This is a genomic window from Leptospira brenneri (genome assembly GCF_002812125.1).
In the GTDB taxonomy this organism is placed as follows: Bacteria; Spirochaetota; Leptospiria; order Leptospirales; family Leptospiraceae; genus Leptospira_A; species Leptospira_A brenneri.
Genome location: NZ_NPDQ01000004.1, coordinates 1 through 461373, shown reverse-complemented (window position 1 = coordinate 461373; position 461373 = coordinate 1). Strand labels below are relative to the sequence as shown.

The 461373-nt window shown below is 38.4% G+C and carries 432 protein-coding genes, 5 tRNA genes and 1 pseudogene (1 of these 438 only partly in view); 269 read left to right on the top strand and 169 right to left on the bottom strand.

The genetic code is table 11. The annotated features are described in order from the left end of the window. Both CH361_RS11345 and CH361_RS11340 read left to right on the top strand, forming a co-directional pair. Positions 1-87 carry the end of an NAD(P)H-dependent oxidoreductase gene (locus CH361_RS11345; protein WP_100790916.1) on the top strand. It extends 456 nt beyond the left edge of the window, so only the last 87 of its 543 coding nucleotides appear in the window; its start codon lies off the left edge, out of view; the stop codon is at positions 85-87. Continuing rightward, positions 80-1933, top strand: a complete 1854-nt coding sequence (locus CH361_RS11340; protein ID WP_100790915.1) for a monovalent cation:proton antiporter-2 (CPA2) family protein — start codon at positions 80-82, stop codon at positions 1931-1933. Before CH361_RS11345 ends, CH361_RS11340 begins: the two co-directional genes overlap by 8 nt. Before the next feature lie 218 nt (positions 1934-2151). On the opposite strand, the gene CH361_RS11335 is transcribed toward CH361_RS11340, so the two are convergent. Beyond that, positions 2152-2664, bottom strand: a complete 513-nt coding sequence (locus CH361_RS11335; protein WP_100790914.1) for a peptidylprolyl isomerase — start codon at positions 2662-2664, stop codon at positions 2152-2154. A gap of 107 nt (positions 2665-2771) precedes the next feature. Between CH361_RS11335 and CH361_RS11330 the strand changes: the two genes are divergently transcribed. From CH361_RS11330 to CH361_RS11320, 3 genes are read left to right on the top strand one after another with little or no spacing between them, the layout of a single operon-like run. Further along, positions 2772-3326, top strand: coding sequence for a rhodanese-like domain-containing protein (locus CH361_RS11330; RefSeq protein ID WP_100790913.1), 555 nt, complete (start codon positions 2772-2774; stop codon positions 3324-3326). Positions 3327-3371: 45 nt separating this feature from the next. After that, positions 3372-4640 (top strand): ATP-binding protein, encoded by a 1269-nt coding sequence (locus CH361_RS11325; protein ID WP_100790912.1) that lies wholly within the window; start codon positions 3372-3374, stop codon positions 4638-4640. Continuing rightward, a complete protein-coding gene (locus tag CH361_RS11320) occupies positions 4637-5014 on the top strand; it encodes a response regulator (protein WP_100790911.1) in 378 nt (125 codons plus the stop codon). Before CH361_RS11325 ends, CH361_RS11320 begins: the two co-directional genes overlap by 4 nt. A gap of 4 nt (positions 5015-5018) precedes the next feature. On the opposite strand, the gene CH361_RS11315 is transcribed toward CH361_RS11320, so the two are convergent. Beyond that, positions 5019-6245 (bottom strand): lipoprotein LipL46, encoded by a 1227-nt coding sequence (locus CH361_RS11315; RefSeq protein ID WP_100790910.1) that lies wholly within the window; start codon positions 6243-6245, stop codon positions 5019-5021. A 51-nt stretch (positions 6246-6296) separates the two neighbouring features. On the opposite strand from CH361_RS11315, the gene CH361_RS11310 reads away from it, so the two are divergent. From CH361_RS11310 to ychF, 6 genes are read left to right on the top strand one after another with little or no spacing between them, the layout of a single operon-like run. Beyond that, positions 6297-7541 (top strand): exo-beta-N-acetylmuramidase NamZ family protein, encoded by a 1245-nt coding sequence (locus CH361_RS11310; RefSeq protein WP_100790909.1) that lies wholly within the window; start codon positions 6297-6299, stop codon positions 7539-7541. Positions 7542-7548: 7 nt separating this feature from the next. Next, complete coding sequence (locus tag CH361_RS11305; RefSeq protein ID WP_100790908.1) at positions 7549-8142, top strand: LIC_11883 family protein; 594 nt, start codon at positions 7549-7551, stop codon at positions 8140-8142. A gap of 5 nt (positions 8143-8147) precedes the next feature. Continuing rightward, positions 8148-9020, top strand: a complete 873-nt coding sequence (locus tag CH361_RS11300; RefSeq protein WP_100790907.1) for a DUF2797 domain-containing protein — start codon at positions 8148-8150, stop codon at positions 9018-9020. After that, positions 9004-9708, top strand: coding sequence for an RluA family pseudouridine synthase (locus CH361_RS11295; protein ID WP_100790906.1), 705 nt, complete (start codon positions 9004-9006; stop codon positions 9706-9708). The genes CH361_RS11300 and CH361_RS11295 overlap by 17 nt, the downstream gene beginning before the upstream one ends. Continuing rightward, entirely contained in the window at positions 9705-10196 is a 492-nt protein-coding gene (locus CH361_RS11290) for a hypothetical protein (protein WP_100790905.1), read from the top strand. Before CH361_RS11295 ends, CH361_RS11290 begins: the two co-directional genes overlap by 4 nt. A gap of 48 nt (positions 10197-10244) precedes the next feature. Next, complete coding sequence (gene ychF, locus CH361_RS11285; protein ID WP_100790904.1) at positions 10245-11342, top strand: redox-regulated ATPase YchF; 1098 nt, start codon at positions 10245-10247, stop codon at positions 11340-11342. A 135-nt stretch (positions 11343-11477) separates the two neighbouring features. On the opposite strand, the gene CH361_RS11280 is transcribed toward ychF, so the two are convergent. The 6 genes from CH361_RS11280 to CH361_RS11255 all read right to left on the bottom strand — a co-directional run bounded on the left by CH361_RS11280 (position 11478) and on the right by CH361_RS11255 (position 17337). Beyond that, positions 11478-12011, bottom strand: a complete 534-nt coding sequence (locus CH361_RS11280) for a hypothetical protein (RefSeq protein ID WP_100790903.1) — start codon at positions 12009-12011, stop codon at positions 11478-11480. An 18-nt stretch (positions 12012-12029) separates the two neighbouring features. After that, entirely contained in the window at positions 12030-12599 is a 570-nt protein-coding gene (locus CH361_RS11275; protein WP_100790968.1) for an RNA polymerase sigma factor, read from the bottom strand. Beyond that, positions 12596-13465: a hypothetical protein gene (locus CH361_RS11270; RefSeq protein ID WP_100790902.1), complete on the bottom strand. Its 870-nt coding sequence runs from the start codon at positions 13463-13465 to the stop codon at positions 12596-12598. The genes CH361_RS11275 and CH361_RS11270 overlap by 4 nt, the downstream gene beginning before the upstream one ends. Before the next feature lie 155 nt (positions 13466-13620). Beyond that, the gene (locus CH361_RS11265) at positions 13621-14961 is read right to left on the bottom strand and encodes a CHAT domain-containing protein (protein ID WP_100790901.1); all 1341 of its coding nucleotides are present in this window, start codon (positions 14959-14961) and stop codon (positions 13621-13623) included. Between the two features lie 11 nt (positions 14962-14972). Then, complete coding sequence (locus CH361_RS11260; RefSeq protein WP_100790900.1) at positions 14973-16103, bottom strand: cysteine desulfurase family protein; 1131 nt, start codon at positions 16101-16103, stop codon at positions 14973-14975. Then, on the bottom strand, positions 16081-17337 hold the full coding sequence (locus CH361_RS11255; protein WP_100790899.1) for a hypothetical protein: 1257 nt from the start codon (positions 17335-17337) through the stop codon (positions 16081-16083). Before CH361_RS11255 ends, CH361_RS11260 begins: the two co-directional genes overlap by 23 nt. A gap of 38 nt (positions 17338-17375) precedes the next feature. On the opposite strand from CH361_RS11255, the gene CH361_RS11250 reads away from it, so the two are divergent. Genes CH361_RS11250 through CH361_RS11240 form a run of 3 tightly spaced genes read left to right on the top strand, consistent with a single transcriptional unit; the run spans position 17376 to position 21310 of the window. Beyond that, complete coding sequence (locus CH361_RS11250) at positions 17376-19376, top strand: tetratricopeptide repeat protein (RefSeq protein ID WP_100790898.1); 2001 nt, start codon at positions 17376-17378, stop codon at positions 19374-19376. After that, positions 19373-20161 carry a hypothetical protein gene (locus tag CH361_RS11245; protein ID WP_100790897.1) on the top strand — a complete coding sequence of 263 codons (789 nt, stop codon included), beginning with the start codon at positions 19373-19375 and terminating at the stop codon, positions 20159-20161. The genes CH361_RS11250 and CH361_RS11245 overlap by 4 nt, the downstream gene beginning before the upstream one ends. Then, positions 20162-21310, top strand: coding sequence for a CapA family protein (locus tag CH361_RS11240; RefSeq protein ID WP_100790896.1), 1149 nt, complete (start codon positions 20162-20164; stop codon positions 21308-21310). On the opposite strand, the gene CH361_RS11235 is transcribed toward CH361_RS11240, so the two are convergent. Further along, positions 21265-22047, bottom strand: a complete 783-nt coding sequence (locus CH361_RS11235) for a hypothetical protein (RefSeq protein ID WP_100790895.1) — start codon at positions 22045-22047, stop codon at positions 21265-21267. The genes CH361_RS11240 and CH361_RS11235 overlap by 46 nt on opposite strands. 92 nt (positions 22048-22139) lie before the next feature. Between CH361_RS11235 and rpsF the strand changes: the two genes are divergently transcribed. The 14 genes from rpsF (at position 22140) to CH361_RS11165 (ending at position 35787) form a co-directional block, all read left to right on the top strand. Next, positions 22140-22415: a 30S ribosomal protein S6 gene (rpsF, locus tag CH361_RS11230; RefSeq protein WP_100790894.1), complete on the top strand. Its 276-nt coding sequence runs from the start codon at positions 22140-22142 to the stop codon at positions 22413-22415. Then, entirely contained in the window at positions 22408-22845 is a 438-nt protein-coding gene (locus CH361_RS11225; protein WP_100790893.1) for a single-stranded DNA-binding protein, read from the top strand. The genes rpsF and CH361_RS11225 overlap by 8 nt, the downstream gene beginning before the upstream one ends. A 72-nt stretch (positions 22846-22917) precedes the next feature. Continuing rightward, positions 22918-23202 (top strand): 30S ribosomal protein S18, encoded by a 285-nt coding sequence (gene rpsR, locus CH361_RS11220; RefSeq protein ID WP_174705011.1) that lies wholly within the window; start codon positions 22918-22920, stop codon positions 23200-23202. 9 nt (positions 23203-23211) lie between these two features. After that, complete coding sequence (gene rplI / locus CH361_RS11215) at positions 23212-23658, top strand: 50S ribosomal protein L9 (protein WP_100790891.1); 447 nt, start codon at positions 23212-23214, stop codon at positions 23656-23658. Between the two features lie 21 nt (positions 23659-23679). Continuing rightward, positions 23680-25023 carry a replicative DNA helicase gene (gene dnaB / locus CH361_RS11210; protein ID WP_100790890.1) on the top strand — a complete coding sequence of 448 codons (1344 nt, stop codon included), beginning with the start codon at positions 23680-23682 and terminating at the stop codon, positions 25021-25023. A gap of 12 nt (positions 25024-25035) precedes the next feature. Then, positions 25036-26841, top strand: a complete 1806-nt coding sequence (gene aspS / locus CH361_RS11205; RefSeq protein WP_100790889.1) for an aspartate--tRNA ligase — start codon at positions 25036-25038, stop codon at positions 26839-26841. Position 26842: 1 nt separating this feature from the next. Continuing rightward, a complete protein-coding gene (locus tag CH361_RS11200; protein WP_100790888.1) occupies positions 26843-27850 on the top strand; it encodes a PhoH family protein in 1008 nt (335 codons plus the stop codon). Beyond that, positions 27847-30213 (top strand): HD family phosphohydrolase, encoded by a 2367-nt coding sequence (locus CH361_RS11195; protein WP_100790887.1) that lies wholly within the window; start codon positions 27847-27849, stop codon positions 30211-30213. Before CH361_RS11200 ends, CH361_RS11195 begins: the two co-directional genes overlap by 4 nt. Next, a complete protein-coding gene (gene ybeY, locus CH361_RS11190; RefSeq protein ID WP_100790886.1) occupies positions 30210-30677 on the top strand; it encodes an rRNA maturation RNase YbeY in 468 nt (155 codons plus the stop codon). Before CH361_RS11195 ends, ybeY begins: the two co-directional genes overlap by 4 nt. Further along, positions 30678-31427: a DNA repair protein RecO gene (gene recO / locus CH361_RS11185; protein ID WP_100790885.1), complete on the top strand. Its 750-nt coding sequence runs from the start codon at positions 30678-30680 to the stop codon at positions 31425-31427. Then, complete coding sequence (locus CH361_RS11180) at positions 31424-31678, top strand: hypothetical protein (protein ID WP_100790884.1); 255 nt, start codon at positions 31424-31426, stop codon at positions 31676-31678. The genes recO and CH361_RS11180 overlap by 4 nt, the downstream gene beginning before the upstream one ends. Positions 31679-31680: 2 nt before the next feature. Further along, the gene (gene argS, locus CH361_RS11175) at positions 31681-33459 is read left to right on the top strand and encodes an arginine--tRNA ligase (protein WP_100790883.1); all 1779 of its coding nucleotides are present in this window, start codon (positions 31681-31683) and stop codon (positions 33457-33459) included. A gap of 2 nt (positions 33460-33461) precedes the next feature. After that, positions 33462-34718 (top strand): nicotinamide-nucleotide amidohydrolase family protein, encoded by a 1257-nt coding sequence (locus tag CH361_RS11170; protein ID WP_100790882.1) that lies wholly within the window; start codon positions 33462-33464, stop codon positions 34716-34718. Between the two features lies 1 nt (position 34719). Continuing rightward, the gene (locus CH361_RS11165; RefSeq protein WP_100790881.1) at positions 34720-35787 is read left to right on the top strand and encodes a hypothetical protein; all 1068 of its coding nucleotides are present in this window, start codon (positions 34720-34722) and stop codon (positions 35785-35787) included. Between the two features lie 87 nt (positions 35788-35874). Here the strand turns inward: CH361_RS11165 and CH361_RS11160 are convergent, their stop codons facing one another. Genes CH361_RS11160 through gap form a run of 7 tightly spaced genes read right to left on the bottom strand, consistent with a single transcriptional unit; the run spans position 35875 to position 41953 of the window. Continuing rightward, a complete protein-coding gene (locus CH361_RS11160; protein WP_100790880.1) occupies positions 35875-36891 on the bottom strand; it encodes a response regulator transcription factor in 1017 nt (338 codons plus the stop codon). Further along, positions 36888-38030 (bottom strand): LIC_12097 family sensor histidine kinase, encoded by a 1143-nt coding sequence (locus CH361_RS11155; protein WP_100790879.1) that lies wholly within the window; start codon positions 38028-38030, stop codon positions 36888-36890. The genes CH361_RS11160 and CH361_RS11155 overlap by 4 nt, the downstream gene beginning before the upstream one ends. A gap of 2 nt (positions 38031-38032) precedes the next feature. Beyond that, positions 38033-38701 (bottom strand): LIC_12096 family protein, encoded by a 669-nt coding sequence (locus tag CH361_RS11150; protein ID WP_100790878.1) that lies wholly within the window; start codon positions 38699-38701, stop codon positions 38033-38035. Continuing rightward, a complete protein-coding gene (gene secG, locus CH361_RS11145) occupies positions 38661-38993 on the bottom strand; it encodes a preprotein translocase subunit SecG (RefSeq protein ID WP_100790877.1) in 333 nt (110 codons plus the stop codon). Before secG ends, CH361_RS11150 begins: the two co-directional genes overlap by 41 nt. Positions 38994-39002: 9 nt before the next feature. Beyond that, positions 39003-39752, bottom strand: coding sequence for a triose-phosphate isomerase (gene tpiA, locus CH361_RS11140; protein WP_100790876.1), 750 nt, complete (start codon positions 39750-39752; stop codon positions 39003-39005). A gap of 1 nt (position 39753) precedes the next feature. Continuing rightward, complete coding sequence (locus CH361_RS11135; protein ID WP_100790875.1) at positions 39754-40944, bottom strand: phosphoglycerate kinase; 1191 nt, start codon at positions 40942-40944, stop codon at positions 39754-39756. Between the two features lies 1 nt (position 40945). Beyond that, positions 40946-41953: a type I glyceraldehyde-3-phosphate dehydrogenase gene (gap, locus tag CH361_RS11130; protein ID WP_002973650.1), complete on the bottom strand. Its 1008-nt coding sequence runs from the start codon at positions 41951-41953 to the stop codon at positions 40946-40948. A 187-nt stretch (positions 41954-42140) separates the two neighbouring features. Between gap and CH361_RS11125 the strand changes: the two genes are divergently transcribed. Next, positions 42141-43799, top strand: coding sequence for a GAF domain-containing sensor histidine kinase (locus tag CH361_RS11125; protein ID WP_100790874.1), 1659 nt, complete (start codon positions 42141-42143; stop codon positions 43797-43799). Between the two features lie 13 nt (positions 43800-43812). On the opposite strand, the gene lepB is transcribed toward CH361_RS11125, so the two are convergent. Next, positions 43813-44343 (bottom strand): signal peptidase I, encoded by a 531-nt coding sequence (gene lepB / locus CH361_RS11120; protein ID WP_100790873.1) that lies wholly within the window; start codon positions 44341-44343, stop codon positions 43813-43815. Further along, positions 44336-46831 (bottom strand): methyl-accepting chemotaxis protein, encoded by a 2496-nt coding sequence (locus CH361_RS11115; RefSeq protein WP_100790967.1) that lies wholly within the window; start codon positions 46829-46831, stop codon positions 44336-44338. Before CH361_RS11115 ends, lepB begins: the two co-directional genes overlap by 8 nt. Positions 46832-46905: 74 nt before the next feature. On the opposite strand from CH361_RS11115, the gene uvrC reads away from it, so the two are divergent. The 4 genes from uvrC to CH361_RS11095 are packed head-to-tail and all read left to right on the top strand — an operon-like array spanning position 46906 to position 54661. Beyond that, a complete protein-coding gene (uvrC, locus tag CH361_RS11110; RefSeq protein WP_100790872.1) occupies positions 46906-48747 on the top strand; it encodes an excinuclease ABC subunit UvrC in 1842 nt (613 codons plus the stop codon). Between the two features lie 36 nt (positions 48748-48783). Then, on the top strand, positions 48784-51609 hold the full coding sequence (locus tag CH361_RS11105) for an LIC11755 family lipoprotein (protein WP_100790871.1): 2826 nt from the start codon (positions 48784-48786) through the stop codon (positions 51607-51609). Positions 51610-51638: 29 nt separating this feature from the next. Then, positions 51639-53036 carry an LA_2168 family protein gene (locus CH361_RS11100; RefSeq protein ID WP_425268681.1) on the top strand — a complete coding sequence of 466 codons (1398 nt, stop codon included), beginning with the start codon at positions 51639-51641 and terminating at the stop codon, positions 53034-53036. Beyond that, positions 53033-54661, top strand: a complete 1629-nt coding sequence (locus CH361_RS11095; RefSeq protein WP_100790869.1) for a phospholipase D-like domain-containing protein — start codon at positions 53033-53035, stop codon at positions 54659-54661. Before CH361_RS11100 ends, CH361_RS11095 begins: the two co-directional genes overlap by 4 nt. On the opposite strand, the gene CH361_RS11090 is transcribed toward CH361_RS11095, so the two are convergent. The 5 genes from CH361_RS11090 to CH361_RS11070 form a co-directional block, all read right to left on the bottom strand. Continuing rightward, positions 54662-54847, bottom strand: coding sequence for a hypothetical protein (locus CH361_RS11090; protein WP_100790868.1), 186 nt, complete (start codon positions 54845-54847; stop codon positions 54662-54664). It lies immediately after the preceding gene. Positions 54848-54890: 43 nt separating this feature from the next. Further along, positions 54891-56132: an MFS transporter gene (locus tag CH361_RS11085; protein WP_100790867.1), complete on the bottom strand. Its 1242-nt coding sequence runs from the start codon at positions 56130-56132 to the stop codon at positions 54891-54893. Between the two features lie 60 nt (positions 56133-56192). Next, entirely contained in the window at positions 56193-57179 is a 987-nt protein-coding gene (locus CH361_RS11080) for an LBF_2017 N-terminal domain-containing protein (protein ID WP_100790866.1), read from the bottom strand. Positions 57180-57186: 7 nt separating this feature from the next. Next, complete coding sequence (locus CH361_RS11075) at positions 57187-57975, bottom strand: FecR family protein (protein WP_100790865.1); 789 nt, start codon at positions 57973-57975, stop codon at positions 57187-57189. A gap of 155 nt (positions 57976-58130) precedes the next feature. Further along, a complete protein-coding gene (locus CH361_RS11070) occupies positions 58131-58676 on the bottom strand; it encodes an NUDIX hydrolase (protein ID WP_100790864.1) in 546 nt (181 codons plus the stop codon). A gap of 123 nt (positions 58677-58799) precedes the next feature. On the opposite strand from CH361_RS11070, the gene CH361_RS11065 reads away from it, so the two are divergent. The 5 genes from CH361_RS11065 (at position 58800) to CH361_RS11045 (ending at position 64715) form a co-directional block, all read left to right on the top strand. Further along, a complete protein-coding gene (locus tag CH361_RS11065; protein ID WP_100790863.1) occupies positions 58800-59396 on the top strand; it encodes a glutathione S-transferase family protein in 597 nt (198 codons plus the stop codon). A gap of 68 nt (positions 59397-59464) precedes the next feature. Then, positions 59465-61480: an ATP-dependent helicase gene (locus CH361_RS11060; RefSeq protein WP_208861429.1), complete on the top strand. Its 2016-nt coding sequence runs from the start codon at positions 59465-59467 to the stop codon at positions 61478-61480. After that, positions 61480-62172, top strand: coding sequence for an LIC12587 family lipoprotein (locus tag CH361_RS11055; RefSeq protein ID WP_100790861.1), 693 nt, complete (start codon positions 61480-61482; stop codon positions 62170-62172). Before CH361_RS11060 ends, CH361_RS11055 begins: the two co-directional genes overlap by 1 nt. Positions 62173-62178: 6 nt before the next feature. Beyond that, positions 62179-64362 (top strand): LIC_12586 family protein, encoded by a 2184-nt coding sequence (locus tag CH361_RS11050; protein ID WP_100790860.1) that lies wholly within the window; start codon positions 62179-62181, stop codon positions 64360-64362. Next, positions 64347-64715: a hypothetical protein gene (locus CH361_RS11045; RefSeq protein WP_100790859.1), complete on the top strand. Its 369-nt coding sequence runs from the start codon at positions 64347-64349 to the stop codon at positions 64713-64715. Before CH361_RS11050 ends, CH361_RS11045 begins: the two co-directional genes overlap by 16 nt. Here CH361_RS11045 and lpxB read toward each other — a convergent pair. The 12 genes and pseudogenes from lpxB to CH361_RS10985 form a co-directional block, all read right to left on the bottom strand. Next, positions 64689-65900 (bottom strand): lipid-A-disaccharide synthase, encoded by a 1212-nt coding sequence (lpxB, locus tag CH361_RS11040; protein WP_100790858.1) that lies wholly within the window; start codon positions 65898-65900, stop codon positions 64689-64691. The genes CH361_RS11045 and lpxB overlap by 27 nt on opposite strands. Next, positions 65875-66735, bottom strand: a complete 861-nt coding sequence (locus CH361_RS11035; protein ID WP_100790857.1) for an LpxI family protein — start codon at positions 66733-66735, stop codon at positions 65875-65877. The genes lpxB and CH361_RS11035 overlap by 26 nt, the downstream gene beginning before the upstream one ends. 10 nt (positions 66736-66745) lie before the next feature. Next, on the bottom strand, positions 66746-66976 hold the full coding sequence (locus CH361_RS11030; protein WP_100790856.1) for an FmdB family zinc ribbon protein: 231 nt from the start codon (positions 66974-66976) through the stop codon (positions 66746-66748). A gap of 10 nt (positions 66977-66986) precedes the next feature. Continuing rightward, a complete protein-coding gene (locus CH361_RS11025; RefSeq protein WP_100790855.1) occupies positions 66987-68441 on the bottom strand; it encodes an SH3 domain-containing protein in 1455 nt (484 codons plus the stop codon). Between the two features lie 21 nt (positions 68442-68462). Continuing rightward, on the bottom strand, positions 68463-70004 hold the full coding sequence (locus CH361_RS11020; protein WP_100790854.1) for a TolC family protein: 1542 nt from the start codon (positions 70002-70004) through the stop codon (positions 68463-68465). 58 nt (positions 70005-70062) lie between these two features. Continuing rightward, a complete protein-coding gene (sucD, locus tag CH361_RS11015; protein ID WP_100790853.1) occupies positions 70063-70953 on the bottom strand; it encodes a succinate--CoA ligase subunit alpha in 891 nt (296 codons plus the stop codon). Between the two features lie 9 nt (positions 70954-70962). Further along, complete coding sequence (gene sucC / locus CH361_RS11010; RefSeq protein ID WP_100790852.1) at positions 70963-72132, bottom strand: ADP-forming succinate--CoA ligase subunit beta; 1170 nt, start codon at positions 72130-72132, stop codon at positions 70963-70965. A 161-nt stretch (positions 72133-72293) separates the two neighbouring features. Next, positions 72294-73052, bottom strand: a pseudogene (locus tag CH361_RS11005) (sensor histidine kinase); the annotation flags it as partial. A gap of 458 nt (positions 73053-73510) precedes the next feature. After that, on the bottom strand, positions 73511-74776 hold the full coding sequence (locus CH361_RS11000) for a Vgb family protein (protein WP_100790966.1): 1266 nt from the start codon (positions 74774-74776) through the stop codon (positions 73511-73513). Positions 74777-74942: 166 nt separating this feature from the next. Beyond that, entirely contained in the window at positions 74943-75638 is a 696-nt protein-coding gene (locus tag CH361_RS10995; protein WP_100790850.1) for a hypothetical protein, read from the bottom strand. A 50-nt stretch (positions 75639-75688) separates the two neighbouring features. Then, complete coding sequence (locus tag CH361_RS10990) at positions 75689-77044, bottom strand: Lcl C-terminal domain-containing protein (protein WP_100790965.1); 1356 nt, start codon at positions 77042-77044, stop codon at positions 75689-75691. Between the two features lie 96 nt (positions 77045-77140). Further along, positions 77141-79441, bottom strand: a complete 2301-nt coding sequence (locus tag CH361_RS10985; protein ID WP_100790849.1) for a PP2C family protein-serine/threonine phosphatase — start codon at positions 79439-79441, stop codon at positions 77141-77143. A gap of 137 nt (positions 79442-79578) precedes the next feature. Between CH361_RS10985 and CH361_RS10980 the strand changes: the two genes are divergently transcribed. Together CH361_RS10980 and CH361_RS10975 are read left to right on the top strand one after the other, a co-directional pair. Continuing rightward, on the top strand, positions 79579-80337 hold the full coding sequence (locus CH361_RS10980; RefSeq protein WP_100790848.1) for an SDR family NAD(P)-dependent oxidoreductase: 759 nt from the start codon (positions 79579-79581) through the stop codon (positions 80335-80337). Positions 80338-80454: 117 nt separating this feature from the next. Next, positions 80455-83034, top strand: coding sequence for a PAS domain S-box protein (locus tag CH361_RS10975; protein WP_425268680.1), 2580 nt, complete (start codon positions 80455-80457; stop codon positions 83032-83034). Here the strand turns inward: CH361_RS10975 and CH361_RS10970 are convergent. Continuing rightward, complete coding sequence (locus CH361_RS10970; protein WP_100790846.1) at positions 83031-83447, bottom strand: response regulator; 417 nt, start codon at positions 83445-83447, stop codon at positions 83031-83033. The genes CH361_RS10975 and CH361_RS10970 overlap by 4 nt on opposite strands. Positions 83448-83525: 78 nt before the next feature. On the opposite strand from CH361_RS10970, the gene CH361_RS10965 reads away from it, so the two are divergent. Both CH361_RS10965 and CH361_RS10960 read left to right on the top strand, forming a co-directional pair. Next, entirely contained in the window at positions 83526-85541 is a 2016-nt protein-coding gene (locus tag CH361_RS10965) for an NADPH-dependent 2,4-dienoyl-CoA reductase (RefSeq protein WP_100790845.1), read from the top strand. An 8-nt stretch (positions 85542-85549) separates the two neighbouring features. Beyond that, positions 85550-86365, top strand: coding sequence for a TrmH family RNA methyltransferase (locus CH361_RS10960; RefSeq protein ID WP_100790844.1), 816 nt, complete (start codon positions 85550-85552; stop codon positions 86363-86365). 36 nt (positions 86366-86401) lie between these two features. Here the strand turns inward: CH361_RS10960 and CH361_RS10955 are convergent, their stop codons facing one another. After that, positions 86402-86596 carry a hypothetical protein gene (locus tag CH361_RS10955; RefSeq protein ID WP_100790843.1) on the bottom strand — a complete coding sequence of 65 codons (195 nt, stop codon included), beginning with the start codon at positions 86594-86596 and terminating at the stop codon, positions 86402-86404. Further along, positions 86583-87707 carry a lysophospholipid acyltransferase family protein gene (locus CH361_RS10950; RefSeq protein WP_100790842.1) on the bottom strand — a complete coding sequence of 375 codons (1125 nt, stop codon included), beginning with the start codon at positions 87705-87707 and terminating at the stop codon, positions 86583-86585. The genes CH361_RS10955 and CH361_RS10950 overlap by 14 nt, the downstream gene beginning before the upstream one ends. A 603-nt stretch (positions 87708-88310) precedes the next feature. On the opposite strand from CH361_RS10950, the gene CH361_RS10940 reads away from it, so the two are divergent. The 50 genes from CH361_RS10940 (at position 88311) to CH361_RS10690 (ending at position 143040) form a co-directional block, all read left to right on the top strand. Next, positions 88311-88649 (top strand): MarR family EPS-associated transcriptional regulator, encoded by a 339-nt coding sequence (locus tag CH361_RS10940; protein WP_100790840.1) that lies wholly within the window; start codon positions 88311-88313, stop codon positions 88647-88649. A 56-nt stretch (positions 88650-88705) separates the two neighbouring features. After that, entirely contained in the window at positions 88706-89656 is a 951-nt protein-coding gene (gene fcl / locus CH361_RS10935; RefSeq protein ID WP_100790839.1) for a GDP-L-fucose synthase, read from the top strand. 63 nt (positions 89657-89719) lie between these two features. Continuing rightward, positions 89720-90727, top strand: coding sequence for a phosphoglycerate dehydrogenase (locus CH361_RS10930; protein WP_100790838.1), 1008 nt, complete (start codon positions 89720-89722; stop codon positions 90725-90727). A 39-nt stretch (positions 90728-90766) separates the two neighbouring features. Beyond that, a complete protein-coding gene (locus tag CH361_RS10925) occupies positions 90767-92500 on the top strand; it encodes an ABC transporter ATP-binding protein (protein ID WP_100790964.1) in 1734 nt (577 codons plus the stop codon). Between the two features lie 155 nt (positions 92501-92655). Then, positions 92656-93657, top strand: a complete 1002-nt coding sequence (locus CH361_RS10920; protein ID WP_100790837.1) for an NAD-dependent 4,6-dehydratase LegB — start codon at positions 92656-92658, stop codon at positions 93655-93657. Beyond that, the gene (locus CH361_RS10915; protein WP_208861425.1) at positions 93657-94808 is read left to right on the top strand and encodes a LegC family aminotransferase; all 1152 of its coding nucleotides are present in this window, start codon (positions 93657-93659) and stop codon (positions 94806-94808) included. The genes CH361_RS10920 and CH361_RS10915 overlap by 1 nt, the downstream gene beginning before the upstream one ends. Beyond that, entirely contained in the window at positions 94796-95374 is a 579-nt protein-coding gene (locus tag CH361_RS10910) for a NeuD/PglB/VioB family sugar acetyltransferase (RefSeq protein ID WP_100790836.1), read from the top strand. Before CH361_RS10915 ends, CH361_RS10910 begins: the two co-directional genes overlap by 13 nt. Next, entirely contained in the window at positions 95371-96378 is a 1008-nt protein-coding gene (neuB, locus tag CH361_RS10905) for an N-acetylneuraminate synthase (RefSeq protein ID WP_100790835.1), read from the top strand. The genes CH361_RS10910 and neuB overlap by 4 nt, the downstream gene beginning before the upstream one ends. 45 nt (positions 96379-96423) lie before the next feature. Then, positions 96424-97587 carry a UDP-N-acetylglucosamine 2-epimerase gene (neuC, locus tag CH361_RS10900; RefSeq protein ID WP_100790834.1) on the top strand — a complete coding sequence of 388 codons (1164 nt, stop codon included), beginning with the start codon at positions 96424-96426 and terminating at the stop codon, positions 97585-97587. A gap of 18 nt (positions 97588-97605) precedes the next feature. Further along, the gene (locus CH361_RS10895; protein ID WP_100790833.1) at positions 97606-98634 is read left to right on the top strand and encodes a nucleotidyltransferase family protein; all 1029 of its coding nucleotides are present in this window, start codon (positions 97606-97608) and stop codon (positions 98632-98634) included. 25 nt (positions 98635-98659) lie between these two features. Next, the gene (locus CH361_RS10890) at positions 98660-99964 is read left to right on the top strand and encodes an N-acetyl sugar amidotransferase (RefSeq protein ID WP_100790832.1); all 1305 of its coding nucleotides are present in this window, start codon (positions 98660-98662) and stop codon (positions 99962-99964) included. 23 nt (positions 99965-99987) lie between these two features. Beyond that, the gene (hisF, locus tag CH361_RS10885) at positions 99988-100758 is read left to right on the top strand and encodes an imidazole glycerol phosphate synthase subunit HisF (protein ID WP_100790831.1); all 771 of its coding nucleotides are present in this window, start codon (positions 99988-99990) and stop codon (positions 100756-100758) included. After that, entirely contained in the window at positions 100745-101386 is a 642-nt protein-coding gene (hisH, locus tag CH361_RS10880; protein ID WP_100790830.1) for an imidazole glycerol phosphate synthase subunit HisH, read from the top strand. Before hisF (CH361_RS10885) ends, hisH (CH361_RS10880) begins: the two co-directional genes overlap by 14 nt. Positions 101387-101562: 176 nt before the next feature. Then, positions 101563-102570 (top strand): Gfo/Idh/MocA family protein, encoded by a 1008-nt coding sequence (locus CH361_RS10875; RefSeq protein ID WP_100790829.1) that lies wholly within the window; start codon positions 101563-101565, stop codon positions 102568-102570. Further along, positions 102567-103322 carry an FkbM family methyltransferase gene (locus CH361_RS10870; RefSeq protein ID WP_100790828.1) on the top strand — a complete coding sequence of 252 codons (756 nt, stop codon included), beginning with the start codon at positions 102567-102569 and terminating at the stop codon, positions 103320-103322. Before CH361_RS10875 ends, CH361_RS10870 begins: the two co-directional genes overlap by 4 nt. Next, positions 103319-104023, top strand: a complete 705-nt coding sequence (locus CH361_RS10865) for an acylneuraminate cytidylyltransferase family protein (RefSeq protein ID WP_100790827.1) — start codon at positions 103319-103321, stop codon at positions 104021-104023. The genes CH361_RS10870 and CH361_RS10865 overlap by 4 nt, the downstream gene beginning before the upstream one ends. A gap of 23 nt (positions 104024-104046) precedes the next feature. Beyond that, the gene (locus CH361_RS10860) at positions 104047-104823 is read left to right on the top strand and encodes an SDR family oxidoreductase (RefSeq protein ID WP_100790962.1); all 777 of its coding nucleotides are present in this window, start codon (positions 104047-104049) and stop codon (positions 104821-104823) included. A gap of 26 nt (positions 104824-104849) precedes the next feature. Further along, positions 104850-105617, top strand: a complete 768-nt coding sequence (locus CH361_RS10855) for an FkbM family methyltransferase (protein WP_100790826.1) — start codon at positions 104850-104852, stop codon at positions 105615-105617. 5 nt (positions 105618-105622) lie between these two features. Then, positions 105623-106639 (top strand): hypothetical protein, encoded by a 1017-nt coding sequence (locus tag CH361_RS10850; protein ID WP_100790825.1) that lies wholly within the window; start codon positions 105623-105625, stop codon positions 106637-106639. Between the two features lie 30 nt (positions 106640-106669). Further along, positions 106670-107344: a 6-phosphogluconolactonase gene (pgl, locus tag CH361_RS10845; protein WP_100790824.1), complete on the top strand. Its 675-nt coding sequence runs from the start codon at positions 106670-106672 to the stop codon at positions 107342-107344. A 204-nt stretch (positions 107345-107548) separates the two neighbouring features. Then, positions 107549-108433, top strand: coding sequence for an NAD-dependent epimerase/dehydratase family protein (locus CH361_RS10840; protein WP_100790823.1), 885 nt, complete (start codon positions 107549-107551; stop codon positions 108431-108433). Then, positions 108408-109055 (top strand): HAD family hydrolase, encoded by a 648-nt coding sequence (locus CH361_RS10835; RefSeq protein WP_165782255.1) that lies wholly within the window; start codon positions 108408-108410, stop codon positions 109053-109055. Before CH361_RS10840 ends, CH361_RS10835 begins: the two co-directional genes overlap by 26 nt. Further along, positions 109052-109825 carry an HpcH/HpaI aldolase family protein gene (locus CH361_RS10830; RefSeq protein WP_100790821.1) on the top strand — a complete coding sequence of 258 codons (774 nt, stop codon included), beginning with the start codon at positions 109052-109054 and terminating at the stop codon, positions 109823-109825. The genes CH361_RS10835 and CH361_RS10830 overlap by 4 nt, the downstream gene beginning before the upstream one ends. A 5-nt stretch (positions 109826-109830) precedes the next feature. After that, complete coding sequence (kdsB, locus tag CH361_RS10825; protein ID WP_100790820.1) at positions 109831-110580, top strand: 3-deoxy-manno-octulosonate cytidylyltransferase; 750 nt, start codon at positions 109831-109833, stop codon at positions 110578-110580. Continuing rightward, positions 110573-112312, top strand: coding sequence for a hypothetical protein (locus CH361_RS10820; RefSeq protein ID WP_100790819.1), 1740 nt, complete (start codon positions 110573-110575; stop codon positions 112310-112312). Before kdsB ends, CH361_RS10820 begins: the two co-directional genes overlap by 8 nt. A gap of 10 nt (positions 112313-112322) precedes the next feature. Beyond that, entirely contained in the window at positions 112323-113327 is a 1005-nt protein-coding gene (locus CH361_RS10815) for a class I SAM-dependent methyltransferase (protein WP_100790818.1), read from the top strand. A 5-nt stretch (positions 113328-113332) separates the two neighbouring features. Then, on the top strand, positions 113333-114016 hold the full coding sequence (locus CH361_RS10810; protein WP_208861424.1) for an acylneuraminate cytidylyltransferase family protein: 684 nt from the start codon (positions 113333-113335) through the stop codon (positions 114014-114016). Beyond that, entirely contained in the window at positions 114009-114944 is a 936-nt protein-coding gene (locus CH361_RS10805) for a class I SAM-dependent methyltransferase (protein ID WP_165782254.1), read from the top strand. Before CH361_RS10810 ends, CH361_RS10805 begins: the two co-directional genes overlap by 8 nt. Before the next feature lie 12 nt (positions 114945-114956). After that, on the top strand, positions 114957-116465 hold the full coding sequence (locus CH361_RS10800; protein WP_100790816.1) for a hypothetical protein: 1509 nt from the start codon (positions 114957-114959) through the stop codon (positions 116463-116465). Between the two features lie 8 nt (positions 116466-116473). Next, positions 116474-117376: a glycosyltransferase family 2 protein gene (locus CH361_RS10795; RefSeq protein WP_100790815.1), complete on the top strand. Its 903-nt coding sequence runs from the start codon at positions 116474-116476 to the stop codon at positions 117374-117376. A gap of 19 nt (positions 117377-117395) precedes the next feature. Next, positions 117396-119537, top strand: a complete 2142-nt coding sequence (locus CH361_RS10790) for a peptidoglycan bridge formation glycyltransferase FemA/FemB family protein (RefSeq protein ID WP_100790814.1) — start codon at positions 117396-117398, stop codon at positions 119535-119537. Positions 119538-119784: 247 nt separating this feature from the next. Then, positions 119785-120666 carry a polysaccharide deacetylase family protein gene (locus CH361_RS10785; protein ID WP_100790813.1) on the top strand — a complete coding sequence of 294 codons (882 nt, stop codon included), beginning with the start codon at positions 119785-119787 and terminating at the stop codon, positions 120664-120666. A 191-nt stretch (positions 120667-120857) separates the two neighbouring features. After that, on the top strand, positions 120858-121973 hold the full coding sequence (locus tag CH361_RS10780; RefSeq protein ID WP_100790812.1) for a glycosyltransferase: 1116 nt from the start codon (positions 120858-120860) through the stop codon (positions 121971-121973). A 26-nt stretch (positions 121974-121999) separates the two neighbouring features. Continuing rightward, a complete protein-coding gene (locus tag CH361_RS10775) occupies positions 122000-123148 on the top strand; it encodes an N-acetyl sugar amidotransferase (protein WP_100790811.1) in 1149 nt (382 codons plus the stop codon). An 18-nt stretch (positions 123149-123166) separates the two neighbouring features. After that, the gene (gene hisH, locus CH361_RS10770) at positions 123167-123793 is read left to right on the top strand and encodes an imidazole glycerol phosphate synthase subunit HisH (protein WP_100790810.1); all 627 of its coding nucleotides are present in this window, start codon (positions 123167-123169) and stop codon (positions 123791-123793) included. 73 nt (positions 123794-123866) lie between these two features. After that, positions 123867-124631: an AglZ/HisF2 family acetamidino modification protein gene (locus CH361_RS10765; protein ID WP_100790809.1), complete on the top strand. Its 765-nt coding sequence runs from the start codon at positions 123867-123869 to the stop codon at positions 124629-124631. After that, positions 124624-125658, top strand: coding sequence for a polysaccharide biosynthesis protein (locus CH361_RS10760; protein ID WP_100790960.1), 1035 nt, complete (start codon positions 124624-124626; stop codon positions 125656-125658). The genes CH361_RS10765 and CH361_RS10760 overlap by 8 nt, the downstream gene beginning before the upstream one ends. A 7-nt stretch (positions 125659-125665) precedes the next feature. Beyond that, entirely contained in the window at positions 125666-127513 is a 1848-nt protein-coding gene (locus CH361_RS10755; RefSeq protein WP_100790808.1) for a DUF1420 family protein, read from the top strand. Positions 127514-127519: 6 nt separating this feature from the next. Then, positions 127520-128635 (top strand): polysaccharide biosynthesis C-terminal domain-containing protein, encoded by a 1116-nt coding sequence (locus tag CH361_RS10750; RefSeq protein WP_100790807.1) that lies wholly within the window; start codon positions 127520-127522, stop codon positions 128633-128635. Next, positions 128632-129762 carry a non-hydrolyzing UDP-N-acetylglucosamine 2-epimerase gene (wecB, locus tag CH361_RS10745; protein ID WP_100790806.1) on the top strand — a complete coding sequence of 377 codons (1131 nt, stop codon included), beginning with the start codon at positions 128632-128634 and terminating at the stop codon, positions 129760-129762. The genes CH361_RS10750 and wecB overlap by 4 nt, the downstream gene beginning before the upstream one ends. Before the next feature lie 18 nt (positions 129763-129780). Then, positions 129781-130995: a glycosyltransferase family 4 protein gene (locus CH361_RS10740; protein WP_165782253.1), complete on the top strand. Its 1215-nt coding sequence runs from the start codon at positions 129781-129783 to the stop codon at positions 130993-130995. A 1-nt stretch (position 130996) separates the two neighbouring features. After that, the gene (locus CH361_RS10735; RefSeq protein ID WP_100790805.1) at positions 130997-132268 is read left to right on the top strand and encodes an exopolysaccharide biosynthesis polyprenyl glycosylphosphotransferase; all 1272 of its coding nucleotides are present in this window, start codon (positions 130997-130999) and stop codon (positions 132266-132268) included. An 18-nt stretch (positions 132269-132286) separates the two neighbouring features. Then, entirely contained in the window at positions 132287-133576 is a 1290-nt protein-coding gene (locus CH361_RS10730) for an O-antigen polymerase (protein WP_100790804.1), read from the top strand. A 2-nt stretch (positions 133577-133578) separates the two neighbouring features. Further along, positions 133579-134877: a flippase gene (locus tag CH361_RS10725; RefSeq protein ID WP_125232062.1), complete on the top strand. Its 1299-nt coding sequence runs from the start codon at positions 133579-133581 to the stop codon at positions 134875-134877. A gap of 8 nt (positions 134878-134885) precedes the next feature. After that, positions 134886-135995: a glycosyltransferase family 9 protein gene (locus CH361_RS10720; protein ID WP_100790802.1), complete on the top strand. Its 1110-nt coding sequence runs from the start codon at positions 134886-134888 to the stop codon at positions 135993-135995. Then, positions 135992-136915: a hypothetical protein gene (locus CH361_RS10715; protein ID WP_100790801.1), complete on the top strand. Its 924-nt coding sequence runs from the start codon at positions 135992-135994 to the stop codon at positions 136913-136915. The genes CH361_RS10720 and CH361_RS10715 overlap by 4 nt, the downstream gene beginning before the upstream one ends. Then, positions 136902-137846 (top strand): hypothetical protein, encoded by a 945-nt coding sequence (locus CH361_RS10710; protein WP_100790800.1) that lies wholly within the window; start codon positions 136902-136904, stop codon positions 137844-137846. Before CH361_RS10715 ends, CH361_RS10710 begins: the two co-directional genes overlap by 14 nt. 1092 nt (positions 137847-138938) lie before the next feature. Beyond that, entirely contained in the window at positions 138939-139697 is a 759-nt protein-coding gene (locus CH361_RS10700) for a glycosyltransferase family 2 protein (protein ID WP_165782251.1), read from the top strand. Between the two features lie 229 nt (positions 139698-139926). After that, positions 139927-141531 carry a hypothetical protein gene (locus CH361_RS10695; protein ID WP_208861423.1) on the top strand — a complete coding sequence of 535 codons (1605 nt, stop codon included), beginning with the start codon at positions 139927-139929 and terminating at the stop codon, positions 141529-141531. Between the two features lie 24 nt (positions 141532-141555). Beyond that, positions 141556-143040: an NAD(P)/FAD-dependent oxidoreductase gene (locus CH361_RS10690; protein WP_100790796.1), complete on the top strand. Its 1485-nt coding sequence runs from the start codon at positions 141556-141558 to the stop codon at positions 143038-143040. Positions 143041-143044: 4 nt separating this feature from the next. Here the strand turns inward: CH361_RS10690 and CH361_RS10685 are convergent, their stop codons facing one another. After that, on the bottom strand, positions 143045-143974 hold the full coding sequence (locus CH361_RS10685; RefSeq protein WP_100790795.1) for a rhamnan synthesis F family protein: 930 nt from the start codon (positions 143972-143974) through the stop codon (positions 143045-143047). A 127-nt stretch (positions 143975-144101) separates the two neighbouring features. Here CH361_RS10685 and glf point away from each other — a divergent pair, with 127 nt between their 5' ends. Then, entirely contained in the window at positions 144102-145244 is a 1143-nt protein-coding gene (gene glf, locus CH361_RS10680) for a UDP-galactopyranose mutase (protein ID WP_100790794.1), read from the top strand. Here the strand turns inward: glf and CH361_RS10675 are convergent. Continuing rightward, positions 145237-145974, bottom strand: coding sequence for a glycosyltransferase family 2 protein (locus tag CH361_RS10675; RefSeq protein ID WP_279627937.1), 738 nt, complete (start codon positions 145972-145974; stop codon positions 145237-145239). The genes glf and CH361_RS10675 overlap by 8 nt on opposite strands. Before the next feature lie 159 nt (positions 145975-146133). Here CH361_RS10675 and rfbC point away from each other — a divergent pair, with 159 nt between their 5' ends. From rfbC to CH361_RS10625, 10 genes are all read left to right on the top strand, one after another. Continuing rightward, positions 146134-146685 (top strand): dTDP-4-dehydrorhamnose 3,5-epimerase, encoded by a 552-nt coding sequence (gene rfbC, locus CH361_RS10670; protein WP_100790792.1) that lies wholly within the window; start codon positions 146134-146136, stop codon positions 146683-146685. Positions 146686-146771: 86 nt separating this feature from the next. Then, complete coding sequence (rfbB, locus tag CH361_RS10665) at positions 146772-147830, top strand: dTDP-glucose 4,6-dehydratase (protein WP_100790791.1); 1059 nt, start codon at positions 146772-146774, stop codon at positions 147828-147830. Then, positions 147830-148708 carry a glucose-1-phosphate thymidylyltransferase RfbA gene (gene rfbA / locus CH361_RS10660; protein ID WP_100790790.1) on the top strand — a complete coding sequence of 293 codons (879 nt, stop codon included), beginning with the start codon at positions 147830-147832 and terminating at the stop codon, positions 148706-148708. Before rfbB ends, rfbA begins: the two co-directional genes overlap by 1 nt. 17 nt (positions 148709-148725) lie before the next feature. After that, the gene (gene rfbD / locus CH361_RS10655; RefSeq protein ID WP_100790789.1) at positions 148726-149592 is read left to right on the top strand and encodes a dTDP-4-dehydrorhamnose reductase; all 867 of its coding nucleotides are present in this window, start codon (positions 148726-148728) and stop codon (positions 149590-149592) included. Positions 149593-149690: 98 nt separating this feature from the next. Next, entirely contained in the window at positions 149691-150452 is a 762-nt protein-coding gene (locus tag CH361_RS10650; RefSeq protein ID WP_100790788.1) for a glycosyltransferase family 2 protein, read from the top strand. Positions 150453-150524: 72 nt separating this feature from the next. Beyond that, positions 150525-151319: a glycosyltransferase family 2 protein gene (locus tag CH361_RS10645; RefSeq protein ID WP_100790787.1), complete on the top strand. Its 795-nt coding sequence runs from the start codon at positions 150525-150527 to the stop codon at positions 151317-151319. A 1-nt stretch (position 151320) separates the two neighbouring features. Beyond that, a complete protein-coding gene (locus CH361_RS10640; protein ID WP_100790786.1) occupies positions 151321-153264 on the top strand; it encodes an O-antigen ligase family protein in 1944 nt (647 codons plus the stop codon). Then, a complete protein-coding gene (locus tag CH361_RS10635) occupies positions 153261-154403 on the top strand; it encodes a glycosyltransferase family 2 protein (protein ID WP_100790785.1) in 1143 nt (380 codons plus the stop codon). The genes CH361_RS10640 and CH361_RS10635 overlap by 4 nt, the downstream gene beginning before the upstream one ends. Before the next feature lie 2 nt (positions 154404-154405). Then, positions 154406-155935 (top strand): LA_3751/LA_3752 family putative glycosyltransferase, encoded by a 1530-nt coding sequence (locus CH361_RS10630; RefSeq protein ID WP_100790784.1) that lies wholly within the window; start codon positions 154406-154408, stop codon positions 155933-155935. Further along, complete coding sequence (locus tag CH361_RS10625) at positions 155932-157545, top strand: LA_3751/LA_3752 family putative glycosyltransferase (RefSeq protein WP_100790783.1); 1614 nt, start codon at positions 155932-155934, stop codon at positions 157543-157545. The genes CH361_RS10630 and CH361_RS10625 overlap by 4 nt, the downstream gene beginning before the upstream one ends. 10 nt (positions 157546-157555) lie before the next feature. On the opposite strand, the gene CH361_RS10620 is transcribed toward CH361_RS10625, so the two are convergent. Together CH361_RS10620 and CH361_RS10615 are read right to left on the bottom strand one after the other, a co-directional pair. Then, positions 157556-159007, bottom strand: coding sequence for a hypothetical protein (locus CH361_RS10620; RefSeq protein WP_100790782.1), 1452 nt, complete (start codon positions 159005-159007; stop codon positions 157556-157558). 90 nt (positions 159008-159097) lie between these two features. Then, entirely contained in the window at positions 159098-160660 is a 1563-nt protein-coding gene (locus tag CH361_RS10615) for a hypothetical protein (protein WP_100790781.1), read from the bottom strand. A gap of 147 nt (positions 160661-160807) precedes the next feature. Between CH361_RS10615 and CH361_RS10610 the strand changes: the two genes are divergently transcribed. Further along, on the top strand, positions 160808-162343 hold the full coding sequence (locus tag CH361_RS10610) for a hypothetical protein (RefSeq protein WP_100790780.1): 1536 nt from the start codon (positions 160808-160810) through the stop codon (positions 162341-162343). A gap of 128 nt (positions 162344-162471) precedes the next feature. After that, positions 162472-163479, top strand: a complete 1008-nt coding sequence (locus CH361_RS10605) for a glycosyltransferase family 2 protein (protein ID WP_100790779.1) — start codon at positions 162472-162474, stop codon at positions 163477-163479. 65 nt (positions 163480-163544) lie between these two features. On the opposite strand, the gene CH361_RS10600 is transcribed toward CH361_RS10605, so the two are convergent. Then, entirely contained in the window at positions 163545-165086 is a 1542-nt protein-coding gene (locus CH361_RS10600) for a phosphatase domain-containing protein (protein ID WP_100790778.1), read from the bottom strand. 53 nt (positions 165087-165139) lie between these two features. Here CH361_RS10600 and CH361_RS10595 point away from each other — a divergent pair, with 53 nt between their 5' ends. Together CH361_RS10595 and rfaD are read left to right on the top strand one after the other, a co-directional pair. Next, positions 165140-166915: a UbiD family decarboxylase gene (locus tag CH361_RS10595; protein WP_100790777.1), complete on the top strand. Its 1776-nt coding sequence runs from the start codon at positions 165140-165142 to the stop codon at positions 166913-166915. Between the two features lie 82 nt (positions 166916-166997). Continuing rightward, positions 166998-167969 (top strand): ADP-glyceromanno-heptose 6-epimerase, encoded by a 972-nt coding sequence (rfaD, locus tag CH361_RS10590; protein WP_100790776.1) that lies wholly within the window; start codon positions 166998-167000, stop codon positions 167967-167969. 5 nt (positions 167970-167974) lie between these two features. Here the strand turns inward: rfaD and CH361_RS10585 are convergent, their stop codons facing one another. The 3 genes from CH361_RS10585 to CH361_RS10575 form a co-directional block, all read right to left on the bottom strand. Continuing rightward, a complete protein-coding gene (locus CH361_RS10585; RefSeq protein WP_100790775.1) occupies positions 167975-168274 on the bottom strand; it encodes an ArsR/SmtB family transcription factor in 300 nt (99 codons plus the stop codon). A 151-nt stretch (positions 168275-168425) separates the two neighbouring features. Continuing rightward, the gene (locus CH361_RS10580; RefSeq protein ID WP_100790774.1) at positions 168426-169193 is read right to left on the bottom strand and encodes an SDR family NAD(P)-dependent oxidoreductase; all 768 of its coding nucleotides are present in this window, start codon (positions 169191-169193) and stop codon (positions 168426-168428) included. A 69-nt stretch (positions 169194-169262) separates the two neighbouring features. Beyond that, positions 169263-169955 carry a histidine kinase gene (locus CH361_RS10575; RefSeq protein ID WP_100790773.1) on the bottom strand — a complete coding sequence of 231 codons (693 nt, stop codon included), beginning with the start codon at positions 169953-169955 and terminating at the stop codon, positions 169263-169265. Between the two features lie 214 nt (positions 169956-170169). Between CH361_RS10575 and CH361_RS10570 the strand changes: the two genes are divergently transcribed. The 45 genes from CH361_RS10570 (at position 170170) to CH361_RS10350 (ending at position 202030) form a co-directional block, all read left to right on the top strand. Continuing rightward, a tRNA-Thr gene (locus tag CH361_RS10570) sits at positions 170170-170241 on the top strand. Between the two features lie 5 nt (positions 170242-170246). Further along, positions 170247-170320, top strand: a tRNA-Trp gene (locus CH361_RS10565). Positions 170321-170361: 41 nt separating this feature from the next. After that, a complete protein-coding gene (gene secE / locus CH361_RS10560) occupies positions 170362-170550 on the top strand; it encodes a preprotein translocase subunit SecE (protein WP_100790772.1) in 189 nt (62 codons plus the stop codon). Between the two features lie 8 nt (positions 170551-170558). Continuing rightward, on the top strand, positions 170559-171113 hold the full coding sequence (gene nusG / locus CH361_RS10555; protein WP_002973653.1) for a transcription termination/antitermination protein NusG: 555 nt from the start codon (positions 170559-170561) through the stop codon (positions 171111-171113). Between the two features lie 33 nt (positions 171114-171146). Then, entirely contained in the window at positions 171147-171572 is a 426-nt protein-coding gene (gene rplK, locus CH361_RS10550; protein WP_100790771.1) for a 50S ribosomal protein L11, read from the top strand. A 27-nt stretch (positions 171573-171599) separates the two neighbouring features. Beyond that, positions 171600-172292, top strand: a complete 693-nt coding sequence (rplA, locus tag CH361_RS10545; RefSeq protein WP_004783789.1) for a 50S ribosomal protein L1 — start codon at positions 171600-171602, stop codon at positions 172290-172292. 12 nt (positions 172293-172304) lie between these two features. Continuing rightward, the gene (gene rplJ / locus CH361_RS10540) at positions 172305-172838 is read left to right on the top strand and encodes a 50S ribosomal protein L10 (protein WP_100743131.1); all 534 of its coding nucleotides are present in this window, start codon (positions 172305-172307) and stop codon (positions 172836-172838) included. Positions 172839-172874: 36 nt separating this feature from the next. Further along, on the top strand, positions 172875-173258 hold the full coding sequence (rplL, locus tag CH361_RS10535; protein WP_004783509.1) for a 50S ribosomal protein L7/L12: 384 nt from the start codon (positions 172875-172877) through the stop codon (positions 173256-173258). A 125-nt stretch (positions 173259-173383) separates the two neighbouring features. Then, entirely contained in the window at positions 173384-177070 is a 3687-nt protein-coding gene (gene rpoB / locus CH361_RS10530) for a DNA-directed RNA polymerase subunit beta (protein ID WP_100790770.1), read from the top strand. 14 nt (positions 177071-177084) lie between these two features. Continuing rightward, complete coding sequence (gene rpoC / locus CH361_RS10525; RefSeq protein ID WP_100790769.1) at positions 177085-181386, top strand: DNA-directed RNA polymerase subunit beta'; 4302 nt, start codon at positions 177085-177087, stop codon at positions 181384-181386. A 150-nt stretch (positions 181387-181536) separates the two neighbouring features. Continuing rightward, the gene (rpsL, locus tag CH361_RS10520) at positions 181537-181911 is read left to right on the top strand and encodes a 30S ribosomal protein S12 (RefSeq protein ID WP_004783543.1); all 375 of its coding nucleotides are present in this window, start codon (positions 181537-181539) and stop codon (positions 181909-181911) included. Positions 181912-181925: 14 nt separating this feature from the next. Then, a complete protein-coding gene (gene rpsG / locus CH361_RS10515) occupies positions 181926-182399 on the top strand; it encodes a 30S ribosomal protein S7 (protein ID WP_100790768.1) in 474 nt (157 codons plus the stop codon). A 73-nt stretch (positions 182400-182472) separates the two neighbouring features. Further along, positions 182473-184395 (top strand): elongation factor G-like protein, encoded by a 1923-nt coding sequence (locus CH361_RS10510; RefSeq protein WP_100790767.1) that lies wholly within the window; start codon positions 182473-182475, stop codon positions 184393-184395. Between the two features lie 49 nt (positions 184396-184444). Then, positions 184445-185650 (top strand): elongation factor Tu, encoded by a 1206-nt coding sequence (gene tuf / locus CH361_RS10505; protein ID WP_002974170.1) that lies wholly within the window; start codon positions 184445-184447, stop codon positions 185648-185650. 5 nt (positions 185651-185655) lie between these two features. Further along, positions 185656-185964, top strand: a complete 309-nt coding sequence (rpsJ, locus tag CH361_RS10500; RefSeq protein ID WP_002974412.1) for a 30S ribosomal protein S10 — start codon at positions 185656-185658, stop codon at positions 185962-185964. 11 nt (positions 185965-185975) lie between these two features. Next, the gene (gene rplC / locus CH361_RS10495; protein WP_100790766.1) at positions 185976-186599 is read left to right on the top strand and encodes a 50S ribosomal protein L3; all 624 of its coding nucleotides are present in this window, start codon (positions 185976-185978) and stop codon (positions 186597-186599) included. Between the two features lie 15 nt (positions 186600-186614). After that, entirely contained in the window at positions 186615-187250 is a 636-nt protein-coding gene (gene rplD / locus CH361_RS10490) for a 50S ribosomal protein L4 (RefSeq protein WP_100790765.1), read from the top strand. Positions 187251-187254: 4 nt separating this feature from the next. Continuing rightward, entirely contained in the window at positions 187255-187560 is a 306-nt protein-coding gene (locus tag CH361_RS10485; RefSeq protein ID WP_100790764.1) for a 50S ribosomal protein L23, read from the top strand. Between the two features lie 2 nt (positions 187561-187562). Beyond that, entirely contained in the window at positions 187563-188399 is an 837-nt protein-coding gene (gene rplB, locus CH361_RS10480; protein ID WP_100790763.1) for a 50S ribosomal protein L2, read from the top strand. A 13-nt stretch (positions 188400-188412) separates the two neighbouring features. After that, the gene (gene rpsS, locus CH361_RS10475; protein WP_002974021.1) at positions 188413-188691 is read left to right on the top strand and encodes a 30S ribosomal protein S19; all 279 of its coding nucleotides are present in this window, start codon (positions 188413-188415) and stop codon (positions 188689-188691) included. Positions 188692-188699: 8 nt separating this feature from the next. Further along, positions 188700-189050, top strand: a complete 351-nt coding sequence (gene rplV, locus CH361_RS10470) for a 50S ribosomal protein L22 (protein WP_100721562.1) — start codon at positions 188700-188702, stop codon at positions 189048-189050. 3 nt (positions 189051-189053) lie between these two features. Next, positions 189054-189731 (top strand): 30S ribosomal protein S3, encoded by a 678-nt coding sequence (gene rpsC / locus CH361_RS10465; RefSeq protein WP_100790762.1) that lies wholly within the window; start codon positions 189054-189056, stop codon positions 189729-189731. A gap of 22 nt (positions 189732-189753) precedes the next feature. Further along, positions 189754-190167: a 50S ribosomal protein L16 gene (rplP, locus tag CH361_RS10460; RefSeq protein WP_002974545.1), complete on the top strand. Its 414-nt coding sequence runs from the start codon at positions 189754-189756 to the stop codon at positions 190165-190167. Next, positions 190164-190436 (top strand): 50S ribosomal protein L29, encoded by a 273-nt coding sequence (gene rpmC, locus CH361_RS10455; protein ID WP_100790761.1) that lies wholly within the window; start codon positions 190164-190166, stop codon positions 190434-190436. The genes rplP and rpmC overlap by 4 nt, the downstream gene beginning before the upstream one ends. 3 nt (positions 190437-190439) lie before the next feature. Further along, entirely contained in the window at positions 190440-190709 is a 270-nt protein-coding gene (gene rpsQ / locus CH361_RS10450) for a 30S ribosomal protein S17 (RefSeq protein ID WP_012388932.1), read from the top strand. Then, positions 190706-191098, top strand: coding sequence for a 50S ribosomal protein L14 (gene rplN / locus CH361_RS10445; protein ID WP_002974152.1), 393 nt, complete (start codon positions 190706-190708; stop codon positions 191096-191098). The genes rpsQ and rplN overlap by 4 nt, the downstream gene beginning before the upstream one ends. Before the next feature lies 1 nt (position 191099). Continuing rightward, positions 191100-191483, top strand: coding sequence for a 50S ribosomal protein L24 (gene rplX, locus CH361_RS10440; RefSeq protein WP_004783817.1), 384 nt, complete (start codon positions 191100-191102; stop codon positions 191481-191483). Positions 191484-191486: 3 nt separating this feature from the next. Continuing rightward, on the top strand, positions 191487-192038 hold the full coding sequence (rplE, locus tag CH361_RS10435) for a 50S ribosomal protein L5 (protein ID WP_100790760.1): 552 nt from the start codon (positions 191487-191489) through the stop codon (positions 192036-192038). 10 nt (positions 192039-192048) lie between these two features. Beyond that, positions 192049-192234 carry a type Z 30S ribosomal protein S14 gene (locus tag CH361_RS10430; protein ID WP_012476296.1) on the top strand — a complete coding sequence of 62 codons (186 nt, stop codon included), beginning with the start codon at positions 192049-192051 and terminating at the stop codon, positions 192232-192234. A gap of 16 nt (positions 192235-192250) precedes the next feature. Continuing rightward, complete coding sequence (rpsH, locus tag CH361_RS10425) at positions 192251-192649, top strand: 30S ribosomal protein S8 (RefSeq protein ID WP_002973604.1); 399 nt, start codon at positions 192251-192253, stop codon at positions 192647-192649. 14 nt (positions 192650-192663) lie between these two features. Beyond that, positions 192664-193203: a 50S ribosomal protein L6 gene (gene rplF / locus CH361_RS10420; RefSeq protein WP_100790759.1), complete on the top strand. Its 540-nt coding sequence runs from the start codon at positions 192664-192666 to the stop codon at positions 193201-193203. A gap of 6 nt (positions 193204-193209) precedes the next feature. After that, on the top strand, positions 193210-193578 hold the full coding sequence (gene rplR, locus CH361_RS10415) for a 50S ribosomal protein L18 (RefSeq protein ID WP_100790758.1): 369 nt from the start codon (positions 193210-193212) through the stop codon (positions 193576-193578). A 3-nt stretch (positions 193579-193581) separates the two neighbouring features. Then, entirely contained in the window at positions 193582-194085 is a 504-nt protein-coding gene (gene rpsE / locus CH361_RS10410; protein WP_002973816.1) for a 30S ribosomal protein S5, read from the top strand. Between the two features lie 14 nt (positions 194086-194099). After that, the gene (gene rpmD, locus CH361_RS10405; RefSeq protein ID WP_100743117.1) at positions 194100-194279 is read left to right on the top strand and encodes a 50S ribosomal protein L30; all 180 of its coding nucleotides are present in this window, start codon (positions 194100-194102) and stop codon (positions 194277-194279) included. 4 nt (positions 194280-194283) lie between these two features. After that, positions 194284-194817 carry a 50S ribosomal protein L15 gene (gene rplO / locus CH361_RS10400; RefSeq protein ID WP_100790757.1) on the top strand — a complete coding sequence of 178 codons (534 nt, stop codon included), beginning with the start codon at positions 194284-194286 and terminating at the stop codon, positions 194815-194817. Positions 194818-194826: 9 nt separating this feature from the next. Continuing rightward, a complete protein-coding gene (secY, locus tag CH361_RS10395; RefSeq protein ID WP_002974039.1) occupies positions 194827-196206 on the top strand; it encodes a preprotein translocase subunit SecY in 1380 nt (459 codons plus the stop codon). Between the two features lie 4 nt (positions 196207-196210). Further along, on the top strand, positions 196211-196774 hold the full coding sequence (locus CH361_RS10390; protein WP_002973886.1) for an adenylate kinase: 564 nt from the start codon (positions 196211-196213) through the stop codon (positions 196772-196774). Between the two features lie 10 nt (positions 196775-196784). Then, entirely contained in the window at positions 196785-197003 is a 219-nt protein-coding gene (gene infA / locus CH361_RS10385; RefSeq protein WP_012476295.1) for a translation initiation factor IF-1, read from the top strand. 8 nt (positions 197004-197011) lie between these two features. Further along, positions 197012-197125 carry a 50S ribosomal protein L36 gene (gene rpmJ, locus CH361_RS10380; RefSeq protein WP_002974084.1) on the top strand — a complete coding sequence of 38 codons (114 nt, stop codon included), beginning with the start codon at positions 197012-197014 and terminating at the stop codon, positions 197123-197125. 6 nt (positions 197126-197131) lie between these two features. Then, the gene (gene rpsM / locus CH361_RS10375) at positions 197132-197509 is read left to right on the top strand and encodes a 30S ribosomal protein S13 (protein ID WP_100790756.1); all 378 of its coding nucleotides are present in this window, start codon (positions 197132-197134) and stop codon (positions 197507-197509) included. 11 nt (positions 197510-197520) lie between these two features. Then, positions 197521-197934: a 30S ribosomal protein S11 gene (rpsK, locus tag CH361_RS10370; RefSeq protein WP_100743113.1), complete on the top strand. Its 414-nt coding sequence runs from the start codon at positions 197521-197523 to the stop codon at positions 197932-197934. 9 nt (positions 197935-197943) lie between these two features. Next, entirely contained in the window at positions 197944-198576 is a 633-nt protein-coding gene (rpsD, locus tag CH361_RS10365) for a 30S ribosomal protein S4 (RefSeq protein ID WP_100790755.1), read from the top strand. A gap of 25 nt (positions 198577-198601) precedes the next feature. After that, positions 198602-199579, top strand: a complete 978-nt coding sequence (locus CH361_RS10360; RefSeq protein ID WP_002974165.1) for a DNA-directed RNA polymerase subunit alpha — start codon at positions 198602-198604, stop codon at positions 199577-199579. A gap of 1 nt (position 199580) precedes the next feature. After that, positions 199581-200096, top strand: a complete 516-nt coding sequence (gene rplQ, locus CH361_RS10355; protein ID WP_100790754.1) for a 50S ribosomal protein L17 — start codon at positions 199581-199583, stop codon at positions 200094-200096. Positions 200097-200209: 113 nt separating this feature from the next. Next, positions 200210-202030, top strand: coding sequence for a PAS domain-containing sensor histidine kinase (locus tag CH361_RS10350; RefSeq protein ID WP_100790753.1), 1821 nt, complete (start codon positions 200210-200212; stop codon positions 202028-202030). On the opposite strand, the gene CH361_RS10345 is transcribed toward CH361_RS10350, so the two are convergent. Continuing rightward, entirely contained in the window at positions 202020-204038 is a 2019-nt protein-coding gene (locus CH361_RS10345; RefSeq protein WP_100790752.1) for a 1-acyl-sn-glycerol-3-phosphate acyltransferase, read from the bottom strand. The two genes, CH361_RS10350 and CH361_RS10345, sit on opposite strands and share 11 nt — an antisense overlap. A gap of 122 nt (positions 204039-204160) precedes the next feature. On the opposite strand from CH361_RS10345, the gene CH361_RS10340 reads away from it, so the two are divergent. The 4 genes from CH361_RS10340 (at position 204161) to CH361_RS10325 (ending at position 206734) form a co-directional block, all read left to right on the top strand. Next, complete coding sequence (locus tag CH361_RS10340) at positions 204161-205186, top strand: ATP phosphoribosyltransferase regulatory subunit (protein ID WP_100790751.1); 1026 nt, start codon at positions 204161-204163, stop codon at positions 205184-205186. A gap of 7 nt (positions 205187-205193) precedes the next feature. Beyond that, positions 205194-206468, top strand: a complete 1275-nt coding sequence (locus CH361_RS10335) for an adenylosuccinate synthase (protein ID WP_100790750.1) — start codon at positions 205194-205196, stop codon at positions 206466-206468. A 77-nt stretch (positions 206469-206545) separates the two neighbouring features. Then, positions 206546-206618: transfer RNA gene (locus CH361_RS10330), tRNA-Lys, on the top strand. A gap of 41 nt (positions 206619-206659) precedes the next feature. Further along, positions 206660-206734, top strand: a tRNA-Glu gene (locus CH361_RS10325). Here CH361_RS10325 and CH361_RS10320 read toward each other — a convergent pair. Both CH361_RS10320 and CH361_RS10315 read right to left on the bottom strand, forming a co-directional pair. Next, positions 206694-207590 carry a TIGR02757 family protein gene (locus CH361_RS10320; protein WP_100790958.1) on the bottom strand — a complete coding sequence of 299 codons (897 nt, stop codon included), beginning with the start codon at positions 207588-207590 and terminating at the stop codon, positions 206694-206696. The genes CH361_RS10325 and CH361_RS10320 overlap by 41 nt on opposite strands. Beyond that, positions 207580-208479, bottom strand: a complete 900-nt coding sequence (locus CH361_RS10315; protein ID WP_100790749.1) for a hydroxymethylglutaryl-CoA lyase — start codon at positions 208477-208479, stop codon at positions 207580-207582. The genes CH361_RS10320 and CH361_RS10315 overlap by 11 nt, the downstream gene beginning before the upstream one ends. Positions 208480-208550: 71 nt before the next feature. Here CH361_RS10315 and CH361_RS10310 point away from each other — a divergent pair, with 71 nt between their 5' ends. Beyond that, positions 208551-209339 carry an ABC transporter ATP-binding protein gene (locus CH361_RS10310; RefSeq protein ID WP_100790748.1) on the top strand — a complete coding sequence of 263 codons (789 nt, stop codon included), beginning with the start codon at positions 208551-208553 and terminating at the stop codon, positions 209337-209339. Here the strand turns inward: CH361_RS10310 and CH361_RS10305 are convergent. Continuing rightward, on the bottom strand, positions 209294-210310 hold the full coding sequence (locus tag CH361_RS10305; protein WP_100790747.1) for a tetratricopeptide repeat protein: 1017 nt from the start codon (positions 210308-210310) through the stop codon (positions 209294-209296). The two genes, CH361_RS10310 and CH361_RS10305, sit on opposite strands and share 46 nt — an antisense overlap. Positions 210311-210318: 8 nt before the next feature. Here CH361_RS10305 and CH361_RS10300 point away from each other — a divergent pair, with 8 nt between their 5' ends. The 18 genes from CH361_RS10300 (at position 210319) to gshAB (ending at position 226519) form a co-directional block, all read left to right on the top strand. After that, entirely contained in the window at positions 210319-210939 is a 621-nt protein-coding gene (locus tag CH361_RS10300; protein WP_100790746.1) for an ABC transporter ATP-binding protein, read from the top strand. Next, positions 210920-211576 carry a heme exporter protein CcmB gene (locus CH361_RS10295; RefSeq protein WP_100790745.1) on the top strand — a complete coding sequence of 219 codons (657 nt, stop codon included), beginning with the start codon at positions 210920-210922 and terminating at the stop codon, positions 211574-211576. The genes CH361_RS10300 and CH361_RS10295 overlap by 20 nt, the downstream gene beginning before the upstream one ends. A gap of 51 nt (positions 211577-211627) precedes the next feature. Next, complete coding sequence (gene ccsA, locus CH361_RS10290; RefSeq protein WP_100790744.1) at positions 211628-212326, top strand: cytochrome c biogenesis protein CcsA; 699 nt, start codon at positions 211628-211630, stop codon at positions 212324-212326. 3 nt (positions 212327-212329) lie between these two features. After that, positions 212330-213457: a PP2C family protein-serine/threonine phosphatase gene (locus CH361_RS10285; RefSeq protein ID WP_100790743.1), complete on the top strand. Its 1128-nt coding sequence runs from the start codon at positions 212330-212332 to the stop codon at positions 213455-213457. Next, complete coding sequence (locus CH361_RS10280; RefSeq protein ID WP_100790742.1) at positions 213454-214311, top strand: phosphoribosylaminoimidazolesuccinocarboxamide synthase; 858 nt, start codon at positions 213454-213456, stop codon at positions 214309-214311. Before CH361_RS10285 ends, CH361_RS10280 begins: the two co-directional genes overlap by 4 nt. Further along, complete coding sequence (gene purS / locus CH361_RS10275) at positions 214293-214541, top strand: phosphoribosylformylglycinamidine synthase subunit PurS (RefSeq protein WP_100790741.1); 249 nt, start codon at positions 214293-214295, stop codon at positions 214539-214541. Before CH361_RS10280 ends, purS begins: the two co-directional genes overlap by 19 nt. Further along, the gene (gene purQ / locus CH361_RS10270; RefSeq protein ID WP_100790740.1) at positions 214538-215185 is read left to right on the top strand and encodes a phosphoribosylformylglycinamidine synthase subunit PurQ; all 648 of its coding nucleotides are present in this window, start codon (positions 214538-214540) and stop codon (positions 215183-215185) included. The genes purS and purQ overlap by 4 nt, the downstream gene beginning before the upstream one ends. Positions 215186-215239: 54 nt before the next feature. Beyond that, positions 215240-216523, top strand: coding sequence for a sugar phosphate nucleotidyltransferase (locus CH361_RS10265; protein WP_100790739.1), 1284 nt, complete (start codon positions 215240-215242; stop codon positions 216521-216523). 116 nt (positions 216524-216639) lie between these two features. After that, entirely contained in the window at positions 216640-217878 is a 1239-nt protein-coding gene (locus CH361_RS10260) for an EAL domain-containing protein (RefSeq protein WP_100790738.1), read from the top strand. Between the two features lie 94 nt (positions 217879-217972). After that, positions 217973-218725 (top strand): Fe-S cluster assembly ATPase SufC, encoded by a 753-nt coding sequence (gene sufC, locus CH361_RS10255; RefSeq protein WP_100790737.1) that lies wholly within the window; start codon positions 217973-217975, stop codon positions 218723-218725. Beyond that, complete coding sequence (locus tag CH361_RS10250; RefSeq protein WP_100790736.1) at positions 218722-219879, top strand: SufD family Fe-S cluster assembly protein; 1158 nt, start codon at positions 218722-218724, stop codon at positions 219877-219879. Before sufC ends, CH361_RS10250 begins: the two co-directional genes overlap by 4 nt. Continuing rightward, on the top strand, positions 219879-220193 hold the full coding sequence (locus CH361_RS10245) for a Rieske (2Fe-2S) protein (RefSeq protein WP_100790735.1): 315 nt from the start codon (positions 219879-219881) through the stop codon (positions 220191-220193). The genes CH361_RS10250 and CH361_RS10245 overlap by 1 nt, the downstream gene beginning before the upstream one ends. Further along, positions 220190-221434, top strand: coding sequence for a cysteine desulfurase (locus CH361_RS10240; protein ID WP_100790734.1), 1245 nt, complete (start codon positions 220190-220192; stop codon positions 221432-221434). Before CH361_RS10245 ends, CH361_RS10240 begins: the two co-directional genes overlap by 4 nt. Further along, positions 221418-221837, top strand: coding sequence for an iron-sulfur cluster assembly scaffold protein (locus CH361_RS10235; RefSeq protein ID WP_100790733.1), 420 nt, complete (start codon positions 221418-221420; stop codon positions 221835-221837). Before CH361_RS10240 ends, CH361_RS10235 begins: the two co-directional genes overlap by 17 nt. After that, positions 221834-222157, top strand: a complete 324-nt coding sequence (locus CH361_RS10230) for a metal-sulfur cluster assembly factor (protein ID WP_100790732.1) — start codon at positions 221834-221836, stop codon at positions 222155-222157. Before CH361_RS10235 ends, CH361_RS10230 begins: the two co-directional genes overlap by 4 nt. Beyond that, positions 222154-223914, top strand: coding sequence for a gamma-glutamyltransferase (gene ggt / locus CH361_RS10225; protein WP_100790731.1), 1761 nt, complete (start codon positions 222154-222156; stop codon positions 223912-223914). The genes CH361_RS10230 and ggt overlap by 4 nt, the downstream gene beginning before the upstream one ends. A gap of 3 nt (positions 223915-223917) precedes the next feature. After that, positions 223918-225510 (top strand): glutamate--cysteine ligase, encoded by a 1593-nt coding sequence (gshA, locus tag CH361_RS10220; RefSeq protein WP_100790730.1) that lies wholly within the window; start codon positions 223918-223920, stop codon positions 225508-225510. A gap of 1 nt (position 225511) precedes the next feature. Beyond that, positions 225512-226519: a bifunctional glutamate--cysteine ligase GshA/glutathione synthetase GshB gene (gshAB, locus tag CH361_RS10215; RefSeq protein WP_100790729.1), complete on the top strand. Its 1008-nt coding sequence runs from the start codon at positions 225512-225514 to the stop codon at positions 226517-226519. Between the two features lie 131 nt (positions 226520-226650). Here gshAB and CH361_RS10210 read toward each other — a convergent pair whose 3' ends face one another. The 12 genes from CH361_RS10210 to CH361_RS10155 form a co-directional block, all read right to left on the bottom strand. After that, positions 226651-226893 carry a glutathione S-transferase N-terminal domain-containing protein gene (locus tag CH361_RS10210; RefSeq protein ID WP_100790728.1) on the bottom strand — a complete coding sequence of 81 codons (243 nt, stop codon included), beginning with the start codon at positions 226891-226893 and terminating at the stop codon, positions 226651-226653. A 5-nt stretch (positions 226894-226898) separates the two neighbouring features. Then, the gene (grxD, locus tag CH361_RS10205; protein ID WP_100790727.1) at positions 226899-227207 is read right to left on the bottom strand and encodes a Grx4 family monothiol glutaredoxin; all 309 of its coding nucleotides are present in this window, start codon (positions 227205-227207) and stop codon (positions 226899-226901) included. Between the two features lie 2 nt (positions 227208-227209). Beyond that, positions 227210-227434, bottom strand: a complete 225-nt coding sequence (locus CH361_RS10200; RefSeq protein ID WP_100743087.1) for a BolA/IbaG family iron-sulfur metabolism protein — start codon at positions 227432-227434, stop codon at positions 227210-227212. A 1-nt stretch (position 227435) separates the two neighbouring features. Beyond that, on the bottom strand, positions 227436-228107 hold the full coding sequence (locus CH361_RS10195; protein ID WP_100790957.1) for a glutathione S-transferase family protein: 672 nt from the start codon (positions 228105-228107) through the stop codon (positions 227436-227438). A 15-nt stretch (positions 228108-228122) separates the two neighbouring features. Continuing rightward, on the bottom strand, positions 228123-228368 hold the full coding sequence (locus tag CH361_RS10190) for a BolA family protein (protein WP_244279793.1): 246 nt from the start codon (positions 228366-228368) through the stop codon (positions 228123-228125). A 19-nt stretch (positions 228369-228387) separates the two neighbouring features. Further along, positions 228388-229158 carry an ABC transporter permease gene (locus CH361_RS10185; protein WP_100790725.1) on the bottom strand — a complete coding sequence of 257 codons (771 nt, stop codon included), beginning with the start codon at positions 229156-229158 and terminating at the stop codon, positions 228388-228390. A gap of 2 nt (positions 229159-229160) precedes the next feature. After that, the gene (locus CH361_RS10180; RefSeq protein WP_100790724.1) at positions 229161-230078 is read right to left on the bottom strand and encodes an ABC transporter ATP-binding protein; all 918 of its coding nucleotides are present in this window, start codon (positions 230076-230078) and stop codon (positions 229161-229163) included. Beyond that, positions 230079-231110 (bottom strand): oxygen-dependent tRNA uridine(34) hydroxylase TrhO, encoded by a 1032-nt coding sequence (trhO, locus tag CH361_RS10175; RefSeq protein WP_100790723.1) that lies wholly within the window; start codon positions 231108-231110, stop codon positions 230079-230081. Positions 231111-231113: 3 nt separating this feature from the next. Beyond that, positions 231114-232490, bottom strand: a complete 1377-nt coding sequence (locus CH361_RS10170; RefSeq protein WP_100790722.1) for a dihydrolipoyl dehydrogenase — start codon at positions 232488-232490, stop codon at positions 231114-231116. A 93-nt stretch (positions 232491-232583) separates the two neighbouring features. Further along, positions 232584-233375, bottom strand: coding sequence for an SDR family NAD(P)-dependent oxidoreductase (locus tag CH361_RS10165; RefSeq protein ID WP_100790721.1), 792 nt, complete (start codon positions 233373-233375; stop codon positions 232584-232586). Further along, positions 233372-234382, bottom strand: coding sequence for a zinc-binding alcohol dehydrogenase family protein (locus CH361_RS10160; RefSeq protein WP_100790720.1), 1011 nt, complete (start codon positions 234380-234382; stop codon positions 233372-233374). The genes CH361_RS10165 and CH361_RS10160 overlap by 4 nt, the downstream gene beginning before the upstream one ends. Beyond that, positions 234379-234804, bottom strand: a complete 426-nt coding sequence (locus CH361_RS10155; RefSeq protein ID WP_100790719.1) for a MauE/DoxX family redox-associated membrane protein — start codon at positions 234802-234804, stop codon at positions 234379-234381. Before CH361_RS10155 ends, CH361_RS10160 begins: the two co-directional genes overlap by 4 nt. A 106-nt stretch (positions 234805-234910) precedes the next feature. On the opposite strand from CH361_RS10155, the gene CH361_RS10150 reads away from it, so the two are divergent. Continuing rightward, a complete protein-coding gene (locus tag CH361_RS10150; protein ID WP_244279791.1) occupies positions 234911-235804 on the top strand; it encodes a LysR family transcriptional regulator in 894 nt (297 codons plus the stop codon). Here CH361_RS10150 and CH361_RS10145 read toward each other — a convergent pair. Genes CH361_RS10145 through serA form a run of 3 tightly spaced genes read right to left on the bottom strand, consistent with a single transcriptional unit; the run spans position 235794 to position 238622 of the window. Next, the gene (locus tag CH361_RS10145; protein ID WP_100790717.1) at positions 235794-236588 is read right to left on the bottom strand and encodes an endonuclease; all 795 of its coding nucleotides are present in this window, start codon (positions 236586-236588) and stop codon (positions 235794-235796) included. The two genes, CH361_RS10150 and CH361_RS10145, sit on opposite strands and share 11 nt — an antisense overlap. A gap of 7 nt (positions 236589-236595) precedes the next feature. Then, positions 236596-237372: a hydroxyacylglutathione hydrolase gene (locus CH361_RS10140; RefSeq protein WP_100790716.1), complete on the bottom strand. Its 777-nt coding sequence runs from the start codon at positions 237370-237372 to the stop codon at positions 236596-236598. A gap of 26 nt (positions 237373-237398) precedes the next feature. Then, complete coding sequence (serA, locus tag CH361_RS10135; protein WP_100790715.1) at positions 237399-238622, bottom strand: phosphoglycerate dehydrogenase; 1224 nt, start codon at positions 238620-238622, stop codon at positions 237399-237401. A gap of 57 nt (positions 238623-238679) precedes the next feature. Between serA and CH361_RS10130 the strand changes: the two genes are divergently transcribed. Beyond that, positions 238680-239225 (top strand): hypothetical protein, encoded by a 546-nt coding sequence (locus tag CH361_RS10130; RefSeq protein WP_100790714.1) that lies wholly within the window; start codon positions 238680-238682, stop codon positions 239223-239225. Positions 239226-239375: 150 nt separating this feature from the next. Here CH361_RS10130 and lysS read toward each other — a convergent pair whose 3' ends face one another. Further along, positions 239376-240860, bottom strand: a complete 1485-nt coding sequence (lysS, locus tag CH361_RS10125) for a lysine--tRNA ligase (protein WP_208861428.1) — start codon at positions 240858-240860, stop codon at positions 239376-239378. A 9-nt stretch (positions 240861-240869) separates the two neighbouring features. Further along, positions 240870-241508: a hypothetical protein gene (locus tag CH361_RS10120; protein ID WP_100790712.1), complete on the bottom strand. Its 639-nt coding sequence runs from the start codon at positions 241506-241508 to the stop codon at positions 240870-240872. A 103-nt stretch (positions 241509-241611) separates the two neighbouring features. On the opposite strand from CH361_RS10120, the gene CH361_RS10115 reads away from it, so the two are divergent. Beyond that, a tRNA-Leu gene (locus CH361_RS10115) sits at positions 241612-241693 on the top strand. A gap of 2175 nt (positions 241694-243868) precedes the next feature. Here the strand turns inward: CH361_RS10115 and CH361_RS10105 are convergent. Both CH361_RS10105 and CH361_RS10100 read right to left on the bottom strand, forming a co-directional pair. Next, complete coding sequence (locus CH361_RS10105) at positions 243869-244357, bottom strand: hypothetical protein (RefSeq protein ID WP_100790711.1); 489 nt, start codon at positions 244355-244357, stop codon at positions 243869-243871. Positions 244358-245009: 652 nt separating this feature from the next. Beyond that, the gene (locus tag CH361_RS10100) at positions 245010-245894 is read right to left on the bottom strand and encodes an alpha/beta hydrolase (RefSeq protein WP_100790710.1); all 885 of its coding nucleotides are present in this window, start codon (positions 245892-245894) and stop codon (positions 245010-245012) included. Between the two features lie 70 nt (positions 245895-245964). Between CH361_RS10100 and CH361_RS10095 the strand changes: the two genes are divergently transcribed. Beyond that, complete coding sequence (locus CH361_RS10095) at positions 245965-246405, top strand: DUF1499 domain-containing protein (protein WP_100790956.1); 441 nt, start codon at positions 245965-245967, stop codon at positions 246403-246405. Here the strand turns inward: CH361_RS10095 and CH361_RS10090 are convergent. Together CH361_RS10090 and CH361_RS10085 are read right to left on the bottom strand one after the other, a co-directional pair. Beyond that, complete coding sequence (locus tag CH361_RS10090; protein WP_100790709.1) at positions 246397-247491, bottom strand: NAD(P)-binding protein; 1095 nt, start codon at positions 247489-247491, stop codon at positions 246397-246399. The two genes, CH361_RS10095 and CH361_RS10090, sit on opposite strands and share 9 nt — an antisense overlap. 28 nt (positions 247492-247519) lie before the next feature. Then, the gene (locus tag CH361_RS10085; RefSeq protein WP_244279789.1) at positions 247520-247759 is read right to left on the bottom strand and encodes a hypothetical protein; all 240 of its coding nucleotides are present in this window, start codon (positions 247757-247759) and stop codon (positions 247520-247522) included. A gap of 62 nt (positions 247760-247821) precedes the next feature. Between CH361_RS10085 and CH361_RS10080 the strand changes: the two genes are divergently transcribed. After that, positions 247822-248394, top strand: a complete 573-nt coding sequence (locus CH361_RS10080) for a methyltransferase (RefSeq protein ID WP_341864917.1) — start codon at positions 247822-247824, stop codon at positions 248392-248394. Positions 248395-248442: 48 nt separating this feature from the next. Here the strand turns inward: CH361_RS10080 and CH361_RS10075 are convergent, their stop codons facing one another. After that, positions 248443-249879: an APC family permease gene (locus tag CH361_RS10075; RefSeq protein ID WP_100790707.1), complete on the bottom strand. Its 1437-nt coding sequence runs from the start codon at positions 249877-249879 to the stop codon at positions 248443-248445. Positions 249880-250013: 134 nt separating this feature from the next. Between CH361_RS10075 and CH361_RS10070 the strand changes: the two genes are divergently transcribed. Beyond that, positions 250014-250268, top strand: coding sequence for a hypothetical protein (locus CH361_RS10070; protein ID WP_100790706.1), 255 nt, complete (start codon positions 250014-250016; stop codon positions 250266-250268). Between the two features lie 70 nt (positions 250269-250338). Here the strand turns inward: CH361_RS10070 and CH361_RS10065 are convergent, their stop codons facing one another. Further along, complete coding sequence (locus tag CH361_RS10065; RefSeq protein ID WP_100790954.1) at positions 250339-252009, bottom strand: EAL domain-containing response regulator; 1671 nt, start codon at positions 252007-252009, stop codon at positions 250339-250341. A 144-nt stretch (positions 252010-252153) separates the two neighbouring features. On the opposite strand from CH361_RS10065, the gene CH361_RS10060 reads away from it, so the two are divergent. Continuing rightward, positions 252154-252423 (top strand): RNA recognition motif domain-containing protein, encoded by a 270-nt coding sequence (locus CH361_RS10060; RefSeq protein WP_100790705.1) that lies wholly within the window; start codon positions 252154-252156, stop codon positions 252421-252423. Between the two features lie 41 nt (positions 252424-252464). Then, entirely contained in the window at positions 252465-255041 is a 2577-nt protein-coding gene (gene pepN / locus CH361_RS10055; RefSeq protein WP_100790704.1) for an aminopeptidase N, read from the top strand. Here the strand turns inward: pepN and CH361_RS10050 are convergent. Genes CH361_RS10050 through CH361_RS10040 form a run of 3 tightly spaced genes read right to left on the bottom strand, consistent with a single transcriptional unit; the run spans position 255038 to position 258799 of the window. Further along, on the bottom strand, positions 255038-256912 hold the full coding sequence (locus tag CH361_RS10050) for an AMP-dependent synthetase/ligase (RefSeq protein ID WP_100790703.1): 1875 nt from the start codon (positions 256910-256912) through the stop codon (positions 255038-255040). The genes pepN and CH361_RS10050 overlap by 4 nt on opposite strands. A 31-nt stretch (positions 256913-256943) precedes the next feature. Further along, on the bottom strand, positions 256944-258398 hold the full coding sequence (locus CH361_RS10045; protein ID WP_100790953.1) for a tetratricopeptide repeat-containing protein: 1455 nt from the start codon (positions 258396-258398) through the stop codon (positions 256944-256946). Positions 258399-258418: 20 nt separating this feature from the next. Continuing rightward, positions 258419-258799: a YopX family protein gene (locus CH361_RS10040; protein ID WP_100790702.1), complete on the bottom strand. Its 381-nt coding sequence runs from the start codon at positions 258797-258799 to the stop codon at positions 258419-258421. 94 nt (positions 258800-258893) lie between these two features. Between CH361_RS10040 and CH361_RS10035 the strand changes: the two genes are divergently transcribed. Next, positions 258894-259667: a ParA family protein gene (locus CH361_RS10035; RefSeq protein ID WP_100790701.1), complete on the top strand. Its 774-nt coding sequence runs from the start codon at positions 258894-258896 to the stop codon at positions 259665-259667. 24 nt (positions 259668-259691) lie between these two features. On the opposite strand, the gene CH361_RS10030 is transcribed toward CH361_RS10035, so the two are convergent. Next, complete coding sequence (locus tag CH361_RS10030) at positions 259692-261071, bottom strand: ion transporter (protein WP_100790700.1); 1380 nt, start codon at positions 261069-261071, stop codon at positions 259692-259694. 79 nt (positions 261072-261150) lie between these two features. Between CH361_RS10030 and CH361_RS10025 the strand changes: the two genes are divergently transcribed. Then, positions 261151-261471: a YbaB/EbfC family nucleoid-associated protein gene (locus tag CH361_RS10025; RefSeq protein WP_100790699.1), complete on the top strand. Its 321-nt coding sequence runs from the start codon at positions 261151-261153 to the stop codon at positions 261469-261471. 105 nt (positions 261472-261576) lie between these two features. Here CH361_RS10025 and CH361_RS10020 read toward each other — a convergent pair whose 3' ends face one another. Together CH361_RS10020 and CH361_RS10015 are read right to left on the bottom strand one after the other, a co-directional pair. Continuing rightward, on the bottom strand, positions 261577-262308 hold the full coding sequence (locus CH361_RS10020) for an OmpA family protein (protein ID WP_100790698.1): 732 nt from the start codon (positions 262306-262308) through the stop codon (positions 261577-261579). A 102-nt stretch (positions 262309-262410) separates the two neighbouring features. Continuing rightward, on the bottom strand, positions 262411-263259 hold the full coding sequence (locus tag CH361_RS10015; protein ID WP_100790952.1) for a flagellin N-terminal helical domain-containing protein: 849 nt from the start codon (positions 263257-263259) through the stop codon (positions 262411-262413). A gap of 204 nt (positions 263260-263463) precedes the next feature. On the opposite strand from CH361_RS10015, the gene CH361_RS10010 reads away from it, so the two are divergent. Together CH361_RS10010 and CH361_RS10005 are read left to right on the top strand one after the other, a co-directional pair. Next, positions 263464-264030: a cob(I)yrinic acid a,c-diamide adenosyltransferase gene (locus CH361_RS10010; protein ID WP_100790697.1), complete on the top strand. Its 567-nt coding sequence runs from the start codon at positions 263464-263466 to the stop codon at positions 264028-264030. Next, positions 264009-265349, top strand: a complete 1341-nt coding sequence (locus CH361_RS10005; protein WP_100790696.1) for a peptide MFS transporter — start codon at positions 264009-264011, stop codon at positions 265347-265349. The genes CH361_RS10010 and CH361_RS10005 overlap by 22 nt, the downstream gene beginning before the upstream one ends. Positions 265350-265420: 71 nt before the next feature. Here CH361_RS10005 and ptsP read toward each other — a convergent pair whose 3' ends face one another. The 6 genes from ptsP to CH361_RS09975 form a co-directional block, all read right to left on the bottom strand. Next, positions 265421-267148, bottom strand: a complete 1728-nt coding sequence (gene ptsP / locus CH361_RS10000; RefSeq protein WP_100790695.1) for a phosphoenolpyruvate--protein phosphotransferase — start codon at positions 267146-267148, stop codon at positions 265421-265423. Positions 267149-267210: 62 nt separating this feature from the next. Next, entirely contained in the window at positions 267211-268119 is a 909-nt protein-coding gene (gene lpxC, locus CH361_RS09995; RefSeq protein WP_100790694.1) for a UDP-3-O-acyl-N-acetylglucosamine deacetylase, read from the bottom strand. Positions 268120-268296: 177 nt separating this feature from the next. After that, positions 268297-269070 (bottom strand): mammalian cell entry protein Mce, encoded by a 774-nt coding sequence (mce, locus tag CH361_RS09990; RefSeq protein ID WP_100790693.1) that lies wholly within the window; start codon positions 269068-269070, stop codon positions 268297-268299. Positions 269071-269102: 32 nt separating this feature from the next. After that, positions 269103-269891, bottom strand: coding sequence for an ABC transporter ATP-binding protein (locus CH361_RS09985; RefSeq protein WP_100790692.1), 789 nt, complete (start codon positions 269889-269891; stop codon positions 269103-269105). Positions 269892-269899: 8 nt separating this feature from the next. Beyond that, positions 269900-270676 (bottom strand): MlaE family ABC transporter permease, encoded by a 777-nt coding sequence (locus tag CH361_RS09980; RefSeq protein ID WP_100790691.1) that lies wholly within the window; start codon positions 270674-270676, stop codon positions 269900-269902. Next, on the bottom strand, positions 270673-272082 hold the full coding sequence (locus CH361_RS09975) for a hypothetical protein (protein ID WP_100790690.1): 1410 nt from the start codon (positions 272080-272082) through the stop codon (positions 270673-270675). Before CH361_RS09975 ends, CH361_RS09980 begins: the two co-directional genes overlap by 4 nt. A gap of 47 nt (positions 272083-272129) precedes the next feature. On the opposite strand from CH361_RS09975, the gene CH361_RS09970 reads away from it, so the two are divergent. Beyond that, positions 272130-273179: an ATP-grasp domain-containing protein gene (locus tag CH361_RS09970; RefSeq protein ID WP_100790689.1), complete on the top strand. Its 1050-nt coding sequence runs from the start codon at positions 272130-272132 to the stop codon at positions 273177-273179. Here CH361_RS09970 and CH361_RS09965 read toward each other — a convergent pair. From CH361_RS09965 to CH361_RS09945, 5 genes are read right to left on the bottom strand one after another with little or no spacing between them, the layout of a single operon-like run. Further along, a complete protein-coding gene (locus tag CH361_RS09965; protein ID WP_100790688.1) occupies positions 273148-274548 on the bottom strand; it encodes a high affinity choline transporter 1 in 1401 nt (466 codons plus the stop codon). The two genes, CH361_RS09970 and CH361_RS09965, sit on opposite strands and share 32 nt — an antisense overlap. A 3-nt stretch (positions 274549-274551) precedes the next feature. Next, positions 274552-274827, bottom strand: a complete 276-nt coding sequence (locus CH361_RS09960) for an exodeoxyribonuclease VII small subunit (protein WP_100790687.1) — start codon at positions 274825-274827, stop codon at positions 274552-274554. Positions 274828-274836: 9 nt separating this feature from the next. After that, complete coding sequence (xseA, locus tag CH361_RS09955; RefSeq protein ID WP_100790686.1) at positions 274837-276114, bottom strand: exodeoxyribonuclease VII large subunit; 1278 nt, start codon at positions 276112-276114, stop codon at positions 274837-274839. Then, positions 276115-277224 carry an AI-2E family transporter gene (locus CH361_RS09950; RefSeq protein WP_100790951.1) on the bottom strand — a complete coding sequence of 370 codons (1110 nt, stop codon included), beginning with the start codon at positions 277222-277224 and terminating at the stop codon, positions 276115-276117. Positions 277225-277226: 2 nt separating this feature from the next. Continuing rightward, positions 277227-277658: a hypothetical protein gene (locus tag CH361_RS09945; protein ID WP_100790685.1), complete on the bottom strand. Its 432-nt coding sequence runs from the start codon at positions 277656-277658 to the stop codon at positions 277227-277229. A 93-nt stretch (positions 277659-277751) separates the two neighbouring features. Between CH361_RS09945 and CH361_RS09940 the strand changes: the two genes are divergently transcribed. Genes CH361_RS09940 through clpA form a run of 5 tightly spaced genes read left to right on the top strand, consistent with a single transcriptional unit; the run spans position 277752 to position 285354 of the window. Continuing rightward, a complete protein-coding gene (locus CH361_RS09940) occupies positions 277752-278390 on the top strand; it encodes a DedA family protein (protein WP_425268679.1) in 639 nt (212 codons plus the stop codon). A 27-nt stretch (positions 278391-278417) separates the two neighbouring features. Then, positions 278418-281567, top strand: a complete 3150-nt coding sequence (locus CH361_RS09935) for a PP2C family protein-serine/threonine phosphatase (RefSeq protein ID WP_100790683.1) — start codon at positions 278418-278420, stop codon at positions 281565-281567. 15 nt (positions 281568-281582) lie between these two features. Next, complete coding sequence (locus tag CH361_RS09930) at positions 281583-282749, top strand: GNAT family N-acetyltransferase (protein WP_100790682.1); 1167 nt, start codon at positions 281583-281585, stop codon at positions 282747-282749. Further along, the gene (gene clpS / locus CH361_RS09925) at positions 282749-283090 is read left to right on the top strand and encodes an ATP-dependent Clp protease adapter ClpS (protein WP_004788539.1); all 342 of its coding nucleotides are present in this window, start codon (positions 282749-282751) and stop codon (positions 283088-283090) included. The genes CH361_RS09930 and clpS overlap by 1 nt, the downstream gene beginning before the upstream one ends. Further along, on the top strand, positions 283087-285354 hold the full coding sequence (gene clpA, locus CH361_RS09920; RefSeq protein ID WP_100790681.1) for an ATP-dependent Clp protease ATP-binding subunit ClpA: 2268 nt from the start codon (positions 283087-283089) through the stop codon (positions 285352-285354). Before clpS ends, clpA begins: the two co-directional genes overlap by 4 nt. 61 nt (positions 285355-285415) lie before the next feature. Here the strand turns inward: clpA and CH361_RS09915 are convergent, their stop codons facing one another. Beyond that, on the bottom strand, positions 285416-285967 hold the full coding sequence (locus CH361_RS09915) for a hypothetical protein (RefSeq protein WP_100790680.1): 552 nt from the start codon (positions 285965-285967) through the stop codon (positions 285416-285418). After that, complete coding sequence (locus CH361_RS09910) at positions 285964-286422, bottom strand: RidA family protein (protein ID WP_100790679.1); 459 nt, start codon at positions 286420-286422, stop codon at positions 285964-285966. Before CH361_RS09910 ends, CH361_RS09915 begins: the two co-directional genes overlap by 4 nt. Positions 286423-286577: 155 nt before the next feature. On the opposite strand from CH361_RS09910, the gene CH361_RS09905 reads away from it, so the two are divergent. Further along, on the top strand, positions 286578-287021 hold the full coding sequence (locus tag CH361_RS09905) for an Hsp20/alpha crystallin family protein (protein WP_100790678.1): 444 nt from the start codon (positions 286578-286580) through the stop codon (positions 287019-287021). Between the two features lie 10 nt (positions 287022-287031). Continuing rightward, entirely contained in the window at positions 287032-287433 is a 402-nt protein-coding gene (locus CH361_RS09900) for an Hsp20/alpha crystallin family protein (protein ID WP_100790677.1), read from the top strand. Positions 287434-287518: 85 nt separating this feature from the next. Here CH361_RS09900 and hisC read toward each other — a convergent pair whose 3' ends face one another. Genes hisC through CH361_RS09885 form a run of 3 tightly spaced genes read right to left on the bottom strand, consistent with a single transcriptional unit; the run spans position 287519 to position 291505 of the window. Continuing rightward, positions 287519-288613, bottom strand: a complete 1095-nt coding sequence (gene hisC, locus CH361_RS09895; protein WP_100790676.1) for a histidinol-phosphate transaminase — start codon at positions 288611-288613, stop codon at positions 287519-287521. A 4-nt stretch (positions 288614-288617) separates the two neighbouring features. Then, the gene (locus CH361_RS09890) at positions 288618-290135 is read right to left on the bottom strand and encodes a 2-isopropylmalate synthase (protein WP_100790675.1); all 1518 of its coding nucleotides are present in this window, start codon (positions 290133-290135) and stop codon (positions 288618-288620) included. Positions 290136-290152: 17 nt separating this feature from the next. After that, the gene (locus tag CH361_RS09885; RefSeq protein ID WP_100790674.1) at positions 290153-291505 is read right to left on the bottom strand and encodes a hypothetical protein; all 1353 of its coding nucleotides are present in this window, start codon (positions 291503-291505) and stop codon (positions 290153-290155) included. Between CH361_RS09885 and CH361_RS09880 the strand changes: the two genes are divergently transcribed. Further along, entirely contained in the window at positions 291505-291855 is a 351-nt protein-coding gene (locus tag CH361_RS09880; RefSeq protein ID WP_341864915.1) for a VOC family protein, read from the top strand. The two genes, CH361_RS09885 and CH361_RS09880, sit on opposite strands and share 1 nt — an antisense overlap. Here the strand turns inward: CH361_RS09880 and CH361_RS09875 are convergent. Together CH361_RS09875 and CH361_RS09870 are read right to left on the bottom strand one after the other, a co-directional pair. Beyond that, complete coding sequence (locus CH361_RS09875) at positions 291822-292592, bottom strand: glycerophosphodiester phosphodiesterase (RefSeq protein ID WP_100790672.1); 771 nt, start codon at positions 292590-292592, stop codon at positions 291822-291824. The two genes, CH361_RS09880 and CH361_RS09875, sit on opposite strands and share 34 nt — an antisense overlap. A gap of 7 nt (positions 292593-292599) precedes the next feature. Then, a complete protein-coding gene (locus tag CH361_RS09870) occupies positions 292600-293310 on the bottom strand; it encodes a queuosine precursor transporter (RefSeq protein ID WP_100790671.1) in 711 nt (236 codons plus the stop codon). Between the two features lie 144 nt (positions 293311-293454). Here CH361_RS09870 and CH361_RS09865 point away from each other — a divergent pair, with 144 nt between their 5' ends. Both CH361_RS09865 and CH361_RS09860 read left to right on the top strand, forming a co-directional pair. Further along, the gene (locus CH361_RS09865; protein WP_100790670.1) at positions 293455-295020 is read left to right on the top strand and encodes a glycosyl hydrolase family 18 protein; all 1566 of its coding nucleotides are present in this window, start codon (positions 293455-293457) and stop codon (positions 295018-295020) included. Beyond that, positions 295021-296028: an L-threonylcarbamoyladenylate synthase gene (locus tag CH361_RS09860; protein ID WP_100790669.1), complete on the top strand. Its 1008-nt coding sequence runs from the start codon at positions 295021-295023 to the stop codon at positions 296026-296028. A gap of 3 nt (positions 296029-296031) precedes the next feature. Here CH361_RS09860 and CH361_RS09855 read toward each other — a convergent pair whose 3' ends face one another. Continuing rightward, entirely contained in the window at positions 296032-297678 is a 1647-nt protein-coding gene (locus CH361_RS09855) for a S49 family peptidase (protein ID WP_100790950.1), read from the bottom strand. A gap of 40 nt (positions 297679-297718) precedes the next feature. Between CH361_RS09855 and uvrA the strand changes: the two genes are divergently transcribed. Next, positions 297719-300610 carry an excinuclease ABC subunit UvrA gene (gene uvrA, locus CH361_RS09850; protein ID WP_100790668.1) on the top strand — a complete coding sequence of 964 codons (2892 nt, stop codon included), beginning with the start codon at positions 297719-297721 and terminating at the stop codon, positions 300608-300610. A 6-nt stretch (positions 300611-300616) separates the two neighbouring features. Further along, complete coding sequence (locus tag CH361_RS09845) at positions 300617-301669, top strand: acyl-CoA dehydrogenase middle domain-containing protein (protein WP_100790667.1); 1053 nt, start codon at positions 300617-300619, stop codon at positions 301667-301669. On the opposite strand, the gene CH361_RS09840 is transcribed toward CH361_RS09845, so the two are convergent. Genes CH361_RS09840 through CH361_RS09830 form a run of 3 tightly spaced genes read right to left on the bottom strand, consistent with a single transcriptional unit; the run spans position 301666 to position 304343 of the window. After that, positions 301666-302622, bottom strand: a complete 957-nt coding sequence (locus tag CH361_RS09840; protein ID WP_100790666.1) for a cation diffusion facilitator family transporter — start codon at positions 302620-302622, stop codon at positions 301666-301668. The genes CH361_RS09845 and CH361_RS09840 overlap by 4 nt on opposite strands. Beyond that, positions 302615-303661 (bottom strand): OmpA family protein, encoded by a 1047-nt coding sequence (locus CH361_RS09835; protein WP_100790665.1) that lies wholly within the window; start codon positions 303659-303661, stop codon positions 302615-302617. The genes CH361_RS09840 and CH361_RS09835 overlap by 8 nt, the downstream gene beginning before the upstream one ends. Further along, the gene (locus CH361_RS09830; protein ID WP_100790664.1) at positions 303651-304343 is read right to left on the bottom strand and encodes a hypothetical protein; all 693 of its coding nucleotides are present in this window, start codon (positions 304341-304343) and stop codon (positions 303651-303653) included. Before CH361_RS09830 ends, CH361_RS09835 begins: the two co-directional genes overlap by 11 nt. A 65-nt stretch (positions 304344-304408) precedes the next feature. On the opposite strand from CH361_RS09830, the gene mgtE reads away from it, so the two are divergent. Together mgtE and CH361_RS09820 are read left to right on the top strand one after the other, a co-directional pair. Continuing rightward, positions 304409-305809, top strand: coding sequence for a magnesium transporter (mgtE, locus tag CH361_RS09825; protein ID WP_100790663.1), 1401 nt, complete (start codon positions 304409-304411; stop codon positions 305807-305809). 62 nt (positions 305810-305871) lie between these two features. Continuing rightward, entirely contained in the window at positions 305872-306507 is a 636-nt protein-coding gene (locus CH361_RS09820) for a hypothetical protein (protein WP_100790949.1), read from the top strand. 51 nt (positions 306508-306558) lie between these two features. Here CH361_RS09820 and CH361_RS09815 read toward each other — a convergent pair whose 3' ends face one another. Then, complete coding sequence (locus CH361_RS09815; RefSeq protein WP_100790662.1) at positions 306559-307530, bottom strand: LEA/WHy family protein; 972 nt, start codon at positions 307528-307530, stop codon at positions 306559-306561. Between the two features lie 30 nt (positions 307531-307560). Then, complete coding sequence (locus CH361_RS09810) at positions 307561-308331, bottom strand: exodeoxyribonuclease III (protein WP_100790661.1); 771 nt, start codon at positions 308329-308331, stop codon at positions 307561-307563. Between the two features lie 50 nt (positions 308332-308381). Between CH361_RS09810 and CH361_RS09805 the strand changes: the two genes are divergently transcribed. From CH361_RS09805 to CH361_RS09770, 8 genes are all read left to right on the top strand, one after another. Next, the gene (locus tag CH361_RS09805; protein WP_100790660.1) at positions 308382-311126 is read left to right on the top strand and encodes an adenylate/guanylate cyclase domain-containing protein; all 2745 of its coding nucleotides are present in this window, start codon (positions 308382-308384) and stop codon (positions 311124-311126) included. A gap of 5 nt (positions 311127-311131) precedes the next feature. Beyond that, entirely contained in the window at positions 311132-313258 is a 2127-nt protein-coding gene (locus CH361_RS09800; protein WP_208861421.1) for a FecR domain-containing protein, read from the top strand. After that, positions 313248-314429 carry an LIC11435 family protein gene (locus CH361_RS09795; RefSeq protein WP_100790659.1) on the top strand — a complete coding sequence of 394 codons (1182 nt, stop codon included), beginning with the start codon at positions 313248-313250 and terminating at the stop codon, positions 314427-314429. The genes CH361_RS09800 and CH361_RS09795 overlap by 11 nt, the downstream gene beginning before the upstream one ends. Before the next feature lie 43 nt (positions 314430-314472). Further along, complete coding sequence (gene hisD / locus CH361_RS09790; RefSeq protein WP_100790658.1) at positions 314473-315762, top strand: histidinol dehydrogenase; 1290 nt, start codon at positions 314473-314475, stop codon at positions 315760-315762. After that, positions 315762-316616 (top strand): pantoate--beta-alanine ligase, encoded by an 855-nt coding sequence (panC, locus tag CH361_RS09785; RefSeq protein WP_100790657.1) that lies wholly within the window; start codon positions 315762-315764, stop codon positions 316614-316616. Before hisD ends, panC begins: the two co-directional genes overlap by 1 nt. A gap of 6 nt (positions 316617-316622) precedes the next feature. Further along, complete coding sequence (mfd, locus tag CH361_RS09780; protein ID WP_100790656.1) at positions 316623-320045, top strand: transcription-repair coupling factor; 3423 nt, start codon at positions 316623-316625, stop codon at positions 320043-320045. Positions 320046-320145: 100 nt separating this feature from the next. Further along, a complete protein-coding gene (locus CH361_RS09775; protein ID WP_100790655.1) occupies positions 320146-320817 on the top strand; it encodes a lipoprotein LipL31 in 672 nt (223 codons plus the stop codon). A 6-nt stretch (positions 320818-320823) separates the two neighbouring features. Beyond that, on the top strand, positions 320824-321663 hold the full coding sequence (locus CH361_RS09770) for an undecaprenyl-diphosphate phosphatase (RefSeq protein WP_100790654.1): 840 nt from the start codon (positions 320824-320826) through the stop codon (positions 321661-321663). Here the strand turns inward: CH361_RS09770 and CH361_RS09765 are convergent. After that, positions 321643-324162 carry a SpoIIE family protein phosphatase gene (locus CH361_RS09765; protein ID WP_100790653.1) on the bottom strand — a complete coding sequence of 840 codons (2520 nt, stop codon included), beginning with the start codon at positions 324160-324162 and terminating at the stop codon, positions 321643-321645. The genes CH361_RS09770 and CH361_RS09765 overlap by 21 nt on opposite strands. Positions 324163-324216: 54 nt before the next feature. On the opposite strand from CH361_RS09765, the gene CH361_RS09760 reads away from it, so the two are divergent. From CH361_RS09760 to CH361_RS09750, 3 genes are read left to right on the top strand one after another with little or no spacing between them, the layout of a single operon-like run. Beyond that, positions 324217-325398 carry a class I SAM-dependent rRNA methyltransferase gene (locus tag CH361_RS09760; protein ID WP_100790652.1) on the top strand — a complete coding sequence of 394 codons (1182 nt, stop codon included), beginning with the start codon at positions 324217-324219 and terminating at the stop codon, positions 325396-325398. A gap of 25 nt (positions 325399-325423) precedes the next feature. Next, positions 325424-326848 (top strand): MBOAT family O-acyltransferase, encoded by a 1425-nt coding sequence (locus tag CH361_RS09755; RefSeq protein ID WP_100790651.1) that lies wholly within the window; start codon positions 325424-325426, stop codon positions 326846-326848. A gap of 1 nt (position 326849) precedes the next feature. Further along, entirely contained in the window at positions 326850-327986 is a 1137-nt protein-coding gene (locus CH361_RS09750; protein ID WP_100790650.1) for a DUF1574 domain-containing protein, read from the top strand. Here CH361_RS09750 and CH361_RS09745 read toward each other — a convergent pair. Continuing rightward, positions 327983-328582, bottom strand: a complete 600-nt coding sequence (locus CH361_RS09745) for a J domain-containing protein (protein ID WP_100790649.1) — start codon at positions 328580-328582, stop codon at positions 327983-327985. The genes CH361_RS09750 and CH361_RS09745 overlap by 4 nt on opposite strands. Before the next feature lie 63 nt (positions 328583-328645). On the opposite strand from CH361_RS09745, the gene miaB reads away from it, so the two are divergent. From miaB to CH361_RS09730, 3 genes are all read left to right on the top strand, one after another. Continuing rightward, positions 328646-330022 (top strand): tRNA (N6-isopentenyl adenosine(37)-C2)-methylthiotransferase MiaB, encoded by a 1377-nt coding sequence (gene miaB / locus CH361_RS09740; protein ID WP_100790648.1) that lies wholly within the window; start codon positions 328646-328648, stop codon positions 330020-330022. Next, on the top strand, positions 330015-331607 hold the full coding sequence (locus CH361_RS09735; RefSeq protein WP_100790647.1) for an LptF/LptG family permease: 1593 nt from the start codon (positions 330015-330017) through the stop codon (positions 331605-331607). Before miaB ends, CH361_RS09735 begins: the two co-directional genes overlap by 8 nt. A gap of 70 nt (positions 331608-331677) precedes the next feature. Beyond that, positions 331678-332508 (top strand): hypothetical protein, encoded by an 831-nt coding sequence (locus CH361_RS09730; RefSeq protein ID WP_100790646.1) that lies wholly within the window; start codon positions 331678-331680, stop codon positions 332506-332508. Here CH361_RS09730 and CH361_RS09725 read toward each other — a convergent pair. Continuing rightward, on the bottom strand, positions 332505-333311 hold the full coding sequence (locus CH361_RS09725) for an FcpA-related putative periplasmic flagellar protein (protein WP_100790645.1): 807 nt from the start codon (positions 333309-333311) through the stop codon (positions 332505-332507). The two genes, CH361_RS09730 and CH361_RS09725, sit on opposite strands and share 4 nt — an antisense overlap. A 51-nt stretch (positions 333312-333362) precedes the next feature. Between CH361_RS09725 and CH361_RS09720 the strand changes: the two genes are divergently transcribed. After that, positions 333363-333818, top strand: coding sequence for a methylglyoxal synthase (locus tag CH361_RS09720; RefSeq protein WP_244279783.1), 456 nt, complete (start codon positions 333363-333365; stop codon positions 333816-333818). A gap of 18 nt (positions 333819-333836) precedes the next feature. Then, the gene (locus CH361_RS09715; protein WP_100790643.1) at positions 333837-334394 is read left to right on the top strand and encodes a hypothetical protein; all 558 of its coding nucleotides are present in this window, start codon (positions 333837-333839) and stop codon (positions 334392-334394) included. Here CH361_RS09715 and CH361_RS09710 read toward each other — a convergent pair. Next, positions 334351-336387, bottom strand: a complete 2037-nt coding sequence (locus tag CH361_RS09710; RefSeq protein ID WP_100790947.1) for a tetratricopeptide repeat protein — start codon at positions 336385-336387, stop codon at positions 334351-334353. The two genes, CH361_RS09715 and CH361_RS09710, sit on opposite strands and share 44 nt — an antisense overlap. Next, on the bottom strand, positions 336368-338401 hold the full coding sequence (locus CH361_RS09705) for a 6-bladed beta-propeller (protein WP_100790946.1): 2034 nt from the start codon (positions 338399-338401) through the stop codon (positions 336368-336370). The genes CH361_RS09710 and CH361_RS09705 overlap by 20 nt, the downstream gene beginning before the upstream one ends. Before the next feature lie 128 nt (positions 338402-338529). Between CH361_RS09705 and CH361_RS09700 the strand changes: the two genes are divergently transcribed. Then, positions 338530-340119: a peptide chain release factor 3 gene (locus CH361_RS09700; RefSeq protein ID WP_100790642.1), complete on the top strand. Its 1590-nt coding sequence runs from the start codon at positions 338530-338532 to the stop codon at positions 340117-340119. Here the strand turns inward: CH361_RS09700 and CH361_RS09695 are convergent, their stop codons facing one another. The 4 genes from CH361_RS09695 to CH361_RS09680 are packed head-to-tail and all read right to left on the bottom strand — an operon-like array spanning position 340120 to position 345977. Further along, positions 340120-342033 carry a PP2C family protein-serine/threonine phosphatase gene (locus CH361_RS09695; protein WP_100790641.1) on the bottom strand — a complete coding sequence of 638 codons (1914 nt, stop codon included), beginning with the start codon at positions 342031-342033 and terminating at the stop codon, positions 340120-340122. A gap of 3 nt (positions 342034-342036) precedes the next feature. Next, the gene (locus CH361_RS09690; RefSeq protein WP_100790640.1) at positions 342037-342966 is read right to left on the bottom strand and encodes an LBF_2017 N-terminal domain-containing protein; all 930 of its coding nucleotides are present in this window, start codon (positions 342964-342966) and stop codon (positions 342037-342039) included. Next, positions 342963-343853, bottom strand: a complete 891-nt coding sequence (locus CH361_RS09685) for a FecR family protein (RefSeq protein ID WP_100790639.1) — start codon at positions 343851-343853, stop codon at positions 342963-342965. Before CH361_RS09685 ends, CH361_RS09690 begins: the two co-directional genes overlap by 4 nt. 21 nt (positions 343854-343874) lie before the next feature. Then, a complete protein-coding gene (locus CH361_RS09680; protein WP_100790638.1) occupies positions 343875-345977 on the bottom strand; it encodes a (Fe-S)-binding protein in 2103 nt (700 codons plus the stop codon). Between the two features lie 127 nt (positions 345978-346104). Between CH361_RS09680 and mqnC the strand changes: the two genes are divergently transcribed. Next, positions 346105-347220, top strand: coding sequence for a cyclic dehypoxanthinyl futalosine synthase (gene mqnC, locus CH361_RS09675; RefSeq protein WP_100790637.1), 1116 nt, complete (start codon positions 346105-346107; stop codon positions 347218-347220). 169 nt (positions 347221-347389) lie between these two features. Here the strand turns inward: mqnC and CH361_RS09670 are convergent, their stop codons facing one another. The 3 genes from CH361_RS09670 to CH361_RS09660 all read right to left on the bottom strand — a co-directional run bounded on the left by CH361_RS09670 (position 347390) and on the right by CH361_RS09660 (position 350137). After that, on the bottom strand, positions 347390-348538 hold the full coding sequence (locus tag CH361_RS09670; RefSeq protein ID WP_244279781.1) for a GGDEF domain-containing protein: 1149 nt from the start codon (positions 348536-348538) through the stop codon (positions 347390-347392). Positions 348539-348639: 101 nt separating this feature from the next. Next, complete coding sequence (locus CH361_RS09665) at positions 348640-349458, bottom strand: GerMN domain-containing protein (protein ID WP_100790635.1); 819 nt, start codon at positions 349456-349458, stop codon at positions 348640-348642. A gap of 34 nt (positions 349459-349492) precedes the next feature. After that, complete coding sequence (locus tag CH361_RS09660; RefSeq protein WP_244279779.1) at positions 349493-350137, bottom strand: HAD family hydrolase; 645 nt, start codon at positions 350135-350137, stop codon at positions 349493-349495. 82 nt (positions 350138-350219) lie between these two features. On the opposite strand from CH361_RS09660, the gene CH361_RS09655 reads away from it, so the two are divergent. From CH361_RS09655 to CH361_RS09645, 3 genes are read left to right on the top strand one after another with little or no spacing between them, the layout of a single operon-like run. Beyond that, positions 350220-351425, top strand: coding sequence for a KamA family radical SAM protein (locus CH361_RS09655; protein WP_100790633.1), 1206 nt, complete (start codon positions 350220-350222; stop codon positions 351423-351425). Next, a complete protein-coding gene (locus CH361_RS09650; protein WP_100790632.1) occupies positions 351422-352417 on the top strand; it encodes a D-alanine--D-alanine ligase family protein in 996 nt (331 codons plus the stop codon). Before CH361_RS09655 ends, CH361_RS09650 begins: the two co-directional genes overlap by 4 nt. Next, positions 352414-353091, top strand: a complete 678-nt coding sequence (locus CH361_RS09645) for an iron-containing redox enzyme family protein (RefSeq protein ID WP_100790631.1) — start codon at positions 352414-352416, stop codon at positions 353089-353091. Before CH361_RS09650 ends, CH361_RS09645 begins: the two co-directional genes overlap by 4 nt. On the opposite strand, the gene CH361_RS09640 is transcribed toward CH361_RS09645, so the two are convergent. Genes CH361_RS09640 through bfr form a run of 4 tightly spaced genes read right to left on the bottom strand, consistent with a single transcriptional unit; the run spans position 353078 to position 356190 of the window. Further along, positions 353078-353431, bottom strand: coding sequence for a thiol-disulfide oxidoreductase DCC family protein (locus CH361_RS09640; protein WP_100790630.1), 354 nt, complete (start codon positions 353429-353431; stop codon positions 353078-353080). The two genes, CH361_RS09645 and CH361_RS09640, sit on opposite strands and share 14 nt — an antisense overlap. Before the next feature lie 10 nt (positions 353432-353441). Further along, on the bottom strand, positions 353442-354587 hold the full coding sequence (locus CH361_RS09635; protein WP_100790629.1) for a hypothetical protein: 1146 nt from the start codon (positions 354585-354587) through the stop codon (positions 353442-353444). Then, on the bottom strand, positions 354584-355687 hold the full coding sequence (locus CH361_RS09630; protein ID WP_425268678.1) for a THUMP domain-containing class I SAM-dependent RNA methyltransferase: 1104 nt from the start codon (positions 355685-355687) through the stop codon (positions 354584-354586). Before CH361_RS09630 ends, CH361_RS09635 begins: the two co-directional genes overlap by 4 nt. A 26-nt stretch (positions 355688-355713) precedes the next feature. Then, positions 355714-356190, bottom strand: coding sequence for a bacterioferritin (bfr, locus tag CH361_RS09625; protein ID WP_100717537.1), 477 nt, complete (start codon positions 356188-356190; stop codon positions 355714-355716). Between the two features lie 78 nt (positions 356191-356268). Here bfr and CH361_RS09620 point away from each other — a divergent pair, with 78 nt between their 5' ends. Genes CH361_RS09620 through CH361_RS09605 form a run of 4 tightly spaced genes read left to right on the top strand, consistent with a single transcriptional unit; the run spans position 356269 to position 360232 of the window. Then, complete coding sequence (locus CH361_RS09620) at positions 356269-357369, top strand: thiolase family protein (protein WP_100790627.1); 1101 nt, start codon at positions 356269-356271, stop codon at positions 357367-357369. Further along, entirely contained in the window at positions 357369-358439 is a 1071-nt protein-coding gene (waaF, locus tag CH361_RS09615; protein WP_100790626.1) for a lipopolysaccharide heptosyltransferase II, read from the top strand. The genes CH361_RS09620 and waaF overlap by 1 nt, the downstream gene beginning before the upstream one ends. Beyond that, positions 358426-359745 carry an aminopeptidase P N-terminal domain-containing protein gene (locus CH361_RS09610; RefSeq protein WP_100790625.1) on the top strand — a complete coding sequence of 440 codons (1320 nt, stop codon included), beginning with the start codon at positions 358426-358428 and terminating at the stop codon, positions 359743-359745. The genes waaF and CH361_RS09610 overlap by 14 nt, the downstream gene beginning before the upstream one ends. Positions 359746-359776: 31 nt before the next feature. Further along, on the top strand, positions 359777-360232 hold the full coding sequence (locus CH361_RS09605; protein ID WP_100790624.1) for a MarR family winged helix-turn-helix transcriptional regulator: 456 nt from the start codon (positions 359777-359779) through the stop codon (positions 360230-360232). Between the two features lie 14 nt (positions 360233-360246). On the opposite strand, the gene CH361_RS09600 is transcribed toward CH361_RS09605, so the two are convergent. The 3 genes from CH361_RS09600 to CH361_RS09590 all read right to left on the bottom strand — a co-directional run bounded on the left by CH361_RS09600 (position 360247) and on the right by CH361_RS09590 (position 363812). Further along, positions 360247-361005, bottom strand: a complete 759-nt coding sequence (locus tag CH361_RS09600) for an enoyl-CoA hydratase/isomerase family protein (RefSeq protein WP_100790623.1) — start codon at positions 361003-361005, stop codon at positions 360247-360249. 75 nt (positions 361006-361080) lie between these two features. Then, a complete protein-coding gene (locus CH361_RS09595) occupies positions 361081-362256 on the bottom strand; it encodes a M20 metallopeptidase family protein (RefSeq protein WP_100790622.1) in 1176 nt (391 codons plus the stop codon). After that, on the bottom strand, positions 362253-363812 hold the full coding sequence (locus CH361_RS09590; RefSeq protein WP_100790945.1) for a TolC family protein: 1560 nt from the start codon (positions 363810-363812) through the stop codon (positions 362253-362255). Before CH361_RS09590 ends, CH361_RS09595 begins: the two co-directional genes overlap by 4 nt. Positions 363813-364053: 241 nt before the next feature. Between CH361_RS09590 and CH361_RS09585 the strand changes: the two genes are divergently transcribed. Next, positions 364054-366123, top strand: coding sequence for a thioredoxin domain-containing protein (locus tag CH361_RS09585; RefSeq protein WP_100790621.1), 2070 nt, complete (start codon positions 364054-364056; stop codon positions 366121-366123). On the opposite strand, the gene rsfS is transcribed toward CH361_RS09585, so the two are convergent. From rsfS to rplU, 10 genes are all read right to left on the bottom strand, one after another. After that, positions 366110-366475 carry a ribosome silencing factor gene (gene rsfS / locus CH361_RS09580; protein WP_100790620.1) on the bottom strand — a complete coding sequence of 122 codons (366 nt, stop codon included), beginning with the start codon at positions 366473-366475 and terminating at the stop codon, positions 366110-366112. The genes CH361_RS09585 and rsfS overlap by 14 nt on opposite strands. Before the next feature lies 1 nt (position 366476). Beyond that, on the bottom strand, positions 366477-367634 hold the full coding sequence (locus CH361_RS09575) for a LytR C-terminal domain-containing protein (protein ID WP_100790619.1): 1158 nt from the start codon (positions 367632-367634) through the stop codon (positions 366477-366479). After that, positions 367635-368246 (bottom strand): bis(5'-nucleosyl)-tetraphosphatase (symmetrical) YqeK, encoded by a 612-nt coding sequence (gene yqeK / locus CH361_RS09570; RefSeq protein WP_100790618.1) that lies wholly within the window; start codon positions 368244-368246, stop codon positions 367635-367637. Continuing rightward, positions 368243-368854, bottom strand: coding sequence for a nicotinate (nicotinamide) nucleotide adenylyltransferase (gene nadD, locus CH361_RS09565; protein WP_100790617.1), 612 nt, complete (start codon positions 368852-368854; stop codon positions 368243-368245). Before nadD ends, yqeK begins: the two co-directional genes overlap by 4 nt. A 2-nt stretch (positions 368855-368856) precedes the next feature. Next, positions 368857-370122 (bottom strand): glutamate-5-semialdehyde dehydrogenase, encoded by a 1266-nt coding sequence (locus CH361_RS09560; RefSeq protein WP_100790616.1) that lies wholly within the window; start codon positions 370120-370122, stop codon positions 368857-368859. Positions 370123-370125: 3 nt separating this feature from the next. After that, positions 370126-370992, bottom strand: coding sequence for a glutamate 5-kinase (gene proB / locus CH361_RS09555; protein ID WP_100790615.1), 867 nt, complete (start codon positions 370990-370992; stop codon positions 370126-370128). Further along, positions 370979-372004, bottom strand: coding sequence for a GTPase ObgE (obgE, locus tag CH361_RS09550; RefSeq protein ID WP_100790614.1), 1026 nt, complete (start codon positions 372002-372004; stop codon positions 370979-370981). Before obgE ends, proB begins: the two co-directional genes overlap by 14 nt. A gap of 77 nt (positions 372005-372081) precedes the next feature. Continuing rightward, positions 372082-372339 carry a 50S ribosomal protein L27 gene (gene rpmA / locus CH361_RS09545; RefSeq protein ID WP_100742967.1) on the bottom strand — a complete coding sequence of 86 codons (258 nt, stop codon included), beginning with the start codon at positions 372337-372339 and terminating at the stop codon, positions 372082-372084. Between the two features lie 3 nt (positions 372340-372342). Further along, complete coding sequence (locus CH361_RS09540; protein WP_100790613.1) at positions 372343-372672, bottom strand: ribosomal-processing cysteine protease Prp; 330 nt, start codon at positions 372670-372672, stop codon at positions 372343-372345. Then, positions 372673-372981 (bottom strand): 50S ribosomal protein L21, encoded by a 309-nt coding sequence (gene rplU, locus CH361_RS09535; RefSeq protein ID WP_100790612.1) that lies wholly within the window; start codon positions 372979-372981, stop codon positions 372673-372675. A gap of 118 nt (positions 372982-373099) precedes the next feature. Here rplU and typA point away from each other — a divergent pair, with 118 nt between their 5' ends. After that, complete coding sequence (typA, locus tag CH361_RS09530; protein ID WP_100790611.1) at positions 373100-374908, top strand: translational GTPase TypA; 1809 nt, start codon at positions 373100-373102, stop codon at positions 374906-374908. Positions 374909-375001: 93 nt separating this feature from the next. Here the strand turns inward: typA and CH361_RS09525 are convergent, their stop codons facing one another. Further along, the gene (locus CH361_RS09525; RefSeq protein ID WP_100790610.1) at positions 375002-376450 is read right to left on the bottom strand and encodes an AsmA family protein; all 1449 of its coding nucleotides are present in this window, start codon (positions 376448-376450) and stop codon (positions 375002-375004) included. Between the two features lie 82 nt (positions 376451-376532). Continuing rightward, on the bottom strand, positions 376533-376961 hold the full coding sequence (locus CH361_RS09520) for a hypothetical protein (protein WP_100790609.1): 429 nt from the start codon (positions 376959-376961) through the stop codon (positions 376533-376535). A gap of 47 nt (positions 376962-377008) precedes the next feature. On the opposite strand from CH361_RS09520, the gene CH361_RS09515 reads away from it, so the two are divergent. From CH361_RS09515 to CH361_RS09500, 4 genes are all read left to right on the top strand, one after another. Further along, positions 377009-378016 (top strand): hypothetical protein, encoded by a 1008-nt coding sequence (locus CH361_RS09515; RefSeq protein WP_100790608.1) that lies wholly within the window; start codon positions 377009-377011, stop codon positions 378014-378016. Positions 378017-378187: 171 nt separating this feature from the next. Continuing rightward, complete coding sequence (locus tag CH361_RS09510) at positions 378188-380008, top strand: GAF domain-containing SpoIIE family protein phosphatase (RefSeq protein ID WP_100790607.1); 1821 nt, start codon at positions 378188-378190, stop codon at positions 380006-380008. A 14-nt stretch (positions 380009-380022) separates the two neighbouring features. Next, a complete protein-coding gene (locus tag CH361_RS09505) occupies positions 380023-381447 on the top strand; it encodes an ammonium transporter (RefSeq protein ID WP_100790606.1) in 1425 nt (474 codons plus the stop codon). 38 nt (positions 381448-381485) lie between these two features. Then, entirely contained in the window at positions 381486-382130 is a 645-nt protein-coding gene (locus CH361_RS09500) for an LIC11874 family lipoprotein (protein WP_100790605.1), read from the top strand. On the opposite strand, the gene CH361_RS09495 is transcribed toward CH361_RS09500, so the two are convergent. Then, positions 382127-382873 carry a menaquinone biosynthetic enzyme MqnA/MqnD family protein gene (locus CH361_RS09495; RefSeq protein WP_100790604.1) on the bottom strand — a complete coding sequence of 249 codons (747 nt, stop codon included), beginning with the start codon at positions 382871-382873 and terminating at the stop codon, positions 382127-382129. The genes CH361_RS09500 and CH361_RS09495 overlap by 4 nt on opposite strands. Before the next feature lie 71 nt (positions 382874-382944). Here CH361_RS09495 and CH361_RS09490 point away from each other — a divergent pair, with 71 nt between their 5' ends. Next, positions 382945-383802, top strand: a complete 858-nt coding sequence (locus tag CH361_RS09490) for a CheR family methyltransferase (RefSeq protein ID WP_100790603.1) — start codon at positions 382945-382947, stop codon at positions 383800-383802. Between the two features lie 6 nt (positions 383803-383808). On the opposite strand, the gene CH361_RS09485 is transcribed toward CH361_RS09490, so the two are convergent. Next, a complete protein-coding gene (locus tag CH361_RS09485; protein WP_100790602.1) occupies positions 383809-384321 on the bottom strand; it encodes an HIT family protein in 513 nt (170 codons plus the stop codon). Between the two features lie 72 nt (positions 384322-384393). On the opposite strand from CH361_RS09485, the gene rsmH reads away from it, so the two are divergent. The 7 genes from rsmH to murC are packed head-to-tail and all read left to right on the top strand — an operon-like array spanning position 384394 to position 392010. Further along, positions 384394-385338 (top strand): 16S rRNA (cytosine(1402)-N(4))-methyltransferase RsmH, encoded by a 945-nt coding sequence (gene rsmH, locus CH361_RS09480; RefSeq protein ID WP_100790601.1) that lies wholly within the window; start codon positions 384394-384396, stop codon positions 385336-385338. Then, positions 385326-385679 (top strand): hypothetical protein, encoded by a 354-nt coding sequence (locus tag CH361_RS09475; RefSeq protein WP_100790600.1) that lies wholly within the window; start codon positions 385326-385328, stop codon positions 385677-385679. The genes rsmH and CH361_RS09475 overlap by 13 nt, the downstream gene beginning before the upstream one ends. After that, a complete protein-coding gene (locus tag CH361_RS09470) occupies positions 385679-387205 on the top strand; it encodes a UDP-N-acetylmuramoyl-L-alanyl-D-glutamate--2,6-diaminopimelate ligase (RefSeq protein ID WP_100790599.1) in 1527 nt (508 codons plus the stop codon). Before CH361_RS09475 ends, CH361_RS09470 begins: the two co-directional genes overlap by 1 nt. Before the next feature lie 10 nt (positions 387206-387215). Further along, a complete protein-coding gene (gene mraY / locus CH361_RS09465) occupies positions 387216-388328 on the top strand; it encodes a phospho-N-acetylmuramoyl-pentapeptide-transferase (protein WP_100790598.1) in 1113 nt (370 codons plus the stop codon). Positions 388329-388348: 20 nt separating this feature from the next. Beyond that, the gene (locus tag CH361_RS09460) at positions 388349-389497 is read left to right on the top strand and encodes an FtsW/RodA/SpoVE family cell cycle protein (RefSeq protein ID WP_100790597.1); all 1149 of its coding nucleotides are present in this window, start codon (positions 388349-388351) and stop codon (positions 389495-389497) included. Beyond that, on the top strand, positions 389494-390579 hold the full coding sequence (locus CH361_RS09455; protein ID WP_100790596.1) for a UDP-N-acetylglucosamine--N-acetylmuramyl-(pentapeptide) pyrophosphoryl-undecaprenol N-acetylglucosamine transferase: 1086 nt from the start codon (positions 389494-389496) through the stop codon (positions 390577-390579). The genes CH361_RS09460 and CH361_RS09455 overlap by 4 nt, the downstream gene beginning before the upstream one ends. Positions 390580-390591: 12 nt before the next feature. Beyond that, the gene (gene murC, locus CH361_RS09450; RefSeq protein ID WP_100790595.1) at positions 390592-392010 is read left to right on the top strand and encodes a UDP-N-acetylmuramate--L-alanine ligase; all 1419 of its coding nucleotides are present in this window, start codon (positions 390592-390594) and stop codon (positions 392008-392010) included. Positions 392011-392015: 5 nt separating this feature from the next. Here the strand turns inward: murC and CH361_RS09445 are convergent, their stop codons facing one another. The 3 genes from CH361_RS09445 to CH361_RS09435 are packed head-to-tail and all read right to left on the bottom strand — an operon-like array spanning position 392016 to position 395036. After that, a complete protein-coding gene (locus CH361_RS09445) occupies positions 392016-393116 on the bottom strand; it encodes a 5-(carboxyamino)imidazole ribonucleotide synthase (RefSeq protein WP_100790594.1) in 1101 nt (366 codons plus the stop codon). 12 nt (positions 393117-393128) lie between these two features. Further along, a complete protein-coding gene (gene purE, locus CH361_RS09440; RefSeq protein WP_100790593.1) occupies positions 393129-393626 on the bottom strand; it encodes a 5-(carboxyamino)imidazole ribonucleotide mutase in 498 nt (165 codons plus the stop codon). Positions 393627-393656: 30 nt separating this feature from the next. Then, on the bottom strand, positions 393657-395036 hold the full coding sequence (locus CH361_RS09435) for a UDP-N-acetylmuramoyl-tripeptide--D-alanyl-D-alanine ligase (RefSeq protein ID WP_100790592.1): 1380 nt from the start codon (positions 395034-395036) through the stop codon (positions 393657-393659). 51 nt (positions 395037-395087) lie between these two features. On the opposite strand from CH361_RS09435, the gene CH361_RS09430 reads away from it, so the two are divergent. From CH361_RS09430 to CH361_RS09420, 3 genes are read left to right on the top strand one after another with little or no spacing between them, the layout of a single operon-like run. Beyond that, a complete protein-coding gene (locus CH361_RS09430) occupies positions 395088-396128 on the top strand; it encodes a Gfo/Idh/MocA family oxidoreductase (protein ID WP_100790591.1) in 1041 nt (346 codons plus the stop codon). Continuing rightward, positions 396125-397759, top strand: coding sequence for an ABC1 kinase family protein (locus CH361_RS09425; protein WP_100790590.1), 1635 nt, complete (start codon positions 396125-396127; stop codon positions 397757-397759). The genes CH361_RS09430 and CH361_RS09425 overlap by 4 nt, the downstream gene beginning before the upstream one ends. Positions 397760-397777: 18 nt before the next feature. Continuing rightward, positions 397778-398338 carry a lipoprotein signal peptidase gene (locus tag CH361_RS09420; protein ID WP_100790589.1) on the top strand — a complete coding sequence of 187 codons (561 nt, stop codon included), beginning with the start codon at positions 397778-397780 and terminating at the stop codon, positions 398336-398338. Positions 398339-398407: 69 nt separating this feature from the next. Here the strand turns inward: CH361_RS09420 and CH361_RS09415 are convergent, their stop codons facing one another. Beyond that, entirely contained in the window at positions 398408-399118 is a 711-nt protein-coding gene (locus CH361_RS09415; RefSeq protein WP_100790588.1) for a carbon-nitrogen hydrolase family protein, read from the bottom strand. Continuing rightward, entirely contained in the window at positions 399118-401028 is a 1911-nt protein-coding gene (locus tag CH361_RS09410; RefSeq protein ID WP_100790587.1) for a hypothetical protein, read from the bottom strand. The genes CH361_RS09415 and CH361_RS09410 overlap by 1 nt, the downstream gene beginning before the upstream one ends. A gap of 112 nt (positions 401029-401140) precedes the next feature. Here CH361_RS09410 and CH361_RS09405 point away from each other — a divergent pair, with 112 nt between their 5' ends. The 3 genes from CH361_RS09405 (at position 401141) to CH361_RS09395 (ending at position 404540) form a co-directional block, all read left to right on the top strand. Then, positions 401141-401929 (top strand): AAA family ATPase, encoded by a 789-nt coding sequence (locus CH361_RS09405; RefSeq protein WP_100790586.1) that lies wholly within the window; start codon positions 401141-401143, stop codon positions 401927-401929. A gap of 112 nt (positions 401930-402041) precedes the next feature. Then, positions 402042-403133, top strand: coding sequence for a hypothetical protein (locus CH361_RS09400; protein ID WP_244279765.1), 1092 nt, complete (start codon positions 402042-402044; stop codon positions 403131-403133). A gap of 60 nt (positions 403134-403193) precedes the next feature. Then, positions 403194-404540 carry a PrsW family intramembrane metalloprotease gene (locus tag CH361_RS09395; protein ID WP_100790584.1) on the top strand — a complete coding sequence of 449 codons (1347 nt, stop codon included), beginning with the start codon at positions 403194-403196 and terminating at the stop codon, positions 404538-404540. 5 nt (positions 404541-404545) lie between these two features. Here the strand turns inward: CH361_RS09395 and CH361_RS09390 are convergent, their stop codons facing one another. Further along, the gene (locus CH361_RS09390; RefSeq protein ID WP_244279763.1) at positions 404546-405643 is read right to left on the bottom strand and encodes an LB_137 family protein; all 1098 of its coding nucleotides are present in this window, start codon (positions 405641-405643) and stop codon (positions 404546-404548) included. A 28-nt stretch (positions 405644-405671) separates the two neighbouring features. On the opposite strand from CH361_RS09390, the gene CH361_RS09385 reads away from it, so the two are divergent. Both CH361_RS09385 and CH361_RS09380 read left to right on the top strand, forming a co-directional pair. Continuing rightward, positions 405672-407189 carry a PP2C family protein-serine/threonine phosphatase gene (locus CH361_RS09385; RefSeq protein ID WP_100790582.1) on the top strand — a complete coding sequence of 506 codons (1518 nt, stop codon included), beginning with the start codon at positions 405672-405674 and terminating at the stop codon, positions 407187-407189. Beyond that, positions 407186-408745, top strand: a complete 1560-nt coding sequence (locus CH361_RS09380) for a tetratricopeptide repeat protein (RefSeq protein WP_100790581.1) — start codon at positions 407186-407188, stop codon at positions 408743-408745. The genes CH361_RS09385 and CH361_RS09380 overlap by 4 nt, the downstream gene beginning before the upstream one ends. Positions 408746-408758: 13 nt before the next feature. On the opposite strand, the gene CH361_RS09375 is transcribed toward CH361_RS09380, so the two are convergent. Then, the gene (locus CH361_RS09375; protein WP_002974097.1) at positions 408759-409082 is read right to left on the bottom strand and encodes an STAS domain-containing protein; all 324 of its coding nucleotides are present in this window, start codon (positions 409080-409082) and stop codon (positions 408759-408761) included. A 400-nt stretch (positions 409083-409482) separates the two neighbouring features. Here CH361_RS09375 and CH361_RS09365 point away from each other — a divergent pair, with 400 nt between their 5' ends. Together CH361_RS09365 and CH361_RS09360 are read left to right on the top strand one after the other, a co-directional pair. Next, positions 409483-411594 (top strand): EAL domain-containing protein, encoded by a 2112-nt coding sequence (locus CH361_RS09365; RefSeq protein WP_100790579.1) that lies wholly within the window; start codon positions 409483-409485, stop codon positions 411592-411594. Further along, positions 411591-412367, top strand: coding sequence for a M48 family metallopeptidase (locus CH361_RS09360; protein WP_100790578.1), 777 nt, complete (start codon positions 411591-411593; stop codon positions 412365-412367). Before CH361_RS09365 ends, CH361_RS09360 begins: the two co-directional genes overlap by 4 nt. Positions 412368-412375: 8 nt before the next feature. Here CH361_RS09360 and CH361_RS09355 read toward each other — a convergent pair whose 3' ends face one another. Then, positions 412376-412909 (bottom strand): MORN repeat-containing protein, encoded by a 534-nt coding sequence (locus tag CH361_RS09355; RefSeq protein WP_100790577.1) that lies wholly within the window; start codon positions 412907-412909, stop codon positions 412376-412378. A gap of 46 nt (positions 412910-412955) precedes the next feature. Beyond that, entirely contained in the window at positions 412956-414953 is a 1998-nt protein-coding gene (locus CH361_RS09350; RefSeq protein ID WP_100790576.1) for an ATP-dependent helicase, read from the bottom strand. A gap of 79 nt (positions 414954-415032) precedes the next feature. Between CH361_RS09350 and CH361_RS09345 the strand changes: the two genes are divergently transcribed. After that, entirely contained in the window at positions 415033-416124 is a 1092-nt protein-coding gene (locus tag CH361_RS09345) for a response regulator (RefSeq protein WP_100790575.1), read from the top strand. A 7-nt stretch (positions 416125-416131) separates the two neighbouring features. On the opposite strand, the gene CH361_RS09340 is transcribed toward CH361_RS09345, so the two are convergent. Continuing rightward, positions 416132-416482 (bottom strand): hypothetical protein, encoded by a 351-nt coding sequence (locus CH361_RS09340; RefSeq protein WP_100790574.1) that lies wholly within the window; start codon positions 416480-416482, stop codon positions 416132-416134. Between the two features lie 224 nt (positions 416483-416706). On the opposite strand from CH361_RS09340, the gene CH361_RS09335 reads away from it, so the two are divergent. The 6 genes from CH361_RS09335 to CH361_RS09310 are packed head-to-tail and all read left to right on the top strand — an operon-like array spanning position 416707 to position 425274. After that, a complete protein-coding gene (locus tag CH361_RS09335) occupies positions 416707-419613 on the top strand; it encodes an LPS-assembly protein LptD (RefSeq protein ID WP_100790944.1) in 2907 nt (968 codons plus the stop codon). 12 nt (positions 419614-419625) lie between these two features. Beyond that, a complete protein-coding gene (locus CH361_RS09330) occupies positions 419626-421026 on the top strand; it encodes an undecaprenyl-phosphate glucose phosphotransferase (protein ID WP_100790573.1) in 1401 nt (466 codons plus the stop codon). Between the two features lie 9 nt (positions 421027-421035). Continuing rightward, positions 421036-421320 (top strand): Asp-tRNA(Asn)/Glu-tRNA(Gln) amidotransferase subunit GatC, encoded by a 285-nt coding sequence (gene gatC, locus CH361_RS09325; RefSeq protein WP_100790572.1) that lies wholly within the window; start codon positions 421036-421038, stop codon positions 421318-421320. Next, on the top strand, positions 421317-422783 hold the full coding sequence (gene gatA / locus CH361_RS09320) for an Asp-tRNA(Asn)/Glu-tRNA(Gln) amidotransferase subunit GatA (RefSeq protein ID WP_100790571.1): 1467 nt from the start codon (positions 421317-421319) through the stop codon (positions 422781-422783). Before gatC ends, gatA begins: the two co-directional genes overlap by 4 nt. Before the next feature lie 2 nt (positions 422784-422785). Further along, positions 422786-423553 carry an imidazole glycerol phosphate synthase subunit HisF gene (gene hisF, locus CH361_RS09315; RefSeq protein WP_100790570.1) on the top strand — a complete coding sequence of 256 codons (768 nt, stop codon included), beginning with the start codon at positions 422786-422788 and terminating at the stop codon, positions 423551-423553. Then, positions 423550-425274, top strand: coding sequence for a sodium:solute symporter family protein (locus CH361_RS09310; protein WP_100790569.1), 1725 nt, complete (start codon positions 423550-423552; stop codon positions 425272-425274). Before hisF (CH361_RS09315) ends, CH361_RS09310 begins: the two co-directional genes overlap by 4 nt. Before the next feature lie 16 nt (positions 425275-425290). Here CH361_RS09310 and CH361_RS09305 read toward each other — a convergent pair whose 3' ends face one another. The 5 genes from CH361_RS09305 to folD are packed head-to-tail and all read right to left on the bottom strand — an operon-like array spanning position 425291 to position 430420. Further along, positions 425291-426397 (bottom strand): esterase/lipase family protein, encoded by a 1107-nt coding sequence (locus tag CH361_RS09305; protein ID WP_100790568.1) that lies wholly within the window; start codon positions 426395-426397, stop codon positions 425291-425293. Then, positions 426384-427157 (bottom strand): 23S rRNA (guanosine(2251)-2'-O)-methyltransferase RlmB, encoded by a 774-nt coding sequence (gene rlmB, locus CH361_RS09300; RefSeq protein ID WP_100790567.1) that lies wholly within the window; start codon positions 427155-427157, stop codon positions 426384-426386. The genes CH361_RS09305 and rlmB overlap by 14 nt, the downstream gene beginning before the upstream one ends. Continuing rightward, positions 427139-428596, bottom strand: coding sequence for a cysteine--tRNA ligase (cysS, locus tag CH361_RS09295; RefSeq protein ID WP_100790566.1), 1458 nt, complete (start codon positions 428594-428596; stop codon positions 427139-427141). The genes rlmB and cysS overlap by 19 nt, the downstream gene beginning before the upstream one ends. After that, a complete protein-coding gene (locus CH361_RS09290; RefSeq protein ID WP_100790565.1) occupies positions 428593-429561 on the bottom strand; it encodes an acetylxylan esterase in 969 nt (322 codons plus the stop codon). The genes cysS and CH361_RS09290 overlap by 4 nt, the downstream gene beginning before the upstream one ends. Then, positions 429545-430420, bottom strand: a complete 876-nt coding sequence (gene folD / locus CH361_RS09285; RefSeq protein WP_100790564.1) for a bifunctional methylenetetrahydrofolate dehydrogenase/methenyltetrahydrofolate cyclohydrolase FolD — start codon at positions 430418-430420, stop codon at positions 429545-429547. The genes CH361_RS09290 and folD overlap by 17 nt, the downstream gene beginning before the upstream one ends. A 55-nt stretch (positions 430421-430475) precedes the next feature. Between folD and asnS the strand changes: the two genes are divergently transcribed. Together asnS and CH361_RS09275 are read left to right on the top strand one after the other, a co-directional pair. Next, on the top strand, positions 430476-431780 hold the full coding sequence (gene asnS, locus CH361_RS09280; RefSeq protein ID WP_100790563.1) for an asparagine--tRNA ligase: 1305 nt from the start codon (positions 430476-430478) through the stop codon (positions 431778-431780). Between the two features lie 59 nt (positions 431781-431839). Next, positions 431840-432643 carry a hypothetical protein gene (locus CH361_RS09275; RefSeq protein WP_100790562.1) on the top strand — a complete coding sequence of 268 codons (804 nt, stop codon included), beginning with the start codon at positions 431840-431842 and terminating at the stop codon, positions 432641-432643. Here the strand turns inward: CH361_RS09275 and CH361_RS09270 are convergent. The 6 genes from CH361_RS09270 to CH361_RS09245 form a co-directional block, all read right to left on the bottom strand. Beyond that, positions 432606-433463, bottom strand: a complete 858-nt coding sequence (locus CH361_RS09270) for a hypothetical protein (RefSeq protein ID WP_100790561.1) — start codon at positions 433461-433463, stop codon at positions 432606-432608. The genes CH361_RS09275 and CH361_RS09270 overlap by 38 nt on opposite strands. Before the next feature lie 2 nt (positions 433464-433465). Continuing rightward, entirely contained in the window at positions 433466-435454 is a 1989-nt protein-coding gene (locus tag CH361_RS09265) for an ATP-dependent DNA helicase (protein WP_100790560.1), read from the bottom strand. 121 nt (positions 435455-435575) lie between these two features. Then, positions 435576-437162, bottom strand: a complete 1587-nt coding sequence (locus tag CH361_RS09260; RefSeq protein ID WP_100790559.1) for a sodium:neurotransmitter symporter family protein — start codon at positions 437160-437162, stop codon at positions 435576-435578. A 103-nt stretch (positions 437163-437265) separates the two neighbouring features. Then, the gene (locus CH361_RS09255) at positions 437266-437661 is read right to left on the bottom strand and encodes a helix-turn-helix domain-containing protein (protein WP_100790558.1); all 396 of its coding nucleotides are present in this window, start codon (positions 437659-437661) and stop codon (positions 437266-437268) included. Between the two features lie 102 nt (positions 437662-437763). Further along, positions 437764-439281 (bottom strand): LIC12015 family putative lipoprotein, encoded by a 1518-nt coding sequence (locus CH361_RS09250; protein WP_100790557.1) that lies wholly within the window; start codon positions 439279-439281, stop codon positions 437764-437766. 30 nt (positions 439282-439311) lie between these two features. Further along, positions 439312-439611, bottom strand: coding sequence for a hypothetical protein (locus CH361_RS09245; RefSeq protein ID WP_100790556.1), 300 nt, complete (start codon positions 439609-439611; stop codon positions 439312-439314). 73 nt (positions 439612-439684) lie between these two features. Between CH361_RS09245 and CH361_RS09240 the strand changes: the two genes are divergently transcribed. Both CH361_RS09240 and CH361_RS09235 read left to right on the top strand, forming a co-directional pair. Beyond that, a complete protein-coding gene (locus tag CH361_RS09240; protein WP_100790555.1) occupies positions 439685-440041 on the top strand; it encodes an STAS domain-containing protein in 357 nt (118 codons plus the stop codon). A gap of 3 nt (positions 440042-440044) precedes the next feature. After that, positions 440045-440794, top strand: coding sequence for a diacylglycerol/polyprenol kinase family protein (locus CH361_RS09235; RefSeq protein ID WP_100790554.1), 750 nt, complete (start codon positions 440045-440047; stop codon positions 440792-440794). 82 nt (positions 440795-440876) lie between these two features. Here CH361_RS09235 and CH361_RS09230 read toward each other — a convergent pair whose 3' ends face one another. The 8 genes from CH361_RS09230 to eno are packed head-to-tail and all read right to left on the bottom strand — an operon-like array spanning position 440877 to position 448251. After that, entirely contained in the window at positions 440877-441524 is a 648-nt protein-coding gene (locus tag CH361_RS09230; RefSeq protein WP_244279756.1) for a hypothetical protein, read from the bottom strand. A gap of 15 nt (positions 441525-441539) precedes the next feature. Next, positions 441540-442073, bottom strand: a complete 534-nt coding sequence (locus CH361_RS09225; RefSeq protein ID WP_100790553.1) for a DUF4416 family protein — start codon at positions 442071-442073, stop codon at positions 441540-441542. 3 nt (positions 442074-442076) lie between these two features. Further along, positions 442077-443456 carry a TldD/PmbA family protein gene (locus CH361_RS09220; RefSeq protein WP_100790942.1) on the bottom strand — a complete coding sequence of 460 codons (1380 nt, stop codon included), beginning with the start codon at positions 443454-443456 and terminating at the stop codon, positions 442077-442079. Then, complete coding sequence (locus CH361_RS09215; RefSeq protein ID WP_100790552.1) at positions 443456-444841, bottom strand: TldD/PmbA family protein; 1386 nt, start codon at positions 444839-444841, stop codon at positions 443456-443458. Before CH361_RS09215 ends, CH361_RS09220 begins: the two co-directional genes overlap by 1 nt. A 32-nt stretch (positions 444842-444873) precedes the next feature. Next, positions 444874-445884, bottom strand: a complete 1011-nt coding sequence (locus tag CH361_RS09210) for a YheT family hydrolase (RefSeq protein WP_165782250.1) — start codon at positions 445882-445884, stop codon at positions 444874-444876. After that, positions 445871-446479, bottom strand: coding sequence for a ClpP family protease (locus tag CH361_RS09205; RefSeq protein WP_100742907.1), 609 nt, complete (start codon positions 446477-446479; stop codon positions 445871-445873). The genes CH361_RS09210 and CH361_RS09205 overlap by 14 nt, the downstream gene beginning before the upstream one ends. Position 446480: 1 nt before the next feature. After that, complete coding sequence (locus tag CH361_RS09200) at positions 446481-446948, bottom strand: FtsB family cell division protein (protein WP_100790551.1); 468 nt, start codon at positions 446946-446948, stop codon at positions 446481-446483. A 1-nt stretch (position 446949) separates the two neighbouring features. Continuing rightward, positions 446950-448251: a phosphopyruvate hydratase gene (eno, locus tag CH361_RS09195; protein ID WP_100790550.1), complete on the bottom strand. Its 1302-nt coding sequence runs from the start codon at positions 448249-448251 to the stop codon at positions 446950-446952. 122 nt (positions 448252-448373) lie between these two features. On the opposite strand from eno, the gene lepA reads away from it, so the two are divergent. The 4 genes from lepA (at position 448374) to CH361_RS09175 (ending at position 453384) form a co-directional block, all read left to right on the top strand. Further along, positions 448374-450179, top strand: a complete 1806-nt coding sequence (gene lepA / locus CH361_RS09190; protein WP_100790549.1) for a translation elongation factor 4 — start codon at positions 448374-448376, stop codon at positions 450177-450179. 125 nt (positions 450180-450304) lie between these two features. Next, positions 450305-451582 (top strand): hypothetical protein, encoded by a 1278-nt coding sequence (locus CH361_RS09185; protein WP_100790548.1) that lies wholly within the window; start codon positions 450305-450307, stop codon positions 451580-451582. 5 nt (positions 451583-451587) lie between these two features. Continuing rightward, complete coding sequence (locus CH361_RS09180) at positions 451588-452532, top strand: glycosyltransferase family 2 protein (protein WP_208861420.1); 945 nt, start codon at positions 451588-451590, stop codon at positions 452530-452532. A gap of 21 nt (positions 452533-452553) precedes the next feature. Continuing rightward, entirely contained in the window at positions 452554-453384 is an 831-nt protein-coding gene (locus CH361_RS09175; protein WP_100790546.1) for a hypothetical protein, read from the top strand. A gap of 100 nt (positions 453385-453484) precedes the next feature. Here the strand turns inward: CH361_RS09175 and CH361_RS09170 are convergent, their stop codons facing one another. Genes CH361_RS09170 through CH361_RS09160 form a run of 3 tightly spaced genes read right to left on the bottom strand, consistent with a single transcriptional unit; the run spans position 453485 to position 456858 of the window. After that, the gene (locus tag CH361_RS09170; RefSeq protein WP_165782249.1) at positions 453485-454216 is read right to left on the bottom strand and encodes a succinate dehydrogenase/fumarate reductase iron-sulfur subunit; all 732 of its coding nucleotides are present in this window, start codon (positions 454214-454216) and stop codon (positions 453485-453487) included. Between the two features lie 8 nt (positions 454217-454224). Then, entirely contained in the window at positions 454225-456150 is a 1926-nt protein-coding gene (locus tag CH361_RS09165; RefSeq protein WP_100790544.1) for a fumarate reductase/succinate dehydrogenase flavoprotein subunit, read from the bottom strand. A gap of 18 nt (positions 456151-456168) precedes the next feature. Next, positions 456169-456858 carry a succinate dehydrogenase cytochrome b subunit gene (locus tag CH361_RS09160; protein ID WP_100790543.1) on the bottom strand — a complete coding sequence of 230 codons (690 nt, stop codon included), beginning with the start codon at positions 456856-456858 and terminating at the stop codon, positions 456169-456171. A 334-nt stretch (positions 456859-457192) separates the two neighbouring features. Between CH361_RS09160 and CH361_RS09155 the strand changes: the two genes are divergently transcribed. Then, the gene (locus CH361_RS09155; protein ID WP_244279753.1) at positions 457193-457564 is read left to right on the top strand and encodes a hypothetical protein; all 372 of its coding nucleotides are present in this window, start codon (positions 457193-457195) and stop codon (positions 457562-457564) included. Positions 457565-457676: 112 nt separating this feature from the next. Further along, entirely contained in the window at positions 457677-459839 is a 2163-nt protein-coding gene (locus CH361_RS09150; RefSeq protein WP_100790542.1) for a bifunctional SulP family inorganic anion transporter/carbonic anhydrase, read from the top strand. 142 nt (positions 459840-459981) lie between these two features. Here CH361_RS09150 and CH361_RS09145 read toward each other — a convergent pair whose 3' ends face one another. Beyond that, entirely contained in the window at positions 459982-460365 is a 384-nt protein-coding gene (locus CH361_RS09145; RefSeq protein ID WP_100790541.1) for a DoxX family membrane protein, read from the bottom strand. Between the two features lie 218 nt (positions 460366-460583). Between CH361_RS09145 and CH361_RS09140 the strand changes: the two genes are divergently transcribed. After that, positions 460584-461177 carry a hypothetical protein gene (locus CH361_RS09140; protein WP_100790540.1) on the top strand — a complete coding sequence of 198 codons (594 nt, stop codon included), beginning with the start codon at positions 460584-460586 and terminating at the stop codon, positions 461175-461177. Positions 461178-461373 lie beyond the last annotated feature (196 nt).

Genomic DNA, 461373 nt, shown 5'->3' with positions numbered 1-461373 from the left:
TTTGAATTGAACGAATTGGATCTCCAAAAAGAATCCAATCGTTATCTCCTGTTTATCAATAGTTTGTTAGGTGGTATTTATGGATGAATCTAGTTTTTTTATCCAAGCTTTGATTTATCTTTCCAGTGCTATCATCATGGTTCCAATTGCGAATCGACTGGGACTGGGTTCTGTTCTTGGTTATTTGATCGCAGGAATTGTGATTGGACCTTTTGTATTTGGGTTTGTTGGCACGGAAGGCAAAGATATGTTGCACTTTGCCGAATTCGGTGTGGTGATGATGCTTTTTGCCATTGGTCTTGAATTGGAATTGGACTTACTTTTGCGGCTCAAGTTTTGGTTGCTTGGACTTGGTGGCCTACAACTCGTTCTAACCGCAGCTGTCACTGCCAGCTTTTGTATTGGATTTGGTTTTGGTTGGAAACCAGCGCTAGCCCTTGGTCTTATTCTTTCTTTGTCTTCGACGGCCATTGTATTACAAACGTTAAAAGAAAAGGGACTCATGAAGTCCATTTCGGGCCAAGCATCCTTTTCTGTACTTTTATTTCAAGATATGGCTGTGATTCCGATTCTTGCCATCTTTCCTATGTTAAGTGATGCTGAAGTTTTACCTTCGGCAAACCATCATTCGTTAATAGAAGATTTCCCGGGATATTTGAAAACCTTGGTAGTTTTGTCTGTTGTCGTTGGTATCATTCTTGTGGGGAAATACCTACTTGGTCCTTTCTTTCGTCTTTTGGCTAAGTCGGGAAACCGTGAAATTTTTACCGGCGCTAGTTTGTTACTTGTGATTGCTATTTCCGTTCTGATGGGAGCGGTAGGTGTTTCGGCAGCCCTCGGAACTTTTCTCGGTGGAGTGGTGTTAGCAAGTAGTGAATTTCGACACGAATTAGAAAGTAATATTGAACCATTCAAAGGCCTACTGCTGGGTTTGTTTTTTTTAAGTGTGGGTGCTTCAATGGACATCCCGATTGTCATGCAAAGTCCAACGAAAGTACTTGGAATTGTCTTTGGGATTATTTTTCTCAAGGCAGTAGTTCTTTTTGTATTAGGAATGATTTTCCGACTTCCTTTGGATCAAAATTTATATTTTTCCTTAGCCTTGTCTCAAGTCGGTGAGTTTTCTTTTGTTCTTTTTGGTTATTCAGCGGGACTTGGAATTTTAGAAGAAAGTTCTATTGATCTTTTGGTGGCTTCCGTCGCTCTCAGTATGGCACTTACACCAATCTTACTATTGTTATATGAGAAAACTATTTTTGGATTTTTAGAATCAAAAATTCCTAAAAAACAAACAGAACAAGACATTCATAAACAAGAAAACCCTGTCATCATTTGTGGTTTTGGTCGGTTTGGAAATATGCTCGGTCGTTTCTTACGTTCGAACGGAATTGCCATTACCATTTTAGATTTTGATGCAGACCGAGTGGAGATGCTTGGCCGTTTTGGATTTAAAGTTTATTTTGGTGATGCTACTCGACTGGAACTACTGGAAGCTGCTGGTCTCGAACATGCAAAGATTGTTGTAGCGGCTTTAGACAATCCAGAAAAACAAGCGGAACTAATTCGAAATGTTAGCCTTCATTATCCGAATATCAAAATTGTGGCAAGAGCAGGGGACAGAGAAGAGGCCTATGATTTGAAAGAACTGGGAGTTCAGTATATCTATCGTGAAACAAGAGAAACTGCCGTTCTTATGGGAAGAGATGTACTCAGGCTTCTTGGCACAAGATCCCATACGGCGGAAAAAGCAAAAAACCTCTTTCTAAAACATGATGATGAAACCTTTCATGAATTATTTGATCTGAGAAAAGACCGAGTTCAATATATGAGTCTTGCTAAACAAAGAAATGCGGAGTTGGAGCGTTTGATGTTAGTTGATTTGGGGCAAGAGGAAGAATTGGAAAGAGATTCTTGGAGTGAGATGGAAAGATAAAATTTAGATATGATTTAGGAAAAAAATGAAAGCAGAAACTCTATTCCCGAATGGTCTTCTTTCTTTTTTCGAGAATAGAGTTTTTTTGACGGTTTGATTTTAGTTGGCTTCATAGAAAAAATCATTCTAGAAGCTTTTTTGATCTGGGTGATTTGTTGTTTTCCTTTTGCTTTCATAGTGATTAGACTTCCGCAAACAAAAGGAAAAGATGCAAGTCATTATTTTTTAGAATCTAGGATTTGGTTCCACTCATCCAAAAATGGTTTTGCTACAGCAAGAACCCCGGAAGTATCTCCCTCGATCGTAATCGATTCCATCACATCACCTTGTGCAATGCTATTTACCACTGCTTGGTCTTTTTCATCTACAACCGCACCAAAAACAGAATGTTTTCCATCTAACCAAGGAGTCGGAACATGGGTAATAAAAAATTGACTTCCGTTGGTTCCTGGACCTGCATTCGCCATAGAAAGAATCCCTGGTTTGTTATGTTTTAAACTAGAATCAAACTCATCGCGAAATTTATATCCTGGTCCACCAGTCCCTGTTCCAAGGGGACAACCACCCTGGATCATAAAATCGGCAATGACTCGGTGGAATTTTAGACCATTGTAGAAATTTCTTTCAGCAAGATTTACGAAGTTAGCGACCGTATTTGGCGTTTTGTCAGGAAACAAATCGATGCGGATTTCACCTTTGTTTGTTTTGAGAATTGCTCTAAGTGTGCTCATTCATGTATCACAATTCCCTGAATTCCCTTGGCAAGTCGAAAAAAGGTTTGAGTTTCCTCTCCCCAAAGTAGTATACTCTTTAGACACCTAAGGAAGGAGATTCTTTTATGAAACAGTTCCTATTCATTTTACTGGTACTCGTCACCGTCCCACTCGTTTCAGAATCTCTTAAGCAGAAAAAAAAGATCAAATCCAAACCAGTTCCCATTGAAAATAAACTCATTGATTATGGGGAGTTTCGAAGGATCGTAAATCGCTCCGAAGGAGAAAGGGAAACTCATCGCCTAACAGAGAATCAGTTTTTAAAGTTGATGTCGGAAGACGGAGTCATTCTTCTCGATGCTCGTAGTGAAAATAGATTTAAACTTTTACACATCAAGGGTGCAAAAAATCTTCCCTTTACTGAATTCACAAAAGAATCTTTAGCAGATCTAATTCCAGAAAAAAAATCAAAAATCTTAATTTACTGTAATAACAACTTTGAAGGGAACCAGGAAGCCTTTGCTGCCAAAAGTCCTGCTGCCTCTTTGAACCTTTCTACATACAACTCACTCAAAGCCTATGGGTATGAATCGATCTTTGAACTCGGACCACTCCTCGATGTAAAAACAACAATCCTTCCTTTGGAAAGTCAGAAACCAGAAAAGGTAGAGACACCATAAATGGAAAAAATATTTTTTTTAGGAGATCTTTAAAATAATTTTCTCATGATCCAAGGCCAACTTCTATCGGATATCATCGAAGCTGTTTCCAATACCTATGGAAATGAATTTCTCAATCGCCTGACACTTAAGTTGGCCTCTATCATCCGAGCGGACTATACTTTCATCGCTATCTTTGATAAAGAAAAATATGAATCAAAAACCATCTCCCTTGTTGCGAAGGGGCAGATTGCAGAGAATATGGCCTATTCGTTGAAAGACACACCTTGTGCTAATGTTTTTGATAATAGTATTTGTTATTATCCGGTAGAAGTACAGAAATACTTTCCTGATGATCAACTTTTGGTGGAGATGAAAATTGAAGGATACATTGGATCTCCACTTCTGAATTCCAGAAAAGAAGTGATGGGTCTTATTGTTGGACTTTATGAATCAGAGATTGAAAACAAAGATCAGATTTTAACTTTATTTCAAATTTTTTCTGGTAGAATCGCTGCTGAGTTGGAGCGATCTGAATACGAATCACGTTTGGAAAAATACAATCATGAATTGGAATCAATTGTAGATTCTAGAACTCGTGAACTGAAACAAACTTTAGTGGAACTGCGAGAAAGGCAAAACCAACTCATTGAATCGGAGAAGATGGCAAGTCTTGGTTTGTTGTCAGCAGGCATTGCTCATGAGATCAATAACCCTTTGAATTTTATTTTAGGTGGTTATTTTGGTGTTCGTGATATTTTAGAAGGTTCGAACCTTGCCTCTGAAAAAACTCAATTGTATTTGGAGGCCATCAAAGAAGGGGTAGAGAGAACTTCCAAAATTGTAAAGGGGCTTAACCAATTCACTCGGAGCGGTGATTCATTTGAGGAAAAATTTGATCTACATGATATCGTAGAAAATTGTTTGGTGGTTCTTGGTCATTCGTTACGCGATCGGATTTTAGTTGTGAAAGATTACTTTTCGGGAAGTATGATGGTCAAAGGAAATTCTGGTAAAATTCACCAAGTATTTCTCAATATAATGACGAATGCGATCCAAGCTATGGAAGGGGATTCTGGGATTTTGGGTTTAAAGAGTTTCCGGGATCCTGAGTATGCTTTGGTTGAGATCTCTGATTCTGGTGGCGGAATTCCAGAAGAATTACAAAACAAAATTCGAAATCCATTTTTTACCACCAAAGATCCGGGAAAAGGGGTAGGACTTGGTTTGCCCATCGCCTACAAAATTATAGAAGACCATAAAGGGATCATCGAAATGGAATCAGTTCCGGGTAAGGGAACTATTTTTCGGATCAAAATTCCGGTGTTAGTATGAATCAAAATTCCATAAAACGTAAGTTATTGTATGTAGATGATGAAATTCTGAATTTATATTTGTTTCGAGATTATTTTAAAAATGATTTTGATGTGATTGTTGCCCAGTCGGGTGAAGAGGCCATTGAAGAATTACAGGAAAACGAAGATATACAATTCGTGATTAGCGATATGCGAATGCCGGAGATGACGGGTTTGGAATTCATTACAAAGGCAAAGGCGATTCGACCAAATATAGTTTATTGTATTTTGACGGGTTACGATTTAACACCAGAAATTCAGACGGCAATCATTGAAAAACGAGTGGCTCGTTATTTCTCCAAACCATTTGATCCTACAGAGATTGGTTCCTTTCTCTCTGCAGGAAAAAAATAGAAGTTTATTTGTTTTTAAATTCTGCTTCCACAACTCCGCGTTTAGAGCTATTGATACTTAAAGTTTTACTACTTAAAAAACGGAAACTGGAATCTTTTTTATACATCAACTCTTCAGCAAACATAGATTCTTTTCCTGGGTAAGTGAGTTCCCATTCAGATCCATTCATTTCTGTTTTACGATCGTTGATTTGTTTGACAGAAGTGTATTCCATTAAATCGTTTTTAAAATTAATCGCATCTTCCAAACCAAGTCCTTTGAACTTTAAAATCACAGTATTTTGTTCTGTGAGTTTAAACCATTCGTCTTTGATTTGTTTTCCGACTTTCCCAGAAACAAGGTTAGCCCAGTCTTTGACGGCTTGTTCTCTTGAAACTTCTTGGGTGATGTCAGCCCCACGTCCTTCCAAACTCCCTGAACCAAAAATCTTTCCATCCCCCCAAAGTTGGATGATACGATAAGGTCCAGTGGCCGCTGAACTTAAAAAGTCAGTTTTTTTTCCGCCAGGAAGAACCACTGGTTTTTGATCGGTGGTGGTTACCTTCGCCACAATCAGAACTTCTGCACCAGAATCTTGTGCGAGAGTGAGTAGTGGGCTTCCTTCTTCTACAGAAGTAAGGTCAAGTTTGGCAAGGCTTGGATTTTTTTTAAGAAGTGCTGTGAGTTGGGAACTATCTACAACCTTGTTTCCTTTGGTTCGGAGTTTTTCGATGAGTTCTGCTTCCGCAATATTGGTTGCTGATCCAATGGGATAGGACTTTCCATTCACCACTGTTTGGACAAGAACAGCAATCCTTGGATTTCCCACATCATCCAGAAGGGCATCTACGGCAGTGGAAAGTTTGGTTGCTTCCACTTCACAGCGCACGTTCAAACGGATCATGTCTTGGGTGTCTAGTTTCCATTGTTCTTCACTGATGATGTCGTATTTTTTTACGAAACTGTCTGTTTTCCCGTAGAGTTTGGAGCCAAGGGACTGGCCATCAGAAACTCCTGATTTCTCTGTAATTTGTTCCCCGACAAGTTTGCGAATGGCATTGAGTTTTGCATCTTTCAAAGCCTTATTCCTTGCAAGAGCCAAGTCTCCTTGGTAAATAGGTGCCTCTCCCATGGCTGTCACCACATTGTCTGGCAGCGTAGGTTGTTTCTGAGCGGAATTGGAGCCGGCACATGCCAAAATGGTTAGGATGAGAACTCCGGTTAAGGGAGCCAATCGAAGTCGGTTGAACATGAAGGACATTTCTCCTTGAAGATTTGCTATATTATAGAAACATATACTTACATGACCAATTACTTTTTTAGGTTTTCTCTCTGCTTTCTTGTACTCGCTTGCCATGGGAACACAGTTCCTCAATTTCGTGTCCACCCGCTTGATTCTAAGATGAGGGTTTCTTCGGACATTTTTTATGAAAAAGTCCTACCAGAGATGGCTGGTAAAAAATTAATGCTTGCGACCAACCCTTCGGGAATTGGAACCAATCCAAAAAAAATCATCACATCTTTAGAGAAACATAAAATCACTCTCGAACATTTGATTGGATTGGAACATGGTTTTCTTGGTTTGGAAGAAGAGTTTAGCCAAACGCCTGTTACCATGGACTCCACATTCAATCGTCCTTTGTATCATATCTATCGAATTAAGGATTCTGAATTACGAGAACTCGTGAAAGAAGTGGATTATGTTGTTTTCGATGTCCAGGATGTGGGAATGCGTTGTTACACTTATTTGAGTGTTCTCAAACGACTGATGGATGCGATGAAAAATACCAAAACAAAACTGATTGTTCTCGATCATATCCATGTTGCCATGCACTTATCCCCAATGGGTGAAAAAATGAATCCAAGGAATTTAAACTTTGCTGGTGAATTTCCTTCTCTTCTCATCACAGGAATGACAATTGGTGAGGCGACTCAGTTTTATAATAAAGAATATTTAAAAGACAGTGTAAATGTTCAGATAGTTCCTGTGGAAGGATACAGGCGCGGGATGTATTTTGAAGATACAGGAATTCCTTGGACCACACCATCCCCTAACTTACCAATGGTGGACTCTGCAAGAAATTATCTTTCTCTCGTTCTTTTGGAAGGGGTAAATGTTTCTGTGGGTCGGGGAACCCAAGCACCTTTTGTTTATTTTGGAGCTCCTTGGATGACAAACCCGGAAGAACTTGCGACAAAACTTACAAATCTCGGAAACAAATCTTATTACTTTTCTCCTGTGTTTTTCAAACCAACCTTTGGTCCTCATAAAGGTAAAATCTGTTCCGGATTACGGATGAATTTGGTTCGGCCTGATTACGATCCGATCCAACTAGCATATGATCTCATTCGACTTATGAAAGAAACGTATCCGAATGATTTTAAATGGAGTAAGGGATCATCCAACCATTGGGTGGACCAACTTTGGGGGAATGACCATTTTCGAACTTCCATCAACGAAGGAAAAAGTTTTATAGACTTTCATAATACGTATCTATCGGAAGAAGAAAACGAAGCTAAAAAAATCGCACCTTACTTGTTATATTGAGGATATGATGAAACGAATTCTAGTTACATTACTTACTTTTCTTTTGACTCTAACGATCTTTGCTTCTGAAAAGGAATTCAAAAACATTCCTAAAAATAAGGCAGCTAAGGTTTTGAAATCAGTAGCTTATGCTACCATTCGCTCGACACTTCTTGTTTCTTACGGAGAGGGGGAAGATAAGGAATCTGTTTATACACCTTGTTCCGAAAATTTTCCAAGTATGCCCGGTGATTTTCCCTGCAATTATTTGGACTATGAAGGAACAACTTTAGAAGTGGCTCCGAGTTCTACGGTGACCGAAGGGGAGGCAACAGAAGGTTCCGATCTTGAAGATCTAAACCCTGGCGGAAAAGTGGTTATCAAACAGATCAAACAAAAATCACCTAATCTAAATGGAAAGGTGGTTTTACTTGGGGAAGGAGAAGACCAATTAAAACTTTTTTATAATCCCAAAGGGCAAATTTCTCATTACCTATACCGCAAAACTCTTGTTATTTTCAAATGGAGTCTTTCTAATTCGGAACCCAGTCTTACTGGATTACTCTTTGTGAATGTGAGTAGGGACTTCTTTCCTGAAGAAGTAAAAGAATATTCTTTTTAGAATTTATGCCTACGATCCAAGGTTATGTCAGAAAAATGTCTCACAAGGGTGTATCCCCTGTTTCCTATTTTTGGGAATCAGCAACCTATAGTGAAACAGACAAAAAGGATCTTACTGCCAGAGAATCCACTTCGGAAATTTCGGTGGAGACTTGGATCGGAAAAAAAATTACACTTTCCACAAATGATGAAATTCGTTGCCTACATTGTGGAAAAAAAACAAAGAAGTCTTTCAACCAAGGCCATTGTTTCACTTGTTTCACCAAACTAGCGGAAAATGATCTTTGTATTTTACGACCGGAAACTTGCCATCACCATAAAGGTACTTGTAGAGAACCAGATTGGGGAAAAGAAAATTGTTTTAAAAAACATACTCTTTACTTTGCTAATTCGAGTGGATTAAAAGTAGGAATCACAAAGGAAAATCCTGTATCGAACCGTTGGGTGGACCAGGGGGCTCGTTTTGGAGTTCCCATTTTGGAAGTGGAGTCTCGCAGAGACGCTGGAATTTTAGAACATTATTTGAGTCAGTTCCTTCCAGACAAAACATCTTGGCAAAAGATGGTGGCGGGTGATCCACCAAGCATGGATTTGGTGAAAGAGGGGATTAAGTTTTTGAATCATTTAGAAAAAAACGAATTTCTCTCTCCTCCTGATAGTAAGTCCAAACTGGTTTGGAAGAGATTGGATTTAAACAAGGTCACCGAAATTCAGTATCCAATTGAATCTTTTCCAGGGAAAATCAAATCCCTCAAACTCACTAAGGAAAGTCCGATCGTTGACACTCTTGTTGGAATTAAGGGTCAGTATTTACTGTTTCAGTCAGGTGTGATCAATATTCGTAGTCTTAGTGGGCTTTGGATTGAAGTATCCGCGTAAACAAATTCGCCTCAAAGGTGGATATACCACAAATATTCTTTATGAATGTGATGAATTTCTTTTAGCTGAAAAACCTGTTGGTTTACCTGTACATGAAACAAAAGATCCCAATCGAATGGATTTTACAAGGTTACTCGGAAACCATCTGGGTTTACCGGAGCTCAGAACCGCCAACCGTTTGGATTTAGGAACAAGTGGAATTGTATTACTGGGAAAGTCTTCTCTGCATAATAAAGAAATCGATTCCTTATTAGATGGAGCAGAAAAAGAATATATTTTTTTATGCCATGGAATTCCAAATTGGAAAGAAAAACGATTCGAATGTTTTTTAAAGGATGGAAACAAAGAAGTCAAAGTTGTTAGAAGTGGGGGAAAAAAAGCCATCACTGAATTTAAAATGATCTCCGAATTTCAGAATCTAAACTTGTCTTTTGGGGTGGCAAAAATCCTTACTGGAAGAAGGCACCAAATCCGCGTTATGCTTCGTGAGTTGGGTTTTCCCATTCTAGGAGATCCTGTATATTGGATCACAGAGCCTAAGAAGAAAGAACCTAGAATGTTTCTACACTCCTTTCGATTCTGCTTTACCGACTTGCAAGGTGAAAAACAGTGGGTAGAGACGGAAATTCCCGAAGAATTCAATCTCAGAGTTGGGAAATCTATTCCGTTTGCAAATAAAACAGAATGAAACACGAAGTTTTCCATTTATTCATCAAAGAACAAAAATTATACAAATTCCTTTCTCGTTTTGCCAAACTGATTTCGGTTAGTTTTTTAATCACTTATTTGTATTTATTGTTTAGTTCTAGTTATACGGCAAGTCCACTCATTGTCGTTCTCAATTATTTGGCCATCCTCACTAGTTTCTCTGGAATCATTACTTTTAAATATTTTGAAATTCCATCTCTACTTCTTTCTGTATTTACGGAAAGGGAGTCGGCTCGTTTTTTCCAACTGGGAGAAGAGGAACGCCAATTTGTTTGGAGAAAGGCAGGAAGGGAAGATGTTTTGCCTTCCGAACCGTCGCCGGAACAGATCATTTCTACTCTCTATTTACACGATCGTTATCCCTGGAAACGGATTGGGAAAATATATTTAGCGGCTTACCTGGTTGTCGTTTTTACCTCTCTTATCTATCTCACTTCGGTGTATCTAGAGACGGGATTTCAAAACTAAGAAAGCAATTTTCCTTGTCTTACGGTCGTTTCGAAAAAACCTATCCCTATGGCTTTGAATTGTGGAATCGTAGGTCTCCCGAACGTCGGTAAGTCGACTATTTTTAATGCACTCACTAAGGCAGGAGCACAGGCTGCCAACTATCCATTTTGTACGATAGAACCCAATACTGGTGTGGTGGAAGTTCCGGACGAAAGACTGAATCGTTTGGCTGAGGTTTATAAACCAAAACGAACGGTTCCTACGATGATCGAGTTTGTCGACATTGCGGGCCTTGTCAAAGGGGCAAGCCAAGGGGAAGGTTTAGGAAATCAGTTTTTATCTCATATCCGCGAAGTGGATGCAATTTGCCATGTTGTGCGAGCCTTCCAAGATGAAAACATCACCCATGTTCATGGAAAAGTAGATCCTATCGAAGACATCACTGTCATCAATTACGAACTCATCCTTGCTGATTTGGATAGTTTAGAAAAACAACAACAACGGGTTGCTAAAACTGCAAAAACAGGAAATAAGGAAGCGACTGAAATTTTAAGTGTGATGGATAAAATTCTTGATGCCTTAAAAAAAGGAAATCGAGCTTCCACTGTTGAACTTGGTGAAGAAGAAACAAAAATTGCCAAAAAATTCAATCTCATTACGATCAAACCAGTATTATACGTTGCTAATATTTTGGATTCTGATGTAAAAAATAGTGATAACCCGCTGGTCAAAACCATCATCGACTTTGCTTCGAAAGAAGGAGCGCCTGTAGTTGTGTTATGTGGTAGGTTCGAAGAAGAAATCTCTGGACTAGAAAAAGAGGACCAACTTGCCTTTTTGGAAGAAATCGGGGAAAAGGAATCCGGACTTTCTAGAATGATTCGAGCTTCTTACAAACTACTTGGTCTCCTCACTTTTTTTACTGCTGGAGTCGAAGAGGTTCGCGCTTGGACCACCAAACAAGGAAGCACGGGACCAGTTGCGGCCAGTGTCATCCATTCCGATTTTGAAAAGGGTTACATCAGAGCTGAGGTTATGCGTTATGAAGACGTTGACCGAACCGGGGACGGGGCCAAAGTCAAAGATGAAGGAAAACTACGTGTGGAAGGGAAGGAATACATTGTCCAAGATGGGGATGTGATTTACTTCCGAGTGAACGCATAAAAAAAATCCCGACTTTCGGCGGGACTTCTGAGTGTGAACTAGTTTGGAAAAGAAAGTATGCTCCTAAAAGTAGGAACGTTTCTTATTCAATAGATGTCTCGGGACTTCCGCTTTATTGCATCCTTTCACAAAAAATTACGATTGTAACATAAAATGATACCGGCCGATTTCTTTGCCGGATTCGAAAATGGCTAACTCCGGACTGGAATCCAAAGTGATGGGTGAGTCGAACATGGACTGGTGGCTTAGTTTTTGCAAAGTTTCTACTGGGGCCCCATCCAAAAAGAGTTTGGCGGAAAGACGGTCCGAGTCAGAGGTCTCCACTGAAAGAAAAACTTGGTTTTTCTCAGCATTGGGTAGAAAAACAAAATCTAGATCCCGACCGGCAACCTGACGGTGGACACGGAATGCCCCTTCTGAACTTCCTGCACCCCGGAAAACAAGTCCAGGAGAGACCAGGCTTGCCCCTTCTAAGTCGGTAGTGAGGAGTTTTAGTTGGTCTTTGACAAACTGTAGGTAGATTTGGACTGTGTTTGAACCCGAAGGGAGAACGGTTTTTAAGATCCGATCCACTGTGGGCGAGTCCGCATCTTCTCCTTGAGACATGAGGTACAGGGCTTCTTTGAGTTTGAGTCGGTTCATAAATTCATTCGGATCTTTTGGTTCCATAGTATTTATTTCCCTCCGCTAAGGCTTTATTTCCTTTGTAAGGATTTTTTTTATCTTTTCTTTGGCTCGGTTAGCCCGAGCTAGTACCGTACCTAGGGGAACATCGAGGATTTCTGCAATCTCTTTGAATTTATATCCTTTAAGACGTAAGATGAGAATTTCTTTATGGGTATCATCCAGGCTTTCGATTAGGTCGTAGAACTCTCTTTTTTCTTCCCAAGCAAAGTAAACATCTTCTTGGGTTTGCCTATCATCTAAAATATCAATACTCAAATCCAAGGAAATTCCCTCTCGATATTCATACCGACGAATGGATCTTGTCTGAGACATACTTATATTTTTAGAAATTTCACTTAAATAAACAATAAATGCAGGTAAACTATCTCCTTTGAATTTTCTTAATAGATGGTAGTCGTTTTCGGTAAGTTTGAGATACACTTGTTGGGAGGTATCCGTAATTTCCTCTTTCGGAACGTAGTGAGCGCATGTTCCTATGATGAGCCTATGAAATTTATGGATGAGTTCTTGCCAGGCGTCCCCTTTGCCAAGAAGGCAATTGTCGATTAACTTTCGAATCTCACTACTCATAGGTCTTTTAGCGATTGGATAGAATTGGTACATGATGTCAGTACATTTTCTAATCTTTTATAAAAATGATGGGAACGAAATAGGGTCTGTTTTATAAACCGAACACGCGTTTGGTTTGATTTGGAAAAAGTCATTTGGTCTTTTATACTGAATCGACCATAATCACTAAAAAATCCAAAAAAACCTAAAATTCTAATTTTCTGATTTGTTTCAGGGATTTCTTCTAAACAAGTTTGGAATTCGTTTAAATTGTTAATTTTTTCGGGATCAAAATCGGGATCAACTTTCCATTCTTCCAGCAAACTAAGAAAATATTTTTTTGCTTCTAAGTTTTCTTCATTCAGGTTTGCGGAAGACCAAGGATTTTGTTTAGAATAATAAAATAATTGATAGATACTTTTGTTGTGCCCCTTCATATCTTGCAGGAGTCGGAGAACTAGTGTTTTCCTTCTAGCTTCAGGCATATCGGAATATAAAACTCGATTGATTGCTAGTGTATATTCTCTTTCTTTTCCTAAAAATAAAACTTCATGGGATTTGTATAAATTAGAAAAAATATAAATGGTTTTTTCCCATTCTTTTCTTAACTGAGTTATCAATGGGATGAGTTCTTCGTTTGTAATTTCTGATTCTAAAATTTCTAGTTTTGGTAATACGATGAGATCAAAGATTTTTTTCTTAGTTTGTTTTTCTAATAAAATGAGTTCGTCTTTGTTTGCTTCGGCACATTGTTTGACGGTAAGGATTGCATCGTAAAATGAAATGTATTTTAGAATTTGAGTTAGATCTTTGATTTCTGGGTGATTACAATTTTTTAAGTAAAATAAAAAATCCTGTTCTTCTTCTGGCGTTTCGATTCGGATCATGTCCCGAGTTTGGATTCCATAAGCTTGGCTAACTAAATTTTGATGGCTGTCGTAAGAGTTCCAGACTTCCTCAAAGGATTTTGTTTTCGGAAACCACTGGGCAACGAGAGGAAACGAAAAACAAACTAGTAAAACTATGAATTTTTTGAGTGGTTTCAGAACCCACTCCTTGTTTTGAATTCATAATACATTTTTTCTTCTGATTTGTTTTCAGAAAGAATAGATTCGAGTAATTCCCTTTTTTGCGAATCATCAAGGAATTCGTGTTTTGTTTTTAGAAACTGAACTGCCATTTTGCGAAATTCCGAATTTTTGAGCCGAGAAATTTGAACCAGAAGCGGGTCTTGCGGTAAGACCGTTTCATCATTCCGTTTTTTGACAACGGATTCTGCTTTGGGAACGTTCAAATTGTCTACCTCGATAGGTTCTTTTTCGTTACGTGAAAAAACAATGAAAAAAAATAAGGCAAACAAAACCGCTGTTATTCCTAGGATTCGTTTCGATGGAGGTTCTTTTTTTTCTGTAGAAAAGTGAACTAAACTAATTGCTGTTATAATGTCCTTGGAAGAGCCATTGTATAATGATTTTCTAATTTTTCCTAAAGTTTTGTGGGAATTTTTTGTTTTTAAAAAATGACTCCAGAATTTGATTCCGATAGATTTTGCCATATTTGTTTCTACAGGAAACAAAAAACCGATCACTTCTTTGGCACCTGCTTTTAGAAAACTCGTTGTGAGCCCTGAATGTTCAATCGAATCAAATGAAGAATGGCAACTGTTAAAGAAAACGAGCTGAAGGTTTGAAAAAGAATGGCCCGAAATCTCCTTGGAATATAAAAAGTCGTTTGCTCCAAGTGGGATCCCTTTTTTTTCCGTATGCCCTGCATAGTGTAAATATTTAACAGAACTTATTTCTTCAATTAACCTGACTCTCGTTAGTAGACCATCTTTTAGAATTCGAAGGTTCATTTTTTTTTCCAAAATCGGAAATAAGGTCGAACATTCTTCTCCTACAGTCGCAATTAAGCTGGATTTTACCGGATTACAGACAAGTAAAATGGAATTAGAATTTTTTGTGTTTTCTTTGGGAATGGTATCAATCCGAATCCCTCTTCGAAACTCTTTGTCTTGGAATAAAAAACCTTTATGGGTTCTTAAGATTTCCCAAGGGATGGGTGAGAACTCGGGATCAATGAGAAGTTGGATGGAATCTTGAAATCCTGGATTTCTCCAAAAGGGGAGAGTCCTTCCAAAGACAATTTGTTCCAAACTATCAGATTTTTTCCCTAGTTTTTCTAGAAACTCTTCTTTGTTCGGATTTTGAGAGAGGACTCGCTCAACAAATAAAGCCCAATCCTTTTGGAATTCACTGAGTAATTTTCCAGAGAATTTAGTGGTTCGTTCAACAGTTCCAAATTGAACTTGTTTTTCTTCCCAAATGCATTCCCCTTCATTCTGTTCTTCTCTCGAGTATTTAGCAATGATTCTAAGTTTCATTTGAGATTGTTTTATTGGAATTTTTCAATCAATTCTTGCGCCACTGAAAGTAAGGCGGTCACATCCTCTTCGGTTGTAAAATAACCTGTTGAGATCCGGATGGAACGTAAAGCTTCTTCTTTGGTATAACCCATATGAAGTAAGGACTTGGATGCTTCTCTGGCTCTTGACTTACAAGAACTACCAGTAGAAACGAGTAGTCCTCTTTCTTCCATTCCTAATAAAAAAAAGTCAACGGCTTGGATGGGTAAAATCAGAAAAGTAGTGTTGGGAAGTCTTTCGGAATTTTTGGCTATGATCTGGCACCCAAGTTCTTCCATTTTCTTTTCAATCAAAGAACGATAAGTGAGGAGGCGTTTGTTTTTTTCACCTAACTGACTCAGTTGGAATTCTGCTACTTGTCGAAACGATTCGATGGCAAAAGTATTTTCTGTTCCGGCCCTATGATCGTTCTCTTGGTTTCCTCCACCAAAGATACGAAAGTTATTATGAACCTTTGGTAAATAGGTGAGAGCGGCCCCCATTCCGGCTCCAATTTTATGTCCAGAAAAAGTAAAACCGTCAAATAATTCAAAAGAAAGGTCTACTTTCCCGAATCCTTGCATCAGATCACTGTAGAATAATTGTCCAAACTCTTTTGTGAGTTTTTGAATTTCTTCTGCAGGTTGGATGACTCCTGTTTCATTTCCCGCATAAAGACAAATCACAGGTCTTGGGTTTGATTTTAATTTTTCTTTTAAGTCTGTGAGACTAATGATCCCTGTTTTGTCTGTTTCGATCAGATCAGGAAAAAATCCGAATGATTCTAGAGCCGCATATAGACTGGAATGTTCAAAAGGGGAAACGATGACAGAATCCAAATTAGGATAAAGGACTTTTAAACTTTGGATGAGTAGATAGTTTGCTTCTGTTCCTGTGGCAGAAAATACAAATTGTTTCTCCTGTCCTTTGGTGAGATTGGCAAAGTATTTTCTAGTTTGTTCTATTTTCCCTTGGTTTTTTAAAGAATACCTAGTGATCCCTGAAGGGTTGTAGAATCCAGAAAGATAGGACGCCAAACACGTTTCCAGAATTTCTGAAAACGGAGGATGGGTAGCATTATAATCAAAGTATTTTATATCATTCGGTAAAGGGGATTTCATCAGCTTCTTCGTAGCGACCCAGTTTGCGAAGGACGGATCTTGTTAATTTATGATACGACTTTAGGATGTCGTCTTTTTTGCCACCTACGCTGCGTTCGTCTACGTTTCGTAATTTTGGTTTTAGTGCATCAAGAATGGCCAAACTTTTGGAGTTTTCTTTAAGTTTATGATAGGATTCTGCTTCTCTTAATTTTGATTCAAATTCATGAACGAGAAGTGCTGGTACATTGATGTCTTCAATTTCTGAAGCTAGTTGGATATTTGCAGCTTCTTTGAATTCGACGGTAGCTCGTTTGTAGTAGACTTCTTCTTCACTACCCAATTGGAAAAATAACTCGGCACGGCGGAATTTGAATTTTAAATATTCCCTTTCATCGGCTCCAACAAAGTAAAGGATCCTTTCATAAATATCATCCATCTCTCTGGGAGAAAAATTTTTCATTCCCGTGAGTAGGATTTGGCGTAAAAGAGATTCTAAATAATCATTGGCAGATACTTCTGAAAAATCACTTCGTTTGATGGAAGATAAAACAACACTTCGTTTTTGGACCGCACTGAGCCCACTCGGAACCTTTTCCAGCTCTGTCAGTTTTTTGAATACATAGTTTTCTGTTTCCAACATATGAGTTTTGTAACCCAGAAGGATTTCACTAGGCCTACAACTTGCCCAAGCAACCGATTCAATTTTTTTAGGCGCAATGAGTTCTGGACCGGAAAAACGTAACGCGCGTTTGTAGTAGTCAAGAGCCGTGAGAACTGCATCAATATGAGAATTCCAATAAGCTTTGGGATTGGGCCCTAAGGTCAACTCTCCTTGGGGTGCCATTTTTAGAAAGAGGGGAGAACCCCAATCCTTAGCCTTTTCCCTCCAGGTGAGTTCCAAAAAATGATCTTCGACATGTTCTTTGCTTCGGAAATACAAACAGGCCTTTTCCATAAGAGCCAAGTCTAATGGGAGGATCGTACCTTTAGTGTTTTCCTCCGAACTAAAGAACTGGCTGATGGTTTGGAGGATATCGGTTCCTCCCTCTTTACGGCCTTCGAGTACGGCGTCCCCTTTGGCGATGAGTTGGTGCGCAATCCGAGGATTGGGATAACCAAAAAACGAATTGTAGGCGAGGGTGAATTTGGCAAGGATGGTGTCCTTGTTTCTCAGAATCCATGGGAAAGTGATTGCCCACACGATGAGAACAGCCAGGATGTATTTTAAATTTTCTCGGAAGATTTGGTTCAAGGATTGTCCCTGTTCCCGATCTTTGCCGGAATCTACTGATGTTTCAAGCAATTAAAACTCTAAACCCTCCTTTCCTCTTTGTTTTCTTTTGTTTTCTTTCACTTTCTCTGTTTGCCACTGAGCCAGGGACAAGAACCAAAGAATGTTCCTTGTTAGAACCTGGTATCCCGGCGGAGTTTTTCCTTTCGAGGGCACTAAGGGAACAAGTGGATGGATTTCAGGCAGCCCAAAGAAGGAAACAGGAAGATTCTAAACTTTCCTTTGAAAGATCTGTTTCCTTTTTAGATTCATACCATCTTTGTTTGTCGGAAGTAGGAAAGGAACCAAGTATCCTTAGTTCCGAAACACAAGCTCTTAACTTTCTAGAGCTGGGGAATTTAGAAAAGGCTTGGGAGTGGTCAGAAAAGGCCAAAACCAAATCTCCAGATGCATCCAAAGATCTGATTCTTTTACAAACAAGGATTCGGATTCGCCAAGGAGAACTTGCCAAAGCTTCAGAAGTTTTGGAAAACTCTCTTCATAGATTTCCAAACGATCCCGATTTTTTATACTTACTTGGAAATTTGAATTTTGAAAGAAAGTTATGGAACCAGTCGATTCTGTATTATACAGCGCTTTCCTTTGTCATCGAAAGGCGAGACACTCATTCCAAATATAAATTTCTTACCGCGAAAGCCCTCGGGGAACTCAATTATAAATTAGATCACCCAAAAATTTCTATCAAACGATATTTAGAATATACTGGTACTTATAAAAATGATATGGAAGTCCTCTTCCGTTTGGCACAAATTTATTTTGTGTTAGGTGACTTTAAGAATTGCCGAATGTATTTGGAACAAATACGGGAAAAAAATCCTAGAGACATTGATGCCTCGCATATGCTTGCTGAAATTTATTTTATGGATTCTCGTGAAACGGCTTCGATATATTTTGCTACTCTCAAAAAAGAGAAAAAAATTCCGAAAGAAGGGATCGTCTTTTTACTGAACCAATTGGTTTCAGGAGCCAGAGCCGGTTTGGAACCGAAATTAAGGTCTTATATTAAAGAAAATCCGGCAAGACTTTCTCCTCGTGTGGCCCTTCTGGAACTTGCCGAAACAGAAAATTTGCCTGATTATGAACTATTAAATGCTGGCACGGCCCAGTATGCCTATGAGTATAGGCAATACCTCACTGCAGAAAAAATCTTACGAAAGGGACTCTCTAAAGTTGAACCAAAAGAAACTGCAGATGAGGAGAAATCTTTATTTTATGAAAAGATATCCACCTGCCAAGAAATGTTGGGGCAGTGGAACCATGCAGTTTTGTCCACCAAAGAAGCCATTGGACTAACAAAAGAAACAGATAAAAAGTTTCGATTGCGGTTTCGTTTGGCTTATCTTTATCTACAAGGAAACTTTAAAAAAGAATCTTTGTCTGTTTCGATTCTATCGGAAACGATCAACGAAAATCCAAACCCCACTCATTTATATCTTCGGGGTCTTGCTTATTTTCAACTGACTAAGTATAAAGAAAGTGTCAGTGACTTTTCTGATGCGATTAAAATAGATCCTAAAAATTTTAATTATTATTTTTACCGCGCCACCGCCTATGATAAGTTAAAACAGTTTGCTGAAACAGAAAAAGACTTAAAAACAACGATATCTTTAAATCCAAATGCTTCTAATGCTATGAATTATTTGGGATACTTATATGCGGAAAAAGATATCAACCCAGAGGATGCAAACCAACTTCTCAACCAAGCAGTTTCTATTGAACCAGACAATCCTGCTTACCAAGATAGTTTAGGATGGGTATTGTATCGTAAAAAAGATTTTAACCGCGCTCTTCTTCATTTAAACTTTGCGGCTTCCCTTGCTTTGGAGAGAGGGTTTGAAGACCCTGTTATCTATGAACATTTAGGTGATGTTTATTTGGCTAAAAAAGATCCTGTGAACGCACTCCAGTTTTTTAAACTTTCCGAATCCAAATTAAAATCAGAGTCTAATAAAGACCTCGTGGCAAAAATCAAAAAGTTGCAAAAGGAAATTTCTGAATGAACAAAAGTTGTATCTTTTTATGTATTTTATTTTATTTCGTTTCTTGTCAGTCTGCAGAAGTGGAAGATCCCAATTTTATTGGGCGGGATAAAGGTAAATATCATGCGGCCAAAGAAGGAGAATCCAAATCTCTCTTGAAGGAGATTCTAAGCAAACAAACTGATTTCCAAAGTTTTAAATCTGAGTTTTCTATGCAGATCCAAACCTTCGTTCCCAAAAAAGATAATGTATCTTTGGATGGAAAAGTTTTTTTCTCAAAAGATACAAAACAAATTAAAATCCAACTGATGGATAGTTTTTTTGGAATGATTTTCACGGAACTCATCGCAGATCCAACCCAGATTCAAATCAAACCAACCAGTACAAAAGAAATCCAAACCTTACCCATGGGGGATATTCTGATCCAGGACCCAAATACAAAGAAAAAATTTGCCATTCCTTTTCCTGTGATTTATGAATACCTTACCGGTGCTTATGTGACTGAAATTCAAAATCCTAAAGCTAAGTTTAATTTGGCTGATTCTCGAGTTCTTCTCACAAAACCTGATGGTGAATATGAATACTTTTTTAAAGAAGGGAATTTGGATCGTTTGGAACTTGCTAGCGCCAAACGAGGGTTAAAGGCAATAGCGCTTGTTAAAACAAAACCAGAACAAATCCATCCACCAAAAGAAATTACGACTAAGGTGATCAGTCTCGACACGGAAAAGGAAAATGTCATCATTCAAATTAAATTAAAAAAATCCCAAATGACGGAACCGCCGGCAAATACCTTCCGTTTTTAGATGCCTAAGTCCCGTTTCTTATTCTCTCTGATTATCGTTTTTCCGTTATTTCTTTTTTCTGCGGATTTACCAGAATCAGAGGAATCAAAACTAGAATTACCTATCTCGGATTTGTACCGGTTTCGTACGGAAGCCGGGGAAACCATTCAATATCCAAAATCCACTAAACTATGGTTTGGTGGAGATGTGATGTTTAATTGGGGTGTAAGGGATTCAATGCGAACGGAAGATCCTTACTTTCCCTTTCGTAGTTTTTTTAGTTTTCTGAAAAACTTTGACTTCCGATTTTTAAATTTAGAAACGCCAATCCTTCATAAAACTCCTTCTGCGGACCAAAGAAAGTCCTATGTGTTTTTTGGGGAAAGGAAAGATCTTATGGTCCTTCGTATGTTTGGGGTTGATGGTGTTTTTTTAGGAAACAATCATACTATGGACTTCGGAGAAAATGGACTTTCTGATACTTTGGAGTTATTGGATGAATTTGGAATCCAACATGCAGGGGCAGGGAAAAATACGGACGAAGCTTTAGTTCCTATTACCGTTACCAAACAGAATACCGAGTATCGAATTTTTTCTTTTTCTGATACAGGAGAAACAAGACTTTTTTCGGGATTTAAGTCTCCTGGAGCCGCGTATTTCCGAGTTGCTACTGCGGAACGACTGATCAAAAAAACAAAACCAAATCAGGTGAATCTTTTATCGGTTCATTGGGGAGTCGAGTACAATCCGTTGCCGATGGATACGGAGAGAAATGCCGCCAAATACTTGATTGGTGCTGGATACAAGGTAATCATCGGGCATCATACACATGTCCCACAAGGGATTGAGGTATTTCCTAAGGGTGTTGTGATTTATTCTCTCGGAAATTTTTTGTTTGGTTCTAAAAATCAATATTTAAAACACAATATCTCGGTGGTTTTGCATTTTGATGGCGATAAACTTTTGTTTGTGGAAGTAATTCCCGTTTTTGGAAAACATCAAACGACTTCGGGAGACCATTATTTTTTTCCTTTGGATCCAAAAGAGTCTGAGAATTTTCTAAAAGAATATTCTGTTCTTTGTAAACAACTCGGAACAGAACTTGTGATTTCTGGGGGAAGGGGTTATGTCTTTTTGGATAAGGAACTAAAGGCCAAACTAAAACCGTAGTGAAACCAACTGCAGGTAAGTCCCACAGCAAAAAAAGGAAAACTGAGTTCGAGTAAATTGGTTTTATAAATGGAAAACAATTGCAGGAAAAAACCTGTAAAAAAGAGAATTGAGGCCGTTTTTAAAATCCAACCTTTTTCGTATAACCAGAAATATACGGATACAATCGCAACATAACCAAACAAACAAAACCATTTGAGTTGAGATGTTGGTTTTAAGTATTCCAGGGAAGGGATCATTTCTTCTGCTGTTTTTGCATCCAGAATATTTAGGATTAAAATATTTTCTATTAGATCGGCAAAACCTGCGATCACGAGGAGTAATACCATTCCCATAAAGATCTTTAGAAAGATGGGCCTCACCTTTCTTCCCGCATAATGGCCAGTATACGTAAGAAATGCCAAATAACAAAAGATAAATCCAAAATCAAAATAATGCACCCTTCTGTATTCGGAAGACAAATGAAAAAAGTCGATGGTGTCAGGGATTCCAATTAGATCTTGGACTTGTTTAGGGGTTTCTGCCATCTCGAGACCGAGTAGGGTGGACTCAAAACCGGAGTGGTTGTCGAGTGCGGGTTCTTTGGGTGTGATATGGTTTAAAAAACCAGCATAGAGTCCTAAAAATAGGCCAAGTCCCAGGCCCCAAACTTCTGGAAAATTTGATTTTTCACCCATAAAAATGTTAGAAATTACATAGAAATGGAAGGGTTTGGGAACTCCAAGAAGAAATTCCATTGACCCCGACCCCCATTGGCAAAACCCTAGTGGAAACTAACAAATTCTTCTACCTACAAGTGTTTCTATGTAGGTATACCCATAGGAGAAATATGAGAAACTACGAAATCACGAATATTCTTCGTGAAGGTAATGTAGAAGAGACGAAGTCTGCAGTAAAAGATTTACTCTCTAAATACAACTTCACGATCCAAGGCGAAGAGGATTGGGGTTCTAAAAGACTCTGGCATCCGGTTGGACAAGACGAACAAGGTCACTTCACACTCATCAAGTGTTCTGGAACACCTTCTGAAGTATCAAAGATTGAACATGAGTTTAAACTCAATGCGAATATCTTAAAAACCCTCGTAATCAGGGCCAATGGCTAACGATCTTAACAAAGTACTTTTAATCGGTCGAATGACCCGTGATCCGGAATTTAAATCGGTGAACGGAAGTTCTGTTGTCAATTTTTCAATTGCGAATAACAGAGTTTATGTGACTAACGGTGAAAAGAAAGAGGAAACTCATTATTTTGACTGTGTGGCATGGGGCCGACTCGCTGACATATTAAAACAATATGCTGGCAAAGGAAAACAAGTAGCGATTGAAGGTAGACTTCAACAACAGTCCTGGGAAACTCCTGAAGGCAAAAAAGCCTCTAAAATCCGTGTCTATGTCGAGACCGCACAATTACTGGGCGGCCAAGGGCAAGGTGGTGGTTCGGGAGACCGTTCTGACAATTCCAATTCTTATGATTCCGGCGTAAGTAGTGGTTATGATGATTATCCAGCCGGTGATGACGACATTCCTTTTTGATAGGTTATGACAATGAGTGAAACAGCAAATATTGATGATACAAGAGTAGATTCCCGCGAGAGTATGGACGGGATGGATGACGACGAAAAAGGCGGTTTCCGTGGTAAAGACGGAGAAGGCAAGTTCGGTCGTAAAAACGCAAAATACAAAAAGAAAGTTTGTAAGTTCTGTGCTGACAAAGCCTTACTTGCAGGTCTTGATTATAAACGAGTCGATATCTTAGAAAGATTTGTTACCAACCGTGGTAAAATCATCCCAAGAAGAATCACTGGAACTTGTGGTAAACACCAAAGAGCACTTGCTCGTGAAATCAGAAAATCCAGATCTATCGGTTTACTACCGTTTAAAGTTCTGTAGGAGTAACGGATGAAAGTAGTATTACAAAAAGACGTATTAAATCTTGGTGATGCTGGCGACGTAAAAGAAGTTGCTGATGGATATGCAAGAAACTTCCTGATTCCAAGAAGATTTGCAGTCCGTGCGAATGATGGAAACACAAAAGCTGCTCTCCACCAAAAGAGACTTGCGGAACTGAAACGCGACAAACGTGTGAAGGTGATGAAAGAACTTTCTTCTTCTATCGAAGGTAAAACTTACGAAGTAAAAGTGAAAGTGGGCGAAAACGATAAACTTTTTGGTTCTGTGACAGCGAATGACATTGCACTCGCAATTAAAAACACTGGAGTAGAACTCGATAAACGTAAACTAGATTTAGGTGAGCCAATCAAGTCAGTAGGCGAATTCAAAATTAAAGTTCGTTTGGCTGAAGGTGTTGTGCCTCAAATTGTAGTTAAAGTCGTCGGCCAAGCATAGTCTTAAACTAAAGCTTTTTCGATGAATTCTAACCCCCTTCAGGAGATAGAGTCTGAGAAGAACTTAATCGGTTACCTACTCATGAGAGGGGTAGCCGGGCAGGAAGACTTAGGTCTAAGCCCGGACGACTTCTATATGGACAGCCACCGGCGTGTCTTTGAAGCCGTTACCGATCTCATCAATGAAGGGATCAATATCGACCTAGTTACGGTCACAAACCAAATGCGGGAAAAACGTCTTTTTAAAGATGAATCCCGCGACTTGGAATACATCACTTCTCTTTACAAAGATACGGTTCCTTTTCAACCCCTAGAGTATTATGTTAGGCGGGTAAAACGTGTTTCCGATCGCCGTAAGTATGTTGAAGCCTTAAACCAAGCCATTGATAAAGTTAAAATTGAACCTGGCGAAAACGATTCTGTATTCAGTCTCGTAGAACAGTCGCTAATGGATATTTCTCGCCAAGAGAGATCCAAAGGTTTAAGAAAAGTAAAAGACGATGCCAATGCCCTAATTGATTACATCAAAAATGTAGTAGCAGCAAGTCAAAATGGAACGGGTGGGATTAACGGTTTAAAAACCCATTTTACCGGTCTGGATATGGCAACCACTGGTCTTAAGTCACACGAACTTATGATCCTTGCGGCAAGGCCAGGAAACGGGAAAACAACTTTTGCTTTGAATATTGCGGCAAACGCGGCGCTAAAAGAGCGTAAAACGGTCGTTATTTTTTCTCTAGAGATGAGCCGGATCGAACTCCTTCTCAAACTCATTAGTGCGGATGCAAGGATTGATTCCTATGCGTTGAAAGCAGGAACTCTTACTTCCGCACAAATGACCCAACTCAAAGACAGCATTGGAAACATTACATCGGCTAGTTTGTACATTGATGATTCAGGATATTTAACCATCCAAGAATTTTCGGCAAGACTACGCCAACTTCGAACCACGGAAGAAGTAGGGCTTGTGATTGTAGATTATTTACAGCTCATGAGTGATCCGAAAGCCGCCATGGGGGGAAGGCAACAAGAGGTTGCCAATATTTCCAGAGGACTCAAACAAATGGCACGGGAAGTGGGTTGTCCTATCATCGCTTTATCGCAGATGAACCGTTCCATTGAAAACCGCTCCAAAGACCAAAGGCCACAACTTTCCGACTTACGGGAGTCAGGTGCCATTGAGCAGGATGCGGATATTGTATGTTTTATATATCGAGAGGAAATGGTGAAACCTCCCGAAGAGCTTGACCCAAACAAAAGGGGAATGGCTGAGATCATCATCGCCAAAAACAGAGCGGGTGCTACGGCCGATTTTCCATTGATGTTCAATCCGAAAATCAGCCGTTTCGACAACGTTCCATTATAAAGAGGTTTTCAATTGAATCAGTGGGTCAGTTCCGAATATAAAAATAGAATTCGTGCAACGAGTGTATCGGATGCATCTGTCGGCAAAACTTTATTCCTTTCTGGATGGGCTTTCCGTTACCGCGACCAAGGGGGAGTGATTTTTATCGATCTCCGTGATCGTTCTGGAATTTTACAAATTGTTGCTCGTAAAGAAATTTTGGGAGATGATTTTTCTAAAGTAGAAAAAATTCGTTCTGAATATGTGATTGCTGTGAAAGGAAAACTTTCTCTTCGTGATGCAGAATCTGTAAATCCAAAGATGGAAACCGGCAAATACGAGTTAATTGCAGAATCAGTTGAAATTCTAAATACCTCCAAAACTCCACCGTTTACCTTAGATGAGTTCGATCCATCTGGGGAAGAAATTCGTTTGAAATATCGTTATTTGGATATGAGAAGGGACGAACTTCGGGATCGTTTGGTTTTACGTCACAAACTAACATTTGCTCTTCGTGAATATCTAGATAGTAAATCCTTTTTGGAAATTGAAACACCTATTTTAAATAAATCCACTCCCGAAGGGGCACGCGATTTTCTTGTCCCTTCTCGTTTGAATGCAGGTGAGTTTTATGCTCTCCCACAATCTCCTCAACTTTTCAAACAGATCCTGATGATTGGTGGAATGGAAAGGTATTTTCAAATCGTAAAATGTTTCCGAGACGAAGACTTACGTGCGGACCGCCAACCTGAATTCACTCAACTCGATATGGAGTTTTCTTTTGTTACAGAAGATGACATTCGTGCTGAAATTGAATCCATGTGGACCTTTGCTTTAAAGAAAGTTTTTGGTCTCGAAGTGAATGCACCGTTTATGAAGATGCCTTACCATGTAGCCATGGAGGAATACGGATCTGACAAACCAGACATTCGTTTTGGAATGAAACTTGTGAATGTATCTGAGATTGTAAAAGATGCTGATTTTCAAGTGTTTAGTGCTGCTGTGTCTGGTGGTGGTGTGGTAAAAGCCATTTGTGTTCCTGGTGGATCGGTGATTTCTAGAAAAGAGATCGAAGACCTAACGGGTTGGTTGTCACGTGACTTCCGTGCCAAAGGCCTTGCCTATATGAAACATGGGGCAGGAGGCTTAGAGTCTACCATCACCAAGAGGTTCACTCCCGAGGCTTTGGATGCGATTGCAAAAGCCGTTGGATCGAAAGAAGGGGATATGGTTTTCTTTGGAGCGGATTCTTCTAAGATTGTGAACGCTTCTCTTGGTGCTCTCCGATTGAAATTATCTGAAAAATACGATCCACCTAAGCTTCCTTATAGTTTTCATTGGGTAGTGGATTTTCCTATGTTTGAACTGGATGAAGCGACCAAAACTTGGACCTTCCTCCACCATCCTTTCACTTCTCCAAAAGAAGAAGACTTTGATAAACTAAGGGATTGGAAAGCTGGGAAATCAGTTGACCTTTCTTCGATAGGTGCTAAAGCTTATGATCTAGTTCTCAATGGAACAGAAATTGGTGGGGGATCAATTCGGATTCACAATCCTGAAATCCAAAGCTTGGTTTTGGAAGCGATTGGGATTGGTGAAGAAGATGCAAAATCCAAATTTGGATTTTTACTGGATGCCCTTTCTTTTGGTGCGCCACCTCATGGGGGGATTGCTTTTGGTGTGGATCGGATTATGATGTTACTTACTGGAGGAACTTCCATTCGTGATGTCATTGCTTTCCCCAAAACACAAAAAGGAACTTGTATGATGAGTGAAGCACCGGGGCCTGTGGACGCAAAACAACTAGAAGAATTAAAACTCAGGGTAGTCACTATTTAATATGGATGAAAGTTTTACATTTCAGGAAGAATCCCTCTACCAAACAGTATGTGGGATTGGAGACAGCAAACTCCCGTTATGGGAAAGTCGACTCAATGTAAAACTGATTCCGCGTGGTAAGTCTCTCATCATCCAGGGAAGTGAAGACCAAGTCCAAGTTGCCTTAGATACCTTTCACAAGGTGGAAGAAAATTTCAAACGAAGGCCTGACAAAGCAGATTATTCTTTTTTTGATATTGATTACTTAGTGAATAAAGTCAAAGATTCCAGTGGTGGTTGGCCCACACCTGGTTCTTCTGATTTCCAAAAGGAAGGAGAGACCTGGACTCCGAGAGACAAAATCTTTGTCACCTTCAAAGGAAAACCCATCTTTCCCCGCACTAAAAATCAGGAAAACTTTGTCGATAGTCTTCATAAAAACTATATCACCATTGCCATGGGACCTGCAGGAACTGGTAAAACTTTTTTATCCATAGCTTCTGCTTGTCGGATGATGCAAACGGGGGAAGTGGACAGGCTCATCCTAACTCGGCCTGCTGTGGAAGCGGGAGAGAACTTAGGATTTCTTCCGGGTGATTTGACCCAGAAAGTAAATCCTTATCTTCGTCCCATCTATGATGCGTTACATGAATGTATCGGGTTCGAAAAAACAAGTGAATATTTGCAAGTTGGAAAAATTGAAATTGCTCCCATAGCTTTTATGAGAGGAAGAACCTTGTCGCATTCCTTTATTATTTTGGATGAAGCACAGAACTGCACTTTGCCTCAATTAAAAATGTTTCTCACTCGGTTTGGAAAAAATTCTAAAATGGCAATCTCAGGGGATGCCACCCAAATCGATTTGGCACATGGCCGGTCGGGACTGGAAAAAACAGTGTATACTCTCCGAAATCTAAATGGAATTGAAACGATTTTCTTTGGGAGAGAAGATATTACACGCCACCCGATCGTCGAATCCATAGTAAGAAGATTTGAAGAAAACGAGAGTTTGTTCTCTAAAAAACCATGAAAGCTATTTTAGATTCTTCCATGACTCAAGTGACTGACTTCCTAACAAAAGTTAGGCCAGTTTCTGTTGTTCGTAACATCCAACTTGTATTGGTGTCTTTAACTTTATTGTTTGTTACTTATGTTCTTTCGATTCCTTTTTTTGGCCAAACAAGAGTGGATACAGATCCCGATGGACTTTTTTCAGAAGGGAAAATTGCTCCTGAAACCATCCAATCGGCAAAGGAATTTTCTTACGAAGATACTGAAAAAACAAATCAGGAAAAACAGAAAGCTGCTGCCAATGTTCCTTTTGCTTTCGATAAAGATTTTGGAATACTTGTTGCGGGGATTGATACAAATCTTTCGGAAGATGTTGAACTATTACGTACTATTTTAGCAGAAGGAAAGGGAAGTCCTGCCATTGTCAAAGATCGAATTCCTAGATGGCGAAATCGTACCAATGAAGAAATCCAAGCTATCTTGGATTATCCTAGAAAAGATAAGTTAAAGAACTTCATCCAACAATATACCAATCTCATTTTTTCAAAGTATTGTATTGTTAAAGAAGACCTTCCGTTTGCAAAAGATTTGGACAAAGCCGGGGCCAAGATTCGTAATATCGGAACCCAAGACCAAACATATTTTATCGATGGTAATTTAGTCATTCCTCGGTCACAGATTTATAAAGAAGGACCAGTAGCATCCGTACTATCAAAGTTAGCTTCTGAAAAATTGCCGAACGTTTCTGATTCTCTACTCAAAGCCGTCTCGAGGATTGGACTTTATTATGTTTATTCCTATCCTGCTTGTAGTTATAATGCGGAAGAAACTGAAAATTCCAGGTTGCGAGCCTCAAACTCCATTCCCATCCAAAAAAGTCGGATCCAAGCCAATGAGGTTGTTGTTCGTTCGGGAGATGTGATCACTCCCGAGGTAAAATTCAAGCTGGATATGATGAATCGGTATGCGACCAGAGCCAATTTAGCATCCATCATTTCTATTTTTCTCACTCAATGTGTTCTCATTATGATTGTTGGGTTCTATCTGATTCGTTATAGGCCAAAGCGGCTGAATGACCTATCGAGTAATTTAATTATCTTTTTTACACTTTGGATTGTCATTGCTTCTATTTATCTACTTTCTAAGATCTTTTATGCCACTGACAGTGATTTGTCGGGCGTATATTATTTTGGAATGTTTGTCCCGGTGGGAATGCTTTGTTTACTCCTTGGATTTGTCTATGATGAACAACTTTCTATCGCCATTGGTTTCTTTTTAGCTTTTGCGGTTTTTTTTGCCTCTCGTTACAACCCAACATCCTTTATGTTAGCTTTTACTGTTGCAGTGGTGAGTTCTATTTATGGAAGGCGGCTACTCAAACGAATTGATTTTTTAAAAGCGGGGTTTTTACTTACCTTTGTGCAAATTTTGATAACCACCGCGGGTTATCTATTTGATGGAAGAGAGTTTTATGTTTCCACAGGATCTGGTTTTTTTAGGGACTTAACCAATTCGAATTTATTTCACATCACCGTGATGTGTTTTGTGAATGGGTTTGCCAGTGCGACAGCGGTTCAGTTTTTACTTCCCCTGTATGAATATGTTTTTAATATTCCTACTCGTTTTAAACTCATTGAACTTGCCGACACCGGCCATCCTTTGTTACAGCAACTACTAACCAAAGCTCCTTCTACTTACACTCATACCTTTATGGTGGCTGCTTTGTCGGAAAGAGCAGCGCAAAATCTAAACTTGGATAGGCTTCTTGTTCGTGTAGGAGTTTATTTCCATGATATTGGAAAAATACCGAATGCCGGTTTTTTTGTGGAAAACCAACATTTGATTCCCAAACCAGAACATATCGACAAAAACAATCCAGCACTTGCTGCGAAAACTGTCATTGATCATGTGTTAGATGGGATAGAAATGGCAAAAAAAGCAAGGCTTCCTCGGGAGATTATTAGTTTCATTCCCGAACATCATGGAACATCTACCATGGCGTTTTTTTATCATAAGGCCTTACAGGAAATTTCCCCTTCGGCTAGAAAAAACATCAATAAAAAAGATTTTCAATATCCTGGTCCAAAACCTCAAAGTAAAGAAACTGCGATCGTCATGATTGCCGATTCATTGGAAGCTGCTTCTCGTTCACTAGATGAAGTCTCTCCTGAAAGTTTGGACGAACTCATTCGAAAAATCGTAAATTCAAAATTAGCTGAAAACCAATTGGATGAAAGTGGTCTGACCATCGGAGATTTAGAAATCATCAAATCTAGTTTTCAAGAAGTACTACTTTCTAGTTTGCACCAAAGGCCAAAATACCCAAAACCAGAAGATACAAAAGCCTTAGAAGTAGCTGGTTCAAAAAAAAATAAAAAATGAATTCATCCCTAAATGTGGTGACCCACCTAAATGACCAGTGGGGTGGGGATATTGAAATTCAATCTGATTTGGTTTTGAAAAATTCTGAACTCATTCTTAAATTCTTAAGTCCTAATTTTTTACAAGTATTAGAATTATCGATTCTTCTTGTGGATGACCAATTGATGAAAGAAATCAATTTTGAAAGGAGGGGGCTAGATAAAACAACAGATGTTCTATCTTTTCCACTTTATTCTGAATCTCCACCGATCCCCTTTCAGATCTTAGGTGAAGTAGTCATTTCGATGGATACTTGTCGTAAACAAGCCAGTGAAATTGGTCATTCGATCATTGATGAGTTTTATCGTCTTCTTGTACATGGAATTTTGCATTTGTTTGGTTATGATCATGAAACAAATGAAGAAGATGCCATCCAGATGCGTAAAAAAGAGGATGAATGTTTGGAATTGGTGTTTGAACGTTAAATGGCGATTCGAAAAGAAAAAGGAATCGTTATCCTCAGTCGTGATATTGGAGATAGTGATAGACTCATTAGCCTTGCAGGTGAATCACAAAGTAGAATGAATTTCCTTAGTAAAGGAATTCGTAAGTCCAAACGCCGGGCCATCATCACTACAGAGATTGGTTCTCTTGTGGAAGTAGATTATTACGATCAGCCAGAGAAGGATTGGAAGTCCATCAAAGAAGTCCATCTTGTCAATCGTTATGATGAATTAAAATCTGATTATTTAGGTACACTTTTTGTTTTGTATTTAACGGAACTTACTTCTCTTCTTTATCCAGAAGGGGAATCGCATCCTTTTCTTTTTCAACTTCTTTCAGGAAGTTTGGATACTTCTAATGAAAAAGGGTTTCAAAAGCAGATTTTGCCTTTTTTCAAACTACGGGCTCTTTCCCATATGGGGCATTTTCCGACAGAATTCTATTGCCATACTTGTGGAGAGGAGGTGCTTTCCAAAAGTGCGGCTTACTTTTCGGTGGCAGATCGTGAATTTTTATGTTCTGACTGTCACCCATTACCCAAAGATCATTTGCCTGTTTTGAAACTGTTTCATACTATGTTATCAAAGAAATTCTCGAATGTACTCGGGGTTTTCACTCGTGAGTCGGAATACCGGGATGGTGATTTGATTTTGAACCAATTCCTTCGATCTTTATTCGGAAAAGAGTTAAAATCATACTTCGAGTTTTATAAGACAATAGGGTATCTATGAATTCCATTACAAAGACCATATTACTTTGTATGACTCTTTCTGTTTTTTTTGCTTTGTTCCAACTCCTGCTTAAGGGAGAGAATTTTAGAAAAAATGGGAAACCAAGTTTTGGAAAGGAAATGTCCGGTTCTTTCCAAACCACACTTCGGGAAGAAAAAGAGAGCATTCCCCATTTTGTTTCCCGATTCAAGGCGAAAAGTTTTGAACTATGGCACAACTCGGACAAATTAAAACTGGATATTAAATATTAGAAATGAATGTAAATCAATTATTGAAACAACTCGTATTACTTGAGTTAGAGAAAGCCGTCGATATTTATTTAGAAAAAAACAATCTAAGTTCTGTTAAAGAAAGTTTAAAAATTCGTATTGAGTATTCAAGGGACGAAAAGTTTGGGGATTATTCTTCTCCTTTTGCCTTAGAAAACAAAAACAGTTTAAATAAAAACCCTAAAGAAATTGCAGAAGGTGTTCTTGCTGAAATTCAAAATGATTCTTTTTTTGAATTTGTTAGTTTTTCACCTCCAGGTTTTATCAATTTCAGAATTCAAACAGAGTTTCTAAATCGGTATGTTACTTCTGTGATGTTTCCTAAAGTGACATTTGCACAAACTCCGAAAAAAGAAAAAATACTTCTAGAATTTGTTTCGGCTAACCCCACAGGTCCAATGAATATCGTATCTGCGAGGTCTGCAGCCTATGGGGATGCCCTCGCCAATTTACTGACAAGTCTTGGACATACCGTAAAACGAGAGTTTTATGTAAATGATTATGGAAACCAAGTGTATTTACTTGGAGTTGCGGTTCTTTTGCGATTATTTGAATCTAAAGGAGAAACGATTCAATTTCAGGAAGAAGAATCAGATGAATCCGTGGTTGATTTGATCAAAAAAAGAATTCTTCCTAAGGAAAGTTACCGAGGGGAGTATATCAAAGACATTGCCATCGAATGTTTAGAAGATAAGGAAAGGACTCAATTTGTCTTTGATTCTGTGTCTGCAGAAAAATGGGATGAGGTCATAAACTTTCTTTCTCGGTATGCAGTGGAATACAACTTGGGTCGTCAAAAAGAAGATTTGGCTCTCTTTGGTGTCAATTTTGATTTATTTTTTAGCGAACGAAGCCTTCATGAAGCTGGTGATGTAGAAAAGGTTCCTTCTATCTTAAAAAAAGAAGATGTGACTACGATTGATGGAAAACTTCATTTTCTTTCCACTCTCTACGGTGATGATAAAGACCGTGTGATTCGAAGAGAAGACGGCCGACCAACCTACCTTATGGCTGACATCGCTTATCATTACAATAAGTTCACACGAGGGTTTGATTCGCTCATTGATATTTGGGGACCTGATCACTATGGTTACATTGCTCGTCTCAAAGGAGCAGTGAAGTCTTTTGGAAAACCAGAAGAGAGTTTTCGTGTTCTGATTGCCCAACAAGTAAACTTAATTGAAAACAAAGAAAAGGTTAAGATGAGTAAACGTTTGGGGATATTTCAGACCATGCGTGATCTTTTGTCTTATTTGGGAAAACAAGGGAAAGATGTAGGTCGTTATTTTTTCTTAATGAGAAGTTCCGATGCCCCTCTTGATTTTGATTTGGATTTAGCAAAGGATGAATCAGATAAAAACCCTGTTTTTTATATTCAATACGCACATGCAAGGATCTGTTCTATCTTTCGTGAATTACAAGTTCCAATGAACCTAAGTCTATTGCAGGCGGGAGTTTCAGTGGAATTTTTGAAACAAGAAGAGCGAAGTCGACTCCTCTTTTGGGTGGCTCGTCTCCAGGAGGAAGTTTATGATACGGCTTCCAACTTTGAACCACATAGGTTAACGAACTATCTTCAATCATTGAGTAAATCTTTTACTAAGTTTTATTCGCAAAAAGACAATCGCATCAAAGATAAATCAGGTAAGGAAAAGGAAACTCTTCTTGCTTTGGTTCTTTACACCAAGTATGCTCTTGAAAGTGGATTGGCACTTCTTGGAATTTCTGCCCCAGAAAAGATGTCCAAAGAAGAGACTACGTAAAAGTGGAAGCTCCGTTTATTGTTATCATTGCTTCTGGTTCTGAAATCACTGCTGGTCGGAGTTTGGATACAAATTCTGGTTGGATGGCGAATGAGTTATTTGAACTCGGTTGGAAAGTAAAAAAGTTCATCACACTCCCTGATGACCCGGATCTCATTCTCTTAGAACTCCAAACTCTGAAAAGGTTAGCAGAAACAAGGCCGGTGCTTGTTCTTATGACGGGTGGGCTTGGTCCCACAGAAGATGATTACACATTGGAAACGGTATTGAAACTGAGTGGGAAAAAATCTTATTCTGTAGAAAAAGCTAAGATCCGTTTGACGAGAATTTATGAATCACGTGGTAAACAATATAGTGATATCCTACCTACAGTGATTCGTCAAACCCATGTTCCAGAAGATACAAAAACTTTGGATAATAGTGTTGGGATTGCTGTTGGGTTTGTTGAACCGATTGGGGTGGATTCCTATTTAGTTTGTATGCCAGGTGTTCCTTCCGAAATGAAGGAAATGTTTACACGGAGACTGGTTCCTGAACTCAAACGAATTTATCCAAGAGAGAACTTGGTCCAAAAAACAAAATGGTTATGGAATATCGGAGAGTCTCTTTACCAAAAAGATTTTGTGGAAACCCACCGAGACAGGTTGTTTCAAGATGTAGAGTGGGGTGTTACTGCCAACCGAGGGTATATTAAATGTATCTTCCAATCGACCGACTCTAAAAAATTAGAAGCCATTATCAGTGAACTGGAAACTCAATATTCAAAAATTATTTCTGATGATGTTTTTTCCTTTGTGCATGAAGAATTACTTTCTAAAAATTTAACGATTGCCGTTGGGGAAAGTTGTACTGGTGGGCTTCTCGGAAAAAAACTAACAGATTCACCTGGTTCTAGTTCCTATTTCATAGGCGGATTTTTAACCTATTCGAATGAAATGAAAGAAGCGTTGTTATCTGTTCCAGGAGAAATGATAGAAAGTTTCGGTGCTGTGAGCAAAGAAGTTGCTTCGGCTATGGTGGAAGGGATCTATCAAAAAACAAATGCTAGGTATTGTATCTCCATCACAGGAATTGCAGGGCCTGGTGGGGGAAGCGATGAAAAACCAGTGGGAACCGTTTGGATTGGTTTAAAAACTCCAGATGGTTCCATTGAAACGCATTCTTATATTTTCCCAGGAAACAGGGAAAGTATTCGTGAAAATGCAAGTAATACGGCTCTATTTTTATTATACCAATCTTTAAAACAAAGGAAGATTTGAGATGTTACAAACGATTCTTTATTCCATTGGATTTTTTATTTTATTTTATTTTAGTTGGGATGTAGATTTAAATTTAGTTCCGAGTATCAGAGAAACATGGGTCTGGAATAGTGAGGGTAGGTTTGGAACCACTTCTCCTAAACTCGGTGAAGATCCTTTAAGAACAATTAACGGTTATAAAACAGGTGGAAAATACTATTCCTTTCGAACCGGTAAATTCTTAGAAACAGATCCTAAGTATCTGGTCGATTTTCCTTTGTTATCCAACGGTTATCTACTCTATGAAAAAATTGGTGATGAAGTTAACTTTTTTTCTGATGCGGGAGAGCTCTTTTGGAAAAAACCGATTAATTCTTATCCAAGGAGTGGATATTATGCTTCTCCTGTTTTGTATTTGTCTGGTGATAATAATACAGTGTTTCTGATGGATGAAAGTGGTAATCAAGTCGGTAAACTAGAGTTAAATGGAAGATTTCTTACTGATTATCAATTTGATTCCAAAAATAAGGGAGTGATTGTCCTTTTTTCCGGCGGTGAGTTGTATCGTTTGGATGAAAAAGGAAATGTTCTTTTTGAAAAGGATCTTTCAAAAGATAAAAAAGACTCATTTTTTAAATCTGTTTCTCTTTCTCCAGATGGAAAGGTATCGTCCATTCACTATTCTTTACTTGATAAAGACTTTGTTCTTGTGTTGGATGAGAAGGGGGAATCTCTAGAAGAGTTTTCTCTTCCTAAATTTTATCCACATAAACTATATTTTGTGACTGGCAATGATGGTTCTATCCTATTTAATTTCCCCGATTCATTATCCTTTTTTCAAGATGGAAAATTAGTTTGGGAAAAAACAAAACAAAAGTCAGGTGGTGTATACCAATCGGTATTTGTTACAGATTCTATCTATGTAGTTTTATCTGAATCGGAAATTTTATTTTATAACACTAAGGGTAATTTGATCCGGCAGAAAAGAATTCCGCCTTCAGAGTTACCTGTAAGATTTTTTCCTGGGAAAGGGAATTCTGTGTTTTATATGCAGTCAAAATCCGATTTAATGCAGTTCCAAATTTTTTAAATCGGAGATTCTTTAGACTGTGTAACTGAGTTAACTTTGGTTTCCTTTAAATTATTTAGGAAATCAAAGTTTTTATTGATTTAAAATTTAGGGATTTGTTTTGGATTTTGGATCCACTTCATAAATGGAAAGAGATTTAAAACCAGTCCTTCCTTCTCTGTTGATCATTGCTATGGTCTCTGTACAAACTCCAGGCTCAATATTGAAGATGAGTTGGTCAGAAATTTCTCGGCAAATATAAAGACCTCGTCCATGACTGTCTTCTAAACCTTTTGGAAATCCAGTGGAATCATCTATGCTAATATGTCGATCGAGTCTATGTAAAATTTCTTCTTTTCTAAGCGATCCGAATTGGTCTCTTACAACAATAAAAATCGTACTCTCCGTTGCGCCGTATCCGATCAAAAAATAATCATCAGGCATGAGTTGGATATTGTCCAACGGAACCACCATATCGTGACTTGGAATTTCAAATTGGTATTTGTATTCGCCCTCGTGGGTGCGCGGAGCTCTAATCATTGCATTGGAGGTGAGTTCCTCTAATACCTGTTGGATTGCTTTTGGGGCTCCCAGTTGGATTAGGTTTTTTGAAATTTTACCACAAAGGATCGAGCGGTCTTGGTCGGATTTGATTTGTTTATAAAGGATTCCATTACTCGGAGCTTCTTCGAATTCGCTGTTTATGTTTTGACTATAAACTTTGAAGTCACCAGTGAAATACTTTTCAATCCCAAAGATATCGTTGGACAATAGTTTTTCTACCATTACTTCGATTAGGTGGATGTCTAAAAAACTATATTTGGGAATGATGTTCCAAATATGAAGGTCTTTTGCATATTTGATGTATTCATTAATATTGTATGCTGTCATAAGTGCATACAATATATTTGGAAATTCTTTTTGGATGAGTTTTACTAAATCGATTCCTGATTTTCCTGGAAGACGAATGTCTGTGATGGTTAGGTCTATTTTTTCGTTGGTTAAATACCAAACAGCTTCTTCGAAATGTTCTGCCCCAAAAACATTGAACTTAGTGCTAAGTAGATCCATAATCGCTTCGCGAATGGAATGAATGTCTTCAACAATTAGGATCGATTTTTTCATGGATTTTGCTCCGTGATATCATTGGTAAGGGGAAAGGAAATGGTAAAACGAGTTTTCTGTTCAACAGACTTCACGGATATATTACCATCATGTTCTTTGACAATGGAATGGCAGATAGAAAGTCCAAGCCCGGTTCCTGTTCCTGATTTATTACTCGTAAAAAATGGATCAAAAATCTTTTGGATGATAGGATCTGGAATTCCTCCGGCGTTGTCCTCTACAATGATATGGAGCCAGTTTTTTGTTTTTCTAAGTTCTATTGAAATTTCGCCAGGTCTATAATCGAATGCTTGAAGTGAGTTTCGAAATAAATTCATAAATAACCGCTCCATCTTTCCTGGATGGAAGGGGAATTGGTAATCATGATCACAAGAGATCCGCCAAACAATGTTTTTACTTAAGTGAGGATAAAGACGAATCACTGTATCTTTTGCGCGGTTGATGGTTTCTACGATGTCTCCTAGTGTGACTTTGACTTTATCGGTTTTGGCAAAAGAAATGATATCCGAAACAATAATGGCTGCACGAGAGATATCATTTTTGATCATATCCAAACGTTTTTCAATTTGTTCAGGTGGTTGGTTTTGCCAATTTGCCTTTAGGTTTTGTAGTGTTAAGCTAATTCCTGTAAGTGGGTTATTTAATTCGTGTGCAATCCCTGAAATTAGAATTCCAAGAGAGGCAAGGTTACGCATCCGAAAGGATTCTTCTTCTTTTTCTCTTTGTTTCGTCACATCAGAAATTTTTTCCACCATCCAAAATAGATCTTCTTGTTTGGGGTAAGGGTAAAACTCCAAAAATAATGTTTGTTTTTTATCTTCTGATCTAAAAAAAATCTCTCTAGTGATGGGAGTCGAGTAGGTTTGATTTTTTTCTTTTGATTTTACGTTGATTTTGGGACAATAGGGACAAATGTCTGTTCGTTGGTATAAAACCTCGTAACATTTGCGGTCAAGGAGTTCGTCGTATTTATTATTTTTAGCAAAGAGAATGGTTGCTAAGTTTGCTCTTTGGATATTAAAATCTGAATCAATGAGAACCAGTGGATCTTGGACCACATCATAAATGGCTTCCAGTTCACGTGCCTTTTCTGCCACTTTTTCTACAGATGAAGAGTCCTTATTCTGTGAGTCAGGCAAAATCAGTATCCCAAGGATTGGTTTAATTGTTTGAACATAGATTTTTGACTTTTGTTGCCACCAGTTTTTTGTAAGGCAGTGATTGATGCCAACTGGCTATGAAAGTCCAATAGAAATTTGATATAAAAATCTTTTTTAAAATCGTTTCTTTCCTGTTTAATTTCATCATTACGAAGAGATGAAAGTGGAAAACTATCTGATCCATCGATTCCAGAAAAACTAATCACCATATCGTTTAAGGATTCATCTAAGGGTGAGGTATCAGAGATTTTGGTTTTTGTTTTTTGTTCGATTTCGGTATCTTCAGTGACCACTAAAACTTCCACTTTAGAAAGAACTGACCCGTTGAATTCTAAAAGAATGGATTTTTCTTCTGAATGTTTGATTCGGTTTTTGTTCTGCGGGTCTGGATCCACTTTGTACTTTCGAATCCGAATCCCAGTTCTATTGGGATAGGTTCCAATGAAGCTGATCGTTGTGTTGGCAGGAAGAGATGTTAGGGTTTCGTAAGACAAAAGATCCCTAGCTTTAGCGATATCTCGGTAAAGACTAAGGATTTCCTTATCTAATCTATTTTCTTTTTCGGAAGTGCCGGTCTCAGCGGAGAGACCAACACTCAAGAAGAATAAATTAAGGAGTAGTAGGAGCCGGTACTTCGGGAGTAGTTCCATCAGTTTCTACCGGAGCTTCTAAACTTGGTTCTAGATCGGGAACTAAAACTTCATCTTTTTTGGCAAAAACAAAGGAAAGTGCAAGTGATAGAACGATAAAAAGAATCGCTGCAACGCGAGTGGTTTTTGTCATTACATCAGCTGTGGAGGCACCGAATACCGATTGGCTCGCGGTTGATCCACCTAACATTCCTGCGCTTCCACCTTTTCCGGTTTGGATCATGACAAGAAGGATGAGAAAGAGTGAGAGTAGAATAAATAGTGTGAGGATGGTTCCTGCAAAAAATCCCATATTGTTTCCTTATTTTAAAAGTCCTAAAAATGAATCCAATTTTTGACTGGCTCCTCCTACGAGGCCACCGTCTATATTTGGTTTGGCGAGTAATTCTTTAATGTTATCTGGTTTTACAGAACCACCATAAAGAATTTGAATTTTTTCAGCAATGGCACTTGTACCCACAAATAAATTACCAATTTCTTTACGGATAAAGGCATGTGCTTCTTCTGCTTCGACGGGAGTGGCAACCTTTCCCGTCCCAATCGCCCAAACAGGTTCGTAAGCAATTACCAGTTTTGCGAATAGATCACTTGTAATGTCTTTTAACCCTTTTTTGATTTGGTCTTCTAAGACAGTAAAGGTATTTCCTTTTTCGCGTTCTGCCCAGGTTTCTCCTACGCAGTATACAACACGAAGACCAGATTTTAAAAAATGCAAAATCTTTGCATTGTCAAACTCAGAGGTTTCCCCGAGGAACTGACGTCTTTCGGAGTGACCCACAAGAACTGTCTGAATTCCAAGTTCTGCGAGTTGGACAGGAGAGATCTCTCCAGTCATGGCAGTGAGGCCCGACTGGTAAGCGTTTTGCGCTCCTACTATGAGGTTTGATCCCTTAGCAATTGTAGAGATGGATTCCAAATGTAAGGCACTTGGGAAAACCATCACTTCATAAGAAGAGGTAGTACTTGCAGAAACGAGACCTTTGGCGATGGAGATCCCTTCTGCCAAAGTTAAATTCATTTTCCAGTTTCCCGCAATGATTTTCTTTCTCATCTTATTTTCCTTCCTTAGGGAGTAAACATTCCACACCTGGTAGTGTTCGTCCTTCTAAAAATTCTAAAGAAGCACCTCCACCAGTAGAAATATGAGTGATTTTGTCTGCCACACCGGCTTTGTTCACAGCCGCAATGGAATCGCCACCGCCAACAACGGTTTTGGCTTTGGATTTACTGATGGCCTTTGCAATCTCAATGGTTCCTTTGGAGAACTTATCCATTTCGAACACTCCCATCGGTCCATTCCAAAGAATGGTTTTGGCTTCTTTGATGGCTTTTATATAATTGTCGATGGTTTTAGGACCAATGTCCATTCCCATCCATCCATCCAAAATCCCCATTTTATCGACCGACTTTGTTTTGGCATTGGGATCAAAATTATCAGCAATGATATGGTCGATGGGAATTTGGAGGTCAACTCCTTGGATTCCCGCTCTGTCAATCAGTTGGAAGGCTTGGGATTCAAAGTCTGGCTCTACGAGGGATTTTCCCACGGGAACCGCTCTGGATTTGAGAAAGGTATAAGCCATTCCTCCTCCAATGAGAAGGTGGTCTACCTTCTCGAGAAGGTTTTTTAAAATAGCAAATTTAGAACTGACTTTGGAACCACCAACAATCGCTACGAAAGGGCGCTCTGGTCTTGCGAGTAGGCCACTGAGAACCTCGATTTCCTTTCGCATGAGGAGTCCCGCAAACGCAGGAAGTAAGTGAGCCACACCTTCTGTAGAGGCATGGGCTCTGTGGGCCGTTCCAAAGGCATCGTTGACATAGACATCAGCAAGCTTAGCCAGTTCCTTACAGAAACCGGCTTCGTTTTCCTCTTCTTCCTTATGGAAACGAAGGTTTTCTAAAAGGAGAATTTCGCCATCGCCGAGTTCATTGGACTTCTTTACAACATCTGTGCCAATCACAGAGTCAGAAAAACTGACTTTGGTTTTGACAAGTGTGGAAAGAACATCAAACACCGGTTTCATGGAGTATTTTGCCTCAGGGCCACCTTTCGGGCGTCCTAAGTGACTTCCCAGAATGATCTTTGCCCCTTTGGAAATCAGTAACTCCAAAGTCGGGAGGGTTTTTTCAATTCGAGTTTTGTCCGTGGCTTTGCCGTTTTCGACAGGGACATTGAAGTCCACACGAACAAAAACTCGTTTTCCTTTTAGATTTTGTTCTTCTAGAAGAGGTAATTTCATCTTAGCCTTTTTTTGCCATGTAACGTACGAGATCTAAAACTCGGTTGGAGTATCCCATCTCATTGTCATACCAAGATACTAGTTTGAAAAAAGTGGAGCTAAGTTCAATACAAGCATCTGCATCAAAAATAGAAGAACGAATGTCTCCGAGGAAGTCGTTAGAAACAACCATATCCTCAGTGTAACCAAGGATTCCTTTCATGGAACCTTCACTTGCTTCTTTCATTTTCTTTTTGATTTCAGCAAGGCTAGTTGGTTTTTCTGTACGAACGGTTAAGTCCACAACTGATACGTCTGGAGTCGGAACTCGGAAACTCATACCTGTGAGTTTTCCGTTCACTTCTGGGATACAAAGTCCTACTGCTTTTGCAGCACCAGTGGATGCTGGGATGATGTTTTGAGCGGCACCACGACCACCACGGAAGTCTTTTTTAGAAGGTCCGTCTACGGTTGGTTGGGTTGCTGTCATCGCGTGGATGGTAGTCATCAGACCTTCTACGATTCCAAAGTTGTCAAGAACCACTTTTGTGATCGGAGCGAGGCAGTTAGTTGTACAAGATGCATTGGATACTACATTGTCTTTTGCAGAATCGTATTTTTCATGGTTCACACCCATTACAAAAGTAGGGATATCTTTGTCTTTTGCTGGAGCTGAGATCACAACTTTTTTAGCCCCTGCTTTGATGTGTTTTTCAGCACCCACTCGGTCAGTAAAAAGACCAGTCGATTCAATGACGAAGTCCACTCCGAGTTCTTTCCATGGGAGTTTTTCAGGATCTCTTTCCGAGAAGGTTTTTACTTTTTTACCATCGATAATGATTTCATTGTCTGTGTGGGAAACTTCACCGTCAAAGCGACCGTGAGTGGAGTCATATTTGAAAAGATAAGAAAGATTGTCCGGTGTCACAAGGTCATTGATTGCGACAAATTCCAGATTGGGATCTTTGATTCCGGATCGAAGTACTAGACGTCCAATGCGACCAAAACCATTGATTGCGATTTTTACCATGAGTTTCTCCTAAAAGGCTCGTATCGAAAGATGAAACGATTTTTTAATTACAGAATTTCGGGTTCGGGGTCTCTGTCACTCATTTTAAGGGCTAAGTACGCAGAGAAGGCTTAAGAAATTGTGAAATTCACGTCTTCTTTGGCTAGAATTCCTCTAGGAATCCGTCCAATAGGATTCTAGATTACCCATGAAAGGCTTAGAAAAAGAGCTCAACCGGGCACGAGCGGAACAAAGGATTTTGGCCCAGGTCTCCTCCCATCCAGCCATCCGTTCTGGAGAAATCCTTATATTCGCTAGGTTCATTACAAAATCAGTTTCCGAGCTTTTGGGAATCGAACGTGTTGGTGTTTGGCTTTTTAACGAAACCAAAGATGAGCTACTGAATGTGGATACTTTTTTCTTAAGTAAAGGCGAACATGGCTCAGGGGGCATTTTAAAAGAACAGGAATTTCGTGAAGAGTTTCAATACCTTGTGACAGAAAAATATGTAGATGCAAGTGATCCCTATACAGACCCAAGAACCAAAGGGTTTATTGAGTCGTATTTAAAACCAAATAACATTACAGCGATGTTAGACGGGGTGATTCGGATGGGAGAAGAGTTAATCGGCACTTTATGTTTTGAACATGTAGGGAAACCTCATAGTTGGGAAGAGAATGAAATCATTTTTTGTAGCCAATTGGGAGATCAAATTGCACTCACAGTTAGTAATTTACGGAAAAATGAAATCAATAAAGAATTACAAGCTAGGGAAAAGGAACTTCGTGAATTAAATGAAAGTTTGGAAAGGTTGGTTGAAGAACGGACAAAGAACCTGAAAATAACAAATGCAGAATTAGAAGTTACCATTACCAGTTTACAAAAAACACAAGCCCAGTTGATTTTATCCGAAAAAATGGCAAGTCTTGGTCAATTAGTTGCTGGGATCGCTCATGAAATCAATAACCCAATCGCTGCCATCCATGCTTCTGCTCAGAATTTAAAACAATCTCTATTTGATTCCGAATTGTCTTTATTCCAAAAAGAATTGAAGGATTTACTTCCTTCTTTAGAGAAACAGAAGTTATTTCTGAATTGTTTGGATGTATTAAAAACCCGTGTCGAAATGGTTTCTGGAAAGGAAAGGATGAGGCGGAGAAAAGAAATTGAATCCTGGCTGAAATCTAAAAGTATTCCTGAATCCTTTTCCTATCAGTTGATCGATTCAGGATTTGAATTACCCATTCTCGAAGAGTTCGAAATCCTGTTTCAAGATTCTGATGTTTTTGCCATAGTATCTTTGTTAGCTGAAGAGATCACTGTGTACCAGTCTTTAAGTATTATGCAATTGGCTGTCGAACGAGCAAGTAAAATGACCTTTGCCTTAAAAAACTTTGCTCGGTTTGAAGTTTCTTCAAGTCCCGTGAGAACAAATCTAGAGGAAAATATTGAAACAGTCATCACTCTCTATCAAAATCAGTTTAAGAAAAAAGTAACTTTAGTGAGAGAATACGCATCCATTCCTCTAATAGAAGGATATCCGGAAGAATTGTTACATCTGTGGACAAATTTGATTTATAATGGACTCCAAGCGATGACCTTCTTCGGAGAAATGAAAATTCGAACAGAAGTTTTCCAAGGAATGGTGCGAGTGACTGTGGAAGATTCTGGATCAGGGATCCCTTTTGATGTACAAAGCCGAATCTTCGAGCCTTTTTTTACGACCAAACCTTCGGGGGAAGGGAGTGGGCTTGGGCTCGATATTTGTAGAAAGATCGTGGAAAGGCACAATGGCCGGATCCACTTTGAAACAAGGCCTGGAAAAACTAAGTTTTTTGTGGACTTACCTTTTTTTCTAAAAACCTAACTCTTGTTTATTTTTACCATAGAGTTGCAATGATTTGGTTTTCTGGAACGACACCTAAAGTTCTCGAATCCACTCCGAGTTCGCGGTTGTCTGCGAGTAAGAAAAAAGATTTTTCAGAAACAGTGAGTTTCGGCAGATCATCTGATTCTGTTTTTCCTTGTGGGATGAGAGGAATCTCTCCCGGAGAAGATTCTGGAAAACTGGTTGGGTCAAGTAATGATCCATTTCGAAAGACCATACGTTTTTGAACATAAATGGTATCCCCTGGTTTTCCAACGATCCTTGCGATTAAAAAGGACTCTGGATCCAGAGGAGAACGAACGAGCACTACATCACCAATCCCTAATTGTTTGACCCGAAACAAACGATTGAAGTAAGCGGTGGATCCTTTTTTTAGAGTGGGTTCCATAAACTGATTCGGAATATGAACAGGAGTGATTACGTAATACTTAAACAGAACTGCAAATACGAGTCCTAGAAAGAGCGGGATCAGAAAAGCATACAATCTTGTTTTGAATGGAACTTTGTTTTTAGATTTAGACATGGAAATAATTGATCTCTCTTCGTAAACTTTCAGAAAGTTGGTTCATGTTTTGAGAACTAGATTTGGTTCCTTCACTCGACATGGCAGTGGTTTGCGCATGGGTATTGATTTCTGCCATTGATCTCGAAATTTCTAACATCGCCATCTTTTGTTCGTCGGTTGCTTCCTTGATCATTTCGGAAAGTTCGCGAATTTGAGTGACACCTTCGTTGACTTCTTCATTGGTTTCAATTTGTTTTTGGACGACTGTACGAATTTCTTTTGTCATTTGGTTGATCGAGTTCACACCAGAAATCGTTTCGCTTAAAATGACGATGGACTGGTCAATTTTTTCCTGACCTTGTTTGATTTCCCCTTCATTTTGTTTGATGAGTTCTTCAATGTCATCAATCGATTTTGCGGTTTTTTCGGCGAGTTTTGAGATTTCATCGGCAACTACGGCAAAACCTCTTCCTGCGACACCGGCTCTTGCTGCTTCTATGGCGGCATTCAGTGCTAGTAAATTGATTTGTTCTGATATGTTATGGATGATTTCGACAACATTTGTCATCTCCGAAGAGGACTGATAAATATTATCCATCGAGAGTTTCATCTCACTTAAAGATTTTTCACCTAACTTTGCATCGTTTGTGATTTCTTCGACTCTTGTGTCAGCAACTTGGAACTTTTTATCGATCTCAGAAACTGCCTCATTCAGTTCTGTCATCTTTTTCATAAGAGAAACTAATGTAAAGGATTGGGTTTCTGTCCTTTGGGCTACACTTTCTATTCCTGCGGTGATTTCTTCCACTGAAGCTGAAATTTCTTCACTACTTGCTGCTTGGTTCTGCGCGGCATCGGAAAGAGATAACATAGATTCATAAATATCGGAACTGGTATTTGTGAGTTCGTTCGAGACCGTTTGAGTTTTATTGACAATCTGTCTAAGTTTCGTTTGAAAATCAAACATGGCATTCGCCATACTTCCAATTTCGTCTCGACTCGAGTCATAAAAATCAGATTGTAAATTGCCTTTGACCATCTCTGCAATTCTTGTTCGAATTCGTTCTAATGGTTTTAGTTTGGATTCTATCACTAGAACCGTAATGATTCCAATGAATAAAACCACAACAATGGAGATCCCGAGAGTGGTGAACAAACTGACTAATGTTTTTTCATACAACTCTGTGTTTTCGAAAATAGAAAAAATAACATAATTGAACTCAGGGTTTTTTACAAAGAAAATTCTTTTTAAAGTTCCATCTTCCGTAGAGTCAACAAAACCGAGCGCATTTTCATTTTGGAAAGGAAGATCAAAAACTAACTTCGCTTTGGCGTTGTTTCCGATTTCTTTTTTGTTTGAGTAGTAGACGATCGTTCCATCTCCATCAAAAAATCCAACCTTACCAGAAAGTCCAATTTTGATATTCCCCAAAATGAAACTGGAAAGTTTACCAATGTTTAAAAATCCACCTACATAACCGAGAAACTGATCATTTTGGTAAACGGGAAGTGTATAAGGAGAGATAATATCACCTGAGACACGAGAACGAATGCTCGTATGTCTAAGTGGACCTTGTTTGGCTAGATCTACATCTTCGATAAAAAATACAGAACCAGTTTTTGTCCGATTATATTCATTGGTTGAGACAAAAATCCCGTCTTCTGGTTTGTAATAGAATAATGCTTCGACGGCATGGTTTGTACTTTTTAACTGGATTTCGTTTAAGACAGCTCGAATGGCTTGAACGTCTTTTTTTATGATTTGGTCTTTTAATTTATTTTCTGCAAAAATGGAAAGGGTGAGCCTGTCCCGAAAGTCAACAAGAGTCACTCGCATTAAGGTCTCTGAGTCCATCACGGATTGTTCCATGCTGGTATTGACCAAATTCAATTCTTGCCTGAAATTCATCCGATAGTTGATGATAAATAAAATAAGAATCGCTGCAAAAAAGGAAAGAACCGTTTGGAATCCTAAGTTTCGGGAAAGTTTTCTTGTATTGATATGCCTTGTATGATCATTTCGAATGTTGAGGAGGATTCCTTTGATATTAAATTTATTTTCTACATAATCAATGAAGATGGATTGAAAGATGACGGTAATGGCAAGAGTGAGAAATAAACCGATAGCCATTTCACTCATAAGGACAAAGTTTGTTGATCTCAAGTAAAAGAGAAGGGCTCCTAAAACAAACAAAAATCCAATCGCATACCGGATGATCATATCGATGATGGCGACACGTCCCAAATGATCCAACCAAAAGTAAGCTAATTTGTGATCGCGTTTTGTTGCTTCTGGTCTTCCGATTCGCGAAACGGGAGCAAACCGAATCCAATAAAAACTAATACAAAATCCTAGGATGAAAAAAACGGCAATAGCGGTCGAAATTAGAATCGTTTGAAATTCTTCTCCTGACCATTCTGTAAAAAAATAAATATAAGCAAGGAGAGTGGGGACACCGATTCCGTAATTAAAACCTTCTAGACCAAAAATTATAAATTTGATCATTTTACGCATATCCATACCCTAGGGATACAGACCGTCTAAGAATTGTAAACGTAAAATTCCATTAAGAACCTATAATGAAAGACTCACTTGTTCTCAAAACCATTCAGGAAAAGATTAAAAACTTAGGAAGTTCACCTGGATGTTATCTTTGGAAAAATGAATTAGGTGAAGTGATCTATGTAGGCAAAGCACTAAAATTACAGTCAAGAGTTCGGTCTTATTTAAACCCAAACCAAAAAGATCGTAAAACTAGAGCCCTTAATGTTGAATTGTATGACCTAGATTGGATTGCTACCAGTACCGAAAAAGAAGCCTTACTTTTAGAAGCCACTTTAATTAAAAAATACAATCCAAAGTTCAATGTCAGACTGAAAGACGATAAAAGATATCCCTTTCTTTGTGTATCCACAAGTGAAGATTATCCTATGGTCTTTTTGACGCGGAAAATCAAAGATAACGGAGACCGCTACTTTGGACCCTTTACCGATGTAAAAGCGGCACGTGACACTTTGGAATTGATACATAGAATCTTTCCAATTCGGAAAACAAAACTCAAACTCCCTCTTGCCAAACCACAGAGACCTTGTCTCAATTTCCATATGGGACGTTGTCTTGGTCCTTGCCAGGGGAATGTCACCAAAGAAACCTACTCAGAGTTAGTTGATGAAATCTTAAGTTTTTTAGAAGGTAAAAAAGAACGTTTGGTTGCAGGTCTAAAAACAGCTATGGTGAAGGCATCCGAAAGGATGGAATATGAAAGAGCAGGGTATCTAAAAGTAAGAATCGAAAAAATCAATGTTGTTCGAGAAAAGCAAACTGTTGTTAGTATGGATGGGGGAGATGAAGACATCCTCGGGATTAGCAAAAGAGAGGATGATGGCCAGGTTGTGATTTTAGAAGTGCGTGGCGGAAGGCTTGAAGGTAAAAAGTCTTTCCCTCTAACAGGCTTATCTTTTTCTGATGATGAGGAAGTTTTTACATCGTTTCTTCGTGATTATTATTTAAATGTCACTCTTTTACCAAGTATTGTTTTTTTACCACCTTCGGCCAAGGGCAACTATGATGTATTTGTTGAAGCCATTACGGAAAAATTTGGAACTTCTATCAAACTTAAGTTTCCGGAAATGGGTCCCAAAAAATCTCTCCTGCGACTTGCGGAAAAAAATGCCGACCTTAGTTTGACCGAACGAATCCTTGCGACTAAACTTCGTGACCAATCGGTGGCGATGAAAGAACTCCAAGACAAATTAAATTTACCTGTTTTGCCTAGAACGATAGAATGTTATGATATTTCACATTTTCAAGGTTCTTCTCCCGTTGCCAGCGGTGTGATGTTTGTGGATGGAAAACCGTATAAGGCAGGTTATAGGCATTATAAAATGCGAGGGTATGAGGGGATCAATGATCCAGGGATGATTCATGAGGTCATTGCTCGTAGGCTCAGTCATTTGGTAAATGAAGAAGAACCATTACCTGATCTGATTGTGATTGATGGGGGACTCACTCAGTTGTCAAGAGCGGCTGAAGCAGCCAATGCGCTTGAGCTAGGTCATATTCCCATGGTCGGTCTTGCAAAAAAAAGGGAAGAAATTTATTTCCCAGGTGAAAAACACCCTTATAGTTTTGATATCCATTCACCCATGATGCGACTCCTTCGGAATTTGCGGGATGAGGCGCACCGGTTCGGTGTGACCTTCCAAAGAGTCCAAAGAAAGAAAAAAGCCTTAAAAACGATTTTGGATGATATTGAAGATATTGGTGCGAGTCGAAGGAAAAGTATTTTATCCTATTTTCAATCCAAAAAGAAAGTTACCGATGCAAGCATTGATGAATTAAAAAATGTTCCTGGCATTGGGCCTGTCCTTGCGGAAAAAATCTACAATGGAATCCAAAATTTAAGAAAAATAGAACCATAGGTTTTTCTCTTCCACCTGTATCCATTGAGGTGGGAGATGCGAAAACAAATTTTAGTCTTTATATTATTTCTCCTAGGATGCCAAAATAAAGAAAATTCCCCCTTCCTTTCGTTTGGTGGAGTTTATGATGAAGTCCCTCGCCTTGAATTCCAATATGGAGAGGTGGAAGATGCGGGAGATATCATTGAAAACACAAACTATACAAGTTTTGAATCTGGTTTACTTTGTATCCATTCTCTTCCTCTCTCATTGTATGATCGTGAGTTAGGTGGAAAATTTCGCATCTGTTGGAAAACAAACGAACACATATCTGAAAAATGGAACCAGGGGTTTTCCTTACTAGAAGAGGAACCGAAAGAGTATCCTTCTTGGGAGATCAAGGGAAATGGATGGAAGGCCGTAGCCTTAGAATACGGAAAATGGAAAAAAGACAGCGAAGCACTGAACAAGGTTTTGCAATGGGAGAGACAAATTTGGTCGAGTGGACTTGTCACTTACCAAACCTTTGGGCTCCCTCATCCTACTTTTATCCAGAGAACTTCTGAAGTATGTGAGATTCTATTTCCTTCCCACCGGCTTATGGGTTCAGAAAACAAACAACTCGTTCTTTCTTTCGAACTTGGTTGCCCTGATTTAGGAGAAATTGCAGAAAGAATCGAATCACAAAATGAAAATTGGTTCTCTCATTGCGATCCCACAGAACCCGTTGTTTCGGAACTCTTTCGTCATTCCGAATCCTCGTACCAAAGGTGGATCGAATGGGAAAATCCAAAAGACTCTGTCCTTTGCCCGAAGGATCCTACGATTGACCTAGAAATCGGAGGGGAATGGAAGTCCTTTCAGTCGGATTTATTTGCCAAACGATCCAAGATCATTCTACCACATGGGATTTTACTTTTTTCTGATGACCAGAGATATCAAGGAATTCCCATTCCCAAAGAATTCCTTTCGGGACTGGGAACGGATGCACAAGTCCGCTTCGGAAATTCAGAATTTAGAGATTCCCATTTTTCCTTTCGGCAAGGGAATGAGTTTTTTTCAAGTCAGGTTCGTTCTCTGTCTTGTCGCAATCAGTATAATCTTTGGAAGGCAAAGGATCTCTTTTGTGGAAACCCTGGTCTACCCAATCTTTTGCAAACCAAAGAAAGAGATGGAGATATACCGAGTTGCCAAACGGACCAAATCCATATTACAGAATTTTATCCTGGCAATCATTTTGATTCCGAAATGCCTATCCCAGGTTTTTTTGAGTTCCAAAATTTAGGAAGAACTTGTGACGGATCTTCGTTAAACTGGGTTTTTGATCATTCCATTTATCCTTTGTCAGCTGATGAATGGATTTTGCCTTCTGGATCTATTTTTGTTCTTACAAGAAAACTCTGGTCGGGTCTGGAAATTTTAGAAAAAGAAAAACCCTTTTCTCTTCCTAAGTTTGTCTTTCAAATTCCAAATTTCTTTTGGGAAGACAGAAAAGATAAAACGAAAACTGAATTTTTGTCCAGTCCAGATCAATTTCATTTACTTCGATTCCAAGAGAAAAATAGGCATTCGATACAAATAACTTCGGGAAACCAATCTCCTCATCCGTTCTTTGGCAGTTCTCCTTTTCTTTCTGCCTATGGTTTCCACTTAAGTCCAGGAACTGTAAACGAAAGTTTGGTGGTCAATGCTTCGACAGAACTTCTTGAATATAATCCTAACCAGTTTCCATTTTTGGACTTTGGATTTTGGGATCCAGAAGAAGGGGTGGTTCGTTTTGAAAGAGAAAATGGAAAGACATATTCATTTTGGAAACCAAAGGGCAGCCAAATCATTACACTGGCAGGTCAATCCTCTCTTTGTAACGGAGACAGAATCTACCGATTGCCAGAAGATTTTTTTTCCGAACCCTTCCTTTCTCTTCGTTATAAAAATCATTTATCAGAAAACTTAACACTAAACTTTAATCCCAGTTTGGTTCGGGAAAAAAGTCTCGGGGGAACTCGGTCACTCCATCCAGAACCGGCTCCCATTCTTTTTTCACGTTCCTTGGTTCCATCATCATCTTGTCCTTCCGATTTTCGATCTCCCGGAGTATCAAAATTACGAAGTTTAGAAGTCGAGAGGTTAGCACTTCCTTATCATTATACTACGAATTTTCCATTGGAGAACCAAACGGGAATTTATTTGGGAAATGGATCTAACAAAATACAGATCAATTTACAAAGATTAGGTGATGCTTCCTATACAGTCGATTCGGGTAGTCCACTCCCGTTTTTTCCAGAAGAACAGATTTATTCTTATTTTAACCATCCTCAGCTCATCCAACCGAAAAGTTTTTTAGAACAAAAAGGTCCTGTTCAAATCGAAGCCATTTATCCAAACCCACATGAGTCTCAAAACGAATGGATTTATCTCTGCAACCGTGGGACGAATTCTGAAGATTTGAGTGTTTACTTAGTAGAAGACGAAGTGAGCACAGATGAACTAGTCTCCTACCAAACCCGGTTCTTGGGTAAGTATCCTTTAGGGGCGGGTGGTCAAAGATTTGAATCCAATTCTACGATCTTAAACCCCAATGGATGCGCCTGGATTGTGGACCCCGATGGAAAGGATTGGTTTTTGCCCATCTTCCAAAGAGAATCGGATTTACTCCTCACAGTAAAATCAACAGCCACCATTGGAAATGGAATTGCATCCGGTGAATCCATCCAACTGAGAAAAAAGCAAAACCAAGGTTCCCTCCTCATTTCTTCCTTTGGACATAAAGAGAGTCACTCTCCCATTCGCATTCCAGTCACAACAGGAGAATTCCTTTGGCTGAAACAAGGTGTCACAGGGATGAAGGCGGCCGATTACGAAATCTTTCGCGAGGGACTTTGATTCCTTCAAAGGTTGTATTTGTTTTTGCCGTGGCTTTTTCGTTTTGTACATCCCCGAAATTTGCTGTGGGTGTCGAAGTTGGGGTTCTTGGATATGAATTGTTTTTTAAAGAATTAAACCAGAAGGAATCGGAACCAGTCCTTTGGGATTTAGAAATAAACCGGATGGGGCAAAACTTCCAAAATCATTCTTATTTGAATCGAGTTTCCGATAAATCCATGTTTGTTGGTCTGAAAGATAAAAATAAAAAAGATAAAATTGTCTGGGACTTAGAAATCAAATTAACTACGGGAAAAGAAACCGGACTTAGGCCATTTTATTTAGGAAAAAACCATTATCTTGGTTATGAAACATCCAAGTTTCTTTTGGGTCTGGGACGTCGGGAACATTTGTTTCGACCAAAATCGTTTCAAACAAGTTATGATGGAGGAGAGGGATTGTTTATTGAATTTTTCCCAAAACCCAATCTCGGTTTGCAGTTTTTTCTTTGGGACCAGTATTCTGGATCTCTTTTGTTTGAAAAAGATCGGTTTCATTCCTTACTTCCAAATCCCTCTATTTCACAAGAGAATACGGAGACTCCTTTGGGAAGAGAACCAAACGAAGGCAGACGAAGTCACCATCGTAGGCATTCCTTCGGACTCATTTATGGAGAATTTTTTGTTCTTCGGTTGGGACTACAGTATCTTGAGTTAGGAAACTTGGGAAGGCATACCAAGGACAGTCCTCGAGAAACGAAAGGTTCTGGTGCTGATGGAGATTCTTTACTCAATGGAAATTTGGGATTTGGCCTGGACTTAGAGATTTTTGACCTCCAATTCGATTTTCTTTGGGCAAAAGGAAATGATAGAACCAATTCCAAAGTGGCTGCAAAACCAGGTTCCATTCCGATTTCAGGGGAAGCAGTCCAGATGGGAATGGAATTACGGTTAGGTGATTTTTTGGTCCGCAGCTCACACTTCTTATCAGACAGGGAGGAGAGGAACGAAAAAAATCAAATCATTAAGGATGGTTATGTATCTCTAGGAACACACCCAGCTCAGACTCCCTACCTCTCACAAATATTTCGTATCTTTCCCTCTGCAGCAGTCACCGAATCTGGTTATGAAAAAAACTTTGGGTTAAAGGAGGGAAGGAGTTTTGGTTATTTGAGTGAACTTGTTTTACAATTCACCTATGATCAGTTTGTCGCTAAGATGGTTGGATCTTACTTCTTACCTTATCAATTTGCCGGGCCTGCGGATGGGCGAATCAGTTTTCAGAAAAGAGATTTTGAAGTATTTTTTATTGGAGAAGGATTATTTGAACTTTCCTTGAAAGAAGATTCTTCCTTTGAACTAGGGATTGGATTTTCTCAATTGTTTTTACCTGAATCGATAGGTATCAAATCCAACTTTGGATATTGTTTTGGGAGAATACAAATATGAATCGAACTTATCTTTCCTTTTTAATTTTATCATTACCTTTTCTTGGCTTTTGTCAAAATTCAAAATCGACCAAGGATCTTTCGTTTTTATTATTTCCAAACTCACCTCTAACAGATTTATACTTTTCTTATCCTGGTCGAGATATTGCAGAGGATAAAAAAAGCTTCGTCAAAGATGTTTTACTTTCTGAGATTCGAAAGGCTAAAGTTTCAATTCGTGCCTATCTCTATTCCATAGACGATTATGAAATTCTCACCGAACTTTATTTGAAAAAAAGAATGGGGGTTCGGATAGATTTATTTGGTGATCAAGAAGAAGATTATTCTGAATTAGAATCATTAGGATTGGAAATTCAAAGATGGTCGGGTTCAGGAATCCACCATACAAAAATTTGGATTTTTGATGGGATTCGCCTATTCACAGGAACGGGAAATTTTACCACACATGGGCTTCTGACAGACCATAACGCCTATTGGGCACAGAACATATCCTCGAATGAACTAGAGGGGATCATCGCAACACTGGAGGGAAAAAATCCTCGGGGTTTTTTCCAGGTTGGTTTGTTACAGTACTTTGTATCTCCAGAAGCTGGTCTAGAAATCCAACAACAATTACTTGATGCAGTGGATCATGCAAAACATTCGATTAAGTTTTTAATTTATTCTCATTATGACCCAGTCCTTAGTATAAAACTTCTGGAAGCAAGTCAGAGAGGAGTTCTGGTCGAGGGAATTTATAACTCTCCTGTGATCATGTCTGTCAATCCAGAGGCGGTATTTCTTAGTGAGAATTTAGTGTATCCTTCACAAATTTTTGAAGATGGAAATGTGGATTTTGTTTATAAGAATGATCGTTATCTAGGTGGTTTGTTACACCATAAAACAATGATCATTGATGATCAGACTGTTTATGTTGGTTCTTATAATTATTCCGTATCGGCTAGAGATAAAAACAAAGAGATTTTTGTTCGTATGGATCATCCTTCTGTAACGAGAGAATTTCTTATGGAATGGAAACGAATTTTGTGGAAGGCGATTCCTGTTACAAACCAATCAGGAAATCTATCCACTCCAAACTCCAATCCAGGATCAGAAATAAAAATGTTTTCAATCCAGAGATTTCATAATTCCTTATTCCAAACCAATATACTCTTCAATAATGAAGCCATTTTTGATGCAAACTCAAATGCTCTGTCTAGTGCCTATAAACAAAGTTTAGGATTTACGGGACTGATCCGAGCCAAAACTGGCGAGCGGTTTTATTTATCTCCAATCCTAACGGATCCTATTTGGGAAGAATCAGACGGTTCTCCTTTGCGACTGTTTCTACAAAATTATTTTTTGGGAACCAAACTTAGTCTTTCCAATGGAGACCGAGTTCTTTCTTTTTCTTTATGGGACGGAACTCATCCCAGACAGAACTTTGTATTGGATGGGAATGCGACGATCTTAGGCCAGACTGATTTTTGGAGAGGAAAAAATTTATGGTTCTGGGTTGGGACAGAAAACGGAAAGTTTTCGTTTTGTCATACCAAAGAGAAAAACAAACCACCAGAATGGATGGTTTTTTTATTAAATCGGTTTGAAGTATCGAGGAAGGTAACGCCCGTTTGTTCTAGTGACTAATCAATCTAATTTGTCTTCAATGATGGGAATCAGTAGTTTTGCGATTTCATCTTGGAGTTTCATGTAGTTGTTGATTCCTAAATGAGTGATTTGTTTGTTCACATCGTTTAACATCGTTTGTATGAGAAGGACAAGCGTGTGTTTTTTGTCTTCGGGAAGTTTGGAATCGTGGATCAAATCTGACATGGCATGTCCAATATTCTCTAGAAAAGAGATTTTCCAAGCATTTTTAGACCCAGTTTTTCAGTTCCAATTCTTTCAACTTAGGAGATAAACGGAAGGTAAAACATACAACGAGGATCGTCATGATGCCTCCAAATACAACGGAGCCCACTGGACCTAGAAATTTAGCGGAAACCCCAGATTCAAAAGCCCCGATTTCATTCGAAGAACCAATAAAAACTTTGTTAATGGCACTGACACGCCCACGCATTTCTTCAGGTGTCATTGTCTGCATGATGGTAGAACGAACGACCACGGAAACACTATCGAAGACTCCTGATAAAAACAAGGCCATAAGCGAAACGATAAAGGAATGAGAAAGCCCGAAGACAAGCATACAAACTCCAAATCCAAATACACAACCTAACAAGACTCGACCGGATTTTTCCAAAGGTGGTTTGTATGTGAGGTAATATGCCATTAAGAGAGCACCGAGAGAGGGAGCAGCCCGAAGGTAGCCAAGACCTTCTGAACCAACAAACAGAATGTCTTTCGCGTAAACAGGAAGAAGGGCCACAGCCCCTCCAAAAAGAACTGCAAACATATCAAGTGCCATTGCACCGAGCATGATTTCATTTTTTAAAACGAAACGAAGTCCCACGAGAAGGCTATCTTTCAAAGCTTCTTTTTCTTTCCTTTCCGGAAGGCTACGTTTTCCGATCCAAAAGAAAAGTAAAAAGGGAAGTCCGATACAAAAGGAATCAAGAGCATAAGCTGCTTGCATTCCCAAACTTCCATAAACAATCCCACCGAGAGCAGGGCCAATCACTGCACCAGCCTGGAATGAAGTTCCCATCCAAGCTGCAGAGTGTGGGTAATGTTCTCTGGGAACAAGTTGTGTGACAAAACTAAAAATGGCAGGAGAGATAAACCCTCGTGCAATCCCAGAAATTAAGATCACTAAAAAAATGGGATAGGCTTTGTATGTTTCGAGTAAAAAGGAAAGGGGCCCGGTAAATGCAAAGAGAGTCAGGGAACAAACAAGTAAAAAGAATAAACAAACGATAATGATATTACGACGATCTCTTAGATCGGCAAGATGACCGGCATAAAGAGCAACGATGATAGAAGGGATCGCTTCAAATAGGCCAACAAGACCTAAATCAAGAACACTGCCTGTGAGTTCATAAACTTGCCAACCAACAATGGTAGCCTGGATGTTGATCGCAAGAACCATAAAGAATCTTGCGACAATAAAGAACCGAAAGTCACGATGTTTGAAAATGGCTAAAGAAAGATTTTTCTTCATCTCTTTAGCCAGTGTTTATAAGCCTTAAATTCGGGGCAATCGACAATCTAAGTTTATCACTTAATTGGATTCACTACCCAGTTGAAAATTTAATGTTTTGACTGCTTCTTCATTTCCTACTTGGTCTATCGCATAATAAAAAAGTTGGAAAGACCCTTTACAAACTGATTTCAGTTCCAGAACAGAAATTTCGGAAGTATAAGGTTTGAACTCTGATTGGTTTCCCGACTGACAAGTGTAAGCAACAAGAATATCTTTAGGTCCGCTCAAACGATCTTTGGGAGTGAGTTTGATTTTTGTTTCTGGAGAAAGAAATTTGACTCCTCCCTTGCCATTGGCACTTTGTCCCACCCAATCAAGTATTGTTTCCGGTGGAGTAGAATCCTTAATAAAGTCCAAAACTTGAACTGGTTCTTTGTTTCCGGCATGGTCAACAGAGAAATACAAAAACTTGTAACTTCCTTCCTCTTGGATCGGAACCGATGTCATTGCTTTACTAGAACTCCAATGCCCGCCATTGATACGGTAACGAACTTCAGCAACACCAGAGGCATCATCACTTGGATTTAGTGTTAACACATCTTTTGTTAAATAACGAATGGATTCATCTTTTGTTTTAACAATGACAAAACTATCTCCTGAAATCACAGAAGTTGCTTTTTTCGGTTCCTGTTTGGGAACAAAAACTTTTTTAGTGGCTGCAAATTCGCGAGGAACAGAAAGAGGGGAGCCTGGATCTACATTGGTTGAATAGACTTGAGTCCAAAATCCTTTGGCACCATATTCACCTAACCTTCGCACACGAAAGTATTCAAAATCATCCTTTGGTGTGACTGTGATTCGGTTTCCCTTAAACTGAATGGATTCAGGAGGTTTCGGAGCAATGGTATCTCCGTTTTCATTTGGTTTTTCTTGCCAAAGTTCTAATTCAAAATTGGCATCCGCTTCTGCATCGATGGCAATTCGAAGTTCTCTTTTGGGTTTAGAAACGAGAGAGCTAAATGTTAAAAAAACAATTCCAAGGATCAGTAAAAATTTTCGATTCATATTCCTGCTATTCTTCTTTTAGGCGAGGTGCTTCTGGGATTTTATAAGGTTGTACTGGAGACTTTCCTTTTTCTACGAAAGTTGCCATTCCTTGCGTTAATTCTACCGATTTACCTTGGGCTGCAACATCAACCACACCTTCAAAACAAGAAATAGTTGAACTCAGCTTTTCATCTAACTCCACGCGGAATTCTGTTCCCCGAACTCCCGCCGTAGAAGATGGACTGACAATATTGAATTTATGTTCCGTAGTGGGTGGATTGGATTTAGTAACTTTTGCATCAAGACTTCCTTTAAAAAGAGCAACTGTAACAGCCCCACCTTTTTTCTCTGCACCCTTTACTTCAAAATGGCTATTGGTTAAGATTCTCACCATACCCACGTTATTGATATGAACATCGGTTTTCCCTTTGCCGGTGGTTTTGATTTGGTCATTGGGATGGAGTTCTTGTCCTAATTTCAGTGGAACCCAAGGACCCTTACCACCAGTCCCGTTCCATTCCACTGATCCAATGACAAACTCTGTCACACCAACCACGGGTTTTCTTAAGAAAACTGGGACAACAAGAGAAAGGCCCGGTTTGATGAGATCGGGATTTGGGATTTTATTATGTTTTAAAAGTTCTGGCCATCGTCTCGGATCAGAAAGGTGTCTTTCCGAGATGAGAGAAAGGGTTTCTCCCTTTTGAACTGTGATGGTGATTGGCTCTAAGCTCTCACCATCTTCCGCAAATAAGGAAAATTGACTGAATACTATGATAAGTACTAGGATTGACTGTGCGATGGACTTTCTCATAAATATAGTGTTCAAAACTTATGATTAATTTTCCAGCAATTTCGAGATTCTTGGGGATTTTTCTAAATATTGTTCGGTTCTTTTTTTAGAATCTAAACAAGGAAAGGCTGTGAATCTCCGAGTGCTGCTTAGTAAAAAACTCTACAATCGTTAGGTTATGATTTTTGGTTTAAGAAAAAAATCCCAAGGGCCGCTGCCATATGGGGGTGGTGGATGTTTCCATCAAGTAACAACTGTTTTACTTCTTCCGGCTTTTTTAAAACAATTTCGATGTCTTCACCTTCATCAAATTCCACTTCATGGACTAGATCCACGTCGTAGGCAACATAAGAATAAGACCAGTTGGTAAACATGGCTGGGTTCCCTGAAAATTTGGAGAGAAGTTTGTATTTAGAGGTTTCTGTAGCGTATCCCGTTTCTTCTCTTAGTTCTCTGATGGCCGATTCCAATTCCGAACCCGGCCCTTCTTCATCCACAATCCCGCCGGGAATTTCCAAACTATCTTCCCCAATCCCATGTCGGTACTGTTTGATGAGTAGGATCTCGCCGGATTTAGTTACAGGAACTACATTCACCCAGTTTTTAGATTTTAATACATAATAAGTTTTTTCTTTTTCCGATCGGGGAAGTTGGATATCAAAACTGGCAAGGGTATAAATCGGGGTTGGGAATAAATCTTTCCAGTTTTTTCGTTCTTTCACTTTGTTTTCCTTCGAACTAGGGAAATTTCGATTCAGGGAATTGTATAGAGATTTTCTCTCTTTTTTGAAATTCTGAAAAATCTTACTCTTGAAGGATAAAGGGTTGAGGAAAATGATCTCTATATGAAATTATACGGTAGCATCACCTCTCCTTATGTAAGACGCATTCGTTTTCTCTGTATGGAACTCGGAATTCCTTTCACTCTTGTGGATACAATGACAGATGCAGGGCAAAAGGAATTACGGGAAAAAAATCCACTCTGGAAAATCCCTTATGCAGAAATCGATGATGTTAAAATTTGGGACAGCCATACCATCACTGATTACCTTTTGGAAACGAAAGGTTCAGGGAATTTTCGTCCCAAAACGGGGACGCATCATTTTCGTGAAGCCAATTTACTCACGGCCATTGACCAAGCCCTGGACAATGGAATTCTCTTGTTTTATCTCAATAAAGAAGGGATCAAACCAGATGCAGCTCCCTATCTTACGAAAAATGCACTGCGCATCAGCTCTATTTTAGATTTTATCAAACAAGAGTTAAATGGTCATTTTTTCTTTACCGATGGAAAGGTAGGGCTTTCCGAAATGGCACTCTTTACTGCTCTAGACTGGATGCGATTTCGCTCCGTTTTGCCTGTGGAAGAGGATCCCATTTTTGCTAGTTTTCTAAACTTTCACGGCCAATCCAAATCTTGGAAGGAAACTGCTCCTAAGTAATAAAGAACGGCTGTTTTTCACTCGACCGGATCGGATTTCATTGGATTATGTCCCTTACCGGTCTCCCTATGAAATTGAATGCAGCGCAAATGGAAGCAGTTTCCACCATCCAAGGCCCCTTATTGGTTTTTGCTGGTGCGGGGTCGGGAAAGACAAGGGTCATTACCAATAGGATTGCTCATATGGTGGAGGGTGTCAAAATCCCTGCCAGTAAAATTGTCGCTCTTTCTTTTACTAACAAAAGTGCCAAAGAGATGGCGGAGCGACTTCGTAAAATGGTTCCCCGGGAAAAACTAAAGGGAATCACTCTTTCCACCTTTCATTCGTTAGGTTTGAAAATCCTAAAAGAACATATTACTAAACTTGGTTATAACGAAACGTTTTTATTATTTAATGGAACGGACCAGGAAGCCTTTGTTTCCGACCTTTTGAAATCGAAACGACTGGATCCCAAAAAAGTTCCTCCCAAAGAAATCCTTCGCCGTATCTCTTACGCGAAAAACACCCAAGTACATCCAAAAGACAATGGATTAACGGAAGAATTTGATCTAATTGCGGCAGAAGTTTTCTCTATGTATGAAGATGGATTAAAAGAAAAAAATGCCATCGATTTTGATGATTTAATTTTACTTCCCAAACGTCTGTTAGCTGAATTTCCTGAAATTGCAGCCTATTACCAAAGAAAACATGAATATTATCTTGTGGATGAGTTCCAAGATACCAACCAACTCCAATACGAGTTTTTATCGTTATTTCGCGGTAAAAGTGATAACCTTTGTGTGGTAGGGGACGACGATCAAAGTATTTACGCGTTTCGCGGTTCCAATGTCCAACTCATCTTAAACTTTGAAAGAGAGTTTCCTCATGCGAAAGTGGTTCGCCTACTAGAAAATTACCGTTCGACTTCTCTCATCATCCAGGCAGCAAACTCCCTCATCCAAAACAACAAAGGCCGAAAAGAAAAAACACTTTATAGTCGGATTCCTTCTGCAGAACGAGTGGAATATTATGAAACCGCCGACGAAAGGGAAGAGGCAATCTTTGTTGCAGGAAGGATCCAAACCTTACTCATTAAAAATGAATTTAAGGGAAAAGAAATTGCCATCCTCTTTCGCACTAACTTTCAGTCTCGCCCTTTTGAAGAGGAACTTCGGAACCGTAGCATTCCCTATAAAGTAGTTGGTGGTTATAATTTTTTTGATCGGAAAGAGATCAGGGATTGTATTTCTTACTTACGTTATGTGGCAAATCCTAAGGATGATTACTCGCTCTTACGAATCATCAACTACCCAAAACGTGGGATTGGTCCTGGAACCATGCAAAAACTCCAAGAGGAAGCCTTCACACACAAACTTTCTTTATACGAAATCTTTCATAAAATGATTGAGAGTCCGGACTATTTACCCGAAGTAAAAGCTAAGGTCAGACAAGAAATCTACCAATTTGTAGAACTTGTGGACGCCTTCAAAAAGAAGTTTGCGATGTCACCGAAACTGGCTCCAGTGCTTCGAGAAATGATCACCCAAATCGGGTTTGAAAGAGAAATCTCCCTGGAAGAAACCGAGGAGAAGGTGGTCAAAGCCCGGATCTACAATTTGAGTGAACTGGTGAATATGTTGTCCTTTTTTGAAGAAGAAGAGGGCCGAGAGGGCAAAGCAACGATTTTTGACTTTTTGCAGAGACTTGTCCTCCTGATGGAAGATGAGCCTAAGGAAGATGAGGAAGACCGCCGGGTCCAACTCCTCACCATGCACCAATCTAAGGGGTTGGAATACGATTTAGTTTTTTTAGTGGGCCTGGAAGAGGGAATTTTACCGAACTCACGTGTTATAGAAGAAGAAGGGGAAGTGGTCGATGAAGAACGACGCCTTCTCTACGTGGGTATGACTCGCCCAAGGCGAAAATTGTACTTGACTTCGGCTCGTACAAGACGCAAATTTGGGGAGCAAATCGAGAGTGCCCCCTCTCGGTTTTTAAATGAGCTGTCTCAGGACGCTGTTCTTTTTTTCCCTATGGAAACGAAGGATAGAGACACAGAAACTAAGAATTTCTTAGAGGAATTAGACAAACTAAAGGTAGGCTAATGAAATCAATTCTCCCACTAACCCTCATTTTAGCGTTGGTAGTGGCATTTGAAAATTGTGCATCAAATCAAGGAAACCAAAAACTAGGAGTTTCCAAAGTAAATACCGGGTCCCATTTGGCCCAAATCGAATCCATCGATGCTGATCTCAAATCCTCTTCTCTATCTGACGAATCCCGAGACAAATTAATCATCCGAAAAGGAAAACTTTTACTCGATCTTGGAAAATATGATGAGACGATTTCGACTCTCAACCAAGTAAACCAAGCAAAATCGAATCCTGTTCAACTTTCGGAATGGAACCTCACTATGGGCAAGGCCTATGTGGGAAAAAATGAATATTCTAAGGCCATTCAGTTTCTGAACCAGTCCGAGAGATTGGACAAAAACACAAACCTAATGGAACGTAAAAAACTAGTGGTGCAGTCCCTTGTGGCAGAACGGGAATACTACCCGGCACTGGCAACTCTTACCAAAACGTATACCAAAGGGAACCAAAAGAAAGACGAATTTTATTTTGAAACGGCAGCAAAGACCTACTTAAAAATGGGTTTTGAATATAAGAACACAGGTTTTTACCAAAAAGGTTTGCAAGTTGCCAATCTAGGATTGGAAGAATTTCCAAACAACGAAACTCTGAAGTCCATTCAGAAAGAGTGTTTGGAAGTGTTGCAGCCGGAGGGCAAACTCTAAGTTCTTTTGGAACGGATCTTCTCTCTTGAACGCCTATCTCAGTATAGGCAATTCCTCTTTTCCCTACTCAATAGAATCCGCGAAAATAAACGGGTTCTGTTGTCGTTTTTAGCCCTTGGTTTTGTTTTTTTTGTTTTTCTTCTTCTTTACTACAGTCTTGAGTTTTACCTTCGTAACTATCGGATCCCCTTAGTACAACTGAGAAAGGTTGTCTCTTATACCATCAACAAAGAATTAGGGAAAGCTGTAGACATTGGTGTCCTTGACTTTTCATTAAGAGAGGGTCTTATCATCGAAGACCTTGTGGTTTCTAATGAAGAGGACTTCTCTTTTAACGATCATATGGTGAAGGTAAAAAAAGTTACCTTTCGTTTATCTAGTTATTTTAAAGAATCTCCTACCGTAGAACAAATTGATTTTTATAGTCCTCATTTGGTTTTGAATGAAAACCAAAGTTTACGAAATCAGCTGATCGAATATGCTCAGAAAAACAAACTAAAAGAAATTCGGTTTCATGACGCAAGGCTAACTGTCAAACAAAATGATTCCACTTTGGTAGATTGGAAAGAAGGTTGGGACATTGTTCTCAAACGAAAGAATAAAAAATTATACCTTTCCTATAACAATGGTTGGTTTTGGATTCCAAACACGACTCGAATCAAAGGCAGTGGTGAATTTTCTGAAAGTAATTTGAATGAATTTCAATTCGAGTTTCAGTGGAAAAACTATCCTTCTGAAGAAGCCATCATTCTCACAAATTATTTGTTTGGTTCTAATGTAAATTCCGCTGTTCTTTCTGGGGAAGGAAAAGTAATCAGTGATCCTGTTTCTGGGTTTACGGCCAGTGGAGATGTTGAGTTTGAAAATTCTCTAATCCCAATTCCATTTTTTGAAAATTATGTATTGGATGGGTTTCGGTTCCGTGAAGTTTTTTTATTCACTCCGAATCAGGAAGAGAGAGAATTTTTTGGTACAGACTTCCGAATCAAATCTTCAGTTAAAACGGAAAACATTAAAGAGCCACTTCTGGATCGGAAATTTGAACTGCAGATTGAGTCTTTGGATGGAATTACGGAAAGGATTTCTGACAGTTCTGGAAATTTCAAACTTCCCCTTACTGGAGCCTTAAAAGGAAATATAACACTTACTGAAACCGGAGACAAAAATAAATGGTTCCGTTTGTCAGGAGAACTGAGCGGATCTGAAATTGAATGGGATTCTGAACTTTTAAAATTAGAGAAGGGTTCTTTTTCTTTAAAACTGAACGAAGGGAATGAATGGAATCTAAATTTTGATTCTTTGTTGTTTGGAAAACCTTCGCACCTTGGGGGTGGGGGTGTTAACCTTTGGGGACGGTCCAAAAAAACAGACGGTTCTTTTTATTACCCAATGAATTCCAAAACCAAACTTACCTTTAAAACTCCTGACCTAACAGCTAACGATTGGAAACCTTTGTATGAAGATTGGAAAAAGGAAACCTTGGAAGAAATTAAGGAACGCCAAGAGAAATTAATTCCAGAAGAATATTTTTATCAAACTAAGGTTTATAAATACTTTTTAGAATCAATGAATTTGGATTTGGGAATTTCGATTGGTAACTACTTTGCTTACAGCGGATCCAAGTCTCTTGGAGAATCTAAGGGTAGTCTTCAAGTAAAAGATGGCCGGATGAATTTTAATTTGGCCCTCGGAAATACAGGTTCCAAACTTTCAATGGTCTCCTATTTTGCGAGCAAAACCCCCAACTTTGGTTTCAGTTTGGTTCTCAGTGAGTATCCTTGGTCGGATCCTTGGATGAATTTATGTGGAGCAGATCTGAAACCGACCCAAGTCAGTTTGGATTATAGTTTTAATAGTATTGGTAGTGATTATTATACCCTTCATAAAGATGCACGGACATCTTATTTTCTTAAACTTTTTGGAGTGAGTTTTAAGGAAGCAGATTTGATTTCAAAATTAGACATGGATCTTACCCCTTTTAAAAAACCATTCCAAATCGAATTTGATTTGAGTCGGTATTCTGATATGGATTACATTTCTAATTTAGTTGTTTCCAGTGAATTTTTAGATCTGAAAGGATATGGAAATAACAAAAATGGAAATTACGGTTTCACAACTTATGGTTTGGTGGGGGAATCTAGAGGAACTTTTAGTTTTTCAGAAGAGGAAAATAAATGCGTCATCAAATAGTTTATATTAGTTTTTTTCTTTTGTTATTTTTCTTTGTCCATTGTACAGAAAAGAAAAACCCGGCTGATACAGCTCCTGAAATTTCCAAATTACCGGCGTTTGGTGGAGAGTGGGTTTTGGAATGGGAAAACAAAACACATTCTTTGGACATCCAACCGGAAGAAAATAAAGTGCTTTGGAATGGGGAAGATGGTCTCAGTTTGGAGTTAGATTCTGTTGGAATTAGACTAAAGCCCAGTGATGAAGAAACCATCAAAGGTTACTTTTTGTATTCGGATCTAAAACCCAAATCCTGGATTGGGACTTGGGAAAACAGAGTGGTTCGGTTAATTCGTAAGGGTTCGAAGGAGTGATTGGATTTCTTTCGCTGCCTTTTTAGAAGCATTCATAGTTCCTAGTTCTCTTTCCTTCGCGTCTCGTAAGATTCCCTTCATTTTATTTCGAAGTTTTGTACTGGATAGAATCTTCCATGCTTCCCTAAAAATATACTCAGGTTGGCATTCGTTTTGTGTGATTTCACGACAAACTTCTTCCCCCGATAGGATATTCGCAAGACCAATGAATTTAGAACGCATGAGTAAGGATCCTAAAAGATAAGTAAATAAACTCACTTTATAAAGAATGACCATTGGGGTTTCAAAGTAGAGACCTTCTAAGGTAGCCGTTCCTGAGGCAATGAGAAGAAGGTCACTTGTCTCCATCACACGTAGAGACGAGTTCCAGAGATAATGGATATTGATATCGGGATGGATGTTTTTTAGAGCTTCTATCTTTTCTAAAAGAAAGGGTTCTTCCTTTGCATTGATATTGGGAAGTAGAAAGACCACCTTCTTTTTTTCCAATTTGCATTGTTCGTGGAGGAGGGCAGCCGTTCCCAAAATTGGATCAATGAGTCTACGAATTTCTCCTTTCCGTGACCCAGGGAGAAGGCCGACCGTATAACCATGGTGAGAATCTGGAAGTTTTTCCGTAATGACAGGCTCTTTTTTTAGTTTTTCGGGAATTCGTTTGGTGATAGGATGCCCTACAAATTTTGCATTCACACCGTATTCGGTATAAATCTCTTCTTCAAAGCGAAAGAGAGTTAGCATGAGAGCAATTTGTTCTTTGATAAAATAAATTCGGTTGAACTTCCAAGCCCAAATTTGGGGAGATACGTAAAATACAGTAGGGATTCCTCTTTGTTTTAATTCTTTCGCTAAACGTAAGTTAAATCCTGGATAATCGATTAAAATGGCAAGTTTGGTAGGCCTACGAGTTGTTTCTTCTAGAACTCGGTAGAATATCTTTTTTAGAAAACTGTATTTTTTGATGGCTTCTGAAAATCCAATTACACTTAAATTTTCGAGTTCTTCCATGGAATCCAATCCATGCCCGATCATTCCTTCTCCACCGATTCCGTAGAACTTATATTCGGGTTCGAGGATTGTAAGTTCCTGAAGAAGGTCGGCACCGAGTAAATCACCGGAGTGTTCCCCTGCGATGACTAGGATGTTTTTGTCTGATTCAAGACTATGGGACTTTTTTTTGGTTACCATTGAGAACCTTACTTCCGCTTTTTCCTACTACACAAAAGTTTAACTTATGTTTTGTTGCAAATTCAATTGCTAACTTTGGATCTACCACTAAAGTTTCTCCTTCTCTGATGCAGAGTGTTTTGCAGCCACTTTCGAGCATCATTTGGAAGGTATGAATTCCAATTGTGGGTAAGTCAAAGCGGTCATCTTGTTTTGCTTTGGGGCTTTTACAGACGACGGCATCACCTTTCTTTTTGGTGTACTGACCACCACGTTTGATGGTTTCGTCGGTTCCTTCCACAGCTTCGACTGCGATCACCGATTCATCACAGACCACAACCATTTGTCCGATATCTAAATCGGCCATCTTTTCCGCATAAAACATTCCAAAGTCGATGTCTTTTAACTCTTGGGATTTGAATTTTTTGGGAGTGTATCTTCCTTCGGGAAGTAATAGTGACTGCAAATAAATTTTTTGAGAGATGACTTTGACACCCATTGCTTCAAATTCATCAGCAATCGCAAGGAAGATCGGGTAGTCGTTTCGATTGATAGTTTTGGCCAAGATAGAAAGTGCTTTTAAATCGAATTTTAATTTTTGAAAGAGTAGGTCTTTACGAACCTTACCTAACATTAAAATCCTAGTGATTTTTTCTTTCTGAATGGTTTTTAAAATTTTCCCGACTTGGGTGATATGGACAGGGATCGTGCGTGCGCTATGTTCTCTGGGAGAAAAATCAGACTCGATGAGTCCTAGAAATAAAGGATCCTCTCCAGCCGCCAGAGCTTCTGACATTCCAATATGGGGTAGTTCTCCCCCACCAGCAATGATGGCTAATCGGCCTTTGGTTGCCAAAGAGTTGACCTTACGTGGTTCCTGAATCGCTACTGCCAGTAGCTTTCGCAGAACTGTCTTTTTTGTAATCAGTCACGTAAAATCCAGATCCTTTGAAGATAATTCCGGCGGTCGCAGAAATGCGTCGTTCGACTGACCCATTTTTCCCGCAGAGACATTCTGTGAGGGCATCATCTTTCATTGACTGAACGTGTTCAAAGTCTTTGCCACATGTATTACAATGATAATCGTAGGTAGCCATAACTCCTCCTTTAATGGATTCCTGTTCTAATTTCGAAGAGTAACACTTGTTCCCGATTCGGTTCTTTTGCCAGAGGGAGACAAATTTCCCAGGAGTATCTTCCCGATTTTAGGGCCGATTCATCCAATGGATAAGAACGAATGGACTGAATGAGTCCTGTATTTCGCCTCCAGAGGCTTGCGTTCCATTTGTCCCCTTCGTGGGATTCAATGTGTAAGGACAGGTTTTCTCTTCTTTTTTCTCCGTCTAGGACATATCGATTTTTATTCACCCAAATCGATTCTTTATCCAGGGAAATAGAGTAGGCTAAGTGTTCACGGTTATCATAATTTAAATGAAGTTCTAAAAAGGAAATAGGTGTTTCGGAGTCAGTCGGACTAAAGGAAAATTCAAAATAGTTTTTATCACCGGAAAGTTTTTTACAAATCCTTTGGATGCCTTTGGATTGTTTTCCTTGTCCAAAAACAGGAAATCCTGTTTCCCCTGAGACTCGCACAGATTCCCTGGGAAGATAGGCTCCGAAGAAAGTGGCGGGAATTTGACTTCCGCTCCAACCCTCAAAATCGATTCGAATCTCGTTATCAACAGCCTTAAATCTTTTTTCAAAATCAGCTACGAAACTTGGGTTCGGGGGAACATCCTTTAAAAATCCAGAAAAGATCCAGGCAGACTTTTGTAAGTTAGGAAAGTAACAACGTTTCCAATGTCCCGTATGACCCACAATGGTTTCCGTGCCGGAATCTTCTTCCAAACAAAAGGTAAGTTCTGGTTCTGAGATTTTTCCCACTTCAGAATTTTCTCTTCCTGGTCCACTTCGTAGGTTCACATTTTTTCCTCGTACAATCGCCGTTTGGTGGTATAAAACGGTATTCGAAGTATTTGCTAAAAAATGTAAACTTTGTAATAAAAATTCAGATTCGATTTCACCGATCGGTTCAAACGGAAAACTAAGTAGGTTTGCCAAGGCACGGCTGAAACTATCTTCCATACCACGTGGATCTTCCAAGATCAGTTTCAAAAGTAAGTTTGTGGCTTCTGCTTTGGGAATTGGTTTATGAATGGTTACAATTTTTGTAATGAGTGCTCTTTTGTATCCATCTCCATGTTTTTTCAAATGAGAGAAATAAGGATCTTCGATATGGTAATAAGTGCCTCTGGTAGTTTCCCATTCCACCAGTTTGGTTGCGGAACGTTTTTTAAAAAAAGAAATTAGGTCCTTAGAGGTTTCCTTGGCATTCAGTTTTTTTTCTAACTGAGAAATGGTTTGGGAAAGGATGGTAAGTTCTAATTCACTAGTAGGAATTTCTGAATCCTTATATAAACCAAGGACTTTTAAATAAGATTCGGATTTGTAAAGATCGTAGGCCTTATCTTCTCTTTCGCGAAAGTCAACGAGCGCGTATGTGACAAGGACTATAAAGGAAAAGAGAAGGGCTAGAACAAGAAATACACGGGAGCGGATCAAAAAGATTCTCCCGTTTTCAGATTAAAGATTTTCAGGTAGGAGTTTGGATCTATCCACTCCGTATTCTTCAAATAAAACATTCTTAGAAACATAATATCTGTGTAGATTGATATTGTAATCTACTTTCGCTCGCACGAGTGACAACTGATCTTGTACATGAGTGTCTAGAGCATTCTTTACAGCAAGTGCATTGAATCTTCCTTGTTGGAAGGATCTTAAAACACCATTGTAGTATTTTTTGGATTCTTCCTCAGTGCGCTTTGCATTTTCCATTACTTGGAAGGATGCTTTTAAGATATCAATTCTAGTTCTGACATCGTCTGAAACTGCTTTTGTTAAATCCGCTTCTTCCAAGGAAACTTGGCGTTTTTGGATTTCTGCATCACGAATTCCCGCCTTCACTCCCTTATCCATAATTGGGTAAGAAAGGTCTACGGATCCTTGCATCATTGGATACTGGTAAGAAAAAACACCAGCACGGCCGTCAGTATAGTTGTTTTGTGGACTGATCGTATTTTGAGCTTGGTATCCATAAGTTCCGGCAAGTTTTAAAGAAGGAAGGGCTTCGTTTTTAGCGGTTTTCATGGATAATTCAGCATTTTCTTTTTTGCGAACAAGGGCTTTGAAATCAGCTCTATGTTTGTATGCGTAATCAATATCAGCTTGGTAATCTAACTTAGCAGGAAGGGTTTCTGATAGTGGTGTTGTTTTTTGAAAGATTGTTTCTTCCGGAAGATTGAGGGAACGAATGAGTTTTCGTCTTGCTTCTTCTCGTTCTGCACTTGCTTGTGCCATTTGTCCTTCCACTTGAGAGAGAAGGGCATTCCATTGGTTGACTTCGAAACTTTCAGAAAGCCCAAGCCCTTGTTTGCGGATGGTTAGGTCTCTTACGTTCTTAGTATTTTTTAAAAGTTGTTCGAAAGTTTGGTAACCAGATTCTTTTACAGAGTAGTTCCAGTAGTCAACAAGAGTGGCTACCACTTTGCTTGCGACTTGGTCTTCCATTTGTTCTCGTAAAATTTCCGTTTGGTTTTCTAGGATTTTTTCCATATTCCTTTCGTTGGCACCAAAAGCATTTTTGAGTAAATCCTGAGCAATGGTTACGGAAAGGGAATCTGTGTATAATGGAGGAAGTCCGAGGGATGTAAATCCTGCAGGAGTTTTATTTGGATCTTCAAAAGCATTCGAGTCAAAACGTTGTGACTTCGCTTCTAGTTTGAAGTAGGTTCCTGTTGTGAAAAGTTTTTCTAACCCAGCACTATAAGTGGTCGTTTGGGTTTTGGTTCCCGTAAAGATATTGTTTTGGTTGAAAGGGAATTTCTTTTGGTCTATCTCGGCTTTGGAAAGGGCTCGCCAAGAATATTTACTCTCAAACTTCATGAGGTTCGTATCCGCTTTGGCTAGCTCTAGACGAGCCTGCATAACCTCTCGGTTATTTTCAATCGCATACTTGACTGCGTCTTGTAAGCTAAGTGTAAATCCCTTATCTCCAGATTCCGCAGCCAAAAGGCCTACGGAAACGAGGAGAATCAATGTACTTGAAACCCATGAACGTTGTTCCATACTCTTAATTCAGACTCCCCATTCCCCTTGAATAGCTGTTTTTTTTTAAAGCAAACCCTTATTTTTTAAGGGCTGCTTTCATTTTTTCGCCTACTTCACCAATATGTGCGCAGATGCTGACACCAGCGTCTTGCATTGCCGCAATTTTAGAAGTAGCAGTTCCCATTCCACCAGAAATGATCGCACCAGCGTGACCCATACGTTTTCCAGGAGGAGCTGTTTGGCCTGCAATAAAACCAACAACTGGTTTTTTCACATGAGCTTTGATGTAAGCGGCAGCTTCTTCTTCCGAAGTTCCACCAATCTCACCGATCATAACGATTCCTTCTGTGTCCGGATCTTCGTTTAAAAGGCGAACTGCTTCTGTATGGTTCATCCCTGGAACTGGGTCTCCCCCGATTCCGATACAAGTGGATTGGCCAAGACCTGCTCCTGTTAAGGAAGCAACTGATTCATAAGTCAAAGTTCCAGAACGGGAAACGATTCCGATTTTTCCTGGAGTGTGGATGAATCCTGGCATAATTCCCATCTTAACTTTGTGAAGTGGGTTGATGACTCCTGGGCAGTTTGGTCCCACGAGTTTTGTTTTGGAATTACGAAGCACACTATATACTTTTAGCATATCGTGAGTAGGGATTCCTTCTGTGATACAAACCACAAGTGGGATCTCCGCAAAGATTCCTTCCAAAATGGCATCGGCTGCAAATGGAGGCGGAACAAAGATCACCGCAGCGTTTGCGCCATCTTGGATCATTGCATCTTTAATGGTGTTACGAACGGGAGCCGTTTTTCCTGTTTCGGAAGTCCAGATTTGACCACCTTTTCCTGGAGTGACTCCAGCAACTACTTTTGTACCATATTCTAACATTTGAGTCGCATGAAAGGATCCTTCCTTACCGGTGATCCCTTGGACGACTACTCTAGTGTTTGCGTCAACTAATACAGTCATGTTTGATTCCTATTTTTTGATTAGGGAGACGATTTTGTCTGCCGCGTCACGGAGTCCTTCCACTCCCACAATGTTCATACCGGATTCGTTCAGGATTTTTTTTCCTTCTTCTGCATTGGTTCCTTTCAATCGAACCACTACCGGAACAGATACGTTTACCTTTTTTGTTGCTTCGATAATTCCCACAGCAACTCGGTCACAACGAACGATTCCACCGAATACGTTTACAAAGATTCCTTTTACGTTTGGATCAGAGAGGATGAGTCTAAAACCGTTTTCTACTGTAGTAGGGTTTGCTCCACCTCCCACGTCCAAAAAGTTTGCAGGTTCTGCACCAGCTAACTTAACAATGTCCATAGTTGCCATCGCAAGACCGGCACCATTTACCATACAACCGATATTTCCATCTAACTTAACGTAGTTGAGGTTGTATTCTTTTGCTTTTACTTCATACGGATCTTCTTCGGAAATATCGCGAAGAGCTTCGTTTTCTGCATGGCGGTAAAGTGCGTTTTCATCCAAGTCCATCTTGCAGTCGCCGGCAACGATTTCGTTTTGTTTTGTCAGGATGAGAGGGTTGATCTCAAGTAATGCAGCATCTTCTTTGATGTATGCATTGTAAACTGAGTTTACAAGAGCTGTGAAAGACTTTTGTGCTTCCGCAGGGATTCCAAGTGCAAATGCGAGTTCACGCACTTGAGAACCTTGGATTCCGATACCTGGATCAATTTGGATTTTGATGATTTTTTCTGGATGAGTTTCTGCAACTTCTTCGATTTCCATTCCACCTTCGGTAGAAGCCATAATGATGGTTTTACGGAAAGCTCGATCGAGTAGAATAGAAAGATAGTATTCCTTTGCGATTTCAAGACCTTGTTCCAAATAAACTTTGAGAACTTTTTTTCCTTCTGGTCCTGTTTGTGGGGTGATGAGTTGCATTCCAAGGATTTTCTCGGCAGCAGCTTTGGCATCGTCTTTCGTCTTTGCGACTTTGACCCCGCCACCTTTTCCTCGTCCACCTGCGTGGATTTGGGCTTTCACCACCACTACGGGTGATTTTTGGACAACTTCGTTATATGCCTTTTCAAAATCACCGACAGTGTCGATGACCTTTCCGAATGGAACGTTGGCATTGTGTCTACGTAGGATTTCTTTGGCCTGGTATTCGTGGACTTTCATGGATTTCCTTATGTCATTGGTACGTCCGTGGTGGAAACCAACGGATCACTAGGGTAAGGCTCTTGTGCCTGGGGAGATTGTCAAGACCGAATGGAAGGTTCTTACCTGACAAACCTTAAAGAGACTGTCTTTTTAAGTTGTACAGAAATAGAACAAAGGACCTAGATGTAGAGTGCCTCTTCTGGAACATCGGGGAGTGACACTGTGAACGTGGAGCCTTTTCCTTCAGCGCTTTTTACGGTTATGTTTCCACCGAGAACTTCCACCTGGGATTTGGTGATGAATAGGCCAATCCCGCGTGCGTCCTCATTTTTGTGAAAGGTCTTAAACATTCCAAAGATCTTCTGACCGTGTTTGTCTAAATTGATTCCTAGGCCGTTGTCTTCCACGGAGATCAAAACTTGGTTGTCTTCTTTTTTTGCCGTGATACGAACAAAGGCTCCTTCTTTTAATCGTGCATATTTAACTGCATTAGAGATTAAATTGAGAAGGATACTTTCTAAATAAACAGGAATGATTTTGAGTTCTAAGTTTTTTTCTAATTCCAAAATCACTTGGATATGCCTTGATTCAATCGAACCTTTGAGGATGTTTAAGGTTTTGTTGATTTCTTTTTCCAAAAAACAGATTTCCATAGGTTTATTTAACATCTGTCCTATGGAAACAATGTCATTCAAATGGATGATGGTTTCATTTAATTTATCGGCAGAGGTATGTAACATTTCCATGATACGTTCTTTTTCTTCCTCTGTGGGATTTTCTTCCAACAAACTGATGAGAGATTTAAAATTGGCGGAATGTTGTCTGACATTATGCGAAATGATATAAGCAAAATTTTGCAAACGACTGTTTTGGATCCCGGTATAATGTAACATTTTATCCGTGTTCTCCATCGCTTCAACTGTTTCCGTAATGTCTTCTAAAAGGATCGAAAACTGGTTTGAGTTTAGGATGGAAGTGCGGAGTGCGAATATTTTTTTGATCTCTACGTCTTGGTGGAAGAGTTCCCCTTGACTGATCAAAATGCGGGACTGTTTTCCTTCTTCGAGGCAACTTCTGATCTGCAATAAAAATCCTTCGGATTTGAATATTGGAAATACACTAGAGAGTGTTTTGTTTTTTTTTCCATTAGATTTTAGATCTGAAATTGAATGAGCAACTGGATTTGAATGGATAAGAATACTTTCTAAAGAGAGTTCTGGTGTTGGTGATTCAAAAACGAAAACTGCATGCGGAAGGCTATTGGCAAAAAGGACAAAGGTTTCCGGAAGAGTATTTTTGAAAGGTAACATCACTGATCTCAGTTTTTGTAGGGAGATTCACTCCGCTTACCATCCATCCGACGAAAAAAATCTACAAATGTACTGATTCTTTTGAATTAAAGTTTGTTCCAATAAGGGGAAAGGCGAAGTGAATCACAAAATTTTCCATTCGAGTTTGTGTGGATGAGATCAAACCTGTCGACTGTGTGAGATGCCAAGTAGATATCTCCGTCTGGGCCAAGGGCTCCTCCCCGGTAAGATCCTGTAGGTTTCGGAAATAATGTTTTAAATGAATGGTCACTTGTATCAAATGAAATAAAGTTGGGATAATTTTCGGGCACTAGGTAGATTTTTCCATTAGGAGCTAACACGGCTCCATTGAACATTGAATTGATGGCAGAGGGAATGCTAGCAACAGTTTCGATTTGCTGCGTGTTTGTGTCTAAATAAATGATTTGGTTGGGCTGGTCAAAAGGGATCATATAGATTCGGCCATTCGGTGTGAGGATCCCCGAAATATACTTGCTTCCACTTGGAAAACTATAGGGATGAGTGGAAACAGAATCGTCTTTCGTATTTAGAATGTACATAGTGGTAGCAGTAAAAGGAATGAAGTATATTTTTCCTTGAGGGGTTAAGACAGCATTTGAAAATCCTCCAGTTGTAGGTGTAGAAACCGAACCGATTGTTTTTGAATTTGTATCATAGTAGCGAATGATGTTTTCGCTACTCGGAACAAAGTAAATTTTTCCATTAGGAGCATAGATAGCACCGTTATACGCCGTACCTGTCATTGTGGAGTCATTTCCAACGATCGATATTAAATTTTGAGACGTATCTAAAGCGAAAAAATCATAGATTTGGTGAGGTGCATAATAAATGATACCACCTGGACCAAGAGATGCTCCAATAAACGTTACTGATCCCGAAAAATTTCCTGTGGTTGAGAAGTCTTTTGTAATCGGATCTATCGCTAAGACTTTTGGAGAATAATAAGGTGCAAAATATACATTCCCATTCGGGGCATTGAGTGCTCCTTGAAATGCTGGATATGCCGATCCAATGACACTTGAGACAGTTTCTGATCTATATTGTACCAGTGTTTCGTTATCTCCGGAACCGAGAGCAAACTGTGTTTCCATCTCGGCTTTGACTTGTGGCCAATTTTCCTCTAAATGGGTTTCTTCATAACTCAATAGACAAGCTGGTGTTTTGGGACTCACTCGGTACCCGCATTGGTCACTTTTGTCTTTGATGGCTAGTCTATAGAAAATATTCGGTAAAAAATTAGAATCTTCTAGATCACAGGCGTTGTCTGCCTTAGGTTCTGAACAAGAAAGGAAAAAGAAAACAGCAAGACAATAGACTAGTGAGCGACTCATAATTGTGATGTTTGGATGATATCGAAAACGAGACTGGGGAGGCAAGTAGGAAAGATATTTCTTTCTATTGCGGATGAATACGTAGTGAAAAGTTGGAAAAACTTTGACTTTGATTGTATCGCTAAAGGAAGGTCCAAACATTTGTTTTGTTCTGATGGGAGGAGATTTAATCCTTGTTAAAGTCAGTGAGAACTTGGTTTCTGTTCAGGATCTTTTTTCCGGTCGTTGTAATGTTGGGAAAAAAATTAGGATCTCTTTCGGGATCTGTCAGAAGAAGTTTTACATCCCGGATCTTTTCGTAACATTCTTTCATAAAAAGTTGGTGTCCACATCCGAGTAAATGGTAACCTTCGTGGATGAGAGTGGATTTTGGACTTGTAAATAGAATTTGAATGGTAGAAATGTATTTGGCCTTGATATAACCCCTTGTATTGGATTGTCCCTCGACGGCTCCTTGGACTTCGAGTTTCAAACCGACTCCCGCAAAAATTCCCAAGGTCAAAACTTCAAAGGCCAGGTCACCCCAAGTTCGTCCTTTTAAGTAAAGTAACCTGTCGCAATCTTTTGTTAGGCGGTTCGTCATTAAATAGATTAAAATATCAGTGCCCCAGAATCCAGGTCGTTCCATCATATTTACCGTAACGGGTTCTGCCTTTAGATTGTAGAGCGAGAGTTCCTCGTTCCATGCAAGAAATAAATCTCGGACTTCTTCTTCTGATACCTCCGGCTCTCGGAGGACACAAACACGAAAACTGGCATTGTCTCCAAAAGAAATTCCGGCACGGACTTTAGGTTCATGGAATCCAATGGTTGTGCATTGAGAAAATAGAATCAAAATAAGGATGGAAAATTGTTTTAACATTTTGAATGATAAAGTTCTACTTTTCTTTTTCTTCGGTTTCCAGACAAACCTTAAAAGTCGGCAACACAACGTGTCAAATTAGTTGTAGCGTTTGCTTTGGTGTCGGGTCCTCCACTCGAACTTCCAAAATTTACTAAATAGGCTTCTGAGGGAACGGAGAATCTTGTAGTGGATGTCCAATAGTCTGCGGAGGCAGTGTTGGGAAAGTAAAGGGAATCAAAACCGGGACTTCCGTAAGTGAGGAAAAAATCTAGTAAACTTCTTAATTCTCGAGCATTCGGAAGACGCCAGGTTTTTCCTGCTAGGTTTAAACTTTGGCAATAACTAATCGCTCCATTCCAATCAGTGAGAAGGTTTGTCCCTCCAGAACATGTAGTCAGATTTGTTTGTCCAGCATTGCATCTTTGCCAAACAAGTGAGGTATCCAAATCAAGTATGGTTCCATCTCCATTGTTTACTAATCGTTTGTTTTTAGTAGGAACTGAATTCGAAACACAACGTAGATAGTGGGAGTCAGTAAAATCTCCTGTGCCTATCGTTCCTTCAATGAAAGCTGCATTAAACGTACGTGACCCAAGAGTACTTATCGTATTTGTTTTAAAATTGTGGCTTTCTGTCGCTGGAAAAAAAGTCTGATTAATGGATGGGCTAGCAACCGAATAATCGAAAATACTAATGGACTCATCTATTTCAGGAATTCTCCAATCGGTACGATTTGCAAATCCGGATCCAGAATTGAGACTAGCACACTCGGTTTGCGCAGGCGCATACTGAAAGTAGACGGTTCCCATTGTAGAACATCCAATTCCTGTTTTCCCCCTTTGGCAACTGGTCCAAATAAGGCCAGTGTTTAGATCTGTTGTGATTTCCACACCAGCAACAAGGGTTGGGCCCACAAAACTTTGAGGAATTCCTTTCTGAAGGTTGCCATCTTGTCCTGGAAGGCTTGAACAAATGGCTGGGTTGTTCGCTCCATCATAACAAGTAGTTTGGTTGGTTTTCGTGGGAGGTTTTCCCATCCAAGCAGGTTGGTAGGTACAACTTGCTGAACCTTTGGGATTACTCGCGGTGATGGTGTAAATCTGTCGATTGGCTTTCCATCCGAAATAAGTTCCCTGGACTGCGTTTGAAAATGGAGAAAATGAGATTCCTTCGGGAAGTGGTGGATTTGCCGAAAAACTCAAACGGTTCCCGTCAGTGGCAAAACTTTCAGAGAAGAAATTTCCATTCACTTGGGGGATAAGAGGAGGACAGGTAAGGAAAGTAGGAGCAAGAACCTCCAAAACCAGTCCACAATGTGAGGTTTCATCAAAATTGATGTAACGGACAAGGAGGCTTTCTAGGTAATCATCTGACTTGGGATCACAAAGGTTATTGAATTTTGACCTTTGGCAAAAAAATGACATAGAAAGAACCAGAAACGTACAGACTGTTCTTGTGGTTCTTGGCAACATGAAAAATCTCGGGTCACGAGATGATCCTTCCTCTGATGCCTTAGGGATTTAATCAAGAATTTTCTTTTTGTAGTCTTCTATTTGCAATTTAAAACTTTGCACTCGTTGGGAGTCAGCGGTGAGAAAAGAAGTGAGTCCTAAAGTTTTTTCTGCCTTAGGCAAATTGCCTACTAAAAGATACAATTGTACAAGTCGTAACAAGTTGGATAGATGGCCTGGGTTCCGCAAACGAATCCTTTCTCCCATATCGATGGCTTTTCCGTATTCTTTTGTTTGTTTGTAAGTAAATGAGGCCAAATAAATCAGGTCTGTATCTCCAGGAAATTCTTCGATATAGGCATTGAACTTTTCAGAGGCAAGTTTATAGTCTTTGATTCGCACAAGAAGTCGTAAAAGGGCCTTTAAGATTTCTTGGTTTTCTGGATTGATTTTGTTTGCATCCAACAAATTGTTTTTTGCTTTTTCTAATTGGTTATCTTTGATATGGGATCTGGCCTTTCGCATGAGTTCATAAGATTCTTTTCGAATCGAACGAGGAGGGAGGGTTTGGTGTTCTTTGAAGGAAATCCTCATCAAACTTAAATCGTCGGTAAGTTCTCCCGTTTCTAAAATCGAATTGTATATGGGTTTTAGTTCTCCCTTGCCCATCTCCACATGTTGTAAAAATAATTCTTCGTCATGATTGATATTTCTTAAATCTTCCTCACTCACAAATTCAATATCATCTCTACCGTCCGAACCTAAAATGAGAACATCACCAGGTTGCATTTGTAAGGTGGAAATTTCTAAAGCATTTTCTTTGACAGGGGTTCCTAGTTTTCGGAGTTCTGAATTGGTTTTGATAAATTCCGCTTTTTCGTTTCGAAATAAAACAGACCAAGGGTGTTCTGCATTTACATAATAAACAAGTCCGGTTTCGTCATCAATGAGTCCCATGACCATGGAAACTAACATAGAACAGTCGAAACTTTCGAAGATATGATGCAATTCTTGGTAGGCATTTTTGATCCACCTTTCGGCATATTGTGATTTTACGGACTGGACGGCGAGGGAACGTTCTAAAATGGACTGAACTGCCGCACCGAGAACAAGAACTCCTCCGGCACCTTGTAACGATTTTCCCATGGCATCAGCATTCAGAAAAAAAGTATAATCTTTGCCTCGTAAGGGAACGGTTCTCGTAATACAAATATCTCCACCAATTTCGTTTTCTCTTCCGTGGAAGGTAAAGGTTTTCTTTTGTTTGATGAAAAAATCTGTTTTGACATTGGAACCAAGAGTTTTGTTTAAACTGAGTGGTTTGATTAGGAGGGAAGTTAGGAAATAATCCCCATCTTGTTGTTTTTTGAGAGATTCTACAATTTCTAAACTGTTTCTAAGTTCTGAAGTTTTTGCTTCAACTAATTCTTGCAAGTTTTCTCGAATCCTTCCTACTTCTCTTGTGGCTTTTTCAAAATTTTCTGCAAACTGGATGAATTCTTTGTCTATCGATAAAATGGGAAGTGCGCCGCGTCCACCACTGGCCAAACTATTTGCGGATTCATTAATTTGTTCCAAGGTTAGGTTGATGGATTGGAAAAACATAAAAATCAAGATGACGGCTTCAAAAAAAGTCATCGTAATGAAGGCCGCAATTTTTACCAAACTTGCATTTTCAAAGGATATAAATACAGCAAGGACACTGAGAGAGAGTAAAATGAGGATGAGTAAAAATATAAATTTACCCTTAAGGCTCATGATCCCATAATTTTTGTGAATGGTAACATCTCTATATGCTAAGATCTTTTTGATTTCCACCCGTTTGGCACCAGTGAAGTAATCTGAGATAATATAAGAAAATCCTCCATAAACAAAAACGGCCGCAAGCCAACCGATAAAGATGAGAGCAAGTTCGTAATAGGGGTGTTTGTAGATGGTATGAGTAATGGATACGGAAATAAAAACAAAGGATGCATATCTTATAGCTGCAAACATGTTTTCTTTGGGAAAATCAATGATTGCTCTCAGAACGGCTTCAAGTTCGAAAATATCTTTATGGCGAATGGTTTCGTTAGGTTTTAGGGCTGTATTTAATTTTTTTGTTTCGGATAGAAAACCTAGATATCCGAAAGGGGCAAGGATTCCAAATTCAATACTATGTCCAATGGCCGCAAGTAAAGTGGTAATAACAAAAACAAAAACGACTTCCGGATGGTTGGCAGCAGTAAAATCAGGAATTAGGGCCGAACCAAAAAAATAAGCGTAAAAGGCTCCGAAAAAGGCCCCTAAAAGTGAGAAAAATACAATCGCAAAACTATAAGAAATATATTTATAGAAGAATTTGAAAACACGATCAAAAAAGCTACTCATTCAGATTCTCCAAGGAAAACAAAATCTAAAGCCGAAAAATGCTTAGTAAAGATTTTTTATAGAAATGTTCTAAAAAAGTTAGATGTCTTATTAAAAAGAACTTTATTCTGAATCTCTCTAGTTTAGGTTTCAGCCATATGGAACTAAAAAATAAAAAAGTCGTGATTACTGGTGCAGGATCTGGAATCGGAAAAGAAACCGTATTGCAATTGTTAAAGCACGAGGGTGTAAAAATTCTCGCATGTGATTTGAATGAAAAAAACATTCTCGTACATCCGAACGTAATCCCTTATAAATGCGACGTATCCAAAAAAGAAAATCTGGATAAATTATTAAAAGATGCTGATAAAAAATTAGGTGGAATTGATATATTTTATGCCAATGCTGGTTTTGCTTATTACGAGGTGATCAAAAATCCAGACTGGGACAGAATTGATAATATCTATCGTACGAATGTATTTTCACCTCTGTATACATTGATCACACTCAATCATACAAGAAAAGATCCATTTTTGTTTATTGTGACGGCTTCTGCTATGAGTCATTTGCCTTTGCCTGGGTATGCTCAGTATTCTTCCACAAAAGCAGCGGTTCGTTCTTTTATCGATGCCTTCCGTTATGAATTAAAACCAGGAAATCGCGCGATGGTTGTGTATCCAATTGCAACGAGAACAAAGTTCTTTGATGCTGCTGGAAACAAAGTTCCAGTTCCCTTCCCAAGCCAATCGCCAGAAACCGTGGCAAAAAAAGTGGTTCGTGGAATTCTTTCCGATGCAAAAGAAGTGTATCCATCCTTTTTGTTTCGCTTCATTCAAATCTTGGATCGGTTTTTGTTTTTCATCCTGCCCGTTTACCAAAAAATCGAAGCAGGAAAATTGGATTCTTTGAAAAAATAAGTCTACATAAAGGTGAATTCCCCGTTTTCAAAAGGAGAAGGACAGGGAGACGATAAACCAGTCAGTCGTCTCTCTGCAGACGAAACATTTGTCGAAACCGAACTATTGACAACCATCATGAATGTCAGCTCGACTGCCATGATGATTCTCAATCCTTCTGGGCAGGTTCGTTATGCCAATCCTGCTTCTGAGTCAGTTCTCGGTGTCAAACTAAACGATATCCTTTCTAGAACTTATGATTCCCCTGCTTGGAGAAATACTTCTCTGGATGGGGATTTTTGGAAAGATGAGGATCGGCCATTTGATATTGTTCTGAAAACAAAAAAACCTGTAACGGACATTCGCCATGCCATTGAGGATTCATTAGGTAATAAAAAATACTTATCCATCAACGGATCTCCCGTATTCAATAAACAGGGGGAGGTATCCTTCCTTGTTTTCCTCATTACTGATATTACGGAAAATGTTTTAAAACAAAAAACATTAGAATATAACGAATCAAAATATCGTATGATCACCGAACTTTCGTTAAGTATGGTTTATGATATGGACATTCGAACGGGAGAGAACCTTTGGGGTGGGGCGATTCAAGAAATCACAGGATACTCGGCTGATGAATTTCAAAAAGTAGGTTTTTTGGAGTGGCTTGATTCCATTCATCCTGAGGATAGAGAAACTACTTTAAAGTTGTTTCAAGATTCGTTAGAAAACCAAGAAAATTTTTCGGCCGAATATCGTTATAAAACTAAATCAGATCACTACGTTTATATTGAAGATAATGGGAGATTTTTATTCGATAATGATGGAGTTGCCTATAGGATGCTTGGTGCTATGATCAACCGCACCAAACAAATGGAGGCAAGTATCGCTTTAAAAGAATCTGAATCAAGGCTTGTGATGGCCCTTGACGCAGCAAAGATGGGAATTTGGAGTTGGGATCTCCAAACCAGAACCATCTATTGGTCTCCGCAAACTTTTAGTATTTATGGTTTTCCTGGGGCAAACTTCGCGGTCACGGAAGAAAAATTTATGGAGTTAACGTATAAAGAGGATTGGGATTTGTTAGCTTCTGAGACTGAGTTACTACTAGCTGATTTAAGCCGTTCTGCCTATCGGGTTCGGAATCGCATTAATCATACGGATGGTACACTCCATTGGGTAGAGGCAATCGGGAAATTGTCTCGGTCGAAAGATGGTAAACCGCTATTACTGATGGGGACGCTTCTTGATGTAACGGATATTAAACTAAGTGAAGAAGCTCTTCGTAAATCCGATGAAAGATTTGAAACTTTTTATCAGTTTTCAACAGAAGCATTTTTGATATTTAACGAAAACGGTTTGAATGCCAAGGATTCTAACTTTGCCTTTCAAAGGTTGTTTGGATATGAACTTGAGGACACACCTAATTTAAAGATTCGAAACCTTCTAACGACAAGATCACTCAAACAAATTCGAGAAAAAATTGGAGTTCATCTTGCAGGTTCCATCGAAATCGTTTGTAAAAAGAAAAACGGAGATCTTTTTCCTGCTCTCGTATCCATCAAACGTTTCCTTTATAAAGAAACGAACTCGATTGCTTATAGTATTTTTGATTTGAGTCCGCTGAAAGAAGTGGAAGAGTTGCGAATGATCAACTCTGAGATTCGAGATAAAAATCGACTCATCGAAAAGCAGAAGTTGGAATTGGAAATGGCGTTTGAAAATTTAAAACGAACCCAAGAACAACTCATTCAATCTGAAAAACTTGCAGCCCTGGGTCAGTTGATCGCTGGAATTGCCCACGAAATCAATAATCCCATTGGTGCAGTCAAAGCATCCAATCAGAATATGTTGGACTGGCAAAAAAGGTATGGGCTTGCTTCGCAACTCTTTCGAGAAGCAATTTTATCTGTTCCGATTCAGGAACAAAAGATATTAAAAACCATCCTTTCCAATTTGGACCAACCCATTGAATTTTATACTGGTAAAGAAGAAAGGCTTCGTAAAAAGAAAAATAAAGAACTCTTTATCGAGAATGGATTTCCGCCAGCACTTTCTGAGGAACTCGCCGACATCTGGGTGGATTTAGGAATTGGAGAAATTGATCCGAGTCACTTGCCATTGTTTCAGTCTCATTATATAAAAGTTTTTTTAGATTATTTATCTTTGGAAATTCAGTTTAGGCGGAATACTCGTTCGATTCAGTTAGCGGTTGATCGAATTTCGAAAATCATGTACGCCTTAAAAAACTTTTCTAGGTTTGATGCTTCGGGCCAAAAGAATCTGGCCTCCATCCCTGAAACAATCGAAACAGTACTTACGATTTATCAAAATCAACTAAAACGTGGAATTAGTTTAATTAAAAATTTTGAACCAGTAGAACCAATTCATTGTTATCCGGAAGATCTTTTACATGTTTGGACAAATTTAATTTATAATTCATTGCAAGCCATGTCTTTTGTTGGTAACCTAGAAATTACGGTGAAGGATTGTCCTAGTGAGATTCTTGTGGCTTTAAAAGATTCTGGCCCAGGGATTCCAAAAGAGATCCAATCAAAAATCTTTGAACCATTTTTTACTACCAAACCACCGGGAGAAGGGAGTGGACTTGGCCTTGATATCGTAAACAAAATTATAAAGCGGCACGGTGGCCGAATTGAATTGTCTTCTGTTCCGGGTGAAACGATCTTCTTTATTTATCTTCCTAAAAATGCTTAGGTTTGCATTGCACTTGCGATTGTACTAATGAGTTCTTCTTCGTCCCATGGTTTTTTTAAACAGGTAATGGGACCGATTTCGGAGTTTAAATCTTCTACTGACTTTTGATCGGCAAATCCTGTTACAATTACCTTCTCGATTTCTGGATAGGTATGATGCACCTTTCTTAAAAATTCATCTCCGTTCATACCTGGCATAGACCAATCCGAAATCACAATAGAAACAGAGTTTCCTTCTTCTTCCAATTCTTGGAGAAGGTCCCATGCTTCTTTCGCATTTTCTGCAGTAAGGTATTTATATTTTTCTCCGAAATGTTGTCTGACTTGTGACTTCATACTCAGTAGGATGATGGATTCATCGTCAACAAAGAGGATTGCATTCTTTTTATTTTTAGTCTCAGTCACAATTGCCACAGGGGATTGTTATATAGGTTCGTGATTGAATTGCAAGTAAATCTTGCCAAATTCTTCCATTTTCTATTCTTGTAGCATATGACATCTTATCCCAATCTTCTGTCCCCTTTATCTCTAGGATTCACGACACTCAGAAATAGAACCATTATGGGCTCTATGCACACAGGTTTGGAAGAAGCTCCAAACGGGTATGAACGAATGGCCGCTTTCTACGGCGAAAGAGCCAAAGGCGGAGTTGCCCTCATTGTGACTGGAGGAATTGCTCCCAATGCCGCAGGTCGAGTTTCCCGAGGTGGCGGGGTAATGGATACAGAAGAAGAGGCAAAACACCACAGAGTGGTAACGGATGCGGTTCATAAAGAAGGTGGAAAAATTGCCATGCAAATCCTTCATACAGGAAGGTATGGTTACCACGATAAAATTGTGGGAGCATCCAATCTCAGAGCTCCGATCAATATGTTTAAACCACATCCTCTCACCGAAGAAGAAATCCTGCAAACCATTGAAGACTTTGCCCGTTGTTCAGAACTTGCGAAGTTAGCCGGTTATGACGGGGTAGAAATTATGGGAAGTGAGGGATATCTCATCAACCAGTTCATTGCCAAACGAACGAACAACAGAACTGACGATTGGGGTGGAAGTTTTGAAAATAGAATTAAGTTTCCTATCGAGATTATCAAAGCAGTTAGAAAACGTGTTGGAGCTGACTTTATTATCATCTACCGTTTGTCCATGTTGGATCTCGTTGAGGATGGTGGAAACATTGATGAAGTTCTTATCCTAGCCAAAGAAATTGAAAAAGCCGGCGCCACCATTATCAATACAGGCATTGGTTGGCATGAAGCAAGGATTCCGACCATTGCGATGATGGTTCCTCGTGCTTCTTTTACTTGGGTTACAGCAAAAGTAAAAGGACATGTGAATATCCCTCTTGTGACTTCCAATAGGATTAATACTCCAGAAATTGCAGAGTCTGTTCTTGCTGCCGGTGATGCGGATTTGGTTTCTATGGCAAGACCCTTCCTTGCTGATTCTTTTTTTGTAAACAAAGCAGCGGCTGGAAAGTCACAAGAAATCAATACTTGTATTGCTTGTAACCAAGCTTGTCTTGATCATATCTTTCAAGGAAAAATATGTAGTTGTCTCGTGAACCCAAGAGCTTGTCATGAAACAGATCTTATCATTACGAAAACGGATAAACCCAAAAAAGTGGCCGTAGTAGGTGCTGGCCCTGGTGGAATGGCTTGTTCTACAACCCTTGCAGAAAGAGGACATTCTGTAACTTTATTTGATGGGCAAGCGGAGCTTGGTGGTCAATTGAACATTGCAAGGCGAATCCCAGGTAAAGAAGAGTTTAAAGAAACCATTCGTTATTTTGGAGAAATGGTGAAAAAACATGGGGTCGAACTTAAACTTAATACTTTTGTTTCAGCAGAAGATCTCATTCAACAAGGATTTGATGAAGTAGTCTTGGCAACTGGTGTCACACCACGAACACCAGAGATTCCAGGAATCCATGGTGCAAATGTTCTTAGTTATGTGGATGTAGTTCTTAAAGGGAAACCGGTTGGAAAACGTGCCGTGGTCATGGGAGCCGGTGGGATTGGATTTGATGTGAGTTTATTATTAACAGATGCAGGTCATCCTTTCACAAAAGAAAACTATTTAAAAGAATGGGGAATCAACCAAAAGATCACTCAGGACGGAGGACTCGGAACCAAAGACACTCCTAAGTCCGATAGAGAAGTCACAATGTTAAAACGATCCAATAGTAAATTTGGCGCTACACTCGGTAAAACAACGGGATGGATTCATAAAACATCATTAGAAGATCGAAACGTAAAACAAATTTCCGGTGTTACTTATAAATCCATTGAGGCTGATGGGATTTTGATCGAGGTGAAAGGGGAAACAAAAAAAATTCCTTGTGACACTGTTGTCGTTTGTGCAGGCCAAGATTCCAACCGGGCCTTACTCGAACCATTACAAAAAGCAAATATCCCTGTCCATTTAATTGGGGGAGCTGACCTTGCTTCCGAATTAGATGCAAAAAGAGCTATCGACCAAGGAACTAGACTAGCCGTAACCATTTAGCGATTGTTATGGTGAGTAAACGAGTTCTTAAGATTAGTGTAAAGAATGCAGAATTTCAAATTCTGCATTCTTTAAGAACCAATCGATCCAAACGAAGTCAAGAAAAAGAGGTCTTTGTTGAGGGAACAGAAGGGATCAAACAACTGGTCGAGGCTCGTTGGGAGATCACTCGAATTTTGTTTAGGGAAGGTGTGAGATTATCGCACTGGGCAGAGTCTCTCTTAGATCAATATCATACAGCGAAACAAATTGAGGTTTCCTCTGATTTGTATACAGAGTTATCGGAAAAAGAAAATCCTTCAGAATTAATTGTGACTGCAAAAATTCGCACGCACAAGATCCAGGACCTTCCGACTTTCGAGAAACCGTTTTATTTGTTATTTGATCGGCCGAGTGATTTGGGAAATTTTGGTTCGATTTTACGGTCGGCCGATGCCTTCCATGTAGATGTTGTTTTTGTTTTAGGCCATTCGATTGATGTTTATGATCCAAAAGTGATTCGAGCAAGTCTAGGCAGCGTATTTCATACAAAACTAATTTTTGTGGAATCTCTTTCTGTTTTGGAAAATTTTCTTAAGAAAATAAAGGAAAAAACGGGACTCCGAGTGATCGGAACTGATTCCAATGGTTCCCTATCTTTAAAAAACCAAGTTTTAAGTGCACCTATTTTGATCATTTTGGGAAACGAAGCCAAGGGAATGAGTGTTCATCTCCAATCCCTTTGTGATTCTATTGTCAACATTCCCATGTTAGGTGTTATAAACTCGCTTAATGTTTCCTGTGCCGGATCTATTTTACTTTGGGAAGTTGCAAAGAACCGGTAATGGATTTAAAATCCTTAGCAACATCAACTATTTGCTTTAGCGACAGGTCGCAACTGATCCATCCGGATTGTATTTCACGCTGGCACCGGAAGTGAATTGGATGTATTTCACTCCATCAACACATACTTCATCATAACCAAAGTATTTTGCACAGCCACGAGAAATGGTTCCGCATCCAACAAAAAATAAACTAAAAAACAGAATGATCCGAATCGGTTTAAGTGATTTCATTAGTGACTCCTTGGTTGTTAAAAATTCCATTCCATATTTCTTCTAAGTTAGGGAAGTGGGCTGTGAGTTGGTTTCTGTGGTACATGGCAATATTTGATTTTTTCAAATTGTGAAGTGATTTTGGTAAATGGTATAAGATTTCCTTGGTTCGGATCGTTTTTTCTTCCCAATCAATTAGTTTGAATTGTTTCAGGTTAAAAAAAATAGATTCTAATTGAGTTTGGAAATTTTCTTTCCGCAGTTCGGACGCGATGGTGATTTCGGGAAAGGAAGATTCCATTTGTCTTTTGAATTTTAAAACAAGTTCCAGAATCTGTGAGTATTTGATTTCCGTTTCTTTTCCAAACTTCAATAAGACAAAGGAAGTCAGGTTTCCAACGGTGACTGTATAATTTTTCCCTAATTTATCTCCCACAAGGCGTACGACTTGGTCGGCGGTTAAATCGGAACTGAATTGAAATGGTTTCCCGTATTTGATATAGAGTTTTGTTTTTTTGTATGAGAGGTGATCATAAGTGAGGGTAAAACTATTAAAATGAAGTGTATCTATTTTCGACTTAATGTAGTAGGCCCCACGTTTGATTTGGTTCAAAAATCCATCGTGATTATAGGTTCCTTCGGGAAACATAAATAAGTTTCGGCCTCGTTTGATCCTGGCAACAAGCTCTGTCCATTCACTATCAACCATTTCACGAAGTTCTCCCTTTTTAATCAATTCTCTGGCATTGTCTCGAAAGGGACGTTTGATAGGCGAGGCGCCAATATAACTCAATAGAATGGGTATAATTTTTGTAGCATCTACGAATTTAAAAATCCATTTAAGAATTCCTTTTGTCCTAAATTCTTTTTGTAAAAATCCAGGTTTTAAAATGTCTTCTCTTGCGGGAATGATCATTTTGATTTTTGGTTTGAGTCTTGGGTAAACGAAGGAAAGGGAAACGATGTCCGCCTCCGAAACATGATTGCAGAGTAGAGCAGAAGGGTAAGGTGTTTCTAAAGATTCAGAACTGTCTGTGAAATTTTCTTCAACGGAGTGGAAAATTAAACCCTTTGTGAAACTTACTAATTTAATGAGGAAGTCGTAAAGAAGAGTTTTTTTCTGGAGTTTCATTCCGAATGATTATTCTTTTCCTCGATACGAAGTCAATTGGAAACTGAGAGGAAAGCTCAACCGAATTAGACTGCTTGGTTTCTTTTTATGTAGTAATCTTCAGGACTAGAGCTAAGTATCTTAGATTTTCGAGAGATTCTAAGTAAGGATGTTTTTTTATGCTAAATGGTTGTAGAGTTAACTTCTTATGTTTACTCAATATTTCCATCCAAACAAAATCTAAAGATAAGAGTGAGAGATGTCCTATATTTTTTGTTCTGTGCTTCTTTCTTCAAGAAGATCTGATTTGATAAATCAAAAAGAATTTTTCCTCATAACCGATTCCATTTGTGGCAGAAAAAAATGAATCCCAATTTTGCGACCATCATTATAGAAACCCAGATCCTCATTTGAAGTATTTTTTGGCGTCAATTTCTTGTTAGGGTAATGAGTTTTAAGGATTTTAAACCGCCTTTTTGTCTCTTGGGGTTTTTTGTTCAAAAATTGAACAAAATTTTCTTTACTTCGTTCAAAGACTGAACACATTTTGTAAAATCAATGGGACTCAGGGGGCGAAGCTATGCCTGGTTCTATTTCCCTACCCCAGAGGGGATCCTTTCCTTTATGAAAGAAGACTTTCAATATAATGACCACCATCTCAAGCTTTTGCAATTGCTTGAGGAAAATCCTCATTTATCCCAAAGGGATGCCTCTGATGTACTGGGTCTGAGTTTAGGTAAGGTGAATTATATTTTGAAAGCCTTTTTAGATAAGGGCCTAATCAAAATGAATAACTTTCGAAATAATAAAAATAAACTTTCTTATACATATTTACTAACACCACAAGGGATAGAGGAGAAAGCAAGGATCACCTTACATTTTTATGAAATCAAAAAAAGAGAATACGAAGCTCTTAAGGCCGAAGTGGAAAAGTTAGGTGAGATAGCTGAGGAATTAGGTTGAAGCTTTGTTATTATTTTTTGTTAGTGAATTTAAAAGAAGAGTCAGATCGTTAATCAATGGATAAAAATTCGAAAATATATGTTGCGGGACACCGCGGACTCGTTGGATCTGCTTTGGTGAAAGTATTAAACCAAGCTGGGTTTTTGAATGTTATTGGCCGGACTCATAGTGAGATGGATTTGGCAAATCAAAGGGATGTAATTCATTTTTTTGAATCAGAAAAACCCGATTACGTTTTTCTTGCTGCTGCAAAAGTAGGTGGGATTCATGCAAATAATACTTACCCAGCCGAATTTATTTTTTCAAATCTACAAATCCAAAATAATATTATTGATGCTTCTTATCGATATGGTGTTAAAAAACTATGTTTTTTAGGATCTTCTTGTATTTATCCTAAATTTGCAAAACAACCAATGGATGAAGGACAATTATTAGAAGGAAAGTTAGAGCCAACAAACGAACCATATGCGGTCGCAAAAATTGCGGGTATCGTTATGTGTCAGTCTTATAATCGTCAATATGGAACTGATTATATTTCTGTGATGCCAACAAACCTCTATGGCCCAGGGGACAACTACCACCCGGAGAACTCGCATGTGTTACCTGCTCTTATTCGTAGATTTCATGAAGCTAAAGCGCAAAATCTTTCTGAAGTTGTGATTTGGGGAACGGGCAATCCTTTAAGAGAATTTTTGTATTCTGAAGATATGGCACGAGCATGTCTGTTTTTGATGCAGAATTACGATGTGAAAGGTGATCCAAAGGGCGGGGAACATGTTAATGTTGGATCCGGAATTGAAGTGAGTATCAGAGAATTAGCAGAAACAGTGAAAACTGTCGTTGGTTATACTGGAAATCTTACCTTTGATTTAACAAAGCCAGATGGAACGCCTAGAAAACTGCTAGATGTTTCAAAACTCCATCGAATGGGTTGGAAACATGAGGTAGAATTGAAAGAAGGTGTTACGCGAGCTTATCAAGATTTTTTAGAAAAACAACGTAACTAATTGGATTTACCATTCCCTCCAAAATAAATAACGCAAATCTTCTATTATTAAAAATTCAACTATATGCAAAAAGTTTTTGTTTCTACTTTTCCATTTTGCCGCACTAGTCCAAAGGCTCTCGAAGTACTGGAGTCAAACGGGTATGAAGTGGTGATCAATCCTCTTGGTCGTAAGATGAAGCCGGCAGAAGTAGCTGAAGCGGCTAAGGATTTTGATGCATTGATTGCCGGAACAGAAGATTTAACTTCTCTCGTAAACGCTACCAAAACTTTGAAATTAATTTCTCGAGTGGGAGTAGGCCTAGATAGTGTTCCTTTGGATCTTTGTCGCGATAAAGGTATTGCAGTGGCTTATACCCCAGATGCTGTTTCTCCCGCTGTTTCTGAACTAGCTCTTAGTTTGATTGTTGATGCTTTGCGAAAGGTGACTTATTCGGATCGCGAGATTCGATCCGGAAAATGGACTCGGCCTTATGGTGAAAGAATCGGCGGCTCTACGATTGGTATCGTTGGTTTCGGTCGGATTGGAAAACGCGTTGCATCTCATTTATTAGGATACTTACCAAAAGAAATTTTAGTCTGTGACCTTATTGATCAGACGGAATCGATATCTATATTGAATGGCGTTGCTTCTAATATACAAAAGGTGAATGATAATTTAGGTAAAAACTGGAATTCCTCAAAAGTAACTCAAGTTGACTTAGAAACTTTATTAAAAACATCGGATGCCATTAGCATTCATATACCTCTAACAAGTGAGACTAAAAATCTACTAAATTATAAAAAAATGTTACTAATGAAGCCAAATGCAGTTTTAGTAAACACTGCTCGGGGTGGAATTGTAAATGAATATGATTTATACAAGGCATTAAATGAAAATTTGATTTCTTCTGCGGCGATGGATGTGTTTGAAGAAGAACCCTACAAGGGACCATTGTGTGAATTGGAAAATGTAATACTGACTCAACATATGGGATCTTGTTCGAATGATTGTAGAGAAGATATGGAGAGAGAAGCTGCTGAAAATGTGGTTGGGTTCTTCGGTGGCGGAGATTGGGAGAGAGTAGTATAGGTGAAGAAAGTTTCGGACGAATACAAAAAACTCTGGAAAATGATCTCCAAGAGAAGAAAAATTCAATATCTTTTTGTTCTAATTCTAATTATTATGACAGCTTTTGCAGAAGTCTTAAGTCTTGGAGCTATCATCCCTTTTCTGGGAGTTTTGATTTCTCCGGATAAGGTATTTGAAATCGAAACATTTCAAGTGGTTTGGATATTTTTTGGTATTACTAGTTCAAATCAAATTCTTCTTCCTGTTACTATATTTTTTACTTTAGGTGCGTTCGTATCTGGAGGGTTCCGCTTAGGGTTACTTTTTCTTAGTTCGCGTTTATCGTATGCCGTAGGAGCGGATATAAGTATTGAAATCTATAGAAGAACACTTTACCAACCGTATTCACTTCATGTTTCTCGAAATAGCGCCGATGTAATCAGTGGAATTACTGCGAAAGCAAATGGAGTAGTTGCTTATGTACTGCAGCCGCTTTTAACATTAGTATCTTCAATTTTGTTATTAGTGATTATTTCGATAGGTTTAGTGGCACTTGATCCTATCGTAACAACTGTCGCATTCACTTTGTTTGGGCTGATTTATTTAATCATTGCACTTCAAGCAAAGAAAAAATTATTGCGGGATGGTCAAATTGCCGCCCATAGCCAAACCATTTTGCAGAAGTCATTACAAGAAGGTTTAGGTGCTATCCGAGATGTTATTCTTGATGGAACTCAAAAGTTTTATTTAAATCTTTATTCGAAAGCAGATATTCCTTATCGAAGAGCCCTTGGAAATAGTCAATTTACAAGTAGTAGTCCAAGGTATAGTGTTGAAGCAATTGGTATAATGGTGATGGCGATTTTTGCCTATCAGCTAAGTAAATCCTCCGATAGTCTTTTAAGCATTATTCCGCTATTAGGTTCCCTGGCAATGGGGGCTCAGAGATTGTTGCCAATTTTACAGCAATCGTACACTGCTTGGGCATATTTAAAAATTGGAAAATCTACGCTTTCCGATGTAATTCAATTACTCGATCAACCTTTTCATATTAGTGAATTTGATAATTCAAGTAATAGTGTATCTCCGTATGTTATTAACTTAGATTCATCGATAGTTCTAAAAAATATTTCTTTTCGGTATGCTGAAGACTTGCCTCTTGTTATTGAGAATATTTCATTAAACATCGAAAAAGGGAAAAGGGTTGGATTTATTGGAAAAACCGGTAGTGGTAAAAGTACTTTAGTTGATATAATTATGGGACTTTTACCACCGACTAGCGGGGAGTTTCTTGTTGATGGTCAAGTTGTTCAATCAACAAACGTAGGTAGTTGGCAAAAGAATATTGCTCATGTTCCTCAATCTATTTATTTATCGGATAGTACTATTTCAGAAAATATAGCTTTTGGAATTCCTGCTGAGGAGATTGATTTGAGTCGGGTTCAAGAGGCGGCAAGGAAAGCTCAAATCTCCGAACATATCGAGTCTCTAAAGCATGGTTACAATACCATTGTTGGTGAGAGGGGAATTAGATTATCTGGTGGTCAAAGGCAAAGAATTGGCATAGCCAGGGCTTTGTATAAGAAGGCTTCCGTTATTGTTTTTGATGAAGCAACGAGTGCACTAGATAATGAGACCGAAAAGGCTGTAATGGATTCTATTGATGGCTTAGGTGCAGAGTTAACAATATTGATGATTGCGCATAGACTTTCTACAGTAGAAAATTGCGACATGATTGTTCGATTAGAAGACGGTAAAATCGTAGAGCAGAAGGGATTTGGGAAGGATTTCTAAAGATAACTTTAATGAGAAAGTTTGAAACGAAAATTTGTTCGTTTTTCGATAATGATAACTTCAAAATGAATGAACTTGGAATTAATTTAAGAGATCGTTTTTGTTATTTATAAAGGAGCAGGAAACGTTTACGGAGACCGTTTTAAATTTAAAAGATGAATAGAGTTTTAGTCACCGGTGCCGACGGATTTATCGGCTCTCATTTAACAGAAGAACTAGTTAGGCAAGGGTATGATACCAAAGCCTTTGTTTTATACAATTCATTTAATTCTTGGGGTTGGTTGGATTCGTGCTCTTTGGATGTAAAGGGAAAATTTGAGGTATTCGCTGGAGATATTCGGGACCCAAATGGAGTGCGGCAGGCAATGAAAGGTTGTGATGTAGTTTTGCATTTAGCAGCTTTGATAGCTATACCTTATTCTTATCATTCTCCTGATACCTATATTGATACAAATGTAAAGGGTACGTTAAATGTAGTGCAAGCTGCAAAAGATTTAAACGTTCGGAAAGTTATACATACATCAACTAGCGAAGTCTATGGAACAGCTCAATTTGTTCCGATCACAGAGGAACATCCGTTAAAGGGTCAATCTCCTTATTCAGCAAGTAAAATTGGCGCTGATCAAATTGCATATTCTTTCTACTCTTCTTTCAATACCCCCGTAACAATTCTTCGACCATTTAACACATATGGACCTCGGCAGTCTGCTCGTGCGGTCATACCAACCATCATATCGCAAATAGCAAGAGGTAATGACTCAATCAAATTAGGCTCTCTTCATCCAACTAGAGACTTTAACTATGTTAAGGACACTGTTTCTGGTTTTATTCAAGCTATGAATTCTGGAGATCGGGTCAATGGGGAAGTTATAAACGTAGGAAGTAACTTTGAGATTTCGATTGGAGATACGGTGAATTTAATTGCAGAGATTATGAATCGTAAGGTTACTTGTGTTACGGAAGATCAAAGACTTCGCCCAGAAAAAAGCGAAGTAGAGCGACTATGGGCAGCGAATGAAAAGGCAAAACTTCTTCTAGATTGGAAACCAAAGTTTGGCGGTAAAGATGGTTTTCGGAAGGGTTTAGAGAATACTATTGAGTGGTTTTTAGATCCAATAAATAACTCTCGATACAAAGCAGATATCTATAATATCTAATGATAAAAGAATTTTTAGATTTTGTCAAAGATCATTACTCTACTGAGCCTGGTGAGTTTATTCCTCTTCATGCTCCTGTATTTAGAGGAAATGAGATAGAGTATGTGACTGATACGATTCGTTCCACATTTGTATCTTCTGTAGGCGCGTACGTAGATCGTTTTGAAGATATGATGAAATCGGTTGTTGGGACAAAATATGCTGTGGCAACAGTCAATGGAACTTCAGCATTGCACATAGGATTATATTCTTTAGGTATTTCAGATGGTGATGAGGTGATTACTCAAGCACTAAGTTTTGTAGCAACGGCCAATGCAATTAAGTATACGGGAGCAGATCCGGTTTTTTTGGACGTGGACAAGGATTCTATGAGTTTATCTCCTGCGGCTGTTGGTTTTTTTTTAGAAAATAATTGTGATTTCAAAAGTGGTCATCTAGTCAATAAGAGATCAGGAAAAAAAGTTAAAGCAATTGTTCCAATGCATACTTTTGGGAATCCAGGTCGAATTGAAGAACTAAAGAAAATTGCCGATCGTTTTCATTTACCAATTATTGAAGATGCAGCAGAATCATTAGGAAGTTTTGTAAAAGATAAACATACTGGTACTTTTTGCAAGTTAGGTATCTTTAGTTTCAATGGAAATAAAACTGTGACTTGTGGAGGTGGTGGGGTTGTCGTGACCGATGATGAACAGTTGAGTAAACGTTTGAAACATATTACTACTACTGCAAAACTTTCTCATCCTTGGGAGTATTCGCATGATGAATTAGGTTTTAATTATCGGATGCCGAATTTAAATGCCGCCCTTGCCTGTGCTCAGTTGGAACAACTAGGTCAATTTATAACTGAAAAGCGAAATCTTGCAGCAAAGTACATTCAATTCTTTAAAAATAGAAATGAAAACTTCAAAAATGAAATTCCAAATACTACTTCTAATTATTGGTTAAATACCGTGGAATTTCAAAATAGAAAGGATAGAGATCAATTTTTAAAAGAAACAAACGAAGCAAAGGTTATGACACGTCCTGCTTGGAATCTTCTGAATACCCTACCAATGTATCAAAATTGTATTTCTGATTCATTGGAGAACTCAAGGTATCTTTCTGATCGATTAGTGAATATTCCAAGTGGAGTGAAATGGAAGGGATAGTTCTTGTCGGAGGGGGAGGTCACTGCAAGGCTGTGATTGATGTCATCCGTAAAGAAGGTAAATTTGAAATTATTGGAATTGTAGATTCGCATTTGCCCGCCGGAAGTTTGGTTCTAGATGTAGAGGTAATTGGCGATGATTCAAATTTATTAGAATTATCGAAAAAGGTTCAGAACTTTCATATAACTGTTGGGCAAATCCAATCAAATACAATTCGAAAAAAGCTAGCTACTCAGTTACTTGATCTAAATGTTAAATTGCCTAATATTATTTCACCAATTGCGAATATATCTTATTATTCCTCGATTGGGAAAGGCATTACTGTCATGCATCAAGCGACAATCCAGGCTGAATCCCAAATTGGAGATTTTACGATTATTAATGATCATGCTTTAGTTGAACATGAAGTTCAAATTGGGCGATTTTGTCATATATCAACTGGTGCTATTATAAATGGAAATGTAATGATTGGAGACAACGTTTTTATCGGAAGCGGTGCTGTTATTGTCCAAGGAGTAAAAATTCCAAATGGATCATTCATCAAGGCAAACCAGTTAGTGAAATGAAAACAAAAACAATTATCATAGCTGAGGCCGGAGTTAATCATAACGGGGATATCAAAATCGCCGAAAGTCTCATTCGGGTTGCCGCAGAAGCGGGTGCTGACTTTGTTAAGTTTCAAACTTTTCAGGCAAATGCAATTTCTTCTAAAACAGCAGGAAGGGCGGAATACCAAAAGGCTAACATGAATGAAGACGGATCGCAGCTCTCCATGTTAAAGAAATTGGAGTTAAATTTTGAGATGCACCTACATCTCATGAAAGTTTGCAAAGAAAATAATATACAGTTCTTATCAACCGCTTTTGATTTTCCTAGTGTTGAGTTATTAAAACAACTGGGTATAAAACTTTGGAAAATACCAAGTGGAGAAATTACCAATTATCCATTTCTAAAGAAGATCGGTTCTCTAAAGCAGGAAGTTATACTTTCAACTGGTATGTCGACATTAGGAGAAATCGAAGCGGCATTAACTGTTTTGGAGGAACAAGGAACTCTTCGTGAGAATATAACAGTCCTTCATTGCACGACGGAATATCCGGCACCTTTAGCGGAAGTTAACTTAAGAGCAATGGAATCCATTCGTGTTGCCCTAGGCTTGAGAGTCGGGTATTCAGATCATACGGAAGGTATAGAAATTTCTTTAGCAGCAGTTTCGCTTGGTGCTACCATCATTGAAAAACACTTCACTCTGGATAAATCATTACCGGGACCAGATCACAAAGCAAGTTTAGAACCCCAAGAATTGAATAATTTGGTTAGAGGGATCCGAAACATCGAAGAAGCATTCGGGGATGGTATCAAAAGACCTTTTCCTTCTGAAATAAGAAATATGTCTATTGCTCGAAAGTCAATTGTTGCTAAAGAGAACATTGGAAAAGGTGAGGTCTTTAGTGAACAAAATATTACAACGAAAAGACCTGGAAATGGTATATCCCCCATGAGATGGAATGAAGTGATTGGGAAGATAGCAGTAAAAGATTTTCGTGAAGATGACTTGATTGAGATTTAGAAAATTAATAAATTTATTTTTAGTTTTTTTATAATCTAGTAATTTATGTTAAAACAAAAAATCTGCTTTGTGACAGGGACTAGGGCCGAATACGGATTACTCAAACGATTGATGAAGTTGATCCAGACTTCCCCCATTTTCGAGCTTCAAGTGATTGCAACAGGTATGCATCTTTCGCCAGAATTTGGTTTAACATACCAGGAAATAGAAGAAGATGGATTTTTAATTGATCGAAAAGTAGAGATGTTACTCAGTTCGGATACTTCCTTTTCTATAGCAAAATCTGTTGGACTAGGTATGATTGGTCTTTCGGATGCTCTGAAAGACTTGAAACCGGATCTGGTTTTTTTACTAGGTGATCGATTCGAATTACTTTCAGTTGCTCCCATCTGTTTGTTCTCCAATATCCCTATTGCACACATTCACGGCGGGGAAATTACGGAAGGTGCATACGATGATGCAATTAGACATTCAATCACTAAAATGTCCAATCTTCACTTTGTAGCTACAGAAGAGTATCGTAACCGAGTTATACAGTTAGGGGAAAATCCAGAGACAGTTTTTTGTGTAGGTGGTCTCGGTGTTGATGCTATTAAAAATCTTCAATTCTTAAATAAAGAAGAATTAGAAAATGAACTGGATTTTAGGTTTGGCGAAAGAAATTTATTGGTTACTTTCCATCCAGTCACATTGGAAGAGCACTCGTCTCTTGAACAGTTTGATTATCTTCTTAGTGCCTTGGATAAATTTCCTGAGATCAATATCATTTTTACCCTCCCAAATTCTGATAATGGAAGCAGAGGGCTGATTGATAAAATAAATACTTATGTTTCTGGCCGCAAAAATTCGAAAGCCTTTACTTCATTAGGACAGTTAAAATATTTTTCAACAATACGATTTGTAGATGCAGTGGTTGGGAATTCCTCAAGTGGATTATTAGAGGTTCCAACTTTAAAGAAATTTACTATTAATATTGGAGATCGGCAAAAAGGAAGAGTAAGAGCTAAGAGTGTTTTGGATTGTCAACCAAATCAAGATGAAATAGAAAATACTCTCAAGTTAATTTATACTAACGAATATAAAAGTTTATTACGTGATATTCAAAATCCTTATGGAGAAGGTGATGCTTCTGAGAAAATATTTAAAATTGTTCAGAGTAGAATAGGAAACCTTTCAACTAAGAAAAATTTTTTTGACCTATCTCAATAACACCCTGAATAATTTGATATGAATTGGAAAAAAGCTATATTGCGTCCGGATGACTCGATTGAGAAAGTAATTCAAAATCTTGATCAAACTGGTCTTCAAGTAGTGTTAGTTGTTGATGAATCAAATTCATTGTTAGGAACTATCACTGATGGTGATATCAGGCGAGGTCTTTTGAAGGGGCTAGATCTGTCACAACCAGTTCATTTGATCATGAAACCAAACTCTTTTGTTGTACTTCCTTCTATGAGTCGGGAATTGGTTCTTCAGCTCATGAAGGCAAACAAAATTCATCAAATTCCAATAGTTGATGAGGATCGAAAGGTTTTGGGTTTGCATGTAATGGATGAAATTCTGCAGCCGAACCAATTGGAAAACTTATTTGTAATTATGGCCGGAGGAAAAGGCGTTAGACTTCGACCTTATACTGAGAATTGCCCGAAACCGATGTTACCTGTTGCCGGCAAACCCATGCTTGAACATATCATTGAAAAGGCAATGATGGAAGGATTCCGTAATTTTCTGATCTCGGTTTTTTATCTAGGTCACATGATTGAAGATTACTTTAAAGACGGTTCTGATCGTGGAATCCGTATTGAATATGTCCGAGAGGAGACACCTTTAGGAACCGCGGGAGCGTTGGGATATATCAAGGAAAAACCAACTGCTCCATTCATTGTGACAAATGGCGATGTCATGACAGACATTCGTTACAGTGAGTTACTAGAATTTCATTGTAAAAATGGTGCTGCTGCAACAATGTCCGTAAGAATGCACGAATGGCAGCATCCCTTTGGTGTCGTGCGAATTAAAGGTGTCGATATCCTCGGTTTCGAAGAAAAACCGATCCACCGCACGCACGTTAATGCAGGAATTTACGCGCTTGAGCCACAAACTCTAGATCATCTTGAGGCTGGCCAAAAATGTGACATGCCGACTTTGTTCACTCGTTTGGGGGAAGCTGGAAACCGTATCATTGTCTATCCTATGCATGAACCGTGGGTAGATGTCGGCAGAAAAGAAGATCTCGCGAAGATACGCGGAGAGTAGATTAAGATTTTAATTGGAGAACAGAATGGAAAAAATTCAATACCCTGAAGAAGTCGATTTGAGTAAGTTTCAAACAGACGAGCCGAATGAAGTTTACTATGGACTTCCAAAGAAAGTAGCATTTTGTAAAAAATGCGTAATCTCAAACCAACGGCCAAATTCTGCCGTTGAGTATAAGCACACAAAAGATTCGAAGAAAGCTACTATTCATTTTGATGAAAATGGAATTTGCGATGCTTGTAATTTTACAGAAAGAAAGCGACATACGATTGATTGGAATTTGCGCGAAAAACAATTGCGTGAACTTTGTGATAAACATCGTAAGACGGACGGATCTTATGATTGTATAGTTCCTGGCTCAGGTGGCAAAGACAGTTTTTATGCTTCCCATATATTGAAAACAAAATATGGTATGCACCCTCTTACTGTTACTTGGGCGCCTCATGTCTATACCGATTGGGGCTGGAAAAATTTCCAATCTTGGATCCATGCTGGCCACGACAACTATTTGATGACTCCCAATGGAAGAGTACATCGATTGCTAACTCGATTATCAACAGAGTTGCTGTTTCACCCGTTTCAAGCATTTATGTTTGGTCAGAAGTCTCTTGCTCCAAAAATGGCACTTCTGTTTGACATTCCACTTGTTTTCTATGGAGAGAATGAGGCAGAATACGGAAATCCGATCGGTGATACAGAGTCCGCACAGAGGGATTGGTCTTATTTTACGGTGGAGGATAAGTCAAAGGTCTTCCTTGGCGGTGTTTCTGTTCAGGATTTGACAGAACAATTTGGAGTCGATAGAAATGACTTACAACCGTATTTACCTGCTGACCCAACACAGATCCAGAAGAAAGGAATCGAAGTGCACTATCTAGGATATTACTTAAAGTGGCATCCGCAAAGTGCATATTACTATGCAGTTGAGCATGGTGGATTTCAAGCTTCACCTGAGAGAACTCCGGGAACTTACAGTAAGTATAATAGTATTGATGATCGTATTGATGATTTTCATTACTTTACTACGGGAATAAAGTTCGGGATAGGTCGCGCAAGTTATGACGCAGCTCAAGAGATAAGATCTGCTGATATTACAAGAGAGGAAGGTGTCGCACTTGTAAAGAAGTTCGATCATGAATTCCCGGAGCGGTTTGCTGATGAAATTTTTAGTTATCTTAGTTTGCCTGATACCGAATTTCCAACAGCAAGTAAGATGTTTGAAAAACCGATAATGGATCGGGAATATTTTCGCCTCCTTACAAATCAGTTTCGATCCCCTCATCTTTGGAAATTTGAAGAAGGAAAATGGCGATTGCGACATGGTCTTTGAACAAACACAATTGGAACATTTGAATGCGTAAGGTGCGAATCATTGCCCGTCTCGATATCAAAGGGCAGAATCTAATTAAGGGTGTGCATATGGAAGGCTTGCGTGTCATTGGATCGCCTGCTGAATATGCACATAAATATTATCAACAGGGAGCGGATGAGCTGATTTACATCGACACTGTTGCAAGTTTATATGGTAGAAATAATCTTAGTGACCTTTTAGAAAGATCGGTTGAGAATATCTTTATTCCATTAACGGTAGGTGGCGGAATTCGCTCTGTGGAAGACGCTACTCGTTTACTAAGAAGTGGAGCAGACAAGGTAGCTATTAATACGGCTGCTGTGGCCAATCCGGGACTTATCACTGAAATTTCCAGACGTTTTGGAAGTCAATGTATGGTTCTTTCCGTTCAAGCCAAGAGTATTGGACCTAAGAAATGGGAAGTATTTACTGAGAATGGGCGTGAACGAACGGGTTTAGATGTTTTGGAATGGATACAAAAAGGAATACAGCTTGGAGCTGGTGAAATTTTGCTCACATCAGTTGATCGTGAAGGCACAAGAAAGGGATTTGATGTAGATTTGGTGCGAGCAGTCGCCGAACAAACAACAGTTCCTGTCATCGCAAGTGGAGGAATGGGAAACGTTGCACATTTGGTGCAGGTGGCAAAAGAGGGTTTAGCAGATGCAGTCGCTATGGCCGATGTACTACATTATGAGAGATTAACCATAGGTAATATCAAGGAAGAGGCTTCTTCTAATGGGATTCAGCTGAGAAAATATGCAAAAAGTTAAAGCTACAATTATTGACTACGGTGTTGGCAATTTACTTAGTGTGCGACGCGGTCTCGAACGCGTAGGAGCGGATGTTTGTATCACTTCAGATGCTGGTGAATTACGTGAAGCAACACATGTAATTCTGCCCGGAGTTGGAGCTTTTTCGAATGCTATGGACGCACTTGCTTCACTTGGTCTAATTGAAATAATTCAAGAGATATCAAACAAAGGTACTCCACTGCTGGCAATTTGTCTGGGAATGCAATTATTACTGGATGAAAGCGAAGAATTTGGAATCACCAAAGGTCTTGGCTTGATTCCAGGTAGGGTCATCCCTGTACCTTCGCAAGGTGAATTTGAACAGTTAAAAATTCCGCATATAGGATGGAATGAACTGGAAGGTTTAAAAAACTTGAACGCTTGGAATCAGACCATATTAGCAGACGTTCAGGTTGGAGATTCCGTTTATTTCGTACATTCATTTATGGCTGTACCTCAGAGTGAAAATCATCTTTTGGCAACTTGTAATTATGGTGGTAATCATATACCTGCGGTAATTCATCGAGATAATATCACGGGATGTCAGTTCCACCCAGAAAAAAGCGGCGAGATTGGTCTCAAAATTCTAAAGAAATTTTTATCTTAGTGAGAGATTGAATAGTTCATTTTCATTTTGCCCAGATCAGTGTGTAGGTATGGCGACAATCGCATATCTATCAAAATCTATCAATAGTGACTACAAAATGACACTTGAATCCTTGATACAACAAGGTGCTATTCTATCATCTATTTGAATTTGAATTAACTTTATACAATTACAGAATGATTAATCGTCTTTTAATTGTTGGGCTTGGTAGTATTGGTAAACGTCATTTACGTCTAGCAAGGGAATTATTTCCAGATGCAGAAATTAAGGTTTTGCGTCACAAACCCGGGGCAGAGACACCTGAGTTTGCTGACGGTTGTTTAGCAGATATGGAACAGGTTGCTACTTTTGCACCGCAGATAGCGGTTATCGCAAATCCTGCACCATTTCATATTAGCACTGCATTGGCTTTAGTCGCCTTAGACTGTCATTTACTTATAGAAAAACCTCTTAGTGATACAACGGAAGGTGTTTCTAGTCTTATAGAAAAAGCTCATACGCGTAAACTGGTTTTGCAAGTCGGGTATAACCTTCGTTTTTTACCATCTCTTGAAAAATTTCGAGATTGTATCCATGCAGGAACTATTGGACGAATTCTTTCTATACGCTGTGAAATTGGACAATACCTTCCATCATGGCGTCCTCAGACCGACTACCGACAAAATGTTTCCGCCCAGAAGGATTTGGGAGGAGGGGTTTTGTTAGAACTTAGTCATGAACTGGATTATTTACGTTGGATCTTTGGAGATGTTAGTTGGGTTCAAGCTTGGCTGAACCGGCAAAGTTCGCTTGAGATAGATGTGGAAGACACCGCTCATCTGACACTTGGCTTTAAACCTCAAGTCTCTGGACAAGTTCCGCCGGTAGCTTCTGTCAGTTTAGATTTTATTCGTCACGATAGAGTAAGATTGTGTACAGTTATAGGTGAATCAGGAAGTTTACGTTGGAATGGTTTGACGGGAGAGGTAGAAGAATATCGGGTTGGAGATGAGGCTTGGAAAAAGCTTTTTCATTATGTTCAGCAAGGTGATGATAGCTACCGTGCACAATGGAAACATTTTTTGTCGTGCGTGGAATATGGTTTAAATCCATTGGTTAATGGTGAAGATGGGTTGGCAGTATTAGAAATTATTGAAGCAGTTCGAAAATCCAGCAAGGAAAAATCAAGGGTAGTAATATTATGACTATTAAAGATGAAGAAAATTGGGCAAACTACAACGGGAAATCTCCTGTAAGAATGAACCATGGTTTCGATTTATACCTAAGACCTGGTTGTAATTACTCTAAAAAGAGATTCTTATATAGAATTGCCGAGGCAATTGAATTGGATTATCTAAAGACATTACCCTTGAAAAATTCTGTCTGCTTTGATGTTGGTGCAAATATAGGTTACTGGTCTAAATTTCTAGTAGAGATTATTGGTGTTCGCGAACTTCATGCATTTGAACCTGACCCAATCACCTTTAAAATTCTTAAAAAGAACATAACCTCTGGTAACAATATTTTCATTAATGAATCAGCTGTCGGCGAAAGTAGTGGTACGATCGAGTTGTATATTGACCCGCATCATTCGGGAGATAATCGACCTCTATTTGTTGAAGGGCGAGAATCAATTTCTGTCCCAAGTTACAGTTTAGATGATTATATTGCTAAAATGGATCTTGAATCTGTTGATTTAATAAAAATAGATATTCAAGGGGGAGAAATTCCTGCACTCAAGGGTGCATACAAATCAATTTGCCGATACCGACCAATAATGATTATTGAGATTGAATCAGCATTCGATGATGTTGATCGAAGTATATCAGAATACATTATCCAATTAGTTGAAGAATTAAATTATAGTACTTATAAAATAGATAACAATGTTTCTTTAGAGATAAGTTTAAATGAATTAAAGACTTACCAGGGAAACATTTTCCTTTTACCAAAATGAATACAGTTTGCTTTATATTTGCACGAGGTGGCTCGAAAGGGTTACCAAATAAAAACATTCGACCATTCGCAGGTAAACCTTTGATTGCTTGGGCAATAGAACAAGCTAAAGCAGTTCACAGAATTCGCCGTGTGATTGTATCTACTGATTCTACTTCAATTGCTGAAGTTGCCCGTGAATACGGTGCGGAAACTCCGTTTATGCGCCCTCCTGAGTTAGCTGGTGATAACAGTCCTGAATGGCTGGCTTGGCGTCATGCTTTAAATTACATACAAGAAACGGAAGGATCATTACCAGATGCAATGATCTCTATTCCTGCTACCGCACCCTTACGGTTTATAGATGATATCATCGCATGTCTCGATGAGTTTGAAAAGGGTAATGCGGATGTTGTGATTACTGTAACAGATGCACACAGAAATCCATCGTTTAACATGGTGAAATATACAAATGATGAATTTGTGGGCTTAGTCACACCACCTGCTGAAGGAGTTTTCCGAAGACAAGATGCCCCACAAGTTTTTGATATGGCTACGGTTGCCTTCGTAGTTGATCCAAAGTTTGTTTTTTCAAACTCATCGATTTTCTCAGGTAGAGTTCGGGCGGTCAATGTCCCTACGGAACGAGCTATTGATATCGATACGTTATTTGACTTTGAAGTAGCAGAATTTTTGATGCAGCGTCGAACGAGGAATTTGTGAAGTATTTTGCAAAATTAGCAGATATGCATCATCGCCGAGTATTGATTACTGGTGCCGGTGGTGGACTAGGGCGAATTATGGCCGATACTTTGGCCGAGTTGGGTGCCGATTTGATATTGGTGGACAGATCGAAGACTGCATTAGAGTCATTGGAAGAAGGGCTACGTTCAAAATGGGGTGTTGGTACTAAAATCATACTTTGTGATCTGGAATCGGAGAGAGATCGTTTGTCCATGATTGCATCTGTAAAAGATGATGGTCTAGAACTGAACTGTCTTATAAACAATGCCGCATTTGTGGGTGCTTCGGATTTATTGGGTTGGTCTGTTTCGTTTGAAGACCAGACCCTTGACACTTGGCGTCGCGCGGTAGAGGTCAATCTTACCGCTGGATTTCACCTCAGTCAAGCCTTCACTCCGAGTTTACGTAATTCTAAAGGTGGGAATATCATTAACATTGCATCTATATACGGAGAATTTGGTCCAGACTGGCGCCTTTACGAAGGAACAACTATGGCAAATCCAGCTGCCTATGCAGCGAGCAAAGGTGGTATTGTTCAACTCACACATTGGTTAGCTACAACTCTTGCACCAGATATTCGAGTGAATTCTATATCTCCAGGTGGGATATTTCGAAACCAACCTGCAGAATTTGTTCGGCGTTATGAAGACAGAGTTCCAATGAAGCGGATGGCAACGGAAAATGATTTTAGGGGATCGATTGCGTTTCTCGCCAGTGACCTTTCCGCTTATATAACCGGTCAAGTCTTACGTGTTGACGGTGGATGGAGCACCTGGTGAAATAAACCAGAATTTTAGGAGCATTAATGAAAGAGCATAAGCCAAATTTTGTTGCCGGTCTTGAGATTTTACCATTCCAAGACGAGAATTTACCAATCCATGAGGTAATTACAGTGAAAGGATTAATTAAATTCGCGATGTATGGAAAAACATCAGAATTTAGGGTTAGGACTTTTTTTACAAAAGAACCAGAGACACTTGCCTGGATAGATAGCTTTTCTAATGATGATGTGTTTTGGGATATAGGAGCAAATATCGGCTGTTATAGTCTTTATGCTGCAAGAAACGGAATCCAAGTTTGTGCATTTGAGCCTTCGCCAGTTAATTTCTGGCTCCTCTCCAAGAATATAGGCCTTAACAAATTTGGTAATATTGTATCATATCCTTTTGCTCTATCTAATGAAAATTCAATAGTTAGATGGGATCCAAACTCATCACCAGGCTCAGCAGATAATCAGCTGAGCGAAACAAAACAAGCCACGGATCCGACAGCAATACAGGTTTACTCGATCGATCAATTAATTGCTATGAATGCGGCACCATTTCCAACACATATCAAGATTGACGTTGATGGAATTGAGCCCCTAATTGTTGCGGGAGCGATTAATACGTTAGCGGATAATCGGTTACAGTCTCTGATGATAGAAGCTAATGAAAATGATCTAGATCGCCTATCCCAGATTAAGGCAGTTTTAAAAGGAAAGGGATTTAAGGATCCTATCAGTCGCCATGAGCCTTACTTTGACGAAAATTACTACTTACCTTACGCCAATTTCCTTTTTCGCAGAGAATAATTAACTTGAAATTAGAAAAACGTAACACTTTCTCCAACGATATCATCTTCATTGATGGTTTATGGGGAACGGGAAAAAGTCTTCTTGGTCCCATTGTTTCTGGGATGGCAGGGGTTGAAAAAGTAAAGGTTGAAAGTCTTTATGAGTATGTTAGCTGGCTTTTTCATCTAAAGAAAATAGATCTTGATGGTGCACTTTGGATGCTAAGAACATACGCCGATTGTTCTCAATACCATAATGTGATCGGTAGAGAAACTAATTTGCGTTGGAGTGATGATACTGGATTAAAAAATTCACATGATAAATTGAAAATAATTTTTCGACTTTTTTTAGGTGAAGGTGACTCAAAAGTGGCTGAAATTAATAAAGAAAATTTGGCTTTTTGTGCAATGTCACATATGCTAATGCTTTCACCCGATTTATTGTCGCTCGCATACGGTAGTAGGGTTAAAATTATCGAAGTTGTGCGCCATCCATTATATATGGTAAATCATTTTGCAAGCTACCTCGAACGCTTTGAATCACCTCGTGAATTTACTATGTCATTCTATGTTAATGATATCAAAGTTCCATGGTTCGTAAAAGGCTGGGAAAAGGAATACTTGACAGCTAATTTAACAGAGAGAGCTGTTTTGTGTATAACTCGCACTTACCCTTGGTTATTGAAAAATATTGAAAAAGTTAAAAACCTTGGTTTACAGGTATTGGATTTAAGTTTCGAAGAAATTGTTTTTAATACAGATGCAACACTAAACAAATTGAAGTCTTTTACTGATCGTGATCATAGCCGTAGAATAAAATCCATTCTCAATAGACAGTCCTTGCCGAGAGAATCCATTTCAGACGGGAAGGGCCATGCGGGTTATGGTTGGAAAAAAGATAGAAGACCAGAAAGTGAGATGTATAGCGATCTAGTGGAGTTGGTGCAAAAAAACTGTTCACCAAGTGTGTTTCGCGAACTAAATAAAACCATTAAATTATATAATAATAGATACCCAAGTAAATTGGCAGAATTTGTATAATGATAACAACTCACCTTTTAATAAATAAAAATGGATATTAGAAGATTTTCTCCATCGGCTTGGGCAGGCGAACTCTCTGCGATCTTGACTTCGGCAATCTTCGATGTTCTTTCAAGGAAAGAGCGATGTTCTGTAATGTTGACCGGTGGACGCAGTGCTGCCCAACTATATAGAACCTGGGCTTCGTTCCCAAACTTTCAAGACATTCAAAATATTGATTTTTACTTTAGTGATGAACGTTTTGTTCCTCTCGATCATCCGGAAAGCAATTATGCGCTTGCTATGAACAATTTGTTCGAAACCTCAATACCGAAAAATAGCTTTGTTCATTGTTTTGAGTTTAAACATAGTGATAAAGAATCTATTGCACAGCAATATGCTGTTAAACTGCCGGAGCAAATCGATATTTTATTACTCAGTATTGGTGAAGATGGTCATATAGCATCTCTTTTTCCTCAAAGTTCGGCAATGGATGAAGCTAATCAATTGGTAGTTCCAATTATCGGTCCCAAAGCTCCTCACGAACGATTTTCAATCACACCTTTGGTTATTAAAAATGCTGCAAAAATATTTGTTATGGCATGTGGCCAAGAAAAAAGGCAACCTCTCGAACAAGTAATCTTGGGAAGTTCGGACATACATTCACTTCCTGCTTTAATCGTGCGCCATTGTGTATGGATTACTGATAGCATAGACAATATATAAAAATCTCATTTTCAATATATTCCTTCGAGATTTGTAATTTTCAGCAACATAACCTATTATGGTATTGGTAATGAATAACTGAAAAAGTATAAAGCTCGATGCAAGTATATTAAATTCTTATAAGGGATTATCTTTAATCGAATCTGGAGTGAAATGAGAGCTGATGCCGGTAGATGGTATTTGTTTTTCTCAACTAAGTAGTTTATGAAAACTTTGATAATTGGTGGCAGTGGTTTTATGGGTAGTCACACAGCTGATGAACTCAGCAAACGTGGATATGACGTAACTATTTTTGATCGATCTGTTTCACCCTGGTTGGGGAATGGTCAAAAAATGGTTGTTGGTGACTATATGGATGAAACTTCCTTAGCTAAAGCTATGGAAGGTGTTTCTCTTTTGTATCATTTTGCTGGAATCGCTGACATAGAGGCATCAAGAGCACATCCGTATGAAACCATACAGTCGAATGTAATGGGTTTAACGAAAGTTTTAGAAGTCGCTAGAAATGCAAACTTGAAAAGATTTGTGTATGCTTCGACCATGTATGTTTACAGTAGTTATGGATCTTTTTACCGTGCCAGTAAACAAGCTGCAGAAATCATCATTGAAGCCTATGCAGAGCATTTTGGTTTAGAATTTACTTTACTACGTTATGGATCCTTATACGGTCCCCGCGCTCAGAATTGGAACGGCATTCGGCGTTTTGCTAATCAAATAGTAAAAGAAGGTCAGTTGGAATACAGTGGAGACGGTTCTGAAATGCGGGAGTACATACATGTAGAAGATGCTGCACGTCTTAGCGTGGATATTTTAGATCCTGCCTTTATAAACCGCGCAATTACCATTACTGGGCAGCAATTGATTCGAGTTGATGATCTTATTTCTGTTTTATTTGAAATTGCCGGTCAGCCGAGAAAGGTTAAATTTCATGGTAAAAGTTCCACACCAAATCATTACGGGCATACACCTTACCGCTACACTCCTAAGACTGCTAAGAAATTAGTTCCTCAGCAATTTGTCGATTTAGGTCAAGGTTTATTAGAAGTCATTGAAGAAATTCATCGTGAAGAAAATCCCGAAGGCCATTAATACATACAAAGTTTTGTTTTGGGATTTTGATGGTGTCATAAAGGAATCCGTTGATGTCAAAACTCAAGCATATATAAAGCTGTTTGAAAACTTCGGTTCAGAAATTGCTGAAAAAGTTAAACAACACCACATTGCAAATGGCGGAATGTCTAGATTTGAAAAAATTCCTATTTATGGGAAATTTGCAGGTATCGAATTCGATAATAAACAGATTAGCGAATATTCCGAAAAATTTAGTAAACTCGCCTTACAAGGTGTCTTGGATTCAGAGTGGGTTCCCGGTGTGGAGAGTTATATACGATCCAATCAACATAAACAAATTTTCATAGTTGTTTCAGCAACTCCTCAAGATGAATTGAATTCTATTTTACATTCTTTGAAGTTAAGTTCTTGCTTTAATACTATTTACGGTGCACCGTTATCCAAGTCTGTTGCAATTGCAACATCTTTGAGAAATCTTGATGTAACTACTTCTGATTGTTTAATGATTGGTGATGCTCTTGCTGATTTAGAAGCAGCAAATTCGAATAACATTGATTTTATATTACGGCTTCATTCTTTTAACCAAGAAATATTTACTAACTATACAGGAACTTCCATTTACAATTTTTCAGAACTATGAACCGAATTGAACAAATCAATAAAATCCGAGAGAAATTACGTTCCGATAGCATCAGCATTGGCAGTTGGATGCAGATCCCACATGCTTCAATCGCAGAAATTATGGGGCAGTGTGGTTTTGATTGGGTTGCTGTGGATATGGAACATGGGGCGATAGGCCATCATCAGTTGCCAGATATTTTTAGAGCTCTAGAATTGGGTACGGCCCTTCCTTTAGTTCGTTTGTCCGAGGGAAAGAATAAAGAGTGTAAACAGGCTCTGGATGCAGGGGCAGGTGGTGTCATTGTCCCTATGATAGAAACAGATGATGAGTTACGTTCTGTACGCGATGCTTGTCGTTGGCCACCCGCTGGCACTCGAGGTGTAGGTTTTTCTAGGGCAAATCTTTTTGGTGAGAATTTTGAAGTTTATCGCCAAGAAGCACAAAATCCACTTCTAGTCGCTATGATAGAAAATTCAAAAGCTGTCGGGAATTTGGAAAAGATTCTTTCTGTCGAAGGGCTTGATGCAATTATGATAGGCCCTTATGATTTGTCTGCATCATTAGGTGTAACAGCAAAATTCGATGATCCTGTTTTCATTGATGCAATGAGCGAAATTCTTAAACTGGCCGAACAAAAAAAAATTCCATGTGGCATTCATATTGTAGCACCAAAATACGAAGAATTGCAAAAACGCATTGCCGAGGGTTATCGGTTCATTGCATATTCAATTGACGCACTTTTTTTACGTGCAGGAGCTCAGGAAGCCTTTAAAAGGGAGGATATTTAGAGATAATGAAGATATTGGCAATTATTCCTGCCCGAATGGGTAGCAGCAGATTTCCCGGGAAACCAATGGCTGAAATTCACGGCAAACCAATGATAGGACATGTTTATGAACGAGTCTCTCAATCTAAAATGTTAGAGGATGTTGCCGTTGCTACTTGTGACAAAGAGATTTTTGATTATATCCGTTCAATTGGCGGTACGGCAGTAATGACAAGCGATAAACATGATCGCGCTTCTGACAGGTGTGCAGAAGCATTACTAACCCTGGAAGCAGAAAGAAATTGTCGTTATGATATCATGGTCATGGTTCAAGGCGATGAACCAATGACGCACCCCGAAATGATTGCTGAAGCATTAAAACCTATGTTTGAAGATGCAAGTATTCAAGTAGTTAATTTACTCGGAAAAATTCGGGATAATGATGAATTTGAAGATCGCAACTGCATCAAAGTTGTTTGCGATCTTGCAGGAAACGCACTTTATTTTTCCCGTGAGCCTATTCCTACTAGGAGTAAAACTGCAGATATACCTATGGGGAAACAGGTTTGTATCATTCCATTTCGCAGGGACTTCCTGATCGAATATACAGATATGACTCCAACACCTCTGGAGATAGCAGAGTCTATCGACATGATGCGAGTTTTAGAAAATAACATAAAAGTAAAAATGACTCCAACTCAATATGAAACCTACGCTGTAGATACGCCTGAAGATTTGTCAAAAGTTGCATTACTTTTAAAGCCTTTGAATGACTGAACGATTAGTAATCCTCCAAACAAGACTTCAAAGCCGCAGTTATGCAGCGATAAGAAGAGAGACAGATCTCGTGTTACCAATAGGTCCTGAAGCAATGCATGAGACAAAAATTCATGGCTGGTCTGCATGTACGTTAGGTGAGTTATTTCAAAGTGAAGAATACCAAATCGAGAAAGAACAAAGTCAGAAAAAAATAGATTCGCTAATTGAATCTTTGAACAGTTTTGCTAAAAGAAAATATCCTGAGTTTGATATTCAAATCGGCAACTACTATGCTTTTCAACTCTGGGCAGTGATAGGGCAAATTCATTTTAACTCTTTTATCATTCGTTCCATCAAAAAGAAACTCGACCCAACACTTACTATATGTTATACCAAGGCAAAGTCTGAAATTTTTATGGATTTCCGACCGGACCCAGGATCTATATTTTCTGAGGTTTTGAGCCGTTCTGGAATTTTTAATCAGGGCCAGTTCCAGATCAAAAAAATTTCCGAAAAAATAAAGGCAACTACCTTAAGAGAAAGAATACTTTCTGCCCTTCCTATTTCTGTGAGAACCTTGCTAAGAAGGGTTCGAGACTACCAAAAAACAAAAAGTTCTCATCATGGGATATATGATCTATTGATCATTGGGGCAGGAGGTGATTGGCTGAAGTTAAGGGAAAATTCTGCATTCAATCGGATTTTTCGTTCGCATTTTCCTCCTTATCTTTCCGATTCACCAAAGAAAATTGCATCAAAAGAGCTTTTTGGTATTTTGAACGCTTCGATAAAAGATAACGATGCAATCCCATTTGATTTAGTACCGTTGGCTCATGCAATACAATCCGATCTAGATTTTTTTGCTAAAAAGAGCAATGAAGTCTCTAATTCTATGAAAAGTTATGATGCAGTTGTTACTTCCGTATTGTCCTTTCCCGTAGATAATTTCCTTGCACATACGGCTGTTACTGTAGGTCTACCATTGATTGTCTGGCAACATGGTGAAAAGGGTCAGTCAGGTTTCGACCATTTGAGTCTTTATACAGAACTCTTTTACGCTACAGATTTCCTTGCCTACGCTCCTGTTGTTGCTGAGCAATATATTGATTGGCTGAAGAATTATAGAGATATTCAAATTCATACAGTTGGAAGTATTGAGAAAAAAATTGAATGGGTGAATGGTGAGACAATTGTCTATGCGACAGGAAAATGGTTTAAGACTGCCGTACCTTTTCTGGATAAACCAGATCCGGACTCGCGGTTATTTAACGCTCATCGTATCATTCTGAATTTCTTAAATGATTCTGATTATACGGTTGTTTTCAAAGCTAACAATACTCCCGGATTAAATGAGATCCCGTATGAATTTCAGAAAATTCAAATTGAATATTCGAAATCTTTCACATCCCTGTTAAGAACGGCAAGAGCTATCATCCTTGATACTCCGGCAACCACTTTGGTGGAAGCTTGTAGTACCCAAGTACCTGTTTTTGTACTTGGCGGGAGAAATACTTATACAGAAGAATTCCTAAGTGCCATAAAACGAAGAGTTGTTTGGTGCGAATCTCCAGAAGAATTAATATCTGATTTATCCAATTATTTAAAAACCGGTAGTTATGGAGCTGATGTTAATGATAGTTCTTATTTAAAGAAGTATGGTGCGAATCTCCCATCTGATGATTTGGTAATTAAATTACGTAGTATTCTTGAAGATAGAATACTACATTCGAGATCAAACAGCATTACTTGAGGATATTGTCATGGATACTTTGACTATTTTTGAAGAAAACGGATTGTCACTTGATGAAAGGCAAAGAAAAGCCTTTAATCAATTCAATGAATTAGTTTACCTTGGGCAGATTACAACGGAAGTCGTTACAAAGTGTTTTTGCGGTAAAAAGAATTTCAAATTGCTCAGTCGATATGATCGGTTTGGTCTGCCTTTTGGCACTCAGATTTGTTATGCTTGTGGATTAATTTCTCAAACATTGAGAATTCATCCCAAATCGCTGCCTAAATTTTATGATCTTATATACTGGCCATTGGTTTCGGGAGGAGGTGAGTTTCTCACACCTCCGAAAAAGGATGAAACCTTTGCACAGCTAATCAGGAATATTCCTGCAGATGTAAGTTCGCTAAAGATTTTTGAAGTCGGTTGTGGATCAGGTCAAAGAATTTCCGGACTTCGGGATCGTTTGGCTTCTTCTATATCTGATATTTCAATGATTGGCTGTGACTTTTCAAGTGCTGCTTTAAAATTAGCTAAGGAAAAAGGGATAAAGACCATACAAGGTGGTTTGGATGAGTTGGCAGTTGAAGGAAAGTGTGACATACTGATAATGAGTCATGTTTTTGAACATTTTCCAGACCTTACTCATGCAACTAAGTTGATTGCTAAAATGACACATCAAAACTCTTTAGTTTATATCGAAGTTCCAGGAATCATGGACTTGGAAAACAAAGCAGAGTATTCATTTAATTATCAACTTTATAGCGTTTTAGCACATACATATAATTTTTCTCTATCAACACTGGAATATGTCCTGTCAACATGTGGGTTCGTTCTAGTAGAAGGGGATGAATATGTTAGAGCCGTTTTCCGTAAAGGCAAATCAACAATTCAATCATCATCTCATTATGAACGCTCAATGGAGGGCCTACGGAAAGCCAGGGCAAAACAAATTGCCTATGAATCGCGTAGGAATAATATTTTCCTTCGTTACTTCCGGAATGTTGCCAAAGCTGTCCTTGGTCGGATGAATTGAAAAGTATGATTGCTTTATTGCCGATGAAAGGACATTCTGAAAGGGTTCCAAAAAAGAATGTCCGTTTAATGAATGGTAAACCTCTTTTTTTCTATATAGCAGATACCCTTAAAGCGACAAATTTATTTGAACAACTTGCAATCAATACTGATAGCGAAGAAATTAACGAACTTGCGATAAGTGAATATGGAACTTGGGTAAAGATAATAGAAAGACCGGTTGATCTCATCGGTGATTTTGTTTCTATGAATGCTATTATTGATTATGACATTTCATTGTTAGGTATTGATCATGACTACTTTCAAACTCATAGTACAAATCCACTTCTGAAAAAAGATACTGTGCTCGCAGCAGTTGATCAATATAGGCAGGGAAAGTCGGAAAAGAAACTCGATAGTTTGTTTTCTGTTAATGCGATTCAAACTCGCCTTTATGATAAACACTTGTCGCCTTTAAATCATAATCCACTAATATTAACTCGTACTCAGGATTTAGATGTTATATACGAAGAAAATTCAAATTTTTACGTTTTTTCTGGGCAAAGTTTTTTGCAAAACAAACATCGAATTGGTTGTAAACCAGAACCCTATGTTATGGCTCGAAATTCTATAGAATGTATTGATATCGACGATATCGCAGATTGGGACTTAGCAGAGACAATAATGAAGAACAGGAAAAATGATGACTGAAATAAAATTACTCTTTGCATCTTTGCTAAATGATGAAGAAAAAATAAAAGAGATTACCCATTGGTTGAGAGTAATGGATCGGCCCAATGGTTGGCATTATGATTTGGATCATGTATGGATATTGAAAGAATTAGAAAAAGCAGGTATTCTTCCTGGTAGTACTATTTTGGATGCTGGAGCTGGCCAGGGTATAATGCAGTATTTGCTTGCTTCTAGAGGATATAATGTAATCAGTCTAGATTTTTCTCCTAGAACACCTCCGCCTCGCTCTAAAGGGATTTTTAAAATTTATGGAGAGGGAAATGTAGAAATTTCTTATCATCACCCTTACATGAAATTTATTAACTTTAATAGCAAACAGAGTGAGAAGTTACTGAATCATTTAAAATGGAAAAAATTCAAAAAACTGCCAGAGTTACCGGGTCGCATCATTCGAAAAATAAATTCATACATTCAATATCTTTTTGAAAGATTATTCAAAAATCATATGAAATATGGAACGATTCGCTATCTCAGAGCTCCATTTCATGACGTACCTATTGAGTCTGGATCGGTAGACGCGGTGATTTCCGTCTCTGCTATTGAACATTCTGATATTGAACTCTTCAACGATAATATAAAATCATTGTCCCGTCTCATTAAGCAAGGAGGTCTTATGTTGCTGACTACTAGCGCGACGGAAGATAAAGATAATCATTATGATGAGAAGGTATCTGGTTGGTGTTTTTCCATCGATTCTCTGGTTTCGTATTTTCCTGGAAGTACAGTTGACTTTGATAGTAAAGCCTGTTCAGATTCCTTGCTTGGTTCTAATGTTTTTATGAAGCGACTTGATCCTTACTATTATCTTGACCCCAATTCACCGTTTTATCGTAAAAAATTTCAAAAATTGCCGTATCTTCCAGTGGGAATTAAGTTAGTAAAATAGACGGGCTTTGAGATGACTAAACAAGGTTATTCTTTTTATCCTCAAGAATATAACAAAGTACTTAGTGATGTTTTCGAAGAGTTAAAAGGCAATTTTGCAGCATTGGCAAGTCCTACTCTTAGCAAACAGGAAACTGTTACTCATTTGTTCGAATCGATTTCAAAGGAGGCATCCAGTAGTCTCCCACATCGCTCCCTCCTGTGGCTTCGAATCATTCAGTTTCCAATCAGACTTATGCTCATGTTTGTGAGAATATTGTATATTACCCTTCGCTTTAGAACGAAGTTTATCCCCAGAAATGCAGTAGTTTTTAGAACCTGGTTAGTTCCAAAAAGTTTTAAAAATGGAGAATTAGTCGATGATTATTTTCGTGAGCTGCCGATTGATTTATCTGCTTATAAGAATGTTGTTATTTATTATAGTGGTACAGATCTAAATCTTTGGAGAAGATTTGGAAAGGTAAAAAGGAGTAATATCCAAATTTGTTCATACAGTATCCTCTCTCTGTTAGATGTTATTAAATTAGTTCTAAATTTTTTTTTTACCGGATTGATTCAGGTAAAAAAAACATACTCATTGAATGGTATAGACATTACGAAATCTATTAACCGTTCTTTGCTGCTGGATTATCTGCTGTTAAGATCTTTTGAAGCATATATAGAGAAATATAAATGTAAAAAGTTAGCAGAATTGAGTATTGATACTTTTGTGTATATCTTTGAAAACCAATCCTGGGAAAAAATTTGCTGCCATGAACTAAAAAAACATCATGTTCAAATGATCGGATATCAAAGTAGTGGTTTTTCTCCGATTTTTTTAAACTTCTTTCCTACGCAAAAGGATAGCGAATTACATCCGATGCCAGATATTCTGCTAACCGTCGGTGAACATTTTAAAAAGTATTTATTAGAGAATGGACATTATTCTATTCCTGTAGAAGTTTTTTCGGCCCTTCGATTCAAATACAAAACGGAAGGTGATAAGTTTGAAGTAAAAACACCTAACCCTACCAAACTGAAGCGAATATTATATGCATTTCCTGTTCAGTTGGAACAATACCAAGCAACAGTTTCCGATTTAATAAATGTTTTTGGTGATAGTGATATTTATGTGGATCTCAAGTTTCATCCACTGTATATGCAAACTGATTTGAGAATGGTTGATTCATTGCCACTCAATTTCAAGGCAGTTTTTGAGTTAGATATGAATTTGTTGCGTGATACTTACGACTGCGTTTTGTTCAATGATAATTCATTTGGTATTGAATCTCTAATGCAAGGGGTTCGAGCTTATCAATACAATCGCGATGGCAACTTTTTTGATGAGAGATTTTTTTATTTTGATTTATGGCAAACAAACATTACCTACCAGGACCTTGCCGATCTCAAATATAAAATTCAGACATCAAAGTTTGAAAAATCTTTTGATGTCTCTGCTGTTTCTGAATACGTTAATGCAATGTATCGTCCATATTCGCTTGAATCTTTAAATAGATTTAAACAATTACTATCACTTGTTTAATATTTTTTATGCCTTTTTTTAGTGTTGTTATTCCTACTTATAACCGAGCTGAAAAGTTAAAGCTGACAATAGAATCTGTTCTTAGGCAGACCTATGGAAATTTTGAACTTTTGATAATGGACGATGGTTCAACAGATCATACTGAATCGGTTGTAAACGATTTTAAGGATACTCGTATCCATTATCACTGGGCACCAAATTCGGGGGGCCCTGCCACTCCTAGAAACCGAGGTATTCTGAAAGCTGCCGCTCCATGGATTACATTTCTAGATGCCGATGATTTATGGTATCCAAATAGACTTTTTGAAATAGAAAAATCTATAACCAAGAACTCAGAGATAGATGTATTTTCTCATAACGAAATGTTAACTACTCCTGACAACCAAGAGAAAAGGCTCTTACAATACGGACCTTACGAGTCTGATTTTTATCGTGTTCTCCTGACAAAAGGAAACAGGCTTTCAACATCTGCTACTACAATACGAACAAGCTTTCTGATTCAAAACGAATTGCGGTTTAATGAATCTCCTGATTATGTAATTATTGAGGATTATGATCTTTGGCTTCGTATGGCATTTCTAAATGCAAAGTTTTTATTTATTCAAGAAGCACTTGGTGAATATATTATCGAGGATGATAATATCTCTAATTCCATTGAAAAAATCGATAAAAATCAGCGCAATATGATGCGTGAGCATGTTTATAATATTCAACAATTTGATTCTGATCGTGATAAATTATGGCAAGATGTTTGTCTCCGTCTTGATTTTGAGAAGTTTAGGAGTTATTTGCGTTCCGGTAAAACTTTTCAAGGAATTCAATTGATGCTGAGATCATTATTTTTTAATCCAATTTCTTTTACTCGAATTATAGCCGTTAAATTAACAGTAAAGTTGTCTGGAGTTCCCTGAGTCATCGTAAATCGCAAACATGCTTAATCATCGCATCACTCACTCACCTTTGCCGAAATTATTAGATCTGATAAGGATACTTTTTGATTACGGTGTTCAAGACTCTAACTTATTACATCTTTGGAAGGGATCTTACGACTTTTCTTTTTGGTTTTTTCGCTCGGCTTGGTCTTTATATGTGATTGCTATCTGGAGAAAACAATTAAGTAAAAGGGAGAAACTCACATTCTGGGTTCCTGATTACTTTTGTAATGAGTCTCTCTTTCTTCTGAGAAAATTGAATGTCCGATTTTTCTTTTATCCGGTTGATGAGAACGGGTGTCCTTCCACCACCAAAATTTCTGAAATAGCACTTGAGGACAAACCTGATATTTTTTTGCTTGTTCATTATTTTGGCCAGCCAGCGGCAAGTGAGGAAGCTGTTGCCATTTGCAAGGCAAGTGGTGCGTGGTTAGTTGAGGATGCTGCTCATGTTTTGCGTCCGATACCAGGTGTTGGTCAGTGTGGAGACTGTGTAATTTATAGTCCGCACAAACATATTGCTATTCCAGATGGTGCTTTGATGTTAATCCGAAAGGAAGGTCCAGCAGGGTTAGAAGAGGGTTCAGTAAAAATTTTAGATGGAATTGTGGCGAATCTCAAACGAGAACATAACAAATTTTCATTGCATAGTATTATCTGGTTGTTAAAGAGGATTTTGCAGAAGTTTGGTATTCGGAACAAAAATATCTTCTTATCTTTTTCTCGTGATGCCCTTCCGGCCGAAACCTTTACTTTTCCTTTTGAAATGAGTTTTTTAGCAAAGCGATTAATGAAATATGAGCAAATGCGAATTAATGAAATAGAAAAATGCCGGGAAGAGTTTACAAAGAACTGGAAATCTGTAATAGAGAATATGAGTGCGTCGGCTGAAGGCAGTTTAGTCCCAGCAAATTTTTCTAGATATTTGGCAGGCTTTTCTTTTTCTGATAAAGCTAGTGCAGAAAAGGTTTATACTGATTTAAACCGCTCTGGTCTTCCTGCTTTAACTTGGCCAGATTTATCACCTGAGGTCACTTGCGATCCAGAGAATTTTAAACTAGCTTGTCATTTGCGACTGACCAGACTCTATCTTCCCATTCACAGAGATGTAAATTTTAGGAGTATTGGCGCCAGTTTGAAAAAAATAAGAAAAACAATTCTCGCAAGATGGGAAATAAAAAGAATAGAATCTCAAGAAATTTGGGAAAGTTATTGGTTGAATTGTCCGAACAAAAACTTGACTCAAACATGGGAATACGGTTCTAGTAAGGCCGATGCAGAGAGCTGGAATGTTGTGCGCTTTCTTGTTTTAGAGGATGGGGTGCCAACTGCACTGTTTCAGGTTCTCGTAAAAAAAATTCCTGTGTTTGGTATTGGAGTAGCAAGGATCAATCGAGGACCTTTGATGTTGCGAGGTGAAGGAAACTTCAAAAATAGACTGGCATTAAATGCTCTTATGGTCATGACGAGAGAATCATTCCGCCGTCGTTGGTGGATGTTACAAGTTGCACCTGAATTGCCTCCAGATAATGAAATTGAAACACAGCTTTATCAGATGGGTTTTCGTAAAAGACTAAATTATCCTGCCGATTCCGCAATATTATCTCTAACTGATGATGAGGATAAATTGCTAATGAAGTTAGATGGTAAATGGAGAAATTGTCTTCGCAAGGGACAGAAACTCCAAGTAAAAATTCACACCGATATAGGTGCAAATCGACATTTAGATTTATTGCTGCAACTTTACAAAGAACAGCAAATGAGTAAAGGTTTCGATGGTATGTCCGAACAAATGTTAATCGCTCTAGTAAATAATCAAAGCACTTCTTTTAGGTTTAATTTATTCTTAGCTAGTGATTCTGAAATTATTAGCGCAACATCCATTTTGGGAGCTTTAGTGACTCTTCAATTTGGTAATACTTCAGAATATCTCATAGGAATTACAAACGAGAAAGGACGTATAGCTCAAGCAAATTCCGTTCTTCTTTGGGATGCGATAATTCATGCAAAACAAAATGGAAGTATTCGATTTGATCTTGGTGGACTTGCGGAAAATACCCCTAAAGGGATCGCAAATTTTAAGCGAGGGTTAAATGCTGAATCCTATCACTTAACTGGCGAGTGGAGAAAATGGTTTTAGAAACTATTTGTACTCAAGTAAATAAAATTTATCTTTATAAATTTTACCCTAAATCTCTTTATAGAAATTATATAGTTGCCGTTATGCTTATTGACCATAGAGAAAAGAATCAAGTTGTTAGGTAAAAATTCGAACTCAGGTTGGTTTTTATATAAGCCTAGTATATTGTTTTTGTATTGGCGATTTCTGTTTGTACAATACTAAGATTTCTTCGTTCTAAAGTCTCTAAACTTGGTGCTTTCATAAAATGGTTCGATATTTAAAAACACATCTTAAAAAGTTTTTCGAATTCTGTTTAGGTACGGAAACCTTCACATTTCTTGCTAGTCTTTTCTATTATCGATGGATTTTTCCTTATGTGCAAGTCGTAACATATCATGACACTCCTAGTGGTGATTTTAATTCATTTCGCGAGCAATTGATTTGGTATCAGAAAAATTATGTAAATTGTGATATGGAATCTCTAGAGGCTCTTTTAAATAAGGGAATCTGGAAAGATAAGAAACCTGGTTTGGTTATTTCTTTTGACGATGGATTAAAGTCAAATTTTGATATAGCTTTACCTTTACTAGAAGAGTTTGGGTTTACAGGTTGGCTTATGGTTCCATCTGGCCTCGTTGATTTGGATCCAGACAAACAAAAGCATTTTTGTGAGGAGAATCTGATCGGCTTTACTCCCAATCACTTGGAAAAGAGAATCGGAATGTCATGGCAAGAAATCAAAGATGCAAGAAAACGAGGGCATGTAGTTACATGTCATTCAATGAATCATAAAAGATTGGCAGACACTCTTTCTCCGCTTGAAATTGATTCTGAGATAAAAAAATCGAAAAACCTGCTAGAGAAGAATCTTCTTGAAGATGTCGATACGTTTACTTGGGTTGGTGGTGAGGAGTGGTCATATGGTTTTGATGCTTTTCGTAAAATGATTGAAGTAGGTTATAAGTATATTTTTTGTACAAATTGTAAGCCAATATCGTCTTTCAACGATCCATACTTTTTAGAACGCTACCATGTCGAATCTTGGGCAAATAAGAAGCAGCTTCGATTTATTCTGAAATCAGGAATCTACGAAGTCCTATACTTTTTTAAAAGGAAGCGGCTGAAGAAAAAACTTTATAATCGATGAATAGTGTTTTCTGATAAAAGTTTTCTAACCTCATCGTGGGTTAGCGTTGACATCGCTTTCAGTTCGCTCGAGAACAAAAATTAACTTAACTTGCCTTTGTTAGGCTACGAGTGATTTTGAAATTGCAGGTAAGCCGGTTTTAAGGTTTAGCTTATGGTTTATAGAAATAAATTTATACACAGAAGGCTATTGTGATTATAGGAATTGATGCCTCCAGGAATAAATCAGGTGGAGCTATAACGCATATTATTGGGATTTTAAATTCTTTTGATGTGGATAAGCATAAAATAGAAAAAATCCATATATGGTCCTACCAGAAACTTTTAGACCAAATACCCGATGCACCTTGGCTGAAAAAACATAGTCCTAGATTTTTAAGTTTTAATCTAATCTTTCAGCTTTTTTGGCAGCGATTCTTGCTACATCGGGAAGCAAAGAAGGTAGGTTGTGATATAATGTTTGATTCAGATGCTGGATCTATTTCAAAATTTAAACCATTTATAACTATGAGTCAAGATCTATTAAACTTTGAGAAAGACTCTCTAAAATATTACAAGTTTGGTATCGCTAGGATTAGGCTTTTTTTCTTATATTATATTCAGATAGCATCATTCAGAAACTCAGTAGGAACTATTTTTTTAACTAACTACTCAAGTAAGGTAATACAAAATCATACTGGTGATTTGAAAAATTACAGAATAATTCCACATGGAATTGATGATGCATTTGGTAAAATCCATAAATTAAAAGAAAATCTATCTGATTCAGAAATTAAAATTCTTTATATTTCTCCTATTCAAGAATATAAAAATCATATTAATGTGATTAAGGCAGTAAATGTCCTGAGATCAAATTACCCGAAAGTATCAATTACTTTTGCGGGGAAAATAGATGGAGACTTTGGGAGAAGTGTAATGGAATTTTCTCGAAGTATTGATTCTTCTTTAGCATTTATTAATTTCGTTGGAAATATTCGACATGATGAATTACCAACTTTTACAAAAGAATTCGATATTATAGTTTTTGCTTCCAGTGTTGAGAACATGCCGATAACTTTGATTGAATCAATGAGGTTGGGTATGCCCATTGCATGCTCAGATCGAGGTCCTATGCCTGAAGTACTTAAAGATGCTGGGATATATTTTGATCCTGATCGGCCGGATTCAATCGAGGCAGCAATTCGATTATTAATTGATAACAATCATCTTCGGACCAGCTTAGCTAAAAAAGCCAGGGAATATTCGTTAGAGTATACTTGGGAAAGATGTTCTTTTGAAACTTTTTCATTCTTGTGTGATTCCGTCTAAAAATAATTAATTATTCTATAATAAACATGACTCAAAATACTAAATCTTATCAAATTTGTACAAAAACCGTAATCGACTCGAATCTTCCTGATGTTTCATTTGATGGGCATGGGATTTCTAGTGTATATTGGGATTTCGAAAAAAACGTAAAACCGAATTGGTTTCCAAACGAAGAAGGGAAACGGCAATTACGAGTATACGTAGAAGAAATAAAAAAGCATTCTAAAGGCAAAGACTTTGATTGTATTTTGGGACTGAGTGGTGGTGTTGATAGTTCCTATATGTTACATACTATGGTAAAAGAGTATGGGTTGAGGCCATTGGTTTTCCATGTAGATGGTGGTTGGAACACTGAAATGGCGGTAAGCAATATTCATAACTTGGTTGATAAGCTAAATTTAGATTTATTTACAGAAGTTATTAATTGGAATGAAATGAAGGATTTTCAGCTTGCTTGGTTCAAATCAGGCGTTCCTCACATTGATATACCGCAAGATCATGCCTTTGGAGCCGTTTTATATAAGTTTTCAAATAAACATAAAATAAAATATATTTTGAATGGTGGAAATATTGCAACAGAATGTGTCATCATGCCCTATCTCTATTATTATTGGGGTACGGATTTAGTTCACATCCGAGATATTATCAAACGGTTTGGAACTATTCCGATGAAAACATATCCATTTAGTAGTGTTTACAATCATAAAATATATCAGAAATTCATCAAAGGTATGAAAGTGATGAAGCCATTGAATTTTATGCCTTATACTAAAAAAATGGCCGTTGATATTTTGGAAAAAGAATATGGCTGGAAATCATATGGTCAGAAACACTTTGAATCCAGGTTCACAAGATTTTACGAAGGTTATTGGTTAACAACTCGTTTCAATTTTGACGTTAGAAGAAATCAGCTTTCTAGTTTAATCCTTACAGGACAAATGCAGCGAGAAGAGGCATTGGAGATTTTAAAAAATCCACCTTTTAATCCTGAAACCATTCAAGAAGATTTTGATTTTATTGCAACAAAGTTAGGAATTTCTTCAGATGAGTTAAATCATTATCTAAATATGGAAAAAAGGTTTTATTGGGATTACAAGAACGATCATAGAAAATTGAAAATCATCGAAAAAATTGTAGAGTTCCTTCACTTAGGTCGGCGTGGTGGAGCATTTTAAAATCTTTTATATAGAATTATGATTACGATTATCGATTATGGATTGGGAAATATTCAGTCTTTTCAAAATCTTTACAAGAGATTGAATATTGAAACAAAAGTTGCTAATTCTTTTGAAGATTTGACTGGTGCAACGAAATTAATTTTGCCAGGAGTTGGTGCATTTGATCATGCTATAGAGTTATTAGAAATTTCAGGAATGAAAGAGTCTATTCAAGACCTGGTGTTTAACCGAAATACTCCGATTTTAGGTGTCTGTGTAGGAATGCAAATTCTTGCAAATTCCAGTGAAGAGGGTAATAAACCTGGACTTGGTTGGATTCCCGGTAGGGTAAAGAAGTTTCAATTTCTGGCCAATTCTGGGAAATTACCTATGCCTCATATGGGCTGGAACGATGTTATATCTTCTGACACAAGGTCAGATTTATTTCAAGGATTGCAGGGGGACTCAAGATTTTACTTTTTGCATTCTTATTTTTACGAATGTGAAAATGAAAGTGATATTTCTGCAAAGACAGAGTATGGAGTATCTTTTAGTTGTGCTATCCAAAGAAATAATATTTACGGTGTCCAGTTCCATCCGGAAAAAAGTCATCATTATGGTGAGCGTCTTCTCTTAAATTTTGCTCTGTTACCTGATGCATAACGATAAGCTTTATAGCTTTATCGATTGCTAAGTCGTAACTATCGAATTCTAATTTTATATAACTGGAAAAAATATGCTGCGTCCCAGAATCATCCCTTGTTTATTAATCCACGATGGTGGCCTAGTAAAAACTCAGAAGTTTGCTAATTCCAAATATGTCGGAGATCCTATCAATGCAGTAAAGATCTTTAATGAGAAAGAAGCTGATGAATTGATGGTGATCGACATAGACGCTACTAGGCAGAATAGACCTCCAGAAATTAACCTTTTGAAAAAGCTCTCGGTTGAAAGTCGAATGCCTCTGTGTTATGGAGGTGGGATTAAGACAGTTGAACAGGCAAAGGAAATTGTCTCGGCGGGAATAGAAAAAGTGGCAATAAGTTCTGCGGCAATAGAAAACCCTGGTATTGTATCACAAATTTCAAGAGAAATCGGAAGCCAGAGCATCGCAGTTGTTTTAGATATAAAGAAAAAAAGCTTTAGCAATAAATATGAAATTTGGACTCATAACAACTCAATCAATACAAAATTGGATCCAATTGAATTTTCAAGAAAATTCCAAGATCAAGGAGCAGGTGAAATTATCATTAACTGCATTGAAGAGGATGGAATGATGTCAGGATTTGATTTCCCAATACTTGAAAAAATATATGGCCAAATCAATATTCCGATGACGATAATGGGTGGGGTTGGAAGCTATACTGACATTAAAGCTGCGATTCAGAAATTTCGATATATTGGTATTGGTGTTGGTAGTCTTTTTGTTTTTAAAGGGAAATATCGGGCAGTCCTCATCAACTATCCCACAATTAAAGAGAGGGATGAATTATATGTTTAATGAGAAAATACTACTAATCACTGGTGGAACTGGTTCTTTCGGAAAAGCTGTCCTCAATCGCTTTTTAAGCTCCGATATCAAAGAAATTAGAATTTTTAGCCGGGATGAAAAAAAACAAGATGATTTGCGTAAAAAGTATAACAATCCCAAAATTAAGTTTTTTTTGGGAGATGTGCGTGATACCTCGTCACTCATAGGAGCCTTTTCTGGTGTTGACTATATTTTTCACGCTGCAGCTTTAAAGCAAGTTCCGTCATGTGAATTTTTTCCTATGGAAGCGTTTAAAACAAATGTGATCGGCACTGAAAATGTTCTACAAGTAGCTTATGATTTGGGTGTCAAAAAAATAATTTGTTTAAGTACGGACAAAGCTGTTTATCCCATTAATGCGATGGGAATTTCCAAGGCAATGATGGAAAAAGTAATGGTTGCTAAAGCACGGACTTTGATTGAGAGCAAACTTATTGTTTGTGGAACCCGTTATGGAAATGTGATGGCATCACGAGGATCTGTAATTCCTCTTTTTGTAGATCAAATTTTCGCAGGTAAACCTATTTCAATAACCGATCCAAATATGACGCGTTTTATGATGACATTAGAAGATGCCGTTGAATTGGTTTTATATGCATTCAAAAAAGGATCTAGTGGAGATATATTTGTTCAAAAAGCTCCCGCTGCAACTATTGAAGTTTTAGCTAAAGCAATTCTTTCACTTCTTAATAAAGATGACCATCCGATTCAGGTAATCGGAACACGGCATGGTGAAAAGCTTTATGAAACACTACTCAGTCGTGAAGAAATGGCATCAGCGATAGACGAAGGTGAATACTATCGAATACCTCCAGATTTAAGAGATTTAAATTACGGGAAATATGTTGAGGAGGGTGAGAAAGAAATCAGCATTTCTGATGACTATAATTCTCATAATACTCAGCGATTAAACTTGGCTGAGATGAAGAGACTTCTTTTGAAATTGGATTTTATAAAAAATTTAGTAGAAGGTAAACCTTCGGAACCTTGGGACTAAGATTGAAGTGAAGTCTGGCTTAGATAACTTTATTGCCGATCCTCCGTTTTCGGCTATTATCGGAATAATACTTGTAGTTGGTCTAGAATCCGTAGGCAGGTTCTTTCAACGGTTTTTTTGGTTTGAGTATTATTCAGAGAATCGGTGGCTTCAATATCAAAACATAGTTTTTGGCATCTTGTTGTTGTCCTCTGTTATTTTTCCTATTGCATTATTTGGTTTTTATTTAAATTACGCATTTGATTTCATATGTGGTTTGTTACTCGTTTTTGGGGTGATGAGGTTTAAGCAAAAATTTACCCTAATTCCTTTTTATAAAAAGAAAGATATTATTGAAGTAATAATTCTAGCCTTTTTTTTCCTATATGCGTTAGTTGCCTTAGGTCCTGTAACAAATGCTGACTCTTTGCATTACCACATAGGAGTAGCGATTGAAACTTTAAGTCTAGGTCATTTCCCAATTTGTGAAGAATGGTTTCATTGTAGATTAGCAGGAAGTGGAGAAGTTTTAAATGCTCTAGGACTTGCTTTTGGGTCTGAGCAATTTGGGTCTTTGTTACAGTTTGCTGGCTTAGTTTCTATTTACGGTTTAATTCGGTTTTATCGATCTTCAGCAGAGAGTGAATTAGGAAAATTTTTAGGGTTATTATTCCTAACCACTCCTATATTGTTATTTTTAGTTCCTTCATCAAAACCACAGCTATATCCAATTGCACTCACATCTTTTGCTTTTGTTTTAATCTTGGAGATTGAACATGCAAAAAATGAAAAGATTAAAGATTTGCTTTATGGAGCTACTATAGCCCTTTTGATTGTTTCCTTTACTGTAAAATTTTCTTTCATTCTATCATTGGCAGTTTTGGGTAGTTTAGCTTTTTATTTTCGTTCGGAGCGTAGAACTGTAATAAAAACATTTTCTATTACTGCTTTTGCCATTCTACTTTTACTTTTTCCATTCTTAATTTGGAAGATTGGTGCTTACTCGGGAAATATTAGAGAAACCATTCTAAGTCCTTTGCCAGGTGCGTTTTATGGTAGAGAAAAATTTTTGGGATTTCTAAGGTCATATTCAGATTCGATATTTACCTGGCCTGTTTCGTTATTGATACCAAATTCACTTGGAGGAATTTCCACCATTTTAGGTGTAGGGGTTTTCTTTCCTTTGTTTGCAAATAAGGATTTTATACTTAGAAATTTTCCGAAATATTCTGGAGTAATTTCTTTTGTGGTACTAACTCTGTTATTGGGTCAATCATCTTCTCGTTTTTTTTTAGAACCATTTCTTTGGCTGATAATCTTAACAAAAATTTCGCTCATAAACGAAAATAATCTAATAAACTCTAAAAGATTTTTAGCTTTCAAAATTGTGGTTTTTATACAAGCTTGCTTAGTATTGGCATCCTTAATTGTTGGCGTTTATGCGTTGACTCCAGGAAGTATTTCTTTGGCTCAAAGAGCGAAGGTGATGCTAAAAACTGCAGATGGATATGATCTTTTTCTTCAATTAAAAGATCTTTTGCCGAAAAATGCAAAGATAGTATCCAGTTCCCTGTCAACAAAGTCACTGGCTACGTACAGTTCTTACTCTTTTGATTGGAATCCTTATGTTAGAGATGAGGAGAGTCAAACTAGGGAATATTTAAAATTTATGAAAGATAAAAAAATTACGCATTTGATATTTCCTGATGGGAAAAATAATTTTGAAGGCTGCTATGGTAATATTATTTTTGAGGGAAAAACTCACTCAGCAAATCGAAATCCGTTTAATCCTAATATTGAATATTCTTTCTTTGTCGCAGAACTTAGATATGAATTACTCCCAGATTGTTATGACTTTTCCCGCTTAAAGAAGTAGATAAAAATGAAAATTCTTATCACAGGCTCCGAAGGTTTCATTGGGAAGAACCTGCACATCTATTTTGCAGAAAAGAAAGAAAATAAACTTCTTCTTACAAATAGAAAAACAACTTCCGATGAACTTAAATTAAATATTCAGTCGGCTGATTTGATTATTCACCTAGCTGGTGTAAATCGGCCGCTAAATAAAGAAGATTTTTTTGAAGGTAATACGAATACTACAAAAGAAATAGTGGAAACTTTGATGCAATCCAATAAGTCCACTCCTGTAGTATATGCTTCTTCTACTCAAGCAGAAATTGACAATCCGTATGGGCGATCAAAAAAGGAAGCGGAAGATCTTTTATTAAATTATAGTAAAAAAGCAAAGGCAGCAGTTTATATCTATCGATTGCCAAATGTATTTGGTAAATTTGCAAAACCAAATTACAATTCTGTTGTAGCTACGTTTTGTTATAACATAAGTCGTTCGTTACCGATAGAAATTCATGATTCATCAAAAAAAATAAATCTGGTTTTTGTTGAAGACTTTTGTAAAGAAATAGATGGTTTGGTTAGTAAAGTTCCAGGAGTCGGAATTCAATATCCAAAGTTGAATTCTGAGTATTCAGTTTCGCTGCACGAATTAGCTAACAAACTTTACCAATATAAAGAGGTTAGATCAACTTTATCTATTCCAGCCGTTGGGAATAGTTTCGAACGTGCACTATACTCTACTTTTATTAGCTATTATCCTATAGAAGATTGCCAATATTCAATTCCAGAGTATAAAGATCCTCGAGGACGATTTGTTGAAATGTTAAAGACTGAGTCTTCCGGACAATTCTCTTTTTTTACCGCTCCACCAGGTATAACACGAGGTGGGCATTATCATAATACTAAGACAGAAAAGTTCCTCATTATCCAAGGAAAAGCTTTGTTTCGCTTCCAACATTATTTCACAAAAGAATATTGTGAAATAACTGTAAATGGATCAGATCCGAAAATAGTAGACACTATTCCTGGTTGGACACATGACATTACCAACATTGGTGAGAATGAGTTGATTGTTATGTTATGGGCAAATGAAGTTTTTGACAGAAACTTACCCGATACTTTTTCTGCAGAGATTCATAAATGAAAAGATTAAAAGTATTTACGGTTTTAGGTACTCGGCCAGAGATAATCAGGCTTTCACGCGTTCTCGTGGCTTTAGATAAGGCCTGTGATCATACTATCGTTCATACAGGTCAGAACTATGACTATGAGCTGAATGAAATTTTTTTTAATGATCTCGGGATTAGAAAACCTGATTATTTTTTGGAAGCAGCAGGTAGCTCTGGAGCAGAGACAATAGGTAAGATCATTATTCGTTTTGACGAATTACTATCGAATAATCAGCCAGATGCTTTGCTTGTATTAGGTGATACCAATAGTTGCCTTTCTGTAATCCCAGCGAAAAGACGTAAGATCCCCATTTTTCACATGGAAGCCGGAAATAGATGTTTTGATTTACGTGTTCCCGAGGAGATTAACAGACGGATTGTTGATCATACCTCTGATATTAATTTAACATACAGCGCGATTGCCAGAGAATATTTGTTAAGAGAAGGTTTGTCCCCGGATCAAGTGATAAAAACTGGAAGTCCCATGTATGAGGTATTACAGTATTATATGTCTGGAATTAAATCTTCTGGAATATTGGGTCAACTTAATTTAAAGAGTAAGGAATACTTTTTGGTTTCGGCTCACCGTGAAGAAAATATTGATTCTGAACAAAATTTTAATTCTTTAGTCGATACACTTAATGCAATTGCAAATATATATAATTTACCAGTTATTGTTTCCACTCATCCACGGACTCAAAAAAAGATAGACCAATTGAAAATAGATTTTCATAGGAATGTAAGGCTTCTTAAGCCTCTCGGTTTTATGGATTACAATAAACTTCAAATAGAATCGAAGGTCGTCCTTTCTGATAGTGGAACGATTACCGAAGAATCTTCAATTTTGAAATTCGCTGCGTTGAATATTCGGGAAGCTCATGAACGACCAGAGGGAATGGAAGAGGCTGCGGTTATGATGGTTGGTCTAAAGAAAGATCGTATATTACAAGCAATTGCACTATTAGATCAAGAAGGAGAGGAATTCTTAAAGCAATCAAAGCTAGTTGAAGATTATTCAATGCCTAATGTTTCAGAAAAAGTAGTTCGAATTATTTTTAGTTATACCGACTATGTCAAACGAATCGTTTGGAAACAGTATTAATTTTTGTTTTAGATCTAAATGAAAGTTTTAATTATAGTAGATGATTATTTACCAAAAAGTATTAAAGTTGCCGGTAAAATGATGCATGAACTTGCTTTGGAATTATTAAATTCTGGTCATATAGTAACTGTTATAACCCCAGACCCAGATCAATCGGAATTATATACAATAAATAATTTTAATGGAGTTAATCTTCTTCGGTTTAGGTCGGGAAGAATAAAGAATGTTTCAAAGCCAGTTCGGCTTATTAATGAAATTCTTTTATCTTTTCGTGCTGTTAGATCTTTATCTCCTTGGTTACAAACAAATCCACATGATTTAATTGTTTTTTACTCACCTACTATTTTCTGGTCAGGTTTGGTTAGATATCTAAAAAAAAAATGGAAGTCGCCATCATATCTAATCCTTAGAGATTTTTTTCCGCAATGGGTAATCGATAATGGGATTATTGGAAAATACTCGGTTCTTGCCTATTTATTTCGTTTTTATGAAAGAAAACTGTATCAATCAGCAGATGCAATTGGAATTCAATCGCCTGCCAATCTAAAATTGTTTTCCGAAATGTATCCTAAGATATTGAATACCCAACTTTTATTTAATTGGGCATCCCCTTTGGGGATTATAAAAAGAACGGATCAAGATAATATAAGAGAGAAATATAGTCTCCAGGATCGAATTATTTTTTTTTACGGCGGAAATATTGGTCATGCACAAGATATGCGAAACCTTTTGTTTCTAGCTGAACGTATGTTAGTTTTTAAAGAGGCGCAATTCGTATTTCTTGGAGCTGGTGATGAATTCCAATTAGTTCAAGATACAATTGCGAATAAAAAATTAACTAATTGCCTTTTGTTTCCGTCCGTTTCTCAGGAGATATTCTCTTCTATATTATCTCAAATCGATGTTGGTCTATTTACCTTGCATCCAGCTCACAAGACTCATAACTTCCCTGGCAAAATTCTTGGTTATATGCAAGTAGGGATTCCAATCCTCGGAGCCGTGAACGAAGGTAATGATTTAAAAAATGTGATCGAAGACGGAAATGCTGGTTTAGTTTCTTTAGCAGGTGATCATGAAACTTTATACCAAAATGCACTTATGTTTTTAGATTCAAAGCATCGTAAAGAAATGGGTAAGAATGCCAGAAAACTTCTCGATTCAACGTTCTCTGTTTCAACGACAGCAAGAAAAATAATGTCAGTATTAAATAAGCAAACGGTAAAACGATTTTAAGATGAGTGAATATACAAGAAGGCACTCTCGATGGTTTGAACAAATTCTTTTAAGTTATTTGTTTCAATTTTTGTCAGGTGGAATTCTACTTATTATTTTAACAGCAGTGCCTATTTGGGGGATTCAGTTCTGGCGCTCAGAAGACCCAAATATATTTACTTCTTTATTAACTACTTTAACAGCTTTTTTTATCTCCACGTTTTCACTGCGTAAAATATTTCGACTCCCTGGATCAGAAACTGTATCTTATGTTATACCTGTTGCTACTATATGTTTTTTAATTCCCGTTTTATATATTCTTATAACTCGCAAAACATATTCAATTCAAGTAATGTTAGTTGGTTACTTTCTAACTTTATTTTGGTGTTATTTAGGTTTTTTCCTTGGTCGAAGATATAGAATGGTTCGATATGCTTTGTTACCGTTTGGTGAAGCTCAAGATTTTGACAATACCCATGGAGCTTTTTTTGTAGTCTTAAGGGAATCAAGTTTAGAGAGCCAGAGATTTAATGCAATTGTAGCAGATTTTTCATCTAATGAAATGCCAGCGGAATGGGAAAAATTTTTGGCGAAATGCACCCTTTCTCGTATCCCCGTCTATTCTACAAAAAAAATTAAGGAATCATTAACCGGCAGGGTACAAATAAAACACTTATCTGAAAACGAATTTGGTAGTCTTCTTCCTTCTCGGTTTTATGAATTTGTTAAGAGATTAATCGATTTTATAGCGGCGCTCATTTTTCTTCCTTTTATATTTCCTTTTTTACTTTTAATTGCTTTGCTGATCAAAATTGAATCTCCTGGATCATTTTTATTCATTCAAACAAGAATGGGATATCAAGGTCGAACCTTCCGAATGTTGAAGTTTAGGACAATGTTTCAAGATAAAAAAGGAAAAGGATTTACTGGGTCAGGTGACGATCCAAGGATTACGAAAATTGGAAAGTTCCTAAGAAGATATCGAATTGATGAATTGCCTCAAATTATTAATGTTCTCTTTGGGCAAATGAGTTTTATTGGTCCACGTCCTGAATCATTCGAGTTATCGCAGTGGTATGAAAATGACGTACCTTTCTTTGCATACAGGCATGTGGTTAGGCCAGGTATTAGTGGGTGGGCTCAGGTAAATCAAGGGTATGCTGCCGAGGTTGATGGAATGAAAATTAAACTAGAGTTTGATTTTTACTATATAAAGAATTTTTCTTTTTGGTTAGATTTACTCATTTTATTTAAAACAATAAAGACAGTTCTGACTGGATATGGAGCTCGTTAAATCTAATATTCTTTCTCTATGGCTCTTGTTATAACTTTTCTATTTTATTTTTTATTGATTGTATTCTTATGTATCAGAGGGTTTCGGTCGATCGCTTTGATTATTATTCTAGTATGGTGGGGATTGTGGAATGTATTGTCCTACTGTTCAATTTCAGGGCTTTATACAATTAGTTTTTATACCCAGTGCATATATTTTCTCTTCTTTCTGTTTATTGTTTTAGCTTTTTTTATGTATAACTTTTTATTTGGAAAGCCATCTAAAAAAAATACTAATGTAAAAAAGAATCGTGATTTTTATAATGTTTTACTTTGGATTTCTATTTGTTTTGTTTTACCGGTTCAGATTTTTTTTGCAAGCCGTACTATCTATATTCTTAGTTTTGTAATGTCTCCTGGAATGTATAGAAATGATGTTTTTGGTTTTGTGAGTGGATCACCTACTATTTTTTTTCATTCGAATCAGTTGGCTTTATTACACGCATTGATAATTGGTCCTTTTCAATATATTTATCTATTTGCCGGTATCTCTTTCTCAGTATTGAGAAAAAAAAATGCATTGCTTCTTGTGGGAGTCTCATTAGTAATTCTCGATTCCTTGATTATGTTTGGTAGGTTCGGCTATCATTATTTGATTATTGCAGTGATTCTCGGTTTAGTTTTTGTTACTTACTTTAATGGTTTTGCCAAATTGAGAAGCAATCTATTGAAGGCGTTTGTTCCAATATTTATCCTTCTCCTTTTAACCTTTTGGATTACCTTATACAGAGGGTCTAGGTCCTTTTTAGACATTATAAATATGTATGTCGTTACTTATCATACAGAATCCTTTTCTATTTTTGATACAGAACTCAAAAATCCAGGATCCATTTTGCATCAATATTCATATGGGTTATCAATGTTGGGTGGCATTGAGAGATATTGGGTTTTGTTTTTAAATAAGTTTGGATTTATGTTTGTATCACAAACTGATATTGTGGGCGGTTATCTTCATCGTGACTTTAATATTGGAATCGATCGGTTTAGTAATCCGATTTTTTTGAATGCATTCGGTTCAATTTTTTTTACGATGTTTCGTGATGGGGGAATCTTGGGGATCGTTGCTTTTGGTATATTCTTTGGAATGATACTTGCATTTTATTCAGATTCCCTTAAACAGAGAGATCCTTATGGATTCTCAATTTTACTTGGCCTTATTTTTTTGCTTATTTATGGAATTTTTCAACCCACCACTCTTGGGCCAATGCTTCCTGCATTATTGTTCTTGTTTTTAGTAAATTTTATAGTGAAATTATATAACAAAGTTTAGTTTTGAAATTAATTTTAATAAATAGTCTATGGATGTTTGCTGATAAACTATTAAAACTCTGTGTTGGGATTTTTGTTAGTGTTTTTATCGTTCGATATTTAGGCCCGGAGTGGTTTGGTAAGTATAATTACGTAAATGCTTTACTTGTTCTTTCTGGTACTTTGATTTCCTTCGGGTCGGAAGGTATACTAGTTAAGATGTTTGTTTCTGAAGAAAGTGATCATTTAGAAATTTTATCTGCTTCTTTTTGGATTCACTTAATTTTTTCGTTCCAGTCCTTGCTCTTATCTTTTATTATAATATGGTTTTTGCGTCCTGAAGATGATCTTTATTTTCTGTTTGGTTTTTTATGTATTCCTTCATTGTTTAAGTGTTTTTCTGTAGTTCGATATGTTTACGAATCAAAGTTAGAGGTAAAATATATAGTTTGGATAGAAAATATAGTTTTCTTGGTTGTTTCGGCTATCCGAATATTTATTATCGTAAATAAATATTCGTTTTCAGCACTTTTTGCTACTTTTGCAGTTGAAGGAATTCTAACATCACTTTCGATATATTTTTTTTATGTAAAAAAACATGTTAATTTTATATTTCAACCACCAAACCTAAATAGGATATCGAAAATTTTATTTGATTCATTCCCCTTATTGATGGCAGGTTTAGCGATCATTGTCTATATGAAAATCGACCAGATTATGATCGGGTCTATGTTGGGTGATTCAGCACTCGGTTTTTATAGCGTAGGAGTTCGTTGGAGTGAGTTTTGGTATTTTATTCCCATTGGTTTAGCATCGTCTTTTTTCCCGAATTTAATAAAGCTAAAAAATGAACTTTCTCTTGAATACGAGAAAAGATTTTTACTCCTACATGGAATGGTCTTTTGGATTGCTTTTATCGGTGCTTTTGCAATTCAGTTTGTTGCTGACCCCCTAATTATTTTTTTATACGGTGATCTATTTCATTCTTCTTCTGCTATATTAAAAATACATATTTGGTCTGGTGTTTTTGTTTTTTGGGGAGTCGCAGGTGGAAATTATTTTTTGATCGAAAACTTACAAAAGTATACAGTGTGGAAAAGTATCTGTGGTTTAGTTGTTAATGTAATTCTTAATTATCTCTGGATACCGACATACGGAATTATGGGTGCTGCTATAGCTACTTTGATATCTCAGTTTTGTGCAAGTACTCTTTTTCTGGCGTTCGTCCGTGATTTGAGACCACTATTAAAAATTCAGTTATTAAGTTTGGTTTTTTGGAAAATTAGTATTAGAGATTTTTCAGAGAATCTTATAAAAAGATAAAAATATTAATGATTAAGAAAATACTTTTTCTATTTAGTAAACTTGTTCAGCATTTCTTTGTATTCGGAGATGAATATGTTTTAATCAATCGATTGGACTCAATCGGCGACTATATTCTTTTTAGGAATTTCCTTTTACCATTCAAAAATTCTGGATTTATCCGGGGTCGTAAGATCCTTTTTTTGGCCAATATTGCATGGAAGTCTATCTATGAGTATTATGACAAAGAATTTGCTGATAAGGTCATTTGGGTTAATGTAGATAAACTAGTTAGCAATCGATTTTATCGAATTTTTGTCTTATTTTGGTTAAGCACCTATAAAATTAGAAAGATCATACAGCCAACTTTCTCAAGAAATCACATTGTTGATTTTCTTCTTTTACCATTTTCTACAGCCGAGAAAATAAGCCCCAGAGGTGATGATTTAAATTATTTAAAAGAATTAAAGTTACTCAATGATCAACAATATGATCAGTTAGTAGAGAATGATGAGACAATCCAATTTGAGTTCGAAAAAAATCGTCATTTTTTTGAATTCTTTGATCCAGTTTTTTCTCAACTTAGTTTGGATCTTCCCTTTCGTAAAATTGTATCCGAAAAAAAATACATTTCCCTTTTTATTGGATCTAGTTCTCCATATAGACAACTTTCAATTGAGAATTTGAAATTTATATGTGAGGAACTTCTTACTCATACGGGATTTAGAATTTTTATTTTAGGTGGAAACAATGAATCTAAAAACGGTCGCATTTTGGAAGGTCCGTCTGATAGGATTATTTCAAAATGTGGTCTCACTAATTTAATAGAAACGATTGATCTGATTGGCAACTCTAGCGCGGTTTTATCTATGGATTCAAGTGGTGCACATATGGCCATGGCTACGAAGGTTCCCAAAGTGTTTTGCTTTTCAAATGGAAATCACATATTTCGGTTCATTCCTTATCCTGAAAGTTATAAACAAATGACAGCTTATTTTCCTCCACTTATTCAGATGAACATGAGTTCTCATAAGAAATTATTATATGATTCTTTTTCTCGAGGATCGACAATTCCTATCGATTCAATTGATTTGGAAAGCCATGTAACTGAAATAATAAAAGAGCTTAATAAAATATGAAACTTCCAGTTCTTTTGATTGGTTTTAATCGACCTGACTTAGCAGAATTAACGTTAAATCGAATTTTAGAATATAAACCAGCGACAATTTACTTTGCTGTTGATGGTGGTCGAGATGGGAAGTTTGGAGAGGCTGATAAAGTAACTTCTGTTAGACAATTAATAAAGAAAATCCCAAAATCTATTCCAGTAAAAACTCGGTTTTCTAAAGATAATCAGGGGTGTCGCTTAGGTGTTTCATCCGCGATTTCTTGGTTTTTTGAGTCTGAAGAAATGGGTATTATTCTAGAGGATGATTGTTTGCCTGACTTGTCATTTTTTTCTTTTTGTGAAGACTTACTTGAGCGTTATAAATTTGATACCGAAATTGGTATGGTTTCTGGTGTGAATTTTTTTTATGACCAGATTCATTTGAAAGAATCATATTTTTACTCGAAGTATTTTCATATTTGGGGTTGGGCAACGTGGCGAAGAGCTTGGGAGGGGTACAAATCTAAGGATTTGGAGTTAGAGAAAGTTGACACTGTACTTTCAAAGTATTTTAAGTCGAAAAGAAAGCAAAAGACCTGGAGTCATTGGATAAAAGAGTCAGCTTCCGGTAAAGTTGATACCTGGGATCATCAGTGGTCTTATCATAATTGGAAAGAGGGTAGAGTATCGATTATGCCTTCAAAAAATTTAGTACGTAATTTAGGTTTCCGGGCTGATGGAACACATACTTTAGATCAAAATTCAAGTTTTGCAAATTTAGAAATTGAAAAATTGGTATTTCCACTTGTTCACCCAAAGACGAAAGATTTAGTTACTTTTTTTCACGAATTTGTTGAAATCTATTATTATCCATCGCGGATTCACAGAGTATTATTAAAGTTTAAAATATTTATTTTTAATTTATGTGGAAAATATAATGAAATTGATTAAACAAATTATTCGAAAATTATTGAGGCTTTTTCTCGGTGAGGTTCTCGATAAGCAGTTTCAACTTTTAGAAAAGATTGAAAATTTACATTTATCACTTGGAGAGATCCAGTCTCGCCTAGATCGATACGATAAGAGTCGATTTTTTTTAGATAGCGGTTTCAAGGTATTTTCTCAATGGAACGAAGATGGATTAATCGACCATATTATAAATAGAATTCCAGAGATTCCAAAATCTTATATCGAGTTTGGAGTGGAAGATTATTCCGAATCAAATACGCGTTATTTAATGATGAGTCGTCATTGGGATGGACTGATTATTGACGGTTCAAAAAGGAATATTGAATCTATTAAAAGACAAAATTATTTTTGGCAGAATTCTTTACGAGCTATCAATGCATTTATCACTAAAGAAAATATCAATTCTTTAATTTCTGGAAACGGATTTTCTGATGATATAGGAATTTTGAGTGTTGATATTGATGGGAATGACTATTGGGTTCTTGAGCAGATTAATGTTGTTAAACCCATTGTGATTATTACTGAGATAAATAATTTGTTTGGCTATGAAAGCAAAGTATCGGTACCGTATGATCCAAATTTTCAAAGATTTAACGCACATCATTCGGGTTTATATTACGGTGCTTCGTTAGCTGCATTTATAGAATTAACAAGCCGCAAGGGATACAAATTTATAGGATGTAATAGTATTTGCAACAATGCTTTTTTTATTCGAAATGATTATGCTGTCAGATTTAAGGAAATTTCTGCAGAGACAGCATATTCATTAAATCCAGCTCGTGAATCTAGGGATAGAAATGGAAATCTTTCCTATGTAACAGGTATTTCTAATCAAATAGAAATTATCGCAAATTTACCTATTTTTAATTTTAAAACTGGATCAGTTGAAAAAATTTGCGATGCAATTAAATGAAAGTAATCTACCTCGATTCATTCGCTGTAAGTTGTTTTAAGCTTTAAAGAACTATTAAAGATCTTAAAGTAATTACAATAGAATTTGGAAACTGGCTTAACTTAATGTTAAAAGTATTTAATCAAGATTCTCAGATAAAGAATTGGTTCTTTAGTTTATGTTTAATAGTAGGCTTTATTTTAGCTGCTCTATTGTTTACTGGATTACACAATCAACTAAATTATAATTTCATCGGGCATGAAAATTACCTTTCTCACAATTATGGGAAGCCATTTGTATCGCGAGCTTTTACAAGTTGGATAGGTCAATATATTAACATTAAGACTGATTATACTGCTGAGGAGATTGTCTATTTTCTTGAATTTATTGGCTATTTTTCTATTTTCCTATCATATTTTCAATATTCCAAGTTGTATGGAACCAAAGAGTTTGCCTTGGCTTCGACGGTTTTTTTGATGTTATTGATTCCGTGGTTTTCCTTCTTGCCTCGGTATATGCCATTATATTTTTTGTACGATACATACTCAATTTTGTTTTGCATTCTATTGCTTTATTCGATGCAAACGCGTTCGTATATTTTCTTTGCTATTCTTCTAACTGTTGCCACCTTGAATAGGGAAACCTCGATAATTTTTATAGTTTGTTATTTTCTTGTTCACTGGAAGTTCGCTTCGAAATGGAAACTATTTTTAAAGATCGGTTTTTTACTGGTTCTGTGGGGTGGAATCAAGGTTTTCTTGAACCTCTTCTTTGCAGAGAAAATAGGTGACGTATATCAGGATCAGTATTGGTCAAATTTTAAATTTTTGACTTCTACTATGTATGAAATTCAAAATCCAAGTTTTTTTGAATTATATTATCGGACCGCGTATCTTATGTTTCCAATTCTATTGGTTTCTCCTCTTTTTTTTAAAAGGAACATTAGTATACTCCCTTTGCGAATCAGGAAGACTTTACCTGTAGGTTGGTTGCTGTTGGTTATATACTTCTATACTGCAAATATATACGAGTATAGAATTTTTACGGAATTTTTACCACTGTATTCATTGCCACTAATGATCGTATTAAAAAAAAGGTTAATTTTAAATTCACGTGAAAAATAAATCCCCCAGAATATCAATTATCACCATTGTTTTGAATAATAGAGTGTTTTTGGAACACACTGTTCGAAGTGTAAATGCTCAGATTTTTGATAATTATGAATACATAATTATTGATGGTGGATCAACCGATGGAACCATTGAATTCTTGAAGAATAGTAAAGTTGGTATTGATCGTTGGGTGAGCGAGTCTGATAAAGGAATCTATGATGCGATGAATAAGGGGGCTAAGTTAGCTAAAGGAGAATGGCTCATTTTTCTCAATGCTGGCGATCGTTTTGCAAGTCCAGAGGTTTTATCAAATATTTTTAAGTCAGATCATTTGGATGCACACGATTTTATTTTTGGTAATTGGTTTACTTGTAATCTACTTAAGAGCCCAAATTATTTGATACCTGGTAAAGCAAATTATGAAAGAGGTTTCATTTTACACCAATCCGTTATATATAGGAAAAAATTACATGAAACTTACGGTTATTATCTAGTCACTCCTAAGCTTATCATCTCTGACTACATTTTCTTTCTATCAATACCAAAAAACCGTACTTTTCATTTTGACGGACCTATATCGATTAACGATAATACCGGTATATCAACGGCTCCTTGGTCATATAAGCAAAAGCTAGCAATTGATTTTGTTTTTGGAAGACTCACTGCCTTTCGAATGTTATTATTGTTTGTGAAATTTTATATCCCTAGGTTTGATAGATATATAATCAATAAATTTTCCGGAATTTTGGGAAGTGATTGAGTATAGCATTTACTAGCAATATTTGGGTTATTCTAGGATATTTTTTTGAATTTAGTTTTTCTCTTTATTACTTATTCTTCTGGCTAACGCTTGGTTGAATAAAAACTCTTTTACAAGCTACCTTCATTCTATGATGAAAGAATTTGACAGTATTTTTACCGGTTAAAAAGTGTAGGATAGGCTTCTCGTTAATTAGGTTATGAAAAATTTACATTATATTTATAGGTTTTTGATCGAAAATCTCTTTGTTTCATTATCTATTTTCTTTTTGCTAATCGTTTTTCAATCTAAAGGTGCTAATTTAGGGCTTTTTGAATTGAATCATTGGCGCTATGTTCATCTTGGTGATGCTAGTGAGAATATAAAGAATGCAATGTTTTTAGCAAAAGGTGGAAAGCTAAATGAATATGTAACTAGCAATCATATGCCAGGGTTATATCTGTATCTTTCTTTCTTTCTTTCGATGTTGCCAAAGGACTTTCTTTCAAATTCCCTGAGTAATGGCGTATTTATTTTAGTATTTTCTAGTTTTGTGACAATTTTTACAATTATTTCTTTGGCGTTTTATTCAGTTCGAATGATAATCAAGTCAGAGCGATTAATATTTTTTTTTAAAATACTCTTTTGTTTTGTTCTTTTGAATTTATTTTTAACCTTTAATTATTTTAGGGTATTGTCAGAAACATATCTACCTTTTTTGCAATTAGTTTATCTTAGCCTTTTTTTTTATTACCTAGAAGATCGAAAGAATCGGTTCGCCTATTTAATAGGAGCACTTTATTTTGTCGGGCTCTCTGTTTTTGTTGGCCTCACAAATGTTTTCACTGATTTTCTTTTTTTTACATTTTTTTCTTTTTTCCTTTTTCATAAGATTAAAGAAATTCATATTAAACATTTCATTCCTGCCATAATTTTATTAGTGTTTGTTTTCCTCAAATCTGGTAATTTAAACTTTCATTATTGGATCGTAGAAACGAATAAAGCTCAGGGTATGGGTTCCGGCCTTTCGATGCTCAAAACAATTATTAATAATTCTTGGTATGTTCCCAATAATTGGTATGATATTTATTCTTACGGACCAATTTTTGATCATCAAATAATTGTATTAATTCTGGGTTTGATTTCTATCTATCTTTATCGTGCTGAAAGGTTAGTAACTTTTTTCCTTTTTTTGTGTATTTTGGTGTTACCTCTTGACTCTTGGAGAATTCAAGAACAAGGATTTCAGCTTATTTCTCAAACTTACAAAAATGATGTAAATATGGGGATTTGTTTTTTCTTTTTGCTTTTAATCGGTAAGAAGCAGGGTTTTTTTCTTAACCGTGTTTTTGATCTTATTTCTAATAGAATCAAATTTAGAATTGATAAGAATATATTTCGAGTTGTATATTTGCTTCTTGTTTTATTATTTATAATGCGAATTTTATCCTATCTGACAAGTTTTATTGAATTTGAAAGAATTGTTTCTCCAAATCATTCTGAGTGGATTAGCAAAAATAATCTTTGTGAGCAGAAGTTTAATAAATCAAATGCAAATTGTAATTGTTTATCTATAATGCATTGGGACCAAGATTTTTTTCTCCTAAACGATGTTAAGCCTTGCAAAATGCAGTTTTCTTCCTATTCTCCACATTTAAATCTCGACGACTTTTATTATAATAACGTTAAATCTAGTTTTTTGGATCATAGCGCAGTTTTTTTGTTATATCGCAATGATCTCTATACCGATCAAAGTACTCTAAGTCCTCGTTTAGTTAATCTTTTTCTTTCTGGAGAATGTAACGTGGTTCAAGGAGATTTTTTGTTTTTGTGTAAAAGTAAGACTTCGTTATAAAGTTAAATTGTTTAAGGAAATTAGATGGGATTTACTAAGAGAATTGTGATTATTGGTGCTGGTCCTGCTGGGCTAACATCAGGTTATTTATTAGCAAAGAAAGGATTCAATGTAACCATTTTAGAAGCAGATGCGAAGTATGTAGGCGGGATTTCGCGTACTGAATCCATCAAAGGATTCTATTTTGATATAGGCGGGCATAGATTTTTTTCTAAATCAAAGGAAGTTGAAGATTTCTGGACTGAAATTTTGCCTAACGATATGTTAGATAGACCGCGCTCGTCTAGAATATATTATAATAATAAATTTTATGCATATCCGTTAAAAGCTTTTGAGGCTTTGTTTAATTTAGGTATATTTGAATCCATTCTTTGTGTATTGTCTTATCTTAAGGCCAGTATTTTCCCCGTTAATGATCCTAAGAATTTTGAGGATTGGGTGACCAATCAATTTGGAAAAAGACTCTTTTCCATATTCTTTAAAACCTACACAGAAAAGGTTTGGGGAATGGATACAAAGGATATTTCCGCAGATTGGGCAGCTCAAAGGATTAAGGGGCTGTCTTTATATTCCGCCATTTGGAATGCTATCAAGCCTAAGTCAAAGGTTAAAGATAAATCAAAGATGATCAAAACTCTGATTGATTCATTTAGATATCCAAGAAAGGGTCCTGGGATGATGTGGGAAGCTTGCGCATCTAAGATTCAAGAAATGGGTGGCGAAATTAAAATGGGAAACCTAGTCACGCAACTAGAATTAGATGGCCAATCCTGGAAAATTCATTCACAAAATAAAACAGGAAAAACTGAAGTTTTTGAAGCTGAACATGTGATTTCGTCAGCACCAATTCGAGAATTGTTTCATGCGATTAAAAAGCCAATGGTTTCACCTCAAGCGCTTAGTTCTGCAAATTCCCTTCGGTATCGGGATTTTTTGACAGTTGCCCTTGTTGTCACGGAAAAAGATATTTTTGACGATAACTGGATTTATATTCATGATCCATCGGTAAAAGTCGGAAGAATTCAAAATTTTAAGAGTTGGTCACCAGAGATGGTACCGGATCCAGCTTATAATTGTTATGGCTTGGAGTATTTTTGTTTTGAAGGTGATGGTCTTTGGTCATCTACTGATGAAGAATTGGTAAACCTAGCAAAGAAGGAAGTGGTAAAACTTGGATTAACAAAACTTGAAGACATTAAAGAGGGTTTTGTTGTTCGTCAGAAAAAAGCTTACCCAGTTTACGATGATGTTTACCAAGATCATATAGATGTATTAAAGGCAGAAATTCAAGGTAAGTTTCATAATCTTCATCTAGTGGGAAGGAATGGAATGCATAAATACAATAATCAGGATCATGCAATGATGACTGCAATGCTAACTGTAGAAAACATAGTAGCAGATAGAACTGTATTTGATGTATGGAATGTGAATCAGGATGCAGAGTATCACGAAAGTGGGGAAATAGGAAGAGAGAATATCGAAGAAAGATTAGTCCCTTTAAAAGTTTAATCCGCTATGATTTGGAGATTAAATCAATATTTTCTAAACGATAATATTGGTTAGTTTCCAGAAGCACTTCGAGTTCGTTGGTTAAATCTTTTGTAATTAATTCTTTCACTAGGTCGCGTTTTAAAAATGGAAATGCATAGTTTTTGATAATTTTATCCCAATATATGTGCGTAGGGTTAATATAGTAGCTTGGATTAATATTTGGATTTAGGTTCTTATATTCTATATAAGAACCAACTTTAAATCCATTAGAAACCCAGTATTTTGTTCCACCGACTTCGTATGCAAGGATTAGTAGTTTTTTAAACCGTGTGGGATAATAACAGAGACTGTCCCAAAATCTTTTGAATGATTCTGATCTGACTACTGAGCTTTCGAATACCAAAAAATAACTCATGATATGATGTTCAAATTCATAGGAATCGGTTAAACCCCAAACATCAAAATCTGTAGTTTGAAACTTTTCGAAAATTGGTCTTAATGAATGTATTGGCCCATAAATACTGTCGTTTGTTACGACGATTTGATTGTATTCCTCCCAGCCTTTTGTTTCTTGTAATCCGACCTTCCAGGAACCAAAATCATATCCAATATTTTGCCGCCAAATGTAATGTTTTATATACGGCTTGATTGATTCAATTTCTTGCGGAAGTGAGATAGGGGATGTATCTACCAATACGATATCGGAACCAAGTTCGTAGAGATTTTTTAGATAGAATTTCAGGTTTTTGGTTACTTTGCCTTTTATGTTAAAGGTAGAAAATAATACCAACCGTTCATTTTGTTTTTCGTGGAAATTTTCGTTGATGAATATCTCTGGATTTTCTTGTAAAAATAAAGTTTTGAATAGATTGAAGCGATGTATTCGGAATATTATTTTTAATAGAAATTCCTTAAACAAAATTTTGGTTTTTTTCTTCTCTAGCTTTATCATTGGATATTCAGTTCTTTCGTCTTTTATTGAAAATGATTAACCAAACTTATGTAAAGTGTTTTGTGTAAATTAAGAAAAATAAATTGAAAATGGGATGCTGAACTTATTATAGTTCAAATAATACTTTATGGATTTTTCAAAATATTCTGCTGTTATCGTTGGATCGGGTTTTTTTGGTTCCGTCATTGCCGAAAGAGTTGCTTCTGAATTAAAAAAACCTGTTTTAGTTATCGAAAAAAGAAGTCATATCGGTGGGAACTGTTACTCTGAAATTGATCCAGAAACCGGCATTGAGTTTCATACGTATGGAACTCATATCTTCCATACATCAAACCAAAAAGTATGGGATTATATCCAAAAGTTTACTGAGTTTAATAATTATTATCATCAAGTTCTTACTACTTTTAAAAATAAAGTCTACCAAATGCCGATTAATTTGGAAACAATCAATCAATATTATGGATTAAACTTAAAACCTTTCGAAGTAGATGGTTTTTTGGAAAAAGAAAAAGCAAAAGATAAATTTGATCATCCCCCGGCAAATTTTGAAGAAAAAGCAATTTCTTTGATTGGGCGTCCTTTGTATGAGGCTTTTATAAAAGGATATACAAAAAAACAATGGAATAAAGATCCAAAAGATTTACCGGAATTTATATTAAATAGACTACCAATTAGAAAGAACTATAATGAGAGCTATTATTATAGTCGTTGGCAAGGGATTCCTAAAGACGGTTATGGGAAAATTTTTGAAAAAATGTTATCTAATCCTCTAATCACTACCGTTTTGAATACTAATTTTTTTGATATTAAAGATCAGATCCCAACAGATAAAATCTTAATCTATAGTGGTCCAATTGATCAATACTTTGATTATAAGTTTGGCAAACTAGAATATAGAACCCTTCGTTTTGAAAAAGAGTCACATCCTTATGATGACTTTCAGGGAACTTCTGTTATGAATTATGCGGAAGAGACTGTTCCATTTACTAGAATTCATGAGCCAAGGCATCTACATCCAGAACGCACTTATGGAAATTCGACATTAACAATTAAGGAATTTTCATCACTGGATGATGGATCAAATCCATATTATCCTATCAATGACAAAAAGAACACGGAGTTGGTGAAGGATTATCGGAAAGAGGCTGAAGGGCTAAACAATGTATTTATTAGCGGCAGACTCGGCGATTATAAATACTTCGACATGCATGAAACAATTGATGCAGCTCTGACACTTTTTGAAAACAAAATTTCACCAAGACTTAAGTAGAGAAAAACTTTTTCCAACAAAACTTTGTTAGTTCAAGGAACATTACAAGCCTTCCTTTGATGATTTGGAAAATGTTTCGTTTTGTTCCCCCGAGTCCTCTTAAGGTAAATGTATTTTGGTGTCGGCGGTAATATATAAATGGTTTTTCGATTAAAGTGACTTTTCCTGTTAACTCTGCGACAAGGCCAAGCCATAAGTCCTGGCCAATTTCTTTGGTTTTGGGGAAGGGAAGTGCATTATCTAAGACTTTCCTTCTGAATGCCATACAGGAACCATAATAAGAACTTTTAATTACGTTTTTTAGTATGCCCTTTTTAGATCCAAAGACTTTAAAAAAAGAAGGTTCTGTTACATTTAAATTTTCGTCGGTAACTATAGAATCATGTAAAACCAAGTCAAATGTTTGTAGAAATTGGTTAACAGTTTCTACTTTCTTTTCAAGCCATATATCATCTTGATCAGATAAGTAGATGAAATCACCCGAGGCCTTGGTTAAGGCATTTTGAAAGTTTTGGATTGGGTCTCTAAATGTTTGATACAAGAAGAGTTTGATCCTTGGATCGTTAGCTGCAAACTCTTGCAATATTTTGACAGTACCATCTGTTGAAGAATCATCCGATACGATAATTTCATCATTTTCAGAAAGTTGTGTGAGAATTGAGTTTAGTTGTTCTGTAATATACTTTTCACCGTTATAAGTTGCCATACACACAGAAATTTTCGGTCCCATAAATATAACATCCATTCTATTTCTGTTTCGTAATCTGAATACCAAATATTGTTAACTTTTTATTCTACATTCTCTTCTGTTTTCTTCTATTGACATCTCACTCTAAGGAAAAGATTCTGTCCGAAACGTTCGTAAAAGGACGGATATTGAACATTAAATATGAAAACTCAAGTTTTTCCAATTTCTGGGCCGGTATTAATTTTTCCAACGGTTCATGGAGATGATCGTGGTTTTTTCTTGGAATCATTTAAGGCTTCGCAATACGCAGAGTTTGGTATTCCGAGTTTATTCAAACAGGATAATCATTCAAAATCTAATAAAAATGTTTTAAGAGGTTTGCATTTTCAAGCACCCTCTATGGACCAAGGTAAGTTGGTGCGAGTGGTTCGAGGTTCAGTATTAGATGTTGCTGTGGACATAAGGAAAAGTTCGAAGACTTATGGACAACATGTTGCTGTGACCTTAACTGAAAAAAATCACGAAATTTTTTGGGTTCCTTCTGGTTTTGCTCATGGTTTTCTCGTTTTAGAAGATAATACTGAATTTTTATATAAAGTTACGAATGAATACTCAAAAGAATCAGAGGGTGGAATTTTGTTTAACGATCCATCCCTTGGTATTGATTGGGGTATCAATTCAGAAACTTGTATTTTGTCGGATAAGGATAGAATATTACCATTGTTGAAAGACTTTGTTAGTCCGTTTGTCTGAATTGACTATCAAAATTCGGATTTATAAAAGCCCAATTTTTATCTTCAGCAGAATTCCTATATAAAGGATTATAAATATTTTTAAGTATGAAACAAAGAAAAATTTTAGTTACCGGTGGCGCTGGTTTTATCGGTTCCAATTTTGTGCATACGATTCTTGAGGCGAATCAAGATGTGACTGTCACAGTTGTTGATAAGTTAACTTATGCTGGAAACTTAAAGAATTTAGATAAGTGGAAAGGGGATCCTCGATTTGAATTTATAAAACTCGATATAACTGATAAGTCTGAAGTATTTTCAAAATTACAAAATATCGAAGTGAATGAGATTGCACATTTTGCTGCAGAGTCACACGTCGATCGGTCCATATTAGGTCCTGAAGAATTTGTAAAAACAAATTTGATGGGTAGCTTTTATATGTTAGAACTTGCAAGAAAACTATATTCGCAAAATGGGTTAAGGGTCTTTCTTCATGTTTCTACCGATGAGGTATTTGGATCTTTAGGTGAAGATGGAGCCTTCACAGAAAAAACTCCTTATGCTCCCAATTCGCCATATTCTGCTTCGAAAGCCGGGTCTGATCATTTAGTTCGTGCCTATTTTCATACTTACGGATTACCAGTAATTACCACAAACTGTTCTAATAATTATGGACCTTTTCATTTTCCGGAAAAACTAATTCCATTGATGATACTCAATTGTCTTCAAGGTAAACCTTTACCCGTTTATGGAACCGGAGAAAATATTCGAGATTGGTTATTTGTAAAAGATCATTGTCTAGCAATTGATTTGGTTATGCGAGATGGTAAGTTTGGAGAAACTTACAATATTGGAACAAGGAACGAAAAAAATAATTTAGATATCGTTCACAAGATTTGTGAGTTAATGGATGAAAAAAATCCAAAGGGTGCACCTCATAAAAAGCTAATTCAATTTGTAAAAGATCGTCCTGGTCATGATTTTCGTTATGCGATTGACCCTTCCAAAATCGAAAATGAACTAGGTTGGAAACCAAAATACAAATTCGAAGAGGCTATTGAACAAACCGTTGACTGGTTTTTGGAAAACAGGTCTTGGTGGGAAGAAATTCTTTCTGGAGAATATAACAAATATTATGAATCACAGTATAAGGAATTAAAATCCTAATGAAAGGAATTATTTTGGCCGGAGGTTCCGGGACTCGTCTCTATCCGGTAACAAAGGTTGTGAGTAAACAACTTTTGCCAATATATGACAAACCAATGATTTATTATCCGTTGAGTACGCTTATGCTGGCTGGAATAAAAGAAATTTTAATCATTTCAACACCAGAATCAACACCTCTATTTAAAGAGATGTTAGGTGATGGATCTCAGTGGGGAATTTCGCTTACATTTGAAGTACAGCCTTCACCTGATGGATTAGCACAAGCTTTTTTAATTGGAGAGAAATTTCTGAATGGAGGCGAACCTGCTGCTCTCATTCTTGGAGATAATATTTTTTTTGGGCATGGAATGGAAGATCAGCTAAATGCTGCTGTTCATAAAAAAAATGGTGCAACGGTATTCGCATATCATGTTAATGATCCTGAACGGTATGGAGTTGTTGAGTTTGATAAAGATAGAAAAGCAGTTTCTATTGAAGAAAAGCCTGCTAAACCTAAAAGTAGTTATGCTGTCACTGGCCTTTATTTTTATGATGCGAATGTAGTTGAATACGCAAAGCAAGTAAAACCCTCCAAAAGAGGTGAGCTAGAAATCACAGATTTAAATAAGATATACTTAGAAAAAGGGATCTTAGACGTTCAGCTGATGGGAAGAGGTTACGCATGGCTTGATACTGGAACTCATGAATCTCTTTTAGAGGCATCCACTTTCGTAGAAACAGTTGAAAGGCGCCAAGGTTTAAAGATTGCTTGCCCTGAAGAAATTGCCTACCGTAAAGGATATATATCCAGAGGTGAGTTGGAAAAACTAGCTGAACCACTCAAGAAAAATGGGTACGGGCAGTATTTGATTCGAATCCTAAATGAAACAATTTATTAGTATTTGAGATATACCATATGAAAAGAATTCTTGTTACTGGTTCGACTGGTCAATTGGGTAATGAACTTAGCCTGCTTTCTCTGGCAGAAACAGAATACAGTTTCGAATTTGTAGATCGATCAGTTTTAGATTTATCGTCGGAAACGAGCATTCAAAATTTTTTTTCTAAAACTCTTTTCCCTGATTTATTTGCTATTATTAATGGTGCTGCTTATACGGCTGTCGATTTGGCTGAAAAAGATGAGCTGAATGCGCGGTTCGTCAATGTTGAAGCTCCGAAGAAGTTGGCAAGTTATGCTAAATCCGTAGGTGCAAAATTCGTTCATGTTTCAACTGATTTTGTTTTCGACGGTAATCATTCTAGGCCTTATCAGGAAGCTGATTTCAAAAATCCAATATCTGTCTATGGTAAAACAAAATCCTTAGGTGAGGACGAGATTCTGGATATGAATCCTGATTCTATCATTATTCGGACTTCATGGGTTTATTCTAAATTTGGAAAAAACTTCTTTAATACGATTCACCGATTGGCTAAAGAAAGAGAAAACCTTAAAGTGATTGATGATCAAATTGGAACACCAACCTGGGCAGGTGACTTAGCAAAGGTTTGTTTACTTGCAGCAAACTCTAAACAATCTGGGATATTTCATTTTTCAAACGAAGGAATAGCAAGTTGGTATGACTTTGCCTATGAGATCGTGAATAAATTTGGTTATAATTGTCATGTTATACCTATTGCGACAGAGGACTATCCAACAGATGCAAGGCGTCCTTCTTATAGTGTTTTAAGTAAAAAGAAGTTTAGAGAAAATTTTAATTTTATGAATGTCCACTGGAGAGAAAGGTTACATCAATTAGTGGAAGAGGTCAAGAAGGGTAGTTAGTTTTTAACTAAATTAAATTAGGTCCTAGATACTCTTTTCCCTTTTATCTTGTATTTTTCTTTAAATAATAATAATCCCTTTAAAGTGTAGTTAATTTTATGCCCAAAGTTTCTGTTATCATGCCTGCTTATAATGCAGTTCCTTATCTAGAGGAATCTGTGAATTCACTAAAAAGACAAAATTATAAGGATTGGGAATTGCTTCTTGTCGATGACTGTTCCAAAGACGATACTGCGAAGTTAGCTGCAGAAATCGCTGCTTCGGACTCGCGGATACAGTTTATTGCTAAAGAGAAGAATTCTGGATCAGCAGACACTAGAAATACTGGAATTCAGTTAGCAAAGGGTGAGTTTATTGCTTTTTTGGATGCGGATGATTTATGGGAACCTAATTTTTTAGAAGTTATGATCCCCTTTATGGAAAAAAATCATTCTGCTTTTTCCTTTGCTTCCTACCGAATCATTGATGAAAATGGATTTGAGTTTTGTGAACCTTTTTTGGTAAAATCAGAGAAATATTCTTACCGGAATTTGTTACATTACAATCGAGTGGGTTTACTCACTGCGATTTACCATGTACCAAGCGTGGGAAAGAAATATTTTGACCCAAGTTTGAAAAGTTTGCGAGATGATTATGCACTTTGGCTTGATATACTTAGAGATGGGAAACTTGCTTACGCTAGTTCTGAAATTTTGGCTCGGTACCGAGTCAGGCGAGGGGCAGCGACATCTAACAAGAAAAAAGTGATGTTAGCACATTTTAGAATGTTAAAAAACCGTGAAAAATTACCTACATTTTATGCCTTATTTCTTACCATCATTCATGGGTTTATGGGTCTCCGGAAGTATAGAAATAAATAGCCATAGGTGATATCAAGGATTTCCTTTTACCGCTTGACTTTCATTTATCAGTATAATTCCTAGATACTAACTATGGTCGCTAGACGTAATCTCATAAGTTCAGAGAAGACAAATAAAACTTCCCTAATCATTCCTATTTATAACGAGTCCTCCCATTTGGAGGAGTTTTTAGCAAAGGTTGATTCTCTTCAATTACCAACCAAAAAGGAACTTGTGTTTATCGATGATGCCTCTCGAGATAATTCTTTAGAAATTCTAAAGAGATTTCGTTTTCGTTCTGAGTATAAAATCCTAATTCAAGAAAAGAACCAAGGGAAGGGAGCTGCTCTCCATAGAGGGATTGCCGGGGCAACAGGAAATATCATCATTGTGCAAGATGCTGATTTTGAATACGATATGGACGAAATTCATATGTTGATTGAGCCGATCGCTAAAGGAAAAGCGGATGTTGTGTTCGGTTCCCGATTTAAAAAAGACGGTCGCCAGGTTCATAGGACCTTTCATTACTTGATCAATCGAATCCTCACAATTCTTTCTAATTTTTTAAGTGGGCTTTATCTGACTGATATGGAAACCTGTTATAAAGCATTTAAAGCTGAGATAGTACAGAATATTAATTTGGAATCAAAAAGATTTGGTTTTGAACCTGAGATTACTGCAAAATTAGCTCGGCTTAAAATTAGAGTGCAAGAGTTTCCCATTTCTTATTATCCAAGAAATTATTTAGAAGGAAAAAAAATTACGTGGAAAGACGGAGTTGCAGCTTTACGTCATATTTTGTACTTCAATCTTTTCGTGAGTAAAAAGAGTTTCTTTCATAACTCTATGCCAGAGAAATACATTCCAAAAACTGCCAACTGGCTTTAAAATGCATCGATTTTCTCTTCTCCTATTTGATTTCTTTTTCTTTTTTGTACTGCTAAGTCTTTTTTTTGGAGAAACGAACCAAAAGTTTTTTAGAAATGATGCTATAGGTCTCGGACTTTTTGTTTTTGCTTTGTATTTCTTTTGGAATGTAAGAAAAAAGAAATATTCTTTTGTCTCATTCTTTCATCTCCTCTTTGTCATACTACTATCCAATTTTGTATTTTTTAAATTGGCGGAATATGATCCGATCCAACTTTTACCGGAGAAACTTGCCATTAAGTTGACCATGTTTTTTTGGGCAATTGTTCTGCTTTATACCCATTTTAAATATCCAGAAAAAGAATTTCTTACTTTCGGAAGTGTTTTAGCCGTACTTCCTTGTTTTGTAACTTCGAATTTTATGAGTTATCCGGTTATCCCAATTGGGTTTGCACTGGCTCTAATTGTTCGGCACCAAGAGTCTGTTTTTGAAAGGTTCACCTGGTTTCTATTTCTTTCTACCTTTGTTTTTATTTATTGGATCATTAGAGACTGGTATGATGATTTTGCTTTGATTCGTGTTCTTTTGTTATTTGAAGTTTTGCTTTTTATTTCTTTTGCGAGAAATTGGAAAGATAAAATGAAACAAGTAATTGTTGATGGTCTTCTTTTGGTTTTTCTCATTAATGCTTTGATTCTTGTAATCAAAATGTTGTTAGAGCCTAATTTTAAACTTAATAATTATCGTGAGGATCTATTTTTAATTCCTGTTAGCCTTATTGGATCAAATTCGTTTTTAGTTCTGGGGCTTGCGGTGTATTCAATGAGTTCCAGTAGTCGCATCAAAAATCTATTCTATTTGGGAGTGATTGGTTTTGCTTCCCTTTTGCTGATGATTTCTGTTTCAAGAATATCTATTGTATCAGTAGGTCTTTTTGCATTTACCATCGTTTTGAATCAAAGATCAAATTTTGTAAGGAAAATTTTATGGATTTCGTCGATTCCACTAATTATAATATATCTTTCATTTCTGATATATTCTGAAAAAACTCTCTTCGATTTAGGTACAATTGGAATTCGATTTTCAATTTGGAAACTGCACTTTTTTTCTACAATTACCAATGCACCGCTCCTTGGACTCGGTTTTAATCCAGAAAAGATTATTCCTTTTTTGGAAGTTAGATATTTGTCTTTTGTTGATTTTAATTTTGTAAAAGAATACATGATTCATTTTCATACTTTCCCGTTAGCGCATAATTTGTATTTTCAAATGTTAAGTTCTATTGGCATCATTGGTGTTTTAATTTTTCTTTGTTTCCTTGTTTTTTTTATTGTTCAGTTTGTTAAAAAATATTCTGATTATTTGCCAAAAGATAGATTGTTATTTCTTATTCTATTGATTTGGTTAATCCACGAAATTCTAGATTTCAGTAGTTTAGAAATAGCGAATGTCTTTTTTTTGGCTATGCTTTTCGTCAGTGCGAGTAAGTTGATTAAGGTTGAACAGGTTACTGAGACGCCAATTGGAAATCCTTTAACAAAAGCATTTTTGTTTTTTTCGTTTCTCCTTCTTCTTTTGTTTTCTTTACGTTTTAGCTTTGTTGAACAATCCATTTTTCGATTTCATAAAGATGTTCAACTCTCTACCTTTTACGAATTTCAGGCGAAAGACAATCCTAATAGTAGAAAACATGAAGGGAGAAATTTTGATTTAATAAAGAATTGGAAAGTTCAGTTTTTGGGTGAGCGATATTTTTTTCTAGAACTAGCTTTGGCCAATGGGACAAATGCGGAGCCTAGTTTGCTTACGCAATGTTTTGAAACTATGCCTCGTCAGGAGCTTTGTTTTGCTAATTTAATGGCTTATGCTCTTAAACAAAAAAATATGGATAACGAGATTTTACTAAGTCGTTATTTACTATCTGCAAAAGATCCTTTCGGAATTTATACTCGGGACTTTTTATGAAAAAGAAGAAATCTGTTACTTTTGTTATTCCTTGTTTGAATGAGGAAAAAACATTACCTTTTGTTTTAAAAAAGCTTGTAAATGTTCAGAAGGAATATAAGGCTTTATATGAAATCGAGATACTAGTTTCAGACAATGGAAGTAAAGATAAATCCGTAAGTATTGCAAAGAAATTTGGCGCAAATGTTGCTTCCGCTACTGAAAAGGGTTATGGGTCTGCACTTGATACAGGTATCCGAAAAGCGAAAGGTGAAATCATTGTGTTTGCTGATGCCGATGATACATATGATTTTTTGGAATCACCAGCGCTTATTGCGAAATTAATTGAAACCGATTCTGATATGGTGATTGGATCGCGTCTTGATGGAAAAATACACGATGGCGCTATGCCATTTTTACACCGATACTTAGGAACTCCCGTAATCAACTGGATTATAAATTTACTTTATGCCAAGAAAACAAAGATTCGAGATTCTAATTCTGGATTCAGATGTTTCAAAAAAGAAAGTTATCTAAAGTGGAATGTGAAAAGTAAAGGTATGGAATTTGCTTCGGAGCTTTTGATTAAAGCTTTAATCAATGAATCTTCTATGTATCATGTTCCTGTTTCATTATATCCTGATAAAGCAGGTAGAATTCCTCATCTTCGTACTTGGCGTGATGGTATGAGGCATTTATTAAGGATTCTATTTTATGGTTCACATTTATTTGAAAGAACAGGACTTTTTATTTTTCTTTTGGCTTGGTCACAACTTTTTGTTTCCGTTTTTGTTGGAAAAGTGATCACACTTTTTGGAGCAAATTTCTACGGACTTCATTCTATGGTATTGTTTTCCTTTCTCTCGGTTCTTGGTTTAAATTTATGGGGAACCGGTTTACTCATTGCAACGAAACAGGCAAAAATATCTAAAACATATGAGCGTATACTTGCTCTAGAAGAAGACAAATTATTTTTCAGTTTAATGGGTGGGTTTTTAATCATAATCATTAGTTTGGTATGGTTATTTATTCGGTGGCAATCAGGCGGTTTTGTTTTTATCAACCTGGAACGTGAGTTGATATTCGCATCGTCTTTGAGTTTAACATTACTCGTATTTTCGTTATTTGCTGTAACTGCGCATATTATAAAAAGAGACTAAGTATGAGCTTCTCCCGCAGGCTTGGTATTTATTTTTTAATTGTTTTGATTCCTGTTTTTTATCGATGGAAGTGGAATGATAGTTCTGTTTTTGTTTCGAGTGATCCTGAAATAAAGTATTATCAAGTCATAAATAGCCTTGAAGGTGGTTCTGCAGAAGAGTGTTACTTCCCTGCGAAAGATTTAGGATTTGATATTTCTATGATTCCGTTTGGATATCCTTGGGCATTTATCCTAAAAAATGGAAATTGTGTATTTCAATATCCAACTTTGTTCGTTTGGATTCAAAAGATAATTCTAACGATAGTTTCAAAGAAATGGATAACCTATATTCCGATTCTTTTTTTCTTTTTGAATTTTTGCCTTCTTGATCTGATATTAGGAAAGTTTTTAAGTAATCGATTTTGGATTCTTCTTTCCTCAATTTTGATTCATTCATTAACGCCTATATTTCTTTCTTCTCTTGATTATTCTGAATTAACATTAACTAATTTCTTTTTTCTTGCTGCGATATTTTCATTTATAGAGTTTAAAGAAACTCAACATTTTCGTTATGGAATTCTTCTTGCGGTTGCAATCACCTTTAATTTTCAACTTAGGCCAGAATCCTCGATTGCATTAATTATCTTTTTAGGATTAGCATTTATCCTTGGAAAAAACTATCTGAAACTGACAAGGAGTTTAGTTCCGTATATTCTACTTTGTATTGGTCTACAGGTTTTCTTTTTCATTTGGAATTACGATGTTTATGGCCACTTTCTGGGAATGAGAGGTTTAAATACTGTTTCTGATATTGAATCAGGAAATATGAACCGACACCTTTTTGCAGAATGGATGGCTGACTTATGGGGTAGTGATTTTAAAATAGGTATTTTTAAAGGTTATCCTATACTTGGTTTCGGTATTTTTGTAATTTGGCGGGAAAGAAGGCCAGAAGTTTTGCAATTTTTATTAGCTGGTATTTTCTTTATTTTTTTACTTCCCATCATTTCTCCTTACCGTGCGGGTGTTGATATATTTGGAATGAGATATTATGAAAGTGGCCTTTATCTCTTAATGATTGGATTTGTTTTGTCTTTAGAAAAATTAGATTCCAAATTATATTATTTCATATTACTTCCTTTTTTGTATTTCTCATATAAATCAGATCTCAGAGCAATCAAACAGTGGTCATCTTCTGCTAAGTTATACCATGAAGTTATGTCAGAGATTGATTCATTAAAACCTGATTTAATTGTGCAGCGAGGTTTATCCTTATCCTATTTGATTGGAAATAGTTACACAAAGTATCCTCAAGTAACAATTTATTCAAATGATGATTGGAAAACCGTAGAATCAGTTTTAGAAAGCCAGGAAAAACGAATTTTATATTTATTCTGGGAAGGGAACCATTTAGTAAATGCGGAGTTCCCTGTTGAAATTTGGAAAAAAAAGTTTGATATCAATTTTGAACTACAACCAATTCAATATAAAATTCAATCGGAACATTCTTTGGCACATTTTAAAGGTCTTCTTTTGGAAAAGAACAAATGAATAAAGTCCTCTATTGGATTGAAAGATCTTTGGAAACATTCACTAATAAAAATTTTATTATTTTTGTTTTAGTTTTTTTTATTGGATATTTGTTTTATAAGAGGGTAGGTTGGGATAGTGGTTTAAGTCCTCTGATTCAATCTGATTCTCAGATTAAGCTCTATCAAACTATCGAATATAAGGTAAATGGTCTAGGTTCTCATCAGTGTTATTCCAAATACAAAGAGTTTGATGAAAATTACAGATTTTATCCCTTTCGCTATCCGTGGACTTACTTTACAGAAAAAGAGAATGGAGAGAAGGATTGTGTATTTCAATATCCTAGTTTTTTTTCTCAGTCTTTTTCTCTCCTTCCGATTCCATATAGATTTTTTAATGGGGTGATTCTTCTTCTCTATTTGATTCTGAGTTTTTCAGTTATTCTTTGTTTATTTTATGTTTTTGGAATTCAAGAAACGAAAATATTAGGTTTAGGTGGCATTTTATACTTAGTTGGTTACGGAATTTCCAGTGCGATTGAATTTTCGGAAAGCATTCCTTCGCAGCTATTACTGCTTTCTTTCTTTTATGCTGTTTTCCTGTTAGAGAGAAACGAAAAGCTTACCACACCGCTTTTATTTTTCTTTGGACTTTTTGGAGGAGTTTCGGTTTTTCTTCGCTCTGAATCAATATTTTTTATCGGAGTCTTAGGAGTATTTGTTTTCTTTCGTAATAGAACGTCCTTATTTGTTTTCTTAAAAAAATATCTTCCATTGGTTTTTGGCTTGGTCTTCGCCCTGATTCTCTTTGGATTCTATAACTATTTTGAGTTTCAAGAAATCTTTGGGGTTCGTAGCCGTGTTAGCTTTGATGATTTTTCAAGATTGAATTTAAGCCATCGTTTCCATTTGGTTTCAGAGTTCTTTTTTGGAAATACCGATCGTATCGGTTTTGTATTTTATTGTTTCCCTCTGATTCTTTTGGTCTTCTATTCGATTCTTAAGTTAAAATTAACATATCTGCAGAAGTTAATTTTATATGTGAATCTTGTGTCTTTTTTCCTTGTCGTGCTGTTAAGTCCATATTCATCAGGTGGATTGTATTTAGGATTACGTTTTACTGAATTCTCATATCTTCTTTTTTGTATCTTTGGGATATCCTTACTTGGAGGGACTATCCAAAGAACGGATAAGAGTATAGTAATGCTACTGATTCTGTTACAGGTTGGGTTTGGATTTTACCACGTTAGAAGAAACTTTAAAACTATCGATTATGTTAAGAGATATCATGATATTTTCCAATCCAAATTGGATAATCTTCCTGATGCACCCGTTGTCCATTTAAGTACATTCGATTTATTACTAGTTTCCGATTCTTTTTTAAAGAAACCACATTGGATTACAAATTCTCAAAAAGAGTTTAGTGCGTTAGAATTAAAATTTTTAAATGCTGGAATTAATAAGTTCCAAGTTTTTTTCTATAACTTTAAGCCACCTAAAGATGATAATTCTACGGAAGAATTTTATAATGAATGGATCAATACCAAGTTTGAGATAAAATCAAAATATTACAAAAAAGTATCTGATGAAGTCATTGCTGGTTTTCGGTTTATGGTTTGGGAAAAAGAATAGTTTTTAGTGATTATTTATAATAGATATCACAACCAGCTAGTGGTGTTTCTTTTTTAGGGTAATTTTCCTTTACCAAAATTTGAAGAGGATGCACAAAGTCTTGGTTCAAAGTTAAATCTTGATCAGCCTTTTCAAGTTGTGTTTGGTGACACCATTGGATGAAGTCCACACCTTTGATTTCCCTAAAAACTTTTTTTACATCAACATCAAAATTTTTTGAAAACAACGGGTCAATATAATTAACTGGTTGTACGTATTCTGTGGGGCTCAGTTGATTTAAAAAGATATAAGTGGCATGAACACCACTCGCCACAAACACTGTCCCTCCACCTAATTTTTGAATGTTTTCTGCGATGATACGGCTATGGTCTGGAATATGAGATAAATCTTTTTTCCATCGATTGCTGACTGAGTTCCAAGAATATAAAACTAAAAACAAAGCGAATATGGATAATTGCCATGAAACTTTTCTTGCGGGTGTTGCTAAAATGGCAAGGGGTGGTACGAGCGCTAGAAAGTAATGTTGGAAGTAATAACCAGTATAACTGGCTCCGAGTAAAGCTGTCAGTGTCAAAGCAACAAGAACGATTTTGTAAGAAGTAAACTTTCTGTCAGAAAGTAGGGTAACGAATCCGAGAAAAAATAACGGCCAAAATAAACTGATTAGCGTACCAAAAGGGAATCCAATCGTTTCGTTTGTTTGGTGTTTTGAGGAAACAGTTAGTAGCGCATCGAAAAATTCTTGTGAATGGCCAAGGAAATAGTATATCAAAATGCTGGTACCAATCGGGATCACAAAGGTGCTCATCTCTAAGCAAATTCGTAAAAACGAAGTGGATTCTGATCTTTTCCAAAGGGCATATAAGCCTAGGAACACAACATCAAAGAAAATAATATATTTAATGAGAAAGGCGATACCCAATAAGAAAAAAGAAATGGATATAGAATTTTTTCTGAAGAAGAACGAAATGCCCAGCCATTCATAAAATAAGAAGTAAATTTCAGAATTTGCTGAAAGCCCTGAAGACAATCTAGAAAAAAAATATAAAACCAAAGTTCCGCAAAATAATCTTTGGATCCAGGATTGGTTTTTCACAAAAGAGGAAACCACCATTGCCAAACCGAGCAAGTGCAAAAAAGAAGTCCAACGGAGGACTTCCGTATGATAAGGCAAAACTAATAAGGAAATTGCGTGAATTAAATAGATTCCAATTGGTTTTATATCCCAGAGGTCTACATATGGGATTTTTCCTAGCAGAATGCCTTTTCCCATAATAAAATATGTAATTTCATCCCAGTCCAAAACAGAGACAGAAAAAGTAAAATAGCGGAATGCGTAACCAAAAAGGGCAAGAACAATCCCGAGACTCAGGATCTGCGGAATTTTAAGTTCTCGATTTTCGAAAAAATTGATGAATAAAACAAAAGTAGACCGGAGTAAATTTACAATTTTAGATTTCACTTATGATCCCAAGTATAGGTATTTTTCGAACTTATCTTAAGTCTAGTGAATTTCAATTTTTGGTTTATTTCTTTTTCATTTGCATTTATGTTATCGATTCATACAGTTTGTTTTTTTTAAGTTTGGGTGGAAAGGTAGGTTGGAAAGATCTATTGCTTTTGTAAAGTTATCTTGGTAGTAGCAACTATTCCATAGTGAAACAATTTCTTTTTGACTTGCCCCAAAATACTGAACATACAAGGAAAATAATAAACAAAGTGTTATCATGAATTGAAGAACGTGACTTTTCCAAATGGTGATCGGAATTAGGGAAAAAGCCAGAATCGAAAAAATATTGATGTCTGTTAAAAATCTCGCACCATATGAATGGCCTCCTTCCCAATATACATATTTGGCATAAAATAGAACTAAGAGTAATTCTGGTATAATAAGAGATAAAAACAATGCTTTCTTTGTGATTTTTGAAAACAGAAGAAATGGGAAAACTAAAAAAGGAGAAAAAATATAATATCCAAATCCTGGACTTACTGTTAATCCCAAGAACCCTTTCCAAAAAGAATTTGAAAATAGATCGCTGTAACCTACTAATGAATATGCTAATCTATGTAACGAATACCCTCCCAAGTAATGGGCATAGTTAGAGTCATTTACCCAACCTAAGAAAATTCCTGTGAGTAAAAAAGATAGAACTCCACCAAGAGCGAACCATTTGTAATTTCGAATGTCTTTCAAAATCATTAAAGCAGGGAAGGATAATAAGAAAATTGAACTTGGCCTTGAGTAAATCAAAATTGCTGCAAAACATCCAATTAAGAAAAAACGCAGGTAATTGTATCCAGAGGAAAATAATAAATATAGGATGGCTGCTATTAATAATTCTATGACTGTATGTTGCCAAAGTCCTTGAGACGAATTAGAAAAATGTGATGTACATAAAGCATAAATGAATACATAAACAAATGCAGCCCGTCTCGTGTTGGAAAATGGCTTAGAAGAAAGAATTAAATATAGTAGGTAAGCCGTTATTGTCGCAAGGAGAGCCGCCGTGAATTTTTCCAGACGAATCAACGTTGGTAAGACCTTTAAAAGCGAACTAGAATCATTAAGATCCATCGGTTGGATTAATGGATGGATCAAAGACAATACTTTAAATACGGAAAAATTAATAAAGCCAGGCGTCCAAGGGTAGGTCGGTAAAATCTCTTTTGTCCCTGGTACTAAGTAGTATGGTAAAACTAAAAAATAGGAACCCACCGTATGAGGGAGACTTGTCATTTGTCCCTGAAGAGAAACTAAATCTTCTTTTGTGATGATCTGTGGATTCGTTTTATCCAAGAGAAATTCAAATCTAAAATCGAAAACAGGATCAAACCAGAGCGGCAAAAAACGTGCGGGGATTAAATCCGAAGACGGAACTGGATTTGAGAAAGAGAAATAAAATAAAAAAAGAGAAACGAAGGCAAGGTCAGTTCTGGTTTTTTGTGCCAACACAAAATAAATTAACAGCCCCAAGGTGGCAAACCTGATTAGTTTTGTAGAAATTAGAAAACTTCCAGTGTATAGATAGAAAAAGGAAATAAAAACAAAGGCAAACGTGACCAAAATGGATAGGTAGGGTTCTGCTTTTTTTATGGTTGTTTGTAAAGATAACATCTGAAACTATCCCAGGTTAGGTTTTGAGTCCTTTTTTGCTATTCTTTTTGATTAGTCTATATTTTTTTTCCGAAATAAACCTTTAGCAAAACAAATATAAGTTTTTGAATACACAATTTTGATACCAGGTATGGAGTATGTCTATAAATGAAATTTGATGATCTAAAAAGTCTTTTTACCAAGAGTAATGTTCTGAATTTGAATAAACCAGAAGTCCAAATCATTGGTTTATTTCTGACCTTTGTGTCGCTTTATTTTTTTGTGAATTTATCCAGCTTTTCTGGTGAGTATTATTTTGTTACTGATCTTGCTGCCAATGATTTCCAGATTATGGAAATCCTCAGTGGTAGAATCGCTTACGGCCCATACTCGAGGTTTCAGTTCAATCATCCTGGCCCTGTGTATTTTTATTTCCTCGCTATATCGGAAAAAGTTTTTTCCTTTTTTGAATCGAATTATGCTCGTTATGTATTTTTTACCTATCTTTTCAATACAACTTGCCTTGGCTTTGTGTTGTATCAATTGACTAAAACTTTCAAATCTCTTTGGCCAGCTGTTCTTCTTTGGATTTCGTCCTTTTTTGTATGGAAAAGTTTAGGTTTTGGTTTCCTTTTCGAAACTTGGACTCCTTATGTAATGATTTGTCCATTTCTTGTTTTTATATTTTCTGTAGTCAACCTATCAGAGAAAAAATGGTGGTACCTTCCTATCTTTATCTTTGTTGCTTCCTTTTTATTCCAAGTGAATATCATGGGAGCCGTTCCATTCGGAATAGGAACTTTCTTCATTTTATACTATCTCTTTCAGGTAAGAAAAACAATAGATTGGAAACGAGAAAAACTATTCTTTCCCGTTCTGATTTCAGTTTTTGTTTTATTTCTTATTTGGCTTCCGGTGATCATCGATTTTTTCCAGAATTTTCCCGGGAATATCAGTAGTGTTTTGAAGTATTTGTTAAAGGGAGGAGGAAATAAAAAACCAGTAGAAGTTTTTTCGTTTGTCAAAACTATGTTGGATTCTACTTTTCCTTTGCCCTATGCAGGATTTTTTTATGGACTTATCATCCTCATACCTTTTTGGAAATCGGAAGGTCTCAATTCTTTTGCACTAAAACTTCGTAATTTTAGTTTCTTATATACAATTGTTATCTTGTTTACTTTGTTTCGAATGAAGGGACCTATTGTTCCTCATCTATTCTGGCATTTTGATTCAGTCATTGCGGTCCAAGTTTTTCTTTTGTTTCTTGTTTTTTTTCATAAAAATTGGGAAGCAGATTGGAAACCGAAACAAGTGGTTTGGGTTATGTTACTCATCGCATTTGTTATTTTGTTGTATGGGAAAGAACCTCTTCGAGAAAGAAATTTATTTGTAAAGGAATGGGTAAGTGCAGTTCAGAATTTAGATGATAAATTTGTTTTGCATTGGGATTCGAATCCAAAAGATTTTCCGCAAGGGAATTTGGTTTTAGGGGTTGCTGCTGAGTTAAATCGCCAAGGTAAAAAAGTTTGTTTGACGGAACCTTGGTTATTTTTAGTCCCTCGTACCTATCATTGCAGTCCAGAGGCCCTTAAGTCTTATACCGTCCTTAAATTTGAAACTCTTGATTCTGAAGTCCGCGATTTAGTTCGAGACGGAAACCAAATTCAATATCTCAATTCATTGGTGAAGATTCAGAAAAATTAATCTCTTCAAGCCAAAGTTTGCTTCTGAAAATAGTTTTTGGAAGCAAATTGTAGTGGCCTTTCCTAAAGGATTTCTTTTCATTTCTCTGGAGTGCTAAATTCTTTCTACGCAGTAATTTAATTTAAAATATGCATTATCATCTTTTCCCAAGAAAAAAACCAAATCTTCTTTCTCTCATCATTCCTTGTTATAATGAAGAAGAAGTTTTAGATATATTAAAAAAACGATTAAAGGAAATCATTCCGAAGTTTCAGATAAAAACAGAAATCATTTTAATCAATGATGGTAGTTCTGATACGACTATCGTGGGACTTCTGCAATGGGCGAAAGAGGATCCAAATGTTCGTGTGATCTCTCTTGCTAGAAATTTTGGACATCAAATTGCAGTCACTGCAGGAATGGACCATGCACGTGGGGATGCGGTGGTTGTGATGGATGCTGATTTGCAGGACCCTCCTGAAATCATTTTGGAAATGTTGAAAAAATATGAAGAAGGGTATGATGTTGTGTATGGCCAAAGATTGGCCAGGTCCGGTGAGTCTGTTTTTAAAAAAATCACTGCTTGGGCATTTTATCGACTGATGAAAATTTTAGTCCATAAGGACTTGCCGCTAGATTCGGGGGATTTTCGACTCATTTCTAGACGTTGTTTGGACGCATTAAATGGTCTTCGCGAAAACCATCGTTTCCTTCGTGGAATGAATGCTTGGATTGGTTTTCCGCAAGCTCCTGTGTATTATAATCGTGATGCACGTGTTGCTGGTGAAACAAAATACCCTTTGCAAAAGATGTTAAAACTTGCAATGAATGCTGCGGTTTCCTTTTCTCCGCTCCCACTTCGATTTAGTTTGGGGCTTGGGATTGTTGTTGCGGTGATTGGTTTTGCTGTTGGTGTTTACGCACTCTTTCGTGCCTTCCAACATTTTATTTTAGAAATGCCTATTGTTTATAACCCAGGCTGGGCCACGATCGTTACCTTGATTTGTTTGATTGGTGGTTCTATTCTCATATCCATTGGAATCTTAGGAGAATATGTAGCTCGCATTTTTGAAGAATCAAAGGGTCGTCCGCTCTATGTGGTGGAATTCACAGAAGGAATGACAACTAAAACTAAATCAAAAAAGCTAAGTCGATAGATACTGCTTTTTGTAGAAATTCTGTTTTAGATTTATAGTGATCATGATTCAAAATTTCAAAAGTTCTAAGACCTAAAGGCAGAAACTAAACCATCTTTTAGTTTTTGCCTGGTTCCTTCTGCCGAATTTGGCAAAGTTAATTCCTCTAATAATTTCAATAAGAATACTTCATCCACCAGTTTTCCTTCCAAAACCTTCCCAATCATTCCCGCCACAACCGTTAGAATTTGTTCGATAGAAACATATTTTTCGGATTCTAAAATAATCCCCATTCCCAGCGCACCTTCTGTTCCGTAAAATGCTTGTTTGGTTGCAAATAGCGACTCATACTTCCCCGGGGGAAGTGCGTCCTTAACTTTCTCGCGCATTTCGGTTTCGTTTGGGCCGTGATTTGTTCGATTGATCAGGCTCAATGCCACTGGATTGGTATGCCCATGAATTCTATGAATTTCCTCTGCAAACAATCTGATTTTTTTGGCGGCATCTCTCGTGATAGCATCACGTCCCAGGAAGTTCAGTTTGTACAAATACTCTTCTAATTCATCCCCAGTCAGTTTTCCCAAACAAATGACTTGATATAGAGTAAAAATCATATAATCAGATTCTGTATTGTCACCGAGTAAAATTTCTTTGGTTTCCGTGGGGAGATAAATTCTATCATAAAGTAGGATGGAAAGTTTATAGGACATTTGGTCAAAAAGACTTTGGTAGGAAGCACCGAGGAATTTTTTTGTACGAGACCAAGCAGGTTTAAAACCGTTTTGTAAAAACTCGATCGGATTAAATATAGTTCCAAGAACTTTATCAAAAACACCTTTGATGGTTCCTTCTAGATATTTTAAATGTAAGGATTCAATTTGAATTCCATCTTTGGCGATAGTCGCAAGCATTGTTCTACGAAAAAAATGAGGACTTGCTGAGATAAAAGCGAGTGGGGCATTGGAAAGGGAAACTCTTAGTTCTCGATACAGTTCTGGCATTCCAGGAAGCGCCTGTTTTTGGTTTGGTGTTTCGAAGAGGGCAGTGAACTTTCCTTTTCCTGAATGGATGTCTGTTGCCAGATAGGTTTGGTCGATGTCAGAGGTAATTACGATCCCTTTATAATCTTCTGGTAGAATTCGAAGTTTCCCCTTTCCTACAATCGTAGTTTTTCCTAAAATGGAATCCTCGGTGGAGTTTAGATGTGCTAGGTCTTTGGAATACTGACGAAAACTATCCAAACCTTCCAAAACCACTTGAAAATCATGAAATCCAATAGGCAGTTTGTCTCTGATTTCGCAGGAAAAAAATCCATCTTCATCCGCTTTGATTTTTCCTGAAGTATAGATTTTATTACCCTTGGCATCATAAACTTCTAGTTTCAATACCGGTTTTCTAACCGGAGCGAGAGAAAAATCTAAAAAAGGAGTGATTTTCGTTTCCTCACCGATAAAAAGCCCTGTCACCAAGTCCCAAAGGCCTTCCGCTTTCATGAGATCGGTAATCCCTACATCTACCACTTGCCCTCGAACATAGGAACGTCTCTCTCTTCCTAAAGATCCTCCGCAGACAGCAATTCTTTTGATATCGGTAATGATTGGTTGTGTGGTATTTGGTTCTTGGGACATAGAATTTATGCCCTTAAGAGTCTAAGAAAACAAGGAGCCGTCCATTCCTTTTTATGGTTTCATTACGATCCACCAATGATTTTGTCCGACTTTTGCAAACGGAAGGAGAACTCCATGTTTTTTCCGAACCCGTGGATCCTTATCTGGAACTTGCTGAGATCCAAAGACGGGTTGTGGCAAAAAAAGGCCCAGCTCTCCTCTTTACCAATGTCAAAGGAACCAAATTCCCGGTAGCCACCAATCTCTACGGATCCGAAAAAAGAATCCATCTTGCCTTTGGTCCAAAACCAGTCGCTACCATCCAGCGCCTTGCCAAACTCGCCAAAGAAATTTTTCCACCTAGATTTTCTAAACTTTGGAAAGAGCGTTCTCTTGGTCTTTTGCCCTTCCAAGTGGGTTTAAAACAAGTGAGAAGGGCCCCTGTTCTTTCTGGTAACCTTCTATCGACAAACGAATTACCCCAAGTGGTTTCATGGCCAAAAGATGGGAGCGCTTTTGTGACTCTTCCCCTGGTTTATACACAGCATCCCGATTCGGGAAATGGAAACTTGGGAATGTACCGGGTGCAACTTTTCGGCGGGAAAACCGTCGGGATGCACATCCAAATCCACAGAGGTGGTGGGTTTCATTATTACGAAGCAGAAAAGAAAGGAGAGGCACTGCCTGCTCACGTTTATATTGGTGGACCACCCGCACTCACCATTGCTGCTGTGGCACCACTCCCAGAAGAAATTCCCGAACTTGTCTTTGCATCTTTCCTGATGGGGGAAAAACTCCGGATGACCAAAGATAAATCGGTATCACCTTATCCGATTGTTGCCGATGCCGATTTTGCTCTCATTGGTTCGATTCCGCCTTACGCACGAAAACCAGAAGGCCCTTTTGGGGATCACTACGGATACTATTCTTTGTTACACGATTATCCCTATTTGGATCTGAATCATATCCTGCACAGAAAGGATGCGATTTGGGCCGCCACGGTTGTAGGAAGACCTCCTCAAGAAGACCACTACATCGCAGAGTTTTTACAAGATTTATTATCTCCCATGTTCCCTTTGGTCATGCCTCAAGTTTTGGGTGTATGGGCTTATGAAGAGTCAGGTGTACATTCTCTTGCTGCTGCTGTTGTCAAAGAACGTTATTTCCGAGAAGCATTTATGGGTGCCCTTAGAATTTTGGGAGAGGGCCAACTATCTCTCACGAAATGTTTACTCGTGACCAACGAACGAGTGAATTTAAAAAACTTTTCAGAGACATTTCGTGTGATCACAGAAAGATCTGATCCAAGAACTGACTTTTTTATCTTTAGTCATATCAGCCAAGATACTTTGGATTATACAAGTGGAACAGTAAACAAAGGAAGTAAACTTTTATGGATGGGAATTACAGAAGCTAGTACACCTGTGAAATTTCCAAACCTACCTCGGGAGTTTTCTGGCAGTTTCAAAGACAAACGTTTCCAAAAACCAAAAGTATTTTTACCAGGAGTTCTTGTGGTACAAGGCTCTAGCTTTTCTAAAGAGGATCATTTGGCAGAAACTTTACTCGGAGAAAACTTAAGTCCTTTCCATTATGTTTTTCTGGTGGATGATTCAGAGGATGCAGTGAAAACTGATTCTGATTTTATCTGGACTATGTTTACAAGGATGGAACCTGCCTCTGATGTGTATGCGAGAACGGAAACCAAAGGGAATCATATTTCGTATCAGGTTCCCATCGTTTTTGATTGTCGAATGAAACCTTGGATTCCAGAAGTTCTCATTCCCGATCCAGAAACCACAAAACAGGTAGATTTAAAATTTGGAAGGATCATTGATTCCATTAGATAAATGAATGGGATTTTATTTTTCGTCCTTTGAATAAAAAGTTTATAGAAAGAAACCTCAGACAGAATAGATTAAAAGAAAATACATGGCAAAAAAACTCACACTAGTCACTGGAGGCGCAGGCCTCATTGGATCGCAAATCATCGAAGATCTAAATCATAATGGGAATACTGATATCTTGGTTGTGGATCATTTGGGAACAACAGAGAAATGGAAGAACCTACAAAGAAATTTTTTCCAAGACTATTTTGAAAAAGATAAATTTGAATCTTTATTAGATTCCAATAACTCTATTTTGAACGAGATTTCTGAAATTTACCATCTGGGTGCCTGTTCTGCCACAACAGAAAAAGATGCTACGTATTTGATCCAGAATAACTTTCATTATACGAAAAAGTTAGCTGAGTTTGCTGTGAGTAAAAACATACCTTTTCTTTATGCTTCCAGTGCGGCAACTTACGGGGAAGGGGAATTTGGATACAATGACAAAGCACCCATCGAAAACCTAAAACCTCTCAATATGTATGGTTACTCCAAACAGTTATTTGATCTTTATGTCAAGAAAATGGGAATCGCGGACAAACTCGTTGGGCTCAAATACTTCAACGTTTTTGGATACGGGGAAGCTCACAAGGGGGAAATGAGGAGCCTTGTATTGAAAGGTTACGAACAAATCCGCGACACTGGGAAATTAAAATTATTTAAGTCTTACAAACCGGAATACAAGGACGGGGAACAAAAAAGAGATTTTCTCTATGTAAAGGATGCGAGTAAAATTAGTATATACTTACTTTCTGAACGAAAGTACGGATTGTACAATATTGGACGGGGAATTGCAGAAACTTGGAACGATTTAGCGAACGCAATGTTCGCTGCTATGGGAAAACCTGTAAATGTAGAATATGTGGAAATGCCTGAATCCCTGAAAGGGAAATACCAATACTACACCTGTGCAGAAATGGAAAAGATAAACCAAACAGGTTATCCCTTCGGTTATACAAACCTAAGGGACTCTGTTGCCGAATATGTGCGTCTCTTATTAGAAGAAACGACCTAATCTGTTTACTTTTTGTACACTTTTACGATGGTTTGGATCAGATCTTTGAACTTAGGATCTTTCAAACTGTAAAACACTTGGTTGGAGGACTTGCGAGACTCCAAAATTCCATTGTTTTTCATCTTACTAAGGTGTTGAGAGGCTGCCGATTGGCTAGTACCTAACAATTCAACGAGCTGACCTACGGTTTTTTCTTCTTTCGCTAAGGTATAAAGAATGAGTAGGCGGATCGGGTGCGCTATTCCTTGGATCCCTTTGATCGCTTGTTCCAATTGTTGTTTTGTGAGTTCTGTTTTTATTTTCATCAGTAAGAGTTCCGTTATATCCTTATGACGAATCTATCCAGTATTTACCTACGAAATTTTTTTCGTTTGTAAAAAAAATGACAAACTTTGGGTGGAAGGGGTTTACTCTCTTCCGTGTTTCCGAAGAGAGTAAAAAATGGATTAATCGAAGTTAGATTCGGACTCCACCAGAAATTTCTAGAACCACACCAGTCACTAGGTCGTTGGAAATGATGAACTCTGCAGTGGACGCAATTTCATCTGGTTCTCCCAATCTTCCGACAGGGATGATGGATTTCCATTTGTCTAGTGCTTCTGGGTTCATGTCCTTTAGAACCATTTCGGTTCCAATAAAACCCGGAGCAATCCCTGCCACACGGATTCCAAACTTTGCAAGTTCTTTGGACCAAGTCACAGTCATTGCCGCAACACCTGCTTTAGCCGCGCTATAATTAGTTTGTCCTGAGTTTCCGTGCATCGCAATGGAGGCAATGGGAATGATCACTCCCTTCTTTTGTTCCACCATCTTTGCTGCCGCTTCTCTTGCCGTTAGAAAGACTCCCGTTAAGTTCACGTCAATGACCGATTGCCATTGGTCGATTCCCATTTTTCCTTTTACTTTCCCTGTTTCTTTATCCACACGGATGAGAAGACCATCTCTAAGGATTCCCGCATTTAGAATAGCGACATCAAGGCTACCTTGGAAAGCTGCTGCCTCTTCGATGAGACGAATGCTGTCTTCTTCTTTTGCGACATTGGCAACAATCCCAGTAGTTTTGATCCCTTCCTTTTGGAAGAGAGTTACCGTTTCATCCAATTTATCTTTTTGGATGTCAGAGAGAATGATATTAGCTCCGGCCTTACCCAAACGGTAAGCCATTGCTTTTCCGAGTCCACCGGCAGATCCGGTGACGAGAATGTTTGCACCTTTTAATTCCATGTCCACCAGTTTCGAAAATGGTGAACAGATGGTCGATACAATTAAGAGTAGGGGTGAGGGAGTTAGAAATTAAATTTCCGCAAGTTCCGCACTACGAAAGGACACATAATTGTCGTTAAATGGAATTTCTACTCGAGCCACGGTTCTATCCGCATGTGTGATGATCCTAAATAGGTTAGGGTCAACTCCTTCGTTTTTAAGAAGGATCATGATAAGAGCGATTCCAAGTCCCGCACCTTCTGTATTGTCCATATTGTCCATATAGAATTCAGCAATATCATTATAACCCATAGACTTCTTCATCTTTTCTCGCATCCGTGCTTCTTCGGTTTTGATGACGGGGGTGTTGTTTGTGACTTCTACAAGAAGTCCATCGAGGCAGTAGTGGAATTTGATTTGAACGTAAACTCCACGAGCAAGGCAACGTTTTCCGTATTCGTCAGCCATCTTCTCGGAAAACTTTTTGGAGTAATCTTTGATCCCTTGGAGGTAGTCACCTTCGTCGGTGATATCGAGTCCCTCATCTTCGAAGAAGACTCGTTTTTGGTTGGCTTTGATTCCATTGATGGTTAGTTCTTTGGAAATTGTATAAAGCATCTCTACGAAGTGGCTTTGACCAACTTCACCAAGAATGTTTGTAATCAGACCTAAAACGTATTGTTCTAGTTGGCGATTCATCCGAGAGGATCGTACGACAATTTTCGATTTTGCCTTTACTAAATCGGGGATTTGTGTTTCTAATTCTATAAAAGGTTTCGCCACGAATCATTCCTTACGGTGGGGGACTTATCCCACATGGTTCTATTATCGAACGGGGAAATCCACAACTAAAATCACAAGGGAAATTCGTGATTTTTCCTGTTTTTTTACCATTTCCAGGAAATAAACTCATTTTCCATTGACCAAAGAGCCTCATTTAAAATAGTGTAAAAAACCTAGCCTCGCTTGGAAACCCGCGCTTGGGTGGGATAAGTTTGCCCTCTTAGCTCAGTGGTAGAGCACTTCCATGGTAAGGAAGGGGTCACCAGTTCAAGCCTGGTAGAGGGCTTGTTTAGGGCTGTAGTTTAATGGTAGAACTAGGATCTCCAAAGTCCTTGGTGGGAGTTCGATTCTCTCCAGCCCTGCCAGACTGCAGAATATATAGAATTAGAGAACAGGACAAGGATCAATGAAAGCTACGAGTTTCATTCAGGAATGTAAAGCAGAACTTGAAAAAGTACATTGGCCTACACGCCAAGAGATTGTAAGTTCTACCGTTGTAGTCCTAGTTACAGTATTTATCTTTTCCCTATTTTTATCAGCTTCGGATTTTATTTTCCTGAAACTGTTAAAGTGGTTCTGGGCATTAGGAACATAGGTAGGGACGTGGGCGATTCTTTAGATAAAAAATGGTATGTTCTTCAAACTTATTCCGGTCACGAGAATAAGGTGAAAACAAACATTGAGAAGATGGTCCAACAACAAAAGCTGGAAGACCAAATTTTTGCGGTAAAAATTCCTTCGATGGAAGTTGCCGAAATGAAAAACGGCAAGAAGAAGGTCACAAAGAAAAAACTTATGCCGGGTTATGTTCTTGTTGAGATGAACATGACCGATGACCTTCGATTTAAAATCCAGAACTTACCTTCTGTGTCTACATTTGTAGGTGGGAAAGGAAAGGGTCCGGAGCCACTTTCACTGGATGAGATTAAAAACCTCTTCAGCGATGTAGGAAGTGTAGAGTCGGAAGAAGTTTCCAGACCTCGTTTCCTATTCAAAGTGGGTGAGACATTGAAAATTATAGATGGTCCGTTTGCTAATTTCACAGGTCTTGTGGATGAAATCTTTCCTGATAAAGGAAGACTCCGCGTTCGTGTAGAAATTTTTGGAAGATCCACTCCTGTGGAGTTGGATTATCTCCAAGTAAAATCGGAACAATAGAACTGATAGATTGATTAAGGAACTTTAAACGAGATGGCTGCAAAGAAAGTAGTAAAACAAATTAAACTCCAAGTGGAGGCAGGGAAAGCAAACCCAGCTCCTCCAGTAGGTCCCGCTCTTGGTCAAGCCGGACTCAACATTATGGAATTCTGTAAACAGTTCAATGAAAGATCAAAAAACCAAATGGGACTTAAACTTCCAGTGGTTATCACTGTTTATTCTGACAGAAGTTTTACATTCGTAACTAAATCCCCTCCAGCAGCTCTTCTTGTTTTGAAGGCTCTAGGACTTCAAGGTGGATCTGCCACTCCACACACTGTAAAAGTGGGAACAATCAAACGAGCTCAACTAGAAGAAATTGCAAAAACTAAGATGGAAGACCTAAACGCGAATGATATGGATGCAGCAGTGAACATCATTGCTGGAACTTGTCGTTCCATGGGTGTAAACGTCGAGTAATCATTAGGAAAAACGGGAACCCAAGTCATGAAACGCGGCAAAAAATATATCCAACTCAAAGAGAAAGTCGATCGCACAAAGGCTTATACCCTTGGTGAAGCGGTTGGTTTGGCAAAAGCTACTAGTTTTTCCAAATTTGATGGAACACTAGAGATTTCGACTAAAATCAATTATAAATCTCTTCAAAACGTAAGAGGAACCATTTCTCTTCCACACGGAACTGGAAAAACAATCAAAGTTTTGGTTTTCTGTAAAGGAGACAAACAAAACGAAGCGAAGGAAGCAGGTGCTGACTTTGTAGGTGATATGGACTTAATCGAAAAAGTTTCCGGTGGTTGGACTGATTTTGATGCTTGTGTGGCTACTCCTGATATGATGAAGGAAGTAGGAAAACTTGGTCCAGTTCTTGGTCGTAAAGGTCTGATGCCAAAACCAAAAGCTGGAACAGTGACTACAGATGTAGCAAAAGCAGTAAAAGAACTCAAAGCAGGTCGAATTGAATACCGTCCTGACAAAGGGGGAGTGGTTCACTTAGGAGTAGGAAAATGTTCCTTCTCTGATGATAAACTTTCTGATAACATCAATGCAGTAGTTGCCGCTCTGATGAAAGACAAACCTTCTGATGCGAAGGGAGATTACCTCAAGTCTTTCTCTGTTGCTGCCACTATGGGAATCGGCGTAAAAGTCGATGTAAAAGAACTAGTAAACGCAAACATATAACGAGTAAGAACAATGGCAAATCCATCTAAAATTGAAGCAGTAGCAGAACTTAAAACTCGTTTGGAAAAACGACCAAATTTCATTTTAGCATCTTACAGCGGTTTAACTGTTGAAGATATGTCTAACCTTCGTGCGAAACTTCGCAAAGAAGGATCGGAAATGAAGGTAATCAAAAATAACCTTTTCCTCCGAGCTTTAAAAGAGTCTTCTGAACATAAAAACAACTCCATTGATTTTGGGGATGTTTACAAAGGACCACTTGCAGCTATTTTCTCTCTGGATGCACTTCCAGCAGTAGCAAAAGTATGTAAGGACTTTGCAAAAGATAAGAAGGAACTCGAAATTAGAACCGGCTATATGGACGGGGAAGTTTTGGGTAAATCCGGAGTAGAGGCGATTGCTGGACTTCCGTCCAAACAAGAACTTCTTGCGCAAGTGGCTCGTGGGATCAATGCTCCTGCAACGCAAATTGCTTCTGGAATCAATCAAATCATGGCATCACTGGCTCGCGCCATCAATGCTGTAGCCGAGAAAAACGGCAATTAGTAATCATAGTGATTAGTAGGATAAGGAGAATATAGGATGTCTGTTGACGCGCTATTAGAACAAATTGGAAGTCTTACATTAGTTCAGGCAGCTGATCTAGTGAAAAAGATGGAGGACAAATTCGGGATTTCTGCTGCTGCACCGGTTGCGGTAGCGGCTGTTGCGGGTGCAGGTGGTGGCGCAGCTGCTGCTGAAGAGCCTGCAACTTTCAATGTAATCTTGAAAGCACACGGTGACAAAAAGATCGACGTTATTAAACTCGTTCGCGAAATCACTGGTCTTGGATTAGCAGATGCGAAAACGCTTGTAGAAGCTGGTGGAAAATCAGTGAAAGAAGGCGTTTCTAAAGATGAAGCTGCTGATATTAAGAAAAAACTCGAAGGTGTTGGGGCTCAAGTAGAAGTTGCTGCTGCCGGTTAATCGGTTGCCAATTTTTAAACCCAGCTTTCAAAAAATTAGAGGCAGGGAGGCCGTAGGCGTCCCCACCTCTATTTTTTCATTTATCATACAATCTACTATTTTGACGTCTCTAGGGAGAGTATTCCATGCATACCCGAATGCAAATTAGAAACCGGGTAAATTTCGGTAAAATTACCGACCTCAATTTACTTCCTAATCTTATCTACGTACAGAAAAAATCCTTTGATTGGTTTCTCCAGTCGGAAGTGAAAGATCCGACAAAACGTTTGAACCAAGGATTGGAAGCCGTGTTTCGCGAGTCTTTTCCAATCGAATCGCCAAACAACGATATGGTCATGGAATATGGCCATTATATTTTGGGAGAGCCGAAACGCGATCCACAAGAATGCAAAGACACTGATTCTTCCTTTGCTGTTCCACTAAAAGCAGTCATCCGACTCATCATCAAAGATACCGGAGAGATCCGGGAACAAGTTGTCTACATGGGAGACCTTCCTGTGATGACAGACCACGGAACTTTCATCATCAATGGTGCGGAAAGGGTAGTGGTGAGCCAGCTTCATAGATCCCCTGGTATTTTCTTTTCGTACGACCAAGTGCGAGATACTTTCTCCGCTCGTGTGATTCCTTACCGTGGATCTTGGTTGGAATTCGAGATGGACAACAAGGGAATCCTTGTTGCAAAAATCGATCGTAAGAAAAAATTCCCAGCAACCCTTCTTGTAAAAGCGATGGGTATGGGAACGAACGAAGAAGTTCTTCGTCTTTTCTACGGATCTTCTAAAATGAAGATCGCCGGAGCCAATCCAAAAGACCTCAAACGTCTGATTGGTCGCCGAACTATCGCTGATATCATCAATATGGAAACCGGAGAGGTAATGCTCGATGCTGGTTCCAAAATCAATGAGGATAATATCTCCATTCTTCGTGAAATGAAGGTAAAAGATGTGGATGTCATTGAATTTCCAAAAGGAAAAGACAATCCGGTTCTCATCAACTGTTTGGAAAAAGACGGTGTTAACGATTACGAAGATGCTGTTAAAAAATTCCATACGATCATGAGACCAGGGGAACCTTCTACGATTGAAAACGCAGAAGCAGAACTGAAACGCCTCTTTTTCTCACCTAAAACTTTTGATTTAGGAATTGTTGGTCGTTATAAAATCAATAGTAAATTCGAATTCAACAATCCAAAAGAATTCGCAAAAGCCGAAGACCGAGTTTTAAGAAAACAAGACATCATCGAAACCGTTCGTTACCTTGTGATGCTTATGTCAGAAGCAGAAAACTACTATCCGGATGATATTGACCACTTAGGAAACAGAAGGATCCGTTCGGTGGGTGAGCTCATTGCCAACCAATTGAAACTTGGATTCTCTCGTGTGGAACGAGTGATCAAAGAAAGGATGACAGTTCAGGAGCCAGAACAACAAACTCCTCAACTTCTCATCTCCATCAAACCAATCACTGCTGTGATCAATGAGTTTTTTGGATCTTCACAACTTTCTCAGTTTATGGACCAAACAAACCCGCTTGCTGAACTTACCCACAAACGTAGGTTAAACGCACTTGGGCCAGGGGGACTATCTCGTGACCGCGCTGGTTTCGAAGTTCGTGACGTTCATTATTCTCACTATGGTCGTATGTGCCCAATTGAAACACCGGAAGGTCCAAACATTGGTCTCATTCTTTCCATGTCTAGTTTTGCAAGAGTAAACGATTATGGGTTCATTGAAACTCCATACCGCCTTGTAAAAAACGGAAAAGTGCAAAAACAAGTCGAGTATCTCACTGCAGACAAAGAAGAATACCACTATATGGCACAGTCCAATTCGACTGTAGATGATAAGGGTGAATTTACATCCAAACTCATCTCTACTCGCCATAGAGGGGACTTCCCATTCCGTAGCCCATCAGAGATCCAATATATGGATCTAGCTCCGCTCCAAGTAGTTTCTGTTTCGACAGCTCTCATTCCATTCCTCGAGCATGATGATGCGAACCGCGCTCTTATGGGTTCGAACATGCAACGCCAAGCGGTTCCTCTTTTAACAGAAGAGGCTCCTTTTGTGGGAACTGGTATGGAATCTCGTGCCGCTTACGATGCGGGAGTTTGTATCGTTGCTAAAAAAGACGGTGTGGTTTCTAAAGTAGATGCTACTGGTGTTTGGATCAAAGAAGACCAATCCAAAGAGATCTCTCATTACCCACTGATTAAATTCAAAAAAACCAACCAAGGAACTTGTTTTAACCAAAAACCAAACGTGTCTATGTTACATACAACGACTGGTGGAAAGGTAAGTAAAGTTTCTAAGGAGAGAGTGGAACTCACTTCTCCTAACGGTGAAAAAGAAACACATGAACTTTTCCATTCGGAAGATGTACAATATGTATCCGTTGTCAAAGAAGGCCAAGACTTAGGAATTGGCGCTCCTGTTGCTGGACAAATCATCAAGGGTGAAAAATACGGAGAATTTGGACAAATCCTACAAAAAGGAACTGTCCTTGCAAATGGTCCGTCCACTGATGCTGGTTATTTGGCACTAGGTAGAAACGTCCTTGTGGCATTTATGCCATGGGAAGGTTACAACTTTGAGGATGCGATTCTCATTTCGGAACGAATCATCAAAGACGATGTTTTCTCTTCGATCCACATTGAAGAATTCGAAATCCAAGCTCGTGAGACGAAACTAGGACAAGAACAAATCACTCGTGACATTCCAAACCTTTCGGACAAAGCGTTCCGTGATTTGGATGAGTCTGGTGTGATTCGTGTAGGTGCAGAAGTAAAACCTGGTGATATCCTTGTGGGTATGGTGACTCCAAAAGGAGAAACCGACCTCACCCCAGAATATAAATTATTACACTCCATCTTTGGAGAAAAGGCAAAAGAAGTAAGAGATTCTTCTCTTCGTATGCCAAACGGTTTTGAAGGAACTGTGATCGATATCAAACGTTATTCCCGTGAAACGGGCGATGAACTCGCTGCAGGTGTGGAAGAAATGGTAAAAGTCTACGTGGCACGCAAACGTAAACTCCTCGTGGGTGATAAGATGGCGGGTCGTCACGGAAACAAAGGAGTCGTGGCCCGTGTGATGGCACAAGAAGATATGCCATACATGGAAGACGGAACTCCTGTTGATATCGTGTTAAACCCACTTGGGGTTCCTTCTCGTATGAACCTCGGCCAGATTTTTGAAACGCAACTTGGTTTTGCGGCCAAAAAACTAGGGATCAATTTTGAAACTCCTGTATTTGATGGAGCTTCAGAAGGTGATGTTCATGAATTCTGCAAAAAAGCGGGATTACCAGAAAACAGCAAATTTCAGTTATACGACGGAAGAACGGGAGAAAAATTCATCAACCAAGTATTCTGCGGATATATTTACATGTTGAAACTGGCTCACTTGGTGGATGATAAAATTCACGCAAGATCCACTGGACCTTACTCACTTGTTACGCAACAACCACTCGGTGGTAAGGCGCAGTTCGGGGGACAAAGGCTCGGTGAGATGGAAGTATGGGCACTCGAAGCGTATGGTGCATCACACACCTTGCAAGAGTTACTCACTATCAAGTCCGATGACATGTTAGGGCGGGCAAGAATTTACGAAGCGATTGTAAAAGGAATCCACTCGATCAAACCGGGAATTCCAGAATCATTCAACGTTCTTGTGCAAGAACTCCGCGGACTCGCTCTTGATATCATTATCAAAGACTCCGAAGGATTGGAAGTGGATATCTCTGATTACGAAGATGAATTCTCGAAAAACAAAAAGAAAATTAAATTCGAGACCATCGAAAACGTTTAGGGAAGGGAAAAAGTATGAGAAATTACAATAGTTTTGAATCGATTACGATCCGTTTGGCTTCGCCTGAGCGGATCAAAGAGTGGTCGTTTGGGGAAGTAAAAAAACCTGAAACGATCAACTACCGTACCCTAAAACCGGAACGGGATGGTCTTTTCTGCGAAAAAATCTTCGGAACCACTAAGGATTGGGAATGTTACTGCGGTAAATTCAAATCCATCCGTTATAAGGGAGTGGTTTGCGACAAATGCGGGGTTGAGGTAACTCACTCTAAAGTTCGTCGCGAAAGAATGGGTCATATCGAACTTGCGGCTCCAGTATCTCATATTTGGTACTACCGTTCCGTTCCATCTCGTATGGGTCTCCTTCTTGATATGACCATCAACCAACTCAAAAGTGTTCTTTACTTTGAGAAGTATGTGATCATTGACCCCGCTGATTCTGGAAGAAACCGCGGGGAACTCATCGATGAAGATGAATACCATAATTATTTAGATGAATACGGTGATAAGTTTATCGCAGGGATTGGTGGGGACGCCATCAAAGAACTTCTCGCACGCATTGATGTGGATGCAGAAGCTCGTGTCATCCGCCAAAAAATCCAAGATAAAAACAAAATCTCCGACAAACGTATTTTCAAACGCCTAGAAGTTTTGGAAGCTTTCCGTGATTCTGGAAACCGTCCTGAGTGGATGGTGCTTGATGTAGTTCCGGTCATCCCACCAGAACTACGTCCGATGGTGCAACTAGAGGGGGGACGTTTTGCAACTTCCGACCTAAACGATTTGTATCGTCGTGTGATTAACAGAAACAACCGACTCAAACGACTCCTTGCATTAAAAGCTCCTGAGATCATCGTACGAAACGAAAAACGTATGTTACAAGAAGCAGTGGATGCTCTTTTTGATAACAGCCGTCGTAAACGCACAGTAAAAGGAAAAGGAAATAGACCTCTAAAATCTATCTCCGATATGCTCAAAGGAAAACAAGGTCGGTTCCGCCAAAACCTACTCGGAAAACGGGTAGATTATTCTGGTCGTTCCGTAATCGTTGTGGGTCCTGAACTCAAATACCACCAAATGGGTCTTCCTAAGAAAATGGCTTTGGAACTATTCAAACCATTCATTATGAAACGCCTAGTGGATTTGGAACTAGCACCAAACATCAAATCTGCGAAGAAAAAAATCGAAGCAGAAGACAAAGAAGTTTTTGATGTATTGGAAACAGTGGTGAAAGAACACCCAGTATTACTTAACCGTGCTCCGACTCTTCACAGACTAGGAATCCAAGCATTTTTACCAGTCCTTGTAGAAGGAAAGGCAATCAAACTCCATCCACTCGTTTGTCACGCGTTTAACGCCGACTTCGACGGGGACCAAATGGCGATCCACGTTCCGCTCGCTCCTAAAGCACAGCTGGAAACTTGGATGTTAATGTTATCTCCGCATAACATTCTAAACCCTGCGAACGGACAACCGATCTGTGGACCAACACAAGATATCGTTCTTGGAATTTACTATTTAACTTCGGAAGTGAAAGACGCGAAAGGTGAAGGTAAATTCTTCACTGGTTTAGAAGAAGTGATGTATGCGATTGAAACAAAAACTGTGGAAATTCGCTCCAAAATTTCTGTCCTTCACGAAGGTAAAATCATCGAAACCACACCGGGAAGACTTATCTTCAACCAGGTGATGCCAAAAGGTTATGTTTATATCAACAGGACCCTCGGTGATAAAGAAACAAACAAAATCATTGCAGACGTATACGAGAAGTTTGGACCAGGAATCACAGTTGTGATGCTGGATGAAATCAAACGTCTCGGTTACCGTTACGCGACTGTATTTGCTCCAACAATTTCCATTGATGACATCCGAGTTTCTCCTCAAAAAGAGGGTCTTGTGACTGATGCCAACAAAGAAGTTGAAAAAGCGGATATGGAGTATCGTAAAGGGATCATCACAAACGAAGAACGTCGTAAAAAAGTAATCGAAATTTGGACCAAAACCAATGACCGAATTACAGAAGGTATGTTTAAGGAACTAGAAAAAGACCAATCTGGATTCAACCCAGTTTACGTCATGGCAGCTTCTGGTGCTCGTGGTTCCAAACAACAGATTCGTCAGCTCGCAGGGATGCGGGGTTTAATGGCGAAACCATCTGGAGAAATCATCGAACTTGCGATTCGTTCTAACTTCCGTGAAGGTCTCGGAGTATTAGAATTTTTTATCTCAACTCACGGTGCGAGAAAGGGTCTTGCGGATACGGCGTTAAAAACTGCCGATGCCGGTTACCTCACTCGTCGTCTTGTAGATATTTCTCAGGACGTGATTGTTTCTGAAGATGATTGTGGAACGAAAGCAAACATCACTCTTGGAATCGTAAAAGAAGGGGAAAACGTAATTGTTTCTCTAGCGGACAGAGTGTTCGGTCGTTATACGGCAGAAGATCTTGTGGATCCAGTTTCCGAAAAAGTGGTTTTCCCGAAAGACACTCTCATCACAAGAGCGATTGGCCAACAAATTGAAAACCTTGGTTACGATAAAATTAAAGTAAGATCTCCACTCACTTGTAGATCACGCCATGGAATTTGTACAAAATGTTATGGTATGGACATGGCTCGCCTAGTGCCTGCAGAGATCGGAGAAGCGGTGGGAACCATTGCAGCTCAATCGATCGGACAACCAGGAACTCAGCTAACCATGAGAACGTTCCACGTGGGTGGTGCGGCATCTGCTACCATTCAAGAAAAAGAACATAAAGTTCCTTATCGTTCCATCGTAAAATCGATTAACGGTCGTCTTGTAACCAATGCAAATTCTGCAAAAGTTTTTGCTCGTCGCGGAACTATCATCGTGAACCGACTCATCCAAGAATACAATACTGATTCACTTTCTAGTGTTCGTGTTACGGACGGACAAAGATTGGAAAAAGGGGAAGTATTTGCGACCCAAGTTGGTGAATCAACAGAACAACGAATCACTTCTGACCAAGCGGGAACGGTAACTCTTGTAGGAACCACTCTTAGAATCTTGGGTGATGACTTCGTCATTCCAGTCAAAATTGGAACCATGCTTCGTGCAGAAGAAGGCCAAATCGTAGAGGAAAACAAAGCCCTTGCTGAGTTCGACCCTTATAACGAAGTAGCTGTTTCTGAATCTGCAGGAACCATTCAATGGGAAGATTTAGAGATTGGTAAAAACGTTCGTCGCGATGTAGATCCAAAAACTTCTAATATCATTCTGAAAGTTGTGGAACAAAAGAAAGATCGTCTCGTTCCAAAAGTCCTTGTGGGATCGGATGAATACTCCGTTCCTGTGGATGCTCTCCTCCAATTCCAAAATGGAGACAAAGTCCGTGAAGGGGATGTGATTTTCAAAATCCCATCTGTGGCTGAAAAAACTCGAGATATTACCGGTGGTCTTCCAAGGGTAGATGAACTTTTCGAAGCTCGTCGTCCGAAAGATGCCTGCACACTTGCAGAAATCGATGGAAAGATCGAAGATAAAGGGGAAATCGTAAAAGAAAAACGAATTCTTTATATCATCCCAGAAACGGCTGAACAAGAAAAAGTAAAAGTAGCGATCCCGATCGGAAAACAAATCCGTGTTCGCCAAGGCGACTTTGTAAAACGAGGAGATCAGTTGGATGAAGGAAACTTTGATCCACATGATATCCTTGCGATCAAAGGACCTAACGCTCTTCACGAATACCTTGTTTCTGAAGTTCAGGAAGTATACCGTTTGCAAGGGGTTCATATCAACGATAAACATATCGAAGTTGTGGTTCGCCAAATGCTTCGTAAGGTGATTATCACTGATAGTGGGGACACATCGTTTGTAAACCAACAACAAGTGGATAAATTCCTCTTTGATGAAGAAAACGACCGAGTGGAAAAAGAGGGGGGATCTCCTGCTCAAGGAACTCCTGTCTTACTGGGACTTACAAAAGCATCCCTCAATACAGAGTCTTATTTCTCTGCGGCTTCCTTCCAAGAAACGACTAAGGTTCTAACGGATGCGGCTATCAAAGGAAAAACAGACAATCTGATGGGTCTGAAAGAAAACGTAATCATTGGTCACATGATTCCTGCAGGAACAGGTATGAAAAAATACCGTGACATCGAAGTTTTCAAAGACCTGCCAGGTGATTTGGATTGGGATCTAGAATCGGAAGAAGAGGAAGAAGAAGTTTCCGAACTCTCTGAATCAGCTCCTGTTTCGACTGCCACACTTTCTCGCCTTGTTGCTGAAGAAGACGAGGACGAAGATGAGTTGGAAGAAGAATCCGATGATTCTGACGATGAGGACGACGACGATTAGATTCGGAACCCGCATCAGTCTCTAGAAACTAGGTTTTAGATAGTTTCTAGGGACAAAATCATGTTTTCGTTTACAAAATGTCCGCGTCTGGAATTTTGGACGAAAACGTCATTATTTTTTTAAAGACAGAGAAGTAGAAGAAGGAATCGAATGCCTACAATTAACCAGCTCATCCGCATTGGAAGAGAAGATCAAAAGAAAAGAACTAAATCTCCTGCCCTAAAAGCGTGCCCACAAAGACGTGGAGTTTGCACAAGGGTAATGACCTTTACTCCTAAAAAACCGAACTCCGCTCTTCGTAAAGTAGCAAGGGTTCGTCTCACTACTGGAATTGAAGTGACTGCTTACATTCCTGGTGAAGGTCACAACCTCCAAGAACACAACGTGGTTCTGATCCGTGGGGGAAGGGTAAAAGACTTACCAGGGGTTCGTTATCATATCATTCGTGGAACACTGGATACACTCGGTGTGGACAAACGTCGTAAAGGACGTTCTAAATACGGCGCTAAGCGTCCTAAAGCGTAATCGGAGAAAGGTAGATGTCTAGAAGAAGAGGAAAAGTTGAACCGCGCCATATTGAAGGCGATCCTAAATACAACGACAAAGTGATTTCTAAGTTTATCAACTGCCTAATGGTAGATGGTAAAAAAAGTGTCGCTGAATCCGTGTTCTACGATGCACTAGAAGTAATTGCTAAAAAAACAGGACAGGATCCTTACCAAGTTTTCCAAGAGGCTTTGGAAAATGCAAAACCACAAGTAGAAGTAAAATCTCGCCGAGTGGGTGGGGTGACTTACCAAGTTCCAATCGAAGTTCGTCCTGAAAGACGACTTGCTCTTGGAATCAGATGGCTCATTCGTTACAGCCGTGATAGAAACGAAAAATCAATGAAGAATAAATTGGCAGCAGAATTCATGGAAGCTCAAAAAGGCACTGGATCTGCAATCAAGAAGAAAGAAGATATCAGAAAGATGGCAGACGCCAACAAGGCTTTCTCTCACTACCGCTGGTAGTCTTTTTCATTCGATTCCAAACATTGACAAGCCAGGTGAAAACCTGGCTTTTTTATTTTAACGTGAAATTTTTATGAAATACCGAACTGTTGGAATTTTTGCACATATCGATTCCGGTAAAACCACCCTGACGGAAAGAATTCTTTTTGAAGCGGGTAAAATTTCTGCAGTGGGATCCATTGAAGATGGGACAACCGAATCCGATAGTTTGCAGGAAGAAATCGAAAGAGGAATTTCGATTCGGACAACCTTCCATTCGATTCCATGGAAAACAACATTCGGTGAGTTTCAAATTCAACTCGTAGATACTCCGGGTCATATAGATTTTCGAAATCAGGTGACTGATCTTTTGGCGGCAATGGAGATAGCCATTGTGGTTTTGGAAGCGGGTGCGGGGGTCCAATCACAGGCAAGGCTCGTGATGGAGGAGTTGCTCAAAGCAGAAATTCCTATGGTTTTCTTTATCAATAAACTCGACCGTTTTGATGAAGAGTATTTGGATACTTTGGTTTCTCTGGAAGAAATTCTGCAGGGAGCCCCTGTCTCTCTTTTTCAAAAAGGGGAATCTGGAAAGTTGGAATACTATCTAAAAAATCCTTCTCGGTTTCCGAAGTCAGTAAAGGAGGAAGTCCTTTCTTGGAGTGATGAACTCCTTCTTTCTTCTTGGAATGATCCTTCCGGTCAAACTGACTATTCTTTGATTGCTCTCCGTACGGGACCCGGACAGGGAAAACTATACCCGGTGTATGGCGGTTCAGCCAAAACGGGGGAAGGGGTTCGTGAACTTCTGGATCTTGTTCTTTGGACAGAACCAAAGGCGAAAAAAGAATCATCCTTGGATGAGTTTCCTCTTTTGGTTCTTTCTCGGCGGACGGATCCAAATCTTGGTCGGTATGCGGTGGTTTACCCAACAGAAGATCGTCACGTGGAAACATTCTACAAAACCTTGCAAAAGCAAAAAAACTTAGGGCTAAAAGAGACCACCGAAACCTCTACTCATCCTTTGCAAATCATAGATCCAGACTCAGAAGAGAAACTGACCCAGGTGACTCAAGGGAAACTTGTATTTTTGCAAGAGCATCCGGACCTGGTCCTTCTTCCAGGTTCTCCGGTTTCGGTAAAAACTAATTTCGATCTTGAGGGTAAACATTCGGAACGTTCCCCAAGCCCCTTTTCGATTGCGATTGAACCGGAACTTGCTTCCGAAAAAGAGTTTTGGTTATGTCGTTTGGAGGAACTGGGTTGGGAAGATCCAGGATACAGGGTAATTGAAAAAGAGGAAACCGGACAATTGGTACTCTTTGGGCGAGGGGAGCTTCATTTGGAGATTGGAATTCGAAGGATTCTGGAGAGAACTGAAAAAAAACTCCAATTTAGTTCGATAAACATTGCCAAAATAGAGCTTCTAAAAAAAATGTCTCATAAGGTTGCCCTAGAGCATCGTGCCTTTGAAGACCAAAAGTCAAGCGGCGCGCTCATCGCAGTCCTGGAAGATACTGCCGATTTTTCGAAGCAAATTGCCTTCGAGGTAAGTCTTCCGGAAGAAGTAAAAAATTCGATAGAAACATCCTTTTTGGAAGCCTGCTTGTACGGGTTTTACGGTGAGGAAGTTGCCGGTCTCCGATTGAGAGTCATTTCTTATGAAATGCCCAAGGGAGAAATGCAGACCACGTTAACGCTTTTGAAAGTAGCAATACTTGCGGGCGTAAGGGAATTGTTTCCATCAAACACTAAGTTGGTCGGACCCCTCACGGAAGTGGATGTGATGGTAGACGCGGACCACTTGGGTGTAGTTCTTTCTGATCTAAGTCGCAGAAGCGCCAAGGTGGTATCCATCTTCGAAGCTGTGGCAGGGAAGAGTCACTTAAAAGCCAATGCACCGGCTCAAAACCTGCTTGGCTTTTCAGGGGCTCTTAGAAACATGACCAAAGGGATTGGCATTTCTTGGGAAAGGACTGCTTTTACCTATGAATTTCATGCAGTTTTAAAGGAGTAAAGAACCGAGGATCGGGTCTTGCACCACGATTGAGGAGTAGATTCTAACAATGGCTAAAGAAAAATTTGACCGTTCAAAACCACACTTAAACATCGGAACAATTGGTCACGTTGACCACGGTAAGACAACCCTAACAGCAGCTATCACAACAACGCTTGCTAAGTTAGTTGGTGGAAAAAACAAAGCGATTGCTTACGACCAAATCGACAACGCGCCAGAAGAAAAGGCTCGTGGGATTACTATTGCAACGTCTCACCAGGAGTATGAAACTCCTAACCGTCACTACGCACACGTAGATTGCCCGGGACACGCGGACTATGTTAAAAACATGATTACTGGTGCTGCTCAGATGGATGCTGCGATTCTTGTAGTATCTGCAACTGACGGTGCTATGCCACAAACTAAAGAACATATCCTTCTTGCTCGCCAAGTAGGGGTTCCTTACATCGTGGTTTACCTAAACAAAGCAGACATGCTTGCTGCTGATGAAAGAGACGATATGGTGGAGATGGTTAAAGAGGAAATCAAAGACCTTCTTAACAAATACAACTTCCCTGGTGATAAAACACCTTTCATCTCTGGTTCTGCATTAAAAGCTCTTGAAGGTGAAGATTCTGATTTAGGAATGAAATCCATTCTTAAACTTATGGAAGCAGTTGATACTTACGTTCCAAACCCTACACGTATCGTTGATAAACCTTTCCTTATGCCAGTTGAGGACGTATTCTCAATCACTGGTCGTGGAACTGTTGCAACTGGTCGTGTTGAGCAAGGTGTTCTTAAAATCAACGACGAGATCGAAATCGTTGGTATCCGTGATACATCTAAATCAGTTGTTACTGGTATTGAGATGTTCCGTAAATTACTCGATCAAGCAGAAGCTGGAGACAATATTGGTGCTCTTCTTCGCGGAACTAAAAAAGAAGACATCGAAAGAGGTCAAGTTCTTGCGAAACCGGGTACTATCACTCCACACAGAAAGTTTAAAGCGGAAGTTTACGTTCTTACTAAAGACGAAGGTGGACGTCATACTCCATTCTTTAACAACTACCGTCCACAGTTCTACTTCAGAACTACAGACATCACTGGTGTTTGTAACCTTCCTGGTGGAATGGAGATGGTTATGCCGGGAGATAACGTTACGATGTCTATCGAACTTATCCACCCAATTGCTATGGACCAAGGTTTGAAGTTCGCGATCCGTGAGGGTGGAAGAACAATTGGTTCTGGTGTTGTTGCGGAGATCGTTGAGTAATCGCAATGGCTGGACAAAGAATTCGCGTTAAGTTAAAAGCTTTCGATCATCGGTTGATTGACCAATCAACCTTTGAAATCGTTGCGACTGCGAAGAGGACCGGAGCTACTGTCTCCGGTCCAATCCCACTTCCAACGAAAAAAGAAATCTACACGGTATTACGTTCTCCGCACGTGAATAAAAAAGCTAGAGAACAGTTTGAAATGAGAACTCACAAGAGACTCATCGATATTTTAAATACGAATGAAGATACGGTAGAAGCCCTGATGAAGCTTCAACTCCCTGCTGGAGTTTCCGTAGATATTAAATCCTAAGGATAGGATCCATGGCTAAAGGTTTAATCGGCGAAAAATTGGGCATGGCCCACATATTCAATAACGACGGTAAGATGGTTACTGTAACTGTTTTACGCGTGGGTCCTTGTTTTGTGTCCCAGGTAAAAACTTCTGCTAACGACGGCTACGAAGCGGTTCAGTTAGCTTTTGGTGATGCCAAGGAAAAACACATGACAAAGGCCGAAGTTGGACACACGAAAAAAGCAAACATTGCAGCTCCGAAAAAAACTCTGATTGAATTCAAAGGTTTTGAAGATGTAGCGGTGGGATCAGAAGTAAAACTCGCTGATGTATTTGCTTTGAACGACACGGTGAAAGTAACAGGAACTTCCAAAGGTAAAGGAACTCAAGGTGTTGTAAAACGCCATGGATTTGCTGGTGGACCTGCTGGACATGGTTCCAGATTCCAAAGACACCCTGGTTCGATTGGTTCCAACACAACTCCTGGACGTGTGTTCAAGGGTTTAAAAATGGGCGGAAGAATGGGTTCTGAACAGAGCACAGTACGAAACCTAAAAGTAGTAAAAATTGATGCAGACGCCAACTTGGTATTTGTATCCGGTCCGGTTCCAGGAAAAGAACGCGGTATCGTTACGATAGAAAAAATCGGATAAATAGATAGGTAGAACATGAAAGCGCGTAAATACAATAAAGAAGGCGTATTCGTAAGCGAAGTTGAACTTCCGGCAGAACTTTTTTCTACCGGCATTTCGCTTGGAGCCATCTATGATGCGGTTAAAGCTGAAAATGCGAACAATAGACAAGGAACACATTCCACTAAGGATCGTTCTGAAGTTCGCGGTGGGGGAATCAAACCTTGGGCTCAAAAAGGAACTGGTCGTGCAAGACAAGGATCCATCAGAGCTCCTCATTTCGTTGGTGGTGGTATCATTCATGGACCAAAACCAAGAGATTATTCCTCTAACTTGTCACGCAGCGTTAAGAAAAAGGCTGTTCTCTCCATCCTTAATAAAAAGGCAGAAGAAAACAGAATCGCGATCATAGAAGACGTAGAACCTTCTTCTTACTCCACAAAATCCATCTACAACATTTTGAAGAATATGGAAATTGCGGAGAAGGGTAACGTGGGTTTTGTGGTAGCTGGTGAAAACCAATTCCTCAAAAAATCCACTCGCAATATAGAGAACCTCAAATATGTGAACAGCAAACGAGTCGTTTGCCGAGACATCCTCTATAATAACAATTTAGTAATCTCTGAAAGCGCTTTAAAAGAGCTTCAGGCTCAGTACTCTAAGAAGGGATAAGACAGTGAACCTAGAGAATGTAATCTTATCACCAGTTGTTACAGAAAAGTCGCAAGACCTTCAAACAATTGGAGAACGTATGGGAAAAAGAACTGTCAAGTATACGTTCAAAGTCCACCCGGATGCGAACAAAACTTTGATCAAACAGGCTCTGAAACAAATGTATAACGTAGTTCCAACAAATGTAAACGTTGCCGTTTACCGTGGGAAAATGAAACGTTTTAGAAACATGCCGTCTCCAAGACCGCACTACAAAAAAGCTGTAGTGACCTTTGCTGACGGAGCAAATTTGGATTTTGCTAAGGTTTAATTATGGGAATTAGAAAACTTAAACCCACAACCCAGTCTAGCCGTTACTACTCGGTTTTAGATTTCAAAGAAATCACTGAAGTAGTTCCTTACAAGCCACTTACAGCTAACTTTTCTTATAAAGCTGGTCGTGACAACAAGGGACGTATTGCTGTTAGACGAAAAGGTGGACGTAACAAAAGAAAGTTCCGGATCATCGATTTCAAACGTAATAAATTTGGAATTCCAGCGACTGTAAAAACAATCGAATACGATCCAAACCGCTCTGCTTTTATCGCGCTTGTTTGTTACTCAGACGGCGAATACCGATACATTTTAGCTCCTAACGGACTAAAGGTTGGTGATAAACTTGAGTCAGGTCCAAACGCAGAAATCAAATTAGGAAATACTCTTCCTTTAGATAAAATTCCTGCAGGAACTAACGTTCACAACATTGAACTTCATATCGGAAAAGGCGGCCAAATCGCTCGCACAGCAGGATCTTTTGCTGTGATCTCCGCAAAAGATGGTGACTACGTTTCTCTCAAACTTCCTTCTTCGGAAATCCGAAAAGTGCGTAAAGAGTGCTTAGCAACAATCGGAGAACTTTCCAATAAAGACCATAACTTGGTCATCATTGGTAAAGCGGGACGTAACCGTTGGTTAGGGAAGAGACCGAAAGTAAGAGGGGTCGTTATGAACCCTGTGGACCACCCACTCGGTGGTGGTGAAGGTAGAACTTCCGGAGGTCGTCACCCTGTGACTCCTTGGGGTAAACCTACGAAAGGATTTAAAACACGTAAGACTAGACCGTCTGACCGTTTTATTGTCCAAAGACGTAAGAAAAACAGGAATAGGTAGGATCTAGATACTCATGGCTAGAAGCTTAAAAAAAGGTCCGTTCATTGACGACCACCTCATGAAAAAAATTACCAAGTTAAACTCTGAAGGGAAAAAAACTCCCTTCAAGTCTTGGTCCAGAAGAAGTACCATTTATCCAGACATGATCGGTCACACCGTAATGATTCATAATGGCAAAGCGTTTGTTCCTGTATATGTAAACGAAAACATGATTGGTCACAAACTCGGTGAATTTGCTCCTACTAGAACCTTCAAAGGTCATGGTGGGGACAAAAAAGTAGCGAAGAAATAGGTAGAGAGATGGAAGCAAAAGCAGTAGGAAAACACCTCAGAATTTCTGCCAGAAAAGCTCGCCTGGTTGCAGATGAAGTTCGTGGATACGATTATAAAGAAGCCATTGATATCTTGCGTTTTACAAATAAATCAGCAAGTTCAATGATCATCAACCTTTTGAATTCTGCAGTGGCTAATGCCATTCAGATGAATGAAAGTTTGGATCCAAGTTCACTTTATGTTAAAAAAATCTATGTGGATGACGGCCCTATCATGAAACGTTTCCGCCCAAGAGCACGTGGTCGTGCTTCAAGGATCCGCAAACGTCTTAGCCACATCACTGTTGTCGTATCTGAAATCGAAAAGAAGGTTAGCTAATTTATGGGTCAGAAAGTAAATCCAATCGGACTACGAATCGGAATCACACGTAACTGGGATTCAGTTTGGTTTTCCAAACAAGATTACATTAAAAATCTTCACGAAGATATCAAGATCCGTAGATTCCTTCAGAAGAAATTCAAAAACGCATCCGTTGTGAAGATCGTAATCGAAAGATTTCCTGAGAAAATCAACGTGAACCTCCATACTTCTAAACCAGGTATGGTGATTGGTCAAAAAGGCCAAAACATCGAAGCGGTAAAACAAGAACTTAAAAAATACGCTGATAAACCGATCGGAATGAACATCATCGAAGTGAAAAAACCAGAAGTCATTGCTCAAGCAATTGCCGAAACGGTTGCTCTTCAAATCGAACAAAGGATGCCTTTCCGTCGCGTGATGAAAGCGGAACTTCGTCGTGCCATGCGCGGTGGGGTCGAAGGTGTGAAAATCCAAATCTCCGGACGTTTGAATGGAGCAGATATGGCAAGAACAGAAAAGTATATGGAAGGACGAGTTCCTCTTCATACTCTTCGTGCCAAAATCGACTTTGGATTTAAAGAAGCTCTCACGACTTTCGGTCAAATCGGTGTGAAAGTATGGACTTATACAGGTGACTACTTCCCAACTAAGGAAGAGTCCGATGAAGATAAATACGCTGTAAAACGTAGAACTAGTTAAGAAGTACTAAAGAGAAACAATCATGTTAGCACCTAAACGAGTAAAATTTAGAAAACGCCAAAGAGGGCGCTTAAAAGGTAAGGACGAAAGAGGTTCTTACGTTGCGTTCGGTGAGTATGGTTTAAAAGCCATTTCTTCCGGTCGTATCACAGCGCGACAAATCGAAGCTGCAAGGATTACTATCAACCGCCAAGTAAAACGAGGTGGGAAATTGTGGATCAGGATCTTCCCTCATTTACCAATCACTAAAAAACCTGCCGAAACTCGTATGGGTAAAGGTAAAGGTAACCCTGAATTCTGGATTGCTGAGATCCGTCCTGGTCGTGTCCTTTTTGAAATGGCTGGTATCGATGAAGAAACAGCAAGAAAAGCTCTTCATTTAGCAGCTTTCAAACTGCCAGTGGAAACTTCATTTGTTAAGAGGAACGTTCTATGAAAGACGATTTTAATTCACTTTCTCCAGAAGATTTGAAGAAAGAAATTCTTTCCTCTTCCGAAGAAGTAAGAAAAGCAAGATTTCAGTTTGGTGTGACAAGATCCCTTGAGAACCCAAAACTAATCCGCAATCATAAGAAGAGAATTGCACAAGCGCTCACTGTACTTCGTGAGAAAGAACTCAGCGCAAAAGGCAAACTCAAACAAATCGCACCGAAGGCTGGTTCAGCTCCTAAAGCTGCCAAAACGACCAAAGGTAAGAAGAAGTAGGTTATGGAAGATAAAAACTCTAAAAAGTCTTTAACCATTCAGGGTGTAGTTGTGAGCGATGCTATGGATAAAACTGTAGTGATCGAAATCATCACAAGAAAAGTGCACCCGCGGTTTAAGAAGATTATGACCAGAACTTCCCGCGTGAAAATTCACGATGAGAAGAACGAGTGTCAAGTTGGTGATCGAGTCATCGCTGTGGAAACAAGACCACTTTCTAAACAGAAACACCATAAACTTGTAAAGGTAATTGAGAAGGCGAAATTAGTATGATCCAACAAGAAACTATTTTACAAGTAGCCGATAACTCGGGTGTGAAAAAAGTCATGTGCGTTAAAGTGCTTGGCGGTTCCAAAAAACGCTACGCAACGCTTGGTGACGAAATCATCGTCGCTGTTAAGGAAGCACAACCTGCATACGGTCTTCGTGACGGGCAAGGTAAAAAAGTGCATAACAAAGCGGTTCAAAGAGCAGTTGTTGTGAGAACGAAAAAAGAAGTTCGTCGCCCAGACGGAACTTACATTCGTTTCGATGACAATGCCGTTGCCATCATTGATGACAAAGGGAATCCGAAAGGAACCAGGATCTTCGGACCTGTTGCCCGTGAACTTCGCGATAAAAAATACATGAAAATTATATCTCTCGCTCCGGAGGTCCTCTAAAATGGCAGCTAAGTTAGCATATAGAGGCTCCGAGCCCACTAAATTCAAAAAAACGAAAATCAAAAAAGACGATGAAGTTCTTGTGATTTCCGGAAAAGAAAAAGGAAAAAAAGGGAAAGTTCTAGCGATCGATAAACGCAAAGACCGTGTTTATATCGAAGGTGTGAACAAAAGAAAAAGATTTGTGCGCCCAACCCAAGAGAACCCTCAAGGCGGAGCGATCGAAATCGAATTCCCAATCCATATTTCCAATGTGATGTTTCACGACGCAAAAGCAGAGAACAAAGCAAAGCCTAAGAAGAAAATTAAGGCTGTACGCTTGGGCTTTGCCAAGAAGGATGGTAAATCCGTACGAGTGACTCGACCTGAAGGGAAAGAAGTATAAGATATGGTACCTAGGCTTAAATCAAAATACGAAACGGAAATCCGTCCTACACTCCAAAAGTCACTCGGCTTTCAAAGTGTAATGAGAGTTCCCAAATTAGAAAAAATCGTGATCAACGTAGGTATGGGCGAAGCTCATACGAATCCAAAAGCGATGGAAGCTTGTTTGGTAGAAATTGGTCAAATTACAGGCCAAAGACCAGTGAAAACTTTCGCTAAGAAGTCCATTGCGGGTTTCAAAGTGAGAGAAGGAATGGTTCTCGGTTGTAAAGTTACCCTTCGTGGTCATCATATGTATGAATTCCTTGATAGATTCATCAACGTGGCTCTTCCACGGGTTCGTGACTTTCGCGGAGTCAACCCAAAAGGTTTCGACGGTCGAGGAAATTACAACCTTTCCGTAAAAGAGCAGATCATCTTCCCTGAGATTCATTTTGATAAAATCAATACTATCTATGGGATCAATATCACTTTCGTAACGAACACGGAAGTGGACAAAGAAGCGTTCGAATTATTCCAAGCCTTCGGTATGCCTTACCGAACGGCAGGTAAGTAGGAGATTACTCATGGCGAAAAAATCAATGATGGAACGCCACGCCAAAGAGCAAAAATTCAAAGTGAGAGAGTACAATCGTTGCCCTCTTTGTGGTCGATCACGCGCTTATTTGCGCCGCTTTGATATGTGTCGTCTTTGCTTCCGGGACCTTGCTAGCAAGGCTCAGATCCCCGGTGTGAAAAAGTCCTCCTGGTAATTAGGTTAAGGTAAGTATGAGTCTTTCAGATCCAATCGCAGATATGCTAACAAGAATCAGAAACGCACAACAAGCTAAACATGAGCTTTGTGTGATTCCTGGTAGCAAAATCAAAAAGTCCATCCTAGATCTTCTTAAAGAAGAAGGTTTTGTTGATGATGTTCAAACAGTAAAAAATGGAAGTTTTGATGACTTCCAAGTAAAATTAAAATACGACACGGAAAAAAAGCCGGTAATTCGTATGATCGAGAGAGTATCCACTCCTGGTCGTCGAGTTTATATCCAATCTGGCGAAATCCGACCGTTCCGAAATAACATCGGAACCCTCATCCTTTCTACTTCGAAAGGTGTGATGACAGGAAAACGTGCACGCAAACTCAGAGTAGGAGGGGAAGTTCTCTGTAAGGTATTCTAGAGAACGATAACACCATGTCTCGAGTTGGAAAAAGTATCATTAAATTACCTGCAAAGGTAGAAGTGAAAGCAGAAGCAGAAGCCCTGACAATCAAAGGGCCTCTAGGGGAATTAAAAACTCCTATTTACGAAGGTGTTAGCGCCAATGTGGAAAATGGCGAACTCGTTTTCACTCGTAAAAGTGAAGATCAAAAGACTGTGGCTCTCCACGGTCTCGTTCGTTCCCTTGCGATGAACTGCGTAAAAGGTGTGACCACTGGTTGGGAAAAGAATTTAGAAATCACTGGGGTTGGTTATCGTGCACAAAAACGCGGTAAGGATCTAGTGATGGCTCTTGGATATTCTCACGAAGTTGTTTTCCCTGAACCTACTGGTATCAAAATCGATGTTGCAGATCAGCTAAAAATCAAAGTATCGGGAATTGACCGACAACTGGTTGGACAAGTTGCGGCTGACATTCGTTCGAAAAGACCTCCTGAGCCTTACAAGGGCAAAGGGATCAAATATGCGAATGAATACATCCGTAGAAAGGCCGGAAAGACCGGTAAGAAGTAGAACGTCATGATCAATAAGACAGCTAAAAATATCAAAAGATTGAGACGAGCGGAACGAGTCAGATACAAACTCCGCTCTACATCGGAAAGACCTCGGTTGGTTTTCAATAAAACAAACCGTTACCTCACTGCACAAATTATTGATGATGCAAAGGGTGTAACTCTTGTTTATGCAACTACTCTTGGTAAAGATTTTCCGAAACATGAAAATTCAAAGAAGAGTAAATCGGCTGCGACCGAACTCGGTAAAGTAGTCGCTGAAAAAGCGAAAAAAGCAGGTGTTTCCCAAGTGGTTCTCGACAGATCTGGAATGGTTTACCATGGAAAGATCGCTGCTTTTGCTGATTCTGCCCGCGAAGGTGGATTGGAGTTCTAAATGATGTTAGAAGAAGAAACAAAAGAATTTACTGAGAAGGTCGTAAAAATCGACCGAGTTGCCAAAGTAGTGAAGGGGGGACGTCGTTTCTCCTTCAACGCACTTTCTGTTGTAGGTGACTCTAAAGGAAAAGTAGGAATTGGATTTGGAAAAGCGAATGAAGTTCCAGATGCGATCCGAAAGTCCATTGAATCGGCAAAAAAGAATTTAAAATCCATTCACTATATCGGTCATACGGTTCCGCACGATGTAGTCGGACAGTTCAAATCCGCTCGTGTGATTTTGAAACCGGCTTCTCCAGGAACGGGGATCATCGCTGGAGCTTCTGTTCGTTCCGTATTGGAAAGAGCAGGAATTCAAGATGTTTTGACAAAGTCATGGGGTTCTTCAAACCCAATGAACATTGTGAAGGCGACAATGGATGCATTACAACAGTTGGAAACACCGTCAATGGCGGTGAAACGACGTGGTGTTAGTCTCAAACATTTGTTTGGGCAAGATCTATAAGAAGGAATCTGACTATGGAAGAAGTGATCGTAACGCAAGAAAGAAGTTCTATTGGAATCATTCCGATTCACAAAAAAACTCTGATTGCACTCGGCCTTAAAAAGAAAGGTCAATCCAAGAAACACAAAATGACTCCCCAATTGAAAGGGATGTTACGACAAGTAGGTTACTTGTTGAAAGTGGAAAAGGTATAATTGTATGGCACAAGATAGAATTGAACAAGGTCGTGGATTTGGGGCAAAACGTCCCAAAAAATCCACTTCTCTCGGAAACAAAAACTTGGTTCCAGTTCCGGAAGGTGCTAAAACCTCTCCGAAACGTGTGGGTCAAGGTCCAGGGTCCGGAATGGGAAAAACTTCCACTCGTGGTTCCAAAGGACAAAGAGCTCGTGCAGCTTCGATGAGACGTGGATTCGAAGGTGGACAGCTCCCTCTCCACAGACGTTTGCCAAAACGTGGTTTTACAAATATTTTCTCAGTAGAGTTCCAACCAGTAAACTTGATCTCTTTAGCAAAAGCAGGTCTTTCTGGGGAAGTAACTCCTGCCATTCTTAAAGCCAAGTCTTTGATTAAGTCCGAAGTCGGACCAATCAAATTACTCGGAACTGGAGAAGTGACAAGTGCCATTACCATTACGGTAGATGCTTTTTCTGCCTCTGCAAAAGAGAAAATTGAAAAAGCGGGTGGAAAAGTCATCATTAGAGAAAAGAAAAAAGAAGAGAAAAAAAACTAGATATAACCTATGTTTCAAACCATCGCTAACATCTTTCGAATCCCGGAATTAAGATCTAAAATCCTATTTACAATAGGTATGTTGTTACTTTTCAGAATGGGAACTCACGTAACCATTCCTGGTATCAATAGTTTGATTGTGACGGGCATTACTGCCGATCCGAGTGAAGGTTTCCTCGGAATGGTGGATTTGTTTGCTGGTGGTGCTCTTTTAAAATTTTCTATTTTTGCACTAGGAATTATGCCTTATATCTCTTCTTCCATCATTATGCAGCTAGTCATGGTTCTCATTCCTAGTTTGCAAAAAATGCAGAAAGAAGGGGAGGAAGGTAGAAAGAAGATCCAACAGTACACTAAGTATGGAACTCTTATCCTTTGTGCCATCCAATCTCTTGCTGTGATTCAATTGGCAAATTCTTGGTCTACTGGATCAGGAACGGCGCAAGCGAAATATCCTGGCCTCATCAATCCATCAGTAGAAGGATACTTTTTGCCGATAGCGATGTTATCCATCACTACAGGAACTGTTCTTCTTATTTGGCTAGGGGAACAAATCACAGAACGTGGGATTGGTAATGGGATCTCTCTCATCATCTTTGCTGGTATCATCGGTCGTATGCCAGAAGCACTCATTGCTATGTTTACTTCTGATACTTCGGATGCTCTCAGTATCCTGATTCTTATCATTATATTTATCGTATTAATTTCACTTACAGTGATTTTAACCCAAGGGGTTCGCCGGGTTCCATTAAACTATGGAAAACAAATGGTTGGCCGAAAAATGGTTCAGGCTCGTAGCCAATCCATCCCTTTTAAAGTGAACAGTGCAAACGTAATGCCTATTATCTTTGCATCCTCTTTGATTTTGTTTCCACAAACGATTGTTCAGTGGTTATCATCTAAGGGTGGTCAGTGGGCTGGTTGGGCAGTGATTATGGACTATTTTAATCCATTTTCACAAATCTGGTACCATGCATTATTTTATTATGTGATTTATACCTCTCTAATCATTTTCTTTGCTTATTTCTATACAGCGATTCAGTTCAACCCACAGGAGTTGGCTGATAACTTAAAGAAATATGGTGGGTTTATTCCTGGTGTTCGCCCTGGAAGCCAAACAAAAGATATGATTGAGAAGATCTTGAATCGAATCACCCTACCGGGTGCTCTTTTCCTTGCTGGTCTTGCTCTTGCTCCGTATTTAATCATAAAGTTTTTAAACCTCGGTTCGAACACCGGTGGGGGAACTTTAGTGTATACTTTCGGAGGAACTTCACTTCTCATTATGGTGGGTGTGGCTCTCGAAACTTTGAAACAAATCGAAGCCCAACTCCTCATGAGAAACTATGAAGGATTCATGAAAAAGACTAAAATCAAGGGAAGAGTGTAACCGGATGAAGAGACTCATATTTATGGGGCCCCCAGGCGCAGGCAAGGGGACCCAAGCTGACATCATCAAAGAGAAATACCAAATTCCACAGATCTCTACCGGAGATATTCTCCGCGCTGCCGTAAAAAACGGAACCCCTATGGGGATAGAAGCAAAAAAATATATGGACGCAGGGGACCTAGTTCCAGATGCTGTCGTTATCGGCATAATTCGCGACCGATTGGTCGAATCTGATTGTGCGAATGGATTCATTCTGGATGGATTTCCTAGGACGGTGGAGCAAGCAAAGGCTCTCTCGGAAATCCTCAAAGAGCTCCGCATGGAGCTCGACTCCGTTGTCAACCTAGACGTTCCTGACGAAGAACTCGTCAAACGGTTGCTAGGTAGAGCGATCAAAGAAGGACGCTCGGATGACAACGAAGAGACCATCAAAAACCGTCTGCATACTTACAACACCAAGACGTTGCCCCTAATTGACTTTTATAAAGGCTCTGGGATCCTTCGGCAAATCAATGGTTTGGGAAGTATGGAAGAAATCACTAACACTATTTTAAAATCGATCCAGTAGGAGATAGACCCTGGCTAAGGAAGAAGCAATAACTATTGACGGAACCGTTTTAGAACCGTTACCGAATGCTATGTTCCGTGTGGAACTAGAGAATGGTCACAAAGTTTTAGCACATATTTCGGGAAAAATGCGTATGCATTATATCCGTATTTTACCCGGCGATAAAGTTACTGTAGAACTTTCTCCTTATGACCTAACTAAGGGTCGCATCACTTACAGAAAGAAATAGGAACCATAATGAAAGTTAGAGCATCAGTTAAAAAAATCTGTCCAGAGTGCAAAGTCATTCGCAGAAAAGGTGTAATCCGAGTGATTTGCACAAACCCTAAACACAAACAAAGGCAAAGATAGGAAGATATGGCACGTATCGCGGGTGTTGATTTACCATCAAACAAAAGAATATTGATCGGTCTTACATACGTATTTGGTATTGGTAAGACGTCCTCTCAAAACATCCTGAAAAAAGCAGGAATTGACGAATCTATCCGGGTGAAGGACCTTTCGGACGAACAAGAAGCCGCGATCCGACGAGTCATTGAAGAATCATACCAGGTAGAAGGGGATCTTCGTTCCGAAGTCAACCTGAACATCAAACGATTGATGGACGTGGGTTGTTACAGAGGTTTCCGTCATAGACGTGGCCTTCCTGTTAACGGACAAAGAACAAGAACCAACGCAAGAACCCGCAAGGGAGTCAAGAAAACTGTAGCCAATAAGAAAAAGGCTACTAAGTAGAGGACTAATCCATGGCTGAAAAAGACGCTAAAAATAAAAAAGATACCAAAAAGGTTAAGAAAAAAGAAAAGAAAAACGTTCCTCGAGGTAAGGTTTATATCCAAGCTTCGTTTAACAATACAATCGTATCGATTACCGATATGGCTGGAAACGTTCTTTCTTGGTCCTCTTCCGGAATGATGGGATTTCGTGGTTCTAAAAAATCCACTCCGTATGCGGCACAAGTTGCAGCTACTAATGCAGCAGAAAAAGCAATCGAAGCTGCTGGTCTTTCTGAAGTAGATGTAATGGTTTCTGGTCCAGGAATTGGACGTGAATCTGCCATTCGTTCCTTAACGACTAAAGGCATTTCAATTAAACTCATTAAAGACGTAACTCCGCTCCCGCACAATGGGTGCCGACCACGAAAAAGAAGAAGGGTGTAGGAATTAGATATGGCACGTTACCGAGGTCCAGTTGTTAAATTGATGAGAAGAGAGGGGCTTAACCTCTTTCTCAAAAATAGTCATACATTACATAAAGAGAAATCTTCCCTAGAAAAGAGAAAATACCCACCAGGTCTTCCTCCTAAGAAAAAAGGGAAGGTAACAGAATACGGAGCACAGCTTCGTGAAAAACAAAAAGTAAAACGCGCTTATGGTGTTTTAGAAAAACAATTCCGTAGATACTTTGAAGAAGCATCTCACACTCCAGGGATTCCTGGTGAGAACTTACTCCAATTCCTTGAAAGAAGATTGGATAACGTTCTTTATCGTATGGGATTTGCTGTTACTAGAAGACAAGCTCGTAACTTTGTGGCTCACAGACATATTTTAGTCAATGGCCACCGAGTGGACATTTGTTCTTATCGTGTGAATGTTGGTGATAAAATCGAAATTCGTGAGAAATTCCAAAAATCCACGTTTATCGAGGAAAATATCAAACTTGCTCAAGCAATCAATCGAACTGCTTCTTGGGTGAGCGTAGATTATACCAAGTTCTCAGGAGAAGTGACTTCACTTCCAACAAGAGAGCATATTGATATTCCTGTGAAAGAACAGGTAATCGTAGAGTTGTACTCGAAGTAAGAATTTAGAGAAGAAGGATACGACATTGTCTCCAAAGAATTTATTAAAAGGTTTTAAAAGACCCAAAAAAATCGAATTCACAACTGATGTGAATACACCAAACTACGGTAAGTTTGTTGCAGAACCTTTCGAAAGAGGAATTGGTACAACGATCGGTAACTCCCTTCGTCGTACCCTCATGTCCTCCATTGAAGGAGCGGCAATTTCCGCGATTCGAATTGAAGGAGTCTCTCACGAGTTTTCCTATATCGAAGGTGTTGCGGAAGATGTAACTCGTATCATTCTTAACTTAAAACAAGTTCGAATCAAATACGAGCCTGAGGACAAAGAAGCAAGTAAAGTAATCCACTTAGAACTAAAAGGTGCTGGTTACTTTCGTGCGGCTGACTTAGCAGTAGATTCTTCTATTGAAATCATGAATCCGGATCTTCATATTGCAACTCTCAACGAGGATGCTAATTTGATTATGGACTTGGAAATCCAAAGAGGACGTGGATACGTTCCTGCTGAGGACAAAAAGAAAGATATCGAAGTATTGGGAACGATCCCAATCGATTCTATCTTTTCACCAATCCAAAAAGTATTGTTTGAAGTATCAGAAACTCGCGTTGCACAACGTTCTGATTACGAAAAACTTACTATGGAAGTTTGGACTGACGGTTCTGTTTCTCCAGAAGATGCAGTAGCACAAGCAGCAAAAATACTAAAAGACCATTTAACTGTTTTCATTAACTTTGAAGAAGAAATCGAAGAAGAAGAAGAAGAGTTGGATGAAGCTGATGAAAAACTAAAAGCAGCTTTATCTAAGCACGTTGAAGAATTAGAACTTTCTGTTCGTTCTACAAACGTTCTTCGTAGTTTGGAAATTGACTTCATTGGCGAACTCGTTAAGAGATCAGAAGACGAAATGACTAAATCAAAACATTTCAGCGAACAAAGTTTACAAGAGTTGAAAGCAAAACTTTCCTCTATGGGACTTTCTTTCGGTATGAGAGATTTTTAAGATGAATAAACGTAATAAAGTTAAACAACTCAATAGATCCGCAGATCATAGAAAAGCTATGATCCAAAATATGGTAATCTCTCTCCTTCGCCACGAAAGAATTGAATCTTCCGTTGCGAAGTTGAAAGTTGCTCGTTCTTATGCAGAACGAATCATTACTAGAGCAAAACGTAATTTAGATGCGAACTTAGCAAATCTTGATGAACAAAAGAAAAATGCAGCCATTCTGCACAACACGAGATACCTTTATAGCCACCTTGGTGACCAAGAAATCGTGAATAAACTTTTGAAAGACCTTGCGAACCGTTATGCAGAAAGAGTGGGTGGTTATACAAGAATCATTCGTTTGGTAAACCGTCCTTCTGACAACACTGCAATGGGAATTTTGGAACTTGTAGATCGCAAAACTCAAGACGAGTTAAAAGCAGAAGTGCGAGCGAAACGCGAAGAGAAAAAACCTGCCAAAAAGGAAGAAAAACCTAAAAAAGCCAAAAAAGAAAAAGCAGCAACTAAATAAGTAAAAGAAGCCTTTTCTCTACTTGGGAACAAGAAAGCCTACTCAAACCTTGAGTGGGCTTTTTTTTTATTGCAATCGTTTTGTGTTCTGATCCAATACTACATTCCAAACGCATGACTCCCCAGCTTTCTATCTCCGATTCGATATGGCATACGGCATTTAGTTCTAGTCCCATTGGGATGGCACTTACTGATATGCAAACGGGATTGTACGTAGATGCAAACGATGTGTATTGTGCTTGGCTTGGCCGGACAAGAGAGGAGGTGATTGGAAAGTCCACTCTCGATTTAGGGATATATTCTAATGCAAATGATCGTGAAATTATTTTAGAGGGATTAAAAAGAGACGGTCATGTTTTGAACAGAGAGGTTTCTCTCATCACTAAAACCGGGGCTACAGTAGTTATCCTTTTTAGTGGTCGGATTGTAGAAAATGGGAAGTATCTACTCTCTGCTGGACAAAATATAACGGCACTGAAGGAGAAAGAATACCTAGCGAGTGTTTTGCAGAGTGAACTTGTGATTAGCAAGGAGCTTTTTGAAAGTGTGTTTCGATTGAATCCTGCTGCCGTCAGTCTTTCCAATGCAGAAACTGGAAAATACGATGATATCAATGAAGCTTACTGTCGTTTGATTGGATACGATAGAGACGAAATCATTGGAAAGACCTCTCATGAATTAAATATTTGGATTACCAAACTCGACCGGGCGCGCCTTCTTGCAGAGGTCCAAAAAAAAGGTTGGAGCACTGGTATGGAGGCAAGTGTTCGAACCAAAACGGGAGAAATTCGTCACGTGGTTTCGGGTAATACCATTATCAATAATCATGGAAGGCCTACCTTACTTGCCATTCTGATTGATATTACCGAATCCAAACAAAGTAAAGAAGCTCTTGAATTTGCGGTTAAAGAAAGAACAAAAGAACTGAATCGGATTTTGGAAGACCTACAAAAAACCCAAGACCAATTGATTTTAGCAGAGAAAATGGCAACACTCGGCCAGTTAGTCGCAAGTGTGGCTCATGAAATTAATAATCCTTTGGCGGCCATTTCTGCTTTTAGTGAACAAATTTTTAACCGTATGGGAAATTTCGGAAATCGTTTGTTCCAAATCAAAGAGTGTTTTTCAAAACATTCAGAGAAAGATATCAATGAAATTATTTCTTGGGTGATTGAATTATTCACATTCAAACCGAAATCTTACGGGTTTATGGAAGCACGTAAGGCAAAAAAGAATTTGGAATCTATTTTTATCCGACTTGAGATTGAACCGGCTTATGATCTAGCCGATCGAATTGTGGATCTTGGTGTGCCTGATTTTTTTCTAGAGAATGAAAAATTTTTATTACATTTCCAATCCTCTACCTTATTAGATTTAGTACTTTCTGAACTGAATACTTTACGCAGTATTGAATCCATTCGTTTAGCTGTGGAGAGAACATCCAAAATTGTTTATAGTTTAAAAAACTATGGACGGTATGACCGACATGAAGCAAAAACTCCCATCAATTTAGTCGATACAATTGAAACGGTTTTAACCTTGTATCAAAGTAAAATGAAATCGGGAGTCGAATGCGTCCGTTTCTACAATGCAGAACCGACGATTGCTGGTTATCCAGATGAGCTCATTCAAATTTGGACAAATCTCATTTATAATGCCTTACAAGCTATGGCCTTTAAAGGGACACTTACCATTCAAGTGGATGAGTTAGAAACAGAAGTGTCCGTTCGAATCAAAGATAGTGGCCCTGGAATTCCCATTGGCATCCAGAAGAGAATTTTTGAGCCGTTTTATACAACGAAGGAAAAGGGGGAAGGAACTGGTCTTGGACTTGGGATAGTGAAACAATCTGTGGAAGAAAGACATCAGGGCCGGATCCAATTCCAATCGGAACCCGGCAATACTGAATTTGAAGTAAGGCTTCCTAAATCCTAGCCAGTTGCATCTGCAATTTTTCTGCGATCAAATCAAAATCTTCGTTTTGAATGACAGTGCGATAGGCTGCCGTAACGATCGGGTGTCTTTTTTCATCGAGTTGGATGAGGTTTGGTAATACCTTTAGTCCATAGAATCCGTTCGTAATTTTTTCTGGCCTTGTTCCGTAAGCAAGGTCATATCCATACTTTCTATCTCTTGTATCGGATCCGAAGCAGGCCAACATAAAGTCAGTCATTCCGGATAAACCATTAAACGTGGTGGGATCTCCACCAAGTAAAACTCCAATAGAAACCATTTCATTGAAAAAACGATTACTCAAGTGAAAGAGAGTGTTGTCAACATTGCCACCTAATTCTCGTTTAAAGTAACCTTCCACTAGTCCCATGGCAAGGGCGTAAACGGTTTTTAATGCTCCACCCAGTTGGACACCTTTTGTGTCTCTGGAATTGATTGCCGTTCTTGTGAACACATAATTGTTAGAAAGAAGGTCTTTGAGTTTTGGAATGAGAGAGTCCTCAAAGGCAGAAATTTCGAATCCTGAAATTTTTCTTTCCATAATTTGGTCCGGGTAACAGGCTCCGGAAACTACGGCTAATCTTTCTCTTTCAATTAGTAGTAGTTCGTTGAGATCTTCCAGGATCAGTCCTTTTTTGGAACCGGTAAATCCTTTGATCACATTGACCATAGGAGATTTATTTTTTTGCAGATAGGTTCTGATTTTTGAATAAATAGCATCAAATTCCCAAGGGTTGGTTCCTTGGATAAAAAGAGTTGCCGATTCCATTACTTCTGGTTTGTCCGAAAATTCAATATTTGGTGGAAGTTTGTAAATTGGATAATGGACAATATCTCGTTTTTCTTCATTACTTTGTTTTACAATTTCTGAATCAGGAGTGTAAATTGTAACTTTTACATTTTTGTTTGCCATCACACAAGCAAAAGCCACCGACATATTCGACGATCCGATGATGACCACATGTTCTTCTGGTTTTTTTGCCAGAGTGATGAGTTGGTTAGTTTCCCTCACATCACCTTTGTAAAGATTACGATAGGTTCCATGTTTGTGTTTATTTAAATTGCTTCCGACAAGAAGAGCGAGGTTATCAATGATAAACTGTTTTTTGTCACCAGTTCCGGGGAAGGAAACTTGTTCGATATGAGATGGAAACGATTCCATTTCTTTTTTTGTAAGTTCACCAACAAGCACTGGTTTGCCGATGACAAGTTTTCCAACAGCTTGGTTGAAGAGTAAACCCTCGATCGGTAGGATTTTTTCTGTTCCTTCAAGGGAGATGGGTAAAATCACTTTATTGGCAACATAGTGATACACTGTGTCCACAAAAGGCATAAGCCTTCCATCGCGAGACCGTGTGCCTTCCGGAAAGATAGAAATCACTTTTCCATCTGATTGTAATTTCTGGGAATTACGAAAAGCTCTCATATTGATTTTGGTCATCACGTCAGATAGGGAAGGGTTATCTGCCATATCCTTTTTGGAACAAACAAGGAGAGTTCCAAACATATACAGCCCGAGCCTTGTGAAATCTGGTTCAAAAGCAAGCCTTCCTGCGATAAATACTAGGGACTCTGCAATCTTTCTCCCTTCTGGTCCAGAATTGTACAATAGTGTAAAGATCGCCGGGGCGTCCAAATGACTGAGGTGGTTGGAAATTAAAGTGACAGGATATTTACCAATGATTCCATCTAGGAGTTTTAAATTTTCTGTTCCTTCGACTTTGAATTTCTTCATGATCGGATCGAGAAACTTCAACATAAAGTCGCGAGGTTGGGTGCGGATGTCAGTATAGACTCCGATTTCTTCCAGGCGTTCTGGTTCTTGGAAGATGTCCATGACCTTCGGTTTAGGTGTACTTTGTGAAAGAACTAAAAACTCTTCTAAAATGGACTTTGCTTCGGATTCGGTAAGACCCGATTTTACAAATAGGTGAATGTTCTCAAAAAATTCTTTATGCCAGCGTCCCAAAGTGGCTTCTTTTTCTGTCATGTATGCCTCTAAACCGACATCAAATTACCGAAAAATTTCGATTTGTCTATTCGATTTTTACAATTGATTGCGTAAATCCAGGATTTCTCTAAACTGACTTCTTGGGTGATCGAGATCCCGGTATGAATCAAAAACACAAAACAATTTCCTCGGAACAAAAATGGATTCCGGATGGATTTCATTTTTTAGGCCCCGAAGAAAGCAAAAACCGGCGGATTTTACTACAAACATTTTCAGAACTCTTCGAAAGAGAGGGATATTCTGAAATCAATTTACCTTCCTTCGATTATTCTAATTCCTTTCGCATTCATATGGACCACGATGTGGAGAGTTTACTTGTCTCCAAGGATTGGGATGGGAATGAAATCTCTCCTGGTGTTGACCTAACACTGCAAGTGGTGAAGGGAATGGCAGCACGTTCTCATTGGGAAGAGAACCAAAATGTATTTTATTTTGCTCGTAAGATTCGTGACCACAAAAAACGAAATGCGTCAAGACGTGAGATTTTACAAATCGGTGTGGAATCTTTAGGAAAGAGCGATTCCAAACAAATCATATCTCAGATCAAAATTTTAAACGAACTTTGGAAAAGTTCTGCACCGAAAATCTCTTTTACGATTGTTTTTGGTCACTCTTCTTTTTTCCGTTCTGTTTTAAAGATCCTCGGTTGGAATGAGGAACAAACAAAGGTTCTACGCCAACTTCTATATACAAAAAATGTTCCTGAACTTGTTTCTCTCGCCGCAAGAGAAAATACATCGGAGTCCCATACGAAGATGATCCAACTTTTGCTCCGGCCGATTCCCGTCAGTGAAATGCCAAAATTTCAGGAGTCACTACGGACAATTTTAGATCCTAAGGAATGGGAAATCCTGAAAGAAGATTTGGAATCGATCATTACTTTCTTTGATGAGTGGGGAAAGGTGCAAGTGGGGATTGCAAGCATTTGGGATCCATCTCTAGTCCGTGATCTATCTTATTACACAGGATTTATGTTTCAAGGGTATGTGGAAGGAGATCCGGAACCGGTTTTTGCCGGTGGTGTTTATAACGAATTATATAAAAGTTTTACTGGAATCTCAAAGGATGCATGTGGCTTTGCTCTTCATCTCGATTCCATAGAAGAAATTGTAAATAAGGTGAAATGAGGGAATTATGCCTGCAAATTTAGTTGTCGGAGCACAATGGGGTGATGAGGGAAAGGCAAAGGTAATTGATTACCTTTCCAAAGATACGGATATCATTGTAAGATACCAAGGTGGAGCAAATGCAGGTCATACTGTGGTTGTTGGTGGAAAAAAGTATATTTTCCATTTGGTTCCTTCTGGAATCATTTATGACAATACCACTTGTGTGATTGGAAACGGAGTGGTTTTAGACCCAGAATATTTTTTAAAAGAATGTGCCGATTTAGAATCTCATGGGTTCAAAGTGAAGGAAAAAGTTCTTATCAGTGATTCTTGTCATATCCTTCTTCCTTACCACCGATTGATTGACGAAGCAAGAGAAGCCGGTTCTTCTCCCGAAAGAAAGATCGGAACAACGAAAAAAGGAATTGGGATGTGTTACGCAGATAAAATGCTACGTAACGGAGTTCGGGCTGGCGACCTTTTAGACAAAGACCTTCTGAAAAGAAAACTAACTCACATATTGGAAGTCAAAAACCAAGAGTTAGTCAAATACTATGATTTGGAACCAGTGAATATCACTGAAATGTATGATTTCCTTTTGGACTTCGCGGACAAAATGGGAAAAAACATTGTGAACACAGTGTATTACCTCAATTCAGAGTTACAAAAGGGAAAACGTGTTCTTCTGGAAGGCGCACAAGGAACCGGTCTCGACATTGATTTCGGAACTTATCCTTATGTAACTAGTTCCAATCCGACTACAGGTGGAGCTCTGGCAGGTTCTGGAGTGAGCTTTCGGTATTTACAAGATGTGATTGGGATTACAAAAGCCTATGCCACCAGAGTGGGAGAAGGTCCATTCCCTTCTGAGATTCTGGGAGAAGCAGGAGACGTTTTGCGTAAGTTAGGTGGTGAGTATGGATCCACTACCGGAAGACCAAGACGTTGTGGTTGGTTTGATGTTCAAATGATCAAACATGCGGTAACCGTAAATGGAATTAATTCGCTTGTTCTGACTAAAATTGATGTACTCAGTCACTATGACAACATTCCTGTTGTTGTTGGTTATGAATATAAAGGTAAAAAGTTGGATTTTTTCCCATCGCAAGGATTAGAGGACGTAAAACCGCTGTTTGCTGAGTTTAAAGGATGGAAGGATGATATCTCTGGAATTAATTCTTTCTCTAAATTACCAGCACTATGCCAGTCGTACATTAAGTCCTTACAGGAGCTTGTGAATACTAAGATTGGAATTGTTTCTACAGGACCTGATCGTGAACACACGATCATCATGGACTAAAAAATAGGGAGCTCTCGATCTTTTTTTTAAGTAGTTGTTGACCGAGAAAGGTGGTTCGATATTCTTGGCTACAGAACGAGTCGTTAGCTCAGCTGGTAGAGCAATTCCCTTTTAAGGAATGGGTCCGGGGTTCGAATCCCCGACGACTCAAAATCAGAGTTCCGATCACTCTGAGGACGTTCTTCACAAACGGTGCCATCGTCTAATGGTTAGGACACAAGGTTTTCATCCTTGCAATCGGGGTTCAATTCCCCGTGGCACTACCAAACAAACCTCCTTCAAATAACAATTCTCACAAATCTCTTTTTGATATGATGCATTACATTTTTCAATGATCCCAACTCGAGTTAAATAGAAGTCGTATAACAAAGGATCGGTGGGGTTTAGATTCATAAAAAATTCTTTGATTAGATATGCTTCTTTCACTCCAAAACTTTTACGGTCCGTGATTCCTAAAATTCGTATTAATTTTTGAATGTGAACATCCAGAGGGAAGGGGATTTGGTTGGGTTGGATGATTTTGTAGATTCCGAAATCGGGATAGGAATTTCTTACCATCCATCGTAAAAATAAGGAAAGGCGTTTTTTAGGGGACTTTGCTTCTGATTTGCCAATTAAGAATTGTAGACCATAAGTAAGTTCTTTTTTCCCCAATGTTTTTTTGAACTCACCCTCCCAAAAACTTTGGAACCGGCTTATGGAACTTTCTTCGTCGAACCTATTTTGAGAGTTTAGAAATTTTGATTCCCAGATGGGGGAGTTCGTTTTGGATTCCGAGAGTACTCTTCCTAGTGTTTGGAAGAAGATTTGGTTGTCCTTTTTGGTTTGGAACCTGTAAACATTTAGCTTACTCAAGAAGGATTGATACTCTTCATTTTGATCTCGTAAAGTTTGGAAGGGAGAATTTCCTAGAGCAAGGAGTAGTGGCCTTAAAAAACCTTGGATGCTCTTAACGTTTCCATAAGCAAACAAACAGGAAATGAAAGAAACCACTTCGATATCGAGAGGATCTTTGTATGCTTTCGGAAAACAAATGGGATCAGTATCTAGATAGTTTAGATTTTGGTACTTTGTTCTTAGATCTTCTAATTTTGAATGGAGTCGTTGTAAATCAATCTGCATTCTTCATGGCAATATAAGTTCTAGAGGTTAGTTTTCTTTGAATTTTTTCTTCCATAAACCGACTTGCTGCCATTATGGAATTTAATTCGATTCCAGTATGATATCCTTCTTTATGTAGAAAATACACTAAGTCTTCTGTGGCAACATTCCCCGCAGCACCTTTGGCATAAGGACAACCACCGAGACCCCCTGCCGAACTATCAAAGCTACGAATCCCCATAGATAATGCCTGTTTTGCATTGGCGATGGCCATCCCGTATGTATCATGAAAGTGCCCGGCAAAATAAGTTTTTGGAAATTTCTTAAAAAGGACTTCGAGAAGGGCTTCCACTTCAGAAGGAACGGCGACCCCGATGGTTTCTCCTAAAGAAATTTCGTAAGCACCGGCATCTAATAGTCGTTCTGCGATTTCTAAGGTTTTTTCCGGTTCTATTTTTCCTTCATAGGGACAGGCGATCACAGTAGAAATATAACCTCGGACTCTAATCCCATCTTGTTTGGCCAAAGTAAAGATGGGTTTGAAAAAATCCAAACTCTCTTGTATGGTCATATTGATATTTTTTTTGGTAAAGGTTTCCGATGTGGCGGTAAAAACGGCAACTTCCGAAAAACCCGAGTCCTTGGCACCTTCGTATCCTTTTGTATTAGGAGTCAGGCAAGAAAATTGGACTGTATTTTGGAACTTAGGAAGGACTAGGGCCGCTAACTCTGTAGCATCTCCCATCTGTGGAATCCGATCCTTTCTGACAAAGGAAGTGAGTTCTATATTTTTAACTCCGCTTTCTACTAGACGAGATACGAATTCAAATTTATCCTGAGTGGAGAGAATGGTCTTTTCATTTTGCAGTCCATCTCTTGGTCCTACTTCTGTGATTTTAACTAGTTCCAATTCCCAAATCTCCTTCTCCTTCAGCTTGTCTTTAGAAATAAGAAACGCAATGATTTTATGGAGTGAACTCTATGTTTACCCTTAAAAATATTACAGTAAAAGTAGGAGACCGTTCCCTATTACAAAATATCAATCTAACTGCTGATGCAAAAAAAATTACTGGCCTGATTGGAAAGTCAGGTTCAGGTAAATCGACTCTGTTTCGGTTGACCCTTGGTCTTTTGGAAAAGGAAGCGGGATACAATTGGAGTGGATCTATTTTCTGGAATGATAAGCTACTCATCAAAAAACAAAATCCCAATCTCCAACCAGTATTCCAAGACCCACTGGCTAGTTTTTCTCCTTTTGGTAAAATGAAAGACTTACTTCTTGAACCCATTCGGATCAAACATGGTTTGTTTTTAACGAAGGAAAAAAAACAAAAAGAATTGGTTAGAATCGAATCTTTTTGTAAACGTTTAGACCTTGAAATTGACTTACTTGAGAAAACAAAATACGAGTTAAGTGGTGGTCAATTACAACGATTTGCTATCCTTAGATCCTTACTTGTCGAACCGGAATACCTCCTTTTGGATGAACCAGTTACGGCATTAGATGTTCTTGTACAGAAAAAAATTGCAGAAGAACTAAAACAAATTAATCAAACAGAAAAACTCGGAATGTTTATTGTATCTCATGATTTGGGTTTTTTATCTTATATGTGTGATGAAATTTTTGTTTTGGATGGAGGTGAAATCGCAGAGTCAGGAAATCCAGCCGAAATTCTAAAGAATCCAAAATCTAATTTATTAAAAAGTTTGGTAGCAGCCAGAAATCATTCGTTTGGAGGAGTGGTCTCTTCTTCCGAATCATCCAATTGAGTTCGTTTGGCTTCCGCAAATTTTTTGGCGATATCACGCCTTCTTGAAATTACCTTCGCAGAGACTGTCGCAAAAAAAGGATCGTTTGTAAAACTTAACATCTTAGTATATTCTTCTTCGGCAGTTTCATAGTCGGTAACTTTGGACGCTGTTTCTGCAAAATAATAATGAAATTTTTTATCGTAAGGTTTTGGTTTTCCCTCTGCCGTTGTGAGAGTGGTGCGGTTAAAAATTTTATAAGCGATATGAAAGTTTCCCTTTTCCATCTCAAGCCTAGCAAATCCAAGTTTTACATTTGGACTTTCCTCTTCGATTTTTAATGCTTTGTTGAGATAAAGGAGAGCTCTGTTTTTTAACCCTGTTGCGAGATAATGGTCGGCTAAACGGATGAGTGCTTCTGTATCATAGGGATTTTTTTCCACCGCCAATTTGTAGTTCATTATGGCATAATAAACTTGTCTTGTGATCTCCGAAAGAATCGCAATATGGAGATAGGTTTTGTAATACTCTGGCACTTCTGCTTTCGCATATTCAAATTCAACAAGTGCCTTTTCGTATTTCATCTCCAATGAATAGAGCCGCCCTAAGTTATAACGGAAGGGAAAAAATTGTGGATCAAACCTAACCCCGGCTTCCAATCGTTTGATCACATCCAAACGAACATTTTGTTTTCCCGATAATAAAAGTTCGATCGTATCGTTATTCCATTTTCCCGAATTGGTGATGGTTTCAGTTCCATAAGTAAAACTTCCATTGGATTTGGGTGGTTCGCCTTGGAAGAGTTTTCCTCGTGCGAGGATGAAGTCGTCTTTTTGATAGATAAAAGAACCATTGGGGAAGTCTGAGGTGTCAAACTCTTGATCTTTTCCCCAGAGGATTTCTGGATATTCCTGATTCCCAATTAATTTTTGTCCCCAAATCAGACTGGGAAAAAAAAACAGAAGTGCGAGACTAAAGCTACGAAAGAACATGGTGTAGAATGAACCAAACCCTTTTGGAAACAAAAGCGCTTACTATAAGTGTCGGCGAAAAGGTCTTACTTAGAGAGATCAATCTATCTTTTTTTAAGACGGGACTTGTCGCAGTCCTTGGGGAAAACGGAGCGGGGAAGTCCACACTCTTAAAAGAAATTTACCACCATTCCCATTCCTCTCCTAAATGGACTTGGAATCAGGGAAAAAAAAAACTTACCTACCTTGGCCATGAACTCGGATTTTATTCTTCTTTAAGTTTAGAGGAAAATTTGGATTATTTTTCCAAGTTAGATGGAAGAGAACCTGATCTTTCGAAACGAAAGGAGTTATTAGAAGCCTTTCGTTTGCAAAAAAGAATTTGGGATCCGATCCATACATTCTCTCGGGGAATGAAACAGAAAGTGGCAATTTTGCGGGTTTTACTTTCTTCGGCGGATCTGATTTTATTTGATGAACCCTATACTGGTTTGGATGCTGAATCTTCCAAAACCCTCACAGAACTTTTAAATTTAGAATCAAAGTCAAGACTCATACTCATTGTTCTCCATTCCATTCCTTCGGATTTACAATGTACTTCCCAATTGAAAATAGAAAAGGGAGGGGTGTTTGTTACTCACATTACTTAAAAAAGAATTTTATTTGATTGGCCGTTCTCTCGGAGGAATTGTTTCTCTTTTTACTTTAAGTGTTTCTGTTGTTTTTATTTTTTACACTTCCATTGAAGTAAACGAAATGTTGTCAGAAAGAAGCATTCGCGGAATCAAATGGGCAATTATTTTTTTACTCAACTTTGTGATCGTAAGCCAAAGTCTTTGGGAAGAGAGAGAGTCTATGGGTTGGGAGGCTAGTGTTTCCTTTGTCAGTCCTATTTCTCTGTATTTGGCTAAATCATGTGCGATTTGGTTTTGTACCATCCTTGTGAATGCTTCTTTGGTTCTTATCCTCTCTGTATTTTTTCAAAACATGAGTGTGGATCGGTACTGGGGAGAATGGCTTTTTGCTAATTTAGGGAGTGGGTGTTTGGTGTTTCTCGGTGTTTCTCTTGGTCTCATTGCCTTTGAAAGCCGGTTGAAAGAAATCATCATTCCCCTTTTGCAACTTCCCTTTTCCATTCCCCTTTTTCTGTTTGGGTTAGAGGCGGAACACAGATACTGGTTGGAACCAGGGTTTTACCTACCTTCCGTGGGTTTACTCCTCTTTTTTATGTTATTTTATGCAACACTCGGTTCTGTGATGATTGAGATTCTAAGGAATGAGCATTAATGCCTTGTTTTCTCCTCGAATTTCTTTCCATCTATAAAAATCTGGAAAAAAATGGAACGTAAGATTCGGATATTCCACCCCGCTTTCGACATCGGTTTTTACCTCGTTGTTTGTTTCTCACTCGTTTTTGCCATTATTTTATCGTTAGTTTACCCCAATGTGATTTTAGAACAAGGGCTAAGCCACAGAATTTTTTATTTACATGTTCCTGTCGCCTGGGTCGCGTTATATGGACCTGTTCTCTCCTTTTTATTTTCTCTTATTTTTCTTTTTTCTCGGAATATGCTTTGGGATCGGCTTGCCTTTACCGCAAACCAACTTTCTTTTTTATTTGCAGTTGGTGTTTTATTTTCTGGCCCGATTTGGGCTTACAGTGCTTGGGGTGTTCCTTGGGACAAAACAGACGCTAGGTTGCAGTCATTTTTTATCCTTTGTATTTCGCTTGTAAGTTATTTTATTTTCCGTTATTTGGTTCCGGCAAAAACAAAAAAAGCCATCCTTTCTGCCTATCTTTCCGTACTTTGTGCTGTCAGTGCCATCCTTACTTGGGGTGCCATTCGGTGGATTGAGAATCCAGGAAACCATCCGGGGAGTGTTCTTGGAAAGGGTGGGATGGATTCTGATATGAAACAGAGTATGTGGTTTGGAGTGCTTGCCTTCCACTTTCTATTTTTAATCCTTTTTCTTGTTTCCAACCGTAGTGAAAAAATCCAAGATATTAGATCCAAACTGAAATCGGAACTGGATTAAACCATGTCGAAAGAAGAAGCCATTCATACCATTCTCATCGTGGATGATGTTCCCGAAAATGTGGAACTTTTGAAATACCTTCTCCAACAAGAGGGATTTAAAACCTATACTGCTTACTCCGCAGAAGAGGCGCGTCTAGTTCTTTTGAATACAGCTATCGACACTCTCCTGTTAGATGTGAATATGCCTGTTCAGGATGGGTTTTCCTTCTGTCGGGAACTGCGAACCATGGACCAGTTCAAACTCCTTCCGATTCTTTTTATCACCTCGATTGAAAGAGAGGTGGGATTTCAGGAAGCGATGAAAAATGGTGGGGACGATTTTATCAACAAACCTTTTAACAAAAGGGAACTCGTGGCAAAAATCCATTCAGTGATTCGTTTGAAAGATTTACAAGATGAGTTGTATAGACAAAAAAGTAAGTATGAAAAGGAATTACAAACCGCAAGGCGAGTCCAAGACCAATTAATTCCAGAAAAAAGTTTTATTTGGAATGGAATCAAAGCTCAAACTTTATTTCATCCTTATTTACAGATCGGTGGGGACTTTGTTGATTCTTGGATCGAAGAAAAAAAACTCCATATTGTCATTGCCGATTGTTCGGGCCATGGTCCGAGTGCGGCTCTTATCGGTGCGATGTTCAAAATGCAATTATTCAATTTAGTGGCATCGATGGGACTTCACGAACGGGTAGAACATTTACGTAAAAATATGGAACTAGTTCTTCCCGAAGATTATGCAATCACCTTCTGTTATGCGATTCTTGACCAAGATCTAAAGTTATCTTATATCAATGGCGGCCATCCCGCTCCCTTAGTCTACATTGACGGTGAAACCAAATTCCTAAAAGGGATGAGTCCTATGATTATGGGAATTAACTTTACCGCCAATGACGAGGTACAAACAGTACAATTAAAAAATGGATCTTTGTTTTTTATGTATACGGATGGTGCCAGTGAAGCAATGAACTCTAAGTCCGAATACATTACCGAAGAAGGAATGAAAGAAATTTTTCACCAATCGGTAAAGTCAGGTGAAGACATTTTACAATCAGTCCAAGATAAAATTTTAGAATTTTGTGGATCTTCCACTCCGAGTGATGATATGGCCATGGTGTGTATACAGTTATGATTCCTAGTCCTAATTATAAAGGCAAGGTCAGAGATGTTTATGATTTAGGAGACTCTCTTCTTCTTGTTGCGACCGATCGAATTTCTGCTTTCGATGTGGTCTTTACCGAACCAGTTTCTGATAAGGGAAAGATTCTCACTCGTATCTCTACTGCTTGGTTTCGCCATTTTCCTGAAATCAAAAACCATTTGATTACCGATGACGTTTCCAAGTTCCCGGCTCCCTTCCAAAACGCGGAATCACTTCGGGATCGTTCCGTTTTAGTCAAAAAAGCCAAACGAATTGATTTTGAATGTGTTGTCCGTGGTTATCTCACGGGATCTGCTTGGAAGGAATACAAAGCGGATGGAACCATTGCTCACGTCCCGTATCCCAAGGGCATTCTCGAATCTTACAAGTTTGAAACTCCGATCTTCACTCCAGCCAGGAAAAATGATTCCGGCCATGATGAAAACGTGAGTGAATCCACGATGGAAGCAGAAGTGGGAAAGGAAATCTTTGCCGAACTAAAGAAACTTTCTCTTCATTTATACAACAAAGCACATGAGCTGATGGCAAAACAAGGCATCCTTCTTTGTGATACAAAGTTCGAATTTGGACTCGTGGACGGAAAACCTATTTTAATCGATGAGATCCTAACCCCAGATTCTTCCCGGTATTGGGACGCATCCACTTACGAACTGGGCAAAACTCCCGCCAGTTTTGATAAACAAATCCTCCGAAATTGGCTCGAATCTACGGATTGGGACAAAAATCCACCGCCCCCCGCATTGCCTGAATCCTTGATCCTAGAACTACGTAAAAAATACTTGGAATTGGAAGATAAAATCACCCTATGTTTGTCGCAAAAATAAACGTTACTCTCAAAGAATCGGTCCTTGACCCCCAAGGCCAAACCGTTCTCCGTACCCTTCATGACCAAGGGAAAACCTCTATCTCTGATTTAAGAGTTGGAAAATACATCGAAATGAAGATTAGTGCAGGCTCACAAGCGGAAGCAGAAACATCTGCCAAAGAAATTTGTGAATCTTTACTTGTGAACCAAGTGATTGAAACTTACCGCTTAGTTGTGGAGAAAGTATGAAAGTTCGAGTGGTTACCTTTCCCGGTTCCAATTGTGATAAGGATGTAGGGACTATACTCGAATCTGAATTTGGAGCCAAGGTAGAATACACTTGGTATAAAGAATCTTTTTCTGACATCCCTGATTTAGTTGTTCTTCCTGGTGGGTTTTCTTTTGGAGATTACTTACGATGTGGTGCTATGGCAAAGTTTTCCAATGCTATGGATTCCGTTGTGAAATACGCCAACCAAGGGGGAAAGGTGCTCGGAGTTTGTAATGGGTTTCAAATTCTTACGGAATCTGGACTTCTTCCAGGAGCTTTACTTCATAACAGAACATTAAAGTATATTTGTAAAGATGTGGATCTCATTCCCGTTGCAGAGAACAAAATTGCAAAAGGATTGAAGGGGTCACTTTCCATTCCCATTGCACATGGAGAAGGTGCATACTTTGCAGACTCTGAAACTTTAGAACGATTAGAAAAAAATGGCCAAGTGGTTTTTCGTTACAAACAAAATCCGAATGGATCTTTAAATGATATCGCAGGAATTTGTAATGAAGCGGGAAATGTGCTAGGAATGATGCCTCATCCAGAGCGTGCTGTGAATCCGTACACAGGAAAGATGGATGGAAAACAAATCTTGGAAGCTCTATTAAAAAAATAGAGATCTTTTTAACCTTTTCTTGCTTTTTCTTACAGTTGAATTACAAGGAAAGGTATGCGATTTCAAGAAGACTCTATTGATTGTGTAGACTTCATTTTAAAAAAAGATGAAGTTTTGACCATCATCTTAGGTGGAGGGAAAGGAACTCGTTTATTACCTCTAACAGAAAAAAGATCCAAACCAGCAGTCAGTTTCGGTGGTAAATACCGCCTCATTGACATTCCTATCTCTAACTCGCTTAACAGCGGTTTTGAAAAGATATTTATCCTCACTCAGTTTAATTCCTATTCCCTAAACCGCCACATCAACCGAACCTACGCTACCAATAATATCCATCAGAAAAGTTTTGTGGAAATCATTGCTGCTGAACAAACTGTGTCGAGTGCCAATTGGTTTGAAGGAACTGCGGATGCAGTGAGAAAGGTTCTCCCCTATATCAGAGAACAAAAACCAAAATACGTCCTTATTTTATCCGGTGACCAACTTTATAATATGGATCTCTCTGATTTTATGCAGAGTCATTTGATGGATCCAGAAACAGAAATATCTGTAGCCACCAATGCCATCCCAGAAGACCAAATTTATGGACTAGGAATTGTTAAGTCGGGAGTGGGTGGGTTCATCCAGGAGTTCATTGAAAAACCCCAAGAGGTTTCACAAGTAGAATCTTGTCGTACAAAAAACGGGAACTTCCTTGCGAATATGGGAATTTATATTTTTAATACATCCACTCTCATTGATGTATTAGAAGATCGAAATATGGCAGACTTTGGAAAAGAAATTTTGCCAAAAGCCATCCGCGAAAGAAAGGTTAAGGCTTATACTTATGATGGGTATTGGGAAGACATTGGAACCATTCGTGCTTTTTACGAAGCCAATTTGATGTTAACTGATCATATCCCGAAGTTCAATCTTTACTTAGAGAAAACTCCTATCTACACTCGGGCCAGGGCACTTCCTCCTTCTAAGATCATCCAGGCTGTGGTCAACCAGGCACTGATTTCCGAAGGAACGATTTTGAACCAGTGTGAGGTACACCGGTCCATCATCGGGGTTCGCCAACTCATTGCTTCGGGAACCAAAATCTATGACTCCATCATTATGGGACTCGATCACTACGGGTATTTTGACCGGAAGTCAGGAAAGATTCCGATTGGAATTGGGCCTAACTGTGAAATACGACGGACAATTGTCGATAAAGACTGTGCCATTGGTGCCAACGTTCGGCTGTTAAACGAACAGAATCTTCAAGAATACGAGGACGAATACATTCGGATCCGAGAGGGAATCATCGTTGTTCCTAGGCATACGGCCGTTCCCGATGGGTATACAATTTAAGTCAAATTGACATAGATGGGTCAAATATGGGTCATTTTTCTTGGGGATTTGTCGAAAGTTTGAGGATTTTGACTTGTCAGTTTTTTCTTGGGTTCTAGCCTGGACGAAAGGGAACCATGTTCACAACGGAATCAACGGAAGGAAACCAGTTTTGGAACGAGACATACTTTGTCCCACATTTCCAGCCCATCGTCAATGCCATCAATCGTTCGATCTCAGCATACGAAGTGCTGGGTCGTCAGTTCAATCCCAAGAAAAACACCTATGAATCTTTGGGTGGTCTTTTCCACAATCGGGATCAGGATCCAGTTCCCGTTTACAATATTGACAGAATTCTAAGAGAAAAAGCAGTCCAAACCTTAAAAGAGAGTTCACTTCGAACCAAACTCTTTTTCAATATGATGCCGAATTTCTTATCTCGGGTGCATCATACCGATTTATTTGCTGAAAACTTTCATATCATTCAACTCATTGAAAAGTATGGAATCGATCGCAACCAAGTCGTGATCGAAATCACTGAGGATGAATTTGACGGTTCTATTGACAGGCTCATCCAAATCGTTCAGATCTTCAGGGATTACGGCCTGAAAATTGCCATTGATGATTTGGGTACTGGATTTTCCAATCTAGAAAGAATTGGATACTTACACCCCGATATCATGAAGGTCGACATTCGGATCATGAGAGAAAGTTTGAACAAAAATTCATTCAAACAAGTTCTGGGTGCTATATCCGAAATGTCTCAGAAACTCGGAAGCCAACTTCTCTTTGAAGGGATCGAAACGGAAGAAGAGGTGAACCTGGCTTTATCCATGGGAGCCAATCTCCTCCAAGGATTTTATTTCTCTACCCCCAATCCGCATTTTCTAAATCGAAATACTTTCTCGGATAAGATGAAAACAGTTTTAGAAAACTTCTCCAGTGTCCGTTCGCGGGAACTCAGGGAGAAGGGAGTTCGGGAACAGCGAATCATTGACCAACTCCAAGACCTTTTCTATGAGCTTTCTGATGTGAAAGAGGAGGATTTTTCCTACAGGTTCGGACAAATCCTTGGTTCTTTGCCAAGAGAGATCTTAAAAGTCTTTGTTTGTGACGCAGAAGGGTACCAAATCACTCCTACTTATGATTTGGACCGGGCAAACGGTGGGTATTTGGAAAGATCCCGTCAAATTGGGAATAACTACGCTTGGAAACCTTACTTTTTAAAACACAAGGAAGAGTCTGAGCGGTTCCGAAAGAAATGGGGGGTGACTTATCCCTTGTATGACATCTCAAACCAAAACCAATATGTGATTTTTACTTTTTCTTTGATGAATGGAAAGATCCTGATTGCCCAGGTAGGTTGGTCGGAATAGAATCTTGTTTTTTTTGAGTGGTGCTTTTTCCTGGTAGAAGGGATTCGTCTAAATTATAGAATCATTCTAAATATATACAATACAGGATACCACCTTGTCCGCTATTCTCGAAATTAAATCTCTACATGCCAACGTAGGGGACAAAACGATCCTCCGGGGAGTCAATTTGACCATTGGACCCGGTGAAGTCCATGCCATCATGGGACCAAATGGATCAGGAAAGAGTACTCTTTCCAATGTCATTCTTGGCCATCCGAAATATACGATTACTTCTGGAGACATTCTCTTTCGGGGAGAGTCGATTTTAAATAAAACCACTGATGAAAGGGCAAGGCTTGGATTGTTTTTATCCTTCCAATACCCAACTTCACTTCCAGGTGTAACGATTGGAAACTTTCTAAAGTCCATTCTCAAGGCACATCGTGGAAAAGAAGTTCCTGTGAAAGAATTCAAACAAGAACTAAAACAATCTATGGATCTTTTGGAAGTCCCTCAGTCATTTATCGGACGTTATGTGAATGATGGATTCTCCGGTGGGGAAAAGAAACGGGCCGAAATTTTACAGATGAGTTTATTAAAACCTGTTTTATCCATTTTGGATGAAACAGATTCTGGTTTGGATATTGATGCGCTGCGAATTGTTTCAGAAGGAATTAACTCCAACAGAAATCCGGAACGTTCGATTTTACTCATCACTCACTACCAAAGAATGTTAAATTATATTGTTCCTGATTTTGTACATGTGTTTGCAGATGGAAGAATTTTAGAGACAGGTGGTAAAGACCTCTCCTTAAAATTGGAAGAAGTTGGTTATGATTGGATTTTGGAGAGAGAAGGAGTCAAATGAATTCCTCACTTACGAGAAATCGATTGGTTCTCACAAAAGATCGAAGTACAAGTTTCCGTAAATCCCTTCTCGAAATTTGGAACCAGTTAGAACTTCCTAAAGATTCTGATGAAGCATGGAGAAAATTTCCGATTGGTTCTGTGGATTGGAAAGAGTTACAATTTGATCCCCAAGAGGTGCGTTTGGGAGCATCTGAGGAAGATACAAATGATCAAACACTCGCAGAAGAAACCATTGAAACAATCTTTACGAATCTATTAAAATACACGCCGAAAGACTACTTCGCCTTTTTGAACTTAGTGGCTGCACCGAATTATGAAATCATTCTTTTGGAAGAAGGAGAATCTCTCTTTCGGTATGAAGAAGAGGGAGATCGGCCTAAACATTCTGTTCGGATTTTTTATCTCCCAAAAGGAAAAACAGCCAAAACAGAAATCCAATTCAAAACCGCACATGATTCCGAAGACCTTCATATGAGTTCTTCTCTTGATTTTTATATGGCAGAAGATGGTGCTTATTTAGAAATTTTAGATCGAGAATCCAGTGATTTAGATTTATATCGGTTTCGTAATGTTTGTATTCTTGGTTTTTCTGATTCTCATGTAAAATACCACCATTATCCTATGGGTGGATTTCGTTCTAAACTTTTTTTGCATGCACATTTACTTGGGAAAGGGGCTGACGTGACTGTGGATGGGGTCTCTGCTTTGTCCGGTCGCAACTTAAAAGATTTGGATATGGAAATGTATCACCATGCGGACCATACCACAAGTAAAATTAGTTATAAATCAATTGTTACAGATAAGTCCCATCATATTTTTACTGGGAATTTGAATATTCCACCAAACTTAAAAAAGGTGACTGCACACCAAGAGTCTTTTAATTTATCTTTGAATAAAAAGGCAAGAGCGGAGGCCAACCCTAAGTTGGAAGTTCTCGCAGAAGATGTATCTTGTACGCACGGCGCAACCGTGGGTGATATTGATGAAGAGCAGTATTTTTATCTTCTCTCCCGCGGCCTCACCCCAGAAGAATCCAAAGCTTTACTTGTGACTGCTTTTTATGGAGAAACCATTCATTCGATTGGATTTTCCGAAGAGGTGAAGTTATCTTTAGAATCTGAAATCAAAGAGATTCTCATCGGAGGCAAATAATGGCCTTTAAAAAATTGATCTCTACTTCAGAAGTAAATGAAGGTAGTTTAGTGGTTGTGAAAACACGTCACTTCAATGTGGTCGTGACCAAGGTAGAAGGTGAATATTTTGCGTTTGAAGACTCCTGTACCCATGATGGGGAAGAGATTTCTTGCGGAAAATTAGAAGGTTGTGTCATCACTTGCCCAAGGCATTTTGCCAAATTTGATGTTCGCAGTGGTGAGGTTTTGGCCCTTCCTGCGACAGAGCCTCTTTTGACTTTTCCTGTCCGAGTGGTGGGTGAAGATTTGGAAGTAGATTTGGAGGCGGTATGAGTTTAGATCCTTACCAAATCAGAAAAGATTTTCCTATCTTGTCTCGGATTTTGCCCAATGGCAAACCACTGGTTTATTTAGACAATGGGGCATCCTCTCAAAAACCAAAGTCTGTCATTGATGCAACAAATGACTATTATGCGAATGATAATGCAAACATTCATCGCGGTGTTTATTATTTATCGCAACATGCAACAGAACTTTTTGAACGTACAAGAATCAAAACTTCTCATTTTTTTCAAGCCCAATGTGCAAAAGCAATTATATTCACTCGCGGAACAACAGATGCCATTAACTTAGTGGCTCAAACCTGGGGACGAACGAATATCAGTGAAGGTGATGAGATTGTTTTATCAGTCCAAGAACATCATTCGAATTTAGTACCTTGGCAGATGTTGGCTTTGGAAAAAAAGGCGTTTTTAAAATTCATCCCCATCAAAGAAGATACTACTTACGATTTATCCAATCTAAACGAAATCATTACTAAAAGAACAAAACTTGTTGCCATTAGCCAAATGTCGAATGTGACGGGTACTGTTCATGACCTAACAAAGATTACGGACCGAGTGAGACAAGTCGGTGCAAAGATTTTAGTAGATGGAGCGCAAGCAGCATGCCATATGCCGATCCACTTAGTTGATATGGACGTAGACTTTTATGCCTTTTCAGGGCATAAGATGCTTGGGCCAACGGGAGTGGGTGTACTTTTCGGCAAAGAAGAAATCTTAGAAGCCATGCCACCTTGGCTTGGTGGCGGGGATATGATTGAATCTGTCGAACTGGAAGCTTCGACTTATGCAGCTCTTCCTGCCAAATTAGAGGCGGGGACTCCGAACATTGCTGGGGTCATTGGATTTAGTCATGCTTTGGATTATCTGCAAAAAGTGGGAATGAAAAACATCAAAGAACATGAACGTATGTTAACCGAATATGCTTTTGAACGTTTGAATCGGATTGGTGGACTTCAAATTTATGGAACTGATGACTTAGATAAAAGAGGAGGGGTTATCTCTTTTACTATGGATGGAATCCATCCTCATGATGTTGGTTCTATTTTGGATGAAGAAGGAGTTGCCATCCGGGTAGGCCACCACTGTTGCCAACCTCTGATGAAACAATTATCCATTCCTGGAACTTGTCGCGCATCTTTCTATTTATACAATACAAAAGAAGATATCGATGCTCTTGTTCATTCCATTGACAAGGTAAAATCAATCTTTGGTCGTGTCGCAAGAAAGTAACTTTGAAGATTTCCTTCGTTGGAAATCCTATGGACTTTGGGAAAAACCGTCCCAGTCTCATGAAACCATAAAAGGTTTAAACCCTTTATGCGGGGATGAAATTTTAATTCACTATCAAATAGACGGTGAGTTGATTCAAGTGTTAGGACTGGGTGGTGAGTCTTGTTCTATCTGCTCTGCCGCCGCAGGATTCCTTTTTAAAAATAAAACAACACTCTTGCGGAGTCATCTCCAGTCTTATCTACTAGATAGAAAAAAAATTTTGGATGGGGGGGATTCTGACTTGTTTCAGGATTTGGAAGAGGTATCCTTTTTTAGAACTCTTCGTTCTCATCCAGGTAGGTTCCGTTGTGGGCTTTTGCCTTGGCAGACCTTAGTAAAATTAAGTGAGGAAAAGAAATGATTCGTGATCCTGAAACTGAGAAGGAATGGGAAGTATTCCATAGTGTTCGAATGGTGGAAGACCCTGAAATTGGAATCTCACTCATTGAACTCGGTTTGATTTATGATATCAAGGTAGAAGGGGAAAAAGCAGACATCACCATGACGTATACTTCCCTTGCTTGTCCTGCTGGCCCACAAATGAAACAGGACATCGAAAACCATGCCCTTCGTGTGGATGGGATCAGCGAAGCAGTGGTTCATGTGGTTTGGAACCCCAAATGGGAACCTCGTTCGATGGCTAGCGAAGAAGCCAAAATGCAGATGGGGATCTTCGATTGAGTTTTTACAGGCGAGCTAACTTACTCTTAGTTCTATTTTTTGTTTTCCAGTCTTGTGAAACGATTCCGTTTTTACAAGATTCCTTAAATGGAAAGGGAAGTTTTTCTTCTGCCATTCCTCAGGTGGAAGGAGCTAGTGCAAAGCGAGATCGGTATGAATTTATCGGAAAAGAAATCATCATTTCCTCTGACCATCCTTTGGCCTCACAAGCAGGTATGGAAGTTTGGAAACAAGGTGGAAACGTAGTCGATGTTTTTGCTGCCTCAAGTTTTGCCATCTCTGTCCTTCGTCCTCATTCCACGGGACTCCTTGGAGGTGGGTTTGCCATCGTCCATCTCCCAGCCAAAGGAAAATGGGCTTATGATTTTAGAGAACGTTCTCCTAAAAAGGGAACCTCCTCCTTTTATCTAAATCCAGACGGAACAGTCATTTCAGGTAAAACTTTAAAAGGCGCCTATAGTGCAGGTGTCCCCGGAACCGTACAGGGAATTTTACAAATCCAAAAACAACATGGCAAATTACCTTTAAATGTAGTAATGGCACCTGCTTTTCGTTATGCGAAAAATGGATTTTCTGTTTATGGAGATTTGGCGCTTGCGGTATCGAAAACTTGGCCAGATATGAACCCAGCCATGAAAAAGGTTTTCGGAATTGATAATCGGGCCATACGGGAAGGGGAACTTCTCATCCAAGAAGACTTGGCAAAAACCTTGGAAAGGATCGTTGAAAATGCAGAGAAAGAGTTTTTGGAAGGGGAAACTGTTAAGTTAGTTTCTGATTATTATACTGAATATGAAAACTTCATCACGGAAGATGATTTCAAAAATTACCAAGTGAGAACGACAGAACCTTTACAGAGTTCCGTTTGGGGGTATACCATTTTGACTATGCCTCCTCCTAGTTCAGGAGTTCATCTCATCACTATGATGAATTTATATTCCGAGATGCAAAAAAGGAATACCTTCCCATCGGGTAATGTTGGTGAGATAATTCGCATTACAGAGGCTATGCGAGTTTCATATCGAGACCGAGCAGAATTGGGAGGTGACCCTGGATTTACAAACGTCCCTGTTTCAAAACTTCTATCTGCAAGTTATGCAAAAGATGAAACGAATGAAATTGAGAAAAAAGTAGTCTCAGGAAGTTGGCCCGTTCCCAAAGAGGAAATAAAGAAACCTGAGGCTTATAATACCACCCATATTTCGATTTTGGATAAGGATGGAAATGCGGTTTCTACCACCCAGTCGATCAATGGAATTTTTGGAGCTGTCCAAATGGTTCCGGGGACTGGACTTGTTTTGAATAATACGATGGATGACTTTGCCATTCTGCCGGGAGTTCCCAACCTTTACGGCCTTGTGGGTTCGAAAGCCAATGCTATTGAACCCGGAAAAACTCCCCTTTCCAGTATGAGTCCCTCCATCCTTCTTGATGGAACTGGGAAAACAAAGCTTGTGATTGGAGCTCCTGGTGGTTCCCAAATCCCTACCTCAATTTTTAATACCCTGTACCGGTATTTGGTTCAGAAAGAAAGCCTATACGAAAGCGTTTCTTATCCTAGGATCCATCATCAATTCCAACCCGATCGAGTTTTTTTAGATCCTGAAATAAAAGAATCGTTTCCGCAATTGGAATTACCATTTTATCAAGTCCAATATATTAGGCATCGTGCTAAAGTATTTGCCGTAACAAGAGAGGGGGACCGCTTGATTGGCGCGTCCGATCCCAAAGGGGAAGGAGTTCCTTTAGGTTTTTAAACCATGAAACGAAAGTTATTAACATCGACAAAAAAAAATTCAACACGTAGTTTATTATCAGAAGAATATAGAGTCTGTTTGCTAAGCGCCAAACATGGATTAGAGAGAGAAAGTGCAAGGATCGATGGAAAGTCTAATTTAGCGAACACCCCCCATCCCAAGGCCTTGGGTTCCAGCCTCACGCATCCTCTCATCAAAACTGACTTTGCAGAAGCACAAGTCGAGTATGCTACTGGGATTCATAAATCCATTCCTGATGCACTGCATGAATTAACAGAATTACATGCCTTTACCATGGCAAAACTTGATTCGGAATATTTATGGCCTTTTAGTATGCCTCCCGTTTTGCCTTCGGAAAATAAAATCGAAGTGGGCAATTATGGAACCTCTCTCGAAGGCAGAAAAAAAACCATCTATCGGAACGGACTTGGCCACCGATACGGAAAAAAAATGCAAACCATCTCAGGTGTACATTACAATGTATCTTTTGATACATGTATGTTATCTATTGTTTCAGAAAAACGCTTTAAAAAGCCACTAAGTCCAGAAACAAAATCACAAATTTACTTTGATACCATTCGCAATTTTTATCGAATTTCCCCTGCTTTATTGTATTTATTTGGATCATCAAGTTTAACGGATGTTACTTTTACGGAAGAATCCAAACAAATCAAAAAATTAGATTCAAAAACTTTAAAATCTGATTTTGCAACGACACTTAGGCTTTCCAATATTGGATACACAAGTAAAGTACAAGGGAAATATCCTATTTCAGTAAATTCATTAGAAGAATATGCGACAGGAATGTGCCATGTAGTTTCCAAAGCTTATTCTCCATATAAACAGTTTAATGGAAAACCAACGAACCAACTAAATGATCATATCTTACAATTGGAAAACGAATACTATTCTCTGGTTCGTCCCAAACAGGTTCCTCGGGGTGATGAACGAGTTGTGGATGCCCTTGTGGAAAGAGGGGTAGAATACTTAGAAATTAGGCTTCTTGATTTGGATCCATTTTCTGCCATTGGAGTGGAAGAACACAGACTATATTTTTTACATATGGTTCTTCTTTATTGTATGTTAAATGAATCAGCTAAGGCTGATTTGGTGGAAATGGCAGATTGGAGAAAAAACCAAGAACTTACCACCTGGTTTGGTAGAAAAGAAGATACAAAAATTAAGTTTATGGGAGAAGATATTTCTCTACGTGATTTAACGTATCAACTATTTGAAGAGATTCAACCCATTGCAGACCTTTTAGATGAAAATGATGCGAACGGGCCCTATAGTAAGGCATGGGAAGCACAATGGGAAAAATGGAATGATCCAACCCAATTAGGTTCTACTATGTCAGAGTTAGATTTAAAAATTCATAAATTGAGTTTCAGGGAATTTGGACTTGTTCTTGCCAAGGCTCATAAAGAGGAACTTCTGAAATATCCTCTCGCACCAAACCGAATCAAATACTATGAAGACTTAAGTGAACAGTCAATTTACGAAAAGGAAAAGATCGAAAATTTGGAAGGTAGTCATTTAAAGAAAAATCAAAAACCCATCCAAATCAAACCCTTAAAACTTTGTAGTGGGGTCTGAAGTGACAGAAACCAAACCTTTACCATTAGGCTTTGAAGACTTAGAGATCTCTACACAAATCATCATTCGAGACGCACTCGCACGTGGGATTCAAATTGAGATTGTGGATCGTAAAGAAAATTTTCTCCGCCTAGTACAAGGAAACCATTCAGAGTTTGTAAAAGAAGCAAGTAAAACTAGATTAGATTCTCTAATGACTTACTTAGTGATGGAGAATAAAATTGCCTCCAAGCTTGTGTTAGATGAACATGGAATTCGTGTTCCTGTAGGGAGAAATTATTCTTCACTAGAAGATGCAAGAAAAGACTACACTTTCTTTTTAGACAAAAAGAAAGTGATTAAACCAGTGACTACAAACTTTGGGCTTGGAATTGGGATTTCTAATCCGGGAGACAGTTTAGAAAAGTTTGAATCATTTGTAAAAACTGCCTTAGGACTTTCTAATTCCATCATCATAGAAGAGTTTATAGAAGGACCTGAATATCGGTTTTTAGTTTTGGGTGAGGAAGTCATTGCTGTTTGTAACCGAATTCCTGCAAACGTTACTGGTGATGGAAAAAGTTCCATCAGAGATTTAATCGAAAGAAAAAATGAAGATCCGAGGCGAGGAGAAGGTCACAAAACGGCACTTGAGAAAATTCAGATGTCGGAAGTGGAATTACAAATTCTAAAAGACCAATCCTTAGATTTTGATTCGATTCCTGGTTTGGGAAAACAGATTTTCTTAAGAAAGAATTCAAATATATCGACTGGAGGGGATTCACTTGATGTAACAGACCTAGTGCATCCTGAATTCAAAACCATTGCCATCTCTGCGGCGAAAGCAGCCGGTGCTGTGATTTGTGGAATTGATATCATTTCCTCCCAAATAGAATTGAAACCAGATCCAAAAACGTATGCAATTTTAGAAATCAATTTTAATCCAGTGTTATATATCCATGAATTTCCCTATGCAGGCAAACCAAGATTTGTTGGTGATAAGATTCTGGATTTACTTGGTTTTCGTTAAATCACAAAACGAGTCACAAGATTTAGAAATCCCGGGAAGCTTTGATTTATCAATTAAAGTTATGCCATAGTAAAACTAAGGTATAACTTTGATTTGACTATTGCGTGCTAGAGGGGCGGTTCTAAAAGTAATTAGGAATACTTGGATCTTAGGTAAGAGATGATGTCGGCAGATTCATACATCTGGACTTCACCGTCTACAAGGAAGGGGACTTGTGACTGTCCTCCTAGCCGAACTACCTCTGCTCGGCCTGGAGTTCCAAAAGAAGCCTCTACATATTCAATGTCTTTTCCTGGAACAAGCCCAAGTGATTCCACAGTATGGATCACTCTCCTGCAATAAGGACAAGTATCGTATTGGTAGAGGCGAATCATTTTGATTAGCTCGCTTTTTTTGTTAGTTCACCGGACTGAGCCATTTGAACTGTAATATCGTGACCACCTACAAATTCACCCTTAATATAAAGTTGGGGAATGGTTGGCCAATTTGTATATTCTTTGATTCCTTCTCTGATTTTCATATCAGATAGAACATTGAAAGAACCAAACGGTATTCCTAGTTGTTTGAGAGTTGTCACAACACCTGCAGAAAATCCACATTGTGGCATTTCTGGCGTTCCCTTCATAAATAGAAATACGTTTTCTGATTTGATTAAGGATTCAATTTTATCCTTTAATTCTTGTTCCATGGTTATTCACTCCTAGTTTCCAATGCTAATGCATGGATTTCTTCTTTTAATTCATCTTTCAAAGTTGCGTACACCATTCGGTGTTGCTCAATGAGTCCTTTACCGCTAAAACCAGAAAAAGTTACCACTGCTTTGATATGGACTCCGTCCCGATAGGGATCTAAAATTTCCACTTTGCTGCCGGGAAGACCGTCTTCAATTTTCTTTTGGATTTCTGGAATTGTCATCCTATAGTATTCCTCCCATCCAAGAATGGTGGGCTTTAATAAATTCAATATATTCTTTAGGCACTTCTGGTAAAACAGAATTCTTCACCGATGGCAATGAAAGTAGAGTTTCGCTCCATTTTTGGATTTTGGGAAAATCCTTTAACAAGTTAAGGTCTGATTTATGATCGCTTAAAAATTGCAAACGCATAAAAAATGGGGCAAAGGCAGTGTCCACTAAGTGCATTTTATCCCCAGCAAAGTAAAGGGTTTGACCAACAGGGGAAGGAAGGCCTGCTTCCAAAATTTTGAATTTAGAAATTAGTTCTTCTCTCTTTTTATCGGAGTCCGTTTTTTCTTTGGCCATGGTCCATCCATATTGGTCCACAAGGAGAGCACTCGCAAATTCCGTCCAAGAGCGGTGTTTTGCCTTTTGGATGGGGTTACTTGGGTGGAGGGCGGGAGCACTTGTTTCATCTAAGTATTCGTTGATGACTGCAGATTCAAAAATGACATCATCTCCCACTTGTAAAACGGGTACTTTTCCAAAAGGAGAGATTTTTAGAAACCAATCCGGTTTGTTTGCGAGGTCAATGTATTTGATATCGTAATCCACCTTTTTCTCTAGAAGGTTGATCACAGAACGTTGGACAAAAGGGCAAAGTTTAAAACTGATTAGTACTGGTTTAGTCATACTCATTAGACATCCTTATGGGGCAGAAAGATCCATTTCTAATGCATGGAGACCTTTCTTAAATTCTTCTCCGAGTTCCTGGTAGACCGCTCGGTGGTTTTCGACTGTGGATTTGCCGTAAAATTTTTGGGAAACCATATACAAACGAAAGTGTGTTTCTTTTGAATCTTTGGTGACCCCTGGGTGACCGGCATGTTCTAAGGTAACATCAGTCAGTTGAAGAACCTTAGGTGAAAATTTTTCATTCAGAATGGTTTCCATGCGACTTTGTCTTGATATTTTAGTTTCTGATTCCATAACCAATTTTCATTAACCTCACATTGATCATAAAAAGTAATCCCGAGAGCAGAGTGATAAACCCAAAAGAAAACCATAAATTGACATCGGTAACTCCGATAAATCCATAACGGAATAAGTTTACCATATAAAGGATGGGATTAAAATAAGAGACCATTTGCCAAAACACAGGGAGGTTTTTTACAGAATAAAAGACTCCACCTAAGTAAGTAAGGGGTGTGAGAATGAATGTGGGAATGATCGTCACATCATCAAATTTTTTTGCGAATAAAGCATTAAAAAATCCACCTAGGGAAAATAAAATCGATGTCATGATGACTGTGAAAAGAATCACAAACGGATTATGAAAACGAAGGTTTGTAAAAAAGAGAGAGGTGAGGGTGACAAGGATTCCCACAAAGATACCACGAACCACACCACCAAATGTATATCCGATTACAATGGTATAAGGCGATGTAGGTGATACGAGTAATTCTTCAATATTCCTTTGAAACTTACTGGAAAAGAAAGAAGACACAACGTTGTTGTAAGAGTTAGTAATGACACTCATCATAATGAGTCCCGGTACGATAAACTCGATATAACTAAACTCTCCGATTTTCCCAATTTGTCGACCAACGAGTTCTCCAAATATTAAAAAATACAAAGCCATTGTAATGACTGGTGGAATCAATGTTTGTACCCAAATCCGAATGATTCGAATCCATTCTCTTCTAACTATGGTCTGTAAGGCTGTGAAGTTTTGTTTCCACATAATTAGTTTTTTCCTGTAAGTGATAAAAAGAGTTCTTCAAGTCGATTGGATTTGTTTCGAAGACTCAAAACTTCTAAATTTAATTTAGTGAGTTCGGTAAAAAGTTGGTTTACCGATTCTTTTTTTTCTAACTGCACTTCTAAACTGTGATCGTCTAACCAAACTAAATCGAATTTTTTAGATTGTGGTTTTGTTTTGAAACTTTTCTTTAAATCGATGATAAAGGTTTCTTTGTCCAATCGGTGTAGGAGTTTTTTTATTGAAGTATTTTCAACAATTTCACCTTTGTCGATGATCGCGATATTCTTACAAAGTGACTCAGCCTCTTCTAAATAATGGGTCGTTAGGATAATTGTTTTTCCTGCTTGGTTTAGTTCTTTCAAAAATTCCCACATAGACCTACGAATTTCAATGTCTACACCAGCTGTGGGTTCATCTAAAATTAAAAGTTTTGGGTCATGGATGAGAGCACGGGCAATCATCAGTCTTCGTTTCATTCCACCACTGAGTTGTCCTGCTGCTGATTTCCTTTTGTCGATTAGGGAAAGTTTTTCTAAATAATACTCTACTTTGTTTTTTGCTTCCTTATAAGGAATTCCGTAAAAACCGGCCTGATTGATGAGGATTTGTTCTACAGCTTCAAAGATTCCAAAATTAAATTCTTGAGGAACAATTCCTAAGTAAGTTTTGGCTAAGTCAAGCTCCGTATCAATATCGGTTCCAAAGATTTTCACTTTTCCACCTGTTTTGTTGATTAAAGAACTTAAAATTCCAATGGTAGTTGATTTCCCAGCACCATTGGGTCCAAGAAGAGCAAAAAAGTCTCCGGACTCTACTTTAAGATCGATGGACCGAAGTGCCTTCACACCGTTCGGATAGGTTTTTTCTAATCCATCTAGTTCGATTGCATATTCTGACATTTATTTTCCTACTAGTTTTCTTGTTAGGTGGTGGGTCGGGTATTTTTTGTTTTTGATATTCTCTTTTCTTAGCGTTTTTTGCATTTCTTCTGGTAGTAAAACTATGTTTTTACATTCTTCAGAACAACAATTGAGTAGCGTTTGGGAGCAATCTTCGCATTGAACGATTAAAACATGGCAACCTAAATTGGCACAATTGGTATGGCGGTCACTTGGTTTTCCGCAAGTATAACAGACAGTAAGGATGTCTTCGGTAACTCGTTCTCCTAATCTATCATCGAAAACAAAATTTTTACCCTTGAACTTGGAGGGAAGACCAGCGTCTTGAACTGCCTTTGCATAATTAATGATTCCGCCGCGTAATTGGTGGACTTGGGAAAATCCTTTATACTTTAAGTAGGCACTTGCTTTTTCACAACGAATCCCACCAGTGCAGTAAAGAAGGATTTTTTTATCTTTATCGTTACTGAGTAAATCTTCTACAAGAGGTAACTCTTCCCGAAATGTCCCTACATCGGGAAGGATGGCATTTTCAAAATGACCCACTTCTGATTCGTAGTTGTTCCTAAGGTCTACAACAATCACTCCAGGTTCGGCCAATGCATCATGGAATTCTAAGGGTGTTAGGTGGGTTCCTACATTGGAAGGATCAAACTGTGAATCATCCAAACCGTCAGCCACAATTTTTTTGCGAACTTTGATGGCGAGTTTGATAAAACTTTCTTTTTTATCTTCGACTGCATCGTTAAAATAGATTTGATTGAGTTCGGGAATTGAGTCTACTACTGACCGTAAAGTTTCATAATTTTCTACTGGAATAGAAAACTGGGCATTGATTCCCTCTTTTGCTAAATAGATTCTCCCTAAAATTCCTAAATCTTCGAAAGCATCATAAAGTTGATCTCGAAAGATAATTGGATCTTCGAGTTTTACATAACGATAGAAGGAAATGACACGGCGTTCCCTTTTGTCCTTTTCAACGCGTTTCCGTAAGGTTTCTTTGTCATAACGATTAAATAAAAATTTTTTCATTTCTTAACCTTTTAATTTTTCTTCCCTTACTTTACGAAATGCATTTCTTGTGATTTCTGATATTGCTGGATGGATGTAGATCATTCCTAAGTAATCATCTAATTTCGCTTTTAAATACATTCCAAGAATGATTTGGTGGATGAGGTTTGATGCTTCGTCCCCTATGATATGGGCACCAAGCACCTGTTCTGTTTCTTTCGAAACTAAAACCTTTACAAATCCTGAATCAGACATCCTTGCCATCCCTGTGGCACTAGAAGAGTAGGGATTGATTCCTTTATAATAGGGAACTTTCTTCTGAATTAATTCTTCTTCTGTAAAACCTACACTTGCTATTTGCGGATGGGTAAATACAGCTTCTGGCATGGGTGGGTATTGAATGGGAAGATTGGTTTGGTTTCCATACAAATGTTCAAAAAGATACTCACCTTCAAAGTTGGCACTATGACGAAAAAAATACCTGCCGATCACATCACCGAAGGCATAAATTCCAGGTTCAGTTGTTTCCAGAGTTTCATTCACTTGGATATAACCGGAATCACTCGTTTTGATTTTTGTATTTTCTAATCCAAGGTCATCTGTATTGGGCCTAATTCCTGTGGCCATAAGAAGTCGTTCTGCTTTGTGGATGGTCGTCTGACCATCTTTTGTGATTCCTGTAACGACAAATAATCCGTCTTCAAATTGAACTTTTTGGATTTGGTAATGAGATTCAATTGGAAAAGGTAAATGTTTGTTTAATTCTTTTTTGATATCTCCATCAGCAGATCGCAAAACGTCTGTTCTTGTAAGTCCAGTCACTTGGCAACCATAAGCTGCGTAGGCGGCTCCCAGTTCTAAGGAAATAAAACCCGCACCGACAATGAGAAGTGACTTCGGAAAACTATTTGGTGAAAGAGCTTCTCTAGATGTCCAGTAGGGTGTATCTTTTAAGCCTGGAATTTCTGGAATATGGGGCCTTGTTCCCGTAACGATAAATATATGTTTGGCGGTATAGGTTTCTGTTCCATCGGAAAGAATTCGGTTGTCTATAAACCGAACTTGTTTTTGATAAAAGTCTATATTTGGATTTTTTTCATAAGCAACCGGAATGGAATCCGAATCTTGTTTGACCGTATCGTTCACACGTTGAAAGATTTTGTCTACATCGGCTTCTGGTTTTTCTTTGAAAAAAACAGGAAACTTTTCCGTGTCTTTTGCCATACGGATGAGTTCCGAAGGATAAATCACCATTTTCGAAGGAATACACCCTCGGTTGAGGCAAGTTCCACCAGGACTTTCTTTTTCGAAGACAGCCACTCGTTTGCCAATCTTAGAAGGTGGGGTGACAAGTTTAGTCCCTGCACCGGCACCAATGACAATGATGTCATATTCTTTCATACAGGTTCCAGCTTGAAAATTCGGCAGTTTTCTGTAAATGAAGCAAAATCCATTTTCCTAAATTTAAGAAATACTGCCGTCCCTTTCTGTCCTTTAGATGGATTTATAAACACCTCCATCCGCACGAACAGAAGCCCCATTGATCATAGACGCAAGGTCACTTGCCAGAAAAACGATTACGTTGGCAATTTCTTCTGGTTTGGCAAATCTCCCTGCCAAAGAAGAAGGTCTGTTTTCTCGGATGAAGTCTTTTGCCATCTCCTCATTAGACTTGCCTTGGGATTTTGCTAGTGCCTGGATGAATTCTTCTACCCCTTCCGAAAGTGTCGGCCCAGGTAAAACAGAGTTTACTGTGACATTTGTTCCCTTACAAACTTCTGCACTCCCACGAGAGATGGAAAGTTGAGCCGTTTTACTCATCCCATAGTGAACCATTTCGACAGGAATGTTTAAGGCCGATTCACTCGAAACAAAAACCACCCTTCCGGAGTTTCTCTCTAACATTCCTTTTAGGTAGTTTTGGGTGAGTTCTGCCCCACTTAAAACATTGGTTTCATACATATTTTTCCAATCTTCTCTTGTGATGGCAAAAAATTCTTTCGGTTCAAAATAACCTGCATTGTTGATGAGCACATCTACTTCTGGAACTTGCCTGATGAGTTTTTGGATTCCATCCTCAGTTGCCAAATCTGCAGAGACGCCCGCTAACTTAGATTCGGGTATAATTTTTTTAATCTCTGCTATGGCTGTTTCTACTGCCTTTTCGCTTCGACCATGGACCAAAACCTCAGCTCCTTCCTTGGCAAATCCAAGAGCCGTTTGGAAACCGATTCCTTTGGTTGACCCTGTCACCAAAACTTTTTTATTTTTTAAACCTGTATTCATTTTCTCATTCCTCCGAGTACAATTTTACCGATTGTTTTTCCTGATTGTAGAAGTTCATGTGCTTTGTTTAGACTCTCCTCTGTCATTTCTCCCAAGTCGATCCTGTTTGTCGGAATGATTTTTCCCGTTTCCACCAATTTACCAATTTCTTCTAACAAATGTTTTTGTTTGATTCGATCTTCTGTTTGGAACATAGATTTTGTGAACATAAATTCATTTAAATATCCGTTGCTTTTCGATTTTAATAGATTCATGTTAAGAGGTTCACCCGATTCCACAATGGAACAGATATTTCCAAATGGATTTAAAACTTTAGACAAATTTTCAATTTGGTCTTTCGGATCAGTAAAGAGGAGAACTTCATCAACTCCAGAAAGGCCAAAATTTTTAATTTGTTCTGTATAATCTTTTTTGGGATCTACAGTATAATCGGCACCTAAGGATTTGACCCAAGAGATGGATTCTTCTCTGGAAGATGTTGCAATGACAGTAGCCTTTGTCATTTGTTTTAGAATTTGGATGCTTATGCTTCCCACACCGCCAGCACCGGCAACAATTAGAATATTTTTTTTGAGTGAGGGATCTAGTTTCAGTTTTTCAAATATTGCCTCATAAGCAGTAATTGTTGTTAGGGGAAGGGAAGCTGCTTCTTTGAAATTTAGGTTTTTTGGTTTTTTTCCCACAATAAACTCATCCACAATTTGGGATTCTGCATTACTTCCTTGACGTTTTAAATCGCCTGCATAAAATACTTCCTCTCCCAATTGCAGTGTTGTCACTTTTTTTCCAAGTTCTGTGACCACTCCGGCAGCATCCCAACCCAAAACTCTCGGTCCTGGGTTTCCTTCGTTTATGGAATTTCTAATTTTATAATCAACCGGATTGACTGAAATTGCTTTCACTTCGACTCGTACATCGTGATCTCCCAAGGGTTGGTTTTCTACTTCTAACGATCGTAAAACGGATTTTTTTTCTTTTGGATCAAATAGGGCTGCAATTACTTTCATAAATTCCTCATTTTTAGAATCCAATCTACTGATAGAATTTGTTTGTCAACGGAGCTTAGTAAAAGGTAGTAACAAAGCATATAAACCATTTGGATTCCGACGATTTCCCATTTTTCGAGTAAACACATTCCAAAAATCAAAGAACACATCAATATACTTGCCACAAACAAACTCCATTTAGTTTGCCAACCAATTAAGATGAGTACACCTAAAAGAAGTTCCATGGGAGGAATGAGATAACCCATCAAACTTACAAAAAAATTGGGTATTTGTGTTTCTGCAAATAAAGTATGGAGCCAGATTCTAAAGGGTTCATACTTACTTCCCATCCTTACGATGCCATGGCCTAATAGGTTGGCTCCAATTGCGATTCTTAACACTAGGCTAGCCAGTGTGATTCCGTTTGTTTCTACTGCATTCATAACGGTCGGTCTCTAATGGGTTAAAAATTTGTAAATAAAAAATATTCAATAGTGCTTATTGTTGACAGATTGTATATTATTAGTATACAATTAATGGATGATTTCTATGATTCGTGACCTAGATGACCTAAAAACCTTCGTATTTGTGGTTCAGGAAAGGAATTTTACGCAAGTGGCTCTCAAACTCGGGATTACAAAAGCCGCCGTAGCCAAAAGAATCCAAGGACTTGAGAAAGTTTGGAACACGCAGTTGTTCTATCGAAATACAAGAAAGGTAATCCCCACGAGGGATGCTGACCTCATTTACCCAAAAGTACTGACTGTTCTCGAGAGCGTGAAGGATTTAGAAAATTCATTCACCAGCAAAGACGAGTTAGAGGGACTACTTCGTGTCACTTGCGTGAGTTCAATGGCAAATAATTTTATCTCTGAAATTACCCAGAAGTTTCAGGAGAAAAATCCTAAAATTACAATCCAATTGATTGTGACAGATAGTTTACTCGATTTAATGGAAGAGTCTATTGATATCGGAATTCGAGTGGGAATGGAAGTTCCGTCTGGACTAATCGGTCTGGAATTATTTGCGAATCGGATTTCTCTTGTTGTGAGTCCCGAATACGAAAGGACTCATCCAAAAATTGTATCACCAGAAGATCTAAAATCCCATAACCTTTTGTATTTGGATTTGCATAAAGAATTACGGTTTTCAGGAACCAATCTTTCGCTCGGAGAAGTTACAGGAAAAAGAAATTTTTTATCAAACGATGCATCGAGTTTGGTGCAGATGGGGTTAAAGGGGAAGGGAGTTCTCATTCGGTCCTTTTGGGATATTGATGAACATGTAGAAAAAGGAAATTTAGTTCCTATCCTGAATGATTATCCTTTAGAAAATTTCGGAAAAGTTTGGGTAGTTCATCCGAACCATAGAGCACCTTCCAAAAGAGTGATGGTCTTTCGTAACTTTTTAGAATCTGAATGTGGGTTCCGATTCAATCAATAAAAGGATTTTTTGTGGATTGGATTTTTTCAATCACTTCGTGTTTTCTAATTTCGAAGGTATCTGGTGGATCGAGTTTGTTCCATGATTCGTAGAGTTTTCGTCTATTTTCTGGAATCGGAATCCCATACTTCCATTCCATGTACAGATAGGCGCGTGCAATATCTCCACGAATGTTAGGTTTTGGTTCTGCTGTTTGTGTTTTAAAATTGATTTCAAAATCGCAAAGTCCGTAGTTTCTTTCTTCTCCTTCTACTTCCCCGTAAGAAAAAATCCCTCTGTCGGCATTGATCTCGCCTGGGACAGGGACTAAATTGTGTAAGTCTGCTTCCATCTGGTTGAATAAAGGATCTGTGGCTTGACAACATTTACGACCGCGGACAGGTTTTCCATTCCATTCGCAGTCTCTTTTTTTCCAACATTCACGTTCACTCCCAAAGCTATGAGCTGGAACAATATGTTCCCATTCAATCCATGTTTGGCGGAGTTTGTCTTTGCGACTGTCTAAACCACAGGACTCAAAATCAATTTTAAGCCTTCCTTGCACTTCCGTATCTTCAGAAAACTTACACCCACAATAAAAATCTGTTCCTACCTTTTTATAAAATCGTTTGAATACTCGTTTGGCTTTTTGGAAATCAAATTCCCTATCAGTTTTTTTAGTTGGACTTTTGACTTCTGTTTCTGAATACAAATAGAAAGAACCAAAGAAAATAGATAGAATTCCTATGTTTAGGAGGAGAGTGGAGAGTAGACGTCTTTTGAAATTTGACCGAATATCAGTCATGAAGTGACTACCAGTGGTCCCTTAGTCTTCTTAAAGTTAAAAATACAGATCGATCATCGGAAATGGTTTCGTTTAGGGAAACTAATCTTTCTTTGACTGAGTTTGTATTTCTCCGAAAGAATGGATTTAGTTTTTTTTCCTCACCGATTTCTGAAACTTGAAAGGGTTTTACTTTACTTTTGAAATTCTCTCTAAATTCATTTTTAGGGTCAACATGTTCGGCAAATTTTAGATTATTTTCCCAATAGTCGTGCCCAGGATACAGTAAACAAGAATCGGGAAGGGTCTCAAATCGAGACGAAATGGTTTCATACATTACATTTGGATCACCTCCGCGAAAGCAGTTTCCTACACCAACATTGAACAAAGTATCACCGGAAAAAATTCCTAAAATGGTTTTGGGGTTTTTACGAACAAAACTTAGGTGAGAAAAGGTATGGCCTGGGGTATCCCAAACGACAAGAGATTCTTCTTCAAAAGAAAAAACAATATCTCCTTCCTTTAGAACCTTGTCCAAACCAGGAATTTTGTCTTTAGCATCTTTGTGCCCATAAACAATTGCTTTTGTTTCTTCTTTTAGTTCTAAGTTCCCTTGGGTATGGTCTCCATGTTCGTGTGTATTTAAGATCCCTTTGATTTTAACACCTAAGCTTCTTGTATGAGTTAAAATGGATTTTGCATCAAAAGGATCAATACAATAGGCTTCGCCTGTTCTATTGGAATAAACGAGGTAACTAAAGTTTCGAAGAGGAGAGTTGGTAAAGATGGGAAGGACTTCTATCATTTTGATGTTTTCCTTCCCAATGTTTTTTAGTAGAGGATTCGCGTGCGAATGGAATGTTTATGGGCTTTGATTTTATCTTTTAACTCATCACCCAAATTTTTGTCTATTTCCATACTCAAGTAACCAATATTTGATGATGTACTTAAGTTTTGTGTCAAGATATTTCCACCTAAATCAGAAATGATGGAGTTGATATCTCGTAAAAACCCCGGTTGGTTTTGGTGGATATTGAGAATCCTGTGGTATCCCGATTTTAAACTTCCTAGTTCAATATTGGGGAAGTTCACAGAAAAAGTAGTGGAACCGTTATTCACATACTTTAGAAGTTTTTCGGCAACTTCTGTTCCAATATTTTTTTGTGCTTCTTCCGTAGAACCACCGATATGTGGAGTTAAAATTACATTTGGTAGACCTTGGAGGGGGCTGACAAAAGGATCATCATTTGACTTTGGTTCCTCAGGGAATACGTCAACTCCGGCACCTGCTAGTTTTCCTGATTTGAGTCCTTCCACTAGAGCATCAATTTCCAATACTTTCCCCCGAGATAGGTTCAGTAAATAAGCACCTGGTTTGACTATATTTAGATGTTCTTTGCGAAATAGATTTTTTGTTTCATCTGTTTCGGGAACATGGAAGGTAATAAAATCCGATTGTTTGAGTAGCTCTTCATAACTATGAACAGAAGATGCGTTTCCAAGTGGGAGTTTGGAAATGATATCATAAAAAACAACCTTCATCCCCATGGACTCAGCTAAAACAGAGACTTGTGAGCCAATATGTCCGTAACCAATAATCCCTAGGGTTTTTCCACGAACTTCAAAACAACCTTTGGCAATTTTATTCCATTTGCCTAAGTGGACATCACGAGACTGGTCAGATGCTTTTCTTGCAAGCATAATGATCTCTGCAATTACAAGTTCAGCAACGGATCTTGTATTGCTATAAGGAGCATTAAATACAGGAACTGCACGTTTTTCTGCTTCTTCTAGTTCTACTTGGTTGGTTCCAATGCAGAAACAACCAATCGTCATCAATTTTTTTGCATTTTCTAGGGCTTTGGTTGTAACATTTGTTTTGCTGCGAATGCCTAAAACGTGTACATCCGCTATTCTTTCGATGAGTTCTGCTTCTTCCATCGCATCTTTGACGAGAGTGACGTCAAAGCCGTCTCGGTGGAAAAGTTCGTAAGCATCCTTGTGGATGTTTTCCAGAAGTAGGACTTTTATTTTTCCTTTAGGATAAGATACCATAGGAACAGGATTTTTTCCTTTGCCAAACCTTGCACCTCGAAAAAGAATGAGCTTACCATGGAAAGATTCTTCTCCTTCACCCGAATTTCGACCATTTTTCTCACTTTTCTGGTCCTTGTTTCCTGCTCGGGAACCAAAGCCTATGTGGTCACACCGGAACCAACTTTAGAGCAACAAACGGCTATTTCCAAAGAGATTTGTTTACGGAAATTTTTGCTGGTTTTTGAAAGACGACCTTGTGTGTATTTTAAAGCCGAAAGGGATAATGGAACTGGCCTTGTTCAGTATTTTTTACTCTACGAAATTGGAACCTTTGACGTGGACATTCCGATTGGCGTTTCTTTAAAGTTAGGGGATACTTGGCACAATTTAAAACGCACCAATACTGATTACTCTGATACCATCATCATTAGTTCTGCCATCTCTTCGGATATCATTCCGAAAATTGGAGAAAGCCAATCGATTGCGATCAGTTACACAAACCGAAAAGAAACAATCAACTACAATCTAAACTCTGGACAAACGGCTAACTTCCAGTCCAATTTATCCAAACTCATTCGCACAATCGAATCAGAACCGAAACTGAATATTAACAAAAAATAATCACTTCTGGGTTTATCATATAAAAAAGCCTCCGAGGATTATCCTTGGGAGGCTTTTTTATTAATGGAGCTTTCAGGCTTGAAGGAGAGACGAGATTTTACTTTCTCGTCCCCTCAAGATTTTTTGCGAAAGGATCTTTTCTGGGAATCTTTATTCCGGTCTCATCAGAGGGAAAAGAATAGTATCTCGGATGGAGTGAGAGTCAGTGAGTAACATTACAAGCCTATCAATTCCAATTCCAAGCCCACCTGTCGGAGGAAGTCCATATTCAAGAGCTCTGATATAATCATCATCCATCATAAAGGCTTCATCATCACCGGCTTCTCTTTGTTTTACTTGTTCTTCAAATCGTTCCCTTTGGTCAAAAGGATCGTTTAACTCTGTAAAGGCGTTTCCGATCTCGCGACCGGCTACATACGGCTCAAATCGTTCTACGTACTTTGGATCATCTTCACCCGACTTTGCTAGAGGAGAGAGTTCTTTTGGAAAATCAGTAATAAAGATGGGTTGGATGAGGTGAGGTTCGACAAGAGAACTAAAAACATCATCACATACTTTCCAAATGGATACAGAATCAGAAGAATCTACACCTTTGGCTTTGGCTTGTGCGATGGCATCTTTCAATTCAGTGATTTTACTGAAATCAATTCCTGAATAATCTTTGATGATGTCGATATATTTCACTCGTTTCCAAGGAGGCGATAAATCGATTTGATCCTTCCCATAAGCAAATTTTAAACCTTTGCCAATGGCCTGGGCTACAGAAACAATCATTCTTTCTGTGAGTGATAACATAGTTTCCATATCGCCAAAGGCCATATAGGCTTCCATCATCGTAAACTCAGGATTGTGTTTTGTCGAAATTCCTTCGTTACGAAAGTTACGGTTGAGTTCGAAGACTCGGTCCATTCCACCGACAATGAGTCTTTTTAGATAAAGCTCAGGTGCAATGCGAAGGAAAAGTTCCATATCTAGAGTGTTGTGATGAGTGACAAAAGGACGAGCTGCCGCACCACCAGCAATCGGTTGCATCATAGGAGTTTCTACTTCTAAAAATCCTTCATTCGTTAGAAATTTACGAATTTCGGAAATGATCCGAGAACGCATTTTAAATGTTTCTCTTACGTTTTCATTTACAACGAGATCAACATAACGCATACGGTAACGTTGCTCTACATCAGAAAACGCATCATAAACGACTCCATCTTTTTCTTTGACCACCGGAAGGGGACGAATGCATTTTGCGAGAAGTTGAACGCTAGTTAAGTGAAGGGTGGTTTCTCCTTTTTGTGTTTGAAAGAGCCAACCTTCGATTCCAATCCAATCCCCTAAGTCCAAAGACTTAAATAATGAATAATTCTCTTCGCCTAAATCATCACGAGTGGCATACAATTGGATGAGACCTTCTGCATCTTTTAAATGAGCAAAACTTGCTTTTCCCATCACTCGTTTGGCATGCAAACGACCACCTAGTTTAAAGGATTTTTTTTCTGTTTGGTTCGGATCAAATCCCGCAATGAGAGATTTGGAATCAGCATTAGGAAAAAAACGAAGTGGATAAGGATTGATACCTTTTGCTTTTAAATCGTTAATTTTTTGAATGCGTTGTTCTATCAATTCGTTGGAATCTTTAATTTCATCCATTTATAGGATACCTCTAATATAAGAATACAGATAACGTACAAATTCGCCGGTAATTTCCCTGACTCCATCTTCCGATAAAAACCAATTGGAACCTGAGATCTCTGATGGAAATCCGTATGCGGTTATCTTAATGGGCAAACTGGCTAAGGTTTTGCGATAGGTTCCTAAAATTCGTTTGGTTTCATACTCTCTTGCGAGAAGTAAAATCCCACCGAGATTGTCAGAAACGGCTATTTTTAATAGGTTTTTCGATGCCTCGTCTGTGTCACCCATTTTGGATGTTGGGATTATCAGAGAAGAGACTAGGCTAGGGCTCATTCCCAGTGAACTTAAATGGTCTTTGATTTTTGACTCTCTTTCCCCTGGTGAATATAAAAAGTTTTGAGTTTTGTCTTCTCGGATAACGAGAATTAGTTTTTTGAAATCCGAACGTTCGGACAAGGTAACAATCGTTTTTAGAATCTTTTTTGAAGGTAAGGTGTTGGAAACTTCTAAAACGGCTATATCCGATTTTTGGTAAGTTTCTGATGATCTAAGCCAATAAGGGGCCGATAAAGTGAGACCCACCAAAACAAAAATAGGGGAAATAAAGCCCATAAGAAGGAGTTTGAGTCGAAAGGTAAGATCGGATACTTGCATACTTGACCCCTACAACCTACTGAATAGTAAGCGCAAGTGACAAGAGAAAATTCATCTCCTTGACGAAAGAACCTGTTTTCCTAACCTGTCCACATACACGCCCGCTCGGATGGTGGAATTGGTAGACACGCTACTTTGAGGTGGTAGTGCCGCAAGGTGTGGGGGTTCGAGTCCCCCTTCGAGCAAAAATTATCTCCTTCACACACACTAGACCCAATTAGAAGCTCCCTCAAGGGTTCGGCATATTTAACATTGGCTAGAAAACTAAATTCTTCTAGATAGCAGGTACTCCACTTCGGAGAAATGTATCCATAGCTTCGGAAAGATTGCTTAATGAGATTGTTACGAGCTTCAGCTCCATTGGAAGTTACCGATTGTTTAGTGACCCATCTTTCCCTAGACATATTGAATCTTGGGTCGTTACTTCGCTTAGAGTGATTTACTGATTTATGATTCTTATATTCCCATAAAAATTCATAACCTTGGTCAGTCCAAAGGATGGAAGACTTAGGGAACTTTTCTTCTAAATCCTTTTGAAGGTAATAACTATTCGCTAATGGTAAACTTGTGTAAAAAGTCCATTTACCCACAACCCCTGTAGTATGACAAAGGATTCCTTTCTGTTCTCCGTTCTTCACAGAATTACTCAAATATATTGAACTAACGCCAGTGTTATATCTTCTGGATCTGAATGAATTGGCACGTAAAGAAGAGCTGAATAAAATCACTGAATCAGCAACACAAACAGGATTTTCTTTGGCTATTTCTCTGTAGTCTCCTTCCTTTGGTAATGTTATAGGGTTCTTTTTATAGTGGTCATCTAGTTCCTGATACATTTGTTCCCTTAACTTCTCATTAAGGAGTGAACAAAAGATTTGAATCCTTCTTTTTAATCTATAACTAGCATTATACGGTAAATTTAACTTTCTGGAAATCTCTGATGAGGTCACTGATTTTGGGTAACTTAAAATCTGATTCTCTAAGATATATGAGAAGTAGGATAGGGGTAACTTGAATCTATCTAAAGGTGTGTTAGATGTTATACTAACTTGTTTGTAACAGTTACTACAACGTGCAATTGTAGGTCTTACTTTGAATTTGTGAAAAACTAAATTAGGGTTAGAACATCCACAAGTTTTTGGGAATAGTTTTGAAATGATGGTTAGAGTTTTTGTGGCATAGATTTTGTCGAGTTCAGGGGAAGCCTTGAGAGGGTTTGTGTAATTTTTGAAGGGTTTATTTTTGCGAGGTTTGAGGGAGCTTCTAATTGGGTTAGTGTGTGCGAAAGACCCAATAGTCCTTCGAGCAGTTCGTATAGACAATCCCCACAAATTCAAATCTTCCTTACCCAAAAGAATTTCTCTCAAATCAGGCGAGAATCTGACGTTTCCTAGAAAACTAATCTCATCAAGATATAATTGTGACCACTTAGGACTAATATACCCGTAACTTCGGAATGATTGTTTTAATATATTGTTTCTAGCTTCAGCACCATTAGAAGATACACCTTCTTTTGTTACGCAACGTTCCCTAGACATATTGTATCTTGGATCTTTACTCTTGCGGGAGTGATTCACTGATTTGTGATTGGGTCTGTCCCATAGAAACCCATATCCTTCATCTGTATAAAGTGTTACGTTCTTTGGAATCTTCTCATCTAGATCCTTTTCTAAGTAGTATTGGTTACTTAGTGGAATCGATTTGTAGAAAGTCATCCCTCCGTTGATCCCAACTGTATGAACCAGCATACCACATTGACCACCGCCAAGGGAGTTAGAAAGATAAATGGAAGCCGTCCCAACCTTGAAGCAACTTATTCCAATATAATAGTAGATAAAACTTTAATGCAATCAGAATGTCTAATCGAATCCTGTATTCCATTGGCTAGTTTCAGGTATCTTGAATTTTCATCGAATATTAAAAAGATATATATTAAGTCTTAAGCATTCAAAGAGACTAAGTATTTCGGGCAAACTGCCATTCCGACCGTTGCTCAAAGTGATCGAAATAGAATGCATTCGGATCCGCGTATATTACCAAGATCTTTAGGCTCATATACCAAGAATATTTATATTTCAAATCATTCCTCAGAATGTAATTTTTAAGTATTTATTTCCGCCAAAAAAATATCGGATAGATTCATATTTTGTCATTGATGGAATCATTCGTTGTTAATGAACTTTATATAAAACAGAAATTCTTCTCGATAGTTTCAAGAAAAATCGTTCTACCAGTAATCTAAAGTGTAAGTCGGGAAGGTTTTATTGGATTTTCCGCATGTCCGATGTTTTGTTGCCTTCTGACCTCCTTGCTTATACTTTTTGTTCGGTTTTTGTTTTAAATGAAAAATCATGTTTAGGTTACTCGATACCGTGGTAATTTATCCAATCTTCATTAAATAGATACCTTGGTAATACTCGTTTACCTATATTGTAATCGCTATAAGCTTTTTCTTCCCAGTTATTGTAGCTATAGACTTTCTTTTTATCGAACCTATACTTTGCCACAAGAAACTCGTTGGAATTTATGTCAAAGTCGCAGAAGGCAGTATTTTTATTAAATTCCCTCATTAGGCTAATGTGTAAATTCGACTCGATTTCTCCCAAAATTCCAATCTGATAGGATATAGGGAGGCCATCGTAATAATTGTCACCGCAGAAAATTACAAAATTTGGCATGTTTTCGGGAGAAAAATCTTTGAGAGCCTTTTTGATGGATTTCCATACAGAAACAGAATAGTTATAGGATTTTTCTTCTAATTTTTTTAGATCAAAAGTGTAGGTATATAGTTCAGGTTCGTCATCATTCTCTATATCGTAGTTATATTTTGAAGAATCGTTTAGTATCATTGTTCCTCTTTATGATGACAGAATATCAGGAGCCTAGGACAAAATATTCTCTAGAAGTTGGAAAATTCGTAACCTAATTTTAAATTGCACATTGGCCTGGTTTTATTTAGAAGTTCTTAGAGAAATGAATTTTAAATGAAGTTGGATTCTTGTTTTTTGGGGAAATCGTAATTTCGCTAGTTGTATGGACTAGTGCTGCACCAATAGATGTTTGGTTCTTCGAAGTTCCTTACGGTTAATTATCAAACAAGGCTAGGCGAAATCCACAGAGAAAAAAGGTTTAGCGGACATTACGCATTGCAAACACAAAATAAAGAACTAGCCTCTAATCAAGGATCACATGTTATTCGATTTTTAGAATAATTTAATTTTTTTTCTGCATTAAGACTATTGAATGGTCAGGTAATCCAGGATTCAGGGTTTTATTTTATAGAGCAGGTCAATAAGAGACAATGTCTTGTGCGTTGGTTTCCTATTTGGTTCTGATTCCGTTTTTTCTATTTAATAAAAATTTTCTAAAACGATAAATACCTTAGATTCCGTTAAACTACATATCGCGCAATTTTTACATTAATAGCGATGACAAAATCTATCAAGTCTTTCAATTTCAGATAAAAAATACCCCGGATAATAAACTATATAATAAAGATTCCTATTTCAAATACTTCTGAAAAAATCCCACCGCACGAGATTCCGCTTCTTTTGGTGCAAAATTCCAAAGGCGCTCATGACGATTGCATTCTGGTGACCAAATTGATTTCGGTTCGCCAGCTTTTGCAAATAGATCTTTCGCATGGTGGTAGTCTACATAATCATCCATTGTGCAATGGAAGATGGCAATCGGTCTTGGACTAATGGATGCAATTTTATCGATAGGTCTTACTGAATCGATATCCATTTCCCCCCGCAAGTTGAGAGCGAGTTTGACCACCGGAATGAGCGGGTAGTAAGGGATTCCAAAATCACGGTTGGCAGATTCGACAAGAACATCAATGGCACTTCCATACCCACTGCTAAAAAGTCCCGCTTGGATTTCCGGATGATCAGCCATGGCAATGATACTTGTGGCAGAACCCATGGAGAATCCAAAGATTCCTATTTTCTGAAACCCTTTGGATTTTAAATAGTTAATAGCGGCTGTTACATCTTTTTGTTCATGAAATCCCATGGATGCAAATCCGCCATGGTTACGGCGTAGGCTGAGTAAAAGTAAATTATACCCTGCTTCATGAAGACTTTTTGCAAATCGGAGTCCTTCGTTCCTTTGTCCACCATGTCCGTGAACAAGAATGATTGCAGCTTGGGATTGTTTGGTGGGAATCCAGTAACTAACAAGGTTCAATTTGTCCTCTGTTTGGATCTCTACTTCCTCAAAATTTAAACCGAGTTCACTAGGACCCTGACAAAAGACATGGTGGTCTGGATTGCATTTCACCTTTGGATAGAGAACTAGACTTGAAAAATAATAGGCTACGACAATGAGTAAGATGATACTGATAATCAATCCAAGAATGCTATATTTTTTGAACTTTTGCATGAGCCGATAAAAATACTTAAATTTATAAATTCTGCAAGTAAAAAATTAAGGGAGCCTATTTTTGGAAGATATGGAATCTGCTATTACCGTTTTCTTTCTCTGTTGTATGAGTGTCCTTAGTCCTTTTTCTGGCGTAAGTAATGGTGAACTGAATGGCTGTCCTCCATCACCTAACTGTGTTTCAAGTCAAAGTATGCAGTACAACTTTGTGCATAAAGTAGATCCCATAACCTACACTACATCGAGAAAAATAGCTTACGAAAGAATTTCTAAATACTTCCATGAAGCAGAAAATATTTGGATTAGGGAAGAAAAGGAAGGGGAATACATTCGTGTGATTTTTTTTACTAAGGTCTTTCGATTTCCCGATCGAGTTGAAATCTATTTCCCTGAAGGAAAAGCGGAAGCACAAATTCGGTCTCAATCCATTTTAGGCCTTTGGGATATTTTTGCTAACCGAAGGAGAGTGGGGCAACTCCGAGAATTATTAGCAAAGGAAGAATCAGAGTAAACCATTGTGACTGAGAAAATAAATTCCCCCAATGATTCTTTCAATCTTAGAACCAAAAAGCCAATCTCCGAGAATAGTGATTCTTGTTTCTTTACAAAGTGATTTCCATTCCGAAAAGCTTTCTGTGTCAAGCCGGAGTGGGCCCTCTTTTCCTAGAAGCGGCATTCTTGCTTGTGCATACTTCCAACGGTGATTCCAAATTAAGTTAGGTGGTGGTGCATCAAATTTTTCTCTCAGTCCATGTAAGAGATAATCTTTATATTTTTCCGTAGGATTTCGATTTTCATCCATCCAATCTTCGTAATGAGCTTCCGAAAATTTAGAACCAAATTGAACGAGAAGAGCAGACCCTTTTTCAAATTCATCTGGATATTTGATACTTTCCCAACTTTGGTATTCCCAATCGATTCCACGTTCTAGTGTTGTTGTGATGGGAATCGAAAGCGAGGGATCTAATGATAATGATTTCCAGTTTGGTTTCCATTTGTCCCAATAAAAATAACTAACTAAAGTTCTGCGGTAGTCATTAAAAGGTTCTAAAAAATCAGCCCACCTTTCCAGTTTGGGATCCTCTTCTGATCGATTAAAAATTTCTAAAATTTGTGGAATGGGAAGGGTAAGAATGACATTGTGAGTTGAGATCCATTCACTTACTTTAGTTTCGGAATTATAAAATTCTAAATTCCAGGTTTCTTTGTCAGGGGACTCTATTCTTTTTAAAGTATGTCCTTGGATGGGTTTTACTTTCCCCATCATTCCCGATACGAGATCAGACATTCCTTTAGTCGGATAAAAATGAAATTGATCATAAATGGGTTTAGTCGGAAATTGAACTTGTTTCGATGACCAAATTTCGGAAATGGAATATTCTGTTTCTCCTCCTAGCCAATGAACTTCCATTAGGTCCCGGAACATTGTGGCTCCAAAATCATAAGAAACAGAATCTTTTGTTTTACTGGAAACCCTACCACCTAAAATTCTCCCTTTGTCATAAATGACAATATCGGAATCCATCATGGCAATGGCTCCGCCAGAAATTCCTGAACCAACGACAACGGGAACCTGGTAACAAAAAATGGGTTTCATAACCTTACCCTTCCTAGGGCAATTTGTACTATAACTGTTTGATGAGAGCTTTCAAATCATTTATCAGTGAAAAGGGAACGGGTTTTATTTCTTCTGCGAGTTTGATGGTATCTTGGATGGTGCGGGTAAGGACTTGTTTTTCTGCTGTATAAGCTGCCTGTGGTAACCTGGACTTATTTTTCTTAAAAATGGTCACTTTGTTATCGATGATTTCGATCATTTGGTTCAAATACTGAATCTTCTGGTCCATAGGCAAATGGTGTAACACACTGGATAAAAATGAGAAACCAATTTTTGAATCAAGAAGGGAAAATCATCGTAGGGGATCTGATGACAGATAAGATCTGGGATTCGTATCTGCCAAAAAAATTCCAAACTCTTTCTCCATACCAATGGACTCCCATTTTCGTCATTGAAAGGACCTGGAAATTTCTTTTAGAGGACCAAGTGAAATCTGTTCTGGATCTAGGTTCTGGTGTTGGCAAGTTCTGTGTTTATCTTTCTCTTCTTTCAAAAGGATCCTTTCCTATCTTAGGTTTGGAAGACAGAAAGGAATTGGTTTCTGTTTCGCAAGCTATGAAAGAACAATGGAAGGCAACAAATGTCGATTTTCAAAATACAAATTTTCTAAAAGATTTTCCCTTAGGCCATTCGCATTATTATTGTTTTAATCCTTTGTATGAAACGATGAAAGGAAGTCACCGAATTGATGATTTAAAAGAAAAATCAGCAAACCAATTTTTAAAAGACTTACAATCCTTAAAACTAAATTTCCTTTTATTAAAACCGAAAACAAAACTGATTACCTATCACGGGTTTGGTGGAAGTTATTTGCCAGGATTTAAGATAATTTTGAAAGAAGAAATCGAAAACGGAGAATTTAAAGTTTGGGAAAGGGAATAAATCTATTCCCAAACTTTAGTTAGGTAAGAAATTGTGCAGACTTTTAGTTTAGGTTTTCCTTTTTAAATGTGGTTTCGCCACGAGTAAATAAATGATCCCTGTGGAAATTACAACCAGAGTTGTAAATATCATTCCATAATTGATATACCAGGGTTCTTCAGGAGTTCTTGGCCAGATCATATTGGCAACAGCAGTGATCCCATAAAATAGAGCTAGTCCATTGATCCAAATTCCCAGTTTTCCTAATTGAAAAGAGCCCGAAGGTTTCCAACCTTTGATCCTTGCATAGAGAGCAGCAAGAACCACCATTTGAAAGGCGACGTAAATTCCGGCAGAAGCAAAACTAATAATGGTTGTGACTGCATCCTGCAACCAATATCCCAAACCGGTGATGAGGATGGGAATGAGTCCCGTCACTAGAAGGGCATTTACTGGCACTTTTCCTGATTTAGAGAGACGATTTAGGTGTTTACTTCCAAATATCATTCCATCCCGAGCAAAAGAAAATAAAAGGCGACTTGCGGCCGCTTGTAAGCTGAGTAAACAGGACAAAAAAGAAACCATAACGACCACAATGACCATTCGATATCCGTTTAGGCCCATGGCCGATACAAGGGTGGTCGTGACTGGATCGTGATCTTCACCAGAAATGGCAGTTTCTATGTTGGGTAGGGCAAGTAATAAAGCCAAACAAACGAAGGTGGCAGCACCCCCTCCGATATAAATTGTCATTCGCATGGATTTAGGAATCGCAGAACTAGCGTTCGGTGTTTCTTCTGCAACATCTCCACAAGCTTCAAACCCATAATAACAGAACATAGCTGCTACAGAGGACGCAAGAAACGCAGGGAAGTAATTCACACCTTCGCCAAAAGAAAATGTATTCCAAAGGATCGAAATGGAATTTACTTTTGCAAAGATAAGAAGGTATCCACCTACAACAATCGCACCGATAAGCTCACACAAAAATCCAAAAAAAGCAACCTTTGCCAGAAGCTTCGTTCCAGTCAAATTGAGAAGGGTGGAAAAAAGAATCATGATGATAGCAATCCAGATAAAACCAGAGTTTCCGAGTTCTACACCCAGAAGTTGTGTAAGAAAAGGCGCACCACCGACAGCAACAGCCGCCACGGTTGTGAAAAGCGCCCAAGCGTAAACCCATGCGGACATCCAAGCCCAACGTTCTCCCACCAAACGAAGGGACCACGGATAGATCCCTCCAGAGATTGGGTATTGGGAAACGATCTCACCAAAAATGAGACAAACTAAAAATTGCCCCAATCCAACGAGTAAATAATTCCAAATCATAGGCGGTCCACCCGCTTGGATGGCTAGGGCAAATACGGAATAGACTCCGACAACGGGGGAAAGGTAAGTAAAACCTAGGGAAAAATTTTCCCAGAAACTCATACTACGGTCAAATTCTGATTTGAGTCCTAAAGCTTCTAATTGTGCTGAATCCTTATCGATAGCCTTTTGATTCATGAAACATCCTTATGTTTTGGTGGGAGTTTGGAATGGTTTTAGAGGGAGCCTCGTTTTCTACAAACGATTTTGTTTTTCCATTGACGGAAAGCTGTTTCTACTACAAAATTTTTCCCAAGTAACGGATACTTTATATGAAACAAACACTATTCTTAGCAATGATGCTATCACTCATGATCAATTGTGCAAGTTCACAATCTAGCGATGGAAGTTCAGAAGAGCCTGGCCTTGTGAATAAACTAATTGAAAAAGCCAATTCGGAAGAAGGACAAAAGGCAATCCAAATGGGGAAGGAAAAACTTCAGGACCCAGCCACTCAGGAAAAACTAAAAGGATTACTCTCTAAAGAGAAAAAGAAAAAAGAAATCCCTGGGGTTCCTGCTCAGTAAATCTTCCTGCAAAGGGAATTTATTTCATCCTATCTTTTTTCGTTTTAGAAATAGATAGGATGTGATCATTTTATAATTGTAAACTACTTGGTTCCGGTATTCCAGGTGAAGGTTTCATAAATAAATAACCTTGTGAGTATTCAATTCCCAAAGTTTCGATCATGTCTTGAATCGCAGGGCGATCAACAAACTCAGCAACGACCTTCGCTCCAATTCCTCTGGCAAGTTCCACAATCCCTTGGACAAGTAGGTATGCTGTTTTGTTTTCTGGTAAATTTTTGATAAACTGACCATCAATTTTTAAATAATCTGGTTCAACCTCAAGCAAACGGGCTAGGTTCGAATATTGAACTCCAAAATCATCAATCGCAATCTGACAACCTATGGTTTTTAAGTCGTGAATGGTATGGAGACTGTTTTTGTTTTCAGAAAAACTGATGTCTTCAAGGATTTCGAAAGAAACTCTTTTAGGATCAATTTTGTAATAAGAGAGCCTGGCATCTACCCATTTGCTAAAGCTTTTATACTCTAGTTCTGCCTCTGTAAGATTGATAGAAAAGTCATAAGGTTTATCAGAAAAATAATTCATAGATTCGTCTATCATCTGTAAACCGATCATACGAATGCTACCTGTAACCTTTGCGAGTTTTAAAAATACGTCAGGGGTGAGGATTTTATCTCTGTCTTTAATACGCGCCAAACATTCAAACTTTCGTATTTGTTTTGTTTGGTTGTCCATGATCCCTTGGAAATAGGGAACAATTTGTTTGTTTGTAATCGCAGTCTGGATTTTTTGACTCCACTGGAAGTTTTGTAAATGGTGGTCTGTTGATAGGTCATCTGTATATGTTACAAAGTCAGAGGACCCTTGTGTTTCAGCTTGAAACAGGGCAAGTTTTGCCTTGTAATAACAATCTTCTTGCCCGTTAGCCGAAGAATATCGACATTCTAAATGAAATCCAACACCATCTAAAATCAGGTCATCTGACTTTAAGATCATCCGAAAACTTCGCATTTTTTCAATGAGTTCTCCTTCCGATAAAAGAGAGAGTACTGCAATTTCATCTGAATAAATATGGTAAACCTTGTCTTCGTTCTGTAGATGGACAGAGAGGAGCTGCAATAGTTTTTTAAAAACTTTACGATAGACCTCGATTCCGAAGGTTTTAATGATAGTTGGGAAACTGACGATTTTAATGAGTAAAATTGACTGTTGGAGTTTTGTGTTACCATCTCCTTTTAGTTGCTTTACTAGAGATTCAAAATTGGGGTATTTTGAATCTCGGTGAAAGTATAAGGTGTCCGCAAGTTCTTTGTTTTTTTCTTCTAAGGACTTTTCTTGGAAATAGGCGTCAATGGCCTGTTTGATGGTGAGCTCTAAATCATGAGCATCCCAAGGTTTTGATAAATATCGGTACAAACAACCATGGTTTAGTGCATTCCCTATAGCTTGCGCAGGGGCTTGACCAGTTAACATGATTTTTTTGGTTCTAGGGTGGGTTGTTTGCATTTCGATGAGGAACTCATCGCCCTTTTGGCCCGGCATCACATGGTCACAGATGACAACTGCTAAATCTGCGGATGAACCCTCAATTTCTTTCATAATCTCTTTTGCAGTCTCAGCACTCTCGGCGGTTTCAATGGTGAAACTTGAGCCAAACACTTTTTTTAGTTGTTCTTTCAGGTTCCATAGGATAAAGAATTCGTCGTCGATACAGAGAATATAGGGTTTTTCGTTCAAAGGGCTACCTAGAGAAGTCATACAAATAATCTCGATCTTTCAGAATATGCAAGAAATATTTGATGTTGACATTTTCTTTCGATTGTATCTAATCGACCCGTTCCATGGACTTTGGAACATGCATTTCGTTTTACGAGGACAGGAATGGTTTCTAAAAAAATTTATGTGGGAAATTTGAAATTTTCCCTTAAGGAAGAAAATATACGCCAGATTTTCTCCGTTTACGGGGTAATCCAAGATCTGAAAATGATTCATGATAGAGAAACTGGTAATTTCAGAGGGTTTGCTTTCATTACGTACGCCAATGCGGAAGAGGCGGAGGAAGCAGTCACTCAAATGAACGGGCAACCTGTAGATGGTCGGAACTTAAAAGTGACCTTCGCTGAGGATAAAAGAAAAGAGAAACAGAATTAAAATTCACTTTTCTGGGATGACCCGTCCCGTAAAGAAGGAGGATGACTTCATCCTCCTCAGCTATCCACAAACTAGAAGACTATAAACCCACCCCTTGGCTCACCCCCAGTGTTGATTTACGTTTTGATTTAGATTTACACCTGACTGTAGTTAGGGCCGAATATGAGGTGGTTCTGAGTGCAAACCAAAGAGAACCTCTTTTTTTAAATGGTGAGTCTTTAGATTTTTTATCCATCCGCATTGACGGAACCATTCTGGATCCAAACGAATACCAAGTCTCTCCGGTAGGTATTTTAATTCCAAATCCCCCAAAAGATAAATTCAAACTATCTGTTGAAAATAGAATTAACCCTGCTGGAAACACTTCTTTGGAAGGTTTGTATAAATCAGGTTCTATGCTTTGTACACAAAACGAACCTGAGGGCTTTCGTAAGATTGTGTATTCAATAGATAGACCGGATAATATGATGCGGTTTCGGGTCACCATTTCTGGTGATGGAACTCTTTTTCCTATTATGTTATCCAATGGAAATCCAATCAGTGAAAATACTTTTGCCGATGGAAAAAAGGAAGTGGTTTGGGAGGATCCGTATCTCAAACCATCTTATCTTTTTGCTTTGGTCGCAGGGGAACTCGTTGAAACAAAAGATTTTTTTCTCACAATGTCGGGTAGAGAAGTCACTCTTAAGATTTTTGTCGAAAAAGGAAACGAAGAGAAGGTTAGTTTTGCATTTGATTCTTTAAAAAAGGCAATGAAGTGGGATGAAGACACCTTTGGTTTAGAATATGATTTAGATTTATTTATGATTGTTGCCGTGGAAGATTTTAATATGGGAGCCATGGAAAACAAAGGTTTAAATCTTTTTAACGCAAAATTAGTATTAGCTGATAAAAAGTCCGCTACAGATGAAAGTTTTGAAGCCATCCTCGCTGTGATCGCACATGAATACTTCCATAACTGGACAGGAAACCGCGTAACACTTCGCAATTGGTTCAATCTCACTTTGAAAGAAGGACTTACCGTCTTTCGGGACCAATGGTTTACTGAGGATATGACAGATCCTGCGGTCAAAAGAATCAAAGATGTTTTGTTTCTAAAAGAATTCCAGTTTCCGGAAGATCAGGGACCAATGTCCCATCCTATCCTTCCTAAATCTTATAAAGAAATGAATAACTTTTATACTGTCACTGTTTATGAAAAAGGAGCAGAAGTCATTCGTTTGGTTTCGGAACTAATCGGCCGAGAAAATTTCAAAAAAGGTTTGAAACATTACCTTTCCAAATATGACGGACAAGGTGTTACTTTTGAAGAATTTATTTCTTCGATGGAAGAGGTCGCAAGTCATTCGATTCCAAATCTTAGAAATTGGTATCACAGAAGTGGAACTCCTTTGATTTCAGTGAAAGAAACTTACTCTCAAGATTCGAATGAATGGGTTTTTGATCTTGCGGATACGGGATCTAGTGAGTACCCACTTGTATTTTCCAATTCACTTGCTGTTTTTAATAGAGAAGGTTCCCTTTTAAAAGAAGAGAGACGAATCATGACGGGAGATCGTGATCAAATTAGATTGCCTGCATTGGATGAGACGGGAACAAAACCGATTGTTTCATTTTTTCGTTCTCTTTCGAGTCCAGTAAGGTTAGAATACAAACAATCAGAAGAAGAAATACAGATTTTAGCAAAAATGGAAACAGATGGTGTTTCTAAGTTTTTTGCCTTTCAAAATCTGGTTTTTGATTGGTTTCGCAAATCACTCGCCTCTGGTAAGGAAGAAAACTTTTCTGTCATTTTAGATACCATTTCCGATTCCTTTGGAAAGGGATGGGACAAAACCTACCATAGCTTTTATCTTTCTTTTCCTGGTTTAACACAAATTAGCGAAAGTGTTGGTTGTTATGAATTTCAAAAATTATCCGATTTGCGGTTAAAAGCAATCCAAAAGATAACAACTACCTTTACGCCCCAGTTTCAAACATTATTTGAAGAGAACAGAAAAACCATTCCGATCCAAACCAAAGAAGAAATTGGTAAACGCCGTTTGAAAAATACTGCACTCTTTTATCTTCTTCATGACCCATCAAAAAAATTTGAAAGGTTGGCCATGATGGAACAAAGAGAAGCTAAACATATGAGTGAAGAAGTATCCGCTCTAAAATATCTTTTGGAAGTAGATTCAAAGGAAAAAGAAAACTCTGTGAATTTGTTTTTCGAAAAATGGCAAAAAGATAGTTTGGTTTTGGATGTTTGGTTTGCGGCCCAAGTGGCCTCTGGTGAAAATCGGACGCAAGTTGCCGAAGAGTTAGAAAATCATCCACAATTTAACATTCGTAATCCGAATAAGGTGCGTTCATTATATTTTAGTTTGGCTAGAAATCCTTTGAGTTTCCATAAAGAAGATGGGAGTGGATACGATTTTATTGCGGATAGAATCAAACGTCTCAATGAAATCAATCCTCAAATGGCAGCAGCACTTACTAAATTATTTTCACCTGTTTCAAAGCAAAAAGGCGAACTTCCCAAATTAGCAAAAAAGCAGTTAGAGTCGATAGCCTCTCTCCCCAATCTTTCTAAGGAATTGGGGGAGATTGTTGTGACGATTCTAAATTCTCTTTAGTTGTACATCGACTTGATCAGATCTTTGTATTTGTCATGAATGACATTTCTTTTCATCTTAAAAAGATTTGTCAGTTCATCACCCACTTCCATGGCTTTCGGCAAAAACCGAAAGTCAGAAAGTTTTTCAAAGGACTTAAATCCATTTTCTGAAGAGATTTGTTTTTTAACGATATTTTGGAAGTATAACCTTACTTCTTTGTTTTGGTTTAAGTCTTCTCCATCTTTTACGGTAAGGCCAGCTTCTGCCATTCTGTCTTTATCTGGCCAGATAAGAGCTGTGAGTGATTTTTGATCTTGGCCTACAACAATCACTTGGTTGATCAATGCATTTTCGAGAAGTAAGTTTTCGATTGGGACTGGTTCAACGTTTTCTCCACCGAGTAAAACAATTGTGTCCTTGACTCGACCACGAACGGAAAGTGTATCGTTAAAAGAGATAAAACCTAGGTCTCCGGTATTCATCCAACCATCCACTACCGTTTTAGATGTAGCTTCTGTATTTTTATAGTAACCTTTCATAACTTGTGGTCCTTTGATATGAATGACTCCCATTTTGCCTCTTGGAACGGATTCCCCTTGGTCATTCACAACCTTTACGATAGTTCCTTCTGGCCATTTCCCAACCGAACCTTGAACTACTTTCCCAACGGAACGAACCGAAATGATTGGAGCGCACTCTGTCATCCCATACCCTTCATAAACAGGAATCCCAATTACATTAAAAAACTCATCCACATGAGAAGGGAGAGCACCACCTCCAGAAATAGTTCCTGTTAGGTGACCTCCGAGGACCTCTCGGATTTTCGCAAAAACAAGTCCATCTAGAACCTTGGCAAGTAAAAACAAATTGAGGACAGACGCAAGGGAAACTGTCGTATTTTTTGCTCGTTCAAAGGGAGATTCTTCTTTGGTGAGGAGTTTGTTTCCTGCCAAGTAGTCTTGCCCATCTTTAAATTTTTTACAAATGTCGTAAGCGAAATCGAATAACTTCCTTTTGTTCTCTGGAGCTTTCTCTAACTTTTGTTTGATTCCGAGATACAAGTTTTCCCAGAGTCTTGGAGCCGAAGCCATAAAGCTAGGTTTGATTTTCTGAAAGTCATCTCTTAAATCTCGAATATTGGTATAAGCTATTGATGCTCCTTCCGCAATGATCGCATAATCAATGGCACGTTCAAAGATATGCCAGACAGGGAGGATCGAAAGAGTCCTGTCCGAACTTTTTAGTCCCACTCGAGGAGGAACTTTAACCACATTATAAACCATGTTTTGATGGGTAAGCATCACTCCCTTTGGCATTCCAGTGGTTCCTGAAGTATAAATGATAGTAAAAAGATCATCTGGTTTGACTTGTTTGGATCTAAGTTCGAGAGAAGGTAGGTTTTTTCGAAGAGATTCCCCATCACGAATAAGAGATTCTATCGAAATAGAATTGGAATCTTTGGGTTGATAAGACGGATCTAGAATGATTATTTTTTGGACTTTGGTATTGGATAAAATTGGTTTTAAAGAGTCGTAAAGTTTTTCGTGTTCAACAAAACAATATTTACTTTCTGAATGAGTTAAGATGTATTCGATTTCCTGCGGAGTGGAGTCAGAACCTCTGGGGACATTGATGGCACCATTTAACAAGGTGGCGATGTCTGCAATCGCCCATTCGGTTCTATTGTCGGCCATCAGACCAACTTTATCACCTGGTTGTAATCCCATTTGTAAAAGAGAAAGGGCTAGGTTTTCCGCTTGATGAAAAATATCTGAAAAAGTACGACCTTTGAAATTTTTCTGGGTATCCTTTCCAAAGAACATTTCTTTGGAACCATAAGCCTTGTTGGCATAATAAAAAACATCATTCAGCGTCGTAAAATTTTTCATTGATAGTTTTAGTCTCCGTAGGGGCTGACTATCATTGTATTTTTGGTTTATTCAAGTAATATTTTCTTTTATGCGATTTCCCGTTTGGGGAATTAAAGAATGGTTCAAAAAGTGGATCTGTATCCATTTTTTCCATTAAACTAAAATCATTCAATAATGCTTGGTGAGTCCAGAGATTTCCTTCACTTTCTCTGTTTGTGGCAAAAGAGGCTCTGCCTAATTTATAATATACTACAGATAAAAATTCTCGTTCCCCTCCGAGAATTTGTGCCCTTTTTAAATTCGTATACGCATCTTCATAACGACCAAGACTGAGTTCACAAGAACCGCGGTAATAAAATAAGAAAAACCGAGGGTAAGCAGTCAACCTACGACTATTTAGTTTTTCTAGACTAACCAAACAAGCATTAGGATCTTTGTCCATAAATTGTGAATAAGCTAAGTTTAATGAGATTTCAGGACTGATTTCACCGTGAGTTTTACGGTAAATTTCCGCAGTTTTTTGGTAACTATCCTTTGCTGTTTTGTAATCTCCGAGTACGTACAAATAATAATAAGATTTATATATTAATACATCCAGGGAATCCGATTCACAAACTCTTATGGAAAAAAACTCATCTAAGGTTTTGGTAAAGGATACAAAATCTCTTTCGTTGTATTCGATATTTGCAATTTTTTTGAGTAGTGAACAGGTTCTAGAGGTACCGTTGGAAACTTCCTTTTTATATTCCATTAAAGACTTTCTGTAAAATTTTAAAGCCTCGGGAAAGTTTTGGTTTGTTTCGAAACGAATGGCTTCTCTTTCTTCTTTTTCTCCCACACCTTCACAATAAGTTTCTTTTTCGTTTTCATAATGACAGATTCTTTCTCGAAATCCGTTTTCATTCGAATCATATTCTACTCGGACCAGTTGGCAGTTTTTGAAATACCACCATTCATCCATGGCACCAAAATCGTTTTTATCTTTGGTGATTTCTTTGGGGCAACCTGATTGTGAATAATAAGTGAAACTATCTTTTTTGCCGTTTTTGGTTTCGTCTTCCTCTGTTAAAAATAGTTGTCCTTTGGAATCATAATAATCCCAACGATAAGGAAAAAATTCTTCTTCATTCAAAAAGAAAGAAAGTTTCAATAAGGAACCTCCTTCTTTCCAACCGGAAAAACAGGAAAAAGAAAGTTTCCCACTCAGGAAATTTTGTGCGGGATCTCCATAGAATTCAGTTAGGTGAGATCTAATGTCTTGTTTGAACCTTGGATAAGGGAGGTTAGAATGGTATTTATCTAAATACTTTTGGCAAAACCAAAAGATTTCATGGTTGAGTGATTCTTTGTGTAACACTCCTGGAATCTCGCCCCCGAATCGAAAGGTAAACCGTTTGGGGCTATGATCTGAAATTTCAAATTTTTCTTTAGAGTTTTGAACAGCCTTCCAATAATCCTCTAAGAGATTGGCCTTCAGAGGATTATTGAATAAAAAGAAAACGATACTGGTGGAAAATAAAAATCTCAAGATTTACTTTTTAGATACAAATCGTAAAGAACAGGGTTTTCGTAAGGGTTACCAACTTTGCGGATCGAAAAAAGTTGCAAAAGTGGAGGTCCATTTTCTAAATAAAAAGCCCCGTGTTCATTGTTGTACCGTATAATGCCTGTATGCTGAGTTAGGTTTCCACCTTTGGCCACAGTATGTTCAATGATATCTTCTTCGAATAAGTCTTTGTCGTATTTATCTTTTAGGCCGGTAAAACTATTCACTATAAAATTGTCTTCATTGGTGATAGGCTGGCCAAACTTTAAAAGTTTTCCATCTAGGGTTAAACTAAAGCCTTTCTGAGAGAATTCTTTTTCTTGTTTGTCCCAAACGCGGAACCGAATCGTGAATGCCATAACTGAACCCAAATTAAGGACTACGAAGTCCTTTCCAAGGAAAATTCAAAAAAAATCGGTGGTCAAAGGGTGAATTAGGAGAATTCTATGCCCCATGAAGGTCATCTCAGTTTCCAATATTAAGGGAGGGAGTGGAAAATCCACTACAGCAGCCCATTTGGCCTGTGCACTGGCGAGGCGTGGAAAAACCCTGGTTGTGGATATGGACATGCAGGGGGATTTAACGGACTATTGTTTGCCCGATTTGGATCTTACTTCCCTAGAGGAATCTAATGTGATGACTGTTCTTCTCGGAATGAAACGAATGACTGACTGCATTCGAAAAACGAGTCAATTCGATGTTTTACCTTCTACTCTTAGTTTGGCAAAACTTACCAAATACAATCCAGATTCTAGTAGCCTCTGTTTGCAGTTCAAACGAGCTTTGGATGAAGTGAGAGATACTTATAAGTTTGTTATCATCGATACTCCAGGTTCGGCTAAACACGAACTAACGACTGCTATCTATAATTCCAATTTAATTTTAATTCCGGTAACTCCTAGTAAATGGACCATCCGTGCAGTGAATTTGCTTCTGGATGAGATCACACAAACAGAAACTATTTTTAGTCAAAAGAAAAAAACAGCCTTTGTTCCTTCTTGGTTTGGAGCATCCAAAAAACATCGCGATCTTCTCGAAAAATTAAAACAAATCGAAGAGATTCCAACTCTTGGTGAGATTCCCAAATCAGAGACCATCAAAACAAAAACAGAAAAACAAGAACCATTAAAAAAAGACAGTAATGCATGGCATGCTTTTGATCGTTTGGCGGACGAAGCCATTTCTCTTGTGGATCCAGAAAATTCGATTTTGTCTTTAAAACCTTAAAGAAGAGAGGGCTCATCCATCCCTTTAATTCATTGAATGAGGTTTATTTCTTTTACTCTTTCGTTTGGTGGATTGATTTTTTTTTCGTTCTTTTGCAATCATTTCTATATGTTTGGCAAATCCTGGATGGTGTTTTAAAACTTCAGCGAACCGGTCTTTTCCCAAAGTATATACATCACAATAGGAACCAGCTTTGATCGTGGCGGTTCTTAATGAATTATCGATAAGACTCATTTCTCCAAAAAAAGAACCTGAGTTTAAAGTTGCAACGAGTTCCCCTGTATTTTCTTTAATTACTTCTACATGACCTTTCGATAAAAAGTACATATTGTGCGGAACATCCCCCTCTCTAAAAATGACATCTCCTTTCATATAAAAAGCAGGTTTTAATTCTAAAACTACTTCTCGTTTTAATTCTTCGGGAGCGTCTTTAAAAAAAGGAACTACTGAAATCAAATGGTTATGTAAAAACATGGATACATCAATTTTGATCCCTGAAGGAAGTTGGTCCCAAATTTCCGTTTCATCAATTCCATGTTTGTTTTCCCAAAGATTGACATAGTAGGAACGAATGCGATTGGCGAGATGTGGTGGCAATTTTTTGTATTTGATAAAACTATCAATGGTATTTAGTTTTTCTTGGAATGTAACCCGAGAAACATCTAAATTTGAGAGTAAGGTGGCAATATTACCAATGACATATCCATAGATACCTACACCTAAAATCATCACACCCATTGTATAAATTGTTTGTTTGTTGGTAATTGGAGTGATGTCTCCGTAACCAATTGTTGTCAGTGTGGTGACGGACCAGTAAAGTGCTCGAATGTATCTTGTGGTCATATCTTTATCGGATAAAAATTCAGGACCTAAATGAATCCATCCGCAGGCTACCCAATGGGCAAAGAGGCTTGTCCAATACACAAAAAAGATCAAACGAAAGGTCATGGGATTGATCACTTCTACTAGTTTGAAGCGGTCATCTGAATCAGTACCGAGTGCCAAAAGTCGAAGGGATTTAAAAAGTTCGAAAACTCTGACAGACCGGAGGAGTCTTAAAATTTTTAATCCATCTGTTACTCCCAAGTATTGGAAAAAAAATCCACCAAAAAGGTCAAAGGGAAAGGCAGATAAAAAATCGATGAGAAACCAAGAACGCAAATAAGTTTTTGTCACGATCTTTCGATTATGGATGAGTAGGCGGTCTTTTAAAATTGCGGTATTAAAGTTCAAAATTACATCGATTCCAAATACAATTTGGATGGCTCTCTCAAAGTAATTGACTCCCGCAGAAAGTTTATAATGAAAGACAAGCCGAATCGGAACTTCAATGGCAAAGTAAGTGATACAGATAAAAACAAAAAGATCCCAGATTCGTTTGTAAGGAGAATTTGGATGGATCATAGTTTCAGTATCGACAAAGATAAGTTTTATATTTGCCTTCTTTTTAAGAAAAATAATCCTGAAAGGAAAAGGGGTGATTATGTTCGGTGGAGCAGGTGGAAACAAGTTTGATATGCTCAAACAGATGAAAAAGATGCGATCGCAAGTAAAAACCATGGAAAAGGAACTTGCCGGTCTCAATTTTGTAGGAATTGCAAAAAATAAACTACTCTCGGTGACTCTGGATGGAAAATTTCAAATGAAATCCATTCAAATTGAGGATGAACTACTTGAGAAAAAAGATAAAAATCTTCTAGAAAAGTCTATCCAAGAAGCGTATACGAAAGCTTTGCAGGATGCACAAGCCGGAGCCGCCAAACAAATGCAAGCTATGGGTGGATTCCCTGGCCTTGGAATGTAATTTAGAAATTTCTTTTCCGGTGATAAAAAAGCCTACATAAAGAATGTAGGCTTCTCGGTCAGATACCAAGGGACAGATTGTCCCTTTTTTTATGTCGTCCTGGTTTTAAGTAGCCGGAACGATTTCCACTTCCACACGTCGGTTCGATCCATCTTTTGGATCTACACCTTTGATCGGAGTCGAAGAACCAAGTCCTTGTACGGTTCCAATTCGTTTTCCTTCCACGCCGTTATCAACGATCGCGTTTTTCGCAGTCACTGCTCGGTCTTGGGACAATCTTTGGTTTAGGTCTTCTGCACCTGTGCGGTTCGCGTGACCAGAGATATTGATTTTTGTTTCTGGGTAGGCTGCAAGTGCTTCTGCTAGTTTATCAATATTTTCTTTCCCTTTTCCTTTGAGGTCAGCCTTTCCATCTTCGAAAGCAATTCCGCCGTCCATAGTGGCAGTAAGAGCAACTGTTTCGCCGCCTCTTTCACTTTTTTCAAGAGTGATTCCTTGTTTTTTCATCTCTTCTGCCATGTTGTCATACATTGTATTGAGATAGAAGCCAGTTCCAAGTCCCGCCAAACAACCAGCTCCAAGTCCTACAATCTTACCTTTGTTTTGTGGTTTTTTCTTTTCTAATGCAAGAGATTCTTTAATTTGTCTTTGGAAATCGTTCTTTTTGTTTTTAGTATCTTTTTTTCTTTGTGCTTCATCATAAACAGCACCAAGCGCAAGACCCACACCACATCCGATCGATGTGCTAAGAATTAGTCTTTTTGTGTTTTCCGATAGTCCACAAGCGACTGTGGAAAGTAATGATAGGGAAAGAATTCCGGAGATGATTTGTTTCAAAGTGATTGTCCTCGCTTACACTATTCTGTGAAGTATAAGGACAAAGTTTGAAGAAATCCTCCCTGTTTGCAAGGAGGATTTCCTTTTCTTTTTCGATCGGGATTAGTATCTGTCCGTGAGGAGTTTTACTACGGATTCCGGTCGAAGGTTTGCTTGTGCAAGCATCGCCACACCTGATTTTGTGAGGATTTGGTTTTTGGAATATTCTACCATTTCCGTCGCCATATCAGCATCCCTTACTTGCGACTCAGAAGAAACAATGTTCACGTAGTTGTTACTCAGTGATTTCAAAGTTAAATCCAATCGGTTGTAATAGGCACCTAGGTCAGACCGCAAGCGGTTGACTTTAGTGATTGCGTCGTCCAAAACTTGGAGTGAGTCGGAAGCTTTGTTTGGAGTTGATAGGGTCAACTTCGTTCCGCCTTGTTTCAGTTTGAGGGAAGAACTGGTCATCGTATTGATGTAAAGTTCTATCTTTTCTGATCCGTTGGTTCCCACTTGCAAGGTCATTGGATTTTTGGAGGAACGTGAAAACCTTCCATCCAATGGTTTGATTTTGTTAAACTCAGCAGAAGTTCCGATTCGTTCCACTTCTTCGACAAGTTGGGAGACTTCTAACTGGACTAGTTTTCTGTCTTCGTTAGAATAAATCCCGTTTGACGATTGAACGGAAAGTTCACGTAACCTCTGTAAGATTGAGTTTACTTGGTCTAAAGATCCTTCGGTGACCTGAAGGAACGACATACCATCCTGGGTATTTCGTTCTGCTTGGCCAAGGCCCCGAATTTGTGATCTTAATTTTTCGGACACAGCAAATCCCAGGGAATCATCCCCTGGCCTGTTGATTCGCATACCCGTTGCTAGATGCTCCATGGATTTATCCATGTCACGCCCGGTGTTTGAGAGCGCTCGTTTTGCAACTAGCGCGCTGATGTTGTGATTGATAATCATTGTCACACCCTCCTGTGTGTCCATGACCCGCCTGTTTCCCTACATGCGGAGAAAAGCAAAAACCACTGTCCAGAGTATCCGTACTCATCGGGAAGAGAAGGGGTTGCCTGTCCTTGGTTCTTCCGTGAATTTTGCCTTTCCAGAATATTCTATACCAAAAAACTTAAGCCTGTAAAGAAATTTTAGAGGGTAAGGAGCAGGAAATTGAAAATCTACACCAAATTTGGCGATGGTGGCCAGACCTACCTTGCTTCTGGAATCAAGGTCTCCAAAACAGATCCGAGAGTGGATCTCTACGGAAGTTGTGATGAGTTGAATAGTACGATAGGCCTTGCTCTTTCTTTTTCCAAAGATTTGCCCTTGGATTCTAGATTTATCGATCATTTAAAAAGTATCCAAAGTTTTCTTTTTGAAATTGGATCGGAACTTGCAGGTTATGTACCGAGGGATTCGAAAGACGGAACCGTAGTTCACTTGTCTGATGTAGAAGGTTTAGAAAAAGAAATTGATCGCTTGATGGAAGTTTTACCTGAGATTAAATTTTTTATTTTGCCTGGAGGATCTTCTATGGCAAGTGCCCTTCATATTGGAAGAACCATCTGTAGACGTTTGGAAAGAGATCTTTTGGTTTATATTGAATCGGGTGGAGAAATTCATACCGATTTAAGAATTTATCTCAATCGCCTTTCTGATTATCTATTTGCGGCTGCTCGGTTTGTTAATTTTTCGATCGGACAAGAGGAAACCATTTGGAAAAGCAGAACCAAATAGAACTAGAGTTACATGAACATCCGAAAGGAATCACTCCACTTTTTTTGACAGAAATGTGGGAGAGACTTAGTTATTATGGGATGAGGGCTCTCCTTGTTTTGTATTTGGTAAAGTCGCTTGGTTTTTCTGATGCGGATGCTGGAGCAGTTTACGCATTCTATACGAGTTTTGTATACCTAACTCCAGTTCTCGGAGGATTTTTAACAGATCGTTTCTTGAGTTACAAGTTTTCCATTTATCTGGGAAGTTTTTTAATGTTATGTGGGCATGTGTCCTTAGCATTTTCTGATTTGTCTTTTTTTTATCTGGGTCTTATCTTACTCGCACTTGGAAATGGTTTTTTTAAACCCAATATGTCGACCATCTTTGGTAGGTTATATGATGGAAAACCGGGACTCCGAGACAGTGGGTTTACCATTTTTTATATGGGGATTAATTTAGGAGGACTCATTGGTCCCATTATTTGTGGGAGTCTCGGCGAACGAGTAGATTGGCATTTGGGTTTTTTATCTGCCGGTGTGGGTATGGCTATCGGAATGGTGGTTTTTTATTTTGGTAGTAAAAGATTACCGGATTCGATTTGGCAAAAACAAAAGGAAGGTTTTGTGAATACAGATTCCGGTGTAGAGGATTCTGAGACAAAACCAAAAATTTTACTCATAGTCCTTCTATCTTTTTTTAGCATCTTTTTTTGGATGGCCTTTGAACAAATGGGTTCGTCACTCAATTTATTTGCCTTAAGAAATACGGATCGGTTTTTACTAGGAATGGAAATTCCGGCATCTGTATTACAATCCATAAATCCGCTTTTCATTTTACTTTTTGGTCCGATTGTTTCTGTAATTTGGGCAGGTCTTGCCAAACGGAACCAAAACCCAAATCCGGTTTTAAAATTTGTTTTAAGTCTTGTTTTACTCGGAATTGGATTTTTGGTAATGGTTGTTGCGGCCAAGTATGCAGAAACAGGTGTTTCTGTTTCTATTTTGTTTTTGGTTTTTGTTTATTTTTGGAATACTTTAAGTGAACTTTGTCTTTCTCCGGTCGGTTTATCCTTTGTGAGTTTTATGGCACCAACAAAGTATGCATCGGTTCTCATGGGAATTTGGTTTTTGTCCAATGCCTTTGGGCATTATGCAGCAGGAATCCTTTCTGGTTACCAAAACCAGTGGGGAAGTATGACCAATTTTTATGGATTCTTTGTACTTTGTTCTTGGATAGGTGCGATTCTTTTGTATGGGATTTACACTTGGAGGAAAAAATCAATCCTCCATTTACTAAAAGGAAAAGAAGAGGTAAGTCCCTTATCTGCGCAACCTTAAACTAAAAAATAGAAAAAGTAAAATACGATTTCTTAGTTTAAGTTAGTTGCCATTCATTTTTTTCCAATGGATTATCCCTTGGTTTCTAAAACAAGGGTTTCGATTTCTTCAAATTTTTCTTCGCCTGCAAGACCAATTACTTGTTCGGCGAGAAGTTTTGCCTTCCAACTGGAGATTTCCTGAACTTTTTCGCCCACCTCACGCATGAGAGGCAAAGCGGAACTCAAATCGCGAAACCCAAGTCCAATAAGAACCGCAGTAAACATAGGATCACTTCCTATCTCTCCGCAGATACTGATAGGTTTCTTTTGTGAATTGGCAACATCTGCAATGTTTTTTAGTAATAACAGAAATACCACTTGCCAAGGATTGTATAAATCTCCCACCAAATGGTTGTTCCGTTCTACAGCTAGTAAGTATTGCAAAAGATCATTGGTTCCCACACTGTAAAAATCTACATGATTACCCAGAAAGGGGAGGTTTAACGCGCAGGCAGGAGTTTCTACCATAATCCCAATGGGAATTTTTTTAGTAATCACAAGCCCTGTTTGTTTTAATTCCTCTAAACATTCTGCGACAAGTGCCTTTGTTTGTAAGATTTCAGAGAGAGTGGTAATCATAGGAAGCATGATCCGCATGGTTCCAAATTCGCTCGCACGAAGTAGTGCTCTAATTTGTTCCTTAAAAAAATGTGGATGGCGGAGGAGATAACGAATCCCCCTGTTTCCTAGAAATGGATTGGCCTCTTCATATCCATTTTCCATTTTATCAGCACCGATGTCCCAAACTCGGAAAGTGACTGATCTACCTACCATTTTTAATAAGATTCGTTTATAAACTGCAAATTGTTCTTCTTCAGTGGGTTTGAATTCCACATAACGAATGAAAAGGATTTCGGTTCGGACAAGTCCAATCCCATCAGCCCCTTGTTCAAAGGCCAAATCCACTTCGTCTTCGGAGTCAATATTGGCCCTGAGGGAAAACTTTTTACCGTCTTTAGTTTTGATCTCTCTTGGTCCATCGCTGATTTCGCGAATGGGTTGAGTTTTTTGAATTTCACTTCTGATTCCAGCTAGTTTGATTTCATCAATGCCTGGAGAACGATTCAAAATTCCTTTCGTGGCATCGAGTAAAATATAATCGTCGTCTTCTACGTGTGAGGTGATATTTTTTAAACCCACGATGGTAGGGATTCCATAATTTCTGGCAATGATGGCTGTATGTCCCGTTTTTCCACCAAAGTCAGTGGCAATTCCCCGAAGTCTACTTTTTCCTAATTGGATCATTTCGGAAGGAGTGATTTCTTTTGCAATGAGGATGACATCATCTGGAATTTTGGATTGGTCGCCTGCTTTGTCTGGATAGAGATTGGATTCGATTCGTTTTCCAATATCCAAAATATGGTCGGCACGTTCCCGAAAGAATTCATCCGGTATGGATTGGAATTCGTCGTATAAAGAACTAACGGCTGTTTCTAGGGCAAGTCCCGCCGATTCATTGTTTTGTGCTATCCTTTCGAAAACTCGGGCTCTGAATAAAGGATCATTTAAAAATACAATTTGAGATTCTAGAATTTCTGATAGTTCACGGTTCTGTTTTGATTTTTGGACAAGGTCACTTAAATCTTCTTCTGTCTTCAGTAAGCCTTTTTTGAGTAGTTCTACTTCTTCTTTGATTTCGTCTGGTGATAAGTCTGTACGATCTTCCCGTTTCCGTTTGAACTGTTTCCACCGGAAAACCTTACCATAAACCGTACCTGGATACGCGGAAATGCCTTTGAATGTGGTTTTTTCTTCCATCCGTCCCTTTGGCAAAAATACTTTTGGAAAGGGAGCGTTTGGAAAGTAAAAAAAGCCGGAATTTACCGAGCGGCTTGTTTTTTAGAGAAAAGTGGAATTCGTTTGCTTTTGAACTGTGTGAGTTCGTTTCCTGTGACTTGGCTCATAATGCACTTGGCAAGAGAGATGTCCAGGGCGTGACCCGCTTTAGAAGCGATCAAATGGCCACGGAAAGGTCTTCCCATCACGGCCAAATCCCCTACAAGATCTAGGATCTTATGGCGGACACATTCGTTGTCATAACGTAAAGTTTCGTTTAAATACCCGTCATCAGTAAGAACCACAGCATTGTCGAGAGACCCACCCATAGCAAGTCCCCTTGCTTGGAGGGCTTCTACGTCTTTCAAGAACCCAAAGGTACGGGCAGGGAGAATGTCTGTTCCCAATATGGATTCGTCGAGAGTGGTTGTATAGGATTGGCCCCGGAGAAGCGGGTGGTTAAAATCGATGCTGTAAGTGACTTTGAGTTCGTCGGAAGGTAACATAACGAGGTATTTATCCCCGTCAACCACCCAAATTGGGTTGGAAATGGTAATGGGTTCGATGGTTTCAGGAAGAACCCGAATCCCTGCAGAGCGGATTCCTTCCCAAAACGGGAGGGAGGATCCATCCATAATCGGAACTTCAACGGAATCAATTTCAAAAATACAATCAGTAATGCCTAGGGTATGGACGGCGGCGAGAAGGTGCTCAATGGTTTGCACTCGGTTGGAACTTCCATCCCCAATGGTAGTGGCGTTACTTGTGTCGACAACATGGTCGAGGGAGACGGGAATTCGGATCTTTTCTGTGCCTTTGTAGAGATAAAAAATCAGTCCTGTATTTGCTTCCGCTGGATGGAGCCGTAAAGTCACCATTTTCCCGGAATGCACCCCAATTCCCCGAAGTGTGATCGAGTTTTGGATCGTTTTTCTATGTATCGCCGTTACCATAATCAGTTCCTACTTACAAATTTGTAGAAAAGGGGGGAGGGACAATTCCAAAACCGGAGGCCCAAGTCAAAAAAATGTCTCTTTTTTACAACAGTGTGGTGGGAATGTGACGCACCTAATTTGTGCGCCAAACCAAAGATTTTTACTACAAAACTGACCGTATTTTACGTGTTAGTGCTAAAATGCGCTGAGAGCCGAACGGATGAAACTGGTCACAGGGGCTTGTTCGCGGGTATCTTCTAGTCCCTCTCTTAGTTCCTTTAAAACCACTTGGGCGTCTCCCAGGGTGGTGTTCACGGATTTGTGAACATCGCTTTCGTTGATGAGTTTTCCGAGAGTTCCCTGGCCTTCGTTGATCTTTCCCGTGATATTGGCTATGTTCTGAACGGTTTTACGGATGTCTGAGCGATTTTCAGCAATGAGTTCTGAAAGGGAAACGAGTGGGTCTTGGGTGACTTTTCCTTGGATGGGCATTAGTTTTCCGGATCTAGGGGAAATCTCTAGCTTCGTCAGAGCCGGTTCCGTCATCAGGTATTCCTTTGTTTTGGGATCCACAGGAAATTTGGAGCCGGGATCCAAAGCAACTACACGACCCGAAAGTAGACTTTCGTTTTTGATATTAATCTCGTAATTTGAGAAAAGTTGGACTTTGCCTTTGAGGAGAAGGGTGAGTTCGACCTTGGTTCCAATTCCCGTTTCTCCATCGGGGAGAAGGTTTCCATATTCATCGATCTGCACTAAACGGATTTTAGAAACATATCCGAACGGAACCCCATGGATGGTGACTTTATTTCCGATTTTAATCCCTTCCGCATCGGGAAAATAAACGGGGAGTTGGTATCCCGATTTTTGAAAGGGACCACCTTCTGTGACAATGGTAAAATAACCCACGGCGACAAGAGAAAAGATAAAAAGAAGACCGACGATGAGAGCGCGACCTATAGTAGGCATTGCCTAAAGTTCTCCTGGATGCAAAAGCAAAGTCAATTGGATTTTCCTTTTTTTAATTCAGAATGGTCCAGAATCATCGGCCCCACCGTGTTTCCATGGATGAACTGTTGGATGACAGGGTTAGGTGATTTTTGGATTTCTTCTGAGGTTCCGCAAAACAAGACTTTGCCTTCATAAAGAAAACTAATCCTGTCCGCAATTCGGTAAGCAGAGCTCATATCATGGGTAACAACAATAGAAGTGAGTCCAAGTTCCTTTTGCAATCGGATCACAAGATCATTGATGACATTGGACATAACAGGATCAAGTCCTGAGGTAGGTTCATCATATAACACGATTTTAGGTTGAGAGGTGAGGGCACGGGCAAGGCCTACGCGTTTTTTCATTCCCCCAGAAATATTACTGGGTAACGTGTCTTTGGCGGGAACTAAATCCAACCATTTTAATTTCTCCATCACAATTCGATCGAGTTCGGCCCCCGAGGCAATTTTATGTTCTCGTAAAGGAAGGGCGACATTCTCATATACGGTGAGCCAATTGATGAGTGCCCCCGATTGGAAAAGTACTCCGAGTTTGGATCTTAGTTCTTCTTTTTTCTTTTCATTTGCAGTGACTATGGATTCACCAAAAATTTGACAATCCCCTTCATCGGGATCGAGAAGACCCGTAATATGTTTCAGACTGACTGATTTTCCTGTACCAGAAGGACCAAGGATGACCATTGTCTCTCCTTGTTTGACAGTGATGTTCATCCCTTGTAAGATCTTTCGTTTCCCGAAAGTTTTATGGACGTTTTTCATTTCGATGGCAAAGGTTTCCATAGTTTCCTTCATTTATAAAATAAGGCTGTCAGCACATAACCAGAAAAAATGACCATGAGGAAAGATGTGACTACTGCTTGCCTTGTGGTTTGGCCTACACCAATCGCACCACCTTCGGTTCTTAGCCCTTGGCTACAAGAAATGGTCGAGATAGTAATCCCAAATACATATCCTTTTAATAATCCTACATACAAATCTTTCAAACCGGGAACCGAAGAAATCCGAAAGTAGACATCCTGGAAATAACTAATCATATCAATTCCGAGTTGGAAATGACCTACAATGGCACCACCTAGGATTCCTAAGGCGGCAGAGTAAATGCAAAGAACAGGAACCATGAGTGAAAAACCTACAATCCTTGGCATCACAAGGTATCTGATGGGATTTATCGACATCACTTCCAAAGCATCAATTTCTTCGGAGACTTTCATTGTTCCGATTTCTGCTGCCATCGCCGAACCGACAGAAGCTGCCAAAATGAGTGAGGTCATAAAGGGGGACATCTCGCGGGTAAGGGTGATCGTGAGTAAAAGGCCAATTTGACCTTCCGCACCAAAGTCTCTAAGTCCAAGACCAGTATTGAGTCCAAGGATCATTCCTGTAAAAATAGAAACAATAGAGACAACAAATAGAGACCCAACACCCGCAATAAACATTTGTTCTAAGATTTCTTTTCTTTTGAAGTAAAGATGATGGGACTGGCCAATCGAACGAAAGAGGAGTAATACAGTAAATCCAATTGCATAGAGGAATGGTTCTACGGTTTTGGAAAAAATTCGTTTCATATTTCCAACCAGAGGAGTTTGTATTTGTTTTTGGAATCGCGGGTATCGATTCCAAAAAATCCATAAGCTAGTTCATAACGGAAACCAGTGGGAGATTTCGAATATTCTAAAAGGATGGGGATATGTATATGCGTTTCTTCTTCTGTCCATCTGTGAGTGTAAAGTCTTGTGATTAAATGCAAACGTTTCTCTCCATTGGACGATCTTTTGTATTCAATGATGGAAAATATTGGTTCCCAAACATCTTCCATAACTTCAAACCTTACTGGAATGATGGCAAGTGTATTCCACCCAAAATTCCCATCGGAATCTTTGTGGTAGCGGAAGAATGGCCATAGTTTCCAGTAATAATCTTCTCTACCAGTTTGGACATATTCACTTTTCATTTGAGAATAAAAAGGTAATAAAAAATGGGAAGTCGATTTTAAGTGAGAAGTATTTTGCGATAAACGAATGTAAAATGGAGTAACAAATTCTGCTTCTTTGTTGGCAAAATAGGAATATCCATAAAAAGGAAAAAAAACTAATTTCTCTGTGTCTTTTTTTTCCGAAGTTGTGTATTGGAAAAATATAAAAAGCGCTGTGTAATTGGTCTGTCCCGTTTTTTTGTCATACCCATAAGAGAATAAAGAGTTCAAAATCGGAAACCAAAGATAGGCTCTACTTTTCATATTCCCATCTTTAGAATCTTTACTATTATAAAATGGAAAAAAAATAGAATAGGATGTTGGTTCTTTTTTATCCAATCTCTCTTCCCCCCATTGGAAAAAAGGCCAAAGAATGGAGTTACGATTGTATTTTCCTTCATGTTCTTTTTTTGAATAGAAAGGAAAAATTCGGAAATCGTTTCTTGTCTCCGATTTTCCCCACATCACTAAGGGCCAAAGGATGGACTTTGCTTCGTAGGTTCTATATTTCCATTCGGAGTAAACAGGAAACAAAACATAACTGAGTTCTTGGTAGGAAAGTTTGTTTCTGATTTTCCCGTAAACGGGAAAGACACTAAAATAGTTTTCTCTTTGTGATTCTCCCTTACCCCAAATGAAAAGAGGAGTAAAAAGAATATCCTCATCATGATCTCCCTCTTCATGTTTGAATCCTGTCCCACTAAAGAAAAATAAAGAAGACCATGTATACCAGTAATTGGTTTCTTCTTTATAATAAAAAGGAGAGAGATAACTTTTAAATCGAAAGGCGTAGGTTTTGTCACTAAAACCAATGTAAAAGGGACGGAAGGCTAAATAACTTTGTCGACCTCTCTTCTCTGATTCATACAAAAACCAAAATTGAGAGTAATCTGATTTGATGTCTTCTGTAAACGAATTGGGTAATTTGGCAAAGACTTGGGAACTGAGAAAGAAGAGAGAAAAAACAATTCCGAATTGAATTTTAAAGCGGGAATCCACGTAATTTCAATATCTTCAAGTTTCTAGAAAAGGAATCAAGTGATTTCATGATCCAAACCAAAATCGCACTGCTTTTCGGAGGTATCTCCGGAGAACATATCATTTCCGTTCGTTCTTCTTATTTCATTTTCAATACAATAGATCGGGACAAATACCAAATTTGTCCTGTTTACATTGACCAATTGGGTAAATTTTGGATTCCCGAAGGAAAAGATCCTGTTTATCCAGACCCTACTGGAAAAACCGATTCTGAATTTTTAGCTGAGTTTTCATCCTCAAATCAAATTGGAGCATCTGTCTCTGGAGCAGGATTACTTGGGCATGGTTTCCAAGCCGCCTTTCTGGGATTACACGGTGGGGCCGGTGAAGATGGTCGGATCCAAGGTTTTTTAGACGTATTAGAAATCCCTCATACAGGATCTGGAGTTCTGGCATCAGCGTTAGCAATGGACAAGTATAGAGCCAATCTACTCTTCCAAACGGCGGGAATTCCTGTGGCACCTTTTGTGGATTTAGAAAAAGGAAAATCAGATGCAAGAAAAATAGTTCTAAATCTTCCATTTGATTTTCCAGTCTTCATTAAACCAACGCTTGGTGGGTCGAGTGTGAATACAGGAATGGCAAAAACACCAGAAGAAGCAATGGTTCTTGTGGATAAAATTTTTGTTTCGGAAGACAGAGTTCTCATCCAAAAATTAATTTCGGGAACAGAAGTTTCTATTGGAGTTTTGGAACGTAAGGAAGGGGAAAAAAGAATTCCTTTTCCTTTAGTGCCAACAGAAATCAGACCGAAGTCAGAATTTTTTGATTTTGAAGCTAAGTATACTAAGGGAGGTAGTGAAGAAATTACTCCCGCGCCGGTTGGTGATGCGATTACCAAAAAACTCCAGGAATACACTCTTCTCTGTCATGAAATTCTTGGTTGTAAGGGTTACTCGCGGACTGACTTTATCATCAGTGATGGAATCCCATATGTATTAGAAACCAATACACTTCCAGGGATGACGGGAACGAGTCTCATTCCACAACAAGCAAAAGCTCTTGGAATTGAAATGAAAGATGTATTTACTTGGCTTCTATTGATCGCTCTTTCTTAGGAAAGAAATACATTCCAATTAAAATGGCAATAAGACTGGCTATGGTTCCGTAAAAATGGCTAGTCATATCGTCCCCATAAACTTCTAAAAAAAGCCAGGTGGTAATTCCCACTAGTAAAGAAAAAAGAGCAGACCTTTCATCTGCTTTTTGACTCATAAGTCCGAAGACCATAGGGATAAATAAAGTCACTAAAGAAATCCCTCCCGAATCCTCCACGAGAGCATAGATGGAAGGTTTTCCAACCGCGAGTAAAAAAGAAATTCCAGCAATGATCAGAACCGAAGTCCTGGAAAGTAAAAGCAATTTTTTATCGTTCATATCTTTGAATGCATACTTTAGAATATTCTCAGATAGAATGGAAGAGGGAGCAAGAATGGCCCCGGAAGCTGTGGACAAAATTGCAGAAATGAGAGCAGAAAAAAACAACACTTGAATCCATGGGCTAGAAAATTTAGAAATCATTGTAGGGATCAGAAGTTGGCCTGTTTCTCCATTTAAGTCAAAATCAGGGATTAAACTTTTTGCATGAAGTCCTAAAAAAAGAGGAATTAAGGCAAACAACAGATAAAGAACGGAGGATAAATAAGAGGCTCGAATGGCAACTTTTTCAGATTTGGCGGACATCACTCTTTGGAAAATATCCTGTTGGGGTAAAGACCCAAAACCCACCACCATCCAAGCGGATAAATACAAAGTCCACGCATGGTAATTTGATTCTGGAAAAAATCGGAAAAAACCATCTGGTTTTTCCTGGATGCTGGACCAAATAGATTTTACACCGTTTAACTCGTATAAAACGAAAACTAAACCAATGATGATAGAGATGGATTGGAAAAAATCGGTCATAGAAACTGACCACATCCCTCCCAGGTAAGTATAAAAAACAACAAGACAAGCCCCGATCACGATGGCTGTGAATTGGTTGATTCCAAATAGAATTTGAACCATAATTCCGAGTGCCACAAACTGTGCGGCGACCCAACCAAAATATGAAAATATCAAACAAATCCCGGCGATAAATTCCATTTTCTTTCCATATCGGTTTCTATAAAAATCCCCAAAGGTAAGGATTTGCATTCGGTAGAGATATTTTGCAAAAACGAGACCTAGTAAAAAGAGACAAAGGGCTCCACCAAACGGATCTTGGATGACAGATAAAAATCCCCCTTTGGCAAATTCAACAGAGGAACCGAGAATGGTTTCGCTTCCGAACCAAGTGGCAAATAAAGCAGCGGTGGAGATGGGGAGGGGTAGGCTTCTACCTGCTAAAATAAAGTCTTTAGAGTTTTTAACCCGTTTGGCCGCATAAACTCCGATGGCGATTGTGATGAATAAATAACCAATGATGAATGCTGCTTGGAAATTCATTTCTTAAAATAAATCTTCTTCCGCAGGTTTAGAAGGACTCTCATCTTTCTTTTTTTTAACAGTCGACTTAACTGTTTCTCCACTTGGTGCCTTGGATAAAAATTCGATTTTAGCTTCAGCATCCACAAGTCTTTCCGAACAGACTTTTTTTAATTCCATTCCTCTTTCATAAGCTTTGATGGAATCTTCTAAGGAAAGAGTTCCCCTTTCTAATTTTTCTGCAATCTCTTCTAATTCGCGGAGTGCTTCTTCGAAACTAATTGTTTTTTTCTCTACCATGCGGAATTCCTATATTTTTTCTTTTACATCTACAAGAAGTTTTCCATCGGAAAGAAAAACTTCTAAACTTTCATTTTCTTTGATACTATGAATGGATGATATGACTTGTTTTTCTTTGTTACGAACTACAGAATAACCTCGTTTTAAAGTTCCAAGAGGTGAAAAATGATCTAATCTTTGTTCGGCGAGCGTGAATTTGTTTTGAATTCTTTCTAAGTAAGATTTCCAATTTTGTGAAAGGGTATCAAACTTTTGAAATTCACTTTGTTTTCGAACCAGATAGTTCTTTCCCAAAAGGGAAATTTTTGTCATTAGTTCATCAAGTTCGGTAGACCTAGATTCTAAAAGAGTTTTGGGATTTTGGAATACAGGCCTTGTGGTAAGTCCCGTCCATTTTTCTTTTCCCAAACGCACCACTGCATTTAGAGCCGCTTTTAGCCTTTCTTCCATTTCATCCAAACGGATGAGGGTGTCAGAAACATTCGGAATCGCAAGTTTTGCCGCAGCTGTAGGAGTGGGTGTTGTTGAGTCCGCAGCAAGGTCTGTTAGAACACGATCAATTTCGTGTCCCACGGCTGAGATAATGGGAATCCGAGAATGGTAATAAGCCATTACCACTGCTTCTTGGTTGAATGCCATTAAGTCTTCAAAAGACCCGCCACCACGTCCTGCAATGATCACATCCACTTCCCATTTCGGATCATTGATTTCTTTAATGGCTTCGATGATTGAGGTCTCAGCTCCGTCTCCTTGTACAAGGCAAGGGGATACTAAAATTTGAATGGATGGGTTCAGGTCAGTGGCAATTCTGATGATGTCTTCTACTGCAGCACCTTTTGGTGATGTAACAATGCCTAGGCGTTTTGGAAATTTAGGCAGAGGACGTTTGTGTGTGGGGTCAAAAATTCCTTTTTCATGAAGTGCCTTTTTTAATTTTTCAATTTTTAAAAGGATGTCCCCTTCGCCAATTTCTTCTACCTTTTGTACGGTTAAACTATAATAGCCACCTGGTTCATAAACAGAGATGGAACCATAAACCAAAATCTCCATTCCGTTCCGAAGAGGAGTTCCTTTATAGTTTTTTGCCTGAAAAGAAAAGAAGGCACATTTGATGACACTAGATGTATCCTTCAGAGAAAAATACATATGTCCGGAACTATTGGTTTGCGAGTGGTTGGAAATTTCGCCTTTTACCCAAATATTTTTAAATTCAAGTGAGTCTTGGAGTTTTGTTTTGATGAGGCGGTTTACCTCACTCACACTGAGAGATGTGTCCACTGTTTCCATTTAAGTGTTTTGAAAACGAGTTTCTCTAAAGATTTTCCAAAAGTCCCAAAGGATGATGACAAGTGTTAAGGCCATAGGGCCAATGATGATTCCGGCAACACCAAACTCTTGTAAACCGCCGATAAGAGATAAAAAAATTAAAAAAGGATGGGTTTTCAATTTTTTATCTAAAATTTTAGGTTTTACTAGGTTCTCTAAAATTAGATAACTTGCAGCTCCAGCAATCATAAAAAGAACACTTCCTGTCCAGTTTTCTTGCACAAGCCCTATATACAAACCAATCGGTAACCAAACCACAGAGGTTCCAATTACGGGAATCAGTGAAAAAATAACAGCAATACTAGAAAGTAAAAACTTATTAGAAACAGATGTAAAAAGTAAAAGTACATAGATGAGAGCACCCTGTAGTAGGGAAATGAAGAGGTTTCCCATCATCACTGTTCGAATGGCTTCTTCGATCCGTCTTCCTAATCTTTCTTCGATTTCAGTAGGAAAGGGGAGTAAAAGAAAAAGTGCATGTTCCATCCGACTCCCTTCTTTGTATAAAAAGAAAAGTAGGATGAAAGTAAAAAAGGCATTAAAGATAATTGCACCAGGAACTTCAAAGGATCCAAGTAAAAATCCAGAAGAGTTTTTTAATAAACTATAAATGGAATCCAAATTGAGAATGTCCATATGTTGGCCCACATATTCGCGGTACATCAGCGGAAGTTTGATCCAGAAAAATTCATTTTCTGTAAAAAAATCGGTGAGCATAGGGCTATTCAGTAATAAAGAAACAATCGATTCTTCGGTGAGTTGGTTTCTGATATAACTAACCAAATTTAAGGATTCCCTAATTAAGGTAGAGAGTATCAAATAAGAAGGAATGAATACACCAGCTAACATCAGGATCACCATAATGTAGGGCGATAATCCATGAAACTTAACTCCGAGAAGGTTCTTTAGTTTTTTATGGATTTTTCTAGTGGTCAGATAAAAGAGTAAAGCAAGGAAACTGGCCCAAAGAAAAGGTTTGAATACAAAAAACAAAGTCAAACAGGTTCCTATAAAAATGGCACCTAAAAGAAGATAGACGATTGTTTCGTTTTTGTTTTTAATCCAACTCATCATTAGTAACTAGAATGTTTTCTAAAATAAAAACGTAGATAATTTGTGTCGCTTCCCGATTCAGAGACAATGATTGAAAGTGACTTTTTGATAAAACCTTCGAGTAAGTAAGACGTCTCACCATTTTTTTCTGTTTTTTCAATGAGTTTCCAATCACCTTGGGCGGCTCTTGCCTCGATTCTGTTTTTAATCATGGCCAATTTTTCTTCGGACTCTATCAGAATGTATGCTTCTTTGGTATGGATATGACTTGTTTTGAATTCACTAGAGTGTAGGAAAGTTGCCTTTTCAGGAAAAAAAGACTGAGGGAAGGCAGGTGGTGCTGAAGTCGGATACTTGGTGATGATGATATTGTCGAATCGATAGATTTCAGTTTGAGGAATTGGTCTACATTCCCAAAGGAGAAGAAGTAAAATGGGGAAAAATCGAAGCATTACGGAAAGCAAATGCTAAAGCATCGATTCCTTCCATTCATTTTTTTAAATCTTTGTTGCCATCTGCCTTAGAGGCATATCTTTTTTCTTGTGTTGGATTTTCTACAGTTTGATGCCTTTCTAACTCGGATTTTGGAGTTACCTCCGGTTGTGCTTTGGGTTTTCTTCTGTTTCTCTAATTTTTTGGAGAATGTATTCCCACCTTGGCCAGGAGATACGGTCACTGTATTTTCTGGGTTTTTATCCTCGAGTCCAGGTTCTCCACTTTCCTTTCTTTCCATTGTCATCGCCACCTATCTCGGAAATTTATTAGGAGCCTTGGTCATGTATTTTTTTGGAGAGAGGTTCTTGCTATTTCTAAAACGATCGCAGTTCCCTTTTTTATCCGCAATCTACCAAGAGGAAAACTTACATAAGACCTTAGATTGGTTTCGTCGTTATGAATTTGTAGTGGTATTACTGTCCCGATTTTCCGCAGGCATTCGGTTCTTTGTCTCGATTGTTGCCGGAATGTCCAAAATGAACATCATTAAATTTGTAGTTTTATATACCTTAGCCATTTCTCTTTGGTGTGGGATCCTTCTTTTTGGTGGTTCCCTCTTGGGATCCAACTGGAACCAAATCGTTGTTATGTTATCTTACTACAACCAAACGATTGGAATTGTTCTTATTTGTGTTTTTTTGTACTTTATATACCAAATTAGGAAGAAAAGAAATACAAAGTTGACATGAATTTGCTCTCTATTAGGGTTTTCTCGCATGAACTCTTGGGGAAATATAGCGTTTGATTTTTATACATTCGGCTCACTCGTCGGTGTTATTTTTACTTTTTACAATGCACAATTTTTTTTAACGGTAAAAGAAAAGTCGGAGGCAACCTACCGATTGGGGATGGGAACACTTTGGCTGGGTCTATTTCATTTAGGGTACCTGGTGAATTTTTCCTTTATGGGACCTGCCTCTGCCTATTTGCGCTGGTTTGTGATCGTTGGCGCAATGGCAGGAGCCACTTATTTAACCAGTTTCTTCCTAAGTTATCCCGAAGTTTACTTTCCTAGACTGAAGAAATATCTTTTTGGGTTTATGAACTTTATCGTTGTGACTGTCACTGGTTACTTTGTTTATGTTAGTTTAACAGCCGGTAGGTTGTTTTTCTTTAGTGGTCATTATTGGGATTTTCCCCTTCCTGTTTTTTACAAAGTATACGCACTGATCGTTTTAGTATTTTTTGTAACATTTTCCCTCGTTGCCATTTTACAGATTTTTAAAATGCCAAAAGAGTCTCGTTTTGCTACGGCAAGCATTCTCATTGCCTTTATCCTTGTCACCATCCTTCCCGGGATTATGAATGCACAATCAAGAGATGGAGCCATTGGGCGTGGATTGTATCAAACAATCACAGATTTGGTTTTGGTGGTTGGACTTTTTGTGGCAAACGTTGTTTATATCAATAACACAAAAGACAAAACCACTATCATTTCAAGGATCATTGGGATATCTCTTGCCTCCTTTCTTTTGGTTTTACAGTTGGTTGCCTATGCGGTGATCCAACAGTCGGAATCCAATTATGATATGGTGCATACAGCTCGGGCCAAAAATTATATCGCGGGACTAGAAACAGACCAAATCCCCAGTTTTCACTATACCTATGATATCAACCAAAAGGAATTTTCTTTAAAACAGGGAATCGCTGAAACCGCTGTAGATCCTGTGGATTATGAATCTGAATATTGGAATTCCTGGGCTTTAGAAACCATTCTTTCTTTTAGAAATAAAAATGATTGGAAGGGAAAAACGGAGAATTTATTACCCAAACTTCCGGACACAAGCAAAGGTTATGCGGCAGAGATCAAACGACTTCTTAGCTTAGATACAGTAAATAGCCCGGAATTACTCATCCAAGAACTAGAATCAGAAAAGCGGAAAATTCTTTATACAAGAAATAAACTCAGAGAAATACCTGCGAAAAATTTTTCAGAGGGAGCTCTCTCTCTCGTTTCTAAAACAGAAGGTCCACTTTCTGGATTTTATGGAGTCGCTCGTACTGTTTTAGATTCAGACATCTCTGAGGAAAAAAAATCAGAAGTCCTCGACCAGATCTTCTCACCAATGCCTAACCATGGAGATAGAAATTACCGTGGGCGCGTTAAGTTTTCAGAAAATAATCCAGAGTATTCGTTTTACGTAAGTTATTTGGTGGTAGATAAGGGAAAAGGCCTTATTCATGAGGTAGGTTATCCTTATTTAGATTACCGGGAATTCCAGGAAGAAGTGACTCTTCCTTGGATCATTGGTGTTTTGTTTTTAGCCTTTTTAGTCATCTTTGGATACCGTCTCTTTTTCTTATTCGCACTTCTTCGACCCATTGAACAAATCATCGAAGGTTTGACTGAGGTAAATTCAGGGAACTTGGAACATAGGCTAACCGTTCACGTAGAAGATGATATTGGATTTATGGCACGGTCTTTTAACCGGATGGTGCGTTCGATCCAAGCAGCAAGAAAAAAATTGGAACAGTATGCAGATCAGCTGGAAGTAAAAGTTCAGGAACGAACCAAGGAATTGGAAAACTCTTTAAAGGAAGTACAATCTTTAAAACACCAACAAGATGGGGATTATTTTTTAACCTCTCTACTTTTACAACCATTTAATGCCAATAATGCGAATCATGATAACGTTCAAGTTGATTTTTTACTCGAACAAAAGAAAAAATTTACCTTCCGCCAATATGAAAAAGAAATTGGTGGGGATTTGAATATTGCCAATCAGATTTTTCTAAATAATAGATCTTATACAGTGTTTTTAAATGCAGATGCTATGGGAAAATCTATGCAGGGAGCAGGAGGAGCACTTGTTCTCGGTTCTGTATTTGAATCTATCATCACACGAACCCAACTCTTAGGAGAGGCAAGAAATACCTATCCAGAACGTTGGATCAAAAATACCTTTTTAGAACTTCATAAAATCTTTGAAGGTTTTGATGGTTCTATGCTTGTTTCTTTGGTTCTTGGACTCATTGATAATGAAACAGGACTTTTGTATTTTATCAATGCAGAACATCCTTGGATGGTTTTGTATCGAGATGGAATTGCGAGTTTTATCGAAAACGAACTGATGTTTCGAAAACTCGGAACCTCAGGAGTCCAAGGAAATTTATATATCAAAACCTTCCAATTGGAAGCAGGGGATGTTCTTCTTGCTGGATCAGATGGAAGAGATGATTTACTCATCTCACATACTGAAGATGGAAAACGTGTGATTAATGAAGATGAAAGACTTTTCCTTCGAGTTGTGGAATCAGGTAAAGGGGAACTTGACGGTATTTATGAAGAACTTCGTAAGTATGGCAGTTTTACGGATGATTTATCTATTTTACGAGTTTCTTTTATTGAAGAAAAAGAAAGATATAAAATTGAAAAGGAAAGACTAAAAGAAATCCAATCGCTTTTACACAAAGCAAAAGAGGCAAGTGAGTCCTCTGACTTACAAGAAGCGGTTTCTTATTTGGAAAAAGCAAATTCTTTGGAAGAAAATATTCCAGAGATCAAAAAGAAATTCATCCAACTCTACTTAAAACTGAAAGACTATGGGAACGCCAAAAAGATGGCCAAAGACTATAGTCTTTTAAAACCAATGGATACGGAGATTATGTACATTACGGCTTTTTGCGCCCGTAAAGTTGCCGATATCAAAACGGCCATTGATTTTGGAGAAAGGGTTCGCCTTCGTGATCCAAATCATGTCAAAAACTTGATCAATTTGGGTCAGACCTATCTAGCCGATAAAAATCTATCTCGGGCGGAGAATATTCTTGGGTCAGCTCTAGAATTGGATCCCGAAAATCCTAGTTTGCAAAGGCTTCTTGACCATATCCGAAAAAAACAAAATAGGCAAGATGTCGTAAACTAGAGTCTAAAGTCTACATTGAGTGAAACGTTTCAGATAGAAATTTCCCATACATTTAGGGACTTTAAAAAGGAAGAATGGAATCTACTGGTTCCTCCTGATTCCGTCTTCCAAGAATATGAATTTTTATCGGGTTTAGAAAATACCGATTGTATCGGAAATTCCGACTGGGTTCCTGTGATCACTTCTGCTAGACGAGAAGGAGTATTGATGGGTGTCCTTCCGGCTTACCTTCGGAGTGACTCTTATGGGGAATATATCTTTGATTTCCAATGGGCCAATGCCTTTCACAGAGCGGGGATTCCTTACTATCCAAAACTTACTGTTGCGGTTCCTTTCACACCAGTGACCGGGACTCGGATCTTACTCCATACAAATTTAAACGAGGCAGAAAGAGAGTCCCTTGCCTCCACTCTATTACAAAACCTTTTAAAATTTGGGAAAAAGAAGGAAACCTCGTCGGTTCATATTTTATTTTGCAAAGAGGAAGAACAGAGTCCAGGGATTCAAAATTCTTTTGCTCCTAGACTTTCTCACCAATACCACTGGTTTAACAAAAGTTTTGCGAATTTCGATGAGTTTTTATCCACTCTTGTAAAAGATCGTAGAAAAACCATCCGCCAAGAACGAAGAAAAATATCCGAATCTGGTTTAACCATCCAAACTCTTACTGGTGACCAGATCACAGAAGAGCACGCTCATATTTTTTATGAATTCTACAAGGATACTCATTCCAAAAAATGGGGCCAACCTTATCTGAACCGGAAGTTTTTTTTGGAAATGCATAATCACTTTCGACACCGTTTGGTTCTGGTTTTGGCTTCGGACGCACTCGGAAAACCTATCGGTGGGAGTTGGAATGTCTACCGGGATGGATTTTTATTCGGACGGTATTGGGGAGCTTTAGAACATGTTCCTAATTTGCATTTTGAATGTTGTTATTACCGATTGATTGATTTTGCAATCGAACATAAAATGGAACGAGTGGAAGCCGGAGCCCAGGGAGAACATAAATTTCTGAGAGGGTACGAGGCAGTTCCCATGTACAGTTTGCATCATATTTATAATGAACAAGGGCGGGCGGCCATTGAGTCCTATTTGGAACGAGAGATTGTGATGGAAAGAGAAAATATTTCCGCTTACAATGCGCAGTCTCCAATCAAAACGCTTCGAGGAGAAGGATAATGTCAGATCCCAAACGAAAATCTTACACGGATATGAATGTGGAACTTCTCGAAAGAGAAAAACAGAAAAAGAAATTAAAAAAACCGGATCGGTATAAGGTCATCCTCATCAATGATGATTACACTCCCCAGGAATTTGTAGTTTATGTACTAGCTAATGTTTTTAGGAAATCTATGGAAGAATCTCGTCAAATTATGTGGAAGGCACATACTTCTGGTTCTGCAGTTTGCGGGGTCTATTCTTTGGACATTGCTAGGACAAAAGTGGCAGAAGTACATAAATTAGCGGATGATGCCGGGCACCCATTACAATGCCAACTGGCAAAAGAGGAGGACGAATGAACCTTTCCCTTGATTTAGAAAAAACCTTAGAACTTGCGGGAAAAGAAGCAAGTAAATACCATCATGAATTTATTACATTGGAACATTTGTTATATGGTCTTACTTTTAATGAAAAAACAAAAGAAGTTTTGATTAGTGTCGGATGTGATTTGGATCTACTTAGAAAAGATCTGACGGATTACTTTGAAGAAGATCTTTCTACCATAGCTGTTCCCAACTTAAAAATCCAACCAAAATACACTGTGGGAGTACAGTTTGTCATTCAGTTTGCGGCCTTTCATGTCCAAAACTCAGGAAAAGAAGAGGTCGATGGAAATAATGTGTTAGTTGCCCTCTTTCGAGAGGAAGATAGCCAAGCCTTTTATCTCCTTGCCAAACAAGAAGTGAATCGCCTGGATGTGATCAAATATATCTCCCATGGGGTCAAAAAAGAAACCGAATCCGAGGAACCAAATTTTACAGAAGAAGCTGAGGTAGAAGAATCAGAAACTGGTCCAAAAAAATCAGCCCTTGAAAAATTTTGTGTCAATCTGACAGAGAGAGCTAGAGAGGGAAAACTAGATCCTTGTATTGGGCGTGAAGTAGAAATAGAAAGAACCATTCATATCTTATCTCGAAGAAGAAAAAATAATCCTATTTTTGTCGGGGAAGCAGGTGTCGGAAAAACTTCTATCGTAGAAGGAATTGCAGAACGAGTGATCAAGGGACTTGTTCCGAAGAGTTTACTCAATATCGAAATTTATTCTCTGGATATGGGCCTTGTGATGGCGGGAACAAAATTTCGTGGAGAATTTGAAGAAAGACTCAAATCCATCTTACAAGAAGTTGTCGGTAAACCTGAACGAATTATTTTTGTGGATGAAATCCATACGATCGTGGGAGCGGGTGCTGTGTCTGGTGGAAGTTTGGATGCATCCAATTTAATGAAACCAGCACTAGCCAATGGAGAACTCAAATGCATTGGCACCACAACTTACAAAGAGTATAAATCCATATTCGAGAAAGACCATGCCCTTTCCCGAAGGTTTCAAAAAATTGAAGTCACCGAACCTTCTAGAGAAGATGCGATTGAAATCTTAAAAGGCCTCAAACCAAAATATGAATCCTTTCATGGCGTGACTTATAGTGCTAAAGCCATTGAAGCTTGTGTGGATTTATCCAGTTTACATCTTCGAGACAGATTTTTGCCAGACAAAGCCATTGATTTGATGGATGAATCGGGCGCCTTTGTAAAGTTACGTGATGAAAAAAAGGAAAAATCAAAAAAACAAGTAGGGATTTTAGAAATAGAATCTCTTGTCGCCAAAATTGCCAAAATTCCTGAAAAAACAGTGAAGGCTGACGACAAAAAGAAATTAGAACATTTGGATACAGAAATTAAATCAATCGTTTTTGGCCAAGACCATGCCATTGAACAGGTAGTAGATGCCATCCATTATTCTCGTTCCGGTTTAAGTGATGAAGGAAAACCCATTGGTAGTTTTCTTTTTGTTGGACCTACCGGTGTTGGTAAAACGGAAGTGGCTAAAACTTTGGCAGAAAAGATGGGTGTGGAGTTTTTACGTTTTGATATGAGTGAATACATGGAAAAACATTCCGTTTCACGTCTGATCGGAAGCCCTCCCGGTTATGTGGGGTATGACCAAGGTGGTCAACTCACAGATGCGATTGCCAAAAATCCACATTGTGTTTTGTTATTTGATGAGATAGAAAAAGCTCATGAAGATATTTATAATATTTTGTTACAAGTGATGGACCATGCGACACTTACGGATAGCACGGGAAAAAAAGCAGATTTTCGAAATGTGATTCTCATCTTAACGACTAATACCGGAGCCCAGGAAAGTTCGAAACCACTCCTAGGGTTTGATACGGATCGTCATGATGACCGGTCTTTAAAAGCAATTGAACGAACCTTCACTCCCGAATTCCGCAACCGTCTGACTGCAGTAGTGGAATTTGGTGCCTTGTCTGTCCAGGTTGTAGAGTTAGTTGTCAAAAGGATGTTCCGAACTTTACAATCCAAAGCGAGTGAAAAAGGAATCCATTTGGAATTATCCGAAAAAGCAGTGAGGCATTTGGCAGTCACTGGTTATGATAAAGCCATGGGTGCAAGACCCATCCAAAGAATTTTAAATTCGGAAATTGGTAAGCCGCTTTCCAAAAAAATTCTTTTCCATAAAGATAAGGTAAATCGTTACCTCGTTGATGTGGTGGAAAAGGATGGGAAGGAAACTTTAGAGATTCGGGAAATATCTATTTAAACTTTTGCGATCATTGTATAGATGATCGCAAAATCGTTTTTTAAAAAATTTTTCTAATTGTTTAAGAGAGTCTGCCTAATACCTCATCTTCTTTTTTGAAAGTGAGGTATCCAAATACAAAAGCTAAGAACACGGATCCTAAAAATAAGTAGAAGGAAAGTCCAAGTCCTACTTCCTCTGGTTTAACAAAGTCATAAAAATAACGTTTGGGATCCAAATACCCCCAAATCACAAAGACAATGGCAATCATTTCGGTAGAGAAAAACCAGATTCTCGTCCAAGACGACTTCCAAAATCCTAAAAAGAAAAAATTCAAAAGACTAAGTAGAATAAAAACCGAATTAAGTTTTGGACCAAGAAAAATAGTTTCTACCATTTCGAAAAAACGAATTTGGTAGGAGAACCATGGCAATACAGAAAAGAGGAGTTGTAAAAATAAAAAAATAAAAAATATCTTATCATACAAAAGTTTTGTATTCCAGTAGCGATACAAAGCGAGAAAAATCCGTTTGGTCAAGTGCCACCAAGCTAAGACCAACTCAGGAACAAATAATAGAGATTCTTTGAAAAACTGAAAAAAATCAAAACACTTAGAAAGAAGGGAGTTTGTCATTCTACTTCTGCAACCATTTCCAGTTCTACACTCGCATCTAGGGGAAGAGAACTGACTCCAATGGCAAACCTTGCATGTTTTCCTTTGTCTCCAAAAATTGCAGCGAGAAGTTCTGATGCACCATTGGCAACTAAATGTTGTTCGGTGAAGTCTGGAGTTCCCGAAACAAAAACACCAAGTTTGACAATCGATTTGATTTTCTCTAAAGACTCAATGTGTAACAATGTTGCGGCCAAAGCATTTAAAACACATTGTTTGGCTTCCTCTTTGGCCTCTTCAAGGCTTAGATCCTTACCAACCTTTCCTGTTTTTTTCAGTTTTCCACCGACGAGGGGCAATTGCCCAGAGGTGAAAACAAGGTTTCCTGACCTTTTGGAAGGGATATAAGCAGCTAAGGCTCCCGGCACGGAAGGAATTTCTAAGCCCAATTGTTTCAAAGTATCTTGGATCGACATTGGATTCCAGGCTAGGCGGGGCTACCTTAAGGGACAAAATTTTTTTTCCAAAATCCTTTAAAAATAGAAACAATATTGACGATTAGCAGTCAAAGATATAGATTGCTAGTTTATATGGCAGTCTTGCAGTTAGAGTGCTAATAAGGAGAATGAGCATGTTATTCCGAATTCTAGACCCACAAACCAAAGGAAATCAGTTCTGGAGAGATTTTGACAGGCTGAACGATGAGTTGACACGTTCCATTTTGGATCACCAATTTGGTTCTTCCTCCAATTTTCCCCCAGTCAATGTATACACAAAAGAAGAAGAGGCTCTTGTGACCTGTTTACTTCCAGGTCTTGAACCAGACCAAATTGAGATCAATGTGAAAGATAATTTGTTATCAATTCACGGAAGAAAAAAAGCAGAGGAGTTGGCAGAAGGAACAGAAGTGCACCGCCGAGAAATTTTTTCTGGAGAATTTCATAGAACCTTAGAACTCCCATTCCGCGTGGATCAGGAACATGTTCTTGCTAAATTTACAAATGGGATTTTAAACATCCATCTTCCTCGTAGAGAAGAAGATAAACCTAAAAAAGTATCTATCACAATTGGATAAGGAGAACGTTATGAATACACTCACAAAAGATCACAAACAAGAAACCACAGAGGTTTCAGCGCAAGGAAAAGAAGAGAAAACGGTAACACGCGTTTATTCACCAAATGTGGATGTATTGGAAACAGAAGAGGCAATTTTATTTCGTGTAGAAATGCCAGGAGTCGATCAATCTTCTGTTGAGATATCCATAGAAAAGGACCAATTGATTTTGGAAGGAAAATTTGTATCCCTTGAAGAAACACGTGGTCAAGTGCGACTTGCTGAATACCGAGAAGGAAATTACTTTCGTAAATTTACGATAGGGAAAGCAATTCATTCCGAAAAAGCAACCGCAAAGATGAAGAATGGAATTTTGGAACTAACCATTCCGAAAATAGAACCTAAAAAAACAAAAATCGAAATTCAAAAATAATCAGAGCTCTTTATGGTGTTTGGTAGTATCTAAAGAGATTATGATTGACCCGGTTTACCTAAAAGTGGTGAGCCGGGTTTTTCTTTTAAATTAATCCACGAATCGTTTTTACTAATGTCTGGTTTTCTTCCGGTGTTCCAATGGTAATCCTAATATAATCTTTGGAAATTCCTGTGGAAAAATAACGAATGAGAATATTCTTTTCTTTTAATTGTAAATACAAACTTTCGGGAGAAACACCTAACTTTGGTTTACAAAATAGAAAATTCGTAGAGGAGTTTGGAATTTCAAATCCTAATGATTCTAATTCCTTTTTCAATTTTGTTCTTTCTGAAATGACAAGAGACCTTTTTTCCAAGAAGTATTCTTTATCTGCATAAGAAACTTCTGCAATGACCTGATCTAAAATTCCCACATTATAAGAATCTTTTAGTTTTCTAATCCAAGAAATTACTTCTAAGGACCCAATGAGGTAACCAACACGAAGACCTGCAAGGGCATAAGATTTTGAAAAAGTTCTAGAAACTACGAGATTGGGATGGGTTTTGATTTCGGAAACCAAACTTGAGTTTGGTTCTGTGAAATCAATATAGGCTTCATCAGAAAGTACGATACCTTCAAAATTTTTAATTAAGTTTAAAAGTTTAGATTTTTCTTCTTCTACACCAGTAGGGGCATTGGGATGAGCAAAACAAAGTAATTTGCCTTTTTCTTTTGCTAATGAATCAAAATCAAAATGTAAATCATCCTTAAGTGGAATCGCTTTATAAGTAGCCCCCACCATCATTTGTTCCGTAAGCACAGGATAAAATGAATAAGTTGGGTCTGGAGCCACAATTACATCTTTTGGCCCCACAAGTGCTTGGAATAACAGACGTAAGGCTTCATCGGAACCATTGGTGACTAGAATTTGATTTGGATCTAAATCGTAATCTTTTGCGATCAGTTCTTGTAATTTTCTACCGTGGTAGTTGGGATACTTCCGTAATACACCTGATTCTAACACTTTTTCTACGGCTTCTTTAATTTTGGGAGAAGGCGGATAAGGGTTTTCGTTGGTATTTAGTTTGATAGTAGAAGTGCTAAGGCCAGGTTGTTCCCCCGGTGTATAAGGTTTAAATGCAGGGAGTTCCTTACGCACAAGGGCTTCTATCGAAAATGTAGAAGATAAGTTTGTCATTGGATTATAACCGGTTCAGGGCATTGATATAGGCTTTCGCACAGGCTTCAATGATATCTGTGGAATCACCTTTACCAACCACCCGACGTTCTCCATCTTCCAAAGTCACGGAAGCTTCTGCCATAGCATCGGTTCCTTCTGTGACAGGAGAGATCACAAGTCTAGAAAGGAGTGGGGAAAGACCAGTCACTTGGTTAATGGCTTTGAAGATACTATCAACCGGACCATCACCATGGGCTTCACCTTGTTTGATTTCTCCTTTGATTTGAAGTGAAATTTTGGAATCGGGAGTTTTGTTCGTTCCGGTATTTTGTTCAAAAGAAACCAAACGATAGATTTCATCTACTTGTGAACGACTGATCTCACCTTGAAAAAGGGCCGCGATGTCTTCATCAAAAACTTCCTTTTTTTTATCAGCAATTTCAAGGAAGCGATTGTATGCATTGTCTATTTCTTCTGGTTTTGGGTCAAATCCCATACGAATGATTCTGTCTTTAAAACCAGCGCGACCCGAGTGACGTCCAAGCACCATTCGATTGGATTTGAGGCCTACGGATTCAGGAGTCATAATTTCATAAGTTTGTCTGTTTTTAATCACACCATCTTGGTGGATTCCTGATTCGTGAGCAAAAGCGTTCGCACCCACAATGGCTTTGTTAGGTTGTACTACCATTCCTGTTGTAGTTTTTACCAAATGAGAACCACGAGTGATCAGAGTGGAATCTATTCTTGTTTCCACCCCAAAGGCATCTTTTCTAGTTTTTAAGGCCATTACCACTTCTTCCATGGCAGTGTTTCCGGATCGTTCTCCAATTCCGTTGATCGTACATTCGATTTGACGTCCACCTGCAAGAACGGTAGCCAGTGAGTTTGCAACAGCAAGACCAAGATCGTTATGGCAATGTGCAGAAAAGATAACCTTGTCGGCACCCTTCACTTCTTTTTTTAGAAAACGAAATAAATCCATATACTCTTGGGGAGTTGTATAACCTACAGTGTCGGGAATGTTGATGGTGGTGGCTCCTTCTTCGATCACTGCCTCGACTAACTCACGTAAGAATTCCCATTCTGACCTGGTAGCATCTTCTGGTGAAAATTCGACATCGGTAACAAAGTCTCTTGCCATCTTCACTGCGGTTCTGGCCATTTCTAAAACCTCAGAGGGCGACTTACCCAATTTATGTTTCATATGGATGGGAGAAGAGGCAATAAAGGTATGAATTCTTTTGAGTTTAGCGGGTTTTAGGGCGTCCCGTGCGGCTTCCAAATCGGGACGAAGGGCCCTTGCCAGTCCACAAATGACGGGGCCTTCAATTTCACGGGCGATTCGTTCTACGGCTTTAAATTGTACAGGAGAAGAAACTGGAAATCCAGCTTCGATGATATCCACTTTCATACGAGCCAGGTGTTGGGCAATTTCTACCTTTTCATCTTCGCTCATGGCTGCGCCAGGGCATTGTTCTCCGTCCCTTAAAGTGGTATCAAATATGCGTACGTAATCTTCCATCTCCTTCCAGATCATACGTTCCCCTGGCTCTGTCAAGGAGTATGGAATGCACCTGTGATCCAATGATACGGTTTTCCTTCCTTACCGACAGGGATGGGAGTTTTTTCCCCCTGACTCCAGAATCGAATGGGTTTTTCCCATTCATAAGGCACTTCCTTACTCGAAATAGAGGAAAAATAGGATTGGGTGTTCTCTCTTGGAAAGGGCAAACGAGATAGAAGAATGACTAACCCTAGAAGGATTGGAAATAGATAGAAGAGAGAAACTGACTTAAATTTTGAATGCAAAACCCAAGTGAAGCCAAAGATTCCAAAAAACAGGAGAGGAAATAAATAGCGAATGGGGTAAGGATGTAAATAGGTGAATCGTCCCACAAGAAGGAGTAAACCTAAAAGTACAGGCAAAAACACAAGGAACAAATGGCGGATGAGTTTAGGGAACTGAACAAAGGAAATGAGAATTAATCCCAAGAGTAATAGAATCGATTTTCCTTGGTAGTAGATATGTTTTGTAAAATCCCAGAGGTAAGCCCCCGATAGATGAAAGATTTCAGATACTCTTAGTTTTGAAAGATAGGTGACTAAAATTTCAAAACTACTGGGAATGGAAACAATTTGTCTGAGTGTCCAAAAACAAAGTTCTCCTAAGAAAAGAAATAAAAAAGCTAAAATCCAAAACCTTCTCTTTTGGAAGTAGGACATTCTTGTTGTGAATGTTTTTTCAGAATCCCAGATCCTCACGACAAAAAAAGAAAAGGCACCTACGGCAAATGAAAAGCGGTCAGAAATGTATAATAATAAAAACGAAATGAAAAAGAAGAAGATGAAATGATTGGGTAAAAATGAAATCGAATGAAAATTTCTTTGTTTCTCATCATTTAATAGAGAATAAAGATAAAGAGTGAGTAGTAAGGAGAAAAAAAATCCCGTGCTGTGGTGTGCCCCTGTCAGAAAGTAAACCAAAGGATGGGGTTTGTCTACGACCCAATATCCAAATAAAGAAAAAAATACAAAAAGGATTTCGAATAGAAAGAGAAATTGAAAAGATTTGATTTTGTCGGTATACTTAGAAAGAAAAAAAGAGATTCCTAACAGAACAAATCCCAATTGGAGAGTTCCAAAAAAAGTGGGAAGGTATAAAAAGGGAACAAAAGGATAAAGAAGGAAGTTTAAAAATAGGTCTGGAAATAAATAAGGAGAAGGCGGAAGATACCAATGAGTAATTCCTTTTCCTGTGATCCAGTCTTTGAGAAATAAGGGAAGGTATAACTGATCTGCCGAATATAAAAATTCGAAATAAATAGTTTCGCATAACAAAAAGTTTATGATTCCTGAAGTTAAAAAAAATAAGATATAGGCAAAAAAAGATGGGGATTGGAAAGACATTGGATATTCGACTTTATTCTATCAATTTAGACGGTGGAGAAAACACGACTCTCGCAGCACGGTATTACCAATCGTTTCTTGGGGGGACTCTCCTAAAAGAAAGTTTTGGTCATTTGGAATTGAAATTAGAATCGGGTGAATGTTTGGTTTTTTCTCGGGAAACAGAACATTGTCCGGTACGACCAGGAACCGTCACCCTCACTTGTGATCTATCTTTACAGAACCATCCTCAATTTTCTTCCTTAAAACTCATCCAATCGGTTCCAAACAAAAACTATTTTTTATACGAGGATCCTTGGGGGAACTGGATTTGGATTTATTTTTTAGATTCTAAAAAAGATGCCAACTGATCGGGAAAATCAGTGATAAGGCCGGCCACTCCCACACCAATGAGTTTTGTCCATTCCTCTTCAGTATTGGTTGTATAAGGGATGACAAGTAAGGATTTTTCCAGACACGACTGAACAAAATCTTTTGTACAAGCAGAAAGATGGGGAAGGATTAGGTCTGGTTCATAGTCCATATAATCCTTGTTTAGCGAATCTCCTTTTTCAACCAGGAGTCCTCGTAACACTTCAGGTTCTTCCTTTCGAATTAAATCCACAAGCTCCCAGTCAAAACTACTGACCCAAATTCGATCCTGAAGTTTTAATTTTCGAATGAGTTTGACAAGAGTTTGGGCCAAGGACTTTCTTTCTTCTGCGTTTCCTTCACTTTTTAATTCGATGTCAAAAACTGTATTTTCTGGTAGGGTTTGGATGACTTGGGAAAGGGTGGGAATCTGTTCTCCTTCAAAGGCTTCGTCAAAAAAACTACCAGCATCCAGTTCCGCAAGGGCTCGGTATTTATAGTCTTTCACTTTTCCTTTTCCATCAGTGGTTCTATCCACAGTGAAATCATGGATGACCACAAGTTCACCTGAGGCACAGAGCATTGTATCCAATTCGAAAAACCTCGTGGATTCCGATCCCACAAGAAAGGAGACAAGGGTATTTTCGGGAGCTAGTCCGCGTGCACCCCTGTGGCCAATATTGGTCGGTGTTTTTCCCAAGATGGTTTTTAATCTTTCGATTCTGGGTTGGAACATATTCACCTTATCCTGGTTGGATGGTAGATTCCATCCCTTCTTCTTCCATCGCAGCTTTGAACATCTGTGTTTTCAAAGTTTCTCCTAGGTAACGATCCACGTAGATATGGATGGCATAGAGAACTGGTGTGATGAGGATGGCCACTCCCAATTTATAAAGAAAGTTGGTATTGGCAATGGCAACGAGTTTGGGAACCGGATGGTATTTTCCGAGAGCGATAAAAATCACAACATAAGAATCGATGAGTTGGGAGATGATGGTTGACCCTGTAGCTCTCAGCCAAATATGTTTCCCACCCGTTTTTTTACGAAGGAAATGAAAAACATGGAGATCGATCATTTGCCCAATCACATAAGCTATGATGGAGCCTAGGATCACTAGTCCTGAGTTTGCAAACACCCGCTCAAAAGAAGCATCATCGATGGGCGACTCAGGGCTTGCCGGAATTTGGATATCAATCGCAATGAGTAAGTAGGCAAAACCAAGCATAACCATTCCTAAAAAGGTGGTGGCTCTGACCACTTTACGACCGTAATATTCGTTCAAAAGATCGGTAATGATAAAGGTTACTGGAAAAGGGATAACCCCCATAGTCATGGTAAACCCGAAGGCAAAAAATAATTTACTACCGGTGAGTTCCGCCAAAAGGAGAAAAGTGAGAAAAAAACTGAGAAGAACTGTATAAAGGATGACCGGTTTTTGTTTGAGAAGATGCATAACTTTCTTTTTCCTTTCTCTTCAATTTCGACTAGGAGAGAATCCCTTCTAAAAAAATATGGGATGAGAAATAGGTAGTGAGTCTTTTCAATATTCTCTACTCTTTTTTTCTCACTTGTTCGATAATCATACTAGAAGTTACCTATGTCCGAATCTGAAAACACACCCAAACGTCCACTCTCGAATGCTGCAAAATACAGCCTATTATTTGCCTCTTGGGTCTTTTTATCTGCCATCTCCTTTTATTTAGGAATGAATTTAATCCAAAGTGATGCTACTGCACTGGTTCTGAAAGATACTGCCAAAGCGGGAAACGCCAATCCAAGTGTGGTAGAAGCATCAACACCTTCTCTTGGTACTCCTTCGGAGATGGAAACAAAACAAGGTTCGGAATCAGAACCTCTGACGGTAGAAGAATCTGCTGAATTGCCAAACTTTCTTCCGGATGAAAACGTAACCTTTCGTTCTTCCGCTTGGTCCACAGATTGGACGGCAATGAAAAAGACGGTTCATTTATACAACGAGATCCATCCTTTTATTTATACGATGAAGGGTGGCCTTTCCAATAATGGAGAACTGATTTCCAGTTGGTCAAGTTCTTCTAGAAAAGAACGAGTTCAAGAACTTCGGGCTCTCAACCCAAAAGTCAAAATCATTCCAACCATCTTTCGTTGGGAAAATCCGAAAGAAAAAATCCAAGAGAATATTGGTATGGGTGGCAGAAATGACGTTCGCGACCACCATATCCAAGTGATCGTAAACGAAATTATGACTTATGGTTATGATGGGATTGATATCGATTATGAAGGTATGTCCTGTGACAAAAAAGAAAAGTTCGAAGAATTCTTTGTCCTTCTTGCTCGTGAAGTTCATAAAAAAGGGAAACTCATTTCCGTTGCCGTTCATCCCAAAACTCCTGCCGAGAAAAGTAAAAAGAAAGAACTGAATTGTAAGGGTCTCACGAAAGCCATCACTCTTGATTTTCGCGAAAATTGGAGAGGGCCGACCACTCATGATTACGCTTTTCTTGCGAAACATGCAGACCGCGTAAAAATTATGGCTTATGAACTCCACCCAAGAAAATACCATAACCCGGGTCCAGGTCCCCAAGCTCCGAATGTTTGGTTAAAAGACATCATCACTTATGCCAAAAAAAGAGTTCCCACTCATAAACTTTATATGGCAATCCCGACTTATGGTTATGATTGGGCACTTAACTGTAAGGCTTCTGCTAAAGCCATCTATCATTCTGATGCACAAAGAATCAAATCAGGAACTCATAAAAATCGTCAACCCACTGACATTAATCGTATCTTAAACGAAGAAAACAAAGTGGCAAGTTGGAGGAACTTATCTAAGTTTTCTGACATTCATAAAAACAGGGCTTACGAAGATCCTTCTCTTTGGTACACCAGTGGTGGTTGTGACCGTGTTGCGTTTTATATGAACCGCAAAGCCTTTGAAGAAAAAATGACTCTATTACGTAAGTATGATTTGGGTGGATTTTCTTTTTGGCAACTCGTTACAGACAATGATCCTGAAATCAATGTCTACTTAAGTAAACTTGTGCAAGGCCAACTCCCTCCGGTAGAAAAAGCGAAAGAGGAAGAAGAACCAAAAGAAGAAACTACCGTTCCTTCAGCAGATTCCTCAAAAGAGGGTTTGAAAGTCTCCGAATCTAAATCCAAAACAAAAACTAAAAAGTTTTAAATGAAAGCCTTAATCTCTTCGGATGTTCGTTTGCTTGCGAACCTCATCCAAGAGGGAAAGGTAGTTGTTTTTCCAACGGAAACCGTTTATGGAATTGGAGCTTCTACAAAGTTGGAGGCTTCTTGTTTACGGGTTTATGAAATCAAAGGCAGACCGAAAGACAATCCTCTCATTGCGCATTTCCATTCGATTGAATCTGTAGCTGGGGCTTGTGCATTAGGTGAGATAGGTCGTAAATTACTTGAAAAATTTTCTCCGGGACCTCTCACTCTGATTTTACCAAAAAAAGATAAATTTCTTTTTCCAAAAGATTTGGATACCCTTGCTGTTCGGATTCCTAGAAATCCTGTGATTCGTGAGTGGATTGAATTGTCCGGTGGACCCATTTCTGCCCCTTCTGCCAATCTCTCCGGTAGACCTTCATTAACAAAGTTAACAGATGTTGTGCGATACTTTGGAGAAACTGTAGATGCTATTTTTCAAGCAGAAGAGCCAAGTTTTGGAATTGAATCCACTGTGGTGAGTCTTTTCGGAGATAGACCAACGCTTTTAAGGCCAGGATCGATTGAATCGGAAGAACTTTTGACAGTCATACCAGATCTTTTGATTCCAGATTCTTTTAGTAAAAAAAATACATCGATAGTGCCTTTGAGTCCAGGAACCAAATACAAACACTATGCACCAACGGCCAAGGTTACACTTCTTTCTTCTGAGGAATTTAGTTTTAGTTTAAAGACGACGATTCAATTGGAGACGAATGCTTGGATTGGTTTTTCCTTTGAAGAAATCGATTCTGGTGGTTTAAAAATAGCGACAAAGGAAAAGTCTTTTGGGGAATATTCAAGAATTTGTTCTGTTTCGAGCAATGAAGATTACGCTTCGAAACTCTATGCATTTTTTGAGGTTTGCGACCAGATGGGAATGAAGGACATCTTTTGCGAAGTTCCAAGACCCGGGAAAGGAGAGGAGGGACTTCGCAACCGATTGGAAAAAGCTAAAGAATCTTAAATTTTAGTGAGTGATGGATCTTCTATTTTTCCAATCCAAACGAATGGGAGAAAGTAAAGAAACTTCACTTAAGGATTCTAATGTTTTTAATTCAGCAAGTAGTCCACCCAAGAGTGGAATTTTATTTTTTAAGTTATAAGCCGGTAGCTCTTCTGTGAGAGTGATGGGCCTTCCCCCTAATCTTTCTTTGACTTCATGAACTGCATCTAAAAGCCCACCAAGACTATCTACGATCCGATTTTCTACCGTTGGTAAATACACTCTCCCCATTCCAATTTTGGGGAGTTCTTCGAGAGGTATTTTCCTGCCTTCGGAGACTCGTCTATAAAATAGACCTTCAATTTTTTTGATTTGTGATTCTAAATACTGAACACTTTGTTTGGAGAGGGGTTGGAATTCGGAGTGGATATCTCGGAAAGGATAAAAACCCACCGCTTCTTTATTCAATTGAAATTTTTTGTATAACTTTTGTAAGTTGGCACGTATACTAACCGCTCCAATGGAGCCTGTGATACAAACAGGAGAGGCAGTGATATGATCCGTTGCGGATCCGATATAATAACCTCCACTTGCCACTGTATCCTTAAAATAAGCTGTCACAAGTTTTGTTTTCTTTAACTCCATAATTTCCTGATGGATTTGTTCGGAATAAAAGGCAGAACCACCAGGGGAGGAAATTTCTAGAATCACTGCTTTTATTTTTTTGTCTTCCGACAAAGCTTTTAGGTTGGGGATGAGGGAGAAGGCCTCAATTTTTCCATTTTCTCTATTTTTATGTAGGAAGTCTCCGCCAGAGATCCCTCCCTCCAAAGGAAGGACAACCACTTCTGCTTTTCTTTTGGGGAAGAGGCAAAATTCTTTCATTCTGTAATGGCGAGATGGATAAGTTCCCGAATAAATCTTTCTGTCCTCCGAAAAGAATTCTGTTTCTGTTTTGATTCCATGAATGACACCAGCTGATAAAAGTTCATCGGCAGATAACATGGGTTTGTAAAATAGTGACTCTAAGGATTTGTTTCCATTGGTAAGAGCTGTTAATAACACTTTTCTCAAATCTAAAATCAAAGTTTCTAAATTCTTTTTTGCTTCTTTAGAAAATTCTCCTCTTGTAAAACTTTCTGCAAAAGATTTGTACGGCCCAGAGGCAAAGGCTTGTACTTCAATTCCCCATGCTTTTAGAAACTTACCAAAGAACATTGGTTCGGCGCTGGGAAGTAGAACCATAAATTCAGATTCAGGTGCTAAATAAATTTCTGATCCGGTGGTGAGTAAAAGAAGAGTACCCACTCCACCTTCCTTTGCAAAGATTCTTATTTTTTTTCCTGATTCTTTGATCGCGAGGAGTTGGTTTCTGAATTCATAAAATTCAGAGAGGGTCCATTCGAGAGGTGGTAAAGAGATGTCTAAAGTTTTAATTTTATCGTTTTTTTGGATGAGTTTGAGAAGGATGAGAAGTTCCAAACGAGTTACGGTTTCTTCTTTTCCTTGTAATTTTTTGACAAAATAAGACTTATAAGAATCTTCAAAAACAGGAGGAAATTCTAGTTCGTAGACCTCGCGGCCCGATTGAAAAAGAAGGCTTAGACGTAGATAAATCTGGTACAGAAGCCGGAATGGAAGGAAAATTACCAAAAAAAGAATTCGAAACACGGGAGATCCTCTCCCGTCATTTCTTAAAATTCTTTCCAGAATGAAAGAGGAAAACAAGCTATCCGATGTGGATTCCTTTATTCGTATTCGTGGCGCTCGTGAACATAACCTTAAAAACGTAAACCTTGACATCCCTCGGGACAAACTTGTGGTCATCACCGGACTTTCGGGTTCGGGGAAATCCTCTTTGGCTTTTGACACCATCTATGCAGAAGGCCAAAGGCGGTATGTGGAATCTCTTTCCAGTTACGCCCGCCAATTCCTTGGGCAAATGGAAAAACCAGAAGTAGACCAAATTGAAGGTCTAAGTCCCGCCATTTCCATTGAACAAAAAACAACCCATAGAAACCCTCGTTCGACGGTCGGAACAGTCACCGAAATTTATGATTATTTACGACTGTTATATGCTCGCGTTGGGAAACCCCATTGTCCGAAATGTGGCACTCCGATTTCTAGTCTTTCTGTTGATCAAATCACTGACCGAATCAATTTATTTCCAGAAGGAACCAAACTGCAAATCATGGCCCCGGTCATCCAAGGAAAAAAAGGGGAACATAAAGAAGTTCTGGAGCGTTATAAAAAAGAAGGTTTCAATCGAGTGCGAGTGAATGGAGAAGTCTACTCTCTAGAAGATGAAATTCCTTTAAAGAAAAACTTCAAAGCAGACATCGATATCGTTGTGGATCGGATTGTGATGAAACCAGGAATCCAATCGCGGTTGTCCGATTCTGTGGAAACAGCTTTAAAAACGGCGGATGGAATTGTGGTGGTGGAAGATGGAGAAAAGGATCATCTATTTTCACAAAAATTATCTTGTCCTAAGTGCGATGATGTGAGTATCCCTGAACTCACTCCTAGGCTCTTTTCTTTTAATTCGCCATTTGGTGCTTGTTCCAATTGTGATGGACTTGGCGCATTATTAGAGTTTGATGAGTCTCTTCTTGTCACTGATAGAGAAGCCTCTTTGGCAGAAGGTTGTATCGAGGCTTGGGGAGGATCAAAATCCAATTCCTATTGGTATATGGCCACCATACAAGCGTTATCTAAAAAATTAAAATTCAATTTAAATACTGCCTGGAAGGATCTTTCCGAAAAAGTACGAAATACAATCTTACATGGAGATTCCTCCATTCATATAGATTATGATTTCCGCGGTGCCAATTCTCATTACGAGTTTTCCAAAAACTATGAAGGTGTGATTCCCAATCTAAAACGCCGTTACAAAGAAACAAAATCAGATTCCATGCGTCAGTGGTTTGAATCTTTTATGACCAATCATGATTGTGATGAATGTAATGGAAAACGTCTCCGTCCAGAGGCACTTGCTGTCAAAGTCCAAGGGGTGGGAATTGATGCTTATACAGGATTTTCTATTGAAAAAGCTTTAGAGTTCACAAAGGTCTCCGATTACAAAGGAGCAGAAGATACCATCTCCAAACCTATTTTAAAGGAGATCTTACAACGCCTTCATTTTCTAAACGATGTGGGTGTCGGGTATTTGAATTTAAGCCGCGCTGCCGGAACGCTTTCTGGTGGAGAGATGCAAAGGATAAGGCTCGCGACTCAAATTGGATCTCGCCTAATGGGTGTTTTGTATATTTTGGATGAACCTTCCATCGGACTTCACCAAAGGGACAATACGAAATTAGTGCAAACCTTAAAAGGCCTTCGTAATTTAGGAAATACTGTCCTTGTGGTGGAACATGATAAGGAAACCATGGAAGAGGCTGATTTCATTGTGGATATGGGCCCTGGGGCCGGAGTTCATGGTGGGGAAATTGTTTCTTTTGGAACTCCTGAACAAATCAAAAAAGACAAACATTCTGTGACAGGAAAATTCCTCTCGGGAGAAAAACGAATCTCGATGCCAAAAACCAGGCGCGAGGGAAATGGAAAATTTTTAAAGATTACCGGAGCTACTCATAACAACTTAAAGAATGTAGAAGTCTCCATCCCTCTTGGAACCTTAACAGTTGTTACGGGAGTTTCTGGATCTGGAAAATCAACTCTCATCAATGAGATTCTATATAAAGAACTCGCTAGTTCTGTGATGGGAATGAAACTCGTTCCCGGAAAACATAAAAAGATCATTGGAAAAGACCAAATCGATAAGGTCATTAATATTGACCAGTCTGCCATTGGTAGGACTCCACGCTCCAATCCTGCCACTTACACTGGTCTATTTACTTTTGTGAGAGATTTATTCAGCGGACTTGAGGAAGCGAAAGTTAGAGGTTATGGCCCGGGAAGGTTTAGTTTTAATGTTGCGGGCGGGCGCTGCGAAAAATGTGAAGGTGATGGAATCCTAAAAATCGAAATGCATTTTCTTCCTGACATTTATGTGGAATGTGAGGTTTGTAAGGGGAAAAGATACAACCGTGAAACTTTGGAAGTGAAATACAAAGGAAAACATATATCTGATGTTTTAGATATGACTGTTGAAGAAGCCGTTGTCTTTTTCGAAAACATACCAAATCTCAAACGAAAACTAGATACCCTTATGGATGTAGGTCTTGGTTATATCAAACTTGGACAAGCAGCCACTACCTTTTCCGGTGGGGAAGCACAAAGGATCAAACTTTCTACAGAACTTTCTAAAAGACCTACTGGTAAAACTCTCTACATTTTGGATGAACCGACAACGGGACTTCATTTTGAAGACATTGAAAAGTTACTTTCTGTTTTACAGGTCCTTGTGGACAAAGGAAACTCTATGGTCATCATCGAACACAATTTAGATGTGATCAAAGCAGCAGACTATATTATTGATATTGGGCCTGAGGGTGGAGACGGAGGCGGTGAGGTCATTGCTACGGGAACTCCAGAAGAAGTAGTCACTGTGAAACGTTCGTTTACTGGCCAGTACTTGAAAAAAGTTTTGGAAGAAGAAAAGGCACTCGATTTGAAATTTTCCAAAAAGAAATCAAAGTAATCTTTAGTGAGTCGAGATCCAGAAAACTTAATTTTAAAATATGGGATTTTGGGTTCTTCCTATCCCCAAGGAGTCAAGGGAGAAGAGATAGGTTTCTATCGGAGTTGGAAACCCTATCTGATCCAAGCAGGATTTTATCATTTTCTTTTGGGTTTAGAGTCTTACTTAGAATTTCAGAAAAAACTTTCTCTGCTCTCAGAGGAGAAAGTGGGAGTGTCCTTAGCGCTTGCTTGTATGGTGGAAGTCAATGTTGCGGGAGGGATTCTCGCTCAAGCAAAAGAGGGAAATACAAGCCATACTAAAAAGAGTGAAGAGTCCTCCGATTCGCTTTGGGATGCTTTTCGAGAAGAAAATCCAGTTCAGATTTTTGCTGTAGGAGTGAGTGAACCGGGGTGGGAAACCAAACTTCGTAAGTTAAGTTCGAAAGTTCAAGATGGAAAACTATCGGGAACCAAATCCTTTATTACGAATGGTGGAGAAGCTGATACCATCTTTTGGGTGACGAAAGCAGACGAAGGAAATCCTGTTTATTTAGTTCGTCGGAAAGTCCAAGAGCCGACGGATCTAAAACTGAACTCTAACGAGGCGGATCCTAGAACTCAAATCCAGGAAGAATTTTTTCACACCGATTTCACACCACAAGTAAGCCATCTCAAACTATCGTTATGCGAATATCCGATTTCGTCTCAAGATTTGGTTTTAAGAAATTACGGGAATCTTGGCCTTACATTAAGATTGAAAGAACTTCTTTCTTTGGTCTCTCTACTCATTGGAAAAACAAAAAAGATTTCTTTAGAGGTGGAAAGCGTCGCAAAGGAAAGAGAAAAATTAATTGCATGGAGGGAGGTTTTTCTTTCTAATTTAAAAGGAAATCCTAGTGGGGATTTTTTACTTTCCGGTTTTCCTTATCCCATAGAAGGACTTCTTGCCACGCTCACCGAGTATTGGAATTTGTCTTCTCCCAAAGAACTGAAAACAATCGATCCTGATTTCCAACTTTTCGTTTGGGAAGATCAATTCACCCAATACTTAATTCAAAAGAAAAAAAGAAAACTTTAATGGTGATGGTCGTGGGCGTGTCCGTGACTATGCCCGTGGTGACCAAATTCGCGTTCCGTTTCTCGTACAGAGATAATTTCTAGTTCAGTTTTCAATTCTGCCGAAAGGATTTCCACAGAAACAAAAGGAACTCCAAATTCTTCTTTTAAGACTTTGTGAATTTCCAAAACGATTTTGTCTCTGTCTCCGTCTTTTTTCACTAAAATCTGCAATTCTACTGAAAAGACTCCAGACGTAAGTTTTCGAACAGTGACTTTGGGAACCGATTCAATTCCTTGGAAAGCACGAATGTGTTCTAAAAGATGTTCTTTATCAAATTCGCTAGTGTCGGCCTCAATCAGAATCTCTATCGATTCCTTTACAATCCCATAGGAAGTTTTAAGAATAAAAATTCCGAGGATGATGCTGAGGAAATGGTCCACTTCTCGAAATCCAGTAAAACGAATGAGGAGAGCTCCAATGACAACTGCTAAAGTTCCAAGTAAGTCGCTTAACACGTGTAAATAGGCAGATTTTAAATTGAGGCTTGTTTTACTGACTCGAACTAGTAGCCCTGCCGACACTAAATTGATCGCAAAACCTATCACAGCATACGCAAACATTGAATCTGGTTCCACATGGGTAGATCCAGAAAAACGAAGATAACTTTCATAAAGAATGAAAATAGCAATTCCAATGAGTAGAATTCCATTGAATAAGGCTGCAAGAACTTCAAATCGATGGAACCCAAAAGGGTATTTGTTAGTTGGTTTTTTGGAAGCTATGAGTAGGGCAAATAAAGAAATGATATGAGCAAAAACATCCGTAAAAATATGACCTGCATCGGCAAAAAGGGCAAGGCTTCCACTCTCACGAGAGCCGATCCATTCGATAAAAAAAATAGCAATCGATAGTAAACCCGAAAGGCTTAGAAAAAATACCAGTCGGGAACGTTTAGGTCTTGGATTAGTCATTGTTTGTGTTGAGTGATCCTGTTGCTCTCGGTACAACAACGATATCCACTCTACGGTTGAGGGCTTTATTTTCCTTTGTTGTATTGGGCACTATGGGTTGGAATTCACCATAACCTGCACTGGAAAAATTTTTAGGATTTAAATTTTTGTTTAGTAACATGTATTCTAGAACAGATAATGCTCGTTCGCTGGATAGATGCCAGTTGTTTCTAAATTTTGTTTTGATAGGAACATTGTCTGTATGACCTTCTACAATGATGTAGTTTTCTGGGTAAGAGGCTAAAATTTCTCTGATCTTTTCGATTGCAGGTAGAATGGCTGGTTTTAATTCCGAAGACCCACTATCAAAAGAAATTTTATCATCGATATTGATGATGAGTTTATTGTGAAATCTTTTTAATCGGATTTGTCCGGAGGTGATTTCTTTTGCTAATTTTTCTTCAAACTCTCTGGTCTGTTCTGCCAGTCGTTCGAGTTCCCTTTTTTGTTCTTTTGTTAGCCTTCGAAGGTTTCCTAGTTCCTCTTCTAAATTGCGAATTCTTTCTTTTAATTCATCGATTTTGGCTTCATAAGTTTCACGAAGTTTTTGTTCTTTTTGAAGGCATTCTCTTTCCTTATCCTCCAATTTCTTTTTAAGAGCATCCAAATCGGCTCGGTCTTTTTCTTCCCGTTTTCTGTTTTCTTCAGCAAGGAGCCGTTCTTTATCAGTTCCTTTTTTTTCCAGACTACGAAGACGCATATCGTAATCGCGCATTTTGTCGGAATACTCATCTTGTTCTTTGGCACGATTTCGTTTTTCCAATTCCAGGTCTTCAGTGAGATTCCGATTTTGTGTTTGGAGTTCCTTCTTTTCTTCCTCTAAACGATTCAATTCGTTTTGGTGTTGTTTGCGAATGTCTGCAAGCTCTAGTTCTAAAGCATATTTCTCTTTGTAAATTTGGTTGTACTCGTAAGGAAAATAAACCCAATCCGCAGATAAACCGGACACCCAAACTAGGCAGAGGAATAAAAGATTTAGAGACTTTAGTTTACTTCGCATCGTCAAAACTATCCTCTAAATTGACTTTGGGTAAACTTGGTGCTTCCGTTTTTGTTCTTTCAAAATCAGAGACACGACGACGAGCATCCGATTTTTTTTCCGCATATTGGGTCTCATAAATTTCTTTTTTGATGTATTCTGGATCGGCAGGAGTTTTGCCCTGAGACTCTTGGAATTTTACGGCAATTTCGGAGCGCACTAATTCAAGTTCGGCGATAAGTTCTCCAAGTGCTGCTTCTTTCATTTCGAGATAAGCCTTATCTTCTTTTTCCTTTTGCACCCAAGTTTTATAACGGGTTTCCTCTTTAGCCCTTTCTAATTCATGAGATTGGCTTTCCTCTAGATACTTTTTGGAGGAACTAGAGTCTTCTTTTAAAACAAAGTAGGTTTCTTTGGACCGAGCTAAGTCCCTTTGCGAACCATGTTTGGTGACTTTGGCTGCGGAAATTTTGATGGCCTGACTCGTGAGGGTGTTTGTTTTTCTCTGAATGGAGACTTCGTTGTTTAATTTGATGATTTTATCAGTAAGAATTCGCGTCGCATTTTTTTGTTCCGCATTCATGACCTCGTCACGCACGTATGCATCAGGAACCTTGCTGATTTTGGGTTCGAAGAGCACACAATGGGAAAAAACTAGAAGAAGAAAAAGATTCGTTTTCAAAATTCGAACTTGTGCCGACATAGGATATAGCCTATGCTCCACGTGACATAACCGTCAATTGTAAATTTCAGGAAATCTGCTGAATTATGGAAGAAGAAAGAAAGAAAGAGTCCGAATTCCGTATCAAAATCGATAGAGAAAGCGATTCCTATGATGAATTTGTAGAAGAGATCAAAAACCTCGTTGCTCTAGAGGATTCCAAAAAACTAAAAGAGATGCTGGATGGGGCTCACCCCGCCGACATCGTTACCTTATTTCGTGATTTAGAAAGAGAAGAGGAATTATATCTTTTTCGTGTCCTTCCAAAAGAAGACCAAGCATACTCACTCGTTAAAATGGAAGAGGAGACCTTAGAGTCTTTTTTAGAAGAGCTTACCGTTGATGAAATCTCGAATACTCTCAACCATATTGAAACAGATGAAACGACTTACCTTTTGTCCTATTTGCCTAGCGCCAAACGAGAATTAGTTCTAGCTAACTTGAGTAAAGCAGATAGTTTTGAAATTCGTTCCCAGCTTGGGTTTCGAGAATATTCCGCTGGGCGACTTATGTCCAAAGATTTTGCAACAGTCTCCATTTCTGAGAATGTAAGAAAAGGAATCATCAATGTTCGTAAAAAAGCAAAAGAAATCGAAATCTACCAAATCTACGTTACGGATGAGGCAGGAGTTCTGGAAGGTTTCATTCCTTTAAAGGACTTATTTCTTACACCCATCAATACTAAAATTGCAAAGATCACTAACTTCTCTGTTTTTGCTTTCCATTACGATGTAGACCAGGAAGAGGTAGCCAATACTTTTAAAAAATACGACTTAGTCAGTGCTGCGGTGATTGATGATTTGGGCCGAATCATTGGACGGATCACGGTGGATGATGTCTTAGAAATTGTAGAAGAGGAAGCTTCGGAAGATATCCTCCTCATGGCGGGGGTTTCTGAAGATGAAAGGTTGTCCACTCCCATCTTACAATCAGTAAAAAGGCGAATCGCTTGGTTGAATGTAAATTTACTAACAGCCTTTGTGAGTTCAACAGTGGTTGCTTTTTTTGAAGATACGATTTCTCAGATTGTTGTCCTTGCCACACTCATGCCCATTGTGGCAGGTCTCGGTGGAAATGCCGGTACCCAATCCGTAACAGTTGTTATCCGAAATATCGCTACAGGTGATTTGTCTTTTTCTAATTGGTGGGAGGCTGTTCGTAAAGAATTTACAATTGGAGTTTTGAATGGACTCGCCCTTGGAACCGTCACTGGTCTAATGATCTTCTTTGTGAAAGGTAATATTGTTCTAGGACTTGTGGTAGGAACTGCTATGTTTGTGAATATGATTGTAGCTTCTCTCACAGGATCCCTTGTTCCTATTATTCTAAAGGCAATGCGAGTGGATCCGGCAATTGCTTCCTCTATTTTTGTGACGGCAACGACTGATGTTTGTGGATTTTTCTTTTTCCTCGGACTTGCCACAGTGTTCGCAAAATATTTAATTTAGCGATTCTTCCTTGGATTTTAAATTCTTGCCATGGTGGGAAACCGCCAAAAACTGATGTCGAAATGAAATTTTTGCATTTGTTTTTGTCGGTTGTATCAGTTTCCGTTTTTCTAAATTGCCAATCTCTTCCTGAGTCTAGGACAAATGCGACTTCGGAGACTTCATCAGAAGTATTACCAACGAAAGATTTACTTCCACCACCTGGAGGTGAAGGAGAAATCATTCTAAATGAAAAAGGGGAAGAGGTCCAAAACCATTCCGGTGAACTTCCTTTTTTTCAAAAAAAGAGCGATTTACCAACAGAACTTTTCCGTGTTTATATTGCCTCTGATTTTTATATGGTCCGCCAAATCCGCCATACAGATAAAATCCGTAGAAAACCAGATCCAGGTGGAGATGAACTTTCTAAAGAGGAAATGAAAAAGTATGACCTTCTTAGTTTTGTTGATGATGGAATGATTACGATTGGTCTAAATACGATCACTGGAAAACTTGAGTCGATTGCTTTTGACCGTCGTGTTCCCAGAATCAATGATGTAGCAAAAATCATCCAAAACGACGCTTCCCGTTTTAATTATGAGCATTCTTCAAAAGATGGAACACCCATCATCACTAAATTTTTAATTAGTTATCAAATTCGCCTCTACCCAGGAAAAACTAGAGACGAAATCAAACAAATGTTACAGAAGAAAAAATAGTTTCTTAAATTCTTCTGTAACCCTCTGTAGTTTTTTATTTGTCCGATTAGTTTACCATTTAAAATTCCCTTGTTTTTCATATTGGAAGGGAATGGTTTCTGGGAGACTAGGAACTTTTAGTCCTGAATCTCCTTTTAAATCAAACTGAGCTGTTCTAGACTGGATCGTTTTATACAAGGAAGAGCTAATCGAAGTTATGGGAAACTTTGTGGCTACTTTTACCGTAGACGTTTTGCCTCCATTTACGATTTCTTTTGGTGTTCCGTTTAAGAACTTTTCTCCCGCTAAATTTAAATCGTAGTTAAGATTTGTTAGGTTTAAGTTGGAAGCTGCTTGGTTGGCAAAAACAAAATCAAATTCTGTATTTAAGTCTAAATTGAGTCCAGTTAGACCTGCTTTAGCCGCTGAAGTAGCAGGTTGTTTACTACCACCAAGAAGTCCTTTTAGAAAGTTTGTAGCTGTATCCGCAAGGGCATCTGTATTGGAGGCACTTAAGATATCAGCAGAAGTGGGCATTAAAATTTTGAAATTCTGAATTTCTACATTGGGTAGAACCGCAGGGATTTCGCGTTTTTTGACAAAAGGAAAAGTTAGAGAATCTTTTCCTAAAAGTTGCCATTGTTTGGGAATGGGAACTTTCATATTTCCTTCGGCACTGACTTCCAATAAAGGTTTGTCTGGAAATTTTTTATAGAGATTGAGAAGGTCTGTGTATTTTAATTTCACTTCGAGAGGAAGTTGTTTGGTTTTTTTACCTTCGATGGCGCCGAGATCTGTTTTGATTTGGGAGAGTTTCAGTCCTTCAATCTTGATGTCCATATCCAGTAAAGAACTGGGAAGCGAAACAGGATAAGGATTCTCAACCGAAGTGACTACGCTTAGTGTGATATCTGTAAAGGTAATGCTTTTGATGGAGAGTGAGTCAAATTCAAATTCCGGTACGGGAATCTTATCTTGGATCACACCAAGTATGGAACATTGCAAAGAGAATAAAGAAAGGAAAATAGGGACTGCCAATTTCATCCCAGCACTCTCTCTTAAGTGACAGCTTTGTCAAGTGAATTGAATGCCTAGAACCACTGGCGCATGGTCAGAGAGAACGGGTTCTTTGGCGATATGAACTGATTGCAGTTTGTATTTGGAAGATTTTGTAATGAAAAAGTAATCAATCCTCCAACCCTTATTGTTCTTCCGCGCTTGAAACCGGTAGGTCCACCAGGAATAATCATCCCGGACTTCTGGATGGATCACCCGAAAACAGTCAAAAAAACCTAAATCGAGAAATTTCGAAACCCAGGCTCTTTCCTCTGGAAGAAATCCGGAGCTCTTTTGGTTTCCTTTTGCGTTGTGGATATCTAGTTCCGTATGGGCAATGTTGACATCTCCACATACAATGAGAGGTTTTTTCTTCTTTGTGAATGGTTTTGCGAGCTCAAAAAATGAATCTAAAAACTCATACTTAACTTTTTGCCTTTCTTCTCCGCTGGTTCCCGATGGAAAATAGAGATTCCATAAGAAAAAATCAGGATATTCTAAAAATACAGACCTTCCTTCGTTCATGTAAATTCCTTCGCCAAAGCCAATCTTTACCGATTTGGGTTGTAGTTTGGTAAGGACAGCCGTTCCACTGTATCCTGGTTTGTCCGCAATACAGCTATGAATCTCATAACCTAATTTTCTAAATTCTTCTCGGTCAATTTCTGACTTTGGAGCCTTTGTTTCTTGGAAACAAATAATGTCAGGATTTTCGCGACGTATAAAATCTAGTAAACCTTTGCTCAAACTGGAGCGAATTCCGTTGCAATTTAACGTGATGATTTTCATCTAGAATTGAGATCGATTGTATGGCGTAATAAGTCGATACTAAAAATGGCATGATAGAAATTTCCGCAGAAATCCCGTTCCTTCGAACGTCCAAACTCTCCTTTCTCTTCTGGGATGAATCTCCTGGAAGTTTAGAAACTTGGGATTGGAACGAGGGGATTACTATATTTTTTCAGACTCGGCGTGCCGGTGAATTAGAGTTCCGGTTTGGACCTCCTCTTTGGGGAATCCCACAAGAAACAAATCGTTTTGAGTTTCCTTTTGTTTCCATTCATAATATATCAGCAAACAAGTATTTGGCGTCCGAACTATCAAAGTTAGGGGAAAATAAAACAATTTTTGTTTTGATTCCAAAAGGTTTGGAATTGGAGGCTCGTTCCGTTTTTGCAAGGCTTGAATACCTTTGGGATGATAAAATTTCCCCAGACAGGATCACCCATAAATTTGGGCTTACCGGAAAAATCAGTTCCGGTGTAGAATCTGTAAGTGCCAAACCAACCAATGGTAAAAAAAATCGAACAAGTTTTCCCCCTTTGGAAATTGTTGGAAAGGCTAGGCAAAAAAAAGAGAACATACTCGTCTCGGCAAATGGTGTTAGTTCAGATTTAAAAGAAGAAACTTCCGATTTTGAATATTCGGAAAATAATGTGAATAATTCTCATGATGATTCACCAAACCATCCTTATGATTTAATAGAATCTTCTTTTTCGGAAGCGGAATCTCTTCCAACGACAACCGTACAAAAGGAAACCCTTCCAGAACCAAAACTAGAAGCAGTAAAAGAAACTACCGATTCCCATCTATTAGATGGTTCCTCCAATACTAAATTTTCTCTTCAGTTAAAAATGATGGGAGTGATTAGTTTTCTTTTTGCTCTTTCTGTTTCAGTGATTATCTTTTTTGCATCTTTCTATTTTAAAAGATCGATCGAGTTACAACTAAGAGATAACAATATTCGTATTGCTGAAATCATCGGATCGAAAGTAAAATCCGATATTTTGGGAGTGGTGGAAAAGGGTCGCCAAATCGCCATCACACTGACGACTCAAGGACTTCCCGAAGCAGAAAGAAAACTTCTGATCAAAACTTTTTTTCAAAACGATCAAGAATTCATTTATCTTGGAATTTTTGAAAGAAAAGAAAATACCCTGACCATGAAGCGGGAAGTTTTTAATGAAGAAGAACTGAAAAAAAGTTCAGTCACAGAAGAAGATTTTCATAATGTTGTCAATCGTAACCGAGATGCCCTTGCTGAAGCTTTCAATGGTCAAACAGTTCTTTTGAATTCTAGTCCCGGATTCCAAGAGCCCTCTTTTGCCATTGCCATTCCTACTGCCGAAAATGGAGAATTGGATAACGCTCTTGTGATGATTGTGAAATTGAACAAAATCATCGGTGCTTTTTCTAAAAAGGGAATCGAAACTACTTTTATGGTAAACGGGAACGGAACGGTTCTTGCTCATCCTAAAGAAGATTTAATTCTTGCTGCTACGGACCTTGCCTCTATGCCCATCGTAAAATCGATGTTAACGAGTGCACCAAATACAGGACAGATGAGTTATTTGGATGAAGAACTTGGCAGTTCTTATTTAGGATCCTTTCAAAAGATTGGTTTTGCCGATGCGGGTGTCATTACCATTGTATCGGAAGAAAAGGCTTTTGCGGATGTTTACAAAAGTCAAAAAACAAATTTATACATTGCGGGAATTGGATTGTGTTCGGCACTGATCTTTGTATTTTTCTTTTCCAAAACAATTACAAAACCTGTTTTACAACTTCTGACCGCAACTTTGGAAATTGCCAAAGGGAACTTTAAAATCGGAATCAAACCTACCACTCAAGATGAGGTGGGACTTCTTACCAAATACTTCATTGATATGGGGCAAGGTTTGGAAGAAAGGGAAAAGGTTAAAAATATCCTCGGTAGTATGATTGATCCTGTGGTGGTCCAAGAGGCTATGGTGGATCTTGCCGCTTTGAAACGAGGATCAGAAACTCATATCACGGCATTCTTTTCCGATGTGGCAAGTTTCTCCACCATTTCCGAACAGTTAAAATCAGCAGACCTCGCTGCTCTTTTAAATGAATACTTATCTGCAATGACCATCCTTCTCAAAAAACATGAAGGTGTATTGGATAAATACATAGGGGATGCGATTGTGGGTATTTTTAATGCCCCTGTCCCTGTTTTAGATCACGAATTAAAAGCAGCTCGTGCCAGTGTGGATATGGTGATGAAACTTGCTGAGTTACGAGAATATTGGACAAAAAATAACCTTTATTCCAAAGAAGCCCAAGTAATGGACGCAAGGATTGGTTTGAATTCGGGACCAGCTAAGGTTGGTTTTATGGGAACTGATGCCCTTGCTTCTTATACAATGATGGGTGATACGGTCAACCTGGCGGCAAGACTAGAAGCAGCAGGTAAAGATTATGGTGTAAACATTTTAATTACCGATCCCATTCGTGATTCCATCCAAGAAGAAATGGTAACTAGATATCTGGATCTTGTGCGAGTGAAAGGGAAAAATGAACCGGTTAAAATTCATGAACTCATCGGATACAGATCCATAATCACTCCAAACTTTTTGGAAGCAAGTCAGATCTATGAATCTGGGTTCAATGCTTACTTGGAACAAAATTGGAATGCTGCTATCAAATTTTTTACAGATTCTGAAAAGGCTAAGGGTGAAAAAGATAAGTCAAGTAGGATGCTGATCGAACGTTGTGAAGAATATAAACTAAACCCTCCAGGTTCGGATTGGGACGGTGTGTTCACAAGGACACATAAATAAACTATATGCGACTTTTAAACGATACAAGATTTGTAGTTTCTTCTCTAATTCTACTCATCCTTGTATTTTCATCTCTTCTCTATCGGAATTTAAATTATCGTTTTATTGATTCCACCAGTCCCACAATTGGAGTCATTACTTTCAAAAATAAGACTGTACTTCGCAAATACAATGATGCTGTGGTTTGGGATTTAATTGAATCTAAAACGGAGGTCAAAAATAGGGATACCATTCGTACAGAAGGATTATCGGATGCTATCCTTACTTTGAATGATGGAACCAAAATCAATATATCTGAAAATTCAATGATCCTTTTGGACATATCGGACAAAAATATCAATATTAATTTTGCTTATGGATCTTTTGAAGCAGCTCGCGGAGAAGGAACTGTTTCTGGAGATTTGAAGATGAATATTACCGCTGGGGACAAAACAGTCCAAGTAGCCAGTGGTGATGTCAAACTTGACAAAACAAAGTCTGAGTTAAACATTAAGGTGGATCAAGGTGAGGCAAAACTCACTTCCAATGGAAAAGAAGAAACCATTGCAAAAGACCAGATAGCAAATGTAACAGATTCCGGAGTCAAAGTTGGGAAACCTGTTTTTAGACTAGTTTCTCCAGAAGATAGAAAGAATGTTCTTTCTGAATCTGGCTCAGAAAAAATCCAATTTGTTCTTTCCGGCTGGAAACCAGATTCTGTAAAACAATCAAGTCCAAGTTTGGAAATTTCTTTATTTCCTGATTTTTCTAAATCACTCATCAAAGAAAAATTAACGGCGGCAAGTGTTTCTAAAAAATTAGGAGCGGGATCTTATTATTGGCGGGTTTTGTATGAAGATCCTAATTCAAAAACAAAACAAACAACTGAAGTTTTTCAATTTAGAATTTTAAGTGATCCTGCACTTCGAGTTTTAAGTCCGAAACCAAATGAAGTTTTTGCCTATACTGGAGAATCTCCAGTGGTTCGATTTGTATGGAATCCTTTAGATCTTTATTCTTCTTATACAGTACAAATTGCAAAAGATGCCAATTTTGCAGAAGGATTGGTTTCGAAACAAACACAGAACCAGTCCCTTGCCTTTGATTCCTTAAAAGAAGGAAACTATTTTGCTAAGATCCAAGCAAAATCAAATCTTCCAGGAATCTCGGAAAAAAGTTCAACCGTTGTTAGTTTCCAGATTCTGAAAAAAACAAGTGCCTCTCCTCCTGAGTTACTAGAGCCGGCCCGAGGTAAAACATTTGCAGAGGAACAAACGAAATCACAACTTTTCTTTTCCTGGAAAGATGACAAAGACTTTAACGAATACGAGTGGGAGTTAAGTGCAGATTCCAATTTCCAAAACAAATTAAAATCAGAATCGACTAAAAATAATTTTTTAAAACTCCCTAGTGGTCTTGGTATCGGAACTTATTTTTGGAGAGTAAAAGGGATTGGAAATTCAGGAAATTCACTGGAATCAAAATCAAATACCTTCACCGTGATTGCCAAAGAAGAAATGGAACTGATCTCACCGGCAAACGGGTCTGAGGTGGAAGTGGATGAACGTTCTACCATCATTCTCAAATGGAAAAAATTAACCGGAAAATCGAACTATGAAGTTGAAGTTTCCAGGGAACCAGAATTCCAACGTTCAGTCACGAAAGAAGCCGTAACAGGAAATTATTTTGAATTTAAATCAAAAGATTTAGGACGTTTTTATTGGCGGGTCAGGTCTTCTGGAACTGATTCCGATTTAAGTCCTGTTCGAAGTTTTCAAATGATTTCAAATATGGAACCACCGAGTTTGGCCACACCCACTCGAAACGAAACCATCGATTTATTTACCAGGACTTCGATCCTTTTCACTTGGAAACCTGTGGAAAAAGCAAATGCATATCGGATCCGTCTGATGGATATTTCTGGAATTCGAGAAAAACAAGTGTTTAGCGAAAGAACTGGTTCCACCAAATTTCAGTTTAGCGAAATTCAAAAATTAAATGTGGGAAGGTTTCGTTGGGAAGTGGCAGCCTTGTACAAACAAAGCGATGGAACAGAAAGAGAATCTGCCTACAACAAACAGGACTTTTTTGTTTCTGTTCCCGAATTAAAGGTTCCTAAAATCCTTACTCCAGGAAAGATTTATGTGGAATAAAGTTTTTACTTTTTTACTTCTCTTTTTCTGTTTTATTTCCTCCGTATCCGCAGAAACTGCTGGAGAAGAAAACACCCAACACCAACTCCGATGGATGGATGTAGAAGGTGCGACTGGTTATGTTTTAGAAATTAAAAATTCTAGTGGTTATCTTGTCCTTTCCGAACGTGTAAACGGAACCAGTTATGATTTAGTAAATTATACATCAGGAATTTATGAACACCGGGTTGCGGTTGTAAATAAATTAGGGAAGGTGGGCAGTTATTCCGATTGGGTTCGGTTTGAGGTAGTTGTATCAAAAGTTCCTACCTTAACTAAGGATTCCATATTTTCAGTCTCTAAAGAAGAAAAAGAAAAAACCTTTTTATTAGAAGGGAAAGATTTTATTTACCCCATGAAAGTTTATATGGTTACTGGCGGAAAAAGAATCCTCGCAAAAAAGGTTACCATTGAGTCGGATTCTGTAGCTAAGGCTACCTTCGCTGTGGATTCTGAAACAGATACAGGAATTTATGATTTAGTTTTAGAAAATCCTAGGAATAAAGTTCTCACAGCAAAACAACGAGTGGTACTTTCTGATTCTAAAGAAAAGGCCGCGATTTTTGCGGCTAGACAAGAACGGATTGCTCGTAAAGAAATTCCAGAAGACTATTATGAAACCCCATACTTTTCTACTCTTTGGCGTTCCACCGTGATGCCAGGTTGGGGTCAAAAATACATTGATGGGAAAAATTGGAAACTTTATGTTTACCCTGTCGTTGCAGCCTCTGCAGTTGCCGTTTATGCCAATTCATATAATAAATTTTTAGCTGCTCGTTCCGATTACCAATCAGCAGTCATTCTCGGAGCGGTCCTTGCGGAAAGGCAAGATGCACAGGCTCTTTGGTTTATCAATCGTTCTAATGCCGAGGCAAAATTTAATACCGCTAAAACAGAGTTAGGTGTTATACAAGTTGGAGCTGGTGTTTTAGGTGCTTTTTTACTTTATAATATTGTGGATTCTTATTTTGCCGCCAAACGAAATGTGGCAAATTTGGAACCTGGGTTTCCTTTGGGAGAATCAACAAAAAGAATTCATGCGAATGTAACTTCGGAAGCTGGTTGGAACCAATCGAAATTTGCCTATGAATATGGTTCAAGATACCAAATCGAATTCTCTTCACGGTTCTGACAAAAAGCTTGTTTAGGGAAGGACTTCCCTCCAAGCTGATTTTATGCCGATTCCTATCCTTCGTTGCGAGAAAAACTCGCGTACCCCTTTCGAGCGATTTTTATCTGGAGCCAAGGAAGACTTAAGTTCTGCGACAAAAAACATTCTTCCCATCTTGGAGGCAGTGCGTACGAGAGGGGATAAAGCCCTAATGGAATTCACCGAGAAGTTTGACGGCATCAAACTCAGTTCGGTCACGACCAATCCACACTCGGTTCAAACAAATATTGATTCTAAAACCAAGGAAGCATTTCTTAGGGCAAAATCAAATATCGAAGCCTTTCATGAAGCACAAAAAAGGGAGTCTTGGTCAAAGACCATTGATGGAAATAGGCTTGGTGTTAAATACACGCCGATTCCTTCTCTTTCTGTTTATGCACCAGGGGGTAAGGCTCTTTATCCTTCTAGTGTTCTTATGGGAGTGATTCCTGCAAAGATTGCTGGTGTAGGAAACATCCAACTCATCACACCTCCTCAAAAAAATGGGCTTCCTGAAATTTTAATTTGGCTCTGTCAAATTCTTGGTGTGAATAGAATTGTCACAGTCGGTGGGGCACAAGGGATTGCTGCCGCTGCTTACGGAACAGAAACCATTCCTAAATCCGAATTTGTGGTAGGACCTGGAAACGCTTATGTTGCCGCCGCCAAATCTTACTTAGCGGGTCAAGGTCTCATTGGAATCGATAGTCCAGCGGGTCCAAGTGAAGTCTGTATCATCGCAGATTCATCTGCAAATCCAAAATGGATCGCTTGTGATATGTTATCGCAAGCAGAACATGGAGAAGATTCTTCTGCAATTTTACTGACAACGGATGAAGATTTTGCCAAACAAGTAAGTGAAGAATTAGAAAAAGCATTCATAGAACGCCCCAAACGTTTGGAAATGAAACAAACCTCAATTTATAAAAATTCAGCGATTTTAGTATTCCCGAGTTTAGAAGATTGTATTTGGTTTTCGAATGAACTTGCACCAGAACATTTGGAAATCCAAACCAGAGACAATGAATCCGTATTTGCAAAAATTGAACATGCGGGAAGTGTATTTATCGGTCCTTATTCTCCAGTGGCTATGGGTGATTATATTAGCGGAACCAATCATATCCTTCCGACTGCAAGAGGAAGTCGAATTTATTCATCCCTCGGTGTGGACACATTTTTAAAACGAGTTACCTTTCAGGAAGTCACAAAAGAATCCTTAAAGAACTTATATCCTTTTGTTAAATTAATGTCTGAGTTAGAAGGTTTAGATGAAGAACACGGTACGAGTGTAAAGGTTCGAACAGAGGAATTTTGATGATCGTTGTTTCTGAGATCCAAGAATTAAAAAATATAATTACTGATTGGAAAAAGGCAGGTCTTTCGATTGGATTTTGTCCGACCATGGGCAGTCTTCATGCTGGGCATTTGGATCTTGTGGAAAGATCAAAAAAAGAAACAAACAAAACCATTGTTTCGATCTTTGTAAATCCTACTCAATTTAATGATCCTAAAGATTTTGAAAACTATCCAATCAATACAAACGCAGATTTAAAGTTATGCGAAGAAAAGGGAGTAGATTTGGTATTTCTGCCGGATGTCAAAACCATGTATCCTGAAACCAAAACTCCCATCCTCTTAAGTATCCCTGAATTACAAAAACACCTTTGTGGTCGCACAAGGCCTGGCCATTTTGAAGGTGTATTACAAATTGTTTCAAAACTTTTTCATTTAACAGAACCAAATAAGGCATTCTTTGGACTGAAAGATTACCAACAGTTCCGAGTGATTTCGGCTATGGTTAAAAATTTAAATTTTCCTTTAGAAGTAGTCGGAGTTCCCACCCGTAGAGAAGAAGACGGACTGGCGATGAGTTCCAGGAATGTTCGTTTAACAGAAAAACATAGAGAAACGGCAAATCTGATTCCTCGTATGTTTGCTCTTGCAAATAAAACAATCCTAGGTGGCGAAAGAGACATTCATCTACTCAAAGAAATCCTCAGAGATTTTTTGCTGACCGGTGCCTCCGTTCGGATCGATTATTTGGAAGTCGTGGATCCAGAGAACTTACAACCTAAAGAAAAATTAGAAGGTGAGGTTTTGCTCGCTTTAGCTGTATTTGTTGGGGAAGTCCGACTCATCGACAACCAAATCATTTCAATTCAAAATTAAACATTCATGGCAAAAGAAATCGAAGATCGTAAATTTAATCCCAAACAAGTATTCGCTGATTCTAAATCATCTCTAGTCAACTTAAGTGGAATCCCGGAATCTGCGCATTCCTTTGTTACTGGATCCTTATATGAAACACTCAGTTCTGATTCTACTTTTTTAGTTGTCCTTCCTACAAACCAGGATGCAGAAAGTTTTTCTCGGGAGCTGTTAAGTTTTTTACCAGAAGAAGAAATTTTTTATTTTCCAGGCCCAGAAAACATTCCTTATGAGTATACAAAATGGCAAATGGAATGGAAAAGAGACCGAATTTTAACGATCAATCGAATTTTGTCGGGTAATCGATGTTTGGTAGTAACTTCTGTATCTGCTCTATTACGTACGCTTCCTGTAAAAGAAAGTTTAAAAGGCAAATCAATCTCATTAAAACTAGGAAAGGATTTTCCGCTGGATAAACTTTTATTGGAACTAGTTCATTTGGGTTATCATAGGGAAGAGGTTTGTGAACAATTTGGTCATTTTAGCTTAAAAGGAGGAATTCTTGATATTTATACTCCTTATTTGGCAAACCCGGTTAGGATTGATTTTTTTGGTGATACTGTTGATGAAATTCGTACTTTTGATCCCAATACACAAAAATCCATCGCAAAAATTAATGAAATTATCATCACTGCAGCTAATGAAACAATTGTTAGCCCGGAAGAAAAAGAAAAATATAAAGATGTTTTGTCCTCGAATCAGGACCGAAGGTTACCTATTGATTCTGAATTAGAAATCATTGAAGAACATTTGCCCTTTGTCAGAAAACATGAGGGTTTCCTTAATTTTTTCTCTAAAAAACCTGTGATTCTATTTCCACGTTTTTTTGATACAAAAGAGCGTTCTTATGGAATGGAGAGAGAATACAATACTCTATATGAAAAAAAGAAAGAAGAAGCCCTGTGTTTAAAACCAGAAGACTTACTTTCTTTTGGTGAAGAGTGGAATACTCTCACTTCCGATGATACACCTGGGATTCGATTTTCTCTATTACCAGATAACCAAAGAAACTATTCTTATGAGCCAATCACTGAAGTTCGTGGATTTAGAGGTAAAATCAGGGAAGCTAAGGAACATTTTTTAGAACTTCTAAATGAAGACCCCAAAAATAAAATTTTCATTACCTCTTCATTTTCTGCTCAGATGATGCGATTAAAAGGTCTTTTTACAGAGGACGAGGTGGAAACCATTCACTCTGAGTCTGAAGACCCACTTCCCATTCCTTTTTCAAAGGTTAAACCTGGAATTCATTTAGTCATCTCTGATCTCAAACGTGGATTCAATGTTTTAGAAGATCATGTTTATATTTTTACTGATAACGATTTATTCGGTCGTCAGTATAAAAGAAAAACTCGGTATAAAAAACAAGCCTCACAAATGATCGAATCTTTCATCGATTTGAAAGAAGGAGATTATGTAGTTCATGTCAATCATGGAGTTGGTCGTTTTGTTAAAATCGAAAGAACAAAAGCAGATGGAAAAGAAAGAGATTTTTTAAAATTAGAGTATGCTGCTGGGGATAGTTTATTTGTCCCACTAGACCAAATTTCTCTCGTTCAAAAATACATTGGAGGAACTGATTCTCCTAAACTTGATACACTTGGAAAAAATTCCTGGAAAAAAGCTAAAGACAGAGTACAAGAGTCTGTTGATAAATTAGCGGAGGAATTAGTTTTACTTTATTCCAATCGGATGAAGCTGAATGGGTTTGCTTTTCCTCCAGACACGATTTGGCAAGAGGAGTTTGAAGCCGCGTTTGAATTTGAAGAAACACCTGACCAAATTACTGCCATTGAATCTGTAAAACAAGATTTAGAATCATCTCGACCTATGGACCGATTGGTTTGTGGGGATGTTGGTTATGGAAAAACAGAAGTGGCCATTCGGGCTGCATTTAAAGTGATTATGGCGGGAAAACAAGTGATGCTTCTCACTCCCACGACCATCCTCTCTTTACAACACTTTAACACCTTTAAACAAAGATATGAAAATTATCCTGTCAAAATAGCTTTTGTTTCCAGGTTTCGATCTGCAGCGGAGATCAGAGAAGATCTAAAAAACTTTTCTGAAGGAAAAATTGACATGCTCATTGGAACCCATGCGATTCTTTCTTCGAAAGTAAAACCAAAGAACCTAGGCCTCCTCATCATTGACGAAGAACAAAAGTTTGGTGTTACTCATAAAGAAGCGATCAAGAAGTTTAAAAATCTAGTGGATGTGCTGACTCTTACGGCAACACCGATTCCTAGAACCTTACATATGGCGCTTACAGGAATTCGTGAACTTTCTATCATTTCTACTCCTCCAAAAAATAGACAAAGTGTTGAAACTTATGTTTTGGAAGAAGATGACACGCTCATCCAAGAAGCCATTCGAAAAGAAATGGAAAGAGGGGGCCAAATCTTTTATTTGTACAACCGAGTGGAGTCCATTGAGGAAGAAGCAGCCTATGTCCGTTCCCTTGTTCCAGAAATTTCTGTTGGTATCTTACATGGACAACTTACGGAAGATGAAATCGAGGAAACTCTCGTTGATTTCTATGAAAGAAAATATGATATTTTAGTAACCACTACTATCATCGAATCGGGGATTGATATGCCGAATGTGAATACCCTGATTGTCAAAAGAGCCGATATGTTTGGACTTTCTCAGTTGTATCAAATTCGAGGTAGGGTGGGTCGTTCTGATAGAAAGGCTTATGCCTATATGTTTTATCCCTCGAAAAAACTAATGACCGAACTTGCGGAAAAAAGATTAAACACTATCTTCGAATATCAGGAATTAGGTTCTGGTTTTAAAGTTGCTATGCGAGACTTAGAGATTCGCGGGGCCGGAAACCTACTTGGAAAAGAACAGTCGGGTGATATCATGGAAGTGGGTTTTGATCTCTACGTGAAAATGTTGGAAGAGGCCATTTCTAGGATCAAAGGGGAAGAAGTGCGTGTCGAAGTCAGGACGGCAGTAAATTTAAAAACGAACTTTTATCTTCCAGATGATTATATCCCAGACACAAAACAGAAAATCGAGTTTTACAAACGATTCGAAGGCTCTGCCAACTTGGATGAAATTGAGGAACTATCCCTTGAGATGGAAGACCGGTTCGGAGAACTTCCACAAATTGCCAAAACCTTTGTGGAATTGGAAAAAATCCGCACCTTGGCTTCTAATTTAGGGTTCGAATTTGTCACCGAAAAACCTGAGGAAATCTTATTCAAATGTGGAACGTATTTCCGAGGGAATCCGGACCGGGTGATCCAAGCTATGGCCAAATTTAAGGGACTTCTCATCTCCCCGCAAGAGCCATCAGTTCTCCGTTATACGATTCCAGAACGGGAAGATTTACAAAAAATCAAAAAATTACTTTCCCTCTTGGAATTTTTGGCCGCTTAATTTTTAAGCAGTGGAATCAATCTCATTTGCTTAAAAAAAGATAGACATTGCGGGAATTGGCGAAACCATCATCACAAATCCTTTCAGGCACTAAAATAATATGACTAAAATCCTTCCTTTGTTTGTTTTTTTGGCATCCTTTTTTCTCATTCAGTGTTCGGACTCCTCTCCGGTCATCGAAACTTTGGATAACCATAAAATTACTGTAAAAGACTTTGAAGCTGCTTACGATACGGCTCTTGATTCTATTAGCCGATTGCAAAATATCGAAAAAAAGACCCTTCTGGAATTCATTGAAAAAGACATCAATGAAGTACCTCAAAACTTCCAAGATTTAAACTACCAACTCCAAAAGAAAAATTTCTACCAAACTTACCGCCAGATGATTATGACACGTCTTGTGGCAGAGAAAAACGGATACATTTCTCGGCCAGATGTAGCGGAAGTGATCAAACAAGTAGAAATGCAAACCATTGCTCAAATGTATGTTTCTGAACAAGTTGAGAAAAAAATCCAAATCACAGACGAACAAGCAAAAGCCGAATGTGAAAGGCTTCGTGGAATGGATCGTAATATTGCAAACCTAACAATCGATAAGTGTCTTACTTTTGCTAAGGCTCAGATCAAACAACTACAAACTAGAGAACAACTTCCTCTTGTTGTAGAAAGAATTAAAGAAGAAGTAACAATCAAACGTAATGATAAATTTGATTTGGATGCATATCTTGCTCCAAAGAAAAAAGTGGAAGAACCAGCTGACGAGAAAAAATAAGTCGGAATGGACAATACTTTAAATGCGTTTCTCCGTGGCATCATTGAAGCTGCCACGGAATTTCTGCCTGTTTCCTCAACGGGCCATCTCTTTCTTTTCAGTTACTTTTTTTCTTTTGAAAACTTAAAAATCGATCACGAAGCTTTTGAAGATCTATTTGATATCTTCATCCAAACAGGGGCAATCCTATCCGTTGTTGTTTTATATTTCCAAGTTTTATGGAAACATACAAAAACAAGTTTTTTGTTTTTAACAAAAAAGGGAAGTGATCGAACGGGTTTTGATTTCTATAGAAATTTAATCGTTGGAATTTTGCCGATTCTGGTTCTTGGATTTGTTTTCAAAAACAGTTTGGATCAAATCAAATTAAGGCCAGACCTCCTTCTCATTCTTGGACTTTCCTGGTTCGTGGGTGGTGTCATTATGGTAGTTGTCGAGAAAAAACACTACGATGAAAGTAATGGTCGGGCCATTGGTATTAAAGAATCAATTTTTGTTGGTTTTTTTCAGTGTTTTGCTCTTATCCCCGGTGTTTCGCGTTCCGCTGCTACGATCATCACAGCAAGGACACTTGGTGTGTCTAAAAAAGATTCTGCAGAGTTTTCCTTTTTTCTAGCAATTCCTGTTTTGACATTAGCTGGTCTATATAAACTTTATAAACATAGATCCATTTTAAATTCAGAGACAATTGGTCTTCTTCTCTTTGGAAGTATTGTATCGTTTATCATTTGTTATTTTATCATTCGATTGTTTATGGCTTTTATCCGTAGAAGGAGTTTTATATCCTTTGGCATCTATCGGATTTTTCTAGGACTTCTTGTGATTTTATACTTTTTCCGCGGCTAAAAAACTTAAATAAAATTCTTTTTTGTCTATATGACCTGTTCTATCAAGCAGATGCAGAAATAACTTAGTGTTCTGCTTATGGAACTTATTACGTAAAAATAGTCTCTCAGACCAAATCACTGATTCATTATATTCCCCGTTTTTGTAGAGAGCTTTTGCTGTCATATGGATATAGTCCTCACGGTTTGGTTTTTTTGCTGAGGCCAATTTAAGGTTTTCCACTGCGTCTTTCCAATTTTTCAATTGGTAATATAATTTACCCGCCAAAGCAAAAAAAGTTGGATGCGAAAAGTTTTCCATAAGAGGAGATAACCTTTCCAAAGCTTCCCTATACTTTTCTTCTTTCGTTTTGTTTTTAATTTCTAGATATTCTTTTCTTACATAATCAGGAAGTGACATCCTGTGAGTTTTTGGATTGTATTCTATTTTTAAAAAGGAAAGGTCATCGGTGATTTCACCGCTATTTATAATTTCATCGACTAAGTTTAATAGATTGGCCTTTGCTCTTTCGGCAAATCGCAAAATCAACGTCTCATCTTCATTGATAGAACGTATTTTTTCATCTTCATTTTTAAAACCAATATCATCTCGTCCATCAGAACCAATCAGTAAAATATCTCCAGGTTCTAAAGATAGAGTTTTGATTTGAAAATACTTCTCATTTTTTGGAAAACCTAATTTCCGCATTGTAAGTTCTGTTTCAATAAAAGATGCCACTCCATCTCGGTAAAGAATACTCCAAGGATGTTCTGCGTTGGTATAGTATATAAATCCGTCACTCGCAACCATTCCGAGAACTACACTTGACAACATGGATCCGTCAAAGCTGGCAAAAACTGACTGGAGTTCAAGATATAGATCTTTTAGCCAAAGCTCCGGTGGACGCGACTTACTATAACTAGACTTTGCCCTGGAAAGTACAGCTTGGAACACAACCCCAAGTACAAGAGCTCCACCAGCACCTTGGATGGATTTACCCATTGCATCCCCATTAGCAAAAACAGTATAAATCCCTGAATCTAAGTGAACAGTTCCTACAATACAAATGTCGCCACCAATTTCTCCGTCTTTTCCTCGGAAATGAAATTTTTTCTTTTGGTTGGTATAGGTTTCAATTTTAATCTCAGGGATTTGATTTTCGATTCGGGCAAGAGGGTGGATGAGAAGGGATGTTAAAAAATAATCTCCATCTTGATTTTCTTTTAAGATTTGTAATTGGTTTAAGGATTCATTTAAAGCATCCGTCCTTTCCTCCACTTTTTTTTCTAAGTTTTTATTTAAGTCTTCAACTTCTTCATTCAATTTCACAAATGAATTTGCTAAGATGATGGCTAAAGAAACATTAAAGACAAGGAAAGTATAACCCATTACTCTTGGGAATACCCAGTAGTTACGATTTGTGGCTGAATCCATAATGGCAGCGATGAGGACGAAGGTAATGCCTATTGTAATGTAAAAGGCTCTTCTTTCTTTTTTACGTAGGTTTTTGAATAGAATCATAAAAATTAAAACTACATACAAAAGCCAGGTTGGTTGAATTAAATTCGTTAAAGAGAAACTAAAAATTTCTATATTCTTACTTACGGCAAAAAATAGAAAAAATAATAATTGAATAGAATCTAAGACTTTTCCAAAAATATTGTATTTTTCATCAAACAAAGTTCTAAGAAAATGATACATTAATGGTATTAGGAGTAGAATTACCATATATTCTAACTTTTTCATTGTTAGAAATGAAAAATCAAATTCGTACTTAAGTTGGTTTCTTAGAAAATTATAAATTACGAATGAAAAGGAAAATAATGCAAAAAAAAGATTTTCTCTATCTTTTCTTCGCCTAATGAACAAAAAGAGGAAATACCCACCAACGGTTGTATAAATCGTCAAAAAAAGTAATTTGATAAATTCATCTTTATAGAATCTAGAAGTGATTTTGTCAGTGGGACCAAGAATTGTTTCATCTTGTTCAATGCCACCGGAAGTTTTGAAATAGGGTTGGATTTTGATGATGAGTAAGTTTTTTTTTCCATAACGAATGGCAGTTGCAGGAATCTGATAGATTCGTAATTTATCATAGGCTTGTGGTTCTTCTGAATTCCATTCTCCCGTATTGCCGATCATCTGCCCATTGAGATAGGTTTTGTCCCGATCGTTGATGATACCAAGCCGTAAACTGAATTGTGTGAATTTATCTTCAGGAAAAGAAATCCACTTCGCAAGTGTTACTATTTTCTTTTCTGCATAATTTTCTTTTTTTTGGTATAAATTTCCGGGGATAGACACTCTTTTCCATTCTTTCTCAAGGAAATTGGATTCTGTAATGGATTGGATTTCACGATCAGTGAGGTCGATTTCCTTCATATACCAAAGGGAATCTGGATCATTTTTCTTTGTGTCTAAGGGAACTATCCGTTCCTGGTTTGTAGTAGAATTTGGTATTGTTTGTGGATGGAGTAGGGAAAAAGAAAAGACAAGAAAAATGAGAATCGATTTTATCATATATAAACGAACCCTTACGTTCTTAACACTGTAATCTTTCCAAATGGATTCTAAATGGTCATTCGATTAAAGAAAAATAAAGAAAAAGCAATATTAAATTTTCATCCTTGGGTATTTTCAGGAGCAATTGCTTCCGGAGAGAATGATTTGACTCCAGGTTCTATTGTTCGCGTCGAATCCATCACCGGTAGTTTTTTGGCCTGGGGTCATTACGATCCGAAAAGCCAAATTCGAATTCGATTGTTCTCTTTTGAAGAATCTAAAAATGGAAGTGACGATTCGTATTGGATGGATCATTGGAATGAAATTTACGAGTCAAAGAAAAACCTAATTCCAAAAGATACTACCGGATTTCGACTCTTTCATTCGGAAGGCGATTCTGTTCCAGGAATCGTTGTTGATTGTTACCATAAAACGGCTGTTATGCAATTAAAAACTCCAGGTGCACTCGGATTGCGAAAATTACTCATTTCATTTCTGGAATCAAAAGGTTACGAAACGATTTTTGAAAGAACAGATAAACCGGAAGGAAATAAGGAAGGAGAATCAATTTTTCATAAAGGGGAAGAACCGGAACCAATTTTTACGGAACATGGAATCCGGTTTATTTCTGATATTACCAAGGGACAAAAAACCGGATTTTTTTTAGACCAGAGAGAAAATCGGGCTTTGGTTGCGCATTATGCATCCGGTAGAAAGGTTTTAAATACGTTTTCTTATTCTGGGGCTTTTTCTGTTTATGCTTTGTTAGCAGGGGCAGAACTTGTACATAGTCTCGATATTTCCAAACAAGCCATTGATATTTGTGAAAGAAATTTAGTTCTGAATGGTCTTAGTTCAGAAGGGAATCAGGCGAGGCATAAGGGTTTGGTTCAAGATAGTTTTGACTACTTAAAATCAATGGAGTCTAGTTTTTATGATCTCATCATTTTGGACCCACCCGCATTTACAAAGAGCATTTCGACTGTGAACCAAGCAAGTCGTGGTTATAAGGACATCAATATGCGGGCCATATCAAAAATCCAAACGGGAGGTCTTATCTTTACCTTCTCCTGTTCCCAACATATTTCCTTTGATTTGTTTAAAAAAATTGTTTTCGGAGCGGCTAAGGATGCAAAAAAGAGAGTAAGAATTTTACACCATCTAACCCAGAGCCCAGACCATGGTTATTCTGTCTTCCATCCAGAAGGAGAATACTTAAAAGGACTTGTGATTCAGGTTGATGGAGATATATAATCTCAGACATTGGTGAAATCTTCGAATGAAATTTACATCCCTTAGTTTTCTTTTATTTTTCCTTCTCGTGTATTGTTTGCATTGGGTTTTTCGAGGCAAACTCAGATTAGGATTTCTATTTTTGGCTTCGGTCGGATTTTATGCTGCTTGGTCGATACCCTTCGCATTTCACTTTTTACTCATAGTTGTATTAAATCATTTTTTTAATCAACAAATCTTAAAAAACAAGTCCAGCTTCTGGTATCCTGTTTCTTTATTTGTAAACTTTGGAAACTTATTTCTATTTAAGTATTTTTATTTTCTTTGGGCTTTGTTCTTTGAAGTGACTGGAAGTGCTTTTTTTGCACCAGAATCAATCCAAGGTTTTTTAAATTCACAGTTTGGTGTTGATTCCATCACTTTACCTCTAGCGATTAGTTTTTATACCTTTCAAATGGTTGCTTATACGATTGATATCAAACGCGGGAATGCGGAAGAGAATCCGAACTTTCTACAATTTGCGCTTTTTATTTTCTTTTTCCCTCAACTAGTTGCGGGTCCTATCGTTCGTCACGGTGAATTTTTCTATCAACTAGAAGTATGGAATGCAAAGAAAGAACAACTCTTTGAAGGATATTACTTAGTTTTTCTGGGTCTTTTTAAAAAAGTAGTTCTTGCTGATAACCTATCTCCTGTCATTGAACCGGTTTTCCAAAATCCAGAGCATTATGATGGAGTGACAAACCTCATTGCAATGTTTGGATATGCTGCAAGAGTTTTTTGTGACTTTAGCGGTTATACAGACTTAGCAAGGGGGCTTGGAAAACTTCTCGGAATCAATTTACCAGAAAACTTCCATTCACCGTATCTTTCTGCTTCTGTTCGAGAACTTTGGACTCGGTGGCATATGACACTTGCCACTTGGATTAAGGACTATATATATTTCCCTTTAGGTGGTTCTAGAGTTTCCGAATTACGTGGATATTTTAATTTAATCGTCACTTTTACATTGGCAGGTTTTTGGCATGGTGCCAATTTCACGTTTATCATTTGGGGTTTTTTACACGGACTTACTCTTAGTATTGAAAGAAAGATTGAACTCATTCGTAAACCGGATAAAACGATCAAACCTCCTAAGTGGAAAAAATTCTTAGGTGTGATTTATACATTTTCATTTTTTGTTTTTACCATTCCATTTTTTAATGCACCTTCCGTTCACAATGCTTTAACGATGTATGGTCGGGCATTTACGTCGGCTGCTGGAGAAAGGACAAATAAATCTGAACTTGTCTTATACAGTTTGATTCTTACTTTTTTACTAAACTACTTACAAGGAAAACCAAGTTTTCCTAGAGAAAATTGGTCTACTAAGATGTCTCTTGGTTTTCTTTTGTTATTTTCCTTAGTCATCACAATATTGTTAGGTTATCTTGCACCGGGAGGGACGGAATTTATTTATTTCCAGTTTTAATATGAATTTTAAATTTAAGTTTCCAGTTGTAATTTATCCAATCCTTCTTGCTTTTTCTCTTTTTCTTTTAGATAAAATTTTCTTTTTACCAATCATTGTAGAAAATACCTACAGTTGGAAAAAAATTGAAAGAAAATTTTATGAACTCAAAGAAGATCTTTTTGAAGTAATGCTTGAAGAAAGGAAAAAAAATCCCTCCAAAGAAATCGGTCTTATTTTGGGAAGTTCGAGGTCTGGAGAATTTGATTCCGAAATGTTGGAATTATTTTTTCCTAATACAAATTCCTTTAACTTTGCGGCACCCTTTGGTCCTCCAAGTTTTCAAGCATACTGGTTAGAAAGAACTTTAAATGCAAATCTTCCATTAAGATATGTACTGATAGAAGTCGATCCGCTTTTATTTTCTCAGTCAGCAATCGATTACTCCCTAAACGGCTCCTATGATAATGAATATGTCCTAAAAAATATAGATTTTTATAGAACTAAAATCAAAGATCCTTGGGAAGCGAAGATTGAAGGTTTCTCAACTGATGAAGTAGAAATATATTTATTAAAGAAACTTTTTGCTTTGTATAAATATCCTTTAGATCCAACAGCCATTAAGGCCAATAACAAAGAAATAGAGGTCGGTTTTTTTCCTGGTATGTCTGTTGGGATTACAGGCAAAGATCATAAAAGAAATTATATCGATAAAATAAAACATGTGAATCGTGTCAAATTTGGAGCACTTCCTAATGAAATCAAATTTGCCAATATGGATGTTTTTTTAGAACGAGATGCAGAGGCGATGTACAACCAATACCTAAAGGGACAAAGTTTAGCACCGACTCAAGTGTATTTTTTCAAAAAAATGTTGGAACTACTGAAAGGAAAAGGAATTCCTGTGATTGTATATTTTCCCGCTGTTTCCGATGCACTTCGAAGACGAATGGCAACCGATGGACTATTGGAGAAATTCAATGCAGAGGTAAAGAAGGCAGTTGCACTAGCTGCGGAAACTCCGAATTCAAAGTTTACCGTTGTTGATCCCAATATTGATCCTCGTTGGGTTTGTAAAGATTTTGTGGATTCTCTCCATTTGAGTGGAGCTTGTTTTCCAAATCTACTTCCCATTCTTTTTCCCAAAGAGGTTCGTTAATTTCTTTTTTCCTTCCGCTTCTCTAGTCCTTTTTTGAGAAAGCGGAATCGGAAAATTAAATACCCAATCCCACTGCAAATGAGAAAGACCCCAGAACCCCAACCAGAGGTATAGTCGATCCAATGTTTTTCATTTTCTAGATTTTCGTTCCAAAGGGAATGGGCTAAGATGAGCCCTGAATACAGAAGTAAGTTCAAAACCATATACACTGTGGTTTTTTTAAGAACCCAAAGTGTGTCTCCCATTTCTTCTCGAAACTTGGCAAACTCAATTAAGATTTCCTGGTAGGTTTTGTTGTGACCTAAGCGGTAGACATCATAAGCTTCTTCCATCTCGGGATCTTTTGCCTTTCCATCCAGAAGGACAAATTCAAAATCCAAACTCGAATCATAGTCCTTTCTTTTTTTGGGGTCGCTTAAGGTCAGGTAGGCCCGTGTTAGTTCTAGGATTTTCTCCTTTGCCTCTGGAATTCCCGCCTGATCTAATCTTTCCCAAAACTCTAATTCCTTTAGGTAGATCGCCTCAATGGTCTCGGGAGTGGATTCTTTTGTAACCCCTAAAATTGCGTAGAAGGTTTCCCGTTTTGTCCAGGTCATATACTCTTTTTAGTCCCTATCTTCTTTGCTTTACAAGGAAATTTTCTGGAAAAACATATCATTATGAACCCATCCTTGACAGAAACACCAGTCGCAGAAAGTCCTATCCAATTGGGAAAGGTCTATGTGGAGACCTATGGGTGCCAGATGAATGAATACGATTCTGGGATTGTTAAGGAATTATTTCGAAAAGAAAATTACGAATCCGCAGAAACGATCGAAGACAGTGATATCATCTTTCTGAATACCTGTGCCGTCAGAGAAAACGCTCACGCCAAAATTTATGGTAGGTTGCAGTCTCTCGGTTATTTAAAGAAAAAAAATCCAAACCTTGTCATTGGTGTCCTTGGTTGTATGGCTCAGAACTTAGGGGAAGATCTTTTCCATCAAGAACTTCCTTTGGACCTAATTGTTGGTCCTGACAATTATAGAACTCTACCAGAACTCATACAAAAGATCAGAGGTGGGGAACGAGATGTTCAACTAACACGTCTTTCTCGAACAGAAACTTATGATGAATTAGAACCGAAAGTTGTTAATGGAATCCAAGCCTTTGTCACCATCATGAGAGGCTGTAATAACTTTTGTACTTTTTGTGTGGTTCCTTATACCAGAGGAAGAGAACGGAGCCGCGAACCAGGTTCCATTGTGACAGAGATCCTTCAGTTAGAAGCGATGGGAGTCAAACAAGTCACACTTCTTGGTCAGAACGTAAATAGTTATTCTTATGAAAATACAGACTTCTGCGCGCTCGTGGAAAAAATATTAGCTGAGACTACAATCGAAAGGGTTCGTTTCACTAGCCCACATCCTAAAGATTTTCCTGACCATTTAATTTCCTTAATGGCTAAAGAGGAAAGGTTTTCTTCTCAAATTCATATGCCTTTGCAAGCTGGAAGTTCCAAAGTGCTAAGAGATATGAAACGAAGTTACACAAAAGAGGAGTATTTGGATTTGGTGGCAAGCATCCAAAGCCGAATTCCTGATATCGGAATTACTTCGGATATCATTGTGGGTTTTCCTGGTGAAACAGAAGAAGAGTTTCGTGAAACTTTAGAAGTTGTTTCAAAAGTTAAATTTGATATGTCTTATATGTTTAAGTATTCTGAACGAGAGGGAACGATCGCAAAACGGAAGTTTATGGATGATGTTTCTGAAGAAACCAAAAGTAAAAGACTCATTGAACTCGTGGAATTACAAACGAAAATCTCACATGAAAAGAACCAGTCAAAAATTGGCCAAGAGTTTTCAGTCCTTATCGAAAATACTTCAAAAAAATCAAAACTTGAGTTATGTGGTCGTTCTCATTGCGGAAGGATGATTGTTTTCCCAATTCCAGAAGGAGGCTCTACAGATCTTTCTGATTGGATTGGAAAAATTGTGAAGGTCAAAGTAGAATCGGCTACTAGTGCCACTTTAAAAGGAAAACTAGTTGTCTAAACCGGTTGACTTAAGGACGGTTCGTGTTTTTTCGAAAGATGATTTACCACCAGGCTTTATGGTGGATACGGATCGTTTAGGAAAATGGAAACGTTTTAAACCATCTATCCTTCGAATTTATATTCTAAAAGAAATTTTGAGCCCTTTTCTTGTGGCTTTATCCTTTTTTACGATGATCTATATGGCTGTTGCCATCCAAAAGATGATTGGACTTTTTGTGGGTAAGGGAGTCGATTTTTTTCGACTTCTTGACTATATGGGATATGTTTTTGGAAATACACTTCCCATGACAATACCTATGGCTTGTTTGATGTCGGGAATTATGGCTGCTGGACGGTTGTCTGGCGATTCCGAAATTACAGCCATGCGAGCTTCAGGTGTTTCCTTTCCATACATATATTCCAATTTTCTAGTTTTTGGCTTTTTAATGACCTTAATTGTTGGTTACTTAAATTTTTATTTAGGACCAGAAAACACTCGTAAGATGAAGGATTTTGATAATTGGATTGCCACTTACAATCCGTTACTTGCCATTCAACCTGGACAATTTTCTGGAGATAAAACTCAAGATTTCTTTTCTGAAAAGGGAAGAACCATGTATTCTGGTGGGATTGATGAAAGTGGAAATTTAAGTAACGTTCAAATCCGTGAATGGGCAATCTCCGCAGATGGGACAGATATCATTATGGTAAATAATTTGGCAGTTCCGATGGGTGGATCTAAAATGTTACAAATTATAAATGCCAGAGAAGGGTTGTTAGTTGAGAAAAAAAATCTAAGCGGAGAATATGAAAAGTCTGTTCGTTTGCGAAAGGGATATGTAATTGAGTGGGATCCAGAAACAAATGCCATAGGGATCACAAACTTTATGGATGGAGAGATGGATTACAATACTCCGGCAAAAAAAGATACAAAAACAATGAGTATCAACGTAAAACCGGATACTTTTTCCTTACCGATGTTATTTGAGATTCGTAATGCAATCGAATCGGAAGGACTAGAAAAAATTCCGGGTTTAGAAATTTTGAAAGAATATGGTCTTTCCATCAAAGGAGTGGGTGGGCTCAAACAAATGGTAGAGCAGTTTAAGTATGAGCTCATCATTGGAGCAAGTTCAGGCAGCCAAGAGGATATGGCTCAAAAGTTTGCCCTGTTCACTCAACTTTCTGAACTTTTAAACGAATCCAAAAAAACTCTGACTGGTTTCAATGTGGAAATTCACAAACGTTTTGCCACACCGATTTCTTGCCAAATTTTCTTTTTTCTATCTTTTCCTTTGGGTCTTGTTGTCAAACGTTCGGGAAAAGGAATGAGTTTCACCTTAGCCGTTATTTTTCTTTTGATCTATTATACTTTTTTTATATTTGGATCAGGTATTTCTTACAAAGAAAATGTTCCTGATTGGGTAGGCCCTTGGTCTGCAAATATTGTGATTGCTTCCTTGTCTATATACATTATGATTTCGCGTACTGATGCTAAATTGCCAGAGCCGATCAGGATTCGTTTGGGTTTTTATTTTCGGTTTCGGGATCGCCTTTCTGATAGGATCGAATTGATAAAAAATCGCTTCCGAAAAGACAAATGAGATAAAATTTGCTAGAAAATTCCTCTCACTACGGTCCTATAGAATCAGTTGGAAATAGAGGAGATCTGGTTTGAAAACATCTTATATTTGGAATCTTTCTGAGGGGCGCGCTTTTCCGGTAGAGCTCTGGAAACATTCAAAAATCAAGATCCAAGTCAACCAAATGGACTTGAGTGAGATTGATCGTATTGCGATCACTCCGAATGATATTCATATTTTATTTCTTCAGGTTACATTGCTTGAATGGAATAAAATCCAACAGACCATAGCCACTTCCTTCGAAGGAAGTCCTTTTGTTTCTTTGATTCTGATTTCTTCCCCTGATGGAGCAGATCAAATCCAAGCAGCGGTTCAGTCACAACCGAAATATTTGGTTTTGGAGAATCCTCTCCATGTTAGAGAATTGCGGATGATTTTAGATCGAACTATCCAATCGGAATCTTACAAAGCAGCTGCGTTAGATATTGGTAATTCTTGTTTAGAAAATGTCGGGTTCTTTGAGGGTGTATTTTCTTTGGCCCACCAAGAATATGAAGAATCCAAAAAGGAAAATGAAGCCTTACGTTCTATTTTGCAGTATGAAGAATTGGTAAAACGATCCCAAGCAGGGATCAGTACAGCTTTAGAAAAAGTCAATGATATGAAAAATCAAGAGCTGATTGAACTTCATGAACGTGTGAAAGCCAGCCAAAAACTTGATGAACTTCGTGAAAAGGAATTAAAACAAGCTTTAGAACTACAAAAAGCAACAGAACAAGTATTAAACTATTCCAGAATCGAAGAAATGAACCTGGATAAAATATTAAGAGCACAAGACCGTCTTTTTGAATACACGGAACAAGAGATTAAAGAACTAGTAGAAGAAAACAAATCTCTCAAAAAGAAACTTGGTTTGATTTAAAAGTCTTTTCCTACTTTTTCTTCGATTCCAGCATATTCTTTCGATTCGCGACCATAGTGGATTTCAGCAAATCGCAATAAATGTTTTTTCTTTAGTTCCTTAAACTCGTAATAGAGTTCTTGATTTTTGGATTTTAATGCTGTTTGTTCCATTTTTTCATAGGACAAAGCAAGGAGGCGATGTGGTTCTGCTTCCGCTTCATTTTTTGAAGAAAGTTCCATATATCGCTCGGTGAAATCAATCACTTGTAGATAATTTTTAAAAGCTTCTTGGTGTTTGATGTACTCTCGGTAAATTCCAGATTTTAAATCTAAGTAGGGGGCACTTTCTTTTACCTTTGGATTTTCTATCTTATCCAATAGGTTCATACCTTTTATCAATTTCGCAACGGTTTGGGATCTTAAGTCAAAGATTTGTTTTTGAAATTCCTTTTCTTTATTTTCCCTTCGAATTTGTTTTTGCCATTCATAACGATCTTCGTAGAAAACTTCTTTTTTGGATTCTTCCCTGTTTTTCTCGATTGTTTTTCTACCTAGTTCAAACTGATCGATCGCCGTAGAGTATTCTTTGTTCGCATCTTGCCAACGTTTTTGCGAATTTTTTTCATCAATTAAATTGAGGATAGAAATGGATTCTAGTTTGGAAGCATCATCTCCCCAAGGAGAACCAGATTCCGGGGCCGTAGGTAGAATTGACTCCACTCGAGTTTCTGCAGACGCGGATGGTTTATTGTCTTTGGAACTAAGGGAATAACTTCCTAGGAAAATCAAAGAAATCGATAAAAATAAACTAGGAAATTTCATTTACAGGGAAACTTTCCTTGAATCCTAGATATTGGCAAGAACTATCAATCTATGGTACTAATTCAAAGAAAAATGGAAATCACCAAAAAGATCGTCCTCATCGCTCATGATAACAGAAAAGATGATTTATTGGACTGGGTGAAATATAATAAAGGAACTTTAAGCAAACACCACCTTTCGGCTACAGGGACGACTGGGAAACTGATTCATGAACAAATTGGGCTTCCTGTTTTTCGTTTCATATCCGGACCACTTGGGGGAGACCAACAAATTGGATCAAAGATTGTAGAAGATGGAATTGACTTTATGGTCTTTTTCTGGGATCCGCTTTCCGCACAACCTCACGATCCAGATGTTAAGGCATTACTAAGAATTGCAGTACTTTATAACATTCCGATGGCATGCAATCGCTCTAGTGCCGATTTTTTAATCTCTTCTCCTTTAATGGAAACTGAATACAGTAGACAGTTGATTGATTATGGATCAAGAATTCCATCAAAGAACTAAACGATTGTTTGCTGAAGAATGAACTGGTTTTTCTTTAAAAAAAAACAAAGTTTAAATCTAAGCCCTGAAGCCATAGAAAGAATTAATGAGGAATCCAGAAAACTAGGTATTCCTCAAGTTTTGGTTTTAGATTTAAAACAGAATCCTAAAGATATTGGTCAGGTTCTAATTCGTTTTGCTGATAGAATACCAACTGATTCTGGTTATTTGAGATGCGAAGGAAAAGATACAGAAAAAAAACTATCCTTTGGGGAACTTCGTTATGAACTGGGGAAGTTTTATTTTTATCCAAACATTGATTTAGAATGGAAGAAAACTCCAAATCCTGGGATTCAAAAAATTACTTCCAATTATACGTTTTCAGAAGTTCCAATCTATTTAGAAAAAGAAGAATTCTATAAACTAAAACCTATCTTAAAAGACTGTTTCCTTAGGGAAGGTGTCGCCTCTATTTATATTAAAGGAACCAGTTGCCAATTGGAAATTTGTGATCTGACTTTAGAAAAAGAAAAACGAATTTCAGATGATCTTCTTACTTATCTTTCTTCTCTTTACCAGGGTCCTTGGGAAGAATAACATCATCCCCAGTTGCAAGTTCCTTTTCCCAACCACGTATATTTGGTTTTATGGAAGAAATCGATTTACCTAATTCAATGATCTCTCCTTGAAATAAGGTTTTTCCTTTCCTTTGGAATTCTAATTTAGAATTTTTTTGTAAACCGTCGTCCTTTCCTAAAGATACAATGACTTCGTCTTTTTTAATTTTTAAAATCTTTCCCTCTTTCGGAAGTATCTCTTTAATTCTTTCCCCGATTCGGTGGATGACAGTCGGTAAACTATCTCGTCCCCTTTGATTTGTTGACCAAGTGGCAATGTCTTTCAAACTATCTCTATCATATAAAGAAACATCCAAACGAATGTCTCCATCCTTAATCTGGTATTTCCCATGGACAATATAACGAATTTTTACAGCATTCCTTCGTTTCGTATCCAAAAGATGTAAATTATCAATAGCAAACGGCAGAGTTTGGGAAAACGGATGATAACTTACTTCTTTAAGAGAACTACGAATTTGATTAAATTCGCTTCCGTCGACAACGCGTACAGATTGGATTTGTTTTAAGTTGTAACGTAAGGCTTCTCCAAGGAGTCTACCTGCTTGCAAATGATATGGGAAAGGCAAACTGGACTCCAAATCAAATACATAAACTTCAGGACTGTAACGAATGAGATTTTCTTGAATTTGGTTAGGATCAACTTGAAGGTATCCTTCTTTAAATTCAATGGATTCCTTCAGACTCTTAATAGAGAATTCTAATTTGTTTTGGAGTTTAAAAGAGTTGGGGTCTTCTTCCCGTAAACGTAATAGCAGATTGGTATATTTGACCGCTTCCCCGGTTTGGTTGTAAAACTCTAAAAGTTCTTTTCGAATGACTGGTGTCTGTGGGCTTAAGTCTTTTGCTCTTTTTAAATGAAATAAGGAACTTTTATGATAAAAAGAATGTTTTTCAGAATAAAACCGGTCCCTTCTATAATCTCCTAGTTCTCGTCGTAATTTCGATTCTTCTTTTTCTTGAAGAATGGAATATTCTTCTGCTTCGAAACGTAACACTTCATCTAAATCATCTAATTGTAAGGCTCGTCTATAGTGATAAGTTGCAAATTTTACTTCACCTAGTTCCCATGCCAAATTTGCTTCTAAACTGTGATAAAACTGGTTATCTGGAAATTCTCTGGCAAGTTCGTAAATCGTTCGAAAAGCTTTACGTTTGATTTCTTTGTCTGATTGGGAATTTGATAAGATGATATCATGGTAAACAGTATAGAGCCTTGCTTGTTCTCCTTTTGGATCAAGATTTAACGAATTTTGAAGGGCTTCTTCTACAAGAGGTAATACTGATTTTAATTGATTCGGTTGAAAGTAGTTTTGATATAAAAGAACTTTTGCCTTAAAGGCAAAACCTTCTGGATCGTTTGGTTCTTTTTTTGTATATTGATCAACTGCATTCAGCGAATCTAAATAATTTTGTTTTGTGAAGTATAACTCAGTCAACATACGTAAAAGATCCGATGGATAGTCAAGTTTTGTTGCTAAAGTTTTAATTTTGTAGATGGCAGAATCTAACTTACCTTGTTTTTGTAAGGATTTAGCTTCCGTAATTCTTAATGCAGTTTGGTTGGGAAACTCTAAAAGTAATGGGTCAATGAGTTTGGAGATAGAAGGAAAATCTGAATCCAAAAGATAAATTTCCGAAAGGCCTGTCACCGCTGGAATATGTTTGGAATCTCGGTTTAAAATTTCTAAATAGAATTTTTTACTTTCACGATAGGCACCAAGTTTAAAACTGCAGTCAGCTATTCCAAGTTTCGCATCCATTGAGTTATGATTTTTTTGTAATGCAGATTGGTAGAGTTGGATGGCTTTTCTACAATTGTTTTCCGCTTGTAGACGTCTCCCTTCTTCAATATCTTCCAAGGCACTTGGTTCCGCATTAAGTACGGAAAAAAATAAAAAAAGTCCAAACCATAAAAAAATGGTAAATGTAGATTTAACGAGGTTCTGGAACAAAATATCCTCCTTCATCTCTACCTTTGACTCCTCTATGTTCCACTCCAATCGCAAGTTTAATATATCGATTGATTAGTTCTGGATTCGTATCCGTTTTATAAGAAAGAATGTATCTGTAGTCAATATGTGACTTCAATTGTTTATATAACTCTCTTTCTTCTCCTTCGCCGTCCAAAACAATATACCGACCGTTTGTGGATCCCGTCATGTCAGACCATGACTCTTCTAAGGATAGATTTGGATTTACTGTTAAAACATAAATAGGAATGGAATGAGCTTTAGCAAAAGCAACAATTCTGGACTTTTGGTATTGTAAAAAACTATCTTCTCTACTTTCTCCAGAAACCAAATAAACAAGTGCTTTTGGTCCCGTTTCTAACGAAAGTTTTTGAAGTGCAGCAATACTTGCTTTCCCGAAATTAAATTTTTCTTCCGGAACGCTGTCTCTTATTTTTGCTAAAATGTCTCGTAAGGAAACCGTTTCTGGTAATATTAAATTACTATCCTTTCCTGCTCGGTACAAAGAAATTTTGTCAGTATCACGCAAAGAGCGAAAAAAAGGAAATAACCCATCTTCTAAAGCTAATTTTGATTTTTTTAAACCTTCACTATTTTCGTAAATCATAGCAACGGTTAGCTTGTCATTTAGTTTGTTTTTCCTGGCTAAGGAAAAAAGAGGAGTCATATTATCGTTTTCAAAAATTCGAAAACTCAAACGATCAATTCCGACAATCTCTTTTCCTGCACGATTACGAACTCTAGTATAAATATGAATGTCAGGAAATCCGGATGTATCCACAGATTCAATTTTTAAGTCCAAATTGGTGAGTAGGTAATTTTTTTGTGAAAAAATATCAATCCGGTGTTTCCCAAAATCAACGAAATATAAACTCCCAGTTGAATCCATATTTGTCGCAAATGGTCTAAACAAAACCCGGTAGACTCCCTTTTTATCCCGGAACTTACTTAATTGTTTCCACTCACCATGTAACAAAGAGTAGGTCCAAATTCCAGTTAATTCGTCCGTTAAAAAGATTTGGTTGTCTAGGATACGAATACTTCTTGGTTTTTTCCATTCTGGTTTTTCGATTGTGCTAAGAGTATTTCCATCATTATCAAAAATGACAACTCTCAAATTTTCTTTATCTACAACGTAGATTTTTCCATCATGAATTGTAATACCAGAAGGATTTCCTAGTTTAGAACTTCCGGATCCTTGAATTTCCAAAACAAATTTTCCATTTGCATTGAATTTTTGGATTCGTGAATTTCCAGAATCTGCTACAAAAAGATTTCCAGAAGGATCAATGAAAATGGAAGAGGGTCCTCTAAACTGGCCTGGCCCTTTTCCTGACCCTCCAAAGGAAGATACAAAACTTCCTGATAAGTCAAAGAGTAGAACTTCATCACGGGCAAAGTCAGCCACATAAATCTTCTGATTGTAATAAGCCAAAGAAACAGGCCTATCTAATTTTCTAGTGATTCCACCTCTCCAATTAGAGATAGGGGTTCCGGCTGCATTAAATTTGATAATATTAGAAGTATCAAATCCTGCGACATAGAAATTGCCATCTTCATCAAATGCAATGTCAACGGGGTTACGAAATCGGTAACCTCTAATGGAATCGCCTTCAATCGTTTTAAAATAAACTTTCTCTTTATCGGTTACGCCACCGGCGATTGCAAGGCGAAGTGCTTCTATTTTATTTACGATTAACAAATCGTTTTTAGCTTTGGATGTTAGAATTTCTAATTCATCGAGTGCTTCTTCCCATTCACCTAACAAATAGTAATTGTTGGCTAGTTCTAATCTTGCAAGATGGAAGTCTTTTTTTAAATTAACGGCTTTTTGAAAACGTTCTTTGGCTGCGGAGTATTCTCTTAAATTTTTATAGGTAAGGCCGCGTTTGAATTCTTCCTTGGCATTCTCCTCACCCAAGGAAAAGTTGGGAAAGTCCAGAGGGAAAATTTGTGTGCTCACCAATAGAAAGAAAAACGATAGTAACTTTCTCAAAGAGAATCCCTCCATCCCCAATCTAATGGGACATAATTTGCAAGTCAACCCCTTCCTTGGGATTCGGAACCGGGTTTTCTCTTTATTCTCGACAGAATCCCAATTTTAGACAACATGGAATTTAGGTTATGTCTCCTGAACTTATAGAACGCGAAGTCCTTCGTCGAAAGACTTTTGCCATCATTGCCCATCCCGATGCGGGAAAGACCACACTGACTGAAAAATTACTCCTCTATGGAGGTGCCATTCAGTTGGCAGGAGCTGTAAAAGCCAAAAAAGAAGGGAAGTCTGCTACTTCGGATTGGATGGCCATGGAAAAGGAAAGAGGGATTTCGATCACGTCTGCAGCTCTTCAATTTGAGTATAAAAATAACATTCTAAATCTTCTAGATACCCCAGGTCACGAAGACTTTTCGGAAGATACATACCGCACGCTGATGGCGGCTGATACGGCGGTGATGGTTCTGGATGCAGGAAAGGGAGTCGAACCACAAACCATCAAACTTTTCCGTGTTTGTCGCGACCGGGGAATTCCCATCATCACTTTCATCAATAAGATGGATAGGCCAACCAAAGATTTGTATGCACTTTTGGATGAAATCGAAAAGGTTTTAGGAATCAAAGCAGTTCCGGATGTATGGCCGCTCGGAACGGGTTTTGATTTTAAGGGTGTGTATGACCTTCGTGACCAGCAGTTGTATTTATTTGACAGAACTCCTGGTGGAAAACAAAAAGCAGCTTCTAGGATGGCAGGCCCAAATGATCCAAGTCTCGATGAACAGTTTGATTCGGAAATTGTCTCCGCGTTTCGTGAACAAATTGATTTAGTGGAAAATGGAATTGGGAAGGTGGATAAAAATTCTTTTTTACTAGGAAAAGAAACACCGGTTTACTTTGGTTCTGCGGTGAATAATTTTGGAATTGAACTTTTTCTAAATAAATTTTTAGAACTGGCACCAGGTCCAGATCATATTCCGCTTCGTGATGGGAATTATTTAGATCCAATCAATGCCCCTTTTAGTGCTTTCGTTTTTAAAGTTCAAGCCAATATGAACAAAGCGCATCGCGACCGAATTGCTTTTCTTCGAATCTGTTCTGGGGTCTTCGAACGCGGGTTAAACGTAAACCATAATCGTTTAGACAAACCTGTTAAACTTTCATCTAGTTTTGCGTTTTTTGGTCAGGATCGTAACACGGTAGATACTGCTTATCCCGGTGATATCATTGGTCTTGTTAATCCAGGAACCTATAAGATTGGAGATGTTCTATCAACAGGGAATACTCCACCTCTCCGCCCACTTCCTAGTTTTGCTCCGGAACTTTTTGCAACCATTTCGTGTAAGGATACCTTACAACTAAAATCTTTTAAAAAGGGACTCGATCAGTTGGCGGAGGAAGGAATTTTGCATTTGTTTACTTCCAGAACCATTGGTGGTGGTGTTCCTATCATCGGAGCTATGGGAAAATTACAATTTGAGGTTTTCCAACGTCGTCTGAAAGATGAATATAGTGCCGATACTTCGATTCACATCCTCCCTTATGGAATATCTCGCTGGGTGAAAAAAGACGACCGTAATAAAATTCCTTCAAATGCAAATTTGGTGGAAGATTTATTTGGCAATATGGCTCTTCTTTTTGATACGGAATGGGATATGAATTATTTCCATAAAAACAATGAGGAAATTGAACTTTTAGACAATCCTCCTTTGGAAGATTGATTAGATAACCTCAATCCCGATCCAGGTGATATCATCTAGAAAGGGAATCCCCTCAGAATAGGCTTTGATTTTAAGTTCTAACTCTTGTTTGATGAGGGACATATGTTTTGTCCCAGCACTGGAAAAGAATTGGATGAGTTCAGATTCAGAAATTTTTTGATGTTTCGAATTTTCCACATCTTTTAGTCCGTCAGTAAAGAGAAAAAAACGATCTCCTTTTTGAATAGGAAACTCTAAGATCTTAGGTTCCCTTAAGGAGATCATTCCAAACATAGGGTTTAGTTTTTCAGGACATTGGAATTCGTCTCCGGATTGATACAACATACCAGGATGACCAGCGTTACCATATTGAACGGTCATTGTGTTAAAATCAAACAGCAAAAATAGGAAAGGAACAAAGGCATAAGGATCTGGAAAATTCGCAGACACACCTTCGTTCATTTTCTTTAGAATTAATTTGGGATCCGATTCGGATTGAACAATTTGATGGAATAAAACCCTCAGTACAGTCATCATCATAGCTGCTTTTACACCATGACCAATCACATCACCTAAAGCAAATATACATCTATTGTTTCCTAGATCAATATAGTCATAATAATCTCCACCTACTTGGATGAGAGGTTTGTATAAAACTTCATAGTCTAAATGAGGAAATATAGTGATTCTGCTAGGTAGGTATTTTTTCTGTAAATCCTTGGCATAAACCATTTCCTTTTCAAACTCGAGACGTTTTTTGGTAACGTTTTGAACTAGGACAAGGGCTCCACTGGCAAATTTATACTTTTGTTCCAAATACCAAAGTTGGTAAGTGATCTCTAGGAGATACACTGATCCATCTTTGGAATAGAATTCTGATTCTTCTTTCCTGAGTTTACCTTGTTCGTTTTGGTATTTGGAAACTCCTTCCAAAAACAAACCTACTTCTTTTTTAATCCAATCTTTAACGGATAGTTGGTCACGAAATAAATCGTTGATCAAAAGTTTCTGCTCAATTTCACTATTTTCCAATAGGATTTTTCCTTTTGAATCAAATAGAACGGCAGCATGAGGATACTCTTGTAAAAGAAGTTTTAGTTTTTGTTTGGATTCAATTTCTCGAAGTGCAATAAAGGTAGAAAGTAGAAAGGAAAGAACAAATAGCGAAATTAATATCAGAATATTTCTTTCTAAAGATTTTTTAATAGGAACTAAAACCAAATCCTTGGGACTTACAATGAATAGGTGAATCGGTAGGCCATACATAGGCATACTGACTACAAAATATTCCATATCCTCTTTTACAGATTCGTGAAGGGATGGTAAATTTGAATGAGTTTGGAGGTAAGCCTTTACCTCTGATTTCCAAAATTCGGAAACTAAAAAATTATCCTCGATAAATCCTGAAATTCCAAAGTCCCCAGTCTCGTTAAGAATGAATAATCCTTCGTTAGGGTCACTAAATGGAGAGTCCAAAAGTGCATCTTCTAGAAATTCAGCAGAATGGATCGAAATCATATTTCCGCTCCGAATCAGGAAATATGATTTTGTTTCTGAATTCCACGAACAGGTAGTAAGCGTTAACTCTTGTAAATCGGCACTGGTTTTGTCGGAAAGAGAACAGTCCTTTTGGATATCTGGGTATTTTGATATGGGAAGAAAACCTATAAGCTTTTTATGAGTGAGGTCTAAATTTATTTGTTCTCGAATTTGATTTTCCAAATCAATGGCAAGTAGTTGGATACGAATTAATTGGAATCTTTGATTCCAGTCTAATGCCTCTCTATACCGGGAATGGATCATTGAAGAGATGAGGAGGAAATAGGGGAAAATTAAAAAGGCAACAATGGAGAGAAATAATTTGAGAAAAGACCTTGTTTTGATTACATAAATAAAATGTTCATATAACTCCCGTATCTTCCCACCATAGTACATGGATTAGTTTCTCTTTGGGTGTTTGATTTGGATTTTTTTGGGAACTTCTTCATTTCCAAGTCTATCTGTCGCTGAAATTTCTAATTCCAAGTCGTTAGAACAAGAGTTGATTAGACCGGTCCAGGAAGTTTTTGAATCCCAAAGATACCATTCTGATTGTTTATTTTGGCCACAGGTGCTACGAAACCGAATGGAATCTAAGCCTGAACCCGTATCCTTAGAAAGAAGTTCTAAATGATTTTTAGGGGAAAGATATTGAATTGATTTTTTTTGATACAATGATTCTTTCCAATGCAGTTCTGTATTGGGAGGGGTATTGTCCACACTAAACTCCCAAACTTGCATTGTATCAGAAACTCCTAGTTCATTGGTGACTTGGTATTCTAATTTATAATCCCCATCTTTAGAAAAACTGAGTTCTGGCTCCTTTGTTACTTTCCAGGGCCCACCGTTCAATCGGTAGCGAACAGAAGATTTGATCGGTTGCGTAAGTATGGGTTTTACTTGGATTTTATTTTCGGTGAGAAAGAATCTGTTTTTCCCTTCATCATTCCTAATGGGAATGATGACATCTGTCGTATTGGACTTACGTGAGAGAACTTTTGTGGGTTCTTTCGGTTTGGACTCTCCAAATGAACTAACTGTATATAAGTCAGTCCAAAATCCACGGACTTGGCGTTTGGCAACAGCACGGATACGAAAGTATTCATATCCATTTGGAATAAAAAGCTGTATTTTACCGGGATTGGAAAGAACTCGGAATGGAATTTCTAAATCAAGGTTAGGCTCTTTCCATAATTCAAATTCATACTGAATGATATCGTCTCGATCGGGATCTAAAGTGAATTTTAATGTTTTTGATTCTGAAAAAATTGGAAAACTCAAACCAACTAATAGAAGTAAGTAGATCGTATTTTTTAACGAAGTTTTCATTCTTCTTTTGGTTTTGGTGGGTCCGGTAGTGTGAATGGTTTTAAAGGTGGTTTCCCCTTTTCTACATAAGTGGCAAATCCTGAGGAAACATTGACCGTTACATTTTCTGCAGTTACAGCCACAAGTCCTTCATAACAACTTAAAGTAGTATTTCCGGAAGAATCAACTTCTGTGAGAAAGTCTGTTCCCTTCACTTCAGAAACAGCCGAATCCGTTTTTAGAAGAAACATACGCTGGTTAGAAGATGGTTTCTTTTGAACGATCGAACGAATGCGACCCTTTCGAAGATAAAGTTCATCGGGTTCTGTATCGGATTTTCCCTTTTCCATAATCACATGGCTATTTTCGGTGATCTCAAACTTAGAGCCTGATAGAAAAAGAAATTGTGCTTCTGAATCTTTAAAAGTTCTTACTTCGTCTTTTGCATAAAGGCCTTCTCCAACACTTGCCCCTGACCAAACCGCTTGTTTTTGGGAGACTTTTAATACCTCTGTTTTTCCACTATACCTCTGAATATCAGCTAGCGGTTTTTTTCCTAAACTTTTAGGAATCCAAAGTTTCATCCCGGGAATGATCAGATTGGGATTGTCGATTTGGTTGGATTTCAGCAGCTCCTTCCACTTCCTTGGATCGTCCAAATAAGTTTTAGAGATGATACTTAAGGTTTGCCCTTTTTCCACAACAATCGTGATTCCATCACCTTCTGGTGGCTGAATGATTTGTTTGGATTCTGATATAAGAGGTGTTAGGTTAAAAAAGGTAATAAAAAAAATAAGATAAAAATTTAATTTCGAAAGAGAAAGGTTTGTAAAGGAGAAGGTGGGTAATTGATCCCACCTTCTATTACAAAAAAAAGAAAATTGTTTGAGGAAATTAAAAATCTTCATATTTCCTCAAACCAATCCTTGTTAGTCGATATTCTCGGCTACAAGTTCCGCAATGTCTTTTACTTTTACGGAATCAATTTTCTCTGCAGCTTTGACACCATCTGTAATCATAGTGATACAGAATGGACAAGCAGTAGCGATGGTTGTAGCACCTGTATCAAGAAGTTGTCCTGTACGTTTGCTATTCACACGGATACTTTCTGGGTTGGATTCATCCACATGTTCTTCCATCCAGTACTGAGCTCCACCAGCACCACAACAAAGTCCTTTGGAGTGATGGTCTACAGCTTCTTCGATTTTTCCACCGGATACTTTTTTTACAACATCACGAGGGTTGTCATAATTGTTATTATAACGACCGATGTAACAAGAGTCGTGGTAAGTATACTTTCCTGTGTTCGCATCATCCGCAACTTTTACATCAATTTTACCATCTTTTGAAAGTTGGTTGATGTATTCGGAGTGGTGGATGACTTCGAAGTTTCCACCAAATTGTGGATATTCGTTTTTGATTGTGTTGTAGCAGTGCGGGCAAGCAGTTACGATTTTTTTAATTCCGTAACCGTTGATTGTGTCCACGTTAGTTTGTGCCAATGTTTGGTAGAGATATTCGTTACCACCACGGCGAGCCGAGTCTCCCGAACATCCTTCTTCAGTTCCAAGGATACCAAAGTTCACATCAGCTTTTTGCATGATTTTAACAAAGTCACGAGAGATCTTTTTGTTTCTTTCATCAAAAGCACCCGCACAACCTACCCAATAGAGTACGTCTACGTTTTTGTCTTCTGCTTCTGAAAGAACTTTTACACCAAGACCTTCTGCCCAGTCTGCTCTTGTATGCGCTCCCACACCCCATGGATTGGAATTGTTTTCCATGTTTGTGAATGCTTTTTGAAGTTCTGGACTCATTTTAGATTCCGCAAGAACTAAGTGACGGCGCATTTCAATGATGGCATTTACTTGGTTGTTTCCTACTGGGCATGCTTCAACGCACGCATAACAAGTAGTACATCCCCAAAGAGCTTCTTCACTCAAACCCTCATGTGAATTGATCACACCAGTCTCTAAGGCAGCAACTGCTTCTGCACCTTCTTCAGGAGTTTTTCCTGCGCGTGCTGCCGCAACCTCAGGCATTTTTTCCAACATTTGGTGTTTGAGTTCTACAATGATAGCTTTTGGATTTAAAACTTTTCCTGTACGGTTCGCAGGACATTCCACTTGGCAACGACCACATTCAATACAAGACATACCGTCGAGTAGGTTGGGCCAAGGGAAATCTTCCACTCGGTTGGATCCCCAAACCGCATTTTCATCATCTAAATTGAGTTTGGAAAGTTGACCTTTAGGAGTGTCTGTTGCAAGGAAGTAGTTAAACGGAGCAAAAATTAAGTGAGCGTGTTTTGATGTAGGAACATACAACATAAACGAGAACACAGTGATGATATGGCCCCACCACATAATTTGGAAAACGATATCTGCTGAAGAGTTGGAAACACCAATGGCTTCCCAAAGACTTCCGATAGCTCCGTCAATCAGTCCCGCATGAGTGAAGTAAGTTGCCGCAACTGTCTTTGCACCATTACCAAGTAAGGTGGTTACCATAAGAGTGGCAATCATACTGATCACAACCGCAGAAGCTGGAGAGTGAACATCAAGACCCTTTGCTTTTTTGATCCAACGTCTCCAAGCGAAAAAACCAAGACCGGTGAGTACAAGGATGGAAACATAATTTACAGCTTGTTCATAAATATGATTAGCAGCTTCCCCTAAAAGAAATTCAGGAAGTGCAAATTTGTAAGGATCATCCATGACATAACCAAACACACCGGCAACCATTTGGCTTGTTGTGTGGATGGTATACACAAGGAATCCGTAGAAAACGAACGCGTGCATGATTCCACGTACTGGTTCTCTGAAGTTTTTCTTTTGGAGGACGACGTTTATAAGAAAACTCTTTAAACGGAATCCGATATTTAGGTTCTTTTTTGCATCTTCATTGAAGAAAGCAGGACGACCATTGAAGATCAGTCCGAGCCGATAAAGGATGGCGCGAACAAACACAATGTTTGCCACGACGAAAAAAGCTGTGAATAATAGGTGAAAGAGTATTCTTCCGATATCCATTTATGTTTATGCCCTTAAGGTGTTTGGTATTTCCTAGGATTTGTATAGAAAAATGAATGTCCAGGAAAATTCGGTTTTTACAGGGATCTATTAGCAGATTTCCTGTCCAAGTAGGTAGAGAGACCACATGAACTTAGACTCGTTTTCATTTAGCCCGAAAGACCCCAGTGATGCCATTCTATTGCGTGCGGCAGAGGGCAAACGCATTTCTCCGGAGGAAGCTCTGACCCTCTACAACGATGGTGATTTTTTAAAGATCCAAATGGTGGCCCGGTTCCTTCGGGAAAAAATAAGACCACATACGGAAGCCAGTTACACTATGTTCCGGGTTGTGAATTATACGAACTATTGCAATGTGGAATGTAGTTTTTGCTCTTTTATGGATGAGATCGGAAATGGAAAGGGTTATGTTCTCTCCAAAGAAGAGATCCTTCAAAAAATGGATTACGCTGTGGAAGAAGGTGCCGACCAAATGTTCCTCCAAGGCGGGGTCTATCCCAATCTTCCTTTTGAATATTATTTAGATGTGATCCGAACTGTAAAAGCCAAATACCCCAAAATGCACATTCGTGCTTTTTCTCCTGTTGAAGTGATCAATTTGGAAAAGATCACAGGAAAACCACTGAAAGAAGTGCTTCTTATTTTAAAAGAAGCCGGTCTTGATTCCGTTCCGGGTGCTGGTGCTGAAATCTTAACGGAAAGGATGCGCCAAATCATTTCTCCTAAGAAAGCCACTGTTTCTGAATGGGTGCATGCCATGGAGACTTGCCATGAGGTGGGGCTTCTTGGTTCCGCAAATGTCGTATTTGGATCGGAAGAAACTAAGGAAGAAGTCATTGAGCATTTATCTGTTGTTCGAGACCTTCAGGATCGCACTGGCGGATTTTTATCTTTTATCCCATGGACTTTCCAACCCCAAACCAAGAGGTTCAAAGTGAGACCGGTTCCTACCCATGAATACTTAAAGGTTCTGGGAATCTGCCGTATCTTTTTGGACAATATCAAACATATAGAAACATCTGTGATGGTTCTCGGAAAAGGAGTGGGGCAACTGGCTTTGTATTCTGGTGCAGACGACATTTCTTCGGTTGTGATTGAAGAGAATGTACTCAGATCTTTTGGTCTCAAAACAGAAAAAGAAGCGAGAAAGTTTTTATCTGAAGGTGGGTTTCGGCCCATTCGAAGGAATCTGCTCTATGAAGATGATTACGAGTGCAATCAGGTGGTAGCGGATTCCCTCTAAACTTTTCTTTCCGTGAAAGTCTACCTACGCGGGCAAATGGGCAAAAAAAAAGATGGGGGGTTAGTCCCCATCTTTCGAAATTTTACACCTTATCCGTAATGGACATAAACTGAGAATCAGTCTCAATTTCAACACTATCGATTTTCCAAAAAATTGTCGATCATTTTTTTTAAGATTCGATGAGGGTAATGCGATTTCTTCCCTCATTTTTTGAGGTGTAGAGGGCTGTATCGATTTTGTGGTAGAGTTCGTCGAAACTAGGGTCGTCTTCGGGGCGAAAGAGAGTGGCTCCGATGGAGACCGTGAGTGTGATTGATTCTCCCGGTTGGTTGTGGATCGGAATTTGTAAGTGCTCCAATTTCTCGCGAATGGATTCGGTTAAGATCTGTAATCCTTCTTTGTCAATGGGAGAAACCAGTAAACAAAACTCATCCCCTCCAATTCGCGCTGCTATGTCTGTGATTCTCGTTCTTGACCTCACTGTTTTAGCAAAAGCCTGGATGGCTAGGTCACCTTGTTTGTGACCATATTTGTCGTTAATTGTTTTTAAACGATCCAAGTCCAAAATGACAAGCCCGATGATAAAACCTTCTCGGTTTGATCTCTTTTTATAAAGGTCGAACTGTTCCAATAAATGCCGTCTATTGAAAAGTTCCGTCATCGAATCAACCCTTGACAAATCTTCGATCTTTTGGTTGATCCTAAGTAGTTTGCCAACAGTGACTCTTAACCTTGCTTTCACTCGGTATTCTTCGAACCGCCAGTAGTTGATGAGAAGGTTGGCGACAAATCCAAATGCTAAAAGAAAAGAAACAATGAGAACATCTTGGTAGAAGAAAAAACGATCAAACCCTTGGATCCGTGAAAAGTTTAAATGTAATGGGATAAAAACAGAAATATATAAAGTGGATAATAATAGAATTCGAAATGGTTCAATCCACAAAAGGATAGAAGCACTGGCAATGACGATGGCCGAACCAAACAAATAGTAAGCATGGTTTGGATTGTCATAGACCATCATGGGAATATAAAGTAAAATGAGCCCAATCAAAACTAGGCTTGTAATTCCATAGATATGTTTCTGGAAGAATCGGACTTTCTTTTTCCCAAAGAGATAAACAATGAAACAAATGCCAAGAGAGGAAATTCGAAAGAAGGCGATCCAAAAACTGGCTTCCTTGGTCCGAACAAGAGAATCCACAAAAAGTAAAGATATGATGGAGGTCACAGCAGTCATTACACTGAAAATCTGTAAGGATGAGCCTATATCCGAAATATTTGTAGCCGTGAAACTAGGATGGTAGGTTCGTAAAAACATTTTACGAAATACAAAAAAATATCTTTTGAATGTATGCCTACGCATGAAGAAACCAGACCTTAGAATACAGAAAATTTAGGATCTGTAAACCATTTACTGGACTAGAAAATGATTACCTTTCTTTGGGATTTGGCAAGGACTTCTGGAATGGTTAGTCCGTCACTTCCTAAGGTGCGAATCCTTTCCCCGTTGGAATAAAGAATCACCCCTTTGATTCCAAAATTTCCGACCATCGTAAAGGTAATTTGATCCAATCTATCTTTTAGGATTTCCATACTTCCACCATAACTAATGTCTTCCGAAACGGAAACGTGAAGGATTCCATTTTCCAATCGGTAGTTAGGTTCCATTCGGACGCGTTTCGTCAGCGCGGAGAGCACACCTTTTGATTTTTCCTCTGCATTAGGACCTTTGGTCAATTCTTGGAATAGAAAAGGGATGGGATCCCCTCCCGGAAACTCACGAACCAGTTTTACTAGTTGGGATTGGCTATTTTTTCCAGTTCCATAAAATTTCAAAAAATAAACAGGTAAGTAACCTGCATCCGCTTGCAGGCGTTTGCCGGCGCCAGGAAATCGATCTTCTGGCAAGGTAATCTCAGGGATCGTTTCATCCACGAGTTTGGTTTTGTTTTTTCGTTTGGGTTCTGAATCGGGAAAGGTTTGGGTGAGAACTTCTTCTTCCCAATTTAAATCATCTTCCCAAGTTTCTTTTGTAAATGGATCAGAAGGTTCCGCAAATTTTGGTTTTTCTTGGGTCTTTCCGATGTTTCGAAAGCCTTGTTTGGGAATGAAATTTCCTGCGGTTTTTGGATCGAATCCCATCGACTTTTCAATGAGAACTAGTACAAGAAAAATCCCGCCAAGTAAATAGCGTAAAGATTTCCATTTATCTTCTTGGATTTGGGGTAGTACCGCCACACTAATAATGTCGGAGAAGGGAGAAAAAGGGATTTTAAAAAAATTCTTTTAAAGTTGGTAAATCGTCAAATTTCCAATGAAAATCTGGAATCTCTCCAGGAACTCCGTGCCCATAAGTGCAAAATCCAAAAGGGCATCCGTTTTCTTTGGCAGCTTCCCAGTCACTAAATCGGTCTCCGATCATAGCGATTGCTTTTGGGTCTAAATTGTACTTCCGAACATACTCTGCCAGAATTTCTCCTTTCGTATGAATGGTGTCTTGGTTGATGACAACAATTGGTTCAAAGTATTGTAATACTCCAGCCGTTTCTAAAACAGTTTCTATATATGGCTTTCTTCCGTTGGAAGCACAGGTAATGGTATAACCTTTTTCTTTTAGATAATGAATGGTAGATCCCACTCCTGCATAGAAGTCACCACCGCCACTCCGAATGGCATCACAAAGAAGGTCCAAAACTCTAGCTGAAATTGTATCCCTTTCTGATTCGGGCAATTCGGGAAAAAGGTTGGCAAAAATAGTTCGCACAGGTTTTCCAATCTCATTCATAATCCGGTCATGACTCGGTAAGGACGCGATTTTTCCCGTCTTGCCAGCAAACTCTTCGATTGCCTGCACATACGTCTTAAAGATTATGGATTCTGAGGAAAATAAGGTCCCATCGACATCGAAGGCGACCATGCGGATTTCCCCCAGGCGGTTTTCTTGCATTACCACCAGAAAAGTATTTAGCGGTCTCTTGGCAAGTAAGGAATTGGAACTTATGCTCGTGCAAAACAGTTTATCAGAAGTTCTTCGGGCGCGAGAAGAGTTATATTCTCGGACAAATTGGACGGATCCAACCTCTCAATTACAAAACCGAGTCAAAGGAGAAGACCTTTCGCGGTATTTCTTACTTACAGAATCTGAAGAAATGGGAATTCGTGAGACCATCCGTCTGCATGTTTCCACAACTCCTTATTATCTTTCATTGTCAGACCCTAGTGACCCGAATTGTCCCATCCGAAAGATGATTGTGCCCAGATCGGAAGAAGCTGTACTTTCTTTTGAAGAAAGTGCAGATCCTTTGGATGAAGAACGCCTAAGTCCTGTTCGCGGACTTACCCATATGTATCCGAACCGGGTACTACTTTTTTCCAATCATTCCTGTAGTGTGTATTGCCGTCACTGTATGCGTGGTCGTAAGGTTTCTTCTAGTGAAGAACGAATGGAAAAGGGGGATTTAGAAAAGGCATTTGAATACATTCGAAACCACTCAGAAATTGAAGATGTTGTGATCAGTGGTGGTGATCCGCTGAATCTAGCAGATTCTAGATTGGAATGGATTCTTTCCGAACTTCATTCCATCCCGCACGTGAAAATTTGTCGGTTAGGTACAAGAAATCCTGTCACCTTACCATTTCGGATTACGGATTCAGTCTGCAAAATCATTGAAACCTATAATGATGATGGATTATCCATTTTTTGTAATACTCAATTCAATCATCCAAAAGAATGTACAAAAGAATCTAAAGAAGCCATTCTTCGTTTATTAAAAGTCGGTGTTTCTGTTGGTAACCAGACCGTCCTCTTAAAAGGAATTAATGATGATGAAGAGACCATGCTCACTCTTCACAAAAAATTGTTAGAGATGCGAGTTCGTGCCTATTATTTATATGATCCTGAACTCATTCCAGGTTCGAGAGGATTTCGAACCCCTCTTGCTCGAGGGATTGAAATTATAGAATATATGAGAGGAAAAATTGGGGGAATGGGGATCCCTCAATTTGTAAATGACCTTCCTGGTGGTGGCGGTAAAATCACCATCGCACCTAACTGGTATTTGGGTTATTATCCCAAAACACGCCAACATGCTTTCCGCTCTGCGGTAACTAAAAAAATCCATCTTTCTTTTGAACCGGTAGATTCAAACAAAGAATCTTATTATCCAGCTTTGAGTGATGATGACTGGGAGAAACTCGGATTATGAAAGGCACCGTCATCCTTGCTTGTGATGTCTATGATCCTAAAACTCCCGAACTTTGCCAGGAATGGGAATCGGAAGAGACCATTCAAAATATGGAAAAAATCATTCAAGATTTAGGATATGATGTGGCAATTCTTTCCCATCCTTCCGAGATCAGTTCTGTTTTGTCTTCCATTCCGATTTCCGAAAGGAAAAACTGGATCGTTTGGAATTTAATAGAGGGATACCATTCCCCAAACCGCGAAGCCTACATACCAGCGTTATGCGAATATTTGGCAGTGCCTCATACAGGAAGTTCTGCGGTGGTTCAGACTCTGACTTTAGATAAATACAAAACGAAAGTTTTCCTAAAATCTTTTGGAATTCCGACTGCAGATTTTTGGCTAGTGGATCAGTCCGGTCTCTTGCCAACAGACCATTTTCCTTTATTCGTAAAACCAAATGGAGAAGGATCGAGTCTTGGCATTAGTGAAAAAAACCTCATTCATTCAGAGAAGGATTGGAAAGAAACAACTTCAGAACTTTTAGAAAAATATGAAAATTTACTTTTAGAAACCTATCTTTCCGGCAAAGAATTAACCGTTGGGGTTTTTGGCAATAGGGGAAAATATCAAGTAAGTCCTATTGCATTTGTAGATTACCCAGGAATTGTGTACAGTGATATTGTTAAATCTAAAGAAAGTTTTGTGGAATCTTTGGATTTTTCTGTTCCGAAAGAGTTGTCTGATACTTTGGAAAAATATTCAATAAAGGTGGCAGAACTTTTGGGGAGTTCGGGATACATTCGTTTGGATTTTAAATTGGAAAAAAATCTTCCTTATTTTTTAGAAGCAAACGCTACGCCTGGATTTTCCAATATATACTCCACCTTGCCATTGTTATGGGAAAAAACAGGAAAAACTTATTCTGAACTTCTAAACTATTGTTTGGATTTAGGATTTGAAGAATACCAAAATCATAATCGTTATCAATATGCAAAGGATCGAAACCTATGAGTTTAGTGAAAATCTTAAAATCGGATGTGGAAAACCATCCCGTCCTTAGATCGCAATGGTTATTAGAACGTAATATTTCTATGAGTTTTAATGACCTGATTCTATGGCTGAGCCAGGAATATTTTGTTTCCATTGGCTTTGTGGATTGGTTTTTGCGTGTCGCAGCAAAAACTAGAGACCAAAATGCTAAAATTGTATTAGTCGAAAATATCTGGGGAGAGTTGGGAGAAGGGAAAATTGAAGACACTCATGTTTCCATTCTAATTGAATTTTTGACAAAGTTAAATTTCGATTTTTCAGGTCACAATCTTTTACCGGAAACCAAAACCTATTTAGATAAAATGGAAACGATCATCGAAAAAGGTTTTTTCTATGGACTCGGAGCCTTGGGTCCAGCCAACGAATACCTATTAAAATTAGAATATTCTCAAATTGCAAGTGCTTACAAAAAGTTAAAAACAGAGATGGCTTTACCGGAAGGGAAGTTTTTTCAAGTAAATTTAGATGCTGATGAAGGCCACAGTCAGAGAATGTTTGAACTGATTGAGGAAACTGCCAAAACAAAAGAGACACAAGACCAAGTCATCGAGGGGAATTTACTTGCTCTAGCAGCCCGAGAAGACTTTTATACTGGGCTCACTCGGTTAGACAAAGAACCGCTTAGTTTAGTTTAGTTCTGAATCGTTTTAAGCCATACATTACTGCCATTCCAAGAAATGGGATTAGGGGCAGATACAATAGAATATTTATGTATCTGTATCTGTCCATTTTCCATAGAATTTGTCTAACTGCAAAAAAACCTGGATAACGTTTTCCATTTTCAATCCACTGAACTTCTCCCGCACATAGTTCTTTTGTAAGTTTGTAGTGAATGGACTTTAAATCACTTTCCGAAAGGTTATGATAGGATAAAATGGAAATCTGGTTTTTTGTTTTTTCTCGCATTAACTTTGCTATGCGAGTACAAAATTTACAATCTCCATCATAAATTAAAATTTGATCCGTAGGTATCATTTTTAAAATCTTATTTTGGGAAAAAATCTTCGGCTTGGGATTTTAAGGTTTGGATCGTGACAGGAATGAGAGACTGGTCTAAACCCAACCAATAATAATACCAACTTTCATCTTTTTCAATTCCTTGTGCTACTGACATATACCATTTGTTGATATTATTGTCCGGTTTACTTCTCCAAAATAAGGGACGGCAATGTTCTAAAATTTGGTCCCAGATATCACGACCTACACCAGCACCCCTTGCCACTCCATTGACTGCAAATTTAGAGAGGAGATAACCATGTTCTGTTTTTTGCATCCAAGCACAGGCTCTATACGATTCTTCGAGAAACAAAACATCAAATTTGGTTTGGTAGAACTCTGGTTTTAGTGGTTTACCAAAGGATTCTTCAATGAGCCGAAACACTCGTTTCATATCTACTTCATCTACTGAATGACAGACCTTGATTTTGTTTTTTCGCTTAACAAGAGTTCCACTTCCTTTCACTGTAAATAATTCGGTGAGTAGGGTAAACGGAGATGTAATGACAATACTAAATTTTGGATCTTCAATTTTTGACAACAAATCTTCTGAAAGTTGGATGAACTCCGTTTGGGATCTAGAAAGAGCAATTCCATCTGGTAGAGAAAGATGAATATCCCGTTGTAAAATGGATTTCACCTTACCCGTATGGGAATCCTTTAGTGGGCCATCGATGGAAACGTAAATTACCTTCGAAGAATGAAGAATGGAACGACAACGATCTAATAGTGCGGAAAGTTTTTCTGATTCATCTTCCCAAAGTAAAATGGGGATTTTTTTTTGGCGGATACTTTCTGTTACTGCTTCTTTCAGTGGTTTGTTACGATCGACAACCTGATAAGAAAAACCTAGGCTTCTTTCTCCTTCCAAGTTTGTTTGTTCGATGGGAAAAAATAGTTTTAGGTATTGAAAACTATCTACCTCTAAAACAACAAAAGGAAAAAGATCTAGTTGGTAGAGGAGTTTTAAGTCAGAAAACAGAGCCTCAGAACTTTCAAAAATAGTTTCCGTGTCCGCGTAGAGAATCGCAAACGATTCCGGGGAAAGTGATTGGAATTCCTTTAAGAAAAGAAGACCATCTCTAGGATCCCTAGTGATTTCAAAGACTCTGCTGAGTACGTCTTTGGAATTCATTTCCCCCCTCGGATTTCATAATCGACAATTTTTGCTTTTAGGTTTGCGTGTTTCAAACTTAAATGAGCATTTTCTTTTAGACCAAATTTACCGAGAAGAGAAAAATCGCCAGAAAGAACTGTAAACTTCCAGCCACCAAATTCATTTTTGATGACTTTTCCAAACTGAAAATACATCTCTCGTAAGTCATCCATCGGTTTTCCAATTCGGTCTCCATAAGGTGGATTGGTAACCACATGGCCTTGGGAACCAAATTTATTTTTTAGATCCAAACAATTGCCAACTTCAAATTGAACGAAATCTTCAACACCGGCCTCATAAGCATTTTCTTTTGCTATGCGAACCGCTTCTGGATCTACATCAAACCCAAATAGATGAGGTGAGGCTGGTTTTTCCCGTTTTCGTTCTGAGAAAACATAAGTGGGAAATAGAATTTGGAAAACAGGAGATTCTGCAAATAGAAATCGATTGATTTCTCCATACAAACGTTCTCTCAGTGCAGCTTCAATGAGAATGGTTCCCGATCCGCACATGGGATCGACAAGTGTATTTCCCTCTTTCCAACCAGAGAGTTCAAGCATGGCCTGAGCAATGGGTTCCCGAACCGGTGCATTTCCAGCAAACAGTCGATACCCTCGTCTTCCCACCGGATCTCCTGAAAGAGAAATTTCGATACTAAACCGGTCTGTATGAGATCTCACAACTATCGTGACATCAGCCATTCGTTTTTCAATTTCGGGAAGTGGAACTTTTTTACTACGAAGTCTATCAAGCACAGCATCTTTCATACGGTGCATGGTAAATTCAGAATTTTTTAGTTTGTCTTTGGTTTCTGCATCAATTCGAAAACTGACCTCGGGGCCAATGTATTTTTCCCAAGGGAGTTCACTTGCTTTGGCATAAAACTCATCATAATCATCTGCATTGTCATGTAATAACTGTAAGTTGATTCTGGAAGCAAACTTAGTATGAACGGAAAATTGAATGACATCTTCTTTTTTTCCGGAAAAAAAAACTCCACCTCGGTTTGAACTGTTAATTTTGAGATGAAACGATTTTAATTCGGATTCCAAAAGCGGAGAAAGTCCCTCTCCGCAAATGGCATGGTAAGTTGGGTGAGTAGGTTTTATTCCGAGTCTCCTAATTTTTGAGCCAAGTAGTTTGGTAGGCTGATCGAATCGATAATAGATTTTTGAGTTTCAATCCAGTCGATATGTTCTTCTTCAGAAACGAGGATCTTTTCTAAAAGTTCCCGAGTTCCGTTGTCCTTTGCCGCAACGCAGATATCAATTCCCCTGTTGAGTCTTTCTACCGCATTGTACTCTAATTGTAAGTCATGATCCAACATCTCCGGAACAGTTTGTCCGACGTTGATTTTGAGATACTTTTGTAAATCAGGAGTTCCATCAAAAAAGAGAATTCTTTCAATGATTTCATCTGCATGTTTCATCTCTTCGATCGACTCTTTTCTGAGGTATTCTGCAAGTTCTAAATATCCCCAGTTTTTGCAGACTTTTGCATGAATGAAATACTGGTTGATGGCTGTGAGTTCAGCCGCTAAAACTTCTGCTAAAATGTCGATTACTTCTTTCTTTCCCTTCATATGGGTAGCCTCATTTTCTCTCTTTAATTGGAAAGATAATTGGTTTTCATAGAATAGGCAAGCTTAAACTATATTCCAATGAAGAAAGTTTACATTCACAATCCATCATTGAGTGTATTCGGAAAACACAATGGATCTCAACTCGATTTATCCTTTGTGACCGCAAAACAATCTGTACATGAGTTTCAATCTCACAAAATTCAGTTCATCATTTACGCTAGTTTTTCGCCTGACTCTTATAACAAAGAATACCACTTATCTGCAAAACTTCCTAGTTTACTTGGGATTCGTGATGTTTATTCCATAAGAATGGAAACAGCATCGTCTTCTGGTGCTGCTGCCTTTCAATTGGGAGTGAATTTGATTCTCAGTGGAAGATACGACCACGGTCTTGTGATTGCGACTGAACTCATGTCTCAGTTAAATAGAGAAGAGAGTAATTTATTGTTAGGTTCTGTTTTATCAGATTCTCAAAGGGCACTAGGAATGTCTATGGCGCAAGGAGGGGCCATGATCACTCGCAAGTATTTGACTGATTATGGTTATAAACCAGACGACTTGTATGCAATTTCAAAAAAGTTACATGACAATGGTCTCCAAAATCCAAAAGCACATATTAAAAAAAATCTAACTTGGGAAGATTACAAATCCCAAACCATGATCGCAAGCCCTCTAGGTTTGTATGATATCTCACCACTTTCAGATGGTTCTGCGGCTCTCATTCTATCCAAAGATCCGAGTACAATTTCTGTAAAAGGGATGGGTTCGGGAACAGCTCCTTTTTTATCTTCTGCAGAGCCTAGTTTTCTTGCCAATCGCATTGCCTTTGAAAAGGCATATACGGAAGCGGGAGTTGGCCCAGGTGACATTGATTTTGCAGAATTACACGATGCCTTCACTCCTTTTGAGCTTGTAGGAGCAGAAGATGCCGGTTTTTTCAAACGGGGAGAGGCCTTATTCCAAGTGAAGGCTGGTCTTACCCATCCCAAGGGAAAAATCCCGATCAATTCCTCTGGAGGTTTAAAATCCAGAGGCCATCCAGTGGGTGCTTCGGGCCTTGCACAAATTGTAGAACTTTGTCGGTTCTTTGAAATGTGGCCTGAAAAGCGGTTGGCAGTAGCGCAAAGTATAGGTGGACTTGCTACAAACAACTTTGTGTCGATATTAGAAAGAGACTGATGCCCGAAAAAATACTGATCATCCAAACTGCTTTTTTAGGTGACCTGATCCTATCCACTTCGTTTTTCCATGCGGTAAAAACGGAACATCCTGGAGCAGAAGTCCATGTGCTTGTGAATGCAGGTACGGAATCTGTTTTGGATCATAACCCTGATATAACTAAGGTTTGGTCTCTAGATAAAAAACGGATTAAAAAGAATCCGTTTGCTTTTTTACATTTCGCAGGTTTATTAAAGAAAGAATCTTTTAATAAAGTATATTCTGCCCATTTTTCCTTTCGATCGAGTTTACTTTCTTATCTGACCCGAGCTCCTATTCGGATTGGATATAAGGAATCAGGTTTTTCGTTTTTACATACAAAGACAGTACAAAGACCAAAACAAGGTCCTCATGAAGTAGAAAAACTTTTTTCCCTTTTGTTCGATGAATATGATTTTCCAAAAGGGAGAGAGAGAAGACCTTATTTATTTCCCGGAGAGACCGAAGAAAATTCTTTCCTTACCCAAAAAAAAAGAATCTTAGCAAACGAGGAAGGTTATATTCTCATCGCCCCATCCTCACTTTGGGAAACCAAACGGATGCCAGAGGAAAAATTTGTCAGTGTGATCACTCAAATCCTTCGCAAACGAAAAGAAACAGTCATTCTCATTGGAAGTAAGGCTGATTTGGAAATTGAAAATACCATCTTTCGGCTGATGAAAACAGAACCACTACAACTCCGGGATCGGGATCGCCTTCTTTCTCTTGTCGGAAAAACAAATTTAAAAGAATTAATGGTTTGGATTCGAAATGCAAAAGCCATTATCTCCAATGACTCAAGCCCCATCCATTTTGCTTCTGCTTTTAATACACCTACCGTCATGCTTTATGGGGCTACCATTCCTGCCTTCGGTTATGGAAGTCTTTCTGATCGACATAAAATCATGGAGGTACAAGGTCTAAATTGTAGGCCTTGCGGAATCCATGGGGGAAGAATTTGTCCCGAAGGACATTTTCGTTGTATGATGGACCAAAACCCGGTGCGGATCTTTGAGGCCTTAGAGGAAGTCATTACGAATGAAGTTACCTGATAAAAAAACAAAAGATTACAATACAAAGTTATATCGTAGTCGAATTACAAATATCCAAAAGAAACTAAAGAAAGGAGAGGTTTTTTTAATTTTTGCTGCGAGCCATAAAATTAGAAACCGAGATGTAGAGTATAAGTTCCGTCAAAATTCAGATTTTTATTATTTAACAGGAATTACAGAAGAAGATTCTATCCTTGTTCTCACGAATGAAGTATCCAGGATGTTCTGTTTACCAAAGGATAAAGAAAAAGAAATTTGGACAGGGATTCGACTTGGAAAAGAGAAAATCAAATCCATGCTTGGGCTTAATTTTTCTTATGACCTCTCTGATTGGGAAAAAGAAAGACCCAATCTCCTTCTTGGAAATCATACCTTATATTATTTTTTCGGAGAAAATCCAGATCGTGACCGCGAACTCATTACGGAATGTCGGAATCTTTCAGAACGGGCTCGAGAAGGTAAGTTTGGCCCTGCCCGTATTGAACAACCCAACTTCTTACATGAAGAAAGATTAATTAAATCCAAAGAAGAAATTTCCCTTTTGAAAAATGCCGCGGAAATCACCAAGATGGGTCACTTGCGCATTATGCGAGAAAGTAAACCGGGAATGTTTGAATATGAATTAGAGGCTCTCCTTGACCAGGAATATCTCAAATACGGATCCATCGGTGGAGGTTATGGTCATATTGTTGCCGCTGGAAAGAATGCCTGCATCTTACACTATGTTAGTAATGATGATGTACTAAAAGATGGGGATTTGGTTCTTGTGGATTCAGGAGCTGAGTGGAATTATTATACAGCCGATGTGACTCGTGTTTTTCCTGTGGGGAAAAAATTTACCGAAGCCCAAAAGACAATTTATGAAATTGTTTTGTATTCCCAAAAGAATGCGATTAGAAGCTCTGTAGCGGGAACACCCTTTAACGAAGTCCATGAAAAGACAGTTCGCTTCTTAAGTGATTGCTTACGTGAAATGGGTTTTTTAAAAGGTAGTTTGGATGAGATCATAGAAAAAGGGACGTATCGAAAGTTTTATATGCATAGAACAGGACATTACCTCGGAATGGACGTTCATGATGTGGGGCGTTATTTCCTAGAGGGCAAGTCAAGACCACTGAAAGACGGTCAGGTGGTAACTGTGGAACCTGGATTGTATTTTGATCCAACAGATGATTCAATTCCTAAAGAATTTAGAGGGATTGGAATTCGAATTGAAGACGATATTTTGATCCATGGAAAAACTCCCATTAACTTAACCGAATCCATTCCAAAAGAAATTTCAGAGATTGAGGCCTTAAAAGCCTAATCTCCTTTTAGTTTGAATTTACCCGTAATTTATGTCTAGAGAACTTCCCAAACGTTTCCGATCGGTTCGTTATTTTGATCGCATCAGTTCTGAAATTGCAGAAATTGTTCGAGTTGAAATGGAAAAGTTAGGATACCCCGGTCTCACAACCTCTCATTTTGAAATTTTGACTTTTTTACTTCGTAGCACTGTTCCTATCAATATGACTCAAGTGGCGAAAACCATTGAAAAAACAAAACCCACTTGCACTGTCCTTGTGAACCGATTGGTCAAAGAAGGACTCGTGGAAAGAAATCCTTCGCCAAGTGACGGAAGGGAGTGGGCTTTGTTATTATCAAAAGATGGGAAAAAAATACGAAAGAAGATTGTTACGATTTCAGCAAAACTTCTTTCGTTGCAAACTTGGGGGATCTCAAAAGAAAACGAGGACATTTTGTATCCTATCCTCGATCAAATTTATAAACACATCCGGAAAAAAGAAAACTAATCTAGAATTTTTTCTTAAGAAGTAAAAACAGGTCTTCTTACTTCTACAGAAGCTGTGATTCCTTCCTGTGCGTCTTTCGATTGGATACTTACAACTGTGAGATTAATATCTGATTCGATCAGTGACAAAATGTTTTTTTGAACGTTTAGAATTCCTGATTTCGTATCTTTCATCGCCGACAAAGAATTTTTTTTAAGTTTTGTTTGGAGTGATTTAGATTTTTTCTTCATCTCTTCTTCTGTATTACCAATTTCTTCAAACAAATTTGGCATTTCTTTGGCTTTAAATGCATCACCAAGAAGGACATGGCGTTTTGCAGCATCGTATCCAATCGCTTCTCCCAGGAGGGCAAAAATAAAAGAAGGAACTTGAATTCCAATTTTGACTTCAGGTAATCCAAATCGAATATCCTCAGTTACATAGCGGTAATCACAGACAAGAGCAAGCATAGCCCCATACCCAAGAGCGTGACCAGAAATTTCTGCAATCGTAGGAACGGGGATTGTATACAGTTCTTTTAAATTTTCAAAGAATAGATTCAAAAAGGGAACAAGGTCCTTTGACATATCCATCTTACAAACAGTCGCTAAGTCAAGTCCTAGCGAAAAAGTGCCAGGTGAATCACTTTTTAAAACAATGGCTTTGGAATTTGATTCCTTAGCGGCTTGGATCGCCTTTTTTAATTCCAAAAACGATTCACTAGAAAAACTGTTCTTGTCGTTGATCCCCAATCGGATAAAACCGATCCCGTCTATTTGTTCGAAAGAAATCATATAAATCCTCAAAATTAGTTAGATATCTAACCAATAGGTTGGGCTGAGAATCAGGCAAGATATATTTTTTAATTTTTAATTTAAAAGGTAGGTTCTGATGACTTCTTTCATGACGGCAAGGCCAATGGGGAGGGCATCTTCGTCGAAATCAAAAAAAGAACTATGGTGTGAATGGACAAATCCTTTGGCCTCGTTTCTAGAACCGATGAAAAAATAACAACCTGGCCTTTCCATTAAAAAGGCAGAAAAATCTTCCCCGCCCATGGTCCTTGTGTTTTCGTCTGTCAGACAATTTTCGCCGAGAACCGTTTTTGCTGCTGTTCTGACGATATCAGCCATGGCAGGGTTGTTGATCGTGGGTTTGTCAATGCGGTTGTATTCGAAGTCTACTTTGGCTCCAAACCCGCCTGCCACTTGGTTTACCAAAGTTTCCATTCGTTTGGGAATCATTTCGTAAACCGATTTGGAATAGGTTCTTACCGTGCCATGAAGGGTTGCCGTTTCTGGAATGACATTGAAAGCATTTCCGGAATGAAAAGACCCGACAGTCACCACACAAGGTTCCAGCGGGTCTACATTACGGGAAACAAGGGTTTGTAAAGCTGTGACTAAATGAGAACCGACAACGATTGGATCTACTGTATGTTGGGGAATGGCTCCATGACCGGAGGTTCCTCTTACCGTGATTTTAAATTCATCTACGGAGGCCATCATGGTTCCGTTCACAACTCCCACTTTGCCTAGATCAATATGGTTCCAGACATGGAGGGCAAAAACAGAATCAACTTGGTATCTTTCCAAAATCCCTGAAGCAATCATTCTGTCAGCACCGGAACCACCTTCTTCTGCCGGTTGGAAACAGAGTAGAACCCGTCCTTTGGGGACAAATTCTGAAAAGGAAGTTTTTAGTTCCGAAGAAAGAGCCATAAGAATGCTAGTATGCCCATCATGCCCACAGGCATGCATCTTGCCGGGAGTTTTACTTTTGTATTCGTGTGTATTTTCTTCATGGATGGGGAGGGCATCCATATCAGCTCTGATAAGGACAGTTTTTCCGGGAAGACCCGAATCAAAAAGAGCAACAAGTCCTGTTTCTGCAATCCCAGATTCTACCTGAAAACCCAAGGATTCCAAATGGGCTTTAACAAAAGAGGCAGTTTCCCTTTCCTCATATTTGAGTTCCGGGAACTGATGGAAGGTTCGTCTGTACCGAACCATTTCCTCTTTTCTGGTTGTTGGAACTAGATTCATAACTTGTCAGATTCTAACTTGGCTCTCTTTTCGACTTCATCCAAAATGGAATAGAGATCGAGTCCATATTTTTCGAAAAGAGAATTCTTTGCCAACTCATAACGAACTAAATTAATATTAAAATTGATTTTAGCTTGAGTCACCCCAAGTTCCGCATTTGCCAAACTATCAAGAGCATTTTTTACGTTAACGGCAGTATAACGACCTTGGCGAAATCGTTCCATAAGGCCATTGTAAAAAACTTCCGTTTCCTTTTTTGTTTTCATCAAATCTTTTAGGAGAGCATGGCTTGAAATTAATGCTTCGTAACGATTGTCAATTTCCTGAGTGATTTCTTGTTCCAAGTCTTGGATTTTTAATTCGTTTGCTTTTAGATTGGTTTCCGCATCACGGATTCCCGCTTTGATTCCTAAATCCCAAAGAGGATAAGACATTTTCAATTCCGCTAGGATTTGTGGGTGATTGAAAGAAGTAATTCCTCTTTGACGAGCAATAAAATTGTCCTGTGGTGAAATGAAGTTTTGACCAATTGTACTATAAGAAAAGGTAGCAAGTAATGAAGGATCATCTTCCGCAAGTGCTGTATTCAAAGCAAGTTTTGCAATTTCTCTTTCCCGTTTTAAGATCAGGTAATCTGTTCTTCTGGAAAGTGCATACTCTTTGTCTGCTTTAAGATTGATCTCTGTAGGTAAAGTTTCACTGAGATCAGTAACTCCCTCAATGGATGAGCCAGTATCCACATTCAGAATTCGCACCAAATTCCTTTCTGCTTCTATCCGATCTACTTTTGCTTTTTCAAGAAGAGATTGAGTTCTTAAATAAGCTTGGTTCCACTGGTTGACTTCAAATCCTTCGGATAGTCCCAGCGAAGTTTTACGTAAAGTTAGACGGCGGATTTCTTCTGTGTTTTTCGAAACTTTTTCATAAGTAGCAATTCGTGAATCGACAATACTGAGAGACCAGTAGTCGACAAGAATTTTCACCACAAGTTGAGTTAGGATATTAATATAGTTTTCGCGAACGAGTAAAGTTTGGTTCTTTAAAAGTTTTTCTTTATCTTCTTCGTTTTTACCAAAACCGTATTTGAGTAATTCTTGGGACAAGGTAGCAGAAAGCGCACCGGTATACATCGGAGGAGCTGCCAGTAAACTTCCAAATCCAGCCTGGGATGCAGGGTCTTCGAAAGCGTTTACGTCATAACGAACCGAACTGATTTCTGTTTTGAAATAAGTTCCCGTTTTGAACTGTTTTTCAATTCCAGCAGAGATTTTATCTTGGGAACGAATTGTTCCGGCAAAGATGTTGTTCCTGTTTTCTGGAAAAAACTGTTTGTAGGACTGGACACTGGCCAAGGCTTTCCAAGTATATTTGGATTCGTTTTTCCATTCGGGACTGTCCGCTTTGACAATCTCCAGTTTTGCATTTTGAACAATGGTATTGTTTTCAATGACTTGCTCAATGGCTTGTGAAATGGTGAGTCGTAGTTTTTTCGGACCATTTCCAGCCTGGAGCAAATCTGGAATGGTATTGCCATTTTCCCATTGGGAAAGTTGCATCCGTTTTACGTCCTCTTCAAAATCAGATTCCGCAAAAATGGGGAAACTAAGTAGACTCAAAGATATTAACCAGCTGGTCAACTTTCGAGGACTGATAAAAAAATACGGGGAAGAAATATTGTGACTGTTCAATGGAAACTTCTTAAACCCCTTACAGAGACAAGATGAAAAAATCAATGTTGTCAAGCAACCCAAAATGTAAAAAGCTACGAGAAGAAACCTTGGTTTCTGGGAGAACATTGTGGCAAATCTGTCGAAAAAACCGAATCGTTTGGTTCATGAAAAAAGTCCTTATCTGTTACAGCATGCACACAATCCCGTAGATTGGTTTCCCTGGGGAACCGAAGCCTTCGAGAAGGCTAAAAAAGAAGATAAAATCATCTTTCTTTCCATTGGATATTCGACCTGTCACTGGTGCCATGTGATGGAACGGGAATCATTTGAAGATGATTCTACAGCAGAAGTCTTAAACCGTGATTTCGTATGCATCAAGTTAGACAGGGAAGAACGTCCAGACATAGATAAAATTTACATGGACGCACTGCACGCGATGGGAACTCAAGGTGGTTGGCCCCTCAATATGTTTCTCACTCCCGAGAAGGAACCCATCCTTGGAGGAACTTATTTTCCTCCCGAAAACCGCTACGGAAAACGCAGTTTCAAAGAGGTTTTGCGTTTGGTTTCAGAAGCTTGGAAGAACCAACGTGAGGAACTCATCACGGCTGCTTCGGATTTGACACAGTATTTACGTGACAATGAAACAAGGCCGAACGAGGGAAAACTTCCTGCCACCGAAATCATCGATAAAAATTTTGAAAGGTACCTTCAAGTGTACGATAAAGATTTTTTTGGATTTAAAACCAATTCAGTGAATAAATTTCCACCGAGTATGGCGATGAGTTTTCTTACGGAGTTCTACTTATTAAAAAAAGACCCTAGAGCTCTCGAGATGGCTTTTAACACGGCTTATGCCATGAAATTTGGTGGAATTTATGACCAAGTGGGAGGAGGAATTTGCCGTTATGCAACAGACCATGAGTGGCTTGTACCACACTTCGAAAAGATGTTATATGATAATTCCTTATATGTGGAGTCACTTTCTCTTTTATACAGAGCAACCGGTAACCCTTTCTTTTTAGAAGTAATCCGCGAAATTGTAAATTATATCCGTCGGGATATGAGTCTCGAACGAGGAGGGATCGCCAGTGCCGAAGATGCCGATTCGGAAGGTGAAGAGGGAAAATTCTATCTCTGGAAACATTCTGAATTCAAAGGAGTGGTTCCTGAAGAGGAAATCCAAGGATTTTGGAATGTCACCGAAGAAGGAAATTTTGAACACCAGAACATCCTCAATGTTTACTGGAAGGGGAAAAATCCTTATGTGGATGGAATCGACTTCAAACCAGAGTTTCTCGGGCAATTAGAAACTGCCAAAGAAAAATTATTGGCAGTTCGTGAAACAAGGATTCGACCACTTCGTGATGATAAAGTTTTGACTTCTTGGAACTGCCTTTGGATCCGAGCTTTGCTTTCTGCTTATGAGGTTTCCGGAATTTCAGATTATCTCTCCGATGCAAAAAATGTTTATCAGTTTATCACAAAACAACTAGTAGGGGAAGATGGATCGATCCTTCGACGTTACCGCGAAGGAGAAGCCAAATATTTTGGAACACTTTCCGATTATTCAGAATTTATTTGGGTTTCGATGAAACTTTTCCAATTGGATGAGGATTTAGATGTTTATTCTAAAGGAAAACGATCTTTAGAATATTTATTTTCTCATTTCGACTCGAAAGCGGGACCATTTTATGAATCTTTTCATGGAAATGAAGATTTAATCGTTCGAACGATTGAAGGTTATGATGGAGTGGAACCTTCTGGAAATTCAACCATCTTACATTTGTTTTACTTTTTACATTCCTTAGGTTATCAAAAAATAGATTTGGAAAAAAAAGCAAATTCCATTTTCTCTTATTTTTTACCTGAACTAACTCAGAATTCACTCAGTTATCCTTCGATGCTCTCTGCCTTCCAAAAATTCCAATACCCATCCAAAGAGGTTCTTGTTGTCTATAAAAATCAGAATCCTGAGGAAATCCAAAAGATTAAAAATGAGTTATCCAGTTTAAAAGATCCTAATCTAGTTTGGCTTGTTTTGGAGGAAACAAAAGCGAAGGTCCTCGCTCCAGAACTAGAACTTCTGATGGGAAGGGACGCTGGTTCTGGAATGAAGTTTTATGTATGTCGTAACTTTACTTGTGAATTACCAAAGGAGAACTGGGAAGAAGCACTCGTTCTTATACAGAAATAGGTGTTGCATCACCCCAAAGACGATCTAAGGAATAATAAGTCCTCATTTCGTCTGTCATGATATGTACACAAATTTCACCATAGTCGAGAAGGATCCAACCGGTTGCATCTTTAGGAAGATCTGTCAGGTTTTGTCGTTTCACGGCTAACTTTAGAGGTTTCATATACTTATCAATATCTTTGGCACAAGACCTTCCTTGTGTCTCCGTTTTGACAGTCGCAATTACAAATAAGGATAGATAACTATGGACGTCTTTTAAATCCAAAAATTGGATGTTTTCACATTTTTTATCAATTAACGTCTGTTTAATTTTTTTGAGATGTTCTATTGTCTCGGCACTGATATTCGGCATTTTAATCCTTAGAGTTTTGAAAATCTTCCCCTAGTATCACTGTAGCATCCAGACCCAGATCTTTCCGAAGAGCAAAGTAAACTCTTCTACCTTGGAAGGTATCAGAGATGATATCCGTGTACTGTGTATTTCCAGAGCGATTGAGGATGATACTGGATTTAAAACTAGAATCCCAGGCATTGTCAACGGAGAGAACTTTCAGACCCTTATCATTAAGAAGTACCTTCCCGTATCTGGCAAGCCCATTTTTAGGAGTTCCATTTAGGACTTCTATCCGAGCGCGTTCCCCCTCACTAAAAGAAAGAGACCTAAGTTCACTTGAAAATTTATGAAAGGCTACTTTTACCGTTTCCTGGTTTGCTTTTAAAACTTCATCTTTTAACTTGAGACGCCCCACTGGTTCCCCTGGAACCTCAGAAACACCAAAATGGATTTTTTCTTTTTTCAAAAAATCAATGAGGGTTTCCCATTCCTTAATCGAAAGGTTGGTGGTCATTTGCGTGTGGAGGTAAGCCACTCTTTGTTTACTCAGTAAATCTCGTTTTTCATGGATGGATTCTAAAACAGTTAAAAATACTGTTTCTTGAATTTCGAGCCTACGGATATAAGAAATCATTGATTCATCGTTCAATGAACTCATCCAATCAAAAGTATCTTCTCCATCCAAAATATAAGTTTGTTTAGATCTTTCGTAGTTTTTTGTTATGTGAAGGGATCTTGGTTCAAAAAATAAATTCAGTCCACCGAGTAAATTGATCCAATTTTGAAACTGTTTTTTGGTCCAAACAATTTTAAAAGGGATACTAGAATCTAAAGTATCTTCCAAAACAGATTCTACATAAGAAGGAGCAGAACTTCCTTTTTCTTTGAGGGATTTTTCTCCATCGTCGAAACTGGTTTTGGGATTTACAAAGAAAAGAGCAGCCTTTTTTTCATTGGGATAAAATTCGACATATAGAGAAAATAGGTATTCGTCTTTTTCATCCAGAACAGAAAAGAGAATGGGTAACCTCTTACTTTGCGAAAATTTTTGGTCCAACGAAAAACCACCTTTGGAACGAAAGACTAAAAATAATAGGGCAATGAGAAAAAAGGAACCAGCCGCAATCAAAAGAGTTTTTGCAGGGATTGGTTGTTTTTTAGGAGCTTCACGTAACATCTATTTGGTTTCCTTAATCAAATTTGCTGATTGGTTATAGGTAAAAAAAGTATAGGGATGAATGACTTCCTTTTTTTCCATAAGAAAGGAAATGGTTTGGAAGGCTTTCATAAAAACTCCGTAGTCCAGATTTTCCTCTGTTTTCTGAACCCAATTGGAAAGTTCTGGTTGCCTATGGGCATAATCTGATCCTAAAAAATCAGCCGCATACAAAATCTTATCTAAAAGAGAGGGGGAATCGTTTCCCAAAGTATGGGAAGAAATGGCTCTTGCAATTTCAAAATCTGTAAATCCATATTCTTTCTCGAGCCATAAGGGAGCTGAAAATGCATGCAAGGCCTGGGAGGGAATCCCTTTTGTATCCACTGAATACTCAAAGAACAAAGCAGTATGAATTTCCATTTTTTTCTGTTTGGTGATGTCGTGACAAAGACCTGCAAGATAAGCTTTTTTGGGACTTGTATATCCATGAATCATTGCAAGCGATTCTGCATAATCGGCTACACGTAGAATATGTTGGAAACGGGTTTCTGTTACATGTTTTGGAACTTCTTCCAGAAAAAATAAAATCCAATCTTCAAAGGATGTAAGTTTTCCTTTCGTTTCTTTCATCGGGAAGAGCTGTCCTCTTTCCCTTTCTGGAATTCTAAGGCAAGTTCTTTTGTTTTAGGAAGAACAAGGTGATGATTCCAATCTACTTCTGAGATTTGGCGAATTTCTGTACTACTCAAAGCTAAAATTGGATTTTCTAAAACCTTAAGTTTCTCTTTGGGGATAAATTTGGGAAGAGGAATTTCCTTTGGGTAAGGTGTTTCCCTTCGAACCACAATCAGTGAAAAAATGAGCTTTAGAATCTCCGAATATGATTTCCACTGATCAAAAGTTTCTAAATTATCTTCTCCGATCACTAAAGAAATTTCAGAATTGGGGTGTAAATTTTTTAAAACGGCAAGAGTACTAATTGTATAACTAACGTTTGGTTGTTTGATTTCCTCATCCCAAAGGATAACATTTTCCGAAAGAAAATCTTCAAATTCAGCCAAACAGAGTTCCCATATTTCATTTGCCTGAAAATCTTTGCCCGCATCCTTCAATGGAGAGACAAAATTAGGACAAATGTAAAGTTTTGCATGCGGGAAAGATTTGGTTATGGATTCTATCACATGCCGGTGTCCTCTATGAGGTGGATTGAAACTTCCTCCAAAAAACAAAACTTCCATTTTTAACCGCGGACTTGTCCACTTCCTGTGACATAGGTTGTTGTAGTTGTTAGGTGGATAAGTCCCATGGGTCCACGAACATGAAGTTTCCCGGTGGAAATTCCTACCTCAGCACCAAGTCCATACTCACCACCATCATGAAACCTTGTAGAACAATTTACAAAAATAGCTGCACTATCTAATTCCTTTTGGAAGATTTGGATCTCAGAAACATCTTCAGATAAAATACATTCCGTATGACCCGAGCTATACTTTCGGATATTTTCCATTGCTTCTGAAACTGAGGAAACGATGCGAACACTCAGTCTTGTGTCCAAAAATTCTGTATAAAAATCATCCTCTGACGCTAGTTTTGCGGAAGGAAGTAGATTTTGAATGGCAGAATCCCCTAAAATTTGAATTCCAGAAGTTTCTAATTCGGAAAGTAATCCTGTAATATTTGGATAATCTTTATGGATGAATAAATTCTCCAAGGCATTACAAACCCCAGGCCTTTGGACTTTGGAGTTTACAAGAATGGGAAATACAATTTCAGGATTTGCTTTGTCTGATAAATAGAGATTCGTAACACCTTTATCGTGTTTGATAACAGGGATTTTACTATTTTCAGAAACAAAACGAATGAGGGCTTCTCCACCTCGGGGAACAATCACATCTATCAGATCTTCTAATTGGAAAAAAGGAACCATCGCTTCTCGATTTGTATTTTCTACAAAGGTGACAACATCTTTGGAAACACCAGGAAGTTTTGCTTCTTCAATGGCTTTATGGAATAAAGAAGAGAGAATTGAATTGGAATGAAAGGCTTCCGATCCTCCTCGTAGAATACAGGCATTGCCCGATTTAAACGACAAGGAAGCAATATCAATAATGACATTGGGTCTTGATTCAAAAATTGTCATCACCACACCGATTGGCACGCGTTTGGTGAGAAGTTCAAGTCCATTGGGTAAAATTGTTCCCCGAACCACTTCACCAACCGGATCAGGGAGATTCCGAATTTCTTCGATACTTTTTGCCATTCCTTTAATTCGTTTGGAATCAAGGAGGAGTCGGTCCATCATGGAAGGAGAGAGTCCTTTCTCTTTTCCATTTTTCATATCCAATTGATTTTTTTCAATGATAGCAGCTTCGTTTGCGAAGAGAAGTTCTTCCACTCGTCTTAGAACCGAGTTTTTTTCTAAAGTAGTTAAGCCCTTTAGGGACCGACTCGCTAACTTAGCTTTGGTGGCTAATGATTTTGCATAGTTTGTAGGATCGTCTGCCATAGTTTACTCCGACTGAAAGGAAAAAAAATGAGTTTGGATTTCAGATGCATTGGGAATTTGGTGAGGCAATTCAGGATTTGCGATTAAAGTTCCCATGTTTTCCGTTTCAAAAAACTGAGAAATTGCATGTTTTTTTTCACCGTTAACAATCCCTGTTTTAATTCCAAATGGTAACAAAAGTTTTGCGGCATTGATTTTAGTAAACATCCCACCGGTTCCAGGGCCAGAGGGCCCTGTGGCTAGGTTTTCTGTTTCTTTTGTAATCTCAGTAAATAAATCAATCTTTGAATTCTCTTTCAAAAATCCATCCACACCTGTGAGAATGAGAAGGAGATCCGCGCCCACAATAGACGCCACAATTGCAGAAAGAATATCGTTATCACCTAAATTGATCTCTTCAGTAGAAACAGAATCATTTTCATTCACGATGGGGAGAATTCCCCAATTTAGTAGTTGGCGAAAGGTTTGTTTGAGGTTGGTAAAACTTTTTTCTTCGTTTAAGTCTTTTCTGCCAAAAAGAATTTGAGCAATGGGAATGTTCACTCGACTAAAAAAACTTTCATAAAGATTGAGGAGTTTGTTTTGACCCATAGCAGCAAATGCCTGCTTTTCGGCGAGAGTGGTTTTCCCGTTGGGAAGAGACTGATCTCCCGCTTGGTCTACGAGAAGTTTTTTTCCTTGAGCAATCGCTCCAGAAGAAACAAGGATCACTTCTTTCCCTTGGTCTCTGAGGGAACGAATATCGCCCACAAGATCATACAAAAAATCATTAATTTTAGATTCTTCACCGGAAACACGTGCACTTCCGATTTTAATCACAATGAGTTTTGCTTTTTGGAGGGAGTTTAAAAAGTCCTTACGTGTTTTCATAAACTAACTTTGATTTTTCTTCAAAAAAAACTTTGTCGATCCGTTCCAGAAGATACTCTAAATTGGATTCTTTATCTGCAGAAATACAAATGATTTCCCCTAAATGAGAATAGTTCTTTTGGATCTCTTCTGTAAAACCTGGATCGTTGTCCCAAATATCCATTTTATTGATCACAAGTAGGTATTTTTTCTTTAGTAGAGATTCGTTGTAATTACCAAGCTCACTTCGTAACATTTCCAATTCTTCTTCTAATTGTAAGTTACTTCCATCAAACAAAAACAAAATCCCTTGGACTCGTTCAATATGTTTGAGAAAACTAATCCCAAGACCTACACCCCGAGATGCTCCTTCAATGATTCCAGGAATATCTGCTACCGTATACCGAAACAAATCTTCGTGTCTATGCACCACACCAAGGTTAGGGGAAAGGGTAGTAAAGGCATAACCCGCAATTTTTGGATGCGCATGTGTGATTTTGGCGAGTAAAGTAGACTTACCGGCATTAGGTAATCCTACAATTCCTATATCAGCAAGAAGTTTGAGTTGTAATAATAAGGAAAGTTCACCACCTTCCTCTCCGGGTTGGCTGTAGCGGGGAGCCTGTTGTACAGAAGTTTTAAAAAAAGTATTTCCTTTTCCGCCCCGTCCCCCAGTGGCAATGGTAAAACTTTCCCCATCTGCATTAAAATCATAGAGGAGTTCCATCGTTACCGAATCAAAGATTTGGGTTCCCACAGGGACTTTTAGAACCAGATCTTCACCATTTTTGCCATTTCGATTTTGACCGAGCCCTGGTTCTCCATCTTGTGCTGGGTACAAACGATCGGGAAGGTAATTTTCCAAAGTCATCATCCGACCTTCCGCAAGAAAGATCACATCACCACCTTTGCCACCATCACCCCCGTCGGGACCACCAAATTCCACAAACTTCTCTTTATGAAAATGGACAGAACCTGCCCCTCCGTGTCCGGCTCGAATTTGAATGGGTACTTCGTCGATAAATCCGCTCATAATTTCCTTTAGTCAAAAAAAAACCCGTTCAAGGGAGATCCTAAAACGGGTTTTGTCCTCTCATTTGTAGGAGAGGATTACACTTTCGGGTAAACGGAGATTTGTTGTCTTTCTCTAGTTACATGTTCGAAAGTCACAACACCGTCAACAAGTGCGTAAAGAGTATGGTCACGACCAATCCCTACGTTTTTTCCGGGTTTGTATTCAGTTCCTCTTTGGCGAACAATAATGTTCCCAGCAATGGCAAATTGACCACCGTAAACTTTTACACCAAGTCTCTTTGATACCGAATCACGACCGTTCTTTGTGGATCCACCACCTTTCTTTGTAGCCATTGTTTACCCCTTTATTATTTCGTCTTGGATGGAAATCGCTTGGGAATGAGAGTGTTCTAAACTTTTTAATCCAAACGCAACCATGGAGAGTAGGCTTTGGTAACCATCTCGTTGATTTTGTTTTACTAAAAACTTTAAATACCCGTCTCTTTTTTCTTCCGATTCCAAACTGCTTTGTGATGCTAAATATGAGTGAGCACTCTGAACGAGAGTGGAAACTCCTGCACACAAAAGATTTTCGCCTTTCGAACCAAAGTCCGTGGGAGAATGTCCTTCCAGTTGGATTCCTGCGATCTTCCCTCCTAAATCTTTAAAAATCTTACTATAAATCAATTATCCGTTGATGGACACTACTTGGAGTTTTTGGAGTTGTTGTCTATGACCCCAAGACTTCTTGTAGTTTTTTCTTTTTTTGTATTTGAAACCGTGGATTTTGTCACCCTTGCAGTCTTCTAATACTTTCAAAGTCACTTTCGCACCGGAAAGTGCTGGTGCTCCAATGTTGACTTTGTTATTATCGGAAAGGAGTAGGACTTTCGTTTCTACTGTGCTTCCAACCGAGTTTCCTGTTTTTTCTGCGACGAATACCTGGTCAGGAGACACTTTAAATTGTTTGGCTCCAAGTTCAATGATGGCGAACATATAACTATCCTAATCTCTTTCTCGAATGTAGTTCTTACCAGGATTTCTGACAGCCACCTCTTGTCAAACTGAAATCCCCATTTACAGCCTAACTGGATTAGAATTTCTGGTAAAAACAATGGAAATTCGCAACATCGCCATCATCGCACACGTCGACCACGGTAAGACGACACTCACTGATTGTATCCTTCGCCATACGGGCGCCGTAACCGCAAAAGAAGACCGAGAAAGACTCATGGATTCCAACGCATTGGAACAGGAAAAAGGGATTACCATCCTTGCTAAAAACACCTCGGTAAAATACAAAGGCACTCGCATTAATATCGTAGACACTCCAGGTCACGCGGACTTCGGAGGGGAAGTGGAACGAGTTCTGTCCATGACAGACTGCACACTTTTACTTGTCGATGCTTTCGACGGGCCCATGCCACAAACTCGGTTTGTTCTAGGAAAATCACTCCAACTCGGACACAGACCAATCGTGGTTGTAAACAAAGTAGACCGTGAAGGTGCAAGACCTGGATACTCAGTAGACAAAGTATTTGATTTGTTTAGTGATCTAGGTGCCACCGAAGAACAATTAGACTTCCCTATCATCTATGCTTCTGCAAAACAAGGTTGGGCAGTAAACCAACTTTCTGAAGTCCCAGGTTCTAACATCGAACCACTTCTCGACAAAGTTTTGGAACATGTTGCTGCCGTTAAAAGTGAAAGCGACAAAGCCCTCCAATTCCAAGTAACAGCTCTTGATTATAATGAATACGTAGGTCGTATCGCGATTGGTAAAATTTACCAAGGGACTATGAAAAAAGGTGCCGATGTAACACTCGCAAAAACCAACGGAACCACTGCGAATTATAAAATCACTAAACTTTATGGTTATGAAGGTCTCACACGTTACGAAATCGACGAAGCAGGGTCTGGAGATATCGTTGCTATGGCAGGAATTCCAGATGTGTTCATCGGGGATACTGTTTGTGATCTTGGAAATCCACTTCCACTTCCAGCCATCCAAGTAGAAGAACCAACTGTTTCCATGTTCTTTATGGTCAACAACTCTCCATTTGCTGGTAAAGAAGGAAAGTTTGTAACGACAAGAAACCTTCGCGAACGCCTTGACCGCGAACTTGAAACAAACGTTGCCCTTCGTTTGGAAGAAACAGAAGACAAAGATCGTTTTAAAATTTTGGGTCGTGGGGAACTCCATTTATCTATCCTCATTGAAAACATGAGAAGGGAAGGATATGAACTCCAAGTATCTCGTCCTGAAGTCATCATCAAACAAAATGAAGCTGGTGAAAAGATTGAGCCATACGAAACACTTGTGATGGATCTTCCTGACCAATACTCGGGTGCTTGTATCCAGGAACTAAACCGCCGTAAAGGGGAACTCACCGGAATGGATGCTCATACTTCCGGAATCACTCGTGTGGAATATGTAATCCCCACTCGTGGTCTGATCGGATTCAGAGGGCATTTTATTTCAGAAACTCGTGGAGAAGGGGTAATGTCTAGTCGCTTCTTACGATTTGATAAATACAAAGGTGAGATTCCTGGTCGTAAAAACGGAGCTCTTATTTCTATGGACTCTGGGGAATCCACTGCTTATGCACTTTGGAAAGTTCAGGAACGTGGAGAACTATTCATTGAACCACAAGTAGCAGTGTATCCAGGGATGATTCTGGGAATGAATAGCCGTGATTCGGACTTAGAAGTAAACCCTGTGCGTGAGAAAAAATTAACCAACGTTCGTGCCTCTGGATCTGACGAAGCGATTCGTCTTGTTCCACCTAAGAGACTGACTTTGGAACAATCCATTGAATTTTTGGATGATGATGAACTTCTGGAAGTAACTCCAGCTAGTTTACGTCTTCGTAAAAAAGTTCTGGATGCAAGTATGAGAAAAAGATCCAGTGGTGGAAGATAGGTAGAATAAAAAATTCTAACGCAAGTTCTATAACTGAAGATAAAAGGGACTAAATGTTTAGTCCCTTTTTTATGTACTTTTCGATTTTGCTTTTTAAAATCCAAGTCCTTTGAGTGCATCACCCGCACCTGGAATTTTTTTCAAAGCATCGGCGGCTTTTCCTTTGATCACTTCTTTTACGGCACCACCAATTAAATCGGTTAAAGTTCCGAGACCAACACCGAGTTCCACATTCGGGTTACGGATATCTCCATAGGTTCGAAAAGGAATGAAAAGCCTTTCGTCTTTAATCAGATTTCCCACAATTTTATTTCGGAGGGCTCTCGGATCCCCTTGGCCTTTTGTGGCTTGTTTGATTTTTTCATCTAGTGAGGCTAAGGATTTTTTGGATTCATCTTCATCATAGAGCATTCCCATCTTCATTTCATGGTAATTAGTGGTGGTTATGATGTAAGAACCCTTGGTAATTTGTAAGTCATAATTCTTTGTCGGAAATGTTGGTTCATCTAGAAAGGTCACTCTTCCGTTGCTATATTCCACTTTGAAAGAAACATCTTTTTTTAATTCTGCTTTCTCTTTTAGTTTATCCAACTTCAAACCAGCTTGATCTAAGACAGGAAGTTCGCCGGCTATAGCATCAAAAGCAGCAAATCCAGAAACAAAAGAATCTTCCTTCATTGTAACTTCATAAATCACCTTTGGATTCACAAGACCAGTTTTGACTACAAAAGGGGTTACCTTTCCTTCCGTTTCCAGAATGAACTTTGCGGCTTCCTTTTTATTTCTTCCAATGATGGTGACGTCAGCATCAAAATTCACATTTACATTGTTATGCGAACTAAGGTCACTTCCATCGATATCAATATCTTTTAGTTCCAAGTCCAATTTTTGAATTTGGATTTGTTGACCTGTTTTACGCATATTGACTTGGATGTTTCCTTCTTGGATGCCCACAAGTCCCATTTTGATGGCGATAGGAATGTCTTTGATAGAAAATGGGCCAGATGGTGGGGCACTTGCTTTTTCCTTTGCCTCTTCTTCCTCAGCTGCCTTTTTTTCTGCTAACGCTTCTGGTGAAAGTGCAGGGTTCTTTTCTCCATCTACGATCTTTGGTGTTTTAAAAAGAGAAGTGAGATTGTTTCCCCCATCTTCATTCATGCTTAGAGAAATTTCTGGTTTTTTTAAAACGATTTTGTTTACTTTTAGAGTTTTAGTCAGTAGAGCTAAAAAAGAGATTTTAACATCAGCTTTACCTAATTGGATAAGTCCTTTTGGTTTTGATTTTCTTTCCTCCAGTGGAGTGCCTTTATTTGCCACTTCATCACGCGGGGCAAGGATGATTCCTTCAATTTCAATTCCCGAAAGAACATTGAATAGACTGATGTTGACTGATTCGACATGGGCCCTTACATTGATGGATGATTCGATTTGTTTGACAAGAAAACTAGGGGTGATAAAACTCCCAGCAAAAACTAACGCGATGATTACGATAAGGAGAATGGCACCAAAGAAAGCACCAATTCCATAACCTATTTTTTTCATATTGTCTCCTAATTTCAGCACTAAAGAGTGGATTAGAGACTAAGGCAAAATGACTTTCTGTAAAGTAAAAAAGGGAAAGAAATTAATTCAAAAACCGTACGGAACTAATGATATTGGTTAGTTGCTGGAAAAGTTCATCTCCTACCTCTTCATCTGAATTGTAAGTCAAAAGAATCATTCTAGTGTGGTTGGCGACCATATACACCATCCAAACACGATCCTCTTTCAGGAACTCACAAGCACGAATGGAAGAACCTTCATTATTTTCAAAAACGGCTACGTTTTCCGCATCGTAATCAATTTCATGGATCTTTAAATAGTTTTCTAATTCGTAGTCTACGTTAAAATCTTCTTGTTTTGATTCAAAGGCATAGACTTGTAAAGCTCCACCGCCATCAGGATGGAAAAAAGCTGGGATTTCCTCAACAACCATATGTTCCCAAGTGGCAGGAAACAGAAAAGAATACCAACCTTGTGGAGATCGAAATTGTTTGTACATGGGTTTTGTCATTGGAAATCCCTTTTCTTTCCAATAAATCTTTGGAGTAATGGCAGTAAATGATTTTCAAAAGAAAATACTATTTCCTGGTGTTTGGATTTTTTCTTTCCATTTCTGCTTTTGGGAATTTACAGGCTCAAATCTCAGGTTATGAATCGGCATACCCATCAGCTTATTTGCTGGGACTTTCTTCTTCGGGAGTGGTCACAAAAAATACAATGGGGAGTCTTTATGGGAATACAGCTTTTTTAGCAGAACAGCCGAAACATCTATTAGATGGAGGAGTAAACGGAAGTTATGCGAATCCAAAAGTATCCCCTTTATACCTGGCAGGAGCTTTGTATTTTTCCTATTCTGATTCTTTAGGATTTGGATTTAGGGCCAAACCTGTTTTTTTACGATCTTTTCCTGCGGATGAAAGATTTTCCAATTATGCCTTCCAAGGATTTGTTAGTTGGAAATTAAACGAATATCTTTCTTTTGCTATTAATTTAGGCCCAGGTGTTTCGGGAAGGCTTGGCGGTTACAGTTCTTATTCTTGGAATGTTTCTGCCTCAACTGCTTTCCAGTATGGAGATTTTCGACTTGGAATTATTTTAGAATCTCCTGGTAATTATAGGTTTGATCAATATTTAGGATCTGAAAAATTGAAGGAACGTCTTCCTGAACGTTTGTTAGTTGGTGTAGGTTACAAAATCACAGAAACAATAGATTTACAAATTGAAGCCAATCGAACTTTTTTTGAAAGATCAAATATCTCTCTCAATGGCGGAGAAAATTCTTTTTCGTATCCCGTGAGAACCATGTATGCAGGTAACGTAGGTTTAGCGATTGGAAAGATAGACTCATTCCAATTTCTTACGGGACTGGGAAGAGAGTTTCGTGCAGATTCTACATTAAGAGGATTTTATACAGCTTCGATTGGGCTTGCGGGTTCCATCTTTCCTAAAGAACTTGGGGAAGGTTATTTGTATTCAGTTTCGCTCCAAAGATCGGGTATCAGTGTTCCCGAAAGAGACGGAGCCGAAACCAGAGCTGCTGCACAAATCCAAATCCGGTTCCAATGATGAACACCATTTGCACAAAAAATAAGCAATTTGGCTGTTTTCCATAAACACGGATTCATCCATTCGCTGAAAATCAGCACATAATGTAGAGAAATATAGGATATTCTGACTTCTTTAGGCGAGATGCACTGTCGGTACGATACTTGCATCTAAATCAGAAAGGTATCCAATATGGTTGATTTCAAAGTTTCCAAACGAATGCTCGTCAACTTCCGCGGACAAAACAAAGTCGTGGGAGGATTAACAGACAAAGATAAAATTGCGATCCTTCTCTACATTTCCAAAGAATTTGCTAATTTAGATAGAGAAGACCAACTCTTTTCTAAGGTCATCCTGATCTGTCAGGAAATTTTTGAGTCGGACAATACAACACTCAGACTCTGGGATGGGGAATTCCTTGTTCCCGTTAAGTTTGTGAAAGAAACAGAGCCTCCTCGCCGCAACTTGGTGATGGGGGAAGGGTATTCCGGTTCTGTTTTTGAAACAAAAGAACCAGTGCTTGTGAATGATCTAACTCGCTCCGCTCATTTTTTTGATGAGGGAGAAAAAACCAAATCGGTAATGTGTGTTCCGATCATGCAAAAAGAAGAAATTCTGGGAACACTTGCCGTAGAAAGTGAACGTGAGAATTTTTATATCACTGATGACTTAGAAATTTTAGAAGCCCTTACTTCCCAACTAGCATTAGCTCTTTATGGAGTTCGACTCATTGAAGGACTTGTCACTGCAAGAGCAAGAGAAGCGGCAATCTTAAATCAGTTAGAATGGGATTTAAAAATGGGACGAAATGTCCAAAGTCAAATCCTCCCGCAAGACTTAAGTGCATGGAATGGAATTTCTTTTGCAAGCCACTATGAACCAATGGCGGAAGTGAGTGGAGATCTTGTTGATATTGTCAGACAAGGTCATTCGCTTACGGCAATTAACATTGATGTGTCGGGACATGGGATTCCTGCAGCTCTTGTAACTATGGCCATCCACCACCAATTCCGTAGATCGGTAATGGCAGGTCTTGGTCTTACTGAGATTATGGAAGAGCTTGGTGAAAAATTAAGAGAACAACTTCCGGAATCTACTTATTTCACTGCGTTTATGGTTCGTATCTTTAGCGATTATACGTTTGGGTATGTAAATGCAGGACACCAAAGAATGCTTCATTATAAAGCTGCTGATGATACTTTTATTCAGTATGATACAAAAGGTGTACCTCTTGGAATCCTTCCTGTAAGGAAAATTGATTATGAAGAAAAACAAGGAAAACTAGAACCTGGTGACTTTTTACTTCTGATCTCTGATGGATTTAGTGAACAAAGAAATCATTTAAAAGAAGAAGTGGGAGTGGATCGAATTCTCACTTGGTTACAAGACGAAAGAGAAAAATTAGTTATGGAAGGGCGTGGAAAAGTTGATTTGAAAAAACTTTCTAGTGCTTTTATGGAACGATTCCGTGCTTACCAGGGAGATGTTCCCAATGGTGACGATTTAAGTTTTCTTTTCCTCTACTGTGGAGACTCCATTCCAGAAGCTTCGCATTATATCCAAATGGCAAAACAGTCCAATTCCAAAATGAAAATGGAAGAGGCTTATGCTCAAGCTCTCAAAGCTTTCAGCATTGATTCTTCTTTAAAAGAGATTTTGGTATTTTTAGGAAAGATGTATTACCGAGACGGAAAATACAGCGAAGCCATTCGATATTTGGAAGAGTATTTAAGAACATCCGGAGATAATACAGCCGCATCACATTTTATGATGGGACGAGCTTATTACAAAGCCGGTTTGATTTCGGAAGCAAAACGAGCGTTAAAGATGGCACTATCAAGTGACCATAGTTTTGCAAAAGCAAGTATCTTACTTGCACAATGTTATTTGAAAGAAAATGCGAAACCAAAGGCAATCAAAGTATTGCAGCAAGGCGTAAAAAACACACCTCAAAGTATGGAACTAAAAACATCACTTTTAAGGTTAGAAGCTCATTCGCAGAAAGCTAGTTAAGTTAAGGAAAGTTTATGAAACGATTTGGGATATTATTTAGTTTAGCAGTCCTTCTGGTTGCTTCCTCTTTGGGAGCCGAAGAAACTGAAAGTAACAAAGAGAGTCTAGAAACATTGGCAAAAGAAATGGCAAGTATCAAAGCGTCCTTAGATGAGACCAAACTTGCTTTAGAAACAACAAAACAGGAATCAAATTGGGTGTGGACCTGCATCGCAGCCTTTCTTGTATTTTTTATGCAGGCTGGTTTCGCTTATGTGGAAGCAGGGTTCACAAGGGCAAAAAATGCGGTGAATATTTTAATGAAAAACTTCTCTGACTTAACCGTCGGAGCTATCGCCTATTGGGTGATTGGTTTTTCCATTATGTTTGGACCGCAAGTCTTAACTGGATTTGGAGTGGGTGTTCCGGCTTTTGCGGAAAGCCTGATCAATGCGGAAGATGGAAGTATGGATCCTTCCAAATACACTTTCTTTATCTTTCAAATTGTATTTGCTGCTACTGCCGCAACAATCGTATCAGGAGCCATGGCGGAGAGGACAAAGTTCTCCGCTTATTTGGTCTTTTCAATTATCATCACCGCTTTCATTTATCCGATCTTTGGATCTTTTGCTTGGGGAAGTCTCCTTGGAATTTCTTCAGGATTTTTGGAAACCTTGGGTCTTGGTGGTGGAGAAGGAGTTGGATTTCACGACTTCGCAGGTTCAACCGTTGTCCATAGTGTGGGCGCCTGGGCTGGGTTAGCTGGTGCGATCGTGGTAGGTCCACGTATGGGAAAATTCCAAACGGATGGGAGAGTGTATCCAATCTTAGGACACAATATGTCCATGGCGGCTCTCGGTGTTTTTATCCTTTGGTTTGGTTGGTTCGGGTTCAACCCTGGGTCCACGACTTCGATTGAAGGTGGAAATTTTGCAAGGATTGCCGTTGTGACTCATATGTCAGCCTGTGCTGGCGCCATTTCAGCAATGATCCTTACTTGGCTATTATTCAAAAAACCGGAAATCGGCTTAACGTTGAATGGAGGTCTGGCAGGGCTTGTAGCAATTACCGCTCCTTGCGATGTAGTAAGTATCACTGGGGCTGTGGTGATCGGTGCCGTTGCCGGTATCCTTGTGATCATCTCTGTGCTTTTTCTCGATAAAATCAAAATTGATGATCCTGTGGGAGCGGTCTCCGTTCATGGAGTTTGTGGGGCTTGGGGAACCTTATCTGTCGGTCTATTCAGCCTAGAAACAGGATTATTTGCTGGAGCCGGTTTTGCTCAGTTTGCGGCGCAGGCCATCGGCGTGGTCACTGCATTCTTATGGGCATTCCCGACAAGTTTTCTCATGTTTTATGTAATCAAGTGGACAATGGGATTACGCGTTTCCGAAGAAGAAGAGTTATTAGGACTCGATATTTTAGAACACGGAAACGAAGCTTACCCAGTTTCCAAATAGTCCTTGACCCTAGGCTTTCTACATGGGAAGCCTAGGATGTGTTTCGTTTTCTTCCTTTTACATTCGTTTTTTTATTCTTTTTTGGTTGTTTTGAATACGAAGAAACCATTCTTTTTCGAAAACAAAGTTCGGGAACCGTAGAAATCGCTTATACCGTACCTTTAAAAAAGGACTCGAACGACTCACTCATTAAGTTTTTGCCGACCTCCAAGGAAGAAATTCTAACCTCCATCAAAAAAAAATCGAATAACAACCTACAGGTGAGAGACTTCACTTTCCGCGAATTAGAAAAATCAGAAACAACTGATATGTATTTTAAGAGAAAGGGAAAGGTATCCTACAAATTAGATTTTGAGGATCCTTTACATCTGGAAGGAGTTCTTCTCGGAACCTTTTCCATCAAATCCAAACCAAGAACCCTTCTCATCAAAAGAGATTTTCTCAACCTAACAGATAGTACAATTGCAGAGGCTGGGGCTGGAGAGAAAAAAATCATTTCCGAAACCTCAAGGCTTCTTCGGGAAGGGCGCATCCAGTTTAAAGTTTTATTCCCTAAAGATTCGGAATGTAGTTCAAACAGAGGTTTTATTGGACTTGGGAATTTGACATACCAAATCCCCCTCCAAGAAACATTAGAAAATCCCGAATCCAAAACCTGGGAATACAAAATTCGTTTTTTCTAAACGAGTTTTAATTCCCTAGCTGATTTGATAAACAAATCAAACCCATCGAGGTTCTTTTGTTCAGGAATATAATGTAACTCTTGTTTGAGATACCGATCGGTAATGGCAATCGGAAGCCTTTTTTCCTCTTTAATGATAGAATCAAGCTCTTTCAGTCCATACTCTAAGGCGGTTAAGAAGAGCCTATCATCCCAAACCCTTCCCTTCGGAAAGGCCCAAAATGCAAAACTAAAATACAGTCCTGTAGAACGATTCCACCATTCGGCCAGATCCACAACCTGGTATCCAGGTACCGGTGTTTGCAACAAAGCATGGTCACCAAACAAAAGATGAGAACCACGACCTTCTTTCATCATTTCAGAGATTTCGGAGGCTGGGGTAGGAACCACTTCTACTAACTTTCCAAATTCGCGATAAAGAAGGCATTGGAGAAGGGCTACACTCGAACGAGAACCTTTGTCTGTGTAAACTACCTTTGGCATCCCAGGCTCAGATTCGTGTCGAAAGAAAAGAACCGACCGGACCACGTCCCTTGCACAAACTCCTACGATTTTGGTGTAGTCCAAGGTTTCACGATTTCTTTCGCATTCGATAGAAGAAACCAGCGCACAGTCAAGCTCACCTTGTTTTAGAAGCTCAATGAGAACACTCGGATTGTCGTAAACTGGTGAATATCCGGAAGTTCTCTCAAAATAGAGGGTTAGGGGGCGGGCATTCAGGTGTTTTACGATGCCTATTTTCATTATCTATTTTCCCTTATAAAAAACAACTTGTCAGAAATAGAAAAAGGTGTCGAATCACTTGCGAGGGCAAATTGGACTTTCGAACATCTTTAAACACAATCGGTGATGCCGAATTTGAATTCATTAAAAATTTAGTGTACAAACAAGCCGGTATCTTTTTAGCACCGCATAAAAAAATTATGGTTCAGTCCCGGCTCAATGCAAGACTTCGGACTCTAGGAATTGCGAATTTTGAGAACTACGTTGCCAAACTGAAACTTGATCCAAAGTTTGCCACTGATGAAATGCAAGAACTCATCAATCGCATAACAACCAATAAAACAGATTTTTTTCGGGAAAACCACCATTTTGAATTTTTAAAAAACCAATATTTCCCTGCTTTAGAACAAGCCGCGGCAGCGGGAGGACCAAAAACTCTTCGTATTTGGTGTTCTGCTTCCTCCACAGGAGAGGAGCCGTATTCCATTGCCATTACGGTTTATGAATATTTTAATTCTAAACCAGGTTGGAATTGTAAAATCTACGCTTCCGATATCGATACTCAGGTCATTGCCACTGCTAAAAAGGGACTGTACCGAGATGAAAGACTGGAACCGGTTTCTGAGGCGATGAAATCAAAACATTTCATTAAAACGACAGAGAAGGATCATGTTTTTTATGAAGCAAAACCTCATCTGAAGGCACTGATTGATTTTAAACAAATCAATCTTTTGCATTTTCCCTTTCCCATCTCAGAGAAACTAGATTTGATTTTTTGTAGGAACGTGGTCATTTACTTTGATAAACCAACTCAGAAAACTCTATTTCAAAACTTCGAGGCTAGTTTGAAACCAAAAGGATATTTAATCTTAGGTCACTCGGAAACTATGTTTGGGATTTCTGATAGTTTTAAGTTTTTGGGCCACACCATCTACCAAAAGAAAGAATAAGAAGGTTTAGTTTTCTTCTACCCAGAGTTTTTTTAAGTCCTCCCACATTTGGTAGGGTTCATAGATCACGATCCTTGTATTGGAAATGACATCTAAGAATCCTGCCTCATTGGGAAAACGAGGAACAATATGCTCGTGGATATGTGGGATGGAACCCCCGCTATTTTTCCCTAGATTATAACCTATATTAAACCCTTGCACTCGCCATTGTTTCTCGAGAATTCTCATGGCTTTTTGAGTGAGTCTATGGATGTCTAGGGCCTCATCTTCTGTTAACTCTAAATAATGAATGATATGGCGTTTGGGAAAGATAATGAGATGGCCCGGATTGTAAGGGAAAAGGTTGATCGAAACAATGGACAGTTCTGTTTCTGCAATGGTTAGATTGGGAACAATTTCGTTTTTATCACGTACTCCGCAAAGGATACAGTCTACATTGGGTCTATCGCCTTTGGCATAACCCAATTTCCCTATACTGAAGAGGTTTTTTCTATGGGAGTGTTCTTCATAGGAACTCATTGTTACTTTCAATCTCCCCAAAGGATTAAAGGATTGCAAGGATTTTGACAGGTATACAGTAAGAAAGTAACAGTGTCAGAATCGCCTCATATTCCCGTACTTCCAGGAGAAGTCATCGATTTACTAAAGAAAACAGAAAGTTCCGAACCCCAGTGGTTCCTTGATGGGACAGCTGGCGAAGGTGGGCATTCAAAACTCATTTTACAAACATTTCCGAACGCCCGCCTGATTCTTATCGATCGAGATGCGGTGATGTTAGAACGAGCCAAAAAAGAGATCCATTCCTCCCTTGGCTCACTCGATCGAGTGCATCCGTTTCAGATGAATTTTTCGGAAGTAGACCAAGACCTACTCGATTCTTTGGAATGCCCGGGGCTAGACGGAGCACTTGTGGACCTTGGTGTTTCTCTATTTCATTTTCTCCACTCAGGGAGAGGTTTTACCTTCAAAAATGAAGAACCTCTGGATATGCGGTTAGAACCACAAGTGGGGAGAAAAACAGCAGCCGATGTAGTTAATTATAGCACAGTTCTCCATTTAAAAAAAGTATTTTGGGAATATGGAGAAGAACGTTGGGCCTTAAAGGTTGCAAATAACATTGTACAGTCGAGGCAGAAAAAAAAATTCGAAACCAATACTGATCTCGTGAAACTAGTGGAAGCTTCGATTCCTAGAAAGTTTTGGCCCAAAGAAACCCATCCTGCTACAAGGATATTCCAAGCACTTCGGATTGAGGTCAACGAAGAACTGTTACATGCTGAAAAAGGAATTCGAAACATTGCTAGTTGTTTGAAACTGGGGGGTGTTTTTGCTTGTATTTCCTTTCATTCTTTGGAAGACCGAATCGTGAAGTGGACATTCAGAGATCTAAAAGCGAACGAACCATTTGAAATCCTTACCAAAAAACCCATCTTACCCACGGATCTTGAGATCAAAGAAAACAGAGCCTCACGATCTGCAAAATTGAGAGGCATTCAAAAGATAGAGCCGATAGTAAATAAGAGATGGGAAAAATGAAAGGGAAACTAAGGAATATTTCAGAATTTATTTTTGAATTTTTTTCTCCTTTAAAACCTGTTATGGTTTTGTTACCATTTTTTATCTTTTTTTATTCTGTTGTTTGGCAAGGTCTAGAAAAGGCAAGGCTGAACAGGCAAATCCACGAAAGAACTGCAACCAAAGAAGAACTCAAACGAAAAAACGATGAATTAAAAATTGGAATTGTCGCTTACACTTCAGCAGAACGAATTGAAACCCTTTACCGTAGAACCTACCAATTCCTTCCCATCAGTTTAGGGAATAGAACCGTAACGATAGAACTTCCTCCCATTCCTGACTTGGATTCAAAAGAAAAATAATGAAATTATCAGAACTCATCAAACGTATCCCTGATGTAAAACTCATCCGAGGAGAATCCTCTTTTGAAGTGGATTATATTTGGGGAGATAGTCGTAAACTAAAACCTAATGATATCTTTGTTTTGCCAGAAGATAGTGCCGAAAGACAAGAAAGTTTTCTAACGATGGCAAGAGAGATTGGTGTAAAAGTGATTCTTCTTTCTAAACGCAATCTCAAACTAAAAGGTTTAGATGATTTTCCTGTAATCCTGGAAACTGAAGATTCTGCTTGTGAAGCCCACGGTAAACTCGCTTGTCTCTTAGCGGGAAATCCAGCCAAAAAATTAAAAATTGTAGCCATCACAGGAACCAACGGCAAAACCTCTTTGACCTTTATCCTTTTCCACCTAGCAAGAAAAGTTGGGAAAAATGCGGCTCTCATTGGAACCGTACAAATCCAAATTATGGATCGAATTTTAGAATCTGGGTACACAACTCCAGATGCATCCTCACTCAACCTCCTTCTTAAGCAAATGGTAGAAGAAGGGATTGAATATGTATTTATGGAAATGAGTAGCCATGGATTAAAACTCGGTCGTGTAGCAGGACTCGAAATTACCTGTGCCGGATTTACAAACCTGACCCAAGACCATTTGGATTTTCATTCCAATATGGATGATTACTTTGAAAGTAAGTTTAAAATTTTCCAACTTTTGGAACAATCATCGGTAAAAAATAAATTCGGACTTGTGGCTTGCGATGTTCCTTTTGGACCAGAAATGGTCAAACGAATTGAAAAGGCAAAACTCAAATCCCCAATTTATATTTTTGGAAAATCGGGTGAGTTCAACTATTCCAATACAAAACTTTCTTTATTACAGAGTGAATACCGATTTCATAAAAAAGCAAAAAACTTACCTTTTGTAGAAGTTCGGTCCATCAAAACAAATCTTCTTGGAAATTTTAATGTTTTTAACACATCCTTTGCTTTAGCAATTGCTTATGAACTTGGATTTCCATGGGAAGAGGTGATTTCTTGTTTGGAGAAAATTCCTACAGTTCCCGGTAGGTTCCATGTGGTTCCCTATCCTGACCGTTCAAGAATTGCAGTTGTAGATTATGCACACACTCCAGATGCATTGGAGAATATCTTAAAAAGTTGTGTGGAAATTGCTCCCAAACAAATCATCTGTCTTTTTGGATGTGGTGGAGACAGAGACCGCACCAAACGTCCGCAAATGGCAAGGCTTGCAGAAAACTTAGCCGATTTTGTGGTTCTTACTTCTGATAATCCCAGAACCGAAAATCCAGAATCCATTTTGGATGAGATTGAAGCTGGTTTTTCTCGTGGTTTCAAAAGGTATGAGAAAATCACCGACAGAAGGGTTGCCATCCAAAGGGCGGTGGCTCTTTTAGAACGAGATGGAATTTTGGTAGTTGCCGGCAAAGGCCATGAAACCTACCAAATCATTGGCAAAGAAAAAACAAAATTTGTAGATTTCGAAGAAATAGAGAATGCTTTTCAAAATTTAGGAATGGGTCGATAGGGGAAATAGAATGTTCCAGTGGATTTATGAATCGTTTGGAAACGATTATGGTTTCCTAAGAGTTTTTAGTTATGTAACCCTTCGTGCGATGATGGCGGGGCTTACAGCGATGTTCATTACCTTTATTTTTGGGAAGTCATTGATTTCTTTTCTACTTTCTTTGAAGTTTCGAGAATCAGTTCGGAACGACGGTCCCCAGTCCCATGCTGCCAAATCGGGAACCCCCACGATGGGAGGCCTCATCATGATCCTCTCCCTTACCGTCTCTACCTTGTTATGGGGGAATCTTTCTAACCTAAATGTTTTGTTACTTTTAATTTCTGCCATTCTTTTTGCTGGTCTTGGATTTACTGATGACTACATGAAGTCTGTAAAAAAGATCAAAGGGGGAATGCGAGCCAGAACCAAATTTTTAGTGACTATCTTCTTTGCCGTTTCCATCACGACTCTTTACTTTTATTTTACTGGAAAATCAAACACCGTACCGAATAAGGGAGTGGTATTTACTATCACTGATTTATTTTTACCCTTTGTGAAAGGACCTGTTTGGAACTTAGGACTTCTGGCTGTTCCTTTTGCCATCATCGTCCTCATTGGAAGTTCTCATGCTGTCAATCTTACTGATGGACTGGATGGACTTGCTTCTGGAACCGTAGTGATTGCAACTGCTACTTTTGCTTTAATTTCCTATGTATCGGGAACACCATCGGCTGCAAACTATTTGCACATTCCTTACCTTCCTGGCTCTCATGAATATGCAGTTTTCCTTGCAGGACTCTCCGGCGCCTTACTTGGATTTTTATGGTTCAATTGCCATCCTGCACAAGTATTTATGGGGGATACAGGTTCTTTGTTTTTAGGATCCACTCTTGGTCTTGTTGCCATTATGTTAAAAAAAGAAATTCTACTCGTAATTCTCGGTGGGATCTTTGTAGCCGAAGCCGTGAGTGTGATCTTACAAGTAGGTTCTTTTAAACTGACAGGAAAACGAATCTTTAAAATGGCCCCCTTACACCACCATTTTGAATTGTCTGGTTGGTCTGAGGAAAAGGTTGTGATCCGGTTTTGGATCATCGGAATCATCCTTGCCATCATTACTTTATCCACGCTAAAGATCCAGTAGTCGATAGCGGTAAGGAAGATATGGAAATTTACCGAAAGCTTCAAAACCTCTTTCGATTTGGAAGTTCGAGGTTTGATGGCCCGGTACTTTATGGGATTTTTTTTCTGTTTGGAATGGGTATTGTTGTTATGTACAGTGCCTCAGTGATTCCCGCCGAACGAGAGTTCTCTGATTCGAGTTATTACCTTCATAAACAATTGTTATGGGGTGGTATTGGGATTTTTAGTTTTTTGGTTTTTAGTCAAATCCCATACCAGTTTCTTGTACGATGGTCTTTTGTTTTTTCCGTCCTTAGTTTATTACTACTCATATCTGTTTTTATTCCAGGTCTTGGTAAATCAGTTGGAACCAGTTACGGAAGGAGTTTTAATCGTTGGATCCAAATTGGCGGAATCCAAATCCAACCCTCCGAATTTTCTAAAATTAGCATTTTATTATTTTCCTCTTATTTCTTTTATAATTTTGATTTTAAAAAAGTAAAATGGGATCGAAAAAAAATTATATCTGTATTTTTAATTTTTGCCACATTGATACTCATTGTCATCGAACCTGCATTTGGAACGACCATCGAACTTCTCCTCGTTTTGTTTTTCTTTGTTTTGCTTGCCGGCTTTCCTATGAAGCGGCTTTTTATTTTAGGAGCTTCCGTATTGCCTCTCCTTGTGGTTCTCGTCACACAAGTAGGGTATAGAAAAAAACGATTGGAAATTTGGCTGGATCCTTATAAATTCCGATTCGATGAAGGCCACCAACTCGTAACTAGTTTTCGTGCTTTTTTTGATGGTGGGAGTTTTGGTCGCCCTGTCGGATCCGGTTACGCCCATAGGTATTTAGCCTATAGCCATACTGATTTTGTGATGGCTTCCTTTGTTGAGGATTTTGGGTTTTTAGGCTTTTTTATCTTTTTATTAGTAGTTGTTTTGCTACTCATCCGAATTTATTTTTTACTTCTACGTACTAAGGACAAATTGGGGTTCTTTTTGGGTTCAGGAATTTTAATCCTTTTTGGATTCCAAACCATTTTAAACTTATTTGTGATTACCGGAATTGTCCCTGTTACGGGAATTTCTCTTCCTTTTTTAAGTTATGGTGGATCCTCGCTCATCACAATTTTTATCCTATTCGGAATTCTTGCCAACATCACGAGTAAAGAGAATTTGGTATTATGAGTGGATCTGTTTTAATTGCAGCCGGGGGAACCGGTGGACATATATCTCCGGGTGTGGCACTTGCTGAAGTTTTGGCGGAAAAAATCTCAAGTTTTGGATTTGATGCCGTTTATTTACATTCTCTTGTTCGTAATAAAGACAATCCAGATCTATTAAATCCACCTTGCCAAGTCCTTTGGCACAATGTACCACAGTTAGGTGGTCTTAAGACAATCATTTACCCTTTTTTATTTATATATCCATTTATCAAAACAATCCTACTTTTTCGTAAATTAAAAATACAGGCTGTGATTGGAATGGGAGGGTATTCAAGTTTACCATCCATACTTTATGCCATTTTATTTAGAAAGAAATTGTATCTCTGCGAACAAAATTGTGTTCCAGGAAAAATCACACGTATCTTCTCTAGGTTTTCTAAAAAAATTGCATTTAGTTTTCCTTTAGCAGAAGTTTATTCTATTCCTGGAAAAACGATTGGAAATCCCATTCGTAAAAGAGTGATTCCCGAATTACTCAACATTCGACAAAATGAAAACTTACATGAAGGAAAAAAGAATACTGTCAATGTTTTGGTTTTAGGAGGATCGCAAGGGGCAAGACAACTCAATCAAATGATCCTCAAAACGATGGAGAACCAAGAAATTGCTTCTAAATATAAATTTCGGTTACTGACTGGGACTTCTCTCTATGAAGAGACCAAACGGAAATCAGTCGGTGATGCCGAAATCATTTCTTATGCCAATGATATGAAACCAAATTATGAATGGGCAAATATCGTTGTAGCAAGGTCAGGGGCAGGAGTTCTTGCCGAATGTTTGGTTTTTGGTTTGCCAATGATTCTCATTCCTTACCCTTTTGCTGCTGACAATCATCAAAAAGAAAATGCAAATTATATTGAATCTCAAGGTGCTGCGGTGACCATTCATTCTACCTCTGAGGATCCAACAAGACTAGTACAAATTTTACTAGGTTGGAAAGACCATTCCGAAATTTTACGTGAGATGGGTCATACTTCATTAGCTCTTTCTAATGTAAATGCGGCTTACCAAACAGTTTCGTACTTTTTCACTGACAAGGGTTAAACCAATTTTAAGATGAAGGGTCCAATTTTATTTTTAGGAATTGGTGGCAGTGGGATGTCGAGCCTTGCCCATATGGCTCTAGATCTAAACCTGCCAGTATTAGGTTATGACCGTAAAAATTCAGAAACAACCGACTTTTTACAAGAACGTGGTGCTAAAATCCAAAACGAAATTACCGAAATCCCTTTAGAGGGAATTGAAATGGTCGTTTATAGTTCAGCCATCAATGACAAACACAAACAAGTGTTTGATGAAATTAAAAAGAAGAATATTCTACTAAAACATAGATCCGAATTTATGCACCTTTTGGTTTCCAACCAAAAATCAATATCCGTTGCGGGTAGTCATGGAAAAACTTCAACCACAACTATGGTTTCTCAAATCCTCACAGAACGAGGAACTGATCCTACCATTATGATTGGGGGGGACACCAGCCTTTTAGAAAAACGAGGTGGAAAAATAGGAACTGGAAAGTATGCAGTTTATGAATCCGATGAATCCGACGGTACTTTTTTAAAACACAGAGCAGACCTTCGTCTTCTCACGAATATTGATAACGACCATTTAGATTACTACAAAACTAGGGAACGTTTAGAGGATGCTTTTTTTCAATACATGGGATTTGGAACACCGGGGGCAACCATTCTATTTGCTTCTGATCCCGGAATTCGCGAAGTATTAATTCACAAAACAAAAGAGATTGTTATAGACCCAAATTTTATTCTTTATCTTTGTTTGGATCGAAAAGAGGCCAAAACCGATTGGTTTGAAGGATTAAAACTGAACCTTGGGAATCAATTGGTTTGTGTTCTTTATGAAATCATTGAAGACCAATTAGAATTTGAATTTCCAGGATTCGAAAGAGTTTCACTCAAATTGCCTTACCCTGGTGTCCATTATCTGACGAATGGATTAGTGGCTGTCGTTTCTGCCTTTGTAGTAGGTATTTCTCCTTCTGACTCCGCAAACATTCTATCTCGTTATATTGGTGTAAAACGAAGGCAAGAAACTCTTGGAGTATGGAAAAAGATAACCATAATGGATGATTATGGCCACCATCCAACAGAGATTGAAATGGTAATCCGATCCTTAAAAAATAAATTAAATGCCCAAGGAAACCTTGTTGTCCTTTTCCAACCTCATCGTTACACTCGGACGCAGTTGTTATTAGAGGACCTTGCAAACTCACTGAAAGCGGCAGACCTTCTTTTTATTTTACCCATTTATTCTGCTGGAGAATCTCCAATCCCAGGAATCACTCACGAATCGTTTAGACCATTTTTAGATCCAAACAAAACAGAAGTTTTACATGGAGAGATTCATTTGGATTTACTATCCATTCAATCCAAATTAAAAGAAGGGGATTTGTTACTTTGTTTGGGTGCCGGGAATGTTCGCGACTGGGGACTATACTTACTCGGGACCGTTTAAGTATTTTATAAATCGTGAAATAGGGGACTTACTTCTTCTAAAGTTCCTTTAAAATTTAAATGTCCCATTTTCCTTCCTATCTTAGCTTCCTTTTTACCATAAAGATGCAGTTTATAACGATCATCCTTTAGTAGAGACCTAGCAATCGACAGACTTTCATTAAAATCATTACCTAAAATATTTTTCATGAGTGTAGGTTTTGGTCTAACATCTGTTGGGGGAAGATTTCCTGTAATTGCTAAAATGTGTAATTGAAATTGCGAAATACTTTGGCAATCTTGAGTATAATGACCTGTATTATGGGGTCTGGGGGCAAATTCATTTAAATAAAGTTGATTGTCTTTTACAAAAAACTCCACTCCCATAGTGCCTACGTAATTTAATGAATCCGCCAGTTTGGAGGCCATTTCAATTGCATCCAAATTGAGGCCGATCGGAATTCTTGCGGGATAAATAGAAAGATCTAAAATATGATTTTTGTGTTCATTTTCTACAGAACCATAACAAACAATTTCACCATTTTGAAACCTAGTCAGAATGATGCTGATTTCTTTTTGGAAAGGTATGACTTCTTCTATAAGATATTCCTCGTTTCCATTTCGGAAAGCATTCTCTAAAAAACTTCTATAATCATCAGCATTTTGAACTTTTACCTGACCTTTTCCATCATAACCGAAACGAAGGGTTTTAATGATCCAAGGATAGGAAATAGAAATTTCAATTTTAGAAGTATCTTTCGTTAGGTGAAAAAACTCTGCCGTTTTAAACCCTAACTTTCGAAAATGGTTTTTTTCAAGAAGTCTGTCTTGAGCAATCAAAAGTGATTCTGGTGGCGGAAAAATCAAATGTGTTTTAGATTCAGATTGTAAATACTCTAAGGTAGATTTAGGAATATTTTCGAATTCAAAACTCAGTACGTTGGTACTCGAAAGAAATTCTTTTATGTCTGAAATTGATTCGTAAGGAGCTACAGTAGAATTTGCACCTACTTTTGCAGATGGAGAATCATTTTCCGGAGAATAACAAAAAAAATCATAACCTAAAGGAATCGCTTCCAAACACATCATTTGCCCAAGTTGGCCAGAACCCAAAACACCTATTTTCATTTTCTTTTCTCTTTAGATGAGTTCGTTATTTTTTGATAAAGCTAAGTTTCTATTAGTAATGGCATAGGCTTCTAATTTATCATGTAGGGAAGAATCGAGTAAAGAGAGGATCCGAACAGCAAGTAGACCTGCATTTGCGGCTCCACTAGTTCCAATGGCAAGTGTTGCCACAGGGACTCCCTTCGGCATTTGAACGATAGAAAGAAGACTGTCCATTCCGTTCAATGCTTTGGATTGCACTGGAACGCCTAATACCGGCAATGTGGTGAGAGAAGCTGTCATACCAGGTAAATGTGCAGCACCGCCCGCTCCGGCAATGATGACACCAAATCCATTTTGTTTCGCAGATTTTGCAAATTCCACCATCCGTTCCGGGGAGCGGTGTGCTGATACAATTTCTTTTTCAAATGGAATCCCAAATTCTGTCAAAATATTACAGGCTTCCTTCATGGTTTCCCAATCAGAATGAGAACCCATAATGACAGCTACTTTTGGTTGGTTTTTAGACATACGTGTAATTTAGGAAAAGGCATTTCTGGATCAACCCTTAAATGTTTCTAAGGCCAATACAATTCGTTCCATTTTCATCGACCGGGATCCCTTAATCAGGATTACTGATTTTTTTGGAATTTCTGATTTCACAAATTGAATGAGATCTTCAAGGTCAGAAAACCACTTTGCACCGGGAACTTTCTTTACCATAGGGAGAGTCTCTTCACCAAACCCAAGTAAGATTCCTTTAGAGATTCTATGAATTTCTTTTCCTACTTGTTCATGGTAGTATTTCGAAAATTTACCAAGTTCCTTCATAGAACCAAGAATCCAAACAATGTTTTGATTGCCTGCAAATTGTTCGGCAGCCCCTATACTTGATAACATAGATTCTGGATTGGCATTGTAACAATCATCGATGATGGTATAGTATGCACGATTGATATTTAGTCTTTTGTCTGGACTTTTATATTTTTGAATGGTTTTGATGATATGTTCTGGGTCTACTTGGAAATAAGCGCCAACGGCAACCATACCGCGTACATTGCTAAGAAGTTTTTCACCTGGCAAATTCCATTGAATCCTTTTACCCTTCCATTCTAAGATAAATCCATTCGATTCTACCTTACTAATTTTTAGAATTGGGTTTCTTTGATGATTCCAAACTATAAGTTTGATATTTTGTTTTTGAGTTCGCTCTTTGGCTTTTTTTAAGAACTCTAAATCATCTGGTACAAAAAGTACTGATGATTTGGGCATAGCAGTGATGATATCAATTTTTTCATCAGCGATAGCTTCCCTTGATTTTAAATTTTCGATATGTGCTGATCCAATGTTTGTAATGAGAGCATGAGTTGGTTCTGCGATTTTAGAAAGTTTCGCGATTTCTCCTCGATGATTCATTCCCAGTTCCGCAATCACAACTCTGGTTTTTTCAGTAATTCTAAATAGAGTGAAAGGAAGACCTATTTCATTATTATAGTTTTTTTCTGTCACAACAAGAGTTTTGGAATTTAAAAACCCAAACAAACCACCTAATAAATCCTTCGTAGTAGTTTTTCCTGAAGACCCAGTAACAGCTAACAGAATGGGTTGGAACCTTTTTCTATGATAATTGGCTAATTTCCCAAGCGCCGATAAACAATCGGGAACGATGATGGCTCTTGTTTTAGCATTTGCTGAGAGTTTTTTTAAAATAGGATGATTTTTCTCGCAGAGAAACCCTTGGGCTCCTTTTGAGAGAGCATCCGAAATGAATTCATGTCCATCTCTTGTCCCTCTCAAAGGAACAAACAAAGATCCAGGTTTTGCTTCGGCTGAAGAGGTTGTGATCCATTGGAAACTTGGATTGTCCGTCTGTTCCCAATGTAAGTCTTTGGAAAACAAACTTAGAATAGTTGACAGGGAATATTCAAATGGTGCGATCATAGCTTCTATGCCAGTTTCTTGTGGAAAGAAAGATTTGGAAGAAAAAGATAAATGAAACGATCCAAAATCAAAACCATCCTGATCGGCCTAGGACGGATTTGTTCCAGTTTGGAAAAGGATCCCTTTCGCAAGAAACCCTGCACCCATATGGGAGTTTTAGAATCCCAGTGGGGGAAAAAACATTTCGAATTTTTATTAGGTTTGGATGTTTCAGAAGAAAAATGCCAAACCTTCCAGTCGCTTTGGAATGCCAAAACACAACTCATTCCCTCTGATCCCAGAAGAACAAATTTCCCCGAGGGAGTCCAACTTGCAGTGATTTCCACTCCAAGTGCCTTTCATGAGGACTGGGCCATTCACTGCATTCGCTCAGGAATCCCTAATTTACTTATCGAAAAACCTGTGGCTCTATCCGAAGACGGTGCCAAAAAAATCCAATCTCTTGCGAGAAAACACAGAACAAAAATCTGGATCAATCACGAGAGGCGGTACCATCCAAGTTATCGGTATGTAAAGGACGAGCTAACCAAAGGAAAACTAGGAAACCTCAGGTCCATTCGGGCTTCCGTATTCACTTCTGCAAAAAATCCAGGACTTGCTTTTTCGAAACTAGGTGGGGGACCTCTCTTACACGACGGAACTCATGCGGTTGACCTCATCCACTGGTTTGTAGGAAAACCCAAATTACGAAATGCAAAATTAGAAATTCCTAAAAAAGGAAGCATTGAATCTAGAGCAGTGGCTTGGTTCGAAACGAAAACTGGTGTTGATATCTTTTTGGATGTTTCCGGTGGTCGGGATTATTTTCAGTTTGAACTAGACCTTCATACAGACACTCATCGCATTATCTGTTCCAACGATGGGTTTCGTTTTTTCGAGTCAGCCCCATCCAATTTATACAAAGGATTTAGAAGTTTTGTTCCTTATGAACCCAAACAGTTTCCGAAACCAGAGACTTCTAATGCCTTTATCGGTATTTACGAAGAAATTTTCCAAGTAGTGAATGGGAAAAAAGACAAAATGGAAGGAACAATATCAGATAATATTGAAATTCTAAATTTAATAGAATCGATTTATAGGCGAAAACAATGAAGTCCAAACAAAACAGGTCGATATCCATTTACTCATTTGTACTCCGAACTTGGTTAGGGTATCTCATCCTTTCGAAAATCAAACGGAGATTTTTAACCGAATCAAAATTTGAAACCATCAAAGTTCAATTTTTAAAACGAAAAGGAAAGGAAACCAAAAATCTTTTTTTCCAATTGGGGGGAGTTTATATTAAAATTGGTCAGTTCGTTAGTAATTTATTCCACATACTACCGGAAGAATTTTTATGGGAACTCCAAGACTTACAAGATAAAATCCCACCTCGTGAATTCGAAGAAATCAACAAACGATGGATGAATGATTATAAAAAATCCATGTCGGAAATTTTTACAGATTTAGATAAAACTTCTTATGCCAGTGCTTCTACTGCACAGGTTCATATTGGATATTACCAAGGAAAAAAAGTAGCGATTAAAACTCTATACCCAGGGATTGAAGAAGATGCGAAGCGAGACTTAAAGACCTTATCCAGAGTGCTTTGGCTCATTGATCGATTTGTATTTAAAATTTCTGCCAAGGAAGTGAGTGAACAACTAAATACAATGATCCGGTCAGAACTGGACCTTCGCAGCGAATTAAAAAACTTAAAATACACCAAACAATTATTTGCCATGGAAAAAGATTTCTTTTTCCCAAATCCTATTGATGAACTTTGTAATCGACATACCCTTGTTACCGAATTTGTAGAAGGGAAAAAAATATACGAACTAGAAGTCTTAGAATCCCATACAAAGAAAAATCCGAATCTTGAAAAACTCGTCAGAGCATATATTTTGATGATTTTTGAATACCGGTTTTTTCATGCAGACCCACATCCAGGAAACCTGATTTTTATGGAAACAGGGGAACTTTGTTTTATTGATTTTGGCGCCGTCCAATCCATTTCCGAAGAAGAAACTCGAATTTTAGAAAGAATTTTAATTGGTGCTATGCGAAAGGATTACCACTTAATTACAGAATCTTTATTTGAACTAGGCGCAGTGACGGATTCTTTATCAAAAGAAGAATTAATACAAATCGTAAAGTATTCCCTAGAAAAACTAAACCGAATCCTAGATTCCACGGATCACTTCCGTAACATTGGATTTGATACCCTTCGACCCGCCGAAGACCTGAGGTTTTTAAAAGAAATCCAAGTCAGTTTAAAACGACTTCTCTCTAGTCTGAAACTTCCACCGAATTTTTTAAGCCTCCACCGCGTACTTGCTCTGTTACTTGGAAACTCCTCGTATTTGGATCCAACAAGGTCTATGATCGATTATGCTGAAAAACCCTTTTCACAAATTGTATTAAAGGGGAGTTCATTAAAAAAACTTTGGAAGGATGAAGGAGAAGAATTCATTACGAGTCTTTTTTCCTTACCGAAGGAATTTAACGAATTTTTTTATAAATGGAACCGGGGAGAGTTCCAAAATCCAGATTCAACAAAAAAGGAGGAATTACGACTCAAAGAAATATTCACCTTTGGAGCTTTGGGTTCGATATTTTTCTTTTTCGGAATGTATTATTCTGAAAAATTCTGGAAAGAACCAAGCATATTATTTTATATACTATCAGGACTTAGTTTTTGGTCTTTAGCCAAATCGAGTCTCAAGTATTGGAAACAAAAATAAACGGACCTTCTCTAATTTATGAATCTACCAAAAACCCCTTTTTTTTCAGTTTTTAAACCAGGATACCTTGCATTTGTTGCATTTGGACTTTTTTTGGATTTAATTTCAAAATACGTCATCATCACAAAAATGGTAGCTCACGAAAGCATTCCCGTGTTAGGTGATTTTTTCAGGCTCTCATTAACATTCAATACTGGTTTTGTTTTTGGTCTTTTTCAGAACAATGCTCTTCCTTCTCTTTTTGCAACAGGCTTTGCCATTGTATTTTTAATTTTCTATCGTTGGCAAAATGCTGATTTAGGTAATGCATGGGGTTGGAATTTTGTGATGGCTGGGGCCTTTGGCAATTTTTCAGATAAGTTTTTTGTAAAAATTCCAGGTGTTGGGTTTCGATTTGGTTTCACACCTGAAAAACCGGGAATCGAATACATTGGGGTTGTAGACTTCCTTGATTTTGAGTGGCCTGATTTTTTACTTTTTGACCGTTGGCCTGCTTTCAATGTTGCTGACTCTTGTGTTTCGATTGGAATTGTAATTTTACTTTTTACTATGGATTGGAAGGAACTAGATAAAAAATAAACGAAAAGAAAATGAAAAAACCCACTAGAGACAAAAGATATTTTTAATCTTTGTAGTGGGTTTTAAATTTTATAATAAATAACTTCTCATCACATTCACAGACAAAGTTTTTAATACATCCTTGTCTTCTTCTAATTTTCCAACCTTCCAGTTAATCCCAGACGGGGAAGCATAAAGACTTCTGGCAGGTTTTCCCTCTGTTGGACCACAAACACGAATTAAATGCACTAATCTTTTTTTTGCTAGTGTTTCAAAGTATGTCAAATCTTCTTCGTAAGTACGTTTTTCATCCGCACTCGATAGATAAAATACAATTTCGATATCTTCTTTTTTAAACTCATCCCAAATTGATTCGTTTTCTAAATCTTCTCCGACAAGAAGTCCAAATCGTAATCCACCCATAATAAAAATGGATTCTGTTTTTCCTGGGCTCACACCTGGTTCTTTTGAAGAAGAAGGGGATTTTTTTTCATAAAAATCAACAAGAACAACAGACTGAACAATGGGAAGAGCCGAAACCAAATGACCTTCTTCATTTTTACGATAATGGCTTCCGCCAAGAATCACTCCCGGAAAACTTTCGGAAATTTCTAGGAGTTGGTCTTGGTATTCTTTTTCATGTTTGGATGCAATTTCAGGAGTTTCTCCTTGGAAAAAATGAGGAAATCCTTCCGGTAAAAGTAAAAAATGAGCCTTTGTTTGTTGAATTTTGGAAATTTCCTCAAGGCCGATGCGTTTATGAAGGTTCTTTTGATAAATTGCGATTTTGATGACTGCCATTAAAAGGGATCCCCAGTTGGTAATATGTCATCATCTTCAGGATCATCCGAACTGTCATTTTTTTCACTGGAAGAATTCGTATCAATAGAATCTAAACTTTCCGCTTCATCAGTACTTTTAACCGATTGTGTTTCAGGAGTTTCTTTTTCTAAATCAGCAAGTTCTGTATCACTGGATTCAGAATCCGTAGGTCCTGATTCCACACCGAAGGAAGCTTTCATTTGTTCTGGGGTCAGTTCCACAAGTCCACCAAAAAGATCCCCAGTTTCAATCCGGTCATAAAGAGCCATTAAATAACAATAAGACTCCATAATGCATTGTTTGACTGGTTTTTTATTGAGTCTTTTTCGCGACTCCATCGAATCTAAAGTCAAAACATCATTCATATTGGCCACGATTTCTTTTTTGCCTTTCATATCTTTGATGAGGACAAGAAGGGAATCTCTGGACTTTAAACTAAATTCCTTAATCGCCATTCTCACAGTTCTTGATTGTCCTGTGCGTTTTTGTTCAATCCCAGTTAACTTTTTAGAAGCTTCAATATAATTGGCACCGGGATTTGCTTTGTGTTTTTCTAATTCTCTAATGATATCATTATAAATTCGGAACTGGTCAATGATGGTTCTTGTTCCTTCATAAATATCCAACATCTTTTGGCGGTAGTCCACCTTAACCCCGTTCACTGACCCGGGTTTGATATCAATTTTTTTAGTGGTCATCACAAAAGAGTATTCATCATCAAACTCATAAAAATAAAAAAGAGCAAGTAGGGCCTTATCGGAATCGGGGATATGGGAAAATTCATTTTTAGGATCAAATTTTTTACGAAGTTTGGGAATGGAATACATTTGCATCAAACGTAATCCATAAGCTTGTTCTTTGGAAAGAGGGACTTCGTCTTCTTTTTTATCCTCGTCCTTGGATTCCTCTTCTTTTTTGTCTTCTCTGGTTTCTACTTCTTTTCCGCCGGGGACATTTTCTCCAGACTTTCTTTGGCCTGGTCTTTCTTCTGGAAGGATACCAAGTAAATTCTCCATATAACGAGAAATCAGTGGAATATTTTTATTTTCTGCCCGAAGAATGACTAAATACAATCTATCAAAAAATCCTTCAAAAAGGTTATCTATCTCTTGTGTGACTTTTCTTTTTTTATTTGCATAGATGAGAGAAGGTTTCCCTTCTAATTTTTGTAATTCATCATAAGCTTGAGAAAATGATTTTTTGAGTGTCTCTTGATACGGGTAAAGGATGTACATCCTTTTAAAAAGTGAATAAATCGGATTTTTCACTCGTTCAATCGCAACGGGGGATTCTGGTGCCATCATAATTGGATCAGTGATGTCTGTTAACTCAGGACCATTATATAACTTTTGCCCCATTGCCAGAAGTTCCACAAGGAGAGGATTGATTCGATCGAGAGCTTTGCTTAGTTGTGGCGAATATTGTTGGTTGGCAAGAAGTTCGTTTCCGCTATATTGTAATTCAATTAATGCTTGTTTTGCGCGAATGCTAAAGTCGTGCATAAACTTAGGAGTTAAATCGCTCGTTCCAAAAGGAGTGACACGCGCCAGCCAACATTTTAGTTTCACCGCAAATCTAGCAGAGAAACTACTAATTTCTCTTTCATATTGAGCTTTTGAGTCTGCTTGTGATTTCGTATTTCCAGAATCAGATTTGTTTTGATTCCCACCTCGGCTTCCCGAACGACCTTCGTCTCCACCACGGGAAACTGTGCCTTGACGCACCTTGGGTTCTGGACGGTTTTTTCTAGTTTCATCTTCTTTCTGCGGTTGTTTTTCTTTTATGATCTCCCCGCCGGCACTGACAAACTTATTGAACATATCCTTTCTTGCAGAATCATCCAGTTTCCCTACGCCAATCGCCCGTTTCGTATTATCAAAATCGCCCATAATTTACTATCGTTCCAATCTCTCAGTATGGAAATTCAATTTCTTACAAAAAGCAATTTTTAGTGGATTCCCCTGTTTTTCTGAAAAGATTGGAGTCCAAAAGGTAGATACCATGGCTGATTACATCCTGTCCGACGATCTAAAAGAAGCAGTCCAAGTGGCAGAAATTACAAAACGACCGCTCCTCCTCAAAGGGGAACCTGGAACGGGGAAAACTCTCCTCGCCAGTTACCTAGCCGAGACCAAAAAACTTCCATTCTATAGGTGGCATATTAAATCCACAAGTTTGGCCAAAGAAGGTCTCTATTTTTATGATGCGGTTTCTCGTTTGAACGATTCTCGGTTCCCAGAAGAAGAGGCCATGCTTCGGGTAAGAGAGGTAAAAAACTACATTCGATTAGGGGCTCTGGGCGAAGCCTTTTCCCAAACTGACAAGGCTGTAGTTCTCATCGATGAAATCGATAAGGCTGATATTGAATTTCCGAACGATCTCCTTTTGGAATTGGACAAAATGGAATTTTTCATTCCAGAAACCAAAGAACATATCATTGCAAAAGAAAGACCCATCGTCATCATCACTTCCAATAATGAAAAAGAACTTCCTGATGCCTTCTTAAGACGTTGTATCTTTCATTACATTGAATTTCCCAAAAGGGAAGCAATGAAAGAAATCATAAAAGCCCATTATCCATCCATTGAAACCGAATTTATGGAAAAAGCACTGGCAATGTTTTATTCCATTCGAAGGATTGAAAGTCTCCGCAAAAAACCATCCACAAGCGAACTTTTGGATTGGATTCAAGTGCTTCTCGTTTCAGGCGAAACACTCGAGTCCAGTAAAATTCCATTTGCTGGAACTTTATTCAAATCAGAAGAAGACTACCGAGTCCATTTGAACTAATATGTTTTTGGATTTTTTTTACAACCTACGCAGTGAATCTGTGCCTTGTTCTACGGGGGAACTAATCGCTTTTCTAGCCAGTCTACGAAAACTGACGGATCCTTCTGGGTACATGAACTTGGACCAATTGTACCGAGTGGGTCGACTTAACTTTGCCAAAGATTTAAAATTCTATGATAACTATGACCTTGCCTTTTCCAAAACCTTTGGAAGTTGGAAAGAGGAAAGAATTCAATTTAGAGACACCCTCTTTCAATGGTTAGAGGAAAATATCCCCAAACATTTAACTGATTCCGAAAAATCCAATGCTCCTCATTTGAGTATGGAAGAGGTAATCGAAGAACTAAAAAAACGTTTGGAAGAACAGAAGGAACGTCATGACGGTGGAAACAAATGGGTTGGAACCTCAGGGACATCTCCCTTTGGTAATTCAGGGTTTAATCCCAATGGGATTTCCATCGGAGGAAATACAGAAGGAGAAGGAAGTAGGTCAGGGGTAAGTTTATGGAACGAACGAAAGTACAAAGCGTACAGAGAAGACCAAATTCTTGATACAAGATCCATCCAACTTGCCCTAAAAGAACTTCGGTTTCTCAAAAAAGAGGGACGAAGAGAACTTCACGTAGATAAAACCATAGTCAGAACTTGCGAAAATGGGGGAGAAATTGAACTTGTGGAAGAAAGGGAACGTAAAAACTCCCTTCGTTTGGTTCTCATTATGGACATTGGTGGGAGTATGACACCTCATTCGGACCGAGTGAGTAAACTTTTTAGTGCCAGTCGTGGACTCTATCATTTTAAAGAAGTTCATAATTACTTTTTCCATAATATCTTTCATGAATACTTATACGCAGATCATGAGTTCCAATCGAGAATCTCTCTCAAACAATTTGAAGAAAAATTTCGTAAAAACACAAAACTCATCTTTGTGGGAGATGCTTATATGGCACCTTACGAACTGATGGGAACACCATATAATCCCTATGCGTATAACAGGTCTAATCCAAACGAAAAACAGAAAAAAGCCCAAAGTGGCCTAGAATCTCTCAAGGAACTCGTAGGTTATTTTCCGGAATCGGTATGGCTAAATCCAGAACCAAAACGATTTTGGGGAGCCCCAACCATCGAAGCCATTGAAGATGTCATTTCTATGTTTCCACTCACCATTGAGGGTTTGCGAAAGGCAGTAAAAAGCCTGACCTAACTAGTAATTCTGTAGTATTCTCATTGATTTTCAAAGTTTTTTAGCCGTTAATCATACCAAATGATCGATCAAATTTCTGTTTCCAGCTTGGTCATTTTCCTTATCAATTTTTTAACTCTGGCTTTTTATTATTCCTTCTACAGGTTTCATTTTTATCGATTTGCAGAATCCTTTTTACAATACACAGCCTTCGCTTTTTCTTTTTTTAGTGCTGGGGTTGCTATTGGTTTACAAGCAGGATTCTTGTATTGGATTTCAGATGCGGGACCTCTCTGGAATGCTTTTTTTCTTTCTTCCTTTGTGGAAGAATTTGCGAAACTTCTCGGAATCTATTTGTTCTTTAGAAAAAACCAAGATGAATTCACCGTAACCGATGGAATTTTTTATGGATTAGTGTTAGGTGGTGGTTTCGGATTTGTTGAAAATATTTTATATTTTATCAATACGGGTCTTTGGTCTCAAGTCCTAAGGTCCATTACCGCATTACCCATTCATATGATGAATGGGGGAATCATTGGTGCTTACTTAATGATGTTTTTATTCCACGAAAATCCTATTTTTAAATGGGGAAAAATTGGTTTTGGTTTTTTCGTTTGTGTAGGGATTCATGGATTTTATAATTTATCTCTTTCTCAAGAATTTGATCTAATCATTGTCCTTCCCATTTGTATCCTTTCTCTTTTCTTTTTATTAGAACTGATCATCGCAAAATCAAGAATCCTAGTTCCTGGCAATATTCTAAAACTAATGAATATGACTATGGAACAATATGAAATTCTAAGCCGTCACAATAGGCACGAGGGATGGATTCAAAACGTTCAAAAACATATTTCCACATCAGGAATTAAACTTTTACAATATCCGAATTTACGCCATTCGATCTTAACAATATTCTTCTTAGTCCCTGGGATTTTTTCTGTTTATCTATTGTATGAATCTCCAAATTTAATTTCACAAAAATTTCCAGATCTTGCCATCCAAGATTATTTTGCTCTTTTTTTTATGTACCCCATCATACTTTCTTTGATGTTTTTCTTTGCAGGAGTTCTAAATCCTTACTTTTTTAGGGATCGAATGCTTGCCGTTCCTCTTTTTAGTTCTGTGGATTTACATACAAATGGTATAGAAGAAAATTCGGCTATCTTTCATATCCAAGCCAATATGTTTTATCTTCCCACATCACAAATGTATGAAGAGAATACAAAAGTTAAGTTTGATCTTTGGATTGGTTTAGATTGTTTTGTTGGCCTTTCTGGAACAATCCTTTGGTGTAAAGAAAACGAAGAAGGAAATTGCGGTGCGATGTGCCAACTGGATGAAATTCCTTTTCGATTTCTCTTAAAATGGCATTATTTACGATTGAAACAAAATTTTAAAAACTTGTTTTTACGAAAAGCGATGGTTTAACCGGACTAAAACTTCGATTCAAAACTAAGTCCATAAAACAAACTTTCGTTCGGTTTTTGGAAGGAATTCCAAACCCCATAAACATTTGTATTTGATCTCATATCAAGGATGGGTTTCAAATAAACTCCGTTTGCATTTTCCTTTTTAGTTTCCATTGGACCCAAATAATAACTATCAATTAAACTATAAGCAATAATAGAAGTAAAAACCACTGAATACATTAAAAATCGTTGTCTATGGAAATCATAACGATCAGTACTTAAAGTATTGGCAAAAATAAATACTCTTCCATCAGAAGTCGGGATGTATTCCATATCGTTATTGATTGCCTTTACGGAAGCATTGTATTCGTATAACATTCCTAATCCGGAAATTACTGCTCCACTAAAAATAAAGGCTGCTTTTCCATATTTTTTTTCTGTGATGGGAGAATATCCTGGGATAACTTTAGGTGTTTCTTCTTTGATCACTTTGACAATGACTGATTTATTTTGGATTTCAAAAGATTTAAAATCCAAAAGGTCTGCGGATTCCAAAGTTTTGGATTCTGTTTCAATGATGATTTTTCCTCGATCCAAAGTTTTGAAATTTCCGACGATTTCTTTATCCCCAAAAACCCATTTTCCTTTGGCACCTGGGTCAATGTATCTTTCCATGGGAAATCCCGATTCCGCACTGATTTTGAGACTAGAGATTTTTTTTAGAGGAATTATCTCTAACTCCAATGGGCTACTTTTTTTGGAAAAACTAGCACTCGTTTTGTTTAGTTTGGTGAGAATTAAATCACAGTCTTCCACACCAAAGGTTTTATAATCCGCACAAGCGGGAAGACCGTCATAACCAACATCGATCCCGAGTACATCTGTATTTAAGAATTTATACCGTTTTCCTTGGTCTTGCCATTCGACATGCGTTGCCGTTACATTGACTACCTTTCCATTCAGTACTTCCCCTGATTTTAACCGAATCTTATCTGCTAAAACAGAAGTAGATCCCAGTATCAAAATGATGAGTGAAAAACTGACCCTGAATCGGGGAAGAAAGGATATGTAAGTGCCTAAAACCAATGGGAAAATCTCAATTTTGTGATAGATTTCTATCACTTAATTATCGACAATACTAGTAATTGCCGTGAACAAAAGCAAAATCAAAACGACGAATTCCTTACGATTTAAGATTGGACTCTTTTATTCCCTTCTTGCCTTACTCAATATCATCTTTTTTACGGTGATGATCTTCGAAAATCAGTCTGACCTGCTCCTGAAAAACTTCCAGTTTCAGTCGGAAAACCTCGCCAATACCATCCTTGCCGATATCCAAACCATTGGGCTTTCTGGAGCCAAAGATGAAACTTACGAAGTCTTCCGTAAAACTTTGAAGTTATACGAGATTGGTAAGTTTTCTATTTTTGAAGCTGATGGCAAAATCATCCTCTCAGAACCAGAATCCGGTCCTGGTATGAAAGAAATCACAGAATCAGTCTTAAAAAAAACCAAAGAAGTTTCTTCCGATAAGGAAGGGAATCTATTTAAGGCACGTTATAGTTTAGATTTAAACGAATCCGATTTCACAGTGGATTTTTTATTGCCGGTAAGACTTTCTGATTCCAGAGAAGTTTTCCTTTTTACTCATTTTAATATTTCATCCATCCAAGATCGATTGAAACAACTCTATATCCAAGTTGGTTATGCAGTTCTTTGGGGTGTTGTTTTTCACATTATTTTTGCGATTTTGGTTTACCGTGCCATCTTTAAAAGAGTTGGATCTTTGGAGGTTGCTTCCAAGGGGATGGCTACTGGCAATTTACAATCGAGAGTAGATTGGAGTTTTAAAAGTAATGATGAGTTGGATAGTTTGGGTAAGTCATTCAACCTAATGGCAGATGAAATCCAAAACAAAGTAACAACGATTACTAAACTCAATGAAGAGATCAATCAAGAACTTCAGATTGGAAAAGAAGTCCAAGAGTTATTTTTACCTTCCGTCAAAAAATTTAAAAAATTCAATATTGGAAAACTTTACCGCCCAATGCGAGAGGTTTCTGGTGATTTATACCAATACTTCCAAATTCCAGAAAAAGACTTTTATGGATTCTTTCTCGCGGATGCTTCTGGTCATGGGGTTTCTGCGGCACTGGTAACAGTTGTTATGGCGATGTCTTTACAAGCCATTATGAAAGAAAACCATTCTGCGATTCAAGCAATCAACCAACTTGGAGAAGTCATCGCCAATCGTTTACAGGCGTCTTTCTTTGCTACTGGAGTATTTGTTGTATTTGAAGAACCGGGTGTAGTAAAATTTGTAAATGCAGGACACAATGCACCGTTTATTGTTCGTCCATCTACAAAAGAAATTACTTATATTGATAGTTCGGGACCACCACTTGGTATGGGTGACGATATCCAATACTCTTTGGATTCATTTCCTGTCCTTCCTGGAGACAAAATAGTTCTTTATACTGATGGAGTGGTGGAAACACCTATAAGAGAAGGCGGACTATTTGGATTAGAACGATTCACGGAAGTTGTTTTAGAAAACATCCATCTTTCCAACGGCGAAATTGTGGAAAAAGCTATGGCACTTCTCGAAGATAAACATGAGGAATACAAGGATGATGTGACTATGATCATCCTTGATGTACCGGAATGAGAAAGTTTTTCTTTTTTTCCCTTTTCTTCATTCTGTTTTTTTTCTTCGCTTTGGCTTCGGAGGCTATTGTCAGTGTAAAACTACAAGAACTCCGATTTGGAATTCTCAGGGACCAACTGATGAATTACCAACTCTCCTCTCAAACCCTAAGAGAGCGTTTGAAACAAATGTTTCTTTCCAAAGATGATTATATGTCTGAGGTAAAAGTTAATATTTTAGAATCGGGGATTATGAATTCCGAAACGGAAGGATTGGATTTAAAAATGGGTTGGCGGGACAGGTTTGGACTGTATGTCATTAATTCCGTCCGTTTTTTAAATTTTAAACCAGCTTTGGAACTGGAAGAACAACAAAATACAATCATCCGATTACAATTTGCTTTTTATATGGAAAGGACTAGGAAATATCCAATCGCTTCCAAAAAGTACCAAGAGTTAGAAGATTCCATTACTTCAGCTTTATCTGACGAAATGGCATTCTCACTCCTTCACCATGGGTATTGTCTCGTGATGATGGGAGAAAGAGAAAAAGCGTTTGTGAAACTCACCAAAACCTTGGATTTATTTCCAGGAAGTCATTATGCTGAAAATGCAAGTCTCTTAATTAGTTTTTTAGAAGAAGGCGAAAAGAAAAAAGAAGAACTAAAAAATAAAAATAAATCCCCAGAAGAACTTGCATATTCTCTATTCCAAAGTGGAGACTATGAAGAAACTTTAAAAACCTTAGAAAATCTACCAAATCTTACCAAAGACCAATCTTATATCAAAGCTAGAGCTATGGAAGAATTAGGTAAAACTTCCAATGCAGTGAAAGAATACATCCAACTTGTAAAACAAAAAGACAACAAGGAAGTGGCAATTCGTGCTAACAGACGTTTGTTACTCATTGGAAATTTTTACCAAGAAAACAAATCACTTGTAGCCTTTTCAAAGGAAGAAGCAACCAAATTAGGGGATACGAAGGCTGCGGAAAATATTGAAGAAGGAAAGAGTTTAGCATTAAAACCTGTTATCATTGAAAAGGTTCTAAAAGCAGAAACTTCAACCAATCTTTCTCCAGAAGAATCTAAGGAACTAGACCAAATCAAAGAAAACATTCGTGAGTCTTTAGAGGTTTCCAAAGAAGAAACTACAAAACTCGCCGTAGTTGTATCCGAAGAAAAAATTCCTCTTGTACCTGAGACGGTTCCAGAACCAGTCATAGAAAAAAACAAAAATCCAGAAACGGTAGTTGTGAAAAAACAGAGTCCCAAAGTCCCCTCAAAGTTAAAAGTGAAACTGCGGGATGGGCGAGAAGTGGTCTGTGATGAAGTAAAAGTGGAGGGAAACCTTGCCACTTTGCAACTCGGTTCCTTTGGGCTAAATTTACCCTATGAATTAGTTGTTTCTGTAAAGATTTCTGGGGAGGGAGGAGGAGTTCCCATCAAACTTTTGACTGGATCAGGAGAGAGGTTTGAATCAAGCCAATGGATCCAAAATCCTGCCGGGGATTGGGCAAACCCAAAATCGACAGAGGAACCAGTGGCCAGAGGAGAAGTGAAGAACTTCCGACTCTAAAAAGATTCTAAATTTACGGAAGTTCCGATTCTCCACCGAGAATCGTAAAAAACTTGTCCAAACTAGACAATTTCAAAATAACCATAACGTCTTGGCTGACGTTGAGAAGGAAAAATTGTCCTTCCTCTGATTTGAGTTTCTTTTGGAGGTTTGCAAGAAGGGCAATTCCAGAGGAATCTAATAGTTTGATATTGACCATATCAATTGCTACGGATTCTGCTCCATCATCGATGATTTTATGGAGTTCTTTCTTAAGTGCTGGTGCAGAATAAATGTCGAGGGAACCCTCTAGAGTAACAACTGTATGATTTTTAACTTGTTTTGTTGTGAAATTCATTGAACTTCCTACTGGCACGTATACAATCTGTTTACTTGCCAATTTTGTAAAGAATTTTTGCAGAAACCGATTCTTTGAAACCCATATCCTATAATTTTGATTAGAAAAAACCCTAGTTTTGAAGCTTTTTCAAAACCAAGGTGATTGCTTGGTTGAATCCATCGTAACCACCCTTGTCATAATCATTGAGTTCTCTATAATCTAAATCACTCATGTCCAAGAGTAATTTCCGCAACTCATGCTCTAAATATTCTTTTTTGATATAGCAAGTTTCGAATGTTTTAGGATGCACGCTTCCTATCGGACGAAATTTCCAAAGAATTTCGAATCATTTTTAGGTTGAGATTTCAGGAAAATTTAGAATTCTTAGTGGGAGAGAAAGCCGTTCGCGGCAAAAAAAATGGGCATTCCAATCAGCGTTCTAATACTAGAAAACGATTCTAATAGTGTTTTTGATCTCGTCAGAGAAATGAAGTCGGGTGGCCTAAGCCCTTTGTACCGAGTAGTGGAATCCTTCCCATCTTGGGAGGCAACGGTGCATGAAGAAGATTGGGATGCCATCATCTGTAGCACGAGGGAACCATTTCATTCAGAAATTCCCGTTTACCTTCAGTACTTAAACGATAAAAAACTGGATATCCCAGTGATTTTACTCAGTGATCGTGAGGAATTTTCGAAAAACCTCAGTTATATGAAGTCGGGGGTAAACGATATCATAGAACGAACACACTTAACTCGTTTAACAGAGGTTTTGGAAAGGGAAAGAAGGGAATTAGTTTATCGAAAAGAAAAAAACACAACGGAAACTTTTTTATACCAATCCCTAAAAGAAATCCAACTCCAAAAATTTGCCCTTGACCAAGCAAATATTGTCTCCATCACCGATGCCAATGGAATCATTACATATGTAAACGACGCTTTTTCCAAAGTAACTGGTTATAGTGTCTCAGAACTTATTGGCCAAAACCATCGGATCATGAAGTCACCAGACAAAACCAAAGAAGATTGGACTAAAATTTGGGAAATCATCCAAAAGGGAAATGTCTGGAGAGGGGAAATTCGAAATATCAAAAAGGATGGAAATGATTACTGGGCAGATACGACCATTGTTCCCTTCACTAGACAAGACAAATCGGTATTCCAGTACATTGCAATTCACCACGATATTACTGACAGAAAACTCGCAGAACAACAATTAACTCACGATGCCTTTTATGACAACCTAACTGGCCTACCCAATAGAGCCTTATTCTTAGCTCGAATTGAACAAAAGATCTTTGCTTATAATACTAAAAATACTGGTTATCCAATTCTTTTTTGTATCAATATCGATAACTTCAAACGCATCAACCATTCTCTCGGAAATGATGCAGGTGACCAAGTTTTACAAATTTTTGCCAAAAGACTCAAACAATTATCAGATTCTGATGCCATCATCACAAGACTTGGAGCAGATAATTTTGCCATTCTAGTCACTCATATTCTTTCCGTGGAGGAAGGGGTAAACTTTGCGGTCAAACTTTTAGAGCGTTTGGGAGATCCAATTCCTATTGGAGGTTATTCTATTTATTTAACGGCATCTTCTGGAGTTTCAGGATTTGGACTGGGCGGTAAGGAAGCAGATGTACTTTTGCGAAATGCTGAGATTGCTATGTTTCATGCAAAATCTCAAAAAGTCGGAACAGTTTCTGTTTTTAACCAAGCCATGCAGGAGAAAATCCACTTCCAACTAGAAATTCAAAACGATTTAAAAAAAGCATTAACACAAAACGAAATTTTTGTCTATTACCAACCCATCCTGGATATCAAAGAAAATAGAATCGGACATTGGGAAGCACTCGTTCGTTGGCGCCACCCACAACGAGGAATGGTTTCTCCTGCAGAGTTCATTCCATTAGCTGAGGACTCTGGGCTCATTGTTCCTATCACAAAGTTTGTTTTAGAAAGAGCTGCCGATGTCATTGAAGAAGTACAATTAAAACAAGGACTACCGATTTCCATTGCCGTAAACCTAAGCCCTCAAGTTTTCTATGATCAAAATATCTTTCATTGGATCGTTGATTTACACAATCGTAGAGGCATTCCTTACACCTCCTTGCAGGTAGAGATTACCGAAAGTTTGGCGATGAAAAATTTAGCAGAAACAGTTCCTATACTTTCCAACTTAATTGATATTGGAGTTAAAGTTGCTTTGGATGACTTTGGGACCGGATTTTCTTCTCTTTCCTATTTGGAAAAACTTCCTCTTTCTATTTTAAAAATTGATAAATCCTTTTTGAACAATGTGGAAGTTGGATCGAAAGAAAGTTTTTTACTAATATCAATTATCAATATGGCGCATGATCTTGGTTACTCGGTAGTTGCAGAAGGAGTAGAGGAGTTAGAACAACTAGAACTTCTAAAATCCTATGAATGCGACAAAATCCAAGGGTTTTGGTTGTCGAAACCTCTAGGTAGTGAAGATATAGTTTCTTTTATCCATCAATTCTATTCTAAACAGGAAAAAAAATGATTCGAATTTTTAATCTTTTCTTAGTGGTTCCTTTTTTACTTTATTGTAGCACTTCACCAACAGGACGAAGGCAAATCATTCTCGTAAAAGATGCAGAAATGAATGAAATGGGTGTCACTGCCTTTTCTGAATTAAAAGCAAAAACACCAATTGATTCTACTGCCTCTGCAAACACTTATGTAAACTGCATTGTATCTGCAGAGTTAGCCGTAACAACTGATACAACCGGGGTCGCCTCTTGGGAAGTGATTGTGTTTAGAGATAATACTCCAAATGCATTTGCACTCCCTGGAGGAAAAATTGGTGTTCACACAGGAATGTTTTCCGTTGCCCAAAACAAAGACCAACTAGCAGCCGTCATTGGGCACGAAATTGGCCACGTCATTGCAAGGCATGGAAACGAAAGGGTCTCACAAAACCAATTGGCAGGTGGGTCGGTTAAAATCTTAGAAAGCCTAGGAAAACCAACAGTTGCAGGAGCTTTGGGTATGGGAGCCAAATTTGGAGTTCTATTGCCTTTTTCTCGCGAACATGAATCGGAAGCTGATTTGATTGGACTGGAACTAATGGCAAAATCTGGATTTGATCCAAGAGAGAGTGTTAACCTTTGGAAAAATATGAGTGCTCTTGGTGGGGACAAACCCAATGAACTATTATCAACACATCCATCGGACGCCACTCGAATGAAAAACTTAAATAGCGCAATGGCTAATGCTTTAGCTTTATGGGAGAAGGCGAAGGCAGAAGGAAAAAATCCCAACTGCCGATTGTAAGGTGATCGTTATTCGCAGAGAAGTTTTCTTCCTGCGATTTTACAATTTCGAGCTTTCCCATCGTCGGTCAAAACTCCGATTCCTTCTTGACCGTCTGATGTAAAATCACCAGAAACAGATTTACCGTCTTTAAAACTATAGGTTCCTTTTCCGTTGATTTGTCCGTTTTGGAATTCTCCTACGTATTTATCTCCGTTTTTGAAATTATACTCACCCGGTCCTTGTTTTTTATCTTCTATATAAGTGCCGTTAAATTTTTCACCATCAGAGTAGAGGAAATTTCCGGCTCCCTCCCGCAGGTCATTTTTAAACGAACCAGTATACACATCTCCATTATCGTAGACATACTTACCAATTCCGTTGACACAGTTCCCTTCAATACAACCAAACTTTTTCCCTCCTTTTTCAGGATCTTCCAAGTTTGCGTTTCGTGCATTTGAGTTTGTTTGTTCTGAACCGTCTTTTGTGTCTTGTGAAGCACAGGCCACAAACAGGGACAAAAGAAAAAGGCTACAAACCAAAAGGCGAAAGGATAATTTCATACGTCCTCCAAATCTAAACCTATGGTAGGGGATTATTTTTCAGAAATCAATTCAAAAAGTAGCGTTGGATGTCATGAAACCTATCGTTTTCCTGTTTAGTGGAACTAGTTTCTACTTCCTCTTTCTGGATTTTTGTAATCTCCTCATCAACAAATTCACTTAAATTAGGTAAATCAGTCAAAAACCGGCTTACTGTCGTTAACCTATTTTTATCAGAAAAAATAGGTGATGTTAAAAATAATCCTTGTTTTGCCCGAGTGATTGCTACGTAAAAGAGGCGTCTTTCTTCTTCTAAATCTTGGATGGTTTTCGTTCTGGAACTAGGCAAAATTCCTTCCACTACTTGCATGGTAAAGATATGTTCCCACTCTAGGCCTTTCGCGGAATGGATTGTGGAAAGTGTCAAAAATTCATCTTCTTCTTTTTCCGGAGAACTGGTATCCATTCTTTCTGTAGGATCTAAAGTTAAGTTTGCTAAATAATCAGATAAGAGCGGAGAAGATTTTGTTAGAATTTTAAAAGACTCTAAATCCAATTTTCTTTTATCAAAATCATCATATTCTTGTTCCAAAATAGGAAAATAATAAGATAAAACTGCTTCTACAATGGCCATACTATTTCCCAAATTTGGAGTTTGTGACCGCAGAACTCCCACTAGATTCTGAAACGAGAACTTAGATGCATCAGAAATTCCCAAAAAGAAAGTAGAAGAAGAATCTATTTGTTCGTATTGGAAATCAATCGATTCAAGATTTTTATACAAAACTTGAGCATACTTTTTTCCTATATTTTTTTCTAGAAGTAAAATTCGATTCCAAGAAAGTACATCTTTGGGATTATCAATGATACGAAGGTAGGACAACAAATCTTTGACATGCGCTAAATCTAAAAATCGTTTTCCTCCATACTTTCTAAACGGAATTTGTTTAGCACTGAGTTTGACTTCTAAAAGGTTAGAAACATAACCAGCGCGGAAAAGAACTGCCATTTTTGATAAAGGAATATTCTCCTCATACAATTCTAAAATTTTATCAGCAATCCAAGTAGCTTCTTCTTCTGTAGACTCAAATTTTATATGTTTTGGTTTCGATTGAAGAGGTTTTGTCTGAAAAGAAACTAATTGTTTTTTGTAGTTTTCTTTGCTCCCATCCAAAACGGCATTTGCTAAATCCAGAATCGGTTGTGTGCTTCGATAATTTTTTGTTAGGTGGATTGTTTGAGTGTTTTGGAAAATTTTTGGAAAATCCAACATATTATTCACATTGGCCCCGCGAAATCCATAAATACACTGTGCATCATCCCCAACAACAAGAATGTTTTGGTGTTTGCTTGCCAGTAAACAAGCAATATGAGCTTGGATTCGATTTGTGTCTTGGTATTCATCTACCAAAATATATTGGTATTGTAATCCAACACGTTCTCGGATGGATTCTTCTTCCATCAAGATCTTTCTTGTGAAGTCTAACAAATCATCAAAATCCAACGAATTATGTTTTAATTTGAGTTCAGAAAATTTGGTTTTGATCTCTTGAATTTCTCTTGTGATTCCAAGAAACATGGGATAGTCTTTTTGTAAGACTTTTTCCAAAGAACTTTGTAGATTGAAACAGGCAGAAAAAATTTCCGCCAAAGTTTCTTTTTTGGGAAACCGAACTTTTGAATCTTTGGATACAATTTGGTCCCTAGCCATCCCAACAAAACTCACTGCATCATCTTCATCCAAAATCGTAAAATTGGAATTCAGGGAAACAGATAAGGAATACTTTCGTAGAAATTGGTGGCAAAAGGAATGAAACGTTCCACCCTGAACGGAAAACATTCTCGAATCAAGTAGACCGCTCGCTCGGTTTACCATTTCTTTAGCAGCCCTTCTGGTAAATGTCAGAAGAAGCAGAGAACTGGGGTCAATCCCAGACTCAACCAGAGCTGCTAATTTATGAACAATCGTGTTTGTTTTTCCTGTTCCCGCTCCCGCGACCACTAAGATGGGGCCAGGAGGAGACAGAATGACTGTTTTTTGTGCGTCGTTTAAATCCTCATTCACAATACAGAGATTTGTTATCTGGATTCTGTTGACAAACTCTAATTATTCTATTTGATAGATGGAACCGGTTTTAAATAATATGACAGCAGTTGTGGGATCAGATAAAGAAACAGACGTTAAAAGAATCTTAGTCGTTGAGGATGAAAGGATCATTGCTATCAATATTTGTTCCACTTTGAAACAATACGGATACAATGCGACTTATGTTTCTGATGCCAATGATGCCATTGAACACATCGAAAATCAAAATTTCGATTTGGTTCTTATGGATATTATGCTAAACGGTCCGATGGATGGGATCGAAATTGCAACCATTATCAAAAAAACAAAAGAAATTCCTGTTATCTATTTAACTGCTTATTCAGATGAAGCAACTATTAATAGAGCCAAGGCCACCGAACCATTCGGTTATTTAATTAAACCATTTAACAGCCGTGATTTGTATATCTCGGTGGAAATGGCAATTTATAAATCACAAGTACAAAAACACATACGAAATGTGGAGAGTAGGCTTGCCGAAAATCAAAAATGGGAAACCATTGCTCTAGTTGCCTCAGGGATTTCTCATGAAGTGAATAATCCACTCACATCCATTCTAAATTTAGCAGACCTAATTACCTTAGAAGCCAAAAAAATTGGGAGTCATTCCTTAGAAGAAAAGGCATCTAAAATTGCAGAAGAATCTGATAGAATTGCAAAAATCATAAAAAACCTAGTTTCCTATTCTCAGTCGACTTCCTCTCAATGGAACTATTCCAATTTGGGAAGTATCACAAACGACACTCGTTCGTTTCTCCACCAGTACTTTTTGAAGGAAGGAATCCAATGTGAAATTGAAATTGGAGACATTCCTCTAATTTATTGCCAACCTCAAAAAATCAAACAGGTACTTCTCAATTTAATCCAAGATGCCAGAGTGCGAGTGAATACGAGAGAAGGAACGATTGGTAGAAAAATTACCATCAGCTTAAAACAAGCAGAAGAAGATGGAACAAGTCATATCCTCATTCAAATCAAAGACAATGGATCAGAAGATTTGATGAAAGGGATTTCACAAATGAACTCGTTAGAAGTCACAAGAAGTATCATTGGTGAACATAAAGGAAAGATGTACCGAGATGACAACTTATCTTCTTGGTTTTTTACTCTCCCAATTGTAAAGCCACTATAACAGATGTTTAACGTTTCCCCAAAACTAGCGGTTTTGAAAATTGAGGTGTTTCTTCTAATAATTTAAAAAACAATTCTATACGGCTCGAATGTAACATCCAATTGTCTTCCAAAAATAACCCTGAGAGAAAAAAGTTGAAATCTTTATAGTATGAAAACGAAGTTTGGGGATTTTTTGTGAAATCAAGAAGGATGGCGAGAGCCAACCTGTTGGCACTTTCATCAGGGCCAAAGCCCTCCATGGGAATCTGGATAGAGGGTTCTGGAACTAGGAAGCAATGTTCTGTGTTTCCCTCTTTCACTTTGAGATTGTATCGCAAAGTGCCTGGAACACGTTCCCCAGAGTAGGTTTTTGCCATTCAAAACTCCCGGATGCTCAAGGATTGAGCCATTTGATTATGTCCATTACATGAATACTTAAGCAACCTCTTTTTCCGCTAAAATACAGGATTCTAGTTCGAAATTCCGCCTGGTTTTCCATTGATTTTTTCGACCGGTGTAAAACTCTCGTTCTATACTTTCAAAGCCCGCTGTGCAAAAATCCATTCGTTTTCTAATATTATTTTACGGTATTCTCTTCGGAATGGAAATTCTGGCGCAGGATATCAATGGGCTGAAACTTCTATTTCCAGAGGCCCAAGGACCTGTAAAAAATTCACAAGAAGAAGAAAGAAAACAAACCGCCGCTCAAGTGCAGAGGGGACTCGTTCGAAAGTCAGTGGATTCTATGTCAGATCGTGAAGTAGAAGATAACCTTCGCAATTTAGGACTGAATCCATCGGGCACCATTTATACAAAAAGAGATCGGCTAAGAGAAGCTCTCGTTCCAGAAGAAGAGCAAGTGCTAACGCCGGAGTCATTACTTAGTTCACAACCTAAAAAAGATCCTCCCATCCAAATCCAAAATGCTGCCGAGGGCCAACTATTAAATATCGATAAAACCAAAGGTGGAGTTCTCGTACTTCGAGGTAAAGTTCGGTTAAAAATCAGATCAGGAGAACTGGTAGCAGATTCGGTTTCTATCGACGCAACTAGACAAGAAATCTATGCCGAAGGAGGCGTAGAGTATAAAGACGGGAATGCTAAAGTTAATGGCGACCGGATGATCTATGATTTAAAAATTAATCAAGGTGTTGTTTATAATTCTAAATTGAGTATGTTCCCATCTCACTTTATAGGCCAAAAGCTAAAACGTTTGGATGAAAAACGTTACCTTTTGGAAATGGGATACTTTACTGCTTGTAATGCGGAACTTCCTCACGAATCCTTTCAGGCAAAAAAGATACTTGTACATGATGATCGTTCCGTTGTAGCTTACGATGTTTCTTATAAAGTAGGGGGAACCACATTATTTAGGTTCCCTGTTTTATACAATTCCGAATCAGGAAATGGAGTGACCACTCAAATAGGTAAAAACAATACACAAGGTTGGTTTTGGCAAAACTCATACCAGTGGTCAGATTCCTATCCAAATAGTATCTTCCTGGCAAATGGTTATAAATTCAGATTCGATATGTATGAAAAGACCGGACAAGCCGCGCAGTTGGAGATGTGGAAACTTTCTCCTTTTTTAAATTATAATATCAATCTCGGTTATGCAAATTATAAAAACAATGTTATTACTCCGGTATATGAAGATCGTTTTAAAGACTATGGAGTTGGAAGTGTAGCAACAACAAACAATGTAGATAAAGGGGAAATGTTTCCGAATACAGGATTGCCGTATCGCAATACAGGTGTTAACTACGATCCATGGTGGAAAACTGACATTCGATTGAATGCAAAATTTAATGATTTTGCAAAAGATTATACAAGAAACGTTCAATTACAATATGAAAACTATAGTAATCGCCAATTTGATTATGAATTTGGAAACAGATACCAACCTTCCAACTCCTTACAATCACTTTACAGTTACCGCGATGTTCGTTTTGGACTCATCCGTAACTTACTCAATTGGAACTTAAGTTATACAGAAAACCGAGGAGATTTAAGTGTTGGATTCTCGATGAGTCGAACTCTCGTTTACCAAATCCAAGCAAACCAATATTTTGCGGCACAAGACACTCTTCCTGCCGTAACGATTAGAAATTCTAGTAATATTGGGTTAATTCCGGGAACAAATAGTCCTGTCTATTGGGATTTACTCTTTCAAACGAACATCAATCGAATTTATGGAGTACCCCAACAAAGAACGAATCCAACCACAGGAGTTGTGGATCCAAGAAGCCAATACCAGGATTTTGTTTTACGATCCCAAACCAATGTTATCGGAGAAACAGGATTTCGTTCTCCGATCGCCATGGGTGCTTATATGTCTTTTACTCCTTCCGTTTATATGGGAGCTACCAAACAAACAGTGGAGTATCCTGGCTCAGGAAACGAATTAAATAGCCCAGACCGCGATGTCAACAAAGCCTATGCAACTATGCTCAAACAGCAGTCGTATCAGTATGTTCGCCAAGCACATACGGTTCGGATGGGAATTCCAGAAATATTTCTATCAACGACTTATCGCCGTCTAGATGCAGATAAAGCAGAAGCAAAAGATCCAATCCTTGGAAACTTACGCCAACATGAAGCCGAATTTGCGTTAGAAAGTTACGCACTCAATGATTGGGATGTATCTATCCGCACCATTCGTGATTTACGAAACTTCTCATCCGCTTACAATCCTGGTCTTACCAATATGCAAAGATGGTATTATACTGTTGTTAGGATCGGTGGTTTTTTTGATTTTGTGGATGGGTTTACAACACGTCGACCCAGTTTGTTGGAAAGAAAACGAAATTTTTATTCTGGTGTGTTTATTAACAATGATTATGTACACCACACTCCACAAAACCGGTCACTCTCTAATAACTTAACTGTGTCTTATAAAATGGGTGGATTTTCTTGGCCCGTCATCAGAGCATTCCGTAGCCTAGAGATTGGATCTACCTGGTATCATGTTTACAAAGATAGTTACTTAGATAGTTACAGATTTTTCTTTAAAACTGATGTCAAAGTAACTCGGTATGCCGGTTTGGAACTAGAAGTTGATTCTCGCGTAACAGAACCTTGGCGACTCACGGCTCTCGCACAAGGTCAGTTTTATGCAATGAATACGAGTCCTGAGTTGTATACATCCCAAACTGGAACCAATTACGACCAAACCACCATTTGGGAAGATTTAGCTGCGGGAACAGGGGCACAAGGGCAAACAGCAAGACAAAAAACAGTCTTTAACATCAATCGGTTTATGATGACCCTTAAACTTGATTTACATAACTGGGAATACCGACTGGGGTACAGTATGAACTTAAGAGCTCTACCTGGAGGTCTCACAATGAACAACCAATTGACTTTTTATGACCAGTCAGTATACTTTTCTGTAAACTTAACCAATTTCAGTTTTGGAGATTCTGCATCTGCACAAGCCACACGTGTTCGGTTGTACAGGTTCCGCAAACGTCCTCTTGACGGAACTTCCACTGACTTAACAGAATGATAAGAGTTTAAAATGTTAAAAGAAAGAAGCCAATCATTCAAACTCCTCTTCCTAGTGACCGATTTTTTTATCGCACTTGCAAGTTTTGTTTCTGCTTATGTGATTCGTTATTATCTATCACCAGACTCATCATTTCAAATTCAAACGATAGATCCAGTAAACTATTTGATCTTAGGTGTCGTCCTTGGATTTTCACAAGTTCTCTCTTTTTTGTCCATAGATCTATACCATCCAAGAAGAGGATTATCTTTTTCAGATGAGTTATTTGCGATCATTACAGGTGTGATTTTAAACCTTTTGGTGGTTTTATCCTTACTCTTTTTCTTTCGAGGAGAGAGTTTTTCAAGACTTGTTATCGCTTACTTTGCCATTTGCACAGTCATTCTCACTTCCTTTTCTCATTTTATCTTAAGATCCTTAATGCAATATTTACGTAGCAAAGGATTTAACTTAAAATCTGTTCTCATTATCGGAACGGGTAAATCTGCTATCAACTTTTCAGAAACACTGAAAAAACATTCTATTTATGGTTATACAGTAAAAGGTTTTGTTGCTGGGAAAAAAAATCTTTCCGCGAAGAAACTTCATACAGTCACCACAACCGGAAAATTAGAGTCTTATGTCGAAAATAATAACATCGATTTGATCGTTTATGCACTTTCCCATGAAGAAGGAGATTCTTTAAAGGAAGTGATCGATATTGCTGATTTTCATGGAATCGATTTAAAAGTGATTCCAAGTTATGAAGAAATTGTAACAGCCAAAGGAAGAGTGGAAGTACTCGACGGTATTCCAATCATCTCCATTCGAAATATCCCTTTAAGGCTAGGATACAATTTAGTTTTAAAAAGAAGTTTCGATATTTTATTCTCCTTATTTTTTATTTTACTATTTAGTCCGTTTTACCTTCTCATTGCATTACTTGTAAAACTTACAAGTAGAGGGCCTGTTTTTTATAAACAAGAACGTGTCGGACTCGACAACAAAGTCTTCGGAATGATTAAATTTCGGTCCATGGTTGTCCAAACAAAGGAAAAATCAGACACATTGTGGACAATAAAAGATGATCCACGAGTGACAGCTGTTGGCGCCGTATTACGAAAGTTATCCTTAGATGAAACTCCTCAATTTTTTAACGTATTACTCGGTGACATGTCCGTTGTAGGACCAAGACCAGAACGACCCTTTTACGTAGAAAAATTTCGAAATGAACACCAACAATATATGAGACGGCATGCGGCAAAAGCAGGAATTACTGGTTGGGCACAGGTTCAAGGATTTCGTGGAGATACCTCTATCGAAAAACGAATTGAAGCAGATATTTTTTATATAGAAAATTGGTCATTACTTCTCGATATCAAAATCATTTTACTTACGCCCCTAAAGACAATTATAGATAGGAATGCATACTGAGGAAAACTTATGGATGAAAAAGAACTAAAAAACATTGCCAACTTGGCAAAACTTAACATCGAAGAGGCGGAAGTATCTTCCATGTTAAGTGACTTTTCTCGGATTGTACAATACGTTGATGAAATCAAAAACCTAGACACTTCCAGTGTAGGTGATGACGAAATCTATGAGCAAATTTTTTACGAGCTAAGAAAGGATTTAGCTGAAAATGGTTTAAAAAGAGACGATTTAGCAAAAATTGCTCCTCTTTACGAAAATGGATACGTTGTCGTTCCTAAGGTAATTGAAACATGAAAGATTTAATATTTCTCACTTATTCTGAAATCAAAACTAAATTAAACGATGGTTCCCTAAAATCAAAAGATTTGGTTTCTGCTTATATAAAACGAATTGAAACTGTTGATTCCAAAGTAAAAGCATTTCTAGAAATCAACAAAGATCATATCCTTAAACAAGCAGAAGAGAGTGATACCAGAAGAAAATCGGGAAAGTTGCTTTCTGAATTTGACGGAATCCCAATTGGAATTAAGGATAATATTTGTATCACAGGTGAAATCACTTCCTGTTCATCTAAAATTTTAGAAAATTTTCGTTCTCCTTATGATGCTTCTGTCATTCAAAAATTGAAGGACAAAGGTTTTGTTTTGTTCCCAAGACTAAATATGGATGAGTTTGCGATGGGCTCCTCTACGGAAAATAGTGCCTTCCAGACCACAAGAAATCCATTTGATACAAACAGAATTCCTGGAGGATCTAGCGGTGGTTCTGCGGCGGTAGTGGCGGGATCAATGTTACCTATTTCTCTTGGTTCTGACACAGGTGGATCCATTCGCCAACCTGCTGCACTTTGTGGAATTTGGGGATTAAAGCCAACTTACGGTCGTATCTCTCGTTATGGACTCATTGCTTATGCTTCTAGTCTTGATCAAATCGGTCCATTTTCCAATGACTTACAAGGAATCTCCGACCTTTTGGAAATCATTTCAGGGCTCGATCACAAAGACCAAACAACTGCAAAAGTAAATCCTTTTGAAGCTAATTCCGTTTCTTCCGTAGAGTGGAAAGGTAAAAAAATCGGTATCATGAAGGCCGAGGAATTTAATTTTTCAACAGACGTAAACAAACGTTATACGGATATATTAAAAGAATTAGAATCCAAGGGAGCCATTCTTGTTCCTCTAGATTTTTCTCTACTTAAATATGCAATTCCCGTTTATTACTTAATTGCTACTGCAGAATGTTCCTCAAACTTAAGTCGCTTTGACGGAATTCGTTACGGGCTCCGTAAGGAAGGAAGTGGAAAGTTAGATGATTTATACTCTGAGTCCCGAACACAAGGATTTGGACCTGAAGTCAAACGTCGTATTTTACTTGGAACCTTTTCACTAAGTTCCGGTTATTATGATGCTTATTATGGAAAGGCTCAAAAAGCAAGAGTTCTCATTCGTAAACAATATGCAGAATTTTTTAAATCGGTAGATATCATTTTTCAACCCACATCACCGACAACGGCATTCAAAGTAGGAGAAAAAACAAAAGATCCCATCCAAATGTACCAAGCAGACATTCTCACCACCTCGGTAAACCTAGCAGGAGTTCCAGCCATCAGTTGTCCGGCGGGAGTGGATTCTACTGGTTTACCAATTGGACTACAGATTACTTCATCTCATTTTGATGAAACAAAACTTCTTAGTTTTGCAAAATCTGTTTCTGAATTGGATATTTGTAAGATAACTCTACCAAACGAGATCACCTAACAATGGACCAACTAACCAAAAGAGTCATTCCTTGTTTGGATATCAAAGGAGGGCGCGTTGTTAAAGGTGTCCAATTTGTAAATTTGATTGATGCAGGAGACCCTGTCTCTTGTGCCGTCGCTTACGAAGAGAACAAAGCAGACGAACTTTGTTTTTTAGACATTACAGCTTCTTCTGACAAACGAGATATCCTTCTACACTTAGTAGAACAAGTTGCCAACAGACTCTTTATTCCTTTTACCGTTGGGGGAGGAATTCGTACCATCGAAGATGTAAAAGCGGTTCTAAACAAAGGTGCTGATAAAGTTTCGATTAATACCAGTGCCTTTCAAAACCCCAAATTACTAAAGGATTCTAGCGAAATTTATGGATCACAATGTATCGTTTGTGCGATCGATGTAAAATTCCATCCAGAAAGAAAAAGGTACGAAGTGTACTTAAATGGCGGTCGATTAGAAACCGGTAGGGAAGCACTGGATTGGGGTACTGAGGCCATGGAAATGGGTGCGGGGGAGATCCTTCTTACCTCGATGGATAAAGACGGAACCAAAGACGGATTTGATATCACACTCATGAAATCATTTACATCCAATCTTTCCATTCCCATCATTGCTTCCGGTGGAGCGGGAAACCCAGAACATATGGCAGAAGTAATTTTACGCGGCGGTGCGGATGCTGTTCTTGCAGCATCAATCTTTCACTTTGGAGAATTTTCCATCCAAGAAACCAAACAAACAATGAAAGAGATGGGAATCAAAGTGAGACTATGATCCCATTCCATATCCTTGATACTTTATTCTTTCTATTTCCCTTTGTTGTTATAATCTTTCTTCTCCTTCGTTTTCGTTCCAAACAAAAATCCACTAAAGAATATTTTCAAGCTGAAGGAAATTTGTCTTGGTTTGTCGCTGGAACGGCAATGGTCGCCACTACCTTTGCTGCTGACACTCCACTTGCAGTCACAGAGATCATTCGAGGTCAAGGAATTGCAGGAAACTGGATTTGGTGGTATATGGCTGTCGGTGGATTTGTCACAGTCTTTTTCTTCTCTAAACTTTGGAAAAGGTCCGGAGCCACTACAGACTTGGAACTCATTGGACTTCGTTACAGTGGGAAGGAAGCCAATTTTCTCAGGGGGATCAAAGCCTTTGTTATTGGATTTTTACTCAACCTGGTGATCCTTGGTTGGGTTAATTTAGCAATGTTAAAGATCATTCCTGTGTTTTTCCCACATTGGACAGCCTCTCATATACTCATATATCTTTTGTTATTTGGTGTTTTTTATACATCCATAGCGGGGCTTCGGGGAATTTCTTATATTGATGTTTTCCAATTTTTTTTAGCTTGGTTTGGTTGTATTTTATTTGCTTATTTTGCCATACAATTACCGGCCATTGGTGGGCTCGAAGGTCTAAAATCAAAACTAGATGGCAGTAAAATTTTATTTTTTCCAAATGGAAATTCAGGAACTCTTCCTTGGGATCATTTTTTAATCCTACTAACAGTCCTTTGGTGGTCAAGTTGGTATCCTGGATCTGAACCTGGAGGTGGGGGATACATTGCACAAAGAATCCTTGCCACAAAAAATGAAGAGGCTGCGCTGAAAGGATCTCTCTGGTTTGTCATAGCCCATTACTTTGTGAGACCTTGGCCATGGATTCTAGTGGCTCTTGTTTCAATGGTTCTTTATCCAAATTTATCAGAAGTAGAAAGTGGAAAAGGATTCCTTATGGTATTACAGGAAGGGATGCCAAATGGAATGTTTGGACTTATGCTCAGTGCATTTCTGGCGGCTTATCTTTCTACACTAGCCACCCATTTAAACTGGGGTGCATCTTATCTCGTTAATGACCTTTGGAAACCGATAGTAAACCCAGGAAAATCAGATTCCTATTATCTAAGTATCTCCTATGTAATTCAAATTCTAACAGCCGTTTGTTCCTTTTTTCTTGCAGTTTATGGAATGGAAACCATCAAAGGGGCCTGGGTATTTTTACTCGAAGCTTCCTCTGGGATTGGATTTATCTTAATTGCTCGTTGGTTCTTTTGGAGAATTTCTGCTTGGACAGAAATTTTGGCCTTTCTCCTTTCTCCCATTTTATATTTCCTTTTCTCTGTTTATTGTAAGGTGGAATTTCCCTATTCCATTCTATATACGGCAATTTCTTCTGCCTTTCTACTCATCCTCTCTACATACTTTTTTCCGGGAACAGACAAAGAGGTTTTATTTCAGTTTTATGCGAAAACAAAACCACCGTATTTTTTTTGGAAGGGACTTTTTACCAGCGAAAACAAACCACAAATCATTCATTCCAATCGATTGGTTGTATCTCTACTTGGAACTCTATCTGGATTAGCATTTGTTTTTGGAGGTTTGTATTCCATCCAATGTCTAATCTGGAAGGAAGGTGAAATTTTGATTGGACTTCCTGTTTTTGTCTTAGGACTTCTCGGACTTTATTTATCTCTTCGGTCCCTACAAAATCAGTGAGTATGATAGTTTTATATTAGTAAGGCGAATTTCTAATTTCCGTAATCACTTGGGTAAAAAGATTTCTACTTTTCGTATCATCAATATTAACCGTTTGAAAGGCCATCATGGAGTGATCACAATCGGCGATATCAATTTGTTTATAAGTTAAATTTCCTAGTCTTGCACTATTACGCGGAACAATTCCATCCGATTGAGTGAAACCTGCATTATTCAAAATCGTACAACCTGTATTGTAGTAAAAGGTTTCTCCTGAGTTACAAGAAACAGCCATCACACCTGCAAAACTAACAAACCTTCCATTTAAATTGGCATCTAAGTAGGACTGATTCAGAACATCTAAAACTAAATTCTCAGCTCCCGATATTGTTGTTTGTCCAGTACCTTGGTTGGTATGACCAAGTTCCGAACCACCTTGTGTTCCAACTAGATAACCACCTAAATCATTTAAAAAAGGGTTACTTCCTAAAAAACTGGGAGTGGCAAAAGGAGAGCCAAATTGTGGACTGGCAAGGGTCACCACAAGGCGAACAAAAGGAAGATAACCAATATCCTTTGATAGAGCAACCCGAGTCACAAGACCTCCCATGGAATGGGCAACGATGTATACCTGATCTGTATCAGTAAAGCTCGCGCGTAAAGTTGAATGAAACTGTCTGCCATTGACCAAAATACTATTAGAGGTGCGGTAGGTATAAAGATAAAAATCAAATTCCGAACTTGCAGAATCCCTTCCTTCTTGAAAATGAATGAGACCATTCGAAAATGTATTTTTTATATTCTGAATTTTCTTCTCATCATTGGTAATGGGATCTGAATCTCTTTCTGCAGGATTCCAACCATGAATGAGGATTATTTTCTTCTTTGCCGATTTTGGAAAAAAGTCTGCACTTAGGAACTGGGAATCGGTAAGATTACGAGAAAACCCAGGAATGAACCCGTATAATTTCTGATTGGGGTTGGGTAAAAGGCCAAGTAAGGCCAGTAACAAAGCTTCATTGTTTTTTTTATCTTCGGAGACAAACTCTTTTCTATAAAAATCATAAATACAGGACTGGAATACAACGATCCCAATCAGAAGAAATAAAAAACTAGATAAGGCAGATCGCCTAACGGGGTACATTTTGCACCCGGTCTAAAGTAATTCCGCAAGCAACTACAACATTAAGTGAAGTCACAGATCCAAAAAGTGGAATTCGTGCCACATAGTCCGCTTCTTCTAAAAGAATTCTTTTTACCCCTTCACCTTCATTACCCATAATGACAGCCATCTGGGAAGCCTCTGGCAATGTTTCCCAAATTGATTCTTCCCCCTCTTCATCAGTGGCAAGAACCCAATATTCATTTTTTTTAAGAAACTCTATCCCGTGCATCAAATTAGCTACACGATAGATTTGTAAATGATGAACTGCTCCCGCAGATACTTTTTCCACAACAGGAGTGATAGGGGAAGTATCGCGATCAGACATTAACACATGTTTCACGCCCATACATTCAGCTGTTCTTAAAATATTTCCTAAGTTTCCAGGATCTTGGATTCTATCTAAAATCAAAACAGGACCTTCACCAACTTCTACATTTTGTTTAAATTGTTCAAAACCTAGTGATAAAAATGATTTTTGTTTGGTGCGAATGATTGCGTAACCTTGATGGTTTTTGTCAGAAGCAATCCGATCCAACTCTCTGATGGAAACCGTTGTGAATTTGACGGAGTTGGGAATATAAGCTCGAATTCTTTGTTTTTCTTCATTCCCGATCGAATCCTTAACAATCACTTCTCGAATGGTTTTCAGTCCGCGTTCTGGAGCCATCTGCTCCAAAGACTCTAAAAATTCATAAAAGTTACGTTTTCCAAAAAGTACTTCTACTGGGCTCTTTTCCATGTGGTAATTCCTTCCTTTGTGTCGGTGAGAAGGATTCCTTTTGCTTCCAACTCTTTACGAATTTTGTCGGCAGTAGAGAAATCTTTATTTTGTTTTGCAGTTTTTCTTGCTTCAATTTGGTTTAGAACCCAATCTTCAGAAATTCCATCTAATGATTGGATTTGTTTATCAAAGGAAAAAACTGCAAAAAGTTCATTGATTTGATAAAACAATTCTAGAGATTCTTTCAAAAACAGAGAACCAATTAAATTCGTATTTGTATCCAAAAACTGGTTCACAATCCGCACCAATTCAAAAACGGAAGCCAGTGCTTTCGGGACGTTCAAATCATCTGCTAAAGAGTTTATAAATTCCAAATTTATTTTTAGCAAATCAGAATTAGTAAATTCTAAATTACCGAGTGTTTTAGGAAGAATATTCCATAAATCACCTGTTTCTAAAACTCGGTAGATGGTGTTTTGAATCCGTTCCATTGCCGTTTTCGATTCTTCCAATTTACTCAAAGAAAAGTTCAACTTACTTCTGTAATGTGCAGAAATCAAATGGTAACGAATGGAATTCGGATCATATCCTTTTTCTAAAATATCACGTAAGGTATAAAAATTTCCCTTACTTTTTGACATCTTTTCTCCATCGACAAGAAGATGTTCACAGTGAAGCCATGTGCCTACGAACTCTTCCTTTGGATAGGCTCCATAACTTTGTGCTGCCTCATTTTCATGATGAGGAAAAAGTAAATCAATTCCTCCGGTATGGATATCAACACCAGATCCATAGACTTTCCGAATCATAGCAGAACATTCTAAATGCCAACCAGGACGCCCTTTTCCAATCCGTGTATGCCAACATTTTTCTTCTTCTGTTTTTTGATTTTTCCAAAGAACAAAATCTCTGACATCATCTTTTGTGTATTCATCGGCATCATAACGAACACCTGACTTCATCCCAGAAACATCAATTTTAGAAAGTTCACCATAACGGTCAAACTTCTGGATGGAAAAATATAAGTTCCCATCTTTTTCATAAACAAGTCCGTTGGATTGCAGTGTTTCCACAAGCCCAACCATATCTTCGATCGATTCAGTAGCTTTGGGATAATGTTCTAATTTCTGAACATGGAGAGTATCCAAATCTTTAAAAAAGGCTTCCGTCCAAGGCTTTGTAAATTCTTCGACACTGATTTTCTGTTTGATCGACTCATTAATAATTTTGTCATCAATGTCAGTGATATTCATCGCTTGGTTGAGCTTATATCCACCTAACAAAAGAGAACGGCGAAGGACATCTACAAATAAAAAGGAACGAATATTTCCGATATGAGCAAAATTATAAACCGTTGGTCCACAAGAATAAATGGACACATTTAAGGGATCTTTTGGTAAAAAAGGTTCTTTTTTTCCTGACTTTGAATTTTGAAATACGAAAGGAACTTGGCTCATAGGGCAAAAATTTCTTTTACAAATTCTAAGTTTGCTTGTGGTTGTTTGTCTTTTCCTGCTTCATTTCCTTCGGTTGGATACAACTGCATACGTTTATCACAATTCATATGATTAAACAAAGCAAAAGTAGACTTTGGATGAGAGATTACATCTTCCATCCCACAAGAAAAAAGAGCAGGAATTTTAATTTTTTTGGCGAAGTTCAATGCATCAAAATATGCCAGTTCTTTTTTATAATCTATTTTCTTAGTGGCTCGTTTTTCTAAAAAGGGAGTGAGTTCACGAATCCATGGATTTCCCTTTAAGGAAATTTGATCTTTATCAATATAACAGAACGAAGGTGTTTCTAAGATCAAACCTTTAATTCTATCCGAATAAGCCGCACCAAATACAGAAAGGGCGGAACCGAGTGACTTACCATGTAAAATGATTTGGTCTCCATCAATTCCATCCGTTAAACGTAAGAACTCGATGGTCCGAATCACATCCAAATAAAGTTTTCGCATATAAAACTCTTCCTTTTGGTCAAGCCCATGTGCAAAATAATTGGGAGTCCAACCGATAGGAGATTTTCCCGTATTTGGATCCACTGGTGGTTGGATCATTTCCTCTCCATGACCCCGAAGAGTGATATGAAGCTGAGCCACACCCAAATCAGAATATCCTTTTTGGATCTCTTCGGGAACTGCTAAATAATCATGGAAATATACAACAACCGGTCGATCTCCTCTTTTTCTTGGAATCGCCAACTTACCATGTAACAGGTGATTATCGATACTTTGAAAACTAACATCATTGAGTGATTCCCAGATAAAAGATCCTTTCAAAACAGTTTTGTAAGTGGCTTTGATCGGAACTTTTTTTAATTCGGAGATTCCTTCCTTCCAAAAACTATCTAAGTCCGAAGGTGGATCCAGTTTTGGAACCGTTTGAAAACATTCATCAAAACTAACGGTTTGAGGCATGAGAATCCAACTTAGGTGAAAATTGATTTAAAAAACTATACATAGTTTGAAGTAAAAGTACTGAAATCGTCATAGGTCCAACACCACCAGGAACTGGAGTGTAATAAGACGCTTTGTCCTTAGCTTTAGAGACTTCGATGTCTCCCACGTTTCCAACATTATAACCAGCGTCTAAAATCACTGCCCCTTCTTTGATCCAATCTGCTTGGATAAATTCTGGTTTACCAACAGCACCAACAATAATGTCTGCTTGTTTCACGAGTTCGGGTAAATTTTTTGTTTTTGAATGACAGAGAGTCACTGTGGCATTCAGGTTGGTAAGCATAATGGCCATCGGTTTTCCAAGAATGGGAGACCTTCCCACCACAACAGCATGTTTTCCAGAAACATCAATCCCATACTCTTGTAACAAAAGAACCATTCCGTACGGAGTGCACGGATAGTAGGCTTCACTATTCATTGATAATTTCCCAAAGGAAATTGTGGTAACTCCATCCACATCTTTTTCTAGTGCAATTTCATCAAAACACAAACGTTCATCAATTTGATGCGGAACGGGGTGTTGCAGAAGGATTCCATTTACAGATGGATCTGCGTTTAGCTTTCGAATTTCAGCTAACAATTCTTCTGTGGTTGTTTCTTCTTTGAGGCGCACATACCGTGACCCCATTCCCACTTTTTCACAGGCCTTCACCTTCATATTGACATAGGTTTCCGATGCCGGGTTATCCCCAACGAGGATGGTGGCAAGAGTGGGAACCCCTTTGCCCTCTGACTTAGCTTTCGCTAGTGTTTCTGCGATTCGATTTCGGATTTTTTCGGAAATCGCTTTACCGTCTAATAGGATGCTAGATTTCATTCTGTAAGTTCAAAATTTCAAAGAAAATCGAACTGGCAAACAGAAAAAACCATCCATGATTCCAAGTTTAGATCCATCACAATCCCATTCAGAAAATTCGACTTCCACTCATAGTTTACAAGGCTGGGTCCAGGGACTCCGGGGAAATAACCACGTCCAGTTCCTCCAACTCCGGACCAATGGAAAAATTTTCCAGGTTGTAGCCGAAAAAGAATTCTTGGGAGAAGAAACCTTCAAACAAATCAAAGCTCTGCCACAAGAAGCTTCTTTGATCGTTTTTGGCGTAGCACAGGAAAACGCAAAAGCTCCCGGGGGGCAGGAATTATTCCTACATTCCTTTACCTTTGTCGGTGAGTCAGAAGGTTATCCCATCACCCCGAAAGAACATGGCCCGGATTTTTTACACAACCATAGACATCTCTGGTTACGCTCCAAAAGGCAACTCGCCATCCAAAGGGTGCGTTCGGAATTGTCCTTTGCCATTCGCGAATTCTTTCGAAACGACGGCTACACTCTCATCGACACACCCATCTTGACTGGTTCCATTGGGGAATCCGCCGGAACTCTATTTTCGACAGAATACTTTGACCTAGGCCAGGCCTACCTAGCCCAAACAGGACAGCTCTACCTGGAAACGGCGGCTTTCGCTCATTCCAAAGTGTATTGTTTTGGACCCACGTTTCGAGCGGAAAAGAGTAAAACTAGACGGCACTTAACCGAGTTTTGGATGTTGGAAGCAGAGACTGCCTTTCTCGGACAAGATGGAAATTTAGACTTACAAGAACGATTTGTCAAGGCTGTCCTTCGCACCACCATCGAAAGAACTAGGGAAGACTTAAAAGCCCTAGACCGAGACCCAACGCCACTCCTAGAACAATTGGAGAAAACATTCCCAAGAGTCGATTACGGAGAAGCCATCCAAATTCTGCAATCTGCGGGAGAAGAAATCACATGGGGAGAGGACATCAATTCCGATAGAGAACAAATCCTAACTACCCATTTTGGAACTGCCATTTTTATTCAGAATTTCCCAAGGGCCATCAAAGCTTTCTATATGAAACAAAATCCAAATGATCTCAAAACTGTTCTTTCCGCCGACCTCATTGCTCCGGATGGAGTGGGCGAAATCATTGGTGGATCGGAAAGGGAAGAGTCTTACGAGAAGATTGTGGAACGCCTGAAAGAAGAAGGACTCCCTCCAGAAGACTATTCCTGGTATCTGGACCTTCGTAAATATGGTTCTGTTCCCCATTCTGGATTTGGAATGGGTCTCGAACGAGTGATTGCGTGGATTTGTGGTTTGTCCCATATTCGAGAATGCATTCCTTTTCCTAGAATGATTTACAGGCTTACCCCTTAATTTTTCTTAAAGGAAATTTTACGATAAGGCCGATCTTTTTAAGGAAAGAGAGGCACCTTATGGTACAACAAGCAACCCAAGTTTTAAACACATCAGTAGAACAAGAAGCTTGGGATCTATATGAGGTAGGATCAAACGAAGATGTTGTGGTTCTTGCCAAACGTCATCCTGAAAATTTTTATATCCAACACCTTGGTTACCTAGCATTATATGAACTCACTGGCAGAGCAACCATCGCAGCACCAAAAGGAATTTCGAGCCTTGCTCCCTTGGTAGATGCCATTCAAAACCATGAACTTGGCAAAAATACAGAAGCTTGTAATAGTCTAAATCTTTATTTCAAAACCCAAACCAATCCCCTTTGTTTTTCCATCATTCAAACGGCGATTAAAATCTATTTTAGATCAGAAGCCTATGATGAAACAAAATCATTAATCGCAAGATACAAAAAACAATGGAATGATAACTCTTTTGTCAAAGAAGAACTCATTTGTACATATTACTTAAAACAATATGATGAAGTGATTAAAGTTTTCCGCGACAACATGAAATTGTTAAACGATGCTGATATTCATAAATTAGTGGGAATGGCTCTTCTATTTTTAGATCGTCATAAAGAAGCAAATTTAATTTTTGAAAACATTCCTGGTAAACTCAACCTTCCAAGTTTTGAAGAAAAACGAAAAATGTATGATTCAGTTTATACTAGAATTGGGGAATTAGAAGCTAAATCAAACTCACTCAATCATAAAGATTTAGAGGATATGGGTTTTGCTTATCTCTTTCACGGTGACTATGCAAAAGCAGAAAAAATGTTTTTATCTCTTACCGAGAAACTAAAATCAAAACTCTGCAACGTGTAAGATTCTTTCTAGTTTCGGGGTGGCTAAGGAGTTTGGCTGCCTCGTCAGTGGGGATGATTAAATCCGTTTGATTTTTTCCCGAACTTCCAAGTGCCAAAACAAAGTAGGGGTTCTTTCCCACTTTTGCTTCATATCCTTTTCCTGTTTGTTCTTCTCTGTAAACAATATATCCTGTTTCAATGGCATAAGCTTCTTTTACATACAAAGGAGAATAAATATCCAAACCACGATCTGTTTGTATTTTAGGAAAGAGAGCGCGTTTCAAACTCAAATGTCTAGCATCGACGACAAGACCGGTAAATTCAACAGGAACGACTTCTTCACTAAACTCTGGAACTGATTCTGTTCCATATTCGAAAGGTATATTGGCAAGGATTCCTTCTTTTCCTTTGAGTGGTAAACTTGCTTTTGCTTCCAAAACATTTTTCACAAATTGAAAATCGTATTCTTCCTTTTCGGATCCAATATAAGAATTGAGTCGCAACCTTGCCTGTTGGTTCACTTGTGTATATTCATACACAGTATAATCCGCGTTAAAAAGAATGGATTCTAATCTTTGGCTGAGACGAACTTTCAGTTTTTCGCGGGCTTTTTTCCTCGCCATGGAATGGGCTTTCCCCTGGCTTGTGGCTGTATTGTTTCCAGAGAACTCTGGGTCTTCTTCATCAAAGACAATTTTGGGAACGGTTTCTTTTACGGAAGAGGATACAATAAGATCGGTCCAATTGACAACAGAAGAATAAATATCCTTATCTTCAATGGGTTTTGACCCAAGAGAAACACTTACCATAAAAGCTAGCAGGAGATAGATTCGTTTCATATTTAAGATTTCGGCAAAAGTTGGAATTTTCTTTCCAATTCATTAAATTCCGTAATGATGGGAACTCCTTTTGGAAGACTTTGCAAGACGTTTTTTCCGTAAGACTTTGTATGGACCCTGGGGTCTAAAATGCTCACCATTCCTGTATCAGACTGAGACCTAATGAGGCGACCAAACCCTTGGCGTAGTAACAAACAAGTTTTCGGAACTTGCATTTCCCAAAACGGACTTTTTCCTTTTTTTTCCATATCCTCCATCTTTGCCTGCAAAACAGGTTCGGTCGGAACTTGGAAAGGAAGTTTGGTGACAATTACGTTCCTCAGTTTATCACCCTTAATGTCCACACCCTGCCAAAAACTGGAAACCCCAAACAGAACACTTTTTTCATTAGCAAGAAACTCTCGTTTGGCGGCAATAGGACCCATTTCTGTTTGGGAAAAAATAGGATAGGGCACTTGGTGTCTTAACTCTTCATAAAGTTCGGAAAGAAGTTTATTGGATGTAAAAAGGACAAAGGCATCTCCTTCGGAAAGTTTGAGAAGTCGAGCGATCCAATAAGAAAGATCGGATTTATTTCGTCTCGGGTCTTGGACTGGGTCTGCCACTTGTTTCGGAACGAAGAGAAGGGAATGTGTATTGTATGCAAAAGGGGAAGCTAAAGTTTTTGTTTTGACTTCGGAAGTTCCCACCTCTTTCAAAAAATATTGAAAATTACCGGCTGTGGGAGAAAGCGTTGCTGATGTCATCACTGCAGAATCCATATTGGGAAATAGTGTATTCGCTAGGATTTCATCTGTATTTTTAGGCTGAGAGAATAAATAATAAAACGGATCTTTCGAAGACTGGGGAGGAGGTTCAATCCAAAATACCAAATTAGGATTTGTTTTCAATCGGAAGTCATTTAAAAACGAAGAAGCTTTTTTTAAATTTCCAGAAACCATCTCTAAACCTAGAGCGATTTCCTTCTCTTCCATATCCTCGCTATCTTTTTTGTATTTGGAAAGTAGAGATTCTAATTGTGAAGCAAGGTCCGCGAGTGTATCTTCAAAAGCCCCATTATCCAATTTAATTCGTTCTGTATGGCGTGTAGAAAACTGATTGAATTGTAAAGGTATGGCAGATAGTAACATTCGGAAAAAATCATTCGCATAACCGATAGCAGCCTCTACAGACTTGATGATTTTTTCACTACTTTTTAGTTTTAAAACAAGCCCCGATCGTTTTTCTGGGAAGTAGAGGTAATGTAATAAATTCATGAGTAAGTCATAACGAATTTCAGAACCAAAAGCTTTTCCCACAATTTCAGGAAATGCATGTGCTTCATCGATGACTAGTTGGGAAAATGGGGGGAGGATTTTAAAGTCTCCGGCTAGATGGCTTGCGAGAAGATGATGGTTCACAATTAGGATATTTGCTTTTTTCCATTTCTCTTTTTCTAAAAAATAATACGAAGAACTAAAGTTGGGACAATTTCTCCCCAAACAGTTGTCAGACTCTCTGGAAACAGAGTTCCAAAAGGAATTTGATAAAAATCCGTCGTATTCAGCCCGAATCCCTGCAGTGGTTTGTTTCTCCCAGTTGACAAAGTAGGGAAGCGAGGATTCCATTTCGGGGCCAAAATCCCCCCTTTCCATCACGCGGGCATACTTTCTTTTGCATAAATAGTTACTGGCACCAAGGGCAACCATAGCATTGACGGAAACTCCAAGAGCCTCCGATACCAAAGGAATGTCTTTGTATAATAATTGATCTTGTAAAGACTTCGTCTCAGTCGAAACAACAACAGTACAATCATTTTCTAAAGAGAAAAGAGCACTGGGAATCAAATAGGCAAGTGACTTTCCAACACCCGTTCCCGCCTCAATGACCCAATTTGAACCAGTATTAAATGCAGATTCAATGGAAGTGGCCATTTCCATTTGTTCTTTTCTAACTTCATAATCCTTCCAAAGTTTTGGAAGTTTGGTAGTAAATACAGTTTGTACGTCCAAAATAATTAGTGCCTATTGCGGAAAAGAAGGACAATACAAACTAAAGTCAAACTGATCACAGAAACAAGGGAAACCGTCATAATGAGTATCCCTTGCCAATTGAGTTCTTGGGGAGAAACTGTCATGTGCTAACCTTATCCTTTTTATGATCTAAAGCTTTCGAAACTAAAATATAAATGAATCCGTAAATGAGAACGAGACTAATGACAACCGAACGAGCCACCACCGCTTTTGTCTTAGCATCTTCTACATTTTCCCCTTTGTTTTCCGCAAGTAACCCCATTACTTCTGGATTCATTTTATCCAAATATTCCGGTAGGTTCATATAACAAAAAGAAACAAAGATAAATAACAAAAACCAAGGAGTAATGTATTTTAAAACAAACTTGATGGAACGAGGAAAGGGAATGAGGCTTCCTTCATTAGCATCCTTCACACCCCGATCCACACCAATCTTAAAAACAAAGATAAAAATTTGAAGGGAAGCCAAAATATAAATCATTATGGTTCCGATGTAAAAATCCGCAATGTCAAGGGCAGCGAAGTCTTTATTAAAATAAATAATGGGTAAACACAAAAGGAAGGTAAATATAAATAATAACAGAGAAGATTTCCGTCTACCGACATGGAATCCTTCTTCTAAAAATAAAATACCCGGTTGTAACATCGTCACAGAAGAAGTAATCGCAGCCAAAAACAAAACAAGAAACCACAAACCACCAAAAAATGCTCCCCCTGGCATCATTCCAAAAACAGAAGGTAAAGCAATGAATCCCATTCCGAAGGTTCCGAAAGAAGTGGCTTGCATTCCCAAAAATAAAAATGCAACAGGGATGGTGATCATACCACCAAACACTACCTCTGCGAACTCATTCAAAGAAGCAGAAGAGAGGCTTGATAATACAACATCATCCTTTTTCTTTAAAAAACTAGAAAACACAAGTGCAATCCCAAAACCAGTAGAAAGAGAAAAGAAAATTTGTCCTGCTGCGTTGATCCATACTTTAGGTTGGGTCAGTTTTGACCAATCGGGGTTCCACATTACAGCAAGACCTGATTCAATTCCAGGAATGGTTAGGACCCGAACCAGGATGATCGTGGCACAAATCCCCATAAGTGGCATGGCGATTTTAGCAAAAGCTTCGAGTCCTTTTGACAACCCGCGGTAAACGAGTAAAAAATTAAACAAAACACAAAGGATAAAAAAAACAATGATAGGAGATTGGAAACTGGATCCATTGGCTTCGGCTCCGGTAAGATTCAGGAAAAAAGTGGAAGCTTGTTTTGTCATCTCGTCTTGTGTAGAGCCAGTGAGAGACATTTGACCCGTAAGAAAATAATAAGCATAAGCCAAACACCATGATTCTATAAATACATAATATACATAGATCATCACAGGAATCATCACACCGATAGTTCCAGAAAGTTTGAGAGGAAAACCTTTTAGATACTCTCGGAAGATAAAAGGTGTGCTATGTCCATGTTTTCCGCCCATTCGACCCATGGCCCATTCTGCCAAACAAACAGGAATTCCCAAAATCAGGAAACTGATGATGTAAGGAACCATAAAGGCACCACCACCATTTTGTGCTGCTTGCCCAGGAAACCTTAAAAAATTCCCAAGCCCGATCGCACCACTTGCCACAGCCAAAATCAAACCAATACGACTGGCCCAGCCTTCAGGGTGTTCCGCTTGTCTCTCTTTCATCAGGGACTATTGAATGTATTAGGAATTATGTGACAAAATCTTTTTGCCGAAGAGTGAGAAAAAGCAAGGCCCGCTTAGAGCCTTGCTTTGTGCGTTTTTCAAATTAGCCGAGAAATAGCTCTTTTTTTTCCATTTTTAGAACTTTGGAAACCAGATTCTTAAAATCTTCCGGTGGTTCCAAAAGTCCCAGTTCAACTTTTGACAGAAACGGAGTGGAAACTTTCAATTTCTTAGCGAAATCGTATTGTTTAATCCCTAGTTCACGTCTGACTGCCCAAAGTTTATTTTTCAATCCATTGGAAAACTCAGGGTAGATGTCTTCCACAGCGCTTTCATTGAAAAGCTTATCAACAGAGGTTTTGAGATACTTCGCACAAGATGACTTGAATTTTTCAGTCGGATCTTGGGCTCCAGTCTCAATTTTGGACAGGTAACTTGGAGAAACTCCCAGCGCCCTAGCCATATCGTACTGTTTGATACCTCTCTTCTTTCGAAGCATGTAAATGTGATTGTTCATTTATCCCCCCTAACAGTCAAAATATGTCAAATATGGCAAAATTCAATAAAAAAATTTTGCCATCTCTCAAAACTTGAATTGGGTTTATAATGTAACTTCTTTTAAACGATCAGCAGCGATCACTAAGTTGTAAGTCGTTTTTAAACCAGAAACTTTTTGCTCAATAAAAGAATTCCTTTGTGAACCTTCCATTTCTGATTTGATTCGTTCCCGAACTGCACCATAAGGCTTAGGAATGCGGTTCTGTGGGTTCTTTGGATCAGGATCTGCATAAGCATATAATTTTCCTGCTTCATAGGCATCTCTCATTTGAGCTTCTGTTACAGTGACTGGAATGGCTTTAATTTCATCTTGTAGTGATTTTAACGCCAAAGACACCTTCATTTTGTCCATTTGCATCAAATATCCAATTTCTGATCCCACATCTTGCACTTCATCAGAAGTTTCTGCAATTTTTCCTTGGAGGATTGTGGATTGGAATAAATTGATCATATCCCAAGTTTTGGATTTTTCATCTTTATATTCTTGTTTTAGAATATTCGGAATGGCTTCAAAATCGGCAGTCAAATCTTTCCAAGTGTAGCTTTTTCCATCACGTGTGGAATACAAAGCATAATCTGGAGTAAAAATTTTTGGATCAATATCAGTTGGACCAGTGAAACGAGGCAAGTTTGCCACAGTGATTCCACTTTCTTCCGTGATCCGTTTTAGTTCTTTTTGGTACAATCCTTGTTCATACTCTTTCATCGTATGAGAAGCAAATTGGCTAGCTTTGTCAGCAGATTCTCCTTCTGTAAAATAGGCAACAGAAGCTTTTGTATCTGCATCATCATGTGTTTCGCCGTATTTAATGGCTTCTTTTTTGAAATCATCAAAAATAGATGTAAAATATTTTTTAAGTCTTTCTGGATGAACTTTTTCTGTTCCCGTAGAACGAACAACGTAAGCAATCCTTCCTTCTCCCGCTTTTGCATAAGAAATAAAAGTTCCTTTTTTTGCTTTTTTCACTTCTGTTAAGATGTCTTCTAAAGGAGTTTCTGCACAGTTAGTACAAAAAGGTTCTAATTTCCCAGCAATTGGTTTTCTCGTGATGTCTTCTGTTACTTTCGCGATTTCTTCGGCAATTTCTTTATCCGAAAGAGAATTTAGTTTATTTACCAATTCTTCGGCTTTCTTTAAATTAGTGGCTTCGTCTTCACCACGAACAAGCGCTAGTTGAAGATTTACAAACTCGAGTGGTTTGTTTTTTAAACCATTTTTTACATATTCACGCATATAAACGTTTAACTTTAAAAATTGATTCACTAAAGATTCAATTTTTTGTACGTCCGCTTCAGCAACTTTTTTGGAAGAAATTGCATCTTTCAGTAAGATTTTTTCTAAAGCGATACTTTCTAAAATTTTTGCTTGGATATCGGCGCTGATAGGTTGAGGTTCTGTATTGCCTCGTTTCGAAGCCTCAATCACAAAGTTCATTTCTCTGCGAGTTACAGTTCCGCCATCAAAAGTCGCAAGGATTTCAGAATCCTTTGAGCAATTGAGAATTGATACGAGGATCAAACTGAGTGTAACACCCAGAGTGAAAAGTTTGTTTAGATTCATTGGAATTCCTTATCTATTTTCAGTGTTCTTTTAATATTTGCGTACAGGTTTTTCCGGCTTTTTAGGTTCCGAATTTGGTGGGGGAGTGGATACCGATTTCTCAGGGAAGTTTACACTTTGTTTTGCCAAAGGTTCCGATCTAGAAACATTCAACTTGAGGATTTCCGATTTCTGATCCTCTAATTTATTCATTTCCGACAAAAACGTTTCTTTGAGAATGGGAGAATATTCTCGGTCGGAAGCGAGGCGATCAGTCAATTTTTTCAATTCGACTACGTCCCGATCCAGTTCTTCCAGTTTTTTGTATAAATGAGCAACAGTTACCTTCAAACACCACTCCTTCCAAAAGTTTTATTTACTTGCAATAGAGTGCAAGAATGAAATAAGAAAAATAGCATTTTTTATGAGCCTAGACGATTTAGTAGTTTCCACGGAAAAAATTGATACAGTGTATGTAACCAAATTGCAGGGAAACCTAAATAACTTTACCGCTGAGAAATGCATCAAATCAGTACTCAATTCGCTAAAACACGGTTCGGTGATTTTGGACCTAGAAGAGTTGAATATGGTGACTACACAAGGAATCATCGCTTTCAAAACTCTGAGCGAAGAGGCTTTCCTGCATAAACACAAAATCATATTAATCAACCTGCCGTTAAGTGTTAGGCAAGCCTTTTTAATGGCAGGAGTTCGGAATTTGTTTCCCATCGCTAATAATGAAGAAGCCGCATTCAAAATGGCTTCAAGACCCAGTAGGTAAACCGTGAGTTCAGGATTTAATTTCTTTCGTAAAATTTGGCATGTACTCGGGTTCATCATTCCCGTGACTCTTTTTTTTGATCCCTTTCGTGAGGCCTTTGGGCTGGTTTATGCGACAAGAGCCATTCTGGTTAGTTTACTTGCAGGACTCCTAGTTGCTTTGTTTGTATTGGAACTAGTGAGACTCAGCCATTCTGGTTTTGAAAATTTCTTTTATAAGTATTTTGGGTTTCTGATGAAGGAATCAGAAAGAAAACGTTTTAATGGAACCGTTCCGTATTTCTTTGCCAACTTTCTCGTTGTATTATTTTTTCCTGCAGAGGTTGCCATCTTAGCCATTTTATTTTTGGTGATTGGAGATCCTTTTGCAGCCTACGTGGGGAGTCAGTATGGAAAACATAGATTCTATAATGGCAAGTCACTCGAAGGAATCATTGGTTTTTTAGTTCCTGCATTTCTATTTTCCATTTTTGCACTTTATCTGATCACAAAATCCCAACCAGGTAGTTTCCTTGCCATTTTTGATCCGCAAGGAGCCCTATTATGGACTCCCATTTATATTGTTTTTTTCTCTGTGATCTCTGCTTGTGTGACTGAGTTCTTTGCCAACACAACTGCTAAAGGATTGATTGATGACAACCTTCTCATCCCAGTGGTAGGGGCCATTGTTCTTTCTGTATTGTCACTTCTGTATTTGGACTATACACCGATGGATTTTTTCTTTGACCCTCAGGCCCTTTACATCCAAAAATAATCGATCGATTTTAAAAGTTTGATGGAAAAACTTTGGAAAGAAAACAACAAACCTCAATAACCACCTAAGGGTTTATAGGTGGTTACTTCCATTTCAACTCGACAGTTCTTTGTTTGGTGACCGTTTCCATCCCTGGGGCAACCACTTTGTATTCCAAATCAATTGGTCCGAGTGTTTCTAGTTGGAAGGGGGACTTGTCCATTCCTTTGTGACGAAATTCTTCTTTTAAAAGTGCTCCCAAATAATGAAAAGAAACAACCACTTTGTTTTGAAATAAGTTTCCTTCCATCCTTTCGGTAGAATCTCCATATTTCAAATAAGCCGCATACCCAGAGCGAAAACTTTGTTTTTCGAATCCATTGTATGGTTTTGCTAGTACCAATCGAAACCCAGGAGTTTCTCTAGCAGTGAAGTATAAAAAATTTCCAAAATCTTCGTAGGTAGGATTTTCCTTTTTAAACAGGCTCTTATCCAGATAAACAATGTCTTTTTCTGTTTTGGGTTCTGTACAATCCAAAGGTTCATTGAAATTATCACAGAACTGAAAAGAATCCGAAGGAACTCCGGAACAATTGATTGTCAAAAAAAAGATTCCGAAGACCAAACTAAAAACACTAAAATTCTTCCTTTGACCAACTGACAAAAGGAAACCACTGACCCTGCGGACAAAAACACCAAATAATAAAGAATTCGCATAACAATAATTAAACATACCAAAAATTAAACCCATTTTTTTGATTGCAGACTAAGATTTAAATTTATTAAATTCATAAGATTCTCTTAAGGTGTTAAAAAAATAACTTACATCTTTTTCCCGGAAGTAGTTTTGGCTCGTATCTGCGACAACTAATTGGTTTCTCGAAAAATAGTATACGGTTTCTCCGTAAACTCCCTGAAACAAGTAGGTTCGGTGAAAGTCATCTTTTGATTTCGCTATGACTATGTTATGCGAAGTTAAATAACCAGGAACCAATAGAGAGCTCTGGTCTTTTTTTTGTAGTATAGTTTGAAATTCGAGGCATTCCTTCTTTTTTTCTACTAACTCCTCTCTATGGATTCTTTGTTTGAAAGAAAGAACCTTCGTAAATCTCCCCGGGTAAGCAAATTCTTTTTCCGTTTCATCAGGAGTCCATTTAGGGAGGAGGACAGATTCATATAGAATTTTAGAAAACCGTTTTTCTGCCATGGCCTTTAACTCAAAAAGAATGTCTTCTTGTTGGTAAGAAAGAATGACAAAAAAAGAAGCACCAGGGGGTCTTTCTAAAATTTCTTGTGGCATGGTTTAGTTTTCCGTAACTCCCGTAATCGTAAACCCATCCAGTAACATATAAGGAACAAAGGAAGATTCACCAAGTAATTCTCCTTCTTTAGAAATAGCTTCAATTTGATTTAATGCATCAAAAGCATTTCCTACAATTTGAACCTCGCGAACGGGAATCTTTGCACCGTTTTCGAGGACATACCCACCTTTGATTACCCCAGAAAAATCTCCTGAAGCCCCATCTTTAGTTCCTGAGATTCGGTTCACAAATAGAGTTCTGCCCGGAAGTTTGAAAAACTCATCTTTGGAAGAAGTTCCCGGTGCAATCTGGAGTTGTTTTGGGCCGCAACCAGGAAGGCTTTGTGCCCCGCCCGTGGCCGATCCATTGGATTTTGGAAGGCCGGCTTTTTTTGCCTCATAGGTATTGTAAAAATAGGTGTTGAGAACTCCCTCGGTTAGGACTGGTTTTCTTGCGGTAGGAAGTCCTTCTCTGTCAAAACCAGTAGATCCCATTAGACCGCTATTTGTTGGGTCATCCCAAATCGAAAGTAGAGAGGAGGCCACCTTTTCACCTAACTTACCTGCCATTTTGGATTTTCCTTTCCGTAGGCTAGTTCCATTGAGTGATCCAATAAAAAGACCGAGAAAAAAAGAATACACGGCATCAGGAGGAAGTAAAACCTTTCCTTGAAAACCCGAAATGGGTTTGGCATAAAGCGCACCCATACATTTATCCCCAAAATTCAGAAAGGCCTTTTTCCATAATGTTTGGAACTGGTCTTTATTAAATCCGCTGGCAGAATCATAATCAAAACTTCCCACAAGATCCCCATCCACACCCATCCCCATAACAGAGGCGGAAAGTTCGGCTCCGAGTTCATGGGCCATCACGCCTTTCGAAGAAACAATCAGTTTATAACCCTTGCTAAGCGAAAAATCACCCGAGTCAATATTGACCTTGGAATATAAATCATTTCTCCAACCCAGTGCTTCTTTGGCTGATGCGACTAGGTCTTCAATTCCTAATTTGTCCAAAGAATCGTCATATTGGTTGAAAACGGCTCGAATGGTTTCCGGATCTGGTAAACATAAATCAAAGTCGGGAGTGGACTGGCTTTTAGCCAAACTATAAGCTTCTTCAATCGATTCATAAAGGCTTGGGATATGGTTGGAGATGATAAAACCTTGGTTTCCTTCTGCTATCACCCGAATCCCAAACATATTTTCTTCCGTCGCCGTACAGTTGTTTAAATCATTTTTTTCTAAACTAACATCTTCCGAGTAACCATAACTGGAATAAATTTCTACCTGATCGATTCCGTTTGATTTTGCTTTTTTGACTAAATTAGAAAGTAAATCTTTTTGGTCGTTTAACCGTTTTTCAATCGAATGACGATCCATCATTTACCACCAAGTAATACTTTTGTCCGAACATAAGGACCACCAGCATCCACCTTAGCAGGTTGTCCCTTCCCGCAGTGACCGGAGCCCAAATCCCATTTGAATTCTTTGGAAACCATATCCACATTTTGTAATACATCAAAGGCAAGTCCAGAAACGGTTACCCCTTTCAAAAGATCGGTGATCTTTCCATTTTGGATGCGGTAGGCTTTTTGAACGGCAAACATAAATTCACCGGTCGCATCCGCCTGGCCGTTTTTAGCACCATCTAGATAATATCCATCTTTTGTATTTGCGATCATTTCTTCCAAACTAGAATCCCCTGGCATAAGAAAGGTATTCCGCATCCGAATGAGAGGAACATCTCCATATTCCCAAGCCCTTGCTGATCCCGTGGGAGCCACTCCAAATCGTTCTGCCGTTTCTCGGTTATGAAGATAGGAGGAGAGGATTCCATTTTTGATAATGACTGTATTTGTGGGAATCACACCTTCATCATCCACAGGGATGGAACCACCAGCACCTTCATAATATTCGGAATATCCAGAGTCGCATAACGTCACAAGATCGGATCCCACACGGTGCCCAATCTTTCCTTGGGCCACAGATCCAGAGAGAACAAAGTCTGCCTCTACTGTATGCCCAATGGCTTCATGAACGAGGAGACCAACAATAGAGGGCGAAAGGATCACCGTAGACAGACCACCATCAGGAAGGATGCTAGAAAGTAAATCCACAGCGGTTTTACAAGCCTCATCGGAAATTTCAGTAGGTGACTGAGAACGAAAAAGACAATCCCATCCTCCTGTCACTCCGATGGAATGAGAACCGGATTCCATCTTTCCATCTTCTTTGGCAACGGCAGACACTCGAAACTCTGGCCTTACCATAGTAAAAAAACTATCGGCCCCATCTGTCGTGACGATGGCTTTTTCTTCATAAATTTCGGAATACCCACAACCAACTGATTGTAGTTTTGCGGATTGTTTAGCGGCAGCGTTTTGGATGTCGAGAACGAGTTTTAATTTTTCTTCTACACTGCGACCTCGAAAGTCCTCAATTCCTTTTCCAATAAAATCTCCGATAGCAAAATTGGCTTTTGGTAGATTCGGAATTTTGTCCTTTCGCAAAGCAGAAGATAGGCGAGCTGCTTTTTTTGCCACTTGGATGGCATTTTGAATGGAAAATTTTGAGATTTCACTCGTAGAAGCAAAACCCCAAGTACCTGCTTCTAAAACGCGAACACCTACCCCTGTTCTTTTTCGAAGGGCAGTCGATTCCACTCGTCCTCTTTCGGCAAAAAAAGAACGACTTTCTTTATGATGGTATCTAAGTTCCACAAATCCGGACTCTTCGCCCAAACATTCTTTTAATAGGTCGCGCATAAAATCCTACCTTATCTTTAATTATTGTTAAACTACTTGATTTGAGAATCAAAAAAATCGAGGAGAATCCGAGGAAGCCACCTTCCTTCTGGATTGTCGGGAGATGGGTCACTGATAAATCCTACATGCCCACCTTTTTCCGTAAGTACGGTCTGGAGTAGTGGATAGGAATTCCAACGAATTTCATGCCAAACTTCCGAAGGAACCACTGGATCATCATCTGCATGGACAATGAGTCCCGGGATTTTAATTCCACCTAGATATTTCACACTAGAACAAATATTATAGTATTCTAAAACATTCGCATAACCAGAAATTGGTGCTGTAAAAAAATCATCAAAATCAAAAAATGACTTACTACGGAGCACTCTTTCTTTCATTTTATCAGAAATTTCATAAATCCCTGAGGTTACCTTTTCCTTCATTGTATCCAAAAAATGATCTCTGTAGAAATTGCCTGCTCTGGAATCAATAAAGTCACAACTGCGTTTTAAATCCAAAGGAGGGGAGGTGGCAGAAAACGCTTTTGTGTAATGTTCCCTTCTTTCTCCCAAAAATTTCATCACCATATTTGCGGATAAAGAAAACCCGGAAACAAATATGGATCTTGTAAAATGTTTATAAATATATTTGAGTACAACTTCTAAGTCTTCGGATTGGCCGGCGTTATAAGGTTTTTTAGCAAGGCCAAGACCTCGACCACAGTTTCGCAAATTCATCCGCACCACACCATAACCACGATTCAGGGCTTCTTTGCCAGCACTGACCATATAATGGGATTCAGAACTACCCTCCATCCCGTGAATGAGAAGTAAGTAATATCCATTCCATTTAGATGCTTTTTTTCGGACTTGTGAAAGAGGAGGGTTGTGTTCTAACCAAAGAATATCCCCAGACCCATCGTTTGTAGGAATGAGGATACTCTCTGAATAATACTCATCCTCCAAAGAATTGTCTGGAGGAAAAAGTACGTTGTAGACAGTTTGTAGATGTCTACCTTCTAAAAATCTTCTAGGTTTAAACTCTCTGTTAGACGACGTCAATTGTGTTTACGATCTTATCTACAATCCCGTAAGCAAGAGCTTGGTCGGCATCCATATAATAATCGCGATCGGTGTCTTCCACCAATTGTTCGTAGGTTTTGCCACAAGCCTCAGCTAACATTTGATTGAGTTTTTCTTTGGTTTTGACAATGTCCTGAGCATGGATGAGTAAATCCGTAGCAGGAGCTTGGATCTGTCCTCCAATAGAAGGTTGGTGGATCATCACTCGACCGTTAGGCCAAATGTAACGATTTCCCTTTTTTCCTCCAATGAGAAGGATGGAACCCATAGAAGCTGCCATTCCCATACAAACTGTATGCACGGGAGAGGAAATCATTTGCATGGTGTCGTAGACAACAAGACCAGAGGTGACAACACCACCGGGGCTATTGATATAAAACGTGATTGGTTTTCCAGGATCCACCATTTCCAAATACATGAGTTTGGCGGTTAGTTCTTTGGAGGATTCGTCAGTGACAGGACCCCAGAGAAAGATTTTCCTTTTTTCCAGGAACTTCTTTCCCATGTTTTTGTCGCTAATGAGATCTTGGATGGTTTCGGTAATTTCTTTTTCTGGTGTTTCTTCTTCTGGCATATTAATTCAGTCTTTTGTCATTAGACATAGGATGCAAGCGTTTCAGCTTGAAGTAAACGCCTAGAATCAGGAAAACACTGAAAGAAATAAAAAAGAAACGTAATAAAAAGAGTGGGGGCTCTTTCCATTCCCCGCTGAGGCCCGCTGTTCGTAGACCCGCAGGTAGGGTTTTTGATTTTTGTGAGACAGGGGAAGAAGGCATTTCTTCAAATTTCAATACATGCGCCGTTTCAGAAAGAAGATAGTATTTCCTTGCTTCCTGTTCTAAGGCATAGGCGTCATTTTTTAGGCGGCGTTCTTTTTCTTCCAACCCTTGGTTTTCTACCACAAGCCTCTCCACCTCTGCATTGAGATTTTGTAATTCTTTCTCAAGGCGCATACGTTCAGCAATCCCTGACTCGGACAAAAGTCCAAGATAGAGACCTGCACAAATATATGTTACAAGAAGAGAGGCTTTCGTTGGTGTCATATTACCTTAAGTTGTAAAAAGTATTTACTCCGCTATAAGTCGCATTTTTTCCAAGTTCTTCTTCGATGCGAAGGAGTTCGTTGTATTTTGCGATCCTGTCCGTTCGACTTAAAGATCCTGTTTTGATCTGACCAGAATTGGTTGCCACGGCAATATGCGAAATCGTCGCATCTTCCGTTTCTCCAGATCTATGGGAAACAACCGCAGTATACTGCGCTTTTTTCGCCATTTCAATGGCACTCAGGGTTTCCGTGAGAGTCCCGATTTGGTTCACTTTGATGAGAATGGAGTTACCAATCCCTTTATCGATCCCTTGGGCGAGTTTTTTGATATTGGTTACGAACAAATCATCCCCCACAAGTTGGATCTTTTTCCCGAGTTTATCGGAAAGTTTTTTCCAGCCGGACCAATCGTTTTCATCCAGACCGTCTTCCATGGTAATGATCGGATACTTGGACACTAAATTTGAGTAGTATTCTACGAGTTCTTCGGCAGTCTTTTCTGGTTTTTTCTCAGCTTTCAGGACATACTTCTTTTTCTTCTCATCGTAGAACTCGGAGGCAGCGCAGTCCAAACCAATTTTGATGTCTAGGTCTGGTTTGTATCCAGCCTTTTCAATCGCAGTGAGGATCACTTCTATGGCTTCACTATTACTGGTTAGGTTAGGAGCAAAACCCCCTTCGTCACCGACAGCGGTATTCAGACCTTTTCCTTTCAAAACGGACTTTAGGCTATGGAAAACTTCAGCACCCATACGCAGGGCTTCGCGGAAATTCGGTGCCGAAACAGGTAAGATCATAAATTCTTGGAAGTCGATATTGTTGTCTGCGTGAGCACCACCATTGATGATATTCATCATGGGAACGGGAAGTTCACGAGCAAAAGTTCCACCAATATAACGGTAAAGTGGAAGACCAGTATGAACGCTTGCGGCTTTCGCAACTGCCATGGAAACACCGAGAAGGGCATTGGCACCTAACTTAGATTTATTGGCTGTTCCATCGAGAGCGATCATGGTTCCATCAATAAGAAGTTGGTTGGTTGCCGAAAGGCCTAAGATGGATTTAGAAATTTTAGAATTTACATTTTCTACGGCTTTCAGTACACCTTTTCCGGAGTATCTTTTTTTATCGCCGTCACGAAGTTCTACGGCTTCATGTTCGCCTGTCGATGCACCAGAAGGAACCGCCGCACGACCAAAAGAACCGTCTTCAAGAGTGACATCCACTTCAACGGTTGGATTTCCTCTGGAATCCATGATTTCACGGGCTTTGACGGAACGAATGCTATCTTTTTGGGACATCGGGAATTGTTTCTCCTAAGGGATAATTTCCTCCCAGTCTTAGGAATTTTAAGCCTCTGACAATAAACTTTTTCGACAAAGAGCCTAGTTCCAGGAAAATGACTTAAAAAGAAGAGGGAACCGTGAACGAACGCCAAAAATTCACCCGCAATTTTTCCATCATCGCCCATGTCGACCATGGAAAATCCACTCTGGCGGATCGTTTGCTTGAGATTGGTCTTGTCACCGACCAAAGGACAAAAAAAGACCAAATCCTCGATTCCATGGATATCGAAAGAGAACGTGGGATCACCATCAAAGCAAACAATGCTTCCTTTGATTACCATGCGAAAGATGGGAATGTCTATCACCTGAATTTAATTGATACTCCGGGCCACGTAGACTTTACGTACGAAGTGTCTCGGTCTCTGGCTGCCTGCGAAGGGGTTTTACTCATTGTAGATGCAAGCCAAGGGGTAGAAGCCCAAACCTTAGCGAACCTATATTTGGCGATGGATCTCGATCTTCGCATAATTCCCGTTATTAATAAAATCGATCTTCCTTCCGCCGATATTGACAAATGTAAACTAATGATTGAAGAGTCTCTCGGGCTCAATCCCGATGAAGCCATCCCCATTTCTGCAAAAACAGGACTGAATGTACAGGACGTACTCGAAGCCATTTGTTATTTACTTCCACCACCGGTGGGTGATGTGGATGCTCCTCTGAAAGCATTGATTTATGATTCCTTCTTTGATACCTATATGGGTGTGGTAGCCAAAGTGCGTTTGTATGATGGGAAACTCCGCAAGGGCGAAATGATCCATATGATGAACATTGGTCGCCAGTTTACTGTGACGGAAGTCGGAATCAATCGCCTTTCTATGGTTTCGGCAGAGGAATTACAAGCCGGGGATGTAGGTTACGTCGTTGCCGGTATGAAAAAGATGGGAGATGCCAAGACCGGGGACACCATCACTCATGCCAATAGACAAACGGCAGAAGATGTCAAAGGATTTAAAGATGCAAAACCTATGGTATTTGCAGGACTTTTTCCTATTAACGGAGAAGACTTTGATGCTCTTGTGGATGCCATCGAAAAACTAAAGTTAAACGACTCTGCTCTTACCTTTGAAAGAGAAAATTCTGCTGCATTGGGATTTGGTTTCCGGGTAGGTTATCTTGGCCTCCTTCATATGGAAATTGTACAGGAAAGGCTTGAGAGAGAATTCAATTTAGCACTGATCACAACGGCTCCTTCTGTAAAATTCAGAATCACCACTACCAAAGATGATGTGATCGAAGTGGATAACCCGAGTAAATGGCCAGACCCCATTTTAATCGGAAAGTCAGAAGAACCTTTTGTGAAGGCCACCATCATTGCCCCAGAATCCTATGTGGGAAATATCATGTCTCTTGTGATTGAAAAACGAGGAATCCATATGGATACGGTTTATCTTTCTAAAGACAAACTCCAACTTACTTACGAACTTCCCCTTGCAGAACTGATCTTTGAATTTTATGATAAACTCAAATCCTATACCAAGGGATACGCTTCTTTGGATTATGAAGAAGTGGGTTACCGTGATTCCAAACTCGTTCGTATGGATATCCTTGTGAACGGGGAGCCGGTGGATGCACTCTCTTCCATTGTCCACAAATCCAAGGCGGAGGAGCGGGGACGGGTCATCATCGAAAAACTGAAAGACCTGATTCCTCGTCACCAATTTATGATTCCTTTGCAAGCTGCCATCGGTTCGAAAGTGGTGGCTCGGGAAAGTATTTCTGCTCTTCGTAAAAACGTAACGGCAAAATGTTACGGTGGGGATATTTCTCGTAAGAAGAAACTCTTAGAGAAACAGAAAGAAGGTAAAAAACGAATGAAACAAATTGGAAATGTGGAAATTCCACAAGAAGCCTTCCTTTCCATTTTGAAAACTGGGGACTAGAGGATTTAAAGGATCATTCATTTCTATCCATTTCTGCGAAGGAAAGCCACTTGGCAGAAAAGAAAAACCAAACTTTCTATTGTTTTCTACCACAACGGGAACGGTAAAACCCAAGGTAATATGAAATGAAATCCTTGTCTTTGGGTTTTACCAACCAGTCCAAGAATTTCCCTGACCTCCCCATCCAAATCGATGAAGTTCCCCTTCTTGCCTTAGAAACCTTTCCGACTGACTCGCATACGAAGACCCATCTGAGTCCTGAGATTTTCCTCCGTAGAGACTCCAAGGGTAAATTCATTCCCAATCTTTATTTGATTCGAGACGATTTACTCCCATTCGGATTCGGAACCAAATGGCGGAAAGCACTTGGTATTATTGAATATTTAAAATCAAATCGGATCAAACAAGTTCTCCTTTGGGGTGCGATCCATGGAAATTATTTAGCCAGTTTTACTTATATCTTTAGGTGCTTTGAAATAGAAGTTGAAACCATTGCCTATACCAGGGATCCAAAATTAAAAACCTATAATGAACAATTAGTTCGAGGACATTCACATTCAATTCATTGTTATGCGAATCGAAAAGAGGCTTATGCTGCTTGGTTTGAAAAGAAAGAAAGATATCAGGGCCTTGCACTTCCGGAATTTGGAATCCATCCGGGACAGATCCTAGGCCTAAAAGAGTTTTGGGAAAATCTAAAAAAAGAAATGGAAATTTGTTTGAAGGGAAAGCCAACTCACAAAGGACAAGAAGAATCAGAACCTACAGAAAAGGGTTATGGAATCGATACTACACCCCCAAACATAAGGCAAAATCCGCAAGGAATCGATTCCATCCTCGTGATGGAAATTGGATCGGGAGCTACCTTTCTTTCTGCTCTGGATGTGTTCCAAGAAACATCAGTCCTTGTTTTAGGTGTGATGGTGGGGGAACCGAAAGTGGAATGGATTGGAAAAATCGAGAGTATACAAAGACAATTAGGACTAAAAACCATTCCCATTCCATCAGAACAGATTTTAGAGATTCCAAGCCAAATCCCAGGTAACGGACAAAAAACAGACCTACCGATAGAACCGAAAAAGAAATCCATTTCCTTTGGAAAGAATCACAAAACAATTACGGAATGGATTGCCGATTTTTATCGTAATACGAATATTCTTTTGGAACCAGTGTATAGCGGAATTACTGTTTACCCTTTATTACGAGAAATATACGAAATGAGAGATTCCGCAAAAAATAATCCAGTTGAGAATTCTCAAATAAATTCTGGGAAAGATTTGTATGCCAAACAAAACCAATTTCTCAGACGTAACATTCCAGGTGAACTGGTTCCTGTTTTTTATCTCCACCAAGGGGGACAAATCCAACATCTCGATTTGATTTTGGATAAAGATTCAAAATAAATCCCATGGAAAAAGCACTCGTATCCATTATCATCCCCACCTTTAACCGCAAAGCCGTAGTGGATCGTGCCATCAAATCTGTGATCGGGCAAACCTATCCGCATTGGGAGCTTCATATAGTGGACGATGGATCCACAGATGGAACTTGGATGGATGTACTTTCGAAACTTCCCAGTTGGAAAGGAAAACTCACATCTTTTGGGAGGCAACAAAAGTCAATCCAAGTCCACCAAACAGAACATAGGGGAGTGAGTGGTGCCAGGAATTTTGGAATGGAAAAAGCAAATGGGGAATGGATAGCCTTTTTAGATTCCGATGATGAGTGGTTTCCCGAAAAACTTTCCAAACAAATGGAATTTCATAAATCAAATCCCGAATTTTCTTTTTCCCAAACCAAAGAAGTTTGGAATAAAAAAGGAAACCTAATGGAACCCAAAGGCAAATACAGGAAACTTTCGGGGTGGTTTTTAAAAGAGTCTTTGGACATTTGTATGGTAACTTCTTCCAGTTTTTTGGCTCATAAACCAACCTTGGAACAAGTGGGCCGGTTTCGCACCGAACTACCTATATGCGAAGATTATGATTTATGGAACCGAATTTTATTATCTGGCCATGGAATCGGGTTGCTTTCAGAAAATTTGATGGTCCGTTATGGTGGGCACGATAACCAACTTTCAAATCAGTATGATGCACAGGAAAGGTTTCGATTGTATTCACTCCTTCTCACAAGAGAAGAATTAAAAGAAAATGGAGACTGGAATTCATTACCAGAGACCTCGCAAAACTTGATGACAGATGCCATCCAATCTCGGTTTTCTACAATGATCCAGGGGAGAACCAAACGAGGGAAAGACTCAAGATGGATCCAGGAATTGTTCGAAATTTTTCTAGCGGGGAAATCCATAGAGAAAAAGGATTTGTTGACTTTGCTAGATCACTCCTTATTTTAACTCTGAAAAAGTAGGGCTATTATGATCCAATTTCGTCTTTTGTTTCTTTTATTATTTGTTTTACTCCATGGCTCTCTGCTTTTGGCAGATCCCAATCCACCTTATGAAATTCGGTTTCGAGTTGCGAAAAACAATCTCCCTTTAAAAACAAAAGGTGATCCATATTTTCTAAGTCATCTTCTTGAGTTTAGAATTTTCCAAGCCTTACATTTAGATTTTAGCCCAGAAGAGATGGCTACCATCTCTGATTTTATTTTGGAGAATGCATCTAAAGAAAATCCAAACCAAATTGTCATTCCTGGTTATGAAAACGATTTAGATCTTATCATTGGATTTCGTTATATTGAAAAACAAGGAGATCTTTTGTTTCTTGTAGTCACTAATTACAATATTGAAACAGAAAGTATCAATACAAGCGATCTGCAAAAACAACTGGCGACCATTTGTCAGGTGAAATCCAATCGATTTGTTTATTTTGAAGATCTTTATTCCGAGAAAAAAATTTCCGAATACAAAGAGTCTGGTAAACTTTTAAGTTTGGCCAACCACTACTTAATGGATGAAGATCCAACCAATGATCAGTTAGTTGATCCCATTTTAGATACGATCCTTGCTGATGAAACCAAAGAAGAATTGGAGAAATTTTACGCTTTTTTAACAAGAGGCCAACTAGCGCTCATCCAAAGAAATCTAAAGTTAGCAGAAGAAATTCATTCTAAATCAATTCCTAGAATACAAAAAATGAGCGGTAATGAGAAGGAGAAAGCAGTATTCATTTTGAAAATCTATACCAAAGAATTAGAACTAATGAAACTCTATTTCAAAAAAGAAACTCATCCTTTAAAAACATAAAACCCGACTGTCTCCAATCGGGTTTTGTAAAATGCCGCAAGAAAACCAATGGTTTTTGCGGCTGATTTCCTAAAAATAAATCTCTCTAAAGTTTTTTTACTTAGCTAGAGATATATTCTCGGTTCAATCTTGTGATGAAGTTCACCGAAATTTCTTTCGGACAAGCTGCTTCACATTCGTATTGGTTTGTACAATTTCCAAATCCCTCTTTGTCCATTGCGCGTACCATCTTACGAACTCGCTCTTTCTTTTCGACCACCCCTTGTGGAAGAAGTGCCAAGTGAGAAACTTTTGCAGAAACAAAGAGCATTGCAGAAGCATTTTTACACGCAGCCACACAAGCCCCACATCCAATACAAGTTGCGGCATCCATCGCAAGGTCAGCATTTACTTTCGGAATTGGTAGAGCGTTTCCATCCGGAGCTCCACCCGTATTGATGGATACGTATCCACCTGCTTGGATGATTCGGTCAAAAGCAGAACGATCTACAATTAAGTCTTTCGCTACCGGGAAAGCTTTGGCTCTCCATGGTTCGATATAAATTGTCTCACCGTCTTTGAACTTACGCATATGCAATTGGCAAGTAGTCGTACCTTTTTCTGGCCCATGGGGAACGCCGTTGATTACCATTGAGCACGCCCCACAAATTCCTTCGCGGCAATCGTGATCGAATGCAATCGGTTCATCCCCTTTTTTGATCAGGTCATCATTGACTACATCCAACATCTCAAGGAAAGACATGTGTTCGCTTACGTTTTTTGCTTCGTAGCTCACCATACGACCTTTATCGTTTTTGTCTTTTTGTCTCCAAACTTTAAGGTGTAAATTCATTGTATCCATTATTTGTAGCTCCTTACGGCTAGGTGGATGTTTTCATACTCGAGTTTTTCACGGTGTTCTACTGGAGTTTTTCCTTCACCTTTGTATTCCCAAGCTGTTACGTGACAGAACTTATCATCATTACGTTTTGCTTCTCCATCTTCTGTTTGGTGTTCCTCACGGAAGTGACCACCACAAGACTCTTCTCTTGTAAGTGCATCCAAACAAAGTAGTTCGCCAAACTCTAAATAGTCAGCAACACGACCCGCTTTTTCTAACTCTTGGTTGAGTTCAGACCCAGAACCCGCTACTTTTACGTTTTTCCAGAATTCTTCACGAAGCTCTGGAATTCTTTGTAGGGCATCCTTCAAACCTTTTTCATTACGAGCCATACCACACTGATCCCACATGATTTTACCGAGTGCTCTATGGAAATCATCTGGAGTTTTTTTACCGTTGATGGAGAGGAGTTTATTTGTCATCTCACGAACGCGGGCTTCTGCTTCTTTGAATTCCGGTCTATCAGTAGAGATATTTTTATGACCTTCTCTGGCAAAGTAATCACCAATAGTGTAAGGAATCACAAAGTATCCGTCGGCAAGACCTTGCATGAGAGCAGATGCTCCGAGGCGGTTCGCACCATGGTCAGAGAAGTTAGCTTCTCCTAAAACGTGAAGTCCTGGAATGTTGGACATAAGGTTGTAATCTACCCAAAGTCCACCCATTGTATAGTGAACCGCTGGATAAATTCGCATTGGAACTTTGTATGGGTTTTCACCAGTAATACGTTCATACATTTGGAAGAGGTTGTCATAACGGTCAGCAACGACTGGTTCACCCAAACGTTTGATGGAATCAGAAAAATCTAAATACACACCAAGTCGTTTGTCACCAACCTTTGGACCCACTCCTAAACCATTATCACAGGCCTCTTTTGCGGAACGAGACGAGATATCACGAGGCGCTAAGTTTCCGTAAGAAGGGTATTTTCTTTCGAGATAATAATCTCTTTCATCTTCTGGAATTTCGTGAGGAGCACGCAGATCGTCTTTTTTCTTAGGAACCCAAACCCTTCCGTCGTTACGAAGAGATTCAGACATAAGTGTCAATTTAGACTGATAGTCTCCTGCCTGAGGAATACAAGTTGGGTGAATTTGCGTATAACACGGGTTTGCAAATCCAGCACCTTTTTTATAAGCGCGGTAAGTGGCAGTAACATTCGAACCTTTTGCGTTGGTAGAAAGATAAAATACGTTTCCGTATCCACCGGATGCTAAAATAACAGAATCACCAGCATGCGAGGAAATCTCACCAGTCACTAGATCACGAACTACAATTCCTTTGGCATGTCCATCCACGAGAACCAGTTCCAACATCTCAGTTCTTGGATACATTTTCACAGCACCGCGAGAGATTTGTTTTTCTAATGCAGAGTAGGCACCAAGTAACAACTGTTGCCCGGTTTGTCCTTTCGCATAAAAAGTACGAGATACTTGCGCTCCACCAAATGACCGGTTGGAAAGTGTTCCACCATACTCGCGAGCGAAAGGAACTCCTTGTGCCACACATTGGTCAATAATATTTGTAGATTCATGCGCCAATCGGTAAACGTTTGCTTCTCTTGCGCGGAAATCGCCACCCTTTACCGTATCGTAGAACAAACGATAAACAGAGTCACCATCGTTTTGATAGTTTTTTGCAGCATTGATACCACCTTGGGCAGCAATAGAGTGAGCTCGTCTTGGACTGTCTTGGAAACAGAAAACAGAAACTTGGTATCCAAGTTCAGAGAGTGTAGCAGCAGCGGAAGCCCCCGCAAGGCCAGTTCCTACGATGATGACTTTGTATTTACGTTTGTTCGCCGGGTTTACAAGTTTAATGTCTTGTTTGTGTTTGTCCCATTTTTGTTCCAAAGGACCCGACGGTATTTTTGCATCTAATTTCATAACTTCTCCTAAAAACCCTTAACGAACATACCCGAGTAAAATCGAGATTGGCATCGAACAATTTCCAAGGAAAATGATAAGACCAAGTCCTGTGGAAAGTTTTTGAATGGTGGGGTTGTGTTTTGGCGCCAAAATTCCTAAAGTTTGAAACATCGATCCCAAAGCATGAGAAAAATGAAGAGCTAGGAACACCATAAAAACAATGTATGTACCTGAAATGATAGGATCTTGAAATCCTAAGATCACCATTGCATAAACATCATGAACCACATCTCCGTTTTTAAGAATGTATTCAAAACTGTAATGTTCAGGATTAGTGATTCCTAAAGTAAAATGAGCCAAGTGGTAAACAAGAAAGGTGAGTAAAAGAAGTCCACTATAAGCCATTGTCCGAGAAGCTAAAGAAGCTTGGATGGTAGAACCTTTTGCATAAGACACGGGTCTTGCACTTCCGTTCTCAAACTTAAGGAGGATGGCGGTGCAAACGTGTCCAAAAAAGGCCACAATGAGTCCAATCCGCGCAACCCATAAGAGTGGACCTAAATCCTTAAGAAACTTTGCGTAGGTGTTTAATTTTTCTGGTCCTTGGAAAACCTGTAGGTTTCCGACCATGTGAAGGATCACGAATCCAAACCAGATAAATCCGGTAATGGCCATTATGATCTTCTTTCCAATTGAGGATCGAAAGAAGTCTAAACTCAACGTCATTGAAGAGCTCCTATAGAGTGTAGGTGTAATTTTTCTATTACGTCCAGTTTCAGACTGATTCCACTTCCCGTAAATTCATAAATCTTTTTAGACTTGGACTTACAATTTTGAGTTTGTTTCTCAATAAAAGGAGGAGGGAACCTCAGCGATTGGAAAAGGGGTTGAGTCAGGATCGAAAGCGAATGATTCTTGCAAAATCTTGTTTAGATTACGAAAACGGAATGTCCTGGTTCTGATGGAGAGGGTTCGGACTCCCGTTTTGATCCTTTTTTGTCTCCCATTCCTTCTCTGTTCTAGGCAGAATGGAAGTTTTACCAACAACCGAAAAACCTATTTGAAGGAAGTTGGGTTACCCATCCTAGTCACAATACAACCCAGACATAAAATCACAGCTAAAGAATTGCAGTTGTTCATCAAAACAGAAAACCTAACAGAAGATAGCATTTCAAAATTCCAAATTTTATTTTTTGCTCGCGACAAAGAGAATCAAATTTTGATTCCAGAAGATAAAAAAACTCCGGAGTTAATTTGTTCCATCGAAAAAAATATTCACCCGAACGTCATCATCAAATGCCATGTTGGTCCTTATGTTTATAAGGACCTATGGTCTTCCATTCAAATCCAATCTATATCTTTTACCACAGATAAAAACATCCGTCATGTCATCAGCGAAGAGGATTTGGATGATGTGACCATTTGGTTGTAAGTTTTAGTCATTTTATTGCAAAAAAAAATCTTTCGAATCCGAAATTCTGAAAAGACAAAAATCCAATGGAGTTGACATCCCATAAATGGAATTTTAACCTTCCAAGACCATTATGTTTTCCAAAATCAAACAAGATCTTCCCTCTGGCCTAGTTGTCTTTTTAGTCGCCCTTCCTTTGTGTTTGGGAGTCGCTTTGGCAAGTGGAGCTCCTTTACTTTCTGGAGTCATCTCAGGTGTGATCGGGGGGGTGGTTGTTGGAATCCTAAGCCATTCCAATACAAGTGTTAGTGGCCCTGCTGCAGGACTTGTGACCATTGTTCTTGCAGCCATCGCCAGTATCGGTGATTATCAGTCTTTTCTTTTAGCTGTATTTTTAGCAGGTATTTTCCAAATCATCATCGGTTTCTTACGGGGAGGGTTTATCGCAAACTATGTTCCCTCGAATGTAATCCAAGGGTTACTCGCATCCATCGGAATCATTCTGATTCTCAAACAGATTCCGCATGCCGTGGGGTTTGATGTGGATCCAGAAGAAGACTTTATCTTTTTCCAAAAAGATGGGGAAAATACTTTTTCTGAACTTTTTAATATCATCAAATACTTTTCTTGGGGAGCCGTGACCATCGCAATATCTTCCTTAGCTCTGATGATCGGTTACGATAAGGCAAAATGGAAGGTTCTGAAATTTTTACCATCGCCAGTCCTTGTGATTCTTCTAGGAGTTCTGGTGAATGGAATTTTTCAAACCTATGTTCCAGATTGGTATCTTTCTGAAAAACATCTAGTTTCCATTCCCAATATTAAAAACTGGGAATCAGTATTTTTCTTTCCAAATTTCTCCGCTATCACCGAAACCAAAGTTTGGTATTATGCACTCACCATTGCTGCTTTTGCTACCTTAGAAACACTTCTCAACTTAGATGCTGTAGAAAAAATTGACCCTCACAAACGACTTGCTTCCCCTAACAGAGAATTAGTGGCACAAGGAGTAGGGAATTCGCTCTCAGGTCTCGTCGGTGGACTTCCCATTACTTCGGTGATTGTTAGAAGTTCAGTCAATATCTATGCTGGTGCCCAAACCAAATTATCTACAATTTTCCATGGGATTTTATTATCAATCAGCGTTGTATTCTTTGGATCTTTTTTAAACCTGATTCCACTTTCTTCGTTAGCAGTCATTTTAATTGTTACGGGTTTTAAACTCACAAATCATACACTATATTTAACAATTTACAAAAAAGGTTTTTATCAATTTTTACCTTTTATCGCAACCATAATTGCCATCATCTTTACCGATCTACTTACCGGAGTTTTGATTGGGCTTTCGGTTAGTTTTCTCTTCATCTTGAAAAATAACTATAAAAACCCATTCTTAGTAGAAACAGAAAACTTAAATATTGGAGAAACAGTTAGGATTGAATTACCAAACCAAGTTTCTTTTCTAAACAAAGCATCCATTAAAGACACACTTTGGGCACTCCCCGAAAACTCTAAACTCATTGTGGATGCATCCAATTGCAACTTTATCGATCACGATATTTTAGAACTCTTGGAAGAATTTAAAACCGTTGTCGCGGTCGAAAGAAAAATCCAATTAAATCTGATTGGATTAAAAGATTCGTATGAATTAAGCGATCAAGTGCAGTTTGTTAATATCTTAGATAAAGAAGCCCAACAAAAACTAACTCCCGATGAAATTTTAGATTTCTTAAAACGAGGAAACGAACGTTTTGTCAAAGGAAAATGGTCTGAAAAATATTTTAAACACCAAGTGAATGCCACTGCCTTCGGACAAAATCCCATTGCTGTTGTTTTATCTTGTATTGATTCCAGGACTAGTCCAGAAATCATCTTTGATGCAGGTCTCGGAGATATCATTTCAATCCGTATCGCAGGAAATATCGTCAATGAAGAAATTTTAGGAAGTTTGGAGCTTGCCTGTGCAAAAATCGGAACCAAACTAGTAGTGGTTTTAGGGCATTCTAATTGCGGTGCTGTATCTAGCGCCATCTATGCACTAAGAGAAGGAAACATTGCTAGTGTGACCAAAAAAATTCAAAAGGCCATCGATGAATCGGAAAAAATCATTCATCCCATCCAAAAAGAAAACGAACATATCTTCAATCATGTAGTAAAAGCAAATGTAAAAAACTCAATTGAAGAGATCCTTGCCAATAGCCCGTTCTTAAAGGAAAATGTAGAATTAAAAGCGATCAAAATTGTTCCAGGATTTTACGATACATCCTCCGGAGAGGTTCAGTTTTTCGAAACTTAAATTGATTGGATTTTAAGGTTAGATAATAAAGAAAGAAGCTCTAGATTCTAGAGCTTCTCATCAAAAACTAAACTTTAACTGGAAGTGTTTTCAACCCGGTGATTTTTGAAATCAGACAGTGGATTGAAAACAAATGAAATGATTACTTGTTCACAGGAACAAATAAGGGCTTGTAGACATTCCAATTCACGTAAGCTAGAAAAGCATTGGCAGCGACCACAAAAATACCAACAGGTATTCCATCCGGTGCAATGGTTAGGTGAACCAGGAGAATATTCACAGCGATTGGTGCAATGACAATAGAAGCTAAAGGAACAAATCTTCCAGATAAGAAAGCAAGAGCACACACAAGTTCTGTTACTTTAATCAGTGTGAGTAAATACCCTGATGCCTTTAAACCATCATTAAAGATTTTTAAATCACCAGTCGTTTCCGGTTGCGGAACTAAATTAAAAAGCACCACCACAGAAGCAAATAGGAATAGTGCACCCAGCAAAATCCTAACAATTGTATAAGCAATTTTCATACCATCTTTCCTTTTATAAACGCAATTCCAATCCAGAACTTTTTAGAGCCATCCTAGATTTCGAGAATTGTGGCGGAAAGAACTAGAAAGTCATCTCGTTTTCTAATAATTTCGAAAATCCAAGAGGCTTCCACTTATTTTAAATTTAGGGATTTTTACAAACCAGTTTTGCAATAAACTCATTGTTTGGTGGAACTTATATATAGGATCACATAACCATGAAATTTCGATTCTTATCAATATTCAGTTTTATCATTCTTATTTTGTTTTCAAACTGCCAAACTCCACATCCGTCTGAACTCTCTGCCAAAGAAAGTTCAGAAAAAACGCTACAACTACAATATGCGGAAGAATTGGAAACCAAAGTGCTGAAAGTGGGACCCACACAAGAAATCACCATTGGACAATTGGCACTCAAATCATTTTCAAATACAAGTTCCCGTCTTTTTTCGATTCATTCCGTTTCGCCTGTAAAAACGAATGCTCCCGTTTTACCCGGAGCCATTGTTTTAAGAAAGGTGCAAGTTGATCGGTCTCTAGAATTTGAGGAAGGAACAACAAGATTTCACCACGCCACTTTTGCATCCATTGTTGAATTTTTGGTGGTGAATTCAGCTGGTGAAGAACAGCGAATCCTAGGTCATTCGGAACAAATTACTTCCCAAACCATTCCCTTCAGTGCAGAAGATACCGAATCGAAAGAAAAAATTGCCATTACCATTCAATCCGCGGTAGAAGAAGGACTAACACAAATTGCTTCTCTGAAAGGTTTTTCTCGAATTCTTAAGAGCCAAAATATGTTCCAAAGGTAAGAATCAGGATTTTTGTGCATCTTTTTGTAAAGTATGTATTAAGACAAAACTGTAAAGGATGTATGAGTACACTCACAAATATCCTTAATATAATGCGACATAATACTAATTATGGGAAGTAGCATATTGCTTCATAATAGATGGTATCTGAAATCAAAATAATGCTTCAAAAGTAAAAGTATTCGAAGTAACATTC

Excerpts from the sequence above, each read along its gene's own strand:
- CH361_RS09795 (WP_100790659.1), top strand. The coding sequence starts at position 313,248 with ATGTGGAATAAAGTTTTTACTTTTTTACTTCTCTTTTTCTGTTTTATT.
- secY (WP_002974039.1), top strand. The coding sequence starts at position 194,827 with ATGTTTCAAACCATCGCTAACATCTTTCGAATCCCGGAATTAAGATCT.
- CH361_RS10995 (WP_100790850.1), bottom strand. The coding sequence starts at position 75,638 with ATGTTAAAACAATTTTCCATCCTTATTTTGATTCTATTTTCTCAATGC.
- ybeY (WP_100790886.1), top strand. The coding sequence starts at position 30,210 with ATGAATTCATCCCTAAATGTGGTGACCCACCTAAATGACCAGTGGGGT.
- CH361_RS10860 (WP_100790962.1), top strand. The coding sequence starts at position 104,047 with ATGCATCATCGCCGAGTATTGATTACTGGTGCCGGTGGTGGACTAGGG.
- CH361_RS10165 (WP_100790721.1), bottom strand. The coding sequence starts at position 233,375 with ATGAATACAGGTTTAAAAAATAAAAAAGTTTTGGTGACAGGGTCAACC.
- rplK (WP_100790771.1), top strand. The coding sequence starts at position 171,147 with ATGGCTGCAAAGAAAGTAGTAAAACAAATTAAACTCCAAGTGGAGGCA.
- CH361_RS11125 (WP_100790874.1), top strand. The coding sequence starts at position 42,141 with ATGAAAGGCTTAGAAAAAGAGCTCAACCGGGCACGAGCGGAACAAAGG.
- eno (WP_100790550.1), bottom strand. The coding sequence starts at position 448,251 with ATGTCCCAAAAAGATAGCATTCGTTCCGTCAAAGCCCGTGAAATCATG.
- neuB (WP_100790835.1), top strand. The coding sequence starts at position 95,371 with ATGAAAACAAAAACAATTATCATAGCTGAGGCCGGAGTTAATCATAAC.
- CH361_RS09900 (WP_100790677.1), top strand. The coding sequence starts at position 287,032 with ATGAATACACTCACAAAAGATCACAAACAAGAAACCACAGAGGTTTCA.
- murC (WP_100790595.1), top strand. The coding sequence starts at position 390,592 with ATGAAGGGTCCAATTTTATTTTTAGGAATTGGTGGCAGTGGGATGTCG.
- CH361_RS10800 (WP_100790816.1), top strand. The coding sequence starts at position 114,957 with ATGACTAAACAAGGTTATTCTTTTTATCCTCAAGAATATAACAAAGTA.
- CH361_RS09415 (WP_100790588.1), bottom strand. The coding sequence starts at position 399,118 with ATGGCAGTCATCAAAATCGCAATTTATCAAAAGAACCTTCATAAACGC.
- CH361_RS09525 (WP_100790610.1), bottom strand. The coding sequence starts at position 376,450 with ATGAAAAAAATAGGTTATGGAATTGGTGCTTTCTTTGGTGCCATTCTC.
- CH361_RS09600 (WP_100790623.1), bottom strand. The coding sequence starts at position 361,005 with ATGATTTCTTTCGAACAAATAGACGGGATCGGTTTTATCCGATTGGGG.
- rpsF (WP_100790894.1), top strand. The coding sequence starts at position 22,140 with ATGAGAAACTACGAAATCACGAATATTCTTCGTGAAGGTAATGTAGAA.
- CH361_RS10720 (WP_100790802.1), top strand. The coding sequence starts at position 134,886 with ATGATTAAGAAAATACTTTTTCTATTTAGTAAACTTGTTCAGCATTTC.
- dnaB (WP_100790890.1), top strand. The coding sequence starts at position 23,680 with ATGAATTCTAACCCCCTTCAGGAGATAGAGTCTGAGAAGAACTTAATC.
- CH361_RS09340 (WP_100790574.1), bottom strand. The coding sequence starts at position 416,482 with ATGGCAAAAACCTACTCTGGGGAACGTGTTCCAGGCACTTTGCGATAC.
- CH361_RS09380 (WP_100790581.1), top strand. The coding sequence starts at position 407,186 with ATGAGAAAGTTTTTCTTTTTTTCCCTTTTCTTCATTCTGTTTTTTTTC.
- rplQ (WP_100790754.1), top strand. The coding sequence starts at position 199,581 with ATGAATAAACGTAATAAAGTTAAACAACTCAATAGATCCGCAGATCAT.
- CH361_RS10190 (WP_244279793.1), bottom strand. The coding sequence starts at position 228,368 with ATGGAAACCATTCTGAATGAAAAATTTTCACCTAAGGTTCTTCAACTG.
- CH361_RS09185 (WP_100790548.1), top strand. The coding sequence starts at position 450,305 with ATGAAATCCTTGTCTTTGGGTTTTACCAACCAGTCCAAGAATTTCCCT.
- CH361_RS10185 (WP_100790725.1), bottom strand. The coding sequence starts at position 229,158 with ATGTGGAAACAAAACTTCACAGCCTTACAGACCATAGTTAGAAGAGAA.
- CH361_RS09810 (WP_100790661.1), bottom strand. The coding sequence starts at position 308,331 with ATGAAAATCATCACGTTAAATTGCAACGGAATTCGCTCCAGTTTGAGC.
- rsfS (WP_100790620.1), bottom strand. The coding sequence starts at position 366,475 with ATGCCGAATATCAGTGCCGAGACAATAGAACATCTCAAAAAAATTAAA.
- rpsE (WP_002973816.1), top strand. The coding sequence starts at position 193,582 with ATGTTAGAAGAAGAAACAAAAGAATTTACTGAGAAGGTCGTAAAAATC.
- rpsK (WP_100743113.1), top strand. The coding sequence starts at position 197,521 with ATGGCTGAAAAAGACGCTAAAAATAAAAAAGATACCAAAAAGGTTAAG.
- CH361_RS11340 (WP_100790915.1), top strand. The coding sequence starts at position 80 with ATGGATGAATCTAGTTTTTTTATCCAAGCTTTGATTTATCTTTCCAGT.
- CH361_RS11235 (WP_100790895.1), bottom strand. The coding sequence starts at position 22,047 with ATGGAATTTCTTCTTGGAGTTCCCAAACCCTTCCATTTCTATGTAATT.
- CH361_RS11000 (WP_100790966.1), bottom strand. The coding sequence starts at position 74,776 with ATGAGTCGCTCACTAGTCTATTGTCTTGCTGTTTTCTTTTTCCTTTCT.
- CH361_RS10025 (WP_100790699.1), top strand. The coding sequence starts at position 261,151 with ATGTTCGGTGGAGCAGGTGGAAACAAGTTTGATATGCTCAAACAGATG.
- CH361_RS11290 (WP_100790905.1), top strand. The coding sequence starts at position 9,705 with ATGAAACACGAAGTTTTCCATTTATTCATCAAAGAACAAAAATTATAC.
- CH361_RS09650 (WP_100790632.1), top strand. The coding sequence starts at position 351,422 with ATGAAAGGCACCGTCATCCTTGCTTGTGATGTCTATGATCCTAAAACT.
- CH361_RS09815 (WP_100790662.1), bottom strand. The coding sequence starts at position 307,530 with ATGAAATTGGCAGTCCCTATTTTCCTTTCTTTATTCTCTTTGCAATGT.
- CH361_RS10625 (WP_100790783.1), top strand. The coding sequence starts at position 155,932 with ATGAATAAAGTCCTCTATTGGATTGAAAGATCTTTGGAAACATTCACT.
- CH361_RS11200 (WP_100790888.1), top strand. The coding sequence starts at position 26,843 with ATGGATGAAAGTTTTACATTTCAGGAAGAATCCCTCTACCAAACAGTA.
- secG (WP_100790877.1), bottom strand. The coding sequence starts at position 38,993 with ATGGGATTTTTTGCAGGAACCATCCTCACACTATTTATTCTACTCTCA.
- CH361_RS09505 (WP_100790606.1), top strand. The coding sequence starts at position 380,023 with ATGAAACGATTTGGGATATTATTTAGTTTAGCAGTCCTTCTGGTTGCT.
- rpsD (WP_100790755.1), top strand. The coding sequence starts at position 197,944 with ATGGCACGTTACCGAGGTCCAGTTGTTAAATTGATGAGAAGAGAGGGG.
- gatC (WP_100790572.1), top strand. The coding sequence starts at position 421,036 with ATGGATGAAAAAGAACTAAAAAACATTGCCAACTTGGCAAAACTTAAC.
- pgl (WP_100790824.1), top strand. The coding sequence starts at position 106,670 with ATGGATATTAGAAGATTTTCTCCATCGGCTTGGGCAGGCGAACTCTCT.
- hisH (WP_100790830.1), top strand. The coding sequence starts at position 100,745 with ATGCAAAAAGTTAAAGCTACAATTATTGACTACGGTGTTGGCAATTTA.
- CH361_RS11150 (WP_100790878.1), bottom strand. The coding sequence starts at position 38,701 with ATGGAACTACTCCCGAAGTACCGGCTCCTACTACTCCTTAATTTATTC.
- CH361_RS09140 (WP_100790540.1), top strand. The coding sequence starts at position 460,584 with ATGAAATTTCGATTCTTATCAATATTCAGTTTTATCATTCTTATTTTG.
- CH361_RS09560 (WP_100790616.1), bottom strand. The coding sequence starts at position 370,122 with ATGGCAGACGATCCTACAAACTATGCAAAATCATTAGCCACCAAAGCT.
- CH361_RS09590 (WP_100790945.1), bottom strand. The coding sequence starts at position 363,812 with ATGCAACTTTCCCAATGGGAAAATGGCAATACCATTCCAGATTTGCTC.
- CH361_RS11325 (WP_100790912.1), top strand. The coding sequence starts at position 3,372 with ATGATCCAAGGCCAACTTCTATCGGATATCATCGAAGCTGTTTCCAAT.
- CH361_RS10955 (WP_100790843.1), bottom strand. The coding sequence starts at position 86,596 with ATGAAATCACTTAAACCGATTCGGATCATTCTGTTTTTTAGTTTATTT.
- CH361_RS09870 (WP_100790671.1), bottom strand. The coding sequence starts at position 293,310 with ATGCATCTTCTCAAACAAAAACCGGTCATCCTTTATACAGTTCTTCTC.
- CH361_RS10975 (WP_425268680.1), top strand. The coding sequence starts at position 80,455 with ATGAATGTCAGCTCGACTGCCATGATGATTCTCAATCCTTCTGGGCAG.
- rpsL (WP_004783543.1), top strand. The coding sequence starts at position 181,537 with ATGCCTACAATTAACCAGCTCATCCGCATTGGAAGAGAAGATCAAAAG.
- CH361_RS09420 (WP_100790589.1), top strand. The coding sequence starts at position 397,778 with ATGAATCTACCAAAAACCCCTTTTTTTTCAGTTTTTAAACCAGGATAC.
- CH361_RS11165 (WP_100790881.1), top strand. The coding sequence starts at position 34,720 with ATGTTACAAACGATTCTTTATTCCATTGGATTTTTTATTTTATTTTAT.
- CH361_RS10875 (WP_100790829.1), top strand. The coding sequence starts at position 101,563 with ATGATTAATCGTCTTTTAATTGTTGGGCTTGGTAGTATTGGTAAACGT.
- CH361_RS11195 (WP_100790887.1), top strand. The coding sequence starts at position 27,847 with ATGAAAGCTATTTTAGATTCTTCCATGACTCAAGTGACTGACTTCCTA.
- CH361_RS11160 (WP_100790880.1), bottom strand. The coding sequence starts at position 36,891 with ATGAAAAAATCGATCCTAATTGTTGAAGACATTCATTCCATTCGCGAA.
- CH361_RS11245 (WP_100790897.1), top strand. The coding sequence starts at position 19,373 with ATGAACAAAAGTTGTATCTTTTTATGTATTTTATTTTATTTCGTTTCT.
- CH361_RS10230 (WP_100790732.1), top strand. The coding sequence starts at position 221,834 with ATGATTCGTGATCCTGAAACTGAGAAGGAATGGGAAGTATTCCATAGT.
- rplE (WP_100790760.1), top strand. The coding sequence starts at position 191,487 with ATGGTACCTAGGCTTAAATCAAAATACGAAACGGAAATCCGTCCTACA.
- sucD (WP_100790853.1), bottom strand. The coding sequence starts at position 70,953 with ATGACTGTATTAGTTGACGCAAACACTAGAGTAGTCGTCCAAGGGATC.
- rplL (WP_004783509.1), top strand. The coding sequence starts at position 172,875 with ATGTCTGTTGACGCGCTATTAGAACAAATTGGAAGTCTTACATTAGTT.
- CH361_RS09695 (WP_100790641.1), bottom strand. The coding sequence starts at position 342,033 with ATGTACTATGGTGGGAAGATACGGGAGTTATATGAACATTTTATTTAT.
- rplD (WP_100790765.1), top strand. The coding sequence starts at position 186,615 with ATGAAAGCGCGTAAATACAATAAAGAAGGCGTATTCGTAAGCGAAGTT.
- CH361_RS10305 (WP_100790747.1), bottom strand. The coding sequence starts at position 210,310 with ATGTTCTTTCGTAGCTTTAGTCTCGCACTTCTGTTTTTTTTTCCCAGT.
- CH361_RS09945 (WP_100790685.1), bottom strand. The coding sequence starts at position 277,658 with ATGCTTCGATTTTTCCCCATTTTACTTCTTCTCCTTTGGGAATGTAGA.
- xseA (WP_100790686.1), bottom strand. The coding sequence starts at position 276,114 with ATGGAAACAGTGGACACATCTCTCAGTGTGAGTGAGGTAAACCGCCTC.
- uvrA (WP_100790668.1), top strand. The coding sequence starts at position 297,719 with ATGAAAGAGGAAAACAAGCTATCCGATGTGGATTCCTTTATTCGTATT.
- CH361_RS09885 (WP_100790674.1), bottom strand. The coding sequence starts at position 291,505 with ATGTCTTTCCAATCCCCATCTTTTTTTGCCTATATCTTATTTTTTTTA.
- CH361_RS09365 (WP_100790579.1), top strand. The coding sequence starts at position 409,483 with ATGGGCATTCCAATCAGCGTTCTAATACTAGAAAACGATTCTAATAGT.
- CH361_RS09890 (WP_100790675.1), bottom strand. The coding sequence starts at position 290,135 with ATGATCTGGAAGGAGATGGAAGATTACGTACGCATATTTGATACCACT.
- CH361_RS11080 (WP_100790866.1), bottom strand. The coding sequence starts at position 57,179 with ATGAATCGAAAATTTTTACTGATCCTTGGAATTGTTTTTTTAACATTT.
- CH361_RS09410 (WP_100790587.1), bottom strand. The coding sequence starts at position 401,028 with ATGGGCGATTTTGATAATACGAAACGGGCGATTGGCGTAGGGAAACTG.
- CH361_RS10510 (WP_100790767.1), top strand. The coding sequence starts at position 182,473 with ATGAAATACCGAACTGTTGGAATTTTTGCACATATCGATTCCGGTAAA.
- CH361_RS11105 (WP_100790871.1), top strand. The coding sequence starts at position 48,784 with ATGCGAAAACAAATTTTAGTCTTTATATTATTTCTCCTAGGATGCCAA.
- CH361_RS10170 (WP_100790722.1), bottom strand. The coding sequence starts at position 232,490 with ATGAAAGAATATGACATCATTGTCATTGGTGCCGGTGCAGGGACTAAA.
- CH361_RS09875 (WP_100790672.1), bottom strand. The coding sequence starts at position 292,592 with ATGTTCCAACCCAGAATCGAAAGATTAAAAACCATCTTGGGAAAAACA.
- CH361_RS09700 (WP_100790642.1), top strand. The coding sequence starts at position 338,530 with ATGTCTCCTGAACTTATAGAACGCGAAGTCCTTCGTCGAAAGACTTTT.
- CH361_RS11335 (WP_100790914.1), bottom strand. The coding sequence starts at position 2,664 with ATGAGCACACTTAGAGCAATTCTCAAAACAAACAAAGGTGAAATCCGC.
- CH361_RS10715 (WP_100790801.1), top strand. The coding sequence starts at position 135,992 with ATGAAACTTCCAGTTCTTTTGATTGGTTTTAATCGACCTGACTTAGCA.
- CH361_RS10035 (WP_100790701.1), top strand. The coding sequence starts at position 258,894 with ATGAAGGTCATCTCAGTTTCCAATATTAAGGGAGGGAGTGGAAAATCC.
- CH361_RS09805 (WP_100790660.1), top strand. The coding sequence starts at position 308,382 with ATGATAGAAATTTCCGCAGAAATCCCGTTCCTTCGAACGTCCAAACTC.
- CH361_RS11315 (WP_100790910.1), bottom strand. The coding sequence starts at position 6,245 with ATGTTCAACCGACTTCGATTGGCTCCCTTAACCGGAGTTCTCATCCTA.
- CH361_RS10015 (WP_100790952.1), bottom strand. The coding sequence starts at position 263,259 with ATGATTATCAATCACAACATCAGCGCGCTAGTTGCAAAACGAGCGCTC.
- CH361_RS09355 (WP_100790577.1), bottom strand. The coding sequence starts at position 412,909 with ATGAAATTATCCTTTCGCCTTTTGGTTTGTAGCCTTTTTCTTTTGTCC.
- CH361_RS10140 (WP_100790716.1), bottom strand. The coding sequence starts at position 237,372 with ATGATAGAAGTCCTTCCCATCTTTACCAACTCTCCTCTTCGAAACTTT.
- CH361_RS10060 (WP_100790705.1), top strand. The coding sequence starts at position 252,154 with ATGGTTTCTAAAAAAATTTATGTGGGAAATTTGAAATTTTCCCTTAAG.
- CH361_RS10870 (WP_100790828.1), top strand. The coding sequence starts at position 102,567 with ATGACTATTAAAGATGAAGAAAATTGGGCAAACTACAACGGGAAATCT.
- CH361_RS10730 (WP_100790804.1), top strand. The coding sequence starts at position 132,287 with ATGGCTCTTGTTATAACTTTTCTATTTTATTTTTTATTGATTGTATTC.
- CH361_RS10595 (WP_100790777.1), top strand. The coding sequence starts at position 165,140 with ATGGTTTCATTACGATCCACCAATGATTTTGTCCGACTTTTGCAAACG.
- CH361_RS10350 (WP_100790753.1), top strand. The coding sequence starts at position 200,210 with ATGACTCCCCAGCTTTCTATCTCCGATTCGATATGGCATACGGCATTT.
- CH361_RS10100 (WP_100790710.1), bottom strand. The coding sequence starts at position 245,894 with ATGCAAAAGTTCAAAAAATATAGCATTCTTGGATTGATTATCAGTATC.
- CH361_RS09915 (WP_100790680.1), bottom strand. The coding sequence starts at position 285,967 with ATGACAAACTCCCTTCTTTCTAAGTGTTTTGATTTTTTTCAGTTTTTC.
- hisF (WP_100790570.1), top strand. The coding sequence starts at position 422,786 with ATGGACCAACTAACCAAAAGAGTCATTCCTTGTTTGGATATCAAAGGA.
- CH361_RS09290 (WP_100790565.1), bottom strand. The coding sequence starts at position 429,561 with ATGCCTCAAACCGTTAGTTTTGATGAATGTTTTCAAACGGTTCCAAAA.
- CH361_RS09435 (WP_100790592.1), bottom strand. The coding sequence starts at position 395,036 with ATGATCGCACCATTTGAATATTCCCTGTCAACTATTCTAAGTTTGTTT.
- CH361_RS10130 (WP_100790714.1), top strand. The coding sequence starts at position 238,680 with ATGGAAAGATTCTTCTCCTTCACCCGAATTTCGACCATTTTTCTCACT.
- CH361_RS09720 (WP_244279783.1), top strand. The coding sequence starts at position 333,363 with ATGGTACTAATTCAAAGAAAAATGGAAATCACCAAAAAGATCGTCCTC.
- CH361_RS09745 (WP_100790649.1), bottom strand. The coding sequence starts at position 328,582 with ATGACCTGGACAAAACGGGAAACCTTCTACGCAATTTTAGGGGTTACA.
- cysS (WP_100790566.1), bottom strand. The coding sequence starts at position 428,596 with ATGAGCCAAGTTCCTTTCGTATTTCAAAATTCAAAGTCAGGAAAAAAA.
- CH361_RS10760 (WP_100790960.1), top strand. The coding sequence starts at position 124,624 with ATGTTTAATGAGAAAATACTACTAATCACTGGTGGAACTGGTTCTTTC.
- CH361_RS10890 (WP_100790832.1), top strand. The coding sequence starts at position 98,660 with ATGGAAAAAATTCAATACCCTGAAGAAGTCGATTTGAGTAAGTTTCAA.
- hisC (WP_100790676.1), bottom strand. The coding sequence starts at position 288,613 with ATGACAAACTTATCTTCTACATTTTCGATAGAAGCCCTTGTGCGTAAG.
- CH361_RS09640 (WP_100790630.1), bottom strand. The coding sequence starts at position 353,431 with ATGATACCTACGGATCAAATTTTAATTTATGATGGAGATTGTAAATTT.
- CH361_RS10810 (WP_208861424.1), top strand. The coding sequence starts at position 113,333 with ATGATTGCTTTATTGCCGATGAAAGGACATTCTGAAAGGGTTCCAAAA.
- rplN (WP_002974152.1), top strand. The coding sequence starts at position 190,706 with ATGATCCAACAAGAAACTATTTTACAAGTAGCCGATAACTCGGGTGTG.
- rpsJ (WP_002974412.1), top strand. The coding sequence starts at position 185,656 with ATGGCTGGACAAAGAATTCGCGTTAAGTTAAAAGCTTTCGATCATCGG.
- CH361_RS09170 (WP_165782249.1), bottom strand. The coding sequence starts at position 454,216 with ATGAATTTACACCTTAAAGTTTGGAGACAAAAAGACAAAAACGATAAA.
- rplJ (WP_100743131.1), top strand. The coding sequence starts at position 172,305 with ATGGCAAATCCATCTAAAATTGAAGCAGTAGCAGAACTTAAAACTCGT.
- CH361_RS10095 (WP_100790956.1), top strand. The coding sequence starts at position 245,965 with ATGGAATCTGCTATTACCGTTTTCTTTCTCTGTTGTATGAGTGTCCTT.
- CH361_RS10930 (WP_100790838.1), top strand. The coding sequence starts at position 89,720 with ATGCAAAAAGTTTTTGTTTCTACTTTTCCATTTTGCCGCACTAGTCCA.
- CH361_RS11250 (WP_100790898.1), top strand. The coding sequence starts at position 17,376 with ATGTTTCAAGCAATTAAAACTCTAAACCCTCCTTTCCTCTTTGTTTTC.
- CH361_RS09985 (WP_100790692.1), bottom strand. The coding sequence starts at position 269,891 with ATGGAAACCTTTGCCATCGAAATGAAAAACGTCCATAAAACTTTCGGG.
- CH361_RS11270 (WP_100790902.1), bottom strand. The coding sequence starts at position 13,465 with ATGATCCGAATCGAAACGCCAGAAGAAGAACAGGATTTTTTATTTTAC.
- CH361_RS10985 (WP_100790849.1), bottom strand. The coding sequence starts at position 79,441 with ATGAGTAGCTTTTTTGATCGTGTTTTCAAATTCTTCTATAAATATATT.
- CH361_RS09690 (WP_100790640.1), bottom strand. The coding sequence starts at position 342,966 with ATGAAAACTTCGTTAAAAAATACGATCTACTTACTTCTATTAGTTGGT.
- CH361_RS09485 (WP_100790602.1), bottom strand. The coding sequence starts at position 384,321 with ATGAGTTCCTATGAAGAACACTCCCATAGAAAAAACCTCTTCAGTATA.
- CH361_RS09215 (WP_100790552.1), bottom strand. The coding sequence starts at position 444,841 with ATGCGCGACCTATTAAAAGAATGTTTGGGCGAAGAGTCCGGATTTGTG.
- CH361_RS09270 (WP_100790561.1), bottom strand. The coding sequence starts at position 433,463 with ATGAAACGAATCTATCTCCTGCTAGCTTTTATGGTAAGTGTTTCTCTT.
- CH361_RS09770 (WP_100790654.1), top strand. The coding sequence starts at position 320,824 with ATGGACAATACTTTAAATGCGTTTCTCCGTGGCATCATTGAAGCTGCC.
- rlmB (WP_100790567.1), bottom strand. The coding sequence starts at position 427,157 with ATGGAAAAGAGCCCAGTAGAAGTACTTTTTGGAAAACGTAACTTTTAT.
- CH361_RS09670 (WP_244279781.1), bottom strand. The coding sequence starts at position 348,538 with ATGTTTTTACGAACCTACCATCCTAGTTTCACGGCTACAAATATTTCG.
- mce (WP_100790693.1), bottom strand. The coding sequence starts at position 269,070 with ATGCCTACTATAGGTCGCGCTCTCATCGTCGGTCTTCTTTTTATCTTT.
- CH361_RS10320 (WP_100790958.1), bottom strand. The coding sequence starts at position 207,590 with ATGCAGATTGATTTACAACGACTCCATTCAAAATTAGAAGATCTAAGA.
- CH361_RS09205 (WP_100742907.1), bottom strand. The coding sequence starts at position 446,479 with ATGCCAGAAGAAGAAACACCAGAAAAAGAAATTACCGAAACCATCCAA.
- CH361_RS09860 (WP_100790669.1), top strand. The coding sequence starts at position 295,021 with ATGAAAGCCTTAATCTCTTCGGATGTTCGTTTGCTTGCGAACCTCATC.
- CH361_RS11305 (WP_100790908.1), top strand. The coding sequence starts at position 7,549 with ATGAAACGAATTCTAGTTACATTACTTACTTTTCTTTTGACTCTAACG.
- CH361_RS10830 (WP_100790821.1), top strand. The coding sequence starts at position 109,052 with ATGAACCGAATTGAACAAATCAATAAAATCCGAGAGAAATTACGTTCC.
- CH361_RS10815 (WP_100790818.1), top strand. The coding sequence starts at position 112,323 with ATGGATACTTTGACTATTTTTGAAGAAAACGGATTGTCACTTGATGAA.
- CH361_RS11075 (WP_100790865.1), bottom strand. The coding sequence starts at position 57,975 with ATGAGAAAGTCCATCGCACAGTCAATCCTAGTACTTATCATAGTATTC.
- CH361_RS11260 (WP_100790900.1), bottom strand. The coding sequence starts at position 16,103 with ATGAAATCCCCTTTACCGAATGATATAAAATACTTTGATTATAATGCT.
- CH361_RS10300 (WP_100790746.1), top strand. The coding sequence starts at position 210,319 with ATGAACCAAACCCTTTTGGAAACAAAAGCGCTTACTATAAGTGTCGGC.
- CH361_RS09800 (WP_208861421.1), top strand. The coding sequence starts at position 311,132 with ATGCGACTTTTAAACGATACAAGATTTGTAGTTTCTTCTCTAATTCTA.
- rfbB (WP_100790791.1), top strand. The coding sequence starts at position 146,772 with ATGAAACAAAGAAAAATTTTAGTTACCGGTGGCGCTGGTTTTATCGGT.
- CH361_RS09405 (WP_100790586.1), top strand. The coding sequence starts at position 401,141 with ATGGCTGATTACATCCTGTCCGACGATCTAAAAGAAGCAGTCCAAGTG.
- CH361_RS09360 (WP_100790578.1), top strand. The coding sequence starts at position 411,591 with ATGATTCGAATTTTTAATCTTTTCTTAGTGGTTCCTTTTTTACTTTAT.
- rfbD (WP_100790789.1), top strand. The coding sequence starts at position 148,726 with ATGAAAAGAATTCTTGTTACTGGTTCGACTGGTCAATTGGGTAATGAA.
- CH361_RS09470 (WP_100790599.1), top strand. The coding sequence starts at position 385,679 with ATGAAATTATCAGAACTCATCAAACGTATCCCTGATGTAAAACTCATC.
- CH361_RS09460 (WP_100790597.1), top strand. The coding sequence starts at position 388,349 with ATGGAAATTTACCGAAAGCTTCAAAACCTCTTTCGATTTGGAAGTTCG.
- uvrC (WP_100790872.1), top strand. The coding sequence starts at position 46,906 with ATGAAAGACTCACTTGTTCTCAAAACCATTCAGGAAAAGATTAAAAAC.
- CH361_RS09275 (WP_100790562.1), top strand. The coding sequence starts at position 431,840 with ATGGTACAACAAGCAACCCAAGTTTTAAACACATCAGTAGAACAAGAA.
- gatA (WP_100790571.1), top strand. The coding sequence starts at position 421,317 with ATGAAAGATTTAATATTTCTCACTTATTCTGAAATCAAAACTAAATTA.
- CH361_RS10640 (WP_100790786.1), top strand. The coding sequence starts at position 151,321 with ATGCATCGATTTTCTCTTCTCCTATTTGATTTCTTTTTCTTTTTTGTA.
- CH361_RS10645 (WP_100790787.1), top strand. The coding sequence starts at position 150,525 with ATGGTCGCTAGACGTAATCTCATAAGTTCAGAGAAGACAAATAAAACT.
- CH361_RS11020 (WP_100790854.1), bottom strand. The coding sequence starts at position 70,004 with ATGGAACAACGTTCATGGGTTTCAAGTACATTGATTCTCCTCGTTTCC.
- CH361_RS09760 (WP_100790652.1), top strand. The coding sequence starts at position 324,217 with ATGGTCATTCGATTAAAGAAAAATAAAGAAAAAGCAATATTAAATTTT.
- CH361_RS10150 (WP_244279791.1), top strand. The coding sequence starts at position 234,911 with ATGATTCGTGACCTAGATGACCTAAAAACCTTCGTATTTGTGGTTCAG.
- CH361_RS10630 (WP_100790784.1), top strand. The coding sequence starts at position 154,406 with ATGAGCTTCTCCCGCAGGCTTGGTATTTATTTTTTAATTGTTTTGATT.
- glf (WP_100790794.1), top strand. The coding sequence starts at position 144,102 with ATGGATTTTTCAAAATATTCTGCTGTTATCGTTGGATCGGGTTTTTTT.
- typA (WP_100790611.1), top strand. The coding sequence starts at position 373,100 with ATGGAAATTCGCAACATCGCCATCATCGCACACGTCGACCACGGTAAG.
- rpsG (WP_100790768.1), top strand. The coding sequence starts at position 181,926 with ATGTCTAGAAGAAGAGGAAAAGTTGAACCGCGCCATATTGAAGGCGAT.
- bfr (WP_100717537.1), bottom strand. The coding sequence starts at position 356,190 with ATGAAGGGAAAGAAAGAAGTAATCGACATTTTAGCAGAAGTTTTAGCG.
- CH361_RS10615 (WP_100790781.1), bottom strand. The coding sequence starts at position 160,660 with ATGTTATCTTTACAAACAACCATAAAAAAAGCAGAACCCTACCTATCC.
- CH361_RS09260 (WP_100790559.1), bottom strand. The coding sequence starts at position 437,162 with ATGAAAGAGAGACAAGCGGAACACCCTGAAGGCTGGGCCAGTCGTATT.
- CH361_RS10965 (WP_100790845.1), top strand. The coding sequence starts at position 83,526 with ATGACATCTTATCCCAATCTTCTGTCCCCTTTATCTCTAGGATTCACG.
- CH361_RS10895 (WP_100790833.1), top strand. The coding sequence starts at position 97,606 with ATGAATTGGAAAAAAGCTATATTGCGTCCGGATGACTCGATTGAGAAA.
- CH361_RS09160 (WP_100790543.1), bottom strand. The coding sequence starts at position 456,858 with ATGACGTTGAGTTTAGACTTCTTTCGATCCTCAATTGGAAAGAAGATC.
- clpA (WP_100790681.1), top strand. The coding sequence starts at position 283,087 with ATGAACCTTTCCCTTGATTTAGAAAAAACCTTAGAACTTGCGGGAAAA.
- lpxC (WP_100790694.1), bottom strand. The coding sequence starts at position 268,119 with ATGGTAACGGCGATACATAGAAAAACGATCCAAAACTCGATCACACTT.
- CH361_RS09750 (WP_100790650.1), top strand. The coding sequence starts at position 326,850 with ATGAATTTTAAATTTAAGTTTCCAGTTGTAATTTATCCAATCCTTCTT.
- CH361_RS10950 (WP_100790842.1), bottom strand. The coding sequence starts at position 87,707 with ATGAAACTCCAGAAAAAAACTCTTCTTTACGACTTCCTCATTAAATTA.
- CH361_RS10765 (WP_100790809.1), top strand. The coding sequence starts at position 123,867 with ATGCTGCGTCCCAGAATCATCCCTTGTTTATTAATCCACGATGGTGGC.
- purS (WP_100790741.1), top strand. The coding sequence starts at position 214,293 with ATGTTTGTCGCAAAAATAAACGTTACTCTCAAAGAATCGGTCCTTGAC.
- CH361_RS10710 (WP_100790800.1), top strand. The coding sequence starts at position 136,902 with ATGAAATTGATTAAACAAATTATTCGAAAATTATTGAGGCTTTTTCTC.
- CH361_RS10145 (WP_100790717.1), bottom strand. The coding sequence starts at position 236,588 with ATGACTGATATTCGGTCAAATTTCAAAAGACGTCTACTCTCCACTCTC.
- CH361_RS10920 (WP_100790837.1), top strand. The coding sequence starts at position 92,656 with ATGAATAGAGTTTTAGTCACCGGTGCCGACGGATTTATCGGCTCTCAT.
- CH361_RS09935 (WP_100790683.1), top strand. The coding sequence starts at position 278,418 with ATGAACTCTTGGGGAAATATAGCGTTTGATTTTTATACATTCGGCTCA.
- CH361_RS09605 (WP_100790624.1), top strand. The coding sequence starts at position 359,777 with ATGTCTAGAGAACTTCCCAAACGTTTCCGATCGGTTCGTTATTTTGAT.
- CH361_RS10740 (WP_165782253.1), top strand. The coding sequence starts at position 129,781 with ATGAAAGTTTTAATTATAGTAGATGATTATTTACCAAAAAGTATTAAA.
- CH361_RS10855 (WP_100790826.1), top strand. The coding sequence starts at position 104,850 with ATGAAAGAGCATAAGCCAAATTTTGTTGCCGGTCTTGAGATTTTACCA.
- CH361_RS10345 (WP_100790752.1), bottom strand. The coding sequence starts at position 204,038 with ATGACAGAAAAAGAAGCCACTTTGGGACGCTGGCATAAAGAATTTTTT.
- rpsQ (WP_012388932.1), top strand. The coding sequence starts at position 190,440 with ATGGAAGATAAAAACTCTAAAAAGTCTTTAACCATTCAGGGTGTAGTT.
- CH361_RS10675 (WP_279627937.1), bottom strand. The coding sequence starts at position 145,974 with ATGGGACCGAAAATTTCTGTGTGTATGGCAACTTATAACGGTGAAAAG.
- CH361_RS09220 (WP_100790942.1), bottom strand. The coding sequence starts at position 443,456 with ATGGATCGTCATTCGATTGAAAAACGGTTAAACGACCAAAAAGATTTA.
- CH361_RS09375 (WP_002974097.1), bottom strand. The coding sequence starts at position 409,082 with ATGAATTTCACAACAAAACAAGTTAAAAATCATACAGTTGTTACTCTA.
- rplF (WP_100790759.1), top strand. The coding sequence starts at position 192,664 with ATGTCTCGAGTTGGAAAAAGTATCATTAAATTACCTGCAAAGGTAGAA.
- CH361_RS10280 (WP_100790742.1), top strand. The coding sequence starts at position 213,454 with ATGATTCCTAGTCCTAATTATAAAGGCAAGGTCAGAGATGTTTATGAT.
- CH361_RS09725 (WP_100790645.1), bottom strand. The coding sequence starts at position 333,311 with ATGAAATTTCCTAGTTTATTTTTATCGATTTCTTTGATTTTCCTAGGA.
- CH361_RS09840 (WP_100790666.1), bottom strand. The coding sequence starts at position 302,622 with ATGACTAATCCAAGACCTAAACGTTCCCGACTGGTATTTTTTCTAAGC.
- CH361_RS10910 (WP_100790836.1), top strand. The coding sequence starts at position 94,796 with ATGGAAGGGATAGTTCTTGTCGGAGGGGGAGGTCACTGCAAGGCTGTG.
- CH361_RS09345 (WP_100790575.1), top strand. The coding sequence starts at position 415,033 with ATGACAGCAGTTGTGGGATCAGATAAAGAAACAGACGTTAAAAGAATC.
- CH361_RS10925 (WP_100790964.1), top strand. The coding sequence starts at position 90,767 with ATGATCTCCAAGAGAAGAAAAATTCAATATCTTTTTGTTCTAATTCTA.
- CH361_RS09575 (WP_100790619.1), bottom strand. The coding sequence starts at position 367,634 with ATGTTACGTGAAGCTCCTAAAAAACAACCAATCCCTGCAAAAACTCTT.
- trhO (WP_100790723.1), bottom strand. The coding sequence starts at position 231,110 with ATGAAAAAATTTTTATTTAATCGTTATGACAAAGAAACCTTACGGAAA.
- CH361_RS11300 (WP_100790907.1), top strand. The coding sequence starts at position 8,148 with ATGCCTACGATCCAAGGTTATGTCAGAAAAATGTCTCACAAGGGTGTA.
- obgE (WP_100790614.1), bottom strand. The coding sequence starts at position 372,004 with ATGAGCGGATTTATCGACGAAGTACCCATTCAAATTCGAGCCGGACAC.
- rpsS (WP_002974021.1), top strand. The coding sequence starts at position 188,413 with ATGGCTAGAAGCTTAAAAAAAGGTCCGTTCATTGACGACCACCTCATG.
- lepB (WP_100790873.1), bottom strand. The coding sequence starts at position 44,343 with ATGTCTAAATCTAAAAACAAAGTTCCATTCAAAACAAGATTGTATGCT.
- CH361_RS10050 (WP_100790703.1), bottom strand. The coding sequence starts at position 256,912 with ATGAAAAATTTTACGACGCTGAATGATGTTTTTTATTATGCCAACAAG.
- purQ (WP_100790740.1), top strand. The coding sequence starts at position 214,538 with ATGAAAGTTCGAGTGGTTACCTTTCCCGGTTCCAATTGTGATAAGGAT.
- CH361_RS09335 (WP_100790944.1), top strand. The coding sequence starts at position 416,707 with ATGGAAATTCTGGCGCAGGATATCAATGGGCTGAAACTTCTATTTCCA.
- CH361_RS09960 (WP_100790687.1), bottom strand. The coding sequence starts at position 274,827 with ATGGTAGAGAAAAAAACAATTAGTTTCGAAGAAGCACTCCGCGAATTA.
- sucC (WP_100790852.1), bottom strand. The coding sequence starts at position 72,132 with ATGAAAGTCCACGAATACCAGGCCAAAGAAATCCTACGTAGACACAAT.
- CH361_RS10075 (WP_100790707.1), bottom strand. The coding sequence starts at position 249,879 with ATGAATCAAAAGGCTATCGATAAGGATTCAGCACAATTAGAAGCTTTA.
- rplV (WP_100721562.1), top strand. The coding sequence starts at position 188,700 with ATGGAAGCAAAAGCAGTAGGAAAACACCTCAGAATTTCTGCCAGAAAA.
- rplP (WP_002974545.1), top strand. The coding sequence starts at position 189,754 with ATGTTAGCACCTAAACGAGTAAAATTTAGAAAACGCCAAAGAGGGCGC.
- CH361_RS10070 (WP_100790706.1), top strand. The coding sequence starts at position 250,014 with ATGAAACAAACACTATTCTTAGCAATGATGCTATCACTCATGATCAAT.
- CH361_RS09680 (WP_100790638.1), bottom strand. The coding sequence starts at position 345,977 with ATGGATATCGGAAGAATACTCTTTCACCTATTATTCACAGCTTTTTTC.
- CH361_RS10250 (WP_100790736.1), top strand. The coding sequence starts at position 218,722 with ATGAATTCCTCACTTACGAGAAATCGATTGGTTCTCACAAAAGATCGA.
- CH361_RS09425 (WP_100790590.1), top strand. The coding sequence starts at position 396,125 with ATGAAGTCCAAACAAAACAGGTCGATATCCATTTACTCATTTGTACTC.
- CH361_RS09950 (WP_100790951.1), bottom strand. The coding sequence starts at position 277,224 with ATGAGTTGGATTAAAAACAAAAACGAAACAATCGTCTATCTTCTTTTA.
- CH361_RS09395 (WP_100790584.1), top strand. The coding sequence starts at position 403,194 with ATGATCGATCAAATTTCTGTTTCCAGCTTGGTCATTTTCCTTATCAAT.
- CH361_RS10805 (WP_165782254.1), top strand. The coding sequence starts at position 114,009 with ATGACTGAAATAAAATTACTCTTTGCATCTTTGCTAAATGATGAAGAA.
- CH361_RS10865 (WP_100790827.1), top strand. The coding sequence starts at position 103,319 with ATGAATACAGTTTGCTTTATATTTGCACGAGGTGGCTCGAAAGGGTTA.
- CH361_RS11045 (WP_100790859.1), top strand. The coding sequence starts at position 64,347 with ATGCGTCATCAAATAGTTTATATTAGTTTTTTTCTTTTGTTATTTTTC.
- CH361_RS11055 (WP_100790861.1), top strand. The coding sequence starts at position 61,480 with ATGAAATCAATTCTCCCACTAACCCTCATTTTAGCGTTGGTAGTGGCA.
- CH361_RS10340 (WP_100790751.1), top strand. The coding sequence starts at position 204,161 with ATGAATCAAAAACACAAAACAATTTCCTCGGAACAAAAATGGATTCCG.
- CH361_RS09165 (WP_100790544.1), bottom strand. The coding sequence starts at position 456,150 with ATGAAATTAGATGCAAAAATACCGTCGGGTCCTTTGGAACAAAAATGG.
- serA (WP_100790715.1), bottom strand. The coding sequence starts at position 238,622 with ATGGTATCTTATCCTAAAGGAAAAATAAAAGTCCTACTTCTGGAAAAC.
- CH361_RS09660 (WP_244279779.1), bottom strand. The coding sequence starts at position 350,137 with ATGGTCGCCTTCGATGTCGATGGGACCTTATTTTCCTCAGAATCCATA.
- CH361_RS09180 (WP_208861420.1), top strand. The coding sequence starts at position 451,588 with ATGGAAAAAGCACTCGTATCCATTATCATCCCCACCTTTAACCGCAAA.
- rplX (WP_004783817.1), top strand. The coding sequence starts at position 191,100 with ATGGCAGCTAAGTTAGCATATAGAGGCTCCGAGCCCACTAAATTCAAA.
- CH361_RS09970 (WP_100790689.1), top strand. The coding sequence starts at position 272,130 with ATGATCCAAACCAAAATCGCACTGCTTTTCGGAGGTATCTCCGGAGAA.
- mraY (WP_100790598.1), top strand. The coding sequence starts at position 387,216 with ATGTTCCAGTGGATTTATGAATCGTTTGGAAACGATTATGGTTTCCTA.
- CH361_RS09225 (WP_100790553.1), bottom strand. The coding sequence starts at position 442,073 with ATGCCACAAGAAATTTTAGAAAGACCCCCTGGTGCTTCTTTTTTTGTC.
- CH361_RS09910 (WP_100790679.1), bottom strand. The coding sequence starts at position 286,422 with ATGTCGATCCAAGATACTTTGAAACAATTGGGCTTAGAAATTCCTTCC.
- rplB (WP_100790763.1), top strand. The coding sequence starts at position 187,563 with ATGGGAATTAGAAAACTTAAACCCACAACCCAGTCTAGCCGTTACTAC.
- CH361_RS11320 (WP_100790911.1), top strand. The coding sequence starts at position 4,637 with ATGAATCAAAATTCCATAAAACGTAAGTTATTGTATGTAGATGATGAA.
- wecB (WP_100790806.1), top strand. The coding sequence starts at position 128,632 with ATGAAAAGATTAAAAGTATTTACGGTTTTAGGTACTCGGCCAGAGATA.
- CH361_RS09595 (WP_100790622.1), bottom strand. The coding sequence starts at position 362,256 with ATGAATCTAGTTCCAACAACCAGAAAAGAGGAAATGGTTCGGTACAGA.
- CH361_RS09475 (WP_100790600.1), top strand. The coding sequence starts at position 385,326 with ATGGGAAAAATGAAAGGGAAACTAAGGAATATTTCAGAATTTATTTTT.
- CH361_RS11330 (WP_100790913.1), top strand. The coding sequence starts at position 2,772 with ATGAAACAGTTCCTATTCATTTTACTGGTACTCGTCACCGTCCCACTC.
- CH361_RS10940 (WP_100790840.1), top strand. The coding sequence starts at position 88,311 with ATGAAAGAAGACTTTCAATATAATGACCACCATCTCAAGCTTTTGCAA.
- CH361_RS10600 (WP_100790778.1), bottom strand. The coding sequence starts at position 165,086 with ATGTCCCAAGAACCAAATACCACACAACCAATCATTACCGATATCAAA.
- tpiA (WP_100790876.1), bottom strand. The coding sequence starts at position 39,752 with ATGAGAAAGAAAATCATTGCGGGAAACTGGAAAATGAATTTAACTTTG.
- CH361_RS11030 (WP_100790856.1), bottom strand. The coding sequence starts at position 66,976 with ATGGCTACCTACGATTATCATTGTAATACATGTGGCAAAGACTTTGAA.
- CH361_RS09685 (WP_100790639.1), bottom strand. The coding sequence starts at position 343,853 with ATGAAGATTTTTAATTTCCTCAAACAATTTTCTTTTTTTTGTAATAGA.
- ptsP (WP_100790695.1), bottom strand. The coding sequence starts at position 267,148 with ATGGAAGAAAAAACCACATTCAAAGGCATTTCCGCGTATCCAGGTACG.
- fcl (WP_100790839.1), top strand. The coding sequence starts at position 88,706 with ATGGATAAAAATTCGAAAATATATGTTGCGGGACACCGCGGACTCGTT.
- CH361_RS09765 (WP_100790653.1), bottom strand. The coding sequence starts at position 324,162 with ATGATAAAATCGATTCTCATTTTTCTTGTCTTTTCTTTTTCCCTACTC.
- argS (WP_100790883.1), top strand. The coding sequence starts at position 31,681 with ATGAATGTAAATCAATTATTGAAACAACTCGTATTACTTGAGTTAGAG.
- CH361_RS09495 (WP_100790604.1), bottom strand. The coding sequence starts at position 382,873 with ATGAAAATAGGCATCGTAAAACACCTGAATGCCCGCCCCCTAACCCTC.
- rpsM (WP_100790756.1), top strand. The coding sequence starts at position 197,132 with ATGGCACGTATCGCGGGTGTTGATTTACCATCAAACAAAAGAATATTG.
- CH361_RS10200 (WP_100743087.1), bottom strand. The coding sequence starts at position 227,434 with ATGACAATTCCAGAAATCCAAAAGAAAATTGAAGACGGTCTTCCCGGC.
- CH361_RS09230 (WP_244279756.1), bottom strand. The coding sequence starts at position 441,524 with ATGGGTTTAATTTTTGGTATGTTTAATTATTGTTATGCGAATTCTTTA.
- CH361_RS10240 (WP_100790734.1), top strand. The coding sequence starts at position 220,190 with ATGAGTTTAGATCCTTACCAAATCAGAAAAGATTTTCCTATCTTGTCT.
- recO (WP_100790885.1), top strand. The coding sequence starts at position 30,678 with ATGGCGATTCGAAAAGAAAAAGGAATCGTTATCCTCAGTCGTGATATT.
- pepN (WP_100790704.1), top strand. The coding sequence starts at position 252,465 with ATGACTTCATCCTCCTCAGCTATCCACAAACTAGAAGACTATAAACCC.
- CH361_RS10840 (WP_100790823.1), top strand. The coding sequence starts at position 107,549 with ATGAAAACTTTGATAATTGGTGGCAGTGGTTTTATGGGTAGTCACACA.
- CH361_RS09820 (WP_100790949.1), top strand. The coding sequence starts at position 305,872 with ATGAAATTTTTGCATTTGTTTTTGTCGGTTGTATCAGTTTCCGTTTTT.
- lpxB (WP_100790858.1), bottom strand. The coding sequence starts at position 65,900 with ATGGTAACCAAAAAAAAGTCCCATAGTCTTGAATCAGACAAAAACATC.
- CH361_RS09980 (WP_100790691.1), bottom strand. The coding sequence starts at position 270,676 with ATGAAACGAATTTTTTCCAAAACCGTAGAACCATTCCTCTATGCAATT.
- CH361_RS09145 (WP_100790541.1), bottom strand. The coding sequence starts at position 460,365 with ATGAAAATTGCTTATACAATTGTTAGGATTTTGCTGGGTGCACTATTC.
- CH361_RS10585 (WP_100790775.1), bottom strand. The coding sequence starts at position 168,274 with ATGAAAATAAAAACAGAACTCACAAAACAACAATTGGAACAAGCGATC.
- tuf (WP_002974170.1), top strand. The coding sequence starts at position 184,445 with ATGGCTAAAGAAAAATTTGACCGTTCAAAACCACACTTAAACATCGGA.
- CH361_RS11240 (WP_100790896.1), top strand. The coding sequence starts at position 20,162 with ATGCCTAAGTCCCGTTTCTTATTCTCTCTGATTATCGTTTTTCCGTTA.
- CH361_RS11090 (WP_100790868.1), bottom strand. The coding sequence starts at position 54,847 with ATGTCAGATTTGATCCACGATTCCAAACTTCCCGAAGACAAAAAACAC.
- rfbA (WP_100790790.1), top strand. The coding sequence starts at position 147,830 with ATGAAAGGAATTATTTTGGCCGGAGGTTCCGGGACTCGTCTCTATCCG.
- CH361_RS11095 (WP_100790869.1), top strand. The coding sequence starts at position 53,033 with ATGAATCGAACTTATCTTTCCTTTTTAATTTTATCATTACCTTTTCTT.
- CH361_RS11265 (WP_100790901.1), bottom strand. The coding sequence starts at position 14,961 with ATGAAACTTAGAATCATTGCTAAATACTCGAGAGAAGAACAGAATGAA.
- CH361_RS10820 (WP_100790819.1), top strand. The coding sequence starts at position 110,573 with ATGACTGAACGATTAGTAATCCTCCAAACAAGACTTCAAAGCCGCAGT.
- CH361_RS10090 (WP_100790709.1), bottom strand. The coding sequence starts at position 247,491 with ATGAAACCCATTTTTTGTTACCAGGTTCCCGTTGTCGTTGGTTCAGGA.
- gap (WP_002973650.1), bottom strand. The coding sequence starts at position 41,953 with ATGGTAAAAATCGCAATCAATGGTTTTGGTCGCATTGGACGTCTAGTA.
- folD (WP_100790564.1), bottom strand. The coding sequence starts at position 430,420 with ATGAAATCTAGCATCCTATTAGACGGTAAAGCGATTTCCGAAAAAATC.
- CH361_RS09520 (WP_100790609.1), bottom strand. The coding sequence starts at position 376,961 with ATGACAAAACCCATGTACAAACAATTTCGATCTCCACAAGGTTGGTAT.
- CH361_RS09655 (WP_100790633.1), top strand. The coding sequence starts at position 350,220 with ATGCTCGTGCAAAACAGTTTATCAGAAGTTCTTCGGGCGCGAGAAGAG.
- CH361_RS09965 (WP_100790688.1), bottom strand. The coding sequence starts at position 274,548 with ATGAATTTCCAAGCAGCATTCATCATTGGTTATTTATTCATCACAATC.
- CH361_RS11275 (WP_100790968.1), bottom strand. The coding sequence starts at position 12,599 with ATGAGTAGTGAGATTCGAAAGTTAATCGACAATTGCCTTCTTGGCAAA.
- CH361_RS09250 (WP_100790557.1), bottom strand. The coding sequence starts at position 439,281 with ATGAATCTAAACAAACTTTTCACTCTGGGTGTTACACTCAGTTTGATC.
- CH361_RS09715 (WP_100790643.1), top strand. The coding sequence starts at position 333,837 with ATGAACTGGTTTTTCTTTAAAAAAAAACAAAGTTTAAATCTAAGCCCT.
- CH361_RS10120 (WP_100790712.1), bottom strand. The coding sequence starts at position 241,508 with ATGCAAGTATCCGATCTTACCTTTCGACTCAAACTCCTTCTTATGGGC.
- rpsC (WP_100790762.1), top strand. The coding sequence starts at position 189,054 with ATGGGTCAGAAAGTAAATCCAATCGGACTACGAATCGGAATCACACGT.
- CH361_RS10605 (WP_100790779.1), top strand. The coding sequence starts at position 162,472 with ATGCATTATCATCTTTTCCCAAGAAAAAAACCAAATCTTCTTTCTCTC.
- CH361_RS10155 (WP_100790719.1), bottom strand. The coding sequence starts at position 234,804 with ATGAATGCAGTAGAAACAAACGGAATCACACTGGCTAGCCTAGTGTTA.
- CH361_RS09515 (WP_100790608.1), top strand. The coding sequence starts at position 377,009 with ATGATTTTCAAAAGAAAATACTATTTCCTGGTGTTTGGATTTTTTCTT.
- CH361_RS09430 (WP_100790591.1), top strand. The coding sequence starts at position 395,088 with ATGAAACGATCCAAAATCAAAACCATCCTGATCGGCCTAGGACGGATT.
- CH361_RS09610 (WP_100790625.1), top strand. The coding sequence starts at position 358,426 with ATGAAGTTACCTGATAAAAAAACAAAAGATTACAATACAAAGTTATAT.
- mfd (WP_100790656.1), top strand. The coding sequence starts at position 316,623 with ATGGCAAAAGAAATCGAAGATCGTAAATTTAATCCCAAACAAGTATTC.
- CH361_RS09200 (WP_100790551.1), bottom strand. The coding sequence starts at position 446,948 with ATGACACCAACGAAAGCCTCTCTTCTTGTAACATATATTTGTGCAGGT.
- CH361_RS09830 (WP_100790664.1), bottom strand. The coding sequence starts at position 304,343 with ATGTCGGCACAAGTTCGAATTTTGAAAACGAATCTTTTTCTTCTTCTA.
- CH361_RS10390 (WP_002973886.1), top strand. The coding sequence starts at position 196,211 with ATGAAGAGACTCATATTTATGGGGCCCCCAGGCGCAGGCAAGGGGACC.
- CH361_RS10610 (WP_100790780.1), top strand. The coding sequence starts at position 160,808 with ATGAAATTTGATGATCTAAAAAGTCTTTTTACCAAGAGTAATGTTCTG.
- waaF (WP_100790626.1), top strand. The coding sequence starts at position 357,369 with ATGCCCGAAAAAATACTGATCATCCAAACTGCTTTTTTAGGTGACCTG.
- CH361_RS11135 (WP_100790875.1), bottom strand. The coding sequence starts at position 40,944 with ATGAAATTACCTCTTCTAGAAGAACAAAATCTAAAAGGAAAACGAGTT.
- hisH (WP_100790810.1), top strand. The coding sequence starts at position 123,167 with ATGATTACGATTATCGATTATGGATTGGGAAATATTCAGTCTTTTCAA.
- CH361_RS11115 (WP_100790967.1), bottom strand. The coding sequence starts at position 46,831 with ATGATCAAATTTATAATTTTTGGTCTAGAAGGTTTTAATTACGGAATC.
- CH361_RS10105 (WP_100790711.1), bottom strand. The coding sequence starts at position 244,357 with ATGATACTAAACGATTCTTCAAAATATAACTACGATATAGAGAATGAT.
- ccsA (WP_100790744.1), top strand. The coding sequence starts at position 211,628 with ATGGAACGTAAGATTCGGATATTCCACCCCGCTTTCGACATCGGTTTT.
- rpoC (WP_100790769.1), top strand. The coding sequence starts at position 177,085 with ATGAGAAATTACAATAGTTTTGAATCGATTACGATCCGTTTGGCTTCG.
- rpsH (WP_002973604.1), top strand. The coding sequence starts at position 192,251 with ATGAGTCTTTCAGATCCAATCGCAGATATGCTAACAAGAATCAGAAAC.
- purE (WP_100790593.1), bottom strand. The coding sequence starts at position 393,626 with ATGTCTAAAAACCAACCAAAAGTAGCTGTCATTATGGGTTCTCATTCT.
- CH361_RS10265 (WP_100790739.1), top strand. The coding sequence starts at position 215,240 with ATGCGATTTCAAGAAGACTCTATTGATTGTGTAGACTTCATTTTAAAA.
- CH361_RS09775 (WP_100790655.1), top strand. The coding sequence starts at position 320,146 with ATGACTAAAATCCTTCCTTTGTTTGTTTTTTTGGCATCCTTTTTTCTC.
- CH361_RS11060 (WP_208861429.1), top strand. The coding sequence starts at position 59,465 with ATGAAATTGAATGCAGCGCAAATGGAAGCAGTTTCCACCATCCAAGGC.
- CH361_RS11280 (WP_100790903.1), bottom strand. The coding sequence starts at position 12,011 with ATGGAACCAAAAGATCCGAATGAATTTATGAACCGACTCAAACTCAAA.
- rplR (WP_100790758.1), top strand. The coding sequence starts at position 193,210 with ATGATCAATAAGACAGCTAAAAATATCAAAAGATTGAGACGAGCGGAA.
- rplI (WP_100790891.1), top strand. The coding sequence starts at position 23,212 with ATGAAAGTAGTATTACAAAAAGACGTATTAAATCTTGGTGATGCTGGC.
- CH361_RS10080 (WP_341864917.1), top strand. The coding sequence starts at position 247,822 with ATGACAGATAAGATCTGGGATTCGTATCTGCCAAAAAAATTCCAAACT.
- CH361_RS11310 (WP_100790909.1), top strand. The coding sequence starts at position 6,297 with ATGACCAATTACTTTTTTAGGTTTTCTCTCTGCTTTCTTGTACTCGCT.
- CH361_RS10310 (WP_100790748.1), top strand. The coding sequence starts at position 208,551 with ATGTTTACCCTTAAAAATATTACAGTAAAAGTAGGAGACCGTTCCCTA.
- mgtE (WP_100790663.1), top strand. The coding sequence starts at position 304,409 with ATGGAAGAAGAAAGAAAGAAAGAGTCCGAATTCCGTATCAAAATCGAT.
- panC (WP_100790657.1), top strand. The coding sequence starts at position 315,762 with ATGATCGTTGTTTCTGAGATCCAAGAATTAAAAAATATAATTACTGAT.
- CH361_RS09865 (WP_100790670.1), top strand. The coding sequence starts at position 293,455 with ATGTCCGAATCTGAAAACACACCCAAACGTCCACTCTCGAATGCTGCA.
- rfaD (WP_100790776.1), top strand. The coding sequence starts at position 166,998 with ATGGCAAAAAAACTCACACTAGTCACTGGAGGCGCAGGCCTCATTGGA.
- asnS (WP_100790563.1), top strand. The coding sequence starts at position 430,476 with ATGATTCCAAGTTTAGATCCATCACAATCCCATTCAGAAAATTCGACT.
- CH361_RS10285 (WP_100790743.1), top strand. The coding sequence starts at position 212,330 with ATGTCGAAAGAAGAAGCCATTCATACCATTCTCATCGTGGATGATGTT.
- hisD (WP_100790658.1), top strand. The coding sequence starts at position 314,473 with ATGCCGATTCCTATCCTTCGTTGCGAGAAAAACTCGCGTACCCCTTTC.
- CH361_RS10795 (WP_100790815.1), top strand. The coding sequence starts at position 116,474 with ATGCCTTTTTTTAGTGTTGTTATTCCTACTTATAACCGAGCTGAAAAG.
- CH361_RS10775 (WP_100790811.1), top strand. The coding sequence starts at position 122,000 with ATGACTCAAAATACTAAATCTTATCAAATTTGTACAAAAACCGTAATC.
- CH361_RS10160 (WP_100790720.1), bottom strand. The coding sequence starts at position 234,382 with ATGAAAGTAATTGCAGCCCTATTTGATCCAAAAGAAAAAAAATCCGTT.
- CH361_RS10685 (WP_100790795.1), bottom strand. The coding sequence starts at position 143,974 with ATGATAAAGCTAGAGAAGAAAAAAACCAAAATTTTGTTTAAGGAATTT.
- proB (WP_100790615.1), bottom strand. The coding sequence starts at position 370,992 with ATGAAAACACGTAAGGACTTTTTAAACTCCCTCCAAAAAGCAAAACTC.
- CH361_RS09905 (WP_100790678.1), top strand. The coding sequence starts at position 286,578 with ATGTTATTCCGAATTCTAGACCCACAAACCAAAGGAAATCAGTTCTGG.
- yqeK (WP_100790618.1), bottom strand. The coding sequence starts at position 368,246 with ATGAAAGAAACGAAAGGAAAACTTACATCCTTTGAAGATTGGATTTTA.
- CH361_RS09635 (WP_100790629.1), bottom strand. The coding sequence starts at position 354,587 with ATGAATTCCAAAGACGTACTCAGCAGAGTCTTTGAAATCACTAGGGAT.
- kdsB (WP_100790820.1), top strand. The coding sequence starts at position 109,831 with ATGAAGATATTGGCAATTATTCCTGCCCGAATGGGTAGCAGCAGATTT.
- hisF (WP_100790831.1), top strand. The coding sequence starts at position 99,988 with ATGCGTAAGGTGCGAATCATTGCCCGTCTCGATATCAAAGGGCAGAAT.
- rpmC (WP_100790761.1), top strand. The coding sequence starts at position 190,164 with ATGAAAGACGATTTTAATTCACTTTCTCCAGAAGATTTGAAGAAAGAA.
- rpmD (WP_100743117.1), top strand. The coding sequence starts at position 194,100 with ATGGAAGAAGTGATCGTAACGCAAGAAAGAAGTTCTATTGGAATCATT.
- CH361_RS09310 (WP_100790569.1), top strand. The coding sequence starts at position 423,550 with ATGATCCCATTCCATATCCTTGATACTTTATTCTTTCTATTTCCCTTT.
- CH361_RS09510 (WP_100790607.1), top strand. The coding sequence starts at position 378,188 with ATGGTTGATTTCAAAGTTTCCAAACGAATGCTCGTCAACTTCCGCGGA.
- clpS (WP_004788539.1), top strand. The coding sequence starts at position 282,749 with ATGTCAGATCCCAAACGAAAATCTTACACGGATATGAATGTGGAACTT.
- CH361_RS09400 (WP_244279765.1), top strand. The coding sequence starts at position 402,042 with ATGAACTTGGACCAATTGTACCGAGTGGGTCGACTTAACTTTGCCAAA.
- CH361_RS10750 (WP_100790807.1), top strand. The coding sequence starts at position 127,520 with ATGAAAATTCTTATCACAGGCTCCGAAGGTTTCATTGGGAAGAACCTG.
- CH361_RS10690 (WP_100790796.1), top strand. The coding sequence starts at position 141,556 with ATGGGATTTACTAAGAGAATTGTGATTATTGGTGCTGGTCCTGCTGGG.
- rplU (WP_100790612.1), bottom strand. The coding sequence starts at position 372,981 with ATGTTCGCCATCATTGAACTTGGAGCCAAACAATTTAAAGTGTCTCCT.
- CH361_RS11180 (WP_100790884.1), top strand. The coding sequence starts at position 31,424 with ATGAATTCCATTACAAAGACCATATTACTTTGTATGACTCTTTCTGTT.
- CH361_RS11085 (WP_100790867.1), bottom strand. The coding sequence starts at position 56,132 with ATGAAGAAAAATCTTTCTTTAGCCATTTTCAAACATCGTGACTTTCGG.
- rplA (WP_004783789.1), top strand. The coding sequence starts at position 171,600 with ATGAAACGCGGCAAAAAATATATCCAACTCAAAGAGAAAGTCGATCGC.
- CH361_RS10635 (WP_100790785.1), top strand. The coding sequence starts at position 153,261 with ATGAAAAAGAAGAAATCTGTTACTTTTGTTATTCCTTGTTTGAATGAG.
- CH361_RS10785 (WP_100790813.1), top strand. The coding sequence starts at position 119,785 with ATGGTTCGATATTTAAAAACACATCTTAAAAAGTTTTTCGAATTCTGT.
- CH361_RS09755 (WP_100790651.1), top strand. The coding sequence starts at position 325,424 with ATGAAATTTACATCCCTTAGTTTTCTTTTATTTTTCCTTCTCGTGTAT.
- CH361_RS09455 (WP_100790596.1), top strand. The coding sequence starts at position 389,494 with ATGAGTGGATCTGTTTTAATTGCAGCCGGGGGAACCGGTGGACATATA.
- gshA (WP_100790730.1), top strand. The coding sequence starts at position 223,918 with ATGAAACGAAAGTTATTAACATCGACAAAAAAAAATTCAACACGTAGT.
- rpmA (WP_100742967.1), bottom strand. The coding sequence starts at position 372,339 with ATGGCTACAAAGAAAGGTGGTGGATCCACAAAGAACGGTCGTGATTCG.
- CH361_RS09645 (WP_100790631.1), top strand. The coding sequence starts at position 352,414 with ATGAGTTTAGTGAAAATCTTAAAATCGGATGTGGAAAACCATCCCGTC.
- miaB (WP_100790648.1), top strand. The coding sequence starts at position 328,646 with ATGAACCCATCCTTGACAGAAACACCAGTCGCAGAAAGTCCTATCCAA.
- CH361_RS11065 (WP_100790863.1), top strand. The coding sequence starts at position 58,800 with ATGAAATTATACGGTAGCATCACCTCTCCTTATGTAAGACGCATTCGT.
- grxD (WP_100790727.1), bottom strand. The coding sequence starts at position 227,207 with ATGGAACAAGAATTAAAGGATAAAATTGAATCCTTAATCAAATCAGAA.
- CH361_RS10335 (WP_100790750.1), top strand. The coding sequence starts at position 205,194 with ATGCCTGCAAATTTAGTTGTCGGAGCACAATGGGGTGATGAGGGAAAG.
- CH361_RS10580 (WP_100790774.1), bottom strand. The coding sequence starts at position 169,193 with ATGGAATTAAAAGGTGCAAACATTCTCGTCACCGGATCTGCCGGTGGA.
- CH361_RS10790 (WP_100790814.1), top strand. The coding sequence starts at position 117,396 with ATGCTTAATCATCGCATCACTCACTCACCTTTGCCGAAATTATTAGAT.
- rfbC (WP_100790792.1), top strand. The coding sequence starts at position 146,134 with ATGAAAACTCAAGTTTTTCCAATTTCTGGGCCGGTATTAATTTTTCCA.
- secE (WP_100790772.1), top strand. The coding sequence starts at position 170,362 with ATGAAAGCTACGAGTTTCATTCAGGAATGTAAAGCAGAACTTGAAAAA.
- CH361_RS10195 (WP_100790957.1), bottom strand. The coding sequence starts at position 228,107 with ATGACTAAACCAGTACTAATCAGTTTTAAACTTTGCCCTTTTGTCCAA.
- rpmJ (WP_002974084.1), top strand. The coding sequence starts at position 197,012 with ATGAAAGTTAGAGCATCAGTTAAAAAAATCTGTCCAGAGTGCAAAGTC.
- rpsR (WP_174705011.1), top strand. The coding sequence starts at position 22,918 with ATGGATGACGACGAAAAAGGCGGTTTCCGTGGTAAAGACGGAGAAGGC.
- CH361_RS10650 (WP_100790788.1), top strand. The coding sequence starts at position 149,691 with ATGCCCAAAGTTTCTGTTATCATGCCTGCTTATAATGCAGTTCCTTAT.
- CH361_RS09445 (WP_100790594.1), bottom strand. The coding sequence starts at position 393,116 with ATGAAAATAGGTGTTTTGGGTTCTGGCCAACTTGGGCAAATGATGTGT.
- CH361_RS09240 (WP_100790555.1), top strand. The coding sequence starts at position 439,685 with ATGAGCCTAGACGATTTAGTAGTTTCCACGGAAAAAATTGATACAGTG.
- CH361_RS09175 (WP_100790546.1), top strand. The coding sequence starts at position 452,554 with ATGATCCAATTTCGTCTTTTGTTTCTTTTATTATTTGTTTTACTCCAT.
- nadD (WP_100790617.1), bottom strand. The coding sequence starts at position 368,854 with ATGGAAGTTTTGTTTTTTGGAGGAAGTTTCAATCCACCTCATAGAGGA.
- CH361_RS09330 (WP_100790573.1), top strand. The coding sequence starts at position 419,626 with ATGTTAAAAGAAAGAAGCCAATCATTCAAACTCCTCTTCCTAGTGACC.
- CH361_RS10180 (WP_100790724.1), bottom strand. The coding sequence starts at position 230,078 with ATGTCAGAATATGCAATCGAACTAGATGGATTAGAAAAAACCTATCCG.
- CH361_RS10990 (WP_100790965.1), bottom strand. The coding sequence starts at position 77,044 with ATGTCATTTTTTTGCCAAAGGTCAAAATTCAATAACCTTTGTGATCCC.
- CH361_RS10980 (WP_100790848.1), top strand. The coding sequence starts at position 79,579 with ATGGAACTAAAAAATAAAAAAGTCGTGATTACTGGTGCAGGATCTGGA.
- rplO (WP_100790757.1), top strand. The coding sequence starts at position 194,284 with ATGGCACAAGATAGAATTGAACAAGGTCGTGGATTTGGGGCAAAACGT.
- rpoB (WP_100790770.1), top strand. The coding sequence starts at position 173,384 with ATGCATACCCGAATGCAAATTAGAAACCGGGTAAATTTCGGTAAAATT.
- CH361_RS09835 (WP_100790665.1), bottom strand. The coding sequence starts at position 303,661 with ATGCGAAGTAAACTAAAGTCTCTAAATCTTTTATTCCTCTGCCTAGTT.
- ychF (WP_100790904.1), top strand. The coding sequence starts at position 10,245 with ATGGCTTTGAATTGTGGAATCGTAGGTCTCCCGAACGTCGGTAAGTCG.
- CH361_RS10915 (WP_208861425.1), top strand. The coding sequence starts at position 93,657 with ATGATAAAAGAATTTTTAGATTTTGTCAAAGATCATTACTCTACTGAG.
- neuC (WP_100790834.1), top strand. The coding sequence starts at position 96,424 with ATGTTAAAACAAAAAATCTGCTTTGTGACAGGGACTAGGGCCGAATAC.
- CH361_RS09255 (WP_100790558.1), bottom strand. The coding sequence starts at position 437,661 with ATGCTTCGAAAGAAGAGAGGTATCAAACAGTACGATATGGCTAGGGCG.
- CH361_RS10960 (WP_100790844.1), top strand. The coding sequence starts at position 85,550 with ATGGTGAGTAAACGAGTTCTTAAGATTAGTGTAAAGAATGCAGAATTT.
- CH361_RS10040 (WP_100790702.1), bottom strand. The coding sequence starts at position 258,799 with ATGGCATTCACGATTCGGTTCCGCGTTTGGGACAAACAAGAAAAAGAA.
- CH361_RS11225 (WP_100790893.1), top strand. The coding sequence starts at position 22,408 with ATGGCTAACGATCTTAACAAAGTACTTTTAATCGGTCGAATGACCCGT.
- CH361_RS10245 (WP_100790735.1), top strand. The coding sequence starts at position 219,879 with ATGGCCTTTAAAAAATTGATCTCTACTTCAGAAGTAAATGAAGGTAGT.
- CH361_RS10210 (WP_100790728.1), bottom strand. The coding sequence starts at position 226,893 with ATGATTCGCCTCTACCAATACGATACTTGTCCTTATTGCAGGAGAGTG.
- CH361_RS10030 (WP_100790700.1), bottom strand. The coding sequence starts at position 261,071 with ATGATCCATCCAAATTCTCCTTACAAACGAATCTGGGATCTTTTTGTT.
- CH361_RS09150 (WP_100790542.1), top strand. The coding sequence starts at position 457,677 with ATGTTTTCCAAAATCAAACAAGATCTTCCCTCTGGCCTAGTTGTCTTT.
- CH361_RS09305 (WP_100790568.1), bottom strand. The coding sequence starts at position 426,397 with ATGTACCCCGTTAGGCGATCTGCCTTATCTAGTTTTTTATTTCTTCTG.
- CH361_RS10735 (WP_100790805.1), top strand. The coding sequence starts at position 130,997 with ATGAGTGAATATACAAGAAGGCACTCTCGATGGTTTGAACAAATTCTT.
- mqnC (WP_100790637.1), top strand. The coding sequence starts at position 346,105 with ATGAACTTAGACTCGTTTTCATTTAGCCCGAAAGACCCCAGTGATGCC.
- CH361_RS10260 (WP_100790738.1), top strand. The coding sequence starts at position 216,640 with ATGTTCACAACGGAATCAACGGAAGGAAACCAGTTTTGGAACGAGACA.
- CH361_RS10430 (WP_012476296.1), top strand. The coding sequence starts at position 192,049 with ATGGCGAAAAAATCAATGATGGAACGCCACGCCAAAGAGCAAAAATTC.
- CH361_RS09620 (WP_100790627.1), top strand. The coding sequence starts at position 356,269 with ATGAAGAAAGTTTACATTCACAATCCATCATTGAGTGTATTCGGAAAA.
- rplC (WP_100790766.1), top strand. The coding sequence starts at position 185,976 with ATGGCTAAAGGTTTAATCGGCGAAAAATTGGGCATGGCCCACATATTC.